396 protein-coding genes, 7 pseudogenes and 1 riboswitch (2 of these 404 only partly in view) are annotated in these 461,373 nt (G+C 70.0%); of the genes and pseudogenes, 202 read left to right on the top strand and 201 right to left on the bottom strand.

Going from position 1 to position 461,373, the window contains the following annotated elements; genetic code table 11:
• Both DMP23_RS02370 and DMP23_RS02365 read left to right on the top strand, forming a co-directional pair.
• Positions 1 to 521, top strand: the 3' portion of a protein-coding gene (locus tag DMP23_RS02370; RefSeq protein WP_337820018.1) for a tryptophan 2,3-dioxygenase. The gene continues 307 nt to the left of window position 1, outside the view; the window shows 521 of its 828 coding nt (coding positions 308–828); the start codon falls outside the window, past its left edge; its stop codon occupies positions 519 to 521.
• Positions 518 to 1,576: a methyltransferase gene (locus DMP23_RS02365; protein WP_337820017.1), complete on the top strand. Its 1,059-nt coding sequence runs from the start codon at positions 518 to 520 to the stop codon at positions 1,574 to 1,576. Before DMP23_RS02370 ends, DMP23_RS02365 begins: the two co-directional genes overlap by 4 nt.
• Positions 1,577 to 1,691: 115 nt before the next feature.
• Here DMP23_RS02365 and DMP23_RS02360 read toward each other — a convergent pair whose 3' ends face one another.
• From DMP23_RS02360 to DMP23_RS02345, 4 genes are all read right to left on the bottom strand, one after another.
• Positions 1,692 to 2,534 (bottom strand): alpha/beta hydrolase, encoded by an 843-nt coding sequence (locus DMP23_RS02360; RefSeq protein WP_337820016.1) that lies wholly within the window; start codon positions 2,532 to 2,534, stop codon positions 1,692 to 1,694.
• Between the two features lie 149 nt (positions 2,535 to 2,683).
• The gene (locus tag DMP23_RS02355; RefSeq protein WP_337824345.1) at positions 2,684 to 3,466 is read right to left on the bottom strand and encodes an AfsR/SARP family transcriptional regulator; all 783 of its coding nucleotides are present in this window, start codon (positions 3,464 to 3,466) and stop codon (positions 2,684 to 2,686) included.
• 281 nt (positions 3,467 to 3,747) lie between these two features.
• A complete protein-coding gene (locus tag DMP23_RS02350; protein ID WP_337824344.1) occupies positions 3,748 to 5,073 on the bottom strand; it encodes a cytochrome P450 in 1,326 nt (441 codons plus the stop codon).
• Between the two features lie 327 nt (positions 5,074 to 5,400).
• Positions 5,401 to 5,946, bottom strand: coding sequence for an ArsR/SmtB family transcription factor (locus tag DMP23_RS02345; protein WP_337820015.1), 546 nt, complete (start codon positions 5,944 to 5,946; stop codon positions 5,401 to 5,403).
• A gap of 66 nt (positions 5,947 to 6,012) precedes the next feature.
• Here DMP23_RS02345 and DMP23_RS02340 point away from each other — a divergent pair, with 66 nt between their 5' ends.
• The 3 genes from DMP23_RS02340 to DMP23_RS02330 all read left to right on the top strand — a co-directional run bounded on the left by DMP23_RS02340 (position 6,013) and on the right by DMP23_RS02330 (position 8,977).
• On the top strand, positions 6,013 to 7,356 hold the full coding sequence (locus tag DMP23_RS02340; RefSeq protein ID WP_337820014.1) for a M20/M25/M40 family metallo-hydrolase: 1,344 nt from the start codon (positions 6,013 to 6,015) through the stop codon (positions 7,354 to 7,356).
• An 86-nt stretch (positions 7,357 to 7,442) separates the two neighbouring features.
• A complete protein-coding gene (locus DMP23_RS02335; RefSeq protein WP_337820013.1) occupies positions 7,443 to 8,732 on the top strand; it encodes an MFS transporter in 1,290 nt (429 codons plus the stop codon).
• Positions 8,733 to 8,830: 98 nt separating this feature from the next.
• Entirely contained in the window at positions 8,831 to 8,977 is a 147-nt protein-coding gene (locus DMP23_RS02330; protein ID WP_337820012.1) for an LPXTG cell wall anchor domain-containing protein, read from the top strand.
• Between the two features lie 79 nt (positions 8,978 to 9,056).
• Here the strand turns inward: DMP23_RS02330 and DMP23_RS02325 are convergent, their stop codons facing one another.
• Positions 9,057 to 12,026, bottom strand: coding sequence for a PDZ domain-containing protein (locus DMP23_RS02325; protein ID WP_337820011.1), 2,970 nt, complete (start codon positions 12,024 to 12,026; stop codon positions 9,057 to 9,059).
• 447 nt (positions 12,027 to 12,473) lie between these two features.
• Here DMP23_RS02325 and DMP23_RS02320 point away from each other — a divergent pair, with 447 nt between their 5' ends.
• The gene (locus DMP23_RS02320; protein WP_337820010.1) at positions 12,474 to 17,066 is read left to right on the top strand and encodes an RHS repeat-associated core domain-containing protein; all 4,593 of its coding nucleotides are present in this window, start codon (positions 12,474 to 12,476) and stop codon (positions 17,064 to 17,066) included.
• 290 nt (positions 17,067 to 17,356) lie between these two features.
• Here DMP23_RS02320 and DMP23_RS02315 read toward each other — a convergent pair whose 3' ends face one another.
• Both DMP23_RS02315 and DMP23_RS02310 read right to left on the bottom strand, forming a co-directional pair.
• Positions 17,357 to 19,657 (bottom strand): beta-glucosidase family protein, encoded by a 2,301-nt coding sequence (locus DMP23_RS02315; protein WP_337820009.1) that lies wholly within the window; start codon positions 19,655 to 19,657, stop codon positions 17,357 to 17,359.
• Positions 19,654 to 20,697 (bottom strand): LacI family DNA-binding transcriptional regulator, encoded by a 1,044-nt coding sequence (locus DMP23_RS02310; RefSeq protein WP_337820008.1) that lies wholly within the window; start codon positions 20,695 to 20,697, stop codon positions 19,654 to 19,656. The genes DMP23_RS02315 and DMP23_RS02310 overlap by 4 nt, the downstream gene beginning before the upstream one ends.
• Before the next feature lie 152 nt (positions 20,698 to 20,849).
• Here DMP23_RS02310 and DMP23_RS02305 point away from each other — a divergent pair, with 152 nt between their 5' ends.
• From DMP23_RS02305 to DMP23_RS02275, 7 genes are all read left to right on the top strand, one after another.
• Entirely contained in the window at positions 20,850 to 22,160 is a 1,311-nt protein-coding gene (locus DMP23_RS02305; protein ID WP_337820007.1) for an extracellular solute-binding protein, read from the top strand.
• Positions 22,157 to 23,089: a carbohydrate ABC transporter permease gene (locus tag DMP23_RS02300; RefSeq protein WP_443111240.1), complete on the top strand. Its 933-nt coding sequence runs from the start codon at positions 22,157 to 22,159 to the stop codon at positions 23,087 to 23,089. The genes DMP23_RS02305 and DMP23_RS02300 overlap by 4 nt, the downstream gene beginning before the upstream one ends.
• A complete protein-coding gene (locus DMP23_RS02295; protein ID WP_337820006.1) occupies positions 23,089 to 23,910 on the top strand; it encodes a carbohydrate ABC transporter permease in 822 nt (273 codons plus the stop codon). Before DMP23_RS02300 ends, DMP23_RS02295 begins: the two co-directional genes overlap by 1 nt.
• Positions 23,911 to 24,197: 287 nt before the next feature.
• Positions 24,198 to 24,950, top strand: coding sequence for an SDR family oxidoreductase (locus DMP23_RS02290; protein WP_106961427.1), 753 nt, complete (start codon positions 24,198 to 24,200; stop codon positions 24,948 to 24,950).
• Positions 24,947 to 25,720 carry an SDR family oxidoreductase gene (locus DMP23_RS02285; RefSeq protein WP_037814906.1) on the top strand — a complete coding sequence of 258 codons (774 nt, stop codon included), beginning with the start codon at positions 24,947 to 24,949 and terminating at the stop codon, positions 25,718 to 25,720. The genes DMP23_RS02290 and DMP23_RS02285 overlap by 4 nt, the downstream gene beginning before the upstream one ends.
• A 53-nt stretch (positions 25,721 to 25,773) precedes the next feature.
• On the top strand, positions 25,774 to 27,090 hold the full coding sequence (locus tag DMP23_RS02280) for an MFS transporter (protein ID WP_337820005.1): 1,317 nt from the start codon (positions 25,774 to 25,776) through the stop codon (positions 27,088 to 27,090).
• A gap of 197 nt (positions 27,091 to 27,287) precedes the next feature.
• Entirely contained in the window at positions 27,288 to 28,268 is a 981-nt protein-coding gene (locus DMP23_RS02275; protein WP_205669957.1) for a chitinase, read from the top strand.
• A gap of 745 nt (positions 28,269 to 29,013) precedes the next feature.
• On the opposite strand, the gene DMP23_RS02270 is transcribed toward DMP23_RS02275, so the two are convergent.
• The 7 genes from DMP23_RS02270 to fabG all read right to left on the bottom strand — a co-directional run bounded on the left by DMP23_RS02270 (position 29,014) and on the right by fabG (position 35,462).
• On the bottom strand, positions 29,014 to 29,565 hold the full coding sequence (locus DMP23_RS02270) for a GrpB family protein (RefSeq protein WP_337820004.1): 552 nt from the start codon (positions 29,563 to 29,565) through the stop codon (positions 29,014 to 29,016).
• Between the two features lie 70 nt (positions 29,566 to 29,635).
• The gene (locus tag DMP23_RS02265; protein WP_337820003.1) at positions 29,636 to 30,730 is read right to left on the bottom strand and encodes an acyl-CoA dehydrogenase family protein; all 1,095 of its coding nucleotides are present in this window, start codon (positions 30,728 to 30,730) and stop codon (positions 29,636 to 29,638) included.
• On the bottom strand, positions 30,727 to 31,905 hold the full coding sequence (locus DMP23_RS02260; protein ID WP_037814913.1) for an acyl-CoA dehydrogenase family protein: 1,179 nt from the start codon (positions 31,903 to 31,905) through the stop codon (positions 30,727 to 30,729). The genes DMP23_RS02265 and DMP23_RS02260 overlap by 4 nt, the downstream gene beginning before the upstream one ends.
• The gene (locus DMP23_RS02255) at positions 31,902 to 33,125 is read right to left on the bottom strand and encodes an acyl-CoA dehydrogenase family protein (protein WP_275294668.1); all 1,224 of its coding nucleotides are present in this window, start codon (positions 33,123 to 33,125) and stop codon (positions 31,902 to 31,904) included. The genes DMP23_RS02260 and DMP23_RS02255 overlap by 4 nt, the downstream gene beginning before the upstream one ends.
• Positions 33,125 to 34,150, bottom strand: a complete 1,026-nt coding sequence (locus DMP23_RS02250) for a phosphotransferase family protein (protein WP_275294669.1) — start codon at positions 34,148 to 34,150, stop codon at positions 33,125 to 33,127. The genes DMP23_RS02255 and DMP23_RS02250 overlap by 1 nt, the downstream gene beginning before the upstream one ends.
• A 98-nt stretch (positions 34,151 to 34,248) precedes the next feature.
• Positions 34,249 to 34,701 (bottom strand): MaoC family dehydratase, encoded by a 453-nt coding sequence (locus DMP23_RS02245; RefSeq protein WP_037814918.1) that lies wholly within the window; start codon positions 34,699 to 34,701, stop codon positions 34,249 to 34,251.
• 5 nt (positions 34,702 to 34,706) lie between these two features.
• Positions 34,707 to 35,462, bottom strand: a complete 756-nt coding sequence (gene fabG / locus DMP23_RS02240; RefSeq protein ID WP_037814923.1) for a 3-oxoacyl-ACP reductase FabG — start codon at positions 35,460 to 35,462, stop codon at positions 34,707 to 34,709.
• Positions 35,463 to 35,602: 140 nt separating this feature from the next.
• Here fabG and DMP23_RS02235 point away from each other — a divergent pair, with 140 nt between their 5' ends.
• The 3 genes from DMP23_RS02235 (at position 35,603) to DMP23_RS02225 (ending at position 38,690) form a co-directional block, all read left to right on the top strand.
• The gene (locus tag DMP23_RS02235; RefSeq protein ID WP_337820002.1) at positions 35,603 to 36,781 is read left to right on the top strand and encodes a sensor histidine kinase; all 1,179 of its coding nucleotides are present in this window, start codon (positions 35,603 to 35,605) and stop codon (positions 36,779 to 36,781) included.
• Positions 36,782 to 36,791: 10 nt separating this feature from the next.
• On the top strand, positions 36,792 to 37,454 hold the full coding sequence (locus tag DMP23_RS02230) for a response regulator (RefSeq protein WP_134663525.1): 663 nt from the start codon (positions 36,792 to 36,794) through the stop codon (positions 37,452 to 37,454).
• 102 nt (positions 37,455 to 37,556) lie between these two features.
• On the top strand, positions 37,557 to 38,690 hold the full coding sequence (locus DMP23_RS02225; RefSeq protein WP_337820001.1) for a glycosyltransferase 87 family protein: 1,134 nt from the start codon (positions 37,557 to 37,559) through the stop codon (positions 38,688 to 38,690).
• On the opposite strand, the gene DMP23_RS02220 is transcribed toward DMP23_RS02225, so the two are convergent.
• The 4 genes from DMP23_RS02220 to DMP23_RS02205 form a co-directional block, all read right to left on the bottom strand.
• Positions 38,626 to 39,282, bottom strand: a complete 657-nt coding sequence (locus tag DMP23_RS02220; protein WP_337820000.1) for a DUF998 domain-containing protein — start codon at positions 39,280 to 39,282, stop codon at positions 38,626 to 38,628. The genes DMP23_RS02225 and DMP23_RS02220 overlap by 65 nt on opposite strands.
• A gap of 39 nt (positions 39,283 to 39,321) precedes the next feature.
• Positions 39,322 to 40,401, bottom strand: a complete 1,080-nt coding sequence (locus DMP23_RS02215; protein ID WP_337819999.1) for a J domain-containing protein — start codon at positions 40,399 to 40,401, stop codon at positions 39,322 to 39,324.
• A 101-nt stretch (positions 40,402 to 40,502) separates the two neighbouring features.
• Positions 40,503 to 41,042, bottom strand: a complete 540-nt coding sequence (locus DMP23_RS02210) for a GNAT family N-acetyltransferase (RefSeq protein WP_337819998.1) — start codon at positions 41,040 to 41,042, stop codon at positions 40,503 to 40,505.
• Entirely contained in the window at positions 41,042 to 41,584 is a 543-nt protein-coding gene (locus DMP23_RS02205) for a GNAT family N-acetyltransferase (protein ID WP_337819997.1), read from the bottom strand. The genes DMP23_RS02210 and DMP23_RS02205 overlap by 1 nt, the downstream gene beginning before the upstream one ends.
• 283 nt (positions 41,585 to 41,867) lie before the next feature.
• Here DMP23_RS02205 and DMP23_RS02200 point away from each other — a divergent pair, with 283 nt between their 5' ends.
• From DMP23_RS02200 to DMP23_RS02175, 6 genes are all read left to right on the top strand, one after another.
• A complete protein-coding gene (locus tag DMP23_RS02200) occupies positions 41,868 to 43,301 on the top strand; it encodes an APC family permease (protein WP_337819996.1) in 1,434 nt (477 codons plus the stop codon).
• Positions 43,298 to 46,174, top strand: a complete 2,877-nt coding sequence (locus DMP23_RS02195; protein ID WP_337819995.1) for a glycosyl hydrolase 2 galactose-binding domain-containing protein — start codon at positions 43,298 to 43,300, stop codon at positions 46,172 to 46,174. Before DMP23_RS02200 ends, DMP23_RS02195 begins: the two co-directional genes overlap by 4 nt.
• Positions 46,171 to 47,058, top strand: coding sequence for an ROK family protein (locus DMP23_RS02190; RefSeq protein WP_337819994.1), 888 nt, complete (start codon positions 46,171 to 46,173; stop codon positions 47,056 to 47,058). The genes DMP23_RS02195 and DMP23_RS02190 overlap by 4 nt, the downstream gene beginning before the upstream one ends.
• Before the next feature lie 1,146 nt (positions 47,059 to 48,204).
• On the top strand, positions 48,205 to 48,774 hold the full coding sequence (locus tag DMP23_RS02185; protein ID WP_037814941.1) for an NADPH-dependent FMN reductase: 570 nt from the start codon (positions 48,205 to 48,207) through the stop codon (positions 48,772 to 48,774).
• A gap of 23 nt (positions 48,775 to 48,797) precedes the next feature.
• Positions 48,798 to 49,781: a daunorubicin resistance protein DrrA family ABC transporter ATP-binding protein gene (locus DMP23_RS02180; protein ID WP_043835797.1), complete on the top strand. Its 984-nt coding sequence runs from the start codon at positions 48,798 to 48,800 to the stop codon at positions 49,779 to 49,781.
• Positions 49,778 to 50,623, top strand: a complete 846-nt coding sequence (locus DMP23_RS02175; RefSeq protein ID WP_037814945.1) for an ABC transporter permease — start codon at positions 49,778 to 49,780, stop codon at positions 50,621 to 50,623. The genes DMP23_RS02180 and DMP23_RS02175 overlap by 4 nt, the downstream gene beginning before the upstream one ends.
• 2,996 nt (positions 50,624 to 53,619) lie before the next feature.
• On the opposite strand, the pseudogene DMP23_RS02170 reads toward DMP23_RS02175, so the two are convergent.
• Positions 53,620 to 54,060: pseudogene (locus DMP23_RS02170) on the bottom strand (ATP-binding protein); the annotation flags it as partial.
• A gap of 252 nt (positions 54,061 to 54,312) precedes the next feature.
• Here DMP23_RS02170 and DMP23_RS02165 point away from each other — a divergent pair.
• The gene (locus tag DMP23_RS02165; protein WP_037814948.1) at positions 54,313 to 55,590 is read left to right on the top strand and encodes a cytochrome P450; all 1,278 of its coding nucleotides are present in this window, start codon (positions 54,313 to 54,315) and stop codon (positions 55,588 to 55,590) included.
• Between the two features lie 550 nt (positions 55,591 to 56,140).
• On the opposite strand, the gene DMP23_RS02160 is transcribed toward DMP23_RS02165, so the two are convergent.
• Together DMP23_RS02160 and DMP23_RS02155 are read right to left on the bottom strand one after the other, a co-directional pair.
• Positions 56,141 to 56,767: an alpha-ketoglutarate-dependent dioxygenase AlkB gene (locus DMP23_RS02160; protein ID WP_037814952.1), complete on the bottom strand. Its 627-nt coding sequence runs from the start codon at positions 56,765 to 56,767 to the stop codon at positions 56,141 to 56,143.
• Positions 56,768 to 56,808: 41 nt separating this feature from the next.
• Positions 56,809 to 57,387 (bottom strand): ArsR/SmtB family transcription factor, encoded by a 579-nt coding sequence (locus DMP23_RS02155; RefSeq protein WP_043830187.1) that lies wholly within the window; start codon positions 57,385 to 57,387, stop codon positions 56,809 to 56,811.
• 137 nt (positions 57,388 to 57,524) lie between these two features.
• On the opposite strand from DMP23_RS02155, the gene DMP23_RS02150 reads away from it, so the two are divergent.
• Together DMP23_RS02150 and DMP23_RS02145 are read left to right on the top strand one after the other, a co-directional pair.
• On the top strand, positions 57,525 to 58,130 hold the full coding sequence (locus tag DMP23_RS02150; protein WP_043830185.1) for a hypothetical protein: 606 nt from the start codon (positions 57,525 to 57,527) through the stop codon (positions 58,128 to 58,130).
• A gap of 88 nt (positions 58,131 to 58,218) precedes the next feature.
• Complete coding sequence (locus tag DMP23_RS02145; protein WP_336158430.1) at positions 58,219 to 58,992, top strand: class I SAM-dependent methyltransferase; 774 nt, start codon at positions 58,219 to 58,221, stop codon at positions 58,990 to 58,992.
• Here the strand turns inward: DMP23_RS02145 and DMP23_RS02140 are convergent.
• Positions 58,985 to 59,914, bottom strand: coding sequence for an RluA family pseudouridine synthase (locus DMP23_RS02140; RefSeq protein ID WP_336158431.1), 930 nt, complete (start codon positions 59,912 to 59,914; stop codon positions 58,985 to 58,987). The genes DMP23_RS02145 and DMP23_RS02140 overlap by 8 nt on opposite strands.
• Before the next feature lie 12 nt (positions 59,915 to 59,926).
• The gene (locus DMP23_RS02135; protein WP_037814960.1) at positions 59,927 to 60,322 is read right to left on the bottom strand and encodes a DUF5313 domain-containing protein; all 396 of its coding nucleotides are present in this window, start codon (positions 60,320 to 60,322) and stop codon (positions 59,927 to 59,929) included.
• 104 nt (positions 60,323 to 60,426) lie between these two features.
• On the opposite strand from DMP23_RS02135, the gene DMP23_RS02130 reads away from it, so the two are divergent.
• Both DMP23_RS02130 and DMP23_RS02125 read left to right on the top strand, forming a co-directional pair.
• Positions 60,427 to 60,873: a MarR family winged helix-turn-helix transcriptional regulator gene (locus DMP23_RS02130; RefSeq protein WP_134732855.1), complete on the top strand. Its 447-nt coding sequence runs from the start codon at positions 60,427 to 60,429 to the stop codon at positions 60,871 to 60,873.
• Positions 60,874 to 60,935: 62 nt separating this feature from the next.
• On the top strand, positions 60,936 to 61,820 hold the full coding sequence (locus DMP23_RS02125) for a TIGR03854 family LLM class F420-dependent oxidoreductase (RefSeq protein WP_337819993.1): 885 nt from the start codon (positions 60,936 to 60,938) through the stop codon (positions 61,818 to 61,820).
• Here the strand turns inward: DMP23_RS02125 and DMP23_RS02120 are convergent.
• A complete protein-coding gene (locus tag DMP23_RS02120; protein ID WP_275295549.1) occupies positions 61,817 to 63,343 on the bottom strand; it encodes an MDR family MFS transporter in 1,527 nt (508 codons plus the stop codon). The genes DMP23_RS02125 and DMP23_RS02120 overlap by 4 nt on opposite strands.
• 87 nt (positions 63,344 to 63,430) lie before the next feature.
• On the opposite strand from DMP23_RS02120, the gene DMP23_RS02115 reads away from it, so the two are divergent.
• The 3 genes from DMP23_RS02115 to ligD are packed head-to-tail and all read left to right on the top strand — an operon-like array spanning position 63,431 to position 66,695.
• Complete coding sequence (locus DMP23_RS02115; RefSeq protein WP_337819992.1) at positions 63,431 to 64,567, top strand: DUF1015 family protein; 1,137 nt, start codon at positions 63,431 to 63,433, stop codon at positions 64,565 to 64,567.
• 41 nt (positions 64,568 to 64,608) lie between these two features.
• Complete coding sequence (locus tag DMP23_RS02110) at positions 64,609 to 65,685, top strand: ATP-dependent DNA ligase (protein WP_205673378.1); 1,077 nt, start codon at positions 64,609 to 64,611, stop codon at positions 65,683 to 65,685.
• Positions 65,682 to 66,695 carry a non-homologous end-joining DNA ligase gene (ligD, locus tag DMP23_RS02105; RefSeq protein ID WP_337819991.1) on the top strand — a complete coding sequence of 338 codons (1,014 nt, stop codon included), beginning with the start codon at positions 65,682 to 65,684 and terminating at the stop codon, positions 66,693 to 66,695. The genes DMP23_RS02110 and ligD overlap by 4 nt, the downstream gene beginning before the upstream one ends.
• Before the next feature lie 751 nt (positions 66,696 to 67,446).
• Here ligD and DMP23_RS02095 read toward each other — a convergent pair.
• Entirely contained in the window at positions 67,447 to 68,484 is a 1,038-nt protein-coding gene (locus DMP23_RS02095; protein ID WP_337819989.1) for a CobW family GTP-binding protein, read from the bottom strand.
• 124 nt (positions 68,485 to 68,608) lie between these two features.
• Here DMP23_RS02095 and DMP23_RS02090 point away from each other — a divergent pair, with 124 nt between their 5' ends.
• On the top strand, positions 68,609 to 69,574 hold the full coding sequence (locus DMP23_RS02090) for a nucleoside-diphosphate kinase (protein WP_337819988.1): 966 nt from the start codon (positions 68,609 to 68,611) through the stop codon (positions 69,572 to 69,574).
• Positions 69,575 to 69,582: 8 nt separating this feature from the next.
• Here DMP23_RS02090 and DMP23_RS02085 read toward each other — a convergent pair whose 3' ends face one another.
• Complete coding sequence (locus DMP23_RS02085) at positions 69,583 to 70,515, bottom strand: nucleoside-diphosphate kinase (RefSeq protein ID WP_337819987.1); 933 nt, start codon at positions 70,513 to 70,515, stop codon at positions 69,583 to 69,585.
• Positions 70,516 to 71,023: 508 nt separating this feature from the next.
• Here DMP23_RS02085 and DMP23_RS02080 point away from each other — a divergent pair.
• The 3 genes from DMP23_RS02080 to DMP23_RS02070 all read left to right on the top strand — a co-directional run bounded on the left by DMP23_RS02080 (position 71,024) and on the right by DMP23_RS02070 (position 73,842).
• Positions 71,024 to 71,800, top strand: coding sequence for a YqcI/YcgG family protein (locus tag DMP23_RS02080; RefSeq protein WP_337819986.1), 777 nt, complete (start codon positions 71,024 to 71,026; stop codon positions 71,798 to 71,800).
• Between the two features lie 272 nt (positions 71,801 to 72,072).
• The gene (locus DMP23_RS02075) at positions 72,073 to 73,272 is read left to right on the top strand and encodes a CynX/NimT family MFS transporter (RefSeq protein ID WP_337819985.1); all 1,200 of its coding nucleotides are present in this window, start codon (positions 72,073 to 72,075) and stop codon (positions 73,270 to 73,272) included.
• 63 nt (positions 73,273 to 73,335) lie between these two features.
• Positions 73,336 to 73,842: a flavodoxin domain-containing protein gene (locus DMP23_RS02070; protein ID WP_337819984.1), complete on the top strand. Its 507-nt coding sequence runs from the start codon at positions 73,336 to 73,338 to the stop codon at positions 73,840 to 73,842.
• Positions 73,843 to 73,845: 3 nt separating this feature from the next.
• Here the strand turns inward: DMP23_RS02070 and DMP23_RS02065 are convergent, their stop codons facing one another.
• Positions 73,846 to 74,415 (bottom strand): TetR/AcrR family transcriptional regulator, encoded by a 570-nt coding sequence (locus DMP23_RS02065; protein WP_337819983.1) that lies wholly within the window; start codon positions 74,413 to 74,415, stop codon positions 73,846 to 73,848.
• Positions 74,416 to 74,486: 71 nt separating this feature from the next.
• On the opposite strand from DMP23_RS02065, the gene DMP23_RS02060 reads away from it, so the two are divergent.
• Both DMP23_RS02060 and DMP23_RS02055 read left to right on the top strand, forming a co-directional pair.
• Positions 74,487 to 74,879, top strand: coding sequence for a nuclear transport factor 2 family protein (locus tag DMP23_RS02060; RefSeq protein ID WP_037814988.1), 393 nt, complete (start codon positions 74,487 to 74,489; stop codon positions 74,877 to 74,879).
• A 183-nt stretch (positions 74,880 to 75,062) separates the two neighbouring features.
• Complete coding sequence (locus DMP23_RS02055; protein ID WP_439098630.1) at positions 75,063 to 76,265, top strand: MFS transporter; 1,203 nt, start codon at positions 75,063 to 75,065, stop codon at positions 76,263 to 76,265.
• Between the two features lie 549 nt (positions 76,266 to 76,814).
• On the opposite strand, the gene DMP23_RS02050 is transcribed toward DMP23_RS02055, so the two are convergent.
• Entirely contained in the window at positions 76,815 to 77,099 is a 285-nt protein-coding gene (locus DMP23_RS02050) for a hypothetical protein (protein WP_337819982.1), read from the bottom strand.
• Positions 77,100 to 77,402: 303 nt separating this feature from the next.
• Between DMP23_RS02050 and DMP23_RS02045 the strand changes: the two genes are divergently transcribed.
• Complete coding sequence (locus tag DMP23_RS02045) at positions 77,403 to 77,837, top strand: PadR family transcriptional regulator (RefSeq protein WP_240691473.1); 435 nt, start codon at positions 77,403 to 77,405, stop codon at positions 77,835 to 77,837.
• A 128-nt stretch (positions 77,838 to 77,965) separates the two neighbouring features.
• Positions 77,966 to 81,493 (top strand): DNA polymerase III subunit alpha, encoded by a 3,528-nt coding sequence (gene dnaE, locus DMP23_RS02040; protein WP_337819981.1) that lies wholly within the window; start codon positions 77,966 to 77,968, stop codon positions 81,491 to 81,493.
• A 22-nt stretch (positions 81,494 to 81,515) separates the two neighbouring features.
• Here dnaE and DMP23_RS02035 read toward each other — a convergent pair.
• Both DMP23_RS02035 and DMP23_RS02030 read right to left on the bottom strand, forming a co-directional pair.
• Positions 81,516 to 81,839 (bottom strand): annotated as a pseudogene (locus DMP23_RS02035) (hypothetical protein); the annotation flags it as partial.
• A 71-nt stretch (positions 81,840 to 81,910) separates the two neighbouring features.
• Complete coding sequence (locus DMP23_RS02030; RefSeq protein ID WP_337819979.1) at positions 81,911 to 87,373, bottom strand: ATP-binding protein; 5,463 nt, start codon at positions 87,371 to 87,373, stop codon at positions 81,911 to 81,913.
• Between the two features lie 443 nt (positions 87,374 to 87,816).
• Between DMP23_RS02030 and DMP23_RS02025 the strand changes: the two genes are divergently transcribed.
• From DMP23_RS02025 to DMP23_RS02010, 4 genes are read left to right on the top strand one after another with little or no spacing between them, the layout of a single operon-like run.
• Entirely contained in the window at positions 87,817 to 89,343 is a 1,527-nt protein-coding gene (locus DMP23_RS02025; protein WP_336159078.1) for a sugar ABC transporter ATP-binding protein, read from the top strand.
• On the top strand, positions 89,340 to 90,329 hold the full coding sequence (locus DMP23_RS02020; protein WP_037818734.1) for an ABC transporter permease: 990 nt from the start codon (positions 89,340 to 89,342) through the stop codon (positions 90,327 to 90,329). The genes DMP23_RS02025 and DMP23_RS02020 overlap by 4 nt, the downstream gene beginning before the upstream one ends.
• A gap of 22 nt (positions 90,330 to 90,351) precedes the next feature.
• Positions 90,352 to 91,353 (top strand): substrate-binding domain-containing protein, encoded by a 1,002-nt coding sequence (locus DMP23_RS02015; RefSeq protein WP_238607259.1) that lies wholly within the window; start codon positions 90,352 to 90,354, stop codon positions 91,351 to 91,353.
• Positions 91,354 to 91,356: 3 nt separating this feature from the next.
• Positions 91,357 to 92,763, top strand: a complete 1,407-nt coding sequence (locus DMP23_RS02010; protein ID WP_336159077.1) for an L-fucose/L-arabinose isomerase family protein — start codon at positions 91,357 to 91,359, stop codon at positions 92,761 to 92,763.
• 187 nt (positions 92,764 to 92,950) lie between these two features.
• Here DMP23_RS02010 and DMP23_RS02005 read toward each other — a convergent pair whose 3' ends face one another.
• Genes DMP23_RS02005 through DMP23_RS01985 form a run of 5 tightly spaced genes read right to left on the bottom strand, consistent with a single transcriptional unit; the run spans position 92,951 to position 97,303 of the window.
• A complete protein-coding gene (locus DMP23_RS02005; protein WP_337819978.1) occupies positions 92,951 to 93,571 on the bottom strand; it encodes a nuclear transport factor 2 family protein in 621 nt (206 codons plus the stop codon).
• Positions 93,552 to 94,838 carry an MFS transporter gene (locus DMP23_RS02000; RefSeq protein ID WP_337819977.1) on the bottom strand — a complete coding sequence of 429 codons (1,287 nt, stop codon included), beginning with the start codon at positions 94,836 to 94,838 and terminating at the stop codon, positions 93,552 to 93,554. Before DMP23_RS02000 ends, DMP23_RS02005 begins: the two co-directional genes overlap by 20 nt.
• Positions 94,839 to 94,870: 32 nt before the next feature.
• A complete protein-coding gene (locus DMP23_RS01995) occupies positions 94,871 to 95,716 on the bottom strand; it encodes a sugar phosphate isomerase/epimerase family protein (RefSeq protein ID WP_337819976.1) in 846 nt (281 codons plus the stop codon).
• A complete protein-coding gene (locus tag DMP23_RS01990) occupies positions 95,713 to 96,513 on the bottom strand; it encodes an SDR family NAD(P)-dependent oxidoreductase (protein ID WP_337819975.1) in 801 nt (266 codons plus the stop codon). Before DMP23_RS01990 ends, DMP23_RS01995 begins: the two co-directional genes overlap by 4 nt.
• A gap of 37 nt (positions 96,514 to 96,550) precedes the next feature.
• Positions 96,551 to 97,303: an alpha/beta fold hydrolase gene (locus DMP23_RS01985; RefSeq protein ID WP_337819974.1), complete on the bottom strand. Its 753-nt coding sequence runs from the start codon at positions 97,301 to 97,303 to the stop codon at positions 96,551 to 96,553.
• 109 nt (positions 97,304 to 97,412) lie between these two features.
• Here DMP23_RS01985 and DMP23_RS01980 point away from each other — a divergent pair, with 109 nt between their 5' ends.
• On the top strand, positions 97,413 to 98,318 hold the full coding sequence (locus DMP23_RS01980; protein ID WP_337819973.1) for a LysR family transcriptional regulator: 906 nt from the start codon (positions 97,413 to 97,415) through the stop codon (positions 98,316 to 98,318).
• A 2-nt stretch (positions 98,319 to 98,320) separates the two neighbouring features.
• On the opposite strand, the gene DMP23_RS01975 is transcribed toward DMP23_RS01980, so the two are convergent.
• Both DMP23_RS01975 and DMP23_RS01970 read right to left on the bottom strand, forming a co-directional pair.
• Positions 98,321 to 99,724: an MFS transporter gene (locus DMP23_RS01975; protein ID WP_337819972.1), complete on the bottom strand. Its 1,404-nt coding sequence runs from the start codon at positions 99,722 to 99,724 to the stop codon at positions 98,321 to 98,323.
• Entirely contained in the window at positions 99,721 to 100,590 is an 870-nt protein-coding gene (locus DMP23_RS01970) for an alpha/beta fold hydrolase (protein ID WP_337819971.1), read from the bottom strand. Before DMP23_RS01970 ends, DMP23_RS01975 begins: the two co-directional genes overlap by 4 nt.
• Before the next feature lie 118 nt (positions 100,591 to 100,708).
• Between DMP23_RS01970 and DMP23_RS01965 the strand changes: the two genes are divergently transcribed.
• From DMP23_RS01965 to metH, 11 genes and pseudogenes are all read left to right on the top strand, one after another.
• The gene (locus tag DMP23_RS01965; RefSeq protein ID WP_337819970.1) at positions 100,709 to 101,644 is read left to right on the top strand and encodes a LysR family transcriptional regulator; all 936 of its coding nucleotides are present in this window, start codon (positions 100,709 to 100,711) and stop codon (positions 101,642 to 101,644) included.
• Positions 101,645 to 101,695: 51 nt separating this feature from the next.
• Positions 101,696 to 102,397: an alpha/beta fold hydrolase gene (locus DMP23_RS01960; RefSeq protein WP_337819969.1), complete on the top strand. Its 702-nt coding sequence runs from the start codon at positions 101,696 to 101,698 to the stop codon at positions 102,395 to 102,397.
• 33 nt (positions 102,398 to 102,430) lie between these two features.
• Positions 102,431 to 102,568 (top strand): hypothetical protein, encoded by a 138-nt coding sequence (locus DMP23_RS01955; RefSeq protein WP_337819968.1) that lies wholly within the window; start codon positions 102,431 to 102,433, stop codon positions 102,566 to 102,568.
• Positions 102,569 to 103,056: 488 nt separating this feature from the next.
• A complete protein-coding gene (locus DMP23_RS01950; protein WP_037818751.1) occupies positions 103,057 to 103,470 on the top strand; it encodes an SsgA family sporulation/cell division regulator in 414 nt (137 codons plus the stop codon).
• 771 nt (positions 103,471 to 104,241) lie between these two features.
• The gene (locus DMP23_RS01945) at positions 104,242 to 104,577 is read left to right on the top strand and encodes an STAS domain-containing protein (RefSeq protein WP_337819967.1); all 336 of its coding nucleotides are present in this window, start codon (positions 104,242 to 104,244) and stop codon (positions 104,575 to 104,577) included.
• 43 nt (positions 104,578 to 104,620) lie between these two features.
• Positions 104,621 to 105,460: an aldo/keto reductase gene (locus DMP23_RS01940; protein ID WP_337819966.1), complete on the top strand. Its 840-nt coding sequence runs from the start codon at positions 104,621 to 104,623 to the stop codon at positions 105,458 to 105,460.
• Positions 105,461 to 105,512: 52 nt separating this feature from the next.
• On the top strand, positions 105,513 to 106,499 hold the full coding sequence (locus DMP23_RS01935) for a glycosyltransferase family 4 protein (protein WP_337819965.1): 987 nt from the start codon (positions 105,513 to 105,515) through the stop codon (positions 106,497 to 106,499).
• Positions 106,451 to 107,308: pseudogene (locus tag DMP23_RS01930) on the top strand (lysylphosphatidylglycerol synthase domain-containing protein); the annotation flags it as partial. The gene DMP23_RS01935 and the pseudogene DMP23_RS01930, both read left to right, overlap by 49 nt.
• A 203-nt stretch (positions 107,309 to 107,511) precedes the next feature.
• The gene (locus tag DMP23_RS01925; RefSeq protein ID WP_337819964.1) at positions 107,512 to 108,882 is read left to right on the top strand and encodes a carboxylesterase/lipase family protein; all 1,371 of its coding nucleotides are present in this window, start codon (positions 107,512 to 107,514) and stop codon (positions 108,880 to 108,882) included.
• A 4-nt stretch (positions 108,883 to 108,886) separates the two neighbouring features.
• Entirely contained in the window at positions 108,887 to 109,489 is a 603-nt protein-coding gene (locus DMP23_RS01920; protein WP_337819963.1) for a maleylpyruvate isomerase N-terminal domain-containing protein, read from the top strand.
• Between the two features lie 44 nt (positions 109,490 to 109,533).
• Positions 109,534 to 109,610, top strand: a riboswitch (S-adenosyl-L-homocysteine riboswitch).
• A gap of 17 nt (positions 109,611 to 109,627) precedes the next feature.
• Positions 109,628 to 113,233 carry a methionine synthase gene (gene metH / locus DMP23_RS01915; RefSeq protein WP_337819962.1) on the top strand — a complete coding sequence of 1,202 codons (3,606 nt, stop codon included), beginning with the start codon at positions 109,628 to 109,630 and terminating at the stop codon, positions 113,231 to 113,233.
• Between the two features lie 70 nt (positions 113,234 to 113,303).
• On the opposite strand, the gene DMP23_RS01910 is transcribed toward metH, so the two are convergent.
• The 3 genes from DMP23_RS01910 to DMP23_RS01900 form a co-directional block, all read right to left on the bottom strand.
• On the bottom strand, positions 113,304 to 113,867 hold the full coding sequence (locus DMP23_RS01910) for an RloB family protein (protein WP_078870727.1): 564 nt from the start codon (positions 113,865 to 113,867) through the stop codon (positions 113,304 to 113,306).
• Positions 113,868 to 113,944: 77 nt separating this feature from the next.
• On the bottom strand, positions 113,945 to 115,216 hold the full coding sequence (locus DMP23_RS01905) for an AAA family ATPase (RefSeq protein WP_337819961.1): 1,272 nt from the start codon (positions 115,214 to 115,216) through the stop codon (positions 113,945 to 113,947).
• Positions 115,217 to 115,329: 113 nt separating this feature from the next.
• A complete protein-coding gene (locus DMP23_RS01900) occupies positions 115,330 to 115,743 on the bottom strand; it encodes a MarR family winged helix-turn-helix transcriptional regulator (protein WP_037818764.1) in 414 nt (137 codons plus the stop codon).
• Between the two features lie 59 nt (positions 115,744 to 115,802).
• On the opposite strand from DMP23_RS01900, the gene DMP23_RS01895 reads away from it, so the two are divergent.
• Together DMP23_RS01895 and DMP23_RS01890 are read left to right on the top strand one after the other, a co-directional pair.
• Positions 115,803 to 116,324: a DUF6790 family protein gene (locus tag DMP23_RS01895; RefSeq protein WP_337819960.1), complete on the top strand. Its 522-nt coding sequence runs from the start codon at positions 115,803 to 115,805 to the stop codon at positions 116,322 to 116,324.
• Positions 116,325 to 116,365: 41 nt separating this feature from the next.
• Positions 116,366 to 117,961, top strand: a complete 1,596-nt coding sequence (locus tag DMP23_RS01890; RefSeq protein WP_337819959.1) for an FMN-binding glutamate synthase family protein — start codon at positions 116,366 to 116,368, stop codon at positions 117,959 to 117,961.
• Between the two features lie 484 nt (positions 117,962 to 118,445).
• Here DMP23_RS01890 and DMP23_RS01885 read toward each other — a convergent pair whose 3' ends face one another.
• A complete protein-coding gene (locus DMP23_RS01885) occupies positions 118,446 to 119,279 on the bottom strand; it encodes a transposase family protein (protein ID WP_337819958.1) in 834 nt (277 codons plus the stop codon).
• An 848-nt stretch (positions 119,280 to 120,127) separates the two neighbouring features.
• Here DMP23_RS01885 and DMP23_RS01880 point away from each other — a divergent pair.
• A complete protein-coding gene (locus tag DMP23_RS01880) occupies positions 120,128 to 120,502 on the top strand; it encodes an STAS domain-containing protein (RefSeq protein ID WP_051172419.1) in 375 nt (124 codons plus the stop codon).
• A gap of 2 nt (positions 120,503 to 120,504) precedes the next feature.
• Complete coding sequence (locus tag DMP23_RS01875) at positions 120,505 to 120,912, top strand: ATP-binding protein (RefSeq protein ID WP_037818767.1); 408 nt, start codon at positions 120,505 to 120,507, stop codon at positions 120,910 to 120,912.
• A gap of 102 nt (positions 120,913 to 121,014) precedes the next feature.
• Here the strand turns inward: DMP23_RS01875 and DMP23_RS01870 are convergent, their stop codons facing one another.
• The 7 genes from DMP23_RS01870 to DMP23_RS01840 form a co-directional block, all read right to left on the bottom strand.
• Positions 121,015 to 122,628 (bottom strand): AMP-binding protein, encoded by a 1,614-nt coding sequence (locus DMP23_RS01870; RefSeq protein ID WP_337824342.1) that lies wholly within the window; start codon positions 122,626 to 122,628, stop codon positions 121,015 to 121,017.
• 323 nt (positions 122,629 to 122,951) lie between these two features.
• On the bottom strand, positions 122,952 to 123,329 hold the full coding sequence (locus tag DMP23_RS01865) for a contact-dependent growth inhibition system immunity protein (RefSeq protein WP_337824341.1): 378 nt from the start codon (positions 123,327 to 123,329) through the stop codon (positions 122,952 to 122,954).
• Positions 123,330 to 123,473: 144 nt separating this feature from the next.
• Positions 123,474 to 125,603, bottom strand: coding sequence for a transglycosylase domain-containing protein (locus DMP23_RS01860; RefSeq protein ID WP_337819957.1), 2,130 nt, complete (start codon positions 125,601 to 125,603; stop codon positions 123,474 to 123,476).
• 45 nt (positions 125,604 to 125,648) lie between these two features.
• Positions 125,649 to 126,470, bottom strand: coding sequence for an ABC transporter permease (locus DMP23_RS01855; RefSeq protein ID WP_134663478.1), 822 nt, complete (start codon positions 126,468 to 126,470; stop codon positions 125,649 to 125,651).
• Entirely contained in the window at positions 126,430 to 127,227 is a 798-nt protein-coding gene (locus DMP23_RS01850) for an ATP-binding cassette domain-containing protein (RefSeq protein WP_037818772.1), read from the bottom strand. Before DMP23_RS01850 ends, DMP23_RS01855 begins: the two co-directional genes overlap by 41 nt.
• Positions 127,224 to 127,676, bottom strand: a complete 453-nt coding sequence (locus DMP23_RS01845) for a MarR family winged helix-turn-helix transcriptional regulator (RefSeq protein WP_275294695.1) — start codon at positions 127,674 to 127,676, stop codon at positions 127,224 to 127,226. The genes DMP23_RS01850 and DMP23_RS01845 overlap by 4 nt, the downstream gene beginning before the upstream one ends.
• 70 nt (positions 127,677 to 127,746) lie before the next feature.
• Positions 127,747 to 128,352: a LysE/ArgO family amino acid transporter gene (locus DMP23_RS01840; protein ID WP_337819956.1), complete on the bottom strand. Its 606-nt coding sequence runs from the start codon at positions 128,350 to 128,352 to the stop codon at positions 127,747 to 127,749.
• A 70-nt stretch (positions 128,353 to 128,422) separates the two neighbouring features.
• Here DMP23_RS01840 and DMP23_RS01835 point away from each other — a divergent pair, with 70 nt between their 5' ends.
• Entirely contained in the window at positions 128,423 to 129,307 is an 885-nt protein-coding gene (locus DMP23_RS01835) for a LysR family transcriptional regulator ArgP (protein WP_337819955.1), read from the top strand.
• A gap of 3 nt (positions 129,308 to 129,310) precedes the next feature.
• Here DMP23_RS01835 and DMP23_RS01830 read toward each other — a convergent pair whose 3' ends face one another.
• Entirely contained in the window at positions 129,311 to 131,383 is a 2,073-nt protein-coding gene (locus DMP23_RS01830; RefSeq protein WP_037818776.1) for an AMP-binding protein, read from the bottom strand.
• Positions 131,384 to 131,530: 147 nt separating this feature from the next.
• Here DMP23_RS01830 and DMP23_RS01825 point away from each other — a divergent pair, with 147 nt between their 5' ends.
• From DMP23_RS01825 to DMP23_RS01805, 5 genes are all read left to right on the top strand, one after another.
• Complete coding sequence (locus DMP23_RS01825; RefSeq protein WP_337819954.1) at positions 131,531 to 132,076, top strand: universal stress protein; 546 nt, start codon at positions 131,531 to 131,533, stop codon at positions 132,074 to 132,076.
• Positions 132,073 to 132,828 carry a putative protein N(5)-glutamine methyltransferase gene (locus tag DMP23_RS01820; protein ID WP_134732921.1) on the top strand — a complete coding sequence of 252 codons (756 nt, stop codon included), beginning with the start codon at positions 132,073 to 132,075 and terminating at the stop codon, positions 132,826 to 132,828. The genes DMP23_RS01825 and DMP23_RS01820 overlap by 4 nt, the downstream gene beginning before the upstream one ends.
• Positions 132,829 to 132,894: 66 nt before the next feature.
• Positions 132,895 to 134,052: a glycogen synthase gene (gene glgA, locus DMP23_RS01815; RefSeq protein WP_134663472.1), complete on the top strand. Its 1,158-nt coding sequence runs from the start codon at positions 132,895 to 132,897 to the stop codon at positions 134,050 to 134,052.
• The gene (gene glgC / locus DMP23_RS01810; RefSeq protein ID WP_275294692.1) at positions 134,049 to 135,266 is read left to right on the top strand and encodes a glucose-1-phosphate adenylyltransferase; all 1,218 of its coding nucleotides are present in this window, start codon (positions 134,049 to 134,051) and stop codon (positions 135,264 to 135,266) included. Before glgA ends, glgC begins: the two co-directional genes overlap by 4 nt.
• Positions 135,267 to 135,395: 129 nt before the next feature.
• Entirely contained in the window at positions 135,396 to 136,388 is a 993-nt protein-coding gene (locus DMP23_RS01805) for an aldo/keto reductase (RefSeq protein ID WP_134732925.1), read from the top strand.
• 62 nt (positions 136,389 to 136,450) lie between these two features.
• Here the strand turns inward: DMP23_RS01805 and DMP23_RS01800 are convergent, their stop codons facing one another.
• Positions 136,451 to 137,650: a glycosyltransferase gene (locus DMP23_RS01800; RefSeq protein WP_337819953.1), complete on the bottom strand. Its 1,200-nt coding sequence runs from the start codon at positions 137,648 to 137,650 to the stop codon at positions 136,451 to 136,453.
• 126 nt (positions 137,651 to 137,776) lie between these two features.
• Between DMP23_RS01800 and DMP23_RS01795 the strand changes: the two genes are divergently transcribed.
• The 3 genes from DMP23_RS01795 (at position 137,777) to DMP23_RS01785 (ending at position 140,946) form a co-directional block, all read left to right on the top strand.
• A complete protein-coding gene (locus tag DMP23_RS01795) occupies positions 137,777 to 138,541 on the top strand; it encodes an SGNH/GDSL hydrolase family protein (protein ID WP_337819952.1) in 765 nt (254 codons plus the stop codon).
• 376 nt (positions 138,542 to 138,917) lie between these two features.
• Complete coding sequence (locus DMP23_RS01790) at positions 138,918 to 139,643, top strand: GntR family transcriptional regulator (RefSeq protein ID WP_037818785.1); 726 nt, start codon at positions 138,918 to 138,920, stop codon at positions 139,641 to 139,643.
• A 568-nt stretch (positions 139,644 to 140,211) separates the two neighbouring features.
• On the top strand, positions 140,212 to 140,946 hold the full coding sequence (locus DMP23_RS01785) for a sulfite exporter TauE/SafE family protein (RefSeq protein WP_337819951.1): 735 nt from the start codon (positions 140,212 to 140,214) through the stop codon (positions 140,944 to 140,946).
• A 35-nt stretch (positions 140,947 to 140,981) separates the two neighbouring features.
• On the opposite strand, the gene DMP23_RS01780 is transcribed toward DMP23_RS01785, so the two are convergent.
• Genes DMP23_RS01780 through DMP23_RS01750 form a run of 7 tightly spaced genes read right to left on the bottom strand, consistent with a single transcriptional unit; the run spans position 140,982 to position 151,246 of the window.
• Positions 140,982 to 142,811, bottom strand: coding sequence for a sialidase family protein (locus DMP23_RS01780; RefSeq protein WP_337819950.1), 1,830 nt, complete (start codon positions 142,809 to 142,811; stop codon positions 140,982 to 140,984).
• A complete protein-coding gene (locus DMP23_RS01775; protein WP_337819949.1) occupies positions 142,808 to 144,814 on the bottom strand; it encodes a beta-galactosidase in 2,007 nt (668 codons plus the stop codon). The genes DMP23_RS01780 and DMP23_RS01775 overlap by 4 nt, the downstream gene beginning before the upstream one ends.
• Positions 144,814 to 145,743, bottom strand: a complete 930-nt coding sequence (locus DMP23_RS01770; protein WP_043833635.1) for a dihydrodipicolinate synthase family protein — start codon at positions 145,741 to 145,743, stop codon at positions 144,814 to 144,816. Before DMP23_RS01770 ends, DMP23_RS01775 begins: the two co-directional genes overlap by 1 nt.
• Positions 145,740 to 146,705, bottom strand: coding sequence for an ABC transporter ATP-binding protein (locus DMP23_RS01765; protein WP_337819948.1), 966 nt, complete (start codon positions 146,703 to 146,705; stop codon positions 145,740 to 145,742). The genes DMP23_RS01770 and DMP23_RS01765 overlap by 4 nt, the downstream gene beginning before the upstream one ends.
• The gene (locus tag DMP23_RS01760; protein ID WP_337824340.1) at positions 146,702 to 148,663 is read right to left on the bottom strand and encodes a dipeptide/oligopeptide/nickel ABC transporter permease/ATP-binding protein; all 1,962 of its coding nucleotides are present in this window, start codon (positions 148,661 to 148,663) and stop codon (positions 146,702 to 146,704) included. Before DMP23_RS01760 ends, DMP23_RS01765 begins: the two co-directional genes overlap by 4 nt.
• Complete coding sequence (locus DMP23_RS01755; RefSeq protein ID WP_037713542.1) at positions 148,663 to 149,622, bottom strand: ABC transporter permease; 960 nt, start codon at positions 149,620 to 149,622, stop codon at positions 148,663 to 148,665. The genes DMP23_RS01760 and DMP23_RS01755 overlap by 1 nt, the downstream gene beginning before the upstream one ends.
• A gap of 16 nt (positions 149,623 to 149,638) precedes the next feature.
• Positions 149,639 to 151,246 carry an ABC transporter substrate-binding protein gene (locus DMP23_RS01750; protein WP_337819947.1) on the bottom strand — a complete coding sequence of 536 codons (1,608 nt, stop codon included), beginning with the start codon at positions 151,244 to 151,246 and terminating at the stop codon, positions 149,639 to 149,641.
• Between the two features lie 214 nt (positions 151,247 to 151,460).
• On the opposite strand from DMP23_RS01750, the gene DMP23_RS01745 reads away from it, so the two are divergent.
• The 4 genes from DMP23_RS01745 (at position 151,461) to DMP23_RS01730 (ending at position 154,656) form a co-directional block, all read left to right on the top strand.
• Positions 151,461 to 152,192, top strand: coding sequence for a FadR/GntR family transcriptional regulator (locus DMP23_RS01745; protein ID WP_043833627.1), 732 nt, complete (start codon positions 151,461 to 151,463; stop codon positions 152,190 to 152,192).
• Between the two features lie 19 nt (positions 152,193 to 152,211).
• Entirely contained in the window at positions 152,212 to 152,751 is a 540-nt protein-coding gene (locus DMP23_RS01740) for a GNAT family N-acetyltransferase (RefSeq protein ID WP_337819946.1), read from the top strand.
• A 94-nt stretch (positions 152,752 to 152,845) separates the two neighbouring features.
• Positions 152,846 to 153,577 (top strand): sugar phosphate isomerase/epimerase family protein, encoded by a 732-nt coding sequence (locus DMP23_RS01735; RefSeq protein WP_337819945.1) that lies wholly within the window; start codon positions 152,846 to 152,848, stop codon positions 153,575 to 153,577.
• Positions 153,574 to 154,656 (top strand): Gfo/Idh/MocA family protein, encoded by a 1,083-nt coding sequence (locus tag DMP23_RS01730; RefSeq protein WP_337819944.1) that lies wholly within the window; start codon positions 153,574 to 153,576, stop codon positions 154,654 to 154,656. The genes DMP23_RS01735 and DMP23_RS01730 overlap by 4 nt, the downstream gene beginning before the upstream one ends.
• 487 nt (positions 154,657 to 155,143) lie before the next feature.
• Here the strand turns inward: DMP23_RS01730 and DMP23_RS01725 are convergent, their stop codons facing one another.
• Complete coding sequence (locus tag DMP23_RS01725) at positions 155,144 to 155,740, bottom strand: TetR/AcrR family transcriptional regulator (protein ID WP_337819943.1); 597 nt, start codon at positions 155,738 to 155,740, stop codon at positions 155,144 to 155,146.
• Between the two features lie 101 nt (positions 155,741 to 155,841).
• On the opposite strand from DMP23_RS01725, the gene DMP23_RS01720 reads away from it, so the two are divergent.
• Positions 155,842 to 157,011 (top strand): MFS transporter, encoded by a 1,170-nt coding sequence (locus tag DMP23_RS01720; protein ID WP_134733379.1) that lies wholly within the window; start codon positions 155,842 to 155,844, stop codon positions 157,009 to 157,011.
• A gap of 5 nt (positions 157,012 to 157,016) precedes the next feature.
• Here DMP23_RS01720 and DMP23_RS01715 read toward each other — a convergent pair whose 3' ends face one another.
• From DMP23_RS01715 to DMP23_RS01700, 4 genes are read right to left on the bottom strand one after another with little or no spacing between them, the layout of a single operon-like run.
• A complete protein-coding gene (locus DMP23_RS01715; protein ID WP_158714564.1) occupies positions 157,017 to 157,823 on the bottom strand; it encodes an ABC transporter permease in 807 nt (268 codons plus the stop codon).
• Positions 157,820 to 158,590: an ABC transporter permease gene (locus DMP23_RS01710; RefSeq protein WP_037818579.1), complete on the bottom strand. Its 771-nt coding sequence runs from the start codon at positions 158,588 to 158,590 to the stop codon at positions 157,820 to 157,822. Before DMP23_RS01710 ends, DMP23_RS01715 begins: the two co-directional genes overlap by 4 nt.
• Positions 158,587 to 159,546, bottom strand: a complete 960-nt coding sequence (locus DMP23_RS01705) for an ABC transporter ATP-binding protein (RefSeq protein ID WP_337819942.1) — start codon at positions 159,544 to 159,546, stop codon at positions 158,587 to 158,589. The genes DMP23_RS01710 and DMP23_RS01705 overlap by 4 nt, the downstream gene beginning before the upstream one ends.
• Before the next feature lie 8 nt (positions 159,547 to 159,554).
• Positions 159,555 to 168,167: an amino acid adenylation domain-containing protein gene (locus DMP23_RS01700; RefSeq protein WP_337819941.1), complete on the bottom strand. Its 8,613-nt coding sequence runs from the start codon at positions 168,165 to 168,167 to the stop codon at positions 159,555 to 159,557.
• A gap of 573 nt (positions 168,168 to 168,740) precedes the next feature.
• Here DMP23_RS01700 and DMP23_RS01695 point away from each other — a divergent pair.
• The 7 genes from DMP23_RS01695 (at position 168,741) to DMP23_RS01665 (ending at position 175,740) form a co-directional block, all read left to right on the top strand.
• Complete coding sequence (locus tag DMP23_RS01695; protein WP_240691496.1) at positions 168,741 to 169,871, top strand: acyl-CoA dehydrogenase family protein; 1,131 nt, start codon at positions 168,741 to 168,743, stop codon at positions 169,869 to 169,871.
• A 61-nt stretch (positions 169,872 to 169,932) separates the two neighbouring features.
• The gene (locus DMP23_RS01690; protein ID WP_134733369.1) at positions 169,933 to 171,108 is read left to right on the top strand and encodes a nucleotidyltransferase family protein; all 1,176 of its coding nucleotides are present in this window, start codon (positions 169,933 to 169,935) and stop codon (positions 171,106 to 171,108) included.
• Positions 171,098 to 171,367 (top strand): acyl carrier protein, encoded by a 270-nt coding sequence (locus DMP23_RS01685; protein WP_037818694.1) that lies wholly within the window; start codon positions 171,098 to 171,100, stop codon positions 171,365 to 171,367. The genes DMP23_RS01690 and DMP23_RS01685 overlap by 11 nt, the downstream gene beginning before the upstream one ends.
• Positions 171,364 to 172,899 (top strand): AMP-binding protein, encoded by a 1,536-nt coding sequence (locus DMP23_RS01680; RefSeq protein ID WP_337819940.1) that lies wholly within the window; start codon positions 171,364 to 171,366, stop codon positions 172,897 to 172,899. The genes DMP23_RS01685 and DMP23_RS01680 overlap by 4 nt, the downstream gene beginning before the upstream one ends.
• A complete protein-coding gene (locus DMP23_RS01675; RefSeq protein ID WP_051729588.1) occupies positions 172,896 to 173,345 on the top strand; it encodes an NUDIX domain-containing protein in 450 nt (149 codons plus the stop codon). The genes DMP23_RS01680 and DMP23_RS01675 overlap by 4 nt, the downstream gene beginning before the upstream one ends.
• 11 nt (positions 173,346 to 173,356) lie before the next feature.
• A complete protein-coding gene (locus DMP23_RS01670) occupies positions 173,357 to 174,388 on the top strand; it encodes an alcohol dehydrogenase catalytic domain-containing protein (protein WP_337819939.1) in 1,032 nt (343 codons plus the stop codon).
• The gene (locus DMP23_RS01665) at positions 174,385 to 175,740 is read left to right on the top strand and encodes a phosphotransferase (protein WP_337819938.1); all 1,356 of its coding nucleotides are present in this window, start codon (positions 174,385 to 174,387) and stop codon (positions 175,738 to 175,740) included. The genes DMP23_RS01670 and DMP23_RS01665 overlap by 4 nt, the downstream gene beginning before the upstream one ends.
• A 40-nt stretch (positions 175,741 to 175,780) precedes the next feature.
• On the opposite strand, the gene DMP23_RS01660 is transcribed toward DMP23_RS01665, so the two are convergent.
• Positions 175,781 to 177,490 (bottom strand): carbamoyltransferase family protein, encoded by a 1,710-nt coding sequence (locus DMP23_RS01660; RefSeq protein WP_337819937.1) that lies wholly within the window; start codon positions 177,488 to 177,490, stop codon positions 175,781 to 175,783.
• Between the two features lie 333 nt (positions 177,491 to 177,823).
• Here DMP23_RS01660 and DMP23_RS01655 point away from each other — a divergent pair, with 333 nt between their 5' ends.
• From DMP23_RS01655 to DMP23_RS01635, 5 genes are read left to right on the top strand one after another with little or no spacing between them, the layout of a single operon-like run.
• Positions 177,824 to 178,975, top strand: a complete 1,152-nt coding sequence (locus DMP23_RS01655; RefSeq protein ID WP_167754364.1) for an aminotransferase class I/II-fold pyridoxal phosphate-dependent enzyme — start codon at positions 177,824 to 177,826, stop codon at positions 178,973 to 178,975.
• A 44-nt stretch (positions 178,976 to 179,019) separates the two neighbouring features.
• Entirely contained in the window at positions 179,020 to 179,847 is an 828-nt protein-coding gene (locus DMP23_RS01650; protein WP_337819936.1) for a hypothetical protein, read from the top strand.
• 54 nt (positions 179,848 to 179,901) lie between these two features.
• Positions 179,902 to 180,942: an inosamine-phosphate amidinotransferase 1 gene (locus DMP23_RS01645; RefSeq protein WP_337819935.1), complete on the top strand. Its 1,041-nt coding sequence runs from the start codon at positions 179,902 to 179,904 to the stop codon at positions 180,940 to 180,942.
• Positions 180,939 to 182,594, top strand: a complete 1,656-nt coding sequence (locus tag DMP23_RS01640) for a thiamine pyrophosphate-binding protein (RefSeq protein WP_337819934.1) — start codon at positions 180,939 to 180,941, stop codon at positions 182,592 to 182,594. Before DMP23_RS01645 ends, DMP23_RS01640 begins: the two co-directional genes overlap by 4 nt.
• Before the next feature lie 32 nt (positions 182,595 to 182,626).
• The gene (locus tag DMP23_RS01635; protein WP_337819933.1) at positions 182,627 to 184,042 is read left to right on the top strand and encodes a purine-cytosine permease family protein; all 1,416 of its coding nucleotides are present in this window, start codon (positions 182,627 to 182,629) and stop codon (positions 184,040 to 184,042) included.
• Between the two features lie 9 nt (positions 184,043 to 184,051).
• On the opposite strand, the gene DMP23_RS01630 is transcribed toward DMP23_RS01635, so the two are convergent.
• From DMP23_RS01630 to DMP23_RS01620, 3 genes are read right to left on the bottom strand one after another with little or no spacing between them, the layout of a single operon-like run.
• Positions 184,052 to 184,513, bottom strand: a complete 462-nt coding sequence (locus DMP23_RS01630) for a hypothetical protein (protein WP_337819932.1) — start codon at positions 184,511 to 184,513, stop codon at positions 184,052 to 184,054.
• Entirely contained in the window at positions 184,510 to 185,919 is a 1,410-nt protein-coding gene (locus DMP23_RS01625; RefSeq protein WP_337819931.1) for an ATP-binding protein, read from the bottom strand. Before DMP23_RS01625 ends, DMP23_RS01630 begins: the two co-directional genes overlap by 4 nt.
• Complete coding sequence (locus tag DMP23_RS01620; protein ID WP_337819930.1) at positions 185,916 to 186,608, bottom strand: response regulator transcription factor; 693 nt, start codon at positions 186,606 to 186,608, stop codon at positions 185,916 to 185,918. The genes DMP23_RS01625 and DMP23_RS01620 overlap by 4 nt, the downstream gene beginning before the upstream one ends.
• Before the next feature lie 199 nt (positions 186,609 to 186,807).
• Between DMP23_RS01620 and DMP23_RS01615 the strand changes: the two genes are divergently transcribed.
• Positions 186,808 to 187,359, top strand: a complete 552-nt coding sequence (locus tag DMP23_RS01615) for a D-alanyl-D-alanine carboxypeptidase (protein WP_337819929.1) — start codon at positions 186,808 to 186,810, stop codon at positions 187,357 to 187,359.
• Here DMP23_RS01615 and DMP23_RS01610 read toward each other — a convergent pair.
• Both DMP23_RS01610 and DMP23_RS01605 read right to left on the bottom strand, forming a co-directional pair.
• Positions 187,356 to 188,564 (bottom strand): RNA polymerase sigma factor, encoded by a 1,209-nt coding sequence (locus tag DMP23_RS01610; RefSeq protein ID WP_337824339.1) that lies wholly within the window; start codon positions 188,562 to 188,564, stop codon positions 187,356 to 187,358. The genes DMP23_RS01615 and DMP23_RS01610 overlap by 4 nt on opposite strands.
• Positions 188,561 to 188,932 carry a YciI family protein gene (locus tag DMP23_RS01605; protein ID WP_337819928.1) on the bottom strand — a complete coding sequence of 124 codons (372 nt, stop codon included), beginning with the start codon at positions 188,930 to 188,932 and terminating at the stop codon, positions 188,561 to 188,563. Before DMP23_RS01605 ends, DMP23_RS01610 begins: the two co-directional genes overlap by 4 nt.
• 100 nt (positions 188,933 to 189,032) lie before the next feature.
• Here DMP23_RS01605 and DMP23_RS01600 point away from each other — a divergent pair, with 100 nt between their 5' ends.
• From DMP23_RS01600 to DMP23_RS01590, 3 genes are read left to right on the top strand one after another with little or no spacing between them, the layout of a single operon-like run.
• Positions 189,033 to 189,572 (top strand): dihydrofolate reductase family protein, encoded by a 540-nt coding sequence (locus DMP23_RS01600; protein ID WP_337819927.1) that lies wholly within the window; start codon positions 189,033 to 189,035, stop codon positions 189,570 to 189,572.
• A gap of 19 nt (positions 189,573 to 189,591) precedes the next feature.
• Positions 189,592 to 189,960 (top strand): VOC family protein, encoded by a 369-nt coding sequence (locus tag DMP23_RS01595; RefSeq protein WP_037818603.1) that lies wholly within the window; start codon positions 189,592 to 189,594, stop codon positions 189,958 to 189,960.
• Between the two features lie 58 nt (positions 189,961 to 190,018).
• Entirely contained in the window at positions 190,019 to 191,527 is a 1,509-nt protein-coding gene (locus tag DMP23_RS01590) for an MFS transporter (protein ID WP_337819926.1), read from the top strand.
• Here DMP23_RS01590 and DMP23_RS01585 read toward each other — a convergent pair.
• Positions 191,511 to 192,017, bottom strand: coding sequence for an EXPERA domain-containing protein (locus tag DMP23_RS01585; RefSeq protein ID WP_134663457.1), 507 nt, complete (start codon positions 192,015 to 192,017; stop codon positions 191,511 to 191,513). The two genes, DMP23_RS01590 and DMP23_RS01585, sit on opposite strands and share 17 nt — an antisense overlap.
• A 51-nt stretch (positions 192,018 to 192,068) precedes the next feature.
• Here DMP23_RS01585 and DMP23_RS01580 point away from each other — a divergent pair, with 51 nt between their 5' ends.
• From DMP23_RS01580 to DMP23_RS01565, 4 genes are all read left to right on the top strand, one after another.
• Complete coding sequence (locus tag DMP23_RS01580; protein ID WP_275294995.1) at positions 192,069 to 192,905, top strand: DUF1295 domain-containing protein; 837 nt, start codon at positions 192,069 to 192,071, stop codon at positions 192,903 to 192,905.
• Positions 192,906 to 193,025: 120 nt separating this feature from the next.
• Positions 193,026 to 193,403: a hypothetical protein gene (locus DMP23_RS01575; RefSeq protein WP_037818608.1), complete on the top strand. Its 378-nt coding sequence runs from the start codon at positions 193,026 to 193,028 to the stop codon at positions 193,401 to 193,403.
• Position 193,404: 1 nt separating this feature from the next.
• Positions 193,405 to 194,451, top strand: coding sequence for a hypothetical protein (locus DMP23_RS01570; protein ID WP_134663455.1), 1,047 nt, complete (start codon positions 193,405 to 193,407; stop codon positions 194,449 to 194,451).
• 1 nt (position 194,452) lies between these two features.
• On the top strand, positions 194,453 to 195,007 hold the full coding sequence (locus tag DMP23_RS01565) for a YbaB/EbfC family nucleoid-associated protein (RefSeq protein ID WP_337819925.1): 555 nt from the start codon (positions 194,453 to 194,455) through the stop codon (positions 195,005 to 195,007).
• Between the two features lie 120 nt (positions 195,008 to 195,127).
• On the opposite strand, the gene DMP23_RS01560 is transcribed toward DMP23_RS01565, so the two are convergent.
• Positions 195,128 to 195,796 (bottom strand): TetR/AcrR family transcriptional regulator, encoded by a 669-nt coding sequence (locus DMP23_RS01560; protein ID WP_037818612.1) that lies wholly within the window; start codon positions 195,794 to 195,796, stop codon positions 195,128 to 195,130.
• A gap of 140 nt (positions 195,797 to 195,936) precedes the next feature.
• Here DMP23_RS01560 and DMP23_RS01555 point away from each other — a divergent pair, with 140 nt between their 5' ends.
• Complete coding sequence (locus tag DMP23_RS01555) at positions 195,937 to 196,788, top strand: 3-hydroxybutyryl-CoA dehydrogenase (RefSeq protein ID WP_337819924.1); 852 nt, start codon at positions 195,937 to 195,939, stop codon at positions 196,786 to 196,788.
• 20 nt (positions 196,789 to 196,808) lie between these two features.
• Positions 196,809 to 197,963, top strand: a complete 1,155-nt coding sequence (locus DMP23_RS01550; protein WP_337819923.1) for an acyl-CoA dehydrogenase family protein — start codon at positions 196,809 to 196,811, stop codon at positions 197,961 to 197,963.
• A 281-nt stretch (positions 197,964 to 198,244) separates the two neighbouring features.
• On the opposite strand, the gene DMP23_RS01545 is transcribed toward DMP23_RS01550, so the two are convergent.
• Entirely contained in the window at positions 198,245 to 198,652 is a 408-nt protein-coding gene (locus DMP23_RS01545; RefSeq protein ID WP_337819922.1) for a winged helix-turn-helix transcriptional regulator, read from the bottom strand.
• A gap of 85 nt (positions 198,653 to 198,737) precedes the next feature.
• Here DMP23_RS01545 and DMP23_RS01540 point away from each other — a divergent pair, with 85 nt between their 5' ends.
• The 10 genes from DMP23_RS01540 to DMP23_RS01495 all read left to right on the top strand — a co-directional run bounded on the left by DMP23_RS01540 (position 198,738) and on the right by DMP23_RS01495 (position 208,272).
• On the top strand, positions 198,738 to 199,598 hold the full coding sequence (locus tag DMP23_RS01540) for an NAD(P)H-binding protein (RefSeq protein ID WP_337819921.1): 861 nt from the start codon (positions 198,738 to 198,740) through the stop codon (positions 199,596 to 199,598).
• Between the two features lie 201 nt (positions 199,599 to 199,799).
• Entirely contained in the window at positions 199,800 to 200,156 is a 357-nt protein-coding gene (locus DMP23_RS01535) for a metalloregulator ArsR/SmtB family transcription factor (protein ID WP_043833578.1), read from the top strand.
• Between the two features lie 33 nt (positions 200,157 to 200,189).
• On the top strand, positions 200,190 to 200,669 hold the full coding sequence (locus tag DMP23_RS01530; RefSeq protein ID WP_337819920.1) for an NADH-quinone oxidoreductase subunit B family protein: 480 nt from the start codon (positions 200,190 to 200,192) through the stop codon (positions 200,667 to 200,669).
• Positions 200,666 to 202,666 (top strand): proton-conducting transporter transmembrane domain-containing protein, encoded by a 2,001-nt coding sequence (locus DMP23_RS01525; RefSeq protein WP_337819919.1) that lies wholly within the window; start codon positions 200,666 to 200,668, stop codon positions 202,664 to 202,666. The genes DMP23_RS01530 and DMP23_RS01525 overlap by 4 nt, the downstream gene beginning before the upstream one ends.
• The gene (locus DMP23_RS01520; RefSeq protein ID WP_337819918.1) at positions 202,663 to 203,625 is read left to right on the top strand and encodes a respiratory chain complex I subunit 1 family protein; all 963 of its coding nucleotides are present in this window, start codon (positions 202,663 to 202,665) and stop codon (positions 203,623 to 203,625) included. The genes DMP23_RS01525 and DMP23_RS01520 overlap by 4 nt, the downstream gene beginning before the upstream one ends.
• Positions 203,622 to 204,260: a hypothetical protein gene (locus DMP23_RS01515; RefSeq protein WP_337819917.1), complete on the top strand. Its 639-nt coding sequence runs from the start codon at positions 203,622 to 203,624 to the stop codon at positions 204,258 to 204,260. Before DMP23_RS01520 ends, DMP23_RS01515 begins: the two co-directional genes overlap by 4 nt.
• Positions 204,260 to 205,732 (top strand): proton-conducting transporter transmembrane domain-containing protein, encoded by a 1,473-nt coding sequence (locus DMP23_RS01510; protein ID WP_337819916.1) that lies wholly within the window; start codon positions 204,260 to 204,262, stop codon positions 205,730 to 205,732. The genes DMP23_RS01515 and DMP23_RS01510 overlap by 1 nt, the downstream gene beginning before the upstream one ends.
• A 109-nt stretch (positions 205,733 to 205,841) precedes the next feature.
• The gene (locus DMP23_RS01505) at positions 205,842 to 207,296 is read left to right on the top strand and encodes a hydrogenase large subunit (protein ID WP_337819915.1); all 1,455 of its coding nucleotides are present in this window, start codon (positions 205,842 to 205,844) and stop codon (positions 207,294 to 207,296) included.
• A 20-nt stretch (positions 207,297 to 207,316) separates the two neighbouring features.
• A complete protein-coding gene (locus DMP23_RS01500) occupies positions 207,317 to 207,496 on the top strand; it encodes a hypothetical protein (protein ID WP_337819914.1) in 180 nt (59 codons plus the stop codon).
• Complete coding sequence (locus tag DMP23_RS01495; protein WP_337819913.1) at positions 207,493 to 208,272, top strand: hypothetical protein; 780 nt, start codon at positions 207,493 to 207,495, stop codon at positions 208,270 to 208,272. Before DMP23_RS01500 ends, DMP23_RS01495 begins: the two co-directional genes overlap by 4 nt.
• Positions 208,273 to 208,331: 59 nt before the next feature.
• On the opposite strand, the gene DMP23_RS01490 is transcribed toward DMP23_RS01495, so the two are convergent.
• The 3 genes from DMP23_RS01490 to DMP23_RS01480 form a co-directional block, all read right to left on the bottom strand.
• Entirely contained in the window at positions 208,332 to 208,883 is a 552-nt protein-coding gene (locus DMP23_RS01490) for a DUF6069 family protein (RefSeq protein ID WP_337819912.1), read from the bottom strand.
• A 44-nt stretch (positions 208,884 to 208,927) separates the two neighbouring features.
• Entirely contained in the window at positions 208,928 to 209,521 is a 594-nt protein-coding gene (locus tag DMP23_RS01485) for a DUF308 domain-containing protein (RefSeq protein ID WP_037818626.1), read from the bottom strand.
• An 88-nt stretch (positions 209,522 to 209,609) separates the two neighbouring features.
• Positions 209,610 to 210,776, bottom strand: a complete 1,167-nt coding sequence (locus DMP23_RS01480) for a cytochrome P450 family protein (protein ID WP_337819911.1) — start codon at positions 210,774 to 210,776, stop codon at positions 209,610 to 209,612.
• A gap of 67 nt (positions 210,777 to 210,843) precedes the next feature.
• Here DMP23_RS01480 and DMP23_RS01475 point away from each other — a divergent pair, with 67 nt between their 5' ends.
• Entirely contained in the window at positions 210,844 to 211,905 is a 1,062-nt protein-coding gene (locus tag DMP23_RS01475) for a TetR/AcrR family transcriptional regulator (protein WP_337819910.1), read from the top strand.
• Positions 211,906 to 211,988: 83 nt separating this feature from the next.
• Entirely contained in the window at positions 211,989 to 212,906 is a 918-nt protein-coding gene (locus DMP23_RS01470) for an XRE family transcriptional regulator (RefSeq protein WP_337819909.1), read from the top strand.
• 45 nt (positions 212,907 to 212,951) lie between these two features.
• Here DMP23_RS01470 and DMP23_RS01465 read toward each other — a convergent pair whose 3' ends face one another.
• From DMP23_RS01465 to DMP23_RS01440, 6 genes are all read right to left on the bottom strand, one after another.
• Positions 212,952 to 216,251, bottom strand: a complete 3,300-nt coding sequence (locus tag DMP23_RS01465; RefSeq protein ID WP_337819908.1) for a protease pro-enzyme activation domain-containing protein — start codon at positions 216,249 to 216,251, stop codon at positions 212,952 to 212,954.
• Positions 216,252 to 216,426: 175 nt separating this feature from the next.
• Positions 216,427 to 217,581, bottom strand: coding sequence for an MFS transporter (locus tag DMP23_RS01460; protein ID WP_337819907.1), 1,155 nt, complete (start codon positions 217,579 to 217,581; stop codon positions 216,427 to 216,429).
• Positions 217,582 to 217,883: 302 nt separating this feature from the next.
• Complete coding sequence (locus DMP23_RS01455; protein ID WP_134663443.1) at positions 217,884 to 219,053, bottom strand: S8 family peptidase; 1,170 nt, start codon at positions 219,051 to 219,053, stop codon at positions 217,884 to 217,886.
• Positions 219,054 to 219,114: 61 nt separating this feature from the next.
• Entirely contained in the window at positions 219,115 to 219,579 is a 465-nt protein-coding gene (locus DMP23_RS01450; protein WP_337819906.1) for a thioredoxin family protein, read from the bottom strand.
• Positions 219,580 to 219,589: 10 nt separating this feature from the next.
• Positions 219,590 to 221,272, bottom strand: coding sequence for a cytosine permease (locus DMP23_RS01445; RefSeq protein WP_337819905.1), 1,683 nt, complete (start codon positions 221,270 to 221,272; stop codon positions 219,590 to 219,592).
• Positions 221,269 to 221,952 carry a tRNA-dependent cyclodipeptide synthase gene (locus DMP23_RS01440; RefSeq protein ID WP_337819904.1) on the bottom strand — a complete coding sequence of 228 codons (684 nt, stop codon included), beginning with the start codon at positions 221,950 to 221,952 and terminating at the stop codon, positions 221,269 to 221,271. The genes DMP23_RS01445 and DMP23_RS01440 overlap by 4 nt, the downstream gene beginning before the upstream one ends.
• A gap of 227 nt (positions 221,953 to 222,179) precedes the next feature.
• Between DMP23_RS01440 and DMP23_RS01435 the strand changes: the two genes are divergently transcribed.
• Both DMP23_RS01435 and DMP23_RS01430 read left to right on the top strand, forming a co-directional pair.
• Entirely contained in the window at positions 222,180 to 223,133 is a 954-nt protein-coding gene (locus DMP23_RS01435) for a LysR family transcriptional regulator (protein WP_134733314.1), read from the top strand.
• Positions 223,109 to 224,053: a LysR family transcriptional regulator gene (locus DMP23_RS01430; RefSeq protein WP_337819903.1), complete on the top strand. Its 945-nt coding sequence runs from the start codon at positions 223,109 to 223,111 to the stop codon at positions 224,051 to 224,053. Before DMP23_RS01435 ends, DMP23_RS01430 begins: the two co-directional genes overlap by 25 nt.
• A gap of 60 nt (positions 224,054 to 224,113) precedes the next feature.
• Here the strand turns inward: DMP23_RS01430 and DMP23_RS01425 are convergent, their stop codons facing one another.
• The 3 genes from DMP23_RS01425 to DMP23_RS01415 all read right to left on the bottom strand — a co-directional run bounded on the left by DMP23_RS01425 (position 224,114) and on the right by DMP23_RS01415 (position 229,577).
• Complete coding sequence (locus DMP23_RS01425) at positions 224,114 to 227,476, bottom strand: S8 family serine peptidase (RefSeq protein ID WP_337819902.1); 3,363 nt, start codon at positions 227,474 to 227,476, stop codon at positions 224,114 to 224,116.
• A gap of 242 nt (positions 227,477 to 227,718) precedes the next feature.
• A complete protein-coding gene (locus tag DMP23_RS01420; protein ID WP_337819901.1) occupies positions 227,719 to 228,942 on the bottom strand; it encodes an MFS transporter in 1,224 nt (407 codons plus the stop codon).
• Positions 228,939 to 229,577 carry a GntR family transcriptional regulator gene (locus DMP23_RS01415; RefSeq protein ID WP_037818639.1) on the bottom strand — a complete coding sequence of 213 codons (639 nt, stop codon included), beginning with the start codon at positions 229,575 to 229,577 and terminating at the stop codon, positions 228,939 to 228,941. Before DMP23_RS01415 ends, DMP23_RS01420 begins: the two co-directional genes overlap by 4 nt.
• A gap of 71 nt (positions 229,578 to 229,648) precedes the next feature.
• Here DMP23_RS01415 and DMP23_RS01410 point away from each other — a divergent pair, with 71 nt between their 5' ends.
• Entirely contained in the window at positions 229,649 to 230,554 is a 906-nt protein-coding gene (locus DMP23_RS01410; RefSeq protein WP_337819900.1) for an ornithine cyclodeaminase family protein, read from the top strand.
• Here DMP23_RS01410 and DMP23_RS01405 read toward each other — a convergent pair.
• Genes DMP23_RS01405 through DMP23_RS01395 form a run of 3 tightly spaced genes read right to left on the bottom strand, consistent with a single transcriptional unit; the run spans position 230,547 to position 232,557 of the window.
• Positions 230,547 to 231,335, bottom strand: a complete 789-nt coding sequence (locus tag DMP23_RS01405; RefSeq protein WP_337819899.1) for an ABC transporter permease — start codon at positions 231,333 to 231,335, stop codon at positions 230,547 to 230,549. The two genes, DMP23_RS01410 and DMP23_RS01405, sit on opposite strands and share 8 nt — an antisense overlap.
• The gene (locus tag DMP23_RS01400; protein ID WP_337819898.1) at positions 231,332 to 232,213 is read right to left on the bottom strand and encodes an ABC transporter ATP-binding protein; all 882 of its coding nucleotides are present in this window, start codon (positions 232,211 to 232,213) and stop codon (positions 231,332 to 231,334) included. The genes DMP23_RS01405 and DMP23_RS01400 overlap by 4 nt, the downstream gene beginning before the upstream one ends.
• Positions 232,210 to 232,557 (bottom strand): hypothetical protein, encoded by a 348-nt coding sequence (locus DMP23_RS01395; RefSeq protein WP_337819897.1) that lies wholly within the window; start codon positions 232,555 to 232,557, stop codon positions 232,210 to 232,212. Before DMP23_RS01395 ends, DMP23_RS01400 begins: the two co-directional genes overlap by 4 nt.
• A gap of 57 nt (positions 232,558 to 232,614) precedes the next feature.
• On the opposite strand from DMP23_RS01395, the gene DMP23_RS01390 reads away from it, so the two are divergent.
• The 3 genes from DMP23_RS01390 to DMP23_RS01380 are packed head-to-tail and all read left to right on the top strand — an operon-like array spanning position 232,615 to position 234,784.
• On the top strand, positions 232,615 to 233,010 hold the full coding sequence (locus DMP23_RS01390) for a GntR family transcriptional regulator (RefSeq protein ID WP_337819896.1): 396 nt from the start codon (positions 232,615 to 232,617) through the stop codon (positions 233,008 to 233,010).
• The gene (locus DMP23_RS01385; protein WP_337819895.1) at positions 233,007 to 234,119 is read left to right on the top strand and encodes a DUF1648 domain-containing protein; all 1,113 of its coding nucleotides are present in this window, start codon (positions 233,007 to 233,009) and stop codon (positions 234,117 to 234,119) included. The genes DMP23_RS01390 and DMP23_RS01385 overlap by 4 nt, the downstream gene beginning before the upstream one ends.
• 32 nt (positions 234,120 to 234,151) lie before the next feature.
• Positions 234,152 to 234,784, top strand: a complete 633-nt coding sequence (locus tag DMP23_RS01380) for a class I SAM-dependent methyltransferase (RefSeq protein WP_337819894.1) — start codon at positions 234,152 to 234,154, stop codon at positions 234,782 to 234,784.
• A gap of 575 nt (positions 234,785 to 235,359) precedes the next feature.
• Here DMP23_RS01380 and DMP23_RS01375 read toward each other — a convergent pair.
• On the bottom strand, positions 235,360 to 235,794 hold the full coding sequence (locus tag DMP23_RS01375; protein WP_337819893.1) for an antitoxin: 435 nt from the start codon (positions 235,792 to 235,794) through the stop codon (positions 235,360 to 235,362).
• 208 nt (positions 235,795 to 236,002) lie between these two features.
• On the opposite strand from DMP23_RS01375, the gene DMP23_RS01370 reads away from it, so the two are divergent.
• Positions 236,003 to 237,097 (top strand): CaiB/BaiF CoA transferase family protein, encoded by a 1,095-nt coding sequence (locus tag DMP23_RS01370; protein ID WP_337819892.1) that lies wholly within the window; start codon positions 236,003 to 236,005, stop codon positions 237,095 to 237,097.
• Here DMP23_RS01370 and DMP23_RS01365 read toward each other — a convergent pair.
• Positions 237,094 to 238,314, bottom strand: coding sequence for a cytochrome P450 family protein (locus DMP23_RS01365; protein ID WP_337819891.1), 1,221 nt, complete (start codon positions 238,312 to 238,314; stop codon positions 237,094 to 237,096). The two genes, DMP23_RS01370 and DMP23_RS01365, sit on opposite strands and share 4 nt — an antisense overlap.
• A gap of 154 nt (positions 238,315 to 238,468) precedes the next feature.
• Positions 238,469 to 240,004, bottom strand: coding sequence for a fibronectin type III domain-containing protein (locus tag DMP23_RS01360; RefSeq protein WP_337819890.1), 1,536 nt, complete (start codon positions 240,002 to 240,004; stop codon positions 238,469 to 238,471).
• A 295-nt stretch (positions 240,005 to 240,299) separates the two neighbouring features.
• On the opposite strand from DMP23_RS01360, the gene eno reads away from it, so the two are divergent.
• Positions 240,300 to 241,574, top strand: coding sequence for a phosphopyruvate hydratase (gene eno, locus DMP23_RS01355; protein WP_134663430.1), 1,275 nt, complete (start codon positions 240,300 to 240,302; stop codon positions 241,572 to 241,574).
• A 45-nt stretch (positions 241,575 to 241,619) separates the two neighbouring features.
• Here the strand turns inward: eno and DMP23_RS01350 are convergent, their stop codons facing one another.
• The 3 genes from DMP23_RS01350 to DMP23_RS01340 all read right to left on the bottom strand — a co-directional run bounded on the left by DMP23_RS01350 (position 241,620) and on the right by DMP23_RS01340 (position 246,901).
• Positions 241,620 to 242,717 carry an MFS transporter gene (locus DMP23_RS01350; protein WP_337819889.1) on the bottom strand — a complete coding sequence of 366 codons (1,098 nt, stop codon included), beginning with the start codon at positions 242,715 to 242,717 and terminating at the stop codon, positions 241,620 to 241,622.
• Positions 242,718 to 244,005: 1,288 nt separating this feature from the next.
• Entirely contained in the window at positions 244,006 to 244,764 is a 759-nt protein-coding gene (locus DMP23_RS01345) for a S1 family peptidase (RefSeq protein WP_337819888.1), read from the bottom strand.
• A 928-nt stretch (positions 244,765 to 245,692) separates the two neighbouring features.
• Positions 245,693 to 246,901 (bottom strand): hypothetical protein, encoded by a 1,209-nt coding sequence (locus DMP23_RS01340; protein ID WP_337819887.1) that lies wholly within the window; start codon positions 246,899 to 246,901, stop codon positions 245,693 to 245,695.
• A gap of 172 nt (positions 246,902 to 247,073) precedes the next feature.
• Between DMP23_RS01340 and DMP23_RS01335 the strand changes: the two genes are divergently transcribed.
• Positions 247,074 to 247,910 carry an SDR family oxidoreductase gene (locus DMP23_RS01335; protein ID WP_337819886.1) on the top strand — a complete coding sequence of 279 codons (837 nt, stop codon included), beginning with the start codon at positions 247,074 to 247,076 and terminating at the stop codon, positions 247,908 to 247,910.
• Positions 247,911 to 247,931: 21 nt separating this feature from the next.
• Here DMP23_RS01335 and DMP23_RS01330 read toward each other — a convergent pair whose 3' ends face one another.
• The 3 genes from DMP23_RS01330 to DMP23_RS01320 are packed head-to-tail and all read right to left on the bottom strand — an operon-like array spanning position 247,932 to position 249,994.
• Positions 247,932 to 248,324, bottom strand: a complete 393-nt coding sequence (locus DMP23_RS01330; protein ID WP_337819885.1) for an Imm1 family immunity protein — start codon at positions 248,322 to 248,324, stop codon at positions 247,932 to 247,934.
• Positions 248,325 to 248,354: 30 nt separating this feature from the next.
• Positions 248,355 to 249,596 carry an RNA polymerase sigma factor gene (locus DMP23_RS01325; RefSeq protein ID WP_337819884.1) on the bottom strand — a complete coding sequence of 414 codons (1,242 nt, stop codon included), beginning with the start codon at positions 249,594 to 249,596 and terminating at the stop codon, positions 248,355 to 248,357.
• On the bottom strand, positions 249,596 to 249,994 hold the full coding sequence (locus DMP23_RS01320; RefSeq protein ID WP_337819883.1) for a YciI family protein: 399 nt from the start codon (positions 249,992 to 249,994) through the stop codon (positions 249,596 to 249,598). The genes DMP23_RS01325 and DMP23_RS01320 overlap by 1 nt, the downstream gene beginning before the upstream one ends.
• Positions 249,995 to 250,200: 206 nt before the next feature.
• Between DMP23_RS01320 and DMP23_RS01315 the strand changes: the two genes are divergently transcribed.
• Complete coding sequence (locus DMP23_RS01315) at positions 250,201 to 250,992, top strand: thioesterase family protein (protein ID WP_337819882.1); 792 nt, start codon at positions 250,201 to 250,203, stop codon at positions 250,990 to 250,992.
• 9 nt (positions 250,993 to 251,001) lie between these two features.
• Here the strand turns inward: DMP23_RS01315 and DMP23_RS01310 are convergent, their stop codons facing one another.
• On the bottom strand, positions 251,002 to 251,382 hold the full coding sequence (locus DMP23_RS01310) for a hypothetical protein (RefSeq protein ID WP_037818664.1): 381 nt from the start codon (positions 251,380 to 251,382) through the stop codon (positions 251,002 to 251,004).
• Positions 251,383 to 251,414: 32 nt separating this feature from the next.
• Complete coding sequence (locus DMP23_RS01305) at positions 251,415 to 252,191, bottom strand: GntR family transcriptional regulator (protein WP_051729615.1); 777 nt, start codon at positions 252,189 to 252,191, stop codon at positions 251,415 to 251,417.
• A gap of 97 nt (positions 252,192 to 252,288) precedes the next feature.
• Here DMP23_RS01305 and DMP23_RS01300 point away from each other — a divergent pair, with 97 nt between their 5' ends.
• A complete protein-coding gene (locus tag DMP23_RS01300; RefSeq protein ID WP_078870726.1) occupies positions 252,289 to 253,341 on the top strand; it encodes a YeiH family protein in 1,053 nt (350 codons plus the stop codon).
• Positions 253,342 to 253,345: 4 nt separating this feature from the next.
• Here DMP23_RS01300 and DMP23_RS01295 read toward each other — a convergent pair whose 3' ends face one another.
• Positions 253,346 to 253,609, bottom strand: a complete 264-nt coding sequence (locus DMP23_RS01295; protein ID WP_337819881.1) for a hypothetical protein — start codon at positions 253,607 to 253,609, stop codon at positions 253,346 to 253,348.
• A 94-nt stretch (positions 253,610 to 253,703) separates the two neighbouring features.
• Between DMP23_RS01295 and DMP23_RS01290 the strand changes: the two genes are divergently transcribed.
• Positions 253,704 to 254,201, top strand: coding sequence for a putative immunity protein (locus DMP23_RS01290; RefSeq protein ID WP_337819880.1), 498 nt, complete (start codon positions 253,704 to 253,706; stop codon positions 254,199 to 254,201).
• Here the strand turns inward: DMP23_RS01290 and DMP23_RS01285 are convergent.
• The 4 genes from DMP23_RS01285 to DMP23_RS01270 form a co-directional block, all read right to left on the bottom strand.
• Positions 254,198 to 255,817 (bottom strand): ABC-F family ATP-binding cassette domain-containing protein, encoded by a 1,620-nt coding sequence (locus DMP23_RS01285; RefSeq protein ID WP_134733272.1) that lies wholly within the window; start codon positions 255,815 to 255,817, stop codon positions 254,198 to 254,200. The genes DMP23_RS01290 and DMP23_RS01285 overlap by 4 nt on opposite strands.
• A gap of 115 nt (positions 255,818 to 255,932) precedes the next feature.
• Complete coding sequence (locus tag DMP23_RS01280) at positions 255,933 to 257,459, bottom strand: catalase (RefSeq protein ID WP_037818670.1); 1,527 nt, start codon at positions 257,457 to 257,459, stop codon at positions 255,933 to 255,935.
• Positions 257,456 to 257,896: a Fur family transcriptional regulator gene (locus DMP23_RS01275; protein WP_337819879.1), complete on the bottom strand. Its 441-nt coding sequence runs from the start codon at positions 257,894 to 257,896 to the stop codon at positions 257,456 to 257,458. The genes DMP23_RS01280 and DMP23_RS01275 overlap by 4 nt, the downstream gene beginning before the upstream one ends.
• A 62-nt stretch (positions 257,897 to 257,958) precedes the next feature.
• Complete coding sequence (locus tag DMP23_RS01270) at positions 257,959 to 258,594, bottom strand: TetR/AcrR family transcriptional regulator (RefSeq protein WP_134733268.1); 636 nt, start codon at positions 258,592 to 258,594, stop codon at positions 257,959 to 257,961.
• Between the two features lie 67 nt (positions 258,595 to 258,661).
• Here DMP23_RS01270 and DMP23_RS01265 point away from each other — a divergent pair, with 67 nt between their 5' ends.
• The 3 genes from DMP23_RS01265 (at position 258,662) to DMP23_RS01255 (ending at position 260,145) form a co-directional block, all read left to right on the top strand.
• Complete coding sequence (locus DMP23_RS01265) at positions 258,662 to 258,940, top strand: hypothetical protein (protein ID WP_043833512.1); 279 nt, start codon at positions 258,662 to 258,664, stop codon at positions 258,938 to 258,940.
• Positions 258,937 to 259,080: a hypothetical protein gene (locus tag DMP23_RS01260; RefSeq protein ID WP_205669949.1), complete on the top strand. Its 144-nt coding sequence runs from the start codon at positions 258,937 to 258,939 to the stop codon at positions 259,078 to 259,080. The genes DMP23_RS01265 and DMP23_RS01260 overlap by 4 nt, the downstream gene beginning before the upstream one ends.
• Before the next feature lie 117 nt (positions 259,081 to 259,197).
• Positions 259,198 to 260,145 (top strand): alpha/beta hydrolase, encoded by a 948-nt coding sequence (locus DMP23_RS01255; protein WP_337819878.1) that lies wholly within the window; start codon positions 259,198 to 259,200, stop codon positions 260,143 to 260,145.
• Positions 260,146 to 260,194: 49 nt separating this feature from the next.
• Here the strand turns inward: DMP23_RS01255 and DMP23_RS01250 are convergent, their stop codons facing one another.
• A complete protein-coding gene (locus tag DMP23_RS01250) occupies positions 260,195 to 261,784 on the bottom strand; it encodes a helix-turn-helix domain-containing protein (RefSeq protein ID WP_337819877.1) in 1,590 nt (529 codons plus the stop codon).
• Between the two features lie 258 nt (positions 261,785 to 262,042).
• Positions 262,043 to 262,924, bottom strand: a complete 882-nt coding sequence (locus DMP23_RS01245) for a LysR family transcriptional regulator (protein WP_337819876.1) — start codon at positions 262,922 to 262,924, stop codon at positions 262,043 to 262,045.
• Positions 262,925 to 262,993: 69 nt separating this feature from the next.
• On the opposite strand from DMP23_RS01245, the gene DMP23_RS01240 reads away from it, so the two are divergent.
• The 3 genes from DMP23_RS01240 to DMP23_RS01230 are packed head-to-tail and all read left to right on the top strand — an operon-like array spanning position 262,994 to position 265,249.
• Positions 262,994 to 263,863, top strand: coding sequence for an EamA family transporter (locus tag DMP23_RS01240; RefSeq protein ID WP_337819875.1), 870 nt, complete (start codon positions 262,994 to 262,996; stop codon positions 263,861 to 263,863).
• Between the two features lie 50 nt (positions 263,864 to 263,913).
• A complete protein-coding gene (locus DMP23_RS01235; RefSeq protein ID WP_337819874.1) occupies positions 263,914 to 264,828 on the top strand; it encodes a hypothetical protein in 915 nt (304 codons plus the stop codon).
• A 52-nt stretch (positions 264,829 to 264,880) separates the two neighbouring features.
• Positions 264,881 to 265,249: a hypothetical protein gene (locus DMP23_RS01230; RefSeq protein WP_240691491.1), complete on the top strand. Its 369-nt coding sequence runs from the start codon at positions 264,881 to 264,883 to the stop codon at positions 265,247 to 265,249.
• A gap of 294 nt (positions 265,250 to 265,543) precedes the next feature.
• Here DMP23_RS01230 and DMP23_RS01225 read toward each other — a convergent pair whose 3' ends face one another.
• Positions 265,544 to 266,386 carry a transposase family protein gene (locus tag DMP23_RS01225; protein ID WP_337819873.1) on the bottom strand — a complete coding sequence of 281 codons (843 nt, stop codon included), beginning with the start codon at positions 266,384 to 266,386 and terminating at the stop codon, positions 265,544 to 265,546.
• A gap of 365 nt (positions 266,387 to 266,751) precedes the next feature.
• On the opposite strand from DMP23_RS01225, the pseudogene DMP23_RS47960 reads away from it, so the two are divergent.
• The 3 genes and pseudogenes from DMP23_RS47960 to DMP23_RS01215 form a co-directional block, all read left to right on the top strand.
• Positions 266,752 to 266,922 (top strand): annotated as a pseudogene (locus DMP23_RS47960) (helix-turn-helix domain-containing protein); the annotation flags it as partial.
• 33 nt (positions 266,923 to 266,955) lie between these two features.
• Positions 266,956 to 267,279, top strand: coding sequence for a helix-turn-helix domain-containing protein (locus DMP23_RS01220; RefSeq protein WP_240691576.1), 324 nt, complete (start codon positions 266,956 to 266,958; stop codon positions 267,277 to 267,279).
• Entirely contained in the window at positions 267,276 to 268,130 is an 855-nt protein-coding gene (locus DMP23_RS01215; protein WP_337819872.1) for an IS3 family transposase, read from the top strand. Before DMP23_RS01220 ends, DMP23_RS01215 begins: the two co-directional genes overlap by 4 nt.
• Positions 268,131 to 268,321: 191 nt before the next feature.
• On the opposite strand, the gene DMP23_RS01210 is transcribed toward DMP23_RS01215, so the two are convergent.
• Positions 268,322 to 268,780, bottom strand: coding sequence for a hypothetical protein (locus DMP23_RS01210; protein ID WP_134669888.1), 459 nt, complete (start codon positions 268,778 to 268,780; stop codon positions 268,322 to 268,324).
• 86 nt (positions 268,781 to 268,866) lie between these two features.
• On the opposite strand from DMP23_RS01210, the gene DMP23_RS01205 reads away from it, so the two are divergent.
• Positions 268,867 to 269,604, top strand: coding sequence for a TetR family transcriptional regulator (locus tag DMP23_RS01205; RefSeq protein WP_337819871.1), 738 nt, complete (start codon positions 268,867 to 268,869; stop codon positions 269,602 to 269,604).
• Between the two features lie 493 nt (positions 269,605 to 270,097).
• Here DMP23_RS01205 and DMP23_RS01200 read toward each other — a convergent pair whose 3' ends face one another.
• Entirely contained in the window at positions 270,098 to 270,940 is an 843-nt protein-coding gene (locus DMP23_RS01200) for an alpha/beta fold hydrolase (protein WP_337819870.1), read from the bottom strand.
• An 83-nt stretch (positions 270,941 to 271,023) separates the two neighbouring features.
• Between DMP23_RS01200 and DMP23_RS01195 the strand changes: the two genes are divergently transcribed.
• Positions 271,024 to 271,743: a TetR/AcrR family transcriptional regulator gene (locus DMP23_RS01195; RefSeq protein WP_337819869.1), complete on the top strand. Its 720-nt coding sequence runs from the start codon at positions 271,024 to 271,026 to the stop codon at positions 271,741 to 271,743.
• Between the two features lie 7 nt (positions 271,744 to 271,750).
• Here DMP23_RS01195 and DMP23_RS01190 read toward each other — a convergent pair whose 3' ends face one another.
• A complete protein-coding gene (locus DMP23_RS01190; protein ID WP_337819868.1) occupies positions 271,751 to 272,644 on the bottom strand; it encodes an NAD(P)H-binding protein in 894 nt (297 codons plus the stop codon).
• A gap of 80 nt (positions 272,645 to 272,724) precedes the next feature.
• On the opposite strand from DMP23_RS01190, the gene DMP23_RS01185 reads away from it, so the two are divergent.
• On the top strand, positions 272,725 to 273,360 hold the full coding sequence (locus DMP23_RS01185; protein ID WP_337819867.1) for a TetR/AcrR family transcriptional regulator: 636 nt from the start codon (positions 272,725 to 272,727) through the stop codon (positions 273,358 to 273,360).
• A complete protein-coding gene (locus DMP23_RS01180; RefSeq protein WP_337819866.1) occupies positions 273,357 to 274,484 on the top strand; it encodes a mandelate racemase/muconate lactonizing enzyme family protein in 1,128 nt (375 codons plus the stop codon). The genes DMP23_RS01185 and DMP23_RS01180 overlap by 4 nt, the downstream gene beginning before the upstream one ends.
• Before the next feature lie 40 nt (positions 274,485 to 274,524).
• Here the strand turns inward: DMP23_RS01180 and DMP23_RS01175 are convergent, their stop codons facing one another.
• The 3 genes from DMP23_RS01175 to DMP23_RS01165 all read right to left on the bottom strand — a co-directional run bounded on the left by DMP23_RS01175 (position 274,525) and on the right by DMP23_RS01165 (position 278,112).
• Positions 274,525 to 275,697 carry a glycoside hydrolase family 64 protein gene (locus DMP23_RS01175; protein WP_134734297.1) on the bottom strand — a complete coding sequence of 391 codons (1,173 nt, stop codon included), beginning with the start codon at positions 275,695 to 275,697 and terminating at the stop codon, positions 274,525 to 274,527.
• 188 nt (positions 275,698 to 275,885) lie between these two features.
• Positions 275,886 to 276,404: a lytic polysaccharide monooxygenase auxiliary activity family 9 protein gene (locus DMP23_RS01170; protein WP_134669873.1), complete on the bottom strand. Its 519-nt coding sequence runs from the start codon at positions 276,402 to 276,404 to the stop codon at positions 275,886 to 275,888.
• Between the two features lie 1,138 nt (positions 276,405 to 277,542).
• Entirely contained in the window at positions 277,543 to 278,112 is a 570-nt protein-coding gene (locus tag DMP23_RS01165) for a CGNR zinc finger domain-containing protein (protein WP_134734298.1), read from the bottom strand.
• Positions 278,113 to 278,388: 276 nt separating this feature from the next.
• Between DMP23_RS01165 and DMP23_RS01160 the strand changes: the two genes are divergently transcribed.
• Entirely contained in the window at positions 278,389 to 278,814 is a 426-nt protein-coding gene (locus tag DMP23_RS01160; RefSeq protein WP_037819396.1) for an Ohr family peroxiredoxin, read from the top strand.
• 268 nt (positions 278,815 to 279,082) lie between these two features.
• Here DMP23_RS01160 and DMP23_RS01155 read toward each other — a convergent pair whose 3' ends face one another.
• Positions 279,083 to 280,015, bottom strand: coding sequence for a LysR family transcriptional regulator (locus DMP23_RS01155; RefSeq protein ID WP_337819865.1), 933 nt, complete (start codon positions 280,013 to 280,015; stop codon positions 279,083 to 279,085).
• A gap of 84 nt (positions 280,016 to 280,099) precedes the next feature.
• Here DMP23_RS01155 and DMP23_RS01150 point away from each other — a divergent pair, with 84 nt between their 5' ends.
• Both DMP23_RS01150 and DMP23_RS01145 read left to right on the top strand, forming a co-directional pair.
• Complete coding sequence (locus tag DMP23_RS01150; RefSeq protein ID WP_337819864.1) at positions 280,100 to 281,302, top strand: MFS transporter; 1,203 nt, start codon at positions 280,100 to 280,102, stop codon at positions 281,300 to 281,302.
• The gene (locus DMP23_RS01145; protein ID WP_078870764.1) at positions 281,302 to 281,724 is read left to right on the top strand and encodes a PPOX class F420-dependent oxidoreductase; all 423 of its coding nucleotides are present in this window, start codon (positions 281,302 to 281,304) and stop codon (positions 281,722 to 281,724) included. Before DMP23_RS01150 ends, DMP23_RS01145 begins: the two co-directional genes overlap by 1 nt.
• Before the next feature lie 3 nt (positions 281,725 to 281,727).
• On the opposite strand, the gene DMP23_RS01140 is transcribed toward DMP23_RS01145, so the two are convergent.
• From DMP23_RS01140 to hpnC, 9 genes are all read right to left on the bottom strand, one after another.
• On the bottom strand, positions 281,728 to 283,509 hold the full coding sequence (locus DMP23_RS01140) for a hypothetical protein (RefSeq protein ID WP_337819863.1): 1,782 nt from the start codon (positions 283,507 to 283,509) through the stop codon (positions 281,728 to 281,730).
• A gap of 13 nt (positions 283,510 to 283,522) precedes the next feature.
• Positions 283,523 to 284,548 carry a phenylalanine--tRNA ligase subunit alpha gene (locus tag DMP23_RS01135; RefSeq protein ID WP_337819862.1) on the bottom strand — a complete coding sequence of 342 codons (1,026 nt, stop codon included), beginning with the start codon at positions 284,546 to 284,548 and terminating at the stop codon, positions 283,523 to 283,525.
• Positions 284,549 to 284,782: 234 nt separating this feature from the next.
• A complete protein-coding gene (gene hpnH / locus DMP23_RS01130) occupies positions 284,783 to 285,784 on the bottom strand; it encodes an adenosyl-hopene transferase HpnH (RefSeq protein ID WP_037819406.1) in 1,002 nt (333 codons plus the stop codon).
• A gap of 3 nt (positions 285,785 to 285,787) precedes the next feature.
• Positions 285,788 to 287,257 (bottom strand): 4-hydroxy-3-methylbut-2-enyl diphosphate reductase, encoded by a 1,470-nt coding sequence (gene ispH, locus DMP23_RS01125; protein WP_337819861.1) that lies wholly within the window; start codon positions 287,255 to 287,257, stop codon positions 285,788 to 285,790.
• Positions 287,254 to 289,158 (bottom strand): squalene--hopene cyclase, encoded by a 1,905-nt coding sequence (shc, locus tag DMP23_RS01120; protein ID WP_337819860.1) that lies wholly within the window; start codon positions 289,156 to 289,158, stop codon positions 287,254 to 287,256. The genes ispH and shc overlap by 4 nt, the downstream gene beginning before the upstream one ends.
• Entirely contained in the window at positions 289,158 to 290,189 is a 1,032-nt protein-coding gene (locus DMP23_RS01115; protein ID WP_337819859.1) for a polyprenyl synthetase family protein, read from the bottom strand. Before DMP23_RS01115 ends, shc begins: the two co-directional genes overlap by 1 nt.
• Complete coding sequence (hpnE, locus tag DMP23_RS01110; RefSeq protein WP_337819858.1) at positions 290,186 to 291,523, bottom strand: hydroxysqualene dehydroxylase HpnE; 1,338 nt, start codon at positions 291,521 to 291,523, stop codon at positions 290,186 to 290,188. Before hpnE ends, DMP23_RS01115 begins: the two co-directional genes overlap by 4 nt.
• Positions 291,520 to 292,380, bottom strand: a complete 861-nt coding sequence (gene hpnD, locus DMP23_RS01105; RefSeq protein ID WP_337824338.1) for a presqualene diphosphate synthase HpnD — start codon at positions 292,378 to 292,380, stop codon at positions 291,520 to 291,522. Before hpnD ends, hpnE begins: the two co-directional genes overlap by 4 nt.
• A 5-nt stretch (positions 292,381 to 292,385) precedes the next feature.
• A complete protein-coding gene (hpnC, locus tag DMP23_RS01100) occupies positions 292,386 to 293,252 on the bottom strand; it encodes a squalene synthase HpnC (protein WP_205670312.1) in 867 nt (288 codons plus the stop codon).
• A 150-nt stretch (positions 293,253 to 293,402) separates the two neighbouring features.
• Here hpnC and DMP23_RS01095 point away from each other — a divergent pair, with 150 nt between their 5' ends.
• Positions 293,403 to 294,599 (top strand): PucR family transcriptional regulator, encoded by a 1,197-nt coding sequence (locus DMP23_RS01095; protein WP_337819857.1) that lies wholly within the window; start codon positions 293,403 to 293,405, stop codon positions 294,597 to 294,599.
• 123 nt (positions 294,600 to 294,722) lie between these two features.
• On the opposite strand, the gene DMP23_RS01090 is transcribed toward DMP23_RS01095, so the two are convergent.
• Both DMP23_RS01090 and DMP23_RS01085 read right to left on the bottom strand, forming a co-directional pair.
• Positions 294,723 to 295,472 carry an SDR family NAD(P)-dependent oxidoreductase gene (locus tag DMP23_RS01090; protein WP_337819856.1) on the bottom strand — a complete coding sequence of 250 codons (750 nt, stop codon included), beginning with the start codon at positions 295,470 to 295,472 and terminating at the stop codon, positions 294,723 to 294,725.
• A complete protein-coding gene (locus DMP23_RS01085) occupies positions 295,472 to 296,137 on the bottom strand; it encodes a VC0807 family protein (protein ID WP_037819429.1) in 666 nt (221 codons plus the stop codon). Before DMP23_RS01085 ends, DMP23_RS01090 begins: the two co-directional genes overlap by 1 nt.
• A 113-nt stretch (positions 296,138 to 296,250) precedes the next feature.
• Here DMP23_RS01085 and DMP23_RS01080 point away from each other — a divergent pair, with 113 nt between their 5' ends.
• Both DMP23_RS01080 and DMP23_RS01075 read left to right on the top strand, forming a co-directional pair.
• Entirely contained in the window at positions 296,251 to 297,219 is a 969-nt protein-coding gene (locus tag DMP23_RS01080) for a DMT family transporter (RefSeq protein ID WP_337819855.1), read from the top strand.
• 25 nt (positions 297,220 to 297,244) lie between these two features.
• On the top strand, positions 297,245 to 300,112 hold the full coding sequence (locus DMP23_RS01075) for an MGDG synthase family glycosyltransferase (RefSeq protein ID WP_337824337.1): 2,868 nt from the start codon (positions 297,245 to 297,247) through the stop codon (positions 300,110 to 300,112).
• Here the strand turns inward: DMP23_RS01075 and DMP23_RS01070 are convergent, their stop codons facing one another.
• The 3 genes from DMP23_RS01070 to DMP23_RS01060 all read right to left on the bottom strand — a co-directional run bounded on the left by DMP23_RS01070 (position 300,113) and on the right by DMP23_RS01060 (position 302,323).
• The gene (locus tag DMP23_RS01070; RefSeq protein ID WP_337819854.1) at positions 300,113 to 300,844 is read right to left on the bottom strand and encodes a DUF427 domain-containing protein; all 732 of its coding nucleotides are present in this window, start codon (positions 300,842 to 300,844) and stop codon (positions 300,113 to 300,115) included.
• Positions 300,841 to 301,338 carry a peptide-methionine (S)-S-oxide reductase MsrA gene (gene msrA, locus DMP23_RS01065; RefSeq protein WP_337824336.1) on the bottom strand — a complete coding sequence of 166 codons (498 nt, stop codon included), beginning with the start codon at positions 301,336 to 301,338 and terminating at the stop codon, positions 300,841 to 300,843. The genes DMP23_RS01070 and msrA overlap by 4 nt, the downstream gene beginning before the upstream one ends.
• Positions 301,339 to 301,417: 79 nt before the next feature.
• Positions 301,418 to 302,323, bottom strand: coding sequence for a LysR family transcriptional regulator (locus DMP23_RS01060; protein WP_337819853.1), 906 nt, complete (start codon positions 302,321 to 302,323; stop codon positions 301,418 to 301,420).
• A gap of 107 nt (positions 302,324 to 302,430) precedes the next feature.
• On the opposite strand from DMP23_RS01060, the gene DMP23_RS01055 reads away from it, so the two are divergent.
• Entirely contained in the window at positions 302,431 to 303,654 is a 1,224-nt protein-coding gene (locus DMP23_RS01055; protein ID WP_037819437.1) for an MFS transporter, read from the top strand.
• 76 nt (positions 303,655 to 303,730) lie between these two features.
• On the opposite strand, the gene DMP23_RS01050 is transcribed toward DMP23_RS01055, so the two are convergent.
• Both DMP23_RS01050 and DMP23_RS01045 read right to left on the bottom strand, forming a co-directional pair.
• Entirely contained in the window at positions 303,731 to 304,537 is an 807-nt protein-coding gene (locus DMP23_RS01050) for an ABC transporter ATP-binding protein (protein WP_275291851.1), read from the bottom strand.
• Positions 304,534 to 305,205, bottom strand: a complete 672-nt coding sequence (locus tag DMP23_RS01045; protein ID WP_337819852.1) for a FadR/GntR family transcriptional regulator — start codon at positions 305,203 to 305,205, stop codon at positions 304,534 to 304,536. Before DMP23_RS01045 ends, DMP23_RS01050 begins: the two co-directional genes overlap by 4 nt.
• A gap of 187 nt (positions 305,206 to 305,392) precedes the next feature.
• On the opposite strand from DMP23_RS01045, the gene DMP23_RS01040 reads away from it, so the two are divergent.
• Entirely contained in the window at positions 305,393 to 306,952 is a 1,560-nt protein-coding gene (locus DMP23_RS01040; protein WP_337819851.1) for a choice-of-anchor A family protein, read from the top strand.
• Between the two features lie 476 nt (positions 306,953 to 307,428).
• Here the strand turns inward: DMP23_RS01040 and DMP23_RS01035 are convergent, their stop codons facing one another.
• Together DMP23_RS01035 and DMP23_RS01030 are read right to left on the bottom strand one after the other, a co-directional pair.
• Complete coding sequence (locus tag DMP23_RS01035; RefSeq protein ID WP_337819850.1) at positions 307,429 to 308,631, bottom strand: FAD-dependent oxidoreductase; 1,203 nt, start codon at positions 308,629 to 308,631, stop codon at positions 307,429 to 307,431.
• Positions 308,632 to 308,706: 75 nt separating this feature from the next.
• Positions 308,707 to 309,327, bottom strand: a complete 621-nt coding sequence (locus tag DMP23_RS01030) for a TetR/AcrR family transcriptional regulator C-terminal domain-containing protein (RefSeq protein ID WP_337819849.1) — start codon at positions 309,325 to 309,327, stop codon at positions 308,707 to 308,709.
• Positions 309,328 to 309,386: 59 nt separating this feature from the next.
• Between DMP23_RS01030 and DMP23_RS01025 the strand changes: the two genes are divergently transcribed.
• A complete protein-coding gene (locus tag DMP23_RS01025) occupies positions 309,387 to 310,802 on the top strand; it encodes an FAD-dependent monooxygenase (RefSeq protein ID WP_337819848.1) in 1,416 nt (471 codons plus the stop codon).
• Here the strand turns inward: DMP23_RS01025 and DMP23_RS01020 are convergent.
• Genes DMP23_RS01020 through DMP23_RS01010 form a run of 3 tightly spaced genes read right to left on the bottom strand, consistent with a single transcriptional unit; the run spans position 310,799 to position 314,769 of the window.
• Entirely contained in the window at positions 310,799 to 312,892 is a 2,094-nt protein-coding gene (locus tag DMP23_RS01020) for an iron ABC transporter permease (protein ID WP_337819847.1), read from the bottom strand. The genes DMP23_RS01025 and DMP23_RS01020 overlap by 4 nt on opposite strands.
• 7 nt (positions 312,893 to 312,899) lie before the next feature.
• On the bottom strand, positions 312,900 to 313,910 hold the full coding sequence (locus DMP23_RS01015) for an iron-siderophore ABC transporter substrate-binding protein (RefSeq protein WP_337819846.1): 1,011 nt from the start codon (positions 313,908 to 313,910) through the stop codon (positions 312,900 to 312,902).
• Between the two features lie 28 nt (positions 313,911 to 313,938).
• The gene (locus DMP23_RS01010) at positions 313,939 to 314,769 is read right to left on the bottom strand and encodes an ABC transporter ATP-binding protein (protein WP_043833455.1); all 831 of its coding nucleotides are present in this window, start codon (positions 314,767 to 314,769) and stop codon (positions 313,939 to 313,941) included.
• Between the two features lie 187 nt (positions 314,770 to 314,956).
• Here DMP23_RS01010 and DMP23_RS01005 point away from each other — a divergent pair, with 187 nt between their 5' ends.
• The gene (locus DMP23_RS01005) at positions 314,957 to 316,303 is read left to right on the top strand and encodes a PLP-dependent aminotransferase family protein (RefSeq protein ID WP_337819845.1); all 1,347 of its coding nucleotides are present in this window, start codon (positions 314,957 to 314,959) and stop codon (positions 316,301 to 316,303) included.
• Positions 316,304 to 316,338: 35 nt separating this feature from the next.
• On the opposite strand, the gene DMP23_RS01000 is transcribed toward DMP23_RS01005, so the two are convergent.
• On the bottom strand, positions 316,339 to 317,580 hold the full coding sequence (locus DMP23_RS01000) for an FAD-binding protein (protein WP_337819844.1): 1,242 nt from the start codon (positions 317,578 to 317,580) through the stop codon (positions 316,339 to 316,341).
• A 64-nt stretch (positions 317,581 to 317,644) separates the two neighbouring features.
• Between DMP23_RS01000 and DMP23_RS00995 the strand changes: the two genes are divergently transcribed.
• The 6 genes from DMP23_RS00995 to DMP23_RS00970 all read left to right on the top strand — a co-directional run bounded on the left by DMP23_RS00995 (position 317,645) and on the right by DMP23_RS00970 (position 323,305).
• Positions 317,645 to 318,502, top strand: coding sequence for an NAD(+)/NADH kinase (locus tag DMP23_RS00995; protein WP_337819843.1), 858 nt, complete (start codon positions 317,645 to 317,647; stop codon positions 318,500 to 318,502).
• A 149-nt stretch (positions 318,503 to 318,651) separates the two neighbouring features.
• Positions 318,652 to 319,311 (top strand): hypothetical protein, encoded by a 660-nt coding sequence (locus DMP23_RS00990; RefSeq protein ID WP_337819842.1) that lies wholly within the window; start codon positions 318,652 to 318,654, stop codon positions 319,309 to 319,311.
• A 109-nt stretch (positions 319,312 to 319,420) separates the two neighbouring features.
• Complete coding sequence (locus DMP23_RS00985) at positions 319,421 to 320,734, top strand: M14 family zinc carboxypeptidase (RefSeq protein WP_337819841.1); 1,314 nt, start codon at positions 319,421 to 319,423, stop codon at positions 320,732 to 320,734.
• 61 nt (positions 320,735 to 320,795) lie between these two features.
• Positions 320,796 to 321,350: a hypothetical protein gene (locus tag DMP23_RS00980; RefSeq protein ID WP_337819840.1), complete on the top strand. Its 555-nt coding sequence runs from the start codon at positions 320,796 to 320,798 to the stop codon at positions 321,348 to 321,350.
• A 141-nt stretch (positions 321,351 to 321,491) separates the two neighbouring features.
• Positions 321,492 to 322,850: an MFS transporter gene (locus DMP23_RS00975; protein ID WP_037819468.1), complete on the top strand. Its 1,359-nt coding sequence runs from the start codon at positions 321,492 to 321,494 to the stop codon at positions 322,848 to 322,850.
• The gene (locus tag DMP23_RS00970; protein ID WP_037819471.1) at positions 322,847 to 323,305 is read left to right on the top strand and encodes a MarR family winged helix-turn-helix transcriptional regulator; all 459 of its coding nucleotides are present in this window, start codon (positions 322,847 to 322,849) and stop codon (positions 323,303 to 323,305) included. The genes DMP23_RS00975 and DMP23_RS00970 overlap by 4 nt, the downstream gene beginning before the upstream one ends.
• Before the next feature lie 360 nt (positions 323,306 to 323,665).
• Here DMP23_RS00970 and DMP23_RS00965 read toward each other — a convergent pair whose 3' ends face one another.
• From DMP23_RS00965 to DMP23_RS00950, 4 genes are read right to left on the bottom strand one after another with little or no spacing between them, the layout of a single operon-like run.
• Positions 323,666 to 324,523, bottom strand: coding sequence for an LLM class flavin-dependent oxidoreductase (locus DMP23_RS00965; RefSeq protein WP_337819839.1), 858 nt, complete (start codon positions 324,521 to 324,523; stop codon positions 323,666 to 323,668).
• 32 nt (positions 324,524 to 324,555) lie between these two features.
• Positions 324,556 to 326,148: an amidohydrolase gene (locus DMP23_RS00960; RefSeq protein WP_337819838.1), complete on the bottom strand. Its 1,593-nt coding sequence runs from the start codon at positions 326,146 to 326,148 to the stop codon at positions 324,556 to 324,558.
• Positions 326,145 to 327,209, bottom strand: coding sequence for a C45 family peptidase (locus DMP23_RS00955; protein ID WP_337819837.1), 1,065 nt, complete (start codon positions 327,207 to 327,209; stop codon positions 326,145 to 326,147). Before DMP23_RS00955 ends, DMP23_RS00960 begins: the two co-directional genes overlap by 4 nt.
• Before the next feature lie 20 nt (positions 327,210 to 327,229).
• On the bottom strand, positions 327,230 to 328,666 hold the full coding sequence (locus tag DMP23_RS00950; RefSeq protein ID WP_337819836.1) for a purine-cytosine permease family protein: 1,437 nt from the start codon (positions 328,664 to 328,666) through the stop codon (positions 327,230 to 327,232).
• A gap of 118 nt (positions 328,667 to 328,784) precedes the next feature.
• On the opposite strand from DMP23_RS00950, the gene DMP23_RS00945 reads away from it, so the two are divergent.
• The gene (locus DMP23_RS00945) at positions 328,785 to 329,810 is read left to right on the top strand and encodes a LacI family DNA-binding transcriptional regulator (protein ID WP_238607150.1); all 1,026 of its coding nucleotides are present in this window, start codon (positions 328,785 to 328,787) and stop codon (positions 329,808 to 329,810) included.
• Between the two features lie 12 nt (positions 329,811 to 329,822).
• Here DMP23_RS00945 and DMP23_RS00940 read toward each other — a convergent pair whose 3' ends face one another.
• Positions 329,823 to 330,251 (bottom strand): DoxX family protein, encoded by a 429-nt coding sequence (locus DMP23_RS00940; RefSeq protein WP_037819481.1) that lies wholly within the window; start codon positions 330,249 to 330,251, stop codon positions 329,823 to 329,825.
• A gap of 336 nt (positions 330,252 to 330,587) precedes the next feature.
• Complete coding sequence (locus tag DMP23_RS00935) at positions 330,588 to 331,505, bottom strand: NADP-dependent oxidoreductase (RefSeq protein ID WP_337819835.1); 918 nt, start codon at positions 331,503 to 331,505, stop codon at positions 330,588 to 330,590.
• An 83-nt stretch (positions 331,506 to 331,588) separates the two neighbouring features.
• Between DMP23_RS00935 and DMP23_RS00930 the strand changes: the two genes are divergently transcribed.
• Complete coding sequence (locus DMP23_RS00930; protein WP_134734206.1) at positions 331,589 to 332,155, top strand: TetR/AcrR family transcriptional regulator; 567 nt, start codon at positions 331,589 to 331,591, stop codon at positions 332,153 to 332,155.
• On the opposite strand, the gene DMP23_RS00925 is transcribed toward DMP23_RS00930, so the two are convergent.
• Positions 332,139 to 332,747 (bottom strand): TetR/AcrR family transcriptional regulator, encoded by a 609-nt coding sequence (locus tag DMP23_RS00925; RefSeq protein ID WP_337819834.1) that lies wholly within the window; start codon positions 332,745 to 332,747, stop codon positions 332,139 to 332,141. The genes DMP23_RS00930 and DMP23_RS00925 overlap by 17 nt on opposite strands.
• 67 nt (positions 332,748 to 332,814) lie before the next feature.
• On the opposite strand from DMP23_RS00925, the gene DMP23_RS00920 reads away from it, so the two are divergent.
• Positions 332,815 to 333,669 (top strand): SDR family NAD(P)-dependent oxidoreductase, encoded by an 855-nt coding sequence (locus tag DMP23_RS00920; protein ID WP_337819833.1) that lies wholly within the window; start codon positions 332,815 to 332,817, stop codon positions 333,667 to 333,669.
• Here DMP23_RS00920 and DMP23_RS00915 read toward each other — a convergent pair.
• The 5 genes from DMP23_RS00915 to DMP23_RS00895 form a co-directional block, all read right to left on the bottom strand.
• Positions 333,662 to 334,684: an NADPH:quinone reductase gene (locus DMP23_RS00915; RefSeq protein WP_238607148.1), complete on the bottom strand. Its 1,023-nt coding sequence runs from the start codon at positions 334,682 to 334,684 to the stop codon at positions 333,662 to 333,664. The genes DMP23_RS00920 and DMP23_RS00915 overlap by 8 nt on opposite strands.
• Before the next feature lie 70 nt (positions 334,685 to 334,754).
• The gene (locus DMP23_RS00910) at positions 334,755 to 334,982 is read right to left on the bottom strand and encodes a hypothetical protein (RefSeq protein ID WP_337819832.1); all 228 of its coding nucleotides are present in this window, start codon (positions 334,980 to 334,982) and stop codon (positions 334,755 to 334,757) included.
• Positions 334,983 to 335,041: 59 nt separating this feature from the next.
• Positions 335,042 to 335,860, bottom strand: coding sequence for an LLM class flavin-dependent oxidoreductase (locus DMP23_RS00905; protein ID WP_337819831.1), 819 nt, complete (start codon positions 335,858 to 335,860; stop codon positions 335,042 to 335,044).
• 57 nt (positions 335,861 to 335,917) lie between these two features.
• A complete protein-coding gene (locus DMP23_RS00900; RefSeq protein WP_337819830.1) occupies positions 335,918 to 336,745 on the bottom strand; it encodes a peptidoglycan-binding domain-containing protein in 828 nt (275 codons plus the stop codon).
• Positions 336,746 to 336,824: 79 nt separating this feature from the next.
• Positions 336,825 to 337,133: a cupin domain-containing protein gene (locus DMP23_RS00895; protein ID WP_336158962.1), complete on the bottom strand. Its 309-nt coding sequence runs from the start codon at positions 337,131 to 337,133 to the stop codon at positions 336,825 to 336,827.
• A gap of 210 nt (positions 337,134 to 337,343) precedes the next feature.
• On the opposite strand from DMP23_RS00895, the gene DMP23_RS00890 reads away from it, so the two are divergent.
• Both DMP23_RS00890 and DMP23_RS00885 read left to right on the top strand, forming a co-directional pair.
• Positions 337,344 to 340,481 carry a GH92 family glycosyl hydrolase gene (locus tag DMP23_RS00890; RefSeq protein WP_337819829.1) on the top strand — a complete coding sequence of 1,046 codons (3,138 nt, stop codon included), beginning with the start codon at positions 337,344 to 337,346 and terminating at the stop codon, positions 340,479 to 340,481.
• A gap of 105 nt (positions 340,482 to 340,586) precedes the next feature.
• Entirely contained in the window at positions 340,587 to 341,846 is a 1,260-nt protein-coding gene (locus DMP23_RS00885; RefSeq protein ID WP_037819491.1) for a Bcr/CflA family multidrug efflux MFS transporter, read from the top strand.
• A gap of 44 nt (positions 341,847 to 341,890) precedes the next feature.
• On the opposite strand, the gene lexA is transcribed toward DMP23_RS00885, so the two are convergent.
• Positions 341,891 to 342,544 carry a transcriptional repressor LexA gene (gene lexA, locus DMP23_RS00880; RefSeq protein ID WP_037819493.1) on the bottom strand — a complete coding sequence of 218 codons (654 nt, stop codon included), beginning with the start codon at positions 342,542 to 342,544 and terminating at the stop codon, positions 341,891 to 341,893.
• Positions 342,545 to 342,661: 117 nt separating this feature from the next.
• Between lexA and DMP23_RS00875 the strand changes: the two genes are divergently transcribed.
• Positions 342,662 to 343,261, top strand: a complete 600-nt coding sequence (locus tag DMP23_RS00875) for a hypothetical protein (RefSeq protein ID WP_337819828.1) — start codon at positions 342,662 to 342,664, stop codon at positions 343,259 to 343,261.
• Here the strand turns inward: DMP23_RS00875 and DMP23_RS00870 are convergent, their stop codons facing one another.
• The 8 genes from DMP23_RS00870 to bla all read right to left on the bottom strand — a co-directional run bounded on the left by DMP23_RS00870 (position 343,262) and on the right by bla (position 348,446).
• The gene (locus DMP23_RS00870; RefSeq protein ID WP_337819827.1) at positions 343,262 to 343,717 is read right to left on the bottom strand and encodes a MarR family winged helix-turn-helix transcriptional regulator; all 456 of its coding nucleotides are present in this window, start codon (positions 343,715 to 343,717) and stop codon (positions 343,262 to 343,264) included.
• A gap of 21 nt (positions 343,718 to 343,738) precedes the next feature.
• A complete protein-coding gene (locus tag DMP23_RS00865; RefSeq protein ID WP_238607142.1) occupies positions 343,739 to 344,101 on the bottom strand; it encodes a VOC family protein in 363 nt (120 codons plus the stop codon).
• 65 nt (positions 344,102 to 344,166) lie between these two features.
• Complete coding sequence (locus DMP23_RS00860; RefSeq protein WP_337819826.1) at positions 344,167 to 344,892, bottom strand: maleate cis-trans isomerase family protein; 726 nt, start codon at positions 344,890 to 344,892, stop codon at positions 344,167 to 344,169.
• A 40-nt stretch (positions 344,893 to 344,932) separates the two neighbouring features.
• Positions 344,933 to 345,667, bottom strand: a complete 735-nt coding sequence (locus DMP23_RS00855) for a hypothetical protein (RefSeq protein WP_337819825.1) — start codon at positions 345,665 to 345,667, stop codon at positions 344,933 to 344,935.
• Positions 345,668 to 345,775: 108 nt separating this feature from the next.
• A complete protein-coding gene (locus tag DMP23_RS00850) occupies positions 345,776 to 345,985 on the bottom strand; it encodes a hypothetical protein (protein ID WP_337819824.1) in 210 nt (69 codons plus the stop codon).
• A gap of 143 nt (positions 345,986 to 346,128) precedes the next feature.
• Positions 346,129 to 346,893: a hypothetical protein gene (locus DMP23_RS00845; protein ID WP_337819823.1), complete on the bottom strand. Its 765-nt coding sequence runs from the start codon at positions 346,891 to 346,893 to the stop codon at positions 346,129 to 346,131.
• 138 nt (positions 346,894 to 347,031) lie between these two features.
• Entirely contained in the window at positions 347,032 to 347,553 is a 522-nt protein-coding gene (locus DMP23_RS00840) for a D-alanyl-D-alanine carboxypeptidase family protein (protein ID WP_337819822.1), read from the bottom strand.
• Entirely contained in the window at positions 347,550 to 348,446 is an 897-nt protein-coding gene (bla, locus tag DMP23_RS00835; protein ID WP_238607140.1) for a class A beta-lactamase, read from the bottom strand. Before bla ends, DMP23_RS00840 begins: the two co-directional genes overlap by 4 nt.
• A 105-nt stretch (positions 348,447 to 348,551) precedes the next feature.
• Between bla and DMP23_RS00830 the strand changes: the two genes are divergently transcribed.
• Together DMP23_RS00830 and DMP23_RS00825 are read left to right on the top strand one after the other, a co-directional pair.
• A complete protein-coding gene (locus DMP23_RS00830) occupies positions 348,552 to 349,490 on the top strand; it encodes a LysR family transcriptional regulator (protein WP_443111326.1) in 939 nt (312 codons plus the stop codon).
• Positions 349,480 to 350,385 (top strand): serine hydrolase, encoded by a 906-nt coding sequence (locus DMP23_RS00825; protein WP_037819503.1) that lies wholly within the window; start codon positions 349,480 to 349,482, stop codon positions 350,383 to 350,385. Before DMP23_RS00830 ends, DMP23_RS00825 begins: the two co-directional genes overlap by 11 nt.
• Before the next feature lie 278 nt (positions 350,386 to 350,663).
• On the opposite strand, the gene DMP23_RS00820 is transcribed toward DMP23_RS00825, so the two are convergent.
• Positions 350,664 to 351,617, bottom strand: coding sequence for an SEFIR domain-containing protein (locus DMP23_RS00820; protein WP_337819820.1), 954 nt, complete (start codon positions 351,615 to 351,617; stop codon positions 350,664 to 350,666).
• 180 nt (positions 351,618 to 351,797) lie between these two features.
• On the opposite strand from DMP23_RS00820, the gene DMP23_RS00815 reads away from it, so the two are divergent.
• From DMP23_RS00815 to DMP23_RS00800, 4 genes are read left to right on the top strand one after another with little or no spacing between them, the layout of a single operon-like run.
• Positions 351,798 to 352,373 (top strand): TIR domain-containing protein, encoded by a 576-nt coding sequence (locus DMP23_RS00815; RefSeq protein ID WP_337819819.1) that lies wholly within the window; start codon positions 351,798 to 351,800, stop codon positions 352,371 to 352,373.
• Between the two features lie 3 nt (positions 352,374 to 352,376).
• Positions 352,377 to 353,981: a tyrosine-protein kinase family protein gene (locus DMP23_RS00810; RefSeq protein ID WP_337819818.1), complete on the top strand. Its 1,605-nt coding sequence runs from the start codon at positions 352,377 to 352,379 to the stop codon at positions 353,979 to 353,981.
• A gap of 60 nt (positions 353,982 to 354,041) precedes the next feature.
• Entirely contained in the window at positions 354,042 to 354,674 is a 633-nt protein-coding gene (locus tag DMP23_RS00805; protein ID WP_238607136.1) for a hypothetical protein, read from the top strand.
• Positions 354,671 to 357,868 (top strand): ATP-binding protein, encoded by a 3,198-nt coding sequence (locus tag DMP23_RS00800; protein ID WP_337819817.1) that lies wholly within the window; start codon positions 354,671 to 354,673, stop codon positions 357,866 to 357,868. Before DMP23_RS00805 ends, DMP23_RS00800 begins: the two co-directional genes overlap by 4 nt.
• Positions 357,869 to 357,917: 49 nt before the next feature.
• On the opposite strand, the gene DMP23_RS00795 is transcribed toward DMP23_RS00800, so the two are convergent.
• Positions 357,918 to 358,625 carry a S1 family peptidase gene (locus DMP23_RS00795; protein WP_037819510.1) on the bottom strand — a complete coding sequence of 236 codons (708 nt, stop codon included), beginning with the start codon at positions 358,623 to 358,625 and terminating at the stop codon, positions 357,918 to 357,920.
• A gap of 258 nt (positions 358,626 to 358,883) precedes the next feature.
• Between DMP23_RS00795 and DMP23_RS00790 the strand changes: the two genes are divergently transcribed.
• Positions 358,884 to 359,300, top strand: a complete 417-nt coding sequence (locus DMP23_RS00790) for an STAS domain-containing protein (protein WP_009076775.1) — start codon at positions 358,884 to 358,886, stop codon at positions 359,298 to 359,300.
• 115 nt (positions 359,301 to 359,415) lie between these two features.
• On the opposite strand, the gene shbA is transcribed toward DMP23_RS00790, so the two are convergent.
• Together shbA and DMP23_RS00780 are read right to left on the bottom strand one after the other, a co-directional pair.
• On the bottom strand, positions 359,416 to 360,066 hold the full coding sequence (shbA, locus tag DMP23_RS00785; protein WP_167756624.1) for an RNA polymerase sigma factor ShbA: 651 nt from the start codon (positions 360,064 to 360,066) through the stop codon (positions 359,416 to 359,418).
• A 282-nt stretch (positions 360,067 to 360,348) separates the two neighbouring features.
• Positions 360,349 to 361,308, bottom strand: coding sequence for a hypothetical protein (locus DMP23_RS00780; RefSeq protein WP_337819816.1), 960 nt, complete (start codon positions 361,306 to 361,308; stop codon positions 360,349 to 360,351).
• A 410-nt stretch (positions 361,309 to 361,718) separates the two neighbouring features.
• Here DMP23_RS00780 and DMP23_RS00775 point away from each other — a divergent pair, with 410 nt between their 5' ends.
• The 3 genes from DMP23_RS00775 to DMP23_RS00765 all read left to right on the top strand — a co-directional run bounded on the left by DMP23_RS00775 (position 361,719) and on the right by DMP23_RS00765 (position 366,677).
• On the top strand, positions 361,719 to 361,862 hold the full coding sequence (locus DMP23_RS00775) for a hypothetical protein (protein WP_205670120.1): 144 nt from the start codon (positions 361,719 to 361,721) through the stop codon (positions 361,860 to 361,862).
• A 62-nt stretch (positions 361,863 to 361,924) separates the two neighbouring features.
• A complete protein-coding gene (locus DMP23_RS00770; protein WP_337819815.1) occupies positions 361,925 to 364,087 on the top strand; it encodes an ATP-binding protein in 2,163 nt (720 codons plus the stop codon).
• A 1,639-nt stretch (positions 364,088 to 365,726) separates the two neighbouring features.
• Complete coding sequence (locus DMP23_RS00765; protein ID WP_337819814.1) at positions 365,727 to 366,677, top strand: FUSC family protein; 951 nt, start codon at positions 365,727 to 365,729, stop codon at positions 366,675 to 366,677.
• Positions 366,678 to 367,294: 617 nt separating this feature from the next.
• Here DMP23_RS00765 and DMP23_RS00760 read toward each other — a convergent pair.
• The 4 genes from DMP23_RS00760 to DMP23_RS00745 all read right to left on the bottom strand — a co-directional run bounded on the left by DMP23_RS00760 (position 367,295) and on the right by DMP23_RS00745 (position 370,739).
• Positions 367,295 to 367,699 (bottom strand): hypothetical protein, encoded by a 405-nt coding sequence (locus DMP23_RS00760; RefSeq protein WP_337819813.1) that lies wholly within the window; start codon positions 367,697 to 367,699, stop codon positions 367,295 to 367,297.
• 4 nt (positions 367,700 to 367,703) lie between these two features.
• On the bottom strand, positions 367,704 to 369,143 hold the full coding sequence (locus DMP23_RS00755) for an MDR family MFS transporter (protein ID WP_134666548.1): 1,440 nt from the start codon (positions 369,141 to 369,143) through the stop codon (positions 367,704 to 367,706).
• Entirely contained in the window at positions 369,140 to 369,307 is a 168-nt protein-coding gene (locus tag DMP23_RS00750; protein WP_167757026.1) for a hypothetical protein, read from the bottom strand. The genes DMP23_RS00755 and DMP23_RS00750 overlap by 4 nt, the downstream gene beginning before the upstream one ends.
• Before the next feature lie 337 nt (positions 369,308 to 369,644).
• A complete protein-coding gene (locus tag DMP23_RS00745; protein ID WP_037819523.1) occupies positions 369,645 to 370,739 on the bottom strand; it encodes a calcium:proton antiporter in 1,095 nt (364 codons plus the stop codon).
• Between the two features lie 199 nt (positions 370,740 to 370,938).
• Between DMP23_RS00745 and DMP23_RS00740 the strand changes: the two genes are divergently transcribed.
• From DMP23_RS00740 to ctaD, 4 genes are all read left to right on the top strand, one after another.
• Positions 370,939 to 371,703 (top strand): acetate uptake transporter family protein, encoded by a 765-nt coding sequence (locus DMP23_RS00740; protein WP_037819524.1) that lies wholly within the window; start codon positions 370,939 to 370,941, stop codon positions 371,701 to 371,703.
• Between the two features lie 24 nt (positions 371,704 to 371,727).
• Complete coding sequence (locus DMP23_RS00735; RefSeq protein ID WP_051172342.1) at positions 371,728 to 372,153, top strand: SPW repeat domain-containing protein; 426 nt, start codon at positions 371,728 to 371,730, stop codon at positions 372,151 to 372,153.
• A gap of 5 nt (positions 372,154 to 372,158) precedes the next feature.
• Positions 372,159 to 372,410: a hypothetical protein gene (locus DMP23_RS00730; RefSeq protein ID WP_037819525.1), complete on the top strand. Its 252-nt coding sequence runs from the start codon at positions 372,159 to 372,161 to the stop codon at positions 372,408 to 372,410.
• Between the two features lie 103 nt (positions 372,411 to 372,513).
• Complete coding sequence (gene ctaD / locus DMP23_RS00725; RefSeq protein WP_043833386.1) at positions 372,514 to 374,220, top strand: aa3-type cytochrome oxidase subunit I; 1,707 nt, start codon at positions 372,514 to 372,516, stop codon at positions 374,218 to 374,220.
• An 83-nt stretch (positions 374,221 to 374,303) separates the two neighbouring features.
• Here ctaD and DMP23_RS00720 read toward each other — a convergent pair whose 3' ends face one another.
• From DMP23_RS00720 to DMP23_RS00705, 4 genes and pseudogenes are all read right to left on the bottom strand, one after another.
• Positions 374,304 to 374,669, bottom strand: a complete 366-nt coding sequence (locus tag DMP23_RS00720) for an RNA-binding S4 domain-containing protein (RefSeq protein WP_199818137.1) — start codon at positions 374,667 to 374,669, stop codon at positions 374,304 to 374,306.
• Between the two features lie 7 nt (positions 374,670 to 374,676).
• Positions 374,677 to 375,606, bottom strand: coding sequence for a hypothetical protein (locus DMP23_RS00715; RefSeq protein ID WP_337819812.1), 930 nt, complete (start codon positions 375,604 to 375,606; stop codon positions 374,677 to 374,679).
• An 83-nt stretch (positions 375,607 to 375,689) separates the two neighbouring features.
• On the bottom strand, positions 375,690 to 376,172 hold the full coding sequence (locus tag DMP23_RS00710; RefSeq protein ID WP_337819811.1) for a GyrI-like domain-containing protein: 483 nt from the start codon (positions 376,170 to 376,172) through the stop codon (positions 375,690 to 375,692).
• 191 nt (positions 376,173 to 376,363) lie between these two features.
• A pseudogene (locus DMP23_RS00705) lies at positions 376,364 to 376,468 on the bottom strand (MerR family transcriptional regulator); the annotation flags it as partial.
• A gap of 317 nt (positions 376,469 to 376,785) precedes the next feature.
• Between DMP23_RS00705 and DMP23_RS00700 the strand changes: the two are divergent.
• The 3 genes from DMP23_RS00700 to DMP23_RS00690 all read left to right on the top strand — a co-directional run bounded on the left by DMP23_RS00700 (position 376,786) and on the right by DMP23_RS00690 (position 378,948).
• A complete protein-coding gene (locus DMP23_RS00700; RefSeq protein ID WP_337819810.1) occupies positions 376,786 to 377,478 on the top strand; it encodes a helix-turn-helix transcriptional regulator in 693 nt (230 codons plus the stop codon).
• Positions 377,479 to 377,542: 64 nt separating this feature from the next.
• Entirely contained in the window at positions 377,543 to 378,127 is a 585-nt protein-coding gene (locus DMP23_RS00695) for a nuclear transport factor 2 family protein (RefSeq protein ID WP_134666554.1), read from the top strand.
• A gap of 65 nt (positions 378,128 to 378,192) precedes the next feature.
• Positions 378,193 to 378,948 (top strand): alpha/beta fold hydrolase, encoded by a 756-nt coding sequence (locus tag DMP23_RS00690; protein ID WP_337819809.1) that lies wholly within the window; start codon positions 378,193 to 378,195, stop codon positions 378,946 to 378,948.
• Between the two features lie 8 nt (positions 378,949 to 378,956).
• On the opposite strand, the gene mftD is transcribed toward DMP23_RS00690, so the two are convergent.
• The 7 genes from mftD to mftA are packed head-to-tail and all read right to left on the bottom strand — an operon-like array spanning position 378,957 to position 384,606.
• A complete protein-coding gene (gene mftD / locus DMP23_RS00685) occupies positions 378,957 to 380,129 on the bottom strand; it encodes a pre-mycofactocin synthase MftD (protein WP_337819808.1) in 1,173 nt (390 codons plus the stop codon).
• Positions 380,126 to 381,553: a mycofactocin biosynthesis glycosyltransferase MftF gene (mftF, locus tag DMP23_RS00680; RefSeq protein ID WP_337819807.1), complete on the bottom strand. Its 1,428-nt coding sequence runs from the start codon at positions 381,551 to 381,553 to the stop codon at positions 380,126 to 380,128. Before mftF ends, mftD begins: the two co-directional genes overlap by 4 nt.
• Positions 381,550 to 382,338 (bottom strand): mycofactocin-coupled SDR family oxidoreductase, encoded by a 789-nt coding sequence (locus DMP23_RS00675; protein ID WP_337819806.1) that lies wholly within the window; start codon positions 382,336 to 382,338, stop codon positions 381,550 to 381,552. Before DMP23_RS00675 ends, mftF begins: the two co-directional genes overlap by 4 nt.
• Positions 382,335 to 383,024 carry a mycofactocin biosynthesis peptidyl-dipeptidase MftE gene (gene mftE, locus DMP23_RS00670; protein ID WP_337819805.1) on the bottom strand — a complete coding sequence of 230 codons (690 nt, stop codon included), beginning with the start codon at positions 383,022 to 383,024 and terminating at the stop codon, positions 382,335 to 382,337. The genes DMP23_RS00675 and mftE overlap by 4 nt, the downstream gene beginning before the upstream one ends.
• A gap of 1 nt (position 383,025) precedes the next feature.
• A complete protein-coding gene (gene mftC / locus DMP23_RS00665; protein WP_337819804.1) occupies positions 383,026 to 384,219 on the bottom strand; it encodes a mycofactocin radical SAM maturase in 1,194 nt (397 codons plus the stop codon).
• A complete protein-coding gene (mftB, locus tag DMP23_RS00660) occupies positions 384,219 to 384,512 on the bottom strand; it encodes a mycofactocin biosynthesis chaperone MftB (RefSeq protein ID WP_043833371.1) in 294 nt (97 codons plus the stop codon). The genes mftC and mftB overlap by 1 nt, the downstream gene beginning before the upstream one ends.
• Positions 384,502 to 384,606, bottom strand: coding sequence for a mycofactocin precursor MftA (gene mftA, locus DMP23_RS00655; RefSeq protein WP_037819541.1), 105 nt, complete (start codon positions 384,604 to 384,606; stop codon positions 384,502 to 384,504). The genes mftB and mftA overlap by 11 nt, the downstream gene beginning before the upstream one ends.
• 191 nt (positions 384,607 to 384,797) lie before the next feature.
• On the opposite strand from mftA, the gene DMP23_RS00650 reads away from it, so the two are divergent.
• Together DMP23_RS00650 and DMP23_RS00645 are read left to right on the top strand one after the other, a co-directional pair.
• Positions 384,798 to 386,630, top strand: a complete 1,833-nt coding sequence (locus DMP23_RS00650) for a PepSY-associated TM helix domain-containing protein (RefSeq protein WP_337819803.1) — start codon at positions 384,798 to 384,800, stop codon at positions 386,628 to 386,630.
• Positions 386,627 to 387,235 (top strand): DUF5134 domain-containing protein, encoded by a 609-nt coding sequence (locus DMP23_RS00645; RefSeq protein WP_337819802.1) that lies wholly within the window; start codon positions 386,627 to 386,629, stop codon positions 387,233 to 387,235. The genes DMP23_RS00650 and DMP23_RS00645 overlap by 4 nt, the downstream gene beginning before the upstream one ends.
• Positions 387,236 to 387,745: 510 nt before the next feature.
• On the opposite strand, the gene DMP23_RS00640 is transcribed toward DMP23_RS00645, so the two are convergent.
• The gene (locus tag DMP23_RS00640) at positions 387,746 to 388,486 is read right to left on the bottom strand and encodes a zf-HC2 domain-containing protein (RefSeq protein ID WP_337819801.1); all 741 of its coding nucleotides are present in this window, start codon (positions 388,484 to 388,486) and stop codon (positions 387,746 to 387,748) included.
• A gap of 100 nt (positions 388,487 to 388,586) precedes the next feature.
• Here DMP23_RS00640 and DMP23_RS00635 point away from each other — a divergent pair, with 100 nt between their 5' ends.
• Positions 388,587 to 389,156, top strand: coding sequence for a sigma-70 family RNA polymerase sigma factor (locus tag DMP23_RS00635; RefSeq protein WP_106961353.1), 570 nt, complete (start codon positions 388,587 to 388,589; stop codon positions 389,154 to 389,156).
• Between the two features lie 527 nt (positions 389,157 to 389,683).
• A complete protein-coding gene (locus tag DMP23_RS00630) occupies positions 389,684 to 391,552 on the top strand; it encodes a cytochrome c oxidase assembly protein (RefSeq protein ID WP_337824335.1) in 1,869 nt (622 codons plus the stop codon).
• A gap of 159 nt (positions 391,553 to 391,711) precedes the next feature.
• On the opposite strand, the gene DMP23_RS00625 is transcribed toward DMP23_RS00630, so the two are convergent.
• Complete coding sequence (locus tag DMP23_RS00625) at positions 391,712 to 391,945, bottom strand: hypothetical protein (protein WP_134731933.1); 234 nt, start codon at positions 391,943 to 391,945, stop codon at positions 391,712 to 391,714.
• 189 nt (positions 391,946 to 392,134) lie between these two features.
• On the opposite strand from DMP23_RS00625, the gene DMP23_RS00620 reads away from it, so the two are divergent.
• The 15 genes and pseudogenes from DMP23_RS00620 (at position 392,135) to DMP23_RS00550 (ending at position 416,806) form a co-directional block, all read left to right on the top strand.
• A complete protein-coding gene (locus DMP23_RS00620; RefSeq protein WP_337819800.1) occupies positions 392,135 to 394,369 on the top strand; it encodes a heavy metal translocating P-type ATPase in 2,235 nt (744 codons plus the stop codon).
• A 77-nt stretch (positions 394,370 to 394,446) separates the two neighbouring features.
• Positions 394,447 to 394,605, top strand: a pseudogene (locus DMP23_RS00615) (SDR family NAD(P)-dependent oxidoreductase); the annotation flags it as partial.
• 246 nt (positions 394,606 to 394,851) lie between these two features.
• Positions 394,852 to 395,610, top strand: coding sequence for a 2,3-dihydro-2,3-dihydroxybenzoate dehydrogenase (locus tag DMP23_RS00610; RefSeq protein WP_370318214.1), 759 nt, complete (start codon positions 394,852 to 394,854; stop codon positions 395,608 to 395,610).
• A gap of 153 nt (positions 395,611 to 395,763) precedes the next feature.
• Entirely contained in the window at positions 395,764 to 397,239 is a 1,476-nt protein-coding gene (locus tag DMP23_RS00605) for an isochorismate synthase (RefSeq protein ID WP_337819799.1), read from the top strand.
• 207 nt (positions 397,240 to 397,446) lie between these two features.
• Positions 397,447 to 399,045: a (2,3-dihydroxybenzoyl)adenylate synthase gene (locus DMP23_RS00600; RefSeq protein ID WP_337819798.1), complete on the top strand. Its 1,599-nt coding sequence runs from the start codon at positions 397,447 to 397,449 to the stop codon at positions 399,043 to 399,045.
• A gap of 3 nt (positions 399,046 to 399,048) precedes the next feature.
• Positions 399,049 to 399,711, top strand: a complete 663-nt coding sequence (locus DMP23_RS00595; protein WP_037819834.1) for an isochorismatase family protein — start codon at positions 399,049 to 399,051, stop codon at positions 399,709 to 399,711.
• Complete coding sequence (locus DMP23_RS00590; RefSeq protein ID WP_043833360.1) at positions 399,708 to 399,950, top strand: phosphopantetheine-binding protein; 243 nt, start codon at positions 399,708 to 399,710, stop codon at positions 399,948 to 399,950. Before DMP23_RS00595 ends, DMP23_RS00590 begins: the two co-directional genes overlap by 4 nt.
• Entirely contained in the window at positions 399,947 to 400,801 is an 855-nt protein-coding gene (locus tag DMP23_RS00585) for a siderophore-interacting protein (RefSeq protein ID WP_134666576.1), read from the top strand. Before DMP23_RS00590 ends, DMP23_RS00585 begins: the two co-directional genes overlap by 4 nt.
• A 27-nt stretch (positions 400,802 to 400,828) precedes the next feature.
• Positions 400,829 to 401,830: an ABC transporter substrate-binding protein gene (locus DMP23_RS00580; protein ID WP_037819826.1), complete on the top strand. Its 1,002-nt coding sequence runs from the start codon at positions 400,829 to 400,831 to the stop codon at positions 401,828 to 401,830.
• Positions 401,827 to 402,810: a FecCD family ABC transporter permease gene (locus DMP23_RS00575; RefSeq protein ID WP_337819797.1), complete on the top strand. Its 984-nt coding sequence runs from the start codon at positions 401,827 to 401,829 to the stop codon at positions 402,808 to 402,810. Before DMP23_RS00580 ends, DMP23_RS00575 begins: the two co-directional genes overlap by 4 nt.
• A complete protein-coding gene (locus tag DMP23_RS00570; protein WP_051729771.1) occupies positions 402,807 to 403,829 on the top strand; it encodes a FecCD family ABC transporter permease in 1,023 nt (340 codons plus the stop codon). Before DMP23_RS00575 ends, DMP23_RS00570 begins: the two co-directional genes overlap by 4 nt.
• Positions 403,826 to 404,602, top strand: coding sequence for an ABC transporter ATP-binding protein (locus tag DMP23_RS00565; protein WP_134731923.1), 777 nt, complete (start codon positions 403,826 to 403,828; stop codon positions 404,600 to 404,602). Before DMP23_RS00570 ends, DMP23_RS00565 begins: the two co-directional genes overlap by 4 nt.
• 16 nt (positions 404,603 to 404,618) lie before the next feature.
• Positions 404,619 to 414,452 carry an amino acid adenylation domain-containing protein gene (locus DMP23_RS00560; protein ID WP_337819796.1) on the top strand — a complete coding sequence of 3,278 codons (9,834 nt, stop codon included), beginning with the start codon at positions 404,619 to 404,621 and terminating at the stop codon, positions 414,450 to 414,452.
• Positions 414,453 to 414,493: 41 nt separating this feature from the next.
• Positions 414,494 to 415,804: a DHA2 family efflux MFS transporter permease subunit gene (locus DMP23_RS00555; protein WP_443111325.1), complete on the top strand. Its 1,311-nt coding sequence runs from the start codon at positions 414,494 to 414,496 to the stop codon at positions 415,802 to 415,804.
• Positions 415,805 to 416,806: a 3-deoxy-7-phosphoheptulonate synthase gene (locus tag DMP23_RS00550; RefSeq protein ID WP_337819794.1), complete on the top strand. Its 1,002-nt coding sequence runs from the start codon at positions 415,805 to 415,807 to the stop codon at positions 416,804 to 416,806.
• A 300-nt stretch (positions 416,807 to 417,106) separates the two neighbouring features.
• Here DMP23_RS00550 and DMP23_RS00545 read toward each other — a convergent pair whose 3' ends face one another.
• The 3 genes from DMP23_RS00545 to DMP23_RS00535 form a co-directional block, all read right to left on the bottom strand.
• Complete coding sequence (locus DMP23_RS00545; RefSeq protein ID WP_337824334.1) at positions 417,107 to 417,895, bottom strand: phosphotransferase family protein; 789 nt, start codon at positions 417,893 to 417,895, stop codon at positions 417,107 to 417,109.
• An 85-nt stretch (positions 417,896 to 417,980) separates the two neighbouring features.
• Positions 417,981 to 418,451, bottom strand: coding sequence for a glycine-rich domain-containing protein (locus DMP23_RS00540; protein ID WP_337819793.1), 471 nt, complete (start codon positions 418,449 to 418,451; stop codon positions 417,981 to 417,983).
• Between the two features lie 162 nt (positions 418,452 to 418,613).
• A complete protein-coding gene (locus DMP23_RS00535) occupies positions 418,614 to 418,865 on the bottom strand; it encodes a hypothetical protein (RefSeq protein WP_337819792.1) in 252 nt (83 codons plus the stop codon).
• Positions 418,866 to 418,955: 90 nt separating this feature from the next.
• On the opposite strand from DMP23_RS00535, the gene DMP23_RS00530 reads away from it, so the two are divergent.
• Positions 418,956 to 420,077 (top strand): helix-turn-helix domain-containing protein, encoded by a 1,122-nt coding sequence (locus DMP23_RS00530; protein ID WP_337819791.1) that lies wholly within the window; start codon positions 418,956 to 418,958, stop codon positions 420,075 to 420,077.
• A gap of 115 nt (positions 420,078 to 420,192) precedes the next feature.
• Here DMP23_RS00530 and DMP23_RS00525 read toward each other — a convergent pair whose 3' ends face one another.
• On the bottom strand, positions 420,193 to 421,023 hold the full coding sequence (locus DMP23_RS00525; protein WP_037819805.1) for a helix-turn-helix transcriptional regulator: 831 nt from the start codon (positions 421,021 to 421,023) through the stop codon (positions 420,193 to 420,195).
• A gap of 214 nt (positions 421,024 to 421,237) precedes the next feature.
• Between DMP23_RS00525 and DMP23_RS00520 the strand changes: the two genes are divergently transcribed.
• Positions 421,238 to 422,866 carry an AMP-binding protein gene (locus tag DMP23_RS00520; protein ID WP_443111239.1) on the top strand — a complete coding sequence of 543 codons (1,629 nt, stop codon included), beginning with the start codon at positions 421,238 to 421,240 and terminating at the stop codon, positions 422,864 to 422,866.
• Positions 422,867 to 422,897: 31 nt separating this feature from the next.
• Positions 422,898 to 423,779, top strand: coding sequence for an SDR family oxidoreductase (locus DMP23_RS00515; protein WP_337819790.1), 882 nt, complete (start codon positions 422,898 to 422,900; stop codon positions 423,777 to 423,779).
• Positions 423,780 to 423,808: 29 nt separating this feature from the next.
• Here DMP23_RS00515 and DMP23_RS00510 read toward each other — a convergent pair whose 3' ends face one another.
• The 7 genes from DMP23_RS00510 to DMP23_RS00480 all read right to left on the bottom strand — a co-directional run bounded on the left by DMP23_RS00510 (position 423,809) and on the right by DMP23_RS00480 (position 430,471).
• Positions 423,809 to 424,774 (bottom strand): NAD(P)H-dependent flavin oxidoreductase, encoded by a 966-nt coding sequence (locus DMP23_RS00510; RefSeq protein ID WP_337819789.1) that lies wholly within the window; start codon positions 424,772 to 424,774, stop codon positions 423,809 to 423,811.
• Positions 424,771 to 426,342, bottom strand: coding sequence for an AMP-binding protein (locus tag DMP23_RS00505; protein WP_337819788.1), 1,572 nt, complete (start codon positions 426,340 to 426,342; stop codon positions 424,771 to 424,773). The genes DMP23_RS00510 and DMP23_RS00505 overlap by 4 nt, the downstream gene beginning before the upstream one ends.
• The gene (locus DMP23_RS00500; protein WP_037819790.1) at positions 426,339 to 427,079 is read right to left on the bottom strand and encodes an enoyl-CoA hydratase/isomerase family protein; all 741 of its coding nucleotides are present in this window, start codon (positions 427,077 to 427,079) and stop codon (positions 426,339 to 426,341) included. Before DMP23_RS00500 ends, DMP23_RS00505 begins: the two co-directional genes overlap by 4 nt.
• The gene (locus tag DMP23_RS00495; RefSeq protein ID WP_337819787.1) at positions 427,079 to 428,269 is read right to left on the bottom strand and encodes a CaiB/BaiF CoA transferase family protein; all 1,191 of its coding nucleotides are present in this window, start codon (positions 428,267 to 428,269) and stop codon (positions 427,079 to 427,081) included. The genes DMP23_RS00500 and DMP23_RS00495 overlap by 1 nt, the downstream gene beginning before the upstream one ends.
• Positions 428,266 to 428,982, bottom strand: coding sequence for an enoyl-CoA hydratase/isomerase family protein (locus tag DMP23_RS00490; RefSeq protein ID WP_337819786.1), 717 nt, complete (start codon positions 428,980 to 428,982; stop codon positions 428,266 to 428,268). Before DMP23_RS00490 ends, DMP23_RS00495 begins: the two co-directional genes overlap by 4 nt.
• Positions 428,983 to 429,003: 21 nt before the next feature.
• Positions 429,004 to 429,924, bottom strand: coding sequence for a hydroxymethylglutaryl-CoA lyase (locus DMP23_RS00485; protein WP_337819785.1), 921 nt, complete (start codon positions 429,922 to 429,924; stop codon positions 429,004 to 429,006).
• 61 nt (positions 429,925 to 429,985) lie between these two features.
• Entirely contained in the window at positions 429,986 to 430,471 is a 486-nt protein-coding gene (locus DMP23_RS00480; protein WP_037819777.1) for a MarR family winged helix-turn-helix transcriptional regulator, read from the bottom strand.
• 97 nt (positions 430,472 to 430,568) lie between these two features.
• On the opposite strand from DMP23_RS00480, the gene DMP23_RS00475 reads away from it, so the two are divergent.
• The 4 genes from DMP23_RS00475 (at position 430,569) to DMP23_RS00460 (ending at position 438,044) form a co-directional block, all read left to right on the top strand.
• Positions 430,569 to 431,906: an MFS transporter gene (locus tag DMP23_RS00475; protein WP_337819784.1), complete on the top strand. Its 1,338-nt coding sequence runs from the start codon at positions 430,569 to 430,571 to the stop codon at positions 431,904 to 431,906.
• A gap of 134 nt (positions 431,907 to 432,040) precedes the next feature.
• Positions 432,041 to 433,474, top strand: a complete 1,434-nt coding sequence (locus tag DMP23_RS00470; protein WP_337819783.1) for an LCP family protein — start codon at positions 432,041 to 432,043, stop codon at positions 433,472 to 433,474.
• A gap of 271 nt (positions 433,475 to 433,745) precedes the next feature.
• The gene (locus DMP23_RS00465; RefSeq protein WP_337819782.1) at positions 433,746 to 437,630 is read left to right on the top strand and encodes a Pls/PosA family non-ribosomal peptide synthetase; all 3,885 of its coding nucleotides are present in this window, start codon (positions 433,746 to 433,748) and stop codon (positions 437,628 to 437,630) included.
• A gap of 24 nt (positions 437,631 to 437,654) precedes the next feature.
• Positions 437,655 to 438,044, top strand: coding sequence for a hypothetical protein (locus DMP23_RS00460; RefSeq protein WP_337819781.1), 390 nt, complete (start codon positions 437,655 to 437,657; stop codon positions 438,042 to 438,044).
• A 17-nt stretch (positions 438,045 to 438,061) separates the two neighbouring features.
• Here DMP23_RS00460 and DMP23_RS00455 read toward each other — a convergent pair whose 3' ends face one another.
• Entirely contained in the window at positions 438,062 to 439,261 is a 1,200-nt protein-coding gene (locus DMP23_RS00455) for a CaiB/BaiF CoA transferase family protein (protein WP_337819780.1), read from the bottom strand.
• Entirely contained in the window at positions 439,261 to 440,442 is a 1,182-nt protein-coding gene (locus tag DMP23_RS00450) for an acyl-CoA dehydrogenase family protein (RefSeq protein WP_238607106.1), read from the bottom strand. The genes DMP23_RS00455 and DMP23_RS00450 overlap by 1 nt, the downstream gene beginning before the upstream one ends.
• 127 nt (positions 440,443 to 440,569) lie before the next feature.
• Between DMP23_RS00450 and DMP23_RS00445 the strand changes: the two genes are divergently transcribed.
• On the top strand, positions 440,570 to 441,310 hold the full coding sequence (locus tag DMP23_RS00445) for an IclR family transcriptional regulator (RefSeq protein ID WP_037819757.1): 741 nt from the start codon (positions 440,570 to 440,572) through the stop codon (positions 441,308 to 441,310).
• Positions 441,311 to 441,685: 375 nt separating this feature from the next.
• A complete protein-coding gene (locus DMP23_RS00440) occupies positions 441,686 to 443,002 on the top strand; it encodes an MFS transporter (RefSeq protein WP_337819779.1) in 1,317 nt (438 codons plus the stop codon).
• On the opposite strand, the gene DMP23_RS00435 is transcribed toward DMP23_RS00440, so the two are convergent.
• The 3 genes and pseudogenes from DMP23_RS00435 to DMP23_RS00425 form a co-directional block, all read right to left on the bottom strand.
• Complete coding sequence (locus DMP23_RS00435; RefSeq protein WP_337819778.1) at positions 442,995 to 443,720, bottom strand: polysaccharide pyruvyl transferase family protein; 726 nt, start codon at positions 443,718 to 443,720, stop codon at positions 442,995 to 442,997. The genes DMP23_RS00440 and DMP23_RS00435 overlap by 8 nt on opposite strands.
• A gap of 145 nt (positions 443,721 to 443,865) precedes the next feature.
• Positions 443,866 to 444,168, bottom strand: a pseudogene (locus tag DMP23_RS00430) (polysaccharide pyruvyl transferase family protein); the annotation flags it as partial.
• Positions 444,165 to 444,752, bottom strand: a complete 588-nt coding sequence (locus DMP23_RS00425) for an OmpA family protein (RefSeq protein ID WP_337819777.1) — start codon at positions 444,750 to 444,752, stop codon at positions 444,165 to 444,167. The pseudogene DMP23_RS00430 and the gene DMP23_RS00425, both read right to left, overlap by 4 nt.
• 408 nt (positions 444,753 to 445,160) lie before the next feature.
• Here DMP23_RS00425 and DMP23_RS00420 point away from each other — a divergent pair, with 408 nt between their 5' ends.
• Positions 445,161 to 445,781 carry a DUF998 domain-containing protein gene (locus DMP23_RS00420; RefSeq protein WP_337819776.1) on the top strand — a complete coding sequence of 207 codons (621 nt, stop codon included), beginning with the start codon at positions 445,161 to 445,163 and terminating at the stop codon, positions 445,779 to 445,781.
• Positions 445,778 to 447,793 (top strand): glycosyltransferase, encoded by a 2,016-nt coding sequence (locus tag DMP23_RS00415; RefSeq protein ID WP_337819775.1) that lies wholly within the window; start codon positions 445,778 to 445,780, stop codon positions 447,791 to 447,793. Before DMP23_RS00420 ends, DMP23_RS00415 begins: the two co-directional genes overlap by 4 nt.
• 73 nt (positions 447,794 to 447,866) lie before the next feature.
• Here the strand turns inward: DMP23_RS00415 and DMP23_RS00410 are convergent, their stop codons facing one another.
• The 4 genes from DMP23_RS00410 to DMP23_RS00395 form a co-directional block, all read right to left on the bottom strand.
• Positions 447,867 to 451,133, bottom strand: a complete 3,267-nt coding sequence (locus tag DMP23_RS00410) for a GH92 family glycosyl hydrolase (RefSeq protein ID WP_337819774.1) — start codon at positions 451,131 to 451,133, stop codon at positions 447,867 to 447,869.
• A gap of 487 nt (positions 451,134 to 451,620) precedes the next feature.
• Positions 451,621 to 452,811, bottom strand: coding sequence for an ATP-binding protein (locus tag DMP23_RS00405; protein ID WP_337819773.1), 1,191 nt, complete (start codon positions 452,809 to 452,811; stop codon positions 451,621 to 451,623).
• Positions 452,808 to 453,479: a two-component system response regulator CseB gene (gene cseB / locus DMP23_RS00400; protein ID WP_275291777.1), complete on the bottom strand. Its 672-nt coding sequence runs from the start codon at positions 453,477 to 453,479 to the stop codon at positions 452,808 to 452,810. Before cseB ends, DMP23_RS00405 begins: the two co-directional genes overlap by 4 nt.
• Positions 453,480 to 453,487: 8 nt before the next feature.
• Positions 453,488 to 454,021 (bottom strand): hypothetical protein, encoded by a 534-nt coding sequence (locus DMP23_RS00395; RefSeq protein ID WP_275291776.1) that lies wholly within the window; start codon positions 454,019 to 454,021, stop codon positions 453,488 to 453,490.
• Positions 454,022 to 454,176: 155 nt separating this feature from the next.
• Between DMP23_RS00395 and DMP23_RS00390 the strand changes: the two genes are divergently transcribed.
• Positions 454,177 to 455,334 (top strand): DUF418 domain-containing protein, encoded by a 1,158-nt coding sequence (locus tag DMP23_RS00390; RefSeq protein WP_337819772.1) that lies wholly within the window; start codon positions 454,177 to 454,179, stop codon positions 455,332 to 455,334.
• Between the two features lie 3 nt (positions 455,335 to 455,337).
• Here DMP23_RS00390 and DMP23_RS00385 read toward each other — a convergent pair whose 3' ends face one another.
• The 4 genes from DMP23_RS00385 to DMP23_RS00370 all read right to left on the bottom strand — a co-directional run bounded on the left by DMP23_RS00385 (position 455,338) and on the right by DMP23_RS00370 (position 458,857).
• Complete coding sequence (locus DMP23_RS00385; protein WP_337819771.1) at positions 455,338 to 455,679, bottom strand: hypothetical protein; 342 nt, start codon at positions 455,677 to 455,679, stop codon at positions 455,338 to 455,340.
• A gap of 14 nt (positions 455,680 to 455,693) precedes the next feature.
• Positions 455,694 to 457,040 carry an MFS transporter gene (locus DMP23_RS00380; RefSeq protein WP_337819770.1) on the bottom strand — a complete coding sequence of 449 codons (1,347 nt, stop codon included), beginning with the start codon at positions 457,038 to 457,040 and terminating at the stop codon, positions 455,694 to 455,696.
• A 62-nt stretch (positions 457,041 to 457,102) separates the two neighbouring features.
• The gene (locus DMP23_RS00375) at positions 457,103 to 457,915 is read right to left on the bottom strand and encodes an enoyl-CoA hydratase/isomerase family protein (RefSeq protein WP_337819769.1); all 813 of its coding nucleotides are present in this window, start codon (positions 457,913 to 457,915) and stop codon (positions 457,103 to 457,105) included.
• A gap of 66 nt (positions 457,916 to 457,981) precedes the next feature.
• On the bottom strand, positions 457,982 to 458,857 hold the full coding sequence (locus DMP23_RS00370; protein ID WP_337819768.1) for an FAS1-like dehydratase domain-containing protein: 876 nt from the start codon (positions 458,855 to 458,857) through the stop codon (positions 457,982 to 457,984).
• Between the two features lie 161 nt (positions 458,858 to 459,018).
• Between DMP23_RS00370 and DMP23_RS00365 the strand changes: the two genes are divergently transcribed.
• Positions 459,019 to 459,696 (top strand): GntR family transcriptional regulator, encoded by a 678-nt coding sequence (locus tag DMP23_RS00365; RefSeq protein ID WP_337819767.1) that lies wholly within the window; start codon positions 459,019 to 459,021, stop codon positions 459,694 to 459,696.
• A gap of 9 nt (positions 459,697 to 459,705) precedes the next feature.
• On the opposite strand, the gene DMP23_RS00360 is transcribed toward DMP23_RS00365, so the two are convergent.
• Positions 459,706 to 461,373 carry the 3' portion of an FAD-binding and (Fe-S)-binding domain-containing protein gene (locus tag DMP23_RS00360; RefSeq protein ID WP_337819766.1) on the bottom strand. It continues 1,116 nt past the right edge of the window, so only the last 1,668 of its 2,784 coding nucleotides appear in the window; the start codon falls outside the window, past its right edge; its stop codon occupies positions 459,706 to 459,708.

Below are 461,373 nucleotides of genomic sequence, written 5' to 3'. Positions count from 1 at the left end.
CGGACGAGTTCCTCGTGTTCCGGCACATCCTGGGCGAGGCTTCGGGCACGCAGTCCTTCATGTACCGCACCCTTGAGTTCAGCTTGGGCAACAAGGATCCGCGCATGGTCGCGGCTGCCGAAGACCAGCTGGTGCTCTATCCCCAGTTGCGTCAGGAACTGGCCGCTCGCACTGTCTACGACGAGGCGCTGGGGTTGCTGGCGCGCGAAGGCTTGGACATCCCCGCTGAGGTGCTGTATCGGGACGTGTCCGCGCAGTACCGGCCCGACGCCGCCGTGGAACTGGCGTGGCGGGCGGCGTATGAGCAGCCCGCGCGGTGGCCCGCGGTGCACCGGATCGCCGAACGGCTGACCGAGGTGGCGTTCCGGTTCTCCCATTGGCGCGCCAGCCACCTGCTGGTGGTGGAGCGGATGCTGGGCAGCAAGCCGGGCACGGGAGGCACCAGCGGGGTGCCGTGGCTGCGCGAAATCAACGAACACCGTTTCTTTCCCGAACTCTGGTCAGTGAGGACGTCGCTGTGACCCAAACGATGAAGACTCAGGCCACTCCGCTGACCATGCCGGGGCTGGTGCCGATCCTGTTCGGGCACGCCGCGTTCCAGCAGCTGAACGCCGGCTTCCAGCTCGGGCTCTTCGCGCGGCTGGCCGAACATCCGGACAGCTCGAAGCCGGAGCTGACCGCCGCGCTGGCACTGCCCGCTCGCTCGGCCGAGGTGCTGCTTCTGGGCACCACCGCGCTGGGACTCACGACCGCTGTCGGCGACCGCTACCGGAACGCGGAGATCATCGACTCTGCATTCCGGGACGGCAGCTGGCAGACGCTGCGGGACATCGTGGAATTCCAGGCCCGCATCAGCTATCTGCCCGCATCCGACTACGCGGAATCCCTTCGCACCGGCCGGAACGCTGGCATCCGGCATTTCCCGGGGGACACCGAGGACCTGTACAGCCGGCTGTCGAATTCTGAAGGTATGGAGGAACTGTTCTACCGGGGGATGAACGCTTGGTCGAAGCTGTCCAACCCGGTGCTGGTGAACGGCCCGCGGTTCGCCGAGGTGCACCGGGTGCTCGACGTGGGCGGCGGCGACGCGGTCAACGCGATCGCATTGAGCAAGGCGCATCCGCACTTGCGGGTCACAGTGCTGGACCGCCCTGCCGCACTGGAGGTCGCGGCACAGCGGGTGAGCGCCGCCGGGCTGCGGGACCGGATCGAACTGCACGCCGCCGACATCTTCACCGGCGAGTACCCCGGCGGCCATGACTGTGTCCTCTTTGCCCATCAGCTGGTCATCTGGACACCGGAGCAGAACCGCGCACTGCTCGGCAAGGCGTGGCACGCCGTCGAGCCCGGCGGACGCGTGCTCATCTTCAATGCCTTCGCCGACGACGACGGACAGGGTCCGCTGTATGCGGCGCTGGATAGCGTCTACTTCTCCACGTTGCCCTTCGCCGGCAGCACACTGTATCCCTGGTACCGGTATGAGGAATGGCTGCGGGAGACCGGTTTCGCCGGGATTTCCCGCGTCGGCACATCGTCCTGGACGCCGCACGGCGTGCTCCAGGCGATCAAACCCTGACCGGGCCTAGGTCGCGACGAGCCGGGGACACGGCCGGTCGGCGGCCAACGGATCGATGCCGCGGGTGTCGCCGAGGCCCAGCCTCGACGACACCCGCGGCATCCCGTGCGGAGGGTTACGACGCCGCCATGGTCGTCAGCACTTGGGTCCCTAGCGGGTTCGTAGGGTTTCCGAGTCCGAAAACCAGATCGAAATGATTTGCTCCCGGCACGACCAATTCGGTCGCCTGATTGCCCGCCTGGCGTGCCGCGGACCCGAATTCCTTCTGCTGGCGAACGTATTCGTCGGTCTCGAATTCGCCCCTCGCCAGCAGCAACCGGGGCGTGCGGCAGGGCAGCGCGTGCAGCGGGCTGTGCTCTCGGGCCGCGGCGGCATCCAAGCCGAGCGCGTCGTTGACGTAGGTATGCCGTACCGGCTCCAGGTCGTAGGTGCCGCTGAGCAGGCAAGCGCTGGCCAGCGGGGGCCGGTCGGGCGCACGTCGATCGGTGCACAGGGCCATGGCCAGCAGGTGCGCGCCCGCTGAACTCCCACTGGCATGCACGGCGTCCGGCCTGGTGCCGAGTTCCCCGGCGTTGTCCCTGATCCAGCACAGGGCCCGCCACACCGCGCCGCACATCTCGGGCAGGGTCCGGCCAGGTGCGAGGCCGTAGCCGACCGCGACGAACCCGTAGCCCTGATCGACGAAGTCCAGCGCGGAAAAACTGGCCTCGTCCTTGCTGCTCTGCTGCCAGTGTCCGCCGTGGACGAATACCTGCAACGGTGCGCCGGGCTTGGGGGCAGGGAAGTGGTCTACTGCCTCGGCTGGATGCCGGCCGTAGGAATAGGTGGTGAATCCAGTCCTGCTCTTGGCTTTTCGGCTGCGTTCGGCAGATTCCTTGAGAACTTCCTCGAAATTCGGGGCCAGGCGGCTCGGTGAAAAATCCGCGTCCAGTCGTTCTTTGGTGCTGCGGTCGATCATGGATTCCATGGTCTTATTTCACCAGATCCGTTGTCAATACGCTCCGAAATGCAAACGCGTCGAGTTCGGGCGACGGCGGGAATGATCGGACAGGATGGAAACCGGCGGCTCCGCGTTCGACATGGCGAAAGCCGCCGGTTTGCCGGGTATCAGCAGCGCGGCGCGGCACACAACTGATGCAGTAAGGGATGATTCGCTGTAGGGCCAACCGCGGCAGCGTCGTTGGCGTCGAGTACCATCCGTTGCAAGAGCTGCAGTTCAGCGGACGGCTCGATTCCCAACTCCTCGGTCATATTCTTGCGCAGTTCGTGAAATACGCGCAGCGCGTCCTGGCGTCTTCCCGCTCGCTGCAGTGCGATCATGTAGTAACCGTGCAAATGCTCGTCGAATGGATGCTCTACTACCAGTCCGGAAAGTTCGGCGAGTACTTCGCGGAATTGGCCGATGTGCAGCTGTGTCTCCACTCGCTTGATCCGGACGTTGGATCGCGTCTGCTCGATCCGGGCGACTTCGGCCTGCAGCAGCGGCCCCTGGTCGACATCCAGCAGCGGGAGGCCGCGCCAAAGCTGTTCGGCCGCGGTCAGCAGCCGTACTCCCTTGGCATGGTCGCCCGCGTCGAGTGCTGTGCTGCCCCTGGCCGTCAACCGGTCGAATTCGGTCAGATCGAACCTGCTGTGCGTAGTGTCGAACAGGTACCCCCGGTTGTGGGTCTGCAGTATTTCGGTGCGCACTCTGCCCCCGGAAATGTCCAGTGCCGATGCCAGCTTCCTTCGAATGTTCAGGATGTAGGTCTGCACCGCGGTCACCGCGGACTTCGAGGGCTTCTTGGACCACAGCTCGTCGATGATATTGTTCAGGGAAACGACTTTTTTATGCTGGACTAGGAGCAGTCCGAGCAAATGCCGCTCCTTCGGGGCCGACGGGGTCAGCATCATGCTCCCCGCCGAGGCCGAGAGGGGTCCTAGTATTCTGATGTCAAGAGTGCTCCGCATCTGGCTCCCCCATGAGATGCGTGACAGTGTCCGGTCACGCTGTGCACATTCGAAATGATTTTCGAGCATTGCCGGTCGAATGTGCAATAGGTCGGCCGTCGACGGGAGGCAGGCCCGTGGTGGCGAGGTTGTCGGGCGACTGCCGGACGGAATGTCCCTGTCGGTCTCCTGGACGGCGCGCGAGCCGCCCGGCCACGGTGCGGAAGCTGCGGGATTGCCGGTCAACGCGCGCGGGCAGTCGCGTGCATCAGCAGCCCTTTGGTACGCAGCGTCCCCGCGGGGACAGGGCGTACCCGGGTGCCCGGAACCGGATCGAGTCGCCATTGGCGGGTGATGCCGGCGAGGGCCAGCGCGGCTTCGCCGAGAGCGAAGTTGTCGGCGATGCACTTGCGTGCTCCGTTGCCGAAGGGGATATACGCGGCCGTCGCGGTGGCACGGGCGTGCAGCCAGCGGTCCGGGTCGAAGCGCTCCGGATCCGGGTAGAGATCCTCCCGACGGTGTATGAGATACGGGCTGATCACCACGTTCGTTCCAGCGGGCAGGAGATGCTCGCCGAGTTGAGTGTCGACGGTGAGGCTGCGAGAGGCGACCCAGCCCGGTGGGCGCAGTCGCAGCGTCTCGCTGATCACCCGGCGCGCGAGAGGCAGGTGCGGCAGGTCTGCTGGGCCGACTGGATGGTCGGCTAGCACTTTGTCCACCTCCGCGCGCAACCGCGCCGCTACCTCTGGTGCCTGCGTCAGGTGATGGAGAGCCCAGGCCAGAGTGAGGGACGTGGTCTCGGCTCCGGCGAGGAAGAAGGTCAGCACATTGTTGCTGATCTGTTCGTCCGGGGACGACAGGGTGCCATGATCGTCCTCGTCGGTGATCAGGATGGATAGCAGATCGTGGCGGTCGCGTTCGCCGGAACGGTGCCGCCGCACGATATCGGCGCTCACCTGCTGCAGCCGCTGCTGGGCTTGTTTGCGTTCCCGGGTGTTCAGCACCGGTAGCTTGAATTCGCTCAAAGTGAGCAACTGTACCGGAGTGTTCAGAAATACGTCCCCGTCCCGCAAGGCCTGGCGGACTGTCTCCGGCGGCAGAGTGCCGGAGAACAGCGTGGACACGACGACCGACGACGTGAGCTTTCGCATTTCCGCCGAGACGTCGAGAATTTGCCCCTCTCGCCAGGAGCCGGTCAGCTCGGCGATCCGGGCCGCGGCTTTGTCCAGGTAACCGGAGACCAGGTCGCGATGGAAGACGGGCTGGAGTTGCCGCCGCTGGCTGCGGTGGAGCTGGTGCGGGCAGGTGAACAGGCCGTCGCCCAGCAGCCGCCGGTTCCATTCCGAGATCGGGCCGCCCTTGTCGAAAGCGCGGTCGTCCCGGTGCACCTGGCGGGTCAGTTCGGGATCGCAGACCACCACGATGGTTGCCGGACCGGCCTTGATCCGCACCAGGTCGCCTTGGCCGGTCAACCCGGTGAGAAAGCCGAAGGGATCGCGCAGCAAGGGGAGCAGATGCCCCAGGACGGGCAAGGCTCCGGCGGCGAGCGGGATCGTGCGCAGACTCATCGCTTGAAACTCTCCCCAGCACATCGGAAATAGGAAAGGCGGCGCTAGCGGGAATAGGTGTGGCCCAGGACGCGCCGCTGCGGTCCGAAAGAATATGCTCAGCCTGGTCGATGCTAGTCGGCATCGCTCAAATCGCACTCAATTCCGTCGGCGTCGAACGTATTGATGCCGGAGTGCCCGGATCGAAGTTCCGTGAGCGCTTTCCTGCTGTACGGTCGCGGCAAACCTGGCAGGGCTGCGCGCTTGCTGGACCGCGAGCGGCCGACAGGCGAGCCTGGGCGTGCCATGCCTGCCCCGCCGAGGTCTGCCGCACGGACGCGGCGGAGGTCAGTCCTCCGCGATATCCGGCTCTCCGGGGCGTTCGACCACGCTCCACAGGAACGAATGCCTTCGCCCGGCCGGTTCCTCGCGCGCGACGAACTCGTCCAGCAGTGCGTCCAATCGCGACTGCAGCTCAGCCGCGGCCTCGTCGCTGAGCCGGACCACGCCGCGGCGGGTTTGCTGGATCGACGTGGGGTCGGCTTCGAGCATTTCGGCACGGTGGGCGTCCAGGGTCGCCAGTTCGACGCGGGCGGTCAATGCCGGATCGCCGGCTTGGTCGAGGTCGAGGTGCCACGTTCGCCGCGTCGTCCGGTAGGGGCGTTCCCAGGCGCCGAGGTCGCTCCGGCGGGCCGGTTCGGCGACCAGGAACCCGGCTTCGGCGAGTGCGTGGACCCGGCGCAGGACGGTCGCCGGCGACTCCTCCAGCCGCTTCGCCAGTTGCTGGTTCGTCCACGCGGAATCCAGGCACAGCCGCAGAATCCGCCAGCTCAGCGGGTGTGCGAGCGCGCGGAGGTCGGCGGCGGTCGCCTGACGCGGGAGACGGTCGTCCATTGACAGCAGCTTAGCCGATTTGCTTCGATGGTATCGATATCAGAAAGTGAAATCACTGGGGGTCGGGTGCGCCGTGTCGAGTCGTACGTCGAGCAGTACCGGGAGCGGCACGAGGCGGAGCTGGCCGAGTGGATCGCCGTCCCGAGCGTCAGCGCCACCGGCGAGGGCATGGCGGAGGCGGCGGAGTTCGCGTGCGAGTTGCTGAGGCGCAGCGGGCTCGAAGCGCGGCGGGTCGAGACCGGCGGCTGGCCGTTGGTGGTGGGCCGCGCCGACGGGCCGCCCGGATCGCTGCACGTGGTGATCTACGGCCATTACGACGTCCAGCCCGCCGGACCGCTCGCGGCCTGGGACAGTCCGCCGTTCGAGGCCAGCATCCGCGACGGCCGGATGTACGGGCGCGGTACGGGGGACAACAAGGGGCAGCACCTCGCGCAGCTGCTTGCCTTGCGCGCGCTCGCCGAGACCGGCGGACTGCCGTGCAGCGTGACCGTCCTGCTCGACGGCGAGGAAGAAATCGGCAGCCCGAACCTGGAATCCGCGCTCGCCGGTCTGCGCGACGAGTGGGACGCGGATCTGGTGCTGTGGAGCGACGGCCCAGTGCACGACAGCGGCGAGCCGACGGTCAGCCTCGGCGTGCGCGGTGCGGTCCGGTTCGAGATCCGGGTGCACGGCGCCCCGGCCGCGCTGCATTCGGGGAACTGGGGCGGGGTCGCGCCGAATCCGGCGTGGGAACTGGTGTGGCTGCTGTCGACGATGCGCTCGCCCGAAGGCGAGGTGCTGGTCAAGGGAATCTCCGACGGCATGGTTCCGCTGAGCCCGTCGGAACGGGACGCGCTGGACGCGCTCCCGGTCGACGTTCCCGCCGCGCTCGCCGAAGTCGGGCTGGACCGGATGGATGTGCCGGACGGCGTCGGTTTCAACGACCGCCTGGCTTTGCCCACCTTCAGCATCAACTCACTGTCCTGTTTGGACGAAGGTGACCACCGCACGGTCATTCCGGCCGTCGCGGTCGCCCGCTGCGACATCCGGACGGTCGGCGGTCAGCGCGCCTCGACGGTCATCGAGGCGTTGCGCGCGCACCTCGCCGAACACCTTCCGCATGCCGAACTGCACGTGCCGGGCGGGCGGATGGAAGCGTCCCGGACGCTGCCGGAATCGCCTTACACCGCGGTGATCGCCGACGCGGTCAGCGCGGCCGCCGGCCGTCCGGCGGTGCTGGTGCCCGCGATGGGCGGGAGCCTGCCGATCGCCGCGCTGTCCGACGGCCTCGGCCTGCCCTGTTACGGAATCCCGCTCGCCAACGTCGACGAGCACAATCACGGCCCGAACGAGAATTTCGAACTCGCCCGGTTCCACGCCGGAATCACCGCCGCCGCGAATGTCCTGCTCGAATTGGGCAAGCTTCGCTGAATTCCCGCGCACATGGTTGGTCCGGGCCGGTGTGCCCGGAACCGCGCTTCACCAATGACGCCGAACGCACCGCCCCGGAGGCGACCATGTCGATCCCTGCTCCCGATTCCCCTGCCGTCAGAACCGAAAACGCCCCCTCGCCACGCTCGTCCCGGATCGTGCTCGCGGCCACGATCGGCAATACCCTGGAATGGTTCAGCCTCGGGGCCTACACCCTGTTCGCCGACGTCCTCGCGAAACAATTCTTTCCCGCGACGGACCCGGCGGTCTCGCTGATGCTGGCTTTCGCCAGTGTCGCGGTCGCGTATTTGATCCGCCCGTTCGGCGGGATGATCCTCGGCTCCTACGCCGACCGCGCGGGCCGCAAAGCCGCGCTGGTGTGGTCGATCCGGATCATGGCGGTGGCCTCGCTGCTGATCGCGATCATGCCGAACTACGCGACGATCGGCATCGCGGCTCCGATCGGCCTGGTGTTCGCCAACCTGCTGCAGGGCTTCTCCGCGGGTGGCGAATTCGGCAGCGCGACCGCGTATCTGGTGGAGAGCAACCGGAAACGCCGCGGATTCATGGGCAGCTGGGGCGCGGCGAGCCAGGGCTTGAGCACGTTGCTGGGCATCGTGTTCGCCGCGGTGCTGAGCGCGGTGCTCACCGAACAGCAGCTCGGATCGTGGGGCTGGCGGATCCCGTTCGCCTTCGGCCTGCTGATCGCCCCGATCGGCTACTACATCCGGCGGCACGTCGAGGAATCCCCGGCGTTCGAGGAGGACGCCGCCGAGGCGCCGCTGCGGGAAGTCCTGCGCTCGCAGAAGACGCGGATCCTGGTCGCGATGGGCGCGATGGCGGTGTCCACCGCGATCAGCTACCTCATCATCTACATGCCGACCTTCGCCATCCGCAACCTCGGACTGCCCAAATCGCTGGCCTTCACCACGACCATCGTCACCCAGATCGTGCTGACCGTCCTCGCCCCGGTCGCCGGGCGCTTGTCGGACCGGACCGGCCGGATCCCACTGATGGCGGCCGCCTGCTCGGTGATGCTGCTCGCGATCTTTCCGCTGTTCCTCGCGTTGAACAGCCAGCCGACGTTCGCGATGATGACGGCGGTGATGGCCGCGATCGGCCTGGTCAAGGTCTGGTATGTCGGCCCGCTGGGCACGATGATGGCCGACGTCTTCCCGACCCGGACCCGTGCGACCGGATTGTCGGTCAGTTACAACATCACGGCTTCGTTGTTCGGCGGGTTCATGCCGCTGGTGGTGATTTGGCTGATCGAGGTGACGGGGAGCAATCTGGCGCCGAGTTATTACGTGATGGCGTTGGCGGTGCTGAGCCTGGGCGCGCTGGTTTTCGCTCGGCGGCGGTTGCGGGTGCGGTGAGCTTTTGTCTGTTGTGGACTCTAGGTCGGAAGTGCCGTGCGCGCGATGTCAGCGAGGCACCGCGCGCACGGCAGGTCAGCTATAATATCACGGCTTCGTTGTTCGGCGGGTTCATGCCGCTGGTGGTGATTTGGCTGATCGAGGTGACGGGGAGCAATCTGGCGCCGAGTTATTACGTGATGGCGCTGGCGGTGCTGAGCCTCGGAGCACTGGTTTTCGCCCGGCGGCGGTTGCGGGTGCGCTGAGTCCTGGTCCGTTGTGGACTCTCGGTCGGAAGTGCCGTGCGCGCGGTGCCAGCGAGGCACCGCGCGCACGGCAGGTCAGCTACGGATGAGTCCGGAAAGCGTCCACGATCAGGTAACTGCCGTTCTTCATCGTGCCGGTAACGGTGTGCACTCCCGGCGGCAGGCCGGAGACACTCGCGACTGTCGACTGGTACTGCCGGGTCGGCGTGACGAAACTGACCGTCCGATAAGGCGCACCGTCCAAGGCCAGGTCGACGTCGCCCTCGTCGGTGTTGGTTTCGGAGATGATGTCGATCCCAGTGCCGTAGAATGTCAAACTCCACGAATCGCCGACGTTCTGCGTCGCCCAGATATCGTCGAGATACGAGTTCGCGCCTCCCGCAGAACTGCCGCGCCAGAGCCATCCCGTCGACGGGGTGCCGGTGTTGGTGTAGACGACGCCGGACGTGTTGTTGAGCAGCTCCGATTCCCGCGTCTTGGCCAGGTGAACGGTGACGTCGGCCTGCCCGCGCCGCACGGTCAGCGTGATCGGCGCACCCGGCGCGAGTTTGTTGTAGCTGAGCCAAAAAGTATTGCGATCGTCGGTCACCGGGGTGCCGTTGACGGCGGTGATGTCGTCGCCGGTTCGCAGCCCGTTCTGCGCCGCGTAGCTGCCGTGCGGCACAGAAGACAGGTAGAGGCCGTACGGTTTGGTCAAGCCGAGCGACGACTGGACCGCGAGCGACGGGATGTTGGTGGCGGTGGCGCCCATCAGCATTTCGGGTTGGACGATCATCCCGTTGCTAGGCCCGCCGGAACCGGGGCCGTAAGCGAAGACCGCCTTGGGCGGAAGCGGCCCGCCTGAGGCGCCGAAGCCGATCATCGGGAAGTTGGCGTACCCGAGGCCGAGCGCGGGCGAATCGGCGGCGACCGTGAAATCGTAGCTGCCGAGCGGGTCGGCCGCGGCGAACTTCGGGTCGGCGACGAGCGAATGCGGGTCCATGCCGGCGCGGACCCAGGCCGACTGGGGGTTGATCGTGGCGCCGTCCGCGGAGAGCGCTTCGTTGCCGCTGCCGTCGGGATTGACGTAGACCGGGTAGCTGTCGTTCCAGAAGAGGTTGCGGTCGACGCCGTACTTGGCGGTGGACGGATTGTTCAGCACGTTGTTGTACGCCTGCGGGCCGAGCGTGATGTTGTGCTCGATGACGTCGCCGCAGTCGGAGTGGCTGACCTGTTCGTAGATCGAACCGTCCACGAGCAGGTTGTTCCGCACGGTGCGCTCGTAGCCGTCGCGCAGTTTGATTCCGCCCTTGAGGACGAGGTTGTCCAGCAGGCGGAAATTGGACGATCCGTCGTCGAGGTCGATGGCCCAGTCCCCGGCGTGCCAGAACCGGTTGTGCTGGATGGTGATCGGCCGGACGACGTCCAGCTTCATCAGGCTCCGGGCCTGGGCGTCGGTCAGCGCGGTGCCGGTGGATCCTTCGTAACTCGTGCCCGGCGCGAGGGTGTTATTGCCGGAGCTGGCCCAGAACCGGCCGCGGCCCCACACGTTCACGGACCCGTTGTCGCCAGTTTCCTCGACGCAGTTGAAGAGATCGTTGTTCTTGATGTCGTGTCCGCCCCACGTGCCGTCCTCGATGTTGAGGCACGCGCGCGGGCTGCCGGAAACGGTGTTGCCGTCGACCGTCACGTCCGCGCTCATGGAAATGTTGACGCCGGAGGACTGTTTCTCGAACCGGCCCATGTTCTGCATGAGGTTTTTCCGCACGACGATGTCGCGGGGATAGTCGTCGGTCTTCGGCCCCGGCGCGGTGTCGGTGACCGCGACGTTGTCGTAGTAGTTGCCAGAATAGTCGCGTACCGCGCTCGGCGAGCCGACGATCTGGACGTCCGTGGCGCCGTCGGAGGCGAACTTGTTGTCGCTGATCGTGTTGTGCTTGTTGTAGCTGTCGAGAAAGACGCCGTTGCCGCCCAGCTGGTCGAAGAACGACCCGGTGACTGAGATGTCAGCGGCGTTCTTCAGAGATACCGCGCCCTTGCGAACCACCGCCCAGTCGCCCTTCGCGTCGGCCTCGAAGGGGCTGTCGAAGAGCGTGCGGTGAGTCGCGGTGAAGTGCAGTCCGCGCAGCGTGATGTCGTGGACGGGGTCAGCAGCCGAGGTCCCGGCGAGGGTGATCAGCTGATCCTGCTCGGCGGTTTCGACCGTCGCGGCGGAAAGATCGGTCCCCTCCGGCGGGTAGTAGAGCAGCTGGCCGCTCGCCCGGTCGTAGAACCACTCGCCGGGCGCGTCGAGCTCCTCCTTGACGTTCTCGGCCATCGCCGGTCCGACCCGGCCGGGTCCGTTGCCCTTCGTCAGTCCGCAGTCCTGCGGCCGGTTGTTGTCGCCGACGTAGTGCAGAGCGAGCCCGTCACCGGTGCGCCCGCTGACGGTGAACGAGACGGATCCCCAGTCGCCGCAATGCATCGCGCGCACCAGCGCGGTCGACGGGTCCGCCCACTTCGCCGATTCCCGTTGGAGGTCGGCCAGCGAGGTCGACCCCTGCAGCCGGGCCGCGCTGGCGTCGTAGTTCGGGTAGCGGGCCAGGATCTGGCGCTGGCCGTCGACGAACAGGCCGTCGAAGTCCAGCCCGGCCGGGAGGGCCGCGGCCATGATCTTGCTGCCGGGCGCGGCGGGCTGCCAGGCCGGACGCAACGACCGGCCGCCGCTGATCGTCACGGCGGCGTCGGTCGCGGGTTGCCAGGTCACGGTGTGGCTGTTGCGCCCGGAGTCCTGCGGACCCAAGGCCAGCGGAGCGGAGAGGTAGTAGGAACCGCCGGCGAGCTTGACCACGATGTCACGGTGGTTGCCGACGCCGGTGCCGAGAAGATGCCGGACCCGTTGCTGCGCCTGCGAAAGCGAACACGGACGCGGTTGGGTGCAAGGGTTTCCGGGCAGTGCGTCGGCGCCGGGAGCGGCATAGACGGCCATCGGCGGCGGCCCACTCGCGGCAGCTGGCGGGCCGAGGGCGAGCGTTCCGCCAAACCCGGCGACGGCGGACAGGACGATGCTCAGAAGGCGGCGGTTGGCCATTCAGGTCCTCCTTGACCAGGCATCGGACGTTCTGTACGCCAGGACATCCGATGTCTAGGAGACTATGCAGGAGGGTGTATCGGTCGTCAAGGAGCTCTCCGGGTGGTGTCCGGAGGCAGGTAACTGGCTTTATGGCAAGGGTGTGGGCCTGGTCGGCGAGGTTGTCGGGAGGATGCGCTAGGTGGACGACGGCGGGGTTTACATCTGATCTTTGGGCGGCTTCCGAGTCTCGGTACGCGAGGTCCATCCGGCCGGGGCCCGGTGGTTGACGGTCTTGCTCCCGGCCGGGAAAGTCCGAAGTGGAGTCTCCCTCGCGACTGCACGTGCGGCCTCTTCGGCGGAGTCGGGAGGGCAGAGGATCGGGCCGCCGGAGCACCTGGCGGGGCCGCGGCCGCTATGGTCGGGCGAGGGGCTGCGGCCGGGTACATCGTCGTGCGGGGGAGTCGAGTGAGCAATCCGTTGATCGCGCCGGTCAAGGACTCGACGACGGCGTTGTCCGGGATACCGCTGCTCGAGGACGCCGAGACGCTGAAGCAGGGCATCGAGAGCAAGAACTGGGCGTCGGTGGCGATCGGCGCGGTCGGGACCGCGCTGGACGTGCTGACCGCGGTGATGGACCCGTTCGGCGCGATCCTCGCCGCGGGCGTGGGCTGGCTGATGGAGCACGTCGGCCCGTTGAAGGAAGCGCTCAACGCGCTGACCGGCAACGCGGACGAGATCAAGTCCCAGGCCGAGACCTGGACGAACGTCGCCAAGGAACTCGAGGGCATCTCGGCCGAGCTGGGCGAGATGATCAAGAAGGACCTGGAGAGCTGGCAGGGCGAGGCCGCGGACGCCTACCGGCAGCGGGCCGGGGACACGTCCGCGCTGATCGCCAGCGCGCAGAAGGGTTCCGAGGGCGCGGCCAGCGGGGTGAAGACCGCGGGCGAAGTGGTGGCGGCGGTGCGGACGCTGGTGCGCGACACGATCGCGGACCTGGTCGGGCACCTGATCTCGTGGGCCTTGCAGGTGCTGTTCACCGCGGGGATCGGGATGGCGTGGGTGGTGCCGCAGGTCGTCACCGCGGTCGGCAAGACCGCCTCCACCATCGCCAAGGTCACCTCGAAGCTCGTCAAGGCGCTCAAGGCGCTGATCCCGCTGCTGAAGAAGGCCGGGACGCTGTTCGAGGACGCGGGCAAGGCGCTGAAGGGGCTCAAGAGCGGCAAGGGCGGCGCGACGCACACGCCCAAGGACATCAACGTCAAATCCGAGAAGCCGAAGGGCGGCTCGAAGGACGACGAGAGCACCACGGCCTCCGGCGACCACAGCGGCGGGCACGGCGGCGGCGAGCGCGGCGGGAACACGCACACCTGCGGCGACCCCAACCCGCCGAAGGACCACAAGCCCGAGACGAGGGACGAAAACACCTCGGCCTCGGGCTCGCGGGAAGACATCGGGGGGACGGACGGTTCGCGCGGGGGAACGCGCGACCGGGACGGCGGCAACTCGATCAAGAAGAACAACCAGCCGCCCGCGGAGAACTCGACCCCCGGCTACTGCCGTCCGGGCAGCGGCGACCCGATCGACATGACCACCGGGCGGATGATGCTGCCCGAGACCGACCTCGTGATCGCCGGTGCGCTGCCGCTGGTGCTGCAGCGCATGCATTTCTCCACCTACCGCGCCGGATTCCGGTTCGGCCGCACGTGGGCGTCCACTGTGGACCAGCGGCTCGAGATCGAGGACGGGGAAATCGGCTTCGCCGCCGAGGACGGCACGTTCCTCGTCTACCCGGTGACCGAGGGCACCGCGCTCCCGGTCAGCGGACCGCACTGGCCGCTCAAGCGTTCGCCCGAAGGCGGTTACGTCATCGAGCAGCACGACCTGCAGCGGATGCTGTACTTCGCGCCCGACGGCAACGGACGGCTGCCGCTGACGGCGATCTTCGACAACGACGGGCACCGGATCCACTTCTGCCACGACGAAGACGGACGCCTCGCCGAGATCCGGCATTCGGGCGGCACCCGCATCGGCGTCGAAACCGCGGCGGGGCTGGTCACCGCGCTCACGCTGCTCGGCGAGGACGCCGCGGACGAGCGGGTCGAACTGGTCCGCTACCGCTACGACCGCGAACTCCGGCTGACCGAGGTGATCAACTCCTCCGGCCAGTCGATGCGCTACGGCTACGACGAACTGGGCCGTGTCGTGCGGTGGACCGACCGCAACGGCCGTTCGTACGAGTTCGTCTACGACGAGCAAAGCCGGTGCGTGTCGGGAACCGGGACCGAGGGACACCTGGCCTACACCTTCGCTTACGACAGCGAGGCGCGCGTCAGCACCGCGACCGATTCGCTGGGCAACACCACCGAATTCCACCTGAACGCGAACTTCCAGATCGTGCGCCACGTCAGCCCTCTCGGCGGGGTCACGCGCTACGAATGGGACCGCTTCGACCGCATCGTCGCCCAGACCGACGAGCTGGGCCGCACCTCGCGGTGGGAGTACGACGAACAGGGCGACCTGGTGGCGTACACGTTCCCGGACGGCGCACGCCGCCTGTTCGAGTACTCCGAGCACCGGCTGCTGTCCACTGTGGAGCCCGACGGCGCCGTGTGGCGGCAGGAGTACGACGAGGAAGGGCGGCTCGCCGCGGTGCACGGCCCGCTCGGCGCGACCGTCCGCTACACCGTCGGCGAGGACGGCGCGGTGCGCAGGTCCGTCGACGAGCTGGGCAATCTCACGAGGATCGAGTCCGACGCCTTCGGCAGGCCGGTCACGGTCATCGATCCGCTCGGCGCCGTCACGCGCACCTCGTACGACGCGATGGGCCGGGTGGTCTCCGAGACCGACGTGCTCGGCACCACCGAGTACTCGTGGACGGTCGAGGGCCGCGGCTGGCGGCGGACCGCGCCGGACGGGTCCGTGCAGCGCCGGGTCTACGACGGCGAGGGCAACCTGCGGGAGGAAATCGACGAGCTGGGCAGCGTCACCCGCGTCGACTACGGTGCGTTCGACCTCCCGATCACCCAGATCATGCCGGACGGCAGCCGTCTTCAGGTCGAATACGACACCGAACTGCAGATGATCGCCGCGACCAACGGCGAGGGGCAGACCTGGCGGTTCGAGTACGACGGCGAAGGGCGCATGGTCCGCGAGGTCGACTTCGACGGGCGCGTGCTGACCTACGCTTACGACGCCGCGGGACAGCTCGTCTCGCGTACCAACGCGCTCGGCAGCGTCACCACCTACGCTTACGATCTGCGGGGCAACCTCGTCGAGAAGCGCACCGAAGACGACGTCAGCCGCTACGCCTACGACGCGGCCGGGCGCATGGTGCGTGCCGTGAACGCCAGCGCCGACGTCTCGTTCGCCTACGACGCTCTCGGCCGGCTGGTGGCCGAGACCCTCGACGGCGAGACGGTCGCGACCGGCTACGACCTCGCGGGCAACCTCGTGCACCGGCGGACCCCCTCGGGGGTGGAGAGCCGTTGGGCCTACGACGGCCGGGGCGCGCCCGAGTCGCTCGCCGCGGGTCCGCGCACGCTCCGGTTCCGCCACGACGCGGCGGGCCGGGAGATCTGGCGCGGGCTCGGGGCCGCCGAGCTGACTCAGGAATGGGACGCGCGATACCGGTTGCGCAGCCAGACGGTCGCCACCGGGCCGGTCGCCGTCGCTCAGCGCCGTGTCTACGAATTCCGGGCCGACAGCGCCATTTCCGCCGTCGAGGAGCTGCTGGGCGGCCGGCGCGAGTTCACGCTCGACCGGATGGGCCGCGTCCTCGGAGTGCAGGGCCCGAACGGTCCGGAGCAGTACCGGTACGACCGCGCCGACGCCGTGGCACTGCCGGACAGGCGCGCCGGCCGGTTCGACGCGCCGGGCAGGCTCGTCAGCCGCGAGGGCTGGACCTACGAGTGGAACGGCGAAGACCGGCTCGTCGGCGCCACGTCCCCGGACGGGCAGCAGTGGCGGTACCGCTACGACGCGCTCGGCCGCCGCGTCGCCAAGCAGCGCCTCGACGGCGAAACGGTCGTGTTCGAGACCCGTTTCGTGTGGAGCGACGACCTGCTCGTGGAGCAGATCGAATCGACGCCCGCGGGCCGCACGCGCAGCACCACGTGGGAGTGGCACCCGGACGACGAAACCCCGGTGGCGCAGACGGATCGCGCGTACGACGGCGACGCGTGCGTCGACGACCGTTTCCACGCGATCGTCGCGGACTTCCTCGGCGCGCCCGCCGAACTGGTCGACGAGAACGGGCGGATCGCCTGGCGCCGCGACGAAACGCTGTGGGGCGTGCCCCGCTCGGCTCCGTCCGGCCCGTCGACGCCGCTTCGGTTCCCCGGCCAGTACCTCGACGCCGAGACCGGACTGCACTACAACCGCCACCGCTATTACGACCCCGGCACGGCCCGCTACCTCAGCGCCGACCCGCTCGGGCTCGACGGCGGGCTGGACCCGCACGCGTACGTGCGCAACCCGCTCACCTGGAGCGACCCGCTCGGCCTCGCGGGCGGGTGCAAGAAGAACAAGCTCGATCTGCGGAACGGCAAGGAACGGAAGGGACAGACCGGCACCACGCCGTCGGGTCTGAGCTACGGCCCGATGAAGCGGGGCGGGCGCGGGGAGAAGAGCCGGGTCGACCACGTGGACCTGCACACCGACAACGTTCCCGGCAAGGCCGAACACGGGGTTTTCGGCACCCGCAACGGAAACGCGTGGAGCAAGGACAAGGTCGTCAAGGTCACCGACTCCGCCTGGCGAAGGGTCAAGTCGGGCGACCCGCGCGTCACCAAGGAAGCGCAGGGCGACCGGACGGTCTACCTGGTCCCGATGGACAAGAAGGTCGGCTACATCGACGAGCGCGTCCCGGAGCGCGGGCCTTTCGACCACAACACCGGTCGGGCCGAGATCGTCCGGAACAGGCAGGGCGAGATCCAGTATCAGCGGGGGGAGAACGGGAGCTACGTCCGGGAGCCGCACGACCTCGACCACCTCAGGATCGTGGTCGACAAGAACAACAACGTGATCACCTCCTACCCCGACCGCGTCCGCGACTACTGAGGATCCGCGCCGCGCCTTGTTCCCAGCGTTCCACGGGTTTGGCGCGGTGGGTTCCGGTGCGCGCGAAAGACGTCGAACACCTCGAGGCAGAGCGGTCCAGCGTATCCGGCGGCGAGCACGGGGGCGAGGAATCCGGGCAGGCCGAACGCGCCTTGCCCGAACCCAAAGCCCACGTGCCGCGCTTGCGTTCCTGGACGGAGACTTCATGTCCCCGCGACCGTCCATATCGGACTGACCAGACGACCGGCTCGCCGACGTCTGCCTGCGCCGCAGCGCCCGGCGTGCTCCGGTCACCAGGGAAGCGGCGTGATCGACACCGGCGTGACCAAGACGCGGTCGTGGCCCGCTTCGCGGACCGGGCCGGTGAGTTCGAACCGGCCGGTGCAGGGCAGGTCGCCCGCGGACGGGCCGGCCAGGACCTCGATCGTTCCGGGCTCCACGATCCGGCGCAGGTCGAGTCCGGTGAAGCTGGTGCGGTCGGCGTGCAGCGCGAACGTGACCCGGGCGGCGCGGCCCGCCTCGAGCGGCACCCGGGCGAAGCCGGCGAGCTGCCGGACGGGGCGGGTGACCTGGGCGTGCACGTCGTTCAGGTACAGCTGCACGATTTCGTCCGCCGCGCGCTCGCCGGTGTTGCGGACGGTGACCGAAATGGACAGTTCGCCGTCGGTGGGGATCTCGGACGCGCTCAGCCGCAGGTCCGAGTAGGCGAACGTGGTGTAGGACAGGCCATGGCCGAACGGGAACAGCGGGGTCGGGTCGAGGTTGCTGATGCCCGCGCTGTCGCGGCCCAGCGGCGGAGCCAGGTAGGTGCCGGGCGAGCCGCCGGGCACGCGGGGGACCTGCACCGGCAGTTTCCCGGACGGGGCGGTCCGGCCGGACAGGATCCCGGCGACGGCGCCGCCGCCCTCCTCGCCCGGCAGGAACGCCTGGACCAGAGCGGCGGCGCGGCCGGCGTGGCGGCCGAGGGCGTACGGACGGCCGGACACCACCACGACCACGACCGGGGTGCCGGTCGCCAGGAGCGCATCGAGGAGTTCGTCCTGGACGCCGGGGAGGCTCAGGTCGGGGGCGTCGCAGCCCTCGCCGGAGGTGCCGAGGCCGAACATGCCCGCCCGGTCGCCCACGACGGCGACGCACACATCGGCGGCTTCCGCGGCGCTCGCCGCGGCGGCGATGCCGGAGCGGTCCTCGTCGAGGATCGGGCAGCCTTGGTGCAGGGCGATCTCGGCCGCGGGCAGTTCGAGCCGCAGCGCATCGGCCAGGGACGGAACGCGTACGCCGAGGCCGAATTCGGGGTGGCGCGGCAGGACGTGGTTGGGGTAGGAGTAGCAGCCGAGGAAGACCAGCGGGTCGTCGGCGCACGGCCCGACGAGGGCGATTTTCCCGGCGGACAGCGGAAGCGTGCCGTCGTTGGCGAGCAGCACGACGGACTTCTCGGCGATTTCCCGGGCGAGGGCTCGATTTCGCGGTGAATCCAGATCGACCGGTTCGGCCCGCGGCACCCAGTCCGCGTCGAGCAGGCCCAGCTCGGCCTTCTGCCGCAGGAGCCGGCTCGCGGCCCGGTCGACGAGCGCCTCGGGGACCTCCCCGGAACGGACCAGCTCGGTCAGTTCCTTGCTGTAGCACAGGGTGTCCGGCAATTCGACGTCGATCCCGGCGGCCAGCGCGAGCGCGCCCGCCGCACCCGCGCTGGCGGCCACGCGGTGCATGCTCTTGAGGAACGCGATGGCCCAGTAGTCGGAGACGACGACTCCGTCGAAACCCCATTCCTCGCGCAGAATCGTGGTGAGCAGCGCTTCGCTGGCCGCGGCGGGTACGCCGTCGAGGTCGCTGTAGGAGTTCATGACCGAGCGGGCCCCGCCGTCGCGCACCGCCATCTCGAACGGCGGCAGGACGACGTCGCGCAGCTCGCGCGGCCCGATCGAAACCGGCGCGTGGTTGCGGGCTGCCCGGGACGCGGAGTAGCCGGCGAAATGCTTCAGCGTCGCGATGATCCCGGCCTTCTCCAGGCCGCGGACATAAGCGGTGCCCAGCATGCCGACGAGGTACGGGTCTTCGCCGAGGGTTTCCTCGGTGCGGCCCCAGCGGTAGTCGCGCACGACGTCGAGCACGGGCGAAAGCCCCTGATGCACGCCGACCGCGCGCATGTCTTCCGCGATGGCCGCGGCCATCCGCTCGACGAGACCGGGGTCGAAGGTCGCTGCCCAGGCGAGCGCGGTGGGGTAGACCGTGGCGCCGAGGGTCGTGAAGCCGGTGAGGCACTCTTCGTGCACGATCGCCGGGATGCCGAGCCGGGTCTCGGAGGCGATTTCGCGCTGCAGCGCGGTGATCCGGGCGGCACCGTCGGCCGCGCTCACCGGCGCGGTGCCGAACGGGCGGGTGAGGTGCCCGATCCCGTCCGCGCGCACCTGGTCGAACGGGATCTCGCCGCGGGCGAAAACGTCCTGCATGGGGGCGACGTTCCCGCTGATCTCCTGATTGCCGGGCCACGCGCTGCCCAGCTGGGCGACCTTCTCCTCGAGCGTCATCCCGGCCAGCAGCGCGTCCGCGCGTTCGGCGGGGGAGAGGGTCCGGTCGTGCCAGCGGCTCATCGTGCTCCTCGGTCGGCTGCGGGGGCGGTCGACTCGCGCACGACGAGATGGGTCGCGAGTTCGACGTGGTGGGAATCGAGCGTCTGCCCGGAAATCAGCTTGAGCAGGGTGCGCAGCGCGACCCGGCCCATGTCGTGCAGCGGCTGCCGGATCACGGTCAGCGGCGGGGTGGCGAGGCCGGCGAGCATGGTGTCGTCGAAGCCGACGACGCTCAGGTCCTGCGGCACCCGCAATCCCCGCCGCCGGGCGGCTTCCAGCACGCCGAGCGCGGTGGCGTCGCTGGCGGCGAACACCGCGGTCGGCGGATTTTCCATGGCCAGCAAGCGGTTTCCGATCTCCAGTCCGGCCGGGTGGCCGAAGTCGCCGTGGCGCACCAGTTCCGGGTCGAAGGCGACGCCCGCGTTGTCGAGGGCGGCGCGGTACCCGTGCAGCCGGGCCTGGCTGCAGGAGGCCCCGACCGGCCCGCCGGCGAACGCGACGCGCCGGTGCCCGAGGCTCAGCAGGTGCTCGGCGGCGGCGATCCCGCCGGACCAGTTCGTCGCCCCGACGCTGGCGACCTCGGTCCTCGGCAGGTTGATCGGGTCGATGACCACCAGCGGCAGCCCGGCGCGTTCGAAGCTTTCGACCTGGGCGAGCGAGAGTTCGGAGGTCACGACGATCAGCCCGGCCCGGCCGTTGCCCTTGAGCCGGTGCGTCCACTGGTCCTCGGGGCTGAGCGGGCCGCCGGGTGCCGCCTCGGGCATCCGGCTCACCACCACGTCGGTGCCGAGTTCGGAGCCCGCGGCGGTGACCCCGCGCAGCACTTCGAGCGCGTACGGGCTGACGAGATCGTCGAACACGACGTCGACGATCCGGGTCGCGGGGGCGTTCCGGCTCCCGCTGCGCGGCACGTATCCGGCCTCCCGCAACGCTTGTTCCACTCGGGCGCGGGTGCGCGCGGCCACGTCGGACCGCCCGTTGAGCACCTTCGAGACGGTCGGCAGCGAGACGCCGGCGGCTTCGGCGACCGCCGCGAGCCTCGCGCCAGTGCGGGACGGCATCGGGCTCCCTCTTTTCGAAATGTTTCGAAGCGTGATTGTTGGCTATGAAAAGGGAATTTAGCACTTGACTGGCCCGAATCACTACCCTGGATTTCGGCCAGCCTACGAGAAGTTTTCGAAACTTTTCGAACCTTCGGAGCGGAAGGTGCATCATGAAACTGGGTACTCGCCGGACGGTCCGCGGGACGCGGACGACGCTCGCGGCGACCGGGTTCGCGGCTCTGCTGGCGTTGACCGCGGCGTGCGGCACGAGCGGGCCCACGGCCGCCGCCGGCGGGAAAGCGACGGCATGGGCGTTGACCGGCGGCGACGAGCAGGTGTTCCGCGCTTCGTTCGCCAGCGGCGGCGTCGAGGGCCAGTTCTTCGGCAACGACGCGTACAAGCAGAAGATCCGCTCGGCCGTCGGCGCCGACCATGCGCCCACCCTGGTGTTCAGCTGGGGCAACGGCGGGATGCTGAAATCCTGGGTCGCGGCCGGGAAAATCATGGATCTGACCCCGGAGGTGCGGAAGGATCCCGCGCTGACCGGCCGGTTCCTGCCCTCGGTGGCGAAAACCGGGGTGCTGGACGGAAAGACCTACGCCGTGCCGAACAACAGCATGCAGCCGGTTTTCCTGTTCTACAACAAGGATCTCTTCGCCCGGGTGGGCGCGCAGCCGCCGAAGACCTGGGACGAGCTGATGGCGCTCGTGCCGAAGTTCGCCGCCGCCGGGATCGCTCCGTTCTCCCTCGGCGGGCAAAGCAAATGGCCGCAGCTGATGTGGGAGGAGTACCTGGTCGACCGGATCGGCGGGCCGGGCGTCTTCGCCGCGATCGCCGCGAACAAGCCGGGCGCCTGGTCCGATCCCGCGATCCTGGACGCGAACCGCAAGATCCAGCAGCTCGTCGACGCGGGCGGGTTCGCCAAGGGGTTCAATTCGATCAGCACCGACAGCAACGCGGACCTCGCCCTGCTCTACACCGGCAAGGCGGCGATGTACCTGATGGGTTCGTGGGCGTTCCCCACGATCAAGGAAGCCGACCCCGGTTTCGCCGCGGGCAAACTCGGCTACGTCGGCTTCCCGGTCGTGCCGGGAGGGAAGGGCGATCCGGCGGACATCGTCGGGAACCCGGCGAACTTCTGGTCGGTGTCCGCGCACGCCTCCGACGCGCAGAAACAGGCGGCGGTGAAATACCTGCGCGAGGGCGTCATGAACGACGCCTACGTCGACGCGCTGCTCGCCGGGGGCGCGGTGCCGCCGGTCAACGGGATCGAGGCCAAACTGGCCAAGGCGCCGGACCCGGCGTATCTGTCCTATGTATACGGACTGGCGCGGAACGCGCCGAATTTCCAGCTCTCCTGGGACCAGGCCCTTTCCCCCGGACAGGCCGACGCGCTGCTGAACAACCTGGACCAGCTGTTCCTCAAGCAGATCACACCCGAGCAGTTCTCGGCGAACATGAACGCGACGGTCGGGAAGTGACCGTGTCCGCTGCCCTCGTGCGGGAGCGGTCCGGGAAGCGGCCGCGGTCCGCCGCGACGCCCGGCCGCGCCGGACCGCATCCGCTGACGGCCGTTCCCGCGCTGGCGTTCTTCTCGATCTTCGCGCTGCTCCCGCTCGGCGGGGTGGCGGTGCTCAGCCTGATGAAGTGGGACGGGATCGCCGACCCCGTCTGGACCGGGCTGGGCAACTGGGTGGCGGCGCTAAGCGACCCGGCTACCTATCACGCGCTCTGGCTCAGCGTGCAGGTGATGGCGGCGAGCTGGTTGTTCCAGACGCCGGTCTCGCTTCTGCTTGGCGTGCTGACCGCGGGCCGCGGCCGGTACCGCTCGGTGCTTGGCGTGCTGTATTTCCTTCCGCTGCTGCTGTCCTCGGCCGCGATCGCGATCGCGTTCAAGGCCCTGCTCGACCCGAACTTCGGGATGAGCCGCGCTTTCGGAGCCGACTGGCTCTCCCAGGACTGGCTCGGCGAGCCGACACTGGCTCTGTACGTGGTGATCTTCGTGATCGGCTGGCAGTTCATGCCGTTCCACACGCTGCTCTACCAAGCGGGCGTGCGGCAGATCCCTGCGCAGCTTTACGAAGCCGCGCAGATCGACGGCGCGGGCCCGGTCCGGCAGTTCTTCCACATCACCCTGCCGCAGCTGCGCTACACGATCGTCACCTCCTCGACACTGATGCTGGTCGGCTCGCTGACCTATTTCGACCTGGTCTTCGTGCTCACCGGCGGCGGCCCGGGCAACGCCACCCGGTTCCTGCCGCTGGACATGTACCTCAACGGTTTCTCCAACAACGACATGGGCCGCGCGAGCACTCTGGCCGTGCTGCTCGTCGTCGCCGGGCTGGCGCTGTCGCTCGGCCTCTCCCGGTTCGCCCGCTTCTCCCGCGGCAGCCAGCAGGACGGTGTGTGATGGCCAGGAGCAGGCCCAACGTGCTCGGCGGGCTCGCCGGATTCGCCTGGCTGTTCGTCGTTCTCGTGCCCGTGTACTACATCGTCGTGACGAGCCTGCGCGGCCAGAGCGGGTTCTTCGGGGCCAACCCGTTGTCGCTGCCCGCCGATCCCACGTTCGAGAACTACCGGCTGGTTCTGGACAACGGCTTCCTGCGCTACCTGATCAACAGTGCGGTCGTCACGACAGGCACTGTGGTTATCACCGTCGCGGTATCGCTACTGGCGGCCTATTTCATCGTGCGCGGCCGGACCCGGTTCTCCGCGACCACGTACAAGATTTTCTTGCTGGGGCTGGCAATTCCGCTGCAGGCGACGATCATCCCGATCTATTACCTGATCACGCGCGCGCACCTCTACGACACCCTGCTCGCGATCGTGCTGCCCTCGGTCGCCTTCGCGATTCCGCTCTCGGTGGTCGTCCTGGCCAATTTCCTGCGCGACGTGCCGAACGAGCTGTTCGAATCGATGCGCGTGGACGGCGCCGGGCACGGGCGGATGCTCATCAGCCTGGTGCTGCCGATGGTCAAACCCGCGATGGTCACCGTCGCGGTGTACGACGGCCTCAACGTGTGGAACGGATTCCTCTTCCCGCTCATCCTCACCCAGAGCGCCGACCAGCGCGTGCTTCCCATGGCGCTGTGGGCTTTCCAAGGCCAGTTCCGGGTCAACATCCCCGCGGTCCTCGCCGCGGTCGTCCTTTCCACCCTGCCGGTCCTCGCGCTGTACATCCTCGGCCGGCGCTACCTCGTCACCGGTCTCACCGCGGGTTTCGGCAAGTAATCCTTCGCCCGGACTTCCCGGCCAGGCGAACGCACAGGGTCGCGAGGGCGGTCACTGACTGTGGTGTGACCGTCGCGGTGCGGTTCGAGGTTGCGCGAGGGACTGCAGGCGGGCGTGTTGTCGAGCGCCGCTGGTCGGTGAATACGCAGGGTCCGGACGGCAGTGACCCGCCGCGTTGTGACGGCCGAGGCGACAGCCCAGGGTTGCGTAAGCGAGCCTCGCCGTTATCCTGCGACTAAGCAAACGCTTAGCGGTGGCTGTCCAGCGGCGGACAAGGAGACGGTGTGGTGGAGTCGTTCAAGGATCGCGTTGCCCTGGTCACCGGGGCCAGCCGGGGGATCGGGCTGGCTATCGCGCAAGGGCTGGTCGAGCGCGGGGCGAAGGTGTGCATCACCGCGCGCAAGCCGGAGCCGCTCGCGGAGGCCGTCGAGAAGCTCGGCGGGCCCGAGGTCGCGATCGCGGTGCCCGGCAAGGCCGACGACGCCGCGCATCAGCAGGAGGCGGTCGCCGCCGCGGTCGAGAAGTTCGGCAGTCTCGACATGCTGGTCAACAACACCGGCATCAACCCGGTCTACGGGCCCACGCTGGACGTCGACCCGGCCGCCGCGAGCAAGATCTTCGCGGTGAACGTCGTGGCGCCGCTGTCGTGGATCCGCGTCGCGCGGGACGCGTGGATGGGCGAGCACGGCGGCGCGGTGGTCAACGTCGCCTCGATCGCGGGCATCCGCACCTCGCCGGGCATCGGCATGTACGGCGTCAGCAAGGCCGCGCTGATCCGGCTCACCCAGGAACTCGGCGCGGAACTCGGTCCGAAGATCCGGGTCAACGCGGTGGCTCCGGCGGTGGTCAAGACGCAGTTCGCGACCGCGCTGTACGAGGGGCGCGAGGAAGAAGTCGCCGCGGCGTATCCGATGAAGCGGCTCGGGGTGCCGGAGGACATCGCGGGCGCGGTGGCGTTCCTGCTGTCCGGCGAGGCGGGCTGGATGACCGGGCAGACGGTCGTGCTCGACGGCGGCGTGACGCTCGGCGGCGGTCTGTGAGCGCCGGAGTCGTCATCACCGGCGGTGGTGGCGGGATCGGGGCGGCACTGGCGCGGCGGTTCGCGGCCGACGGGGCTCGCATCGTGGTCGCGGACCTCGACGGGGACCGTGCCGCCGAGGTCGCGGCCGAGGTGGGCGGCACGTCGTTCGCCGGTGACGTCGCCAGCGAATCCGGGGTCGCCGATCTGATCGACACCGCCCGCGAAACGCTCGGTGAGATCGACGTTTTCTGCGCCAACGCCGGGGTCGCGCCGTTCGGCGACGCCCACGCGGACGAAGACGCGTGGTCGCTGGCGTGGGACGTGAACGTGATGGCACACGTCCGTGCGGCCCGGCTGCTGCTGCCGGCGTGGCTGGAGCGCGGCGAGGGGCGGTTCGTCGCGACGGTGTCTGCGGCGGGCGTGCTCACGAGCCTTGGCTCGGCTCCGTATTCGGTGACCAAGCACGGCGCGCTGGCGTTCGCGGAATGGCTGTCGGCCACCTACCGGCACCGCGGCATCACCGTGCAGGCGATCTGCCCGCAGGGCGTGCGCACCGCGATGCTCGAGGAGACAGGGGAACGCGGCAAACTGCTGATGGGCGCCAGCGCGATCGACCCGCCGCAGGTGGCCGACGCGTTGTTCGCCGCGATGGCCGAGAACCGGTTCCTGGTGCTGCCGCACGCCGAGGTCGCGGACTTCTATGCCTTGCGCGCCACCGAAACCGACCGCTGGCTCGGCGGGATGAACAAGCTGCAGCGGAAAATGGAGGAGCTGCCCGGCGACGCGTGACCCGATATTCTCCCGGGGCGGCACCGGGCCGCAGGGGAGAACAGGGAGCCGGAATGACCGCACCCGCGCGCACCGACATGTCGCGCATCGCCACCGCCAGTTTCATCGGCACCGCCATCGAGTTCTACGATTTCTACATCTACGGGACCGCGGCGGCGCTGGTGTTCGGGAAGGTCTTTTTCCCGACGTTTTCCTCGACCGCCGGGGTGCTGGCCTCGCTCGGCACCTTCGCGGTGGGATTCGTCGCGCGCCCGGTCGGCGCGATCCTTTTCGGACACTGGGGCGACCGGATCGGCCGCAAGTCCATGCTGGTCACGTCCTTGCTGGTGATGGGACTGTCCACAGTGGCCGTCGGACTGGTGCCGGACTACGGCACGTTCGGCATCTGGTCGCCGATCCTGCTGGTGGTGCTGCGCTTCGTGCAGGGCATCGGCCTCGGCGGCGAATGGGGCGGCGCGGTGCTGATGTCGACCGAATACGCGCCGCCGGGCAAACGCGGCCTGTATTCGGCATTCCCGCAGCTCGGACCTGCCATCGGATTCGTGCTGGGCAACCTGCTATTCCTGCTGCTGGACGCGGTGCTCCCGCCCGCCGAGTTCCTGTCCTGGGGCTGGCGGCTGCCGTTCCTGTTCTCCGCGGTGCTGCTGGCGGTCGGGTTCTACATCCGGATCAAGATCGCCGAGACGCCGGTTTTCCAGGCCGCATTGGACAAAGCCGAACAGGCGAAAGTCCCGCTCTTCGAACTGCTGCGGAAACAGCCGCGGGTTCTGGTGCTGTCGACGTTGTCTTTCGTGCTCGCGCACGCGCTTTTCTATACTGTCACCACATTCTGTCTTTCGATGGCGACGACCACGCTCGGCATCCCGCGCACCACTGTCCTGATCAGCCTGCTCATCGCCGCCACCGTGATGGGCGTGGCGACGCTGGTGTTCGCGATGAAGTCCGATGAATGGGGCCGCAGGCGGCTGAGCGCAGCGGCCGCGGTTTCCGTTGTGGTGTGGTCGTTTCCGCTCTTTGCCTTGCTGCAGACGGGAAATCCGGTGCTGCTGACGCTCGGGTTCGTCGGCGGCCTGGCGTGTTTCGCGATGCTGTACGGGCCGATGGGCGCGTTCCTGCCGGAGCTGTTCCGGGTGCGGTACCGGTATTCCGGCGCTTCGATCGCGTACAGCGTCGCGGGCGTGATCGGCGGCGGGATCGTGCCATTGATCTCGACCGATCTGTGGGCGTCGACCGGCTCGACGGTGCCGGTCGCCCTGGTGCTGGTCGTGCTCGGGGTGCTCAGCTTCCTGTGCGTGCTGGCCCTGCCGGAGACCCGCGACCACGACTTCTCCGACGGGCTCGGCGAGTGGACCGCCGCCGGCCGCCCCTGACTTTCGGCCCCACCCGGCCGGGGGAAATCCGGCCGGGCGCGGTGTTTCCGGCCCGGTGCGCCGTTCGGGCTGCGGCTCTTGACACGCCGATTTGGTCTAGTCCAGTGTGTGACGGCACCCTTCCGGGTGCACTCCTCCCGGGTTGATCCCGCCGCCTCAAACCGGAGGTGTTCCGTGGTGCTCGTGGGAGGAACACGATGAAATCAGTGCGTCGGCTGGCCGCGCTCGCGGCGGCGGCAGGGGCGGCTCTCGCGACCGCGGCCGGGGTGGCCACGGCCGCGCCCGCGTCCGCTCCGCAGGTGGCGGCCGCTCCGGACCCGGTGCTCGCTTCGCCGTACCTGTACCAGTGGGCGGGGCAGACCAGCGCGTCGGCGGCGATGTCCGCGACCGGGATCAAGACGTTCACGCTCGCGTTCATGCTGTCGGACGGCTCGTGCAACCCGAAGTGGGACGGCGACCGTTCGCTGACCGGTTCGGACAAAACCCTGATCAAGTCCATCCGCGACGCGGGCGGCGACGTCATCCCGTCCTTCGGCGGCTGGTCCGGCACGAAACTCGGCGCGAAGTGCTCGTCGGCCTCGGCGTTGGCGGGGGCGTACCAGAAGGTGATCGACGCGTACGGCCTGAAGGCGATCGACCTCGACATCGAGAACACCGACGAGTTCGAGAACGCGACAGTGCAGGACCGGATCCTGAACGCGGTCAAGATCACCAAGCAGAAGAACCCCGGCGTGCGCGTCGTGATCACGATCGGCACCGAAACGTCCGGCCCCAACGACTGGGGCAAGCGGCTGATCAAGCAGGCGAAGGCGATCGGCGCGCCGGTGGACGTGTGGTCGGTCATGCCGTTCGACTTCTCCAGCGGCGGCGACATGGCGGGCAAGACGAAGTCCGCGGTGGACGGTCTCGTGGGGCAGCTGAAGTCGACGTTCGGCTGGGACAGCGCCACGGCGTACCGGCACGCGGGCCTCTCGTCGATGAACGGCAAGACGGACAACCCCGGCGAGGTCGTCTCGGTGTCGGACTTCACCGCGATCCGCGACTACGCCTCCAGCCACCACCTCGGCCGGTTCACCTTCTGGGCCACCAACCGGGACTGCTCAGGCGGCGGGGAGTGCAGCGGAATCTCGCAGCCGAAGTACGCGTTCACGAAGATCGTGGCCGGGTACCACGGCTGAGCTGGTCCAGGCCGGTGACGAGGCCGCCGTTCCGAGGGGTGCGGCCTCGTCGCCACCTGCTCCGCGACCGGGTGGGGTACTCGGTGGGATTCGGAGCGGCCGGTCGATGCCGGGGGAGCCGCATTCGGCCGGGCTGGCTGGGCTGAGTTCTGGCGCAGGGGGACAGAGGTCAGGCTGAGCCGAGGTTGAGGCCGCGGCGGGTCCGGGATGGGCTCGGGGCGGAACGGTGCGAAGAGGGCGGTCTGGGCGGATGGGCCGCGGCGGCCCGCAGAGGTTAGCGGGGGCCGGGGTGATTGCCGCGGTTGCTGGAGTGTGTCGTCTGGTGACTGCGATTGGTGGGGTTGCCGAGGGCGCAGGGTTTGGGGTGGTCGCCGGGGTTGCTGGAGCAGTGTCGTCTGGCGGCTGCGGTTCCCAGTGGGTGCGGAGGGCGCAGGGGCGAGCGCGCGATGTGGCGGCCGCGATTTCACACAGGTGGCGCTGGGGCGGGGTGATCGCGGTGGCGTGGTGCGGCGGCTGCGATTCCCGGGGGCTGCCGAGGGCGCAGGGGCGAGCGCGGTGCGGCGGCTGCGATTCGCAGGAGTCGCGGAGGGCGCAGGGCGCGGCGGGATGATCGCCGGAGCACCCTCGACCGCAGAGGGCGCGTCGCAGAGGAGCTCGGCGCAGAGGTCGGCACGGTCGCGCGGTGGGGGCGCGACCGTACCGGTCTCGAACAGCGAGACTCGCCGCTAGCCCCACCAGACAGCCCTCAACCGCCCAGCACCCGACGCACGAACTCCGTCTTCCCCGCCGTATAGACCTCCCGGTCAGCCACCTCCCCAGCCAGCTGTCGCTTCACCTCGGCGTACTCCTCGGCCAACCCGGGATCCGCCCGCAGCGCGTCCCGGAATCGGAGCTGTGCCTGCCACCGTGGATGTCCCTCCGGCAGCAGGTGCAGGTGCGCCACCCGACGCCGTCCCTCCACATCGGGCAGCACGAAGAACCGCCGCCACGGTGCCGCGACGTCCAGTTCCGGCGGCACGAAACACCAGCCCTCAGCGGAAAGCACCGGCACTACCGCCGAGACCGTCGCCGCGGACAGGTCACGCATCGGGGCCATCACGTCGAGCACCGGTTTGGCCGCCAAACCGGGCACCGCTGTCGAGCCGACGTGCTCTACCCGCCCGGGAGCAAGCCAAGGCGCGAGCAGCCGCGCGATCTCAGCGCACAGCGCGGAGCCCCGTGAAGCCCACGTCGGATCCGGGGGATGGATTTCGGGCCGTTCATAGGCCCAGGCCGGAGCATGGGACGGGTCATCCATGCCGGGCCGCAAGGGAGGCCGGGGTTTCGTCCATGCCGATCACGTTAACCCCGGCCACCGACAAAAACCGTCAGGCGGGAAGATCCACCAGATCAGCCAGCCGGGCCCGATGCCGTCCGGGGGTGCCGAAAGCGATCTGGTCGCTCTTGGCCCGCTTCAGATACAGATGCGACGGATGTTCCCACGTCATCCCGATCCCGCCGTGCAGCTGGATCGCTTCCTCCGCCGCGTGCACCGCGATCGGCGACACCCTGGCCTGCGCGACCGACACCGCGATCGGCACGTCGTTCCCCGTCGCCAGCGCATCCGCCGCGTACCGAGCCGCGGCCCGTGCGTTGACCAGTTCCGTGTACAGATTCGCCAGCCGGTGCTTCAGCGACTGAAAACCCCCGACCGGACGGCCGAATTGATACCGCCCCTTCAGGTACGTGACAGTCTCCGTCAGCGCCCACTCGGTGATCCCGGTCTGCTCCGAAGCCAGCAGCCCAGCCGCAGTGGTCAGGGCGCTGTCCAACGCCTCGGCAGCAGCGGAACCGGTGCAAATCGTCTGTGCGGCAACGGAATTGAGAGTCACATCGGCGACCCGGCGAGTCAGATCCAGCGACACGGCCTCGGTCACGGTCGCCGCGGAAGCGTCCACGGAGTAAAGGCCAGGGCCGTCAGGGCCAACAGCCGGAACGATCAGCAGATCGGCGACTGAAGCATCGGCCACTGTGGACACCCGGCCGGACAAGGTTCCGTCGAGAAACGAAACAGCGGAAGGGAAAGCAGCACCCGGAGCGGTAGACAAAGGCACCGCCAAAGCGCCGATCACCGAGCCGGAAGCGAGCTGGGGGAGCAGGTCCGAATCCGCGGCCAGCAAGGCAGCCGTCGCGAGCACTGCACTGCCCAGGTACGGCACCGGCGCGACACTCCGGCCCAGTTCCTCCATCACGACCGCGACCTCGCGCGTCGAAGCGCCATGTCCGCCAAGGGATTCCGGCACCATCAGCCCGGCCGCGCCGAGATCGGCAGCCAGCGTCTTCCACAGCGCGAGGTCGTACGGCGTGTCCGTTTCGACCCGCGCCAGCAGGGCCGTCGGCCCGGCCCGGTCGGTCAGCAGCGCGCGCACCGACGACCGCAGGTCCTCTTCCACATCCGAGTACAGCAGGTCCGGCGTGCTCATCGCGGCAGGTCCTTCCAGGCGACGTCCTTGTCCACCCGCGGCTCGGACGGCAGCCCCAGCACGCGTTCGGAGATGATGTTCCGCAGCACCTCCGAGGTACCGCCCTCGATCGAGTTTCCCTTGGCGCGCAAGTACCGGTACCCGGCGTCGCGGCCGAAGAAGTCGACCTGTTCCGGACGGCGCATCGTCCAGTCCTCGTAGCGCAGGCCCTCTTCGCCGAGCAGTTCCAGCTCCAAACCGGACAGCTGCTGGTTCAGCTCGGCGAACGCCACCTTCATCGCCGAACCCTCCGGACCAGGCGCGCCCACGGCGAGCTGCTGCCGCTGCCGCATTCCGGCCAGCCGCAGCGATTCCGCCTCGACCCAGTGTTGCACGAGCCGGTCGCGCAGTTCCGGCGTGCGCAGCTCCGGACGGTCCCGCCACGTCTTCGCGACCAGCCCGATCATGCCGCCCTCGCGCGGCATCGCGGTGCCGCCGATCGCGACGCGTTCGTTCATCAGCGTGGTCTGCGCGACCTTCCAGCCCTCGCCGACCGCGCCGATCCGCTGCGCGTCCGGGATCCGCACCTCAGTGAGGAAGACCTCGTTGAACTCCGCCTCGCCGGTGATCTGCCGCAGCGGCCGGACCTCGACGCCCGGTGCGGTCATATCGCACAGGAAGTACGTCATGCCCTGGTGTTTCGGCACGTCCGGGTCGGTGCGGGTGACGAGGATGGCCCACTGCGCGAGATGCGCGCTGGACGTCCACACCTTCTGCCCGGTCACGACCCAGTCGTCGCCGTCGCGGACCGCTCGCGTGGCCAGCGCGGCGAGGTCGGAGCCGGCGCCCGGTTCGCTGAACAGCTGGCACCACACCTCCTCGCCGGTCCACAGTGGACGGAGGTAGCGCTTCTTCTGCTCCTCGGTGCCGAACGCGAGGATGGTCGGCGCGGCCATGCCGAGCCCGATGAGGATCCGGCGCGGGTTGTTGTCCGGTGCGCCGGCGGCGGCGAATGCGGCTTCGACCTCGCCCTGCAGCGCGCGCGGAGCGCCCTGGCCGCCGAGTCCTTCGGGGAAGTGCACCCAGGCGAGCCCGGCGTCGAACCGGGCCCGCAGGAAGTCCACAGTGGACAAGGAAGCCGGATCGTGCGCGGCGAGGAACGCGTCGACCTGCGCCCGCAGCTCCTCGGCGGTCACTTGCCCGCCTCCGTCCGGTACTTCTTCAGCTCGCGCCGCGCCAGCGAACGCTTGTGCACCTCGTCCGGACCGTCGGCGAGCCGCAGCGTGCGCACCCCGGCCCAGATCTCCGCGAGCGGGAAGTCCTGCGAGACGCCGCCCGCGCCGTGCGCCTGGATCGCCTTGTCCAGGATCCATTCGACGGTCAGCGGGGTAGAGATCTTGATCGCCTGGATCTCGGTGTGCGCGCCCTGGTTGCCGACGGTGTCCATCAGCCACGCGGTCTTGAGCACCAGCAGCCGCTGCTGTTCGATCCGCACGCGCGCCTCGGCGATCCAGTCCTGCACGACGCCGGAATCGGCGATCGGGCGCCCGAACGTCTCGCGCGACAGCGTGCGGCGGCACATCGCCTCCAGCGCGCGTTCCGCCATGCCGATCGCGCGCATGCAGTGGTGGATGCGGCCCGGCCCGAGGCGGGCCTGTGCGATGGCGAACCCGGAACCCTCGTCGGCGATCAGGTTCTCCGCGGGCACCCGCACGTCCTCGAACAGCACCTCGGCGTGCCCGCCGTGGTCGCCGTCGGTGTAGCCGAACACCTGCATGCCGCGCACGACGGTCAGCCCCGGCGTGTCGCGCGGGACCAGGATCATGCTCTGCTGCTGGTGCGCGGGCGCGTCCGGATCGGTCTTGCCCATCACGATGAAGATCTTGCAGTTCGGGTTCATCGCGCCGGTGATGTACCACTTGCGCCCGTTGATGACGTACTCGTCGCCCTCGCGCCGGATGCTGGTCGCGATGTTGCGCGCGTCCGAGGACGCCACGTCGGGTTCGGTCATCGCGAACGCGGAGCGGATTTCCCCGGCCAGCAACGGTTCCAGCCACTGCTTCTTCTGCTGGTCGCTGCCGAACATGGTCAGCACTTCCATGTTCCCGGTGTCCGGCGCGGCGCAGTTGACCGCGGCGGGCGCGAGGTGCGGGCTGCGGCCGGTGATCTCGGCCAGCGGCGCGTACTGCAGGTTCGTCAGTCCCGCGCCGTGGTCGCCGGGCAGGAAGAAGTTCCACAGCCCGCGCTTGCGCGCCTCGGCCTTGAGCTCGTCGACGACCGGCGGCGGCGACCACGGGTCGGTGCGCGCGGCCAGCTGCTCGTGGAAAACAGCCTCGGCGGGGTAGACGTGCGAGTCCATGAATTCGAGCAGTTGCCCGCGCAGTTCCTCGGTACGGGCGTCGAACGCGAAGTCCATCAGTTCTCCTTGCTGAGCGTCTTGGCGCCCTGCTCGATCAGGGGAGCGACGGCGGCGCCGATCTGGTCGAAGCCCTCGCCGACGGTTTTGCCTTGCTGGAAGCGGAAGTAGATGCCCTCGAGGATCACCGCGAGCTTGAAGAACGCGAAGCTCACGTACCAGTCCAGCGCCGACAGATCGCGGCCGGACCGCTGCGCGTAGCGGGCGATCGTCTCGTCGGTGCCCGGATAACCGGGCGCGCTGCTGGCGTTGGACACCATCGGCAGCGAGAGCTGGTCCCGCTGCGCGTAGGTGATCATCAGGCCGAGGTCGGTGAGCGGGTCGCCGAGCGTGGACATCTCCCAGTCCAGCACCGCGGTGATCCGGTCGTCGCCGTCGACGAGAACGTTGTCCAGCCGGTAGTCGCCGTGCACGATCGCGGGCGGCCCGGACGCCGGGATCGCCGCGGCGAGCCGGTCGTGCAGCCGGTCCGCGCCCGGCAGGTCGCGGCTGCGCGAACCGTCGAGCTGCTTCTTCCACCGGCGCAGCTGGCGTTCCAGAAAGCCTTCCGGACGGCCGAAATCGCCGAGCCCGACCGCTTCCGGATCGACCGCGTGCAGGTCGACGAGCGTGTCCACCAGCGAATCGGCGATCGCCCTCGTCCGCTCCGGGCCGAGCTGCTCCAGCTCCTCCGCGGTGCGATACGGCGTGCCCTCGACGAACTGCATCACGTAGAACTGCGCGCCGAGCACGTCCGCGTCCTCGCACAGCAGAACGGTTTCCGGCACCGGCACCGGAGTCCCGGCGAGACCGCTCATCACGCGGAACTCGCGGCGCATGTCGTGCGCGGTCGGCAGCACGTGGCCGAGCGGCGGACGGCGCACGACCCAGCGCTGCGTGCCGTCGGAGACGAGATAGGTGAGATTGGACCGCCCGCCCTGCACCACTTCCGCGGTGAGGGCTCCGGAGACGAGCCCGGGCCGCTCGCGGTCGAGATGGGCGCGCAGCCTCGCCAGATCGAGGCCGGGCGGGTCGGTTTCGGTCATCGGAAGGACTCCAGTTCGTGCGAGGTCGGGGCTTGCGCCCCCATGCCGCGTCGGGTGCGGGGACGCACCGGACGCCGCATCGGGGCGCGGGCGGGGGCTCAGAGGATGAGCCGGGAAACCATCTCGGCGACGCAGGCGGGTTTGTCCTCGCCCTCGATTTCGACGGTCCAGCGCACCACGGCCTGCTTGCCGCCGGGCACGTCGGTCAGCTCGACCAGCTCGGCGGTCCCGCGCACCCGCGAGCCCACCTTCACCGGCTGCGGGAACCGCACCTTGTTGAGGCCGTAGTTGATGCCCATCTTCAGGCCCTCGACCCGGTAAATCTCCGGCAGGAACGCCGGGATCAGCGACAGCGTGAGGAACCCGTGCGCGATCGTCGTGCCGAACGGGCCGGCAGCGGCCTTCTCGGCGTCGAGGTGGATCCACTGGTGGTCGCCGGTGGCGTCGGCGAACAGCTGCACCTGCTCCTGGGAGACGGTGTGCCATTCGCTCGTGCCCAAGGGCCCGCCCACTGCTTCGGCGAGTTCGGCGACGTCGGAGAACACGCGCATCGGGATCAGTCCTTCGGTCCGCCGGCGACGTAGATGACCTGGCCGGACACGAATCCCGCGCCCTCGCTGACCAGGAACGACGCGACGTTCGCGATGTCCTCGGGCGTGCCGACGCGCTGCACCGGGATCTGCGAGGCGGCCGCGGCCTTGAAGTCCTCGAAGCTCATGCCGACGCGCTCGGCGGTCGCCGCGGTCATGTCGGTGGCGATGAACCCGGGCGCGATCGCGTTGGCGGTGACGCCGAACTTGCCCAGCTCGATCGCCAGCGTCTTGGTGAAGCCCTGCATGCCGGCCTTGGCCGCGGAGTAGTTGACCTGCCCGCGGTTGCCCAGCGCCGAGGTGCTGGACAGGTTGACGATCCGGCCCCACTTCTCCTGCGTCTGGTACTTCTGCACGGCGCGGGTCATCAGGAACGAGCCGCGCAGGTGCACGTTGAGCACCGAGTCCCAGTCCTGTTCGGTCATCTTGAACAGCAGGTTGTCGCGGGTGATGCCGGCGTTGTTGATCAGCACGGTCGGCGCGCCGAGCTCCTCGGCCACGCGGGTCACCGCGGCCTCGACCTGCTCGGCGTCGCTGACGTCCAGCGCGACGCCGACCGCGCGGCCGCCGTCGGCGACGATCGCCTCGGCGCCCTGCTTGACCCCGGCCTCGTCGAGGTCCAGCAGGCCGACGGCGAACCCGTCGGAGGCGAGGCGGCGGGCGACGGCGGCGCCGATGCCACGGCCTGCGCCGGTCACGATGGCCACACGGGAAGCGGTCACGGGGATCTCCTCATCGTCGAGAAAGCGGTTCGGCAGCGGCGCTAAGCGTACGCTTAGTACGAGAATTTCGCGAGACCTCGGAAGGGCGGTTCGCCGCGTGCGGCCGGAATTGTCGGTCCGGCCCGGTAGGGTCGCCGCCGATGAAGATCACGAGCGCGCCCCTCGTCGCGGCGGGACGCGCGCTGGGAGAAGCGGTCGCCGGCGGCGGCGGTCCGGTTGTCGCGCCCGGCCGGACGCACCAGGCGCTCACCGGGCTCGCGGCGCTCGTCGCCGGGGTGCTCGCGTTCTTTCCGGCCGACCGCGCGACCGAGGGCGCGCGGGTGCTGGCGGCCGCGCTGACCCTGTTCGCGGTCGGCCTCACCCTGGTGCGTCCGCTGTGGTCCTGGCGGGTGCTGATCGTCCTCGTGGGCTGCGCGGACCAGCTGTACGGGATCCACGCCCGGTTCGGCTGGCCGTGGACCGAGGGGTTCGCGTTCGCGGCGATCCCCGTGCTCGCCGCGGTCGGCCGCAACCACCGGCCGGGCGTGCTGGCGTGGGTCTGGCTGATCTCCACCGGGGTCAGCGCCCTGCTGGCGAACGTGCGCGGTGAGCTGATCGTGATCTCCGTGCTGCTCGCGGTGCCGCTGGCGTTCGGCTGGCTGGTTTCGCGGCTGCGCGGCGCCGAACGCGACCTGGAAGCGGAGTCCACCCGCCGCGCGGTGCTGGAGGAACGCGCCCGGATCGCCCGCGAGCTGCACGACGTGGTCGCGCACCACATGTCGGTGCTGGCCATGCGCGCGGATTCGGCGCGCTACCGGTTCCCCGGCCTCGACGACGGGCTGCGCGAGGAGTTCCAGTCGATCCAGGACACCGCCCGCAACGGGATGACCGAAATGCGCCGGCTGCTCGGCCTGCTGCGGGCGGAGCAAGCCGGACAGGAGACCGAGCCCCAGCCCGGGGCCGAGCAGATCGAACAGCTGGTGGAACGGGTCCGCGCGGCGGGCACCGACGTGCGGTTCGAGCTGCGCGGCGATTACCGCGGGCTGCCCGAGGGCGTCGGGTTGTCCGCGTACCGGATCGTCCAGGAAGGGCTCAGCAACGCGGTGCGGCACGCGCCCGGCGCACCGGTCGAGGTGTTCGTGCACGTCGGACCAGGTGAACTGCGGCTCGTCGTGCAGGACACCGGTGCCGTCGCGAGCGCTCCGGAGGACACCGCGGGGCGGGCGAAACACGGACTGCTCGGGATGCGAGAACGCGCGGCGGCGCTCGGCGGTACGTTCTCCGCGGAGCGAAGGGACGGCGGCGGATTCGCCGTCGTCGTGACCGTTCCGCTGGACTAGGGGGACAGCCATGGCGGTGACGGTGGTGATCGCCGACGACCAGACCATGGTCCGGCAGAGCTTTCGCGCGGTGCTGGCCGCGCAGCCGGACATCGAGGTGGTCGGCGAAGCGGCCACCGGGACCGAGGCGGTGGCCGCGTGCCGCGCGCTGCGCCCGGACCTGGTGCTGATGGACATCCGGATGCCGGACCTCGACGGGCTCGCCGCCACCCGGCTCATCCTCGGCGACGGCGAGGACGCCAGGCCGCGGGTTCTCGTGCTGACCACCTTCGACGCGGACGAATACGTCTACGGCGCGCTCAGCGCCGGTGCCAGCGGGTTCCTGCTGAAGGACTCCCCGCTGGACGATCTGGTCGTCGCGGTCCGGATGGTGGCGGCGGGCAACGCGCTGTTCGCGCCCGCGGTGACCCGCCGGGTGATCGAAGGGTTCGCCGGGACGCGGCGGCCGACCCAGGACGTCGGCAGGCTGTCCGAGCTGACCGCGCGCGAACTCGAGGTGCTGCGGCTGATCGCGCGCGGACTGTCCAACGCGGACATCGCCGCGCAGCTGGTGATCGCGGAACAGACCGCCAAGACGCACGTCAGCCGGGTGCTGGGCAAGCTCGGGGTCCGCGACCGCGCACAAGCCGTGGTCATGGCCTACGAGGCGAAGTTCGTGGTGCCGGGCCAGTGATACGCCGGTAGCACTCGCGGGCGGGGACGCTACCGGGGGAGCAGCCGAAGACAGCTCCGCGGACCGACGCTTCCAGGGCACTCGTCTCCCTAGCTTTCCCTTGTGCGCCAAGAGAAAAACATCGTCGTCGTGGTGATCGCCGCGTTGGCCGGGCTCGCCGTCTTCCGCTGGCTCGGCGGAGCACCGCTCGGGGTGGACAGCGCGGTCTACCGCGCCGGTGCGCTGGCCGTGCTGCGCGGACAGCCGCTTTACGAGCCCCTGCTCGCGCTCGACCCGAAGTCCGCGCTGGAACTGCCTTTCACGTACCCGCCGAGCGCGGCGTTGCTGTTCCTGCCGCTGGCCGCGCTCCCGGCGCACTTCGCGTGGCTGCTGATCGCGGTCGGCTCGGTGCTCGCGCTGTGGTCGGTCTCGCGCCGGTTCGCCCGTGAACGGCCGCTGCTGGCGCTCTGTCTCCTGCCCGTGCTGGAACCCGTGTGGCGGATGATTTCGCTGGGCCAGATCAACGGCGTCTTGATGGCCATGGTCGTGCTGGACGCGCTGCCGGTCCGCAACCGCAGATCCGGCGGAATGCTGATCGGACTGGCCGCGGCGGTGAAGCTGACCCCGCTGATCTTCGTCCCGTACCTGCTCCTGACCGGCCGCCGCGCCGACGCGTGGCGCGCGCTGGCGACCTTCCTCGGAGTGAGCGCCGCCGGGGCGCTGCTCCTGCCGGGCGACTCGATCCGGTACTGGACCTCGGCCATGCTGGACAACCGCAACGCCGGAACCCTTGACTGGGCCCTCGACCAGTCCCTGCACGGCATGTTCGCGAGGTTCGGCGCGACCTCGCTCGGCTGGTACGCGGCGTCGGCCGCAGTGTGCCTGCTGGCGGGCGCGCTGCTGGTCCGCGAGTTCCACCGGCGCGGCGACCCGCGAGCCGCGCTGCTCGTGACGGCGGGCTGCGGGCTGCTGGTGAGCCCGCTTTCCTGGACGCACCACTGGATTTGGGCGGTGCCGCTGGTCGGTTTCCTGTCGGGCAAACGGGCTGGACTGATCTGCGCCGGAGCGGTTTTCAGCGGGATCGCGCTGGCTGTGGTTCCCGAAGGCGGGCACCGGGAGCTGTCCTGGAACCCGGTCGAGATGGTGCTGGGCAACGCCTATGTGCTGAGCGCGTTGGCTGTCGGCGTGGTCCTCAGCGTCCGGCTGCTGACCCGGCGCTCGGGGCGGCTAGTGCGGCCAGCGCGACAAGTTCGGTGAGCGCCATCCCGCGTTCGACGAGGCCGAGCGGGATGAGCAGCCACCAGCGCTGGTCGGTCAGCGCGGCGACGGCGACCGCGCCGAGGATCACCGCGAACCAGGCGAGCGACGCGACGGCGAGCGCGCGGGCGAGGAACCTGCGGCGCGGGGAGTCCGGAAAAGCTGCGCGCGCCGAGACGAGCACCGCGAGCGGCAGGCAGACGAAGGCGACGACACTGGCGATCCGGTGCAGCGTGCCGCCCGCGCCGGTCGCCGCCGCGTTGGTCCAGTCGGTCTTCGGGAACGCGACGATCACCAGCAGCCCGGCCGTCCAGAACGCGCCGAGCACGGCCGCGAGAACCGGCAGCCGTCCTTGCAGCCGCAGCACGGCGAACGCGACCGCCGAACCGGCCGCGACCAGCACGATTGCCAGGTCGAACACCCATTTGTGGTCCGACCGCCCGTACTCGCTGATAGTCCGCCAGGTCGCGCTGATCTCGTCGGTCGGCGGCACCAGTTGCAACAGCAGCATCAGCACGGCGCCGAGGGCCAGCGCGGCGATCCCGGCCAGCGCGAGCAGGACGGGGCGGCGGTCGGCGCGCACGGTTGTCATGCACTCACAGTGACACATGCCGGATATGTCCCGGGTGAATCAGGCCGCTCGGCCGGATCCGGTGACCTGCGCGCGCACCGTGCGCAGCGCGTTGTGGTCCACAGTGGACGGTTCGGCGGACAGCCAGCCGCCGATCTCGTGCAGGAACTGCTCCGGCGTCATCGGCGGGCCGGGTTCGCCGTCCGGTTCGGCGGTGGTGACCTCGCCGTCGCGGCTCGGGTACACGATCATCGCACCGCGCAGCGCGACGCCGGGCAGCAGTTCGCGGTAGCGCTCCAGGCTTTCTTCCAGCTGGCTGCCGCCGCCGCGGAACGGGCGCCCGTTGCGCAGCAGCCGTCCGTCCTCGGCGGTTTCGTAGTGCCCGGGCAGCCAGAGCTTCGATTCGACCAGCACCAGGCGTTTCCCGCACAGCACCGCGTGGTCGACGTCGGCGAACACCGAACCGGGCCACGCGAGACCGTGGAAGATGCGCGCGCCGGGCAGCCGGGTCAGATAGCGCTCCAGCAGGTCGGCGGTGAGCTGTTCGGCCAGCTCGTCGGCCTCGGCGCCGGGGGCGCCGAACACCGCGCTGCCGCCGAATTCCTCCGCGAACTCGTGCCGGGCGCGGCGCGCGGACAGGAAACCGCGGGCGAGCCGGTGCACGAGCAGCGCGGTGCCCGCGGTGAGCGCGAGCCAGACGATCAGCACCGGTGGCGTGAAGTCGATCCCGGCGAGCAGCGGCAACAGCACCAGCACCGTGCCGGCAATGGCCGCGACGACCGGCGTGTGCCCCGGCCCGCGCCGCCGCCCGTGCCGCATCCGCGGGTCGGCCGCGGCGAACGACCACCACTCCAGGGTTTCCGGATCGATCTCCGGCGCTTCCGGACGATAGCCGGGCTGCTCGCCGAACCGCCGCCGCGGCCGCGGTTTGGGCACCGAGGCGGCCGGGACGCCGGCGTCGTAGCGGGCGCGTTCGTTGGGGTCGGCGAGGGTGTCGTAGGCCTCGCGCAACAGCTGGAAGGTGCCGACCGTGCCGCCCGCGTCCGGGTGCAGCGTCTTGGCCAGCCTGCGGTAGGCGGCCTTGATCTCCGTGGGGGACGCGGTTTTCCCCACGCCGAGTACCGCGTAGTAGTCGGGCACGGTTCGGGTTCCACCTCCGGACGGCTGCTGCGCAACGATATGGGGTCGCCGGGGCGGCGTGCCATCCGCCTCCGCGGCGCGCCGGGGTGAACGTGTTTCCGCTAGGGGCGGGCCAGCCACTCGTCGCGGGTGAGCGCGTACTCGACGGCGTGCCGGTCGTCGCCTGGCGCGAAGTAGTCGGGGTCGTCGGAGACGAAGTCTCGGATATGGCGGAGCCCGATCGACGCCATGGTCGCCAGGGAGGCCTTGTTGCCCGCCGCGGTCCCGGCGAAGATCCGGTCCAGGCCGACCTCGCGGAAGCCGTACCGGAGCAGTTCGAGCGAGCCTTCCTTGGCGAGACCTTTACGCCAGTGCTTGCGGAGCAGCCGGTATCCCAACTCGGCTTCTTTCGGTGCTTCGGCGGGACGCAAGGCCCAGTAACCGGCGAACTCGGCTTCGAGGAACCCGGCCCAGCAACCGAGCCCCGGGCGGGTGCCCGCGAGCAGTCTCCGAAGCGCTTCGGCCGACTGTTCCCGGGTCCGCACGCCGCCCAGGTAACGCATGACTTCCGGGTCGGCGGACATCTCGACCTCGTGCTCGAGATGTCCGGCGGACAACGGGACCAGCCGGAGGCGTTCGGTGCGCAGGACCGGTTGGGACATCAGGCGAACTCGCTAGCCAGCCACTCTTCGCGGCCGACGGCGTACTCGACCGCGTGCCGGTCCTCGCCCGGCGCGAAGTACTTCGGGTCGCCGATGAAGTCGCGGATGTGCCGGAGCCCGATCGAGGCCATCGTCGCCTGGGAGGCTTTGTTGAGCACCGCTGTCCTGGCGTAGATGCGGTCGAGCCCGACGTCGCGGAACCCGTGCCGGAGCATCTCAAGCGCCCCTTCCTTGCCGAGTCCTTTGCGCCAGTACCCGCGAAGCATCCGGTATCCCAATTCGGCCTCTCCCGCGGATTCACCGGGACGCAGCGACCAGAAACCGGCGAAAGCGGCGTCGACGAAGCCGGTCCAGCAACCGATCCCGCCCCCGGCGTACGCGAGGGTTCGCCGGAGCTCGTCCGCTGACTGCTCCGGGGTCTGCACACCGGCCAGGAAGCGCATCACCTCGGGGTCGGCGGAGAGTTCGACCAGGTGCTCGAGATGTCCGGCGGACAACGGGACCAGGCGAAGGCGTTCGGTGTGCAAGATCGGTTGGGACATCAGGCGAACGCTCCCGGGTCGGCGGACGACGGGAAGCAGTCTGGCAGTCGCGCGGTCCGCCCGTCAGCCGGTTTTCCAGTCGCGCGGCACGGCTCCCGGTCAGCGGCGCCATCCCACCGGAGCGCCCGCCCGCGTCGCGAGGAGCCCTGCCCGCGGGACCCGCGCCCCACCGTCCCCTTCTCCCACTCCCGCACCGGTTTCGGCAACTTTCCGGACGCAGCCCTTCCGCACCCCGTTCCTCTTATGTTAAGAAGCTTTACTAACTATTGGATGGAGGCACGACGTGAGCTCACCCACCCGCCCGGGGGACTCCGCGACCCTTCCGGGGAACGGTCTCGAACGCCGGATCGGGCCGCTGCAGGCGACCGCGATCAACATGACGCAGATGTGCGGGATCGGCCCGTTCGTCACGATCCCCGCGATGGTCGCGACCATGGGCGGCCCGCAGGCGATGTTCGGCTGGATCATCGGCGCGATCATCGCGCTCGCCGACGGGCTGGTGTGGGCCGAACTGGGCGCCGCGCTGCCCGGGGCCGGCGGCACCTACATCTACCTGCGCGAAGCGTTCCAGTACCGCACCGGCAGGCTGATGCCGTTCCTCTTCGCCTGGAGCGCGGTGCTGTTCATCCCGCTCATCATGTCCACCGGCATCATCGGGCTGGTCCAGTACCTGGGCTACCTGGTGCCGGGCGTGACCGACGCGGGCGGCGTCACCCCGCTGGGCAAGGTCATCGGCATCGGCCTCGTCGTGCTGATCGTGCTCGCGCTGTTCCGCCGGATCGGCCAGATCAGCAAGCTCACCACCGCGCTGTTCCTGATCATGCTGTTCGCCGTCTTCGCGGTGATCATCGCGGCCTTCTCGCACTTCGACGCGCACCAGGCGTTCGACTTCACCCCGGGCGCCTTCGGCTCGGGCGGCGCGTTCTGGTCCGGTCTCGGCGCGGGCCTCGTCATCGCCGTCTACGACTACCTCGGCTACAACACGAGCGCCTACCTCGGCGGCGAGGTCCGCAACCCGGGCCGCACGCTCCCGCGGTCGATCATCTTCTCCATCCTCGGCATCATGACGCTCTACTTCCTGCTGCAGGTGGGCGTTCTCGGCTCGCAGCCGCTGGAGTCGATCAAGAACGCGACGTCGGTGGCGTCGTCGGTGCTGGAGCAGGCCTGGGGCTCGGTGACCGCGAAGATCGTCACCGTCTTCATCGTGATCGCCGCGGTCGGTTCGGTGTTCGCGGGCCTGCTCGGCGGGTCGCGGGTGCCGTTCGAAGCCGCGCGCGACAAGGTGTTCCTGCCGGTGTTCGGCAAACTGCACCCGAAGCTGAACCTCCCGACCGCGGGCGTGCTCGCGATGGGCGTGATCACCGCGATCGGGTCGCTGTTCACCTTGACTGACGTGATCAACGCGGCGGTTACGGTGCTGGTGATCATCCAGTCTCTGGCGCAGGTCGCGGCGATCGTCGTGCTGCGCCGCCGCCAGCCGCACCTCAAGCGGCCTTACCGGCAGGTGCTGTATCCGGTGCCGACGATCATCGCGCTCGTCGGGTGGGTTTACGTCTACGTGTCGGCCAGCTGGCTTTCGATCTGGCTTTCGGTCGCCTGGATCGTCCTCGGCGTCCTCGCCTTCCTGATCTACGCCTCGAAGGAAAAGGTGTGGCCGTTCGGCCCCAAGGAAATCCGCGAGGCGTTCGCGTCCCAACCTGCGGGGGTGGAGTCGTGAGGAAGCCGCTGATCGCCGGGATCACCGCGCTCGTCCTCGTCCCCGGCGTGGTGACCGCCGTGTCGGCTACCGCTTCCGCGCAGCAGCCGGAATCGCTGGCATCGCGTCCGCAGGGGCAGTCGACGATCGGCCTCGGCGGCTGGCAGGTGCTGACCACCGCGCAGGTCAAGGACGGCGGCTCGGCGGTGTCGAAGCCCGGCTACCCGACGCACGGCTGGCTGAAGGTGAAGCCGGACGACGCGGGCGCGCCGGGCACCGAGATCAACGCGCTGGTGCAGAACGGCAAATGCCCCAACGTGTTCTACTCGGACAACATGCGCAAATGCTTCGGCTACCAGGCGAAGCGCGGACCGGTCACCACGAAGCAGTTCAAGGACCCGTGGTGGTTCCGCACCGATTTCAACCCCGGTTTCCGGCCAGGCAAGAACGCGAAGCTGACCATCCCCGGCGTCGTCGGCGAGGGCGACGTGTGGCTGAACGGCACGCTCGTCGCGGGCAAGGACGTGGTGAGCGGCGCGTACGCGGGCCACACCTTCGACGTCACGAAACTCCTGCGGCCGGGCAGGAACACGCTCGCGGTCAAGATGTACCCGAACGACCCGAATTCGATGTACACGCTCGACCAGGCCGACTGGGCGCAGATCGTGCCGGACAACAACACCGGCCTGCAGTTCCCGCCGACGCTGCAGCTGTCGGACGCGCTGAGCGGCGACAACGCGCACGTCGTGCAGGACAACGCGGCGGATCTGTCGACGTCTTCGCTGACCGCCAAGGTCGACGTGACCAACAACGCGGACACGCCGCAGACCGGCGAGGTCGCCGCGACCGTCACGCCGCCGGGGCACGGGCGGCCGATCGTGGTGCGGCAGAACGTCACGATTCCCGCGCACGCCAAGCAAACCGTGACGTTCACGCCGGCCAAATTCCCGCAGTTGAAGATCGTGAAGCCGCAAGTGTGGTGGCCGTACTCGATGGGTGCACAGCCGTTGTACACCTTGGGTACGACAGTTTCGCAGGGCGGCGTGGTGTCGACGTCGTCGTCGGAGACGTTCGGGATCCGGACGGTGACGTCGAAGCTGATCGGCAAGTCCCCGGCGCTGCCGGACGGCGCGCGGAAGTTCGCGGTCAACGGCCGCGACTTCGTGTTCCGCGGCGGCGGTTTCGCGCCGGACCTGTTCCTGCGCTACGACAAGGCCGACATCGCGCACCAGCTCGCGCTGATCAAGAACATGGGCCTGTCCGGCGTCCGGCTCGAGGGCCACGATATGCCCGCGGACTTCTACGAGCAGGCCGACCGCGCCGGACTGCTGGTGCTCGGCGGATTCCTCTGCTGCGACGCCTGGCAGCCGGAACATCCGGAGAAACTGACCGACCGCGACTACCGGATCATGCACGATTCCGCGTATTCGATCGCGCAGGCCGAACGCAGCCACCCCAGCGTGATCACCTACGGCTGGAGCGACAACGAGCCGATCCCGCGGCAGGAAACCGAGACGCTGAGCGCGTTCAAGGCGGCCGACTGGGACGTGCCGGTGATCGCGTCGGCGGAGTACAAGAGCACCAAGACGCTCGGTCCGTCGGGGGAGAAGGAAGGCCCGTACGACTGGGTCCCGCCGACCTATTGGTACGACTCCTCGGCCTTCGACAAGACCGACCCGAGCCGCACGAACGCGGGCGGCGCCTGGGGTTTCGCGAGCGAGCAGAGCGCCGGGCACACCGTGCCGACGCTGGATTCGCTGCGGCGGTTCCTGTCGCCGCAGGAGCAGGCGAAGCTGTGGCAGGACCCGGCGTACAACCAGTACCACGCGAATTACGAATCCGGGCACGGCGGCTACAAGTTCGGCACGCTGTACACCCTGGACGAGTCGATCGCCCACCGGTACGGGAAATGGGATTCGCTGGAGTCCTATGTGGAATCCGCGCAGATCGCGAACTACGAGAACACCCGTTCCCAGTTCGAGGCGTTCCTCGCGCACGCCAACGACAAGAAGAACCCGTCGACCGGCGTGGTGTACTGGCAGCTGAACAAGGGCTGGCCGACCCTGCTGTGGTCGCTGTACAACAACGACGGCGACCAGCCGGGCGCGTATTTCGGTGCGCAGAAGGCGAACAAGCCGCTGCACGCGCTGTACACCTATGACACCGGCACGGTCGCGCTGTCCAACCTGGGCGCCGCGCGGCAGAACGGGATTTCGGTGCAGGCCAAGGTGTGGGACACCGCGGGCAAGGTCCTCGACGACCAGACCGCTCCGGCGGTTTCGCTGGACAGCCAGGGCGTCGCGACCGGGTTGCTGAAGCCGAAGGTCCCGGCGGAGACGAAGGCTCCCGCGAAGGCGCAGGTGTACTTCGTGGAACTGCAGGTGCGCCAGGGCGGAAAGGTCGTGGACCGGAACGTCTACTGGATGTCGACGCAGAAGGACGTCGTGGACTGGGCGAAGACGCTGCAGAACCCGCAGGCGACGATGAGCCAGTACAGCGACCTCACCGCGCTGCGCGATCTGCCGAAGTCGCAGGTCAGTGTGACCGCCTCGACCCGACCTTCGCGGGGCCCGGACGGCACGGACACCGCGACCACGGTCACGATCGCCAACCCGTCGAAGACCTCCGCGGTCAGCTTCTTCCTGCGCGCGGACTTGCGCCGCTCCGCGGACGGGTCGCAGCTGCCGGCCGCGACCTGGGACGACAACGACATCACGTTGTGGCCGGGCCAGTCGCAGACGCTGACCGTCCGCTACCGGGCCGCCGACCTCCACGGCGCGGCCCCGACCGTCAGCGTCGACGGGTTCAACACCGGCAGGGTCGTGGTGCCCGCCGGTCCGCACCGGGACGGCCAGGAGGCTGTCCCGCCGGTCATCGAGGGGACCCGCGAGTGACATCGGAAGACCTGATCCTGGGCATCGACTTCGGCGGCACGAAAGTGGCGCTGGGTCTGTCCGACCGGACCGGCGCCCTGCTGGCCACGCGCCGCCTGGACACCGACGCCGAAGCGGGTGCCGAACAGGTGGTCACGCGAGCTTTGGCCGCCGCCGCCGAGCTGGTCGCCGGCGCTCCGCTGACCGCGATCGGCGTGGTCAGTCCCGGAATCGTGCTGCCGGACCGGATCCTGCTGGCCCCGAACGTGCCCGGCTGGGAAGAACTCCACCTGGCCGAGCTGGTGTCTGAAGCCTTCCCCGACGTTCCGATCGCGGTCGGCACCGACGCCAAAGCCGCGGCACTGGCGGAATGGACCTGGGGCACGCTGGAAGGAGCCGACCCCGCGGTCTTCCTTTCCTTAGGCACCGGAATCGCCGCCGCGGTCCTCGTCGGAGGCCACCTGCTGACCGGCGCGAACGGGGCGGCCGGGGAGATCGGGTACAACCTGCGCACCCCCCAAGACGCCGACGGATTCGCCAGCGGAGCGGCGCCGCTGGAAGAAGCCGTCGGAGGCCGGTGGCTGGGCACGCGGGCAACCGCGCTGCTCGGCCGCCCGGTCACGGCGGGGGAGCTGTTCGCGTTGGCCCGGGAGAACACTGAAGCGAAGGAACTGGTCGCTTCGGCGCTGGACGAGCTCTCCATGCACGTCGCCAACCTGGCAATCGCCTTCGACCCCGCCCGGATCGCAGTGGGCGGCGGGTTGGTCCGGTCGGCTGATGTGCTGCTACCCGCCCTACGAGAACGCCTGACGGCTGCGGTGCCGTTCCCGCCGGAGTTGGTGCCTGCGCGGTTCGATCAGGACGCTTCACTGCTGGGCGCGGTGGCTTTGGCGCTGCGAGAGTGAGACTTCCGTGACCGGCGGGGTTGGGCTGACGCTTCGCCGGTCACGGGTACCAAATCGGTCGGCCTGTTCGCCGGTTGTGGTGGGTTGTTTGTTAGCCGCGCTGGGCTGGCTGGGTTTGGCAGCGTTGTTTGCCAGCTGTGGCGGGCTGGCGGCTGTTTGTTAGACGCGTTGAGCCTGGTTGGAGTGGCTAGCTGCTTTTGCCTGCGCTGTTCGGCAGCTACGTTCGCCCACCGTGGCGGGCTGACGGCTGTTCGTTAGGCGCGTTGAGCTGGCTGGATTTGCCAGCTGTGCTCACCAGCCGCGGCCGCCAGGACAGTGGGCTCGGAGCCGTTCGCTCGCCCGTGCTGGCTGGCTGCGTTTGCCTACGGCGTTTGGCGGCATCGTTCGCCAGCTGTGGCGGGCAGGCGGCTGTTTGTTAGTCGCCCTGGGCTGGCTGGGTTTGCCAGCTGTGGTTCACCTGCTGCGGCGGGCTCGAATCCGTTTGCTAGCCGTGCAGGCTGGCTGTGTTTGCCTGCGGCATTTGGCAGCTGCGTTCGCCAGCTGTAGCGCGATGGCTGTTTGCTGGTCGCGCTGGGCTGGGTGGCGTTGGCTAGCCGCCTCTGTCTGCGGTGTTTGCCAGTCGCGGCGGGCTAGGAGCTGTTTGCTAGCCGAATTCCCCAGCCGCGCTTGCCTGCGGCGTTCGCCAGGCGCCGTGGTCCCGCGTGTTCGCCACCCCTCTGGCTAACCTCGAACGGCGATGCCCCGCGCTCACGCTCCCGCGCGGCGAGCTCCGTGGGTGGTTGCGGCTGACGAGAACCGCGGCCCGCTGCGGGCCAGGAACCTGCCCCCGAATCGTAGCGTTGCCGGGCGCTCCAATCGCAGAACTTGCCCAGCTGCTAGCCGTGCCAGATCGCGTCTCGCACCACCGCCTATGCCACCCGTTCCTTCCCACCCGAGGCTCGGTCAGCATCCGTCCTGACTCGGTGAGCCCCGTGCCGCCTGTCGGCCGCGCAGTCCCGCCGCCTAGCCCTGCCAGACCGCATCTCGCGCATCTTCCCCCGCCCTCCAGCCGCGCACTTCGCCCTTCTTCGCCAGGCCCCTGACCAGCCGAAACAGCCGCTAGATCCAACCTGGCAGCACCGCGCACCGATCTGGCGCCCAAGAAGTGTGGACGAGGAGCTGCGGGTAGCCGTGCTCGTCGCCAGCACCCGGGAGGGCCGGGTCGGCGGCGAGATCGGCCGATGGTTCGTCGAGCGGGCCGCCGGGCACGGCGGGGTGGTGCTCGACGTGCTCGACCTCGCGACGTTCGCGATCCCGGCCCGGTTGCCAGCCGAGCCGACGGCCGGCATGGCCGGGTTCGCGAAGCGGATCGCGGCGGCCGAGGCGTTTGTGGTGGTCACGCCCGAGTACAACCGCAGCTTCCCGGCGTCGCTGAAGCAGGCGATCGACTGCGCGTACGAGGAATGGCGGGCCAAACCGGTCGGCTTCGTCTCCTACGGCTACCGCGCGGGCGGCCGCTACGCGGTGGAGCATCTTCGGGATGTCTTCACCGAACTGCACACGGCGACGGTGCGGGATTCGGTGTGTCTCGACCTGCTCGAGCACGAATGCGGCGACCCCGGCGCGGGTCCGCACGGCGAATCCGCAGGCCACGCGGCCTCTGCTTTGCTGGACGAACTGCTCTGGTGGGGCCTCGCGCTGCGCGACGGCCGGCGCGCGCGGCCGTATCGCGGATGAAGAACTGAGGGGAAGGACAAGACATGAGCAACGCTGCCGGGGAACCGGCGATCGAGACTTCCGGGCTCGTCAAAGTGTTCGGCGAGACCCGGGCGGTCGACGGGGTCGACCTCGTGGTCCCCGCCGGAACTGTGTACGGCGTGCTCGGGCCCAACGGCGCGGGCAAAACCACCACTGTCCGGATGCTCGCCACGCTGTCCCGTCCGGACGGTGGCGAAGCGCGGGTGTTCGGCCACGACGTGGTGCGCGAGGCGGACGCCGTGCGCAGCCGGGTGAGTCTCACCGGCCAGTACGCCTCGGTCGACGAAGACCTGACCGGGCAAGAGAATCTGGTGCTGCTCGGCAAATTGCTGGGACATCGCACCGCCGCCGCGCGCGATCGGGCGGCTCAGCTGCTCGCGGCGTTCGGGCTCACCGACGCCGCGCGCCGGCAGGTGAAGAACTACTCCGGCGGGATGCGTCGCCGGCTCGACATCGCGGCGAGCATCCTCAACACCCCGGACCTGCTGTTCCTCGACGAGCCGACCACCGGCCTCGACCCGCGCAGCCGCAATCAGGTGTGGGACATCGTCCGCGCGATCGTCGCGCAGGGCACCACGGTCCTGCTCACCACGCAGTACCTCGACGAGGCCGACCAGCTGGCGTCGCGGATCGCGGTCATTGACCACGGCCGCGTCATCGCCGAGGGCACCAAGGGCGAACTGAAAGCCTCGGTCGGAGTCGGCGCCGTCCACTTGCGACTGAGGGACGCCGACCAGCGCGCGACCGCCGCCGAAGTGCTGGAACGCGCGCTGTCCGCCACCGTGCAACTGGATCCCGACCCGGTCGCGATCACGGCGCGGCTGTCGTCGGACGCGCACGAAGCCGCCGCCGACCGCGCGTCGCGGGCTCTCGCGGAACTCGCGAAGGCAGGCGTCACCGTCGACACGTTCTCGCTCGGCCAGCCCAGCCTCGACGAGGTTTTCCTGGCTCTCACCGCCCGCACAGCCACGGAGGAGGCGGCGTGACCACCGTCAAGGAACCCGATCTCGACCTCGCGGCCCCGAAACCGGACGAGCTGGCCGCGGTCCTGCTCGCCACCGAACGCCCGCCGCGGCCGAGCGCGTTGTCCGCGTCGTTCTCCTTCGGCTGGCGGGCGGTGCTGAAGATCAAGCACGTGCCGGAGCAGCTGTTCGACGTCACCGCGTTCCCGATCATGATGACGCTGATGTTCACCTACCTGTTCGGCGGCGCACTGGCCGGTTCGCCGACGCAGTACCTGCAGTTCTTCCTGCCGGGCATCCTCGCGTCGAGCGTCGTGATGATCACGATGTACACCGGCGTCGCGGTGAACACCGACATCGCGAAGGGCGTCTTCGACCGCTTCCGCACCCTCCCGATCTGGCGGCCGGCCCCGATGGTCGGCTACCTCCTCGGCGACGTGCTGCGGTACTTGATCGCGTCCGTAGTGATCATGGTCGTAGGCCTGATCCTGGGCTTCCGCCCGGACGGCGGCGTCGGCGGCGTCGCCGCGGGAGTCCTGCTGCTGCTCGTGTTCTCGTTCGGGCTGTCGTGGGTGTGGACGATGTTCGGGCTGCTGCTGAGGTCCGAGAAATCGGTGATGGGCGTCAGCATGATGGTGATCATGCCGCTGACGTTCCTCAGCAACATCTACGTCGACCCGTCCACCATGCCCGGCTGGCTCCAAGCCGGCGTCTCGGCCAACCCGATCAGCCACCTGGTGACAGCAGTGCGCTCGATGATGTCCGGTACCTGGGACGGCGGCGCCATCACGTGGACGTTGATCGCGTCGGTCGCGCTGACCGCGGTGTTCGGGACGCTGACAATGCGGCTGTACAACCGAAAGTGACTCTGCTTGGCGGGAGGCCGTGCGGTCGCGGACCGGGCGGCCTCCCGGACAGGTCGGGGCTTCAGGCGGCGGGGGAGAGGACGTAGGAGAACCGGCGGACGGCCGGAATCCAGTGCTGGAACCGGGAAAGCGTGTCGATGCGCAGCGTGGCCGACACGTGGGTGAGGCCGCGATGCAGCTGACGGCAGTCCCGCTGCGTCGCATTTCCTCAGCGACAACACCGAATCTGGTGACTGCCAAGCAGTCATGGCTCTGCTTGGTCTGCTCACCGCGCGGGGGCACTTTCCCCTTCTTTCCCTTCCCCGGTGCCCGGCCTGGTCGCGGCCGGACGCACCGGCGGTTGCAAGCGCCAGGTCATAGGCGTGTCCGGTTGGTAGCTGCAGGACGAGCCGGTCGTGATGGTGTGGCGGAGGTGGTCGGCCAGTTCCGGGTGGAGGTCGGTCAGTTTGCGGAGGGTGTCGCGGATGCGGGCGGTCACGGCTTTGCGGGCGCGTTCCGTTTCGTCGCCGAGGCGGCGGGGTTCGGCCGGACAGGCCGGTCGACGTTCGGAGTTCGTCCAGCAGGGCGGCGCGTTCGGTGTCCAAGGTGGCGGCTTTCGCGTCGTCGCCGCGGAGGGTGGCGGCGTCGATGGCTTCGTCCAGGTGCTCCAGGCGGCGGCGGTAGGCGGCTTTCGCGGTGTCGTCCAGGATCGGGTCGCCGCTGAAGCTGCGGGTGGCTTCGGCTTCTTGGCCGCCGTCGGGGGAGAGCAGTTGTGCGGCGGGGATTTCGGTGCCTGGTCTGCTCAACAGGAAGTTCAAGTCTCGCAGGCCCTTTGCGTCTGGCATGCGTACTTCGCGGTCGGCGAAGCGCAGGGTCCAGACTGAGTCGGTTCGGTGGAATGCGTTCGTGGCGGCAGGTGGTGGCGGCGTCGCGGGGCGGGGGTGGGCGGTGATGTGGTGCAGGCCCAGCTCGGCGGCTTCTGCGGTGACGGCATCGGCCAGGGCGGTGGCGCGGTCGGTGTCGCCTAAGTCCAGCAGCGTCCTTGCCAGGTGGTTGCGGGCTTCGACAGCCCACGGGCGGGCGCGCAGCCGGTCTGCGGAGCGGGCGGCGGAGGTGAAATGGGCGGCGGCTGTTTCGTGATCGCCCAGGGTTTTGTGCAGCAGGCCGGTCCACAGGTCTACCGGGCCGCTCAGTTCGCAGCCGTACAAGGAGACCAGCCATTCTCCGGCGTGCGGGGAAAGCTCGCGCAGCAAGCGTTCGGCTGCTGCGCGGTCTTTTAGCACGACGGCGGCTTGGGCTTGGCAGCGCAGCCACAGCGGAGTGAAGACGCGGGCGTATGGGCCGTCTGCGAGTGCTTCGGACAGTTCGTGCAGGGTGGTGGCTGCGTCGCCGGCGAGGGCCGCGGTGAGGGTGCGCAGCAGGGCTGGGTGCGGGAAACCGGTGTCGGCCATTTTGGCGGGGAGTTCGGCGGCTTCGGCGAAGCGGCCTTGCACCAGCAGCGCGCTCCAGCGCAATTGGTCGGGCATGTAGCCGTAGTCGTTGCTGCCGAAGATTTCCGGGGCGGCCAGTGCTTCCTTGAGTGCTTCGTCGGCTTCGGCGAAGCGGCCGCGGAAGGTGCAGATGATGCTGCGGTCGATCGCTTCCGCCAGTTTCGCGGCTCGCACGCCTTCGTCGGCGATCCCTTGGAACAGGTGGAATTGGTCCAGGTACCGCGGATCTCCCTGTTCCAGCATCGCGACCCACTTGAGCGAGGCCGCGAAGAACTCGTTCTCCCGGTCGCCGGTGCGTCGCGCGATGGCGGCGAGCTCGTCGGTGAGCCGTTCGCGTTCGGCACCGCTGCCCAGGCCCCAGATCGCGTCGTGTCTGGCCCACAAGGTGAACGCCAATGCGTCGTCGTCCTCGTCGTCGCGGGCGAGGATCGTGGCGCGGGCGGTGAGTTCCAGCCGGATGCGGTCCAGTGAGAGGGGTTCGGCCGCGTTGCCGCCGCACAGTTTTTCGTGTGCTTCGCGGAGAACTTGCACGGTGAACTCGTGCCGGACGCCGCCGGTGCTGAATTTCGACAGGGTGAGGGCGGCACGGGCAAGGAGGTTCGCGTTGTCTTCTTGGCGAGCCAGGGCGACGGCTTCCTCGCAGAGCAGCCAGGCTTCGTCTTTCACCTCGAAGCGCCACAGCGCGGTGGCCAATTCCAGCGCGACGACGGCTTGGCTGCGTTTGTCTGCCGCTCGTTCGCGGGCTCGGCGCAGGTGCGCGATGGATTCCTCGAAGGCCATCCGGGCGCCTGCGTCTTTGGCTGCGGCGAGCAATAGCCGGACTGCTTGCTTCGGGTCGAGGTCGGTATGGGCGAGGTAGGCGTGCCGGGCGCGTTCGGCGACGCCGACCAGGGCCGGGGTGTGTTCACTGGCGCGCACGACCGCTGCGTGGCGGCGTTGTGCTTCGGCGGGCGTCAGTTCGGCGTATCTCGACTCCCGTACCAGGTCGTGAGCGAAGGAGAAGCGGCCTTCGCCGAGTGCGATCACGAGCCGGGCGGCTACGGCGCGGGTGAGCAGGTGGTCGACCTGTGCGGCGGGCGCACCGGCGGTGGCGGCGAGCAGGTGGAGCGAGAACTCGCGACCGAGCACCGCGGCGCTGGTGAGCAGATCGGTGACTGGGCGGGGGAGCAGGGACAGCCGCCGCTGGAGTGCGTCTGCGACTCCGGGCGCGACCGCGGACACTGTGCTCCCGCTGCGCCACAACCGCGCCGTCTGCTCGACGAAGAACGGGTTGCCGCCGGTGCGGCGCTGCACGTCGGTGGCCAGTTCGGCACCCGGCTCAGCTCCCGCGGTGCGGCTCATCAGTTCGGCGACCCCGGTTTCGTCCAGGCCGGTGAGCGTGATCGTGGTTGCTTTCGCGACCAACGGCAGCATCAGCTCGTGCAGCGGATGGCTGGGCGCGTCCACCTCGACATCGCGGTACGTGCCGATGAGCAGCAGCCGTTCGAACCAGGTGTGCCGGGCCGAGAATTCGAGCAGCCGCAGCGACGCCGGGTCGGCCCAGTGCAAATCGTCGAGGATGACGACCACCGGTCGCTCTTGGGCCACCGTGACCAGCGCGCGGGTGACCGCGTCGGGCAGCTGGAACCCGTCGTCGGCCGGTTGTTCGGGGGTTTCGCCGAGCAGCGCGGACAGCGTCGGCGAGCTGGCGACGGCCCATTCGTGCGGCGCTGCCTCCCGGCGCAATGAGCGCATGACCTGGACCCATGGCCAGTAGCCCGGCGCGGCCCCGGACTCCCAGCACGTGCCGCCGAGGACGAGCGCGCCTGCCTCGCGCGCGTCGTCGGCCAATGCGCTGACCAGCGTGGTCTTGCCGATTCCGGCCTCGCCGGTGACCAGGGTGAGGCCGCCGTGGCTGGCGGTGGCGCGCGAGAGCTGCGCACGCAAGGTCGCGGCGGGGTGGGCCCGCCCGATCAGCGCCGCAGTCATGTCCGGTTCCTCCCTTTCTCTCCGAGCCTCTCACGGGACTCGCCTCGTCGTCGCGTGCTTTCACCGGCTGCGACCGGCTGGTCACGCAGGTCGCTGCCGATGCGGGCCATTCTGTCCGGGGGGTCTGACAATTCCCGGGACCCGTCACCTGGCCGGGTGACGGGAGTCCACAGTGGACTCGCGCTGGTCACAGGGTGACGGGCGTCTCCGCCCGGGACCGGCGGAAGGGGTGGTTGCGGTACTGTCGCCGCCATGGGGAGTATTCGTTCGCGCATCCTCGCTTGGGCCGGCCGCCGGTACATCGCCCGCCAGCAGAAGCGCGGCTTCGATCTCGAAAAGATGGCGCTGCTGCCGGATTCGGCGCTGGAGCCATTGCGCCGCCAGGGCCTCGACCCGGTTCCGGACCTCGGCCGGCTGCGCGGCGAGGCGCCGATCAGCAAGCTGGACCTGCCGTTCGGGATGAACGCCTGGCTCGTGACCGGCTACGAGGAGGCCAAGGCCGTCCTCGGGAAGGGCACCGAGTTCAGCAACGATTTCACGAACCTCGTCGGCAACGCGGGCGTCACCGAGGACCAGAACCCGGGCGGCCTCGGATTCGCCGACCCGCCGGTCCACACGCGCCTGCGGAAGCTGCTGACGCCCGAGTTCACGATGCGCCGGCTCTCCCGGCTGACGCCGCGGATCGACGAGATCGTCGCGGACCAGCTGGACGCGATGGCCGCCGCGGACGGGCCGGTGGACCTGTGGGAGCAGTTCGCGCTGCCGATCCCGTCGCTCACGATCTGCGAGCTGCTCGGCGTGTCCTATGAGGACCGCGCCGACTTCCAGCGGCTGAGCACCGCGCGGTTCGACCTGTTCAGCGGCGCGGGCGCGTCGCTGGGGGCGATCTCGGAGTCGCTGGGGTACCTGCTGGAGATCGTGCGCAAGCAGCGCGAACAGCCCGGCGACGGCCTGCTCGGCATGCTGATCAAGGAGCACGGCGACGAGATCGACGACCGCGAGCTCGCCGGTCTCGCGGACGGCATTCTCACCGGCGGCCTCGAGACCACGGCGAGCATGCTCGCGCTGGGTGCGCTGGTGGTGCTGCGCGACCCGGCGGCGTTCGAGGCGGTCCGGGGCGACGACGATTCGGTGCACCGGTTCGTCGAGGAGCTGCTGCGCTACCTGACGGTGGTGCAGATGGCGTTCCCGCGGTTCGCGAAGCAGGACATGGACATCGCGGGCGTGCACATCAGCGAGGGCGACATCGTGCTGGTGTCGCTGTCGGTCGCGGACCGCGACCCGGTGCTCGGCAAGGGCGACATGGACCGCTTCGACCCGACCCGCGAGCCGTCCTCGCACCTGGCGTTCGGGTACGGGATCCACCGGTGCATCGGCGCGGAGCTGGGCCGGATGGAGCTGCGGGCGGCGTACCCGGCCCTGGTCCGGCGGTTCCCGAACCTGCGGCTGGCGGTGCAGCCGGAGGAGCTGGAGTTCCGGAAGGTGTCGATCGTGTACGGGCTCGATTCGCTGCCGGTACTGGTGGACTGACTTCGGATTGTTGGACGGCCGGGGTGGCTCGGGTTGGTCGCCTCGGGCGGGCCGTGGGGTCTCGTGCGGCTGGGGTCGCGGGGTTGGTCGTGTGCTGCCGGGGGTGGCGGACTTGCCCGGTGGACGGCACGGGCATGGCTACGTCGCCCGCGGAACCGTGGCGTGCGCGGCGGCGCGGCGCTGAGGGTCGCACGCTCCGCGTGCGCGAGTGCGCGGCGGCTTCGCTGAACCGGCAGCGCTCGGGTGGTGCGCACGGCCGCGCGCTTGGATCGGCCTGCTGGTGGATGCTCGAGGCGGTCTGGCTCGACCGGCAGTGTGCCGCGCGGCGCGGCCGAGTCCGCGATGCGCTCGTGAACGCACGAAGCGGCCTAGCCGAACCGGCAGCGCACTCGTCGCGAGTGATGCGGCGCGGTCGAACCGGCAGCGCACCCGTCGCGGGTGAGGTGGCAGCGCACTCGTAACGGGTGATGCGGCGCGGTCGGAACCGAGCCCAGCCTTCACCCGCCGCCCTCACCCGCTGCCTTCTCGCGACACCGTCATCGTCGGCTTCTCAGCGCACCCCTCTCGGCCGGAACTGGATGCTGATCCTCGGCCCCACCGCGCGGGATGTCTTCGGGATCGCGTGTTCCCACGTCCGCTGGCACGACCCGCCCATCACGATCAAGTCTCCGTGGCCCAGTGGGTACCGCACTGAGTCGCCGCCGCCTCGTGGGCGGAGGGCCAGGTGTCGGGCGGCGCCGACGGACAGGATGGCCACCATGGTGTCTTCGGTGCGGCCGCGGCCCAGGTCGTCGCCGTGCCAGGCGACGCTGTCTTGGCCGTCGCGGTAGTAGCAGAGTCCGGCCGTGCGGAATGGTTCGCCCAGTTCAGCTGCGTAGTGGGCGGTCAATGCTTCCCGGGCCTCGGTGAGGACTGGGTGCGGCAAGGGCGCGTGTTCCCGGTAGAAGCACAGCAAACGCGGCACGGCGACCACGCGGTCGTACATCTGCCTGCGCTCCGCGTACCACGGGACCTCGGCCGCCAGGTGTTCGTACAGCTCGTCCGAGCCGTCGAGCCACCCGGGCAGCACGTCGATCCACGCGCCTTGCCCCAGTTCGGTGCGCTGCACGCCGGACAGCGAACCCAGCGTGGCCGGCCCGCTGGCACCGAACAGCGAGCCCTGAAATGCCTGACTCATGCCTCCAAGCTACACGATAATCGAACACCTGTTCGGGCGAACTACTCGGCGGGTTTGGGGTGCGCGGTGACGACGAGGCGGTGCAGCCGGGCGTCGGGGGCGGATTCGTTGTGGTAGCGGGACACGAGGTCGGTTACGAGGGTGGTCAGCTCGTCGGTGAAGGCCGACCGATCGCGCGCGGAGGCGAAGGCGATTTCCGTGTCCAGGGTCAGCGTCGAGAGCGGTTTGCCTGCGCGAGCCGCGCGGCGGGCCAAGCCGGCGACCTCGCGCAGGGTTCGGCCGGCGACGGCGAGGAGGTAGCTCACCGATAGGCGGTCCGCCTTCACGTGGGCGGAACCGGCGGCGCCGAGGGCGGCGGGGGAGACCAGGTAGGCGCTGGCGGTGGCGGCGAAAAGGCGTTCGGTGAGGCCGCCCCACTGCCGGGTTCCGGCCGGTTCGACCAGGCCGTGCGATTCGAGCGCGCGTAGGTGGTAGTTGACCTTTTGCCTGGTCAGGCCCACACGGGCGGCCAGCGCCGCGGCGGACGCCGGTTCGGTCAGCGCGGCCAGCAGGCGGGCGCGCACCGGGTCCAGCGCGGCCGCCGCGACGGCGGGGTCCTCGATCACTTCGACGTCCTGCATCCCCTGAGCCAAGCAGTGACAAACAAAGTCGTCAAGGGATGCGCTCTTGTCCGCGACCGGCCGGGGACCTACAGTGATCAGCCAGTGGTCTGGACCTGTACCGCTACCGCCGCCCTGAGTTCCACGGAGGTTGGCACGTGCGCACGAGAACCCGGATCGGCGGAGCACTGGCGGCGGCGGTGTGCGGGCTCGCGATTCTCGCCCCGGTCGCGGACGCCCAGGTCGGCGGCGGCACCTGGAAATCCTGGTCGCCGGGGTACAAGGAGCAGCAGAAGGGCTGCGGCCAGATCAGCGGGCTCACCTTCAAGCTGACCTGTTCCGACGGCAGCGGCGAACAGCGCGCCGAGCGCCGCTACGAGACCTACACCGGCGGCACGCACCAGTTCGAGGGCTCCTTCAAGATCACCAGCATGGGCGGTTCGCGGATCAGCCTGAAGCAGACGTTCCGCGACGGTTCGAACGCCGGGCCGTACTTCCTGCTGGCGGTGGAGAAGGGCGGCCGCCTCTACACCGTCGAGAACGGCCAGACGGTGGCGACCGGCGCGACCGTCGGAACCTCGGTGCGGGTGAACACGATCAATCAAGTGGGCAGCTCCCACAAGGTATACATCAACGGCTCGCTGAAGCAGACCGACGACAGCCCATCGGGTAGTTATTACGACAAGTTCGGGTCGTACCGGACGGCGAGCGGGGCGGGGCCGATTACCGTGCAGTGGAGCGGAATCAAGTTCTGGACCAGGTGATCGCCCGCGCGGGTGCCAGCCGCCGCCTGGCACCCGTCCGGCGGGAATTCCGTTGCCTCGGCAGGGGAACTCGGTCACTGTTGCGCGCATGACTTTGGTTGAGCACTACGACACCGAGACCTCCGAGGACACGCGGCTCGTCAGATCGCCGCACGGCAGGCTGGAATTCCGGCGCACCCAAGAACTCGTGCGCAGAGCGATCCCGGCGACCGCGCAGCGAGTCCTCGACGTCGGCGGGGCGACCGGGGTGCACGCGCGATGGCTGGCCGCGGACGGATATTCGGTGCACGTAGTCGATCCGGTGGCCACGCACGTCGCAGCGGCAGCCGAAATCGAAGGCGTCACGGCGGAAGTCGGCGATGCGCGAGCTTTGGCATGGCCGGACAACAGTGCGGACGTCGTGCTGTTAATGGGGCCGCTCTATCACTTGACCGAATCCGGTGACCGCCAGCAGGCGCTTGCCGAAGCCCGCCGCGTCCTTCGTCCGGACGGCATTTTGTGCGCCGCTGCGATCAGCCGCTATCTCTCGGCCATGGAGACCGGAACCAACGGTCAGCTCACCGAACAGATGATCCCGGCGGTAAGAGCCGTGCTCGATACGGGCAGCTACGACGGTCACGTCGGCTTCGTGCCCGCGCATTTCCACACCGCCGACGAGCTCCGCGACGAGCTGGAAACCGCTGGCGTGAACGGGATTTCCGTGTACGGAGTGGAAGGCCCGGCGTGGCCCGCGCTGGACGTGGCCGGGGTCGAGGAATTCGACGCGCGCGTGGACGCGGCCCTCCGCTGCGCCCGGCTGGTCGAACAGGATCCGCTCTTGATCAACGCCAGCGCGCATTTCCTCGCGGTAGCCGTCAACTAGACCATTCTTCGAGCGAATCCCACGCCGTGAGCGTCCGGTGGCTGGTGAACCGGCGGTGCTCACCGGTGAGCGGATCGTCGAACTCCAGCACTTTCGCCAGCAGCTGCAACGGTTTCGTGAAGTCGTCGAGCGGTTTCTCGTGCAGCTCCGGATAGAAATCGTCGCCAAGGATCGGAATCCCCAAAGAACACATGTGGACCCGCAGCTGGTGCGTGCGTCCGGTAGCGGGCGTGAGGCGATACCGGCCCAGCCCGTCCCGGTGTTCGAGAAGCTCCACTGTGGACTCCGCGTTCGGCGGCCCGGGAACCTCCTGCGCGGCCAGCACGCCGCGTTCCTTCACGATCCTGCTGTGCACCGTCCGGGGCAGCTCGAGCGACGGGTCGTAAGGCGCGATCGCCTCGTATTCCTTGTGCACCAGCCGATCGCGGAACATCGTCTGGTACGCCCCGCGCGCGGACGGCGTGATCACGAACATCACCAGCCCCGCCGTCACGCGGTCGAGCCGATGGGCGGGGGAGAGGGCGGGCAGGTCCAGCGAACGGCGAAGGCGCACCAACGCGGTTTCCAGCACGTGCCGCCCGCGCGGGATGGTCGCCAGGAAGTGCGGTTTGTCGACCACGAGCAGATGGTCGTCACGGTGCAGGACGGTGACGTCGAACGGCACCGGGACCTCGTCCGGCAGGTCGCGGTGGAACCAGATGAACGAACCGGGGACATACGCCGCGTCGATCCCCAGCGGACCGTCCTCGCCGTGGATCCGCTGCTCGTGCAGCATTTCCTCGATCCGCGCGGGGGCGACGCGGGGCAGGCGTTCGACCAGGTGCTCCAGCAGGGTCGTCCACGGACCCTCTTCGGGCAGCCGCAGCCGTGCCGGGTCTAGGCCGTGCCGGGGCGGGATCGGGGCCGGGCGCTTGCGTCTCATCGGCTCCCGAGTCTAGTCGGCGGAGTTCTGCCGGTAGGCCGCGATGTAGCGGGCGGTCGCCTCGGCGTTGGCCTCGGCGGCTTTCTCGCGGCGGACGCGCTTGCCGGTTCCGGGCGGGAAACCGTTGCGGGACAACCGGTGGTCGATGCTTTCTTCCATGTACGCGCACGAGTAGAAGTACGACACCAGCGCGGCCATCAGCACGATCGCCAGCCGCAGCCCGAGCGGGGCCGGCAGCAGCAGCCAGACCAGGCACAGCGGCGCGATGCCCACTGTCGCGCGCAGGACGTGCCGGGCTTTCCAGTGCTTGGACGTCGCGTCGTGCAGCAGCCAGTCGCGGTAGCGCTCGGGAAGCCGCCCGCTCACGGCGTAGGCGAACCAGCGGAGAACGCCGGGCCGGTCGGTCATCGTTCCTCCTCGGGGTCTGCGGCAACAGTACCCTAATGATTAGTACACTAACTAATAGTGTGGTGCAGCCCGCGCTAGAGTGGGCCCGAGCACGAGGAGGACGAGTGGCCGAGATCGACCTTGGCGAGGACCCGCTGAAGCTCGACCGGCAGGTGTGCTTCGCGCTGTCGGTCGCTTCGCGCAGCGTGATCGCGATTTACCGGCCGCTGCTGGAGCCGCACGGGCTGACTCATCCGCAGTACCTGGTGATGCTGGCGCTGTGGGAGCAGTCGCCGCGGTCGGTGAAGGACCTCAGCACGGCGTTGCGGCACGAGCCCGCGACGTTGTCTCCGCTGCTCAAACGGCTGGAAGCGATCGGATACGTGACCCGGGGCCGCAGCCGGGCCGACGAGCGCCAGCTGACCGTCGAACTCACCGAGAAGGGCCGGGAGTTGCGCGCCGAGGCGGAGAAAATCCCGTATCGCGTCGTGGAGCGGCTCGGCATGGAGGTCTCCGAACTGGAGGCGCTGCACGCCGCGCTGGGCCGGGTCATCGAAGCGACCGCCGGATAAGGAAGAACTCGCGCCGGGATCCGGTTCTGTCGAGGGGAACGTGCCGACAGAGCGGAGCGAGCGTGGACAAGATCCGGGTGGGGGTGGCTCCGGGACTCGGGACCGGGCCGGCGGAATTCACCGGTTTGGCCGAGCTGACGGAGGCGGCGGGCGTCGACTCGCTGTGGCTGTCGGAGGTGGTCTATTCGCCGGATGTCGACCCGTTGATCGGCATGACGCACGCGCTCGCCCGCACCGAGCGGCTCAAACTGGGCACGGGCGTGGCGATCCTGCCCGGACGGAATCCGGTCCTGGTCGCGAAACAGCTGGTCACGCTGGCCGGACTGGCTCCGAAACGGGTGCTCCCGGTGTTCGGCCTGCTGCCCGCGCAGCCTGCGGAACGAGCCCTGTTCCCGGTGCCGGAAGGCCGGCGCGCGGCGGTTTTCGACGAGTCGCTCGCGCTGCTGCGCCTGCTCCTCGAACAGGACAACGTGTCCTTCGACGGCGAGTTTTTCCAGGTCGACGGCGTGACGATCGGGCCGCGTCCGGCGAAGCGGCTCGACGTCTGGGTCGGCGGGGCCGCGCCTGCCGCGTTACGTCGCGCGGGCCGGTTGTCCGACGGATGGCTCGGCAGTTTCCACACGCCCGAGCAGTCCGGCGCGGCGCGGCTGGCGATTCAGGAAGCCGCCGCCGAAGCCGACCGGGAGATCGAATCGGACCACTTCGGGCTGAGCATGGTCCTTGCACTGCACGGGATCCCGGAACGGCTGCGCACCGTGGCGCAGCAGCGCAATCCGGGTCGTCCGGCGACCGATCTCGTGCCGACTAGCTGGGTCGAGGCACGCCGGATGATCGAGCAGCACGTCGAGGCCGGACTCACGAAATTCGTGGTCCGGCCGGGATACTCCGGCGACTACCGGCAGTTCCTCGACGATTTCGTGCGCGAACTCGTGCCGCTGCAGAACTAGAACGTCAGCTGCTCGGTCTTGCGGGGCATGAGCAGCAGCGCGACGACACTCACCACCGAGACGGCGACGATCGCGAGGAACACGTTGTGCGTGGCCCCGGCGAGCGATTCGCGCACGTACGCCGTCGCCGGTGAGTTGTCGTGCGTGCCGCTGAGGATGCGGCTGGTGGCGTCGACGCTCTGTGGCAGGTGTCCGGCGACCTCCGCGGGCGGGTTCGCGAACCGGCCCGCGAGGGTCGCGTTGGCGATCGCGCCGAAGATGGCCGTGCCGACCGCGCTGCCCAGCGAACGGCTGAACATGTTGGTCGCGGTCACCACGCCGCGACGCTCCCAGCCGACGGTGGACTGCACGGCCACGACCGTCGGGCTGGAGGAGAGCCCGAGCCCGATGCCGACCACGAACACGGCCGCCGCGGCTGTCCAGACCACCGAGTCCAGGCCGAGGAACGTCGCGATGACGGTCCCGACGAGCAGGAATCCGGTGCCGATCAGCGCGGTGTCGCGGAATCCGATCCGCAGGTAGATCTTCCCGGACAGCGACGCCGCGATCGGCCAGCCGATCGTGAGCGCGGCCAGTGCGAAGCCCGCGGTGAGCGCGTCCGTGCCGAGCACGCCCTCGGAGTAGGTGGGCAGGAACGAGCTGAAGCCGAGCAGCACCGCGCCGGTGACGAGCGCGACCAGGTTCCCGCCGATCAGCGTGCGGCGCGTGAACACCCACAGCGGCAGCACGGGTTCCTCCGCACGCCGCTCGACCAGCACGAACGTGACCAGCATCAGGACGGCGACGGCGAAGATCGCCAGGCTCGGCGCCGACGTCCAGCTCCACGCGACCCCGCCCTCCAGCAGGGCCAGGATCAGCAGCGCGCAGCCGAGCGTCAGCAGGGTCGCGCCGGCGTAGTCGACCTTGTGCCGCGTGCGGTTCACCTGCTCGGTGAACTTGCGGTAGAGCATCCACGCGGCGAGCGCGCCGAGGGGCAGGTTGACGAAGAAGATCCACCGCCAGCTGAGGTATTCGGCGAACACGCCGCCCAGCGTCGGCCCGATCACCGAGGCGACCGCCCACACCCCGGCGAGGTAGCCCTGCACCCGGGCGCGCTCCTCGACCGTGTACAGATCGCCGACCATCGTCATGCTGATCGGCTGGACCGCGCCCGCGCCGATGCCCTGCACCGCGCGCGCCGCGATCAGCACCGGCATGCTCCACGCGACCCCGCACAGCACCGAGCCGAGCAGGAACGCGGCGATGCCGAAGAACATCACCGGGCGGCGGCCGAGGACGTCGGCGAACTTGCCGTACAGCGGCACGGTGACCGCCTGGGTGAGCAGGTAGATCGAGAACAGCCACGGGAACTGGGAAAATCCGCCGAGGTCGCGGACCACGGAGGGGACCGCGGTGGCGATGATGGTGCTGTCGAGGGCCACGAGGCCGGTGCTCAGCATGACGGCGGCGAGGACGGGTCCCCGCTCGGATCGAAGGCCTACGGCGGCGCGTTTCGCCGCGGGCGGACTGCTCGTGCTACCCATGCCGGGAATAAACTCCTTCGCCCCGGCAAGCATTCCCCAGCCGATCGATCGGTGCCCGGGTGTTCGCCTGGCCGTCATCATGGAGGGATGGACAGATGGGTGCGGCCGATCGGCCGGGGCTGGGTCGTTCAGGGCGCGGTGCCGGGACCGGATGTCGACGAGTTCGCCGAACCGGAGGCGGTGACGAGGGCGCTCGCGGCGGCGGAAGGGGACACGCTGCTGGCCGCGCAGCATCCGGCGCGGACGCCCGCGGCGCTGGCGGCCGGGCTGGACGTCGAAGCGGCGCTGCCGGAAGCACGAGCGACGCTTGAGCGGCTGCTGACCAGGCATTACCGGCCGGAGACCGGGTTCGTCGCGGCCTACCGGATCGGCGAGACGATCGCGGGCGTGCTGTGCGTGGTCGATGTCCGGGAGCTGACCTCTGGCCAGGCGCACGTGAAGCACACCGAGGAGGTCTATCCGGAGGTGGTCGCGGAGCGCGCGGCTGTGCTGGACGGCCTCGGGTGCGCGACGAGCGCCGCCCTTCTCGTGCCGGTCGGCGACGGAGCTGAGCTGACCGCGGCGGTCAAGGAAGCGGCGAGTTCGGCGGATCCTGATGTGTCCACTGTGGACCGGGCAGGACTGGCGCACGAGCTGTGGGTGGTGCGGCCGGGGGAGATGCAGGAACGGCTGCTGGAGGCCGCGTCGGCGAGCGATCTGCTGGTGGCGGACGGGAATCACCGCGTCGCCGCCGCGGCGGGGAGCGGTCAGCTGCTGGCGTTGGTCACGGCGGGTTCGCAGCTGGAGATCCGGGCGATCAACCGCGTACTCCTCGGCACTGGGCACTCTGCGGAGAGCCTGTTGGCGGCTTGGCAGGAAGCCGGGCTGGACGTGGCCTGGTCGGATGACGCGACCCCGCCGTCTTGCCCCGGCACGGCCGTGGTGCTGGCTGGCTCGCGCGTGCTGCGAGTGCGGCTGCCTGCGGCGGATCCGCTGGTGATCGACCACGAGGTCGTGGAACAGACACTCCTCGGCTCCGCGCTCGGCCTCGACCCGGACGGTCCGCACGTGCGCCCGCTGATGCCGGGCAGCCCGGTCCCGCCGAGCGCGGACGCGGTGGTGCAGCTGGCCCCGGTGCCGTTCGAGACGGTGCAGGCGGTGCACGCGGCGGGACGGCGGATGCCGCGGAAGGCCACGTACTTCACGCCCAAGCCGCGGGGCGGGCTGGTGCTGGCGCGCTGGTAAAAAGGTGCAGGTCAGCGTCTGTTCCGCTTAGGATCGCGCAGGTGGAGTTACCGCTGATGCCGCCGGTGCGGCCCATGCTCGCCAAAGCCGTGCACGAGGTGCCGCGCGACGGCGGGTTCTGGTACGAGCCGAAGTGGGACGGCTTCCGGTGCGTCGTGTTCCGCGACGGCGACGAGGTCGAACTGGGTTCGCGCAACGACCGGCCGCTCACCCGGTACTTCCCGGAGCTGGTCGAGCTGCTGCGCGACGCGTTGCCGGAGAAATGCGTCGTCGACGGCGAAATCGTGCTGGTCACGCCGCGCGGGCTGGACTTCGGGGCGTTGCAGCTGCGGCTGCATCCGGCGGCCAGCCGCGTCCGGAAGCTCGCGGAGGAGACCCCGGCCAGCTTCGTCGCGTTCGACCTGCTCGCGCTCGGCGACCGGGACCTGACCGAGGAACCGTTCGCCGAGCGGCGCCGCGAGCTGGAGGGCATTTTCGCGCCCTCGACCGGCTTGCAGCGGGTGCACCTGACGCCGCTCACGACGGATCCGGACACCGCGCAGGACTGGTTCACCCGGTTCGAGGGCGCGGGCTTCGACGGCGTCATGGCGAAGCCCGCCGATCTGCCGTATGAGCAGGACAAACGCGTCATGCTGAAGGTGAAGCACGAGCGCACCGCGGACTGTGTCGTCGCGGGTTTCCGGTGGCACAAGGACGGCAAGGGCGTCGGATCGCTGCTGCTCGGGCTGTACGACGAGGAGGGTTCGCTGCACCACGTCGGCGTCGCGAGCAGCTTCACCGCGGCGCGGCGCCGGGAGCTGGTCGAGGAGCTGGCCCCGTGGCGGGAGAACGCGCTCGACGGGCATCCGTGGCGCACCTGGGCGGAATGGCAGGCCGACGAGGTGCGCCGGCCGGGCGCCAACAGCCGGTGGGCTCCGGACAAGGACCTGTCGTGGGAACCGCTGCGCCCGGAACAGGTCGCCGAAGTCCGCTACGAACACCTCCAAGGCGGCCGCTTCCGCCATGGCGGCCGATTGGTGCGCTTCCGCCCGGACCGGACCCCGGAATCGTGCACCTACGCGCAACTGGACGAAGCCCCGCCCGCCGAGTTGGCGGATCTGTTCGGGGAGGCCCGATGAGCGGGGTGACGCTGGAACTGGACGGCGTCGAATTGACCATTTCCAGCCCCGACAAGGTCTATTTTCCGGAACGAGGCGAAACCAAGCTCGATCTCGTCCGCTATTACCAAGCTGTCGCAGGCCCTTTGCTCGCTAGACTCGGCGGTCGCCCCCTGCTGCTGGAACGCTATCCGGACGGCGCGGGCGGAAAATCGTGGTTCCAAAAACGCACGCCCAAGAACGCGCCGTCTTGGCTGACCACCGCCGTCGTTTCCACGCCCAACGGAACCACCAGCGACGCACTCGTGGCCGCAGACCTGGCCCACGTCCTGTGGGCGGTCAACCAGGGTTGCCTGGGCTTCCACGTGTGGCCAAACCGCGCGGCAGCACTGGAAATCGCGGACGAACTGCGCATCGACCTGGACCCGTCGCCCGGAATCGGGTTCCCGCAACTGCGCGAGGCAGCGGTTCTCGTGCGCGAATTCCTTGCCGAACTGGGAATCGAGGTCTACGTGAAGACCTCCGGTTCGCGCGGCCTGCACCTGTATTCAATACTGGAACCGCGCTGGGACGGCTACGAAGTGCGAGCCGCCGCGGTGGCGCTGGCAAGAGCGTTGGAACGGCGGCATCCCGACCTGATCACCGCGCAATGGTGGAAGGAGGAACGCGGCTCGCGAGTTTTCGTGGACTTCAACCAGAACGCCCCGCATAAAACGGTCTTCGGCGCTTGGTGCGTACGCCCGAGGGTCGGCGGACAGGTTTCCACGCCGATTTCCTGGGACGAACTGGCGACCGTGGAACCGGACGCCTTGACCCTGTCGACGGTCCCCGCGCTGGTCGCGGAACGGGGAGATCCGTGGGCTGGCGCGAACGATCGGCCGCAATCGATCGAAGCCCTGCTGGAGATGTCCAGGAAGGATCTGGCCAGCGGCCTGATGGACGCGCCGTGGCCGCCCGTGTACCCGAAGATGCCGAACGAACCGCCCAGAGTCGCACCGAGCAGGGCGAAAAGGACACCCGCCGAAGGGTGACGACGCGAGTCAGCCGGAGGTCCGTGAGGGGCTCCTTCACGGACTTGGATTCCCTCAAGGAGCCCTTCACGGCCCGCCCCCGCCAGCCTCGCGCCCGCCCGGGATGCCGCCCCAATGTGGCATTGGGTGCGTCGCATGCACCGAACGCCACATTGGGTGCGTCCCACGCACCCAATGCCACATTGGGGCGCTAGCCCCACCCCAACGAAACCGCCACCGATGCACTCAACTCGAAGTGCACCCACACCACCCCCGCACCCCGATACGAAGCTCTCCTGCGGTCTGAGGGTGCTTGTCAAGGCATCTTTCCCGCCTTGACAAGCACCCTCAGACCGTCAGCACAATCAAGCTTCGGGGTGCCCCACGCACGCCAGGGCGCAATGTCGCCGCCAGGCGACGAGCAGTCGTCACCCCAACGGCAGCTCAAACGCCAACTGCTCCTGCCCGCCAACCCCCACCGGCACCCCGGCCAGTGTCCCCGCACACCCAGCACAAGGCGTCACATGCCCAGTCCCAGGCGCGGTCAAATCGATCGGCGTCCAAGTCCGCGATTCCCGCTCCCCGCAAGCAGACCGCCGGTACCGCAGATCATCCGCCCGGGTCATCACATGCGCGACCGGATCGTCTTCCGGCAACGCACCCACGAGGTACCACCGAGCCGCAATCGTCTCCGCCATGGAACGAGTCCTCCAAAGAGGCTGGTCCGAGCTACGAAGACATAGTGCGACTCCATCACCATCAATCCGCGCGTTTACGCATCTTCGGCGTGGCGCGCCCCATCATCGGGTTCATCGAGATACCGGAGAAACCGCAAAAGCCCCCGCTCGTCCGGCACCTCATCCTCCGCCACACAAGCCGCAAGCTCCCGCTCAACCGCCGAGGAATCAATCCCAGCACCAATCAAAACCAGCTCGGTCCGCCGCGGCCCAGACCCCCAGCTCGACCGATCTACCTGCACAAACGCCCCAACAGTATGCAACCCGAACCGAGACCGAGACTCCGGAGACCCGAGATCCACCTGCCCCTTAACCCGATACAACCCAGCAGGCCGGCTCTCCAGAAACGCCAAAAACCGCCGAGGCGAAAGCGGCCGCTCAGCACTGAACACGACGCTCTCATACCGCGCGTGCAAATGCTCGGAATGATCATGTTCGCGCAGATCGTCAAAAGACAACTGCCCGTAACTTTCCCGAGGCCGGGGATCGAAAAACAGCCCCGGATCAACCCGCCCCCGCTCGGTCTCCAGCACCGGCACCCCTGGCGCGTACTCCTCGACCACCGCACGGACCTTGGCCAGCGCGTCCGCCTCGGCCCGGTCGACCTTGTTGAGCACCACCAGGTCGGCCACCCGCAGATGCTCAGTCAGCTCCGGATGCCGCGCCCGGGTCGCCTCGAACTCGACCGCGTCGACGACCTCGACCAGCCCGCCGTACCGGATGTCCGGGTTCTCGCTGGCGATCATCAGCCGCAGCAGGTCGCGCGGTTCGGCGATCCCGCTCGCCTCCACCACGATCACGTCGATCCCGGCTTCGGGCCTCGACAGCTTGCCGAGCATCGCGTCCAGCCCGCGGGCGTCGACCGCGCAGCACAGGCAGCCGTTGCCCAACGAAACCATGGTGTCGACCTGCCCGGCGACCGCGAGCGCGTCGATGTTCACCTGGCCGAAGTCGTTCACCACCACCCCGACCCGGACGCCCTGGCGGTTGGCGAGCAGATGGTTGAGCATCGTGGTCTTCCCCGCACCGAGAAAACCCGCCACGAGCACTACCGGAACCCGCTGCCTGGCCACGCGTCAACCCTCCTGTCGTCCGGGCAGCCGACGATACCCGCAGCGGGCGCCGGGCCGTGGCAGCCCGGTGCCGTGCCCGGCGAAAAGCGGTTGGCGCAGTGTGCCGTCGTGGCAGGATGAGCGGATGATCTGGACGCCGGGCAGGGAGGACCGGGTCGACGGCATGCCGACGGCCGGAGAATGGCGGCAGTTGTCGGTCGTGCCGGAGAAACGGGAGGTGTTCGGCTACGACCTGTACTTCCGCGAGGGCTGGGCGGACGTGCTCGCGGTGTTCGGCGGCGACGCGACGAGCGTGCTCGGCGGGCTGGCGATGCTGGTGGTCAAACCGGACGCGGTGGTCGGCCGCAGGCTCGGCCCGATCATGGATTACCTGGCGGACAACGGTTTCGTGCCCGTCGCCGCCACCCGGTTCGGCTACACCCGGCATTCGATGCGCGAGGTGTGGCGCTACGACTGGCACATCTACACGGTCGACCGGCTGCAGTTGTGCACTTTCTGGTATCTCACCAATGACGTGCTGCTGTTCCTGGCGCGCGACGTCCGCCCGGTCGCGGGATTGCCCGCGACGGTCCGGCTGTGCGAGCTGAAGGGCGTCGGCGATCCGGCGCAGCGCCGGCCGCACCATTTGCGCACGAAGCTGAACCCGCCCAACCGGATCCTGAACTTCGTGCACGTCGGCGACGAGCCCGCGGACATCGTGCGCGAGCTGGCGATTTTCCTCGACCGCCCGGAGCGGCTCCGGTTTCTCAAGGAGTTGCGGGCGCATCTCGCCGAGGACCGCACGGCGCAGGCGCGAGCCGAGATCGCCGCCATCGAGGCGGATTGCCCGGCGCACGACCTGGACATCGACGCGACGCTCGCCCGGCTGGCTCCGATAGCGGGCGAGGCCGCGGTTTCCCGGTTGCGGGACGTGGTCGAGGGCGGCGACCGGATCAGCTGGGACGAGCTGGCCGAGCTGGTGCCCTTCGAGAAGGCCGACCGCTGGGACGTGATCGTGACCGCGTCGTTCGTGGTGCACAACGAGCGCCCGGTGCCGCATGCGCTGCTGCCTGCCGTCTCGGCGGAGGCATGGACCGCGCAGGTGCGGTAGCGCCTCGTTTACAAGGGACGTCGGGCCCGGGGCTTGGCCCAGTGCGCCGGATCCGGGTTGGAGATCAACTTCGCTTCGCCGAGCTCGTCGCATTCAGTCAGCCCGGCCCCGACCGCAGCGAGGTCCCAGCGATCGACCTCGGCTCCACTTTCGGCGACTGCCTCGGCGACCTCGATCCAGGGCACGGATTCCCCGAACCGCAGGCGTTCCATCAGCTGGAGCGCCCGGTTGCCGTGCTCTGCCCGCTTGAGCGCGTCTGCCACCGCGTCGGCGGCCGTGTTGGCGTCGAAGGTTCGCGGGGTGGCTGCGGCTTCGACGGCGAGTGCTTCTTCGAGCAACGGGAGACCGGCTGGGGTATCGGCGGTCAATGCGTGCAGTGCTTCCCGTCGCTGCGGCTGTTCGAGCAGTAAGCCGAGTTCCCGGATCAAGTCGGCGGGCTCGTCGGCGACGTGGATGTAGCTGAAGTTGCGATTGTGCTGGTGCAGCAAGGCGCGCAGCGTGCCGGGCTTTTGCTTCGACAGATCGGCTGAGCCTTTCAACGCGGCCAACCGCATCGTCGCGGGCGTCGGCCCGGGCTGCTCGTCGCGCAGGAGCAGCAACAGGGCGGAGCCGCGGTAGATCAAGTCGTTCAGCGCGAGCCGGTCCACGGTGGCCGAGGTCAGCTGGTACCGCCACATTTCCCGCCACCGCAGGCCGTCCAGTTCCGGACGCTGTACTGCTTGGACGGCGAATCCCTGCTCAGCCAGCCAATCGAGTACAGGACGCACCTTGCCCGCGGCGATGCCGTCCGGTTTGACCAGGAGAAGCGCGTGCTGGCGCAGGATTTCCGCGGCCCGGTCGCCGAGGAACCGGGCGGTGTCGCGGGCACCTTCCCGGAAGTAGGTCTCGCGACGGTAGGCAATGCGCTTCGCGGGCATGCGCGTGAGCGCGGCCCAGTCCATGTCGTCGATCTTCTCCCCCTTGGCCGATGCCGGATCCGGTGATGTTATCCCGGCCCGCGGGGGCCTCGTGGAGGAAGCGCCGATGGGCAGTTCGCCAAGAAATGTCGAACGTCTTCGGAAGAGTGCCGCCGTGCGGGTGAGGGTCCGGGTCTGGGATCGGCGGATCGGCGTACGGCCGCTGTGGCGTCCGGGCGAACCGGTTGATTCCATTCCCGAACGTCTCGCGCGCCAATCGTCTACTGTGGACAAAGAAGATTCGGTTGTGCTGCCGAATGTTCCGGGTGATCTAGTATTGATATCGGTCACGGATTGCGCCGGATGTCGCAGGCGGATTGGTCGGTTCCGAGTCTTGCCTCGACGAATTCTCGGCTATTTCGCAAATGTGCGGAGGAAATTGTTCACTCGGATGGTCGCTGCCCGGGTTGGGTCGGCGTCCATAGAGTGCTGAGCGGCAGTGCACCGGAGGGGGTGCCGTGAGCCCGAGGAAGATCATTCCCGGAGGGCTGGAATGCACCGATTGCTCGAGTCCCGCAGCACCACGCTGACCACCCAGCAGGAGGCCGGAACATTCGGCACCGGCTGGCGTGCTCGCGCTTTCCGCGACGTCGAGTCCCGGCTCACCGACCGCGGCTTCCCCTGCGTCTTCTCGAGAAACGCCTTCCGAAAGGGACTGCTGCTGTTCGCGTTCGCCGAGGGTGTCGGGTCGGACGCTATCGCGAGACTCGGTGTTGAACTCGCCGATTATGTAGAGCTTTCCCGGAATTGGAACGGTCGGCTCGACACCGCGTACCCGTTGCTGATCGTGTTTTCGCCCGCGGCGGTGTCCGCCGGATCGGTCGCGAAGTACCAGGCGTTCGGCTGGGAAGTGCTCCAGAGGCTGCACCACGTCGATCCGGCACCGTGGCCGGAGAACGTCGGCACCGACCCCGGCGAGAGCTCGTGGTCTCTGTGCTTCAACGGAATGCCGTTGTTCGTCAACATGAGCAGCCCCGCGCATGAGGTCCGGCGCAGCCGCAATCTCGGCGAGCATTTCGTGCTCGTGATCAACCCGCGCGAGCGGTTCGACGTCGTCGCGGGCGACACCCCCAGCGGCCGGAACGTCCGCGACAACATCCGGGCGAGGATCGACCGCTACGACGGTGCCCCGCGCGCTCGCCAGCTCGGCTCTTACAGTGTCGCCGGGCTGGAATGGTGGCAGTACGGCCTGCCCGAAGACGATGTCGACCGGACCGATGCCTGCCCGTTTTCCTTCCGGGAAGCCGAAACCGCGCGGCCCCCCGCCTGATCGGAGAGAGAGACTTTGCGGCTGGTGCCGCGACCGGACTGAGTCCATTATGGACATGACCGCGCCGGTGTTCGTGACCGCGGCGGTGCGGTAAACCGGCAGCCGGACGGCAGGCAAGGCTGTTGCCGACTCAGCACCCGACCGGGCAAGATCGGTGCGGTCGCCCGGCGCTGGGCGGAGTGCTCCGGTGGCGGGGGAGAGGTTCCGATGATCGACGACCCGGTTCTGCTGCCGGCCCGGCCCGCCTCCGCGCTCCTCGGAGCGGTGGCCGCATGACCGCCCGTCCCGGGCCCGTTGCCCCCGAACGTGCGACCACGCTGCGTCCTGCGCTCGTCCTGATCGGCGTCCTGCTGATCGCCACGAACCTGCGCGCCGCGATCACCTCCCTCGGCCCCATTCTGGGTCTCGTCCAGGCCGATCAGGGGCTTTCCTCGGTAGCCGCGTCCGTCCTGGTCAGCGTGCCGCTCGTCGCCTTCGCCGGGTGTTCGCCGATCGCACCCAAGGTCGCCGCGAAGCTCGGGCTCGAGCGGTCGCTCGGCGCGGCGGTGCTGCTGCTCGCGATCGGGATCCTGCTGCGCTCGACCCCGCCGCAGTTGTTGCTGTGGACCGGAACCGCGCTGCTCGGGGTCGCCATCGCGATCCTGAACGTCCTGCTCCCCGCGCTCGTCAAACGCGATTTCCCGACCCGGATCGGGCCGATCACCGGCACGTACACCGCGGTCCAGTCCGGCGTCGCCGCGATCGCCGCCGGGGTCGCGGTCCCGCTCGCCGGGCAGCAGGCCGGCGGATGGCGGCTCTCGCTGGGCGTCTGGGCAGGGCTCGCGCTGATCGCCCTCGGGGTTTTCCTGCCGCAGCTGCGCCGGTCGGCCGCCGCGCCTGCGCTCGCGCGGACGACCGGGGCGGCACGGCCGTGGACGAACGGGCTGGCCTGGCAGGTCACCCTCTTCATGGGGCTGCAGTCGCTCGCCTTCTATGTGCTGGTGACCTGGCTGTCCTCGATCGAACAAGCCGCGGGCATCAGCTCGGTGACCGCGGGGTTCCACCAGCTGCTCTTCAATCTTTGCGGCCTGGTCGGCAGCTTGGTGAGCTCCATGCTGATCCACCGGTTGCCCGATCAGCGCCCGGTCGCGATCACCGGGTCGTTGCTGTTGACGGCCGCACTGACCGGGCTGCTGGTCGCGCCGGGGATCGCGGTGCTCTGGGCGGTCTTCGCCGGGTTGGCCGGCGGGACCACGTTGGCGTTGGCGTTGTCGCTGTTTGGGCTGCGTACGAAGGATTATTCCGACGCGGGGGCGTTGTCGGGGATGGCTCAGTCCGCGGGTTACACCTTCGCGGCGCTGGGGCCGATCGTGATCGGCGCGATTCACGACGCGGCTTCGTCCTGGACGCCTGCGCTCGGGGTGCTGATCGCGCTCGCGCTGGTGCAGACGACGTTCGGCGCGCTGGCCTCTCGCCCGAAGACGATCGCCTGACCGTCTGGGCCGCTGTCGGACTTCGGCCGGGCGCGGTCCGGCGATGGGGTGGAGAATGAAGGCATGATCAACGTCCTCGTCGCGTACGCGGGCAAGCATGGCGGCACCCGCGAGATCGCCGAAGTCGTCGGCGAGGAGTTGCGCGCCGCAGGGTTCGCTGTCGACGTGCGTGACGCGAGCGAGGTCGACAGCGTCACGGGGTATGCCGCGGTGGTGGTCGGCAGCGCCCTCTACTACGCGCGGTGGCGGCCCGAAGCGGTGCGGCTGCTGGAGCGCAATACCGAGGCGCTGCGGGCGCGGCCGGTCTGGTTGTTCCACAGCGGACCGTGCGGCCCGGGCGCGAATCTGACCCGGGTGAGCCTGCCCGCTCGGGTGACGTTGCTGGCCGCCGCGATCGACGCGGGGCGCACCGAGACGTTCGGCGGGCGGCTCGACCCGGCGCTCGCGGAAGGCGTGCTGGAAAAGCTGATGGCGCGCGGCAGCCGGGCAGGCGATTTCCGCGACTGGGACCGGATCCGGGCGTGGGCGCGGGACATCGGCCGCCGGGCCCAGTCTCGCGTGGCGATCTGAGCGTCAGGACGCGCCGAGCACGCGCAGCACCGTGGCAGACAGCTCTTTCTCGGCTTCGGCCGGCGAAAGCCGCCCCGCGTCGGCCTCGCCCGCGGCTGCGTGGCCCAGCTGGATGATCACCGTGACCAGCCAATCCGCCGGCGGCTGCCGGTCGAACTCCCCGGCGAGCTGCCCGCGTTCGACAATCCGCCGCAACCGCTCGGCGACCGGCTCGTGCTGCTCGCGTCCGTCCTCGGCGGAGGACGCCGTGGAGGAGAACCGGCGCAGCAGCGACGGATAACGCGAGGACGCCCGGCGCGCGGCGTTGAGCACCCGCAGGATCGCGTCCGCCGCCGGTCCGGTGTCCGGCCCCGCGGCGTCCATCGCGTCGACGGCTTCCTCCGTGAGCCGGTCGAGGACCGCGGCCAGAAGCCGTTCGCGGGAAGGGAAATGGGCGTACACGGTCTGCCGGGTCACGCCCGCCGCCGTGGCGATGCCCTCGACGCTCGCGTCCGGATCTGTTTCCAGCACACGGAGCGCCGCGTCGAGGATCGCGGCTCGGCTGCGCTGGGCGTCCGCGCGGAGTTTCACCATCTCTTACACCTTGTCAAGGTTAGCTCGAACGGATATCTTACAGGGTGTCAGAGTTTATCTGGGAGGGGTTCATGGGCACACTCGAACACGCTGATCCGAAGGCATTCATCGCGCGCTTCTTCACTTCTTTCACCGACGATCTGGTGCACACCGACGAGGACGCGGCGACGGTGGTCGACCGCTATCACACGCCCGACGTCGTGCAGATCGCCGACGGGGTGCGGATCGACCGCGCGCGGCTGGTCGCGCATTGCCGTCCGGTGCGGAAGAACCGGCCGGACAGCCGGATCGAAGTCCACGACGCGATGGCCGACGGCGACCGCGTCGCCGCGCGGTACACGCTGCACGTTCGCCAGCGAGGAAAGGAGCTCGAGATCGAGGTGTCGTTCTTCGGCCGGTTCGCCGAGGACGGCCGGATGCGCGAGGCGCACCTGCTCACTCGTTCGGCGAAAGCGCCCGAGTAACCCGATTCCTCCGGTTTTGCTTGGTATGTCAGGGATGTGCTGAGTCCACATGCGACTCTTGCCTCTCCGCCGCACCGGGTGTAGACCAAGCCGGTGACCGAAAACGCAGCCGGGGGCAAGGGAAAACGCAAGCTCAGCGCCGATCAGCGGAACTCGTTCCTCGCCGCGTGGCTCGGCTGGAGCATGGACGCGTTCGACTATTTCCTCGTCGTGTTCGTGCTCGCGGACATCGCGAAGGACAAGTCGTTCGGGGCTACTGCCACCCAGCTGGCGTTCATCACCACCGCGACGCTCGTGATGCGCCCGGTCGGGGCGCTCCTGTTCGGACTGTGGGCGGACCGGTCCGGACGGCGCATTCCGCTGATGGTCGACGTCCTGCTGTATTCCGCGGCGGGCGTGCTGTGCGCGGTCGCGCCGAACTTCACCGTGCTCTTGATCCTGCGGTTCATTTACGGCATCGGCATGGGCGGTGAATGGGGCCTGGGCGCGGCGCTCGCGATGGAGAAGATTCCGGTGGAGCGGCGCGGGTTCTTCTCCGGACTGCTGCAGGCCGGTTACTCCGCCGGGTACCTGCTGGCCGCGCTGGCGTACCTGCTGTTCCACACCGCGCTCGGCCTCGAGTGGCGGTGGATTTTCGTGCTGAGCATCTTCCCGGCGCTGATCAGCCTGCTGATCCGGGCGCGGGTCAAGGAATCCGAGGTGTGGGAGGCGGCGCAGGAGAAGATGCGCGTCACCCGGACGTCGGTCAAGGACGTCCTGTTCAACCCGAAGGTGCTGCGCCGGTTCGGGTACCTCGTGCTGCTGATGACCGCGTTCAACTGGATGTCGCACGGCACGCAGGACGTCTACCCGACATTCCTGAAGGCGACCGAGCACGGCGGCGCCGGCCTGAGCGCGGCGACCAGCACGTGGATCGCCGTGCTGTACAACGTCGGCGCGATCATCGGCGGCCTGGTCTTCGGCTCGCTGTCGGAACGTTTCGGCCGCCGGATGACGATCGTCGGCGCCGCGGTTCTCGGGTTGCCGATCGTCCCGATCTTCGCCGTCGACCACGGAGCCGGGATGCTCGCGCTCGGCTCGTTCCTGATGCAGATCATGGTGCAGGGCGCGTGGGGCGTCATCCCGGCGCACCTCACGGAAATGTCCCCGGACGCGATCCGCGGGTTCTTCCCCGGCGTGACCTACCAGCTCGGCAACCTGCTGGCCGCGCTGAACCTGCCGATCCAGGAAAGCATCGCGCAGTCGCAGGGGTACACGGCCGCGCTGCTGTGGACAGTGATCCCGGTGCTGATCGCGGTCGCCGTGCTGACCTCCCTGGGCAAGGAAGCGAAGTCCATCCGCTTCGGCGGCGAGGGCGCGACCACCGCGCCCGCCGGGTCTTCCTGACCCCTTCTGCCGCTGCTGGGTTCGGGCGGGCTTGCCGTCGAACAATCGCCGATATATCGTGTGCATATCGGCGATTGTTCGACGGAGGAGGAAGACATGACGAGGACCGCAGGCGGAGACCACCTGTTCCGAGGCTTCGGCGGCTCGGAACGCTTCGGCGGGCACGGAGTGCCGTTCGGTTTCGGCCGCCCGGGACCGGTTCACCCTGGTGACGGGGGTCGGGGAGTGCCGTTCGGCAGGCCGGAGGCGCCGGGCGACGGGAGGGGGCGACATCCGGGCGGGCCAGGCGAAGGACACGGGTGGCCTCGGGGAGGCGAGCCGGGCGAGGAGCGCGGGCGTTCGGGCGGCTTCGGTGGCCAGGATGCCTGGTTCGAGCTGGGCGAACGCGGCTGGGCGGGCTTGTTCGGCGGGCGAGGCTTGGGGGTCGGCCAGCATGCGGTGTTCGGTGGGCCCGGGGCCAGGTTCGGGCAGACCGGGCTCTTCGGGGGGCCGGGAGTCGCCTTCGGCTGGCCTGGTCACGGGGGTGAGCACCACGGCTGGTCGGGCGAGTCAGGCGAGCACCACGGTTGGCCGGGCGAACACCACGCGCACCCTGGTCATGCGGGCGACGCGGGGGAACGCCACGTCGACCCCGGTTGTTCGAGTGGGGCGGGGGAACGCCACGTCGACCCCGGTCGTTCGGGCGATGCGGGCGAACACCACGTCCACCCCGGTCATTCGAGTGAGGCGGGGGAACGCCACCCGCACCCCGGCCGTCCGGGCGAGGCTGGTGAGCACCATGTGCACCTCGGCCATCCGGGCGAGCATCCAGGACACCCGGGCTACTCGGACCACCTAGGACATGCGGGCCACCCCGGTCACCCGGGCCATCCGGGCCACCCGGGTCACTCCGGTGACGGGGAAGCCTGGGACGGCACGGTCTTCGAAGCCCGTGGCGGTTTCCCGCCGGGGCCTCCCGGTCCGCCTGGGCCGCCTGGACCGCCGCATCGGCCGGGGTTTCCCGGGTTTCCTGGATTCCCTGGCTTTCCGGGGTTTCCCGGCGGTCCGGGAGGTCCCGGTGGCCCCGGTGGTCCGGGAGGGTTCTTCGGTGGCCCACCCCGCGGTGGTCGGGGTCCGGCGCGGCCGGTGCGTCCGGCGGTGCTTGCCTTGCTCGCGGAGGAACCCCGGCACGGGTATCAGCTGATGCAGGAGATCCGGCGTCGCACGAATGACGAGTGGCGGCCCAGTCCGGGGTCCATTTACCCGATTTTGCAGCAGCTCGAGGACGAAGGCCTGGTCCGCACGGCGGAGGAGGGCGGTCGGCGGGTCGCGCATCTCACGGAGGCGGGGCGGGAGCACGTCGCGGGGCGCGAGGAGGAGTTCGCCGCGCTGTGGGCGTCGCCGGCTCGTGACGAGGATCCGGGTGCGGACCGGTTCGCGGCGCTGTATCAGCAGATCGGCGAGTTGGCCGGGGCGGCGGCGCAGGTCGCGCACACGGGCAGCGAGGCGCAGTGCGCGGAGGCGCGCAAGGTGCTCCGCGAAGCCCGCCGCCGGTTGTATGCGTTGCTCGCGGACGACGACTCCGAAGACTAGAAACCATCGGTTGGCGAGTCCATTGTGGACTCGCCAACCGGCGGTCACCTCGGGCTACAACCGGAGGTGGTCCGAGCGCGCGTGTCGGTTGTTGGACGGCGGCGCGGTGCGGCGGGTCCAATGCGGCCATGCCATCGTTTGTGCACCTGCACGTCCACACCGAGTATTCGATGCTGGACGGTGCGGCGAAGATCGGTCCCCTTTTCGCGGAGGCGGCCCGGCTGAACATGCCGGCGGTGGGGATGACTGATCACGGGAACATGTACGGCGGGGACGAGTTTTATCAGACGTCGAAGAAGCACGGGATCAAGCCGATCATCGGGATCGAGGCGTACATCGCGCCGGAGTCGCGGTTTCACAAGAAGCCGGTGTTCTGGGGGCAGGCGTCGCAGCGGGGGTCGGACGAGTTCGGCGAGGGCGGCGACGTCTCGGGTGGCGGTGCGTACACGCACATGACGATGGTGGCGGGGAACGCGACGGGGTTGCGGAATCTGTTCAAGCTGTCGTCGCTGGCGTCGATTCAGGGGTATTACCGCAAGCCGCGGATGGACCGGGAGCTGATCGCGGAGAACGCGTCCGGGATCATCGCGACGACGGGGTGTCCGTCGGGCGAGGTGCAGACCCGGTTGCGGCTGGGCCAGCGGGAGGCGGCGATCCAGGCGGCCTCGGATTACAAGGACATCTTCGGGGCGGGGAACTTTTTCCTGGAGCTGATGGACCACGGGCTGCCGATCGAGCGGTCGGTGCGCGAGGGTTTGCTGGAGATCGGGAAGCTGCTGGACCTCCCGCCGCTGGCCACCAACGATTCGCACTATGTGACGAAGGACCAGGCGGACACGCACTCGGCGTTGCTGTGCGTGCAGGCGGGCAAGACGCTGAACGACCCGACGCGGTTCAAGTTCGACGGGGACGGTTATTTCCTGAAGTCCGCGGAGGAGATGCGCGAGTACTGGGACCGGGAGGTTCCGGGGGCGGCGGACAACACGTTGTTGATCGCGGAGCGGGTCGAGTCGTACGAGGACGTGTACACGCACAAGGACCGGATGCCGGTCTTCGACGTCCCCGAAGGACACACCGAAACCACCTGGCTTCACCATGAAGTGATGTCCGGGCTTGAGCACCGGCTGCCGGACGGAGTGCCCGGCGAATACCGGGAGCGCGCCGAGTACGAGCTCAAAGTCATTGTGGAGAAAGGGTTTCCCGGGTACTTCCTCATCACGGCTGACCTCATGACGCACGCCCGCGCGGCGGGAATCCGCGTGGGGCCGGGACGCGGGTCGGCGGCGGGGTCGCTGGTCGCGTACGCGCTTCGCATCACCAATCTCGACCCGATCCGGCACGGTCTGCTGTTCGAGCGGTTCCTCAACCCGGAACGAGTGTCCATGCCGGACATCGACATGGACTTCGACGACCGCCGCCGCGGCGAGATGATCCGGTACGCCACCGAGAAATACGGGTCGGACCGGATCGCGCAGGTGATCACCTTCGGCACCATCAAGACCAAGGCGGCGATCAAGGATTCCGCGCGCGTCCACTTCGGACAACCAGGGTATTCGATCGCGGACCGGATCTCCAAAGCGTTGCCGCCGCCAGTGGCCGCCAAGGACATTCCGTTGTCGGGCATCGTGGACGCCAGGCACGAGCGCTACGCCGAAGCGGCGGAGGTGCGCACGCTGGTCGAGACCGACGAAGAGTGCAAGACGATCTTCAACACCGCCCGCGGCCTGGAGGGGCTGATCCGCAACGCGGGTGTGCATGCCTGTGCGGTGATTATGTCCAGTGAACCGTTGCTGAACGCGATTCCGTTGTGGCGAAGGGACGACGGGTCGATCATCACCGGCTGGGACTATCCGTCGTGCGAGGCCATCGGCCTGCTCAAGATGGACTTTCTCGGACTGCGCAACCTCACCGTCATCGGCGACGCGATCGACAACGTCCAAGCCAACCGCGGCGAAGACGTCGACCTCGACCGGCTGGCCACCGATGATCCCGAAACCTTCGCCCTGCTGGTCCGCGGCGACAGTCTTGGCGTGTTCCAATTGGACGGTGGCGCGATGCGGGATCTGTTGCGCCGCATGCGTCCCACCGGATTCGAGGACATCGTGGCCGTCAACGCGCTCTACCGGCCGGGTCCGATGGCGATGAACACGCACAACAACTACGCCGACCGCAAGAACAAGCGGCAAGCCATCGAACCGATCCATCCGGAACTGGAAGAACCGCTGCGCGAGATCCTCGCCGAAACGCACGGTCTGGTGGTGTATCAGGAACAGATCATGCAGATCGCGCAGAAGGTCGCCGGATACTCGATGGGTCGCGCGGACGTCCTGCGGCGTGCGATGGGCAAGAAGAAAAAGGAAGTCCTGGAAAAGGAATTCGAGGGCTTCCGTGCCGGGATGATCGACAACGGCTTCTCCGGCGAGGCTGTGCAAGCGTTGTGGGACACGATCCTGCCTTTCGCGGGCTATGCCTTCAACAAGTCGCACGCGGCCGGGTACGCGCTGGTCGGGTACTGGACGGCGTATCTGAAGGCGAATTACACCGCGGAGTACATGGCCGCGTTGTTGACGTCGGTGGGCGACAACAAGGACAAGTCGGCGATCTATCTGTCGGAGTGCCGCCGGCTGGGGATCAAGGTGCTGCCGCCGGACGTGAACGAGTCGGCGTTGCGGTTCGCGGCCGTCGGGAACGACATCCGGTTCGGTCTGGGCGCGGTGCGCAACGTGGGCGCGAACGTGGTGGAGTCGATCATCAAGACGCGCGAGGAGAAGGGCAAGTACTCCTCGTTCACCGAGTTCCTGGACAAGTCGGAGCTGGTGGCCTGCAACAAGCGGGTGATCGAGTCGCTGATCAAGGCGGGCGCGTTCGATTCGATGGGGCACACGCGGCTGTCGATGATCCAGGTGCACGAGGACGCGGTGGAAGCCGTCGTCCCGCTCAAGCGTCAGGAAGCGATGGGCCAATTCGACCTCTTCGGCGGAGAAAACAAGGAACCGGCTTCTTCGCCGTTGGCGCACGTGAAATTCACCGCCGAAGAGTGGCCGCGCAAGCAGTTGCTGGCGCACGAGCGGGACATGCTCGGCCTCTACGTTTCAGCGCATCCCTTGGACGGGGCGGAAGGCGTCCTTCGCAAACACGCGCCCCGCACGATCGCGTCGATTATCGACAACCCGCCGAAGGAAGGCGAACTCGTCGTCGCCGGGTTGATCACTTCGCTGGAGCGGCGGGTGAACAAAAAGGGCGAACCTTGGGCGATCTGCACGGTCGAGGATTTGGACGCGTCGCTCGAGGTGTTGTTCTTCGCCAAGTCGTACGCGTTGTGCGCGGCGGATCTGGTGGAGGACAACGCGGTGCTGGTGAAGGGCCGGGTCAACTGGCGGGAGGACAAGATGTCGGTCTTCGGGGCGGATCTGGCGCCGCTCGACCTGACGGAACTCGGGGAAACGCCGCTGGTGCTGCACACGCGGGCGGAGAAGGTGACGCTGCCGGTGGTGCTGGAGCTCAAGCAGACTTTGCTGGCGCACCAAGGAAATACGCCGGTCCATCTGCACGTGGGGGAGCAGCGGTACGCGCTGGACGGCTATTCGGTGAAGGTGACTCCGGCGCTGCTGGGCGAGGTGAAAACGATCCGGGGAATCACCGTGGGTGCCGGGTGAGTACCGGCACCCACGGGAGTCCTCAGCGCTTCAATCCGTGTTCGATCGCCTCGATGATCCGGGGCCGGAGCTGTGCGGTGCTGACGATCGCGTCCACCGATCCGACCTCGACGGCGCGCTGGATGCTGTGCACCCGGTCGAACTCCGACGCCACCTCGCCGAGCTTTTCGGCTCGCACTGACGATGTGACCTCTGCCAGTTCGGCCGCGCAAGCGGCCCGCTCGGCTCCGCTCAGTTCGCCGAGCCGCTTCTGCAGACCGGCCACCCGCGGGTCGTTCGCCGTCCGGGTCTTCACCTCGCCGGCGAACACCACCGCGGCCGCTGGAGCGCCGCCGAGCACCGCGCTGCTGGGTGAGGTGAAGACGATCCGGGGAGTCACCGTGGGTGCCGGGTGAGTACCGGCACCCACGGGAGTCCTCAGCGCTTCAATCCGTGCTCGATCGCCTCGATGATCCGGGGCCGGAGCTGCGCGGTGCTGACGATCGCGTCCACCGATCCGACCTCGACGGCGCGCTGGATGCTGTGCACCCGGTCGAACTCCGACGCCACCTCGCCGAGCTTCTCGGCCCGCACTGACGACGTGACTTCCGCCAGTTCGGCCGCGCAAGCGGCCCGCTCGGCTCCGCTCAGTTCGCCGAGCCGCTTCTGCAGACCGGCCACCCGCGGGTCGTTCGCCGTCCGGGTCTTCACCTCGCCGGCGAACACCACCGCGGCCGCCGGAGCGCCGCCGAGCACCGAAGCGAACGAGCCCTCCAGCGCCAGCACCGTCATGTTCGGGTTCAGCGCCTTCGAGAACACCACGAACGCGCCGCCGTGGTAGCGCGAGATCACCGTGAACACGATCGGTCCCTCGAAGTTCACGATCGCGCGGCCGATCTCGGCCCCGTACTCCAGCTGGAGCTTCTTCATCGACTCCGGCGAGCCGTCGAAGCCGGACAGGTTCGCCAGCACCACCAGCGGACGGTTGCCGCTCGCCGCGTTGATCGCGCGGGCCGCCTTCTTCGACGACTTCGGGAACAGCGTGCCCGCGGTGAACGTGTCCGGGCCGTCGGTGGGCGGGAAGCCGCGGCGGGGCACCGAACGCGATTCGATGCCGAGCAGGCACACCGGGTGGCCGCCGATGTGCACGTCCTGCACCGCCGCGGTGTCCGCGTCCGCCATGCCCGCCCAGCGTTCCAGCACCGGGTGGTCCTGGTCGGAGAGCGCGCGCATCACCGTGCGGATGTCGAACGGCTTCTTGCGGTCCGGGTTGTGCTCGGCGGAGAAGATCTGGCCCACCGTGGCGAAGTCGCTGCCGACGACGGCGTGCGGGTAGTCCGACACGTCGCGGCCCGCCGGGTCGCTGGTGACCGCCTGGCGCGGGCCCGCTTCGCCCGGCACGACGTAGGTGTGCGCGTAGTGCGCCATCAGCACGTCGCGCGCCCCGGCGAGGTTCGGCGCCCAGTACTGCGCCTGCCCGTTCGGGCCCATCACCCGGTCGTAGCCGCCGATGCCGAAGTTGTCCTCGGCCGACACGCCGCCGGAGAAGTCCAGCGACTGCTTGCCGGTGAGCACCATCGCCGAATCCGGCGTCATCACCAGGATGCCCTTGGTGTGCATGAGCATCGTGGCCTCGGCGTTCCAGTACGGCTGCGCGCCCACGGTGATCCCGGCGACCACGATGTTGATCTCGCCGCCGTCCTGGGTGAACTCCACGATCCGCTTGAGCGCGGCCGCGACCCAGTCCATGTTCTCGGTGCCGGACTCCATCGAGATCCGCGCGCCGGACGACAGCGCGAACCACTCGACCGGAACCCGCAGCTCTTGCGCCAGGTTCAGCGCCGCGATCACCCGCGTGCACTCCGGTTCGGCCAGCGCGCCGAGCGACTTCGTCGGGTCGCCCAGCAGCACCACGCGCTTGACGCCCTCGGGCACCAGGTCGGTCGGCGTGCTGACCACGCCGGCCACGAGCCCGGCCTTGTTCTGCCCGCGCGGCCGGTCGACCGGCACCAGCGCGCCGGTGTCGTCGAGGTCGTGCTCGGTGAAAGTGCCGCCGCCGGCCAGCAGTTCGGTGAGCTCGTACGGGTACACCGTGTCGCGGCGAGCCGCGCGCAGCACCTTCTGCCGGTAGTCGTCGAGCGGCTGCACCGGTTCGGTGTTCGGGGCCTCGACCGACAGCCGCACGCCCGCGCCGACCTCGTTGCGGACCGTCACCGCGATGTCGGTCAGCTCGCCGGTTTCGGAGTTCCGCTGCCGGGCGAGGAACTGGATCTCCTCCAGGCCCGCGCCGGCGGTCGTCGGCAGCACGCGGCGGGCGAGCAGGTTCAGCTCGTCCATCGTCAGGTCGCTCGGCGGCCACACGTAGATGACGATCCGGTTGGTGTCGAACCGGTTCTTCGCCGGACGCCGCGCCTGCGCGTTGCGGACCGCGTCGAGGCACGCGGCGAGCGTGTCCTCGGCCGAGGGCAGCGACACGAGCCTGCCGTCCGCCTCGCGCAGCGGCGTCAGGTCGCGGACCTGCGACATCGCGATCAGCCGCTCGTCGGCCGGGTTCGCCTTCGCGGTGCCGGTGAACAGGTACACCTCTTCGTCCGCCGACGGCAGCCGCGTGAGGTCGAATTCCTGCAGCCGCTCCAGCTGGAGGCGCTCGGCGACGCGCGGGTGCAGCCCGCGGATCACGCGGTCCTCGGCGAAGCCGGATTCGGTCCGGCGGAAGGTGAAGTGGTGGTGCATCACCGCGCCGCCGCCGCCGGCGACGGTGGTGACCACCCGGTCGACGTCGGCCGGAAGCGGTTGCGCGGCAACGATTTCGCCCAGCTTCGCGGCCATCGCGTCGCTGTCGGGCTGGTCGGTCCACTTGAGATACACGTCCGCCGCGACCGGCACCCCGGCGCCGTCGGACAGCTCGGCCACCGCGCGCATCGCGTCCGGCAGCTGCGGGAAGTCGACCGCGGTGGTGACCACGCGCGCCGGCTCCGGATGCGAGGCAGTGACGAACGAACAGCCCGCGACCTCGCGCACGCGCACGTCGGTGAGCGCCTTGTTGCCGTAGTAGCGCCGGCTCAGCACCTCGAGCATCGGGGCCGGGTCCGCGCCCGGCCGCCCGATCCGCTGGCCGAGCAGCCGAACCAGCGGCTCGTTGCTCGACACCATGCCGGAGATCCGCTCGGCGCGGTCGGCCGCGTCCGGGTTGCGGTCGAGGTAGCGCAGGTGGCCGCGGATCTCCGCGTACACCTCGGCGCGCGCCCGGCGCAGCATCGGCTGCGCGAACCAGCGGAACACCACGCCGCGGGCGAGGTCGCTGACCGCCGGGAACCGCAGCTGGGTGGCGGCGATCAGGTGCTCGAGCGCGAGCCCGGCCGTCTCCCGCAGCTCGGCCGAGGGCGGGGCCTCGGTGAGCCACTGCCGCAGCAGCGCGGACACGATCGCGCTGTCGCTCGAAGCCCGTTGCTGGGCAAGGAAAATCCGGAAGACCGCCTCTTCCAGCTCCGGCGTGCGCTCCAGGTCGCCGACGCCGTAGTGGCCGAGCACGCGGCGCAGCCTGCCCTGGAATTTCTCCGGCAGCCCGGCGCGCTCGACGTCGAGGCTCTGCAGGTAGGTGTGGAAGTACTCGCGGGCGCTGTGCACCGGGCTCGACGCGCTGAGGTCGTCCGCGGCCGGCTTGTTCCGGCTCAGCTCGGACAGGTCGGCGAACACGTCGAGCAGTTCGAGCTCGCCCTCCAGCGGACGCGCCGGCAGCTCCGCGCGCGCCGCCAGGTAGCCGCTGAGCACCCGGCCCTGGTCGTGCGGGTCGACGTCGAAGCCGAGCAGCAGGCTGCGCAGATCCTGCCTGCCGCGCTCGACCAGGTCGGCCGCGCTCGTGCCGTCCTGTTCGGCGGGCAGGTCGATCTCGGCGGTCTCGGCCTGCGCGGCGGCCTCGTCCTCGGCCTCGTCGGCGAGCGGTTCGAGGCGCAGCAGCGGAGCGCCGGTCTCCACCTGGCTGCCGATCGACACCGGGAGTTCCTTGACCCGGGCCCGGAACGGCGCGCGCAGCACCGTCTCCATCTTCATGCTTTCCAGCACGAGCACCGGCGCGCCGGACTCGACCTCGTCGTCCACCGCGACCGGCGTGGCGACCACCAGCGCGGGCGCGGGGGAGCGGACGACGCCGCCCTCGTCGCGGCTGATCCGGTGGGTGATGCCGTCGACCTCGACCAGGTGGGTCGGCCCGTGCGTGCCGGTGACGAGCCGGAACCGGGTGCCGTTGACGGTGATTTGCCCGCTGTACTCGTCGAACCGCTCGAGTTCGACGTCGGCCGGGTGCACGTCGCCGCCGCCGCTGACACCGACCCGGAACCGCTTCGGCCCGGTGCGCGCGACCGTGACGCGGTAGGACGCGCCGCGCAGCTTCAGGTCGAGCGGACGGATTTCGTGGCGCACCTGCGGACGGCCGCCGAACGCGGTGGACAGCAGGCGCTGCCTGCCGACCTCCTCGTCGTCCTCGTAGGCCTCGATCGCCGCCGCGGCGAGCGCGACCGCGGAATGCCGCGTGGTGACGAGACGGCCCTCGGCGCGGACGCGGTCGATCCAGCCGGTGTCCGCGCTGGCGTCGATGACCTCGGGCTGGTCGAGCAGGTCGAGCACGAAGCTCTTGTTGGTGGCGCCGCCCTCGATGAGCACGGACGTCTCGGCCATCGCCCGGCGCAGCCGCGCGAGCGCCTGGTCGCGGTCGCGGCCGTAGGCGATGATCTTGGCGATCATCGAGTCGAAGTCGGCGGGGATCGTGTCGCCCTCGCTGACGCCGGTGTCGACCCGGATGCCGGGGCCCGCGGGCAGCAGCAGCCGCGCGATGCGGCCGGGGGACGGCGCGAAGTCGCGGTCCGGGTCCTCGGCGTTGAGCCGCGCTTCGACGGCGTGCCCGGACTCCTCCGGCTGCGTGCCTTCGAGCTTGCCGCCGGACGCGACGTGCAGCTGCAGCCGCACGAGGTCGGTGCCGGTGGTGATCTCGGTGATCGGGTGCTCCACCTGGAGGCGGGTGTTGACCTCGAGGAAGGCGAACATCCGGTCGCCGGGGTGGTAGAGGAATTCGACGGTGCACGCGCCGCGGTAGCCGACCGCGACCGCGAGCCGCTCGGCCGACGCCTTCAGCTCGGCGGTCTGCTCCGCGCCGAGCACCGGCGACGCCGACTCCTCGATGATCTTCTGGTTGCGCCGCTGCACCGAGCAGTCGCGGACGCCGAGCGCCCACGCCGTCTCGCCGTCGGAGATCACCTGGACCTCGACGTGCCGCGCGCCGGTGACCAGGCGCTCCAGGAACACGACGCCGCTGCCGAACGCGCGGAGCGCCTCCTGGCTGGTGCGCTCGTACGCCTCGGTGAGGTCGCCCGCCGACTCGACCTTGCGGATGCCGCGCCCGCCGCCGCCCGCGGTGGCCTTGAGCATCAGCGGGTAGCTGATCTTGTCGCCCGCCGCGAGCGCTTCCTCGAGCGTCGCGACCTCGCCGCCGCTCCACGGAGCGACCGGGACGCCGACCTCCTCGGCGATCAGCTTCGCGCCGATCTTGTCGCCGAGCTTGCGCATCGCGTCCGCGCTCGGGCCGACGAAGGCGACCCCGATCTTGTCGCACAGTTCGGCGAACGCCGGGTCCTCGGCGACGAAGCCCCAGCCGACCCACGCGGCGTCGGCCTTGGTGTCGACCAACGCCTTCTCCAGTTTGGCGAGGTCGAGGTAGGGCCGCGCGGAGGCGGGGCCGAGCGAATAGGCGACGTCGGCTTCGCGGACGAAAGTCGCGGTGGCGTCCGCGTCCGTGTAGAGCGCGACCGTCTCGATCCGTCGCCCGGTCTCGGCGGACAAGTCCCGGACGGCGTGGATCAGCCGCATCGCGGCCTCTCCGCGGTTGACGATGGCGACGCGATTGAACACGGACAAAGCCTCCCAGTGAACCTGACTGCACCACGCACAGCAGGCGACGCCGGACCCGCCGGAACGTCGCCTGTCTTCGTCGTACACATTGCTCCCTTACCGCCGGGTACACCAATGTCGCGGATGACGCATGCCGCGCCTGCCGGTTTGTAGGAACCCGCCAAAAACGGCTCGTGTCACGTCGTCCGGGCCTCGTTTATCGCGAGGTATGCCACAAATCACGCCCGGCCGGCCAGGGGCGGAGGCAACTGGACGGCCAGGCGTTTCCAGGGGGTCGGACAGGGGTCACCCGCAGTTCAGGCGGCGGAGCGGAACGTGCCCGGCGGAACCGGAGCCGAGGCTCCCCTGAACTGGGAAAATGTGACCCTTGACACTCCGGCGGGGTGCCCCTACCGTCGCGGGTAATCGATTTCTCGACGTGGGGCGGGCCGAGAGGGCGGGGCATGGGCGACGGCGTCGCGCTGGCCGAGCTGGCCGGCGTCAGCAAGACCTACGGCGGGGTGCGTGCCCTGGGCGCGGTGGACTTCACCGCGGCGAAGGGGGAGGTGCACGCGCTGCTCGGCGAGAACGGGGCAGGCAAGTCCACGCTGCTGAAGATCTTGTCGGGGGAGATCGCCGCCGGGGAGGGGGCGATCCGGATCGCGGGGGAGGCGGTCCGGTTCGCCCGCCCGGCCGACGCGCGCCGCGCCGGGGTCGCGATGATCCATCAGGAACTGGACCTCGTCCCCGCGCTTTCCGTGGCGGAGAACGTCTTTCTCGGCCGCGAACCGCACACCCGCGGCGGCACGGTCGACCGGCGGCGGATGGTCGCGGCCACCCGCGAGGTGCTGGAACGCTCCGGCGTCGACCTCGATCCGCGCACGCCGGTCGAACGGCTGCGCACTGGCGAACAGCAGCTCGTCACCATCGCGAAAGCGCTGTCGCTGGACGCGCGGATCCTGCTGATGGACGAACCGACGTCGGCGCTGTCGCCGCGCGAGGTCGAGCGGCTGTTCACGGTCATCGACCAACTGCGCGCGGACGGGGCGGCGATCGTTTACGTGTCGCACCGGATGGACGAGATCGGGCGGGTCGCGGACCGGGCGACGGTGCTGCGCAACGGCGAGGTCGTCGCGGAGTTCAGCGCGGCCGAGCTGACTGCCGAGCGGGCCGCGGAGGCGATGGTGGGCCGTCCGGTGCACCTCATGTTCCGCGCGGACAGCGTGCCCTCGCCGAGTCAGGACGAGGTGCTTCGCGTCGAGGATCTTGTGATGCGGCCGCGCGCCGGGCGGCGGGAGCCGGACGGGATCAGTCTCACCGTGCGGGCCGGAGAGATCGTCGGCGTCGCCGGATTGCTCGGCGCGGGACGGACCGAGTTGCTGGAGGCGCTGTACGGCGCTGCCGGGGGAAAGTTGTTGAGCGGGCGGATTTTCCTGCGCGGCAAGGAGTTCCGGCCGCGCTCGCCGCGCGGGTCGCTGCGGTCGGGGATCGCGTTCGTGCCCGAGGACCGGCGGATCGCGGGGCTGGCGCTGGAGCATTCCGTCGTGGCGAACACCGTTCTGTCCATTGTGGACCGGCTGGCGCGGTTCGGGATCGTTCCCGGCAGGCGCGAGCGGACGGTGGCCGGGGAGGAAGCGGGGAGGCTCGGGGTGAAACTGGGGTCGCTCGCCGATCCGGTGGGTTCGCTGTCCGGCGGGAATCAGCAGAAAGTGGTGCTGGGACGGGCTTTGCTGACCGAACCGGCGCTGCTGTTGCTCGACGAGCCGACGCGCGGGGTGGACGTCGGGGCGAAGGCGGAGATCTACCGGCTGCTCGGCGAGGCCGCGCGGAGCGGCGTCGGGGTGCTGCTGGCGTCCTCGGAACCGGCCGAGCTGGTCGGCGTGTGCGACCGCGTGGTGGTGCTGCGCGGCGGACGCAGCGTGCACGAGCTCGACACGGCTCAGGCCGGCGAGGCGGAACTGCTCGCCGCGTCGATGGGAGACGTCCGGTGAACGGGCGTTCCGTGCTGGCCGCGGTGTTCCGGTTCCAGAGCGTCTTCGGGCTCGTGCTGGTCTTCGCGGCCGCGATCGTCTTTTCCCCGCACCGCGACGGGGAGCTGGTGTTTCTCGGCAGCGGCAACCTGTTCAACGTCGTCCGCGCGATTTCCGAGATCGGCATCATCGCGGTCGGCATGACGCTGGTGATCCTGGTCGGCGGCATCGACCTGTCGGTGGGCTCGGTGATGGGGCTGGCCAGCGTCGGCGTCGCGCTGCTGCTCACCAGCGGCGGCTGGGGACTCGTGCCGGGCGTGCTGCTGATCCTCGCGCTCGGCTTCGGTTTCGGGCTGCTGCAAGGGATCGCGAGCGCGCGGTTCCGGATCCAGTCGTTCATCGTGACGCTCGCCGGGATGCAGATCGCCCGCGGGATCGCCCGGATGTGGTCCGGCGGCGAGGGCGTTTCGATCACCTACGGCACGGGTCCCGGCCAGGCTCCGGTGCCGTTCTCGCTGCTGGGCGAGCGGACGTTCGGCGGCGTGGTGCCGATCCCGGCGCTGTTCTTCGTGGTCGTCGCGGCGCTCGCGGTGCTGGTGCTGCGGGCGAGCGCGTTCTCGCGGCACGTGTACGCGATCGGCGGAAACGAGAAGGCCGCGGTGCTGTCCGGGGTGCCGGTGATCCGGGTGAAAGTGCTGGTCTTCGGCCTGTGCGGGCTGCTCGCCGCGCTGGCCGGGATCGTCCACGCGGGACAGTACAACTTCGGCGGGCCCAACGACGGCACCGGGTACGAGCTCAACGCGATCGCCGCCGTCGTGATCGGCGGGACCAGCCTGTCCGGCGGGCGCGGGTCGGTGTCCGGCACCGTCGCGGGCGCCCTGCTGGTCGGCGTGCTCGACAACATCCTCCAGCTCAACGACATCGATTCGAACGTCCAGCTGATCGTGGTCGGCGTGGTGATCGTGCTGGCCGCGGGCCTGCAGCGGCTGCGCCCGGCCACGGCATAGGCGTCCGGGAAAAGGGGAGCAGATGTCCGGCATCATCCGCGGCGGGGCGGTCCTGGCGGGGCTGGCCCTCGTCGCCGCCTGCGGCACCACGCACGAGAACGCGCCGGGCGCGTCGTCCGGCGCCGCGCCGGCCGCGAAACAATGCCACGGCCCGAGCGGGAAATACAAAATCGGGATGAGCCAGGCGAATCTCGCCGAACCGTATCGCGTCCGGATGGACGACGACATCCGCAAGGCTGCGGCGGGCGTGCCGCAATTCAGCGTCAGTTACGCGGATGCCGCGCAGGACAACGCGAAACAGGTCGAGCAGGTCAATACGTTCCTGACCCAGGGCATCGACCTGCTGATCATCAGCCCGAACGAGGCGACGCCGCTGACCGGAGTCGTGAAGAAGGCTTACGACCAGGGGATCCCGGTGCTCGTGCTGGACCGGAAGGTGGACGGCGACGGGTACACGTCGTTCATCGGTGCGGACAATGTGGACATCGGCCGTCAGGCGGGCAAGTTCTTCGCCGAGAAATTGCTGCCGCAGGGCGGGAAAGTCGTCGAGCTGAAGGGTCTCGCTGGATCGACGCCTGCCAAGGAACGCAGCGATGGATTCAACCAGGGCATTACGGACCGCAATATCACCGTCGTGGGCAGCGCGGACGCGGATTGGTTGCGGGACAAGGGACAACAGCAGGCGGACGCGTTGCTGAAAGCGCATCCGGACGCGCAAGCGATGTTCTCCGAGAACGACCCGATGGCCGAGGGCGCGCGCATCGCCGCGCAGAACGCGGGCCGCGCGGACCTGCCGATCGTCGGCATCGACGGCCTGCCGGTGCCCGAAGGCGGCATCAAAGCGGTGGAGGCCGGACGGTTGTCGGCCACGTTCATCTACCCGACCGGCGGCAAGGAAGCCGTTGCGGCAGCGAAGAAACTGCTCGTCGACTGCCAGACCGTGCCCAAGACGCAGACCCTGCCCACCCGCCTGGTGACGCGCGACAACGCCGCCCAGGTGTACGCCGAACTGAACCGGAGCTGACCTATGGCGCGAATCGGTGTCCTCGCCGTCTCCGACGGGCGCGACCACGTGCACCGGCGGAACACCGGCTTCATCCGGTCCAAAGTGGACGAGTTCACCGCCGCCTTGACCGCGGCGGGCCACGACGTCGTCACCGGAGGGCTGGTAGCCACGAACACCACCGCGACCGCGGCCGCGCGCTCGGTCGCCGCGAGTTCGGTGGACGTGACGGTGCTGTACTACGCGGTGTGGGCGTTTCCGCACTTCACCATGCTGGCCGCGGACGCGACCCCGGGCCCGCTGCTGCTCGTCGCGAGCACCGACCCGACCGAGCCCGGGTTGGTCGGAATGCTCGCCGCAGGGGGCGCGCTCGACCAGATCGGCCGCACGCACACCCGTTTGTGGGGCTCGCCGTCCGACCCGGAACTGATCGCCGAAGTCGGCGCGCACGCGAGCGCCGCCGCTGCCGTCGGTTCGTTGCGCGGTTCGACCTTCGGCCGCTTCGGCGGACGGCCGATGGGCATGAACACCGCGGTGGCCAATACCGATCAGTGGATGCGCCAATTCGGCGTGGACGTCGAGGAAATCGACCAATACGAACTGGTCCGCCGCGCCGAATCCGGCCCCTCTTCCGCGGCTGCGGACGGTCGGAAATGGCTGGAAGAGCATGCCACCGTGCACTACGATGGAGATCGGCTCACCCCGGAGTTGCTGGAACGCCAACTGCGTCTTTACCTTGCCGTGCGCGATGTCGCTGCCGAACGCCACCTGGATTTTTCTGGGATCAAAGCACAACCGGAGCTGACCGAGCACTTCGCGACCGCCGATGTCGCCGAGGCGCTGCTCAACGATCCGTACGACTGGAACGGCCCCAAAGCCGTGCACGTCACCGCCACCGAAGCGGACATGGACGGTGCGCTGACCATGCAGCTGATGCATCGGATCACCGGGACGCCGGTGCTGTTTGCTGATGTCCGGCATTACCACCCGGACCGCGACGTGTGGGACCTGTGCAACTCCGGCCAGCACGCGACGTGGTTCGCCGCGCGGAGCGAGGACCCGGCGGAGAACCTGGCGCGGGTGCACCTTTATCCGGAGGTGTTCTTCTTCCCCGCGGGCGGGGCTTCGGTGCAGCACATCGCCGCCCCCGGCCGGATGACCTTGGCGCGGTTGAGCCGGTTGGACGGGGAGTATCGGATGCAATTGGTGCTGGGGGAGTTCGAGAACTACGACGCGCGGACGACGGAGGAGCTGGTGTCGCGCTCGACGCCGGAGTGGCCGCACGCGTTCGCGCGTCTGGATGTGGCTTCGGAGACGTTTTTGTCGCGCTTCGGGGCGAATCACGTGCATGCGGTGCCGGGGGATCGGCGGAGAGAACTGCGCGCGGCGGCTCGGTTGATGGGGGTGCGGGTGGAGGAGTGGAGCCGGTGACCCTCTGCTCGACGGCTCGCTGAGGCTTTCCGGCGGCGAGTGCGCCGCGCTCGTGGGGCTGGCACTCGTTGGCGAGGTCCGTGAAGGGCTCCTTGAGGGAATCAGATTCCTTCAAGGAGCCCTTCACGGACCTACAGCCGGAGGGAAACCGCCCAGCGCGGCTCGTCGGCCGGTGCTCCGCATGACTTCAGCGGAGCGGGATCCCCGGTGTGCTCGAGCCCGCCAGCCACTCGTCCCCTTCCCGGTACAGCGTCTCGACGGCGGCGCCGGTCAGGCCGGGGAGGCCCTCCCGCACGGTGAACCCGGCCTTCGTCTGGACGTAGCCGAGGTGCCGGTAGCCGATCGGAAAGCGGCCGAGCACAGCCGGATCGAGGGACAGCGAAGCCGCCGGGTCGACGGCATCGAGCCGGTCCTTCTCGTAAATCGGCTGGCGGCGCACGATCTTCCACTGCCGCTCGTGCACCGTGAGGAAGTCGTAGAACCGGCCGGTGCACACCACGTCCACGGGCACGCCGTCGACGTCCGCGCGCTGGTTGATGGTCATCTTCGTCTGGGCGACCGCGCGATCGCCGGCGATGTCGGCGGTGTGCCCGCCCAGGAAGTGCAGGATGCTCACCCCGTTCTCGAATCCCGCGCGGCTGGCGGCGATGAACTCGGACGCCGGGCCCTGGAACCAGGTCGCGCTCATCCAGCCCGTGCGAGGATGCCACACCGTGGCGAACCGATCCCAGTCCCCAGCGTCTCGCCACAGGGCCCAGTTTTCCGCCAGCGCACGGATTTCGAGCCGGTCAGTGTCTGTTGTGGACAAGAGAGTTCCCTTCGGCGGAGACCGCTGTCCTGGCTTGTTCGCGGATCGGCAGGAGCAGGAATACCCCCAGCAACGGGCCGGCCGCCAGAACTGCGAGGGCGAGGAACAGCGAACCGGTGGCGCTGAACACCGCACCCACCGCGACCGGAGCGAAGACACCGCCGAGTTGCCAGGCGGTGTTGGCGAAACCGAAGGACCCGCCGACGAACCGCGGATCCGCGTACTGGGGCACGGTCGAGTTCGTGAGCACCGTATAGCCGTAGACGCCGAGCCCGAGGAACGGAGCGAGCACGAGCAGCATCGAGTAGCTCCGGACCAGTCCGAACACCGCCAGGATGAGCGCGAAGTACCCGCTGAGCACCATCAGATGCGTCTTGCGGGTGCCGCGGACGCGGTCGGACAGGAAGCCGACCAGCGGTTTGACCCCGATGGCCGTGGTGCTGACGACGACCATCACCAGCGCCGCCTTCCCGGCGGACAGGCCGAGCGCCTTGACCATCAGCGAATTGCCCCAGGCCAGGAACCCGAGGGTGGCCCATTGCATGCCGAGGCCGGCCGCCGCGAGCGACACCAGGTTGCGATTGGCGAACATCGCGCGCAGACCGAGCCGTCCGCCGCCCGGAGCCGGGGGTTCGCCGGCGGGTTCGACCGGGGACGGCGGATTGTTGCGCAGGAGGGCCCAGCACACCGCGCCGACGGCGACGGTCAGCGCGCCGAGGAGGTAGTAGACGCCGTTCCAGTGCAGGGCCGTCAGCAACTCCGGGATGGAGGCGTTCGCGATCACCCCTCCCAGCGCGGTCGACGTGATGTACAGGCCGAACGCGGTGCCGCGTTCGCGGGGCGGGAACCAGCGGCTGATCAGCTTGGTGAAGGACGCGACGTCGGCGCCGCTGACCAGCCCGATGAGGATCTGGATCGCGATTCCCACGCCGACGTTCTTGACGCTGCCGAATGCGAAGGTCAGCATTCCCGCGGTCACCAAGGAGATCCCGGCTGCCATCCGGCCGCCGATCAGGTCGGCGACGATGCCGCCGGGGATGTTGGTGACGACGTAGCCGATGGACAGCGCCGTGGCGAAGATCCCGAGCTGGGCCACGGAAAGTCCGAGGGAATGCGAAGCGTCGACGGCGACCACCGACCACGCGGTGCGGTTGATGTAGATGAGGGTGAAAGCCAGCCAGCAGCTGGCCAAGATCACCCAGCGGTAGCGGGAAACGGCCGGGTGCTCGGGCAGGGCTTTGCCTGCGGACGGCTCCGCGGTGTCCATGCGAGGACCTCCTTGTCCTGGATGGTGAGGTGTCAGTGCAGCAAGCCCCACTCGCGGAGCTGTGCCGCGTTGTGGCGCAAGGCGGCGCGTGGGGCACGGTCGAGGCTCATGTCCTCCACGGACACCCAGCCGCGGTATCCGTGCTCGTGAAGGAGTCCGAGGACGTGCGGGACGTCGACCTCGCCGTCTTCGAGCGGCGTCCATCCCGGCCGCCATGCCCCGCCCGGCGACCGGAAGTGCGCGGCGTTCTTCAGATGCACGTGCCCGAGGTGATCGCCGAGCAGGTCGAGCGCGATTTCGTGCGCCTCGTAGCCTTCGAAGACGAAATTCCCGACGTCGTAGATGACGCCGACGTGCGCCGGATCGAACCGCGCGACCACCCGGTGCGCCAAAGACGCGCTGGAGCAGATGGTGTTGTGGTGGATCTCCAGCAACGCCCGGACACCGGTTTCCTTTGCCGTTGCCTCGACGTCGGCGAAGAACGCGACCGTTTCCGCGTAGAGGACGGAATACGGTTTGTTCGTGCGGGAGATTCTCGGTGCCTGCAACCGGATCTGTCCGGTGCCGGCGGCAGCGGCCATGTCGCAGGCCAGCCGGAGCGTGGCGGTGTCGCCGACTTCGACGTAGGGCGCCAGTCCGACCACTTCGAGCCCCGCCGCGCGAGTTTCCGCCGCCACGCTCTCCGCCGCCGCGACGTCGAGCGGGAGGGTGGACCGGTGGTCGACGAGGAACGGGTGCGCGGGAGGCGAATCCGGGATGCTGCCGGGACGCGGCTCGACGCGCCATTCGACACCGCCGAACCCGGCCGCGGCGATTTCGGCGATCGATTCGCCGATGTCCAGGGTGGGCAACGAGATCGTCGCGACGCTGAACCTCATCGCCGCGAAGAGCGCTCGACGGCGAGCGGCGTCCGGGGGAGCGGGGCGAGCTGGGCGCCGCCGCAGACGTGCAGGACTTCGCCGGTGATGAAGGACGCGGCGGGCGAGGCGAGGAACGCGACGGCGTTCGCGACATCGCGGGGTTCGGCCATGCGCGGGAGCGGGGTGATCGCCTGGTATTGCTCCATCAGACGCCGCATTTGCTCCTCGTCGCGGTCGTAGCCGGTGAAGTCCGATTCGATGAAGCTGGGCGCCACGGCGTTGGCGGTGACGCGGTACTTCGCCAGTTCGGTGGCGAACGAGCGGGTCATGCCGACGAGGCCGGCCTTCATCGTCGTGTAGGCCACCGGGCCGCCGGAAACCCAGTTCCGCGAGGCGATGTTGACGATCGCGCCGCTGTTCTGCGCCTTGAAGAAACCGAGCGCGCGGCTCACCAGGATCGCCGGCGCGCGCAGGTTCACGCCGCTCATCAGGTCCCAGTCGTCCGGGGCGAGTTCGGACAGGGTCGAACGGCGGTTCACCGCGGCGTTGTTGACGACGACGTCGATCCGGCCGAACCGGGCGCCCGTCTCGTCCACCAGCGACTCGATCGCCTCGACGGACCCGAGGTCGGCGGCGATGTCGACGGCGGGAGCGGCGAACCGCTCGCGGAACCCCGCGACGGTCGCGGCTGCCGCTTCCTTGTTCACGTCCGCCACCACGACGGCGACGCCGTCCTCGAGGAGCCGCGCGGCGATGGCGCTCCCCAGTTTTCCGGCCCCGCCGGTGACGATGGCGACGCGTTGCGGCTCGGTCATTCTCTTCTTTCCTTTCAACGCAAGAAAAAGAACTCGGTCAGCGGATCCAGTCCGCGATGGCGGTCACGACCTCGCCGGGATGTTCGTGGTGGGTCCAATGGCCCCCGGGAAGCACCTGGATCCGGGCGGCAGGAAGGATTTCCCGGGCGAGAGCGGCACGTTCTTCGTTCCGGTAGAACGCCAGGACCGGAACGGGGAACCCGGCGAAGAACCTGGCGGTCTCGGTCTGGAAATGCAGGGCCTCCGGCGCGAAGGCGAAGTCGGCGAACAGATCGCGGATCGCTTCCGGCGTGGCCGAGACCGGCCCGCCGGCGCCCGGCAACGGGCTCGGCCCGGACTTCAGGAAGTGCTCGGCCGCGACGGCGACGGGATCCTCCCGCCGGAGCCGCCCGGCCAGCGCCTCGATCCGCGCGCGGTCGTCGTCGGGAAGCCCGAACGCCGGATCGACGACCACCAGACCGGCGACGAGTTCCGGCTCCCGCCGGGCGAGGAAGGCAGCCGCCTCGCTGCCCGCGGAGTGCCCGACCAGCACGACGCGAGCGAGCCCGAGCTGCTCGAGCACGGCCCGGACGTCGGCCGCGACATCCGGGAGCCGCATGCCCTCGCCCGGCTGGGACTCGCCGTGCCCGCGCAGGTCGACGGCCACGACCGGAGCGAGGGCACGGAGACCGTCGAGGATCGGAGCCCAGTCCGAACGGGACCGGGCCCAGCCGTGCACGAGCACGAACGAGAACGGCGCGGCGTCACCGGAAAACCGCTCGAAAGCCAGCTCGACGATCTTTGCGCTCATGGGGTCCTCCGGGGAGTGTCTTCGGTCCTCAGATCGTCAGCGGCCGCCGGTTATTTAGCAAATACCTGTTATCGGCCATCCCCATGCTCCGAAGGCATAGCATGTCCCCATGCTTGAGTTGCGTCAGCTCGACTACTTCCGCGCGGTGGCCGAATACGGCTCGATCTCGCGCGCCGCGGCCGCACTGCACCTCACTCAGCCCACGCTGAGCAGGCAGATCGCCCAGCTGGAGAAGAACCTCGGGCACCAGTTGCTGCGGCGCACGCCCGCCGGCACCACCCTGACCGTCGCGGGGGAAGGCCTGCGCGCGCACCTGCTGTCGATCTTCGAACTCGTCGACCGGGTCCCGGAAGTCCTCCAAACCGCCTCGGCCGGCGGGCGCCTCGTGCATCTCGGGGTGCCCTCGGGAGTTCCGCGCGGCTGGATCGAGGACTACCTGGCGTCGGTCGCCGCCGAGGCGCCGGAGGTCCGGTTCGCCATCGTCGAGGCCACCAGCGAGGAACAGCGGCGGATGCTCAACAACGGTCTGCTCGATCTGAGCTTGATGCACACCGAACCGCCCGAACTCCACGCGGAATTGCTGTTCCGGCAACGACTCGGCTGCGTCTTCCGCGAGGACGCGCTCCCGGCCGGCCGAACCGAAATCGACGTCACGGACCTCGCGGGCCTGCGCGTCATGGCGCATTCCTCCAAAGGCGAGGAAATCAGCCTCCGCACCGCCGCCGCGACCACCCGGACCGACGTCGACTGGCTGTTTCGCGCCTTCTCCGAACACAGCGAACTGATCGCCACGAGTTCCCGCGTGGACGCGGTCCTCATCGGCAATGCCTCGGCGCGCAAATGGTTTCCCGGCTGGACCTGGGTCCCGCTCAGCGAACACCGGCCCGAACACTGGATGCGCACCTGGGCCGCCTGGGCCGGCACGGACCCGAAATACGGCGACCTGCTCCTGCACTGCCTGCGGGAAACCGCACGGAAATACCGGGCCGATCCCACTTACAACGCGCAGCCGTGAGTTCAGCAGATCGCCGAGCCGGTCCGGGCCGGTGCTTTTCGAGCCGCGCGGCCCGCCAGCCCGAAAGCGAAGGCGGCGGCCAACGCGAACACCGCGGCCTCGTAGGTCATCGCGTGCCACAACGCCTGGCCGGGGTTCCCGGCGGACGTCGCGTAGGCGATGCCCGCGAACGTGACGCCGAGGGTTCCGCCCAGTTGCTGTGCCGTCGGGAGCAGACCCGAGACCGAGGTCGCGGCTTCGGGGCGGACTCTGGCGATGATCTGGGTGAACGCCGAAGCGGTGAACACGCCGAACCCGATGCCGCCGAGGCACAGCGCGAGCCAGTACAGCCACCGCAGGGCCGGGTCGCCGATGGTCGCCGGGACGACCAGCGACACCGATCCCATGGCCAGGGAGGACGCCGCCAGAGCCCACGGGCCGAAGCGCCGGCCCAGCCTCTTCGCGATTCCGCTCCCGGCCAGTGCCCCGACGGCGTACGGGGTGATGCCGAACCCGGTCTGAAGCGGACTCCAGCCCTGCCCGCCTTGCAGATGCATCGACAGCAACAGCGTGAAGGAGGGCACTCCGGCGTTGAAGACCAGGACGATGCCCAGCCCCCATCGCGTCGCCGGTTCCGCCCACGTGGACGGATGGACGAGCGGTTCCGCCGCCCTGCGTTGGGAAATCGCGAAACCGGTTAGCAGTGCCGCGGCCAGCGCCAGGCTCAGCCACGTCCACCACGGCCAGCCGGCGTCCCGCCCCATTGTCAGGGGAAAGACCAGCAGGGCCAAGCCGAACAGGCTCAGCGCCGCCCCGGTCCGGTCGACGCGTGCCGCCGTGCGTTCGCCGTGATCCGGCGGCAGCGCGGGGGAGAGCGCGAGGGCGGCGATGCCGACGGGAACGGTCAGCAGCATCGCCGCCCGCCAGCCGAGGCCGAGCGGGTCGAGCTGGATGAGCACCCCGCCGAGCACCGGGCCCGCGAGCGACGCGGCCGCCATGGTCGCGCCGAACGCGCTCAACGCGGCGGCACGACGGCCCGGGGCTACCGCGGACTGGATGATCGACAGAATCTGCGGTGCCATCAGCCCGCTGCCGAAACCCTGAAACAGCCGTCCGGCGATCAGCACCCACGCTTCGGGCGCGGCGGCCGCCCCGACCGAGGCGAGAGTGAACAGCGTCATCCCGGCGACGAACATCCTCCGGTAGCCGTAGTTGTCGCCCAGCCGCGCGGAAACGATCAGCGAGCAGGCGTAGGCGAGGGTGTAGGCGGCGAGAACCAGTTGGCTCTCGCCTGCCCCGGCGCCCAGATCTCGCTGGACGTCGACCACGCCCACCTGCATGACCGTGACGCTGAACAGCTGCACGAACGTGCCGGACAGGATGATCGGCAGGAGAAGCCGCCGGGAGGGGGACCGCATCGTGGTCATCGGGCGGACCGCTGCAGCGCGATGGCGGCGAACAGCGTCGCCAGCTCCTCCGGCCGGATCACGAACGGCGAATGGCCGCCCGGCAGGGAATGCACCTGGAACGGATTGTCCGGCGTCACCTGGTCGGCCTCGGCGATCATCAAATCCTGGGTCACCGGCGGCAGCGCGAGGTCGCCGGTCAACCGGAGGTAGGAGCGCGGGAGCCGTCCCCAGCGCTCCGCCGAGAGCGGAACTGGTGTGCCGTAGTGCGATAGCGGGTGATCCGGGTGCAGGAACTGCCGCCACGAGTCCGGCGCGTCCGCGGGGAGGTCGTTCAGGAACGCCCGGCGGATCACGTCGGTGACCGCCGGGTCGGGAGAAAGCGGATTGATCCGGATCGCGCCCAGTTCGGCCGGGTCGCCGACCGGCGGAATCTGGACGGCGCCGACGTTCTCCTCGGCTTCGATGTAGTCGGAGAACCGCGGCCGGCCCGCGGGCACGAACGCGGACAGGTACACGAGGCGGTCGACCAGTTCGGGCGCCTGCTCCGCGGCGGCCGACACTACGGAACCCGCGGCGCTGTGCGCGACCAGCAGCACATTCCGGTAGCGGGTGCGGGCGCTGACCAGCGCTTCGAGCACGACATCGGTGCTGTCCTGCAAGGTGAGGTCGCTCAGCGCCGACTTCTCGGCCGCGAGCCCCGGCTGACCGGGCCGGAAGTACCCGCTGGGGACGGGCGCGCCGAGCCCGCTGCCGGGCAGGTCGACGGCGATGCTGGCAAGGCCGTGGCGGCTGAGCGCGCGCTGGGTCGGGCTCCAGTGCAGGGCGCCGTGCCAGGCGCCGTGTACGAGCAGCAGGACGGTCTCGGACGAGGACGGACGGGTCATTCCAGGGCCCTTCGCAAGGGTTGATCACGGACCGCACCAGATCACCGCAGCTCCGCCCCGTTATCCACGTTCATATCTGACAGGAGCCTTCGTCATACCTTCTGCGTATCGTGGCCGCGTGGAAGCCCGTCATCTTCGCTACGCTCTGGCGCTCGCCGAGCACCAGCATTTCGGCCGCGCCGCGGCGTCGCTGGGCATCGCCCAGCCGCCGCTGTCGACCCAGATCGCCGCGCTCGAACGCGAGGTCGGCGAGCGGCTGTTCGACCGCACCCCGCGCGGCGTTTTCCCCACTGCCGCGGGCAATGCCTTCCTTGCCAGGGCGGACAGCGCGCTCGCCGAGATGAGACTCGCGCGGGTCGAGGCGGGCCGGGCCGCACGCGGGGAGACCGGGCGGTTGCGGCTCGGGTTCATCGGGTCCGCGCTGCTCGACCCGCTGCCGGGCGTGCTCGGCCGGTTCCGGCGGGCCCGTCCGGACGTCCGGATGGTCCTCCAGGAACTGGACACGCCGACCGCGTCCGCGGCCCTGCTCGCCGGCGAACTGGATGTCGCGGTGGGGCGCGGCGGCCCTCGCGGAGCCGGGGCGGAGGACCTGGTGACGGTGCCCATCGGCGCGGATTATCTGGTCGCCGTGGTCTCGTCGGCGCACCCCTTCGCCGGGCAGCGGTCCGTCGAGGCCGGGCAGCTGGCGCGCGAGCCGCTCGTGGTCAGCGCGGACGCCGCCGGTTCTTACCTGCGACCGTTGTTCGAGCACGATCCCGCCGCCCTCGACGGGGCCGCGCTGGCGCGCGACGTCCACACGATCGCCGGGCTCGCCGCCTGCGGCGCGGGGGTCGGGCTCGGCCCGAACCGGATGCGCCTGATCGCTCGCGACGACATCCGGTTCTGCGACGTCGAGCCCCGCTTCCGGCTGCCGGATTTGCAGATGTCCTTCCGAGCCGCCGATTCCTCGCCGGTTCTCGCGGCGTTCCTCGCCGTGGTGCGGCAGAACTGCGCGGAGGTCGGCTCCCGGCTGGACGACCTGCTCGCCCGCCATCCGGCGCTGGGCGCCTCCTGACCGTCGCGTCCACTGTGGACGCGAGAAAACTCAACGACCGCAAGGAGAACTATGCCGCGGGACACGCTCGAATCGGTGCGCCTCGACGACGTGGAACTGGCTTGCCGCGTCGAAGGCGACGGGCCGGAGCTGGTCGTCCTGGTGCACGGGTGGCCGCAGACGAACGCGTGCTGGCGGCACGTGATCGAGCCGCTCAGCCAGGGCCGCACCGTCGTCGCCCCGGATCTCCGCGGTTACGGCGCTTCGGGCCTCGCCCGGTCCGGGGACTACGGCAAACGGGCCGCCGCCGCGGATCTGAGCGGTCTGATCCATCACCTGGGGTTCGAGTCGGCGGCGGTGATCGGGCACGACCGCGGCGCGCGCGTCGCGCATCGCTGGGCGCTCGATCGCCCGGCGGAGGTCAAAGCGCTTGCGCTGCTGGACATTCTGCCCACGAGGGTGGTCATGAACTCGTTCGACCGCGATTCGGCGAGCGCGATGTGGCACTGGTTCTTCCACCGGAACACGGAGCTGGCGGCGAAGCTGGTCGACGGGAACGTCGAGGCGTATCTCGGTCATTTCTTCGCCAGGGTGCGCGAATCCGGCGCCGTCGACGAGGAAACCTTCCAGCACTACGTCGAGGCGTTCAGCGACCCGGCGCGGCTGCGGGCGTCCTTCGAGGACTACCGGACCGGCTTCTCGGCCGACCTCGAACGCGACGAGGCGGATCACGCCGGCGGGCTGCGGGTGCGGGCCCCGCTGCTGCTCCTGTGAGGCGCCGAGGGCGGACTCGGCGGGCGCGACGTGGTGCGCGTCTGGCAGGACCATCACGCCGCTCCCGCCGCGGTCACCGGTCATGCCGTCCCCGGCGGCCACTACGTTCCGGAAGAAGCGCCCGGCGAGGTCGTGGACGCCGTCGAGGCCTTTCTCGAGCGGACGCGCTGACCTTCTCGAAGCTCCACGCCAGACGAACTGCTGCTCGCCCGCGCCGCTCGACCTGTCCCTGCCCGGCCGCTTCCACTGCGGATTCGCTTTCCGGTCCGGCGCCGAGACCGGACTCTGCCGCCGCCACCGCCGCTGAGCGGCAACCGAGCCGCCGCTCACCATTGAATCGATTCGTCCCGGTGGTCGCCGATATTTCCGGGAGGAGGGCGACGATCTTTCCGCGCGCCCTCGGGCCGTCCGGTTCCACGATCGTGGCGGTCCGTTTCCGCAGGTCGAAGCCGTCCCGGTCCGGCGGGGGCATCGGCGGGTGCGTTGCCCGATCCTGCTGTCAATGCTGCCCTTGCGTAGCCGACTGAGACGTAGATCTCCACCGTTGGGGTGAAATCTCCCCCGTCGGGCAGCTTAGGCTCTTACGGCGCGTTACTTATTGAGAAACATTCACTTCGGTCCGGACAGGTTCGCGACCGGGTAACGAAGGAGGCGCCGTCGTGGAAACCGAACCGCAGGTCGTCCGCGCGACGATCATCTTCGGGCTGCGCACGTTCGGGTCCGTCCCGCTGCCGGTGCGCGCCGATCTGGAATACGACCCGGCGGATCCGTTCGCGGTGTCGGTCGGCTACCACGCGGGCGGCGGAGTCGTGCGCTGGCTGTTCGGGCGGGACCTGCTCGCCGACGGCCTGCTCGCCCCGGCCGGCGACGGAGACGTCCAGGTGCGTCCCGCCGCCGACGACAGCCGCGTGCTGGTGGAGCTGAACGCACCCGACGGCTCCGCGGTGCTGGAGGCGGCGGCGAACGAACTCGCCGACTTCCTCGACCGCACCTACGACGAGGTTCCGGTCGGTTCCGAAGACCGTTGCTTCGACTTCGACGAGGAACTCGCGAAGCTCGCCCTGCGCGACTGACTGTCCATAGTGGACATCGGCGGCAGCGGCCGGAAGGCTCCCGGGCAGGAGAGATGACCTGCTGCGGGAGTCGGCGAGGCTTCGTCGCTGCGCTAATGCCTGTCGCGTCGAGGATTCGGCTCGGGGGCGGATCGGCCCATCGGCCAGCTCAGGTCCGGCGGGCTCGCCTCGCAATCATCACTGAAGCCGGGCCGAGTCGCCCCGCGAAGATCACCCAGGGCCCGGCGACCTCGTGTCGCAAGGATCAAGTGAAGCCTGGCGGGCTTGCGTGGCGAGGATCAACCGAAGTCCGTGGGCTCGTGCCGCGAGGATCAGCTGAGGCCGGGCGCGCTCGCACTGCGAGGATCAGCTGAAGCCCGGCGGGCTCGAGCCGCGAGCACCAACTGAAGCCAGGCGGAGTCTGAAGCCCGGCGGAGCCGCATCCCAGAACCGCCAGTCGCGGCGCGAGCGGCGAACCGCGAACGGCGAACCGGGCATCCCCCGACCAGGTGCCCCCGCATGAACGGCCGATGAACGACCCCGCTCCGTCGCCGCGAAACCGGCATCCCGCCAACAACCGCGCCAGTAGGACTCCTCCCCAGCGCACCCTGTCACCACTGCATCATCGTCAGCCCCCCGACCAGGCGGACTCGGCCGCCGCGTGAGTGAACCTCGTGGTGATCCGGGTTGACCGCACTGGGAGAACGCGTACGGTCGCCTGTGTTGGCTGTTGTCCAGAACCATACTGCGGTCAGCGCCCCAAGCAGGTCTCTGCGAAAGGAGCGCAAACCCATGACTCTCCACCTTCCCGGCGTCACCGCGCCGGTGGAATTGACCGTCCGCGCGACGAGGCGGGCGGACGCGATTCACCTCGCTCCGGTCGGGGACCTCGACGCGGCTACCGCGCATGTTTTCGAGGTGGCCGTCGCGCCGTTGGCCGGGCCGGTGGTCGTCGACCTGTCCGGTGTCGCGTTTCTGAGCTGCGCGGGCGTTCGCGCCCTGCTCGACGCGCACCAGCGGAACCCTCAGTTCACTGTCGTGGTCGGACCGGCGCACGCCGTCCGGCGGTGTCTTTCGGTGACCGGCGCCGATGAAATTCTGGGTGTCCGCGAGGCGGTCGCCGCCTGATCCAATGAGTTTCACGACCGCCGCGCACGGGTAGGCCGCCGACATGACGATCGAGACGAACCGCGTTCCGCAGCTCGAACTCAACAACGGCGTCCGGATTCCGCAGTTCGGCCTGGGCGTCTTCCAGATCCCGCCGGACGAAACGGCCGCGGCGGTGCGCGAAGCCCTCGAGGCCGGGTACCGGCACCTCGACACCGCGCAGATGTACCGCAACGAAGAAGGCGTCGGCGCGGGCATCCGCGATTCGGGCGTACCGCGCGAGGAAATCTTCGTCACCACAAAGCTGGCGAACGACGCGCAGGGCCACGACAACGCGATCAACGCGCTGGAGGGCAGTCTGCAGCGGCTCGAACTGGACTACGTCGACCTCTACCTGATCCACTGGCCGCTGCCGAAGCAGGACAGGTACGTCGCCACCTGGCACGGCTTCGAGGAACTGCTGCGCGCCGGCAAGGCCCGCGCGATCGGGGTGTCCAATTTCCAGATCCCGCACCTCGAACGGCTGGCCGCTGAGTCGGCGACGGTGCCCGCGGTCAACCAGATCGAGCTGCATCCCGCGCTGCAGCAACCGGAACTGCGCGCCTACCACGAGGCGCACGGCATCGTGACCGAGGCGTGGAGCCCGCTGGCGCAAGGCGAGGTCCTCGAAGACCCGCTGCTGGCCGAACTGGCCGAGAAACACGGCAAAACGCCCGCCCAGATCGTGCTGCGCTGGCACATCCAGCTCGGCAACGTCGTGTTCCCGAAGTCGTCGTCGCCGAAGCGGATGCGGGAGAACATCGACATCTTCGACTTCTCCCTGAGCGACGGCGACCTGGACGTCCTCAGCGGGCTCGACGAAGGCCGCCGGACGGGCTTCGACCCGGACACCTTCGAAGGCTGAACCGGATCGGCCGGCCGCCCGTGTAGGCAACGTGCGACTGTCCTGTTTCGTAGTGCCCGGCGACATCGAAGACCTCGGCGTGCCCAGCGGCGGCAACACCTACGACCGCCGCATGGCCGAGCATCTGCGGCTGCGGCTGCGGCCGGTCGGCGGGACCTGGCCGGACGGCGACCGGCGTCAGCTGGACCAGGTCCTCGCCGAGGTGCCCGACGGCGCGAAAGTGCTGCTCGACGGCTTGATCGCGTGCGGAGTGCCGGACGTCCTCGCCCGGCACGCGGACCGGATCGGCCTGGCCGTCCTCGTGCACCTGCCGCTGGCCGACGAAACCGGCCTGGACCCACAGCGCGCGGCCGACCTCGACGCCCGCGAACGGAAGTCGCTCCACCTGGCGGACCAGGTCATCGTCACCAGCCCCGCCGCCGCCCGCGCCGTCGAGCAGCGGCACGGCCTCGCGACTGTCCACATCGCACCGCCGGGGACCGATCCGGCACCGCGGGCGACCGGGACCGACGGGGTGTCCCAGCTGGTCTGTGTCGCCGCGGTGACCCCGCGCAAGGGCCAGGACATCCTCCTCAAAGCACTGTCCGAAGTAGACGGACTGAAGGTGGACCTCGTCGGCTCGCGCACCCGAAACCCGGCCTACGCCAACAGCTTGAGCCACCCTCGCGCCCGTTTCACCGGCCCGCTCGCCGGAGAAGCGCTAGAGAACGCCTACGACCGCGCCGACCTGCTCGTCCTGCCTTCGCACGCCGAGACGTACGGCATGGTCGTCACGGAGGCGCTAGCTCGCGGAATCCCCGTGGTCGCCTCGAACGTCGGCGGTGTACCCGACGCGCTCGGCCGGACACCGGAAGGAGAGCTGCCGGGAATGCTCGTCCCGCCCGGCGACGAAACAGCGCTGGCGGACGCGCTCCGGAGCTGGCGCGACGACCCTGACCTGCGGAAACGACTCCGTGCTGCGGCTGTCGCACGAGCGCGCACACTCGAGGGATGGGCCGAGGCAGCGGCCCGGTTGCGCGGAATCTTGGCGGTGGATTGATGCGGTGGCTGCGACTGCTGGCCGGAGCCGCGCTCATCGCCGCGTTGTGGTGGCGGCTCGGCACAGGAGCGTTCACCGGCGGCCTGCGGGCTCTGGGACCGGGACCGATCGCGATAGCCCTGGTCATCGGCGTCGTGACCACGTTCGCGAGCGCCGCGCGCTGGCGGCTGGTCGCAGGTCGGCTCGGCCTGCACCTGCCGTTCCGCGAAGCCGTCGGCGACTACTACGGCGCGCAATTCCTCAACGGCGTCCTCCCTGCCGGCGTGCTCGGCGACGTCCACCGCGCGGTCCAGCACGGACGACGATCGGGCGACGTCGGCCGCGGCATCCGGGCGGTCGTGCTCGAACGCGCCGCCGGACAGACCCTGGTGGTGGTCGCCGGACTGGCAGTCGTGGTCTTCCGGCCGGAGCTGCTGCCGCGGCAGGTGCTGATCTGCCTGGGGATCGTGATCGTGGCGCTGGCCGTCGTCGCGGTGGCGATGCGGAAACGGCTGCGGCACGTCTGGGCGGCCGACATCCGGACCGGCGTGCTCGAAGCGTGGCCCGGCGTCACCGGCTGGTCTCTGCTGGCGGCGGCCGGGCATCTGACGCTGTTCGTGGTCGCCGCCCGCGCGGCCGGGGCGACCGCGCCGTTGAGCGTCCTGCTGCCGCTGCTCGTGCTCGCGTTGCTGGCGATGGGGATGCCGCTGAACGTCGGCGGATTCGGCCCGCGCGAAGGCACCGCGGCGGTTTCGTTCGCCGCCGCCGGACTGGGCGCGGAACAGGGCGTGACGGTCGCGGTCGGCTACGGCGTGCTCGCTCTGGTCTCGACGCTGCCCGGCGGGGCGGTTCTCGCGCTCCGCCGGATGATCCGGCGGCCGGGCCCGGACGCCCGGCCGGTATCGTCCGGCCGGTGGCGGCGGCTTTTCGGGGGATTCGGCGACGGTGGTTCGCGGCGCTGGCCGTCGTCCCCGTTCTGGCCGCGTCGGCCTGCGCGTCTTCGGTCGCGGCGATCACCCGGGCAGGCGACGTCGTGCACACCGCAGCCGGCGCTGTCCGCAGCAGTGTCGCTCCCGATCACCGGCTCTTCCAAGGCATCCCGTACGCGGCCGCACCTGTCGGCGAGCGGCGCTGGCAGCCGCCCGCCCCGGTCGAGCCCTGGACGGGGGAGCGCGACGCCACGAAACCAGGGCCCCGCTGTCCGCAGGCCGCCGACGGAGCCCTGACCAGCGAAGACTGCCTCTATCTGAATGTCTGGACGCCGCCGACCGGAGAGACCGGACGGCCGGTCCTGGTGTGGCTGCACGGCGGCGCGTTCCTCAGCGGCGGCGGAGACCGCTACGGCGCCGCCCGGCTGGTCGACCGCGGCGACGCGGTGGTCGTCACACTCAACTACCGGCTCGGCGCGCTCGGCTTCCTCGCCGACCCGTCGCTGGGCCCGGAGCCCGGGAACTACGGCTTCCTCGACCAGCAGCAGGCGCTTTTGTGGGTGCGCGACAACATCGCGTCCTTCGGCGGCGACCCGAACCAGGTGACGATCGCGGGGGAGTCCGCGGGCGGGATGTCGGTGTGCGACCACCTCGTCGCCCCCGGCTCGCGCGGGCTGTTCCGCGCCGCGATCATCCAAAGTGGACCGTGCCAGGCGCAGGCGACGCTGCCCGCCGCCGAAACCAAGAGCATCGAGTACGCCGCCGCGCGCGGCTGCACCGACCGCCGGACCGCCGCGAAATGCCTGCGGGAGCTGCCCGTCGGGAAACTCCGGACCGCACCGGCGTACGGCTCGATCGCGGGCATCGAGATGCCGGGACCGGTCACCGGCGGTTCGGTGCTGCCCGGGAAGGTTCCCGCGACTCCGGTGCCGGTCATGCTGGGCACGACGCACGACGAGTTCACGTATTTCCTCGCCGAACAGGCCGCGGCCGGTCGCGAAGTCACGCGGCACGGCTACCCGCAAGCGCTTGCCAACGTCTTCCCGCACGCCGACGCGGTCGCCCGCGAGTACCCGGTGGATGCGTTCAGCGGCAACGCATCGCTGGCATACGCGGCGGCTGTCACCGACTGGGCGTTCGCCTGCCCGTCCGCGCGGCTCGCCAGTTCGCTGCCCAGCGTGTCGACCTACGAGTTCAACGACCCGACCTCGCCGGCGGCGGCCGCGTTGCGCGCGCCGTTCCCGCTCGGGGCCACGCACACCGCGGAGCTGCCCTACCTGTTCGATTTCGCCGAGCAGCCAACGACATTCACCCCGGCGCAGCAACGGCTCGCGGACCGGATGGTCGACGACTGGACGGCGTTCGTCCGCGGCGGCCCGACCGGGCAGGCGGTCGCGTACCGGCCGGGCGGCGCGCAGCCGCTGACCGGATTCGCGAAAGATCACCACTGCGGGTTCTGGGCTTCTCTACGCTGACCGGATGACCGTCCGCGCCGAAGACCTCGACGAAGCCCTCACCTGCGTGTCCGCTGCTCTCGAGCCGGTCACCGGCGGCGACTGGACGCGTCCGGCAGGCGATCTCGAGTGGAATTGCCGCTACACGGCGGAACACCTCGGCGACACGCTCCTGTCCTACGCCGCGCAGGTCGCGAGCCGCCCGGCCGATCGCTACGTGCGCTTCCTCGCCAAAACCGACGCCGACGCGTCCCCGGCCGAACTGCTCGAATTCGCGCTCACCGGCGGGCGTTTGCTCGCCGCCGCGGTCCGGAGCAGCCGACCGGACGAGCGCGCCTACCACCCGACCGGCCGCTCGGATCCGGCCGGTTTCGCCGCGATGGGCTGCGTGGAACTGCTGCTGCACGGCGACGACATCGCGCAGGGCCTCGGCGTCGCGATCGACCCGCCGCGCGACACCTGCGCCCGCGTCGTCGCGCGGCTTTTCCCCGAGCAGGAGCCGATTCCCGACGCTTGGGACGCGCTGCGCTGGTGCGCCGGGCGGATCGCCGTGCCCGGACGGCCCCGGCGGACCGGCTGGAAGTGGCGGGGCAGCCCGCTCGAGGACCGCTCGAATCCCGAGGAGTGAACACACCTGCCCGGGGGCTGGTCACATCCGGTAGTCTTGACCACCAGGTCGAGAGGCGCTGCAACGGACCGGTGGTCCGCCACGCTCGGCCGGTACCACCATCCAAGGGCGCCTCCGTGAACTCATGCGGAGGTGGCGATGACCCAGAACCTGCGGAACCTGCTCGACCAGCGCGTCGTCGTGCTCGACGGGGCCTGGGGCACGATGCTGCAGGGGGCCGGTCTCGCTCCCGAGGACTACCGGGCGGACTGGCTCGAGGGCCACGAGAAGGACGTCACCGGCGACCCGGACCTGCTGAACCTCACGCGGCCGGACGTCGTGCTCGACGTGCACCGCCAGTACCTCGCCGCGGGCGCGGACATCACCACCACCAACACGTTCACCGCCACCAGCATCGGCCAGGCCGACTACGGCCTCCAGGACCGGGTGCGCGAGATGAACCTGCGCGCCGCGGAACTCGCGCGCCAGGCCGCCGACGAGTTCGGCGACCGCTTCGTGGCCGGGTCGATCGGCCCGCTCAACGTCACGCTGTCGCTGTCGCCGCGCGTCGAGGACCCGGCGTTCCGCGCGGTCACCTACGAAGAGGTCAAGGCCTCCTACGCCGAGCAGATCAAGGCGCTCGCCGACGGCGGCGTCGACCTGCTGATGATCGAGACCATCTTCGACACCCTCAACTGCAAGGCCGCGATCACCGCGGCCCGCGAGGTCGCGCCGCACCTGCCGCTGTGGATCTCGGTGACCATCGTCGACCTGTCCGGGCGCACGCTGTCCGGCCAGACCGTCGAAGCGTTCTGGACCTCCGTCGCGCACGCGCGCCCGATGGTCGTCGGCGTCAACTGTTCGCTCGGCGCCGCGGAAATGCGCCCGCACGTGGAGGAACTGTCGAAGCTCGCCGACACCTGCACCGCGTGCCACCCGAACGCGGGCCTGCCCAACGCGTTCGGCGGCTACGACCAGACGCCCGAGGAAACCGGCGGCATGCTCGGCGAGTTCGCCGGGTCCGGGATGGTCAACATCGTCGGCGGCTGCTGCGGCACCTCGCCCGCGCACATCGCGAAGATCGCCGAGGCCGTCAAGGGCCTGCCGCCGCGTCCGGTGCCCGCGCACGAGCCGAGCACGCGGTTCTCCGGCCTCGAGCCGTTCAAGATCGGCGCGGACACCGGGTTCGTGATGATCGGCGAGCGCACCAACGTCACCGGCTCGGCGAAGTTCCGCAGGCTGATCGAGGCGGGCGACCACCAGGCGGCGGTGGACGTCGCGCTGGAGCAGGTCCGCGGCGGCGCGAACCTGCTCGACGTCAACTTCGACGCCGACCTGCTCGAATCCGAGCAGGAGATGACGACGTTCCTCAACCTCATCGCCACCGAGCCCGAGGTCGCGCGCATCCCGGTGATGATCGACAGCTCGCGCTGGAGCGTGCTGGAGGCCGGGCTCCGCTGCGTGCAGGGCAAGGGCGTGGTCAACTCGATCAGCCTCAAGGAGGGCGAGGGCCCGTTCCTGGAGCAGGCGCGGCGCATCCACGACTACGGCGCCGGCGTCGTGGTGATGGCCTTCGACGAGAAGGGCCAGGCCGACACGGTCGAGCGCAAGGTCGAAATCTGTTCCCGCGCCTACGATCTGCTCACCCGCGAGGCCGGTTTCGCGGGCGAGGACATCATTTTCGACCCGAACGTGCTCGCCGTCGCCACCGGCATCAGCGAGCACAACGGCTACGCGAAGGCGTTCATCGAGGCGCTGCCGCTGATCAAGGAACGCTGTCCGGGCGCGCACACCTCCGGCGGCATCTCGAACCTGTCGTTCTCCTTCCGCGGCAACAACGTCGTGCGCGAGGCGATGCACTCGGCGTTCCTGTTCCACGCCGTGCGCGCCGGGCTCGACATGGGCATCGTCAACGCCGGCCAGCTCGCGGTGTACGAGGACATCCCGAAGGACCTGCTGGAACTCGTCGAGGACGTCCTGTTCGACCGCCGCGAGGACGCCACCGACCGGCTCGTGGAATTCGCCGAGACGGTCAAGGGCAGCGGGACCAAGCGCGTGGTCGACCTGTCCTGGCGGGAAAACCCGGTGGCGGAACGGCTTTCGCACGCGCTGGTGCACGGCATCGTGGACTTCATCGAGGACGACACCGAGGAGGCCCGGCAGGAGTTCGACCGGCCGCTCGAGGTCATCGAGGGTCCGCTGATGGACGGCATGAAGATCGTCGGCGACCTGTTCGGCTCCGGGAAGATGTTCCTGCCGCAGGTCGTGAAGAGCGCGCGGGTGATGAAGCGGTCGGTGGCCTACCTCGAGCCGTACATGGAGGCGGAGAAGGCCAAACTGCAGGCCGAGGGCCGCTTCGAGACCACCCGCGGGCAGGGCAAGGTCGTGCTCGCCACGGTGAAGGGCGACGTGCACGACATCGGCAAGAACATCGTCGGCGTCGTGCTCGGCTGCAACAACTACGAGGTGATCGACCTCGGCGTGATGGTGCCCGCGGCGCAGATCCTCGACACCGCGGTCGCCGAGCACGCGGACGTCGTCGGGCTGTCCGGGCTGATCACGCCGTCGCTGGACGAGATGGTGTCGGTCGCGCAGGAAATGCAGCGGCGCGGGCTGAAGCTGCCGCTGCTGATCGGCGGCGCCACCACGTCGAAGCAGCACACCGCGGTCAAGATCGCCCCGGCGTACGACCACACGACGGTGCACGTGCTCGACGCGTCGCGAGTGGTCGGCGTGGTGTCCGACCTGCTCGACACCGACCGCGCGGACGCGCTGGACACCGCCAACCGCGCGGAGCAGCAGCGGCTGCGGATCCAGCACGAAAACCGGCACTCGACGCCGATGCTCACTCTTCAGCAAGCCCGCGCCAACGCCGAGAAGGTGTCGTTCGACGAGATCCCGACGCCGGAGTTCACCGGCGTGCGCGTGGTCGAGCCGTCGATTCCCGAGCTGCGCGAGATGATCGACTGGCAGTTCCTGTTCCTGGCCTGGGAACTCAAGGGCAAGTACCCGGCGATCCTCGACCAGCCGGTCGCGCGCGAGCTGTTCGACGACGCGAACCAGTTGCTGGACGAGATCATCGAGAACGGCTCGTTCACCGCACGCGGCGCGTACGCGTTCTGGCCGGCGCATTCCGAGGGCGACGACATCCTGCTCGACGGCGAGTACTCGGACTGGAAGTTCCCGATGCTGCGCCAGCAGACGCAGAAGCCGGACGGCCGCGCGAACCGGTGCCTCGCCGACTACATCGCCCCCGCCGGTTCCGGCGACCACCTGGGCGGGTTCGCGGTCGGGATCCACGGCGCGGAGGACCTGGCGGCCCGCTATGAAGCCGAACACGACGACTACCGGGCGATCATGGTGAAGGCGCTGGCCGACCGGCTGGCCGAGGCGTTCGCCGAGTACCTGCACCTGGAAGCCCGCCGCCGCTGGTTCGAGCCGGACGTGCAGCCGGACCTGGCGGACCTGCACGCGGAACGCTTCCGCGGCATCCGCCCGGCGCTCGGCTACCCGGCGAGCCCGGACCACAGCGAGAAGAAGGACCTGTTCGAGCTGCTGGGCGCCGACGAGCTGGGGATCGGGCTGACCGAGTCGTACGCGATGACCCCGGCCGCCGCGGTGAGCGGGCTGATCTTCGCGCACCCGGAATCGCGGTACTTCACGGTCGGCCGCCTGGGCCGCGACCAGATGGAAGACTACGCGGCCCGGCGCGGCGAGGAACTGTCCGAAGTGGAGCGGTGGCTGCGGCCCAATCTGGCTTACTGAGCCGAAGGGGGAACGACCTGCCTGGGTCGTTCCCCCTTTTTCGTTTTGGCAGGGTTGTGGCGGCCCGAGATCAGCTCACGGCGTCGTCGGGCGGTTGCTCCCCTTCCACGGCGTGAAGGAATGCGTTCATGCTGGACGAGGGATTGTCGTGCGGAAAACTCGTGCCGTTGCGGCGATGGCGCTTCTCCAGGCTGAGAGCGCGGCGAACTGCCTGCGCGCGATACGGCAGGTACTGGGAGGCGTCAATGCTCTTCCCTGCCCTGTTGTCCAGCGCGCGACTCGCTCGCTCGATGTCCGCCGTCGTGCAAAACTTGTCGAAGTCTTTGTGGTGTAGCACCAGCCAGAGTTCGAAGCACGGATTCGAGATCGCCAGGCCGATGCCGTGTTTGCGGGCGAGGGCGACCGCGGCGTCGAGGTTCGGATGGTTCCTAGGCCATTCGACGTCGAAAATGCACCAGCACTCGTCGATTTCCGGGTCCTTGCCGCGCTCGGCCGCAAGCCGGACGAGAGTAAGCGGCACACCGTGCTGGGGATGCAATTCCAGATTGAGCGCAACGTCGTGGGCGATGTGCGGAAGCCGCTTCAATCCGTTGACGTAGTCCGGTTCTGAGTTCTTTCCTTCGGTGAAGACCACGATTGTCCGTCGCTCCGGACGCCTCGCGGTAGCGCGTTTCAGCGATTTGGCTTGTGTTCTGCGCGGAGACAACGTCGTCAGCCGATCAATCCGAGCGAGCGGAGGAAATCTGCTTGGTCGACTTGCGGCAGTGCTCCGAACCGGCCGTGCAGATAGGCGGTCTCCAGGTTCTGTGACTTGCGCACCCGTTCTCCGGCGAACTCGGCCAGTGCACCTAACCGGGTGGCGCCTCGGACGTTCTTCTCGGTGAGCCAGACTTCGTCCCGGTTCAGGTGGTTGAGCAGATTCGTGTCGTGAGAAGTAAAGACCAGTTGGGCGCCGAGCGGGTTGGTGCTCGGATCGTGGAACAGGTGGACCAGTTGCGCGGACAGCTTCGGATGCAGACTGGCGTCGAGTTCGTCGAACAGCAGCAGAGACCCCTCGTGCAGCGCTGTCAGGACTGGGCCGATGAGATGGAACCAGGTTCTGGTTCCATCCGACTCCGCCGCGAAATCCAGCGACGCGCGCTCGTCGGCCACTCGGTGCACGAGCCGGATCCGTCGACTCAGCGGTTCGATACCGGCTTGGCTGGGGTCGATCACGACGTCGTCGATGCCGAGGTCCGCCAGCCGCAGAAGCGCCAGCGCGCGTTCTCTGCTCGTGACGTTCGGAAACGCGTCTTCCTCGAAGAGGGAGGGCTGGCCGGGTTGCTGGAAAAACCGAAATGTCGATTCCAATTGACTAGCGGACGGCAGCCTCCCGTCCCGATTTCGCGGTGCGCCGTGCCCGGGGGCAGGCCTCATGGTCTGAGTGCGCACGATCGCCCGTGAAAAGTCGGAAACCAGCGGTTCGTCGAATCGGCGCGCGATGGACAGGGCCAGGGTTCGTTCCGTCAGCAGCTCGCGGGTCCCGGACAGATTGCCGAGGCCGCGCTGGAGCTTCAGTTCTTGCCCGTCGCGTTCGAAAATCCGACGGCGCTTCTTCTCCGGGTAGTGGAACAGCCCCTCGTAGCGCACCTTGGCGACGTCCAATTCGAGGATGTACTCGAACCGAACCCCGCTGATGGTGAACTCCACGGTGTACTGGCTGGGAGACGTTGGACCGGCCCCGAACGCGAACGGTTCGACGGGGATTTCCTCGTCCCAGGTCCGCAGGGACTGCTCTACAGCGTCGCGAAGCCAGGCAAAGGCCGCGACGATATTGGACTTGCCCGATGCGTTGGGACCGAAGATCGCTGCGACCGGCAGCAGGCTTTCCCCCAGAAGCGGCTCCGCTCGCGCAGCTTCGCGGTCCTGGTCGATCGCGACCATGGAGAGCTCCACGGGGTCGTCGATCGAGCGGTGGTTCGAGACCTCGAAGCGGATCAGCATGGCCTCAGCATAACTCCCCTCCTGCAGTGAGACGGCAAGAAGAGCCCTGTTTTCGTCAAGTTATGACGAACTTAGACCTCTGACGACATGTCTGGCGTCGCCAGGTGACTGCTTCAGGACAGCAGTTCGGCGAGCCGCTCGGTGTCGCGCAGGTACTGCTCGTACGGGAAACCCGCCTTCAGCAAGGCCTCGCGGAACTCGTCCCGGAGCGGTTTCCCGGTGTCGTGGAAGGCTCTGCGGCCCGCGTCGGTGAGCGTGACCAGTCGCCGTCGTGCGTGGTCGGGGTCTTGGCGCACCTGGACGAGCCCGGCTGATTCCAGGGGGCGCAGCGCGCGGCTGATCGCCGGGTCGGACACCGACATCGCCTGCGCGAGCTGGTGCTGTGTCGCGGGTTCGATGTCGTCCACTGTGCCCAGCAGGCGCAGCTGGCTGTAGGTCAGCCCGGCTGAGTCGTCCGCGCGTTTCCGCGCGGCTTCGCCCAGCAGGTACACCACTCGATGAAGCGCTTCGGCAAGTCCGTCGTCCACGGGAGGGAGCCTACCAGGAGTGTTGACGAGTTAATATTAACTATGCAAGACTCATCGGCATGGAGATCCCTTACGTCGCTCAGACCCTGTTCCCCCTGATCTGGCCGCTGATCGCGGTCGCCGGCGCGCTGATCCGCACCCGGAAGAGCCCTTCGCCGCAGGTCAGGCTCGAAACCTGGCAGCGGTGGTGGGCTGTCGCCGCGCTCGGCTGCGGCAGCCTCTGGATGGTCTTCGCCTTCCTCGGCATGCCGGGCGTGATGGCCGACACGATCGGGTTCGCCCGCTCGCCGTTCCAGTTCGAGATCGCGTTCGCCAACCTCGGGCTCGCGGTGATGGGCTTCCGCGCCGCCTCGTCGTCGGCCACCGCCCGGGAGCGCATCACCGTCGGCCTCGGCGCCGGGATGTTCCTGTGGGGCGCGCTGATCGGCCACGTGTACCAGTGGTTCGCCAACGGCGACCACGCGCCGGGCAACACCGGCGGCGTCCTGGTCTGCGACCTGCTGTTCCCGGCGGTGCTGATCGTCCTCGCGGTCCGCTCGAAGCGACTGGCCGCGGCTGTCGAAAAGCCCGCGCTGGTCTAGCCGACCTGCACGTCGTGGCCGCTGGGTTTAGTTTCGACGCCGTGGCAAGACTCAGTGTGGTCCGATTCGGACTGGTCGCGGGACTGGTCGTGCTCGCGGCCGGCGCGGCAGTGCTCAGCGCGACGGTGTCGCCCTGGTGGTGGTTCCTGGCAGGACCGTTGCTGCTGCTCGCGGCGACCGGGGTGTACGACGTGATCCAGCGGCGGCATTCGGTGCTGCGGAACTATCCGGTGCTCGGGCACCTGCGGTTCCTGCTCGAAAGCATCCGGCCGGAATTGCAGCAGTACTTTGTGGAACGCAACTTCGACGGCCGCCCCTACGACCGCGACGTCCGGTCCATTGTCTACCAGCGCGCCAAGGGCACGGCCGCGGAAGAACCATTCGGCACCGAGCGCGACGTGTACGCCGAGGGATACGAATTCCTCGTCCCGTCCCTCGCGCCGGTGCCGGTTCCGGATCACGCGCCGCGAGTCCGGGTCGGCGGGCCGGACTGTACGAAGCCGTACGAGATGGCGTTGCTGAATGTGTCCGCGATGAGCTTTGGTTCCTTGTCCAGCAACGCGATCCTCGCATTGAACCAAGGTGCCGCCCGCGGGGGTTTCGCCCACGACACCGGCGAAGGCGGCTTGTCGGAGTATCACCTGCGGGGCGGCGGCGACCTGATCTGGGAAATCGGCACCGGCTACTTCGGCTGCCGAACCTCGGATGGAGATTTCGACCCGTCGACCTTCGCCGACAAAGCCGCGCAGGACGCGGTGAAATGCGTTTCCCTGAAACTTTCACAAGGCGCAAAGCCCGGGATGGGCGGTGTCCTGCCGGGTACCAAGGTTAATGCGGAAATCGCCCGGGTGCGCGAGGTTCCCGTGGGAGAAACGGTCGTTTCCCCGCCATATCACCGGGTATTCTCGACGCCGCGTGAACTGGTGCAGTTCATCGCCCGGATGCGCGAGTTGGCTGGTGGGAAACCGACCGGGTTCAAGCTGTGCGTCGGCTCGCGGGTGCAGGTGCTGGCGGTGTGCAAGGCGATGCTGGCCGAAGGGGTCACGCCGGACTTCATCGTGGTCGACGGTGCTGAAGGCGGTACCGGGGCCGCCCCGCTGGAGTTCGCGGATCACCTTGGCACGCCGCTCACCGAGGGGCTGCACATTGTCCACAATGCACTCGTTGGCACCGGTCTGCGGGACCGGATCCGGCTCGGGGCGAGCGGAAAGGTCGCGACCGGGGCGGACGTGGTGAAGCGGCTGATCCAGGGCGCGGACTACACGAACGCCGCGCGGGCGATGATGTTCGCGGTGGGATGCATCCAGTCGCAGCGGTGCCACACGAACAAATGCCCGGTCGGGGTGGCGACGCAGGACCCGCGCCGGGGACGGGCGCTGGACGTGGGCGACAAGACCGAGCGAGTGCGGCGATACCAGGAGGCGACGGTCGCCTCGGCGATGCGCATCATGGCGGCGATGGGAGTCTCGGACCCGGCGGAGCTGTCGCCGAGGTTGCTGCGCCGCCGGGTGGATCCGCGGACGGTGCTGTCCTACGCGGAGTGGTACGAGTGGTTGGAACCGGGGCAGTTGCTGGCGGAGCCGCCTCGCGACTGGGCGGAGGACTGGGCGGCGGCTGATGCGGATCGGTTCGCTTGAGGGCGGGGGCGTTGCTGGGCGGCGGTTGATCTGGACCGGTTCTCTTGAGTGCAGGGCGCGGCTGGACGGGGAACTGGGCTGGACGTTCGCTTGAGAGCGGGAGTGCTGCTGGACGGGGACTGGGCTGGACGTTCGCCTGAGCGGGGGAACGCCGCTGAGCGGGCGCTGATCCGGACCGGTTCGCTTGAGTGCAGGGCGCTGCTGGGCGGGGGACTGGGCGGCGGCTGATCCGGACGTTCGCCTGAGGACGGAAGTGCCGCTGGGCAGTTGGTCTGGCCTGGTTGCGGGCGGGTCGTGCGACGGATATTCGCCGGGTGATCGACGGTGAGGCGGGCACCTGGTCGGCCGAAGCCCCTTGCTCTTCTCCGGTTCTCTTTGGTGCCCCAATGCGGCATTGGGTGCGTCTGACGCACCGAACGCCACATTGGGGATTTTTCATCCTGGTTTGTGCTGTTCATGGCGGGTTGACGGGGTGTGGTAGTTGTCAGGCCGGGGTGGGCTGGGCGGTGTCGCGGACGGCTTGTTCGTGCTGGGTGAGGACGAGCAGGGCGCGGACGAGGGTGGTGGCGTGGCGTGGTGCGATGCGGAGTTTGTCGAGGACGCGCCAGGTTTTGAGGGCGGCGAAGCCGCCCTCGACCGCGCAGCGCATCGCGTTGAACACGCTGTTGGCCTGTTTCTGCGGCTCGGTGAGCGGCCGGTTGGTTTCGGCTTTGAACGGGGTGAGCACGATCTGCGCGCAGGGGCCGCCGCAGTCCGGGCAGTGGCGGGTGTCGCGGACGTCTTTGTGCCAGCCCTGGTAGCCCTTGTCCGCGGCGGGGGTCAGGCCGTGGGCGTGGAGGCGGTCGCGCAGCCGGTGGCGGCGGGCGGCGGTGATGTCGGCGGTCCTGCCCGGCAGCGCGGCCGAGACCCACAGCAGCCGTCCGTGTTCGTCGGTGAGGCCTTGGACGTTGAGGCCGTGGTGTTTGTGCTTGCCGCTGTAGTTGCGGCGATTGTCTGTGCCGGTGCGGCGGCGGGTGCGGATCAGGGTCCCGTCGGCCAGCACCACCGCCGCGCCGCGGGCGGCCAGCCGCCGCAGCACCCGCCCCAGCCGCGGCGCCCGGGCCGCGAGCAGGTCGATGGCCTCCAGCAGCCAGCGGCGCAGCGTGGCGGCCGACACCGCGTTGGCGCGGGACAGGTCCAGCAGGCGCTGGTCGTGGCGCAGCATCGCCAGCACCAGCACCGCCTGCTCGGCCGGGGACGCCTTGCGCCACCGCGACCCGATCGCCCGGCGGCGGCGGCCGATCAACCCGGCCAGCATCGCGATCGTGGGCGGCGACACCGGCAACACGCTGCGATACGAGGCCAGAACCTGCTGTGAGACAGTGAGAGCGGAGCCCCCGGACGTTTTTTCTCGAGTCACGACTTGATCAACATCCGGGGGCTCCGCCGCGTTCCCGCCCGGCCCACGCCCGCCCCGCAACTCCGTTACAGCACAACCACAACCAGCCCCGTCAACCCCACCTAACCAGCACCAACAAGATGAAAAATCCCCATTGGGGTGCGTGGAACGCACCCAATGTGGCGTTGGGGCCATCTCTGCAGCGTGGTTTGCGGCGGGGTCGCGGTAGCGGCGCTTGCCAGGGCGATGCGGAGCACCGGCTGGCGAGCCGGGCTGCGCGGCTCCGCTCGGTGGAGGTCCGTGAGGGCCACCCTGAGGGAATCAGATTCCGTGAGGGTGGCCCTCACGGACGTCGGCAACGCGCGCCGGGTCCGTCGGCTGGGGCGGGAACTTCGGCCCACCGCGGAGAAAACCCCATGGGGGACATGCCGGGCGAAGGTCCGTTGCCGAGCCGGGGGCAGTCGGGTGAGGAGTTTTGCTGGGCTGAGGCCGGTTGGGCGAAGGGTCGTTGCTGAGCCTGGTGCAGTCGGGCGAGGAGTCTTGCCGGACTGAGGCCGGTCGGATGAAGAGCCCCGGGCCGACGCCGGTCGGGTGAAGAGCCACCCCATGCGGCCAGCTCCGCATCGCCGCATCCAGCCCACCCCACCGTTGACGTGCCGTTCCCCGCGACTGGCCCCTGCCAGCCCCGCCGATGGGGGAGTGCGGGCGCGGCCGGGCGGAGGGATCATGGCGCCCCCGTCCGGTGGTCCACTGGCGATTCGTCCTCCGATCGGGCACGATCGGTGATCGTGGCTTCGGGAGACGGGCAGGACGCGGGCGACCTCGAGGTATCCGTCCGGTGGCGGGGGCCGGCCGCGGTGGTGACCGTGGGCGGGGAGATCGATCTGGTCACCGCGCCCGAACTCGGCGAGTTCGTGGGCGGGGTGCTCGAACGCGAGCCCGGCGTGCTGGTGGTCGACCTGCGCGCGGTCGATTTTCTCAGCTCGTCCGGGCTGCAGGTGCTGGCGGGCGCGCACCGCAAGCTCGACGCGGGCGCGCTGCGGGTCGTGAGCACGTCTTCGATCACGTCGCGGCCGTTCACGACCACCGGCCTCGACGAGTGGATCTCGCTGTTCCCCTCGGTCGACCAGGCGCTGGCCGGGGTCGCCGGAGCGGGCGGCTGACGATGGACGTGCAGGAGGACACCCGCGCGCTGAGCTGCCACGGGATCGTGGCCGAACCGGGGGCGCTGCGGGCGCTGCGGCACCGGTTGCTGGCTTGGGCGCTGGAGTCCGGCATCCCGGACGATCGCGCGCACGACATCGTGCTGGCCGGGTACGAGGCGCTGGCGAACGTCGCGGACCACGCCTATCCGGGGGAACCTGGGCTGGTGGACCTCGACGCGGTGTGCCGGCCGGACAGCGTCGAGGTCGTGATCGCCGACCACGGCGAGTGGCGTCCGCCGGACGAGGCCGAGGACGATCCGGTGTCGGTGCGCGGGCGCGGGTTGCTGCTGGTGCAGGCGACGGCGGACCAGGCGGACGTGCGGACCGGTGCGGACGGCACGGTGGTCACGCTCGGCTGGAAGCTCTGACGGACCCAGTTCGCCGGTCGATGGGGTCCGGTTTGGAGGGCGGTCGGCACCGGCGACGCTGGCGGCTGAGGGCCGGTTCAGTAAGGATGAGCGCTTCCGAAGTCAGCTCACCGGTTCGGCCGCGCGGCGGCGCAGCAGGTATCGCTGCACTTTTCCGCTCGGGTTGCGCGGCAGATCCGGGATGAATTCCACCCGCCGCGGGTATTTGTACGGCGCGGCAAGGGATTTCGCGAAGTCCTGCAGTTCCTTCACCTTCGCGTCGTCGCCGGGGACGCCCTCGTTGAGGACCACGTAAGCGGCGACGATCGAGCCGCGCGCGTCGTCCGGGGCCGCGACGACCGCGCATTCCAGCACATCCGGGTGGCGCAGCAGCACTTCCTCCACCTCGGGCCCGGCGATGTTGTAGCCGGACGAGACGATCATGTCGTCGCTGCGGGCGCGGTAGTGGAAGTAGCCGTCGGAGTCGCGGACGTAGGTGTCGCCGGTGAGGTTCCAGCCGTCCTCGACGAAGACGGTCTGCCGGTCGTCGGCGAGGTAACGGCATCCGGTCGGGCCTTGGACGGCCAGGCGGCCGGGGGTGCCGTCGGGGACGGGGTTTCCGTTGTCGTCGACGATCTGTGCGCGGTAGCCGGGGACGACGCGGCCGGTCGCGCCGGGACGGGCGTCCTCGTCGGCGGCGGAGATGAAGACGTGCAGCATTTCGGTACTGCCGATGCCGTCGATGAGCCAGTGGCCGGTGGCCTCGTGGAAGTCGGTCGCGACGGATTCCGGCAGCGCCTCGCCCGCCGACACCGCGCGGCGCAAGCCGGACAACAGCGGGCGGCGGTCGGAGGCCAGGATCGCGCGGTACGCGGTGGGCGCGGTGAACAGGACTGTCACGTGATGCTCGGCGACGAGGTCGGCCAGTTCGGTCGGGGTGGCGCGCTCGATGAGCAGCGTCGCGGCGCCGGCGTGCAGCGGGAAGACCAGCAGGCCGCCGAGGCCGAACGTGAACGCCAGCGGGGGAGTGCCGCAGAACAGGTCGGTTTCCCGGGGTTTGACCAGGTGCCGGGAGAACGTGTCGGCGATGGCGAGCAGATCGCGGTGGAAGTGCATGGTCGCCTTGGGACGGCCGGTGGTGCCGGACGTGAAGGCGAGGAGAGCGACGTCGTCCGCGGCGGTGTCGACGTCCTCGAAGGTCGCGGGACGGGCGGCGCAGCGGGCGGCCAGGTCGTCGGGGCTGTCGCCGCCGTAGGGCACCAGGGGGAGGTCGAAGGACTGCAGTTCCTCGGGATACCGGTGGTCGCACAGGGCGATGACGGGCGTGCTCGCTTCGATGATCTTCGACAGTTCGTGCGCGCGCAGCATCGGCATGGTGGCGACGGCGACCGCGCCGGCTTTCAGCACGCCCAGCCAGCACGCGGCGAGCCACGGGGTGTTCGGCCCGCGCAGCAGCACGCGGTTCCCAGGTACGACGCCCTGCGCGGTGAGCTCGTGGGCGATCTGGTTGGCGCGCGTCAGCAGGTCGCCGTAGGACCAGGATTCGGTGGGGGAGAGCAACGCGGGACGGTCGGCTCCCCAGCGCGCGATCGTGTCGTCGAGCAGGCGCGTGGCCGCGTTGAGCCGGTCGGGATACTGCAGTTCGGGCAGGTCGAACCACAACCGCGGCCACTGCTCGAACGGCGGGAGGTGGTCCCGGCAGAACGTGTCGACATGCGCACTCGGCTGGAGCTGCACCACGTGCCCCCAATTCAGACGACGGCCATTCACGCGTCCAGCTACTGTAATACGTTTTACGACCGTCAGGAAGACGCAACATCGGACGGCGCTCGCGGGGGCACGGAGCGCAGTCGGGGCGGGGTTGGTGGGCTGCGCCTGCGGTGTGGCCCCCGTGGTGGGTGCGGGCTTGGTGCCGGAGTGTGGCGGATCGCGCCGATCAGGAACGGAGCCGCTCGCAGGGGCATGGAGCGCAGTCGGGATGGGGTTGGCGGGCTGAGCCGTCGGTGTGGCCCATCGTGGTGGGTGCGGGCTTGGTGCCGGGGTGCGGCGGATCGCGCCGATCAGGAACCGAGCTGCTCGCGGAACTTGGCGATGGGCTTGCGGAGGAGGAAGTCGAAGTCCTCGGCGGTCGTGTCGAGCGCGGCGAGGACGCGTTCGAGCCGCTCGAGGTGGTCCGGGCGGGCGTGCCAGTGCGACGGCGGGATGCGCAGTGTCGACGCGAGCAGATCGCCGGGGTAGAGGTGGCCTTCGCAGAGGGGGTCGTGCTCCAGCATCGCCAGCGCGCGCGGCAGGAGGATCGGCACGCCGACGTCCTGGCCGAGCAAGAGGCGGAGGTCTTCGGCCGTGAGCAGGGCGATGGGCTTGCGCCGCAAGCGATGCACGGTCTCGATCAGCCTGGTCGCGTCGGCGGGAGGGGCGCCCCAGTCAGCGTTTTCGATCTGCTCCAGCGACTGGGCGGACCGGTCGGGTCGTCGGGACAGGGGTGATCACCTCGTTCCGTGACGAGTTTCGGAGAGCTGCCGATGCTCCGCGGGGAACCCGGGAGCGAATCAGGGTTCCCCGCACGGCAAAGCCCAGGCGGCTCAGGCGTGCGCGTCCAGGTACGCGGGGTCCGGGGGCGGGATCGGGACGTCCGGCTGTCCGGCCAGCAGCTGGTTCATCGCGGCGAAGTACGGCGGCGCGGCGACGGTGCCGCCGAAGGCGCCGTGGCCGCAGTTGCCCAGGTGGACCGGGGTGCCGGGGCAGATTTCCTGTGGGTGGGGGCCGTCGGCGAAGACCATGGACGACACCGCGTAGTGGTCGACTCCGCCGACGAACGCGACGGATTCGCTTTCCTGCGTGGTTCCGGTCTTGCCGATGTCCGGGTGGGTCCAGCCCGCCGACTGGGCCGCGCGGGCGGACGTGCCGATGGTGGTGTCCTGGCTCAGCCCCGCCTCCAGCGTGTTCGCGACGCCGGGCGGGATCACCTGTTCGCACGCCTGCTGGTGCAGCGCGACCGGCTGGCCGTGGCGGTCGGTGACGGACAGGATCGGGTCGGGCGGGCACCACATCCCGCCGCTCATCAGGGTGGCCGAGACGTTCGCCATCTCCAGCGGGCTCACCGGGCTGTTGCCGAGGGTGAACGACAGCAGGTTCTGGAAATACTGCGACTGCGGTTCGTTGTACTGCGGGTTCTTCGACCGCGCGTCCGACGGGTCGGTGATCGGCTTGCTGCCCGCGTCGTTGGTCGCCATCGTGTTGCGCAGACCCAGTTTCCGCGCCATGTCCAGCACCGCGGGCATGCCCACTTGCGATTCCAAGCCGACGAACGCGACGTTCGGCGACGTCGCGAGCCCGGCGGCCAGCGTGATCGGGTTCGGGTAGCTCGTGCCGTCGTTGCTCACCGGATAGCAGTGCGTGTACCGGTTCATGTTGGGCGGGTTGAAACAGTCGCTGAACGGGTTCGGCAGCGGCGTGTTCAGGCCCGCCTTCCCGGCGACCATCGCCGCGGCCGAGGTGAAGATCTTGAACGACGAGCCCGCGCCGAACTTGTTGCTCGCGTCGGCCACGATGTTCGTGGACGTCTCGCCCTGGTCGGGATCGGTGCCGTAGTTGCGGTTCGCGACCATCGCGAGCACCTGGTGCCCGTCGCCGCCGGGCTGCACGACCGCGAACGTGTTGGCGACGCCGTCCTGCGTGGTCGGCACGTTCGCGTCGACCGCGTCCTTCGTCACCTGGCTCACGTGCGGGTCCATGGTGGTCTTCACGGTGTATCCGCCGGTGTCGATCTGGTCGACCGTGAGCCCGGACTGCACGAGATAGCGCACCGCGTACGCGCAGAAGAACCCGGCATCGGGAGCCGCGCCGAGGCACGTGCTCGCCGGCGCCTGCGGCCGCGCACCGCTGAGGCCCAGCGGGGTCGCCTTCGCGGTCGCCCCGTAGGACGCCGGGATCGAATGCGCCTGCACCATCGAATCGATCACCAGATTGCGCCGTTGGAGCGCCTTGTCCGGATGCGTGTACGGGTTGTAGATGTTGGGGTTGTTCACCATCCCGGCGAGCAGCGCCGCCTGCGGCACGGTCAGTTTGTCCGCGGTCGTCCCGAAATACGCCTGCGCGGCGGCGCCGACGCCGTACACCGTGCCGGTGTATTCGACCACGTTCAGGTAGTCGGCGAGGATGTCGTCCTTGGACACGGTCTGCGCCAGCTGCACGGCCATCTTCGCCTCGCGCAGCTTGCGTGCCAGCGAATCCTCCTGATCCCGTTGCTGCGCCGCCTTGTCGTTGCGGTCCACGACGTTCACGAGGTAGTTCTTCACGTATTGCTGCGTGAGCGTGGACGCGCCTTGCAGGTTCCCGCCGGAACTGTTGTGCACCGCGGCGCGCAGCATGCCCTGCGGGTCGACGCCGCCCTCGCTGTAGAACCGGCGGTCTTCGATGTCGACGATCGCGGCTTTCATCGCCGGGGAGATCTGCGCCGGAGTGACCGGAATGCGGTACTGCGAGTACAAAGTCGCGATCGTCCCGCCGTTCCGGTCGGTGACCGTGGTGACGAGCGGCGGCTCCGCGTGCACGAGATCGGCGGAGATGGCGTCGACCGAATCGCTGACCTGGTTGGACAGCACGCCGGCGCCGATCGCGACCGGGGCGAGCGTGCCCGCGACGAGAATCCCGGCCAGCACGCACAATCCGAGGAACGGGGCTATCCCCCTGCGACGAGACACGGTTCCCAACCTATGCCTGTCCCGGTGAGAAACCGGTGTGCGGACGAGGGTGTTTCATCGAGCCAACCTTCCCAGCAGAGCCGAAGCGACCGCGATCGCCAGCGCGGTCGCACCCACTAAGACGCCGAAGTCGGCCCACAGGTTCTCCGGGGTGCCGATCAATAATCCCCGCAAGGCGTCGACAAGGTAGCTGAGCGGGTTCGCGTGGCTCAGCACCTTGAGCCAGGACGGCATCAGGTTCACCGGATAGAGCGCGTTGGACCCGAAAAACAGCGGCATCGTGATCGCCTGGCCGATGCCCATCAGCCGTTCGCGGGAAAGCACCAAACCGGCGATAACGATGGAAAGACAGCAGAAAAAGGCCGAACCGAGCACAACGGCCACGGCGGCGCCCAGCAGCCGCAACGGGTTCGCGGTCAGCCCGACGCCGAGCAGTGCGGCGAGAATCACCACGATGAACGCCTGCACGAGGGCGCGCACCCCGGCGGCGAAAGCCTTGCCCGCCACCAGCGCCGCGCGCGGCGTGGGCGTGACGAGCAGCTTCGCGAGGACGCCCGCGTCGCGCTCCCAGATGATCTGGATGCCGTAGAAGATGGAGATGAACAGCGCCGACTGGGCCAGGATGCCGGGCGCGAGATAGTCGAGGTAGGGCACCGAACCGGTCGGGATCGCGCGCAGCCGGGTGAACGTTTCGCCGAAGATGAGCAGCCACAGCGCGGGCTGGATCGCCCGGGTGAGCAATTCGGTCTGGTCCCGGCGGAGTTTCTGCAGTTCCACCAGGCACATCGCGCCGATCCGGGAGAACAGGACGCGCAACTGCCCCAGCGGGCCGGGGTCAGCCGAGACGGCGGGCGGTGCGGCGAGCGGCGCGGACATCGCGGATCCCTCCTGCGTCGAGCGCGTTCCCGGTGACGGTCCGGAACACGTCGTCCAAAGTGGACTGCGGGCCCAGTCCGGCTTCGAGGTCGGCCGGGGTGCCGAGCGCGCGGATCTTGCCGGTGTGCATCAGCGCGACGCGGTCGCAGTACTGCTCGGCTTCGTCCATGTAATGGGTGGTGACGAGCACGGTCATCCCGGTGTGGGCGCGGATCTCGGAAATCCGCTCCCAGACCGCCGAGCGCGCCACCGGGTCGAGGCCGATGGTGGGCTCGTCGAGGATCAGCAGCCGGGGCGAACTGACCAGCGCCTGCGCCAGTTCCAGCCGGCGGATCATGCCGCCGGAGTACCGGCCGGCCGGGCGGTCCGCGTCGTTCTCCAGGCCGACCAGCTCCAGTGCCTCCCGCACCTGGGCGGCGCGTTGGGCTCGCGGCACGTCGAAGAGCCGGGCGAACAGCGACACGTTCTCGCGGCCGGTGAGCGCGCCGTCGGCGGAAAGCTGTTGGGGGACATAGCCGATCAGGCGGCGGACGGCCATCCGGCGGCGGGCGACGTCGAGCCCGAAGACGGTGATGCGGTCCGGCGAGACGGGCAAAAGCGTCGTGATCATCCGGATCGTGGTGGTTTTCCCGGCTCCATTCGGGCCGAGCAGGCCGAAGACCTCGCCGGGCTCGATGGCGAGATCCACGCCGTCGACCGCGACGGTGGTGCCGAAGGAGTGCCGCACTCCGGTGCAGCGGACTGCCGGTTCGCTCACGTGTCCTCCTTGAGCACTTCGGTGAGCCGTTCGAGGGCGGGCAGCGCGGCGAAGATCGCCGAAGTGTCCTCTTCGGACAGTTGAGCGAGCGCGGCGGAAACCAGGCCTGTTCGCGTACGCCGCCAGGTCGCCATCCGGTCCTGGGCCGCGTCGGTGAGCTGCAGCCGCGCGGCCCGGCGGTCGGCCGGATCGACCTCGCGCCGCAGCAGTCCCGCCTCGGTGAGCACGTTCACGAGCGTGCTCACCGAATTCCCGGCCAGGCTGAGTTCCCGGGCCGCCGCCGCGACGCCGATGCCCGGGTTCCGGTGCACGACGCGCAGCAGTTCCACCTGCGAGCCCGGCAGATGCGGTCCGGGCAGTTCGGCTCGCACGCGGCGGCGCACGACACGGCGTACGCCCAGCACCGCGGCGAGAACGCGTTCGGCGAGGTCGATCCGGGGTGCGGGCATGCCTCGAAGTTAGCTCTGAGTCAGAGTCATTAGCAACGCTAAATGTCTCGTTCGCCGGAAGCCTGCTGGTTTATCCCTGATGAAGCAGCAACGCGACTCCCAGCGCGGTCATGGTCGTCGCGATCACGCCGTCCAGGATTCGCCAGGCGGTGGGACGTGCGAAGACGTCGGACAGCTTTCGCGCGCCGAGTCCGAGCGTGCTGAACCAGACGGCGCTCGCGACCACCGCGCCGATGCCGAAGAGCCAGCGGCTGTCGCCGTGTCCGGCCGCGACGGAGCCGAGGAGAAGGACGGTGTCGAGATAGACGTGCGGGTTGAGCCAGGTGAGCGCGAGGCAGGTGAGGAGGACGCGCTTAGGCGAAGACAGGTCGGCCGGGGCGACGGCCAGCGTGCCCGGCCGGAAAGCCCGGCGCGCGGCGAGGATCCCGTATCCCACCAGGAAAAGCCCGCCGACGATCGCGATCGCCTTGATCGCAGACGGCCACCGCTGCAGCACCGCCCCGATCCCGCTCACCCCGGCGGCGATGAGGACCGCGTCGGACAGCGTGCAGACGAGGATCACCGGCACGACGAGACCTCCGCGCAATCCTTGGCGGAGCACGAAAGCGTTCTGCGCGCCGATGGCGACGATGAGGGACAAGCCGGTGCCGAACCCGGCGCTGAGCGCTGCGATCACCCTGCCGACGGTAGAAGCGGTCGTCCGCATTATTCCAGGTAAAGATTCTGAACTAAGATAAGCGTTCGTGATGTCCGATCTTCCGCTCGACCAGGTTCGCACCTTGCTGGCGGTGGTCGACGAGCAGTCGTTCGACCGGGCCGCCGCCGTCCTGCACGTGACGCCGCCCGCGGTGAGCCAGCGGGTGAAGGCGCTGGAGCAGCGGATCGGCCGGGTGCTCGTGCTGCGGTCGAAACCCGTGCGGCTCACCGAATCCGGCGAGGTGCTGGTGCGGTTCGCCCGGCAGCTGACGCGGCTCGAATCCGACACCCGCGCGGAACTGGGCCTCGGCGGAGCTGGCCAGCCGACGACGCTGCCGATCGCGGTCAACGCGGACTCGCTGGCCACCTGGTTCCTGCCCGCGCTCGAAGAGGTTCCCGCCGAACCGCCGGTCTCGTTCGACCTGCGCAGCGACGACCAGGACCATACGGCCGCCCTGCTGCGCGAGGGGCTGGTGATGGCCGCGATCACGGCGACGCCGCAACCGGTGCAGGGCTGCACCGTCCGCCGCCTCGGCACGATGCGGTACCGGGCGGTGGCGTCGGCGGAGTTCGTGCGCCGCTGGCTGGACGGCGGCGCGCTCGCGGAGCGGCTGCCCGCCGCGCCGGTGGTGGTGTTCGACCGGAAAGACGATTTGCAGGACCGGTTCCTGCGCCGCCTGACCCGGCGCAAGCTCTCGGGCCGCGTCCGGCACTGCATCCCGGCGTCGGTGTCCTTTGTGGACGCGGTGGCGGCCGGGCTCGGCTGGGGGATGGTGCCGGAGCTGCAGCTGTCCGGACGGGAACTGGTGGATCTCGCGCCGGACCGGGCGGTGGACGTGGCGTTGTACTGGCAGCAGTGGAAGCTGGACTCGCCGTCGCTGGCCGCGGTGGCGGAGGCGGTGGGGAGGGCGGCTGGGCGCGCGTTGGGGCCGTAGGGCCTACCCCTGCGCGATCGGCCAAAGGTCGTCGTTGAGAAGCCGCTTCACGATCTTCCCGGTCGCATTGCGCGGAAGCTCCGGCACGAAGTACACATCGCGCGGCACGGCGAACCTCGCGAGCCGCTGGTGGATGTAGTGCCGGACGTCCTCCGCGTGCATGCGGGCGCCGCGGCGGAGCACGACGTACGCGGCCAGCCGCTGGCCGAACTCGTCGTCCGGGACGCCGACCACGGCCGCGTCCGAGACGCCCGGCAGTGCGGCCAGCGCTTCCTCGACCGGGCGCGGGAACACGTTCTCGCCGCCGGACACGATCATCTCGTCGGCCCGGCCGGTGACGAACAGCCGTCCGGACGCGTCCTGGTAGCCGACGTCGCCGGTGGCCATCAGGTCGTGCGCGCGGGGGACGCTGGAACCGTTGGTGTAGCCGTCGAACAGCATGTCGTTGGCGACGAAGATCTGGCCCTCGTCGCCGGGCGGGACCGGGCGGCGGTCGTCGTCGAGGATCGCGACCTGGGTGCCGGGCGGGCAGCGGCCCGCGGACGTCGGCGCGGCGCGCAGGTCGGCCGGGTCGGCGATGCTCGCCCAGGACACCTCGGTGGAGCCGTAGAAGTTGTAGAGGACGTCGCCGAAGGTGTCCATGAACGACGTCACGAACGCGCCCGGCATCGCCGATCCGCTGCTCGCCACGATCCGCAGCGACGACAGGTCGTACCGGTTGCGCACGCGTTCGGGCAGGTCGAGGATCCGCTGCAGCATGATCGGGACCGCGAACAGCGCGTCGCAGCGGTGCTCGGCGATCGTGCGCAGCGTCTGCTCCGCGTCGAACCGGCGGATCAGCGACAGCTCCGCCCGCAACGCCATGCCGAGCTGCATCGCGGCCAGTCCCCAGCTGTGGAACAGCGGGGCGGCCACGGCGATCTTGTCCCGTGCCCGCAACGGGATTCGCGACAAAACGGTCGCCGACGTGCTCACGCCCTTCGGCGTCGGACGGCGCGCGCCCTTCGGGGCTCCGGTGGTGCCGGAGGTCAGCACGACTATCCGGCCCTCGTGTTCGCTCGGCTTCGGCCGGGTCGTCGGGGCGTCTTGGAGCAGTTCGTCGAGCGTGCGGTAGCCCTGGTCGGCGTCGTCCCACGTGCTCACGCGCGGGAATTCGCCGGGCACCGACGCGATGATCGGCGCGAACTCGTCGTCGGCGAGCACCGCGGCGGGCGGGTGCTGCGTGAGCACCTCCTCGACGGCGGCGGGGGAGAGACCGGTGTTGAGCAGGACGACGTCGGCGCCGAGTTTGCTGCAGCCGACGAACGCCTCGATCATCGCCGCGTGGTTGCGGCACATCAGCGCGACCCGCGAACCGGGCTTCACGTCGAGCGCGGCCAGCGCGTTGGCCAGCTGGTTGCTGCGTTCGTCGATCTCGCCGAACGTGCGCGTGTTGCGCTCGTCGTGCACCGCGACGTCGTCGGCCCCGCGCGCGGTCGCGGCGAGGTATCCGCCGGCCAGGGTCGCGCCCCAGCGGGCGAGGGAACTGAGCTGCTTGACCATCTTGTCCGGCCGTCCCGCGGCCAGCACGCCCGCGCGGACCAGCGTGTTCGCCGTGCGCAGGGCGGTGGCGGGCTCCTGCTCCGGCGGGTCGCCCGGCAGCCCGGACAGCTGCTGCCCGATCCGCTTCGCCAGCTGCTTGAGCAGGCCTTTCGCCGTGCCGCGGGCGAGCAGGTCGGAGTGTTCCGGCGGCAGCGACGGGAGCATCATCCGCAGCACGATCTCGGTGCCGCCGCGCGGGACCGGCCGCAGTTCGACCGACACCCAGGTGCGCTCGTCCGGCAGGCCGCACCAGACGACGTGCTCGCCGGGGCGGTACACCGCCGCGTGAATCGTGCCCTCGACCATGGTGTGCCGGTCCGGGGCCAGCCGGATCAGGCAGTGCGGCCCGCGCCCGCGCTCGGCCGGAACGGTGACCTCGCACCAGCTGATCGCCGGGACGAACCTCGGGTACAGCTCCGGACTGCCGACTATCTGCCACACCTGTTCGGGCGAGTGCCCGACCACCGCACTCGCCTCGACTACATCGTCTCGCATCGCGATCCGCCTCGCCGCCGCACGCGTGTGGGCTCCCCGGTCCTTCCCGGACGCGTGTTCAGGTTGCGGGGACGCTACCAGGCACGAGACGCCCGGGGTACTCCGAAAGGCCCAAAATCCAACTGGGTGGGAATTTTCTTGCGGAGCGTGCCCGAGGGTGACGGGCGCGACCCGGCGAGGTCCGGCACGCCGGACATAATGGGCCGGGTGGAGCAACTGGTCGAGGAATACGGACCCAGCTGGGACCCGGGCCCGTACGAACGGGGCACCGACGGACCGCGCGTGATCCTGGTCGGCGCGGACACTTCGCCGACCGGGCTGCGGGCGACGGCCTACGGCGGCGGCCTCGCGCGGAGGCAGCGCGCGCGGCTGGTCGTGGTGTACGTGGCCGCGCCGACGGTGTGGACCGGCCTCGCCGCGGCCGCGGTCGTCGACGTGCAGCAGCAGACCTTCGAGGAAGAGATCGAGCAGCTGCGCGCGGAACTGCGCGACCGGGCGGCCGACCTGCAGGTGCCGGTCACGTTCGTGGTCCGCCGCGGCGAGACCTTCCCCGAACTGCGCCAGGCCGCGCAGGAGGTGAACGCGGACATGGTCGTGGTCGGCGCCTCCGAACAGGGCGGGCACCGGCTCGTCGGTTCGGTCGGCAACCGGCTGGTGCGCGCCGCGACCTGGCCCGTCGTCGTGGTGCCGTGAGCGACTTCGAGGACACTGTCGCGCGGCTGCGCGCCGCCGGGTGCGTGTTCGCCGAGGACGAGGCCCGGCTTCTGCTGGGCCAATCGGGCGATCTGGCCGGAATGGTCGAGCGCAGGGTTGCCGGAGAACCGCTGGAGTACATCCTCGGCTGGGCGGAATTCGTCGGCCGCCGGTTCGTTGTCGCGCCGGGCGTCTTCGTGCCCCGGCACCGCACGGAACTGCTCGTGCGGCTGGCTGCCGGGTTCGCGCGCGAGCAGTCGGTAGTGCTCGATCTGTGCTGCGGCTCCGGTGCACTGGGCGCAACGGTCGCGGCCGAGGTACCCGGAATCGAGCTGCACGCGGCGGACGTCGAGCCCGCCGCGGTGGACTGTGCGCGGCAGAACGTGCCTGGTGAGGTCTACCAAGGCGATCTCTACGCCCCGCTTCCGCAGCGGTTGCGCGGCCGGGTGGACGTGCTGATCGCGAACGTCCCGTACGTCCCCACTGACGATGTCGCGCTCATGCCACCCGAGGCGCGCGACCACGAACCCCGTGTCGCGCTCGACGGGGGAGCCGACGGCCTCGACGTGCTCCGTCGCGTCGTCGCCGAGGCTCCGGAGTGGCTGGCTCCGGGCGGGCACGTGCTTTTCGAGGCCAGCGAACGCCAAGCCGACGCCGCGACGGCCGAACTGCGGCGGGCGGGGCTGGTCGCGTGGGTGGAAGAAGAGGACGAACTCGGCGCGACCGTCGTGGTAGGACGGCGCGAACACTGAGCGGCGAACCGGATTCGCCCGCTTTCCGTACTGCGTGCGTCCGGGGCGGACGTCTAGGGTCGACCCATGAAGGTCGGCCTGCTCACCCGGGAGTACCCGCCGGACGTGTACGGGGGAGCGGGGGTGCACGTCGAGTTCCTCGCGCGGGAACTGCGGTCGCTGGTCGACCTCGACGTGCACTGCTGGGGCCCCGACCGCCCGGACGGCGCGCACGGGCACCGCGACGCGCACGGGTACGCCCAGCCCGCGTTCGCCACCATGGACATCGCGGTCTCGATGGCCGACGCCCTCGCCGGGCACGATCTCGCGCACAGTCATACCTGGTACGCGAACCTCGGCGGCCATCTCGCGAAGCTCGCGCACGGCATCCCGCACGTCATCACCGCGCATTCGCTCGAACCGCTGCGGCCGTGGAAGGCCGAGCAGCTCGGCGGCGGCTACCGGGTGTCGTCGTGGATCGAACGCGACGCGTACGAGGCGGCGGACGCGATCATCGCGGTCAGCTCCGGCATGCGGCGCGACGTGCTCGCCGCGTACCCGAACGTCGATCCGGCGCGGGTGCACGTGGTGCGCAACGGCATCGACACCGAGCTGTACCAACCCGATCCGGGCACCGATGTGCTGGAGAAACACGGCATCGACCCGAACCGGCCGTACGCGTTGTTCGTCGGGCGGATCACGCGGCAGAAGGGCGTGCCGCATCTCGTGCGCGCCGGGGCCGCGCTGGACGAAGACGTGCAGCTGATCCTGTGCGCGGGCGGTGCGGACACACCGGAGCTGGACGCGGAGTTCCGCGGGCTTGTCGCTGAGCTCCAGGAGAACCGGTCCGGCGTGCACTGGATTCCGGAGATGCTGCCGCGCACCGAGGTCGTCCAGCTGCTGACGCACGCGCTGGTGTTCGTGTGCCCGTCGGTCTACGAGCCGCTCGGCATCGTGAACCTGGAAGCGATGGCGTGCGGCACCGCGGTGGTGGCCAGCGACGTCGGCGGCATCCCGGAGGTGGTCGCGGACGGCGAGACCGGCGTGCTGGTGCATTACGACGAGAACGAGCCCGGCGCTTTCGAGGCCGGGCTTGCGCGCGGGATCAACGACCTGGCCGCGGATCGCGATCGCGCCACCCGGCTGGGCCTCGCCGGACGGGACCGCGCGGTGGGAGAGTTCGGCTGGGCAGCGATCGCCGCCGCGACGGTCGGGGTTTACGAGGCGTGCGGGAGGGTTTCGTGATCGACGGATCCGATGTGCTGGGAATCGTCCTCGCCGGCGGCGAGGGCAAACGGCTGATGCCGCTGACCACCGACCGCGCGAAACCCGCGGTCCCGTTCGGCGGCGTGCACCGGCTGGTCGACTTCGTGCTCTCCAATCTGGTGCACGGCGGGATCCGCCGGATCTGCGTGCTGACGCAGTACAAATCGCATTCGCTGGACCGGCATATCTCGACGACCTGGCGGCTGTCGTCGCTGACCGGCGAGTACGTCACGCCGGTGCCCGCCCAGCAGCGGCTCGGCCCGCGCTGGTTCCAGGGCAGCGCGGACGCGATCCACCAGAGCCTCAACCTCGTGCACGACGAATCGCCCGCGTACATCGCGGTGTTCGGCGCGGACAACATCTACCGGATGGACCCGCGCCAGATGATCGACGCGCACATCGCGTCCGGCGCGGGGGTGACGGTCGCCGGGATTCGCGTGCCGCGTGCGGAGGCCCGTTCGTTCGGCGTGATCAGCACCGAGGACGGGACGAAGATCGACGCGTTCCTGGAGAAACCCGAGGACCCGCCCGGCCTGCCGGATTCGCCGGACGAATCGTATGTGTCGATGGGCAATTACGTCTTCACGACGCAGGTGATGCTCGACGCGCTGCACGCGGACGCCAAGAACCCGGCGTCCAAACACGACATGGGCCGCGACATCATCCCGGCGCTGGTGGAAAAATCCGAGGCGGCGGTTTACGACTTCAACGGCAACGTGGTGCCGGGCGAAACAAGCCGGGACCACGGTTACTGGCGCGACGTCGGAACGATCGACAGCTATTACGACGCGCACACGGACCTGATCTCGACGCAGCCGATTTTCAACCTGTACAACCGGAAATGGCCGATCCTGGCCCATCCCGGCCAGCGCGCGGCGGCGAAGTTCGTGGAAGGCGGCACGGCGACCCAGTCGATCGTCAGCAACGGCTGCATCATTTCCGGCGCACAAGTGGTGGATTCGGTGCTGTCGCCGGATGTTTTCATCGAGAACGGCGCTGTCGTGCAGGGTTCGGTGCTGCTGGACGGCGCACGGGTCGGCCGCGGCGCGGTGGTGCGGCGCGCGATCCTGGACAAGAACGTCGTCGTCCCGCCCGGTGCGCACATCGGGGTGGACCTGGCGCGGGATCGCGGCCATTACCACGTGAGCGATTTCGGGATTGTCGTGCTGGGCAAGGGAGAAACCGCGATCTAGGGCCGCTGTCCTGGCGAGAGGGGTTCTCGCAGTACCTGCATCATCAGGATCTCCCAGATGTCGGAAGGGCCTGCCTAATCTGTGGGCAGTAGCAATGGCCTGGATGATGTTTACTGAGGAGCATTTGCGGTGCAGAAGCGCTTGCTGGGACAGCAACTCGAAGTTTCGGCCCTGGGACTGGGCTGCATGGGCATGAGTTTCTTCTACGGCGAGCCCCCGGGCCGCGCCGAGATGACGAAACTGCTGCGGGCGGCCGCGGACCGCGGCGTGACTTTCTTCGACACCGCCGAAGTCTATGGTCCTTTCACCAACGAAGAACTGGTCGGTCAGGCGTTGGCTCCGGTGCGCGACCAGGTGGTGATCGCCACCAAATTCGGCATCCGGCACGGCGAACACGGACCGAGCCCGATGTCGGGGCTCGACAGCCGCCCGGAGCAGATCCGCCGGGTGACCGAGGCGTCGCTCACGCGTCTTCGCACCGATCGCATCGACCTTCTCTACCAACACCGCGTCGATCCCCAGGTGCCCATTGAAGACGTGGCGGGCACGGTAAAAGAGCTGATTTCCGAAGGCAAGGTCAAGCACTTCGGTTTGTCGGAGGCGGGCGCGGCGACAATCACCCGCGCTCACGCCGTGCAGCCGGTAACGGCGCTGCAAAGCGAATACTCGTTGTGGACGCGCGAGCACGAAGCCGAGATCATTCCGACCTTGGAGAAGCTGGGCATCGGCCTGGTGCCCTACAGTCCGCTCGGAAAAGGCTTTCTGACCGGCAAAATCGATGATCGCACGCCTCTGGCCGACAACGACCTCCGCCGCTCCCTGCCGCGCTTCACGCCCGAAGCGCGACAGGCCAATCAGGCGCTGATCGAGTTGCTCCAGCAGATCGCCGGCGACAAGAAAGCCACCCCGGCCCAGATCGCTCTCGCTTGGGTGCTGGCGCAAAAGCCGTGGTTCGTGCCGATCCCCGGTACCACCAAACTGCACCGCCTCGAAGAAAACCTTGGCGCGCTCGACGTCGAGCTGACGCCCGGCGACCTGCAGCACATCGAGGAGGCCGCGGCACAGATTCCCATTCGCGGCGAGCGCGTTCCCGAGCAGTTGAAATCGCTGTTCGGCCGCTGAGCGCGCGGGCCGAACCGGCCGACGGTCCTGCCGGGTCCGCCCCGCGCGGTGCCGGATCCGGTTCAGCTCAACGCGGCGAGGGCGCGCGCGATGACGTCGGAAGGGCTCGGCTGCCCGGCGATCTCCACGCGCACCTCGGCCGCCGCCGTGGAGAACGCATCGTCCTCGAGCACCTGCCGCACCAGTTTCCGCATCGTCTCGACGTCCACAGCGGACGGATCATGGCTCAGCCCGACGCCTCGCTCGACCACCCGCTCCGCCGACATCGGATTGTCCGCGAAACTCGGCAACACCACCTGCGGCACCCCGTAGAACAACGGCGCGGCGGTAGTCCCGGACCCGCCGTGGTGCACGATCGCGGAACACCCCGGCAAGAACGCCGAGAGCGGCAGATACCCCACCGACCGGACGTTCTCCGGAAGCTCGCCGAGCTCGCTCAGATCAGCGGTGCCCGCCGCGAGGACGACCTCGACGTCCATCCCGCCGAGCGCGTCCAGCACGACCTTCAAACTGCTGACCCCGGTCATCGCCGGGACCACCGTGCCCAGCGTGACCGCCACCCGCGGCCGTTCCGGCTTCCGCAGCGCCCACTCCGGCAGCACCGCCCCGCCGTTGTAAGGGACGAACTGCATCGGCCACCAAGGCGTGCCGTCGCGTTCGTCGACGTGCTCCTCGTCCGCGCGCAGCCCGCCCATGCTCGGCGCGCGCGGGTCGATCCGGGCGACGACGTTCGGCGGCGCGTCGCCGATGCCGAGCTTCTCGCGCATCAGCGCGACGAGCTCGCCGCTCAAGAAGTCGTCGTGCTCGGTGCGCCACGAGAGGTCCCTGGCCGACCACGAGATCCGGTTGCCGACCTCCAGCGCGGGCACGCCGAGCGCGACCGCGGCGAGCGCGCCGGCCCCGTGGTCGGACGGGTAGACGACCAGGTCCGCGCCGAACGCCCGGCCCGCTTCGACGGTGCCCTCGGTCATGGCGGCGGTGAAGAGCCCGAACGGACCCTGCGCCTGCCGCGCGAGCCGGTATTCCTCGGGTTCGTCCGCGTCCGGGGCGGAACCGTCCTTGACGTTCGCCAGCAGATCGGCCCAGATGTCGCGGCCGGGGAAGACGTCGGCGACCGGCAGCCCGGCGCGCGCGGACACCTCGGCGATCTCGGCGGTGGTGGCCAGCAGCACCTCGTGCCCGGCGGCGCGGGCGGCCCAGACGACCGGGATCAGCGGGAGGGTGAGCCCGTACCCGGGCGCGGTGGCGAACAAGATCTTCACCTCCTCGAGACTGCCAGAACCGTGACGCTCCCCGCATCCAGGTTTCTGTTCGGGCACACCGGTAACGCGCGGGGCGGCCGCCGCGACACATCCGCAGATCATCCTCCCCGGAAAGGCCCGGTCCCCATGCGAAAAGCCCGTGTCGCGGCATTGCTGACCCTGGTCGGCTTCGGCATCGCGATGTCCCCCGCCGTCGCCGCCGACGCCGGGCAGACCAGCACCTGGTGCACCAAAAAGGAGCAGATCGCGATCCTCGGCACGTCGGCCGACACCGGCTACGGCACCACGGGCTACCAGTCCACTACGGACACTTACGCGCCGACCACGTACGGCTGGACCACGAAAATCGCCAACGACCTGCACGCCGAGTGGAACACCACCACGAAGAACTACGCGCACAACGGCGCGATGGCCACCGACTACCTCCCCGGCGGCCGCTGGCCCGACACGACCGGCGCGCTCGCCGACATCACGCAGCGCCAGCCCGACCTGGTGCTCATCGACCTCGGCGGCAACGAGCTGATCTCGCAGACCGACCCGGCGGTGTTCAAGGCGAACCTCGGCAAGGTCATCGACAACATCCGCGCCGCGCGGCCCGGGGTCGACATCCTGCTGTCGATCTACGCCGAGCTGAAGTGGACGCCCAACCCGTGGGGCGGGCAGACGCAGAAGTACTTCTGGTCGCAGTACGCCTCGTCGATCTACGAGACGGCGGTCGCCAAGGGGACGGCGCTCGTCGACCTGCGGCAGTACATCCCGCCCGCGGGCTCGGCGAACCTGCCGAACCCGAGCCCGTGGCTGGCGGACAACGTGCACCTGAACGACGCGGGGAACCTCGCCGAGTACGGGATGTGGTGGGGCTGGACGTCGAGCTTGGGGAGCATTTGCTGAGCGCTTCGGCGGCTGGACGCTGAGGCGCGGGGCGGTGCGGGCTTGCGGCCGGTTGCGGTGGGGCTTGCGGTCGGTCGCGGTGCGCGGTGCGCGGTGCGCGGTGCGGCTTTGCGGCCGGTCGCGGTGCGGGCTGCGGGCTTGCGGCCGATCGCGGTGCGGGCTTGCGGTGGTGGCTCAACGGAACTCTCCGCCGAAGGTGACGGAGGCCGCTGGCCTAGCCCGGCTCCGATCCCGCCGGAGCGTCCGCGCTCGTCCGGCCGGTTCGCGGTGGCGGAACGCGCCACCGGGTCGCCGTTCCCGCTGCTCACGGCGTTTCCGCAGGTCAATGCGGGTGGCGTAACCTCGGCGTAATCAAAATCCAGGTAGCGTCGCCGAAGTGGTGACTACGCAGCGGAGGGCGGAACGGGCCCGGCAGGTGGCCGACGGGTTGCGGCAGCGGATCGTCGCGGGCGAGGTCGGGGATCTGCTGCCGGGCGAACGGGCGCTGGGCGAGTGGTTCGGCGCGTCGCGGAACGTCGTGCGGGAAGCGCTCGGCTTGCTGCGGGACGAAGGGCTCGTCGAGCGCAGGCAAGGCGTCGGGACACTGGTCGTGCGGCCGAAATACGGGCACGGGCTCGATCGGCTGACCGGGCTGGCGGAGGCGCTCGAAGGGCACGGCGAGGTCGTGAACGAGGTGCGCACCGCCGAGACGGTCGCCGCGCCGCCGTCGGTGGCCGAGCGGCTCGGCCTGGCGGCGGGGGAGCAGGTCGTGCATCTCGAGCGCGTCCGGCGGCTGGGCGGGGCGCCGTTGTCGCTGGACTCGACCTATCTGGTCGCGGATCTGGGGATTCCGTTGCTGGGGAAGGACCTGGCGCACCGGGACCTGTTCGCGCTCCTGGAGGAGACGAACGGCATCCGGCTGGGGCGGGCGGAGGTCGAGGTGCACGCGGTGTCCGCCGGGCCGGATACGGCCGCGCTGCTGGACATCGCGCCGGGGACGGCGGTGTTCGCGCTGGACCGGTTGACCCGGCTGCCGGACGGACGACCGGTCGACGCGGAGTGGCTGCACATCCGCGCGGACCGCCTCACGCTGCGCGCGACCTTGCAACGCGGGGCAGCGTGATCCGGCGAGCCTGGTGCGTGGTTATGCCAGTTCTTACCGGCACAAACACGCACGACGCCCGAGTGCGCTGCGGTTTCTGGCGGCGGGGTGGGTGCGGGCTGGGTGACCGTGCGGCGGAGTGCGGAAGAGAGAGCGGCTTCCGGCGGGTGGGAGTGCGTTGCGGTTCCCGGTGGCGGACCGGGCGCGGACAGGGTGACCCCGCGGCGGAGCGCGGAAGAGCGAACGGCTTCTGGTGGCGGAGTGGGCGTGGGCCGGGTGGCTCCGCGGGCGAGTGCGGAAGAGAGAGCGACGTCCGGCGGGTGGGAGTGGGCTGCGGTTTCCGGTGGCGGACCGGGCGCGGACAAGGTGACCGCGCGGCGGAGCGCGGAAGAGAGAGCGACGTCCGGTGGGCGGGAGTGCGCTGCGATTCCCGGTGGCGGACCGGGCGCGGACAAGGTGACCGCGCGGCGGAGTGCGGAACAGAGAGCGACGTCCGGCGGGCGGGAGTGCGCCGCGATCCCCGGCGGCGGACCGGGCGCGGACAAGCCGACCCCGCGGCGGAGCGCAGAAGAGAGAACGACTTCCGGAGGTGCCCGAGGTGATCGCCGCGCTCATTGTCACCGGATTGCTGGCCGGGATCGGCATCACCGCCGTCGGGCCGGGCGGGGTGCTCGCGACGGTCGGGTTGTTCGTCTTCACCTCGCTCACCCCGGCGCAGGTGGCGGGCACCGCGATCGTCACGCATGTGGCCACCGGGATCCTCGGCAGTGCCGCGTTTGTCCACTCCGGACAGTTGCGGGAACCCGAAACCCGGCGGGTGGCGCGAGTTCTCGCCGCGGCCGCGTTCGTCGGGACGCCGCTGGGGGTGCTGCTGAACTCCTGGGTGTCCACCAAGGTGTTCGGGATCGTGCTCGGCGGGTTCGCGCTGGTCGTGGCGGTGTTCGTCGGGCTGAAGGGGCGGGAGCGGGCGGTCGGGCTGCCGGTCGCGGGGGCGATCGGGGCGGGCGTCGCGGTGGTCGCGGGGCTGGTCGGCGTCGGCGGGCCGATGCTGGCGGTGCCGTTGCTGGTCGTCGCCGGGATGCCGGTGCTCGGGGCGCTCGCGGCGGCGCAGGTGCAGTCGGTGGTGATCGCCAGCGTCGGGACACTCGGGTATGTCCTGCACGGCGCGGTCGATTGGCGGCTGGCGGCGATTGTCGGGATCCCTGAGTTGGCGGGGGTCTTGATCGGATGGCGGATCGCGCACGCTCTGCCGACCAAAACGCTCAAAGCCGCCCTCATCGCGGTGTTGGTCGGGATCGCGCCGTATCTCGCGTTGCACGGCTGAAGCCGGGTGGCAGTCACCCGGCTTCAGCCGGTGCGTTACCGGTCGAAGGGCAGTTCCATGACCGCGCCCGGGACCGGTTTCCCGGCGCGGACGGCGGCCAGGTCCGCAGTGGACAGTGCCCGCCGGAACAGGCGGCTGTCGTCCAGCGCGCCGGACAGGTGCTGCGCGCCGTCCAGACGTTCGCCCAGCCACAGCTGGAACGAGACGGTCTGGGTGACCGACCCGGGCGAGTCCGGACCGGACGCGGCTACCGCACCGTCGACCAGGATGCGGAGCTGGCCGCCCGATCGTTGAAGCGCCACGTGATGCCACTTCTGATCGTCGTACGCTGACTGCGTGGTGACCGATTTGCTCCCGGCCGCAGTCGTCATCATCGCGATCAGGCGATGCGACGCGGGTTCGGCGCGGAGCCACAGCTGCGGAGCGGTGGAGCCCATTCCGCCCAGCCACAGCAGCGGCTGCGGGTCCTTCGATGCGCCGTAGTTGACCCAGGTGGAGAAAGTGAAGTCGCCTGAGCCGACCAGTTGCGCCGGCGAGTACGGGACGCGGACGAAGCCGTTCTTCAGCTGGACCGCTTTGCCGAACTTGCCGGGAACCAGCTTGGCGTCGCCGAGGATGCGCGCGGACTGTCTACTTGCGACGTCCGGAGTGGACACTCCCGGCGAACGCTTCCAGCCGAGGTAGTTCTCGTCGAAACGGGCGAAGCGGATCTCGTCGCGGGCGTCCACCGCGCCGCCCTCGTACATCAGGCCGATCTTCGCGTTCCGGTCCTGCGGGCCGCTGAGCTGGACCAGGTCGGAGTAGCCCGACCAGTCCGTCGTGATCCGCGTGCCCTGGTCCGCGTTTTCCCACGTGCGACCGTCGTCATAGGACGAACGGATGGTCATCCACCGGCGCCGGTCGGTGTCGGCGGGGGAGGCGAACAGGATCCGCTTGCCGCCGGGACGGTCCAGGCGCAGCAGGGAACCTTGCACCATCGGCGTCACGAGGTCGGGGATCGTGGTGAAGCGCTGGGAGAACGTTTCGCCGCCGTCCCGGCTCAACGCGTAGTCGCGGTTGCCGATGTCGGTGCCGCTTTGCTCGCGGCCCCCGGCGTAAATCGTGCCGTCCGGCAGTTCCACGACACTGACTTCCGACGGCTTTTGCGTAAAGGTGCCGCCCACCGGATGCAGGTAGTTGTCGACAGCGCCGACGTGCCAGGAGGAACCGCCGTCGTCGCTGTAGATGAGCCCGGCGTAGTTTTCGACGGAATTAGTGCCGTCACTGCGTTCGGCGTTCACGCCGAAGACGAGCCGGCCCGCGTGCTGGCCGTGCTGGAGCTGGATGCCGTGCACCGGACCCGAGGCGTACCAGGAATCCCACGCGGGCAGCTTCGCCTGCGCGCTGATGTCGACCGGCGTGGACCAGGTGCGGCCGTCGTCGGTGCTGTACTGCGAATGCGGCGTGCGCGGGCACGGCACGTCACAGCCCTTGTCGTCGGTGCGGCCCTTGTTGTACGTGGTGATCAGGACGATCCGGCCGGTCTTGGTGTCCACAATGGGCACCGGGTTGCCGTGGGTGTCCCCGCCACCGCGGTTGACTACCTGCAGCGGCGACCAGGTAGTCCCGCCGTCGCTCGAGCGCTTCAGCACCAGGTCGATGTCGCCGGTGTCGCCGCAGTTGTTCTTGCGGCCCTCGGCGAAGGCCAGCAGCGTGCCGTGCGTGCTGCGGACGATCGCCGGGATGCGGAAACACGCGTATCCGGTTTCCTGATGCGGGTTGAAGAGCGCTTGCTGATCGAATTGCGGCGCGGCTTGGGCCGCACCGGCGGGAGCGAGGAAAGCCAGCAGCACGAACGCCAGCACCACGCGAAGGGCGGTTCTCATCTGGTCTCCGTTCCGAACTGTCCGGAAAGGACGGCCACGCCGTGTGCGGCCAGTTCCACTTCGGACGATGGCTGAGCGGGATCGGTGAGCAAGTCGGTACCAGGGGAAGGCAGCGAAACGGTGACGGCTGCATCGTTGTGGTTGAGCAGGAACAGATAGTCGTCGGCACCGTGCCGCACGATCGCCTGGACACCGTCCGGCAACCCGGGCAGCACCGGCGAAACTCCGGCCTCGGCGGTGATCCGGTCGAAAAGCGTGCGCATGACGTCCGCGTCCGGCCGGGTGCCGAGGTACCACGCGACCCCGGAGCCGAACTCGTGCCGCGTGATCGCGGGACGACCGGCCAGCGGGCCTTCGGCGAAGGTGGCGACGACGTCCGCGCCTTCGGCTTCGATCCATTCGGACCAGATCGTGGCGCCGACGGTCGTGCCGTCGAGGTCGAGCGTGGTGGAACCACCTTCGGGCAGCGGCCAGAACTCGTCGACGCGCAGGCCGAGAATGTCCCGCAGGGGCGCGGGATAGCCGCCGGTGTACACCCGGTCGTTCTCGTCGGCGATGCCGGAGAAGAACGACACCGCCAGATGTCCGCCACCCTCCACATAGGAGCGGAGATTGGCCGCGACCGCACTGTCCATCAGGTACAGATTGGGGACAACGACGAGCCGGTACCCGGACAGATCGCGTGACGGGTGCACGACGTCGCAGGTGACGTTCGCGTCGAAGAGCGGCGCGTAGTGCGCGAGATGCGCGTCGAGCTGGCTGAGGTCGTCCGACGGATGCGAGTTCAGTTCCAGCGCCCACCAGCTGTTCCAGTCGTGGAGGACCGCAACGTCGGCCTTGACCCGGCTGTCCGCCAGCTGCGGCAGCGACGCCAACTCCTGGCCGAGGTCGCGCACCTCGCGGAACGTCCGGGTGTCCGGGCCGCCGTGCGGCACCATCGCGGAGTGGAACTTCTCGGCCCCGCCCGGGGTCTGCCGCCACTGGAAGAACAACACCGCGTCCGCGCCGCGGGCGACCGCCTGCCAGCTGCCCAGCCGCATCGTCCCCGGCGGCTTCGGGCTGTTGCGGGTGCGCCAGTTGACCGCGCTCGGCGCCTGCTCCAGCAACAGCCACGGCTGACCGTCCTTGATGGACCGGACCAGGTCGTAGGCGAAGGCCGCTTCCAGGTGCCCGCGCGGATCGTACGGGTCGGGGTAGGAGTCGAGGCTCACGATGTCCTCGTGCGGCACCCACTTGTTCCAGTCGAGCGACTTCTGCACCAGGCCGACGAAGTTCGTGGTCACCGGGACGTCCGGGGTGATCCGGGCCAGCACCTCGCGCTCGTTGAGGTAGCAGCCGAGCGACGCGTCGGAGGAGAACCGGTGGTAGTCCAGCTGGTGCGCCGGATTCGGGAAGGTCGGCGCGACGCGCGGCGGCTGGATCTCGGCGAACTCGGAGTACCGCTGCGACCAGAAAGTCGTGCTCCAGGCGTCGTTCAACGCCTCGATGCTGCCGTAGCGCTCGGTAAGCCAGCGCCGGAAGTCCACTGCGGACTCGTCGCAATAGCAGGCGCGGATGTGGCAGCCGAATTCGTTGCCGATGTGCCACATTTCCAGCGCCGGATGCCCGGCGTACCGGGTAGCGACCTGTTCGACCAGCCGGGCGGCGTGCTCGCGGAACACCGGGCTGGACGGGCAGAACTGCTGCCGCGCACCGGCGGACAGCCGGGTCCCGTCCGCGCGCACCGGCAGGATTTCCGGATACTGGTGGGAAAGCCACGGCGGCGGCGAGGCCGTCATGGTGGCGAGACAAGCGCGGACCCCGCCGGCGGCGAGGTTGTCCATCACCGTGTCGAACCAGCCGAAATCGAATTCGCCCGGCCGCGGTTCCACCTGCGCCCAGGAGAAAATCCCGACCGTCACCATCGAAACCGACGCCTCGGCCATCAGTTTCAGATCTTCCGCCCACACGTCGGGCGACCAATGCTCGGGGTTGTAATCCCCGCCGTAGTACAGCCGATCCATCAGAGGAGACCCGCTTCCGCTAGTTTTCCCTTGATCTGCAGCAGTTCGTCGTCGTTGAGGGGGAGCTGCGGCGGCGCCATCACCGCGTTGTCGATGAATCCGCGCATCTTCATCGACGCCTTGAACGCGCCGAGCGCGGCCGAGCCGCGGCCCATCCGGTTCGGCGGCGCCACGTCGGTGATGCTGAACAGCGTCAGCAGCCGTTCCTGCTCGCGTCGCGCGGCCTGCGGGTTGCCGCCGCGGAAGTGGTCGTAGATCAGCACATAGCCGACCGGGTCGACGTTTCCGAGTCCCGGCACCGCGCCGTCCGCGCCCTGCGCGAGCGCGGAGTCCACGAGCAGTTCGGATCCGGTGAACACGGCGAACTGCTCCAGCCCCCGTTCGCGGCGCTGCTGCAGGACCATCCGGAACCCGGCTTCGTCGCCGCTGGAATCCTTGAGCCCGGCCAGAACGCCGTCCGCGGCCAGGTTCAGCACCATGTCGCGGTCGAGCTTCGTGTGCACGGCCACCGGGATGTCGTAGGCGAAAATCGGCAGCGACGTCCGCTCGTGCAGGAGCCGGAAGTGCCGGTCGATCTCCGCGACGTGCGTGCGCGTGTAGTACGGCGCGGTCACCACGATGGCGTCCGCGCCGGCCGCTTCGGCGGTCTTCACGTGCTCCGCGACGCGCAGGGTCGTCATGTCGATACAGCCGGCGAGCACCGGGACCCGCCCGGCGACCTGGTCGACCGCGGTTTCGACGGTGATCCGGCGCTGGTCGTCGGGCAGGAAGGCGACCTCGCTGGACGATCCGAGCACGAAGATCCCGTGCACGCCGGCGTCGAGCTGGACTTCGATGTGCCGCCGCAGCGACGCCGTGTCCACGGTGAAATCGTCATGGAACGGCGTGCACAGCGGCGGGATGATGCCGGCGAACTTGGGCGCAGTCATGAGGCGGTCACTCCGGTCGTGATCTCGGGATGGATGCAGCGGTACGTGTGCTCGTCCGGCCCGGACTGCGGTGGCAAGGCGAGGGAGCACTCATCGGTGGCTTTCGGGCAGCGCGTGTGGAACGGGCAGCCGGGCGGCGGCGCGGTCGCCGACGGCACCGGTCCACTGAGGACAATCGGTTCCACCGGGTGCAACAGGCTCGGCGTCGCCGAAAACAGCGCCCGCGTGTACGGATGATGCGCGTGGTGCGGCAGTTCCGCGGCCGGGGCCTGTTCGACGATCCGGCCGAGGTACATCGTCACGATGCGGTCGCTCATCCGGCGCACGGTCTGGATGTCGTGCGACACGAACACCATCGCCAGTTCGAGCTGTTCGCGCAGTTCCAGCAACAGGTTCAGGATCTGCGCGCGCACCGAAACGTCCAAAGCGGACGTCGGTTCGTCGGCCACCAGCAACGCCGGCCGCAAGGCGAGCGCGCGGGCGATCGCCACGCGCTGCCGCTGTCCGCCGGACAGTTGCGACGGCAGCGCGTCGGCCACGCTCGACGGCAGGCCGACGAGGTTCATCAGCTCCCGGACCCGTTCGACGCGCTCCTCGGCCGTGCCGATCTGGTGCACGTCGAGCGGGTCGCGCAGGATCTTCGAAACGGGCAGCCGCCGGTTCAGCGCGGTCGACGGGTCCTGGAAGATCATGCCGACTGTGCGGCCCAGTTCGGCCGGACGCAACGCGGACAGCGGTTTCCCGTCGTAGCGCACGGTGCCGGAGGTTGGCTTCTGAAGCCCGACCAGCACTTTGGCCAAAGTGGACTTTCCGCAGCCGGATTCCCCGACCACGCCGACGGTTTCGCCCTTCGCGATGGCGAGGGTCGCGTCGGTGAGCGCGTAGACCCGGTCGTGCCCGAACAGGCCGGACCCGCGGATCTTGTGCACCACATGCACGCCGTCGACCTCGACGAGGCTCATGCCTGCGCTCCTTCTGCCATAGCCGCGACGGGGCTCTCGGCGGGATAGTGGCAAGCCACGAGATGTCCGTTGCCCGAAGGCTCAGGCGCGACCTCGAAGCAGTGCCCGCGAGCGGCGGGACACCGGCTCGCGAACCGGCAGCCGGGCGGGAAGTCCGCCGGTGCGGGCACGACGCCCTTGATCTGGGTGAGCTTCGCTTCGTTCTCCTCCAGCGACAGCACCGCGCTGAGCAGGCCGCGCGTGTAGTGGTGCCGCGGCGCGCCGACGACAGCCGCGGTCGCGCCGGTCTCGGCGACCTGCCCGCCGTACATCACCACAACGCGGTCGGCGATGTCGGATACCAGCGCGAGGTCGTGTGATACCAGCACCAGCGCGAAGCCCAGTTCCTCCTGCAACCGCAGCAAAAGCGCCATGATCTGCGCCTGCACGGTCACGTCGAGCGCCGTCGTCGGCTCGTCGGCCACGATCAGCTTTGGGCTGCGCGACAGCGCCATCGCGATGAGCACGCGCTGCCGCTGCCCGCCGGAAAGCTCGTGCGGATACGCCCGCAGCGTCCGGCCGGGATCGAGGTTGACCAGTTCGAGCAGCTCTTCCGGCGTGCGCGTGCCGCCGCGCCGGGTGAACTGCTTGAGCTGCGCGCGGATCGTCATCGCCGGGTTCAGCGAGCTGAGCGCGTCCTGGTACACCATCGCCAGGTCGTGCCCGAGGTGCCGGCGGCGGACGTTCGGCTTCATGGTCAGCAGGTCGTCGCCCGCGAACCGGATCTCGCCGCTGAGCCTCGCGGCGTCCGGCTGCAGGCCCATGATCGACAGCGCGGTCAGCGATTTCCCGCAGCCCGATTCGCCGACCAGCCCCAGCACCTCGCCGGAACGGACCGAAAAGGACACTCCGTCGACGACGTTGACGCCGTTGTGCCGGTCCGGGAACGAGATCGCGAGATTCTCCACCGCCAGCACGGTTTCCCGGCCGGACAGATCCCTCGCCTTCGCCGCCAGCCGTTGCCCGGCTTCGCGCAGACCACGCAGCGGCAGCACTGCCGGAACCGTTTCGGGGGCCAGTTCGATCTGCTGCGCCGCCTCGGCCGCCTTCGCGGTGAGGGCCGACGGCGCGGCCCAAGCGTCGGAGATCCCCTCGGAAAGGATGTTCAACGCCAGCACCGTCGCCAGGATCAGCAGGCCGGGGAACAGCGTCGCCCACCAGCCGCCGGTCAGCACAAGGTCCTTGCCGTCCGACAGCACCGAACCCCACGACGGATCAGGTGGCTGGATCCCCGCCCCAATGAACGACAGCGACGCCTCGAACACGATCGCGTCCGCCACGGTCACCGTGCAGTACACGAGGATCGGCGCGGCGCAGTTGACCGCGACGTGCCGGGCGAGGATGAACAGCCGTTTCGCCCCGATCACCCGCTCCGCCGCGACGTAGTCCTCGCCGTACTGCGCGAGCACGTTCGCCCGCACCACCCGCGCCACCGGAGCCATGTTGAGGAAGCCGATGGCGAGGATCAGCACCAGGATGCCGCGGCCGAACACCGCCACCAGCACCGCGGCGAGCGCGATGCCGGGGAAGGCCATCAGGACGTCGAGGACCCGCATGACCAGTCCGTCGGCCCGGCGGCCGGACGTCGCCGCGAACGAGCCGACGACGACGCCCGCGACCAGCGCCAGCAGCGTCGCGCCGAGGCCGATCGCGAGCGACCAGCGGGTCCCCGCGACGAGCCGGGAGAAGATGTCGCGGCCGGACTGGTCGGTGCCGAACCAGTGCGCCGCGCTGGGCCCGCCGGTGTCGGTGCTGAGCAGATCCGGATTGTGCGTGGCCACGACGGTGCCGAGGACCGCGACGAGCCCGAGCACGATCAGCACGCCCAGCGCGATCCACGAGGACAGGGGAAGCCGCCGGAACCGGACGCCGGGCCGGGAGAGCCGGGCGGTCAGGTTCGGGCGGAGGACCGGGCGCATCACGAGCGGCTCCGCAGACGGGGGTTGGCGACGAGGTAGAGCACGTCGACGATCAGGTTCACGAGCACGAACCCGGCCGCGATGGTGATCACGAAGCCCTGCACCTTGGCGGTGTCGCCGTCCTGCACGGCCTGGATCATGTTCTGGCCCATGCCGGGCAGCGCGAACATCGTCTCGATCACCACCGCGCCGCCGAGCAGGTAGCCGACCCGCAGGCCGAGCACGGTCAGCGGGTTGACCAGGGCGTTGCGCAGCACGTTCCGCCCGACCACGACGACCGGCGGCAGCCCGCCGCCGCGTGCGGTGCGCACGTAGTCCTTGTCGAGTTCCTCGACCATCGACGTGCGGATCACCCGGGTCAGCTGCGCGGCGACCGGCGCGGCCAGCGCGATCGCGGGCAGCGTCAGCGAGTTCAGCCAGCCGGAGAACGAATCCGCCGGGCTGACGTAGCCGCTGGTGGGGAACAGGCCCTTGCCGACCGCCAGCCACTGCACCAGCAGCAGCGCGATCCAGAACGCCGGGGCGGCGACGCCGGCGAGCGTCACGAACCGGATCAGGTGGTCCGGCCAGCGGCCGCGGAACAGCGCCGAGGTCACGCCGAGCACGACCGAGACGACGAGCGCCAGCGCCAGGCCGAGCAGGGTCAGCTGCACGGTGAGCGGGAGCGCGGTGGCGATGGTCTGGCCCACCGGCTCCTTGGTGATCACGCTCGTCCCGAAGTCGCCCTGCAGCAGATGCCACACGAAGTGCACGTACTGCAGCGGCAACGGGTCGAGCAGGCCGTTCTGCTCACGGAACTGCTGGAGCTGGTCAGCGGTGGCGTTGGCGCCGTTGAACGCGGCCATCGCCGGGTCGACCGGCGAGAACCGCATCACGATGAACACGAACAGGATCACGCCGAGCAGCAGCGGGATCAGGGCGAGGATGCGGCCGGCCAGCATCCGCACGACGACTGTCACTTCGCGGGTCTCCTTGTCAGACCGGTTTGGCCTGGTTGAGGTAGATGCCCGGGTATCCCTGGGCGCGGACGCCGCTGATCGCCTTCGGGTCCCACGCGGTCCCCATCTGCGTGAAGACGATCGGGTAGATCACCGCCTGCTCGGAAATCTGGTCGAGCAACTGCTTGTACAGCCCGCCGCGCTTCGTCTCGTCGGTTTCCGCGGCGGCCTTGTCCTGCAACGCGAGCAACGCGTTGGTGTCGTCGCCGTTCCAGCGCGCGTACTTCGTCATGAGCACCGATTGCGCGTCGTAGTAGTAGCGGATGAGCAGGTCGGGGTCGTTGCCGAACTGCAGCGGGTTGTTCGTGGTGGCCACGACCTGGAAGTCGTCGCCGTTGTCCAGTTTGGAGAACAGCGCCTTCGTGTCCTGGGAGTCCAAAGTGGTCTGCACGCCGATCGCGTCCCAGCCCTCCTTGATCACCTTGACGCAGTCGAGCACCAGCGAAGTGTTCGTTGTGGACAGCGAGATCCTCAGTCCGCTCACACCCGCTTCGGCGAGCAGCTGCTTCGCCTTTTCCGGGTTGAACTCGAAACTCTGCGACGCGGGCTGCGAACCGGGCAGCTTGGGGTTGATGAACGACGTGCCCGCGGTTCCGGTGCCGCGCAAGCCGATCTCGATCATCTTCTTCTTGTCGATCGCGTAATGCAGCGCCTGGCGGACCCGCTTGTCGGCGAACGGCGAGTGCTTGGTGTTGAAAAGCAGGAACAGGTTGTTGCCGCCGTCGGCGAATTCGACCGTGCGGCCCGCCTTGCGGAGCTGCTCGGCGTTGGCGGGCGGGATGTTCTCCGCGATCTGCGCGTCCGGCTTGGCCCCGGAGATCGCCGCCACTCGCGGTGCGGAATCCACAATGGACTTCCAGAGCATCTTGTCGTACGCGGCCGGGCGCGGGCCGTTGTAGTCCGCGAACTTCTCGAACGAGGTGTGCGAAAGCGGCGCCTGCTCGGTGATCTTGTACGGCCCGGAGCCGACGACCTTGCCCGCGGCGGCGGCCTTCCAGTTGTTCTCGAACACGTGCTTGGGCACGATCTTGCAGATCTGGATCCGCTGCAGCGCGTACGGGAACGCGAACTTCAGCTTGAACTCCACTGTCTTCGCGTCGACCTTCGTGACCGACTCCAGCCACTGCGAGAAGAAGCTGTGGATGAGCACGTTTTCTTTCGGGTCGAGCACACGGGCGTAGGTGAACACCACGTCGTCCGCGGTCACCGGCTTCCCGTCGTGCCACTTCGCGCCGTCGCGCAGTTCGAAGCGCAGCGTGGTGCTCTTGAGGTCGGCAGGCAGCGCCTTGGCCAGGCCGGGGAACGGTTCCCGGGTGACCGGATCGCCCTCGACGAGCGATTCGTAGCTGTGCAGGATCGCCGCCATCGCGAACGCCGACGCGGTCTGCAGCGGGTCCCAGGTCTGGTTGTTGCCGTACCCGATCACCGCGGTGACCGAACCGGACGAACTGCCGGTCTTGTTGGTCGACGCGGGGCCGCCGCACGCGGCGAGCGTCGACGAAACCGCTGCGGCGGCCCCGGCGAGGCCGGCGTAGCGCAGCAGTGCGCGCCGGTTGAACTGAGTCCCCATGGCGGTTCGGGACATGGCGTCTCCTGACTTGATGCGGTGTTCCACCCAGAAAGCATCGAGAAGTAGGACGTGGGACGTCCTATGACTTGCCGGAACCCTAAGTCCCGTTCCCGCCCCGGTCAAGAGGCTTGTTCCCACCCGCGCGGGTGCAGCGGCGCGAGCCGATCATGACGTAGGATGTCCTCCGATGGCGACGTGCCAGTGCAAGAAAGACATCCGGGAGACACGTGTGGCGCGCCCGCAACGCAGTGAAGAGATCACCAAGCAGATCATCGACCTGATCGTCGACCGGCAGCTGCCGACCGGCGCGCCGATGCCGACCGAATTGAGCCTCGCCGAGGACATCGGGGTCAGCCGGAATTCGATCCGGGAGGCGGTGAAGGCGCTGCAGGCGCTCGGCATCGTCGAGGTCCGGCACGGGTACGGCACGTTCGTCGGCTCGGCGGGGTCGGAGGCGCTGCAGACGTGGCTGCTCTTCCGCACGCGCAGCCGCGGCAGCACCGACGCCGGACGGCTGCGCGACCTGCTCGAGGTCCGCGAGATGATCGAAACGGAGCTGACCAGCCGGGTCGCGCGCGACCACCGGCCGGAGCTGATCGGGGAACTGCAGGCGTGCGTGGCGCGGATGCGCCGCAAGGGGCCGGACGCGGCGGTGGCCGACCGCGAATTCCACGACCTCATCTGCGCCGAGGCGGGGTTCGACCTGGCGCGCGAGCTGACCGGCTTGTTCTGGGACGTCTACCGGGCCGCGGAAGGCGAAATGGGCGGGCCGGTTTCGTCCGCTCCGGCCACCGCGAAACGACACCAGGCGATCGTGGACGCGCTCGTGAGCGGCGACGCGGAAGCGGCCGCGCACGCGGTGCACCGGCATTTCGACGAGGTGCGCAAGCGCGCGAAAGCCGGTCGCTACGGCGGCTTCGGGGAGGCACGGCCCGCGGTTTCCGGCTCGGCCGCCAGCTGAGTGTGGTTAGTCTGGACAGGTGACGACTCCGGAGATCGCCTTTCTGCCGCCGTCCGCCGCCGAGGACGCCGCGCTGGTGGCCTTGCTGACCGATCTGGTGAACACCGTCTACGCGAAGGCCGAGGCGGGATTGTGGGCCGGTTCGGCCGATCGGACCAACGCCGCGGAGATGGCCGGGCTGGTTCGCGCCGGGGAAATCGCGGTCGCCCGGATCGACGGGGCCGTGGTGGGCTCGGTCCGGATCCAGCGGCTGGCTGAGGATCTCGGGGAGTTCGGTCTGCTCGCTGCCTCGCCGGAGGTGCGCGGCGCGGGGATCGGGCGGGAGCTGGTCCGGTTCGCGGAGAGGCATTGCCGGGCCGGGGGGTGCACGCGGATGCAGCTCGAGCTGCTGGTGCCGCGGGAGTGGACGCATCCGTCCAAGGAGTTCCTCGCGCAGTGGTACGGCCGGCTGGGGTACCGGGTGGTGGAGACTTCAACGATCGACGGGCCGCATCCGGAGCTGGCTCCGCTGCTGGCCACTCCGTGCGATTTTCTGATCTGGCACAAGGAACTCGGCTGATCTTGTCCCCGGGATTTCCGTCCGGTTTTGTCCTGGTGTCAATTCTGACCAGGTGGTAGGAATTGGCGAAAGCCCTCTACTGCTGGGAGTTGGCATGGATGGACCTTCGGTGCAGCTCTACTCGGTGCGCGACGCGTTCGCGGCCGATCCGGACGAGACGTTGCGGAGGCTGGCTGCGATCGGGTTCGGCAGCGTGGAGCCGTACGGGGTGGTGGAGAACGTCGAGGCGCTTCGTGCGGGGCTGGCCGCGCACGGGTTGAGCGCGCCGACCGCACATGCCGCGTTGGTCGGGAAGGAGCTGGATGCGGTGTTCGCGGCGGCTCGGGAATTGGGGATCGAAGTCGTCATCGAACCAATGATTCCGGCGGCACAGTGGCAGAATTCAGCGGATATCGTTGCCGCTGCGGAAGCGCTCAATGCCGCGGCGAAGGTCGCGGCCGGGTACGGCGTGCGGGTCGGGTACCACAATCATTGGTGGGAGCTGGAATCGCGGATCGACGGGCGCAGCGCGTTGGAGGTCTTCGCGGATCGGCTTGACCCGGAGGTCGTGCTGGAGGTCGACGCCTACTGGGCCGCGGCGGGCGGTGAGGACGCACCCGCGTTGCTGCGTCGGCTGGCGGAGCGGGTGTGCGCGATTCACGTGAAGGACGGGTCGCTGGCGGTCGATGCTTCCGGGCAGGTGCCCGCGGGGCAGGGGCGGGTGCCGCTGGCGGACGTGCTCGCGGCGGCTCCGGAGGCGTTGCGGGTGGTGGAGTTCGATCGGCATGAGGATGTTTTCGGGGGTATCGCGGAGAGTTTCGCTTATCTCGCCGGGGTGGGGAAGTGACGGTCGGGGTCGGGGTTGTCGGGGCTGGGTTTATCAGTGACACCTATTTGGAGAATTTGACGGCGTTTCCGGATCTGCGGGTGGTGGGGATCGCTGATCTCGATTTATCCCGGGCTCGGGGGCAGGCGGCGAAATACGGGGTTCCGTGGAGTGGGTCGATGGCGGATCTGCTCGCGTTGCCGGATGTCGAGATCGTCGTGAATCTGACTGTGCCCGCGGTGCATGTCGAGGTGAGTCTCGCGGCGGTGGAGGCGGGGAAGCACGTTTGGACGGAGAAACCGATCGGGGTGGATCGGCAGACGGTCCGGAAACTTCTCGACCGGGCGCGGGAAAAGGGCGTGAGGGTGGCTGGGGCGCCGGACACCCTTCTGGGGGCTGGGCACCAGACCGCGCTTCGTGCGCTTGACCGGATCGGGGTTCCTGTTGCGGCGCTGGCGTTGTTTCAGACGCCTGGGCCGGAGAGCTGGCATCCCGCGCCGGAGTTTTTGTTTCAGGCCGGGGGCGGGCCGTTGCTGGATATCGGGCCTTATTACTTGACGCAGCTGGTGCAGGTTTTTGGGGCGGTGCGGAAGGTTACTGGGGTTGGCGGGCGGGGGCGGGAGACTCGGGTGATTGGGGCTGGGCCTCGGGCTGGTGTTGAGTTTGCGGTTACTGTGCCTACTACGGTTAGTGCGTTGATCGAGTTTGTGCGCGGGGGGTGTGCGCAGGTTTTGTTGTCTTTTGATTCTGCGTTGCGGCGGACTGGAGTTGTTGAGGTTTCTGGTTCGTTGGGGACTGCGGTTTTGCCGGATCCTAATCGGTTTGACGGTTCTGCTGTCTTGCATGTGGGTGGGGAGTCTGAGGAGGTTGCCGCGGTGGGGCATTCGGGTTCTCGGGGTACGGGGGTGCTTGATTTGGCTCGGGCGGTTCGGGCTGGGGTGGGGGAGAGGGCTTCAGGGGAGATGGCTTATCACGTGCTGGATGTGATGGTGGCTGTTGAGGAGTCCATGGAGCTTGGGGTGGGGGTTGAGGTCTCCAGTCGGGTGGAGCCGGGGGAGCTGTTGCCCGTTGAGTGGGATCCGTTTTCGCGGACGTTGTGAACGGCTCGTCGCCTGGCGGCGACATCGCGTTCCTTGGTTGCGTGGGGCACCCCGAAGCTTGATTGTGCTGACGGTCTGGGGGTGCTTGTCAAGGCGGGAAAGATGCCTTGACAAGCACCCCCAGACCGCAGGGAGGCTTCGTATCGGGGTGCGGGGGAGGGGCTGGGTGCCTCGCTCGTGGGTGCATCGGCTGCGGGTGGGTGGGGTGGGGGCTAGCGCCCCAATGTGGCATTGGGTGCGTGGGATGCACCCAATGTGGCGTTCGGTGCATGGGACGCAACCAATGCCGCATTGGGGCGGCATCCCGGTCTGGTGGCGGGACGGTCCGTGAAGGGCTCCTTGAGGGAATCTGAGTCAGTGAAGGGGCCCCTCGCGGACGGTGGAGGGTCGTGAGGGGAACCCTGAGGGAATCAGAGTCAATGAGGGTGGCCCTCACGGACGGCGCTGGCGGAGATCCGCCATCCAGGGGTGGATTTTCGGGTTTCGCCTATTTCGGGAACAGGGGGACGGTCAGGAGAGTTTGCAGAGAGAGGCGGAGGGAACCGACTGCATCTACTTGCGTGGGGGTGGTGAGCCACTGGACCTGGAGGCCGTCCATCAGTGCGATGAAGGTGAGTGCCGCCAAGTCCGGGTCCGTGCCGGGGCGCAGCTCGCCTGTTTCGGCGAGCGCGCGGAACGACTGGGCGATGCTCTCGCGGGCCTCGCGGTAATGGCGGGCGAAGTAGGCGTGTGCGGGGTGGTCCTCCGACACCGCTTCGGCGGCGAGGCGGGAGTACACCTCGACGATGCCCCGGTGGCGGACGTTGTATTCGGCCAGCGCGATGAAGCGGCGCAGGACTTCCAGGCCGGGCGGGGCGGAGAGTTGTTCCCGGACGGCGTCCTCGGCGTCGCGGCGTTCCAGGACTGCCGCGAGCAGTGCTTCCTTCGTCGGGAAGTGGTACAGCAAGCCGGCGTGGGTGATGCCTGCTCGTTTGGCTATTTCCCGCAGCGACGCGCCGTGGTAGCCGGCCTCGCCGTACACCGCGGCGGCCGCCGACACGATGTCGTCCCGGCGGATTCTGCCCTTCAGGTAGCCCTCGCTCACGGGGCGGCGATCGGTTCGGCTTCCACCCGCCCATCATGCCCCAGCCCGTCCCGCACCCGTGTTCCTGACTGGACCCGACCCCCGAAGAGGAGCCGAGCCCGATGACCGAGCTTTCCCCGCCCCCGGTGCTGCCCCGCGCGGCGCGCGTCGGCACCTGGATCGTGTTCGCCCTGTGCGGGTTCGCGGTCGGCATGTGGGTGGTGCACATCCCGGTGATCGAGCGCGCGACCGGCGTCTCGCACACCGCGCTCGGGGCGCTGCTGCTCGTGCTCGGCGGATCGGCGCTGATCGGGATGCAGGTCACCGGCCCGCTCGCGGACCGGTTCGGGCATCCGCGGGTGGTGTCCGTCGCGGGGGTGCTCGTCGGGGTCGCGGTGGTGCTGCCGGGGTTCGCGGCGAACTGGTGGACGCTCGGGCTCGCGCTCGCGGCGTTCGGGTTCTTCAACGGCTCCCTCGACGTCGCGATGAACGCGCACGCGGTAGTCGTCGAACGCGCTTATCCGCGGCCGATCATGGCCGCCTTCCACGCGATGTGGTCGATCGGCGGTGCGATCGCGGCCGTCGTCGGCGCGGCGGTGCTTGGCGCGGGAGTGCCGACGCTCGTGTCGCTCGGCGGTACCGGAGTCCTGTGCATCGTGGTTTCGCTGGTGGTCCGCCGGTACTTGCTCGACTCGTCGGAGGAGACCGCCGAAGAAACCACCGAGGAAGCCAAACCGGCCCGCACCCCGATGCGCGTGGTGTGGCTGCTCGGTCTGCTGGCTTTCGCGCTGATGCTGTCCGAGGGCGTCGCGAACGACTGGGCCGCGCTGTATCTCCGGGACGGGCTGGGGACGTCCGAAAGCACCGCCGCCCTGGCTTACGGCTCGTTCGCGGTGGCGATGACCGTCGGCCGGTTCGCGACCGACCGGGTCGCCGCGCTGGCCGGACCGGTCGCGGTGGTCCGTTACGGCAGCGGGCTCGCCGCGCTGGGACTGGCTATCGCGTCGCTCGCGCCGTGGGTGCCGCTGTCGTTGTGCGGCTGGGCGTTGTTCGGGCTCGGGCTGTCCGGCGGCGTCCCGCAGCTGTTCACCGCGGCGGGCAACCTGGACAAACGCGCGTCCGGGGCGCTGATGGCGCGGGTGGTCGGCGTCGGCTACGTCGGGCTGCTGGCCGGCCCGGCGATCATCGGCGGGCTGGCGCACTGGGTGCCGCTGAACGTCGCGTTCCTGCTTCCGCTGGCATTGTGCCTGGTGGCGGTGGTGTTCGCGTCCGCGATGAAGCCCCGCGGCTGAGCCGGTCAGCCGCCGAACTCGATGGTGCCGTCGCGGCGGCCCGTCGTGAAGATCCGGCGGCAGACCAGGAACGCGATCAGCAGCCAGCCCGCGAACACAGCCAGTTCCAGCGCGACATTCGGCAGGACCTGTCCGGCGCCCGCCCCGTGCAGCACGTCGCGCACCGCCTGCAGGCCGTGCGTGAGCGGGACGACCTGGCTGACCGCCCGCACCCAGCCGGGCCAGAAGGCCACCGGCACCTGGACGCCGGTGACGATCATGAGCATGATGCTGGCCAGCCGTCCGATCAGGTTGCGCGCCGGCATGAACCGGAGCGCGAGCATCCCGATCGTCAGGCCGAACGCGTAGGCGCTGATGCTCACCACGACGATGATCGGCACCGAGAGCAGGGCGGCGCCCACTGGCAGCTGCACGCCGAGCACCGGGGCCAGCAACAGCAGGCAGACCGAACTGCACGCGATGCCGTCCAGCATCCATTGCACGCTGCGGCCGACCAGCACGACGAACGGGTCCGACGGGCTGCTGGCCAGCAGCGGGAAAGTGCCGGTCAGCCGTTCCCACGAGGTGCTCGCGACCACCAGCAGCACCACGTCGGCGGTGATGTACACCGAGTTGCCCACGACCAGGTACTCGAGGCTGGACTGGGACCCGAGCAAGCGCCCGATCAGCGCGAACAGCGTGACCTGGCACAGGATCCGGGCGAGCCACGCGAACGTCCACGATTTCCACGTGTAGGTGGAGCGCATGTCGGTCAGCGCGCTGACCGCCGCGCAGCGCAGAATCCTGCCGTTCTCCAGCACCGAGCCCCTCACGCGTACCCCACCGTCCCGTTGCGTCGCAGTCTGTTCAGGATCGCCTTCATCAGCGCTGTCCCGGCGACCAGCCCGGCCCCGCCCAGCCCGAGCACGATCGCCAGCCGCAGCACCGGCTGGTGCGGGGCCTCGGGGCGCAGGCAGTCGCGAAGCAGGTCCGAGGACCAGGAAAGGAAGAACACCCTGGCGACCGGCTGGGCCCAGTCCGGCAGGAACGAGATCGGCACGATCGTCCCGCCCAGGATGTAGAACGGATACGACATCGAGTTCTGGAAGATCCGGGCCGAGCGGGCGAGCGCGAACAGCGCCGCCATGATCGACGCGGTGCCCACCATCGCCGCCGCGGTGCAGACCAGGGTGAGCACGAAGAGAACGGGATGGGCGACGGTGACGACCGAACCGAAGACCGCCCATCCGACGACGGAGCTCTCGGCCAGCCCGCCGAAGCTGACCACGGTGATCGCGGCGATCCGGCCGAGCAGCAGCACCGGGTACGGTGCGGGCGCGGCCAGCACCCCTTCGAGGGTGCCGCCCCATCGTTCGATGTCGATCAGTTCGCCGGACACGAACAGCGCGGTGGCCCAGACCGTCATCATGGCCGAGCCGATGATGGCGTACGGGGCCAGGTCCGCCCGGCCCGCCTGGCGCATGATCGCCAGCATCGCGATCGCCAGCAGGGGGATCGTCACCAGCGACAGCAGGTAGTCCGGCGTGCGGCGCAGGACCGAGAGCTGGAATCGCGCGGAGGACAGGAAGAGGGAGATCATCGGACGCTGAGCCCTCGATCCCCGATCACGCGCAGATAGACCTCTTCGAGGCTGGGCCGCGCAGCCGAAACCTGGGTGACTCCCGCGTCGAGCAGTGCGCGCAGCACCTCGGCCGAGGCGCCCTCCGCGGCCGTCTCGATCACCGCGGAGCCGTCGGGCCGTTCGGCGACCGAGGCGACTCCCGGCAGCGCTTCGATCCGGCGCCTGGCCTCGGCGGGCAGTTGCCCGGCGACGACCCGCTCGTAACGGGAAATCCACTGGCCGAGGGTCTTCGGTTCCTCGGTCGCGAGCATCCGGCCGCCGTCGATCAGGGACACGCGGTCGCAGAGCGCCTCGGCCTCGGCCATGTCGTGCGTCGTGACCAGGATCGAACGGCCGTCGTCCCGGAGTTCGGCGACGAGCCGGCGGAAGTCCCGCGCCGCGACCGGGTCCATGCCGACGGTCGGCTCGTCGAAGATCAGCACCCTGGGGTCGCCGATCAGTCCGCGGGCGAGGTGCAGCCGCTGCTTCATGCCCCGGGACATGGTCTCGACCGGGTCGTCGGCGCGATCGGCGAGACCGAGCCGGTCCAGCAGCGCGACGACCTGTTTCTTGGCCGTCTTGCGCGGCTGCCGGTACAGCGCGGCCCAGTAGAGGAGGTTCTGCCGGGCAGTCAGCCGGAGGTACAGACCCCGTTCGCCGCCGAAGACGATGCCGATGGCGCGCCGCACCGCGTCGGCGTCCGCGACCACGTCGTGCCCGTGGATCTTCGCGCTGCCCGAGGTCGGCAGCAGGACTGTACAGAGGATCTTGCACAGGGTGGTCTTGCCCGCTCCGTTCGGGCCGAGCAGTCCGTGCACCTGTCCCTCGGCCACTTCGAGATCGACGTCGCTGAGCGCGTGCCGAACCTCCTTTTTGCGCTGGTAGACGCGGCAGAGCCCGCGGATCTCGACTGCCTTCGTTTCACCGTGTCCCATGGGGATGCTCATTCCTGTCGCGAAGTCAGCTGGTCCCGCAGCACCGCGGCGATCCGGGCGAGCGGTTCGGGGTCGAGCAGGTGATGGTGGCCGGCGGGAACGTCGTGCACCGCCAGCTCTCCGGCGACGAACGGCTGCCACGCCCCCGGCTTCCGGGCGGGCACGTCCCGGTGGCCCTGTGCGCGGAAGAACACGACGTCGCCGCGGAACCGGGCAGGCTCGTGGGCTTCGGCGAGGCGCATGTTCGTCATCAGCACCTCCGAGACGCGGTTCAGCTGTTCCCTGCTCATCGACTGCAGGGCGCCGTCTCCCAGCCGCAGCCGTTCGACCCATTCCTCGCTGGCCCGCGCGCTCCATCCGTCGCTGCCGGGTTCTCCCGCGTACGGGTAGCCGTCGGCGATCGCCAGCAGTTCGACCTTCGCACCGGACTCCTGGAGGAGGACGGCTGTCTCGTGCGCGAGGTTCCCGCCGAAGGACCAGCCCAGCAAGCGGTACGGGCCCTCGGGCTGTACTCGCCGGATCTGCGCCAGGCAGTCCCGCGCCATCTCTCGCAAGCTGCCCGGAGCGTAGGAGGCTTCGGAGAGAGAACGGGCCTGCACGGCGTACAGCGGGAGGTCCGGTAAATGGCCGGCGAACCCCGCGTACGCCCATCCGATGCCGATTCCGGGGTGCAGCAGGAAAAGCGGGGTTCCGGACCTTCCGGGAGCGAGCGGGAGCAGCACCCGGAACGGATCGTCGAGCTGGTTTCTCTCCAGCAGTTCGCTCATTTGCTCGACCGTCGGCGCCTGGAAGACGTCGGCGATGGTGACGGGGCGGTCGAAGGCGGTGTGGATGGCGGTGGCGAGGCGGGCGGCGAGGAGGGAGTGGCCGCCGTGCTGGAAGAAGTTGTCGTGGAGGCCGATCGCGGGCCGCTCGAGGACGGCGGCGAAGAGTCTGGCGAGGGCCTGTTCCTGGGGCGTCGCGGGCCGGGGGTCCCGGGCAGCGGCGACGTGCGGTGCCGGGAGCGCGGAGCGGTCGAGTTTTCCGTTGGGGGAGAGGGGGATCCGAGGGATCACGACGTGATGGGCGGGGAGCATGTAGTGCGGAAGCCGGGCGGCGAGGTGGTCGCGGAGCGCGGCGGCGAGGCCCGCGGGAGTCGGGTGCTGTGGTGCGCGGGGAATCTGGGCGGAGGCCGAGGGTTCGCGGGTGGCGTAGAGGTTGACGAGTGTGGAACCGGTGAGGGTTTCCGGAGTTTCGCGGGTGACGCTGAAGCCGCGGTCTTCGAGCATCGCGGTGATGGTGTGGGCGCGGTTGTTTATGTCGTGGACTTCGATGACGGTTTGCCGGATTGTTTTCCAGTGTTCGGGTCGGATGCCGTGGAGGATTTCGAGTTCGGATTTTTCGGCGTCGATTTTGAGGAGGCCGATGACGGCGATGTGGTGTTCGTCGATGATGTCGGAGAGGGGCCGGATTCGGGTGGTGATTTCGTGGCGGTCGTGGAGACGTTCGGTGATCAGGTCGTCGACCAGCGGGTCGGCGTCGCCGTACCGGTGGGCGTAGGCGTGGACTGAGGCCCGGTCTTGGGTTTCGTCGGCGTGCAGTCCGGAGAGAATCGACAGTTGCGGGTAGTAGGTGAAGGTCGCGGTGGTGGTGTCCTGGTCTCCTAGGGCGTGGTTGAAAAGGCGGGCGTTGATGTTGTGCAGTGTGGTGTTGACGGTGAGTTCTTGGTGGAGCTGGGGGATGGGTTCGAAGGCGTAGATGGTGATGTCGTCGGCTTGGCTGTGGGCGAATAGGGCGAACATGCCGATGTGGGCGCCGATGTCGATGACGGTGTCGCCGGGGTTGAGGTGGATTCCGTGTCGGAGGTATTCGTTGTTGTCGAAGATTTCTTCGTAGAGGAAGTCGATTTCGGCTTGGGTGCGGCCGGTCATGACGGCGCCGTTGGGCAGGCGGTGGCGGGGGAGGTCGGCGTCGAGTTCGGCGAGGCGTCGCAGATAGGGTTCGGCGGGGACGACGTAGCTGACGATTTGCGGGTTGCCAGGGGTGGTTTCGCGCAAGGCGGTGGCGGCGTCGGCGACACCGGGGTGTTCGTTGAGGAGTGCGGTGATTTCGTCGAGTTCGATTCTCTGGCCGCGGATTTTGACCTGGTTGTCGGCGCGGCCGAGATAGTGCAGGTTGCCGGTGGCGTCCCAGCGCGCGATGTCGCCGGTCCGGTACATCCGATCGCCTGGCGACCCCCATGGGTCGGCAAGGAATCGTTCAGCGGTGAGGTCGGGGCGGTTGAGGTAGCCGAGTGCGATTTGGGTTCCCGCGAGATACAGCTCGCCGGGTACGCCGATGGGGCGCGGGTCGCGGTGTTCGTCTAGCACGTAAGCGCGGGTGTTCCAGACGGGCTTGCCAATCGGGACCGTCGGATGTCCGGGGCGGCAGTCCCAGCTGGTGACGTCGACGGCGGCCTCGGTAGGCCCGTAGAGGTTGAACAGCGGTGCCTGTAGCGTTTCGTAGTAGGTGTTTTGCAGGTCCGGCGGCAGCGCTTCACCGCTGCAGACGACCGCGCGGAGGGACGTGCAATTGGCTGCGCGAGGTTCGGTTACGAAAGCGCGAAGCATGGACGGGACGAAATGCGCGATGCTGATTTCTTCCGTGCGGATCAGTTCGGCGAGATACGCGGGATCGCGGTGGCCGCCGGGTTTCGCCACGACCAGGGTCGCGCCCTGGGTGAGCGGCCAGAAGAATTCCCAGACCGAGACGTCGAAGGACGCGGGGGTTTTCTGAATGACGCGGTCGTCGGGAGTGAGGCGGAATTTGTGCTGCATCCACTGGAGCCGGTTGACGATCGCCTCGTGATGCACTACGACGCCTTTAGGCCGACCGGTCGAGCCGGACGTGTAGATCACGTAAGCGGGTGCGTCGCCCCGAACCGGGCGTGCTGGCGCGACAACGGCACCGTCACCGGGGGCGGCCACGATCGGTGCGGTCCCGGGGAAACGGTGCCGGAACGCTGGGTCGGCCACCAGGGCGGCGGGGTCGGCCTCGTCGATCATCCAGCGGAGCCGGTCGTCGGGAAGGTCGACGTCCAGCGGGAGGTAGGCGGCTCCGGTGCGCAGCGCGGCGAGCAGGGCCACGACGAGGTCGACTGAGCGCGGCAATGCGATGCCGACAACACGCCCAGGACCGGCGCCGTGCTCGGCCAGCCGGGTCGCCAGCGCGGCGGCGCGCTGGTGCAGGTCTGCGTACAAGACGCGTTCCTCGCCGAACACGATCGCTTCCGCGTCCGGGGAACGCTCGGCCTGTGCCTGCAGCAACTCCCACAACCCGGTTTCCGGCACCGGGACCGCGGTGTCGTTCCAGGACGCCAGGACCGCCAGTTCCTCGTCCGTCACCACGCTCAACTGCCCGACCGCCGTGTCAGGCTCGGCGACGGCCCGGTCCAGCAGCGAGGACAGTTGCCGGGCCATCCGCTGGACAGTGCCGGCGTCGAACAGGTCGGTGGCGTACTCGATCTTGCCTTCGATGCCCGCGCTGCCGCCCGCGTCGGCGAACTGTTCGATGAAGCCGAAAGTCAGGTCGAACTTGGCGGTGCGGACGTCCGCGCGCAGCGGCTCGACCGACAGCCCTGGCAGGACGAACTCGTATTCGGCCTGGGTGCGGGTGGTCAGCATGACCTGGAAAAGCGGGTGCCGGGAGAGCAGCCGAGGCGGATTGAGGAGTTCCACGACGGTGTCGAAGGGAACGTCCTGGTGGTCGAACGCGGCGAGGTCGACCGAGCGCACCCGGGCCAGCACCTCGCGGAACGTCGGCGCGCCCGAGAGGTCGATTCTCAGCACCTGCGTGTTGACGAAGAAGCCGACCAGGTCCGCCAGCGCGACGTCGGTCCGGCCTGCGGTGATGCCGCCGATCGGGACGTCGGGGCCTGCCCCGAGCCTGGACAGCAAGACGGCCAGCGCCGCCTGCAGGACCATGTAGGTGCTGGTGCCGGTTTGCGTGGCGAGCTCGCGCACTCGTTCGTGAGTCGCCGCGCTCAGCGCGAGGTCGACTGACGCCCCGCGGTTGGTCGGAGTGCGCGGACGGGGCCGGTCGAACGGCAGCGGCAGGTCCTCGGGCAGTCCGGCGAGCGCGGTCCGCCAGTACTCCAGCTGCCGCGCGTACGAGTCTTCGCCGAGATCTCGTTGCCAGACCGCGTAGTCCGCGTACTGGACCGGCAGTGGTGTCCACTGTGGATCGTTTCCGGCGAGGCGGGCGCGGTACGCGGTCGAGAGATCGCGGCTGAGCGGAGCCATCGACCAGCCGTCACTCGCGATGTGGTGGACGAGCAGGAGCAGCACGTGGTCGGCCGGGCCGAGCCGGAACAGCGTCGCCCGGAGGGGCAGTTCGCGGGACAGGTCGAACGGCCGGCCGGCCGCCGCGTCGATCATGTCCTGCAGCGCGGAAAGCTCGGCGCTGACTTCCGCCAGTTCGATCCGCCCGTCGTGGCGGACCTCCTGCCGGGGCTGGCCGTCGACGACCGGGAAGGCGGTGCGCAGCACCTCGTGCCGCCGGCTCACGTCGTCGAGGGCGGCCGACAGCGCTTGCCGGTTCACTTCGCCGCGCAGCCGCAGGACGGTCGGCAAGTGATAGGTCGGGTCGCCCTGCTGCGTCTGGTTCAGGAACCACAACCGCTGCTGTGCGAAGGACAACGGCACGGATTCCGGCCGTGGCCGCGCGGTGACCGGCGGCAGCTCTGCCGGGCGCCGTTCTTGGTCGAGCGCGGCCGCGAGCGTGCTCACCGTCGGGTACTCGAAGATGTCGGCGATGGTGGTAGGTCGGTCGAGCGTCGTGTGGATGGCGGTGGCGAGGCGGGCGGCGAGGAGGGAGTGGCCGCCGTGCTGGAAGAAGTTGTCGTGGAGGCCGATCGCGGGCCGCTCGAGGACGGCGGCGAAAAGGTCGGCGAGGATGTGTTCTTGAGGGGTGAGCGGCCGGTTGTCGCGGGTGACGGTCGCGTCCGGGGGTGCGGGGAGCGCGGCGTGGTGGAGTTTTCCGTTGGGGGAGAGAGGGATTCGGGGAATGGCGACGTAGTGGGCGGGGAGCATGTAGCGCGGAAGGTGGGCGGCGAGGTGGTCGCGGAGCGCGGCGGCGAGGTCGTCGGCGGTGGTGAAGGCGACGGGCCGTGGCGCGGTGGGTGCGGGTTCGCGGGCAGCGTAGATGTTGACGAGGGAGGAGCCGGTGAGGGTGGCGGCGGTTTCGGTGGTGACGGTGAAGCCGAGTTCGCGAAGCTGAGCCGTGATGGTGTGGGCGCGGTTGTTTATGTCGTGGACTTCGATGACGGTTTGCCGGATTGTTTTCCAGTGTTCGGGTCGGATGCCGTGGAGGATTTCGAGTTCGGATTTTTCGGCGTCGATTTTGAGGAGGCCGATGACGGCGATGTGGTGTTCGTCGATGATGTCGGAGAGGGGCCGGATTCGGGTGGTGATTTCGTGGCGGTCGTGGAGACGTTCGGTGATCAGGTCGTCGACCAGCGGGTCGGCGTCGCCGTACCGGTGGGCGTAGGCGTGGACTGAGGCCCGGTCTTGGGTTTCGTCGGCGTGCAGTCCGGAGAGAATCGACAGTTGCGGGTAGTAGGTGAAGGTCGCGGTGGTGGTGTCCTGGTCTCCTAGGGCGTGGTTGAAAAGGCGGGCGTTGATGTTGTGCAGTGTGGTGTTGACGGTGAGTTCTTGGTGGAGCTGGGGGATGGGTTCGAAGGCGTAGATGGTGATGTCGTCGGCTTGGCTGTGGGCGAATAGGGCGAACATGCCGATGTGGGCGCCGATGTCGATGACGGTGTCGCCGGGGTTGAGGTGGATTCCGTGTCGGAGGTATTCGTTGTTGTCGAAGATTTCTTCGTAGAGGAAGTCGATTTCGGCTTGGGTGCGGCCGGTCATGACGGCGCCGTTGGGCAGGCGGTGGCGGGGGAGGTCGGCGTCGAGTTCGGCGAGACGCTGCAGATAGGGTTCGGCGGGGACGACGTAGCTGACGATTTGCGGGTTCCCGGGGGTCGTTTCGCGGATCGTGGTGGCTGCGTGGGCGACACCGGGATGTTCGTTGAGGAGCGCGGTGATTTCGTCGAGTTCGATTCTCTGGCCGCGGATTTTGACCTGGTTGTCGGCGCGGCCGAGGTAATGGAGGTTGCCGGTGGCGTCCCAGCGCGCGATGTCGCCGGTTCGGTACATGCGTGAGCCGGGCGGTCCCCAGGGGTCGGGGAGGAATCGCTCGGCGGTGAGGTCGGGGCGGTTGAGGTAGCCGAGTGCGATTTGGGTTCCCGCGAGATACAGCTCTCCGGGCGTGCCGATGGGGCGCGGGTTGCGGTCGTTGTCGAGGATGTAGGCGCGGGTGTTCCAGACCGGTCGTCCGATGGGAACGGCGGGGTGCCCGGGGCGGCAGTCCCAGCTGGTGACGTCGACGGCGGCTTCGGTGGGGCCGTAGAGGTTGAACAGGGGAGCTTGCAGGGTTTCGTAGTAGGTGTTTTGCAGGTCCGGCGGCAGTGCTTCGCCGCTGCAGACGACCGCGCGCAGGCTGGTGCATTCGGCTGAGCGGGGTTCGGCGAGGAACGCGCGGAGCATGGACGGGACGAAGTGGGCGATGCTGATGCGTTCGGTGCGGATCAGCTCGGCCAGGTAGGCGGGATCGCGGTGGCCGCCGGGTTTCGCCACGACCAGGGTCGCGCCCTGGATGAGCGGCCAGAAGAATTCCCACACGGACACGTCGAAGGACGCGGGGGTTTTCTGGACGACACGGTCCTCGGGGGTCAGCTCGAACTTGTGCTGCATCCACCGGAGCCGGTTGACGATCGCCTCGTGGTGCACTACGACGCCCTTGGGCCGGCCGGTCGAGCCGGACGTGTAGATCACGTAGGCCGGCGCGGTTCCCGGGACCCGGACCGCCGGTCTGACCGGTGCCGTGCCGGAAGCGGAGACGATCGGCGCGGTGCCGGGAAGGCGGTCGCCGAACCCGGGTTCGGCCACGAGCGCGGCGGGGTCGGCCTCGTCGATCATCCAGCGGAGCCGGTCGTCGGGAAGGTCGACGTCCAGCGGCAGATAGGCGGCTCCGGTGCGCAGTGCGGCGAGCAGGGCCACGACCAGTTCGACCGAACGGGGAAGTGCGACCGCGACGATCCGGCCGGGTCCGGCGCCGTGCTCGGCCAGCCGGGTCGCGAGCGCGGCGGCGCGCTGGTGCAGGTCTGCGTACGAGACGCGCTCGTCGCCGAACGCCACTGCTTCCGCGTCCGGGGAACGCTCTGCCTGTGCCTGCAGCAACTGCCACAGATCCGTTTCCGGCACCGGCGCCGCGGTGTCGTTCCAGGACGCCAGGACCGCCAGCTCCTCGTCCGTCGCCCCGCCCAGTCGCCCGATCGTCGCGTCGGGCTCAGCGGTCGCCTTCGCGGCGAGCAGCGCGAACCGCGCGGCCATGCGTTCGACGGTGTCGCGTTCGAACAGATCGGACCGGTAGGTCAGCACGACCTTCAGCTGTCCGTCGACGACCATCGACCGGAACTCCAGATCGAACCGGGTCACCGGGTTCGTCCAGTGCTGCCGTTCGGCCCCCGTGGACGATTTCGCGTCCTCGGCCGATTCGAACTCGCCGTGATGCAGGAACACCACGTCGAACAGCGGGTTGCCCGCGGCGGACCGGTCCGCCTGAGCCGCCGCGGCCAGGTCGCCGAGCGGCACCCGCTGGCGGTCGACGGCGTCCCGGACATCGGCATGCACCGCGCGCGCCAGTTCACGGAATGTTAGCCCAGTGTAAATTCTGCTTCGCAATGGGACGGTGTTGACGAAGAACCCGACGACGTCGCGAAAGCGCGGATCGGTGCGTCCGTTGAGAACGATTCCAGTGGTGACGTCCTGCTGGCCGCTTTGTATCGAGACCAGCGTCTGGAAGAGGGCTGCGATGACATTGGGAAACGCGCTACGGGTCCGGAGGCTGAGTTTCTTGAGGGCCGATGTCGTTTCTTCGGAAAGTTCGATCTCGACCTGCGCCCCGGGGCTCGCCGATGCACTTCGCCGGGACGAATCCGCAGGCAGCCGGAGGCGTTCGAATCCTGCCATTTTCTCTCGCCAATAGGCGAGGTCGTCGGCGAGCTCGCCGGTTTCGGAACGGCGTTTTTCCCCGGCCGCGAAATCCTCGTAGCCCGTCTCGAGCGGTTCGAGCCCGGTGTCCTCGCCGGTGAGCTCGTGGTCGTAGAACGCGAGGAAGTCGCGCAGCAGGAGCCGGTAGGACCAGCCGTCGACGGCGATGTGGTGGCAGACCAGGCACAGCAGGTCGGCGTCGCCGCCGCGGTGCAGCAGCAGTGCGCGCGCGGGCGGACCGATCCCCAGGTCGAACGGCTCTTTTGTCGCCTCGAGCACCAGGTCTTCCCAGTTCCGGCCGTCGTCGCACCGGCGGTGGCCGAGTGGGATCTCCGGTTCGTCCGCGCAGGTCGCGGAGAGCCCGGCTTCGGTCTCGGCGTAGCGGGTGCGCAACTGGGGATGGCGTCCGGCGAGCCGGCGCAGTGCGTTCCGCAGTGCCCGCTCGTCGGCTCCGCCGGGGAATCGGACAAGCAGCGGTAAATTGTACGCGGTGGCGACCGCGTTGATTTTGTCGGCGATCCACAGCTGCTGCTGGCCCGACGAAACGGCTATTTCGCGCATTCTGTTTTCACCCGCAAGTTCGTGTGTCCGAATAAGGCGAGGCTGTGAACGAAACGCTAAACGGGCGGTGCTGTGCCTGACTGGCCGATGCTCATCCTGTCCCCCTGCTGAGAAGTCGCCGGCGGCCGCCGGAAGAAATGAGGTGATCGCGCACTCGGGGAATTCAATCCAATGGACTAATTCCGCGAAATATTTGTCAGTATACCGAGGGGCCGTCCGCTGTCAACGGCGTTGTCGGCAGCCCTGCTTTCGGCCGTTGACACTCTCCGCAGCCTAGGCTTAGGTTAACGGAGTCTGAACGTGGGACCACATGCCAGGGGGAGGCACGATCTTGCGCGCCACAGTCATTTTTTGCCCGGAGTCGCCGTGACGGCGGCCGCCGGCGGCTGAGTCCGCCCGCGCTGCCCGCGACCGGATGAGCCTCGCTGTGCGCGGGGCCGGTCGCGCTCTCCGAAGGGTGCCGGCCTGCCGGCCATTCCCCGGACTCGTCGGGCCGGGGCCGTTCACCGCCTTTTTGCGAGGACGTCGATGTCTCTGTCTCAAGGTAAGGAACTTCAGGATCGGATAGACCGGGTGCTGCCGGTGCTCCGCGAGCACGCGGCCGAGGTCGACGCGGACGCCAGGTTCCCCGTGGAATCGCTGAACGCGTTGCGGGAACAGGGATTCCTGGGCCTGCCCGCGCCCGTCGCGCACGGCGGCGGCGGTGCTTCGCCCGCGGTCTTCGCCGACGTCGCCCAGCAGCTGGCGGGCGCCTGCCTGTCGACCGCGCAGATCTGGGCCATGCATTTCTTCCAGGTCGACGCGATCGCCCGGTTCGGCACTCCCGAACTGTGCGCGGACCTGCTGCCGCGCGTCGCGCGCGGCGAGGTCTACATCGCGTCGGTGACCAGCGAACGCGGACGCGGCGCGAGTTTGTTCGAGGCGGACGCTCCCTTGCGGCCGGACGGCGACCGCGTGGTGATCGAGCGGACCGCTCCGGTCGTGACCGGCGGCGCGCACGCCGACGGCTACCTCGTCACGATGCGACGCGGTCCGGACTCGTCGCGCCACGACGTCGCCTGGGTCTACGCGGATCGGGCGAGCCTCAAGCGCACCGACGTGGTCGGCGAGTGGAACACCCTCGGGATGCGGGCGACCGAGAGCATCGGCATGGTGCTGGAGGGCGCCGCACCCGCGCACAACGTGCTGCGCGACGGCGAACTCGGCGGCGTGGCAAGGGAAAGCATGATCCCGATGTCGCATCTGGGCTGGGCCGCGTGTTGGCTCGGCGCCGCGCGCGGGGCGCTGGCCGATCTCGTCCGGTGGCTGCGCAAGTCGGGCAAGTTCGACGACGGCGGGCCCTCGGACCTCGTCCTGGAGCGGCTCGGCCGGATCCGGCTCGACCTCGAACTGACCAGCGCGTACCTGACGCGGGTCCGGGAGCGGGTGGAATCGGCGAGGGCGGACGGCCGGTCGCTGTCCGATCCGTGCACGCAGCTGCAGCTCAACTCGCTCAAACTCGCCGCGTCCGAACTCTCCTTCCGCGCGGTCGACGGCATGATCCAGCTGGGCGGCCTCCGGGTCGGCTATCTGAAGAACAGCCCGGTGGCGCTGGAACGCGTGTTCCGGGATCTGCGCGCCGCCAGCCTCAACCACGCGAACGACGGCCTGTGGGTCGGCGTCGGCGGGCTGTCCCTGATGGACCGCTCGGTCGCCTTGATCTGAGCATTCCCCTCGCGCCGTGCGGCCGAGCGTGCCGCATGGCCTCCCGAAATGGTGCGATTTCGTGAAAACCTCAGTGGCACAAAAGGAACCGTACTGGCAGTTGCTCGAGCTGATCTCGATCGCCGACCCCGGCGACGAGACCTGGCGAACGGCCGAAGAGCTCTTCGCCGAGGGCGTGGACATCGATCTGCTGCTCAGCTTCGCCGCACGCCACCGGATGGTCGCGGTGCTCGCCGACTTCGTGCGCCGGGCGGGCGCGATCTACGACGTCCCGGCCGGGGTGCAGCATCTGCTGAACAACACCCTCGACTGGACCAGGCACCGAGCACGGCTGCTGGCCGAGGCGGCGGGCGAGATCGCCGGCACGGCCGGGGAACGCGGGCTCGGCATCGTGTTCAACAAAGGCATCGTGCTGCAGTCCACGCTTTACGACGACCGGGGCGTGCGGTTCTTCGCCGACGTGGACCTCATGGTCGGCCCGGACCAGCGCCGCGAACTCGCCGCGGCGCTGCGGGACCTCGGCTACAGCGAAGGCCAGGAGTACGACGCCAAGACCGAACAGCTCGTCGACCTGCCCCGGGAGTACAAGCTGATCTACCAGCTCTACCCCGATCACCTGCCGCATTTCCACCGGCTCACCGCCGGCTCCGGCGTGCCGTTCAACCGGGTCGACGTCGCGTTCAACCTCACCTGGTACGGCAGCGCCTGGCAGGTGCCGATGAGCGAGGTGCTGAAAGGCCGGGCGACCGCGCGCCTCGGCGACGGCACGGAGCTGCCGGTTCTCGACCCGGTGTACGGCTTTCTGTTCCTGGTGCTGCACTTGTTCCGGGAGTCGTGGTTCCAGCGGACAGCTGAGGCGGGCGGGCTCCGGCTCATCCAGTTCGCCGACATCCGGAAGTTCTGGGAGCGCTACGGCCGGCCGGTCGCCGCCGAGCTGACCGAGACGATCGGCAGGCACGACCTCGGACCGGCCGTCGCGTGGGTGTGCCATCACGTCGACGAGCTGTTCGGCGGCGAAATCGTGGCGGAGCTGGGACTCGGCCGGTTCCAGGAGCCGGAGTGGCTGCGCAGCGCCGGCGCGAAGGACGGCACCAGCCTCGCCTGGGACGGCGACATGCGGGCGCGGCTGGCGGCGCGGGAGCCGCTGGTTTTCCGGCAGGCGGCCGAACCGCCGTTCGCGGCGCAGGCGCGGATCTTCAAGGCTGGTGCGAAAGGGGATGGGGATCGTGTGGGATGAACGGTTCGAACAGGCGGTCCGGACGAAGCTGCCGATGCTCGCCTCCGAGCCGCGGCTGCGGCCGGACCTGTCGTTGCGCGACTTCGGCCTGGACTCGATGAAGATCATGGACCTCATCGTCGGGCTGGAATCGGCTTACGGTACCGAGTTCCCGGACGAGGCGCTGACCTTCGAGGCGTTCGCGACGCCGGGGCGGCTGTGGGAACTGGTGCGCGAGCACATGGTGGACGCGCCCGGCAGACGCGCGGGGACGAAGTGACCCTGCACCAGCGGTTCGCCGGGGCGGTGGCGCGCTTCCCGGAGCGAACGGCACTGGAGCTGGACGGCACTTCCCTGACGTACCGGGAACTCGGCTCGCTGTGCGAGGGCCTCGCGTCGCGGATCGCCGCGGACCTCGGCCGGACGCCGCGACGGGTGGGTCTGCTGAGCGGTCGTTCCCTGATCGCGTATGCCGGATACCTTGCGGTGCAACGACTTGGCGCGACCTGTGTGCCGCTGAGCCCGAAAGCGCCGTCGGCCCGCAATGCGGCCAGCGTCGCCGCCGCAGGACTCGACGCGGTGCTGTCCGACGACGTCGCGGCAGACCTGGGCGTACCGACCGTGACGGTGTCCGCAGTCGACGTGAAGGAGATGATCGGGAGCGGACGGACGCTCGGCCCGGCTCCCGCCTCGGCCCAGGAACTCGCGTACGTCCTGTTCACCTCCGGCTCGACCGGCACGCCCAAGGGAGTGCCGATCCGGCATGAGAACGTCGCCTCCTACTTGGACCACGTGGTGGAGCGCTACGAGATCGGACCGGGCGCGCGGCTGTCGCAGAATTTCGAGCTGACCTTCGATTTGTCGGTCTTCGACCTGTATGCGGCATGGACTTCGGGCGCCACGCTCGTCGCCCCGTCCTCTCGGGATCTCCTTTCCGTGGTGGGCTTTGCCCGGCGAAACGAACTGACGCACTGGTTCTCCGTGCCGTCGGTGGTGTCGTACGCGATGCGACGCGGCTCTCTCGTCCCCGATGCCATGCCTGCGCTGAAGTGGAGCCTGTTCTGCGGGGAGCCGTTGACGGTCGAGCAAGCCGCGGCCTGGCAGCGCGCGGCGCCGCGAAGCACGCTGGAGAATCTGTACGGACCGACCGAACTCACCATTTCGTGCGCGCAGTACCGGTTGCCGCGCAACGTCGAAGAACGGTTGCGCGGGCACCCTTCGGTGCCGATCGGCACGCCGTACCCGCACCTCCAGCACATCGTCGTGGACGAGAACGGGACGCAGGCCGACACCGGCGAGCTGTGCGTGCGCGGACCGCAGCGGTTCGACGGCTACCTCGATCCCGCCGCCAACGAGGGCCGGTTCGTCGAACTGGACGAGAACGGCGTGGCGAGGCGCTACGCCGGCTCGGAGCCGCTCGGCGAACGGCATTGGTACCGCACCGGCGACCGGGTCCAGGCGCACGAGGAGGGCTGGCTCTACCTGGGACGGCTGGACAACCAGGTGAAGGTGCGCGGTCACCGGGTCGAGCTCGAAGAGGTCGAGTGGGCCGTCCGGGACCAGCTCAAGATCGCGCAGGCAGTGGTGCTCGCGGTTCCGGACGACCACGGCGACCTGTGCCTCGCCTGCGTTCTTCCGGGGCCGCCGGGCGCTCCGGACGCGGTGGTGCGCGAATTGCGCGACCGGTTGCCCGAGTACATGATCCCGCAGCGGATCGTGTACGTCGACGAGCTGCCGTTGAACGGAAACGGCAAGATCGACCGGCGCGCGGCAGCGCGCCGGTTCGCCGCGGAAACAGAAGAGGGGCCATGACAGACCAGTTCGGGGTGTATTTGATCGCCGTGCGGGGCGGGAAACTGCTCGCGCTGCGCCGGGAAGAGGACGACGACCCGTTGTTCAAAGGAGTCCTCGACTATCCCGGCGGCCGGATCGAACCGGGCGAGACGCCCGAGGCGGCGGCGGTGCGCGAGGGAGTCGAGGAGACCGGGCTGGAATTCGGCGAGATCGAGTACCTGCGCGAATGGTCGCACGCGTGGGACGACGGCCGGGTCTTCCACGTGAAGACGTTCGTCGGCTGGGAACCGGCGGGCGACGTCCGGCTGAGCGACGAGCACTCCGCCTTCGCCTGGGTCACGCCCGAGGAGATGCTGGCCGAGCAGTACCCGGAGCAGATGAAGTCCGAGATCTTCCGGTCGTGGCTGGACGGGCTGCGGGGCGACACCCGCCTCGTCCAGGCCCGCGTCGCGGAACACTACTGAGGGGAAGCCAAGTGCGCGCGGTCTTGTTCAGCACTGCCGGCGAAGTGAGCGTCGAGCAGGTAGCGGATCCGCGGCTGCGGGACGCCTCCGACGCGATCGTCGCGATCGGGGCGGCCGCGGTGTGCGGCTCCGACCTTTGGTACTACCGGGGCGTCGAGCCGCTGGAACCGGGCTCGCGGATGGGGCACGAGTTCGTCGGCGTGGTCGAGGCCGTGGGCGCGGACGTGACGAGCGTGCGGCCGGGCGACGCGGTCGTGGCCCCGTTCACCTTCTCCGACGGCACCTGCGACGCGTGCCGGCGGGGATACCCGACGTCGTGTTCCAGCGGCGGGATGTGGGGCGGAGCCGCGGATCCGGGCGGCGCGCAGGCGGAAGCGATCCGCGTGCCGTTCGCGGACGCGACGCTGGTGCGGCTGCCCGGCGCGGCGGACGCCGCCACGCTGCGGGCCTGCCTGCCGCTGGCGGACGTCCTGCCGACGGGCTGGCACGCGATGGCGGACTGCGGTCCGGGCGCCGCGGTCGCGATCGTCGGGGACGGGCCGGTGGCGGCCAGCGCGGTGATGGCCGCGAAGCTGCGCGGTGTCGAACGGATCATGGTGCTGGGCCATCACGAGCACCGGCTCGCGCTGGCCGCGAAGCTCGGCGCGGAGACGGTGCTGGGCGCCGGTTCTCCGGAAGAGGACGCGCAATCGGTCCGCGACGCTTTCGGCGATCTCGCGACGACAGTGGTGGAATGCGTCGGGACACAGCGATCCGTCGACGCGGCTCTCGCGTGCGTGCAGGACGGCGGACGGCTCGTTTACGTCGGCCTGCCCGCCGAGGGCGCCGGGATCTCGTTGCTGGACACGTTCGATCGCAACCTCGTCATCCGCGGCGGCGTCGCGCCGGCGCGGGTCTACATCCCGGCTCTCCTCGACGAAATCACCGCGGGGAAGCTCGATCCCTCCGTGCTGTTCGATTCGGCTGTCACCCTGGACGAGGCGCCGATCGCTTACGAGCAAATGCATCAGCGCCAAGTGATGAAAGCGTTGATGACACCGTGAGCGCGTCCTCGCACACCTTGGCGGCCGCCGTCGCCGGGGCGCGCTTCGCGGACATCGCCGAGCAGTACGCCCCCGACGCCGTGCTGGAGTCGTACGTGACCGGCCGACGGGAGACCGCCGAAGGGGCGCAGGCGATCGCCCGCGCCTGGCCCGGCGCGGTCGGCCGGGGCGAGGTGGTGCGGAGCCAGCGGACCGACCTGCCCGGCGCGGTCGAACTCGACCTGCAACGGGCGGCCGCGTCCGGGCCGGTCCGGCGGGTGCACCGGTTCGAGCTGGCCGACGGCCTGGTGCGCCGGCACGTGGTGTATCCGGCGAAACCGAAAGAGGATCCGGTGCTGCCGGAGGGCTGTCCGGCCGGGGTGGCCCCGGGCACGGTCCGCGAGCTGGTCCACGACGGACTGTCCGGGGCGAATCTGTTCCGGGCCGAACTCGAGACCGGCGAACCGGTCGTGATCAAGCACATCCGGCCCGCCGACGACTGGATGGCCCGGGCCACCGCGGATCCGGGCCGGGAAGGCCTGCTGTACGTCGAGGGGGTCTACGACGCGCTGCCCGCCGCGATCGGCTCCGCGGTGATCGGCGCCGAAGCGGTCGACGACGGATGGGTCCTGCTCATGCGCGACCTGACGGCCGACCGTCGCGCGCTGCTCGATTCGGCGGACCCGCGTTCGTGGGAGCGCATGCTCGCCGCCGTGCACGAGATGCACGAGGTGTTGCGCGGTCGCCCGCCCTCCGCGGCGTTGTGCTCGGTTTCCGACCGGCTGCGGCTGTTCTCACCGGTGCGGCCGTTCGTCGAGGCGCGCGGTTCGGACACGCTGCCGAAGATGCTCACGACGAACTGGGAGTGCTTCGCCGAACACGGCCCGGCCGATCTCGTGCACGAGGTCTTCCGATTGGCTGACGACCCGTCGGGACTGCTCGCCGCGCTTGCCGGCAGTGCCCCGTTCACGGTGCTGCACGGCGATTTCCGGCCGCAGAACCTTGCGCTGTCCCCGGCCGGGGTCACCGCGCTGGACTGGGGGCTGGCCTGCTACGGACCGCCGGAGCTGGAGTTCGTGTGGTTTCTGTCCAACACGGCGTGGGGCGAGGACCAGGAACGCGACGACCTCGAAGCGGCCTGGACCCGGATCAGCGGCACCGCCAGGACGAGCCGGGCCGCCGACCTCGCTGTCGTGTACCACGCGGTGATGGGCGAGATCTCTTTCCTGCTCACGGAATCGCGCAACCAGGTGGCCGGGTTCGCGCGCCCGGCCCCGGCGACCGCCCGGTGGTGGCTGCGCAGACTGGACCGGGCGCTGGACCGGTTGGGCTCGTTGGAGCCGCGGCGTGCGGAGCTGACCGCGGGTGTGTGAGGACCTGCCCCGCACCCCCGCGGCCGCGCTCACGCTCCGGTCACTGCCGGCGTTCGATCAGGTAGTCGCCGAGGACGAGGGCATCCATTCCGGTGCGCAGGAAGGTGCGCAGCGCGTCGCCGGGGGAGCGCACGATCGGCTCGTCGTAGGTGTTGAACGAGGTGTTCAGCACCAGCGGCACCCCGGTCTGCCGGTGGAAGGCGGTGATCATCTCGTGGTAGCGGGGATTGACCTCCGGCCACACCGTCTGCATCCGCGCGGTCCCGTCGACGTGCACGATCGCGGGGACGGCCGCCCGCTTTTCGGGGCGGACCGGAACGGCGAACGACATGAAGTTGGTCGACAGCGAAGTGCGCTCGAATTCGAACCATTCCGCCGCGTGCTCGCCCAGCACGCTCGGGGCGAACGGCCGGAAGTACTCCCGGTGCTTCACCCGCACGTTGATCAGATCCTTGATCGCCAGGCTGCGCGGGTCGCCGATGATCGAGCGGTTGCCGAGCGCCCGCGGGCCGATCTCGGCCGCGCCCTGGAACCAGCCCACGACGAGACCGTCGGCGACCAGTCCGGCGGCCGTTTCCGCCGCGGACTCCAGTTTGGCCGCTGTGACCGGGACTCCCTTGAGCGCCGCTTCGATCTCGGCGTTGCCGAACGCCTCGGACCCGATGTACGGGTCGTTCAGCACGAACCGCGATGCGACCTCGCCGCGAGTGTGGGCGACCCAGAGCGCGGCGCCGAGCGCGGTCCCGCCGTCGTGGGCCAGCGGCTGGACGAAAACGCCGTCGAACGGGCCGCGGTTGAGCAGCCTGCCCATCGCGACGCAGTTGAGCGCGACACCGCCGGCCAGGCACAGGTTGCGCGATCCGGTCCGCTCCTTCAGCGTGGCGGCGAGCGACTGCAGGATCTCGGTGGTCATCTCCTGCAGGCTCGACGCCACCTGGGCGTACCGGTAGTCGAACGGAGTGTTCGGCGCGCGGCGCGGGCCGAACAGTTCCTCCAGCGGTCCGTAGTCCTCGACCCGGAACCGGAACAGGTCCGCGTCCACGTCGAACGGCTTCGCGCCCCGCCGGACGATGCGGGCGAATTCCTTCCGGTATCTCTCCGGCGGCGCGAACGCCGCGAGCGCCATCAGTTTAGGGGCCGAGTAATCGTCCAGCCCGGTGAACTTGGCGAATTTCTCCCAGACGAATCCGAGCGAATCGGGGTATTCGATCGTTTCGACGGCTTCCAGCGTGCTGCCGCGGCCGTGCGCGAGCAATGCCGTCGAATGCTCGCCGATTCCGTCGATGCTCAAGACCGCGGCCTCGTCGAACGGCGAAGCGAAGTACGTGCTGGCCGCGTGCGCCGTTTCGTGCCCGACCCACACCCAGCGGTCCTGGATATCGACGCCGAGCGCCTTGCTGACCAGTTCCGGAACATTTTCGAGCTTTTCCAGGAGGACTCTTTCGCCGTCGGCGTGGCCCCAGGAACCGGCGGTGAGCCGTTCGTTCATCGGCGGCTTGCGCAGCTTCGGATCGAATGAGAAAGCGACGAAGTCGATCTCGTCCGCGGTGATCCCGGAGCGCTCGAGGCAGTCCTTGATCGCGGCGGCCGGGATCTCGTCCACGGTGTCGATGTCGGCCGGTTTGGCGTGCTTGCGGCGGTTGAAGCGCTCCTCCTCGGCCAGTGCCAGCACGGTCGAGCCGCGGACGAGGCACGCCGCCGACTCGTGGTAGACGCCGTTGATGCCCAATACGACAGGATCGCGCTTCATGCATTTCTCCCTCGTTTTTACCGTGCCTTTGTCTGGGCAGGCACGAATGTTCGCCAGCGAGGTTTCGCCGTCCCTTCCGGGCGGTGATGCCTCCTGGTCGATTACTTTCGAGAATGGACGCGAGCAGCCGAACCGAACGGGCGGCAAGGTCCTCGACGCGCCTTTAGCGAGCGCGCGACAATGTGATCATGCCAAGTGTACGGTGGCCATTTCCCGGACGCAACTACTTTCGGGGTTCCCTTCCCGCGGCGGCCGGTGGTACGTTCGGAAAAACGGCGGTCGAGATCCGGCGTCCTAGGGGGACTCGTGCACGAAGCGAGACTGGTCATTGCTGTGCCCGAAGAAGAAAGCGACATCTATTTCGAGATCTTCACCCTCGCCGAGCAGGTCGGCGCGATCAATCTCGCCCAGGGTTTTCCCGACGGCGCACCGACTCCGCGGCTGGACATCACCGAGGCGGCGCTGCGAAGCCAGCGCAGCCGCCAGTACGCGCCGCTGTACGGCACGGCCGAACTCAGGTCCGAGCTGGCCGCCCGCGCCGAGGCGCGCGGCCTGAGCTACGACCCGGACGGGGAGATCACGGTCACTGTCGGGTGCACCGAAGCGGTCGCCGCAGCTTTGCTCGCGGTGACGCCTCCGGACTCGGAAATCCTTGCGCTGGAACCGTTTTACGACAACTACCCCGGGTTAGCCCGGCTCGCCGGGGCGCGGCTGGTCCCGGTTCCGCTCGCCGGTTCGCGCGGTTCGGGGCCGCTCGAACCGGACTTCGACGCGCTGCGCCGCGCGGTCACGCCGGCGACCCGCACGCTGCTGCTGAACACCCCGAACAACCCGACCGGATTCACGCTGTCCGCGCGGTCCGCGGCGGACCTGGCGGAGTTCGCCGTCGAGCACGATCTGCTCGTGGTCAGCGACGAGGTGTACGAGGAGCACACCTACGACGGGCCGCACGTCTGCATCGCCGCACAGGAAGGCATGCGGGAGCGGACGATCGTCTGCTCGTCGGCGTCGAAGATGCTGTCGCTGGGCGGCTGGCGGATCGGCTGGATGTACGCGCCGCGCGAACTGAGCGTCAAGGCCCAATACCACCACCGGCACCTGGCTTTCTCCGTGCCCGCCCCGCTGCAGGCGATCACCGCTTCGGCGTTGCGCTGGGCCGACGACAGCGGCTATTTCGACACGCTGCGCGCGGAGTACCGGGTGCGCCGCAACATCTTGTGGCGCGGCCTGACCGAGGCCGGCTTGCGGCCGCAACTGCCGTCCGGCGGGTTCTTCGTCACCGCGGACGCCGGTCCGTGGGGCGCGGGCGAGGACATCGAGGCGTTCGCGAAGGACCTCGTGGCCACGACGGGAGTCGCCGCGCTGCCGATGAGCGACTTCTTCCCCGACCGCCGCTCGGCGGGCCGGCTGCTCCGGTTCGCCTTCTGCAAGCCGGTGCCGACGCTGCGCGAGGCGGTTCAGCGGCTGGCGGGCGTGCCGCGCTGAAAAACCGGGCTCCGGCCCGCACCACGGGAACGAAGGGGAATCGCATGACCGGCTCCGGACTGCACGTCGCACTGCTCGGCATCGACGGCACCGGCAAGACCGCGATGGCCAAGATGCTGTCGAAGGCGCTGGCCGACGGCGGGCACGACGTCAAGATGCTCAGCTGGCGCAAGGAAATCTCGGCGAACGAGCGCGAGAACACCCGGCAGGCGCTGCGGCAGCTGTGGGTCGAATCGTTCCGCCTGCTGCACCTGGGCGTGGACGCTCCGCCGCCGCCGCCCGCGTTCGCCGCGTTCGAGGAGGAAGGGTGGGAGGAACGCTACGGATCGACCGCGTTCACCCGCAACGTGCCCGCCGGGCCGCTGGCCGCCGCGTGGCTGGAATGGGTCGGCCAGGTGCTGCTGTACCACGAAGCCGTGCTGCCGCACACCGCCCGCGGCACGCACGTGATCGACGAGAGCTTCAGCCTGAAGATGGCCTACAAGGAACTCTACGTCGCCCGCAAGCTGGCGACCGGCCCGATGATGATCGAGGAGATCGAACGGGCGCAGGAGATGCTGACGGAGTTGTTCCAGCGCTGTGCCCCGGACGTCGGGCTGGTGATTTCCGGTCCGGTCGAACGGTCCTATCGCTGGCGGATGGCGCAGAAGGGGTCCCTCGGCCCGCTGGAAGACCTTGGCGCGGCGGGCGAGGGCCGCGGCCGCGCGGGCTATCTGGAACTGCAGTCCGCCTGCGACGGCTTCTTCCGCGAGTTCGCCGCGAAGTGGGGGTGGCACGTGTTCGAGATGCAGGACGGTCCCGCCGAGGCCAACTTCGCGCGGCTGCGTGCCGAACTCGCCGCTCACCCCCGGCTGGCCGCGCTGCTCGGCTGACGCGTTCGCCCGCTCGCCATTGTTGTTTCCCGACTGCTCCACGGAGGTTCGCGAATGAGTTTGGTCAGTGCGCACAACGAATGGGACCAGCTGGAGGAGGTCGTGGTCGGCTCCGCGCTCGGCGCCCGGATCCCGCGCGCCGAACGCAGCATCCTGACGATGGACTACCACGACGCGGGCGGCGCCGAGAGGCTCGAATCCGGCAAGTACCCGCTGGCGGCGATCGAACAGGCGGAGGAGGAGCTCGAGGAGTTCTGCGCCGCGCTGACCGGACTCGGCGTCACCGTCCGCAGACCGGCGCCCGCCGATCCGGACGCGGTCCTGCGGACCGGCTTGTGGGAGACGGAGGGATACCTCGACCACGCCCCGCGCGACACCGTGCTGGTGGTGGGCGATCTGCTGATCGAAGCGCCGATGGTGGTGCGGGGGAGGGCGCTCAAGCAGTCGTTGTACAAGCCGTTGCTGCTGGAGTACTTCAAGTCCGGTGCGCGCTGGATCTCGGCTCCGCGCCCGGCGCTCGCCGACGAGATGTACCGGCCCGAGCTGCCGGAGGGGCAACGGCTCGCCGACCTCGAACCGTGTTTCGACGCGGCCAACGTCATCCGCCTCGGCACCGATCTGATCTACCAGGTGTCCGACGGCGGCAATGAAATGGGAGCCCGCTGGCTGCAGCAGGCGGTCGGCCCCGAGTACACCGTGCACGCCTGCCGCGACCTCTATCCCTCCGCGCACATCGACACCACGGTGGTGCCGCTGCGGCCGGGCCTGGTGCTGCTGCATCCGGAACGGGTGAACGACGGGAACCTGCCGGAGATCTTCCGGTCCTGGGACAAGATCTGGTGCCCGGAGATGGTGGACATCGGCTGGTCCGGCTCGTTCCCGATCAACTCGGTGTGGATCGGCATGAACCTGCTCAGCATCAGCCCGGAGCTGGTCGCCGTCGACAAGCGGCAGACCGCGCTGATCAAGGAACTGGAAGCGCACAAGGTCGACGTGCTGCCGTTGAAACTGAGCCAGGCGCGCACGTTCGGCGGCGGCTTCCACTGCGCGACCCTCGACGTCCGCCGGACCGGAACTTTGGAAACCTATCGGTGAGGGGCAGCGACGTCGTGCTGGAGGTGCTGCGCACCGAGGGCGTGCGGCACGTGTTCGGCAATCCCGGCACCACCGAGCTTCCGCTGATGACCGCGTTGTCGGCGGCACGCGATCCGCGGTACGTGCTCGGTCTCCAGGAAAGCTCTGTGGTCGCGATGGCGGACGGCTGCGCACAGGCCACCGGCAGGCCGGCGATGGCGAACCTGCACGCCATGGCCGGGCTCGGGAACGCCGTGGGGAACCTGACCAACGCGGTGGTGCAGCGCACGCCGCTGGTGATCACCGCGGGACAGGCGGACCAGCGGCATCTCGTGCAGGATCCGTTGCTGTCCGGCGATCTCGCCGGGCTGGCCGCGCCGGTGGCGAAGTGGACGCACGAGGTCCGCCGGGTCGAGGACCTCGGGGTGGTGCTGCGCCGGGCGTTCCGCGACGCGGCGTCGGAGCCGACCGGCCCGGTGTTCGTGTCGCTGCCGGTCGACGTCCTGGAAGCGGAGGACCCTCGCGGTGCGCGGGCGGTGCCGCCGCGATCGCTGGTGGAGCGCGGCGGTTGCGCACCCCGCGCGGCCGAACTGGCGCGGCTGTTGTGCGACGTGCCGCCGGACCAGGTCGCGGTGGTGGCCGGGGACGAGGTGGCCGCGAGCGGTGCGGTCGACGCGCTGACCGGGTTCGCGGAAGCGGCCGGAGCACGGGTGTTCGGATCGTCGTTGCACGCCACCACCGTTTTCCCGACCACTCATCCGTTGTGGGCGGGCCAGCTCGGACTGTCCACGGCGGAGGTCCGGGACGCCTTGGCCGGGTTCAAGAGGGTGCTGCTGCTGGGCGGCAGGGTTTTCATGGCCTACGGATACAGCGGCGGCGACTTCGTGGCGCCGGGGACGGAGCTGCTGCAGGTGGCTCCCGATCCGCATCAGCTGGCCAGATCGGTGCCGGTGCGGCTCGGCGTCAGCGGCGATCTGCGGTGCACCCTCGAAGAGCTGACAGCGAAGGTCGCGCTGCTGGCCGACGGCGAGCGCGCAGCCAAGGAGCTCGCCCGGGCAGGCGAGGTGCGGGCCGAGGCCGAACGGGCTGCCGAGGACGGGGCCCGGGCGCGCTACGCCGAAGCGCCGATGGCGCCGGTGGCGGCGGTGCACGCGGTCCTCCGGGCGTTGCCGGACGACGTGGTCGTCGTGGACGAGTCGATGAGCAGCGACGTCTACGTGCGCCGGTTCCACCGGGCGGGCAAGCCGGGGCGGTACTTCGCCGCCCGCGGCGGGGGACTGGGCTGGGGCATGCCCGCCGCGGCGGGCGTCTGCATCGGCCGCGGACTCGATCCGGTGGTGTGCTTCGTCGGCGACGGATCGGCGATGTACAGCCCGCAGGCGCTGTGGACCGCCGCGCACGAACGGCTGCCGGTGCTTTTCGTGGTGGTCAACAACTGCCAGTACCTGATGTTGAAGGACAACCTCCGCGGACGGGTGCCCGCGCTGGCCGGACAGGGCCGGCTGGTCGGCATGGACCTCGTGGAGCCGCGGATCGACTTCGTCGCGCTCGCCGGCGCGATGGGGGTCAAGGGCGTCGTGGCCGAGAGCCCGGGCGAAGCCGCCGACGCCGCGGCGATGGCATGGCGCTCGGGCGAACCGTATGTGGTGGAGCTGCGCGTCGGGGTGTCGTGACCGCGGCCGGCCATGTGAGGAAAGGGGGCGGGATGAAGAATCCGACGAGGCAGAGCGCGCGCGTCGATCCGGTCAACGAGGTCGGCCGGATCGAGACCAGGGGCATCGAGCCGGTGCCGGACCGGGAACGCCGGGGGCGGGCCCGCCAGTTGTTCCCGGTCTGGCTGTCGTCGAACCTCGCCTACCTCTACATCCTGCTCGGCGGCACGCTGACGGTGCTCGGGCTCAGCATCGGGCAGGCGATGCTGGTGCTGGTGGCGGGCAACCTGTTCTGGGTGCTGGTCGGCCTGCTCGCCGCGAGCGGCGTGCCGTCCGGGGCGCCGAGTTCGGTGGTCATGCGCGCGATGTTCGGCGTGCGCGGCAACCGGGTCGTCGGCAGCGGCCTCGGCTGGCTGACCGCCGTGGGGTTCGGCGCGATCAACCTGTCGATCACCGCGATGGCCGGCCTCGCGCTGCTCGGCGTCTTCGGCGCGGACACCGGATCGATCTGGCTGCAGCTCCTCGTGCTCGCGGTGGTCGGTGTGGCCACGTTCGCGGTGAGCGTGTACGGCCACGCGACCATCCTGCACCTGAGCAAGTACTTCGGCGTGCTGCTCGCGGTGTGCCTCGCGATCCTGGCGGCCATCGTGGTGAGCCGGGCGGACTTCTCCCACCTCCCGGCGCCGCCGGAACACGGCACGGCGGCGGCCCTGCTCGCCGGCTTCACCGTGATCGCGTCGGGACCGGTGTCCTGGCTGACCGGCGCCGACTACGCGCGCTACCTGCCGCGGTCCGAAAGCCCGGCGAAAGCCGCGTGGTGGACCGGCTTCGGCGGCGCGCTGCCCGCGCTGGTCTTGGGCGGCATCGGCGTACTGGCCGGAACCGTGGTCGACATGGCCGATCCGCAGACCTCGATGGCGGCCATCCTGCCGAGGTGGTTCTACCCGGTTTTCCTGGTGGCCGTGCTGCTCGGCACTCTCACCAACAACGTGTCGACCTTCTACTCGTCCGGCCTGATGCTCCAGGCGGTCGGGCTCCGCGCGCCCCGGGCCCGGACCGTGCTGCTGGACGCCGCGGTGGGCCTTCTGCTGACCGCGTACATGCTGATGGCGCCCAGCTTCCTCACCGCGCTGAACAACATCCTGACGCTCGCGGTGACCTATCTCGGCCCGGTCATGGCGATCTACGCCGTCGATCTCGTGCGCCGCCGCAACCGGTACGACGGCCCCGGCCTGGCCGACATCCGCAGCACCAGCCCGTTCTGGTTCCGCAACGGCGTGAACTGGCAAGGGTGCTGGGCTTTCGCGGCCGGCACCGGGGCAGCGCTGCTGTGCGCCAGCACGACACTGTGGCAGGGACCGGTTTCGGTCGCTCTCGGCGGCGTCGACCTCTCCGCGGTCGTCGGCCCGATCGTGGGCGGCGCGCTCTACGCGGTGCTGTACCGCGAACCTGGTCGCGACCGGTACTGACCGGCCTGCCTATCCGGGACCGCAGCCCGCAGGCTGGAGCGTCTGCCCGCCGCCGGAAAGCCGGACAGTCCCCGACGCTCCGCCCCCGCCTGCCGCGACCACCGTGCACACGATCTGCGCGACCGCGTTCGGCGACAGTTCCCGGACGTTCACGCCGATCTCCGCGTCCGAGACCCCGATGGCGATCGGTTCGAACGACGGCGGAAGCTCCGTCGTGTAACCGCTGGCCCGTTCGTCCTCGTCCGGCCCTCGCTCCAGCGCGCGGACCCGGTCCGCGGCCACGTCGCCGATACCGGTGCGCACCACCGGCACGACCTTGCCGTTCAGCACGAAATACACCGTCGCCGTGTGCGCGTTGTTCCCGTTCGGCGGACCGCTGGGCGCGTTCTCGCCGGGGATCACCCCGCTGGGCCGCACCCCGCAGCCGCTCGCCAGCACCAAGACCGCGAGCAACGCCAGCCACCGCTTCATCGCCGTACCTCCCGAGGCAGCCGCAAGGTGAACACCGCGCCGCCTTCGGGCCGGTTGCCCGCGGTCAGTTCCCCTTGGTGCAGCCGCGCGTTCTCCCAGGCGATCGCGAGCCCGAGCCCGCTCCCTTCCGACCGGCTGCGAGCGGTATCCGCCTTGTAGAACCGGGAAAACACGTGCGGAAGCACCTCCTCGTCCAAGCCGGAGCCGGAATCCTCGACGGTGAGCGTGACCCCCGCCTGGTCGCCCCGCAATCGCACGGTCACCGGCTCCGCGCCGTGCCGCAACGCGTTCCCGACGAGGTTGGCCACGATCACGTCGAGCCGACGCGGGTCGACCCGCGCCCGGATCCCTTCCGGCAGGTCGGTCTCCACCGCGAAGCCCCGCGCGCGCAGCGTTGCGCGAACCGCCTCGGCCACGTCGACGTCGTCCACCTCGAGCGAAGCGGTGCCGGAGTCGAACCGGGTGACCTCGATCAGGTCGTTCACCAGCCGCGTCAGGTTGTGGGTTTCTTGGCTGACCAGCCGCACGGCCTCGCCCGCCGCGTCCGGCAGCCGCTTCGCTTCGGCGTCGAGCATGTCGGTGACCGCGGTCATCGCGGCGAGCGGCGTGCGCAGTTCGTGGGACACGTCGGCGACGAACCGTCGTGCGTCGGCTTCCATCCGGCGCAGTTCGCCGACGTGGCGTTGCAGCGAGTCGGCGGTCGCGTTGAACGTCTCGGCCACGCTTGCCAGTTCGTCACTGCCGCGGACGGCGATCCGGGCATCGAGGTCGCCCGCGCCGAGCCTGCGCGCCGCGCGTTGCAGCTCGCCGACCGGTCGCAACACGCTCCCCGCGGCCAGCACGGCGAGGATCAAAGCCACCACCAGCGCGGCACCGCCGGCGAGCCACGCGTCCCTGGCCAGCCGGTTCACCGCGTCGATTTCCGCGTCGAGATTGCGCAGTTCGTAGATCTCGATGCCGGACGGGATCGTCGGATTCCGCCGGTCGCCGGTCGAGATCAGCAACGGCGAGCCCAGCAGCAGCTGCGTCACGCCGCCGACGTCCACGCGCTGCCACGCGACCCGCCCGGACCGCACGACCGTCCGCAGTTCCGGCGTGATCACCGAGGCGGGCATGTCGCCCGCGCTGTGGCCGCCGCTCGTCACCAGCGCGGCCGTTTTCCGGCCGTTCAGCCGGTCGGCGACCGATTGCAGCGCGCTCGTGTCCACCGGCTGCCGGGGGAGCGGGTACAGCTGCTTGAGCTGGTTCGTCATCTCGGTGGCGGCGTTGTCCTGGGTGCGCTGCAGGATCCCGTTCCTCGCCTGCACGTAGCCGATCCCGGCGACGGCCATCGCGGTGAACACGCTCAGCAGCGCGAACGCCACCAGCAGCCGGGTGCGCAGCCCGCGCAGCCGCCAGCCGGTCACAGCGGCCCGAAGCGATAGCCGAAACCGCGCAGGGTCTGGACGTACACCGGTTTCGCCGGGTCGTCCTCGATCTTCGCGCGCAGCCGCTGCACGCACGCGTCGACGAGCCGTGAGTCGCCGAGATAGCCCTGGTCCCACACGGATTCGAGCAGCTGCTGACGGCTGAGCACGCGACCGGGCGCCGACGACAGTTCCAGCAGCAGCCTCAGTTCGGTCGGCGCGAGCCCGATCACCGTGCCGTGCTTGCTGACCACGAGGCCTTCGCGGTCGATCGTCAGGTCGCCGTGCCGTTCCGGGCCCGGTTTAGCGTCCGCGTTGCGGGGTTCGCCGCCGGTTCGGCGCAGCACCGCGCGGATGCGCGCCTCCAGCACCCGGGCCTGCGCGGGTTTGACGACGTAGTCGTCGGCTCCGGCTTCGAGCCCGGCCACCACGTCGATGTCGTCGTTGCGGGCGGTGAGCATGATGATCGGCAGGTCGCCAGCGGCGCGGATGCGGCGGCAGACCTCGAAGCCGTCCATCCCGGGCAGCATGAGGTCGAGGACCACGACGTCGGCCGGGTCCCCGGCGAGCCGGGCGAGGCCTTCCTCGCCGGTCTCCACCGCGTCGACCGTGTGGCCCTGGTACGTCAGGGCCAGCCGCAGGCCGTCGCGCACGGCCTGGTCGTCTTCGATCAGCAGCACCCTCGGCATGTCTCCCACTATCGCAGTCCGCCCGTCCGGCCGCCCGGACAGTCCACAGCGGACGGCCGGAGCCCAGCCTGCCCGGCCCTGATCCCCGCGCGGTGCGTGCCGTGTCATCGTTCGGTAACAGCGCCGCCGCGGCGAACTGTTACAGAGCTGTCAAACTCCGAGCGCAGTGCGCGCACACTGGGGCCCGAAAGTGGACCCCATGATCGAGTCGCTTCGCCGGCCCCGGGTCCTCGCGGCCGTCACCCGCCTCCTGGCGCTGACGCTGCTCCCGGCCGCGTTCCTGCGTTCGCCCGGCCGCGGCCGCTACCTGGCCTGCCAGTGGGCGCTTGCGATGCGCTACCCGGCCGAGGACCTGGCGGGCCTGAGCGAACCGGCCCGCGCGGCCTTCACCGCGGCGCGCGCCGAGGCGTTCTGGCGGGACCACCAGCTCATCGGCCTCACCTCGGGCCACCGCGACGCCGCGCACCAGCACCGGCTGTTCGCCGAAGAGGTACACCGCACCGGCTCCGTCGCCGCGGCCCGGCGTCGAGTGCTGCCACCGCATGAGTCGGCACACGTCCGCGGCACAGCGCTCGACGTACGCCCGACCGAAGGCGCGGCGTGGCTGGAGCGGCATGGGGCGGAATACCGGCTGTATCGCCGCTACGACAACGAATGGTGGCACTTCGAGTACCACGCGGACACCGTGCCGATGCGGTTGCCGGACCCGGGCGCACTGCGTCCGCCGTCGATGGCGCGGGCCGCCAGCTAGGGCGATTTCCCGGGCGCGGCACGGGATTCGAGGTATCTCCGCTCGGGAACGCTGAGCGTTTTCCTTGCCGCTGAACGGTAATAGCCCCGAGCTTGCTCGGGTTCGCCCGCCAGGTCGAGCAGGTGCGCGCGCACGACGTCGACGCGGTGGTGTTCGTCCAGTCCGGCGATCTCGTCCAGCTGCCGCAACCCTTCGCGGGCGCCGTGGACCATCGCGACCGGGACGATCCGGTTCAGCGCCGCGACCGGACTCGGCGCGAGGGCGAGCAGCAGGTCGTAGAGGGCGAGGATCTGCGGCCAGTCGGTGTCCTCGGCGCGGGCCGTCTCGGCGTGCACGGCGGCGATCGCGGCCTCGAGCTGATATGGCCCGAGCTGGGCGGTGACCAGGGTTTTCCCGAGCAGGTCGAGCCCTTCGGCGATCGCGGCGGCGTCCCAGCGGGTGCGGTCCTGCTCGGCCAGCGGCACGGCGGCGCCGTCCGGCCGGGTCCGCGCGGGGCACCGGGCGTCGCTGAGCAGCATGAGCGCGAGCAGCCCGGCGACCTCGCCGTCATCGGGGACCTGCGCGTGCAACTGCCGGGTCAGCCGGATCGCCTCGGCGGTCAGCTCGACCCGGTTGACAGCGGTCCCGGAGCTGGCGGTGTGCCCCTCGGTGAAGATCAGGTACAGCACCTGCAGCACCGCGGCCATCCGCTCGGCCCGTTCGCCCGGCGGCGGCATCCGGAACCGGGCCCCGCTGAGCCGTTTCTTCGCCCGGTTGATCCGCTGGCTCACGGTTTTCTCCGGAACCAGCAGCGCCCGGCCGATCTCCGCGGTGGTGAGGCCGCCGACCGCGCGCAGCGTCAACGCGAGCTGCGACGGCTTGGCGAGTTCGGGGTGACAGCACAGCATCAGCAGGGTCAGCGTGTCGTCCTCAGCCGGGGCCAGTTCCGGTTGGGGCACCGCCAGCGCGGCGACCGTCTGCTCGCGCTGCCGTCGGGCGGACTCGCTGCGCTCGATGTCGATGCGCCGGCGCGCGGCCGCGGTGATCAGCCAGCTCTTGGGGTTGTCCGGCAGGCCCTGTTCCGGCCATTTCACGGCAGCCGACAGCAGCGCTTCCTGCACCGCGTCCTCGCAAAGCGTGAAATCGCCGAACCGGCGGCAGACGGCGGTGAGCACCTGCGGCGCGAGGTCGCGCAGGAGCTGTTCGAAACCGGCCGGGGGAGTCAGAGGCCCAGCTCTTTCACGTTGCGGATCGGCCGTACCTCGACCTTGCCGTACAGCGCGTCCGGCACCCGCGCGGCGTGCTCCAGCGCCCGCTCCATGCTCTCGCATTCGACCAGGTAGAAGCCGACCAGATGCTCCTTGACCTCGGCGAACGGCCCGTCGCTCGCCACCGCCTTGCCATCCTGCACGGTGACGCACTTGGCTTCGGCGGGATCGGCCAGCCCGTCGCTGAGCACCAGCTCGCCGGACTCCTCGAGCGCCCGGTCGAGCGCGAGGTGGCTCCGGCCGAACGCGGCCTTCTGCTCGTCCGAGAACTCTTCCCAGAGCGCCCGGAACCGCGGGTTGCTGTGGATCATGATCAGGTACCGCACGACGGCCCCCTCCGAAAACTTTTTCGCCGCCGGTTGTCGCCTCGCGGATTCCGGCTCCGACGTCCCCCGTGTCCAGGTCAGCTGAAGAAGGAGCATAGCCGTGCGGAAGATCGTGGCCGGACTGTCGGTTTCGCTGGACGGGGTGACCGAGTCGCCGCCGGAGTGGATGATGCTGAACCACGAGGCGGACGAGGTGATCCGCGCCGGCATCGCCGAATCGGACGCCGTCCTGCTCGGCCGGAACACCTACGCGGACTTCGCCCGGATGTGGCCCGCGCTGGGCGACTCGTCGCCGATGGCCGCGTTCCTGAACAACACCCCGAAGTACGTCGTGTCGAGCACGCTCACGGAAGTGGCGTGGAGCGGTTCGACGTTGCTCGGCCCTGATGTGGCGGCCGAGTTGACCGCGCTGAAGAGCAAGCCGGGCAAGAACATCCATATTCCCGGCAGCCCGCGGCTGGTGCGGTCGCTGCTGCTGACGGGCTTGCTCGACGAGCTGAACCTGCTGATCCACCCGATCGTGCTCGGTTCGGGCGAGCGGCTGTTCTCGACGGCTTCTTCCCGGGCTGACCTCGAACTCGTCGCTTCCCGGACGTTCGGCAATGGCGTCCTCTGCGTGACTTACCGCCCTCGGCGCTGACAATTATCCAGGAGGAAAAATGTTCGACACCAGCAAGGCATTCAGCGGTTTCTCCGTCGACGACATCCCGGCCGCGCGGAAGTTCTACGCCGAGACGCTCGGCATCGAGGTCACCGAAAACTGGGGGATGCTGCGGCTGCGTCTCGCCGAAGGGCGCGAAGTCCTCGTCTACCCGAAGGGCGACAAGCATGTTCCGGCTGAGTATACGATTCTCAACTTCCCGGTGGACGACATCGACCAGGCAGTCGCGGACCTCGGCGCGGCCGGGGTTTCCTTCGAACCGTTCGACGGCGTCGACGAAAAAGGCATTTTCCGGCTCGGCGGGCCACTGATCGCGTGGTTCCGCGATCCGGCGCGGAATATTCTTTCGGTGCTTCAGGAAAACTGAGGACAGGACCGCAAAACTGAAGATGCCGGAACGCGCGCCCGGATGAGAAGTTGGAGGCATGACGACAGTTTCGGGGCCGGCTCGCACGAGCTGGCGGGGAGTGCTCGCGCTGGCGGCGGCGGTGGTCGTGGTCGCTTCGGCAATGGGCTTTTTCCGGGCTTTCACGATGCCCGGAATGGACTCGATGGGTCCACCGGGTTCGACAGCCGGCCGGCGGCTGCACGGCATGGCGCTGGCCGACATGCCGGAAATGTTCGTCGCCGGCGCGGCCTTGCTCCTCGCGCTGGGAGCCGCGCTCGTCCTCGGCCGGATGCGGCAGGGTGCGGTCCCAGCGGTCCCAGCGGTCCCAGCGGTCCCGGCTGTCCTGCCTCCGCAAACGGTCCGGGGAAGGCGGACGATCGCGGCGGTCGCCACCGCCGCGCTCACGATCGACATCAGCAAGACGTCGACGCTGGGGTTCGTCATCCCCGGCCTGCGCACGGAATACGGCATCGACGCCTCGACCGCGTCGCTGCTGGCGGTGAGCGGGCTGTCCGGCACCGCGCTGGGCGCGTTGCTGTGCAGCAGGCTGGCCGAGCGCATCGGCCGCCGGGCCTGTTATCTGCTCGCCACGCTCGGGTTCACCGCCACGAGCATGTGCGGCACCATGCCGGATTTCGGCGGCAACGTGGTGATGTGCTTCCTGATGGGCATCGCCGTCGGCGGGCTGGCTCCGATGCTGATCACGGTGCTCAGCGACCTCTTCCCGGGGCCGGGCAGGGGAGCGGCGGTCACCGGCCTGTCTATCCTCGCGACCGCGATCGGCTACCTGGTCGCGTCCGGCTCCGCGTTGTGGCTGGAGCCTGTCTTCGGCTGGCGGGTGCTGTGGCTCATCGGCGCTCCGACCGGGCTGCTGCTGGCCGCCGCGGCAGCCGTCATCCCGGATCAGCGGAGCATCCGCGCGCCCGCCGCGGCGGAGAACAACTGGCTGGCCCGGAACACGCTCACGACCCGCCTGCAATGGGTGTTCGCCTTCTCGATCGGCTTGACCACATTCGGCCTGACCACCTGGGTGCCGACCCTGTCCCGCGTCGGCGGCCTCTCGTTGACCACGGCGAACGCCCTGCTGACCGGATCCGCGGTGGCGATGGTGCTGTGCGCGGGATTGCTGGTGCTCGGCTACCGCCGCTTCGGCCCCACCGGCGTCACGGTGCGCCTGGCCGTCTGCGTCGCGATATTGCTGTTGGCGCTCGCGGTCTCGGGATGGGCGGTAGCCGCGCCGTGGCTGTCGGCAGCGGTGCTGACCGTCGCCTTGCTAGGCGTCAACACGATGGCGGCGGTGTTCCTGCCAGTCGCCGCCGATGTGGCCGATGACGGCTTGCGCGGGCGGGTCGCAGGGTCGGTGTCGTTCTTCAACCGGCTCGGCGGGTTGGCTGGCCCGTTGGTGCTTTCGCTGCTGGTGAAGTCGGTGTCGGAGGTACTGGTTTCGGTCGCGCTCCTGGCAATGCTGTGTGGTTCGGTCGCGGCCTACACGAGCCGTCGACAACGGGTGCTGCGGAAGGCCGCAGCGGTCAGAACCGCCGCGTGAACGGCAGCGGACGGCGCATCCGCACCAGCAGCAGCAACGGAACCAGCACGTACGGGAGGTTGAACGCGAGGAACTTGGCCGGGTTGCCGGTGCGCGTCGCCGGGTCGCCGAAGAACTCGACGCCGAACACGACGATCCCGGTGAGCGTGACGATCATCGTCGCGTAGACCACCGCGAACAGCTGGATCCCGTTGCGGCCCGCGACGAGGCACCAGACGAGCACGACGTAGAACGGGAGGTATACGAACGCCGACAGGCCGGTGACGATCCGCATCCAGTCCGGCGGGTGCATGAAGAGCGGGTCGGCGTCGTGGGCGTACCAGTAGTTGGAGTCGACGAAGAAGTTGCCGGTCGGCCGCGAGAAGTCGACGCCGACCGTCGGCAGCAGGTCGCTGATCAGCGACGTCACCGTGAACGCCGAGAAGATCACGGCGAAGAAAATGTCGATCTTGCGCTCGCGCAGGGGCAGGTTCGCCGTCGTGGTGCCCATCGGCGGATTGTAGGGCGTCGCAGCGGCGATTTCGGCAGTACAGTCGCGGTCATGAACGCGTTCCAGGTGTGCCTCTGGGTGTGCGCGGGAGTGTGCGCCGGCTGCTGGCTGCTGTCGGTGCTCACCAGGGAGTACTCCTGGGTGGACCGGATCTGGTCGGTCGTCCCGGTGGCCTACGTCGGCATCTTCGCCGGGCACGCGGGGTTCGCGGACGCGCGCCTGAACCTGCTGTTCGCGCTCGTGTTCCTCTGGGGCGCGCGGCTCACGTTCAACTACGGCCGCAAAGGCGGCTACGCGCCCGGCGGCGAGGACTACCGCTGGGCGGTGCTGCGCGGCCGGATGGCTCCGTGGCAGTTCCAGCTGTTCAACCTCTTCTTCATCACGCTCTACCAGAACGTGATCCTGCTGCTCATCACTCTTCCCGCGTGGACCGCGCTCGACCATCAGACTCCGCTGGGCGCCGCCGACATCGTGCTGGCCGTCGCGTTCCTCGCGTGCCTGGCCGGCGAGACGATCGCGGACCAGCAGCAATGGAACTTCCACCAGTGGAAGAAGCGCGAGACCGCCGCCGGGCGCACTCCCGAACCGCGGTTCGCACAGACCGGGCTCTTCCGGTTTTCCCGGCACCCCAACTTCTTCTTCGAACAAGCGCAGTGGTGGCTGGTGTTCCTGATCGGCGTCTCGGCGGCCGGCGCGGTCACCTGGACGATCGCCGGCGCGGTCCTGCTGACGGCGCTGTTCATCGGCTCGACGATCTTCACCGAGAGCATCACCCTCGGCCGCTACCCCGAGTACGCGGACTACCAGCGGCGAGTCTCGCCGATCGTGCCGTGGTTCCCGCGTCGGGCCGACCGCCGCGGAAGCGCCGTCGGGTCCACTTCGGACTGAGTCCGGCCCGCGGTGTGACCGCCCTCACGGGAATGCCGTGAACCTCCCCGGTGTCCGATGAGTCGGAAGGGATACCGTTCGCCCGGTAGGGTCACGGTTCACACGACTGGGGGTAGTTTCATGATCGGTTTCGAAACCGACCTCGACGACCTGCGCAAGGCGAGCGGGTTCGTCGCGAACGCCGGGGACGCGGCGGAGACCGCGCGTGGCGGAGTGCGCAGGCTGGACCTGCCCGACGCGGTCGGCCCGGCCGCCATCATCGGCTCGATCGACCTGTTCGGCGGCGGCCCGACCACCGCGTTCGGCGGATCGCTCGGCATGCCCAAGATCGCGGCGGCGTACGAGAACCACCGCGCGAAGGTCGAGGAAGCTCTCGCGAAGCTGGCCTACACGACGCATCAGGCGAGCGAAGCGCTCAAGCGCGTGGCGGAGCTGTACGAGGCGTCGGACGCCGAGGCGCAGTCCGCGGTGCGGCGCGCGGGCGGAGAGGTGCGCTGACGTGAGCGAGCAGGAAGACTACTTCGGGCTCAGCGGCGGCTCGGACGGGCGTCCGCGCGCGGAACTGCTCGAAGGCATCAGCGAGGATCTGCACAAGGGCGCCAACGACGCGCTCGACGGGCTGGAATTCCTGCGCTACGCGGAGTTCTTCAAGTTCTCCGCGATCAAAGAGCTGTACGAGTCGTACCAGGACAAGGTCACCGAGGTCTTCCGGGAGTTCTCCGAGGCCGACCTCAAGGACACCGGCGGCGGCCTGCAGTCGATGATCAACTCGTACGAGCCGGTGTGGAAGAACCTCAGCCGCGGGTCGATCACCGAACTGCGCCGGGCGAAGGAACTGCTGGGCTCATGGCGCGGCAACGCGGCCGAGGACGTCAAGACCTACCTCGACCGGCTGTCGGAGGCCTACGAAGCGCTCGCCGCGGAGATCACGGTCGTGGAGAGCGACATCGTCGCCGCCCGCGACGGCGTGTGGGCCGCGCGGGACGACCTCAGCTCGCTCGCGCTGACGTTCCGGGAAACCGCCGAGAAGTACCAGAAGGAGAAGGCCAAGGAAGGCGAAATCTCCTGGTCCAAGGTGGCGGCAGTGGCGTTCACCGGCGCTCTGGTCGGGATGCTCGCCGTGGTCGCCACCCCGGGCGGAGCCGTGGCCGCGGCGGGCGGTCTGTCGATGAGCGCGGTCGGCGCACAGGCCGCGGTCGCGGGTGCGGGCGCCGGGCTCACCGAGGTGACGGCGCAGGCCTCGGCGAAGGTCGAAGGCGACAACGCGGACGACATCTTCCAGAGCTTCCTCAGCGGCGTGGACAAGATCCGTTCGCACATGCAGGAATCGGCGGGCAGGCTGGCCGACAAGATCCACGAGAAGTCGGTCAACCTGCCGCCGGTGCCGAACCCGCCCGACGTCAGCCCCGGCGATTCGTTCGACCCGGCCAACTTCGAGACCTCGAACACGCCGAAGGGCACCGAAAAGCGGGTCCGGGACCGGAACGTCGACATCGCGCCGGACGGTTCGGTGTCGCAGCCGCTGTCGCCGTCCACGATGGACTGACATGCCCAGTCCGGAAGAACTGATCCAGGCTCTGTCCGCGTTGTCGGTCGAGGCGTCCTCGCCCGGCAACGCGGTCACCGCCACGGTCAACACCGACGGAGTCCTCACAGGGCTGAAACTCTCCGGCACAGTACGGAATCTGCCGCCGGACGAGCTGGCCGCGCTGGTACTGCGCACGTACGCCGAAGCGCAACGGGAATCGGCGAACCGCACGGCGGCGCTGCTGGCTCCGCTCGGCACCCGCGGATACGTGATGGACCGCCTGAAGTGGCGGGCCGGGTTCACGCCCGAAGCCGCGCCCGCGACTCCGGCTCCCCGGCGACCCGCTCCGCCCGCCGAGCCGAGGCCGTCTCCCGCGCCCGGCGAGCCGAAACCCGCTGCCGCGCCGGAGAAGCCCGCGGTGTCCCGGAACCCGGCGGCCGCTTCGGCTGTGCAGGGCGAGGGCGACTACCTCCGCAACCGCACCTCCGACCCCGAACGTTCCGCGGAACCGGAGCGCCCGGTGAGCGACGAGGATTGGTACGAGGCTGGCGTGCGGTTCGACGAGGCTTGGTAGCCGAGCAGTCCGGTGAAAAGGTCTTTGCCGATACGGAGACGACCACCGTCGTCTCCGTATCGCCGGTGTCGCCATCGCGGCATCGAACGCTCCTTGTGAGAGACCAGACGCGGTAGCCGTTCAGCCGAGCGTGCCCTCGTCACCGAGCAGCTTGCGCAACCCCGGCAGCACCGCGGAAAGGTCTTTGCCTGTCCGGAAAGCGACCACAGTCGTCTCCGTCTCACCAGTGTTGCCGAACAGCGCGACCGTGTCCGCCATCGCGGCGTCGAAGGCCGCCTCCGGATCCGCAGCCTGCCCCCGCAGCCATCGCCGAAGGACGTGGTTGTGCGCCGTCACCACCGCGGCCGCCATGAGTTCGGCGCGCAGCGCGGTTTCTTCGCCGCCGCCCATCCAGCGGTGGACGAATTCCTGGAACAGCCGTTGATACTGCCGCGTGCCCGCGATTTCGCGCGCGCGTAGTGCGGGCACGCTGCGGGTGAGCCGGTAGCGCGCCAGCGCGAGGTCGCCTTCCGCGACGTAATGCCGCAGCACCAGCCGCGCGGCTTCGGTGACCGCGACGATCGCCGTGCGCGGGTCGGATCCGGCCAGCCGGGCCTCGATCGCGCTCAGCAGCACCTCGTGGTCGGGGAAGATCACGTCCTCTTTGGACCGGAACGCACGGAAGAACGTGCTGCGCCCCACGCCCGCGCGGTCGGTGATGTCGTCCACCGTCGTCTGGTCGTAGCCGCGCTCTTCGAACAGCGCGAACGCGGCCTCGGTCAGCCGTTGCTTGGCCGGTTTCTCGGGCATCGGGCCACCTTTCGCACGCACGCTGCGGCCAGCCTAATCGGACGCGGCCGCGCGGGAGCAGGGTGAGGTGGGCCACCCCGCTCTCGCCTACTCGCCGGTACTGAGTATCGTTATCATGAAACCAAGTACCGGAGGGATGGGTGAGGCACGTGGAGCTCGTCGGCGTGGTCGGCTGCGGCCAGATGGGGGCGGGGATCGCCGAGGTGTGCGCCCGGGCCGGGCTGGACGTCGTGGCGGTCGAATCGAGCCGGGCGGCCGCCGACGCGGGCCGGGCGCGGCTGGAGGCGTCGCTGGGGCGGGCCGAGCGCAAGGGGAAGATCGCGTCCGCGGCCGAGGTGCTGGACCGGATCCGGATCACCGAGGACCTCGACGACCTGGCCGACCGCACGCTCGTCGTCGAGGCGATCGTCGAGAACGAGACGGTCAAGGCGGAGCTGTTCGCGAAGCTGGACAAGATCGTCGCCGCGCCGGACGCGGTGCTGGCCTCCAACACGTCGTCGATCCCGATCATGAAGCTCGGCACCGCGACCGAGCGCCCGGCGCAGGTGCTCGGCATCCACTTCTTCAACCCGGTCCCGGTGCTGCCGCTGGTCGAACTGGTGCCGAGCCTGCTCACCGGCGACGAGACCGCCGACCGCGCGCGGAAGTTCGCCGAGGAGACCCTCGGCAAGCACGCCATCCTGTGCCAGGATCGCGCCGGATTCGTGGTGAACGCGCTGCTGATCCCGTTCATCCTCGCCGCGGTGCGCATGCTGGAGTCCGGCTTCGCGACGAAGGAAGCCATCGACGAGGGCCTCGTGCGCGGCGCCGCGCACCCGCAGGGCCCGCTCGCGCTCGCCGACCTGATCGGACTGGACACCACGAAGGCGGTCGCGGAATCGCTGTACGAGGAGTTCAAGGAGCCGCTGTACGCGCCGCCGCCGCTGCTGGCCCGCATGGTCGACGCCGGCCTGCTTGGCCGCAAGACCGGCCGCGGCTTCTACACCTACTGAGTTCCGGCGAGGAGAACCCGATGAGCTTCGACCTGTTCAAAATCAACGAAGACCACGAAGCGATCCGCGAAGCCGTGCGCGCGGTCGCCGAAGAGCAGATCGCCCCGCACGCCGCGGAGGCCGACGAGCGCGAAGAGTTCCCCAAGGCGTCCTACGACGCACTGGTCGCGTCGGACTTCCACGCCCCGCACGTGCCGGAGCAGTACGGCGGCGCCGGTGCCGACGCGCTGGCCACCTGCATCGTGATCGAGGAAGTGGCGCGCGTGTGCGCGTCGTCCTCGCTCATCCCCGCGGTGAACAAACTCGGCAGCCTGCCGCTGATCCTGGCCGCGAACGAGGACGTCAAGGCGAAGTACCTGCCCCCGCTGGCTTCGGGCGAAGCAGGATTCTCGTATGGACTGTCCGAACGCGACGCAGGCTCGGACACTGCCTCGATGCGTTGCCGCGCCACCCCTTCCGGCGACGACTGGATCCTCAATGGACAGAAGTCGTGGATCACCAACGCGGGCTTCTCCGAGTACTACACGGTCCTGGCGGTAACCGACCCCGACGGCCGCCGCGGCGCCAACGTGAGCGCCTTCGTGGTCGAGAAGTCCGACCCGGGGTTCTCCTTCGGCGCCAAGGAAAAGAAGCTGGGCATCAAGGGCTCGCCGACGCGGGAGCTCCTGTTCGACCAGGTCCGCATCCCGGGCGACCGCATGGTCGGCGAGCCGGGTCAGGGCCTGAAGATCGCCCTGAAGACGCTGGACCACACCCGCGTGACGATCGCCGCGCAGGCCGTCGGCATCGCGCAGGGCGCACTGGACCACGCGCTGGGATATGTCAAGGAGCGCATGCAGTTCGGCAAGCACATCGCGGATTTCCAGGGCATCCAGTTCATGCTGGCGGACATGGCGATGGCAGTCGAGACGGCGCGACAGATGGTGTACACCGCGGCCGCGAAGTCCGAACGAGGCGACGACGACCTGTCGTTCTTCGGCGCGGCGGCCAAGTGTCACGCGTCGGACGTGGCGATGAGCGTGACAACGGACGCGGTCCAGCTGCTGGGCGGGTACGGGTACACCCGGGACTTCCCGCTGGAGCGGATGATGCGGGACGCGAAGATCACCCAGATTTACGAGGGCACCAACCAGATTCAGCGGCTGGTGATGGCTCGGCAGCTGTTGAAGGGCTGAGGTTCTTGCTCTGATTGTTCGGGCGGCACCGGCACTCACGACCTCAGGTCGCGAGTGCCGGTGCCGCCCGATTTCTGTCCGGAGCGAAGGGGACCGTTTCGTGCCGCACAGCCGGTGGAGTGCTGCCCAGGCGCGGGCGCGGAGACGATTTTGCCGAACGGACCGAGCCGGACTCCGTTCGAAAACGCGGATGACGGCCTGAAGAGCCGCTTCGAGATCGCGCTCGTAGTGCCGAGCCTGTTACGGCAGCGGCCGCTCTTCCCGGCCGGGCCTGCGACCGCTCAAGATTCAGGCTTGTGCTGCCGATCATGCCGCCGCTGCGCCTTGACCACGTCCACCGCCCGCACGCGGACCCAGTCCAGCAATCCCTGCAACGGCGCAGCCAACTCCTGCCCAAGCTCCGTGAGCGAGTACGTCACCTTGGGCGGCGTCGCAGGCTCCACCTCCCGATGGATCAAGCCGTCGCGAGTCAGCGTGCGCAAGTTCTGCGAGAGCATCTTCTCGCTGATTCCGCCGATCGTGTCGCGCAGTTCGTAGAAGCGCGCCGGACGTTCGCGCAGCGACAGCAGGATCAGCGTTCCCCATCGGCTGCAGACGTGGTCGAGCACCGTCCGGCCGGGGCAGTCGCTGTTGAATGCGTCACCTGGGTCCGCGGCGGTGCGGCGGCCTGCCTCGATGCCTACTCCCATGTCCGGAGCTTACCCCAGGGTGCGTACTTACGAAAAGATAGCCCAAAACCTAGGGTGAGTCTTTCTGAGGCACAAGGAGGTACTAGTGACAACTCTGGTGATCGGCGCTACCGGCAACGTCGGGCGACAGGTGGCGGTGCAGCTGACCGAGCGCGGCCGTCCGGTGCGCGCGTTGGCTCGACGGCCCGAGAAGGCCGATCTTCCCGGCAGTGTGGAAGTCATCCCTGGCGATCTGTCTGATGTGGACAGTCTGCGCACCGCGTTGCGAGGCGTGGAATCGGTATTCTTGATGTGGCCGTTGACTTCCGGTGACCTGGCCGGGGCGGTCGCGGACACGATCGCTGGCAGTGCCGGTCGGCTGGTGTTGCTGTCGTCGGCTGCGGCGCGCAGTGGCTCGGACGACGCGATCAGCCGGGTCCATCTCGCGGTGGAGAAGGCGATCGAGCGCACGAGTCTGGAGTGGACATTCCTGCAACCGCACGGTTTCGCGACTAATACACTCAACTGGGCACGGCAGATTCGCGAGGACGGCGTCGTCCGGGGCGCTTACGGCTCGGTGTCTTCGACGCTCATCCACGAAGCCGACATGGCGGCGGTCGCGGTGGCCGCGTTGACCTCCGACGGGCACGTCGGCGCGAAGTACGACCTCACCGGTCCGGCGGCGCTCACGCAGGTCGAGCAGGTCCGGGTGATCGGGGAGGTGCTCGGCCGGGAGACCCGGTGGGAGGAAGTGTCCCGGGAGGTCGCGCGCGAACTGCTTCTTGAGCGGGTCCCGGCGAAGTACGCGGACGCCATGCTCGACGCGTACGCCCGCCTGGCCGGGCGCGAACCCGACCAGCCGACGGCCACGGTAGAGGAGGTCACTGGGGTTCCGGCGCGGACTTTCGCCCAGTGGGTGGCCGATCACGCGGCCGAGTTCGGCTCGGCGGTGCGCGGGCGCGGATGAGGTCGCTGGTGACGGGTGCCAGCGGGAAGGGCTGAGGTCGCGGCGGGACCGGCTTGAGCTGACGTCCGAGCCAGCACGTCGTCGGGTGTCTGGTGTCCCGGTTCGCCCCCGGTTGGAAGACAGTTCAGCAATTGCTAATATTCGCAATTGCTGAACCCTTCCGTCCCGCTCGCGGGCGGGCCCGGACCGCAGGAGGCGCTCGTGAGCAAGCCGCTCTACCAGCTCAAAGCCGAGTTCTTCAAGACGCTCGGCCATCCGGCCCGGATCCGGGTGCTGGAGCTGTTGTCGCAGCGTGAGCACGCCGTCGCGGAGATGCTGCCCGAGGTCGGGATCGAGCCGGCGAACCTGTCGCAGCAGCTGGCGGTGCTGCGACGGATGGGGCTGGTCACGACGCGCAAGGAAGGATCGAGCGTCTACTACTCGCTGATCAGCCCGCAGGTCGCGGAGCTGATGGCGGTGGCGCGGGAGATCCTGACCGGCGTGCTGTCGGGCCAGGTCGAACTGCTCGACGACCTGCGTACCGCGCAGGCCGGCGGCGCGCGTCCCGCGGAGCGCTGACGTGCGCGGGACTCGGCGTGCGGGCGGTGTGCGGTGCTGAGACTGTGGCGCGCGATCCGCCGGACGGGGCGGGCCGCCGAACCTGCCCCGCCGAGGCCGGAGCCGTTGCCGCGGGCGCGTGAGCTCGGCGGTTCGGTCCAGTTGCGGCACGTCGATGCGGGATCGTGCAACGGCTGCGAGATCGAGATCGGTGCGGCGTTCGGCGCGGTCTACGACGCTGAGCGGTACGGCGCTCGGCTGGTCGCGTCGCCGCGGCACGCGGACGGGCTGCTGGTCACCGGGCCGGTCACGCGCAACATGGCGGAGCCGCTGAAACGCACGTACGAGGCGGTGCCGCAGCCGCGGACGGTCGTGGCGATCGGGGACTGCGCGCGGGATTGCGGCGTATTCGCGGGCGCTTACGGCGTGACCGGCCCGGTGCGCGACGTCGTGCCGGTCGACCTCGAAGTGCCTGGCTGCCCGCCTCGGCCCGAGGCGATCGTCGAGGCGGTGCGAAAGCTGACGGGCCGGTGAACCTCGCGGCGACAGGGCTCGGGGCGGCGGTGGCGAGCGGGGTCGTGGCAGCGCTGGTGAGTCTCGTGGTGCCCGCGACGGCTCGGACGCGAGTGGCCGGAATCGGCACCATGCTCGCGGGCGCGGGCGGGATCGCGGCCGGGGCGGCGGCACTCGCCGGGCAAACCGCGCACGCCAGTTTTCCGTGGCTGCTGCCGTTGTCCGGGTTTTCGCTCGAACTGGACCGTATGGGCGGCCTGTTCATCGCTGTCACCGGCGGAGTGGCGATCGCGGCGGGTCTGCACGGGATCGGTTACGCGCGGAACGGGCTGCGTGCTCGCACGGTGCAGGCGGTGCAGCCGTTGTTCGTGGTGGCGATGCTGCTCGTGCCTGCGGCGGCATCGGTCGGCACGTTCCTCGTGTGCTGGGAACTGATGGCGGTCACGTCGCTGGTCCTGCTGCTGGCCGAGCATCGGCTCCGGCCCTCGGTCGCGTCGGCGGGCCGGTGGTACGCGGTCATGACGCACCTCGGGTTCGTGACTGTCCTTATTGGACTCCTCTGGTTCGCCGCGCTCGCCGGAGGCGACAGTTTCGCGGTCTTGCGCACCGCTTCACCAACTCCAGGCGCGGCGAGTGCGATTTTCCTGCTCGTACTGGCCGGATTCGGTTCGAAGGCGGGGATCGTGCCGCTGCACGCCTGGCTGCCGCGCGCGCATCCGGAGGCACCGAGCCACGTGTCCGCGCTGATGTCGGCGGCGATGGTCAACCTCGGTGCGTACGGCGTGTTGCGCGTCGGGTTCGACCTCCTCGGCGGCGGCTCGCGCTGGTGGTGGGTCGTCGTGCTGGCGCTGGGCGCGGTCTCCGCGGTGTACGGGATCCTCCAGGCGGCCATGGCGTCAGATCTCAAGCGGCTGCTGGGGTATTCGACCACGGAGAATCTCGGGCTGATCTTCGCCGGGATCGGCGCGGCCGGGCTGCTCGCGGCCTCCGGCGCGCGGGTCGCGGCGGGGCTGGCGCTGGCTGCTGCGTTGCTGCACACCGTGGGGCACGCCGCGTTCAAGACGCTGTTGTTCCTCGCCGCCGGATCGGTCGTCCACGCGACCGGCACCCGCGACCTCGACGCGCTCGGCGGCCTGCGCACCCGGATGCCGTGGACCACCGGACTATTTGGCCTCGGTGCGCTGGCCGCTTCGGCGCTGCCGCCCGGCACGGCGTTCGTGTCGGAATGGCTGCTGCTGCAAGCCTTGGTGCACGGTCTTCCCGCCGCTGGTGTGGTGACTGCGGTCGCGATGCCGCTCACGATGGCCGCAGTCGCGCTCACCGCTGGCCTCGCGGTGGCGACGTTCGTCAAGGCGTTCGGCATCGGCTTCCTCGCGAAACCGCGCAGTGCCGGTGCGGAACGAGCGCACGAAAGCCCGGGGCCGATGCTCGTCGGCATGGGCCTCGCAGCGGCGGCCTGCGTGGTGCCGGCGTTGTTCCCCACGCTGGTGTTGCCTGCGGTAGGGGCGGCGGCGGGCTTCGGCGATCCGGCCGAGCGCGACCTGCTCACCGTGCGGCTGAACGGGGTCGCGGGCACGGTGTCCCCGTTGCTGATCACCTTCGGCCTGCTCGGCGGCGCGCTGCTAGTGGTCGCGGCGGTGCGGGTGCTCGGGTCGGGCCGGGAGCGCCGGGAAGCGCGGCTTTGGGACTGCGGCGGCGGTCCCGCGACGGCAAGGGCGGAGTACACCGCGACGTCGTTCGCCGAACCGCTGCAACGGGTTTTCGACGATGTCGTGCGCCCGGAGACCGATGTGGACGTCGGCCACTACGACGAAGCGCGCTACCTCGTGCGCCAGGTCGCTTACCGCCGGGAGGTGCCAGACCGGCTCGAACGGGTGCTGTACCGGCCGGTCCTCGCCGCGGCCGCCGCGTGGGGCCGCGCCGGGCGGCGGCTGGCCACCGGCAGCGTGCACCGGTACCTCGGCTACGGCTTCTCCGCGGTGGTTTTCGCGCTGATTCTGCTGACGGTGACGCGATGACCGGGTTCGCCGCCGCCGGAGCGGTCGTGCAGGCGGTGCTCGTGGTCGCCGGGGCACCGGTGCTGACCGGCCTGATGCGGCAGATCCGCGCCCGGATGGAGGGACGCGCTGGTCCCGGAGTGCTCCAGCCGTGGCGTGATCTCCGAAAACTGGTGCGGCGCAAGGAATCGCTGACGCCGCGAGGCACCGGTCAGGTCTTCCGGACCGCACCGGTCTTGCTGATGGCGACGACGCTGCTGGTCGCGGTCGCGGCTCCGTTCGTCACCACGGCGTCGGCGCTGCCGCCGGTGGCCGATCTCTTCGCGGTGGTCGCGCTGCTGGCGCTCGGCACGGTCGCGCTCGCGCTCGCCGGGCTCGACACCGGCACCGCGTTCGGCGGGATGGGCGCGAGCCGGGAGATCACCGTCATCGCACTGGTCGAGCCGACGCTGCTGGTCGCGATCCTGGCGCTGTCGGCGCGGGCGGGCAGCACCGATCTCGCCGCGATCGTTTCGTCCACAGTGGACGATCCGGCGCGGGTCGGGTCGCCGGTGAGCCTGCTGGCCGCGGTCGCGCTGGCGATCGTGACGGTCGCGGAGACCGGGCGGCTGCCGGTGGACAACCCGGCCACTCACCTCGAGCTGACGATGGTGCACGAGGCGATGGTGCTGGAGTACGCCGGGCCGGACCTCGCGCTGGTCGAGCTGGCGTCCTCGATGCGGCTGACGGTGTTCCTCGGGCTGCTGGCCAACCTGTTCGTGCCGTGGGGGATCGCGACCTCGGCGTCGCTGCCCGCGCTGCTCGCGGGCGCCGCGGCGTTCGCCGGGAAGGTCGGTCTGCTGGGCGCGGCGCTCGCGACGGCCGAGGTGTTCTTCGCGAAGCTGCGGCTGTTCCGGGTTCCGGAATTGCTGGCGGGCTCGTTCCTGCTCGCGCTGCTGGCGGTGGCGGCGTCCTTCGTCCTGCCGGGAGGCGTTTCGTGACCGAACTGCTTTACCTGGCCTGCGGGCTGTTCCTGCTGACCGCCGTGCTGACGCTGTGGCGGCGCGAACTTCCGGTTCTGGTGCGGATGCTCGCGGCGCAAGGCGTCGCGCTGGCCGGGATGGCCGCGCTGCTCGCCGGCTCGGCCGAGGCGGGGTTGATCGCGGCGGGGTTGCTGGTCTTGCGGGCCGGTGTCCTGCCGTGGCTGGTGCGGCGGGCGACTGCGCGCCAGGGCTTGGACCGGCGCGAGACGCGTCCGGTCGTGAACGTGACAGCTTCCTTGCTGACGGCCGCTTTGCTGGCACTCATCGCGTACGCCGTGTCGCGTCCGCTCGTGGAACTTGATCCTTCTCCGGCTTCGGCGGCCGCGCCGGTGGGGCTCACGGTGGTCCTGATCGGGTTCTTCGTGCTGGTGACCCGGCGGCGCGCGGTGTCCCAGCTCGTCGGATTCCTGGTGCTGGACAACGGGATCACCGCGACCGGCCTGCTGCTCGGCGCGGAGCCGGGGCTGCTCGTGGAAATCGGGGTCTCGCTGGACGTGCTGCTCGCGGTCCTCGTGCTGCAGATCCTGTCCGGCCGGATGCGGCAGCTGTTCGGCGGCACGGACCTCGGCGAACTGCGGGAGTTGCGCGACTGATGGCGATCCTGGTCGTAACGGTGCTCGCGGTGCCCGCGGTGACGGCACTGGGGTTCCTGGTGCCCGCGTGGCGGCGCGGCATGTTGTGGGCGGGCGCGGCGAGCACTGTCGTTGGCCTGGCCGCAGCGATCGTGCTGGCCGTCGCGGTGGTGCGAGCCGGTCCGATCGTCGCTTTGGGAGGGCTGCTGCGGGCCGACGCGTTGTCGGCGTTCTTGCTGGTAGTGATCAGTGCGGTCGCGATTCCGGCGACTCTCGCGACGCCAGGGCATTTCGCGACGGAACGCGCCGCGGGCCGGGCAACCGCGCGCACGGCGGCGAGGCACGGCCTGCTGGTCCACTTGTTCCTCGCCGCGATGACGCTCGCCGTTCTCGCCGCTGACCTCGGCCTGCTGTGGGTGTCGATCGAAGCGACGACGGTCGTGACCGCGTTCCTCGTCGGCCAGGGCCGGACTCGGACCGCGGTCGAGGCGGCGTGGAAGTACGTGGTGATCTGCTCGACCGGGCTCGCGCTGGCGTTGCTGGGCACGCTGATGCTCGGGTACGCGTCGGGACACGCCGGAGGCGGCCTCGATCTGGCTGGCTTGGCTGCCGGGGCAAGCGGCCTCGACAGCGGCGTGACGCGGATCGCGGTGACCCTGCTGGTGCTCGGGTTCGGGGCGAAGGCGGGGCTCGCCCCGCTGCACGCCTGGCTGCCGGACGCGCATTCGCAGGCACCTGCGCCGGTGTCGGCGTTGATGTCCGGGGTGCTGCTCGCTGTCGCGTTCTACGCCGTGCTCCGGGTGAAGGTGATCTCCGACGCCGCGCTCGGCGCCGGGTTCGCCCGCGGCCTGCTGATCGTGATGGCGCTCGCGTCGCTCCTCGTGGCGGCGACTTTGCTGCTCGCGCAACGCGACTACAAGCGGATGCTGGCCTATTCCAGCATCGAACACCTCGGGCTGGTGTCGTTCGGCGCGGCGGTCGGCGGTCCGGTCGCGACGGCGGCGGTGCTGGTGCACGTGCTCGGCCACGGCCTGGTCAAGGCAGTGCTGTTCCTGGGCGCGGGCCGGGTGGCGCAGGGCACCGGGACGAGCCGGATCGACCGGGTGCGTGGGCTGGCTGCGCGGGGTCCGGTGCTCGCCGGCTGTCTCGGCGCCGGGGTGCTGGGGCTGGCCGGGATGCCGCCGTTCAGCCTGTTCGCGAGCGAACTGGGGCTCGCCAGGGCCGGTTTCGCCGGCGGCCTCGGCTGGGCGACGGCGATCGTCCTGGTCCTGGTGCTGGTGGTCGCGGCGGCGCTGGCCGGGCACACGACGCGGATGCTGCTGGGCGAACCGCCCGGCGGCCCCGGTGCGGCACGCGCTCCGGTGCCGGTCCCGCGGGCGACGCGGGTCGCGCTGGTTCTCCCGCTCGCGGCCGCGGCGGTGCTCGGGTTCTCGGCTGGTCCGCTGGGGTCGTTGCTGCATGCGGCGGCGTTGGCTGGGGGAGGGGGTTGGTGAGCGTGTGGGGAGTGGGTTCGGCGGGGTTGTCTGGGGCGTTGTTTGGGTTCTCGGCTGGTCCGCTGGGGTCGTTGCTGCACGCGGCGGCGCTGGCCGGGGGAGGGGGCTCGTGAACGTACGGGAAGCGGCTCCGGCGGAGTTGCCCGCGGCGGCAGAATCGTTGCTGGCAGACGGATTCCGCGTCGCACTCGTGTCCGGGCACGACGACGGCGACCGGTTGCGCGCGGTGTATTTGTTCCTGGCCCCTGGCGACCGCCGGGCCGAAGTGCACGTGCGGCTCCCGGCGTCCGACCCGCGGCTGCCGAGCCTGGCCCGGCTGTCGTTCCCGGCGGGCCGGTTCGAGCGCGAGATGCGCGACCTGTTCGGCATCGTGCCGGAAGACCACCCGTTGCCCCGGCGGCTGGTCCGGCATTTCCACTGGCCGCGCGGGTGGTACCCGATGCGGGCCGGCGCCGGTGCGCCGCCGGAGTTCGGCGAGGCCGACGGGCCGTATCCGTTCCGCGCGGTGGAAGGGGCCGGGGTGTCGGAGATCCCGGTCGGCCCGGTGCACGCCGGGATGATCGAGCCGGGGCACTTCCGGTTTTCGGTGTCGGGCGAGACGATCCTGAATCTCAAGGCCCGGCTGTGGTTCGTCCACAAAGGACTGGAGGCGCTGTTCGCGGGCCGCGAGCCCGAGGCCGGGATCGAACTGGCCGAACGGATCAGCGGCGACACCGCGGTCGGGCACGCGCTGGCCTACTGCCTCGCCGTGGAGGACGCGCTGGGCATGACGGTGTCCGCGGACGCTGCCCGGGTCAGGGCGGTCCTGCTGGAGCTGGAACGGATCCACAACCACGTGGCCGATCTCGGCGCGCTGTGCAACGACGTCGGGCACTCGGTGCTGAACTCGCACGCGCAGACGGTGCGGGAGAAGCTGTTGCGGCACAACGAGGAAGTCACCGGGCACCGGCTCCTGCGCGGCGGTGTAAGACTCGGCGGGGCTCGGCTGGTCCGATTGCCGGACGCGGCGCGAGTGCGGGCGTTGGCCGCCGAAGGCGAGGAGATCGCTTCGCTGGCGGTGGAGCATTCCGTGGTCCGTGATCGATTCGCGGGCACGGCGGTGCTTTCGACGCGCCAGGCGGAGGATCTCGGGACGCTCGGGTACGTCGCGCGGGCCAGCGGTCTTCGCCGCGACGCACGGTACGAGCACCCGTTTCTCGACTTGGGCGAGCCGGTGCGCCACTCGCGGACCGACGGCGACGTGCTCGCCCGGTTCCTGGTGCGAGCGGAGGAGATCGCCCATGCGGCGGCGCTCGTGGAGCGGCTGACCGGATCGCTGGGCGACCGGTCGGAGACCGCGGATCCCGGCGGTTCGCGGTCCGGAACCGGAGTGGCCGAGGGCTGGCGCGGCACGATCGTGCACCGCGTCGAACTCTCCGCCGGAGTGCTGAGCCGCGTCAAAGCCGTCGACCCGAGCTTCTTCAACTGGCCCGCGCTGCCGGTGGCTCTCGTGGACACGATCGTCCCGGATTTCCCGCTCGCCAACAAGAGTTTCAATCTTTCCTACGCGGGCAACGACCTGTGAAAACCTCTACCGGAGACAGCATGCCGAGTGAATTCGTCAGGGAACTGAAGCGGGGCGTCGCGGCGGCGCGCCAGGCCTTGGAATCGGCGGGCGAGGACGACGCCGACGCCCACCGCGCACGGCTGGCGGAGCTGCGGGACATCGCGCGGCACAACGAGGTCGACCTCGACGGCGCGGACGCGGGCGAGACCCGCCGGTGACCGGGCTAGCGGTGGTCGGGGACAGCGCTCCTGGCGAACCGGAACCCCCGCTGGCGCTGCTGAGCGCCGACGCGCAGGCGATCCGGGAGCACACCGGCGTGCCGGCGTCGGCGTTCGCGGTGCGGTCGCGGAACGCGGGCGAGCTGTCGGTCGCGCTGCGATCCTTGCCGGGCGCGGTCGAAGCGGTGTACCTGACCGGGGCGGACCCGGCGAAAGCCCGTGCGGCGCAACGGGACGTCGCCGCAGGCGGCGGGCTGCCGGTGATCACCGAGGAGGAGACGGCGGCCATCGCCATGGCCGCCGCGGTGCTGGTCCGGTCGCGGCGGCTGCACGTCGCGCCGTTCGCCGCGAAAGTCGTGGTGGCGGGCTCGGACACGATGCCGTTGCTGGTGCCGCTGCTGGTCGCGTCCGGGATCGGGGAGGTACTGGCCTGGCGGCGCGACGACGCGGCCGGGTACCCGCTCGCCGAGATCGCGCGGAACGCGACCGCGGTGGCCGACCCGGCCGGTGAACTGGGCGGATCCGCCCTGGCGGCACCGGAACGAAGCGCGCGGCTGCTGCCGCTGCCCGGCTTGTTCGCGGCGGTGCGGCGGGGGCTGGTCGCGCGGCCGGTGAACGATCCGCTGTACCAGCTGGACGTGCACCGGGCTTGTGCGCACGCGCTGACGACGCTCACACCGGTGGACCGGCTGCTGCCGGAGCTGTCCGATCCTGATCTGGCCGCGCGGGTGCTGGACGCGATCGAGGAGGCGCTGCGGCCGCGGGGGCGGCGGTAGCCGCGTCGGCTGATCGGCGTTGCGGACGGCCCGGCGATCCGGTCACGCCGTCCCGGACGTCAGCGGTCGTAATACGAAGTCGGCCCCTCCGGCCACTGCCGCGTAGGCGGAGGAGGCGGCGGCTGCTGCTCCGCCCGGCTGCTCTTCTTCCGCCGATGCAACGTCCGGGCACTCGCCGCCATGCTGCTCACCAGCGAAGCGATCACCAGCCCGATCACGAGGTTGATCGCCGCCGTCGCGATTTTCGCTTCCAGGCCCACCGTCAGGGTGAGCGGCAGGACCACCGCGATGGCTGTCACCAGCACCATGATCCAGCCGAAAAACTGGCCCGGCGCCGGGGTCGCCACGCTCAGCAAGTGCATCAGTCCGGTCGCCAGCAGGGCGACGGCAGCGGCGGAGATCGCGTACGTCGGCGTGCTCGCCTTGCCCCACAGGCCGTCACCCTTCGGGGCCAGGACCGGCACGTCGAAGATGCCTCGCGCGATCAGCAGGCCCACTACCGCCACGAGGGCCGCGACCACCGCGGTGGCCACGCCGCCTGCCCACAACCTCGCTGCGTCGATGCCTGGCCGGGTGTCCTCCCCGTAATTGCCGGGGTACTGCTGAACCATCGGGCGGTCCTTCCCTCGCGCATGCGGTCGCTTCGATTGTCGCCCTACCGAGGCTGTTCCGCCGGATCGGCGGATTTCGCCAGCGAGCGCAGCCGGAACGACAGGACCACCAGGGTTACCCCGTAAATCACCGCGTAAATCCCGATCAGCAGCGCGACGCCGAACGCGCCCGCGATCGGGTGGAACAGCACGAGCACCCCGGCGATGACCGAAAGCGCGCCCGCCGCGATCAGGAACGCCTCGCCGGTGATCTGCTTGCGCAAGCGGATCGCGGCGACGATTTCCATGATCCCGGTGACGACCGCCCACGCCCCGACGAGCGTCGCCAGCACCAGCACGGTCACCCCGGGCCACACGAGCGTCATGATCCCGGCGATCAGGCCCAGCACGCCGAGCACCGCGTACGCGATCCGGTGCGCGCCGTCGCCCGGCCGGAACGCCTGCATGATCGCGCCGGCCGCGTCGATGAGCACGTAGATCCCGAACAGGAAAGCCAGCGCCAGCACGGTGATCCCCGGCCACACCAGCGCCAGCACGCCGAACAGGACGCCCAGGATCCCGCGCGTGAGCACGAGCGGCCACGCGCGCCGCGGGTCGAGCACCGCGAAGCCGAGGACGGGCGGAATGGGCGTGGACATCGAGGGCCTCCCGGGGGTGTGGTGCTGACCTGGCAAAACGGTAGCCGGACCAGGGCAGCACCGCCGGGACCTCACCCGATCGAGGGCGCTACCAGGCGACGGTCAATCCGGCTAGCCGCCACGTCCCGGGGTCGGGTACCCGCTTCGCCTCGAGGACACGCAACCCGGCGAACCGGTCCAGCAGCGCGGTCAGCGCCACCTCCGCCTGCACCCTCGCGAACGACGCGCCTAGGCAGAAATGCGGCCCGTGCGCGAAACCGAGGTGTGCGCCTGCCGAGCGGCGGACGTCGAAGCGGTCCGGGTCGGAGAAGACGCGCGGGTCCCGGTTCGCCGCCGCGATCGACGCGGTCACCGGCTCGCCCTGGCGGATCTGCACGCCGTGCAATTCCAGGTCCTCGGTCGCCCGCCGGGGAATCGTCAGCAGCTGCGAACCGCACCAGCGCATCAATTCCTCGACCGCGCCCGGCCACAGTTCCGGTTCCCGGCGCAGCACTTCGAGCTGATCCGGGTGCGACAGCAGGGTTTCCACCGCGTTGGCGATGAAATTCGCCGGGGTCTGCCCGGCGAGCACGAGCTGCCAGACCAGCGCGACGGCTTCCGTTTCGGACAGGCCCGCGCTCGTCAGATGCGTCAGCATCGCGCTGTCCGGATGCGCGACCAGCGTTCGCGAGCTGTCGATGATCCCGGGCACGGCGGCCGCGAATCCCTCGCCGGACACCTGCACGACCGCGGCGCCGTATTCGTGCCAGCGCGGCCGTTCGGCTTCCGGCACGCCGACCAGCGCGCAGATGACCTCCATCGGCAGCGGCCGGGCGAACTCGGCCAGCAGGTCGACCGGGCCGTCCGCGGGCAATGCGTCGAGGTAGCGGGCCACGATTTTCTCGATCTCCGGCCGGAAATCCAGCGCGCGGCGGGCGGCGAACGCGGGCGTGGCGAGACGGCGCAGCCGGGCGTGTTCGGCGCCTTCCATTTCCTGCATGGTCCGCAGGTAGGGGCGGCAGTGCTCGGGGACGTCCGGACGCTGATAGCTGGCCTCGCTCAAGGCGAACCGCTGGTCGGTGAGCATCGCGCGGGCTTCGGCGTGCCGCGTGAGGACCCACATCGGCGGGAAGCCGGGGCCGGTGAGCTTGGCCAGCGGGCCCTGCTCCCGGGCGGCTCCGTAGGCGGTGAACGGGTCGCTCGTGACGGCCGGATCGGTCAGGTCGAGCTCGGGAACGGGCGGTGCGGGGGACAAGGACGACCTCCAGATGGTCATTTCAGATGCTCTCATCATATGAATGGTGACGGTATCTTGGCAAGGAAGCGGACCGGGAGGACTCACGATGGCGCGGCTGACCAGGGCGCAGACGCAGGAGCGCAACCGGGCGAAAGTGCTGGCCGCCGCCCGCGAGGAGTTCACCGAGCGCGGCTTCCGCGACGCCAAGATCGACGTGATCGCCGAGCGCGCCGAGCTGACCCGCGGCGCGGTCTACTCCAACTTCCCCGGCAAGCGCGCGCTCTACTTCGCCGTGCTCGCCGCCGAAGCGGAACGGTTCGCCGCCCAGCCGCCTGAACCGGACCCGGGCCTGACCCCCGCCGAAGCGCTCGGCGCGTTCGCCCGTGCGTGGGTCGCGCGGCTGCCGCTGGCCACCGATCCGGACGCGCGTCTCGGCGTCGACCTGCTCCCGGAAATTCTCGCCGACGAACTCACCCACCGGCCGTACGCCCAGTTGCTGCGGTTCGACGCGATCGTGCTCGGCCTAGTGCTGGAGCGCCTTTCACCCTCGTCCGGACGGCTGGTGCGGGTGGCGGAAGCGGCGCTGACGATGCTGCACGGGGCGAGTCAGCTCGCTGCCGCGGCACCCGGTTTCGGGGAGCCGTTCAACGTCGTGCGTGCGTGCGAAGCGTTGCCCGCGCTGGGACTTGCCGACACCTGGCCGGAGCCGCCGATCGTGCCGCAAGCGAAAGCAGTCGGGGAAACCTGGGCCCCGCCGGAGGTTTTCGACGCCCTGCGCGAGCGTTCGGTCCGCATCGACGGCGACGGGGTGGTCGCGGTGATCGGGCTGCACCGGCTGTCCGCGGTGGAAGAAGCCTTGCGTGCGGCCAAGAATGTCACGCTGGTCGTGGTGACGGGTCAGCCGGGAGAGCTGGTGCCGCTGACCAATCTGGTGCTGGCGGATCTGCGCGGCCTGCTGAAGCGGTCGTGTCCGGGATCGGCGTGGCCGGACGTGCGAGTGATCGTGGACGAGACCGGCGCGGTGGCCGCCGCGGCCGGGGTCTCGGCGGTCAGCGACGCGACCGAGACCGCGATCCGGGTCCACAATGGACAGATTGTGCTGCGGGCGGAGGGCTTCGGCGCCTGCCACGCCGCCGCGACGAGCACCGTCCCCGCGGAAACCCGGTAAGCCGCGCAAACCCTTCCGACGTCGGTGGACAGGGCAGGCGCCGCGGCAGATAGTGGAGCGAAGATCGGCCGAAGGGGGCGGCGATGGCCGAAATCGCTCCGGTGGACCGGCAGTTGCGCAGCCTGCTGCGGCACGGCACGTTCGCGCAGGTCCTCGACCACGCGCTGAACGTCCGGGGACTGAGTCTCGAACAGGTCCGGCAGCGGCTCGCCGGGCGGGGCGTGCGGGTCAGCCGGGCGGCGCTGAGCTACTGGCGCCACGGCCGCAGCCGTCCGGAACGGGCCGAATCGCTGCGCGCGGTGCGGGCGCTGGAGGCGGTGCTCGGCCTGCCGCCGGAATCGCTGGTCGCGCTGCTCGGCCCGCCCCGGCCGCGGGGCAGGGGAGCGGCGGCGGAACCGGGGGCCATCGACCGCAAACGGCTGTGGCCGGGCCACCGGCCGCTGCTGGCGGAGCTGGACCTGCCGCCGGACAGCCTGGTGCGCCGCCTCGACGTGCACGAGCACCTGCGGGTGGACGAGCATCGGCGGCTGACCCGGGTGCACACCCGGCTGGTCGTGGAGGCGATGGCCGACCGGGTCGACCGGTGCGTGGTGTTCCTGTGGGCCGAGCAGTCCGCCCCGGCGCTGCCCGCCGAGGTCCGGTACTGCCGACCCGGCCGGATCCGGGTCGACGCCGAAGCCGGGGCGACGGTCTGCGAACTGCTGCTGGACCAGCGGCTCGCGACGGGCGAGCGCAGCGTGCTCGAGTACACCGCGGTCTACCCGCCCGGCCCGGAACTGACCTTCTACCACCACCGGTTCACCCGCCCGGTGCGGCAATACCTGCTGCAGGCGGAGTTCGCCGGCGCCCCGCCCGCCACCTGCGTGCCGTTCCGCCAGAACAGCGTGCAGGCGCCGCGGCGGCCCGGTCCGCCGCTGTGGATCGGGGCCTCCCGGACCGCGCACCTGGTGCTGACCGACGTCCGGCCGGGCATCGCGGGCCTGTCCTGGGAATGGGCTTGACCGGCGGTTTTCCGGGAACCGCCGGTCAAGCCCCTGCGCACCCGGTCAGTAGACGAACCAGGGGACCTGCACCTTTCCCGCCGTGCCTGACGTGTCGGTGGCGGTGATCGTCGAGTTCAGCAGACCCGAGGTGGTCTGCGGGTTTCCGGAGATCACGCCGGTGGCGCGGTCGATGGTCAGCCCCGAGGGCAGTCCGGCGGCACTCCAGGAGTAGCTGCCGGTGCCGCCGGAGGCGCGCATCGCCAGGTGCACCGGCGAACCGTGCGGCACCGCCTGGAAGCCCGGGTCGGCCACGGTGACCGGACCGGACGAACCGCCCTGCACGGTGAGCGTGAACGTGGTGTCGTGGCTCGCGGTGGCGTTCTTGCCGGTGATCGTCACCTGGTACGTCCCCTGCGGGGTGGAGGCGCTGGTGGCGATCGTCAGCTTCGCCGAACCGCCCGCGTTGACCGACGCCGGATCGAACGTTGCGCTCGCCCCGGAGGGCAATCCGCTGGCGGACAACGCGATGTCGCCGCCGGACGGAGGAGTGGTGCCGATCTGCTGGTTCGCCCAGTCGCCCATCGAACCCCACAGCTTTCCGTGCGCGTTGTAGGACGCACAGTCGGTGCGCAGCCAGGAGAAGACGCCGTAGATCTTGCCGTTGTAGTAGTACGGCCCGCCCGAATCGCCTTGGCACAGGCCCTTGCTGCCGTCGCCGTAGCCGTCGCAGAACATGTATTCCGGCTTGAACACCGACGAATCAATGGTGCTGCAGTTCGAACCGTCCACTGTGGGCAGTACGACCTCGCGCAGCTTGGTGTTCTTGGTGGCGTCGTTGGCGTCGGTCTTGCCGTAGCCGATGGCCGTGCCTTGGGTGCCGAGCGGCAGATTGTCGGCGGAGGACGCGATCTTCGGGTAGGTCATGCCCGCCGGAACGGGGATGTCGGTCTTGGTGAAGATGATCGCGACGTCGTTGCCGTTGCGCCAGCCCTGGTCGCTCTGCGGGCTGTAGTCCGGGTGGATCCGGAATTCCGCGATCTCGATCCGGGTGCCCTTGCTCGTGTCGTTCAGGTCGTCCCGCCCGTAGATGAGGTACTTCGGGTCGCCGTCGGCGAACTTGCAGTGCGCCGCGATCAGCACCGCCCGTTTGGCGACCACGCTGCCGGTGCAGGACTGCTCCTGCGGGCGCACCCCGCCGGTGCGGTGTTCGGAAATGATGAACGGGTACTTGGCGACGGTGGTCGTCTGCCCGTTGATCACGCTCGGGCTCGCCGACGGCGCGGTGCCGTTCACCGCGGTCGTCGAGACGGTGGCGGTGGCGGATTGCCCGGCGTTGACCGACGCCGATGCCGGGTCGACGCTGAGTGAGAAATCGCCTTGGCCGGAACCGTTGACGGTGAGCGTGACCGGGGTCGTGTGCGTGGCGTCCGTGGCTTTTCCGGTCACCGTCACGGTTGTCTGCCCGGGTGAGGCCGAGGAGGATGCCGCTAGGGTGAGGGTGGAGGTGCCGCCTGCGGTTACCGAAGACGGGTCGAATGTTGCTGTGACACCGGCCGGGAGCCCGCTCGCCGACAACGCGATGCTTTGCGCGCTGCCCTTGACGACCTTGGTGGTGATCTTCGTGGTCGCCGACTTGCCCGGGTCGACGCTGAGCGAGGCCGGGTCCGCGGCGAGGGAGAAGTCGTTGGCCGCGGGCGGCGTCGCGCCGTTGATCAGCGGGTCTGCCAGGTTGTCGCCCTGCATGGAACCCCAGCCGGTGCACAGGTCGTAGCCGGTGCCCGCGTCGTAGGTGCCGTTGTTGCCGGAGACGACGTCGTGGAACGCCGAGGAGTACTGCGAGGACTGCGCGATCGAGTACACCGTGGGGTTGATGGCGCCGAGGTTGCTCTTGCCCGCGCTTTTCGCTTTCTGGTTGACCATCGCGAGATATCCGGCCCACAACGGGGAGGACAGGCTCGTCCCGCCGACGTCCTGCCAGCCGCCGTTCATGTACACCGAAAGCGCGCCGGCTCCGTAGTCGGCGTCGAGCGCGACGTCGGGCACCGAACGGTATTTGCTGCTGCCCGGCTGCCAATCCGGCTTGCTGTAGACCGCCGAATACCCGCCGCCGGAGCGGGTGTTGCCGGTGCCGCCCTGGTTCCAGCACGATTCCGACTGGTAAGTGCCCGCGCTGTCGCTCGTCCGCAGCTGCGTGCCGCCGACGCCGGTGAACAGCGGGTCGCTGGCCGGGTAGTCGGCCTGCACGGTGGAGTTGTCGCCGTTGTAGCCGCAGCCGGTGGCTCCCCAGTCCCCGGAGGCCGACAGCAGCGTGACGCCCTGCGCGACCATCTGGGAGTAGGAATCGTGCGAGGCGGCGATCGGGTCGGACTCGCATTTCTCGCCGAGCAGCCACGAGCCCGACAGGATCGTGATCGCGTTGTCGCTCGCGATTTTCGCCATCTCGTCGACCCAGGCTTTGTCGCTGTTCGGTGCCTCATAGACGATCTGGCTCGCGCCGGGCGCGGTGGCCGCGACCGCCTGGATGTCCAGCGTCACCTCGAGCTGTCCGCTGCCCGGCTGGGAAACCCCGCCGTCCACCGGAACCACCTGGGGCTTGACCGAGGGCTGCTTGAAGTAGTTCGTCCAGGCGTCGATGTCGGACTGCTTGAACGAGTCGAACTCGATCAGCCCGACCGTCTGCCCGGATCCGTCGTAGGAGCCGGAAAGCTGCTTCATGCTGTAGGCGGTGCGGAACTGGGCGGGGGTGTAGCCGCCGCCCGGGCCGCCTGGACCGGCCGGAGCTGAGGCGCGGTGCGCGATCGGCCGGTTGGTCAGACCGGTCACCGTGCGCACGATCTTCGCGACCGAAGACGGCACGCTCGGCGCGGATTCCCTGGCGTAGAAATGCTTTCCGGCCGAGTCGGCGTAGTCGCCGAGCTGGGTGCCGAACGCCGTCTCGACCTGTCCGACGGTCCCGACCGCGTCGACCACCTGGCGGTTGGCCGAGACGTCAGTGACCCGCAGGCCCTGTTTCTCCAGGTACGCCTTCGCAGCGTCCACATCGGACTCTCGCGGCGCGTAGCGGGCCGAATAGTCCGCACTGGACAGGAAATGCCGGTAGTCCGGCGAACGCGGATCGCTGACCGAGGCGACGAACTGGGCAAGCCCGGCTTCGTCGTGCGGCCGCAGCGACAGCGCGATCGGGATCTCCCGGCCTGGATCGGTGGCGCCGAGCCGTTGCGCGCCGGCCGGTGCGGAGCCGGTGGGCGCCAGCGGCGTCCGGGGCTCTTGGGCGGCGGCCGAACCTGGTATCGCCAGGGCGGCCGTCAGGACGAGACCGGCTGCCGCGGCGGCCGGTCTCGCCCACAGGGAACGAGGGAGCACGATTCCTCCAAAGCGAAGCGGAGAAGAAACAGCCGGCCAAGGCTAGCCGCGGCGGCGGTCTGCGAATCGTGCTCGCTGAACGTTCGACGACGTTCAACGGTCATTCTGAACGACGACGTTCTCCCTGGTCAGAAAGGGTGGGGTGAAACAGTTTTCCACAGAATGGCGGGCAGGTTCACCGTGCCGGGAGAGCGAAACGGGAAAGGAAAACCGGCACGACCATCAATGCGATCGCGGTCCACGGCAGCGCGCCTGTGCCGAGCAGAACTCCGCCGGTCAGCGCGCCACCCGCGACCGCGCCGTTCCAGCTGGCGATGGTCAGCGACTGCGCGATGTCGGCCCGGCGTCCGGCCAGTACCGCGGTGACCGCTTGGAACGACGTCGGCGCGCCGCCGAAAGCCAAGCCCCACAACGCACACGCGACGAGCAGCAGTACCGGTTCGCGGCCGCCGAAGACCAGTATGCCGAAACAGCAGGCGGTGACGGCGGCGCAGCACGTGAGCACCGCGCGGGGATGCCGGTCGAGGGCGAGCCCGACCAGCCACAGCCCGGCCACCGTCGCGGTGCCGAACAGCAACAGCCCGGCGCTCAACAACGGGAGATGCCCGCGAGCGGCGTAGAATGGTCCGAGATAGGTGTAGAACATGTTGTGCGCCAAGGAAAACGCGATGACAAGCAGCAACAGGGGGCGCAGTCCTGGCGTGCGCAGCACGGCGCGGAGACTTGTCCGGGCACCCGGTTCTTCGCCGGACAGCGGCGGAACCACCGCCACGATCCACCACAGCAGCGGCACCGCGACGAGGGCCATCCCGGCGAACACCCAGCGCCAGCCGACGAGTTCGCCGAGCGCGGCCCCGGCCGGGACGCCGAACGCGAAAGCGACCGGGGTGCCCGCCATCGCGACGGCGAGCGCGCGACCGGCCCGTTCCGCGGGGACGAGCCGCATGGCGTAATTCGCCACGAGGGACCACAGGATTCCGGTGAGCGCTCCTGAAGCCACTCGCGCCACGAGCACCAGCGCGAACCACGGGGACAGCGCGATCGCCAGGTTGGTCGCGACGAACCCGGCGACGAGCAGGAGCAGGAGTTTCCGGCGGGGCATCCGGGCCGACGCCGCGGTCAACGGCAGCGCGGTGAGGGCGGTGGTGATCGCGTACACGGTGACCAGCTGCCCCGCGGCGGCCGGGGACACGCCGAGATCGGCGGCGGCCGGGAGCAGGATCCCGGCCGGGACGATCTCGGTCAGGCAGCCGAGGAACACCGACGCGGCCAAGGCCAGCAGAGCGGGCAGGGGAAGCGCGGTGCGAGCGGGCGGCGCGCTGACGTCCATGGCGGGTCCTTGGGGTCGTGGCGGTCGGCCGCGTCGGTTGTGCGGGGCGGGAGCTTGGTGGCCCGGCTGGTTATGCGGTGCGGGGTTGCGTGGTGCGGGGTTGAGGCCGGGGAGTGTGGCACCCGGGTCGGTTATGCGCTGCGGGGTGCTCGGGCTTGCATGGTCCGGGGCTGAGGCCGGGGACTGTGGCGGCCGAGTCGGCTATGCGCTGTGGGCGCGGCCTTCGGGGGAGCGGCCGGGTGGTGCCGCGACGTCCAAGGTGGGGGGCGTGGCGTCGCGGCGACCGGCCCGGCCGCGCGCGGTTACGTCGTGTGCAGCAGCAGGTTGTGCGATCCCTCGCCCGGATCGACGACCTTGTCCTTCGTCGCCGCGTCGGTCATGCCCTTGAGCACCTGGTCCGGCGTCGCGTCCGGATGCGCCGACAGGAACATCGCCGCCACCCCCGCCGCTTCCGCGGAGGCGATCGACGTGCCGGAAACCACGCTCGACGCGCAATCGCCGGTGTTGCCCGCCGTCGGAATGTCCTTGCCTGGTGCGTAAAGGTCCACGCAGCTGCCGAAGTTCGAGGACGGCACCCGGTGGTCGGCCTGATCGGTGGCGCCCACGGTGATCCCGGTGGTCTGCCGGGCGGGCGTGATGTCGCAGGCGTTCACTCCGGCACCGCCGGTGCCGTTGCCCGCGGCTACGGTGTAGGCGAGGCCGTTCTGGGTCATCTTGTAGAGCTGGATGTCGAGGACCGTGCCGCTGGGACCGGCGAAGCTGAGGTTCAGCACGGCCGGGCGCTGTGCGTTGAGGTTCACCCAGTCCAAAGCGGACAGAATCTCCTCCGACGTGCCCGTGCCGTCGCAGCCGAGGGTGCGCACCGATTCGACCGAAGCCTCTTTCGCGACACCGTAGTGGCGGCCCGCGATGGCGGCTGCGACCTGGGTGCCGTGGCCGTTGCAGTCCGTTCCGCTCTGGTCCGCGTCGGGGTCGACCGCGTCGTACGCGGCGTGGGCGCGTCCGCCGAAGTCGTGGTGGCTCGTGCGCACCCCGGTGTCGAGCACGTACACGTGCACGTTGGCCGCGGTGTTCGGGTAGGTGTAGCTGCCGTCGAGCGGGAGGTCTGCCTGGTCGATCCGGTCCTGTCCCCACGAAGGCGGGTCGTCCTGGGTCCCGGCCGCGGTGTAGACCTGGTTGTCCCCGACCGTGGTGACCGCGGCGTCGGTGAGGTACTTGTCGTGCTGTTCCCGGGTCGCGGAAAGGGAAAACGCCTGCGACACCGAGTAGTAGACCCGGCGCAGCGTGCCGCCGTACTTGGCGATCAGCGCGTTCGCGGCGGCGGTGACCTTGTCCTTGTCTTTGTCCATCGGCTTGAGCCGCACGATGTACACCGCGGTGTCGTCCGGCGCGGCGGAGGCCGCCGCCGGCAGCACGCCGGCCGCGACCGAGAGCAGGGCCGCCAGCACGACGGCTTTCGGGGTGCGTTTCATGGTCGTCCCTTCGGGGAGCCTCCGCCGGGATCTCGGGGAATCCCGGCGGAGGCGGGCGCGGTCAGAGGTTGTTCAGCCAGGTGCGCAGGTCGTCCGGGCCGCTGCCCTCGTCGAAGCCGACCACCCGGCTGCCCTTCTCCTGTCCTGCGGAGATGTCGATCAGCGTGGGGATGTACTCGATGCCGTACTTGTCGGCGATGTCCTTGTTCTGGCCCTGTTCGCTCAGGTCCACCTTCGCCCAGATCCACTTGCCGCCGTCGGCCGTGTGGTATTTCTCCAGGTACGGGGCCATTTTCTGGCAGGGACCGCACCAGCTGGCGTAGAAGTCCAGCACGACCGGCTTGGTCTTGGACATCTCCATCACCTGGTCGTAGTTGGCCGAGGTGACGTCGACGACGGTCTCGTCCTGCGGGGCCAGCGAAACGTAGGACGCCGGGGCGGCGCTCGCCGGCGTCGCCGAGGCGCCGCCGAGGACTCCCGCCGTCATCGCCGCGACGGCCGCGAACATCCGGATTCTCGTTCCCATGTTCTCTCCTCTATTCGGGGTGGGTGACGGGCACCGGCGCCGGGCGCGCCGGGGCTTCGGGGGCGGGGCCGGTTTCGGTGGGGTGGCCGGCGCCGACCCAGTCTTCGATTCCTTCGCGGTACTTGCGGATGTCGGCGTATCCGAGCTCGAGCAGCCGGGCTCCGACGAATTCGCTGTTGCGGCAAGGGGTGTTGGCGCAGTAGACGACGATCGCCGCGGTCTTGTCCGGGACCACCCGCGGCGCGTGCTCGTCGGTGAACGCCGCGGCCTGCTCGTAGGGGAAGCCCGGGATGTTGCGGGCGCCGGGAAGGTGTTCGCGGGCGTAGTAGTCGGGCGGCATGGTGTCGACGACGATCACCGTGCCCTCGTCCATCGCGGTTTTCAGCTCTTCGCGGCCGATCAGCGGCAGCATGCCGGTTCCTCCCGGGTTCCGGCGGCGGGCAAGCAGGCCCGCCGCGAGGTGACTGACGACTGCCACGACCACCGAGTTGATCGTGGGAATCCCGAAATCGAAGACGAGCGCGAAAGCCGTCCCGAGCGCCCAGCTGACCAGCGCCGCGAGCTCCCAGTCGCGCCCGGCGACCGCTTGTCCCCGGCGCAGGGCGGCGAAAACCGGACGGCACCGGCGAAGCACGAAGTACTCCGCGATGAGCACCCCGGCGACCGGCGGGGCGAGCACGCCGACCGCGGTCAGGAACCCGGCGAAGTGGTCGGCGATCCCGAGTGCGGACGCCGCCGTGCCGAACACCCCGAGCACCAGGACCACGCGCACCCGGCCGACCTTCCGGTCGAACAGCACGTCCACGACGTTGACCAGGCCGAGCGAGGAGGAGTAGAGGTTCCAGTCGTTGATCTTGAGGATCGCGGTGGCCAGCACCAGGGTGCCGAGCAGCCCCGAGGAGGAGGTGACGATGCCGACGACGTCCGAGGTCGCGGCGGCGTGCGCGAGCAGCACGCCGATCAGCCCGATCAGGTACTCGCCGAGCGTCACGCTGAGCACGGTCTGCTTGACGACGTCGGCGCGGGTGCGGTTGAACCGCGTCATGTCCGGGGTCATCAGCGCGCCGAGGATGAACGCCCCGGACACCAGCGTGGTCGCCGCGCCGAGCGACAGCGGCGGTCCCGGCGGGGGAGCGGAAATCAAGTCCGCCAGCGAGTGCGTGTGCAGTGCGTCGAGCACCGAATACCCGGCCAGCAGCAGGAAAGCGGGCACGGTCAGGTAGGCGGTCCAGGCCATCAGGCGGAAGCCGTAGACCGTGATCACGGTGATCACCAGGCCGCCGGCCAGCGCCCAGCCCCATTCCGGCACCGTGCCGCCGAGGGCGTGCATCCCGTGCGCGAACACCCCGTTCTGCACGCCGAACCAGCCCGCGAGGCTGACCGCCACCAGCAGGCCGACCAGCGCGGACCCCTTCCGGCCGAACCCGGCCCAGCGGGCCAGCACCGAGGTGGACAGTCCTTCCCGCACCCCGGCGATGCCGAGCAGCACGGTGATGACCTCCAGCAGCACCGAACCGATCGTGATGGCCAGCACCGCGTTCCAGAACGTCATGCCCCAGCCCAGCAGCGCGCCGACGATGAACTGCTGGAACGAGGACACCTGCCCGAACCGCTGCACCGCGACCGAGGGCCAGGACCGGCGGGCGGCGTCCGGGACGCGGGTCAGCGAATAGTCGTCGTGGCGGTCGCTCATCGGCCGGTCGCTTCCAGCGCGGCTTCGGCGACGACCAGGAAACCCTGGCCCGGCTCGGGCCGGAACGCGAATTCCCGGTCGAAGAACTTCCGCAGAAACGGCACCCGCTGGTGGTAGACGAACATCGACCGCGGATTTCCGGTGATCAGCCCGGAACCGGCGAACAACGGGAGTTCGGCGAGGAAGTAGCGCACCGCGAGCCGCAGCGCGCCCTCGTCCGGCACGTTTCCGGTCCGGCCCTGCAGCACCCAGGTGGAAGCGCCGTAGCAGGCGGACCGGAATGCGCTGTCGGTTTCGAAGTGGTTTTCCGCCGCCGCGAGCAGTCGCCGATAGGCGGGCAGTTCGCGCAGCCGGGCCATGCCGAGGATCCGGCTCTCCGGATCGGGCACGTCCAGCGCGCGCAGTGCGGCGGCGATCTTGTTGTGCACGTGGCAGGACTGCCGGTGCGCTTTCTGTTTCGCCCTGGCCGGCGGGTATCCGAGCGCTTCGAGCGTGTAGGCGGTGACCTCGTCCGGGACGAAAAAGCAGAACTCGGCGAAGCGGCCCGCGGTCCACGCGGCGAGCCGGGTCAGCCGGTCCGCGGTGAAATAGCCGTTGAACGGGCTCACTCCGACACAGGCGTGCCGGACGTCCGGATACAGGCGGGCGCAGCCGGAAGACAGCGGAGTCGCGTCGAACATGGAAATCCTCCACCTTTTCTCGTCTCGATTCCGCGTTTCTCCCGGCGGGGCGGGACTGGTGCGGATCACTGTGCCGGGATCCGGGCGGCGCGGGTAATGCCTGCCGGTTATGCCGTCGCGGGACGGCGAGGCCGACAGTTCGGAAAGAGGATTTCCTACTTTGGTCGGGCGATTGCCACACTTTCGCCGGTGCACTCGCGCCGGCGGACGTCATATCGTGAACTTTCGTGGAGTTGGAACTCAAGCATTTGCGCCACCTCCAGGCGATCGCGAAAGCGGGCAGCCTCAACCGCGCGGCCACCGAACTGGTGCTGCCGCAACCCGCCCTCAGCCGCGAACTGCGCAGGATCGAGGAACTGCTCGGCCGGGCGCTGTTCGAACGCGCCCGCGCCGGGGTGCGGCCCACGCCGTTCGGGCAGCTGATCCTCGACTACGCGGACGGGATCCTGGCGCGCACCGCCCGGATCGGCCCGGCCCTCGCGCAGCACTGCGCCCAGCGCGAAAGCGCGTTGCGGGTCGGCTGGTCGGAAACCGTCCTGTCCGGCCCGCTGCTTCGCGCGCTGGAGACGACCGGGCTCGGCGACCGGGCGGAGATCCGGACCGCCGAGTCGACCGCGGAGATGCTCGGCTGGTTCGGCCGCGGCGAACTCGACCTCGCCGTCCTGTCCGAACAGTGCGACGTGCCGCTGCCCGCGAACACCGGGCGGATCGACCTCGCCGAGGACCCGCTGCTGATGATGCTCCCGGACTGGCATCCGCTCGCCGCCCGGCACGAGGTGGACCTGGCCGAGCTGGAACACGAGCGGTGGATCTCCTCGACCGGGCCGGACCGCTGCCGAGAGTTCCTCGCCCGGGTGTGCGGCCCGTACGGCTTCGCCCCGGTGATCGCCCACTACGTGCCGGTCTCCGGCCCGCGCGACGAGATCGTCCGCTACCAGGGCGACGTCACGCTCGTCCAGGCCTCCCGCCCGCTCGCCCCGGGCGTGGTGCACCGCCCGGTTCCCGGACTGCGGGCGCGGACCAGCCATTTCCTGCTGTACCGGGAGGACAGTCCGGTCGCCGCGCGGGTCAGCCTGCTCGCCGGGTTGATCCTCGACGCCTATCACGACCACAAGGGCGGCTTCGACGGCCCGCGCGCGATTCCGGGGGAACTGCCGTGGCTGACCGCCCGGACCAGCTGATCCGCTCGGGCGCCGACCTCGAGCTGCGGCAGCTGAAGCTGCTGGTCGCGGTCGCCGAGGCGGGCAGCGTGACGGCTGCCGCGGCCGCACTCGGAACCACCCCGGCCAAGCTCACCCTGCGGATCCGGCGGCTGGAACGGATGATCGGCGCCCCGCTGCTGGCCGCGGAACCGGCCGGGAAGCTGTTCACCGAAACCGGCGAGCTCCTCCTCGAACACGCCTCGGCGGTGGTCCCGCAGTTCGACCGGATGCTGACCGCCGCTCGCGCCGGGCTGGAGCGCCCCGTCGCGCAGATCCGGATCGGCTCGGTGCCGACGCCCGTGCTGCCGCGGCTGATCCGCGAGGTGGGGGTGCGCAATCCCGATGCCGGGCTGACGGTTCGGACCGCCGAATCGGCTGCGGAGCTGGCGGAAGCGTTGCTGCGCGAGGAACTGGACCTCGGCCTGCTGCGCCAGGACGCCGTGCGGGAACGCCCGCTCGAATGGGTTTCGGTGGCCACGGAACCGCTGGTGGTCGGCATTCCGTCCGGACATCCGCTCGGCGTTCCGGACTCGCTCACCCCGGCCGCGCTGTCCCGACAGCGCTGCGTTCTCCTCGACCAGACCGTGCAACCGCGTACGCGGGCTCTGCTCGCGGCCTTCGCCGACGCCGGTGCTGACCCACGGCTTTGTTACGCCGACAGCGAATGGGCAGTGCTGTGTCTCGGTTACGGGGCCGGAATCCTGACCGTGACAGCGCCGCCGACGAGACCGATGCCGGACACCTCATACCGGCCGTTGCATTGCGCGGCCACGAATTCGACCCTGGTGCTCGCCTGGACGGACGACGGACTGCTCGCCGGGTGCCTCCCTCTCGTCCGGGCCGCGATGACTCGCGCGCACGCGGAGCACCTTCGCGCACTGCTCCATAGCCGTCCGTGAAGGGCTCCTTGAGGGAATCAGATTCCCTCAAGGAGTCCTTCACGGACTTCAGAACGGTCGTCAGCCGATGCGGTAGCTGTACGGCAGAGTCGCCAGCACCTCACCGGTTCCGACCTGCGGCAGACCGGTCACGCCGGTCGGCAGCGACGGCACGGTCACGATGTTCAAGTGCCCGGCCACCTGCCGCCCTCGGTTGCCCGACGGCGTGATCGTCACCAGGATCGTCGCGGTCTCGCCCGGCTTCACCAGCTGCGGCGTGCCGTTCGGGTCCACCGACTGGCCGTACGGGTCGCCGGTCGACGACGTCACCGAACCGTCGAAGCCCGCCGTCTGGATCGACGCCGTGTAGCTCGAATGCCCGGCAGGCGCGCCGTCCGGACCGAACGGGCCGATCTCCTGCACGTCGGCGAACCAGACGCCCTTGGTGACGTAGCCGGTCTTCTCGCCGATCGTCGCGACCGACACCGTGCTGCCGTTCTGCGCGGACTTCAGGTCGCCGAGCACGTCGATGCCCGCCGCCGAACCCTGGATCTCCGCCTGCGCGGGCACGGTCGAGGACGTCGCGACGGTGAACTTGCTCGTCTCCGGCGGGATCGAGTACACTGGCGCGTTCGCGTTCAGCTCCGGCAGGTCGACCTCGGTCGAACCCTGGATCGGCTGCGGCTGCAGCGTTTGCTTGGCGTTCGTGCGCGCGTCGACGCCGATGGCGATCGGTTCGATGCCGGTGTTGCGCACCGTCACCGGCACGGTCACCGCCTTGCCCGCGGCGAGCGACGCGGACTGCGGCAGCGCGGGCGCGCTGGCCGAGACCTGGTCGAAGCCGACGGTTCCGGTGAACGGCTGGTCGATCTGCTTGCCCGTCACCGGGTTCTGCACGACGAGCACGAGGTGCCAGCGGCCCGGCAGCGGGTTCGCGTCGACGAGCTGCAACGCGGTGCCCTGCTTCAGCGTGGTGGCCGAATCGAGGTAGGCGTTGCTGTTCACGTCGGCGAGTTCGCCGTTCGGGTCGACCAGGACGCCGTCGAGCAGCGTGCCCGGGTCCTGCAGCTTCACCGCGACGTCGAGGTCCCGCTTGCCGCGCGGAACGTCGAATTCGTAGGAGAAGGTCTGCGCGGGCGACACCGCGCGGGCGTTGCCGCCGGTGATCGTGCCGCCGAACGCGCCGGGGCCGTTCTTCGTCGGGATCAGCGCGCGCAGCACGGCCGACACCGTGGTCTGGTGTCCGTCGGAGCTGCCGAAGGTGATCGAGTAGTCCGCGTCGCCGCCGCTGGCCGGGGTCTGCAGCGCGACGTGCACCGGCTTCGTCTGACCGGGGTTGAGCTGCAGGATCTGCGGCGAAACCTGGCCGTACGGGACAGCCCGCTGCGCGGTGGTCGCCAGCTGGATGTCACCGGTGTAGCCGGCCTGCCCGGACGCGGAGTACAGCACCGCGGTCCACGTGCCCGCGGCCGGGCGCGTGACGTCCACGTTGGCGTAGTTCGCCGTCGCGGCCCCGCCCTGCGGACGGCTGTTGGCGACGAAGGTGCCGTCCGGCGCGAGCAGCGTCAGCCGCACCACCGGGGTGACGGACTGGCCGTTGACCGTCTTCGGGCTGCCCTGCCACGCCATCCGCGCCAGCAGCCGCTGCGCGCCGTTCGGCACGGAGAAGGTGACCTTCTTGTACGCCCAGTTCGTGCCGTTGAAATACGGGAACGTCGGCAGCTTGGCCGAGTCGAACCCGGTGGTCTGCGTCTGCGTGCCCATCGGGGCGAACGTCCGCGTGCCGGTGCTGACCGTCAGCGGCTTGGTGCCCGAGTTGGTGACGTTGACCGACGCGTGCTGTGTGCTGCCCGGCGCGCCTTCCAGCGTCAGCTGGTCGGCCGACAGCGTGATGTTCGACGAAACGCCCGCCGGTGCCCCGGTCGAACCCGGAGCGGTGAGCGCCGCTTCGACCGCCGCGCGAGCGTCGAGAAGGCCCGCGCCCTGCTCGTCGGCCGGGAGGTTGAGGTCGCGCGCGGTGCTGGTGATGATCTGCTTCACCTGTGCGGGCGTCGGCGACGCACCGTGGTGGGAATTGCGGTAACTCTGGATCACCAGCGCGGCGACGCCCGCGGTCAGCGGGGCGGATTCGCTGGTGCCGCCGAAGGATTCGAGGTCCGTGCCTTCCGGGACGGTCTTGAAGTTGCGGCATTCCGAGTACGCCGGGGAGCAGTCGGCCCAGTTGCCCTCGCCGGGTGCGACGAGGTCGATGGTGCGGCCGTTCTGCGTGATGCCGGACGAGGACAGCGCGGAGATGTTGTCGTTCACCCATTTCCCGTTGGAGAACGGGAAAGCCGCGTAGCCGGTCTGCGCGTAGAGCCGGTTGTCGGTCGTCGCGCCGGTCGAGATCACCAGCGGGTCCGTGGCCGGGCTGCCGATCGTGGACGTGGTGCCCGCGTCGCCGCTGGAAGCGGTCACGGTGACGCCCGCGGCCACGGCCTGGTCGTTGAAGACCTGGAACAGGTTGCGGGAGCTGGAATCCGGGTACTGGTTGAGGCCGAGCGACTCGTTGATCACGTCGACGTGGTCGACGGTCACCGCGTAGTCGATCGCCTGCAGCACCGCGGAGTTCGTGGCGGTCTTGCCGAAGACGTTCAGCCCGACCAGGCTCGCACCCGGCGCGACGCCCTTGACGACGATGTTGCAGCCCGCCGGGAGCGGGTGCTTCTCGTTGACGAACTTCGACAGGTCGTGCACGACGACGCCTTGCGCGGCGATCGAGGAGGCGTCGCCGAAGGCCTCGGCCCCGGCGTCGGTCGTGTTCGGGCCGTCGCCGGAGAAGTCCTGGTAGTCCGAGAACACGTGGGTGCCGTCGGGACGGATGAAGTCCGCGTAGTTCGGGTCCATGTTGTCGGCGAGGAACGCGACCTTCACGCCGGCGCCGTTGGCCAGATCGGACGCGCTCTTGCCGCCGGTGGTGCTGTACGCGCGGATCGACGTCAGCGCTTCGGGCTCCAGCAACGGTTTCGCCGGGTCGGCCGGGCAGGTCGCGTTCGGCGTGGACTGCGCGGCCGGTCCGCCTGCCTTCGGCGCGGCGGCCGGTGCGCCCGGTTTGGCGTCCGGCAGCGTCACCTTGCTGTCCGGCAGCACCTGCGCGACCGCCGGGTCGTGCGCGAGCTGTGCGGCCTGCGCGGGCGTGACCGTGGCGGAAAACGCGTTGCCGAGTGCGAAGTGCTTGACCTTGGCCGGTGCCGCGCCGGAGAGCTTGGCGAGCACCGAGTCCTGTTCTTGGGTGGCTTTGGCGCGGCGAGTGCCCGAGGCCGCCTTGGTGGGCGGCGCGCTGGGCAGCTGGTCCGCGAGGACGACGATCACCGATTGCGGCGCGGTGTCCGCCGCGGCGGCCGGTGCGGCAGCCTGCGCCGGCTGGGTCGCCCCGGCCAGCACCAGGCTGCCGGTCGCAGCCATGACCAGGGCGCGAACGGATCGCGAGGAACGCCCCATGTGCAGTTCCCACTTCCTGCTAGAAGGGTTCGTGAGTTACCGGCCCCGACGAAATCGGGCGCACTCGTGCCGCGCTCGATTTCCCGATAGCAGAACTCTTTCCGACTCCCGCACGATCCACAAGCGACAATAGTGGGAAACAAATCCGGCAAACGGGACCGAATTTCCGCGCGGTCGCGCATTCGGTCCCGTTTGCCGGAATCGGGTCAGTCCTGGGGGAGGTGCCGGCGCGAGTGCCGGGTCACCACAAGGGTTCCCGCGATCGCGACCAGTGCGACGCAGGCAAGCAGAACCGGGTAGCCCGCTACTCCGTTCAGGGCGGCTAAAATTGACGGCAGCAGGAATCCGATGTAGGCCAGCGCGTAGTACACGCCGGTGAGTTCCGCGATTTCGCCCGGCCGGGCGAGGCGTTGCAATTCCAGCAGTCCGGACACCACGACGATGCCGTAAGCGGCACCCAGCACAATCGCCGCGCCGAGGGCGATCCACGGCGATTCCTGCGCCGCGGCGAAGACACTCAGGACGAGTCCGGCGCAGAGCACCGCCATCCCGGTGAGCACCGCCCGGGCGCTGGTGGCGCGGTCGACCCGCTTGGCGATCGGCTGGATCCCCACGCCCGCGCCGATCGCGCAGACGGTGAGCAAGGTGGAGTAGGCCAGCGCCCACGACCCGGTCTGATGCTCGACGAGCTGCGGCAGGATCGCGTACGCCACGCCGCACGAACCGAAGATCCACGGCGCGGCGGGCAGGATCACCCGGCGGAACCGCGGATGCCGCGCGGTGGCGGGCAACGCGGCGCGGACCGATTCGGTCCGGACAGTGAGCGTTTCCGGACTGCGCGTGACCGCGAGCAGCGAGACTAGCGCGAGTCCGATGTGGACCAGGTAGGGGAGGACCATCGGCCACGGACCCCATTGCGCGAGCACTCCGGCGACGCCCGGGCCGATGCCGAGCCCGAGCGTCAGGCACAGCGCGGCGCGCCGGGTGCCGGTGTCGGCCGCGCTGTGCGGGTCGGCGTCGGCGAGTTCCTTGATCCAGGTGGAGCCCACGGCCATCGCGACCGCGACCGCGATGCCGGAGAGGAACCGGCCGGCCGCGATCCACCCGACGCCGACCGGGCCGAGCGCCAGCAGCACGCTCGCCAGCAGCGACACCACGGTGCCGGCGAACATCACCGGGCGGCGACCGTACCGATTGGACAGTCCGCCGGACAGCAGCAGCCCTGGCACGAGACCGACGACGTACGCACCGAGCAGGGCGTCGACGGTGAATGCGGAGTAGCCCGCGGCGTGGTACATGACGAGCAGCGGGGTGAACTGGTTGCCGCCCCAGCCGCACGCGAACACCGCGGCGGCGGCCGGAAACCAGGCCGGACGGGCGGTTGTCTCGGGTGTTCCGGGCAGGGGAGCGCGGTCAGCAGTAGTGGTCATCGACGGTGCACCGAATCCAGGTGTGCTCGCAGGGCCGGGGCGAAGGTGTCGGCCTTCGTTTCGGCCTCCGCGATGATGTTCAGGAGGTCTTCGTGCTCGCCGACGACCTGGGGCAGCCGGGCCGGGATCGGCGCGAGCGCGTGGACGTTCATCCGGCGCTGCCGGTCGGCGAGCGTGGTGTAGAAGCTGAGCAGCAGCGCATTGCCGCCCGCCTCGACGATCGTGCGGTGAAACAGCGCGTCGGCTTCCGCGAACGCGGGCACGTCGCCCGCTTCCGCGTGCTGCCGCTGGACAGCCAGCACCGCGCGCAGCTGCTCGAGCGCCGCCGGGATCAACTCCGGACGCCTGCCCAGCCGTTGTACCGCCGCGCTTTCGACGGCCTCGCGGGCTTCGAGCACGTCCTCGGCCTCGCCCGGGGTGATCGGGACGACGATCGCGCCGCGCTTCGGGATCAGGTTGAGCAGCCCCTCGACCTGCAGCCGCAGGAACGCCTCGCGCACCGGCGTCCGGCTCACTCCGAGCCGCTCGGCGATCTCGCCCTCGCTGAACAGGTGTCCGCCGGGCAGTTCGCCGGTGAGCACGAGCTCCTTGGTGAGCTCGTACGCGCGGTCGGCGGCGGGTTTCAACGCGTTCACAGGTGGGACGCTAACATGCATCCCAGCTTGTATCTAAGGTGTTGTGACCTGCGGCTCAGCCGGTTCTGTCGGTGCCGTGTGCGATGCTCGTCGGCGTGCTGTTCCTCGATGCCCCACCGACCGTCCGCCAAGCAGTCGACGCCATCCGCTCCGCATTGACCGGCGGCCTCGACCCGGACCAGGACCCGCCGCGGTCTGTCGTACCCGTGCCCACCGGGCAGTTTCTGCTGATGCCCGCGTTCTGGGACCGCTACGCCGGGGTCAAGGTCGCCTCCGTCGCCCCGGACAACCCGGCTCGCGGCCTGCCGCGGATCCAAGGCCACTACCTGCTGATGGACGGCCCGACGCTCACCCCCAAGGCGCTCCTGGACGGCATCGCCCTCACCTCGGTCCGCACGGCGGCGGTTTCCGCCGTGGCGGTCGACCTCCTGGCCGAGCCGGACGCGGAACGCCTGGTCGTGTTCGGGACAGGCCCGCAGGCGCAGAGCCACATCGAAGCCTTCCGCGCCGTGCGGCCGGTGCGGGAGGTGGTGGTCGTCGGCCGGAATCCGGAGCGCACGCAAGCGCTCGCCGCGCAGTACCCCTTCGCCCGGGTAGGCACGCCGGACGACGTGTCCTCGGCTGATCTGATCGCCTGCTGCACCTCGTCGCGAATCCCCGTGTTCGACGGCGCGAAAGTCCCCGAGCACGCCACCGTCGTAGCCGTCGGCTCACACGAACCCGACGCCCGGGAAGTCGACGATGTCCTCATTGGACGGTCCACAGTGGTCGTAGAAGGCATCGGTGCGGCTACTCGCGAGGCCGGAGATGTAGTGCTGGCAATGAAATCCGGCGTCCTCGCGGCGGACGACTTGGTGCCGCTCGCGGAACTGGCACAGGGGAGGACGGTGGCGTCGGGTCCTCGGCTGTTCAAGAGCGTCGGAATGGCTTGGGAGGATCTGGTGGTCGCGGCGGCGGCCTATGAAGCTGTCACGTGACATCCCGGCGCAGCGGGAACGCGACTGCTAGCCCGGCCGCGACCAGGGCGTATCCGAGGAGAACGAGCGCGCCGCCCGCGGTGGGCAGCAGTTGTCCGCCTGCGTGGCCGGTCTGCTGGGCGAGCGCGTCGGTGAGGTAGCCGAATTCGGTGAGCGCGGCGGTGGCTCCGCCGGGAAGGTAGGGATAGATCGTGTTCACGCCGGGAATGGCGAGCAGCGCGATTTCGATCAGGTACAGGTACCCGATCACCACCGCCAGCGCGGCGACCTGATTCCGCAGCAGCGCACCGATTCCCACGCCCAGCACGGTGTAGATCGTCATCGCGGCAGCGATCCGGAGCAGCAGCTCGACGACTGTCGCCGGGGCGAGGCCGACGGTCACCCCATGGAGGGCGGCGCTGCCGTAGAGCGCGAGCCCGGCGGCGACTGCGGTGACGACGCCGTAGCAGAGGCCGCCGACGGCGAACGCCGCGAGTTTCGCGATGAGGATCCGCCAGCGGCGCGGCGCGAAGAGGAACGTGACGGAAATCGTGCGGTGCCGGTAGTCCGACGTCATCGCGACGGTGCCGAAGACGGCGGGGAACAGGACCGTCACGGTCGCCATGCCGAGCACGTTCCGTACTCCGGCGGCGGTGTCGAGGCCGGGCATCGGCGGCTGGACCTGCTCCGGGCCGATCACGCCGATCAGCCCGACCAGGCCGCCGCCGCACACCGCGGCGGCGATGAGCGCCCACAGCCACAGCCGGGTGGAGCGCAGCCGGCGGAGTTCCGCGGCGATCATCGGCGTTCTCCTGCGGTGAGGGCGAGGAAAACCTGTTCCAGGCCGGGCTTTTCCGGGGTGAGCTCGTGGATTCGCAGTCCGGCCGCGGCCGCCCGGTCCGCGATCGCGGCGGTGCTGAGGCCGGAGACGCGAAGAAGATCCGGCGCGATCCGTTCGGCGGCCCCGCTCAACGTTCGAGCGAGGTCGTCGGCGTCGGGCGAGCGGACGAGCGCGGCGGGTGCGGTCGAGACGGACAGTTCCGCCAGGGTGCCGGTGGCGACGAGGCGGCCGTCGCGGATGACCACCACCTGCCCGGCGATCTGCTCCAGTTCGCTGAGCACGTGGCTGGAGACCAGCACGGTCCGGCCGGTCGCGGCGAACCCGGTGAGCAGGTCGCGCAGCCACGCCATGCCCTGCGGGTCCAGTCCGTTGCCCGGTTCGTCGAGCACCAGCACTCGCGGGTCGCCGAGCAGCGCGGTCGCGAGGCTGAGCCGTCGCCGCATGCCGGTGGAATAACCGCGCGAGGGCCGCCCCGCGAAGGCGGTCATCTCCAGTTGCTCCAGCACCTCGTCGACGCGCCGGCGCGGCAGCCGGGCCATCGTGGCGTAGATGCGCAGGTGCTCGCGCGCGGAACAGGACGGATGCGGGTCGGCCCTGTCGAGCACCGCGCCGACGGTGCGTACCGGATGCGGCAGCTCGGCGTACCGGACGCCGTCGATCGTCGCGGTCCCGGCGTCCGGCCGGACCAGGCCGAGGAGCATCCGCATCGTGGTGGTCTTCCCCGAACCGTTCGGCCCGAGGAAACCGGTGATTTCCCCGGGACCGGCGGAAAACGTCAGATCGGCGACCGCGGGCGTCGCGGCGAACCGCTTGGTCAGGTTCTCGACGGCGATGCTCATGCGCGGGCCTTGAGCGCTTCGGCCAGCTCGGCCGCGTCGGGCAGGCTGAGCAGCAGTTCGCCGAACTCCCCGCCGTCGAGGACGATCCGCAGCGCCGGACCGGACCGGCGCACCGACACCAGCTGGCGCGTCCCGGTGCCCAGCCCCCAGATCCCGACCTTGACCACCCCGCTGACCAGCATGCCGATCCGGCCGCCGCGCGTGCGGGCCAGCGGATTCCCGATCTGCTCGACCGTCCGGATCCGGGCCAGCGGGACCGTGGTCTCTTCTCGCCACACCGCGATCCGCTCCCAGCGGGAGAACCGCACCCGGAGCCCGTCGCCGACGATCTCGGCTGCCGCCATCGTCTTCACCCCCTGCGTTATCTGTTCTATTAGATGTATAGCAGATATCCTGGACAGGTGCTGCTGACTTTGGATCTCGACAGCGAGACGCCGATCTACCTGCAGATCCGCGACCGGGTCGTGGAGGCGATCGCCCGCGGCGACCTCGGCGAGGGCGACGCGCTGCCGTCCACCCGGCAGCTCGGCGCCGACCTCGGCATCAACTTCCACACCGTGAACAAGGCCTACGACCTGCTCCGCGCGCAGGGCCTGATCCGCATCAACCGCAAGAGCGGCGCGGTGATCCGCCGCGACGCCCGATCCGGCCCCGCCGAATCCGGGTACGCCGACGAATGGCAGGAACGGCTTCGCACGCTCCTGGCCGAGGCCGTCGCGCTCGGGCTGGACGCCGACGAGGTGACCGCCCGTTGCGGCTCGGTGCTGGAATCCTTCCGCGCGAAGGCGGCGTCGTGACGTCGTCGGTCTACCTGGATCTCGCGCTGGTGGCGCTGCTGGCCGCTGCGTTCTGGGCGGCGCCCGCGCTGGCCCGGCCGACGCTTCCGTTCGGTGTGCGGGTGCCGGCCGCGCGCGTCGCTGAGCCGGAGATCGTCCGTGCGCATCGTCGGTATGCGCGCGGAGTGCTGGTGGTCGGCACTCTCGCGTTCGTCCTGGTCGCTTTCGCATCGGCCGGATTGCGCTGGGAGCAGGCGGCCGCGTTCGCCGCACCGGTTCTCGCGGCTGCTTGCTGCGGCCTCGGCTACCAGGCGCACCGCACGGTCGCCGCCGCGAAACGCTCCGGCGACTGGTACTCCGGCACCCGGCAGGCAGTCGCGACTGACACCTCGCTCCGCACCGACCCGGTCCGTCCACAGTGGATTTTCCTGGCCCCGGCGGCAGTGCTGTTCGCGATCACCGCGGCGATCGGGGCGTGGCGCTACGGCGACCTGCCCGCGACACTGCCGACGCCGAACGGAATGACCGTCGACTCCGCCCTGCGCGGCGCGACCACGGTAGGCCGCGCGTTCGCGACTGTCACCGCGCAGCTGTTGATCATCGTCCTCGTGTCTCTGCTGGGTATCGCCCTCCCGCGTGCCCGACCGGAACTCGACGCGGCGCAACCCGCCGCCTCCGCCGCCCGGTACCGCGACTACCTCGCCGGCGTGCTGCGGCTGCTGTTCGGCACCGCCGGATGCGTGGCCGCGAGCTTGCTGGTGGCGTCGCTGGAAGTGTGGGAAATCGTCCCGGCCACGACCGGCGCGACCGTCGTCAGCTACGTCCCGCTCGCTGGCGCGGTGGTCGCGTGGGTGGCGTTCGCGTTCCGGGTGGGCGATGCCGGGCACCGGCTGCCTGCGGACGAAGAGGATTCCGGCCGGGTACAGCGCGACGACGACCGGTACTGGCACCTCGCGGGCATGGTCTACGCGAACCGCGGCGACCCGGCCCTTCTCGTGCACCGGCGCTCGGGGGTCGCCTGGACGCTCAACCTCGGACACCCGATCAGCTGGGCGCTCCTCGCCGCACTCGCGGCGTTCGCCGCGCTGGCCGGATTCGGCGTCGTCGAACTGCCTTCCCGCGGCGGATAGCCTGGGTTTCTTCGACGGCGAGGGGAACTGGGATGTCCGAGGAACTGACCACCGCGGCGGAACTGTTCGACGCGATCGGCGCCGGGTACGAGGACGCGTTCGGCCGCCCGCCGGTGGTGGACGCGGCGGTGCGGGAACTGCTCGCGGTGCTGCCGCCGTCGGCGCGGGTGCTCGACGTCGGTAGCGGGACCGGCCGCCCCGTAGCGGCGGATCTGGTCGCCGCCGGGCATCGGGTGACTGGGATCGACGTGTCCGCGGAGATGGTGCGGATCGCCCGCGAACAGGTGCCCGGGGCCGAGTTCGTGCAGGCCGATGTGCGGGAATGGGCGTCGGAACCGGAGACGTGGGACGCGGTGTGCGCGTTCTTCCCGTTCCTGCAGCTGCCGCGGGCCGAAACTGAGCGCGCGCTCGGCCGGATCGCCGGCTGGCTGGCCCCGGGCGGAAGGTTCGCGCTGATCACGGTGCCCGCCGACGTCGAGGACGTCCCGGTCGACTTCCTCGGCCACTCGATCCGGGTGACGAGCTTCCCGGCGGACGCGCTGGCCGACCGGGTCCGCGCGGCCGGACTGGAAGTGACCGGGACGAGGACCGAAACGTTCGCCCCGGACAAGCCCGGAGCGGAGCCAGAGGAACACCTGCTGATCTCCGCCCGCAAACCCGGCTGAGCGGCTCCGGACCACGGAATTGTGAAAGAAATTCAGCGATGTGGATGCGGCACGGGAAAGCGAGGCGGCATTTTCGCGCGATCCGGGTGAACACGCCGGAAACTGCGCTGAAACACCGCCCCGCCCGCTCGTCACTGCTGGTCTAAACAACCCCTGCCGAGGCCGGATTATTGCGGGACCGCCACGGTTTGCTCACGACGACCGATTCGCGAGGTTTGCAAGCTGAGTTGTTGCACCTGCGGCTTCCGACGTTCACGGCTCGTTTTCGCTCGCGGCGGCTGGTCTCGTTTCGCCGCGGAGGCTGGCCGTTGCGACAGATTCCCGCAGCCGACCGCGGTTGCCGACGCGCACAGCTCTCTCGCCCCGGCTGGTTGCCGAGGCTCGTGACTTGCGCGGTTCGCTCGCCGCGGTCGATCTGCGGACTTCCGGTGGCAGTTGATTTCGCGCGAGGTTCGCCTGCGTGGCTGTCTCCCGGCTCGCGCAGTTCCTTTGCTGCCAACGATTTCGCGGTTCTCGGCGGGGCAGACGTGCGCGGTCCGCCTCCGGCGCGGGAACTCAGGCCGGAACAGCCCTGGTTACTGCTGGTTGCCCCACTGCTGCTCGCCCTGCTGGCCGCCTTGGTCGAAGCCGCCCTGCTCGCCCTGGCCGAATCTGCCCTGGCCGCCTTGCTCGCCTTGACCGAATCCGCCTTGGCCGCCTTGCTCGCCCTGGCCGAATCCGCCTTGGTCGCCCTGACCGAAGCCGCCCTGCTGACCCTGCGGACCGCCCTGCTGGCCGCCCTGGTCGAAGCCGCCCTGCTGCTGCCCGCCGCCTTGTTCCTGGCCGCCTTCCTGGCCGCCGCCGAAGTTCTCCTTCAGTTTGTCCGCGCCCTGGCGGATCTGGTCGCCGTGCTTGCCGCCCGTTTTCTCGTCGGCGAATTCGGCGGCCTTGTCGATGCCCTGGCCGACCTTGTCCGGGTTGTTGCCCGCGAATTCCTGGATCTTGTCCTTGGCCTGGTCGAAAAAGCTCATCGAAAATCCTCCTTGATCTATTCGTGACCCATGGATACCAGCCGGGTACCCGAAGGGCGCGGCCGCGAGACGCCAGTCCCCGGTTCGGGTGAGGCCCGGCGCCGGTTCTGCCCGGGTCGGGCCACGGGTGGGTTACCCCACACGCCCGGACGCGGACCGGACCGGCCGGTAGGGTCGCCGCGGCAGGCGCCGGAGCCGAGGAGGACACGTGGCGGGACCGTTGAGCGGGCTGAAGGTCGTCGAGCTGGCCGGGATCGGGCCGGGGCCGCACGCGTGCATGGTGCTCGCCGACCTGGGCGCGGACGTCGTCCGGGTGGAACGGCCTTCCGGATCGCTCGACCTCAGCGGCGGCAAGCCGGACCCGCTGCTGCGCGGGCGCCGCTCGGTCGCCGCGGACCTCAAGACCCCCGAGGGCCGCGAACTCGTCCTGCGGCTCGCGGCGAAGGCGGACGTGCTGGTCGAAGGGCTGCGGCCGGGCGTCACCGAACGGCTCGGCGTCGGCCCGGACGACTGCTTCGCGCGCAATCCCCGCCTGGTGTACGGCCGGATGACCGGCTGGGGCCAGGACGGCCCGCTCGCCCAGCGCGCCGGGCACGACATCAACTACCTCGGCCTCACCGGCGTGCTGCACGCGATCGGCCGCGCGGGCGAGCGTCCGGTGCCGCCGCTCAACCTGGTCGGCGACTTCGGCGGCGGATCGATGTTCCTGATCGCGGGCGTGCTCGCGGCGCTGTGGGACTGCGGCCGGACCGGGCGCGGCCAGGTCGTGGATGCGGCAATGGTCGACGGCGCGAACGTGCTGTCCCAGATGATGTGGGCATTGCGCGGCTTGGGTTCCTGGTCCGACGAACGCGGCACGAACCTCCTGGACGGCGGCGCGCCGTTCTACGACACGTACGTCTGCGCGGACGGCCGTTACGTCGCCGTCGGTTCCCTCGAGCCGCAGTTCTACGCGGCTCTCCTGAACGGCCTCGGCCTCGCCGCGGAAGACCTCCCGGCGCAACTGGACCGCGACGGCTGGCCCACCCTCCGCGCCACCTTCACCCGGACTTTCCTCACCCGCACTCGCGACGAATGGGCCGAGGTCTTCGACGGCACCGACGCGTGCGTCACGCCGGTCCTCGCTCCCGACGAGGCTCCTCAGCACCCGCACATCGCGGCCCGGTCCGGCCTGGTCACGCTCGACGGCATCGTCCAGCCCGCTCCGGCGCCGCGGTTTTCGCGCAGCACCACGGATGTGCCGACGCCGCCGCCGGTGCCGGGCGCGGACACTGAGGACGTCCTCGCCGACTGGAAGGCCTAGCCCCGCAACCGCACCGGTAGCGTCACGTGCCCGTTGGTGATGAACGACGGCACCGGCTCCAGCTTCTCTCCCGCCACTGCCAGCGCCAACTCCGGGAACCGCCCGAACAACGCAGGCAGTGCCAGCTCCGCCTCCATCCGGGCGAGCTGCGCGCCGAGGCAGTAATGCACGCCGTAGCCGAACGCGAGCGCTGATTTGTCCTTGCGGGCCAAGTCGAACTCGTCCGCGTCCGGACCGTGGTGGGCCTCGTCGCGTCCGGCGGGGCCGAAGGACGGGAGAATCGGGTCGCCCGCGCGGATGACCGTGCCCTCGACCTCGATGTCCTCTCGCGCGAACCGCAGCGGCAGGTGCGAAATCGGGGCCTGCCAGCGCAACGTCTCGTCCACCACGTCCGACCAGGTGCGCGTTCCGTCGCGGACCTGCCGCAGCTGCGCGGGATGCGTGAGCAGCGCGGTCACGGCCTGGTCGAGCAGGTTGACCGTCGTCTCGTGACCCGCGGTGATCACCAGCATCAGCGTGTCCACCAGCTCCTCTTCGCTCAGCCGGGAGCCGTCGGAGTCTCGGGCGGCGATGAGCGCGCTGGCGAGGTCGTCGCCGGGCTCGGCGCGCCGCCGGGAGACGAGGTCGGCGAAAATTCCGTACAGCAGCTCGACGTTCGCGGTCGCTTCTTCCGCGGTCGCCGACGTCGCGAAGACCCCGGCCACCGCGGTGCGCAGGCCTGGCCGCGCTTGTTCGGGGACGCCGGCCAGCCGGCAGATCACCTCGATCGGCAGCCGGTAGCAGTACTGTTCGCGCAGGTCGGTTTCGGACGGCCCGGCGTCGAGCTCGCCGAGCAGGCCGTCGACGATTTCGGCGACCACCGGGCGCAGCGCGGCGATCCGGCCGGGCGCGAAAGCCTTGGACACCAGCGACCGCAGCCGCCGGTGCTCGTCGCCGTAGGCGGTGAACATGTTCTGCACCGAAACCCAGATGTGCAGCGACCAGTCGGACGAGATCTCGCCGTCCCGGTAGGCGGGCCAGTGCCGCCGGGGATCCTTCGAGACCCGCGGGTCGGCGAGCAGGGCGCGCAGCAGCGGCAGGCTGGTGACCGACCAGGCCAGCACGCCGCCCGGCAGTTCGACCACGGTCAACGGTCCGCGGGCGCGCAGCCGGGCGCCCTCGCCGTGCACGTCCGGCGCCGCCGGGTCCAGCACGAAGGGGGTGACGGCGTGGTCCATGGGCGCTCCCTCGCGGCCCGACGGTCCACAATGGACGGACGATGGGGGGAGGTGTCCGTTGCGGCCGCCGGGTCCGTGACAAGCGTAGTGCGGCTAAGGATTCTCTTGTCCGGCTTGAGGGGTGGCCCGGGCCGGACGGGAGAAGGGGTTGACGTCAGCCGTCGGCGCGCTTGCGGTGCAACGAAAACCGCTCGAACACTGACAGCTCTCCGGTCGGCTTGGTGACGTTGTAGTAGGTCACGTGCATGGTCGTCGTGCCGCCCGGTCGGCGTCCGGGGTCCACGGTGAACGCGGCGAAACCGTAGGGGTGGTCGAGGTCGCGCACCGCGCTCCACACCGCTTTTTCGCGCACGTAGGTCGGTTTCCGCTTGCCCGTGGCGGGATCCCGCTTGTCCGCGACGGCGGTCAGCACCTTTCCGGTGCCGTCCTTGAAGAAGCTGCCGTTGGTGGTGCCGGAGACGCCGCCTCCGCCGAGAACCATGTGCACGGTGCCGTGCGTCGCGTCGATGTCGTCGGTCGCGTCGGACACCGGGTTCGGCGTGAGCGTCTCGCTTCCCGCGACGACGCCGTGCACGGCGAGGGAGCGTTCGTAGTCGTGCTCGTGCCCGCAAAGCACCAGGTCGACGCCGTAGCGGTCGAACAGCGGGCCGTACTTCTCGCGCAGGCCGAGGTCGGCGCCGTTCGCGTCGGACGTGCTGATCATGACCTGGTGCATCGCGACGACGATCCAGTCCACGTCGCGCGACGCCCGTGCCGCGGCGAGTTCCTTCTCCAGCCACGCGAGCTGCCGCCCGCCGGAGTAGCCGCTGACGTAGACGTCCCCGCCGTCTTGCAGGCAGTTGTCGTCGTTCTGCAGCACGATCACCCGCACCGAGCCGACGGTGAAGCCGTACCAGAGCCCGGCCAGCTCGGGGTCGGTTTCGGTGGACGGCAACTGGAAGTACGCCTGGTAGGCGGCCATGCCGATCGCGCCGTTCTGCTTCTCGATCTCGTGGTTGCCCGCCGCGGGCATCCACGGCCGGTACCGCGCCGAGCGGGTGTTGTTGGTGAAGAAGTTGTTCCAGGTGCGCACGCGGTCGACGTCGAGGTTGGCGTAGCAGAGGTCGCCGTTGAGCAGGTGGAACAGCGGCGCGACGGTCTCGATGCCGGTGACGATGTCCTTCGTCGCCGGGGTGGAGAAGAAGTCGAGCGCGGGCGCGCCCTTGAGATCCCAGGTGACCTGCGGCGCGGACTGGTCGCCGAAGCTGGTGAAGGTGAACGCGGACCGGCCGCTGGGCGCGGTGCGGAACGTGCCCGCGTCGGGCGTCCCGCCGTCGTGCTGGGCGACGTAGAGGTACTCGGTGTTCGGGCAGAGACGGTTGATCTCGGCGTGGTGCACCCAGACCGTGCGGTTGGACGCGCCGTCGAGGTAGGTGCGGGTGACTGCGGGCGCGGATGAGCCGAAGCCGTCGTCGATCGTGCCGTAGCGGACGCGGGGACGGCCGACCGGGCCGTCGGTGAGCCACGAAACCACCATCTGCCGTGCGGGATCGCGGCCGAACGTGAGATGCAGACCCTGCACCGGGGTGGCGCCACCGCCCGGCGTTGGCATGAGCGGAGCGGCGGCTGCCGTACCAGTGCCGAGCAGTGGTACGGCAGCGCTCGCGCCCATGAGACCCAGTGCTCCTCGACGGCTGACGGTGCTGGACATGGCGGCCTCCTCCGGTTCTCCGGCGGAAGCGAAGCTATGCTGGCCGCGCGGCCCGCCGATGAACGCGAGCTGTCCGGGGCGTGAAGCGTCTTTTCCGCCGGTTCCGGTTCGTTCCCTTTGCCGGGAAACGGGTTCCGGACTGTCCGAAGTGGATTCTCCCGGCTGGGCCTGATCGATTCAGAATTCTTCTGCTAGCCTCCGGGGTGACGTGCGGCTCGCCGTGGTGCCGCGTTGCTGCCGGGGCGCTTCACGGAGCGTGCGCTGAGTGCTTCGGCTCGAACCTCCGAGGAGCGTTATGACAGGCATCGTCCGGGTCCGGGGCCGTGAGGTGCTCGACAGCCGGGGCAACCCGACGGTCGAGGTCGACGTGGTGCTGGCGGACGGGTCGGCGGGCCGGGCGGCGGTGCCGTCCGGGGCCTCCACCGGCACGCGCGAGGCCGTTGAGCTGCGGGACGGCGACGCGAAGCGGTTCCACGGCAAGGGCGTGCGCAAGGCAGTCGACGCGGTGAACGGCGAGATCGCCGACGCCGTGGTCGGCATGGAGGCCGAGGCGCAGGCCGACGTCGACCGCGCGCTGATCGCCCTCGACGGCACCGAGAACAAGGCCCGCCTCGGCGCGAACGCGACGCTCGGGGTTTCGCTGGCGGTGGCGAAGGCGGCCGCCGCGGCGAACACGTTGCCGCTGTACCGCTACGTCGGCGGGGTGTACGCGCATCTGCTGCCGATGCCGATGATGAACATCATCAACGGCGGCGCGCACGCGGACAACCCGATCGACTTCCAGGAGTTCATGATCGGCCCGGTCGGCGCGTCGTCGTTTGCCGATGCCGTGCGGATGGGCTCGGAAGTGTTCCACACGCTGCGGAAATCGCTGCACGACGCGGGACACAACACGAATGTCGGCGACGAGGGCGGGTTCGCGCCGCAGCTGGGGTCGGCCGACGAGGCGCTCGAGTTCGTGGTCCGCGCGATCGAGCAGACCGGGTACGAGCCGGGCAAGGACATCGCGCTGCTGCTGGACCCGGCGGCGTCGGAGTTCTACCGCGACGGCGTCTACGACTACACCGGCGAGGGCCGCAAGCGCAGCGTCGAGGAGCACGTCGCGTACCTGACCGAGCTGACCGAGCGCTTCCCGATCGTGTCGATCGAGGACGGTCTCGCCCAGGACGACTACGCCGGCTGGAAGCAGCTGACCGACGGCATCGGCGACCGCGTCCAGCTCGTCGGCGACGACCTGTTCTGCACGAACGTCGAGATCCTGCGCGACGGCATCAAGCGCGGCATCGCCAACTCGATCCTGATCAAGGTCAACCAGATCGGCACCCTGACCGAGACCCTTTCCGCGGTCGACACCGCGCACAAGGCGGGCTACTCGGCGGTCATGTCGCACCGTTCGGGCGAGACCGAGGACACCACGATCGCCGACCTTGCCGTGGCGACCGGCTGCGGCCAGATCAAGACGGGTTCGCTGTCGCGGTCGGACCGCACGGCGAAGTACAACCAGCTGATCCGCATCGAAGAGGAGCTGGGCACCGAGGCTCGCTACGCAGGCTGGGACACCCTGCGCTGAGCTGGTCTTTGAGGCGGCCCGGGCCCTCGCCCGGGCCGCCTTGCTTTACTTCTTCACCCTCAGGAACATCGCCGCCGCAGTGAAGGCCGCACTGACCCAGAACGCCGCACGCGCATGCGCCGCATCGAGGACGACGGCCCCCGCCACCGCAGGCCCGACCACCGCGCCGAGATTGAACGCAGTAGTCGCGATCGCCCCGGCTACTCGCGGCGCGTCATTGCTGGCAGACGTGACGATCGCAGCGATCAACGCGGACCCGACGCCGAACGCCATCGCCCCGGTTAGCAACGCGGCTGCGATGAGCCCCGGAAGACTCTGCGCCGCGAAGAACGCCGCCACCCACCCGGCGGTCAGCACCAGCGTGCCCGCTTTGAGGACCCGCGGCCCCGCCTTGCCCGCGATCGTGACACCGACGAAGGACCCCACCCCGAACACCGCCAGCACGACCGGAACCCATTCGGATGGGGCGGTCATCGTGCCGAGGTAGGTGAAGGCCGCGAAGGTACCGCCGTTGACGAGAACCCCCTTGCCGACGGTAGCCACGACGCGCGGCTGCGCCAGGACCCGCCACTCGCGATACACCGGGCTTGTCGCTGGCGGGTTGTCGACCTTCGCTGCCGTTAGCGCGACGGCGGCTGCCGCCGTGATCGCCGCGATAGCCCAGAACGCGGCCTGCCACCCGGCGTACTGCCCGAGCACCGTCCCGGCCGGAACGCCGACGATGCACGCGAGCGTGACACCGGACAGCAACACGGAAGTCGCCCGCCCGACGGAGTCCCCCGCGACGAGCGACGGCAGCGACGCGAGCGCTATTGCGAGAAACCCAGCGTTGGCGAACGCCGCGAGGGCGCGGGTTACGAGGAGGAGCGGGAAGTCGGTGGTGACCGCACCGACCACGTGGACTGCTGCGAAGAGCCCGAGGAAGCTGATGAGCGCGATCTTGCGGGGGAGTTTGCTGCCGAGCATCGCGAGAACCGGCGCGCCGACGACCATTCCGGCCGCAAAGAGAGACGTGAGCAACCCGGCGGTGCCGAGCGAGACGCCGGTGCCCGAGGCGATCTGGGGGAGGAGCCCGGAGAGGACGAACTCCGAGGTGCCTTGGGCGAATACCGCGCTGGCTAGGAGGAAAATAATGGGAGGCAAGGGAATCGACTCCGAACGGCTGTTGGCGTCGAGGACGCCTGAGGGTTGAGGACGGTTCGTTTGCGGAGTGGGGTGCCTCGGGCTCGCGGGCAGCAGCACGCGCGGTGGGCTGGGTGCTTGGCTGCAGTTGCGCGGGGCGAAACCTCGCCGCGGCGTGACGGCTCGCGGGCAGGCTTCGCCCAAGTGCTGCGGTGCCAAGCATGTTCGGCCAGCGGTGTTGCGGTGCTGAGCGCGTTTTGCCCACGGTGCTTTGGCGCTGAGCTCGCTCGGCGGTGCCGTCGTGCCGAGCGTGATTTGCCCGCGGCGCCGTGGTGCCGAGCGGGCTCGGTGCTGTGGCACCAAGCGCGTTTCGCCCGCGGGACTGCGGCGCCGAACTCGCTCGGCGGTGCAGCGGTGCCGAGCGGCTTTGCCCACGGTGCCGTGGTGCTGGGCCCGCTCAGCGGTGCTGTGGCACCGAGTACGTTTCGCCCGCGGTAGTGCGGCACCGAACTCGCTCGGCGGTGCTGTGATGCCGAGCGAGTTTGCCAGCGGTGCTGCGGTGCCGAGCTCGTTAGGCGGTGCTGTCGTGCCGAGTGTGCTTTGCCCGCGGTGCCAAGCGCGTTCTGCCACCGGTGCTGCGGTGCGAGTGTGCTTTGCCGCGGGCGCCGTGGCGTCGAGTCCGCTCAGCGGTGCCGTGGTGCCGAGTGCGCTTTGTCTGCGGCTCTGCTGTGCCCAAGCGTTCGCCAGAACGCGTATCGAACGGCGAGTTTTGCCTGCGGCGTCAGACTTCACCACGGTGTGGCCACCGCGCGCAGGCTTGGCGCTGGCTGGCCGCCCTTGCCGTCGGGGCGCTTGGCAGTCGTGAGTGTTGATGCCGGTTAGAACCGGCGTCAACACTCACGAGAACCTGCTCAGGGCACGACTCAACAGCACGGCGTTTGTGGTGAAGCTTTCGCTGGTCAGCCCAATCCGGCAGCAAGTCCGGCACCCGTCACTCCGCCGCCCAGCTTGCTGCTGGGCGGCTACCGTCTGCTGGCCTCCGGCGACGTCATGTCTTGGACTTTACCTTGCCGTGCTCAGGGAGTCGCGTGGGTTCTGCTGTTCCTTCCGTGTGGAGCGACCCGGTTCGGTCGTCACGGGGTTGTGGCGATCTCCGGGGCCGTGCGTTCGACGTGTGACAGACGGTGGAGAACCTGCCTCAGAATGGACTTGCTGCGGCGTCGCACGAGCGATTTCCGCGCACCGACAATTCGCCGTGGCGGACAGGAGCGTCGGTCCGGGCAACGGGGTGTCGGTTGGGCGCGCGGGTTCAGTTGAGTCCGGCGTGGGCGGCGATGTCGTCGGCGAAGGACGTCACCCTGGTGTACATCCCGGGTTTGCCGGGCTTTCCGCAGCCGTCGCCGTAGGAGACGATGCCTACTACCGTGTCGCCGACTACCAGTGGGCCTCCGGAATCTCCTTTGCAGGCGTCGATGCCGCCGTTCGGGTAGCCGGCGCACAGCATGCTTGTCGCGGAGTATTCCGGGTACGCGGTGTGGCAGAAGGAGTCGTCGGCCACGGGGACGGTGGCTTGGCGCAGGTAGTCCGACCGGTCGCCGCCGTCGGCGGTTCGGCCCCAGCCCAGGACGGTGGCGTTGGTTCCGGCGGGGTAGCGGCTCGGATCGCGGGCCAGGTCGGCGGGGCGGTAGGGGAGCGAGCCGCGGACGGTCAGGACGGCGATGTCCGAACCTTGTTGCGGGGTACGGAAATCCGGGTGTTGCCAGGCGGCGGACACGGCGCGGACGACCCCGTCTTGGCTGCGTTTGTCTTCCCGGCCGGCGACCACGCGAAGTTCGCCTGTTGGGACGGTGGCGGCGCAGTGCGCGGCGGTCGCGACCGCGGTGCGGCTGACGATGACGCCGCCGCAGAACTGGGTTCCGTGACTGTCCACTAAGTACACTGCGTACGGATGTTGTGCCAGGGAAGCTTTTTCTCCCCCGATGACGCTCGGGACGGCCCCGGCGGCGGATGTGCTCAGGCTGATGACGGACAGGACGACGGCGACGATGAATGCGAATCGGCGTGGCATGGCGGACCCCCTCGGCTGCGGCAGCGCACGAAGACCACTTTAACCGGCGGTTGAGGGGAAAACCGTCGCTGAACCGGGTGGAAACCGCGGGAGCCCGGATCCGGACTCCCGCGGCGGCTGAGGGGGATTGCTTCCCGAACACGGCTCGGGCCAAGGGATCGTGGACGGCGCGTGGAGAGAAGGCTTGCGGAGAGACGGGAACAGGGTGAAGAACGGCTCAGGGAAACGGGATTCGGAGACGCGGCTCGCCGGGAGAGAGGGAAGCAGGGGGCTCGGAGTGAAACCTGGCGACGGCGGGGTCGTTGGCGAGGAACTGCCCAGGAGCGGAGTGCTCGATCGAGGGCCTGAGGGGAGGCCTGGTCGGAGCCGTCGGCGCGGACCCGGTCTGAAGTCCCCGGCAACCCGCGATCAATTCGGCAGAACGGAAGTGCGGACGGGGGCCACCGGCGCGGGGCCAGCCTCAGACTCCGCCTCGGCACCCTCAAGAACCTCGGCAGACCACCGGACGCGCGGGCGGGAGTCGCTTGCCTCGGACTCCGCACCTGTGCCCCGCGAACCCCGGCAGAGCGGACCTGAGAACGGGAGCCGCCAGCGCAGGGCCAGCCTGGATTCCGCACTGGTGCCTCGCGAACCCCGGCAGAGCGGACCTGAGAACGGGAGCCGCCAGCGCAGGGCCAGCCCGGATTCCGCACTGGTGCCCCGCGAACCCCGGCAGAGCGGACCTGAGAACGGAAGCCGCCAGTGCAGGCCAGCCTGGATTCCACATTGGTGCCCAAGAAACCTCGGCAGGCAGGACGGGAGGGAGTCACTGGTGCGGAGTCAGCCCAGATTCCGCACCGGCGCCCCGAGAACTCCAGCAGAACAGACACGCGAACGGGAGCCGCCGGTGCGGAGTCAGCCCCAGACCCCGCACCGGCACCCCCAGGACTCAGCAGAGCGGAGCCACCGGCCCGTCCGAGCCGGTCTTCACATACGTGTCCGAGATGTAGTGCCCGGGCCCGATCCGGTCCCAGATCTTGCTCGTCCCGAATTTCCCGGTCACCGAGTCCCCGTTGACGTAGCATTCGATGTTCACCTTGGCGTAGTTCGCCGCCAGGCCCTTCACCGACGAGGTCGTGTGCGCGCCCGACCGGACGTTCACCGGGTCGCCTGCCGTTTGCACCAAACCGGTTGCCGCGGCGGAGCCTGTCCACAGGTAGGTGACCTTCACGTTTCCGTTGTCGCCCAGGCCGACTCCCGAGCTGAAGGTGCCGTCGGCCAGGTCGATGCCCGCGGGGTTGCCCACTTTGTACCCGAGATCGTCGCGGCCGCCGTTGTAGCCGTTGTGGTACGCGGCGTAGGCCTCGGGCTGGCCTTGCGGCAGGTCCTTGTACTCCGCGCGCACCGAGGGCGGGTTCCAGTAGTCGTCCTTGGTGTTCCACGGGCCGACGTCCCAGACCGGCGCGTATTCGCAGCGGCTGTTGTCCGTCTTGCACACTCGCACGGTGTAGTTGCCGGTTCCCTTGGGCGACAAGGCTTTTCCGGACGGCAGCGCGACGAAGTGGTCGTTGCTCGCGATCACGTGGCCGTTCGCGGTGGTGTGGCCGGTGAGGCCTTCGCGGGTGGCGTAGATGGTGTAGGTCAGCGGGGTGGACGCGGCGATGGCGTTCGCTTGCGGGGACAGCGAACCGGTCAGGTCGACCTCGCGCACGGTGGGGCGGGCGGCGGTGGTGCTGGACAGCGTGATCCTGGTCTGCACAACGCTCACCGCCCGCGGGAGTGCGGTGCCGGCGGGGGTCCATTCGGTCCAGTCGTCGGCGCCGGAGCGGCCGCGGACGTCGACGTCGACCGTGGTGCCCTGCGGGGCGTCGGCGGAGATCTCTGCGGCTACTCGGTTCACCGGCGCGGGCAGCCGTCGTTCGGCGGAGAGCAGGTAGCCCTCGCTGCCCGCGGCCCGGTCGGCGGGTCTCCACGCGGCGTCTCGCAGCGTGAGCGTGCCGCTGGCCGCCGCGACGTTGACGTCGTCACTGTCCACTGAGGACAGATCGGCTCGCCAGGCGGCGGCTTCGGCGGCGCTCACCGGCGTCGCTACTGCGGTGACCGCCCCCGCGGCGAGCAGTGCGGCGACCGTGCGCCGGACCGTCACATTCCCGACCACGACGGATCTCCCTTCACTCGTCCGAATCGAACTGCCGGAGTGTCGGCGGGATCCGTACACGATCCATACAACGATCTCGCCCGGTCGTGTACCGGACGCGGGAGGTTGACAGCGCTGAGTCACAGATATAGCTTTGCGAGCAAAGTTAATTTAACAGCAAAGGAAGTGCGGGATGACCATCCTGGTGACGGGGGCGCGCGGGAATGTCGGGAGCGAGGTCGTCCGGGCGCTTCGCGAGGGCGGGCACGAGGTGCGCGGCTCGGCACGTGACGCGGCCGCCCTGGATCTGCCGGACGCGGTGTCGGTGGATCTCACGGCGGAGGGCGGATTCGAGGACGCGCTGCGCGGCGTGGACGCGATCTTCCTGTATCCGGCGCGACCGAACGGTGGTGCGGATTTCCTTGCGGCGGCGCGAAAAGCCGGAGTCTCGTACGTCGTACTGCTGTCGTCGCCGGACGTCTACGAGGGCGCGGCGGACAACCCGATCCGGCGGGGGCATTTGCCCGCGGAAACGGCGGTGGCGGAGTCCGGATTGCCGTTCACGGTGCTGTACCCGGGCTGGCTGATGGGCAACACCCGGCGCGACTGGGGTGCGGCGATCCGGGTCGGAGGACCGGTGCGGCTCTTCTCTCCGGAGTCGCAGTTCACGCCGACGGCCGAGGCGGACGTGGCCGCGGTGGCTGCGAAGCTGCTCACGGAGCGTAGCTATTCAGGGCGGATGCTCACGGTGACTGGGCCGGAGTCGATGACGCAGCGTGCGATCGTGCAGACCCTGGCGGAGGAACTGGGTCGCTCGATCGAAGTGGTGCCCGAAAAGCGGAGCGTGGCGCTGGCGCGGCGTCCGGAGTGGATGCCCGCGGCGGTCCTGGAGCACTTGATGGACGTGGAAGAGGCAGCGGTGGGCCGTCTTGCTCCGGTCAACAACACGGTGGAGCGGTTCGCGGGACGGGCGACGTCATTCCGCGAGTGGGCGCGGGCGCACAAGGACGACTTCGCGCCGGAGCGATAAGAAGTCCACTGTGGACAGAAGCTACGCGCGCTTCCAGGAAACGCAGGCTGGTCGCGTCTGGGATTCGCATAGTTCCCGCACGGCGCGCAGCACTTCCTCGGCGGAAACCTCGCTCCCGGACGGCTGCGGGAAGTGCGCTCCCTGCAGGCTGTAATAGTCGACCGGCTCCTCGCCGACGCCGTCCGCAGGCAGGAAAGTCTCGCCGTTTTCGTGCCACGCCAGGCTTCCTCGCGCACCGCGCACACCGGCGACCAGGTACGGCGTCCGCGGCTTCCGGCCCGCGTACAGCCACCAGACGACCCCGGCGTCCGGCACGGGCGGTTCGGCGGAGCGCAGGGCGGACAGCACGTCGTCGACAGCCGTCTCGGTGACGTCGTACCCGGTCCGGCGACGGGCGTCTTCGATGCTCGCCATGGTGCGCTCCGCTCGTGAAGTGTCCTGATACTACTCGGTGCCGATCGGCGAGCGACTTGTGGAATGGCTGGCGCGCAGGCGGGCCGCGCGCAGCGTCAGATAGCGCTGTTCAGCAGTGTTTCCGGTACGGGCGGCGGCCGCGGTGTAGTGCCGGACGGCTTCCTCCCGTTCGCCGGCCAGCTCCAGCAGGTGGGCGCGGGCGGCGGCGAGGCGGTGGTGGTCAGGGAGCCGGTCGTCGAGTCCGGCGAGCATGGTCAGCCCGGCGTCCGGTCCCTGCACCATCGCAGTCGCGATGGCGCGGTTGAGCGTTACGACCGGGTTGCCGGTCAGGGCCTCGAGCCGCGTGTACAGCGTGAGCACGCGCGGCCAATCGGTGTCTTCGGCCCGCAACGCGATGTCGTGCGTCGCAGCGATCGCGGCCTGCAGGCGGTATTCGCCGATGCCGTCGCGGGTCAGAGCGGCGGTGATCAGCGCGACGCCTTCCCGGATCAGCGACCGGTCCCACCGCGACCGGTCCTGGTCGGCGAGCGGGATGAGGTCGCCGTCCGGTCCGGTGCGGGCCGGCCGGCGGGCGTCGGTGAGCAGCATCAGGGCGAGCAATCCGGCCGCTTCGCCGTCGTCCGGCAGCGCGGCGTGCAGCAACCGCGCCAGCCGGATCGCCTCGGCGGACAGTTCGGTGCGGTGCAGACGGCGGCCGCCGCTGCTCGTGTAGCCCTCGTTGAACACGAGGTACAGCACGTGCAGCACGGACCGCAGCCGCGCCTGCCGCTCGTCCGCGCCGGGCATCCGGAACGGCAGCCCGGACTTCTTGATCTTCGCCTTCGCCCGGCTGATCCGTTGCGCCATCGTGGTTTCCGGCACGAGGAACGCGCTGGCGATCTCCGCGGTCGTCAGGCCGCCGACCGCTCGCAACGTCAGCGCGATCGCCGACGCCGACGTCAGTGACGGGTGCGCGCACAGGAACAACAGCGTCAGCGTGTCGTCCCGATCCGGCACTTCGGCGCCTGGCGGCTCAGCGGCGACGGTGTCCTCGCGCCGCCGCCGAGCCTGGTCGCTGCGGAAGATGTCGATGATCCGGCGGCTGGCGGTCTGCAGCAGCCAGCCGCGCGGATTCTCCGGGATCCCCTCGGCAGGCCAGTGCTGCACCGCGGCGAGGAGAGCTTCCTGCGTCGCGTCCTCGGCCGCGCCGAAATCGCCGGACCGGCGCGCGAGGACGGCGAGGACCTGGGGCGCGAGCGTGCGCACCAGGTCCTCGACCTCGGCCCGCGGCATCACACCTCCGGTGCGCTCATGACCTGGCGCACCTCGATCGGCACCCGCAGCGGCGCGCCGTCGGGACCGGGCGCGGCCGAGACCCGAGTCGCGATCTCCAGCGCCCGCGCCTCCGACTCGACGTCCACCACCCGGTACCCGGCCAGCAGTTCCTTGTCCTCCGGGAACGGCCCGTCGGTGACGACCGCGCCGCCCTTGCCGTCCGCGACCACGGTCTTCGCCGCTTCCGGCCCGGCCAGACCCTCCGCCTCGACGAGTTCCCCGGCCTCGGTCAGTTCGGCGTTCAGCACGTGCTGGAACTGGATGTGCGCGCGGATGTCCTCCGGGGCCCATTCCGGCAGCGGCGCGTCGCAGTCTTCGCCCTGGGCGTAGGTCTGCAGCAGCATGTACTTCGGCATAACGTTTCCTCCAGGTTCCGGCTCGCCGCTTCCGGGCGGGCTCATCAAGGGAACGGAACCCGCGCGCCGTCCTCGACACGTTTCGCGTCATCTTGCCGGGAAATTCGGCGAGCGGGGGACAGAACGGGTGGCGTGAGTCTCAGTGCCCGGGACGCCCGAACCGCCTAGCAGGTAGGTTGCGGGAAGCAACTCACCTGGAGGGACCCGTGAGCACGACGACCTTCGCCGCGGTGTCGGCGGTCAAACAGCGTTCGGACACCGAGTTCAGCGTCGACCTCAGCCCGGCGTGGACCATCGGCGGCCGCCCGAACGGCGGATACCTGCTGGCGACCATCGCGCGCGCGGCGACCGTCGTTTCCGGGCATCCGGACGTGCTCGCCGCCAGCGCGCACTACCTGCGCTCGCCCGAACCGGGGCCGGCGGAGATCGAGGTCGAGGTGCTGCGCACCGGCCGGTCCGCGACCCAATTGCGCGGACGGCTGCTCAAGGACGGCGTGCCGCAGGTCGAGGCCCTGCTGACGCTCGGCGCTCTCGGCGCGGCCGAACCGTTCTGGCAGGACGGCGTGCCGCAGCCGGAGTTCGGGCCGTTCCCGGAGGAGCCGTGGGGGCCGGACGTGCTGTCGTCCGGCATCCCGATCGCCATCCGCGACGAGATCGACGTGTACTTCGACCGCCCGCTCGCCGACGGGCCCAGCGGCCGCGGCGAACTGCGCGCCCTGCTGGCGCTGCCCGGCGACGAGGCGTTCGACCCGGTCAGCCTGCTGTTCGCGGTCGACGCCCTGCCTCCGGCGACCCTCGACGTCGCGCCGTCCGGCTGGGTGCCGACGCTCGAACTGACCGCCTACGTGCGGGCGCATCCGGCACCCGGCCCGGTGCGCGTGCTGCACCGCGCTCACCTGATCGGCGACGGGCGGGTCGACGAGTCCTGCCACGTCTGGGACAGCGCCGGGACGCTGGTCGCGCAGGGCACGCAGCTGGCCGGGATCCGGATCGGCTGAGTTCCTGGGCTACTGCCCCGGGTACGGCGGCTGCTGCTGCGGGTAGCCGGGGTACGGGCCGGGGGCGGGCGGCAGCGAGCTGGAGAACGTCGGCGCGGCCGCTGGCGAGTTCATCGACATCAGCAGGTTTTCGACGGTCCTGCGGCGTGCGCCCGCGACGACCGCGACGGCCATGATCTCGAGCGCGAGGCCGAGCACGAACCAGAACAGGTGATAGCTGGTCAGCGCCTCGAGGTCGTTCTCGTAGCACCAGGTGGTCGCCTCCCCGTTGCGGGAAACCTCGCAGTACCAATGGGGTTTGGCGATCAGCACCATGATCAGCCCGACACCGATGCTCGCCAGCCCGGCGACCATGAAGAAGACCTGCAGAATCCGCGCGAAGATCGACATGCGCGGAGCGTAGCGACCCGGCGCCCGCCGGGTCAGCGGGTTCCGGCAAGTGCCCCCGTGGTGACCAACCGGTACCCGGTGCGCCCGGAGAACTCCGCGGTGAGCGCGAACCGGTCGCCGCGCACCAGCGTGTGCCGCCATTCGATCCGTTTGCCCGCGCTGGTGCCGAGGCGTCCGATGGAGAACGCGCCGACGGTTTCGCCGCAGCCGAGCAGGGTGCGTTCGGCCCGGGTCGGCACGACGGCGCGGATCTGCTCCTCGCCGTGGTCGAGCCGGACGCCGGTGCGGCGGTGGAGTTCGCCGTACAGGCTGGTGTGCTGGAAATCCGCTTCCAGCAGCGGCCGGGCGAGGTCGGCGGGCAGCCACACCCGGTCGACGGCCAGCGGGTCGTTTCCGGCCAGCCGCACGCGTTCCAGGTACAGCAGGGGAGTGGAGCCCTCCAGCGACAGCCGTTCGGCGACCACCGCGTCCGCGCGGATGTCGAGCCGGCGCACGACGCTGTGCTGGTCGAGCCCGGCTTCCTCGACCGCGGCGAAGAGGCTGTAGAGCGCGCCGAGCGGCTGCTGGATCTCCGCGGCCGCGGCGACGCGGGGCTGGCGTCCGCGTTCGGCGATGAGCGTGCCGTCCGCGCGCAGTTCCCGCAGCGCCTGCCGGACGGTCTGCCTGCTGACGCTGTATTCGTCGGCGAGCGCGAGCTCCCCGGGGAACGCGCTGTCGAACTCCCCGGCGCGGATGCGCACCAGCAGTCGCTGCTGCAACTGCCGCCACAGCGGCTGTCCGCCGGTGCGGACCAGCTCTGCCTCGCCCATGCCGGGAACACTACCGCTTGCCAAATGTACGGACAGCTCTTAGATTAAATGTACGTACATTACGGAGGAGGCCAGCAGTGCGCACAGGAGTGAACCGGTGACCGGCGCGACGCTCGGAGCGACGCGCGCGACGGTGCAGTGGCGGGCCAAGCTCGCCCGCCCGGTGCCGGGGCTCGCGGTCGCGCTGCTGGTCGCGGCGGTGGCGACGGCGGGCGGCAAGCTCGTTCCGGTGGTCGGCGGGCCGGTGCTCGCGATCCTGCTCGGCGCGGTCGCCGGCGCGGTCGTGCCGGGGCTGCGCGGCTGGCGGTTCAGCCCGGGCTACGCGATCGCGTCCCGGCCGGTGCTCCAGCTGTCGATCGTCGTGCTGGGCACGGGGCTCTCGATCCAGCAGGTCGTGCACGTCGGCGGGCAGTCGCTGCCGGTGATGCTCGGCACCCTGGCGGTCGCGCTCGGCGGCGCGTGGGTGCTCGGCAGGCTGCTCGGCGTCCGCGGGGACACGCAGACGCTGATCGGCGTCGGCACCGGAATCTGCGGCGCGTCCGCGATCGCGGCGACCAGCGCGGTGCTGAAGCCGAAGGAAGCCAACATCGCTTACGCGCTCGGTACGATCTTCACCTTCAACGTCGCCGCGGTCCTGCTTTTCCCGCCGCTCGGGCACGCACTCGGGATGTCGCCGCACGCGTTCGGCCTGTGGGCCGGAACCGCGGTGAACGACACGTCTTCCGTCGTCGCGGCTTCCTACGCGTATGGCGGCGACGCCGGTTCGTACGGCCTCGTCGTGAAGCTCACCCGCACGCTCACGCTGATCCCGATCGTGCTGTTCCTCGCCGTGCTCGCCGCGCGCAAGCAGTCCGGCGGCCGGGTTTCCTTGCGCGCCATGCCCTGGCACCGGCTGGTGCCGCCGTTCCTGATCGGCTTCCTGGCCGCCGCGACGGTGGAAAGCGCGGGCTGGATCCCGGAATCGTGGCACGCGCCGCTGTCGACGCTCGGCACCTTCCTGATCACCATGGCGCTCGCCGGGATCGGCCTCGCGCTCAAGCCGTCCGACCTGCGCAAGGCGGGACACAAGCCGCTGCTGATGGGAGCCATCCTGTGGATCGCGGTCGCCGCGTCGAGCCTCGGGTTGCAGGCGCTGACCGGCGGGATGTGACGCGCTAGCGCACGCGCGGATTCCGCTTCCGCCGCCTGCGCTCGGTCAACGCGTCGAGGAGCCGGGGCAGCCCTCGGCTCCGGCGCACGAACACCAAGGATTCGCCGCGCGGGACCGGTTCGGTCCCCGCGGCGTTTTCATTCCGCCGGAACCTGCGGAGCCCCGCGGCGAACTCGTCCGGGTCGCCGCCGACGTCCGGGTGGTGGGTGCGCACGAACTCGCGGTAGGCCGCCTTGTCGGCTTCGGACCACGCCCTCCGCTCGTCCACTGCCGTCCTTCCCCGGTTGAGGGTTCTGCTGGGCATTCCTGCCGGAAGTCGCGTCGAACTGCCAACCGGCGGTTCAACGATACAGTTCAAGCACATGATCGAACTCGACCTCTCCGAGCTTCGTGCCGTGACGGCCTACGCGGTGGCTTGTGCGGAACCCGCGCTGCCGATCTTCGAACAAGCCCGTCCAGGCGATCGGCGTCCGCACGAGGCGATCGAAGTGGCCCGGGCGTTTGCTCAGGGAGCTCAGCGCGGCAAGGCGATTCGCGACGGTGCGTGGGCGGCGCAGCGGGCGTATCAGGAAGCCCGCGACGCCGGTCAGGCCGCGGCGAGCGAGGCTGCCCGGGCCGCGGTCGCCGCTGCCGGTGCGGCGTATCTGCATCCGCTCGCGAAGGCGACCCAGGTGTGGCACATCCTCGGCTCGGCCGGTCATGCGGCGTATGCCTTCGAGCTGGCCGGGTTGACCGCGCGGCATCCGGCGGCTGATCCCGTGGTGGTGCGGGTGCTGTCGCGGTATCCGGCGGCTCCGGGCGGCCGGGGCCGGGCGGGGGAGCTGGTGCGCGAGCTGGATGCCTTGCTGCGCAAGGGTTAGCGAACCCGCTCCACCCGCCGCTCGTCCCAGACCGGTTCCGGAGTCTCGCGCACCACGCCGTCCGAGCCGAAGACCAGGTAGCGGTCGAACGAGCGCGCGAACCAGCGGTCGTGGGTGACCGCGAGCACCGTGCCCTCGTACGACTCCAGCCCGTCCTGCAGCGCCTCGGCCGATTCCAGGTCGAGGTTGTCGGTCGGCTCGTCCAGCAGCAGCGCGGTGGTTCCGGCCAGCTCCAGCAACAGGATCTGGAACCGCGCCTGCTGGCCGCCGGACAACCGGTCGAACGCCTGCTCGCCCTGGCGGTGCAGTTCGTACCGGCGCAGCGCCGCCATCGCCGCGCCGCGGTCGGCCGCGTGTTCCGTCCACAGCACGTCGACCAGCGTGCGGCCGGTGAGTTCCGGACGCGCGTGCGTCTGCGCGAAATGACCGGGCACGACGCGGGCTCCGGTCTTCCATCCGCCGGTGTGCGCGACGTCGCCGCCCGCGAGCAGCCGCAGGAAATGCGACTTCCCGGAGCCGTTCGAACCGAGCACCGCGACGCGCTCGCCGAAGAAGATCTCCAGCGAGAACGGCTTCATCAGCCCGGTGAGTTCGAGGTTCTCGCAGGTCACCGCGCGCACGCCGGTGCGGCCGCCGCGCAGCCGCATCCGGATGTCCTGCGGCCGCGGCGGTTCCGGCGGGGGACCGGCCTCCTCGAACTTCCGCAGCCGGGTCTGCGCCGCCTTGTACCGCGACGCCATTTCGTCGCTGCGCGCGGCGTACTGCTGCATGTCGCGGACCAGCCGTTTGAGCTGAGCGTGCTTCTCGTCCCAGCGGCGGCGCAGTTCGTCGTAGCGGGCGAACCGTTCCTGCCGCGCCTCGTGATAAGTCGCGAAACCGCCGCCGTGCACCCAGGCGTCCGCGCCGTCGCCGCCCGGCTCGACGCTCACGATCTTGTCCGCCGCTCGCGCGAGCAGTTCGCGGTCGTGCGACACGAACAGGACGGTTTTGCGGGTGTCCTTCAGCCGGGCTTCGAGCCAGCGTTTGCCGGGGACGTCCAGATAGTTGTCCGGCTCGTCCAGCAGCAGCACCTCGTCCGGCCCGCGCAGCAGCGCCTCGAGCACGAGGCGTTTCTGCTCGCCGCCGCTGAGCGTGCGCACGAGCCGCCAGCGCGCGCGGTCGAACGGCACGCCGAGCGCCTCGGTCGTGCACATGTCCCACGTGGTCTCGAACTCGTACCCGCGGGCTTCGGCCCAGTCGCTGAGCGCCTGCGCGTACCGCATTTGCGCGGCCTCGTCGTCGACCTCCAGCAGCCGCTCCTCAGCCGCGTCGACCGCCAGCGCGGCGTCGCGAACCCGTTGCGGGGCAACCGAAACCAGCAGATCTCGCACCGTGCGTTCGTCGCGCACCGACCCGACGAACTGCGCCATCACGCCCAGCCCGCCGGACACCGTGACCGAGCCCTCGTCCGGCTTCAGCTCTCCCGACAGCATGCGCAGCAACGTGGTCTTGCCCGCGCCGTTGGGGCCGACCAGCGCGACGACCGCGCCCTCGCCGACCCGGAACGAGACGTCGCCGAGCAGCGGACGCCCGTCGGGCAGCACGTAGCGCAGATGCGCGGCCTCCAAATGCCCCATGTCCGCGCACTCTACCCAGGCGGCCGCGAATCGCCGCACGGTTTTTCGGCTGTCCACAGAGGACACAAAAGCGGCGGTGCCGGCCGGAATCGGCACCGCCGCTTTCGGGATCGCCTTATGCCTTGCGCTGCATGCTCTCCCGGGCCGGGTTCGCCTGCTCGGCCGCCTTCGGGTCCTTCTCGTCCTGCTTCGCGCGCACGCCGGACTCGACGCGGTCGCCGAGGTCCTTGTCCACGTTGTGCCAGTACTCGAAGGCCCGCTTCAGCACCGGTTCGGTCACCCCGTTGAGCAGGTGCCCGACGATGTTGTCGACCAGCCGCTCGCGCTCGGCGTCGTTCAGCACCTCGCGCACGAGCGTGCCCGGCTGGGTCCAGTCGTCGTCCTCGGCGTGGTCGACGTAGGCCGAGCGGACCATCTCGCCGTCGGCGTGCCAGCCGGCGGGCGTGCCGTAGCGTTCGGTGTCCGCGCGCGGGCCGCCCTTGGAGTTCGGCGCGTACACCGGGTCGGAGACCTTCGTGTAGCGCATCGCGCCGTCCTTGCTGTAGCTGTGCACCGGCGCGTGCGGGGCGTTCACCGGAAGCTGCTTGTAGTTCGCGCCGATCCGGTACCGGTGTGCGTCGGCGTAGGCGAACAGCCTGCCCAGCAGCATCCGGTCCGGGCTCGGGCCGATGCCGGGCACCATGTTGTTCGGCTCGAACGCGGCCTGCTCGATCTCGGCGTGGTGGTCGGTCGGGTTGCGGTTCAGCGTCATCCTGCCGACCTCGATCAGCGGGTAGTCGCCGTGCGGCCACACCTTCGTCAGGTCGAACGGGTTGAACCGGTAGGTCTTCGCGTCCTCGAACGGCATGACCTGGACGTGCAGGGTCCAGCTCGGGTAGTCGCCGCGCGCGATGGCCTCGAACAGGTCGCGGGTGTGGTAGTCGGTGTCCGCGGCCGCCATCTGGTCGGCCTCGTGCTGGGTGAAGTGCTCGACGCCCTGGTCGGTCTTGAAGTGGTACTTGACCCAGAACTTCTCGCCCGCGGCGTTGACCCACATGTAGGTGTGCGAGCTGTAGCCGTTCATGTGCCGCCACGTGCGCGGGATCCCCCGGTCGCCCATCAGCCAGGTGACCTGGTGCGCGGATTCGGGGGACAGCGTCCAGAAGTCCCACTGCATGTCGTGGTCGCGCAGGTTGCTGTCCGCGCGGCGTTTCTGCGACCGGATGAAGTGCTGGAACTTCAGCGGGTCCTTGATGAAGAACACCGGGGTGTTGTTGCCGACGAGGTCGTAGTTGCCCTCGGAGGTGTAGAACTTCAGCGCGAACCCGCGCGGGTCGCGCCAGGTGTCCGGGCTGCCGCGTTCGCCGGCCACCGTCGAGAACCGGGCGGCCATCTCGGTTTTCGTGCCCGGCTGGAACACCGCCGCCTTGGTGAAGCGGCTGACGTCGTTCGTCACCTCGAAGTGCCCGAACGCGCCGCTGCCCTTCGCGTGCGGCTGCCGCTCCGGCACCCGTTCCCGGTTGAACTGCGCCATCTGCTCGATCAGGTAGTGGTCCTGCAGCAGGATCGGGCCGCCCGGGCCGACGGTGAGCGAATGCTCGTCGCTCTCGGCCGGGATCCCGGAGTCCGTGGTGGTCGCCGGGGGTTTCGGTTCTTCGGTCATCTCGCGAGCTCCTCGTGGTGGTCGGAAACGCCGGAGCAGTCCGGGCACAGACCCCAGAAGACGATCTCGGCCTCGTCGACGGCGAACCCGCGCCGGTCGTGCGGCGTGAGGCAGGGGGCCTCGCCGCGGATGCAGTCGACGTCCTCGGCCCGGCCGCAGCGGCGGCACACCACGTGGTGGTGGTTGTCGCCGGTCCGCCGTTCGAACCGCGCCGGATGCCCGGACAGCTCGATCCGGCGGACGAGACCCGCGTCGCCGCACGCGGCGAGCACGTCGTAGACCGCCTGGATCGACACGCTGCCCAGGCTTTCGCGCACGCCCGCGGCGATCGCCTCGACCGTCGCGTGCGGATGCTCGCCGAGCCAGCCGAGCACGGCTTGCCGCGGTTTGGTGACGCGCAGGCCCGCCGCTCGCAGCGTCGCCGCCGAGTCCGGCATCGGAGTCCTCCCCGGGATCTGGAACCGCTCCAGTTCCGCCGGTTACCCGGTCTCCGCGCCGCTCACACCTGGGTGTCACCCACCGGTCGGACGAGTTCGGCGAGATGCGCGCGAAGGACGGCGACGCACTCCTCCGGCGAGGTGAGCCCCGGCTGCAGCACGGCCCGGAACGCGAGCCCGTCCAGCAGCGCGGCCAGCCGGGGCGCCTCGACTTCGGGATCCTTCGGCTCGAAGCGGCCGCTGCGGGCCTGGGCGTCGAGGATGCGGCGGGCCAGCGTCACGGTGCCCTGGACCGCTTCCCGGGCCAGGTCGTCCAGCCCCGGATCGGCGCGCGCGGCCATCAGGAATTCGACCAGCACGGTCACCTCGGTGCGCCGTCGTTCGTCCAGCGGCAGCAGTTCGGACAGGAACTCGGCGAGCTGGTCGACGGCCTCGTCCGGCGGCAGCTCCGACAGCGAACCGATCTTCTCGCGGCGTTCGACGAGCCGCGCGGTCGTCCGGTCGATCGTGGTGCGCATCGCGAACCGCATCAGCGCGTGCTGGCTGTCGAAGTAATGCCGCACCGAACCGATGTTCAGGCCCGATTCCGCCGCCACCGCGCGCAGCGAGACCGCGTGCAGCCCGTCCTTCGCGGCCAGCCGCAGCACCGCGTCGGCGATGTGCGCGCGCCGCTCTTCCCCGTCCACCACTCTAGGCACTGGACTTTTATATCACAGCCGTGATAGAAACGGTTTGTATCACAGGTGTGACAGAAAGGGGTGCGCTGTGGAGACGGTGCTGAACATCCTGCTGATCCGGTTCGGCATCATCGCCGGGATCGTCGTGGTCGTCGGGCTGGGCGCGTTCGCGCTGATCGTTTCGCTGCGGCGGCGCGGCAAGGGGGAGCGCGTGCGCGAAGGCGCGGCGGTGCTGGCGAAATCCGCGGCCAGGGCGATGGACCGGCGCGGGGCGCGGGGAGTGCGCGGGCGGGTCGGCGGCGAGGTCGTGCGCCACGCCGCGCGGTGGCTGGACGAGGATCCGGGCCGGAAGCGGTCCGGCCGGTGAACGCGGTGCTGCTCGCCGACGGGGACGAGATGCTGCAGCACCTCGTGCACGATCTGTTCGTGAAGGGGCTGATCGTGCTGGGGGCGGTGCTGGTGGCGGTCGTCGGGATCGTGGTGATCTGGAAGAAAGTGGGGCGCTGAGGCGGGGCACGCGCCAGTCGGCGGGAGGAACGCGCTCGGTACGCGACGCGTGGCGGTGCCCGCCGGGTCCGGGATTTCGGCACGATGGAGTCTTCCCCTGGAAGACGGAGGCCGTCGATGAGTTATCCGTTCGATCCCGAAATCGCCGCCGCGGTCCCGATGCTGCCCGAGGTCGACCTTCACGACATCGCTGCCGCACGGGCGGGCATGGCCGAGCTGATCGCCACGATGCAAGGAGACTTCGACGAAACCGGCGTGCGCACGCGCGACGAGTCCGTGCCCGGTCCCGGAGGCGACATCCCGATCCGCGTGTACACGCCCGATCGCGTCGCGACGAAGGCGCTGGTGTTCGACATCCACGGCGGCGGTTTCGCGCTGGGCGACCTGGAGGTCGACCACGCGTCCAACCTCGAACTGGCCAGGGACCTCGGCGTCGTGATCGTGTCGGTCGAGTACCGGCTCGCGCCGGAGAACCCGTACCCGGCCGGGCTGGAGGACTGCTACGCGGCGCTCGAATGGTCGGTCAAGCACGCGGACGAACTGGGCGTCGACCCGGAAAAGGTGGTGCTGTACGGCGTGAGCGCGGGCGGCGGACTGGCCGCGGCGCTCGCCCTGCTGGCCCGCGACCGCGGCGGCCCGGCGATCGCGTTCCAGTTCCTCGCCGTGCCCGAACTGGACGACCGCCTCGAGACCGGCAGCATGCGCCGGTTCGCGGACACGCCGATCTGGCACCGCGGAGCCGCCGAGACGAGCTGGGACTACTACCTCGGCGAAGCGGTCAAGCGCGGCGGTTCGGACGTCCCGATTTATGCGGCGCCTGCCCGGGCGACGGATCTCTCCGGATTGCCGCCCGCGTATGTGTCGGTGATGGAGTTCGATCCGCTGCGCGACGAGGGAATCGCTTACGCGCAAAGCCTTTTGGCAGCTGGGGTGCCTACGGAACTGCACTTGTTCCCGGGGACATTCCACGGTTCCGGGGTGATCCAGCACGCGACGGTGAGCCGCCGGGAGACCGCGGAGCGACGGGCGGTGCTGGCCCGGGTGCTGGGGGTCGAGGAGGGTTGAGGCCGGGGTTCTCGTGAGTGTCGATGCTGGTGAGAGCCGGCATCGACGCTCACGAGATCTCGCTGTTCGCCAACCTCCGCGCCGCCAACGCCAGCCGAGCCCGGAATCGTCCCGCCGGGTCGTCCAGCGACCATCCCAGTGCGTCCTCCACGTGCGCCAGCCGCGCCGCCACCGAACTGTGGTGCCGGTGCAGCGCGATCGCCGCCTGGCGGAGAGAACCCGTGCGGCAGAAGGCTTCCAGCGTTTCCAGATCGCCGCTCTCGGCGAGCGCGTTCAACGCCAGCACGTCCGGCTGCGCGCGCAGGTGCTCGACCGGGATCTCCGCCAGCAGCGTCACCGCGCCGAGGTCCTCGTGCACGATCAACGGCCGTGCGGTCGCCGCGAATCGTTGTGCCAGACGGGCTTGCAGCCACGATCGCCGGGCTTCGAGGCCGTCCACCGCGTCGCCGACTCCCACCCGGGGCAGCGTGCGGTCCTTGGCCCGCAACGCCAACGTCTCGTTCAACGTCGGGACAACCGAATCCGGACCCTCGCGCGGTTGCACCAGCACCGCGGCCACCCCGCCGACCACAGCCACCCGCGCGCCGAGCGGTTTGCCGCGGGCGACGAGCGCGACCGCGTCCGCGCCGGCATCGCGACCCGCGCCCGAAGCGACCGCCACCACTCGCAGCGGACGCGCGGTGTCCAGGCCGAGCAGGGTCAGCGCCCGCGCCCGATCCTCGTCCGCCGCCTGCTCGCCCAGCACCAGCTCGACCAGCGCCGGGTCGGCGAGATGCGGGGCGGCAGGCGGCGGTTCGACCGGGTTGAGCACTTTCGCCGAGATCGCGAGCCGTTCGAGCACCAGATCGTCGAGCGGTCCCGGTTCTCCCGCGCGTTCCAGCCAGACCCGCCCGGCGCCGTCGAGGTCCGCGACGACCGCGCCGGGCGGCACCGGGCCGTCGCCGCCGGGTTCGCCGGTCGGCCGGTACCGGAGCACGGTTCCGTCCGCACGGCGAATCCCGGCTGCGCATTCCGCGAGAAAAGCCGTAGCGCGCAGCAAATCCGGCAGCGTCGCGCGCCGGGCGATCAGCTCGTCGAAATACGCGATGACGCGCACCGCCGTTTCCGCGCCGGAATCGACCGCGGACAGCCGCAGCAGCAAGCCCTTCACGAGGTACAGCCTAGCGCGAGTCTCATGTGGACAGTCCGGCCAGCGGATGCAGCTCCTCCCACCGCGGGACGCGCGGCGGAAACGCAGCGTCAGCCCGGCTTCGGCGGGCGTGCGGTCGGCCTTGCGCGCGTTGCAGCTGCGCGCCGACCCGCCGCAGGCCGCGACGGTGTTGAGCCAGCTCGTGCGCGGACCGCCGCGCGACACCGGCGTGATGTGGTCGACCGTGGTGGCCCGGCGCCCGCAGTAGGCGCACGTGTGCCGGTCTCGCCGCAGCACGCCGGTACGCGACCAGCGCGGCGGCCCGGAATAGCGCCATTTCATCACGACGTAGCGCAGCAGCCGCACCACCTTCGGCCGCGGGAAGACGCCGAGGTCCGGCCCGTCGCTTTCGTGGACGACCGCGACCTGGCGGACCAGCATCCGGATGGCATGGGGGAGCGAGACGGTGTGCAGGGGCTCGTAGCCGGCATTGAGAACCAGGACTCCCATGGCGACGGGCACCTCCTTTCGGGGCTGAACGGGCCGCGAACGCAAAAGCCGCCCGGCCGGCGTTCCGGCGGGCGGCTCCTCGCTCACGGCGTGGCAGGCCACGTCATGGCGCGGAGCCGGGAATGCCCGACAGGTGCATGCGTTCGGTGCGACGCGGCATTCCGTGGTTCCTTTCGTGGCTGGACGACTTCATCATTGCCGCCCCGCGCCGCCGCGTCAACGGAAAATGATCGCCCCGGGTTCAAGATCCACAGTGGACTATCGCGGGCGCGCGGAAGCGGTTTTCGGCGGCTTCCGGTACAGCTCGCCGAGCAACGCGACCGCGGCGTGCGTGGCCGGATGCGGATCGTGGGCGCGCCACGCGAGCTGGACCGGCACCGGCGGGGCGTCGCGAACCCGGCGGTACACGATGCCGTCGCGGCGATACTGCGTCACCGTGGAATGCGGGGTGACGCCGACGCAGCGGCCGGTGGCGATGGCGGCGAGCCAGTCGTCGACGTCGTGCGTGTACTCGATCCGCGGGCGCGATTCCGGCGGCCACAGCTCGGCGGAAGTGGTTCCGGTGCGCGGATCGATCACCAGCAGCCGCGACGCGAGATCGGCGAGCGTGACGGTGCGGCGTCCGGCGAGCGGATCGTCGACGGCCATGGCGCAGTAGCGGTCCTCGCGGCCGACCGTCGCGTGCGCGTACTTGCCCGACGGCACCTGGTGGCGCACCACGGCGAGATCGACGAGTCCTTCCGCCAGCCCGGCGGTCGCGGTGTTGGCGCGCACGAGAAGCAGTTCGACGTCCGGGTACCGGGCAGCCCAGCGGCGCTGGAATTCCGCGGTGTGCCTGCCCATCGCCGACCACGCGTGGCCCATGCGCAGCCGCGTGTGCCCGGTGGTCGCCTCGCGGACGAGGTCGTCGGCCTCGGCGAGCAGATGCCGGGCGCGGGCGAGCACCTGGACGCCCGCGGTCGTCGGCTCGAGGCTCCGGCTGGTGCGATGCAGCAGCTGCACGCCGAGAACCCGTTCCAGCGACGCCAGATTCCGGGATACCGCCGCCTGCGAGACGCCGAGTTCGAGCGCGGCGTCGGTGAACGTGCCCGCGTCCACGATCGTCACGAGGCAGCGCAGCTGACGCAGCTCCAGATCCATGCGTCCAGCGTATCGCTGATGCGGTCAATGCATTTTGCGCATGGATCGGCCGGTCGCATGCTCGACCGCATGGCGACTACGGAACTGGCTCCGCGCACGCGCGGCGGCGACGCCCGGGCGGCCGGCGCCGCGCTGCTGCTCGGAAGCGCCCTGTCGAACCAGGTCGGCGCGGCGACCGCGGCGCTCGCGTTCCCGGTGCTCGGCCCGCCGGGCGTGGTAGCGGTTCGCCAATGGGTGGCGGCGGTGGTGCTGCTCGCGGTCGGACGGCCGAGGCTGCGGACGTTCACCGCGCGGCAGTGGTGGCCGGTGCTCGCCTTGGCCGCGGTGTTCGCGACGATGAACCTGTCGCTCTATACCGCCGTCGACCGGATCGGTCTCGGACTGGCCGTGACGCTGGAATTCCTCGGCCCGCTGGCGATCGCGCTGGCCGGCTCCCGGCACCGGACGGACCTGGCGTGCGCGGTGGCCGCCGCGGTCGCGGTCGGCGCGCTGATGCGGCCGCAGCCGAGCACCGACTACCTCGGGATGGGGCTCGCGCTGGTCGCCGCGTCGTGCTGGGCCTGCTACATCCTGCTGAACCGGACCGTCGGCCGACGCCTGCCCGGGGCAGCGGGTTCGGCTGCCGCGGCCGGGGTGTCCGGTCTGCTGTACGTGCCGATCGGGGTGTTCGCGATGCTGCACCACCCGCCGACGCCCGGCGCGCTCGCGGCGGCGCTCACCGCCGGGCTGCTGTCGTCGGCGCTGCCGTTTCTCGTCGACCTGATGGCGTTGCGCCGGGTGCCGACGCAGTTCTTCGGGGCGTTCATGAGCGTCAACCCGGTGATGGCCGCGCTCGTCGGGCTGGTGCTGCTGGACCAGCGGCTCGACGCCGTCGCGTGGGCGGCGATCGGGGTGATCGTGGCGGCGAACACGGTGGCGGTGCTGCGGCGGGCCGGGTAATTGTCGGTGCGGGGGGATAACGTAGGCGTCGTCGGCAAGGGAGGTGTGGCATGGTGCGGATCGCGGATCAGGAGTGGCCGTCCACGGTCGTGCCCGCCGACGCGCGCGAACGCGCCCAGTCGACGGGCGTGCTGGTCCGCCGCATGGGCTGGGTGTCCGAGCGGCTGACGCGGGAGGAACGCGACGACGTCGAGCGGCAGCTGGAGTTCTGGTACTCCAACGGATACTGCCCGGACGCACTGTTGATCGCGATGAGCGCGCTGCCGGACGGGACCCGTCAGCGGCCGCGCCGCGCGAGCGAGAAGCCGGGCGACTTCCTGCGCTCGCGGATGAAGGCCTGGTTCGCCGACGAGTCGGCCGCCGACCTGACCGAGGTGCGCGAGCCGCCCCGGCGCGGGCAGACCTTCGAGGCCTGGCTCGCGAACCGGCGCAAGCAGGCCGCCGACGAGGGCACGTACCAACGGCGCTCGCGCTTGACCGACGTGGGGGAGCGGGCCCGGGCGGACGCGCGCTCGATCGCGGCGTCCCGGCGGAAGGATCCGCTCGCGCGCGTGCGCGAGAGTGAACGCCGGCGTGCTGCGGCGCTGGAGAGTCTGCGAGTGGTCGGCGAGGCGGTCGAGGTGCCACCGCCGCCTGCCGAGACGCGGGCGACGCCGCGGATGGTCGCGTCCTTCGCCGGGCGGCAGTCGCTGGCCGCGCATTCGCCGCAGGTGCTCCGGATCGTCGAGCGTCTGCGGGCGGAGAAGCGGGGACCGTCGGCGGCGGAACTGGCGGTGCTGCGGAACGCGGTCCGGGACGCGCACCACAATGCCGGGCTGGGGACGTTGGAAGCGGCGAGCGCGGAAGTCAACGACGTGGATTCGCTGACTCCCGACGGCCAGTGGATCAAGGATTTCCTCGCGCGCGCGGCGGACGATCGCCTGCCGCTTGACGCGACGGTGCGGTTGCTTCACTCGATGCGGTGAGCTGCGCGTGTCGGGTCACCCGCGGCGGGGAGGGTGCTTCCAGACTCGCCCGGTGACGAACACCGCGATGGACGATGCCGGGCGCTGTCTGCTTTCGGTGGCGTGGAATATCCGGACCGGCGGTCCTCGAGCGGACCCGCGCGCGGACGCGGTGCGGGAGCGGTTGCGGACGGTGTGCCGGGAGCTGGGGCATGCGGCTTGTCGTTTTGCTGCCGGGGATTCCGGTGGGGATCCGGTGCCGTTGTTGCGGTTGGCGGATCGGGCTTATGAGGTGGATACGTTGTTGTTGCTGGTGGGGACTTCGCTGATTCCGGATTCGGGGCGGGATTCGCGGTGGTGGGGGGAGATCGAGCGATTGGTGGGGGAGGTGGACGGGATGGTCGTGGAGGCTGCGGCTGTCCTGGGTGGGGTTTGTGTTTGAGCTTCCTGGGGCGGCTCGGTCGGCTCGTCGCCTGGCGGCGACATTGCGCTCTCGGTGGGGCCCACCACCCCTCAGCCTGATTGTGACTACGGCGCGGGGGTGCTTGTCAAGGCGGGAAAGATGCCTTGACAAGCACCCCCGCGCCGTGTTTTTGGCTGCGTATCGGGGTTGCGGGGGCGTGGGTGCCTTGATTCGTTGGGTGCATCGGCTGCGGTGGGGTGGGCGGGACGCGGCTTGGGTGGGTTGTTGCGGCGGGGTTCGCGGTGGCGGTTTTAGCGCCCCAATGAGGTTTTCTCAGTAGCGTCCGTGGTGTTCGTGGTGGGTGAGGACGAGGGCTGCTTGGGTGATGTGGCCGATGCGTTTCGGGCAGAGGGTGACGTGTCGTAGGGCTGCCCAGCGGGTTTTCAACATTGCGGCGGCGCGTTCGCCGAGGCAGCGCAGCCGGGTGTGGAGCAGGTTGAAGGCGTGTTCGTCGGGGGTGAGGGGCGGTCGGCCGGTGGTTTTCTTGGTCGGGGTGAGGATGCCGGTGCCGGCTGCGTGGTAGGCCTTGTCGGCGAGGGTTTTCAGGCCGTGGGCCGCGGCGGCGGTGAGGGCGCCGGTGATGCCGTGGTGTCTGGCCGAGGCGAGGTCGTTGCGGGAGCCGGGCAGGACCGGGGAGACCCAGAGCGGGTAGCCGTCGGCGGTGGCGAGGAATTGGATGTTCCCGCCGAAACAGCGGTGTTTGCCCGAGTACCAGAGGTGGACGGTCGCGCCGCGGTTGCGGCCTTTGGTTTTGACGGTGGTCGCGGCGGCCCGGTCGCAGCCGATCAACATGCCGTCGAGGATCACGTGCGTGTCCCCCGCGGCGCGGCGCTGGGCGAGGACGTCGTGCAGGTCGGGGGCCTCGCTGGCGAGGGCGGTGACTGCTTCGTGCAGGTACCGGTAGGCGGTGGCGACGCCGACGCGGTGGTCGGCGGCGAGGCGGTGCACCGGGACGGCGTCGCGGAACCAGCGCAGCGCCAGCACCGCCTGTCCGAACGCGGTCAGCGCCCGCCGGCCGCGGCGGGTGCCGCGGCGGCGGTGTTCGGCGTGCAGGACACGCGCGACGAACAGGGCAAGCTCGCGCGCCACGTCGAGCGTGGCACCATAGGCAATCACGTGGGGCCCCTGGGATCTCTCGGACTTGATCTTCGCAAATCCAGTCCTACCAGCGGCCCCACGCCCCGCCCCTCGGCGACACACCCCCACCCAGCCCTACTGAGAAAACCTCAATGTGGCGTTGGGTGCATGTGACGCACCGAATGCCACATTGGGTGCGTGGGATGCACCGAATGCCGCGTTGGGTGCGGTGGGTGCGCCGAAATCCTGCATCGGGTGCGAGCGGGGGTGCGGGCGGGGCCGTGAAGGGCTCCTTGAGGGAATCTAGGTACGTGAAGGGGTCCCTCACGGCGTGCGGGAGGTGCGGGAGGTGCGTGAGGGGAACCCTGGGGGAATCAGGGTCAATGTGAACTGCGCCCCGGAAGTTGGACTGGGAATCCAGTTCCAGCTGTCCGGGGAGTGGTTCGTTGCATCCACACAGTTCGTTGTCTGAGTGGCAGCGGGCGTCCGCTGTTGCGTTGTTCGAGGACGGGTATGGCGCGAAGGCCGTGGCGTCCCGGTTGGGGGTGTCGGCGGGTGCCGTGCGACGCTTGCGTGATCGTTGGAGGCTGCGGAGCGCGGGAGCGCTGATGAACAAGCCAGGCAGGCGGTCGTTCGCGTTCGAGTTCAAGCTGGAGGTCGTGCGCCGGTATGTCGGCGGCGAGGCGACCGCGGCCGAGCTGGCGCGCGAGCACGGGCTGTCCTCGCCCAAACTCGTGGAGAACTGGGCGCGGGCGTATCGGCGCGAGGGCGAGGACGCGTTGCGGCCCAAGCCGAAAGGCCGTCCGCCCGGTGTCGCGGACTCGCCGGGTCCCGGCGAGCTGGAGCGGTTGCGGGCGGAGAACCTGCGGCTGTCGGCGGAGAACGCCTACCTAAAAAAATTGCGGGCCTTGAGGGAGCAGGGGCGAGGGTGAAAACCCAGGCCGTCGCCGCCCTCAAGGCCGACTATCCGCTGCCGGTGCTGCTGGCGGTCGCGGGCCTGGCCCGGTCGACGTTCTTCTACCACCAGGCCCGGCCCGACCGGCCCGACCCGCACGCCGGGCTCAAGGCCGCGATCGCCGAGGCGTTCGAGGCCGCCCGCGGCCGCTACGGGCACCGGCGCGTCCACGCGGTCCTGGTCCGCGCCGGCTGGCGGGTGGCGAAGAAAACCGTGCGCACGCTGATGAACGCCCTCGGCCTGGTCTGCCAGGTCCGGCGGCCGCGCCGGCGCCGGACCTGGCCCGGGCAGCCCGGCACGGCCGCCGAGAACCTGCTCAACCGCGAGTTCGGCGCCGACGCCCCGGACACCAAATGGGTCACCGACGTGACCGAGTTCCGCATCGGCGACCGCAAGCTCTACCTCTCGCCCGTGATCGACCTGTTCGACCGGTCCGTGGTCGCCTACGCCTGCGGGCCGTCCCCGACGCTGGAGCTGACGAACTCCTCGCTGCGCGCCGCGATCGCGACCCTGCCCGCCGGAGCCCGCCCGCTGGTGCACTCCGACCAAGGCTTCCAATACCAGCACGCCTCCTGGCGCACCCTGCTCGCCGACGCCGGCCTGACCCAGTCGATGTCCCGGCGAGCCACCTGCCTGGACAACGCCGTCGCCGAGAACTTCTTCGGCCACCTCAAAGAAGAACTCTTCCACCACACCAAGTTCGACACCGTCGACACGTTCATCACGGCACTGCACGACTACATCGACTGGTACAACACCACCCGCATCTCCACCACGCTCCAAGGCCTGAGCCCGGCCGAATACCGAGCCCAGACCCCCGCCGCCTAACCTCTACATAACCAGTCCAACTTCCGGGGCCCAGTTCACACGGAATCAGAGTCAATGAGGGGTCCCCTCATTGACTTCAATCGGGGTGAGGTGAGGGGGCGCGGAAGGAGCTCGCGGAAGAGGCGTCGCGAAAGGGAGTGGGCGGGATCTCTGGCACCGTGCTCGCGGAAAGGCCGTGCGAGCGGGAAGGGTCAGGGGCGCTGGCGCACCCCGGCCAGTACTGCGCTCACGCTGGGCAGCCAGCGGTGCCTCGGGTCGGGGGCGGTCAGCCATTCCGGGCCCATGCCGGGGGCTTGGTGACCGGTCGGCAGGGGGAGGAGCGCGCCGCTGTCCAGGACGGTTACGTCCGGCGGCAGGGTGCCTCGCAGGAGCAGTTCGCCGTCGGTTTCGGCGAGGATGGCCAGGCGCGGGCCGTGCTGGGTGGGGAGGATCAGGGACGGGCCTTCGCAGCCCAGGGCGGACAGGTGGTTGCGCACCGGGCCCGAGGTGAGTTTCGGCAGGGTCACCGCGCACAGACCGTTTTCCAAGGCCAGGAACAGGCGCGCGCCGCCCTGCCGTCGGACGGACCAGCCGAACACCCCGCCGTAATACGCGTCTGCCGGGTCTGGGCCGGTGTGGTGGTCGGGCCGCAGTTGCTGGTCGAGAGTCATCGTCGACGCCTTCCGCTCGCATGGGGTGCCTGCCCATGCTAACGGCACTCAGTGCCACTAGCAACCCGGGCTGCTACCGTTCGGGAATGACGGAGACGCCGCGCACCCGGGTCGGGGCCACGCCGGCCGGGCGGCGGCAGTTGCGGCGTGCGCTCGCTACGGCGGCCGTGGATCTCTTCGCCGCCAACGGGTACGAGGCGACGACCATCGACGACATCGCCGCGGCGGCGGGCGTCGGGCGGCGGACGTTTTTCCGGTACTTCGACAGCAAGGACGACGTCCTCTTCGCCAATCACGACGAGATCGTCGCCGAGATGGAGCAGGTCTTCGAGACCGCCGATCCGGCGCGTGACCCGATCGAGGTGGCGACCGCGGCGGTGTCCCTCGTGCTGGAATCTTATGCCGCGGAGCTGGACGTCTCGCTCAAGCGGTTCACTCTCACTCGCACGGTGCCGTCGTTGCGGGACAAGGAAGTCGCGACGGTCGACCGCTATCAGCGCGTCCTCGCCCGCTACCTCCAGGACCGCTTCGCCGCGGCCGGCGACGAGACCGCGACGCTCCGGGCGGCCGTGGCAGCGGCGGCGATCGCGGCGGCCAACAACCATGTTCTGCGACGCTGGCTGCGCAGCGGCGGCCGCGACGACATCGAGGCCGCGGCGACGGAGGCGTTCACCCTGGTCGCGGACGCCTTCCGGACGTCCGGCTCGAAGGCATCCGCCGAGGTCGAGCCGGGCACGGTGGTGGCGGTGCTCAGCACTGCGACGCCGTTGCACGAGGTGGTGACCCGGATCGGCGCTGCGCTGCGCGACGCCGAACCCAGGTGAGACGCTTGCCGGTCGGCAAGTGAAGTGCACTGAGTGCCATTGTGCGGTGCGGCGGGCGTGGGGGAGCCGGGTTGGTGACCGCCTCGGCCGGGATCCGATCCGCGACGGGGCACGCATCACTTCGTCAGGGCGGGCTCCGGTCGCCTTGCCGGGACTGGCTGGTGTCGCGTGCTGCCGGACGGGGTCGTGTCGGCGGATGGGCTCATATCGCGTTGGCGAGTGGAGCCCGTGTCGCGTTGCCAGGAACAAGCCAGTCTCGCGTTGGCGAGTGGAGCCCGTGTCGCGTTGCCAGGAACACAGCAGTCTCGCGTTGGCGAGCCGAGCCCCTGTCGCGTTGCCAGGAACAGACCAGCCTCGCGTTAGTGAGCCGAGCCGAGCCGTGTCGCGTTGGCGGGGGCGGGGTCCTAGCGCATCGGCGCGAGAAGGGGAGCCGCCGCGGGGCACGGGTGCTGGATCGCTTTCCGGTGCCTGCCGAGAGTCGGCGGATGGGCAGTCAAGCCGCGAAGAAAGTGCGCAAAGCCGCCGCGACCCGGTCCGGGGAACCGTCGTCGTCTGGGCCGGAATGGCCCAGTCCGGGGAACGTGATTCGTTGTGCGTGCGGGATCGTGGCGGAAAGTTCGTCCAGCGTGATTCGGAGGAACGCCGGGCTTTTGCTCCCTCCGAGAAGCAGGACTCGAGCCCCCAAGTCCGCGTAATTCCTTGCGGTGTCGGCCAATTCCTCGACTAACTTTATGCCGAAGTGGTGGGTCGGGATGAGGGCCGGGATCGGCACGTCGGCGCTGGATCTGCGTTGCAGGCGTGCGCCGATCGCCATCAGGGGTACCAGTGCGAATCGCGGGATCCGGTTGAGCGCCGGTTCGATCGCCAATCCCTGCAAAACCGTCGCCAGTGCGGGGGACAGCCGCCCCCGGGCGAGTTCGCGTTCGTAACGCGGCACCCACTCCAGTGGCACCGAACCGTTGACCGAGAGCGGTGGTTCGTACAGGGCGACCGCGCTGATCTCGGGGACGGAAAGGGCGCTTCGCAGGGCGATGAGTGCACCTGAGCTGAGACCGAAAACCCGTGCCGCGCCGGTTTCTTCAGCCAGGGCGCGCAGGTCTTCGGTCTCCCGCGCGATCCCGTACTCGGCACCGTGCGGTCCGCTGAGTCCGCGGCCGCGCCGGTCGGGTACGCAGACGGTGAATTCGTCCGCAAGCGCGGTCGCGAGCTTCATCAGGTGCTGCGCTGCCTGCATGCCGCCGTGCAGAAGGAGCACGGCCGGGCCGCTGCCCAGCTGGCGGTATCCGATGACGGTTCCGTCGGCGGAGATGACCGAGCCGGTGCGGTACTCGGTCACTGGTCTGCCCGATTACCTGGGCACAGTGTTCGCATAAAGCCGACTCTAGCGAACCGCGCACAGTGTTCGCAATAATGCGGGCCATGGTTGACGACGTGCGGCCGCCGATCTGGCTGCGGCCGGAGCGTGGGAGCCGGGGACCGCGTCCGGCGCACAGCCGGGCTGATCTCGCGGCTGCGGCTATCCGGGTCGCTGACGCGGAAGGCCTCGAGGCGGTGTCTTTGCGCCGGGTCGCGGCGGAGATGGGCACCGGAACGACGACGCTGTATCGCTACATCGCCACCAAGGACGAGCTGTTCGACTTGATGATCGACGCAGCTTTCGGGGAGCGTGAACCGCCGACGCCGACTGGGGACTGGCGGGCGGACCTGCGCGCGGTCGCCGGGGAGTACCGCGCTCTGGTGGTGCGGCATCCCTGGCTGGCCGCGATGCCCGCGACTCGTCCGGCGCTCGGGCCGAACAGTCTGGCGTGGTTGGACGCGGCGTACGCGACGGTGGACGGGCTGGGCCTGGCCGCGGACGAGGTCTTGGCCCAGGTGGGCACGGTGCTGACGTTCGTCCGCGGCCACGTCCTCGACGAGCTGGCCGAACAGGAAACGGCTCGGCGGTCCGGAACGGACATGCCGACCTGGTTGGCGGCGCAGGCGCAGTACGGCGATTTGATCATCGGCAGCGGCGATTATCCGCATCTGAGCCGGATCATGGTCGAAGCGGAAACGCCCCATGCCGATGATCGTTACGAACGGACCTTTCGCCGCGGGCTGGACCACATTCTGGCCGGGCTGGCCCACCGTGGACGGTAGGAGTGGGTCAGGCTTTGTCCACCGCGGGCTTGAGGGATTCTTCGCACCACTGCCGGAAAGTCGTCGGCGTTTCCACGGCATGCTGCGGAGTTCGGACCACGCCCTCGTCCAGATGGTTCAGCTTCGCGGTCGCCATGTCCATCATGGACTGAGCCATCGCCTCGGAGTGACCGTTCGCGAGGACCTGCGCGCCGAGTGCGGAGACCGGGATTTGCTGGTACTTGACCGAAATGCCCAGCACTTTGCTGATGATGGCAGCTTCCTGGTCGGGCGAAAGGTCTTCCGGGCCGAGCACGGGGACTTCTTCCCGGCCGGTCCACAATGGATCGAGCAGCAACCGGGAAGCGACCGCGGCGATGTCGCGCGTGCAGACGGTCGGGGCGGCGTAATCCGGCGGCAGGACGTCGTAGAAGGTGCCTTGTGCTTTGATCACCGACGCTTGGCGCAGCAGATTGTCCATAAAGGTCGGATTCGCCAGCGCGCGGAAGGCGACGCCGGTGTCGGCGATGAGGTCGTCCATCGCCAGGGTGGCGGTGACGTGCCCGGCTCGCTCGGCGGAGGCGGTGCCGCGGCCAAGTGCGCTGACTGACACCACCCGGCGGACGCCGTGGGTGCGGATCGCCTCGACGGCGGGGCGCGCGAAGCCGGAGTAGGCCTCTTCGACGCTCGCGGCTCGCCGGTCGGGCGGGACTAGCCAGAACACGGTGTCGGCACCGTCGAAGGCGCGGGCGAGGACCTCGGGATCGCCGTGTGAACCGACCTGGACGTCGATGCGTTCGCGCAGGTCAGCGGGCAGTTTCGCGGGATCGCGGACGATCGCGCGGACGGGGCGGGCTCCGTCGGCGACCGCGGCGAGGACGCGGCTGCCGATGTTCCCGGTGGGGGCGGTGACGACGATCATGCGGGCACTCCAGGAGACTGTCGAAGAGGTGGAGCAGGAAGTAAACTCCACCGTACCGTTTACTTTTGGCGGAGGCAAGGATGGCGCGTGAAGGCGGTTCGCAGCTGCGGGGTGCGGAGTTGCGCAAGCACATCCTGCTGGCGGCGAAGAACGTGTTCCTCGAAACCGGGTTCGAACGGGCGTCGATGGACGCGGTCGCGGCCAGCGCGGGGACGTCCAAGCGGTCGCTGTACGCGCACTTCGAGAGCAAGGACAAGCTGTTCCTCGCGGTGCTCGACCTGGTCCGCGAGCTGTACCTCGGCAAGCTGATGACCCCGGACGCGTACGCGGACGACGCGGTCGAGGCGGTCGCGTTGTTCTGCGGGCGGTTCCAGCAGTTGCTGACCTGGGAGTCGCAGGCGCGGACGTGCCGGCTTTGCATCGCGGCTGCCGAGCGGTTGCCGGACAGCGCGAAGGCGTACTACGACGCGATGTTCGCGGTGATGTACTCGCGGCTCGCCGAATATCTGGCTGCACAGTACACAATGGACAGCACGGAAGCGGCGGCGCTCGCGGAGGATCTCGTCGGGCGGACGGTGCTGCCGCGGGTGTTTCGGGTTTTGCTGAATGCCGAGACGGCGATCGAGGAAATGCCGAGGGCCGAGGCGGCGGTGGACAATGTCGAACTGGAACCGATTCGGCTGGTCGTTTCGGCGGCGTTGGGGCAGCGGGCATGAAGATCACCGACGTTGACGTGTGGGTCGTGAATCTGCCGTTGACGAATCCGTTCACCAGTTCGTTCGAGACCAAGACCGGCGAGACCCGCACGGTGGTGCGGCTGCGCACGGACACCGGGGCCGAGGGCTGGGGCGAGACGATGTGGGGTCGTCCGGTCGCGGAGCTGACCCGGAAACTGGGCGCGGACATGATCGGGACCAGCCCGTTCGCGCTCGAAGCGTTTCATCGCCGGCAGCACATGGTGCCGTTTTTCCACGGCTATCTGGGATATGCGGCGCTGGCCGGGCTGGACGTCGCGTGCTGGGATCTCATCGGGCGGGTCACCGGGCAGTCCGTCACTGACCTGCTGGGCGGGGCGGTGCGGACCGAGGTGCCGATCACGGCGTTGATCACTCGCGCCGACGCGCCTGGTGCGGAAGGGGAAGAACTCGCGCAAGGGTTGGCCGAGCATGCGGCGAGAGTGGTCGCCGAGGGCGGCTTCTCTGCGGTGAAATTGAAGGGTACGCGCGACGTTCGGGGAGATGTCCGGATTCTGCGGGAGCTGCGGAGGGCGTTGCCGGAGATCGAGTTGCGGGTCGATCCCAATGCCGCGTGGTCGGTGCCGGATTCGATCCGTGCCGGGATCGCGTTGGAGGAACTGGACCTGGAGTATCTCGAAGACCCGTGCGCGGGCATCGAGGGGATGAGCCAGGTTCGCGCGAAGGTGCGGATTCCGTTGTGCACCAACATGTGCGTGGTCCGGTTCGAGGAGTTCGCTCCGGCGGTGCGGCTGGGTGCGGTCGACGTGATCCACGGTGACGTTTACAAATGGGGCGGCATTGCGGCGACGAAAGCGCTTGCGGCGCATTGCGAAACGTTCGGGCTCGGAATGAATCTGCACAGCGGCGGCGAACTCGGGATCGCGACCGCGGCGCATCTGGCGGTGGTGGCCAGCACGCCGGTGCTGTCGCGGGCGATCGACAGCATGTATTACCTGCACGCGGACGACATTGTCGCACCGCTGCAGCTTTCCGGCGGTCGGTTGCGGGTGCCGACCGGGCCGGGGCTCGGCGTGGAAGTGGACGAGGAGAAGCTGGCTTTCTACGCGGCGAAGAACGAGCGGGAAGGCGATCTCACCGGATGACCGTGCCGCGGTCCGAAAAGGACCGCGGCACGTTTTTGGCTCAGCGCAAGGCGTTGACGGTGATGGTGAGCGTGTCCGGGTCGCCGGCCTGGACGGCACCGCTGAAGTCGGGGCCGGGGGAGACGTCGTCGTACGGGAAGGCGTATCCGCGGTTGTCCGGCAGTTTGCTGTGCACGATTCGCGCGTAGTGGTTGGTTTCCGGGTTCTGGTAGAACTTCGCCGGATCCTCGCCGGTCGGCTGTTTCGGATTGTCGCGCAGGGTGGTGCGGTTCAATGCCGCCGCTAGCCGGGGGATGATCGCCTTGCGAGCGTCGCTGTCGCCTTGTTTGATGGCGAACGGTCCGCTGTCGCAACTCCATACGTCCGGCGTGGCGGGTTTGTCGAAGCGTTCGCCGTTGTTGAAGGCGAGCACGCCGTCCGCGCCGACCTGGCCGGTGAACGCGCCGAGGCCGGGCACCTGGGTGTCGACGGTGAGCGTCTCGCTGGCGTATTTTTTCCAGACCTCGTCGATGTAGCCGTCGAGGTATCCGCCGAATTGGTCGGCGCGGTAATGCGCGGACAGTGCGCGCAGCGGTTTTCCGTCGCCGCCGGTCTCGATGAGCGTGCCCCATTTGCCGCCCTGGGCGTTGAGGGCGTCGCAGATCGGGTCGAGCGAGCGCGCGGGCAGTCCGGGGACAGTCTGGTCGCCGGAGCCGGTCGTCGTGAGGTGCAGGCCGATCGGGATCGCGACGAAGTCGACGTAGCTGATGTTGGCGAACAGCACGTCGTTGTTGAACGTGAATTCGCAGAACGACCAGTTCCGGTTGTAGTTCGGGTCGTCGGCGGCGAGGAAGCTCGGGTGCACGAGCGCCGGGCCCTTGTTGACGAAGAAGTCCAGTTTGCTGTCGAGCGCGACATAGATCCGGGCTGCGTACATTTTCGGGACGGTGACCTGGGAAAGCGACTTGAGCGGGATCGCGCAGTCCTCGCCGAGCGGCGTGTGGTCGCTGCCCGGGGACGGCGGATAGTACGGCGTGCCATCGGCTTTCAGGATGACGAGCCGGTTGTCCAGCGTCGTGCCGGTGATGTACGCGTAGGTCTGGCCCGCGCCGGACCGGTCGTCGAAAGCGACCTTCGCGGTGTCGGGGGTGCTCGCGGAGGCGAACGCGGAGTTCCAGAGTGGAAATGTCGCGGCTGCCGCGGATGCGCCGAGGAATGCTCGCCGGGAAATCAAGGAAAACCGCCTCCTGGAGTCGTGCCCTTTTCCGGTGACCGGCACGCTAGTCACGGCCGGGAAAGCGGGTCAACGAATGCGGGAGAAATTGGCTGGTTTTGTCATTCCCAGCGAATTGCCCGGACGCACGCCGAGGCACGGGCCGCCGCCACGGCCCGTGCCTCAGTGTCCGGTGTGGACTTTCCGGGTCAGCTCACCTGCAGGTCGATGCAGGCGTAGAAGGCGTTCGCGGTGTCCGCGATGTTCCAGACGGCGAGCACCGTCTGCCTTCCGGTGTGCCCCTTGAGGTTCACGTTGTGGGTGACCGTCGCCGGGGGCTGCTGGCCGCCGCCGTCCACGGTGGCGATCTTGTCGTTGCCGATCCAGTATTCGTAGTTGGACGTGCGGTGCCGGGCGGTGAACTTCCAGGTGAAGGCCACCGAGGAGCCGACCGGCGACGCCTTCCAGCCCTTGTTGTTGTCGTTCAGCTCGGCGAACTGGGCGTTGCCGCCGCTGCAGCTGTGCAGCCCCTTCGGCCCTTCGACGCTCTGCGGTTCGTACTTGATCTGGCCGCAGGAAACGGTTCCTTGCGCGCATTGGGCCTGCCGGCTCGCCGGCGCGTTGACGTACCCGTGCGCGCTGGCGATGCCTGCCGGGCTGATCAGCACGAGCACCGGGGCGATCGCCGTGCCGACCGCGGCCGCGACGAGTTTCCGGTTCGCTTTCATGGACAGCTCCTTCGGGGAATGCTCGTTTCCCCGTGCGGGTACGACAAAGCGACGCACCGGCTTTCCGGGAGCCGGCCCGCGCGGGGGATGAGCGAAGGGGGTGGGCTTCTTGGTCTAGACCATACGCCCGGCGCTCGGGAAAGGTCAACAGCTGGCAAAGAAAGGCGGGGCAGTGGTTATCCGTCAACGTTGTCACCCCGGACCACTCTCGCTTGTGGTTTTACCGGACGGCTTTCCGTTGATTGCGCCGGACGGGTGGCCTGGCGCGGATCATGGCCACCCAGCGTGATTTCGTCCGCCCTGGACTGTCTATAATGGACCGTGAGAACCTGCGCGAGCGCACGGAAAGCGGCCGGTCCGGGTGGTCCGGTGCAGCGATTCTGCCCGGTCGTCGAAATCCCCGACTTCCGGAGGGTTGAAGGTATTCGACCGGAAATGCTCAACTGAATGGTTGAGGTGTTCGCGGGGGCGAGAACCTCGGCGGCCGGGTCGCTGTGCGGCTGGGGGCGCTGGCGAGCGCCTAGCGTGGAATGACGAACCGCGCCAGGTTGCGTTCGGCGACCGCGCCGAGGGCGGGTCGCTCTCGCCGGGGGTGGCCGCGGTCAGGTCGGCGCGGGTGTGCTTGCTGGTCAGGACGCCGCCAGCCAGCGGGGAGCAGGGGACCATGCCGGTCTCGTGGGCCACCGGGAGCAGGTCGCGCTCGACGAGACGTGAGCATCGGTGGGGGCGGTCCCGGCGAGCGCAGTTGCCTTTACCGGCTCAGCGGCAGTCCTGTTCAGCGGACTGACCGGCTGCCGCCGAGCCGGAGCCCCTGGCCGAGTTTCCCCGCGCCCGGCCATGGTGCTTGAACCACCGCTGCGACATCCTCGCCTGGAACCGATGACGCGACTGCTGGTGGATTTGCCCGCGCTGTTCCTGGCTCAGCGCAACGCGAGGTGGCTGCGCGGCTGGGGCGAAGCATCCGGACGATGCGGCGCCGGGGACTCATCGCGGAATCTCCTGCCCAGGGCGAGGAATTCGGGCGTTGGCGGGCGGAACGGGAGCAGCCGGGGACGGAACGTGCTTCGGCATCCGGAAGCCAGGAGTGCCGGACCGGCGAGTGCTGATCTGCCGGGAGGCGTTCGCTTCGCTGGCTGGGTCAGGATTGCCGGGATGGGGTCAGCGGCGGATTTCCTCGCCGTCGTGCCCGGTAAGCCGCGGCCTTCATTTTGTTTCCGCAGGTGGCCATCGCACACCATTCGCGTCGTGATCCGCGCGAATGGTCCAGGTAAACCTGGGTGCATTCCGGTCGTCCGCATTCCTTCAGCAGGTCCGCGTCCGGACCGCCCAGGATCGTGATCGCGGCCCGGGCCACGGTGGACAACGCTTGCGCCGCGGTCGCCCGGACCTGCCGTCCGGCCCGGGTCAGCTGCGGGACCGCGTCCGGCTGCGCGGCTGCCTCGTTGAGCAGCGTCAACGCCTCCGGGTCGTACTCGTGGCCGACGAGTCGGGCCGCGACCAGGGCGTAGATCGCCTCCCGGACCGCGATCGCCCCCGCCAGGTCGGCGGCCGTGCTCCCCGGATCGGCACCGGTGACCCCAGACTCGCGGAACCAGGCGTCCAGGCTGCGCGGCGACCCCAGCATCTCGGCCGGCTCGTCGTTGCGGCGGGCCCGCAGCGTGCCGACGAAGTCCAGTGCCGGGTTCCCGCAGGGGAAGGCGTGCTCCATGCGCACCAGTCTGACAGGTGATGAATCACGACGCAAGGAACTCTAACCAGTCTAGGGGGTTATGAGTAGCGGATCACAGAAATGCGTAACCATCTTGACCGGTGACGAATGTGCGTGCGAAGGTTCTCTCGTCGCCGAGACCGGCCCGGTCTCCTGCTGAAAGGTCACGTCCGATGGACTCGATCACCCTGGCGTTCCGCGAAGTTCTCGGCGCACTGGCGGCGCTGACCGGCACCGTCCTCAGCGGATTCTGAAAAGTTCTGGAAAGGGAAAGCCATGTCTGAAACCACTTACACCGCCGTCGTCACCACCACCGGCGAAGGCCGCAACGGGGGACGCGCGGTTTCGTCCGACGGCGCGCTCGACCTGAAGTTCGCCATCCCGAAGGAACTGGGCGGCAACGGTGGCGCGACGAACCCGGAGCAGCTGCTCGCGGCCGGCTGGTCGTCGTGTTTCATGGGCGCGGTGCGGATCGCCGCGGCGCAGCGGAAAGTGAAGCTGGCCGACCTCGCGGTGGTCGCGGACGTGACCCTGCACCACGACGAGGCGAACTTCTGGCTCAGCGCCGCGCTGCACCTGGAGCTGACGGGGATCGACCAGGAGACCGCCGACACGCTGGCCGCGGCCGCGCACCAGACCTGCCCGTACTCGAAGGCGCTGGGCGGGAGCATCGAGGTCACGGTGGACGCGACGGTCGCCTGACCTGGACGGTCGGGGGTGCGTGGGGCGGCCTCGACCTGGTGATGCGGGGTGGGTTCGCGCGGGATTCGGCGATGCCTGCTGTCGAGGGCGCGCTCGATCCGGCGGCGTCGGATTGCCGGGCGGCGCGGGTGTGGAAGGTTCCGTCAAGTCAGCGGCGTGCGGTCCGGTCGCGGATGCGGAAAGCAGTATCCGGCTGGGCGTGGGCTTGCCCGGTCGGTTCGCGGGCGAATCGTCGGGCAGCCCGAGGCCGTTCGGAACACCCGCCGGGTCAGGGCCGAACGGCAGGAGCCTGCCGAGCCAGCTCCCGCGCCACTTCGACGGCCGTCTCGATGGTCTGTGCCGCGAGGGGCGACTCGGCGTCCCGCCCGCGCGGCCAGTGCAGGTAGATCGAGCGCGCCGGGGTCGGGTCGAGGTCGTGGACCTGCAGGTCCGGCCATCCCTCGGGGCCGTGGATCGCGCCGCAGTCGCGGCAGACGACCTGGTGGATCGCCAGCCAGGGCAGGACCGCGAGGCCCATTCCGGCGCGCACCATCGACAGGATCGTCTCGCTGCCCGCGGAGCGGAACACGATGCGCGGGCGGGCCCCGGCCTCCGCGAGGGATTGCTCGAGCCTGGGCTGGTCGCAGGTCGACGGCCAGGCCACCATCGGCTTGCCGTCCAGTTCCCGCGCGGGCACCGGACCCGCCGGCAGCGTGTCCGGAGGTGCGACGGCCAGGTAGGGATCTTCCATCAGCAGGACGTGCTCCGTGTCTTCGCTGATGAGACCGTCGTGGAACAGCAGGTCCAGTTCGCCGAGCCGAGGCTCGTCGGGTTCCGAGAGCCGGATCTCGCAGCGGGGGTGTTCCTCGCGCAGGAGGCGCAGCACGGTCGGCAGGATCGCGTGCGAGACGCTCTGCAGGGTGCCGACGTCGATGCGGCCTTCACCGGCCTTGAAGCGGTCGACCGCCTGGCCCAGCGCTTCGGCTTTCGCCAGCACCTCCCGGCCGTGTTCGAGCACCACGGCGCCGAGCGGCGTGATCCGCACGGGGCGCGGGCCGCCCGGGCGATCGAAGACCGCGCCGCCGAGGGTTCGTTCCAGGGCGGCGATGTGCTGGCTCACGCTCGATTGCGTGTAGCCGAGCCGGGTCGCCGCCCGGGAGAACGTTCCCTCCTCGGCGATCGCGAGCATCGTCGTCAGCTGGCGCAGGTCGAAGTCGGCCATGAGCCCAGTATATTACTGTTCACGATGGATTTAATCGTAAACAATCGCTTTTCTTAATCTCCTGGCGCTCTTAGCGTCGTTGCCATGACAGTCGCAACGATCACCGCCGGGAGAACTCGCAAGCTGCCGTCGCTCGCGTGGACGCTGGGGGCGTGCCACCTCGTCGCCCGGGGCGGCGCGTTCGTGCAGCCGATGCTGGTGCTGTACCTGACGCAGGAACAGCGGATGACCCCGACGGCGGCGGGCGCCGTGGTAGCGGCGGTGGGCATCGGCGACTTCGGGTCGCAGCTGCTCGGGGGCTGGCTGGGGGACCGGATCGGGCGGCGGAGGACGATGCTCCTCGGGTTCCTTGGGACAGCGATCGCGTTGGCCGCCTTGGGATCCGCCGCCGCGACGCCGGTCATCTGGGCAACGGCGGTGGGCTACGGTCTCGCTGCTGGGCTCTTCCGTCCGGCGGGATCGGCAGCGGTGGCGGACCTTCCGCCGGAGCAGCGGGTGCGCGCGTACAGTTTGCTTTATTGGGCGGCGAACCTCGGATATGCCGTCGCGGCAACGGTTTCCGGGGTGTTGGCGGCTCGCGGCTACGGGCTGCTCTTCTGGTTGAACGCGTTCGCGATGCTGGTTGCTGCAGTGATTGTGGTGACTGCCGTGCCAGAGACTCATTCTGGACCGAGCCATGGGCGACGCGCACTGCTGCCAGTGTTGCGAGCGGACCGTCTCATGCGGACCATGACGCTGATCCACGTCGGCTGTTTCACGTTGTTGATGCAGGCGTTCGCCACATTGCCGTTGTTGATGACCGCGCAGCAGTTCAGTTCCGCGACTTACGGTTCCGTGCTGGCGCTCAACGGGTTCGCCATCGTTGTCCTGCAACCGTTAGCTGCCGCGGTATTGGCGAATCGCGACCGCGCGACAGTGCTTGCTACCTCGATGTTGTTGGCGGGCGTTGGCGGCGGTCTGGCCGCCATGTCCCAAAGCATTGCTGGCTACGCCGTCGCGATTCTTGTTCTCAGCCTCGGGCAGATCGGGTTGGCGGTCCAGTTCGGTGCGACGTTCGCTGCTCTTGCGCCGCCTGATCTGCGCAGCGGGTACATGGGTGTCGCGTCGAGTGCTTGGAGCCTTGGTGCGGTCCTCGGCCCGATGCTCGGTACGGCGTTGCTTGAGCAAGCTGGCCGAACTTGGCTGGGTGTCGTGGCTTTCGCCGCCGGAACTCTGCTTTTCCTTGCCCAGCAAGCTGTCGCTGGACGACTTCGCGAGCGTCAGTCAACCGAGAAAGGAACCCACTGATGACGACCATGACCGACAGCGAATGGCGCGCCTTCCTCTCCGAGGGCACGAGGCTTGCGCACCTGGCCCTCACTCGTGCTGACGGACGTCCGCACGTCACGCCGATCTGCTTCGTCCTCGACGGCGACGAACTTGCCTTCGCCCTGTCGCCGGGGAGCGTCAAGGGCAAAAGCCTTGCGCGGGACGGCCGGGTCGCGGTCTGCGTGAGCGACGAGCGGCAGCCGTACAGCTTCGTGACTGTCGAAGGGCAGGCTCGGGTTTCTGCCGAGCCGGACCAGATCAGGCGCGTCGCGGCGGGGATCGCCGAGCGTTACTACCCGGGTCAGTCCGCAGTGGACCTTGCCGATTCGTTCGTCCACAGTGGATTCACCGCAGTACGGATCCGCATCGCGCACGTCATCGCCCAATCTGGTCTCGGCTGAGGCTCACCGCAACCGCGCCCCCGCCCGCTCCAGTGCAGCCAGCACTTCGGAGCGGGCGGCGGCGATTTCGCCCGCGGTCAGCGTCGCGGACCTCGGGCGGAGGGTGACCCGCAAGGTGAGCGAACGGTGGTCGGCCGGAATTCTCGAATCCCGGTACTCGCCGACGTACGCCACTCGCTGCACCAAGGCGTGGGCCTGCGTCGCGGTCTCGGCGACCAGCGACCACGGCACGGTGTCGGCCGCGAGGACGGACAGGTCGAAGTCCGATTCGGGCAGGTCGCCGACCGGGGTGTAGCGGTTCTCGCGGGACGGGTGCGTCCGCAGTGCGTCGAGGTCCAGTTCGACGCAGGCGATCGCGCCCCGGTCGATGCCCGCCGCCCGGAGCACCGCAGGCCGGACCAGCGCCAGCGTCCCGGCCGGGCGGATCGCGAGCCGGGCCGACGGGTCGGTCCAGGCCGGGCCGGGGGTGCCGGACAGGTCCAGCGCGATGAGATGGCAGTACCGGCGGATCAGCTCGGCCAGCCCTTTGGCCCGGCGGAACAGGTCGGCCCCGTCCGGTCCGGCGAGCAGGATTCCGGCGGACGTCCGCTCGCCCGCGGCGAAGACGGTGCCGACTTCGAAGAGGCTGAACTCGTCGTAGTAGCGCAGGTTGGCGGCCGCGGCTTCGAGCAGGTTCGGGATCACCGACGGGCGCAACCGGGCGCGATCCGGCGCCGGCGGGTGGTCGATCGTGAGGTCGGCGTCGAGTCCGCACGCGGCGAGCAGGTGGTCGGCGGACCACGGGTAGGTCAGCACTTCGGTTGCCCCGCCGCGGGCGGCGAGCACCTCCCGGACCTGGCGGTTCAAGGGGAGCCGAGGGCGCGGGGCCAGCTGCACGACGGGCCGCGGCGCGGGCAGCGCGTCGAAGCCGTGGATCCGGGCCAGCTCCTCGACGATGTCGACGGGGAGCGAGAGATCGCCAGTGGAACGCCACGACGGAGCGACGACGCGCAGCAGCTCCCCGGTGATTTCGGCGGTGCAGCCGAGGTCGCGGAGGATGCGCAGGATTTCGTCCGGGGGCAGCCGGATGCCGATCCGGCGTTCGATTTCCGCGAGGCTGATCTTGATTTCGGCTCGTCGGGTCGCGGCGAGGAGGATGTCTTCCACGCCGAGTGCTGCGGCCGACGGGTCGGCTTCGGTCAGGAGGTGGAGGAAGAGATCGGCGGCTTGGTCGGCGCGTTGAGTATCGAGGCCTTTCTCTTGGCGTACCGAAGCTTCGGTGCGGGCGCTGCGGCGGGCTCGGCTGGGAAGCAGAGTCGGGATTTCCAGCACGACTGACGCACTGGAAGCGCGGACGTCGCTTGGTTGTCCGACGGCGTACATCACATACGCGCTCAGATCGGCGCACAGGTCCCGGCTTGGTTCACCGATGCGCCGGAGCCGGTCGCGGACGAAAGCCGGAGTTGGCACGGAACTGTCCACTGTGCACTGCAGGGCAAGCATCCGCCGGTGCCAAGCGGGATCGGCCAGGGTGAGGCCGGTGGTGTTCGGCGGCCGGGCGACCCGGGGGAGCGGAGTCATCGGGAGTCCATAGAGGACAGACAGCTCGCGGGCGATGCCATAGTGCCCCCACAGATCGGGGCGATGGGTGAGGGATTTGTTGTCGATCTCGAAGACGACGTCGTCGTCGATCACGTCGTAACCCTCGACTTCGACGGTCTTCAAGGTCAACTCGTGTGCCAGCTGGTCCGGCGAACGGCCGGGCAGCGGCACGTAGTCGGTCAGCCAGTCCCGGGAAATCTTCACGACAGCGGGCCTTTCAAGCGAATTGGGAGAGGAAGCGGAGGTCGGCGCTGTGCATCAGCCGGACGTCGTCGATGCCGTAGCGCATCATCGCCAGCCGGTCGAGGCCGACGTTCAGATAGCAGCCGGACCACCGCGCCGGGTCGAGTCCGGCGGCCAGCAGCACGTTCGGATGCGGGCTGCCGCCAGGCATCACCTCGAGCCAGCCGGTCCGTCCGCAGGTCCGGCAGCCGCGTCCGGAGCACACCCGGCAGAGCATGTCGATCTCGAAACCTGGCTCCACGAAAGGGAAGTACCCGGCGCGCATCCGCGTCCGCACCGGTTCGCCGAACACCGTGCCGAGAATGGCGTCGACGAGGAACCGGGCGGTGGCAAGCGGGACGTTTTCGTCCACCACCAGCACCTCGTACTGGAAGAACGCGCGCTCGTGCCGGGCGTCGGTGCTTTCGTTGCGGTAAACCCGGCCTGGATAGGCGATCCGGATCGGCGGTTCGTGCGTGCTCAGGTATCGGACGCTCGCGCCGGTCAGGTGCGGGCGCAGGCAGCGGCCGTCGGCCAACCAGTAGGTGTCCATGCTTTCGCGCGCCGGATGGTCGGCGGGGAAGTTCAGCCGGTCGAATTCCATTTCCGCGGAGCTGATTTCCGGGCCTTCGACGATCGCGAAGTTGAGCGCGCGGAAGGCGTCGTCGAGGTCGTATCTGAGCTGGGTGACCGGGTGCAGTCCGGCGGTCGGCGGCGGGAGGCCGGGGATGGTGGGATCAAGCGGGCGATCCAGCGCGGTTTCCGCGGCGAGCTTTTCTTCCAGCGCAGCGGCAATGCGCTGGTGTGCTTCGGAAAGCGCGAGGCCGAGCCGCTTTCGGGCGGCCGGGTCACAGCGGCCGAGTTCGCGACGGACGGCGGCGAGCGGGCTGGACTTGCCGAGCACGGAACGGCGCACGTCAGCGACGGCGGCCGGAGTGCCGGCTTGGGCGAGATCGGCGAGCGCGGCCTCGGTCAGCGCGGTGATCCGGCGCAGCATCGAGACGGGGTCAAGGGGGTCCACGGGTTCCTGCCTTCGGGTCGTGAAGTGCTGGACTTCACCCCCGGGCAGTGTGGGGAGACGCGGACGTCAGCGGGCGGAACCCGGCGCGCACGCGCAGCCCCCGGGCACTCCCCGGGGGCGAAGAAATCGCTGCGCACGCATGCGCTCATCATGGCACGCCGGCTGTCCGTCCGGCAAATGAAAAGCCCCTTGAAGGAATCAGCCTCCCTCAAGGGGCCCTTCACGGGCTGCGGGTCAGTGGCCGACGGCGGCCCGGACGGACTCTTTCAGTGAGCCGAGGGTGGCGATGACCGCGGTGGGTTCGTAGCCGCAGTGCGCCATGCAGTTCGAGCAGCGCGGATCCTTGCCGCGGCCGAAGTTCTCCCATTCGGTGGTTTCGATGAGTTCCCGGTAGGTCTCCGCGTAGCCGTCGTCCAGCAGGTAGCACGGACGCTGCCAGCCGAGCAGCGAATACGACGGGATGCCCCACGGCGTGCATTCCAGGTCGCGTTTGCCCTCGAGGAAATCGAGGAACACCGGCGAATGGTTGAGCCGCCAGCGTTTCCGGTTGCCGCCGCCGAAAGCCTTGGCGAACAGTTCGCGGGTCTGCTGCACGCCGAGCCAGTGGTCCTGGTCCGGGGCCTTCTCGTACGCGTACCCCGGCGAGATCTGCATGTTGTCCACGCCGAGATCGTTCAGGTAGTCGAGCACGTCGATGACGTCCTGCGGGGTGTCCCCGGTGAAGAACGTCGTGTTGGTCATGACGCGGAAGCCCTTTTCCTTGGCGAGCTTGATCGCGTCGACCGCCGCCTGGAAACCGCCCTCCTTGCGCACCGACGCGTCGTGCCGGTCTTCGAGGCCGTCGATGTGCACCATCCACGCGAAATTGCGGTGCGGTTTGAATTTGTGGATGTGCTTGGGCAGCAGCAGCGCGTTGGTGCACAGGAAAATGATCTTGTTGCGGGCGAGCAGCTGCCGGGTGATCTCGTCGATCTGCGGGTGCATCAGCGGTTCGCCGCCCGCGATCGACACCATCGGCGCGCCGCTCTCCTCGATCGCCCCGACCGCCTGCTCCACCGGCATCCGCTGTTTCAGCAGGGTGTGCGGCTGCGCGATCTTGCCGCAGCCGCCGCATTTGAGATTGCACGCGAAGAGCGGTTCCAGCTCGACCAGGAGCGGGAACTTCTCCTTGCGCATCAGCTTCTGCTTCATCAGGTAACCGCCCAGCCGAAGAGACTGGCGCAACGGCATGGCCATCGCTCAGAGCACCTCCCGAGGTAGGGTGAACGTCATTTCTTCTTCTGTCAGCGCGTTTTCCGCGACACTGACCGGACCCAATCCGCGAAGGGCCTCGACTGTTTCGGACACCAGACGCGGCGGCGCGGACGCTCCCGCGGTGAGCCCGATCCGCCCGGCCCCGGCGAGCCGACGCAGGTCGACGTCGCCGCAACCGTCCACCAGCACCGCCGGGGTGCCTTCCCGTTCGGAGACCTCCACGAGCCGCCGCGAGTTGGACGAGTTTCCGGAACCCACCACCAGCACCAGATCCACGTCACGGGCGATCGCGCGCAAAGCCTGCTGCCGGTTGGTGGTGGCGTAACAGATGTCGTCCTTGCGCGGCGAGGAAAGGCCGGGGAATCGTTCGCGCAGCACGGAAGCGATCTCTTCGGCCTCGTCAAGCGCCAGCGTGGTCTGCATGGTGTAAGCGGTTCGCGACGGGTCGCGCACGGTGACCGTCCGGGCGGCTGCGACATCGCCGACGACCACCACATTGTCGGGCGCTTCCCCGACCGTTCCTTCGACCTCCTCGTGCTCGGCATGTCCAATGAGGAACACAGTCTCGCCGCGACCGGTGTAACGGCGGACTTCGTTGTGCACCTTGGTAACCAGCGGACAGGTCGCGTCCACTACGGACAGCCCGCGATCCGCCGCGGCGCGCCGAACCGCCGGGGAGACTCCGTGGGCGGCGAACACCAGCGTCGCGCCTTCCGGAACTTCCTCCACCTCGTCCACGAACACCGCGCCGCGCCCCTGCAGTTGGTGCACGACGTGGGTGTTGTGCACGATCTGCCGACGCACGTACACCGGCGCGCCGTGCTTCTCCAGCGCGCGTTCGACAATCTCGATCGCCCGCTCCACCCCGGCACAGAACGATCGCGGACTAGCCAGCAACACCGTTCGCGGCCCCACGGCTTCAGCCCACGCGGTGATCGCGGGAGCGGCCCGGCGCAGACTCCGCAACCCGGCGAGTCCATTCGAGACCGTCGAGGGATGCAGCAGCGGCGCACCGACAGTGTCCACAATGGCGCGTACCACAGCGAACGGTTCACCGTCGGCCGCGAGCCACGCGGACTCCATGTCGACCGCCAGCGCACCACTCGAAGCCAGCGAAGCGCGTTCCCGCTCCCGCACCACGTGCGAACTGCCGATCACGGGTCCGAGATGGACAGTGAGCCCGAGACGGCGCAACGCACCCGCCAGCAACGGCGCGGACGGCACCGGCACCACTCCGGACGGACCGCGCACCTCGGTGGCGACCACCACGTCCCCCGGCCGTACCGACGGGGTGAGCCCGCCGCCGATCCCCGCGACGATCCGCGGACCGGACGGGAGCCGGGCCGCAGCGGCGGCGGCCCGGCGAGGCCCGAGTCCGGTGTGGACCGTCCGCGGACCGGGACCGCGCAAGGCGGCCTGCTCGATCCGCAACGGGGTGCAGACGATCGGGGTCATGACCCGCCCCGTACGTACCGGCCGAGTGCGGACAGCGGGAATACCACGCGGTACAGGTGATACGACAGGTAGAAGTCGCCGGGAAACCCGGTCCCGGTGTGCTTGTCCTCGTCCCAGCCGCCGTCCGGCCGCTGCCGTTCGACCAGCCACTGGACACCCCTCGTGACCACAGTGGACTCCCGCTCCCCGGCAGCCAGCAGCGCCAGCAACGCCCACGCGGTCTGCGATGGCGTCGAGTCACCGCGCCCAGCCCACGCCCGGTCGTCGTAGGACCGCAGATCCTCGCCCCACCCGCCGTCGTCGTTCTGGTGCTCGGCCAGCCACTTCACCGCACGCCGGATCCGCGGGTCAGCACCAGTGACGCCGGCCGCGACCAGCGCGGGCACCACCGCGCCCGTGCCGTACACGTAGTTCGCGCCCCACCGGCCGAACCACGAGCCGTCCTCTTCCTGGTTGTCCCACAGCCACCGGATCCCGCGACGGCATTCGCGGCTGCCGGATTTCCCTTCCGCGGCCAGCATTTCGACCACGTGCGCGGTCACGTCCGCCGACGGCGGATCGATCACCGCGCCGAAATCGCAGAACGGCAGCCGAGTGGTCAGCACATGCGTGTTGTCCGCGTCGAACGCACCCCAGCCGCCGTCGCTGGACTGCATCCCCTCCAGCCACGCGACGCTCCGGTCGACCGCCTCGCGGATCCGCAGGTGGTCCGGTTTGCCCATCCGCCGCAGCGCAAGCACCACCTCGGCGGTGTCGTCGGTGTCCGGATAGCCGTCGTTCGCGAACTCGAACGCGAACCCGCCCGGTTTCAGCGAGGGCCGCCGCACCGCCCAGTCGCCCGGCACCCGGATCTCCTCGCCCAGCATCCAATCCGCGGCGCGCACCAGGGTTTGGTCGCCGGGGGAGACGCCCGCGTCGAGCAGCGCGGTCATCGCCAACGCGGTGTCCCACACCGGAGATTGGCACGCTTCGAGCCGGCGCACCCAGCCCTGTTCGGTCTTCTCGCGGATGGTGAACCCGTCGAGCCCGGCGATCCCGGCCTTGAGCGCGGGATGGTCGAGCGAGTAGCCGAGCAGGTGCAGCGCGAGGATCGAGTACACCCACGGCGGCTGGATCCCGCCCCACGAACCGTCCGCTTCCTGCCGCGCAAGGATCCACTCCGCGGCCTGTTTGATCGCGAGCTTCCGCACCGGGTTGAGCGGCAGTTTCGCGTAGGCGTGCAGCGCGGTGTCGAGGTTCTGGAACACGCCGTCCCACGTCCACGGCGCGCGCGTCTTCGGCGGACGCTTGCCGGTGCGCAGTTCGGCGACATCGAACGGCAGCTTCCGTACCGGGCGCAGGGTGCCGACGATGGTCAGCGGCACGATGGTCTGCCGGGCCCAGCAGGCGAAGTCGTAGACGTTGAGCGGGAACCACGACGGCAGGAAGATCAGCTCGGGCGGCAGGCTCGGCAGGTCGTCCCACGACCACTGGCCCACCATCGCGAGCCAGATCCGGGTGAACACCCGCGTCGCCTCGATCCCGCCCTGCTCGCGGATCCACTCCGCTGCCGTGGCCAGCCACGGGGCGTCCGCCGGATCGCCGGCCAACCGGAGCGCGACCCACGCTTCGACCGTCGTGGACAGGTCGGCCGGGCCGTCCGGGAAGTTCGCCCAGGTGCCGTCGGCGCGCTGCTGCGAGCGGATCCAGCGCGCGGACTCCTCGGCGATCTGCGGGGTGAGGATGCCGAGGAAGTGCCGCAGCAGCAGGTCCTCGGCGTCCATCGTGACGTTGGTGGCGAGTTCGCCCTTCCACCATCCGGCGCGGTCCTGCTCGCGGCGCAGGAACTCGACGGCCGACGCGACGGTGTCCGAGGCGGTGCGGGCGGCGGGCGCGGACGTGCGGGGGACGGTCTGGGTCATCACGCTTCCCTTCCGGCGATGAAACGGGCGATCGAGACGAGGTCGTCGCGCGGGCCCGGCGGGACGGCGGCCAGCGCTTGCTCCGCGGTGGCGACGTGCCGCGCCGCTTCCGCGGTGGCCCACTCGCGGCCGCCCGCGTCGTCCACCAGCGCGGCGATCCGCGCGAGGTCGGTGTCGTCGTCTCCGGCGAGCCACTCCGCCAGCCGGCGTCCCGCCGCGCCGCCGTGCGTAGTCGCGTAGGTGATCGGCAGCGACTTCTTGCGCGCCCGCAGGTCGGAGTACACCGATTTCCCGGTGACCGCCGGATCGCCCCAGATGCCGAGCACGTCGTCGACGAGCTGGAACGCGAGGCCGATCTCCTCGCCGAACACCGCCAGCGCGTCGACCACCTCGGCGGGCGCGCCGGCGAGCACGGCCCCGATCGCGGCGCTGGCGGACAGCAGCGCACCGGTTTTCCCGGCCGCCATCGTCACGCATTCGGCGAGCACGACGTCGTCGCGCTGCTCGAACGCGACGTCCAGGAACTGGCCGTGGATGAGCCGTCGCGTGGTCTCGGTGAGCAGCCGCCCGGCCGCGACCGCGTGCGGGGAACCGCTGTCCAGCACCACTTCCTGGGCGAGGGCGAGCATCGCGTCCCCGGTCAGGATCGCGCTCGCGGACCCCCACAGCGCCCACACCGTCGGCCGGTGCCTGCGCTCGGTGTCGCCGTCCATCAGATCGTCGTGGACGAGCGAGAAGTTGTGCACCAGTTCCACCGCGACCGCGCCGGGCACCCCGACTTCCACCGGCGCGCCGGCGGCCCGCGCGGACACCAAGGCGAGCGCCGAACGCACGGCCTTGCCGCCGTTGCCCTGGACCGGCACGCCGTTCGGGTCGGTCCAGCCGAGGTGGTAGGCGCTGATCGCGCGGCTGGTGTCGTCCAGCCGGTCGACGGCGGCGCGCAACGCTGGCTGCACGACGTCCCGCGCGCTGCCGAGCACCGGCGGCGCCGCTGAACGCGTTTTCTCGGCAGAAAACAGATTGGCGGTCATGCTCCGACTCCCTCCCTCTTACCGTTGTGCTGAAGAAGGGCGGCGGCCGCGGCTGCGCCACTGCGCGCGGCGCCCTCCATCGTGGCGGGCCATCCGGTCGCGGTCCACGCGCCCGCCAGGTACATGCCGGGCAGCGCGGTGCGCGCGGGCGGGCGCAGCGAGGCGGTGCCGGGACCGGGCCGGAACGTCGCGTGCCGCTCGCGGGTGACGAAAAAGTCGAGCACCTGCGCGCCGCGCGCCTCAGGCAGCAGCGCCAGCAGCTCGGGCAGCAACTGTTCGCGGAGTTTCGCGGTGGGCAGGTCGATCTGCGCGTCCGCGGCGGACAGCGACATCGCGAGGTACTGCCCGGAGTCCAAACCGGACTGCCGCGTTCGGTCGAACACCCACTGCACCGGCGTGCGCACGCCCGCGACAAACGGTTCGTCGAGCACTTTCCGGTCGAGCACCACGTGCACGTTCACGATCGGCGAGCTGCCGAGCCCGCCGGACCAGCCCGGCGGCAGCCCGATCGCCCCGGCGGGCGCGAGCTGTTCGGTGACCGGCGGGGGCGTGGCGAGCACGACCTGGCTGAACTCCTCCTCGCCGCGATCGGTGACGACCCGCCAGCCTTCGCTGATCGCGCGCACCTTCGTGCCGAGCCGGACGTCCGCCCCGGCCTCGGTCAGCCGTTCGCGCGCCGGATCGCCGTGCAGTTCCCGCAACGGCACCAGCGACCAGCCGATGTCGGCGGCGGCCGGATCGGTGAGCAGCCCCTCCTGGAACACTGTCGCGGCGAGACTGAGCGACGCGTCATCGGCCGTCGCGTTCAGCGTTGCCACGCCGACCAGATCCCACAACGCTTCGATCGCCGCCGCGCTCTGTCCGTGCCGCCGCAGCCATTCCCCGAAGGACTGCCGGTCGGTGCGGTCCGCCTTCGGGTTCACCCGGCGCAACGCGAGCGCCGCGAGCGCGAACCGGGCCCGGTCGAGCGGGCGCAGCGGGTCGTAGCGCAGCAGCGAAGTGGCCAGGTGCAGCGGCGCGGGCAGGTCGTCGCGGCGCAGCCAGGTCGGCGCGGCCGCGCCCGGCAGGCGGATCGGGATTTCCAGCCGAGGCTGCAACGTCACCCGGTCCGCGACGCCGAGCCGGTCCAGCAGCGCGCGATAAGCGGTGCAGCAGCGGAGGAACACGTGCTGTCCATTGTCGACCCGCAACTCGCCGCGAGCGAACGAATGCGTGAGCCCGCCCAGGTGCGGCCGCGCCTCGAACAGCGTCACCGGCCGTCCGGCGTCGGCGCAGGCGAGTGCGGTGGCGATGCCCGCGAGCCCGCCGCCGACCACCGCGACCGGGGCGGTCATCGGCCGATCCCGGTCAGCGCCCGGAACGCCACCACCGCCTTTTCCCGGCCGGACAACGAAAGCCTGCGGTCGAACACGCGCGCGGGCTGTTCGTCGATCCGGTCCAGCAGGGTGCGGTAGATGCCCGACATCGCGGTGCAGCACGCGGCGCTGCGACCGTCCAAAGAGGGCACCAGGCGGAGACCGCGGGAGTACCAGTCGCGGGCCCGCGCGGCGCTGTCGTGGATCAGCGCGGTGAGCCCGCCGTCTGGGTCGGCGAGCTTCCCGTCCGCGCCGACGGACAACTCGACGCCGAACCGGTCGAGGTCCTCTTTGGGCAGATACACGCGGCCGTTGAGCAGGTCCTCGCGGATGTCGCGGAGGATGTTGGTCTGCTGCAAGGCAATCCCGAGTTCGTCGGCGTACACCGGAGCGTTCGGCTCCGGACGGCTGCCGAACACGCCGAGGCACAGCCGCCCGACCGAACCCGCCACGCACCGGCAGTACTCGACCAGTTCCTCGAACCGCACGTACTCGCGCCCGGTCACGTCCATCTCGACGCCGTCGAGCAGTTCCTCGAACGCGCCGAGCGGAATCGGGTACCGGCGCGCCGCGTCGGCGACCGCGACGTACACCGGATCCGCGGTCGCGGACAGGTCACCGAGCGATTTCCGGACCCCGGCGAGCCCCTGCAGCTTGGTCTCGGCGGACGCTTCCGTGTCGTCGCCGATGTCGTCGATGATCCGGGCCAGCGCATACACCGCGCACAGCGCCGCGCGTTTGTCCGGCGGCAGCAACCGGATTCCGTAATAGAAGTTGCGCGCCTGTTCCTTGGTGACCGCCGCGCAGTGCGCGTAGGCCTCGTCCACAGTGCCCATTGCCGTCATCCGGACCGCCTCCTCGTGCCGACTTGCAGCCACCCCAGCCAACTCAGCAGCCCGGCCCGGCTCGGCCGGACCGGTGCGGACAGCACGTCGCCGCCGCTCGCGCGCAGTGCGTCGACCGCGGCGAGCCCGCCGGCGAGGAAGCCGCTCACCGCGAACCGCCCCCAGCCGGACAGGTGCCCCAGCAGATCCGCGCCGCCGCCCAGCAGGGCGGCGGCGCGGCCGGTTTCCCACCGCATCAGCGCTTTCATCCGGGGCGACGCGTGCGCGGCGCCCAATTCCTCCTCGGCGACGCCGAACTCGGCGAGGTCCTCCTGCGGCAGGTACACCCGCCCGTTGCGGTAGTCCTCGCCGACGTCCTGCCAGTGCTCCACGAGCTGGAGCCCGGTGCAGATCCGGTCGGACAGCTCCGCGGCGGCCGGGTCGGCCACCCCGAGCAGGTCGAGCACGATCCGCCCGACGGGATCGGCGGAAAGCTGGCAGTACGCCAGCAAGTCCGCGAAGACCGGGTAGCGGTGCACCCGCTGGTCTTGGATGTTCGCCTGGACGAGCCGCTGGAACGGTTCCTCGGTCAGCCGTCCGGCGCGGATCGCGGGGAGAAGTCCACGGACAGCGGGATGTTCCGGTTCCCCGTTGCCGAACGCGGCGGACAGGTCCGCCGAGAACGCTTCGAGCTGCGCGACCCGGTCGCCCTCGGCCTCGTCGCCCAGATCGTCCACAGTGCGCGCGACGGAATAGACCGCGACAAGGTCGGCGCGCAGCCGTTCCGGCAGCACCCGCAGGGCCACCGGAAAGTTTTCCGCGCGCCGTTTCTCTCGCAGTCCTGACGTATCCGGAGCGTGACGGACACCCGCTGTGGATCTCATCCTCGCCAGTGTCGCGCCCCCGGACGGGCGGCTTCTGCCGCCGGAAAGCGAATTTCGGTGGCTTCGACTTGGCACGAGAGGCCAAAGTGGGGCCAGGATGTCCCGAGGCGACCCGAGACCGCGGCCTGCGACGGAAGGACTCCCGGACACATGGGACCAGATCAGGTGACCCGGCTTGACGAACTGGAGACGGTGGTGACCCGCCGGCTGCCCGCCATGCTCAACGAGGTCCGCGACCAGCTCGCGGACGAGCACCCCGACTACGCGGAGTTCCTGACCGAAGAACTCGCCGACCTCGTCGCCGCCAGCGCGGGATTCGTCCGGCGGCTGATTGACATGGCGGCCGAGCCGGACGAGCGGCTGCCGGGGCTGGGGTCCGGCGTCGAGCAGACGGTGTTCGAGGAAATCGGGCGTGCGCAATACCAGCAGGGCAGGCGCGTCACGAGCCTGCTGTCGGCTTACCGGGTCGGCGCGCGTGTGGCGTGGCGGCACGTTTCGGAAGCCGCGCTCGATCTCGAGGTGCCCGCCGAACTGTTCGCCTCGCTCGCCACCACTGTGTTCGCTCTCGTGGACCAGCTATCGGAATCGTCGCTGCGCGGGTACTTGCAGGAGCAGTCGGACGCGGTGCGCGCGCGGGAACGGCTGCGCGACGAACTGACCGCGCTGCTGCTGTCCGACCGGGCGGACAAGGCCGCGGTGCGCGCGGCGGCGGCGCGTGCGGACTGGCGGTTGCCGAAGCACGCCGCGGTCGTGCTGGTGGAGGACGACAACGAGCTGGGCCGGGAATTGGTGTTCCGCCTCGAAGACAGCTGCCTGCGGCTGCGCAGGCCGGGCGTGGTCGTGGCGATCGTGCCGGACCCGGGCGGTCCCGGCAGGCGCGCGTGGCTGGCCCGCGCGCTGCGCGGCGGCGGCGCGGTGGTCGGCGCGACGGTGCCGCTCGACCGGCTCCCGGCCAGCCTGCGCATCGCCGAGGTGACCGCGCGGCTCCGCCGGGACCACCTGCTCAGCGACGATCCGGTGTTCGCCGACGAACATCTCGACGCGATCATCGTGCACCGCGACGACCGGCTGCTCGACGTGCTGCGAAGACAAGCCCTTGCCCCGCTTGACGAGCTGAACGAATCCGCGCGGGAACGGCTGTCCACCACGCTCACGTCGTGGCTGCTGCATCTGGGGGACCGCAAGGCGGTCGCGGAGGACCTGCACATCCATCCGCAGACGGTTTCGTACCGGCTCGGCCGCCTGCACGACCTGTTCGGGCCGTCGCTGGACGACCCGGCCGTGCGCGCGACGCTCGTGCTGGCGCTGGCCTGGGGACCGCCCGGCGAAGCGGACGAAACCGCCTGATCGGGGAATTTCCCTGATGCGGCAGCACGGAGGACATGCTTGGGTCGCGTAAGCGGGGGTACCCCGGCGGGAACCGGGAGGGCCGCTCGCGAGGCGCCCGGGGAGGAGGTGTGCGTGGAGCCGTCAGCTTTCGGCGCCGAATCGCGCCGCGAGCGTGCGGTACAGGCCTGGTGCCGTGCCGCGCAGCGCGACGGGGATCCGCAGCCAGCGCGGCACGTAGTAATCGCCCGGATGCGCGGCGGCGCGCACCACGGCGGCGGCCACGCGTTCGGCGCTCACCGGACGGGGCGTGCTGCGAGTGTAGGGACGGCCGCGACGTTCGAAGAATTCCGTGCGCACCACGCCGGGAACTACGATTCCGACGGTTACTCCGGTGCCGTGCAACTCGAATCGGAGGCTGTCGGCGAAAGCGTCCACACCGGACTTCGCCGCGGCGTACACGGCTTCCCCGGCGACGCCGGTGCGTCCGGCGATCGAGGACACGAAAACGATCTGCCCGCGGTCGCGTTCCAGCATCGCGGGGAGCAGCGCGCGCGTCAGGTCGAGCGGCGCGGTGAGGTTCACGGTGACGAGGTGCCGCAGCCGTTCCTCGGACAGTTCAGGCAGGGGACCAGCCCAGCCGAGACCGGCGTTGTTGACGAGCAGATCCACCGATCCGGTGACCGCCAGCGCGCGTTCGGCGAGCTCCGCCGCGGCGCCGGGGTCCGCGAGGTCGGCGGCGAGCGCGGTGCCGCCGGTTTCCTGGGCGAGGGCGGCCAGCCGGTCCTCGTTCCGGCCGTGCAGCAGCACGTGGACGCCGGAGCGGGCGAGCAGCCGCGCGGTGGCGGCGCCGATGCCCGACGACGCGCCGGTGACCAGCGCGGTGCGGGCCATCAGGCGGCGGGCAGCGCGGCCGGGCGGTGGCCCATGCGCAGCGTGATGCCCGCCGAGCGCAGCGAACGCCGGAACCACCACAGCGAACCGGCGATGGCCAGCCCGATGACCGAGTACGAGCCCGCGGTGCTGACCATGAGGAAGCTGCCGACCGTTTCCCGCGCGAGCATCAGCAGCGTCACGCCGCCGTTCACCGCGAAGACGAGTCCCCACAGCACCGAAACGCGCTGGAAGAACCGGCGCATTCCGGGGTGTCCGGAGAGCGAATCGGGGAATGCGCAGAAATCGCCCGCCAGCCGCGCGAGCAGCGGTTTGTTGAACGGCGCGGAGATCAGGAACAGGCTGGCGACGAGGAAATTCTGTAGAGTCGGCTGCAGGAAGTACAGGAATGCGCTGCCGGTGGCCAGGCCCAGCACAGTGCGCGCGACCAGCAGAGCCGTGGTCAGCAGCAGCACGGCGGGGATCTTCTTGCGCAGCGCGAGCCGGGTGCCGACCACGGCGACCGACCAGCACAGCGCGGCGATGACCCCGCTGTCGAAGCTCACCAGGGTCAGCAGGAGATAGAACAGGCCGGCCGGGACCAGCGTCGACTCGAGCAGGTGCCGGCCCCCGTCCACGACGAGATTGCGGAACGAGGGGAGGTCGATCGTATGGGGGTGTCGCATGCGGGTTCTGCTGCCTCCGGTGCCAACCGGGCGACTCGGCCTCGGACAAGGCTTGAGCATAAGCACGGCGGATGGGGACGGTGTGAGGTGAAGAGTCCGTGACAGTTACGGGGATGTCGCTGGTCGTGGCTGTCCCCGCCGCCGTCGCCGGCGCGGCGTGCATGGGACTCGCGAGCGCAGCGCAGGCCAGGGCGACCAAAGAGGTGGAAACCGGCAAACCGCTCGACCTGACGCTCTTCAAGCGGCTCGTCGGACGACCATTGTGGCTCATCGGGATCGCCGCGACCATCCTGGGTCTCGTCCTGCAGCTCGTCGCGCTCGCGTTCGGGCCGTTGCTGCTGGTCCAGCCGCTGCTCGTGACATCGCTCATGTTCGCCGGCCTGGCGTCCGCGCGGCTGGAGCGCCGCCGCCCGGACCGCACGATGAGTGCCGGCGGCTTGCTGTGCGTGGCCGGGCTCGCCGCCTTCCTCGTCATCGCCCGGCCGAGCGGCAACAGCGAGACGCTCGTCAGCGGCGGCGACCTGCTGCCGCTCGGCATCGCGCTCGCGGTGATCACGATGGCGTCGCTTGTTGTTGCCGCGTCAACGAATTCCGGATCTTGGCGGGTGCTCGGGCTGGCTGTCGCGACCGGCGTGCTGTACGGCCTCACCGCCGGGCTGATGAAGGTGGTCGCGGGCCAGTTCCGGGCGGGGATCGACGAACCGTTCCGGCACTGGACGCTGTACCTGGTGTGCGTCGTGGGGCCATTGGGATTCCTGTTGAGCCAGAACACGTTCCAGCAGGGCCGGTACCTGACGCCCGCGCTCGCCGTCATCACCGCGCTGGATCCGCTGGTCGGCGTCGCGATCGGATTGTCGTGGATGGGCGAATCGGCCGACGGGAGGCCGCTCGCGCTGTTCGGCGAGGCGCTCGCCGGGCTGGTGATCGTGGTCGGGATCGCCCTGCTGTCGACCAGGGCGTCGCATTTGTCGGCGGAATCGGATATGCCGTCCGGCGAAGAGGAAACCGCATCGGAAGAACCCGGCGAACGGCCTGATTCGGACCCGGACGACGGGTACGGCCTCGCCGGGACCGCCTGTTAGCGAGAAGGGGGCAGCGTTGGAGCGCGTGCTGATCGTGTCCGCGAACATGGGGCAGGGGCACAACGCGACGGGGCGCGCGCTCGAGGACGCGATACGGCAGCGATGGCCGGACGCGACCGTGCGGTGGGTCAACGCGCTCGAACGGCTCGGTCCTGGTTTCGAGGGGCTTTTCCAGCGGATTTACGTCGCCAATGTGGAAAGCGTCCCGTGGCTGTACGAGTTCTTTTACGCCGCGATCTGGCGGATTCCGTGGTTCGCCGCCGCGTCCCGCTGGTTCACCGCCGCGTGGTGCGGTCGGCGGCTCGCGAAACCGATCGCCGAATTCGCGCCGGATCTGGTGCTGTCGACGTATCCGATGGGCACCGCGGGACTGGCGTGGCTGCGCCGCAAAGGGAAATTGCCGGCGCCGATCGGTGCGTGGGTTTCGGACTTCGCACCGCATCCGTTCTGGGTTTACGGCGCGGCGGATCTCACCATGGTGATGCACGACGTCGCGGTCGCGCCCGCGCTGCGCTCGTCGCCGTCGGCGCACGTCGGGGTGTCCGCGCCGCCGGTGCGCGCGGTGTTCCGGCCAGGCGACCAGACCGCGGCGCGCCATGAACTGGGCTTGCCGCCGGCCGCGTTCGTGCCGCTGGTTTCGTGCGGCTCGCTGGGTTTCGGCGAGATCGAGACGACGGTGCGCGAGCTGCTGGCGGCGGATCCGTCGGTGGCGCCGATCGCGATCTGCGGCCGCAACGACGCGGCGGCCGCTCGGCTGCGCGCGCTGGGCGAACCGCGGTTGCACGTAGTCGGGTGGACGGACCAGCCGGAGCGGTACACGCTGGCGGCGGACGTCGTGGTGACGAACGCGGGCGGGGCGACCTCGCTGGAGGCGCTGGCGTGCGGGCGTCCGGTGCTGATGCATCGCCCGATCGCCGCGCACGGCAAGGCGAACGCCCGGTTGATGGCCGACGCCGGGCTCGCCCTGGTGTCCACAAAGGACGGTGAGCTGGCGGAAACCGTGCGCGGCCTGCTTGCGGAACCGGAACGGCTCAAGGAGATGGCGGAAGCGGTCGCGCGGCATTGCGAAACGGCCACTCCGCTGGTGGAGGCGCTGGAATCGCTCGTTTCCGCGCCGCTGAACCCGCCGACCCAGCGGCTCCGGCCGGAGGACGCGCTGTTCGTGCACGTGGCCACGCCGGAGGTGCCGCAACAGGTCGGTGCGGTCTTGTTGTTCGACCCGAAGGCGGACGGCACACCGGTCACCCACGCGGACGCTGAGCATCTGCTCGCCGCGACCCCCGGCTTGCGAACCCGCTTGCTGCCCGACAGCCGGTTGTGGCGCGCACGGTGGCAGGAGGACCCGGGCCGGACGTCGGCGGACGTGCTGACCTCCGTGCGGGTCGGCCCGGAAGCGCCGCTGGAGGGGGCGTTGACGCGGGAGATGGACGCGTTCTTCTCGGAACCGGTGTCCCCGGAACATCCCGTGCGGGCCCGGCTGGTGACCGGGATCGAGGGGGAGCAGGGGGCGTTGCTGATCGCGCTGCACCACGCGGCGAGTGACGGGATCGCGGTGATCAGCGCGCTGGTGGGGCAGGCGCGGGGGAAGGAGCCGTTGGTGCCGGTGGCCGCGCCCCGGCGGCGGGGGTGGTGGCGTCGCCCCAATGTGGCGTTGGGTGCATCTGACGCACCGAATGCCACATTGGGTGCATCTCACGCACCGAACGCCACTTTGGGTGCGTCTGGCGTGCCGGATGCCGCGTCGGGTGCGTCTGGCGTGCCGAATGCCACTTCGGGTGAGTCTCACGCATCGAACGCCGCGTTGGGTGCGTCTGACGCAGCGGACGCCACGTTGGGTGAGTCTCACGCGCCTAACGCCGCGTTGGGTGCGTCGGGCGCTGCGGATGCCGCGTTGGGTGCGTCTCATGCACCGAACGCCACTTTGGGTGCGTCCGGCGCACCGAATGCCGCGTTGGGTGCGTCGCATGCACCCAACGCCACATTGGGGCGCAACGGGTCCCACCCTGGGCGGAGCGCGGTGCGGGCGGCACTTGCCAGCCTGGCGGCACCGGTGCGCGCGGCGCTCGCTCGCGTGGCGAGCCCCGTGTGGCACCGGCTTGAGCGGCCATCGGGACCGTCCAGTCGTTCCGGCACCGCCGAGCCTGCGCGAGCCAAGCCGAGCCAACGCAACCAAGCCGCCGAGCTGGCGCGCGGCGTCTGGACTCTCGCCCGAGCCGGTACCGCGCCCCGAGTCCGCTGGGACAAGCGGATCGACAGTCCCCGACGGCATTTCGCCCGGGCGCATCTCTCCGCCCCCGAAGTCCGGAAGGCCGCGCGCCGGGTGAGGGTGCCGACGACCAATCTCGTTCTCGCGCTCGTCGCCGAGGCCTTGCATCGCGAGCTGGGCGGGACCGCGCCGGAGCGGCTTCGGGTGCTGATTCCGATGTCGGTCCGCGACACCGGGACCTTCCGTCAGCTCGGCAACCACACCGGCGCGGCTTCGGTGGACCTGCCGACCGGCGCGATGTCGCTGTCGGAACGGGTGCGGGCGACCGACCGGATGCTGTCCGACCAGGTCGGCCACGGTGCGCCCCGCGCGGGCAACGCTGTCGTGCGCGTGCTCGGGATTCTGCCGCCGGCGCTGCATCGTCGGGCGGCCAAGCTCGTCTACCGCGGCACGTGGTTCAGCGTCATCGCCTCGGTGCTGCCCGGCGCGCGGTCGCCGGTGGTGCTCAACGGGGCGCTCGTCCGCACCGTGTACCCGGTCTTGTCGCTCGCGCCCGGGGTCCCGGTGGCGGTCGGCATCATGACGTGGGCGGACCGGTTCACCGTCTGCATCACCGTGCCCGCCGGACAAGAGGCGCGCGGGGACCGGCTGGCGGCCGCTGTCGTGGAGGCGTTCGGACGGGTGTAGTCACTGCGAGAAGTGCGTGCGCGGGCGGGGAAGAAGTTCGCCGTCGACTTCGATGTCCACCATCTCGTTGTAGAACGCCACCAGTCCGGCGATGGGCTGGACGGCCGCGGCCGGGTAGGTGTAGGTCCACGCGAGGTGCTCGTGCAGGACGTCGCCGACGCGGACGGACCAGTAGCCGGACGTCTCGCCCTTGTACGGGCAGGCGGTGACCATGCCGGGTTCGGCGACGAGGTGCCTGAAATCGACTTCGGTGCGGTTGAAGTAATACCGGGTCGGGAGGCCGGTTTCGAACAGCAGTACCGGCGACGACGATTCCGCCAGCGTCACTCCGTTCAACCGCACGCGGACATGTCGCGTCGAGCGCAAAGCGTCCACTCGCGTGTACGGGTTGCGCGGGTGGACGAAAACCTGTTCATCCTCTTCGAACCAGGCGTCCAGCGCGTCCCAGTCGAACCGGACGTGTCCAGGTAGGACAGAGTCGTTTACCCAAGCGGCAGCAGGCTTTTCGACCTCGCCGACGCGCAGCGAGAACCGCCCGCCATCTCCGGAGACCAGCGCGCCGGGGAGGACGTCGTCGAGCGGGAAATAGAACTGCGGATAGTAGGGCCATTCCCAGACGTATTTTGCCCGCGTGCTGTCCACAATGGTCTTCCCGGCGAGCACTCCGCGCACTCGCCGGGGGACCTGTTCGACGTGTCCGGCCTGGACTGCCGCCGCTGGGTAATCGGTCATCCGCGCTTCGGGAGTTTCCAGCCGGGGCGCGGGAAGTGGCAGGTGTAGCCGTGCGGGTAGCGCTGCAGGTAGTCCTGGTGCTCCGGCTCCGCCTCCCAGAAGTCGCCCGCCGCGGTGACCTCGGTGACGACCTTGCCGGGCCAGAGTCCGGAGGCGTCGACGTCGGCGATGGTGTCTTCGGCGATCTGCTTTTGCTCGTCGGTGGTGTAGAAGATGGCGGAGCGGTAGCTGGCGCCGATGTCGTTGCCCTGGCGGTTCTTGGTGCTGGGGTCGTGGACCTGGAAGAAGAACTCCAGCAGCGCGCGGAAGTCGGTTTGTTCCGGGTCGTAGGTGACCTCGATGGTTTCGGCGTGGGTGCCGTGGTTGCGGTAGGTGGCGTGGGGGACGTCGCCGCCGCTGTAGCCGACGCGGGTCGCGGTCACGCCGGGCTGGTGGCGGAACAGCTCCTCCATGCCCCAGAAACATCCGCCGGCCAGGATCGCTTTTTCCGTCATTTCCTTCTCTCCCATCGGGGATTCCGTGTACAGGATGACGCCGCGGGGCCGGTCGCTATTCCGGTGGCCGGGGGCCCGGTCAGAACTCCGTAATATCTCCCTCCGCCGCGGCCGCGACGAACAGGTCCAGCAGCGTCCGCAGGGCCTGCGACGACGGGCGCTTCGCGGAGACGACGACGGTGAGCGGCCAGGTCAGCGACGTGTCGGCGAGCGGGATCGACACGACGCCCGGGTGATCCAGCCGGGCGGTGCCGGGCAGGACCGCGACGCCGAGCCCGGCGGCGACGTAGCGCGGCACCGTCCGCAGGTCGGCGACCTCGGCGGTCACCCGGCGCGTAAGCCCGAGCGCGGCGAACTCCCGGTCGACCGCCAGCCGGTTCCCGAAGCCGCGCGGACAGTCGACGAACAGTTCGCCGTCCAGCTCCGGCAGCCGGACCTGCTCGCGTCCGGCGAGCGGATGGCTGTCCGGCAGCACGGCGTAGTACGGCACGCTGGCCAGCTGCGTCGCGTCGAGGCCGCCGAGTTCGGCCCGGGCGAGGCCGAGCAACGCGACGTCGAGCCTGCCGTGGCGGACGTCGTCGGCGAGGCCGGACGAACCGGTGAGGGACACCGTCAGATGCAGGTCGACCAGCGGGTGCCTGCGGTGGAACGCGCCGAGCAGCACCGGCAGATCGAACGCGTTCATGCTGGTCAGCGTGCCGATCCGGAGGCTTCCGCGCAGACCCGCGGACGCCTGTTGCACCACCTCGCGCGCCCGCTCCACCGATTCCAGCGCGGCTTTCGCCTCGGGCAGGAAGAGCGCGCCCGCGGTTGACAGCGCGACCCGGCGGGTAGACCGGTCGAACAGCGTCGCGCCGAGGTCGGTCTCCAGCGCGCGGATCGTCGCCGAGACCGTGGACTGCGTGGCGAACAGCCGCTGGGCCGCCCGCGTGAAGCTCAGCTCCTCGGCGACCGCCACGAAGTACTCCAGCTGCCGCGTTTCCATGCCCCAATTATCGCGGATCACGATAACTATGACCAACACTTTTCGTTGGACTTGATGAGTGGGGCGGGGGATCGTTTCAGGGGTAGGTTCCCGCTTGGAAGGTCGACATGGTCACCACAGCTCCGCCCGCTCTCACTGCCCCGGCCGGATGGCGCGTCAGCCACGGCTGGGGGTTCCGGGTCATCGCTTTCGCGTTCGCCGCGTGCCTCGCGTTCTCCACCGTGCCCACCCCGCTGTACGCGCTCTACCAGCAGCGGGACGGGTTCCCGACGTTCCTGGTCACCGTCATCTTCGCGGCGTACGCGGTCGGCGTGATGGCCAGCCTCTACCTCGCCGGGCACGTCAGCGACTGGCTCGGCCGCCGCCGCGTGATCCTCGCTTCGACGCTCGCCGAGGCCCTGTCGGCGGTGTTGTTCCTGCTCTGGCCGGAGGTCCCGGGCCTGCTGATCGCGCGGTTCGTCTGCGGCGTGGGCATCGGCGCGCTGACGGCCACCGCCACCGCGCACCTGTCCGAGCTGCGGGCGGTGACCCGGCCGGACCAGGACCTGGGCCGCTCCGGCTTGATCGCCACCGTGGTGAACATGGGCGGCCTAGGGCTCGGCCCGGTGGTCGGCGGCGTCTTCGCGCAGTACATCGACGGCCCGCTGACCAGCACGTTCGTCGTGTTCCTGGTGGTGTTGCTGGTGGCGGCGTTCGCGGTGTGCCTGGTGCCGGAGACCGTCGAACGGCGCGAGGAGCGCCCGGCTTACCGGCCGCAGCGCGTGTCGCTGCCCGCCGGGGCGCGGCCGGCGTTCGTCGGCGCGGCGATCGGGGTGTTCGCCGCGTTCGCGATCACCGGGCTGTTCATGTCGCTCGCGCCGACCCTGCTCGCCGAAGGACTCCACGAGCACAGCCGGATGCTCGCCGGGGTCACCGCGGGCTCGATGCTGGGTGCGGCGGCGGTGGCGCAGGTGGTCTTCGCGTCGATGGCGTCGCGGGCGCAGTTGCGACTGGGGTTCGTGCTGATGCCGATTGGGCTGGCGGTGCTTTCGGCGGCGGCGCTGCTGCCCTCGCTGGCGCTGTTCCTGGCGGGCTCGGTGATCGCCGGGAGCGGGATGGGGCTCGGCTTCCGCGCCGCGGTCGGGACGGTGGCGGCGCTGGCCGATCCGCTGTCCCGGGGCGAGGTGCTGGCCGGGATCTTCCTGGCGGCTTACGCCGGGCTCGTGGTGCCGGTGCTGCTGGTCGGGATGACGCTGCTGTGGGTGCCGAGCCCGCTCGCGCTGGTCGGTTTTTCGGCGGCGGAGCTGGTGCTGCTGGGGTTCTCGGCTTGGCGGGTGCTGCGGACCGCTTGAGCTGCCGGAAGTCCGTGAAGGGCTCCTTGAGGGAATCTGGTTCCCGCAAGGAGCCCTTCACGGACAGCGGCCCGGGTCAGGCGACCTCGGTGGAGCGGGTCCGGGCGGCGCGGGCGCTCCATCGGCCGTCGTGGCGGTCGACGCGGATCGGATGGCCGAACGCCCGGCTGATGCTGGCCGTCGTCACCGCCTGGTCGATCGGTCCCGACGAAACCACCGAACCGTCCGCGATCAGCAACGCGTGCGTGGTCGTTTCCGGCAGTTCTTCCAGGTGGTGGGTGACCACGATGGAGGCGAGCCGGGGATGGGTTCGGGTGAGCAGGTCGATTGTTTCGAGCAGCTGCTCGCGGGCCGCGACGTCGAGTCCGGTGGACGGTTCGTCGAGCAGCAGCAGCCGGGGGTCGCTGATCAGCGCGCGGGCGATCAGGGCGCGGCCGCGTTCGCCTTGCGACAGCGTCGGCCAGCGTTCGCCTGCCTTGCCGGCCAGGCCGAGCAGGTCGACGAGTTCGTCAGCCTGGGCGAGTTGCGCGGCGGTGGGCTGCCAGCGCGGCGGCGTGTCGATGCTCCCGGTGACGCCGGTCAGCACGACCTCCCGGATGGTGAGCGGCGAACGCAGCGGATGCCGCGGGTCGACGTGCCCGATGCTGCGGCGCAGCGCCTGCAGTTCGACGCGGCCGAGCCGTCCGCCGAGGACGTCGACGGTGCCTGCGGTCGGATGCGTGACCGCGCCGCAGAAACCGAGGATCGTGCTTTTGCCCGCGCCGTTCGGGCCGAGCAGCGCCCAGTGTTCGCCTGCCCGCACGGTCAGGTTCACGCCGTGCAGGATTTCCTTGCCCTGCCTGCGGAACACGACGTCGGTCAGCTGCAGCACGACCTCGCTCACGAAAGTGCCTCCTTCAAGGCGGTCAGGTGCGCCCGGCTCAGCTCCGCCGCGGCGGACGCGTCTTTGCCCGCGATCGCCTCGACGAGCGCCAGGTGCGCGGCTTGGTCTTCTTCGGGGGCGGTGATCGGCCGGGCGCGCAGCATGTCCGTCATCGCGCGGTGGATTCGCGGGACGAAACTGTCGAACAATTCGATCAGCACGTCGTTGTGCGCGGCGACGAGCACGGTGCGGTGGAACGCGGTGTCGGTGTCCACCAGGCGTTCGACGTCCGGGTTGCCGGTCGCGCGGGCGGCGAGCGCGCGGCGGATCGCGCGTAGGTCGGTCGGGGTTCGCCGGTGCGCGGCGAGGGCGGCGGCTTCCGCTTCGATGGCGATGCGCGCCTCGATCACTGCGCCGATCGACGCGCGGCGCAGGACCGCGTCCCAATCCTCGGCGACGTCCAGCGCGGTCACGAATACCCCGGAACCCTGTCGGGAATCCAGCACGCCTTTGCCCGCCAATTCGCGGATCGCTTCGCGCAGCGTCGACCGGCCGACGCCCAGTTGCGCGGCCAAAGTCGTTTCCCCGGGCAATTTGTGGCCGAGCGGCCATTCGCCGGCGCGAATGCGTCCGAGAAGGACTTCGGCGGCCTGCGCGGCGAGCGGGTGCCGGTGCACGAGAGGGGGCATCGGAGGGCTTTCTGGTCGGACGGGGCGGCAGGAGCGAGGCTACTGCGGGACATTCTTCCGGCGGGGTGTCGAGTGTGGAGCGTCACTAGTCTACTTGTCTGAGGAGTCGGGGATTTTCTGACCCGTTCGGGTGGGTTACGGTGTTTCGAGTGCCGTATTCTGCCCGGTCCGGGTGAGGATCGGCCACATGCGTGCCAGGAAAATGGCCGTCGTCGGCGGAGCGATCGCCGCGGCGGTGTGTGCGGTGGCGTTCGTGGCCGGTCCGGGCGCGAGCGCCGCTCCGCTGCCAGGGGGATTGGGCCCGTGCGTCGGCGACGCCTGCCCGGAGAAGTACCCGCCGGTCAACAACGGGCCGTTCGCGGGACGGGACAACGGCATCAACGTCTTCGCCGGCGGCGATTTCCTCGTGCGCGAAGGCGCGGCCGAGGCCGAGGGCCGGGTCGTCGTGCTCGGCGGGTTCGACATGGCGAAGCGGGCCGGGGCGTCCGCGGTCTACAACGTCGGCATCGCGGGCGTCGGCTCGCGCGTGCCCCCGCCGGACGGCACCGATTTCCTCACCACCGGCAAGAACGTCACCGTCGCGCCGAACCAGCGGCTCCTCGCGGACGGCGGCGTCGTGCGCTACGGCGGCACCGTCACCGGGACCGTGACCGGCACGCTGAAACAGGACCCGAACGCGGCCGACCCGTACAAACAGCTCCGGCCGCAGCTGCAGGAAGCCAGCACCTGCTACAGCAAGTCCGCGGCGACTGGGACGGCGAAGAACGAGGGCTACCGCACGCTGTTCACCGGCGACGGGAAGTCCGCGCTGCAGGTGTTCACCGTCGACTTCGACCTCACCAACCGCGGCGGCAGCATGCAGGGCCTGGAATTCGCCGGCATCCCGGCGGGCGCGACGGTCCTGGTGAACCTCGTCGGCGGCAACCGGGTGATCAACACCTACACCGGCGACCTCGCCGACCAGGACCCGATCAACCACCTGCGCGAGAAGCTGCTGTGGAACTTCCCGGACGCGTCGAAGGTGAAGATCGCCGGGCAGGCGCAGTTCCAGGGCAGCGTGCTGGTCGGCAACCCGGCCAGCGACACGACGGTCACCGCGTCGGGCACCAACGGCCGGTTCTTCACCGCGGGCAACCTGCTGCACACGTCGGAGGGCGCGGCGGGCGGGCAGGAGTTCCACGCTTATCCGTTCACTGGCGATCTGCCGGACTGCAATGCTCCGACTACTAGTTCGACGGCGCCGACGAGTGCGACGTCGACTAGCTCCAGCACCACGACGTCGAGCACGGAGCCGACGAGCTCGACTTCTTCCACGACGACTGAGCCGACGAGCAGCACGTCGTCCAGCACTACGTCGTCCAGCACGACTTCGTCGAGTGCCACCTCGACTAGCTCCACCACGACCTCGACCAGCCCATCGGAGACGTCGTCCTCGACCAGCCCATCGGAGACGTCGTCCTCGACCGTGCCGACGTCGTCCAGCGCGACGTCCTCGAGCTCGCAGCCGACGTCCTCGTCCGGCAGCACGAGCCCGACGACGTCCAGTTCGTCGTCGGAAGCCCCGGCCCCGATCACGACCACGAGCGACAACTCCGGCGGCGTGGCCCCGGGAACCGGCCCGTCCGACCACGGCCCGCTCGCGTCGACCGGCGCGGACATCCGCGGCTACCTGATCGGAGGCGGAGCGCTGCTGCTCATCGGCGGCGCACTGGTGGCGGCAGTGGCGGTGCGCCGCAAGCGCTCCTGACGAACGCCGTGAAGGGCTCCTTGAGGGAATCTGAGTCCCGCAAGGAGCCCTTCACGGACAGTCAGCCCGGGCGGCCGCGCGGTTCGTGAGGGAACTCCGGCGGCAGCCGTGGAGCGGGAGAAATCCCCGCCGTAGGAAGGTCCGTGAGGGGTCCCCTGAGGGAATCAGATTCCCTCAGGGGACCCCTGACGGAATTTGGCGTGGTGCGTTCCGAGGCGGGGCGTTCGGCGGCGGAGGCGAGTCGTGTCTGGCCTTCGGCGGTGGGTGTTCAGCGGTGGGGAGTTCCGCGGCGGGCGTTCGGCGATGGGGAGTTGCGTGACTGGCGGCCAGCGGCGGGGAGCTGTGTGGCGGGTGCTCAGCGGTGGGGAGTTCCGTGGCTGGCAGCCAGCGGCGGGGAGTCGCGCGGCGAGTGGTCAGCGGTGGAGAGTTCCGTACTGGCGGCCAGCGGCAGGAAACTCCGTAACAGGGGAGCGGGGCTAGCGAGCAGCGGGCGTGCGTGAAGCGCGGTACTCAGCAGCCCGCGCCTCGTAAGCGCGGAGTTCTTCCTCCCGATCCGGAACGTCCTGCGCGCCATCCTCCGGCTGGTCGGCGAAGAAGCCGCGCAGTGCGGCGTTCGCGGAGGCGGCGAGGTGACCGGTCCGGGCGAACATCGCGGTCTCGTAGCGGGTCAACGCGGCTTCGACATCCGGCTCCTCGTGCAGTGCGTGCGCCAATTCCGCACCGTCGAGCAATGCCAGGTTCGCGCCGTGCCCGCCGAACGGGGCCATTGCGTGTGCGGCGTCGCCGATTACGGTGATGCCGGGGACCCGTTTCCAGGTCAGGGGAGCGGGCAGCGCGGTGAACGCGCGTGCCACGTAATCGCCGTCGTTGTCGGTCAGCAGGGGGAGCACCTTCGAGCCCCAGCCGCGGAATTCGCGGAGCAGGAACTCGCGGACCGAGGTGCGGTCAGTCAGGTCGACGCCTTCCCTTGCGGCCCAGTCCTCTTCGGCGCGGAAAGCCACGTAGCCGCGGATCACCCCGTTGCTGTTGCGCTGCACGATCACCGCGCGGCCAGCTCCGTCGGCAGTGAACAGTTGTCCGTTGCCTACCAAGGCTGCGATTTCCGGGTGCCGGGTTTCGACGTCGTCGAATCGGACGTCCAAAAAGGACACTCCGAGGTATTCCGGGCTCGCGTCGGTGAGTCGGCGGCGCACCTTTGACCAGGTGCCGTCCGCGCCGACTACGACGTCGGCGTCCACTGTGGAGCCGTTGGCGAAGTGCAAGCGGTGGACGCCGTTTTCGGTGGTCAGGTCGGTGAGTTTGTGTCCCCAGTGGACGGTTCCGGGCGCGAGCCGCTCGTACAGCATCGTGCGGAGCTGGCCGCGGTCGATTTCCGGGGCGGCGGTGTCGTCGTCGGCGGGGGTGAACTGCTTCAGCAGGGTTCCGTGGTGGTCGCGTCTGGTCATGGCTTGGCCTTCGACGCGGGCCAGTTCGTGGAAGGCCGGCAGCAGCCCGGCGTCTTCCAGGGCGATCTGGCCGCTGTCGGCGTGCAGGTCGAGCGTGCCGCCGGGATCTCGTGAGTCCACGGCGGCGTCGGCGTCGTACACGGTCGCGGCGATGCCGTGGCCGTGCAGGACGTGCGCGGCGAGCAGTCCCCCCGGGCCGCCGCCGACGATGGCGATGCGCGGTGTCTCGTTCATGGTCTTCCCCTCTCGTGCCGGTGTGGTCTGGCATCGACCATAGGTGCAACCATGCAAAAAGTGCAACCGTACAACTTAGTGAGTCATTGCACCTTGAAGTGTCGCTGCTAAACCGGCTAGCAGGATGCCGAGTGCGTAGCCGAAGTCGTCCTCGATCGTGCTTCCGGCTGCCTGCCGTTCCCGCAATCCCGCGGCCATCAGCGGAAACGGGATGCTTTCGAGGGTCGCCTCCAGATCGTCCGGCCAGGTCTGATCCTCGACGGCGCGGCCGAGGATGAAGTGCACGTACACCCCGGCGCAGCGGGTCGCGTCGGCGAGCGGGAACCCGGCGCGGTGCAGCACGTCGACGGCTTGCTCGGCGAAATCACCCAGCGAGCGGGCGGTCCGGAGGTCTGCGCCGAGTGCGATGCGTGCGCCGTCTCGATGGTCGAGGAGGGCGGCGTGCAGGGCGGTTCCGGCTCGTTCCAGCCAGGACAGCCACGGGGTGTCGCGCGGCGGGAGGTCGTCCAGGGCTGGGGCGACGAGGGCGTCGGCGAGGTGGTCGAGCAGGGCCCGTTTGCTGCTGAAGTGCCAGTACAACGCGGGTGCTTTGACGCCGAGTTCGGTGGCGAGGCGGCGGACGGTCAGCTTGTCGAGGCCGTCGGCGTCGACCAAGGCGAGTGCGGTCCGGACCGCGGCGGGGATCTCGATCGGCACGGCGGTTGCCTCCTTAACTAGTTCAGGGCAGTCTAGTCTTTAACAAGTTAAGGAGAGTCATGGAAGCAGACGCAGTGGTCGTCGGAGCGGGTCCGGTCGGGTTGTTCCTCGCCGCTGAACTCCGGCTCGGCGGGATCCGGCCGCTGGTGCTCGAGCAGCTTGCGCAGCCCGCGACGGAACGGAAGGCACGCGGCATCGGCGTGCTCGCGACGGAGGCGTTGACCCGGCGCGGTCTCGGACCGCAGCTGGCCGTGGCGCACGATGAGGGAATGCGCGACTTCGCCCGTGATCACGGCAGTTCGCTCGGCCACTTCGCGAACATCCACAAGCTCCTGCCGGACGAGGACCGCCCGCGCACGCACATCTGGCAGCCGGAGTTGGAGCGCCTGCTTGCTGGACACGCGGACGCACTCGGCGTCCGGGTGCGGCGGGCGCATCGGGTCACGGAAATCGAGTCTGATGTGGACGGTGTGGCGGCAATTGTCGAGACCCCGCAAGGAGAACGGCGGATCACCGCGGCTTACCTGGTGGGGTGCGACGGTGGCCGGGGGAAGGTCCGAAGTCTCGCCGGGTTCGGGTTCCCAGGTACGCCGCCATTGCTGCGGACAATCGCGGGCCAAGTCCGGTTCGCCGGGCAGGTGCCGCCCGCCGGACGCTACCCGGGCGGGACTTTCCTGCACGGCGGCAGCATGGCTGGCGTCACCGAGTTCGCCCGCGACGGCGAGCCCGACGGTCCGGTCACTCCGGCGGAATTGGCGGCGGCCATCCGGCGGGTGACCGGCGAGAACGTCGTCGTGGCGGAGGTGCGCGATTCCCGTCGGTTCGCTGACCAAGCACGCCAGGCCGACGACTACCGGCGCGGCCGGGTGCTGCTCGCGGGCGACGCCGCCCACGTGCACTCGCCGAGCGGCGGGCAAGGGCTCAACCTCGGGCTGCTGGACGCGGTGAACCTCGGCTGGAAACTGGCTGCGGTCGTGCGCGGGGAAATGCCGGAAACGTTGCTGGACAGCTACTTTCGCGAACGCGGCCCGGTCGGTGCGGCGGTATTGCGCAATACGCGGGCGCAGTCGGCGTTGCTCGCGCCGGGGCTGCACGTCGACGCGCTGCGCGAGATTGTCGCCGAGTTGATGGATCTGCCGCAGGCGAACCGGTACTTCTCGGATCTGCTGTCCGGCATGGCGGAGCGGTATGAATTCCCTTATCCCGCTGAAGAACCAGTCGGGCTGCACAGTCCGGATCGGTCCCTTGTGGACGATGACGGACGGAACACCCGGCTGTCGGAGCACACTCGCGCTGGACGCGGTGTCTTAGTGCTCGATCCGGGAAGCCGCGATCTCGCTGCGTTGGCAACAGAACGGGTCGAGGTGGTGCCGGTGACGAATTCCGAGTCGTTTCTGCTGCGGCCGGACGGAGTTATCGCGTGGACTGGGGGTGAAGCCGAGTTGAAAGTCGCGCTGGACACCTGGTTCGGCTAGGCGTTCGCGCGGCTTCGCCACAGCAGCCAGCCGAAGTACGGTGCCCCGATCAGCGCGGTCACCAAGCCCGCCGCGATCTGGGTCGGGGCGAGGACGGTGCGTCCCAACGTATCCGCGACGCACACGAGCACCGCTCCCAGCGCAGCCGCCACCGGCAGCGAGCGCGAGTGGCGGGAACCCACCAATGCGCGCGCGGCGTGCGGGGCCACGAGCCCGACGAATCCCAGCGCGCCGACCGCGCACGCAGCGGCGGCGGTGAGCACCGCGGCGAGTGCGGCGAAGGCGAGGCGGGACCGGTCCAGCGGGACGCCGAGCACCCGCGGCACGTCCTCGTCCAGCGAGACCAGATCGAGCGTCCGCGCGCTGGACAAGGCGATCGGCAGGGCGATGACCAGGCACAACAGCACCGGCAGGACCTGGCTGAACTCCCGGCCGTAGGTCGAGCCGGCGAGCCAGGTGAGCGCCAGATGCGCGTTCCACGGCGAGGTCAGCACCACGACGAGCGTCGTAATCGCCTGCGCGCCCGCGTTGACGCCGATGCCGACCAGCACCAGCCGGTCCGAGGACAGTCCGCGGCCGGTCGAACCGCGGCCGGTGGCGAGCCAGTGCACAAGGGCGAACGTCGCGAACGCGGCGACGGTCGCGGCGGCCATCATCGGCCAGATTCCGATGCCGGGAACCAGAAGCACGACGCTGATCGCGCCGACGCTCGCACCCGGCGTCACGCCGAGCAGGCTCGGCTCGGCCAGCGGGTTGCGGCAGATCGCCTGCACCAGTGCACCCGCGACGGCCAACGCCGCGCCGCCGAGCAGCGCGGCGAGCAGCCGCGGCCAGCGAAGGTCGAGCGCGAACGAAACCTCGGTGCCGGACACGCCGCGCAGCCAGTTCAGGACGTCGCCGAGCAGCACGATCCGGTCGCCCAGCAGGAGCGCGGCGATCACCGCGGCGACGAGCGCGATCGCGAGCACGACACCGGTTCCGGCCACCCAGCGGCGCGACCGGACGGTGCCGTGCGTGCCGCGCGCGGACGGTGTTCCGGACGGCTGTCGTCGTGCCAGCCAGACCAGCACGGTTGCGCCCGCCAGGGTCGTCACGACGCCGGTCGGCACCGAAACCGCTTTGTCCGCCGGGACGAGCGCGCGCAGCAGAACGTCGGCGGCCACGACGACCAGCGCACCGGTCAGCCCGGAGAGCGGCAGCAGCAACGGATGTTTGCCGAGCCCGGGCACCCGGCTGGCCAGCAACCGCGCGATCACCGGCGCGCACAGGCCGACGAATCCGATCGGCCCGGCGACGGTCACTGCGACCGCCGAGAGCAGCACCGCCACGACGACGGCGTAAGTGCGCGTGCGGCGGACGTCGATGCCCAGCACGCGCGCGTGGTCGTCGCCGAGACCGAGGACGTCGAGCCGGTGCGCGAGCAGAAGGGTAGCGAGGACGCCGACCGCGATCACCGGTGCGGCAAGGGAAACCTGGTTCAGTCCGGATTGGACAGTCGTGCCGCTGCCCCAGCCGTACAGGCCCGCGGTCCGCTCCTGGAACAACATCAGCAGCACCGACGTGAGCGCGGTCAGCGCCAGCGCGATCGCGGACCCGGCGAGCACGAGCCGGGCCGCTCCGCCGCTGCTGCTGCGCGCGACGAGCAGCACCAGTCCGGCCGCCGCGAGACCGCCGACGAAGGCGACGATTCCGTTGACGTAGAAGGGAAGCGAGATCCCGAACGCCGCGACACCGACCACCGAGACGTACGCGCCGGCGTTGACCGCGAGCGTGTCCGGAGAGGTGAGCGGGTTCCGTGCCACCGACTGCAGCACACAGCCCGCGAACCCGAGCGCCAGCCCCACGAGCAGCGCCGCGGCCAGCCGGGGCAGCCGGCTGGCCACGAGCACCGCCACCGCCTGGCTGCGCGCGTCGTCGTCCGTGCCCGGGAAAACGGCGCGCAGGAGTTCGCCGAGCCCGACGTGCGACGTGCCTTGCAGCAGGTGCACGGCGGAGAGGACGAGCAGCGCGACGAGCCCGGTCAGGAAGACGGCGGACGCGGTGCCCCGTGCGGCGCGCGGCCGGGCTGGTGCGGGGGCTGGTGCGGTCATCATCGGATCAGCGCGTCAGAGCGCCGGTGAGCGCGTCCACGTAGGCGATCGCGGACTTCGGGCCGCCGAACATCCAGATGCCGTCCGGGATCCGGTGCAGCTTCGCGCCCTTGACGAACGGCAGCTGCTTCCAGACGGCGTTGCCCGCGAGGTCCTGGGTGAAGACGTCGGATTCGGCGGCGTTGGCGGCGTAGACGAAGGATGTGGCCGGATCGGTGATCTTGGTCAGTCCTTCGACGTCGGTGGGGGCGAGGCCGTAGACCTTGTCGCCGTCGCCGGTCCACTGGTTGGCGGCGCCGAGCTGGCCGGCGATGCTGCCGAGGAACGAGCCCTTCGTGTACATCCGGACGGTGACCGTGCCCGAGGTCGAGTAGCCGTCGGCCATGACGAACTTGGCCCCGGACTTGCCCGCGTCCGCCAGCTTCTTCTTGCCCTCGGCGACCTTCGTGTCGAATTCGGCGAGCAGCTTGCGGCCCTGCTCCTGCGTTCCGGTCGCCTCCGACAGCGTGGTCACGGTCTTGCGCAGGTAGCCGATCGGGTCGGCCGAATCGGAGCCGCGCAGGGTCAGCACCTTCGTCTGCTTCGAGAGCTGCGCGATGACGTTGTCCGGCAGGTCGGTGGTGGTGACCACGAGATCCGGGTGCAGCGCGGCGATCGCGTCGAGGCTCGGCTCGCCGCGGGTGCCGACGTCCGGAGTGGACGCGGCGAGCGGCATGACCTTGTCGTAAGTGTTGTAGCCCTTGACGTCCGCCGCGCCGATCGGCTTCACGCCCAGCGCCAGCAGGTTCTCGGTGAGGCCCCATTCCAGCGACACGATCTTCGCGGCCGGCGCGGGCAGGTCGACCTTGCCGCGCTCGTCGGTCAGGTGGACCGGGCCGGAGGGTTTCGCGGAGGCAGCCGCTCCCTGGTCCGCGGGCGTTTCGGTGGTGCCGCACGCGGCGAGCGCGAAGGCCGCGAGCGCTGCCGCCGCGGTCGTCAGGACCGTCCTTCGGGCAGGACGAGAGAACACACTGGACACGGGGTTTTCCTTTGAACTAGGGGACAGGTCAAGCTGAGCGGACCGGCCGCGGCCGGGAGGTGTGCCGTCCGACCGGGCGCGTGCGGACGTGCCCCTCGTCGTCGACGTGGACGTCGATGCGCAGGCCGTAGACGTCGCTGAGCAGGCCGGCGGTCAGCACGTCGGCCGGGCGGCCGGTCGCGCGGACGGCCCCGCGGCACAGCAGCACCACCTCGTCGGCGACGGCGGCGGCCTGGTCGAGGTCGTGCAGCACGACGCCGACCGCGACGCCGTGCTCGTCGGCGAGATCGCGGACGAGGTCCAGCGTTTCGATCTGGTAGCGCAGGTCGAGGAAGGTGGTCGGCTCGTCGAGCAGGACGACGCCGGTGTCCTGGGCGAAACAGGTCGCCAGCCAGACGCGCTGGAGCTCGCCGCCGGACAGTTCGTCCACCGGGCGCTCGGCCATTCCGTCGACGCCGGTGTGCCGCATCGCGCGCTCGACCAGTTCCGGTCCCTCGGGATCGCCGGAGCCGAAGCGGCCGCGGTAAGGATGGCGGCCGTAGGACACGACGTCGCGCACGCGCACGCCGCCGGGCGTGGGGCGCGACTGGGTCAGCAGCGTGACGTGCCGGGCGAACTCCTTGGGGGACAAGGCGAGCGCGTCTTGCCCGGCCAGCGTGACGTCGCCCGCGGTCAGCGGATGCAGCCGGGCGAGCGAGCGCAGCAGCGTCGACTTGCCGGACCCGTTGGGGCCGACGAGGACGGTGACCGCGCCCGCGCGCAGGACGATCTCGGCGTCCTGGACCACCGGTTTCGCGCCGTAGCCGAGAGCGAGCCCGGTGCCGGCGAGCGCCGGTGCTTCCGGCCAGGAGTGACTCATGAAGGTTAGCCTAACCTGATCGAGGGATAATCCGAAAGCGGACATCGCGGCGGTGTCGGACGTCACGGGCGTTTGTACCGGGCGGGCCCGCCAGGATGTGAAACGCCTTTGCCGCGTGCCGTTGCCGCTCTAGCTTCTGATCGGGTCAGAGGTTTTCGGATTTCCGGGTGACGAGGGGAGCCGGTGCGTGGCCACGGGCGAACTCGCGACGACGACGCTGCCGGTCGGGGCGGGCTGGCTCGGGTCCCGCATCGGCGAGCGCACGGCGCGGGGTGTGGCCGGGACGGTGTCCGGCCTGATCCGCGACGGGGAGGTGCCGCCGGGCACGCGGCTGCCCACCGTGCGGGCGCTGGCCGCGGAGCTTTCGGTCAGTCCCACGACGATCGCCGAAGCGTGGTCGCAGCTGCGCGCGGCCGGGCTGATCGGCACGGGACGGCGGCGCGGCACGATCGTGCTGGAACCGCCGTCGAGCCCGCCGCCGGAACGCGCGTTTTCCGGCTGGCAGACCGTCGACCTGGAACACGGCCTCCCGGATCCCGGACTGCTGCCGCCGCTGGAGGACGCCGTCGCGGCGGGTGTCCACACGGAACGGTTCGGCGGTCCGGTGAAGAACTCGATCACGCCGCAATTGCGTGCCGCGGTGAAGCCGACGTGGCCGTTCGCCGCCGAATCGTGGACCGTCGCGGCCGGCGGGCAGGACGGGATGTTGCTGGCCTGCCAGGCAGTCGCGCGGCCGGGCGACGTGATCGCGCTGGAGGCGCCGACGACGCCGTGGCTGCGCGAATTGCTGCGCCGGTCGCGGATCCACGTGGTGCCGGTACGGTGCGACGAGGACGGGCCGATGCCGTCTTCCTTGGCCGCGGCGTTGGAACATCGGCCGGTCGCGTTCGTCTATCAGCCGCGTGCGCAGTCGCCGCTCGGGCATTCGGTTCCGGCCGACCGGCTCGCGGAACTAGCGGCGGTACTGTCCGAAGAGGACATCGCGGTGATCGAGGACGACGATTTCGGGCCGTTGGCTTCGGCTCCTTCGGTGAGCCTCGGCGCGTCTTTGCCTGGCCGGGTGTTGCTGGTGCGTTCGTATTGCACCGCGTTCGGGCTCGAGCTGCGCAGTTGCGTGATCGGCGGTTCGGCGGTGCTGGTGGAACGGGTGCGACAGCAGCGCGGACCGGGGTCGGTGTGGTCGAGCCGCATTCTTCAGGACGCGCAGGCGTTTCTGCTGACCGACCCCGGCAGTGCGGAATTGCTGAACCGGGCTCGGAATCGGTACGCGCATCGGCGGGCGGCTTTGACGGAAGCGTTGCGGGAGCACGGGATTTCGGTGCGCGCGCGGGACGGGTTGACGTTGTGGGTGCCGGTTCCGGAGGAGTCGCGGACGTTGATGACGTTGGCGGCCAATGGGGTTTCCGCCGGGTCGGGGACGCGGGCGGGGAATCCGGGGACGCCGCACATCCGGGTGGCGACTGGGCAGCTGCCGGATGATCCGGCTTTGGTGGCGGATCTGGCGCGGATGATCGCGCGGGCTGCTCGGCGGTAGCGCGCGGCGATGCCGGTTCTCACCGGCACAAACACTCACGACCTCCGGAGCAAGTGCCGGTCCAGGAACGGATTGCGGAACTTCCCGGCCGGGTCCAGTTCGGACGCCAGATCCCGGAACTGCCGCACCCCGTGGTGGTCCAGATCCAAAGCCGCACCGTGGAACAGCTTTCCCCAATGGGCGCGAACACCGAAGGGCGCGAGTTTCTCCTCGATCAGCGGCAGCACCGCTTCCACCTCCGGCTGCCGTTGCTCCCAGGTGAAATGCACCGCCACCCGGTCTCCGTCGTACGCCGGGCTCAGCCAGTGTTCGTCGCCGGCGACGGTGCGGATTTCCGACACCACGAGCAGCGGCGCGATCCGGTCGCCGAGGCTGCGCAACGCCTCGAACGCCGCGGTCGCGTGCGCACGCGGCACGAAGTACTCGCTCTGCAATTCCGCTCCGACGCTCGGCGCGAATTCCAGGCGGAAATGCGGCAGCCGGTCGTACCACGGTCCGGGAACTCCGCCTTGCACAGTGGTGTTTTCCGCCGAAATGCCCGCTGCGTGCGCGGGGTGGCGCGGGCCGTCGGCGGGAAGTGCGCCGAACAGCGTCTCGGGGATCTCCGCCGGGACGCGGTTCTTGAGCAGGACCTGGTCGATCACGTCGCGCGCCCAGTTGGTGAACAGGCTGACGCTGTAGCCCGCGGCCTGGATTTCGTCGAAATGCTGCAGGGCGGCGGACCAGGGGAGGGCGTCGAAAACGTCTTGGCGCACCGAGAAAGTCGGCTCCAGGTCGAGGGTGAGCCGGGTGAGGACGCCGAGCGCGCCGACGTTCACCACTACTCCGGGGAACTCGGCGTCGGCGCGCGAGAACGTGCGGAGCGAGCCATCTGCGGTGAGGAGTTCGACCGCGGACACTGCCGAAGCCAGTCCGCGAAGCCGCTGTCCGGAGCCGTGGGTGCCGGTCGCGACGCTGCCGGCGACGGTGATGTGGGGGAGTGACGCCAGATTGGATAGCGCGTACCCGGCTTCGTGCACCTGCGCAACGACGTCGCCGTAGCGGGTCGCGCCGCCGATGGTGAGCTTCGCGTCGTTGATTTCCGGGGCAATGTTGACGGCGGAGAGGTCGAGTTGGCGGCCGTCCGGGCTGTCGGCGACCGCGTTGAAGCTGTGCCGGCTGCCGAGGGCCTTGATCCGGGCCGAGCCGGCGACGAGCTCTTGCGCTTCGGACAGCGTGCGCGGGGCGACGACCTCGCGTGCGCGGTAGGTGAGATTGCCAGCCCAGTTTTCGATCACGAGGGCCGAGCCTAATCGGCTCCGGCACGGCAGACTGGGGACAGGCCGACCGAGGAGACCCCGCATGCATTCCGCTGGACTCGTCCTGCACCCGCGCCGCGATGCGAAAGCCGCGGTCGACGCGGTGTTGGATTGGGCCGCCGGGCGCGGGATCGAGATCCTCGGCATCGACGACGAGATCGCCAGGGTCGACTGTTCGGCAACCGCCGTCCAGTCCGCTGAACTGGGCAAACGGTCGGATCTGGTGGTCAGCCTCGGCGGCGACGGCACCATGCTGCGCGCGATGCGGCTCGCCGACGGGCAGCACGCGCCGGTGCTCGGCGTCAACCTCGGGAAGCTCGGCTTCCTCGCCGAGGTCGACGTGCCGGACCTGCCGCTCGCGCTGTCCGCGATCGACCGCGAGGAGTTCACCGTCGAGCCGCGGCTGGCGGTGGACGCGCGGTTCGGCGGCCGGATCGAGACCGCGTTCAACGACGTCGCGGTGGTGCGCGTGCCCGGCGACGGGAGCGCGGTGGTCGCGGTGCTGGTGAACGGCGAGCAGTTCGTGAGCTACGCCGCGGACGCGGTCGTGGTCGCGACGCCGACCGGCTCCACCGCGTACAGCTTCTCCGCCGGAGGGCCGATCACAAGCCCGGCGGTGGAAGCACTGCTGGTCACGCCCGCCGCGCCGCATTCGGCGTACAGCCGCGGCGTGGTGCTGTCGGTGCAGGACACCGTGACGCTGGAGGTGCTGCCGTCGAGCGGGCGGCTCGCGGTGGAGGTCGACGGCCAGGTGGCGGGGTACGTCGGGCCCGGCGAAACGATCGACCTGCACGCCCGGCCGAACGCGGCCCGCGTCGTGCGGCTCGGCATGACGACCTTCTACCAGCGCGCCCGGCGCAAGCTGCGGCTCACCGATTCGGCGGAGATTCCGCTGTCCTGAGCAGGGCGCGCGTTCGTCTGGTAATCGCGCGCTGACCTGCGGTGATCCTGCTCCGGCTGTGCCCGCTGTCACTTGTCGGTGACATTGCCGTGTCCTGTTCGTAATGTCGTGGCGGCTTTGCGACCCGAACGAGGAGATGGTGGTGCGAGGTGTCCGGTAGACATCGGGACGGATCGAAGTCGTGGCGGCTGCCTGCCGCGGCGGGCGCGCTGGCTGTCGGCGCACTGGCGGTGCCGGTGTGGCTGGCCGCTGGCTCGGTCGAACCGGAGCAGTTCCCGGCCGCGGCCGCGGAGATGCACGCGTTCAGCGCGCCACGGCCCTCGAGCAGTGTTCCGTCGACCACTTCGACGCCGCCCGCGACGTCTTCCAGCGCTGCCCCGACGACGACGTCGTCCTCGTCTTCGCCGACCAGTAAAACGACTTCTCGTACTTCGGTGACTCCGGCGGCGAAAGCGTGTTCGTCCACATTGGCCGGAACGCAGCCCTCGGTGGCCCAGGCGGGTAATTTCCTCAAGGAAAAGTTTTCGGTGGAGACGGTCGGCGGCCGGGCCGGACGGTCGGGCGCGAGCGACCATCCCGCCGGTCTCGCGCTGGACTTCATGGTCGACACGAAGACCGGAAACGCTTTGGCCGCTTACGTTCTCGCGCATCAGGACGAGCTCGGCGCGAAGTACGTGATCTGGCAGCAGCGCTACAACGACGGCAGCGGCTGGTCGGCGATGGAGGACCGCGGCGGCGAGACCGCGAACCACTTCGACCACGTCCACGTTTCGTTCGAGCGCGGCGCGAAGGTTTCGGTCACCTGCTGACACCCGACTTTCGGAGGTGGGCCGGATTCGTCCCGAAGAGCACACTGTGCGCTGCCGAGTGGTCACCGTCCGCACGGGGTGGCCTTCCTTCGCTGCGTGAGGAGCTCCGATGGCGGGCAGGTTCTCGATCCGGCTCACCCTCAGCGTCGTCGGAGTGCTGGTCGCACTCGGCGGCACCACGACCGCCGCAACCGCCGCCGCGCCGGACGATCCGGTCTCGTGGCGCGTCCCCGCTACGCCCGCCGAGGCGGCTTCCTTGGCCCGCGCCGGGTTCGACGTCGCCGGGACCAGTCCTGGTGTGGCCTATGTGCTCGGGAACCAGTCGGTGGCCGGGCAATTGCGGAATCGTGGCTACTCGCCGGAATTCTTCGACACTGTCTACAAAGGAGTGACCACGCGCGCCGCCGGCGACACGTTCTACGGCGGCTATCGCACTGTCGCGGCGCAGGAAGCGCACCTGGCGAAAGTCGCGGCGGCGCATCCGGATCTGGCGACCGAGTACACGATCGGCCAGTCGTGGCGGAAGACCCAGGGCAAGGGCGGCCACGACATCAAGGCGATCTGCCTGACCAAGAAAAAGGACGGCGACTGCACGCTGTCCACGACATCGCCGAAGCCGAAATTCGCGCTGATGGCGCAGATCCACGCCCGGGAGATCTCGACTGGCGAACTCGCCTGGCGCTGGATCGACTACCTCGCCGACGGATACGGCAGCGATGCCACCGCGACGTCCATTTTGGACACCACCGAGGTGTGGGTGGTCCCGATCTCGAACCCGGACGGCGTCGACATCGTCGCCTCCGGCGGGAATTCGCCGAAACTGCAGCGGAAGAACGCGAACACCAGCCGGGGGAATTGCAGCGGCACGAACATCGGGATCGACCTGAACCGCAACTCGACCTTCCGCTGGGGCGCGGACTCGGACTCGCCGTGCGCCGAGACGTACCAAGGGGTGAGTGCCGGATCGGAACCTGAGGTCCAGGCGCTGGAGAAGCTTTTCCGCTCGATTTACCCGGAACAGCGCGGCAGCGGCGACAACGACCCGGCTCCGGACACCGCGCGCGGCACGATGATCACGTTGCACAGCTACGGGAACGACATCATCGTCCCGTGGGGCTTCACTTCCGACCCCGCGCCGAACGACGCCGCGCTGCGCAAGCTCGGCGCGAAGTTCAGCGATTCGAACGGGTATCTGGTGGGGACCAACACGGAAACTGTGGGCTACTCGACCAGCGGCACGACGGATGACTTCACCTATGGCGCGCTGGGAGTCGCCAGCTACACGTTCGAGGTCGGCGGCCAGAGCGGGAGCTGCGGCGGGTTCTTGCCGCGGTATTCGTGCGTGGACAGCACATTCTGGCCGAAGAACAAGGGCGCACTGATCACGGCGGCCCAATCGGCGGCGGCTCCTTATCAGCAGTGAGGCGCGACGGGGCCAGGCGCGTGTCGTCTGGCCCCCTCCGCGTCGCCGGTAGCGTATCCGCGTGGATTACCGGCAGTGGTGCGAAGACATGCGCCAAGCGATCGAACGTTACATGTCCCGCATGCAGGCCATCTTCCGCAGGATCCAGCTTGAGCCGGACACGGTGACGGAAGAGGTCGATGAGGCCGCGCTGCGGAAAGCCGCGGAGTTCGGCCTGCCGCCGTCGCTGCTCGAGCTGTACGCGTCCATCCGGGAAGCCAGCTTCGCGAATCTGCACAACGCCTACTTCATTCACTCCCTCGCCTGGGTGCTGGACAGCCTGCATCGCCCAGACATTCCCGCCTGGGCGCCCGAGGCCACTGACGAGCGGCTCGCCGTCTTCGCCTCGGACGGCGGCGGACGCACGTTCGCGGTCGGATACCGCAGCGGAACGGTGTTCCGGCTTCCCGTCGGCGGCGTGGTGGACCAGGTCTACGACGGCTCGATCGACTCCATCGGGCCGGGCGAGATCGCGAAGGACATCCCTGATTTCCTGGCCCGCCTTCTGCAGATCGCCCGGGCCTTCGGCGACGAGCCGGACGAGGACGACGAAGACGAGGAACTTCCCGTCATGTGACGGCTCGTTACCTTCAGTTAACTCGTCAGGCGACCTATCTCACCCCGCCGCTTAGGCAAACGTCACCATCCCGGGGCTTCCATATGTACGTACATCCCGTACAGTAGTTCTGCAACAGAACTAACTAAGCGGGAGGCGGCAGTGACGATCGGCCTGGAGCGGGCTCGGCCGGCGGCGGTGCGGGACCATCCGAACGCCGGGTGGTTCGCCGTCGGCGCGGTGTGTTTCGGCGCGTTCATGGGGCAGCTCGACGCCAGCATCGTCACGCTCACCTTTCCCGCGCTGCAGCACGAGTACGGGGCTCCGCTGGCGGCCGTCCAGTGGGTGTCGCTGGCGTATCTGCTGGCTTTGGTGGGGTTGCTGGCCGCGGTCGGGCGGGTGGCAGACGCGGTCGGGCGGAAGCTCACTTACGTGCAGGGGTTCGGCGTCTTCACTGTCGCGTCGGTGGCGTGCGGGCTCGCGCCGACGCTCGGCTGGCTGGTCGCGTTCCGGGTCGTGCAGGCGATCGGGGCGGCGATGTTGCAGGCCAACAGCGTCGCGCTGGTGGTGCGCAGCGTCCGCGAGGACCGGGCGCGCGCCGCGCTCGGGGTGCAGGCGGCGGCGCAGGCGCTGGGGCTCGCGCTCGGGCCCGCGGTGGGCGGGCTGCTGGTCGACACTGTCGGCTGGCGGTGGGTTTTCCTGGTCAACGCGCCGGTCGGGCTGGCCGGGCTGATCGCCGGGCGCTACCTGCTGCCGCGCACTCGCGAGCGGACGCCGCTGGGCCGGTTCGACGGGGCGGGTGTCGGACTGCTCGCGACCGCGTCGACGGCGTTGCTGCTGGTGATTTCCGGGGTGTCCGGGCTGGACATGCCGGGGTGGCTGCTCATCGCGCTGGCCGCGGCGACGGTCTGCGCGGCGATCGGGTTCGTGCTGCGGGAAAAGGCGGCGAGCAGCCCGATCCTGCAACTGTCGGTGCTGCGGCCGCCGGTGGTTTCGCTGGGACTGGCCGGGGCGCTGTGCGGCTACCTCGTGTTGTTCGGGCCGCTGACGTTGCTGCCGCAGGTCCTCGGCACGGCGGGCGGAACCGGTGCGGTGCTGACCTGTCTTCCCGCCGGGTTCGCGGTGGCTGCGGTGCTGGCCGACCGGGTCCTCCCGGCGCGGCTCGGTTCCCGCGGACGCACCGTGCTGGGCGCGCTCGTCGCGGCGGCTGGCTGCGCGGCGCTGGGGCCGGCGTCCGCTCCTTGGGAGGTGGGCGTGTCGCTGGTGGTGGCCGGGCTCGGTCTGGGAGTGTTCATTCCGGCCAACAACTCGGCTGTCATGAGCGCGATCCCGGCGCGGATGTCGGCCACCGGAGGAGGACTGGTGAACATGGCGCGCGGACTGGGGACGGCGCTCGGCGTGGCACTCGTGACGCTGTGCCTGCACACCGGCGGCGAAACGGCCGCGCTCGCGGTGCTGGCCGGAGCGGGCGTCCTCGCCGCCGCGACCGGACTGGCGGCCCGCCCGGAGCAGGCCCGGTGACCGCGCCCGAACCCGCCCTCGCCGACGTCGTCGCCCGCCTCCGCCGCGCCATGCGGCGGGCCGCGCGTACTGCCGATCCGGACAACACGCTGTCGGTCGCGCAGCTGGAATTGCTGTCCTGCCTGTTCGAGAACCCCGGTGCGCGGCCGAGCCGGATCGCGCAATTGCTGAAGCTCGCGCCGAATTCGGTGACGACGATGGTCACCGGGCTGCGTTCGCGGGACCTGGTCACCCGCACCAGCGGCGGGGACGACCGGCGGACGGTGGCGCTCGAACTCACCGACACGGGGCGCGCCGCGGTCGAGCGGTGGCAGGGGCACAACGCCGCGATCTTGGCCGCGGCGCTGGACGGGGTGCATCCGGCGTGGCGGCATTTGATCGCGGCCGCGGTGCCTGCGCTGAATGAGCTGGTGGGGGCGATCGACGCGTTGGCTGAGTCGGGCCAGTCGCACTGAGGCTTTCCGGGGCGGACGGAGTTCGGTCCGGTGCGCTGAACCGGAGGGGTTTCTGCCGCTGCCGCCTGGTTGGCAGGCAGGCGGCGATCCCCGTGGGGCGGGCGGGGCGGTGCCATTCCGCTGCGTTGGCGAGCCAGCGGCGGTCGATCGCGCTGACTTGGCGAGGTTTCTGCCGCGGCCTAGTTGGGCTTTGCTTGGCAGGGCAGTCGGCGATCCCGTGGGGCGGGGCGGCGGCATTCGGCCGCGTTAACGAGCGAGCGGCGGTCGATCGCGCTGAACCGGGCGAGGCTCAGCCAATCCAACGGCAGCCCAGCACCGCAATCCCGGACAGCGACATCCGACCGCGATCGCAACCCGGCCCTACAGCGCAGGCGGCCCCGCCTCCACCCGGCGCAGCACCGGTTCCAGCTTGTCCTCCTCCACGCTCCCGAACGGCAGGCTTTCCTCCCACCACGTGACCCCAGCCTCGGCGAAGGGCTCGACCACCCCGCGCGCCTTGGCCGGGTCGGCGGGGCTCGTTCCGCCGAAGACCACGTCGAACCTGGCGTCGGTCTCCCGCTGGCTCCGGAGGTAGGCGATCAGGTCCCGCACCTCCGCCAGTTCCGGCAGACCCGTCGGGCCGGCGGATTCGAAGATCGGCACCACCCCGTCCCAGCGGGCCGCGCGGCGCATCGGGCGGCGGTTGGGCCACCGGCCCGCCACCCAGACCGGCGGGCGCGGGCGTTGCACCGGCGTCGGCAGCAGCGTGATGTCGCGGGCGGTGAAGTGCTTGCCGGAGAACGTCACCGGTTCGCCGGTCCAGAAGCGGGCGATCAGGTCGACGCCCTCGTCCAGCTTCTCGGCGATCACCTTCGGGTCGGCGGATTCGCCGAAGTCGGCGTACTCCGCGTCGAGCGGCGCACCCAGCCCGACGCCGAACACCACCCGGCCGCCGGACAGCTGGTCCAAAGTGGACACCTGACGGGCGAGCTGCTGCGGGCGGCGCCGCGCGACCGGCGTGACCATGGGGCCGAGCCGGACCCGGCTGGTGGCCAGGGCCGCGGCGGCGAGCAGGATCCATGGATCGTCGAAGGGGCGGCCGGGACGTTTGTCCAGTACCACGTGGTCCCAGACGAACAGGCCGTCCCAGCCCGCCTCTTCCGCCGCCGCGGCGACCTTGGCCACTGCGCGAGGATCGGCGAAATCGCCGAAGTTGGGGATGCAGATCGAAAACCGCATGATCACCACCCTGCCCAGCTCCGGCGAAGCCGTCAATCAGATTTGCCCGCCACGAACGTCTGGCGCACCCGGGCCCGCAGCAGGGCGTCCGGTGCTTCGGCGAACGGATCGACGTCCAGCACAACGAAATCCGCAGCCAAGCCCGGCGCGAGCTGTCCGGTCAGACCCTCCCATCGGCACGCGTACGCGGCATCGCGGGTGCCGTGCGCGAGGGCTTCCGCCAGGGGCAGGGCATATTCCGGCAGGTTGGGCTCCAGATCGGGGTTCAGCGCGGACCGGCGGGTCGTCGCGACGTACATGTTCGGGAGCGGCGGATGAGGCGCGGTCGGGGCGTCGGAGCCGAACGCGAGGACGGCGCCGGCGGCGGTCATTTCCGGCCACGGGTAGCCGCGCTGTACGCGGTCGTCGCCCAGCATCGCGCGCCAGTTGTCCTGGATCGCCGGGTCCGCGTGCACCGGCTGCATCGACGCGACAGCACCGAGTTTCGCCAGGCGCTTGACGTTTTCCGGGGCCACGGTCTCCAGATGTTCGAGGCGATGCCGCCGGTCGCGCGGGCCGTTGACCTCGATCGCGTGCTCCAGCGCGGACAGTGCGATGTCCGACGCTTCGTCGCCGATCGCGTGCATCGCGACCTGCAACCCGGCTGCGTCCGCCGCCGCGACGACCGGGGCCAGTGCTTCCAACGGCCACAACGGGCCGGGGTGGCTGCCGTCCGCGAAGGGCTTTTTCATCGCCGCGGTACAAGTGTCGATGACTCCGTCGACCATCACCTTGATCCCGGCCACCCGCAGCCACGGCCCGGACAACCGCGCGCTCAACTCCGCCGCGCGCTCGACCTGGCGGAGGTCGTCCTCGGTGTTCCCTGTGCGCTCGATCAGCCAGTGGCCGGCAACGCGCAGGGGAAGCCGACCGCCGTCGAGAGCTCGTTCCAGCGCGGCGAGCTCGCCCTCGGAGAGCGCCATGTCGACAGCGGTCGTGACGCCGTCCGCGAGGTAGTGCCTGAACGCCGATGCCAGTGCGCGGTCGCGGTCGGCGTCGCTGGTCTGCTCGTCGAGGAAGTGCCGCATCAGTTGCAGCGCAGCGGTTTCGTAGAGCATGCCGTCCGGTTCGCCGGACGCGTCGCGCCCGATGCGGCCGTCGAGCGGGTCGGGCGTGTCGCGGTCGATGCCCAGCTCGCGCAGCGCGGCGCTGTTCACCCACGCGGAGTGGACGTCGTTGGCGGCGAGGTAGACCGGACGGTCCGGGACCACCGCGTCGATCAGGTTCCGGTGTGGCGCTTGCTCGCCGAGCGCGTCGAAAAGCCAGCTGCGGCCGAGGATCCGGGGTGCGGCCGGATCGTCCGCGGCGGCGCGGGCGAGCCGGTGCTGGATGTCCTCGGGCGAAGTGGCGGAGAACAGATCTACTTGCTCCAGCGCTTCGCCCATCATGACCAGATGGGTGTGCGCGTCGACGAAACCGGGGAGCACGAAGGCCCCGCCCAGGTCGACCACCCGCGCTTCGATCCGGTCAGCTTCGGCGGTGCTGCCTACGTATTCGATGGTTTCGCCGCGGACGACCATGGATTCCGCCCAGCCGGACGCGCTCGCGGTGAAGATCCGGCCGCCGCGGTAGTGCACTGCCGTCATCGGGCCACCACCGTCTCCGCCGCGACGAACGGATGCCAATCGGTCACCGTGTTCGGGTTGCCCGCGTGCACGCGCACGGTTTGAGTGGCCGGTTCGATCAGGACGGTGGCCAGGGTCGCCCACCGGTCACCGAATGCGGCGTCCGCGTCCGGGACGCAGCACAACTTCGGTTCGCCGGGTTCGGAACGGAGGAAGGCGACGAGGTCGACCGCATGCGCGGGCGTCGGGTAATCCTGCAACCGAGCGGTCATCATGGCGTGCCTCAGCTGGGAATCCGGTTCGAAGAGTCCGCGTTTCTCGCGGGCGGCGGCGTCGGGGTCGAGAAAGTGGTTGGTGTGCACCAGGAAACCTGCTCCGGGGTCGAGGGCGGTTACTCCGGCCGGGCTCAGCTCGGCGCAGACTGCCGTGCCGGGATCGAGCAGCGTGAAGGCTCCGGACGTGCGGATCGGGGCTGTTCGCAGCAGGTCGAGAGCTTCGGCGGTGCTGCCTGCTTCGCCGAGGACGGCCGTGGCCAGCACGTGGACCGGGATTCCCGCGGCGGAGTCGTCCTGGTGGCCCAGAATGTTGAAGAACAGCCCGAGTCCGGCGCTGTTGACGCCGATCTTGCCGAGGATGCCGTGTTCGGTGATTCCGGCGAAGGCGTACCGCGTGCCGCGCACTTCCTGCGTGTGCCAGCATTCCGCGAGCTCGATGTGCCAGTCCCAGGTTTGAATGCCGTACGGGGCGCCGGAATCCGGAAGGCGCACGAGGGTTGAGCACTCCGGCTGGGTGCTCGGTGCGGCGGCGATGATCTCGGTGCGCCCGTTTAGGGCGGCGGCCTGCCACAGTTCGATCCCGGCACCCGCGGCGATGCCCGCGATCTCGTCGGTGTAGCGGCTCCGCCAGGCGGCGACGTTGTCCAGCAGCCGGAGCGCGTCGGTGCGGATTTGCTGTTCGGTGCGGCCGAGGGTGGCGAACCAGCGCAGATACAGCTCCAGCGCATCGGTCAGGCCCTCGCGCAGCTGGGCGCCGCGGGAAACTCCGCGGGCGTGCGGGTCCGGGTCGTTGACGAGCAGGTGCATCGCTTTCCTTGCGGTCGAGGTCAGGCGGTGGCGCGGGGGCGGCCGGCGAGCAGGTAGACGCCGGCAGCGATCAGCATTCCCGCTGGCAGCGAGAAGTCAATGCCGCCGGCCGCGCTCGCGAGGAACCCGGTGTACATCCCGGGAACGGCCAGGCAGGACGCCGAAGCCGTCGCACCGAGGACGAGCGCGGCGATTCCCGCCCAGTGCACGCCGCCGACGTACCAGAACGGGCCGCCGCGGCGTTCGTCGGCGAGGGCGTGGCCGTCGTAGCGGTTGCGGCGCAGCAGAAGGTCGGTCACGTAGATCGCCATCATCGGGCCGAGCACGACGACCATCAGCTGCATCATGTCGTTGACTGCCTTGAGGAAATCCGACACGAGCAAGGCGTATAGGGTCAGCAGCACGCCGGCGGTGCCGTCCAGCAGAACGCTGCGGGAGCGGCGCAGGCGGACGCCGATCGCCTGCAGCGCGAGGCCGGAGCTGTACACGGTCATCGCGTTGTTGGCGATCGCGCCGAGGATCACCGCGATCAGGAAGATCGGCGTGAACCACGGCGGCAGCACGGATTCCAGCGCGGCTTGCGGATCGCTCATGTCCAAAGTGGTCGCGGCGAACGCGCCGAGCGCGGTGAACACGATGCTCGGCAGGAACGCTCCGGCGGCGGTCCAGGCGGCGACGGCGAACGGTTTGGTGTCGCGGGGGAGATACCGCGCGAAGTCCGCACTGTTGTTGTAGGACAAGGAAGCTGACGCCACCAACGCAACACCGCCGGCCAGCGCCGCCCACAGCGCGACTCCGTGCAGCGGCGTCGGGGGCTGGTAGCTCCACGCGGTGTGCCGGATCAGGAATCCGCCCAGTACCAGGAAAACCGCGGTCGTCACGATCGCCAGCGGCAGGTAGAGGCGCACGATCACGGAGTGGCCGTAGACGCTGATCACGAGCGTCGCGGCGGCGATCGCGACGATCACGAGGACTTTGCCCAGGGTGTTCAGCTCGATGCCGAGCCGCGCGCACAGGCTGAACGCGGTCACTGACGCGGCGGACCAGCTCAACGCCACGTAGCAGACCGACACGAGCCAGCCGTTCAGGCCGATCACGAAGCGGTTGCCGCGGGTGCCGAACATCGCCCGCATGATGACCTCGCTCGGCGCGCCCGCCGCCGGGCCGCTGACCGAGACCAGCCCGACCAGCACCCAGCACAGGTTGCCCACGACGATCACCGCGAGCGCCTGCAGCAGGCTCAATCCGCTGAGCACCAGCGCGCCGCCGACGACCAGGCTGAGGTAGCTGACGTTGGGCGCGGCCCACACCCCGAACAGGTCACGGGCGCGGCCGTGCCGTTCGTCGTCGCCGATGACGTCGATGCCGTGGGCCTCCACCCGCGGGCCGCGCCCGGACCGGGGCGGGGGCGGGGCGGACGTGCCGGGCGACACGGGCGGGGTGGCGGGAGCGGTCATGGCGAACCTCCGGACCGGGGAATCGACTCGGGCCACGGTAAGGACCCAAATCGATTTGGGCAATGCTCTCCGCGAACCCCGTTCCAAAACGATTTGGGCGAGGTTAGGCTGCTGCGTCATGGCCGGGAAAAGAACGCGGGCGACCATCAAGGACGTCGCCCGCCGCGCCGGGGTCTCGCCGACGACGGTGTCGCATGCCTTCAGCGGGAACGGGACGGTCGCGGCCGAGACCGCGGAGCGGGTGCGGGAGGCGGCGCGCGAGCTGGGCTACCGGCCGGACACGGTCGCGCGCGGGCTGCGGTCCAGCAGGCTCGGGGTGCTCGGGCTCGTGGTGCGACCGCTCGACCCGTCGGATACCGCGTTCCTGGAGGGCGTCGACTACTTCCTGCGGTTCGCCGGATCGGCCGCGCTGGCCGCGGTGGAACGCGGGTACGGCCTGATGCTGGTGCCGGACCCGACGCGCGCCGACGCGCCCGCGGTCGGGCTCGCCTGCGACGGGTTCCTGATCACCGAACCGGTCGAGAACGATCCGCTGATCACCATGCTGGACCGCGAATGCGTGCCGTTCCTCGGCGTCGGGCGGGACCCGGCGCGGCCCGCGTCGCCGGACTACCTCGACCTCGGCACCGGGCGGATCGTCGCCGAGGTGCTCGACCACCTGGCCGCGGCGGGCGGGACGCGGGTCGCGGCGGTGCTGGGCACCGACCGCAACGAATGGAACCTGGACGCCGAAAAGGCTTACCTGGACTGGGTTCGCGCTCGCGGGCAGCAGCCGTTGGCGGTGCGTCGCGCGGAGGTCGCGGGGGAGGCGGGCGGCCGCGAGGCGGGCGAGGAACTGTTCGCGCTGGCTTCGCCGCCGGACGCGGTGTACTGCCAGACCGGTCGGCACGCCGCCGGGGTGCGGGCCGCCGCGCTGGCGCGGGGCTTGGCGGTGCCGGGCGACGTGCGCATCGCCTGCGGCGCGGATTCCGATTCCGAGCACACCCGGTCGGGCGTCCCGCCGATCACCGCGGTCGATCTGCGGCCGGTGCAACTGGCCCGGACCGCGGTCGCGGTGCTCGCCGATCGGGTCGAAGGGATCGAGCCGCCGGTCCCCGGGCCGGCGGAGTACGAGCTGATCGTGCGCGGGTCGACCCGGGGATAGGCGGTTGTCCGGCTAGGCGTGCGGGACCGCTCCGACGCGCGAATCCCGCGGCCGCAGCGCCGAAAGCGCTCCGCTGAGCGCGAGCCGGCCGGGGCCGGTGAACGCGATCAGCAGCAGCGCCCAGCAGAACATCGCGGCCGCTTCGCCGCCGTTCTCGATGGGGAAAATGCCTTGCGGCAGATGGACGGAGAAGTAGGCGTACGCCATCGACCCCGATCCGATCAGCGCCGCGACGCGGGTGGCGGCGCCGAGCAGGACGAGGCCGCCCGCGACGAGCTGGATGAGCGCGGCCCACCAGCCCGGCCAGGAGCCGACCTGCGCCGCGCTGTGCGCGCCGAGCACTCCGAACAGCGATTTCACGCCGTGGCAGGCGAAGAGGAACCCGACGACGATGCGGAACAAACCGAGCGCGTAATCCTGTGCCGCGTCCAGCCGGTGCATGATGCCTCCACATAGGACGACTCGGGCGGACGGCGGCGACGTCCGTTCGGACACCAGTACCGGTCCGCAGAGTGGTCCAGACCTTTCCTGGACCGGTGTCAAGGTATACCGGTGACCGGAGTCTCTCCGATACCTGCGAAAGTCAGGTTCCGCCCGATCCGCGGTGTGTGGTAACGGCTGGTGAAGGGGGCGGCGTCCGGTTCGGGGAAGCGGCGGGTCCGTTGGGGGGAACGGCGTTTCCGGCGTCTGCTGGCGGGGAGTGCGCCGGATGCCCAGCGGCGGGCGGGGCCCGAGAAACCAAGTCCGGACTTGGTTTTTCGGCGCTGTGTCAACGGTTCACAGTGCGACCACGATCTTGCCGTGAACGTGCCGTCCGGCCTGCATCGTCACCGCCTCGCGGATCTGCTCGACCGGAAAGGACGCCGCGATCGGCACGGTGAGCTCGCCACTGCGGATCGCGGCGGTAATTCGTTCGAGGGCACCGGATTCCGCATCGAACGCACCCGTCGCGCGCACGCCCGGCAGGGCGGGACCGTCGGCGACAGTGGAGATCCGTTCAGGAGTCACGCCGAGTTCGAGCGCGGTCTCGGCCGTTTCCCTGCCGAACAGGTCGGTCGCCGCGGTGATCCCTTCGGGGGCCAAGGCGCGCACCCGATCCGCGAGGCCGGGGCCGTATGCCACGGGTTCGGCGCCGAGTTCGCGCAGGAAGCCGAACGTGCGCTCGGAAGCAGTGCCGAGCACCCGGGCACCGGCCAGTTTCGCCAGTTGCACGGCGAAGATGCCGACGCCGCCCGCCGCCCCGCCGATCAGGACGGTGTCCCCTGTGTGGAGCCCGATCGCGGCGAGCGCGGCGGAGGCCGTCAGACCGGCCACCGGAAGCGTGCTCGCCACCTCGTCGCTGATGCCCTCCGGGGTGCGCCACAGAGTCGTGGCGGGAGTCTTGACCAGGACGAAATCGGCGACGGATCGCCCGATCGCGCCCCCGAACACCCGGTCGCCCACGGCGAAACCGGAGGCTCCGGCTCCTGTTTCGTCCACCACTCCGGCGAAATCGCTGCCGAACCCGGCGGGCAGGGCGATGCCGAACCGCGCGGCCATTTCCGGCCGGGCGGCGATCTGCCAGTCCATCGGATTCAGCCCGGCGGACGTGACGCGGACGCGGACCTCGTCCGGGCCGGCGTGCGGTTCGGGCACCTCCTCCAGGTCGAGGACGTCGAGTCCGCCGAATCGGCGGTAACGGACGGCTTTGCTCATCGGGGGTTCTCCTCGGGCAGTGATGGGACTTGGTCTCATCAACCGTATCGCAGTGACGAGACCAAGTCCCGTAGACTGCTCCCATGGCTCGCTGGCAACCCGACGCACCAGGACGGCTCGCCGCCGCGGCTCTCGACCTGTTCGAGGAACGCGGCTACGAGAACACGACCGTGATCGAGATCGCGGAGCGCGCGGGCCTCACCAAGAGCACGTTCTTCCGGCACTTCCCGGACAAGCGCGAGGTGCTCTTCGGCGGAAGCGCCCTGACCGGCCTGCTCGTCGACGCGATCGCCGCGGCGCCACCCTCGGCTGGGCCGCTCGAGGCGGTGACGCATGCGCTGGACGTGCTCGGCAGCGAGTTCTTCGCCGGCGACCGGCGCGAGTTCAGCGCCCGGCGTCAAGCGGTGCTGGACGCCAATCCGGAATTGCGGGAACGCGAAGCACGCAAACGGATCGGTCTGGTCGATTCGATGATCGAGGCGCTCGAACGCCGCGGCGTCCCCGGCCGGACCGCGCAGGTGGCCGCGAAACTGGGCGGGCTCGCCTGGGAGATCGCGCACGACGAATGGATCGGGACGAGCGGCGCGGATTTCGCTTCGCTGGTAAGGGAAGTGCTCGCCGAAGTGCGCGAGGTCAGTGCTGCTTGGTGAGGGTGTTCGCGGGTTGAGACCGCGGCGGCCATCCGGATTCCAGGAGCGCGAATACCGACGCCAAAGCGGCAGCGGGATCCGGTGTGGTACCAGTGAGATCCGGGATCTCCAGCACGAACCGTGCCAAAGCCCGGACTGCCGGGTCGTCTGGCGGCAGGTCGCTTTCGTCGGCCAGTGCGGCGGTCAGTTCGGGTTCGCAGGAATGCCATAGGCGGCGCGCGTACTCGCGTAAGGCGGGCGTCTGCACGATCAGGTCCCGTTTTGGCGCGTGCTCCGGCGGGATGTCCGTCGAGTACGGGCCGCGGGAGGCGAAGAATTTGTGCAGGGCCGTGAGAACCGGTTCGTCGGGCGCGCGATCGCGGATCGCGGCGACGATTCCGGCTCGGCGTTCCGAGCCGTCGTCGAAGATCAGGGCGTCTTTGCCGTCCGGGACGTGCGCGAACAGGGTCGCGACGGAGATGTCGGCCTCTTCGGCGATCTGCGCGACGGTCACCCCGTCGTAGCCGTGCTTCAGGAACAGCCGCAGTGCGACCTCGTCCAGCCTTCGGCGGGTTTCGAGTTTGCGGCGTTCGCGTCGTCCTGTGTTGACCACCACCCCAGGGTACCCCAAAGCTGAAATGAGTCTAAAGTTGAAATCACTTCAGTTTTAGGAGGGTGTCATGACGGTGCTGGTGACCGGGGGAAACGCGGGGATCGGCTACTTCGTCGCGGAGCAGTTAGCCGAGGCGGGGGTGGAGGTGGTCCTCGGCAGCCGGGACGCGGCCAAGGCGGAGATCGCGCTGCGGGTCCTGCGCGAGCGGGTCCCGGGGGTGCGCGCGTCGTGGGCGCGGCTGGACCTTGCCGACCTGGCGTCGGTGAAGGGGATCGAGGTCGGGGAACTCGACGCGGTCGTGCTGAACGCGGGGGTGTATCTCGATGGACCGGAGCGGCGCGAGACCAAGGATGGCCACGAGATGACGTTCGGGGTCAACCATCTCGGGCATTTCGCGCTGACCGCGGCGCTTCAGGACCGGTTGAAGCCTGGGGCGAGGATCGTGACCATGGGCAGTTTCGCGGCGAAATCAGCGAAGCTCGATTTCGACGATCTCCAGAGCAAGCGGGATTACCAGCCGAAAACCGCGTACGAGCGGTCGAAGCTCGCGCAAACGCTCTTCGCGTTGGAGCTGGATCGGCGGCTGCGGGCGTCCGGCAGCAGCTGGCTGAGTGTGGTCGCGCATCCGGGCGGGGCATTGGACAGCCTGACTCCGGACCGGCCGCCGCTGCATGTGCGGAGCAGGAAGCTGAGTCTCGCGCGCATTGCCTTGCAGGGCAAGGACGGCGGCGCGCGGCCAGCGGTGCGGGCGGCGGCCGGTCCGGATGTCCACAGTGGTCAGATCTGGGGTCCGCGGGTGTTCGGGCTCAAGGGAAAGCCCCGGCCGGAGCCGGTGCGCGGGCCGTACGCGGGCCCTGAAGCCGCCGCCCGGGTGTGGGCGGCGAGCGTGGAGCTGACCGGGGTCGAGCCGGTGTTCAGCTGACGTCGATCAGCACCTTCCCGGTGACGCCCTTCTCCGACGCCTCGTGCGCGCGTGCGGTTTCCGCCAGCGGGAACCGGTGGACGGGGAGCCCGTGATCCGGGCCGAGCCGGAGCCCGCCGTCGCGCAGGGCGGCGTTAAGGTCTTCCGCGCCGGCGCGCAGCCGGTCCCATCCGACGGTGTAGAGCACCAGGAACTGGTAGCGGCTGTTGAGGAAGACGTTCTGTCCAAAATCGACAGTCACGGTCCCGGTGCCGCGGTCGTCTCCGTAGGCCGCGACCACCCCGCGCGGGCGGAGAACCGCGGCGTGCAGGGGAGCGTTCACGCCGACGGCGACCTCCACGATGACGTCGACCCCGTCCGGCGCGATTTCCCGGATCGCGGCTGCGACGTCTCCTTCGGTGTACCGCACGACATGCTGCGCACCGGCGGCGCGCGCGAGCGCTGCTTTGTCCTCTGTGCTGACCGTGGCGATCACGGTCGCTCCGGCCCAGCGCGCCAGCTGGATCGCGGCGTTGCCGACCGCACCCGCGCCGCCGCTGACGAGAATCGTCTTGCCCGCCAACGCATTCGGGGCGAGCCGCTGCGGTCCGTCCTCCGCGACGGTGAGCGCGCGGTGCGCGGTGAGCGCCGGGATGGCGAAGGCGGCGCCCTCGTCGAACCCGGACTCGTCGGGGAGCGGGACGAGCCGGTCCGCCGGAAGCACGGTGTACTCCTGCGCGGTCCCGGACGTCGGCGAGTGCGCGGCGGCCAGCAGCAGCCACACCCGGTCGCCCACGGAGAATCCGTCCACCCCGGCGCCGACCGCGTCCACGACGCCCGCCCCGTCCTGGTTTGGCACGGACAACTCGGCCTCGACGCCGAAGCGGGAGCCGGAACGCGCCTTCCAGTCGGTCGGATTCACCGCGGACACGACGATCCGCACGCGCACCTCGCCCGGCCCCGGCTCGGGCACGGCGAGTTCGGACAACGTCAGCACTTCCGGGCCGCCGAACTGGCGGTAGGTCACAGCTTTCACCCTCGATGCAATGCCCCGGCCGGCGCGGCTATTCCCGCCGGGCGACCCGCTGCAGCTTCGCGGGAGCGGATCAGCGCCCGGCGAGCCGCGCGATCACCGGGGCGAAGTCCTGGATGAACGCGCCGTTCACGCTGTAGTACGACACCCCGAGCTCCTCCCGCCGACGCTGCAGCTCGTCGGCCATCGCGGCCGGTCCGCCGCGCAGGAGGGTGAGGGAGTCGTGCTCGACGAGGGTTTCGTGGTCGTGCCCGATGAAACCGCGGATCCACGGCGGGATCTCTTCGCCGACTCGGTGCAATGCCCCGGCCGGCGCGGCTATTCCCGCCGGGCGACCCGCTGCAGCTTCGCGGGAGCGGATCAGCGCCCGGCGAGCCGCGCGATCACCGGGGCGAAGTCCTGGATGAACGCGCCGTTCACGCTGTAGTACGACACCCCGAGCTCCTCCCGCCGACGCTGCAGCTCGTCGGCCATCGCGGCCGGTCCGCCGCGCAGGAGGGTGAGGGAGTCGTGCTCGACGAGGGTTTCGTGGTCGTGCCCGATGAAACCGCGGATCCACGGCGGGATTTCTTCGCCGACGACGAAAATGTTCATCGCCAGTTCGACGTCCCGGCCGCCCGCCGCCGAGCGGATCTCGGCGGCGTATTCCGCGGTCTCGGCACGGGTCGCGAGGACGCTGCCCGCGAGAGTGACGATGTCTGCCCGTTCCCCGGCCAGCCGCCGGGCTTTCGGTCCGCCCGCGGCGACCATCACCGGCGTGTGCGCGTCGCCGTCGAGGCGGCGCAGGTGCGAGATCGTGTCCGACACCTGGGCCAGCCGCTCCGGGCCGGTGCCGTACGGCAGGCCCAGTTCGGCGGCGGCCTCGCGCATCGGCGGGATCCCGGTGCCGATCCCCATCTCGAACCGGCGCTCGGTGAGCACGCTGAGGCTGTGCGCCTCCCACGCGGCCGCGCGCGGCGTGCGCAGCGGGCTGGCGTAGACGAATGTGCCGACGCGCAGTTCGGTCGTCACCGCCGCGGCGACGGCCAGCGCCGCGGTCGGGGTGGGGAGGCGGAGATTGTCCGGCGACAGCAGGGTCGAATATCCGAGGTCCTCCGCGCGACGGGCTGTTTCGCGCCATTTCGCGCCGCCCTCCTGTGCTGCCGCGACGACCCCGAACCGAAATGTTTTTCCCGCCATGGCACCAGAAAACCACGGCTGCCGCACTCGCGCCAGCAAATGCGGCAGCCGGGTGAGTCAGCCGCGCTGGTACTGCTCCCAGGTCAGCTTCGGGTTGACCGCGGGGCCGTCGTCCTTGCCGTGGTTGGCGAGGCCGTTCTGCCCGAGGTAATAGGTGCCGACCTGGTGCTGCGCGCCCGAGGACAGATCCGGGTCGTTCACCGCGATCGCGTGGATGTGGTAGCCCCAGTCGCCCTGGGACGGCGTGCGCACCCAGGCCGCGAACCCGACTTTCCGGAGATCCTTGGCGAATTCAGTGCGGGTCGCCGAGGACATGTTCGCCACCGAAACGTCGAAAGCGCCGCCGCCGTCGTGCGTTCCGGCCGACGCGCCGACGCCGCCCGGGTTGTACGAACTCTGGGTGAGGCCGACGTCCTTGCCGAACAGCTTCTCGGCCGCCTGGAGCATCGCCTTGGTGCGCGTGTTCAGCGTGACGCCGTGGTAAGTCACGTGGCTGCCCGCGGACACGACGTTCGACACCGTGTACTTGCCGGAGCCGAGTTTCTCCAGCGAGGTCTTGCCGGGCAGGCCGGACGCGTCGATTCCGGTGTAGCCAAGGGATTTCTGGTACTTCGAGTAGGCGTCGATCGTGGTGGTGCCGAAGTAGCCGTCGACGTACTTGGCGTCCAGCAGCCCCTTCGCCTGCAGCGCCTTCTCGACCAGCAGGACGCTGTCGTGCGCGCCCGGGGTCTGCGTGCTGTCGGCGCGCTGCGGGTCGATCTGGGCCGCGAGCAGCACGGCCTCCATGTTCGCCGCCGGCAGCGCCGCGGCTACGCCCGGAACGGCGACGGCGACCGTGGCCGCCGCCGCGGCTCCGGCGGTGAGCACTGCGAGTTTCCTGAGCATCCGTGTCCTCCCGGTCCTGGTCGGTCCGGGCCGAGCATCGCCGAACGGGATACACGGGACGTACAAATGCGGCTCGACCTCACTCCAGCCACTCGGTGACGAACCGGTCGTTCTCGTGGATGTGCACCGCCTCGTACGGTTCGGGACCGAGGGAAACGAACTTGTGCGGGGTGTTCGCCGGAGCGACGAGCACCTCCCCGGCGACCCCTTCGCGCTGCTCCTCGCCGATGGTGAACAACGCGCGCCCGCGCTGGATGACGAAGGTTTCGCGGTAGGGATGCCGGTGCAGCCGCGGTCCGGTGCCGGGCTCGGTGGCGTATTCGCGGATGACGGAGACGCCGGAGCCGACCTCGTGGCCCTCGACGTCCCGGGTGGCAGGTTCTGTCATGTCCGTCGAGGTTAGCCCGGCAGGCACGCGAAGCGCAGGTCTGTGCGGAAACCCCGGACGGAATCTGATTCCCGTACGGACCTCCGCAGGAGTCTGCCGTGCCGCCGGTCGGATGTCTGTCCGGTCGAAACCGGCCAGATCTCTGTCATCCGGTTGACCTCGCCGCCCGCGAGCCGGAAAGGTCGGACAACACGAGGTCTGGGAGGTGCCGTGCGGTACTCAGTCGTGGCAGCGTTGGCGACGGCGGCGGTCGTCGGAGCGGGGACCGTCGCGGCGGCCGCGCCGCAGACGGGCCTGGTCGGTGATCCGGCGGCGTACGTGGATCCGCTCATCGGGACCGGCCGCGGCGGTACCTCCGTCGGCGAGATCAACAACTTTCCCGGGCCCGCGGCGCCGTTCGGGATGATGCAGTTCTCGCCGGACACCGACGGGTCCTACGCCGGCTACCAGTACCACAGCGACAAGATCCGCGGTTTCAGCCTCGACCACGCGTCGGTCGGCTGCAACGCGTTCGGCGACGTCCCGATCCTGCCGGTCACCGGCGACGTCGGGGCGAAACCGTGGGACCGGGTCGAGCGCTTCACCCACGACGGCGAGCAGGCTGAACCCGGCTACTACGCGGTCACCTTCCCCGATTCCGGCGTGCGCACCGAGCTGACCGCGACCACCCGCACGGGGATGGCGGCGTTCACCTTCCCGGCGGGGCAGAACGCGCAGATGCTCGTGAAGGGCGGCGCGAGCCTGGCGGGCAACTCCGCGGCGGGGCTGCGGATCACCGGCGACCGCGAGGTCAGCGGCCAGGCGACGACCGGCCATTTCTGCGGAAAGCCGAACAAGTACACCGTCTACTACGACATCACCTTCGACCGTCCGTTCACCGCGCACGGCACCTGGGACGGCAAAACCGTCCAGCCTGGCGGCGACCAGGTCGACGCGCCGAAAGCCGGGGCGTACCTGACGTTCGGCGACGCCGGCGTGGTCCACGCGAAGGTCTCGATGTCCTATGTGGACGTTCAGGGCGCGAAGAAGAACATGACCCCCGGCTGGGACTTCGCCGCGATGCGCAAGGGCACCAAGGACGCCTGGCGCGACGCACTCGGCCGGATCCGCGTGGCGGGCAAGGACTCCGCGCAGCTCAAGACGTTCTACACCGCGCTCTACCACGGCCTGATGCACCCCAACACGTTCAACGACGCCGACGGCCGCTACCTCGGCTTCGACAACCAGGTCCGCACGCTCCCGGCCGGGCATTCGCAGTATGCCAACTTCTCCGACTGGGATACCTACCGCTCGCTCGCGCCCCTGCACGGCATGCTGTTCCCGAGGGAAGCCAGCGACATGGCGCAGTCGCTGACCAACGACGCGGTCCAGGGCGGCTGGTGGCCGCGCTGGCCGATGGCCAACGGCTACACCGGGCAGATGACCGGCGACAGTTCGGTCGCGCTGCTGTCGAGCCTCTACGCCTTCGGCGCGCGCGACTTCGACGTCAAGACCGCGCTGAAGTACCTGGTCAAGGGCGCGACGTCGGTGGACGAGACGCCCGGCGCGTACCAGGAACGCCGGGGGATCGCGGACTATCTCGCCCGCGGCTACCTGCCCAACAACGACGCCTCCCGCGGCGACCACGCCCGCGTCGGCGCCTCGATCACGCTGGAATGGGCGATCGACGACTTCGCCATCTCGCAGTTCGCGGGCGCGATCGGCGACCGCGGCGTCGCCCGCGACTTCGCGAAACGCGGCCAGAACTGGCAGCACCTGTTCAACCCGGCGACCGGCTACCTGCAGCCGCGCGGCCAGGACGGCCGGTTCCCGGACGGCCCGGCCTACCAGCCGCCCGCGCCCGGCACCTTCGGCCAGGACGGTTTCGACGAGGGCAACGCCGCGCAGTACACCTGGCTCGTGCCGCAGGACACGGCCGGGCTGGTGACCGCGATGGGCGGTCCGGCGGCGGTGTCCGCTCGGCTCGACACGTTCTTCCAGAAGCTCAACGTCGGCCCGAACGAGCCGTACATGTGGGCGGGCAACGAGCCCGACTTCGGCGTTCCCTGGATGTACAACCACGTCGGCCAGCCGTGGAAGACCCAAGAGGTGGTGCGCCGGATCGCGACCACGCTCTTCAGCGCGACGCCGGACGGAGAGCCCGGAAACGACGACCTCGGCGCGCAATCGTCCTGGTACGTCTGGGCCGCGCTGGGCCTGTACCCGTCGACTCCGGGCACGCCGGACCTCACCGTGCACAGCCCGCTGTTCGAGCGCGCGGTGCTGACCCTGCCCGGCGGCCGCACGCTGGACATCCGCGCGCCGGGAGCCTCGACGACCACGCAGTACGTCCACGGCCTCGCGCTGAACGGGCACCGGTGGGACCGGACGTCGCTGCCGCAAGATCTCGCGCGCAACGGCGGTCGGCTCGACTTCGCGCTGTCCGCGCAGCCGGACCGGAACTGGGCGGCGAACACGCAACCACCGTCCTATCGGGACAACGAGGAACCGTTCGTCGGCTCGGTCGCCAACCAGGTGACCCTCGAACCGGGCGGCTCCGGCACGGTCGCGGTGAACGGCCAGCGGCTCGGCGGGCACCTGCGCTCGCTCAACCTCTCGACGTCGGCACCCGCCGGGATCACCGTGTCCGGACCGCGTTCGGTGTGGCTCGACAACCACACCGGCGGCGGGAAAACGGACCTGACCGTGACCGCGGCGGCGGGCACTCCCGCGGGTTACTACGAAGTGCCGGTGACATTGCGCGGAGCCGGACATGCCGTTTCTTCCTCGGTAATTGTTTTGATCGCGCCGAAGGGAAGCCTCGCCGCGACCTTCGGCAATGCCGGGATTTCCGACGACGGCGACGGCGGTTCGGCGAATTTCGACGGTGCCGGAAACAGCTATTCGCGGAAAGCGCTGGCGGACGCCGGTCTCGCTCCGGGTTCGACCGGACACGCGGCGGGCACGACGTTCGTCTGGCCCGCCGCCCCGTCCGGCCGTCCGGACAACGCGGTGCCGTCCGGGCAGAAGCTCGATCTAGGTGGAACTTCAGCCGCCCGCCTGCTTTTCGTCGGTTCGGCGACGAACGGAGACCATCGCGGGAGCGCGACGGTCGCGTTCACCGACGGCACGACGACGGCCGCCGATCTTTCGTTCGGTGACTGGGTGTTGCCGGGCGGAAAAACCGAACCAGTGTTCGGCAATACGCTCGTGGCCCGCACCGCGTACCGGAATCAGCCCGGCGGCCAGGGAATCGGCGCCTCGGTCTACGCGACGTCGCCGCTGGAAATCCCGGCGGGCAAGAAGATCGCGACGGTGACGCTCCCGTCCGATCCGGACCTCCACGTATTCGCCCTCGGCCTCGGCTGAGTTTGTCAAGCGGGATTCCCAGGGTGTGATCTGTTCGGGGGTTCCGGAATTTCTCGGCCCCCTTCGTCGTAAGTCACTGGCGTGCTCACGACGAAGGGGAGTGGCGTGAACGAAACACGCGAAGCGCCGAAAGCCGGGAGCCAGCTGAAGCTGGTGCTCGTGCTGGGCGTTCTGGTGGCACTGGGGCCGCTGTCCATCGACATGTATCTGCCGGCTCTGCCGGACATCACCCGCGAACTGTTGACGACGGAGTCGACGATCCAGCTGACCCTCACCGGAACGGTGCTGGGGCTCGGCCTGGGCCAGCTGATCGCCGGCCCGCTCTCGGACGCGATGGGGCGGCGGATCCCGCTCGTCGCGGGAAGCGCGATCCACGTGCTCGCGTCGCTGCTGTGCCTGGTCGCGCCGACGGTCGAGCTGCTGAGCGCGGCGCGCGTGCTGCAGGGGCTGGGCGCCTCGGCGGGCGCGGTGCTGGCGCTGGCCGTGGTGCGCGACCTCTACACCGATCGCGCCGCGGCGAAACTGCTGTCCAAGCTCATCCTGGTGATGGGCGTGTCCCCGGTGCTGGCCCCGACGCTCGGCAGCGCGCTGCTGGCGTGGACGCACTGGCGCGGGGTGTTCGTGGCGCTCGCCGCGATCGGGCTGGCGAGCGGCGTCGCGGCGGCGCTGGCGCTGCCGGAGACCCTGCCGCCCGCGCGGCGGCAGCCGTTCAAGGTCCGCGCGACCATGCGGTCCTACCGGACGCTGTTCACCGACCGCTCGTTCGTCGGGCTGGTGCTGGTGGCCGGGTTCGCGATGGCCGGGCTGTTCGCGTTCGTCAGCGGCGGGTCGTTCGTGTTCCAGCAGCAGTACGGGCTCGACCAGCAGCAGTTCGGCCTGATGTTCGGAGCGAGCGCGGTGTGGCTGATCGCCGCGACGCAGGTCAACGCCCGGCTGATGAACCGGTTCGAACCGCACCAGGTGCTGCTTTTCGCGAGCGTCGCGGCGGCGGCCTCGGCCGCGGTGCTGCTGGCGACCGCGCTGACCGGCTTCGGCGGCATGTTCGGCGTTGCGGTGCCGGTGTGGGTGGTGCTGTTCTTCGCCGGGTTGATCCTGCCGAACGCGCCGGCGGTCGCGCTCGACGCGCACGGCGACAACGCCGGGACCGCGGCGTCGCTGCTGGGCGCGGTGCAGTTCGGCGTCGGCGCGGCGGTGTCGCCGGTGGTCGGCCTGCTGGGCAACAACGCGGTCGCGATGGCCACGGTGATGTTCGGCGGACTGGTGGTGTCCGGCCTGGTGCTGTGGCTGGTCGCGCGGCCGTGGCAGGGCCGGGCGGCCGAGCCGGAGGTGCTGGCCGACACCCGGGTCCCGGTGGCCGTCGACTGAGATCGCTCGTGGGTGGCGGTGCCGGTTCGACCCGGCATCGCCGCTCACATGCTGCGGAGCACCGAGACGACCACCCCGAGCACCGTGGCCCGGTCGCCGTCGATCACGTCGTAGGCCGGGTTGCGGGGCTCGAGGTAGACGTGCCCGTCGCGGCGGCGGTAGACCTTGACCGTCGCCTCCTCGTCGATCATCGCGGCGACGATCTGGCCCGAATGCGCCTCGGGCTGCTGCTTGACCACGACGATGTCGCCGTCGCAGATCGCCGCGTCGACCATCGAATCGCCGCGCACGCGCAGCCCGAAGACGGTGCCGCGGCCGGTGAGCCCGCGCGGCAGCTGCATGACGTCGTCCACGTGCTCCTGCGCGGAGATCGGCGTGCCCGCCGCGATGTCACCGACGACCGGGACCGGCACGGAGTCGCTGCTTTCGCGCGTGGGCAGGTCGCCGAGGAAGGCGCGCACGTCGATCGGGCGGGAGACGTTGGGGCTGCGCCGCAGGAACCCCTTGTCCTCCAGTGCGGCGAGATGCTTCGACACCGAGGACGTCGACCGCAGCCCGACCGCTTCGCCGATCTCGCGCGTGCTCGGCGAGTATCCGTGCCTGCCCACCCAGTCCCGGATGGTGGCGAGGATGCGCTGCTGCCGCTCGGGCAGGGCCGAAGCGTCCAGGTCGTCGAAGACGTCGTCGTAGGCGGTCACGGGCCGATCGTAGACGGCGGGCGGGCCGGTCGCCGGGGCCGGGGCGGTTGTTCCACTGTGGACGGTGGATGCGCTTGGTAGGGTGTTCCCTCCGGAGGGTGACGGAGGGGACCGGGGATGACTCAGCCGGCAGTACGGCCGAAGGTGACGGGGATCGGCATCGCGGTGGCGGTGGTCCTCGCACTGCTGGAGATCTATGCGGCACGCGGGGGATTGTGGTCGATCTTCCATCTCGCGAGCGGCGGAAAATACGCCGGTGTCGCCACTTACGCGTCGGGGCTGTACGGCTTGCTGGCGATTGTGGTGCTGGTCGGCGTGGGGATGATTTTCGCGCGTCGGCAAGCGGTCGGGCGGAGGTTGCTTTGGGCCGCGCCGGTGCAGCTGCTGTGCGCGCTCGTCTCGCTCGTGGATGTCCATTCCTGGGGCGCGAGCGTCGCGTTCGGCGTGATCACGATCCTGGCGGTGGTGCTGTGGCTGCCCGCGGTGTCCGCGAAGACGCCTCCGCCCATGGGATACGGAATGCCTTACGGGGCACCGGTTCCGGGGATGCCGCAGTATCCGATGGGACAGCAGTATCCGCAGCAGTACGGCGCTCCGGGAATGCCGCAGCAGTACCCGCAGCAGCCGCAGTATCCCCAGCAGCCGTATCCGCAGCAGCCGATGCCGGGGCAATGGCCCGCCTCCGGCCCGCCGCAGCAGAATTGGCCGGGCCAGTGATCACTGCCCGGCGAAGTGCCGCTGCTCGTCCGTGACCTCGGTGAGCACTCGCTTGAACTCGGCGTACTCGGCCTGGCCGAGGCGCTGGGCGTGCCGGTCCTCGATCCCGGCGAGGATGCGGGTCGAGGCCTCGATCATGGCTTCTCCGCGTTCGGTCGGGCAGACGAGTTTCGCCCGCCGGTCGGCCGGGTCGGGGCGGCGTTCGACGTAGCCGAGCGTCGCGAGTTCGTCGACCATCGTGCCGATGACCTGCTTGCGCCGTCCGGAGCGGCGGGACAGTTCGGTCGCGCGGGCGCCGTCCGGGCCGAGGTAGGCGAGCACCGCGCCGTGCCGGGGGCTCAGGTCGGCGAAACCCTCGGCGGCCAGCGCGGTGAACAGTTCCCGCTGCACCGCGAACAGCAACCGCCCGGCGAGCATGCCGAGGTCGGGGTGTGCGGGCATTCGGGGGTCGGGCACGGCGGAGATCGTAGCGCGGGGTCAGGACCGCCGGGGGAGGACGCAGAATTCGTTGTCTTCGGGGTCTTTCAACACGATCCAGTGGTCGTTCTCCGGATCTTCCACGACTTTCGCGCCAAGGGTGACCAGGCGGGCCACTTCGTCGCGCTGTTCCACGGTGTCCGGCGCGATGTCCAGGTGCAGCCGGTTCTTGACGGTCTTCCCCTCCGGCACCGGCTGGAACAGCAGCGACGGCCGATCCGGCGCTTTCAGTTCGACGTAGGCGAGTCCGTGGCTGTCCGGCCACCGCTCGGCAGGCGGGTAGCCCAGCGCTTCCCGCCAGAATTCGGCGAGCGCGTCGGCGTCTCGGCAGTCGACGGTGACGGCGATCAGGTGGCTGCTCATGATCGGGGAATTACCCGCGATCGGCCGCGGTTATGCCCGGGATCTTGTTTGTCCACAGTGGACGGTCAATGCGGGTGGGCGAGCAGCGTGCCGAGATCCGGTCCGGCGGCAGGCCGGCCGAGCAGGGTGAGGCAGTGCCAGAGCGTCACCTGTGTCGCGGTCAGCACGGGTTTGCCCGCCCGGTTTTCGAGCTCGGCGAGCAGCGGCGCGGTGTGCAGGGCGGTCTCCGGGAGCAGGACGGCCTGGGCGTCCGGCGAGGCCGCGGAATCGACCAGTTCGCGGATGCGGCCGCTGTCCCACGCCGCCAGATCGCGGTCCGAACCGGCATCGGCCGACACGGCGTGCACAGTCGCGATGTCTTCCTCGGCAAGGAACGCCGAGAACGCGTCGGTGATGTCCGGCGCGTACACCGAGGCGAGCGAGATCCGCTTGAGTCCGAGCCGGTGCGCGGCGGCGAGGAACGCCAGCGACGTGCTGCTCGCCGGGACGCCCAGCGCGTCCGTCAGGGCACCGGTCTGCGTCTTGGCCACGGCGACGCCGTCGAGGAAACTGCAGCTCGCGCACGCCCAGCTGACCACGCGCGGGGACGTCGTGAACTTCGCCGCCGTCTGGACCAGCCGGTCCGGCTCGCTCAGCTCGCGCACGGCGGTCTGGACGTTCTCCCGCTCGACCACGCGCCGCGCCCAGGGCACGTAGGCGAACTCCACGCCGGGCCGGGCGTCCAGGCATCCGGCGAGGGCGGTGAAGTCGTCCTCGGCGCAATCGCGAGTGGGATACAGCAGACCGATCATCTCGGGCAGTGTCGCACTCGTTCGCCCGGACGGCAGAACTTCAGGAGCCGGGACCGGAGTAGATCTCGTCGGCGGAGGGGGCCTTGGCCGGGTGGGGGTCGCCCAGGTCGAGGTCCAGCGCCCCGTCCCGCGGGGACTCGTACCGCATCAGGGAGTAGGTCGTCCCGAAGCGCCCGAGGTAGATCGCCTTGCTGCCGTTCCGGTAACGCACCGCCGGAGTGCCCTCCAGCTCGACGGGTTCGCCCGCGGAGTAACCGGGCTGGCCGAGCTCGTCGGCGGCGGAGTCGAGGAAGGAGTCGCAGTCCAGGAGGTCCTTCAACTTCGCGCCGCGGCCGTGGAGCAGGGGAGCGTCCGCCGGCAGCCACTTGCCGTCCATCGTCGACATGGCTCGGGCGGACGGTCCGGTGATCTTGGCCAGCGCGCCGGTGACTTTGATCCACACCTTGTCGCCGACGCGCACCAGCGACAGCGGCGCGCCGTCCTTCTCGATCGAACCGCTCGCACTGTCGTGGTTGAGCTGCAGGTCGACGGTGAGGCCGTCGGCGCTCGTGCCTTTGAGGTGGACCGCCCTGGCCATGCCCAGTTCGTTCGCGACGGTATCCCCGACCGTCGCGGCATCGGGCGGCGCGTCGAATGGTTTGACCGGCGAACTCGCCGCCGCGCTGACCAGCGGCAGGGCGGGATTCCCTCCGGCGCCGGAGCAGGCGGCGCACACGAGCGCGGCCGCAATGGCACCGCAGCGCAGGAGGAGACGGTTTGGGACCGGGCGAGTCATGCGGTTTCCGTTCGGGACAGGCCCGGGACACCCCCGGGCGCATCCGGTTATCGCCCGGTCCGGCGGTTCGTTACGGCTGTGGTCCACAGTGGACGCGAGGCTGTCTGGTCAGGAACCGGGACCGGAGTCGAGCGACACCCACTTGTCGTTCACCATCGCGGCGGCCTTGGCGGGCAGTCCGGCCTTCTTGGTGAGCGACTTGCTGAACCGCATCCAGATCTTGTCGCCGACGCTGTCCTTGTTGAGCTGCAGGTCGATCTTGATGTCGCCGCCGCTGTTGGCCGTGCCCTTGACGTGGACCGCGGTCGATTTCTTCATCGCCGCCTTGATGGCCGCGGGGTCGAGCGGGTCGGCGGTCCGTTACGGCTTATCTCGGCCCAAAGCGGATTCGTGAGGCTGCGGTCCACAGTGGACGCAAGGCCTCGCGCTCCCGAACGGCGCGGGAACGCGAGGCCGTCCGGTCAGGAGCCGGGGCCGGAGTAGATTTCGGCAGCGGGCGGGGCCTGGGCCGGGACGGGCTGGTCCCAGCCGCTGAATTCCATCGTGCCTTCCGAGGGGGACTCGAGCCGCAGCAGGCGGTGGGAGCCCTCGGCTTCGAGGAAGATCGTCCGGCTGCCGTTCTTGTAGCGCAGCGCCGGGGTTCCGGCCACGTCGGCGGGTTCGGCCGCGGAGTAGCCGGGCTTGTCGACGTCGTCGGCCATGGAGCCGATGAAGACGTCGAAGTCCATGAACAGCTTGAACACCTCGCCCATGCCCTGGGCGAGCGGGGAGTCGAGCGACACCCACTTGTCGTTCACCATCGCCGCGGCCTCGGCGGGCATCCCGGTCTCCTTGACCAGCGACTTGCTGAACCGCATCCAGACCTTCTCGCCGACGCGCAGCACCGGCACCTCGACGCCGTCCTTCTCGATCGTGCCGCTCACGCTGTCCTTGTTGAACTGCATGTCGACCTTCATCTTGCCGTCTTCGCTCTTCGTGCCCTTGACGTGGACCGCGGTCGACTTCTTCATCGCGGCCTTGACGGTCGCGCCGACGGTGGCGGCGTCGGGCGCGGCGGCGGACGGCGAGGCGGGCGCGGCGGGCGAACTCGCGGCGGCGCCGGCGGCGGGCGGCGGGGCGGCGTTCCCGTCGGAGCCGGAGCCGGAGCAGGCGGTGCAAGCGAGCGCGGCGGCGGCCGCTACGGCACCCCAGCGCAGGAGGAGACGGTTCGAGACCGGGCGAATCATGCGGTTTCCGTTCGGGACAGGCCCAGGACGCCCCCGGGCACATCCGGCTATTCGCCCGGCTCAGGCTTTCGTTACCGCTTGTCCGGTTTCGTCACATATCTGTGACTCACGGTCTGGTCCACAGTGGACGAACCAGGCTCAGCTGGCGGCGCGAGTGGCGGCGAAACCGGGATGCGGCAGCCGCTGCGGGCGGCCGTCCGGGTGGTACTCGAAATGCCACCATTCGTTGTCGTACACGCGATACAGGCCGAACCGTCCGCCGTGGACTTCGAGCCACTGCGCGCCCTCGTAAGGCCGCACGTCGAGCGCGACGCCCCGCACGTGCTGCGATTGCGCGGGCGGGAGCGTGAGGTGCAGGGCGAGTTCGTGCGAACCGGCGCGCTGGACTTCGGCGTGGAACAGGTCGGCCTGCGTCGCCGCGTCCCGGTGACCGGAAGTCAGGCCGAGCAGGATTCCGTGCCGCCACAACGCTTCGGTGCGCGCCGCGGTGAACGCGGCGTGCGTGCCGGGGGTGAGCCCGGCGAGGTTTTCGGCCGGATAGCGGGCCCCCAGTGCCCACTGGCACGCGACGTGCCGTGCCCGGCCCCGCGCGACCACCCACGCGACCGGCACGAAAAGCACCGCGAGCACGTGGGCGACCACTCGGTAGATTCCGGTCACTGCAACGCCTTCACGACCGCGGCGGCGGCCTGCGCGATCAGCTTGTCGTCGGTCTTCGCGTCCTTCTGCGGGCGATCGGACAGCACAGTGAGCACGATCGGCGCGCGGTGCGGCGGCCAGAGCACGGCGATGTCGTTGCGCGTGCCGTAATCGGCGGACCCGGTCTTGTCCGCGACCTGCCAGTCCGCGGGCACGCCGGCGCGGATCACGTGCGCGCCGGTGGTGTTGGCGCGCATGATCTTGGTCAGCACGGCCTGTTTGTCCGCCGGGAGTCCCGAGTCGAGCGCGACGGCGCGCAGGTCCTTGGCCCAGACTCGCGGGGTGGTCGTGTCCCGGACGTCACCAGGGCTCGTCTCGTTGAGAGCGGGCTCGATGCGGTCCACGTGGGTGACCGTATCCCCCAGCCGGCGCAGCTCCGCAGCCAGCCCGGCGGGACCCCCGATTTCGCGGAACATGAGGTTATCCGCCGTGTTGTCGCTGTAACGCAGCGCAGCGTCGAGAACGCTCTGTAACGACATTTGCTCCCCGATGTGCTTCTCCGTAATCGGGGAATTGGGCACGAGATCGCTTTGCCGAATCGTGACCGTGCGGGTCAGATCATCCCCGCGGTGCAGGATGGCTGCCGCGTTGAACACCTTGTGCGTGGAAGCGTAGGCAAACCGGTCGTCCGCGTGATAGGCGACCTCGCGGCCGTCGCCGGTGTCGATCGCGTAGACGCCGAGCCGGGCGCCGAAAGCCTTCTCCAGCGCGGCGAAATCCGGCTGCGCGACCGTCTTGGCCGCCGCCGGCGCGGCGGACTGCGCGGAACTCGCCGGGGCGTCCGGTGGTGCTGGTGTGGCACATGAGGCTAGCGCGACCAATGCGAACGCGGCCAGGGTCAGCCTGCGGAACACGGGGTTCTCCCTCCGAAGTCGATCAACTCCCCAGCAGCGTGCCCGCGTCCGGTTCATGCGGTCCAAGACACTTCCGTGCGACATGATGCGAATCTGGCATAAGCTCTGGTCGTGGACTTGGTCGGCTGCTGCAAAGCGTTCGTGAGCGTGACCGAAGCGGGGAGCTTCACCGGCGGCGCGGCGGTCGCGCGGATCCCGCAGCCGGTGGCGAGCCGCCGGATCGCCGCGCTCGAGAAGCACCTGGGGGAGCGGCTGTTCGACCGGTCGACGCGGCGGGCGCGGCTCACGCCGTTCGGCCGGGACCTGCTGCCGTCCGCGCAACGCCTGGTCCGGCTCGCCGAGGCGATGGAATCGGACGCGCAGCGCGCGCGTCGGCGGCCGTTGCGGCTGGCGGTCCCGGACACGTCGACCACCCGCGACCTCGCCGAACTCGAAGCGCAGGCGCGGACGGTGGAGGTCTTCCTGGAGTTCCGCGTCGCCGGGCCTGCCGAGCGGGCCGAACTGGTGCGGACGCAGGAGGTGCGGGCCGCGCTGGTCGCGGTGCCGCCGGAGGACGGGGTGTGGACGGTGCCGCTCGGGCTGGCGAGCGAGGCCGAGCCGGACGAAACCGTGGTGCACCTGGAAACCCTGCGCGCGGGCCGGTCGCCCGGGGCGCGCCGCCGGGTGTGGGTGCAGCCGGAGGACGACGTGCCGCATGTCCGCGACCGCGTGTTCCGCGCCCGCGACGCGGCCGGGCTGCTGCCCGCGCAGGTCGAGGTCGCCGGGACGCTGACGACGGCCGCGGCGAGCGTGATCGGGTCGGCGGATCTGCTGTTGTGCTCAGCGGATCAGGCGCGGGAACTGGGGCTGGCGTGGCGTCCGGTGGGCGGCGTCCGGCTCGCGCGGGGATACGACGTGGCGGCGGGGCTGGGCGACGACGTCGACCGGGTGCGGACGCCGTTGCGTGCCGCGATCGCGCGGTGCCTGGGGGCGGAGGTCGCGACGGGGGAGCGCGCGCGCCGTCCGGACCCGGGCGGTGCGGCAGACTGGCGCCGTGAACACTGAGGCGCTGCTGGCACGGCTGCGGGACGAACTCGACGAGGGCGGGCTGCGAGGCTCGTTCCTCGTCCGCGATCTCGGGTCCGGCCGCGAGATCGGGATCGAGCCCGACCTGGAGTTCGCGACCGCGTCGCTGGTCAAGGTCCCGCTCGTCGCGGTGACGCAGGACCGGATCCGGCGCGGCGAACTGGACGGCGCGCGGCAGGTGGAGGTCGAACCCGGCCGCGCCGAGAGCGCGGGGCCGACCGGGCTGGCGCGGTTCCGGCATCCGGCGCGGGTTTCGGTCGAGGACCTGATGTACCTGGCCTCCGCGATCAGCGACAGCGCGGCGGCCGACGAACTGTTCGCCCTCACCTCGCCCGCGGAGGTCACCCGGACGGTGCGGGACTGGGGCATCACCGGCATCTCGGTGCGGCATTCGCTGAGCGAGCTGAGCGACACGCCGGTGGAACGGTTCGACGCGGCCGAGGTGCACCTCGCGCATTCGCTGGCGATCGGCGCGGTGACCGAGGGACAGGGACATCCGGTGCGGCAGCTGGATGTTTCGCGCGCGAGTTCCGGTTCGGCGCGCGCGTTCACCGATTTGCTGACCGCGTTGTGGACGCCGTCGAAAATCGATCCGGACGTGTCCGCGCGGGTGCGGCAGCTGATGGGCGAAAACCTGCTGCGCCAACGGCTGGCCCCGGATTTCGCGTCCGATTCCGCGAAGTGGTCCTCGAAAACCGGGACGCTGGTGAACCTGCGGCACGAGATCGGGGTGGTGGAGCACTCGGACGGCCAGGCGTTCGCGGTCGCCGCGCTCACCGAATCCCGGGTGCCCGCGGCGATCCAGCCGGAAGCGGAGATCTTGATGGCGCGGGTCGCGCGGGCGTTGCGGGACCACCTGCGGGCCCGCGGATAGGCCGGATCCGCCCTCGCGGCGAATCCGGCCGTTCCGCGTCAGGCCAGGCCCAGCAGCGTGAGGATGAGAACGATTCCGTGCGTCTGCATTTTCCCGCACCTCCCTCCCGGATCCAGGCACGGAAAACCCCGGCCGCGAAACAGTGCTCTTTCGCGGATGATCGGATTTCCGTGATTCTCGGCGAACCGCCCGGAACGAGCGGCGTGCACCCAGAATGCGATCCGGGAACGGGTGCGGACAAGGCGTTTCCTGTTTCCTCGAAAGCAGGAAACGCGCGCCTAGCGCAGCGTCGGGTTTCCCCAGGCCAGCGCGGCCGGCCGGGTCGTGCGGGCGGCCGGGCCCGCCGCGGGACGGCGGATCTCGAGCCGCAGCCGCCGGACGCCGGTGACGTCGAGTTCGGTGTGCCGCGGGCTGCCGGAGGCGGAATGGTCGAGGTGCCGGATTTCGCCGTCGAGCCGGACGCAGAACTGCCCGATCTGGAAATCCGCGTCCTCGGCGTCGTCGAGCACTCCGGCGACCGCGGTGAAATGCGCGTAGGAGCCGCCGAGGTCGATTTCCGCGAACGCCCACGCCCCGAAGGTCGGCCCGGCAGTGCGGAAAACGACGCTGTGCTCGTAGCTGATCCCGTCGATCCGTGCTGAGCCGGCGGTGATGTCCGCGCTCTTGTCGCGCCACGGCAGTTCGGTCGCCAGTACCGGCCCTGGCGCGGAATCCGGTGCCCCGCGCCAGATCCCGCGCACCGGACGTTCGTTCTGGCTGCGCCCGGTGATCGCGGAGATCAGCCCGGCGACGCCGTCGTCGGTGAATTCGGGAATCCGGAAATGCGTGGTGGAATACGGGGTGAGAAACGCCGGGATGTCTTCGACCGAAGCGCCGGGCAGCACCACCGGCAGGATGCGGCTGGTCTCGCGCTCCAGGTCGCGGGTGAGCGCGTCGCGCATGATCCGCGCCTCGAACTGGGAGCCGCGGCCCTCGTCGAAGGGCGCCTCGCCGTCCGCGCGCCGCCGGTAGTTTGGCGAGGCGATCACCAGCACGAAATCGGCGGCGTGGATGTTGCGGATCGCCCAGGCCGACCAGTCGATCCGGGACGCGTCGTCCCATTGGTCCAGCCGGACGTCGAGGCCGATCTTGGCGCGGAGGAAGGTGGCGAAGGTCCCGACCTGCCGGTAGTGCTCGGCGGCGGTGTCGTGGGCGTAGCTGATGAAGATCCGGGGTGCGGCGGGGGCGGACATCGGGCTCCTCGAATTCCGGCGGCGGCGACCGGTCCAGTCTCGGGTCCGGCCGGCGGCAGCGGGTTTTCGGCCACAAAGTGTCCAGAATCTGTCCCTTGCCGGGGTCTTCGCCAAAGGTATCGTCGTGGTCCGAGGACGGGATCGCCAGGACGCGGAAATCGACGGGGGAGCGCTGCCCAGGTGTACCACTACGACGTTTTCATCAGTTACGAACGGCGCGCCGAGACCATCTCCAAATGGGTCCGCAACCATTTCCACCCGCGGCTGTGCGAACTGCTCGACGGCAACCTCGACCGGGACGTCCAGGTGTTCTTCGACGGGTCGGTGCGGGTCGGCGGCAAGTGGCCGGACGAACTGCGCTCCGCGTTGCGGCACACCAGGATCCTGGTCCCGGTGTGCTCGCCGAAGTACTTCTACAACGAGTGGTGCCTCGCCGAATGGGCCTCGATGGAACGCCGCGAAGAACTCGCCGGACGGGACCGTCCGGCTACCCTGATCTACCCGGTCATCTACTGCGATTCGAAAAACTTCCCGCCGTACGCGCACCAGCGCCGGATGAAGAACCTGACCGAGTGGAATCATCCGTACGAGCAATTCCAGGTCTCGGCCAAATACATCGGTTTCCACGACGAGATGAACCGCATCGCGACCGAGATCGAAGAACTGCTCAGCGCGGCCCCGGCGTGGCGGCCGGACTGGCCGGTGCTGACTCCGCGGCCGGACGTCCCGCCCGCTTCCCGGTTCCCGAGGCTCTGAGCGATGACGGGCGTCGTGATCACTTTCTATTCCTACAAGGGCGGCGTCGGCCGCAGCTTCACGCTGGCCAACATCGCGGTGCTGCTGGCCCGCTGGGGACAGCGCGTGCTGTGCATCGACTGGGACCTCGAAGCACCGGGTCTGCACGAGTACTTCCGGCCGAAGCTGGACCACGATCCGCAAGGCGGCGTAGTCGATCTCGTCGCCGATTTCCGGGCGGGCACCGTCCGGCCGAACCGGCACGTCCTTCCGGTCCGCCTGGACAACGTGGCCGGCACGCTGGACTTCCTCGCCGCGGGCGGCGAAGGCCCCGAGTATCCGGGACAGGTGCAGGGAATCGACTGGGAAGGCCTGTACGACGAGGAATTCGGCGAGTACCTCGAACGCTGCCGGGAAGCCTGGACCTCGGAGTACGACTACGTCCTGCTCGACAGCCGCACGGGAATCTCCGACGTCGGCAGCATCTGCACCGCGCACCTGCCGGACCGGCTGGTCGTCCTCTACACCGCGAACATGCAGAGCGTGCGCGGCGCGGTCGACGTCGCGCGCCGGGCGAATGTCGCGCGGAACGCCCTGCCGTACGACCGTCCGCAGCTTCCCGTGCTGCCGGTGCTTTCGCGGTTCGACACGCGCGAGGAGTACGACCGGTCGGAAAGCTGGCGGGAGATCTGCCTGAAGGAGACGCGGAGCCTGTTCGACAGCTGGCTTGACCAGGACGTTCCGCCCGCGGTGATCGCGCGCCACCTCACCTTGCCTTACGTCTCGTACTGGACCTTCGGCGAGCAACTGCCGGTGCTGCTGGAGAAAAGCCCGGGTGCGGACCAGATCGGGTTCGCGCTCGAGACCGTCGCCGCGGTGATCGCGCATTCCTTCGACCGGACCGAGCTGCTGGCCGAAAACCGCGACGCGTACGTGGCCGCGGTGCGCACCCGGACGCAGAGTTTCGCCTACGACATCCAGGTCAGCATGCCCCGGTCGAACCTCGACGTCTCCCGGGAGCTGGTGGCGGAGCTGGAGAATCTCGGCATCCGGGTGGGCCGTTCGCTGTCGGGCGACCGTTCTTGGCTCGGCCGCGCGGAAACCGACGCCCGGCACCTGTGCCTGGTGATCGACGGCAAGGCGAGCCGGTGGCAGCTGGCGGAGGTCGAGTTGTTCCTGCACCGCACGCTCGGCCAGGACCGCAGGCTGATCCCGGTGCTCACCGAGGGAACCGACTCGCGCGAGCTGTCCGGCTACCTCGGCAACCTGCGGCATCTGCGCCTCAGCGCGCTGAACGGCCCGGCGAAGGTCGCGCGGAGCCTCGCCGACGAGATCGGCGCCGGGCGGGCCCTGGTCGACACCGGCCAAGCGGACCTGGTTTCCCTGCTGCGGCAAGCCGAACACGTCCGGCTGCGTCCGGAACTGTGGGACCTCGTCGGCGAGTTCGCCAGCGAACTGCCCGCCGTCGTCGGAGCCGGGGACAGCGTGCGTGCGCAGGAGCTCGGCGCGGACCTGGCTGTGGTGCTGCGCCCGCGCCACGACAACGGCGCGATACCGCCGCCAGTGCCGGTCCAGAAGGCCCTGGCGTGGGCCCAGCAAGTGCTCGACGTGCGGGTGAACGGCAACTAGCCGCACCCGCCAGACACCCGCCCGCGCCCGCGGCCGGGATGCCCCGAGGAAGGACGGCGGATGCACGAACGACTGAGCCACAAGCAGTCCGCGGCGATGATCGCGCTGATGGTGCACGGCAAGGAGATGACGAACCCGGAACTGCGCGACGCCGCGGGCTTCGCGCTCGACGGGAAGGACCGGGTCAAGCTCAACCAGCGCTACGTCAGCAGCAGGAAATCCGGCCGCGCGTTCGCGCATCAGCTCACCGACGCCGGCTGGGACTGGTGCGCGGAGGAACTGGCCGCGCTGTCCCCGCCGCAACCGGTCCGGAGCACGCTGACCGTGGTGGCTTACCTGGCGCTGAACAAGTTCTTCGAGTACCTGCGGCTGCACAACGTTTCGCTCAAGGAGGTTTTCGGCGGCGCGGAAGGCAACGCGCCGCAGGCGGTCAACCTCAAGGAAATGATCGTCAAGGCCTACCGCGAACTCGCTCGCGAGCCCCGGGGCTGGGTGGGGCTGGCGGATCTGCGGTCGTCGCTCGGCGACGCCGAGACCGCCGAGGTCGACGCGGTGCTCAAGGAGCTGAGCCGTACCGGGCAAGCGAAACTGGTGCCCGAATCCAACCGCAAGGTGCTGACCGCGGCGGACCGGGCGGCGGCTGTGCGCATCGGCGGTGAAGAGAACCACATGCTGTCCATCGAGGCGTCATGATCGAACATCTGGCCGTGCTGGCGACTTTGCGGTTCGACTGGGCGGACACGCCCGACCACGTGTGGCGCGATTCGCCGTACCACGTCGACGGGCTGCACGCGGACGTGATCGCCGCGATCGACGTCGGCATCCGCGACGCGGCGGCGAGCGAGGGGCCGAGCCCGATCGGCCTGGTCATGCAGGGGATGAAAGGCGTCGGCAAGGCCCATCTCCTCGGGATGGTCCGGCGGGCGGCGCACCGCGCGGGCGGGTACTTCTTCCTCGACGACCTCACCGCGGGCGACGCGTTCTGGGAGAACACGGCCGACGCGCTGCGCCGCGGCCTGCTGCGCACCGACGACTCCGGCGAGACGCAGCTGCGCAGTTTCGTGCGCCGGGTCTGCGAACGCGGCGACGTGTCCTGGGAAGCGACTTCGGCGTTGCTGGGCACCGGCGCGCTGACTCGCGCGCACCTCGACGCGTTCGTGCTGGGGCTGCGCAAGCTCGACCGCCAGGTCGCCGTGGAATGCGCGGACACGGCCCGCGCGCTGGTGCTGTACGCCGCGGAAGACCTGACCCAGAACGAGATCGGCGACGAGTACCTCGGCAGTTCCGAGGAGTCGAAATCCGGCGTCCGCCGGAAGTGGGGCATCCGGGCGAAGGCGAAGTCCGCGCTGGGGCAGGTGCACGACATCACGCGGCTGCTCGCGCTCACCGGTCCGCTCGTGATCGGGGTCGACCAGCTCGACACGCTCATCGCCCGGTCTTCGTTGCAGGCTCGCGAAATCGGGCACCGCGGCGAGGAAGACTTCCTCGTCGCCCAGATCGCCGACGGCCTGATGGAACTGCGCGAGGTCACCCGGCGGACGTTGACCGTGCTCGCCTGCCTCCCGACGACGTGGATGCTGATCAAGGACAAGGCCTCGGACACCGTGCCGGACCGTTTCCGCGAAACGCTGACGCTCGGCCGGGTGCTCGACGCCGAGGTCGGACGGCGGCTGGTGGAGCGGCGGCTCGGAGTGGCTTACGCCGCGATGGATTTCACCCCGCCGCATTCGACCTGGCCCGTCGCGCCTTCCGCGTTCGACGGGCCGTGGGAGGAGTACACCCCGCGCGAACTGCTGAAGCGGATCGGCGCGCACATCGACGCTTGCGTCCGCGCGGAACGGGTGCAGGAGCTGACCAGCTTCGACACCGACGCGCCACCGGTGCTGCCGGCCCGCGCGGAACCGAAGCCGGACCGCTTCGCCGAACTCGACGCCTGGTTCGAGCAGCTGCGCGCGGCCGCGGATCCGTCGGCGCTGCTCGACCACAAAGTGGAAGACGAGGTGATGCCCCGGCTGCTGTCGGCCGCGCTGCGCGGCTGGATCACCGAGGTCGGCGACGACGAAATGGAGTGGGACGCCCGCGGCAGCGAGGACGAACTGCACGCGTGGCTCACCCACACCCTCGACGAGGACTCCGATCTGGAGGAGCACTGGGCGTTCCGGGCGATCTCCGTGCGGCATCCGCTCGCGGTGCTCAACCGGTTCCGCAAGGCGCGCTCGGCCGCGGGACTGCGGCCCGGGGCGGACAACCGCCACCTCGTCCTGATCCGGAACTCCTCGTGGTCCAAAGGGGAAAAGACGCAGGCCGAGATCCGGGCGTTCGAAGCCGCCGGAGGGAAGCGGCTCAAGATGTCCGAAGCGGACGTCCGCACGTTCTGGGCGCTGGACGAGATGTTCGCCAAGGGCGGCCCGGACGTCCACGAATGGCTCATCGACCGCAGGCCCGCGCGGCGCTCCCAGCTGCTTTCCGGAGTCCTGCCCGACGCCGCGGCGCGTTCCGGAGGCCCCGCGAACCCAGCCCCGCTGCCAGCAGAGAAGCGACCCGTGCACCCGGCCCCCGCCGCTCAGCCCTCCCTCTTCACCCCGACCCCGCGCTCGAACCGCAACGGAACCTCCCAGGCCCCGCGTTCGGACGGAACCCACCCGCCGCCCGACGGCGCCCTCACCCTCGGCACCGAAACCGGTTCCGGCAAACCCATCCGCATCGAACTCTCCGCCCTGCGCAAGCACGCCGCCGTCTTCGCCGGTTCCGGGTCGGGGAAAACGGTGCTCCTGCGCCGGATCATCGAGGAATGCGCGCTGCTCGGCGTGTCGTCCATCGTGCTGGACCCGAACAACGACCTCGCCCGCCTCGGCGACGCGTGGCCGAGTCCGCCGAGCGGCTGGGGTCCGGAAGACGCCCAGCTCGCCGAGCGCTACTTCGAGGAAACCGACGTCGTCGTCTGGACGCCGGGCCGCGCCACCGGGCGGCCGCTCGGGTTCGAGCCGTTGCCGGACTTCGCCGGGGTGCTGGACGACGAGGACGAGTTCTCCGCGGCAGTCGAGGTGGCGGTCGCGGCACTCGCGCCGCAGGCTCGGCTCACCGGCAGCACCGCGAAGGCGGACATCGGACTGGCCGTGCTGCGGCAGACGATCGTGCACCACGCCCGCGCCGGGTCGCGGAGCCTGCCGGAGCTGATCGAGGTCCTCGAGGACCTCCCCGAGGGCGTCACGAATCTCAACGGCGGCCGGAAAATCGCCGCTGAGGTCGCGGAGCTGCTCAAGGCCGCGATGGTGAACGACCCGCTGTTCGCCGGAGCCGGCACCCCGGCCGACCCGGCGGTGCTGCTCACCCCGGCCGACGGCAAGCGGGCGCGGATCTCGGTGATCAGCTTCGCCGGGCTGCCCGCCGAGACGCAGCGGCAGAGTTTCGTGAACCAGCTGCAGATGGAGCTGTTCGCGTGGATCAAGCGGAATCCGGCGGGAGACCGGCCGCTGGGCGCGTTGTTCGTGATGGACGAGGCGCAGACGCTCGCGGCGTCCGGGTCGCTCACCGCGAGCACGCGCAGCACGATCGTGCTCGCCGCGCAGGCCCGGAAGTACGGGCTGGGGCTGCTGTTCGCGACGCAAGCCCCGAAGGGCCTGCACAACCAGATCGCCGGCAACGCGATGACGCAGTTCTTCGGGCGGCTCAACAGCCCGGCGCAGATCGCCGCGGCGAACGAGATGGCACGGGCGAAGGGGAGTCCGGTGGCGGACATCTCGCGGCTGGAGCGGGCCCAGTTCTACGTGTCCGGCGAGGCGTTCGGGTTCCGGCGGGTGTCGACGCCGCTGTGCCTGAGCCACCACCCGGCGAGCCCGCTGCGCCTCGAGGAGGTGCTCGCGCGGGCCAGGGACGGGGAGGGGTGAAACAAGCGGCCCGGACCCGGGGATCCGTCCGGGTCCGGGCCGCCCGCGATCAGACGCCCGCGACCGACTGGATCCAGTCGCGGTACTGGGTGACGTTGATGTAGGCGGTGTAGGACTGGCGGTCGCTGGTGGAGGCGACGCCGACCTGCTTGCCGTTCGCGTACATCGGGCCGCCGGAGTCGCCGCCGGCGGTGATGCCGTCGCCGCGGTTGGCGCACACCGAGACGCCGGCCGCGCCGTCCGGGCAGTCGACCGAGGTGACCTGGACGTTCGCCACCTTCAGCACCTGCGACTGGCAGTTGATCTCCGGCTGGTCGGTGCAGGTCGCGCCCCAGCCGTAGACCTGCGCGGTGTCGCCGACGTTGACGTCGCTCGCGGTGCCCAGCGGCGCGTACTCGGTCTGGACCTTCTGGTCGATCTGGACCAGCGAGATGTCGGCGTCGGGGGAGTCGTGCACGGACGTCGCGGAGACCTCGGTGCCCTGGGTCTGGTCGAGGCTGCCGACGTGGAAGGTGATCTGCTTGCCGCCCGCGCCCTGCGTGCAGTGCCGGGCGGTGAGGATCCAGTCGGGAGCGATGATCGTGGCCGAGCAGAGCTCCTGGCCGCCGGCGAACATCCGGGCGGCGGCGTGCAGGGAGTCGGCCGTGCTGCCGTCGATGATGGCGGGCTGGGCGGGGGCGGCGGTGGCCGGGGCCGCCGCGGCGACGGCGGCGAAGGCCAGGCCGGACAGGACTGCGGCGGTACGCGCGATTCGCACTGGTGATCATCTCCGGTGGGTACGGGGAGTGTGGTCAGGTACTGACCCACCGTCGTGAATGTCGGTAAATGACGGAACCCGCCGAAGGTCGGGCCGGTTCAGTTCCCGACTTTCGTCGTAGGGCAAGCGGACCAGCCCGCGTTGACGAGCCGCCGACAAGGACTGTGAGCGCGGTCACCGTGCCCGGAGGGCCAGAATGGTGTCGGGTGGACGAGCGGGCGCGACGGGCCCCGCCTGGACAGGGAGTGCTGCACGCGGATGGAAGCCGGCTCACAGGGATCGGCACGGCTGAAGTCGTCGTACCGCTACGACGACCTCGACGTGCTCACGCTGCTGCTGGCGGGGGAACTCGACGCCGGCACCGCGCTGGTGGTGGTGCGGGCGGTGACGTTCGCGCTGGCCAAGCGCCCGATGGCGCTGGTGCTGGACCTGACCGGGCTGACCGAATTGAGCGACGCGGGCGTGCACGTCCTGCGGGCCGCGCAGGACCGCGCGGCCGCCGAGGGCGTGGTGCTGCGGCTGCTCGCGCACCCCTCGGGCGCGGCGGGCCGCAGGCTGGCCGAAACCGGGATGACCGGCGTGTTCGACATCTACCCGGACCGCACGGCGGTCCGCGTGGAGACCGACCGGATCGCGTTCCTGCGCCGGATGAAACGGCGGCTCGACGCGGGCTGAACCGGTCCGGACCCGGGCGTTCCGGGCCCGCCCGCGCCGCCGAAGTGGCCCGAGCGGGTGAACTTCGGGGATTTTTTCTCCAGTGGTCCGGACCAGTTCCGGCGATGTTGCGAGTTCACGCCAGCAGCGCTTCGGCGAGTCCCTGCTCCTGGATCGAGTCCCGCAGTTTCGCCAGCGCGCGGCATTGCGTCACCCGGACGTTGCCCGGTGACATCCCCAGCGCCTTCGCCGTCTCGGCCGAGGTGAGGCCGACGACGACGCGCAGCGTCAGGATTTCCTGCTGCAGCTTCGGCATGCCAGCCATCAGCCTGCCCAGCGAAGCGCCGAGGTCGGCCGTCATCGTGTGCGATTCGGGACCGTCGCCCAGATCCGGGTTCTCCGGGACGTCGGACACCGGCCGCGAGCGGTCGCGCGACACCGCGCGGAACGCGTCGGCCACCTTGTTCGCCGCGATCGCGCGCACCAGGTGCAGGAACGATCCGCCGCGGTCCTCGTAGCCAGGGACGGCCTGCAGGACCGCGATGCACACCTCCTGCGCGACATCGTCGGCCGACAGGTACGACAGGTCGCGTCCGCCGATGCGGGCGCGGCAGTAGCGCGCGATCACCGGTTTCAGCAGCGCCAGCAGTTCCGGAGCCGCGCCGGGGACCTTGTCGCGGGCCGCGCGGACCACGGTTTCCAGCCGCTGCGCCAGCTCGGACGGACGCGGCAGCGCGGACAGCGGGACGTAGCCTTCGACCGGTTCGGGCACGGTGGCGGTGGGCATAGGGGTCGTTCCTTTCGTACGGGCGGCCGCGGTGGTCTCGCCCGCTCGATCCGGGAATCGGCCGCCCGGGCGCCGGTGTTGCGCCCGCGCAGGTGTTGTCCAGCTTCTGTCCGTTGCGCGGCAACGGAATCCGCACGGACCTGGACAGATCTTGGACAGGTTCCGCCGGCGGGTAGCGCGGCGCGGCGCGGCGGCGATCCCGGTGCGGTCGGAGAAATCCCGATCGGGAAGGGGAATCGCGATGATCACGCACTGACCGGCGCCGGGCCCGGCCGGGGAGGTTCAGCCGGCCGGGCTCCACCGGATGCCGTAGGCGAACCCGGGTGCGAGCCGGTCGAACCGCAGGTGCACCTCGCCCGAGCCGTCCGGGCTCACCACGTCGCCGCGCGCGCCCAGATCGCGTGCGTCGTCCTGGAACACGCGGTCCAGCCGCACGATTTCGGCCGGCGGCGCGGCCGGGAAGCGCACGTGCAGGTCGAACCGGTCGACCGGATGCCGCGGCACGCACACGTAGTGCGGATGCCGGAACTCCGCGCGGAACCGCAGCCCGAGGTCGTGCGTTTTCCCGCGCGGCAACGGGTCGGCCAGCTGCAGCGCCAGCCCGACCCGGTCGTTCGACTCCATCGCGCGGCGGACCAGCGTGCCGCCGTGGAAGACGTCGACGTCCAGATCGCTTTCCCGCACCGGCCCGGAGGCCGTGGACGTGGTGGTGAGGGTGAGCGCGAGGTCCAGTTCGGCGAGGTCGTCGGCGTCGGCGACGATCCGCCGGAACTCGAACACCTCGGGCCGCTCCTGGTCCAGGGCAAGGGACACGCGCAGCAGTTCGGTGTGCCAGCTGCCCTCGGGCGCGGGCCGCCCGCCGCCCTCGCGCGGGCCGGCGAGCGCGAGGTGCGCGACGTGCTCGATGCCCTCGTCGATGCGCCGCCGGATCGTGCGGTCGTCGCGGTCGAGCTCGCGCGCGGCCCAGTGCACCCGCTCCTGGTAGAACGGCTTGCGCGCGGGTTCGTGCATCGCGAACGCCGCGAGCACGGCGATCCGGAGGTCGTCCGGGAGCGTCTTGGCCAGCGGTTCCAGCACGTGCGCGAGCCGGTCGCGGATCTCGACGTTTTCCGCGTTGTCGGGAATCCCGCACACCTCGCGCAGGACCGGGCCGACCCGAATCCCGAGCGGAGTGGTGAAAACGCCGCGCCCCTTCCGGAGCACTTTCAATTCCGCGACCAAGTCCGCCGCGTTCGGTTCCACCCGTTCCTCCCTCGCGTCTCCCCGCCCGCAGCCACTGTTCCGCAATGCGGGCGCGGATGTCCAGCCTCGCCCGGTCCCGGCGCACGGACTGTGACCGGAATGATTTCCCATTCCCGCGTCCGGCTGGTGCGCCGGGGTTTATCCGGGACGGAAATTCGCTCGGATGGCTCCTTCCCGAAACGGCGGGTGACTGTTCCAGTCAGGGACAGCTGCGCCGCTTTCGATCCCGCGACCGGGGCTGGCGCCCTGCTCATCGGAGCGGAATGCCTTTCGCCGCGGCGTTGCCTCCGGTTCCCCGTTCACGCGATTAAGGTGGAAACGGGAAACTCCTTCCCCGATTGCCGCGCGCTCCCGCATTCTCGGGACAAGCCGCTGATCAGGCAGGCGGAAATCCTCGGAAGGAGCTTGTCGTGAAGGTCGTCTGTTCGTTTTCCCTGCTGGTGCGCGCCGCGTTGTGGCTCGCCGCGGCCGCGCTCGTGTCCGGAGTCGCGCTCGGCCATCCGGGCGGACCGGCTCCGGTCGCGCCGCCGGTGTCGGTGCGGACCGCGCCGTGACGAAACCCCGTCCCGGCGTCTGCCGGACAGTCATACTGGGAGCGAGAAGAAGGTGGGGGCGGATGACAGCGCGCGCGACGTTCGGGGCGGAACTGCGGCGGCTGCGCACCTCGGCCGGGCTGTCGCTCGCCGAACTGGCCGGACGGGTGCATTACAGCAAGGGGTACCTGAGCAAGGTCGAAACCGGCCTCGCCGCCCCGAATTCCACACTCGCGGCATTGTGCGAATCCGAATTCGGCACTCCGGGAGCCCTTACTGCACTGGTTCCCGCGGAAACCGGAAAACGCCGGACCCGGCCGGACGTCCGCCCGTCCGGCCTCCCCCCGGTAACCGCGGACTTCACCGGCCGCGATGCCGAATCCCAGACCGTGCGCGAGATTCTCGAGTCCGACGGCGGAGTCTGCGTCATTTCCGGCATGGGCGGAGCCGGCAAGACGGCACTGGCGGTGCGGTGCGCGTACCGGCTGGAGGCGTCCTTCGCCGACGGCAGCCTTTTTCTCGATCTCCGCGGCACCTCCGACGAACCGGTCACGCCCGCCGACGCGCACGACCGCCTGCTGCGGATCCTCGAGGTGCCCGCCGACCGGATCCCGGCCGATCCCGACGACCGCGCGGCGCTCTTCCGGACCTGCCTGCGCGGCCGGAGTTTCCTGCTGGTGCTGGACAATGCGGGCAGCACCGGGCAAGTGCGCCCGCTGTTGCCCGCGGAACCGAAATGCCGGGTCGTGATCACCAGCCGCAGCCGCCTGCCCGCACTGGACGAAGCCGAGCACGTCTCGCTGGGCGTGCTCCCGTCCGCTTCCGCCGCCGCCCTGGTCGCCGCCCTGACCGGGGCGCCCCCGGACGCTGCCCTGCGCATCGCAGACCGCTGCGGCCGCCTCCCGCTGGCGATCCGGATCGCCGCCGCCCGCCTGCGCGCCCACCCGGCGTGGGACGTCGCGGAGTTGGAACGCCGCCTGGCCGACGAAACCCGCCGCCTGGGCGAACTCGACGACGGCGAACGAAGCCTGGCCGCCGCCTTCCGGTTGTCAGTCCGCCAATTGGAGCAGCCGGAAGCACGGCTGTTCGGCTTGCTGGCCCTGCACCCCGGCGTCGACTTCGACGTGACCGCCGCGCAAGCGCTCGGCTCCCTGGACGCGGTGGCGGCCGAGCGTCTGCTGGACCGCCTGCACCAGGCGTACCTGCTCACCCAGCCGGAAATGGGCCGGTACGGTTTCCATGATTTGGTAAGGGTTTTCGCCGCCTCCGACGTGCCCGGCGAGGACGCGCTCCGCCGCCTGGCCGATTTCTCGGTCGCGACCGCGGAACGCGCCGACCGAGCGCTGAGCGGCCCGCGGTACCGCCCGGAGGTGACCTACCCGCCCGGTCTGCCCGAGGTGGAATTCCCGGATCAGGACAGCGCGATCGCGTGGTTCCGCGCCGAATGGCCGAACCTGGTCGCGCTCTGCCGCCGGACCGGGGAGTCCGAGCGATGCTGGCAGCTGGCGTTCTTCCTGCGAGGCTTCTTCTACCTGACCAAACTGTGGGACCCGTGGATCGCGACGCACCGCTGGGCCCGCGCCGCCGCCGAAGCTGTCGGCAACCGCTGGGCCGCCGCGACGACCACCGCGAACCTGGGAATCGCGTACGTCGACCGCGGCGATCTGGACGAGGCGTCCCGGTGCTACCGCCAGGCCCTGCGGGAGTACCGGGAAATCGGCGACCGCCACGGCGAAGCGACCGCTCTGGCACATGCCGCGTGGGCCGAGCACTATCGGGGCAACCACGAACAAGCCCTGCGGGACCTGCGCTCCGCAGCCGATTTCTACGCCCTGACCGGCAACCGACGCAGCGGCGCCATCACGACGCGAGGTGTCGCCCTGGTCCTTACGGCCCTGGGACGGCCTGCCGAAGCCGCCCGCCTGGTCGAGGAAACGCTGGCGGTTTTTGAGGAACTGGGGCTGGAACTGGACATCGTGATGGGCCTGAACTGCCTTGGCTGGGCACGATTCCGCGCCGGTGATCATCCGGCTGCTGAGTCGGCGTACCGGGAAGCGGCCACCCGCGCGGAGGCCTGCGGCAGCACCCACGAGGCGGCGCGGGCTCACCTGGGGTTGGGAAATGCCGCTGCGGCGCAGGGGATTGCGGATGTGGCTGCGGCGCAGTGGGAACGGGCCGAGGCGACCCACCCGGATCTCGACCCGGTGACGGTGGGGGAGGCGGCTGCGCGGGCAGAGTTCCGGTGAGGGACGGAGGGCGCTGGCTTCTCCGGGGGCGACTGGGCTGAGGTCGGTGAGCCGGGTTTGTCGAGTTCAGGCCGGGCGGGTGTGTGAACGCCGGTCGCTGGTCTGGTTCGTGGGGTCTGCAGGCCGGGTGGCGGTCGAAGCGGGTGAGAAGCGATCGCCGCTCTGCGGGCGTTGGCCGTCGCCTGACCGGGCTTGACAATCCGTGTGCGATAGCGGGGTCTCAGCTGGCTCCGGATTCGCCTGGGCTGAGAGCGGCGCGGCGGGCCTGTCGAGTTCAAGTCTGGCTGGTGGGACCTGCGGGCTCAGGGTGCCGATCGGACCGTGGTGGAGTACAAGGCCCTCGCCCGTCCGGGCTTGATGATTCGTGTGCGACGGACGGGCCCCCTTGTCCGGACGCAACCGGGCCGAGATCGGCACACTGGGTCTGTCGGTTCAGACCCGCCCGGAACGGGCAGGTGAACGCCGGTCGTTGGTCTGGCTCGCGGGCCGGGACATCGGTCGAAGAGCGTGAGAAGCGACCGCCGCTCGGCGGGCAGCAGCTTGATCGTCGCGAGACGAGAGCTCGCTGCAGTGGTGCACGAGGGCTGGCGTGGTGCACGAGCGACGGGCCGCGTTCGGCGGGTTGGCCGTCGTTTTCTGTCCGCCGGAATTAGTGGGCAGGGGCGGCGGGTTGGCGTGACTGCTGTGTTCGCGGGGCTGGTGGCTGTCTTCTGCTCGCAGGGGTTAATGAGGAGCCCTGGGGGCGGCGGGGACGAGGTGGGGTTGGCGTGACTGCTGTGTTCGCCGGGCTGGCGGTTGCCCTCTGCTCGCACGGGTTAGTTGGCGGGCATTAGCGGCGAGGCAGGGCACAGCCGCGTTTGGTGGGCCGGGCAGTGTCTCTCCGTCCGCAGGCTAGGCGTTTCGGTTGCGGAGCGAACTCGGCTCCGGGAGTGTGCTCGCGGTCTCTGCCAGCCGTGGCCGGGCTTTCGGGGCGGGTGGCGGCGTGCTGGGATGGGCGGATGGAGTCGCCCGAGCCGGTTGAGCAGTTGCCTCGCGTGGCGGGTTTTCGGGCGCTGATGTTCGCCTTGCCGCCGGTCGGGCGGAGGTGGTCGGCGGGGTTGCGGGCCGCGGCGGCGGTGGCCGTTCCGGGGATCGCGCTGGTGTTGGCGGGGGCTTCGGCCTCGGCGTTGTTTGTCACGCTGGGGACGTTCGCAGTCTTGTACGGCGAAGGGCGGCCGTACCGGGTTCGGGCGGGTGTCGTGGCTACTGCTGGTGCCGGGTTGCTCGCGGCGGCTGCGTTGGGTGCTTCGGTGGGGACCGTGGTGCCGCCGGGGCCGGTGTCGGTGCTGGTGGTCTCTGTGGTCGCGGTGCTGGCGACTTACGTCGTCGACGCGTTGCGGCTTGGGCCGCCGGGGCCGTTGTTCTTTGCGCTCGTGTGCGCGGGTGCGCAGGCGGCGGTCGAGGCTGGGGCCCGGCCGTGGGTGGTGCTGGGGTGCGCTGCGGCGGGGGTCGGATCGTCGGTTGTGGTGTCGATGGCCGGGGTGCTGGCCGACCGGACGAAACCGGAGCGGACGGCCGTCGAGCGTGCGGTGCGGGCTGTCGACGCCTTCACTCGGCTGAGCGGAAGACGGCGGAGGCTCGGCACGCTGCCGGTGCCGCGGTGTCTGCGGCGTGGACTTCCCTGCATGACGCGGGACATCCGCGCCGGGGCACGCAACCGGACCTGGTGGCGGCGTTGCTTGCTGCCCATCGGCAGTTCGCGGACGCTTCGCCGGGCGAGTCCGTCGAGCTGCCGCCGGGGAAGCTGCCGTTGCCGCGGCCGAACCTCGGGTACCGGCTGCGGCGGGCGGTTCCGTTGCGGTCGCATGCCGCTTTGACGGCGTTGCGCGTCGGTGCCGGTTGCGTGGTCGCTGGGGAACTGGCCGTGGCGGTCGGGTTTGGACGGCCGCATTGGGCGGTGCTGAGTGCGTTGGTGGTGCTGCAGCAGGGGTTGGACCGGCGGCGGGCGAATGTCCGTGCGCTGCACCGGTTTGTCGGGACCGCGGCTGGGCTTGTGCTGTTCGGGCTGGTGATGATGGTCGCGCCGTCCGGGGTGGTGCTGATTTTGATCCTGGCGGTGTTGCAGTTCTGCGTGGAGCTGGTGGTGCCGCGGAATTACGCGGTGGCGACAGTCGTCATCACGCCGCTCGCCCTGCTGGCTGCCGGGGTGGCGAGCCAGCCGGGGCCGGTGTGGCCCGCGGTGGCGGACCGTTTCGCGCAGACGGCGATCGGGGTCGTGGTGGCGGTGGCTGTGCAGTATGCGGTGGCGCCGCGTGCGCACCGGAAGACGTTGGACTGGACCGGGTCTCGAGTGCGCGCCGCCGCGCGTGCGGTGCTGGCCGGTGCGCCGGTCCCGCGTGCGGCTGCGCGCCGGGACCTCCAGTTCGAGCTGGAAGGCGCGACCCGGGCCGGGGTGGATTCGGTGCACAACGAGCCTGGCTGGGCCGCCGAGCGCTGGCCCGCCCACGCCGCCCTGGTCCACGACGGCTACGACCTGCTCCAAGCCTGCTGGTCCGCGCCGGACGGCAGGGTGCGGGACGTCGAACGGTGGGAGCGTGCGTTCGGCCGCTGAGCCCGGGACCCCTGCCCGGCTGGATGGTGGGGGTGGGGGCGTGGGTTCGGTCGGTGAGGCCGGGATGCCTGCTCGGCTGGATGGTGGCGCGGTGTCGGGGAGGCGGGAGCGTGCGTTCGGCTACTGAGACCGGGACGCCTGCCCAGCCCAACGGCGGCGCGGAGTGGTGGGGCGCGGGCGTGCGTTCGGTCGGTGAGATCGGGATGCCTGCTTGGCTGGATGGTGGCGCGGTGTGGTGGGGGTGCGGGGGTGCGTTCGGTCGGTGAGGCCGGGACGCCTGCCCAGCCGGATGGCGGCGCGGCCTGGCGAGGGGATGGGCTGGTGCCCGACGATTGCGCAGGTGCTCGGCGAGAACGCCGGTCCGACCGTGGCGAGCGCGAGGCTGCTTGCTGATCGGGGCTTCGCGGACGCTCGACAGGGTTACACAAGGCTGCGGTCATCGCCGCGGACCTGCGCGTGGTTGCGTCGCAAACAGCGGGCGCTGACCTCGGCGCGCTAGGTCGCGATTTCGCCGCGGCCCAGCATCCGCGTCCGAACCGAGCAGTTCGAGGCCTAGCCAACGACTGGACAGCGGTCGTCAGCGCGGGCCCCGAGCCGCTCGTTCCGAAACGGTCCAGTCATCGAGGACGCAGGGCTGCCTCGACCTCCTCCTGGTCCGCCTCGCCGGGGACGATCGTCAGCGGGCCTGCGACGTCCAGCAGGCCCGGGTGCCGGACGGTCCAGCTCAGCACCGGCAGCGAGTCCTTCGTGAGGTCGTGTGCGGACGTCACGGTGACCCCGGGTGTCGGGCCGCAGGTGACGACGTCTGCGGACGGGCCGCGGCCGTCGCTGTGGCAGAAGGCGGCTCGGCCGTCGGCGGACAGGGCCAGCAGCGCCGGGGTGCCGTCGGCGGTGGTGGCTGGCAGGACGTGGTCGTAGCCTGTCAGCTGGCGCGTGATCAGGCGGTGGACGCGTCGGCCGCGGATGCTGGTCATCGGCGCGGTGTAGGTGCGGGCTACGGCGTCGAGCCGCTCTGAGTCCACGGGATCAGGCCTCCTCCGGTTGTTCCGGGCGGGGCGACCGGACGAACCAGGCTCCGATCACCGCGGCCACTCCGATGCAGCCGGCGACGAGGAACGCCATGTGCAGGCCGTCGGCGTCGGGGCTTACTGCTGCGTGTTCGGCGCTGCTCAGGGTCGCGACGCTGATGAACACGGCGGTGCCCAGCGCGCCGGCGACCTGTTGAAGCGTCGAGAGGATCGCGCTGCCGTGCGAGTAGAGGTGGTCGGGCAGCGCTGCCAGCGATTCGGTCATCAGCGGCGTCATCATCAGGCCGAGACCGGCCATCAGGACGATGTGGATGCCGATCACCGCGATCAGCGGCGAACCCGGGCCCAGCAACGAGAACAGCCACAGCGAGACCGCCATCGCGAGCGCGCCGGGCAGCACCAGCGGGCGCGCGCCGACCCGGTCGAACAGGGCGCCGACCGGACGGCCGAGCAGGCCCAGCACCAGACCGCCGGGCAGGACGGCCAGGCCGCTGACGAAGGTGGACTTGTGCAGGACGGTCTGCAGGTACAGCGGCAGCAGGATCGCGCCCGCGCCGATCAGGCACATGAACAGCAACGCGCTGAGCCCCAGCGCGACGACGAAACTGCGGTGGGTGAACGGCCGCAGGTCGAGCAGGGCGCGGTCGCGTTGTTGCAGGCGAAGCTGCCGCCAGCCGAACACTGCCAGCGAAACCACGCCGACGACGATCGGCAGCCACGGCGGCACCAGCGCGGTCTCGGCGGATTCACCCGCGGACGACAGGCCGTACAGGACTCCGCCGAAACCGATGGCGGACAGGACGACCGAGAGCACGTCGAGCGGGACCGCGCGGGTTTCGCTGTCGATCCGCAGCTGCAGCATCCCCGTGACCAGCGCGGCCAGCGACAGCGGCAGCACGATGAAGAACATCCACCGCCAGCCGAGCGACGACAGCACCGCGCCGCCGATCGTGGGGCCGATCGCGGGCGCGACCGCGATGACGATGCTGATCGTGCCCATCGTCGCGCCGCGGCGCTGGGCGGGCACGAGCCGCATGACGGTGGTCATCAGCAACGGGATCATCACCGCGGTGCCGCACGCCTGCACGACGCGGCCGGCCATCAGCAGGCCGAAACCGGGCGCGACGCCGCACAGCAGCGTGCCGAGGCTGAACGAGGCGAGCGAGAAGACGAACACCTGCCGCGGCGTGAACCGTTCGAGCAGGAACCCCGTCGTCGGGATCACCACCGCCATGGTGAGCAGGAAACCGCTGGTGAGCCACTGGATCGTGGTGGTCGGGACGGCCAGGTCGACGGTGAGGTCGCGCAGCGCGACGCTCAGGATGGTCTCGTTGAGGATCATCACGAACGCCGACAGCACGAGCACGCTGATCAGCAGGCCGGGCTTGGCGGCCGGGCGCTCCAGTGCTTCCGTGGCGGGGGAGGAGACGCCGCTCATCGGCGCACCTCGCTGACCGAGGCGAGGGCGCTCGCGAAGGCGGCGGGCACGAGGTCGGCGGCGCGAACGAAGCGGGCGCCGGCCGACGGAAGGCTGCCGGGGAAAGCTCTGCGCGCGGCTTCACCGGCCGCTGCGGACGGGGTTGGGGACTGCTGGATCTTCACCTGGCCAGGATACGGAGAAGCACCGACAAAACCGGCGGCCTTTTCCTCCCGCGGACCGCGGCGGCGGCCCGCGAAGAGCCCCGGGAAGCGGCGGAAAAAGCGGCTCGACCAGCAGTAGGTCGCCAGCCGCGGCAACGAGAAGCGAATCAGGAATCTCGTTCGCGGGCTTGGCGTGATCCGCTGACGTCAGGATCGCCGGGCGGCTCTTCTCCCGCCGAGGTCCGTGAGGGGCTCCTTCACGGACTTGGATTCCCTCAAGGCGTCCTTCACGGCCCTCGCCACCGCGCGCGAAGCGGTCAGCAGAAGCTCCATTGTGGAGCGTTCCGCCAGCACACCGTCACGGATTCATCGCCAGCACCAGGAATCCCGCCAGCAACACCAGATGCACCCCGCCCTGAAGCCGCGTAGCCCGCCCCGGCACCACCGTCAGCACACTGACCACCACCGTGAGCGCCAGCAGCACGATGTGCGTCGGCCCGAGACCGAGCAGCAGCGGGCCCTTTAGCCACACCGACGCGAGCGCGATGACCGGAATCGTCAGGCCGATGCTGGCGATCGCGGAGCCGTACGCGAGGTTGAGGCTGATCTGCATCCGGTCGCGCCGTGCCGCGCGGACCGCCGCGAGCGTTTCCGGGGCCAGGATCAGCAGGGCGATCACCACGCCCACGAAGGACTGCGGAAGCCCGGCCGCGCGCACGCCGGCCTCGATCGCCGGGGACTCGACCTTCGCCAGACCGACCACGGTGACCAGCGCGATCAGCAGCAGAACGAGGCTTACCAAGGTCTTCTGGGCGCTCGGCGGTTCCGCGTGCTCCTCCTCGCGGGTCTCGCCGTCGTGGTCGACGGGAAGGAAGAAATCGCGGTGGCGGACGGTCTGCGTCATCACGAAAGTGGCGTAGAGAACCAAGGACGCACCGGCCGCGAAAGCCAGCTGCGGCCCGGAAAACGCCGGTCCGGGCGTGCTCGCGGTGAAGGTCGGCAGGACGAGGCTCAGCGTCGCGAGCGTGCCGACCGTCGCCAGGGCCGCGCCGCTGCCTTCGGGGTGGAAGCGCGTTTCCCCGTACCGGCGCGCACCCACGAGGAGCGACAGCCCGACGATGCCGTTGGTGGTGATCATCACCGCGGCGAACACCGTGTCGCGCGCCAGGGTTTCGGCCTTGTCGCCGCCGGAAGCCATCATCGTGACGATCAGCGCGACTTCGATCACCGTCACCGCGACCGCGAGCACCAGCGAGCCGTACGGTTCGCCGACTCGGTGCGCGACGACCTCGGCGTGGTGGACCGCGGCGAGAACCGTGCCCGCCAGCGCGATCGCCACCAGCGCGACCGGCACCGGGCCCAGCGTGCGACCCCAGGTGAGCGCCAGCAGGACCAGGGCGAGCAACGGCAGCAAAGTGGTCCAGGACAACAGATAACCGCGGACGCTCGCCATGCGCTCACCCTGGCACAGCGGACCCCCGGTCGCCTGGCATCCCGTCCGCGCGGGGGAGTGTCGCGTCCGAAATGGACACTGCCCGTCGCCCGGCCGGGTGCGAAATTCACTCGTTCGGCGTAGCGAATGCAGGGTTCCGCAGGTCGGCGGCGGGGTACGCCCGGCGGACAGGGGTGGTCGGCGCGGAAAGGAGCCGAGGATGACCCGGGAAATGAAGATGGCCGACCGCGCGATGCCGGCAGGCGGCGACGGCGCGGAGTATTCCTTCTGGCGCGAGCACACGCACATCAACCTCAGTCCGGTGGCCGCACCGTCGATCCTGGGACTCGCCGGGTTCGCGGTGTCCACGTTCATGGTGGCGGCCAACATGGCCGGCTGGTTCGGCGACAGCACGACGACGCCCCTGCTGCTCGCCCCCTTCGCGTTCGCCTTCGGCGGCGTCGCGCAGTTCCTCGCCGGGATGTGGTCCTACCGGGCCCGGGACGCGCTCGCCACGGTGATCCACGGAGCGTGGGGCGCGTTCTGGATCGGCTTCGGCGTCTACCAGCTGTTCGTCGGCCTCGGCGGGCTGCCGTCGACGGCGGCGAGCCCGGTCGCGGCGGCCGCGATCGGCTTCTGGTTCATCGGGCTCGCGGCGATCACCTGGACCGGCGCGCTCGCCGCGCTGGCGGAAAGCCTCGTGCTCTGCGCGCTGCTCGCGGTCCTCGCCGCCGCGTCGACGCTGCTGGCGATCGGCCTGATCGGCGACGTCGGCGTCGTGCGCACCATCGCCGCCTACTTCCTGCTCGTGTCCGCGGTGCTGGCCTGGTACGCGTGCAGCGCGATGGTCCTCGAAGCGGCGCACCACCGGGTGGTCCTGCCGATGGGCCTGCGCGTCCCGCGCCCCGCCCGGACCACGACAGTGCCGTTGCACCAGGCGATCCAGTTCGATCACGGCGAACCGGGAATCAAGGCCGGGCAGTAGCCCCGGCGAGGAGGTGACCACCGGATGAAGATGAGCATGGCGCTCACCGCGTTCACGCCGCGGGACCGGAAGCTGCGGGAAAGCAGGCTGCCGCTCACCGCCGAGTTCCTGGCCGGGGCGTGGCTGGTGTTCGCGGCGTTCGCGTACAGCTACTCGTTCACGCTGTCCGCGACGGCCGGGTTCTGGAACAGCCTCGCGTGCGGGATCGCCGTGGCGGCGGTCGCGCTGGTCCGGTTCGGCCTGCCGGAACGCGCGCGCTGGCTGGGACTGGTCAACGTCGCGATCGGGTTCTGGCTCATCGCCGCGCCGTTCGCGTTCGGCTACCCGGTCGACGGGCACCGCGACGCGATCCGCACGAATTCGCTGATCGTCGGCGTGCTGCTGGCGATCTTCTCGGTGATCTCGGTGACTGTCGCCTATCGCAGGCACAGCGGCGAGTTCCGGGAGTGAGGAGGGTGTACTGGCCGGTGCTGGCGGTGCTCGCGATCGGCGTGCTCGCTTTGGGCAGCGCGGGATTGCGTGCGCGCAAGGCGACGCCGCCGGCCCGGAAAGAGGCGCTCGTCGGGGCCTGGCTGGTGGCCGCGTCGGGCGTGGTGTGGTGGGCGTCCGCGCCCGCCGCCGGAGCGGTGCTGCTGGTGGTCGGCGCGGCCGTCGTGTTCGGCGCGGCGCTGACGAACGGGCAGCTGCCGTATCACCGGGACAGCTGACACAAGCCGGGGTTTGCCGCGGGTCCCGGCCGGTTACCCGCCCCGGGTGAGGCCGGGCGGCCGCGGGCTGCCCGGCGATCGTCGGGTGCGCGGGAGGTCGGTCATGACACAGCTGAAGCCCCGGCCAGTGGTGATCGCCGCCGCGCCGCGCCGGGGCAAGAAGGGCTCGGTGCTGCTGGGCATCCTGCGCACCACCGACCACAAGCAGATCGGGCTGCTCTACCTCGGCACGTCGTTCGCGTTCTTCCTGGTCGGCGGCGCGATGGCGCTGCTGATGCGCGGCGAACTCGCCCAGCCGGGGCTGCAATTCCTGTCGCAGGAGCAGTACAACCAGCTGTTCACCATGCACGGCACGATCATGCTGCTGCTGTACGCGACGCCGAATGTGTTCGGTTTCGCCAATTTCGTGCTGCCGCTGCAGATCGGCTCTCCGGATGTCGCGTTTCCGCGATTGAACGCGTTTTCCTACTGGTTGTACCTTTTCGGCGGATTGATCGTGCTGAGCGCGTTCCTCACGCCGGCCGGCGCGCCGGACTTCGGCTGGACCGCTTACACGCCGCTGTCCGACGCCGTCCACAGTCCCGGTGTCGGCGGCGACCTGTGGATCATGGGCCTGATCGTATCCGGTCTGGGAACCATTCTCGGCGCGGTCAACATGACCACCACGATCCTGTGCCTGCGGGCTCCGGGAATGACGATGTTCCGGATGCCGCTTTTCACCTGGAACATTTTCTTCACCGCGATTCTCGTGCTGATCGCGTTCCCGATCCTCACCGCCGCGCTGTTCGCGCTGGAGGCGGACCGAAGGCTAGGCGCGCACGTGTTCGATCCGGCGAACGGCGGGGCGATCCTCTGGCAGCACCTGTTCTGGTTCTTCGGCCATCCCGAGGTGTACATCGTCGCGCTGCCGTATTTCGGGATCGTCACCGAGATCATCCCGGTGTTCAGCCGGAAACCGCTCTACGGCTACCGGCTGATGGTGTTCGCGACGGTCGGCATCACCGGGCTTTCCGCGACGGTGTGGGCGCACCACATGTTCGCCACCGGCGCGGTGCTGCTGCCGTTCTTCTCGATCATGACCTTCCTGATCGCGGTGCCGACCGGGCTGAAGTTTTTCAACTGGATCGGCACGATGTGGAAGGGGACGCTGTCGTTCGAATCGCCGATGCTGTGGTCGGTCGGATTCCTCGTCACGTTCCTGCTCGGCGGCCTGACCGGGGTCCTGCTGGCCGCGCCCGCGCTGGACTTCCACATCACCGACACCTATTTCGTCGTCGCGCACTTCCACTACGTGCTGTTCGGCACGATCGTGTTCGCCACGTTCGCCGGGATCTACTTCTGGTTCCCGAAGATGACCGGACGGATGCTCGACGAATCGCTCGCCAAATGGCACTTCTGGACCACGTTCATCGGCTTCCACACGACGTTCCTGGTGCAGCACTGGCTCGGCGCGGAAGGAATGCCGCGGCGGTACGCGGACTACCTCCGCAGCGACGGGTTCACCGTGCTGAACACCATTTCTACCATCGGCGCGTTCATTCTCGGGGCTTCGGTGCTGCCGTTCATCTGGAACGTGGTGAAGAGCTACCGCTACGGCGAGAAGGTCAACGTGGACGACCCGTGGGGCTTCGGCAATTCGCTGGAATGGGCCACGTCGAGCCCGCCGCCGCGGCACAATTTCACCGAACTGCCGCGGATCCGCTCCGAACGGCCCGCTTTCGAACTGCACTATCCCGACATGGTCGAGCGGATGCGGGAGGAGCAGCACATCCATTGGGGCAAGCGGGCGAAGGCGGAATCGGACGCCTGATCAGGCCAGCCACATCAGCGGACGCCCGGATCTCGGACGCGCACAAGGTACGCACCTGAGCCCGGCCGAGAGCCCTTGCGCGATCAACCCTGCTGGCGGCGGAACTCGTCCAGCACCCGGCGCTCCCGCTTCGTCGGACGGCCCGCGCCGCGCTCGCGGCGGGCGACCGGGATCGCGGCTTCCGGCGGCGGCTTCGGGGTGCGGTCGATGAGACAGGTGGCCGCGACGGCCGCGCCGACCCGTTTCTGGATCACCTGCACGACCTCGACCACGCGGGTCGTCGTCCCGATCCGGGCACGGACCTCGTCGCCGGGCACGACCGTGGTCGCGGGTTTCGCCGGGCGGTCGTTCACGCGCACGTGCCCGCCGCGGCAGGCGGCCGCGGCGTCGGCGCGCGTCTTGGTCAGCCGGACCGCCCAGAGCCAGCGGTCGATCCGCGTCGATTCCATGGGTCCATCATGGCGGGTCCCACTGCCAGCGCAGGCCGAGGATCCCCGGAGTGACCTCGGCCGACACGACGTGCGCGGGAAGGCCTTCGGTGATCGGCAGTTCGGCGACGGTCGTCTCCGGCCCGGCGGGGGAGTCGAGGCGGTAGGCGTGGCAGGCCCGCGGTTCGAAGCCGGGCGCGAAGTGCAGTTCGAGCAGGTGCTCGTGCACGGCGTTGCGGAACCGGCGTTCGTAGGACCAGTCCGGGCGGTCGTCGGTGAACTCGAACTCGTACTCGGCGATCGCGGTTTCGCCCCGATCCAGCCCGCGGCCGAGGACGAGTTCGCACACCGTGAACCCTTCTTCGGCGAGGGTTTCCGTGCGCCCTGGCGAGCAGTAGCGGGTGCGCACCAGTCGCGGCGGGCAGCCGGGGCCGACGCCGTGCGCGGTGACCAGCCGGATGTGCGTGTCGTCCTCGGTCGCGCGGAGGACCTCGCGCACTTCCAGCCGGTGCAGCCGCCGGTCCGGGCCGACGTGCACGGCCTCGTGGAGGCTGACGACCACCAGCGACGTCCGGTACGCCGTCTCGAACGAGTTCAGCACGCGCAGCACGGCGTTCCGGCGTCCCCACAGCCGTTCCCACCGCACGACCGGGACCGGCGGCGGTTCCGGATCGCGTTCGATCAGCCCGGTCAGCGAGCCAGGGGGCAGGTCGAGCACGCCCTCGAGAATCCGCACGGCGACGCGTGAACGGGCGCGGGCGGGCACGGTGCGGCCGGTCCGCCAATAGCTGAGCGTCGTGGTGCTGACCGCCGCGCCCGCCGCGGCGAGCCGGTCGCGCAGCCGGTCGAGACCGAGCCCGCTGCGGTCGATGGCCAGGGTCAGGGCACGGCTGAACGGCCCGTCCGCCAGCGCGTCGGCGAGCCGGTCCGGCTGGGTGCCGGGACCTGTCGAGAACACCTGCGTCCTCCTCGGGTCGTCCCCACCCATTCGCGTCCGGAACGAGCGGCGGCGCAACCCGTCGAAGGTCGGGTCTTGGCCGGTCAGCGCGGTTCCTCGACGAACGGCTCGCACAGTTCGACGACCCATTCGCTCTCGTCGCCGGAAGTGTGGAGGTAGACCTCGCGGGGGAAGCCGTCCGCGCGGAACCCGTGCTCGTCGGTCCACCGGGCGAGCCGCTGGTAGCCGTCGAGGAATCCGCTCGCCGGCCCACGGTGGACCAGCGTCGCGGCGCGGGCGGCGGGCAGTTCGGCTGCATCGAGGCCGTTCGGCCGGGCGACGGCTCCGGACACCGGGATCGCCGCGTGCACGACGACGGGGTCGTCTTCGCCCGCTGGCTTTTCGTAGTAGCAGGTCAACGGTCCGGCCGGGACGGCGTCGGATCCTTCGAGGCGGCGGCCGAGTTCCGCGCACAGCGGGCGCAGGACCGGGCTGATCGCCTCGGGGGAGAAGCTTTCGACGGTCGCGGTGAGCCGCACGACGCGCGCGGCGGGGAGGTCCTTGACGATGATTTCGGTGTCCGGCATGGCGTGCTCGCTTTCCAGCGTGCGGAGTCTCGCTCGACCTCGGCCAGCCGGAGCCGGTCGGCGGCGACGCGTTCGGCCAGCTCGGCCCGGCGCAGGGCCAGCATGCCGCGGACCTGGTCGAGCGGGATCTGCTCGTCCAGCAGCGCGGCGACCTCGCCGAGCCCGAAGCCGAGCTCCTTGAGCGCGACGATCCGGTTCAGCGCGGCCAGCTGCCCGGCGGTGTAGCGCCGGTAGCCGGTGCACGGGTCGACCTCGGCGGGCCGGAGCAGGCCGAGCGCGTCGTAGTGCCGCAGCATGCGAACCGAAACCCGGCCGTGGCGGGCGAATTCTCCGATGGTGAACATGACCTTCCCAGCACACGCTCTGACACGGTGTGAGAGTCAAGTGTCCCCGCCGGACCGGGAACGGGCCGGCCCCCTGCGCCGACCCGCCCCGGCGGCCCCCTCGTCCCCCGACGAACGAGGGGACCTCGCCGGTCCGCCGCCCTCCACAGGACGGACCGGCGCCGGTCGCGGCTCCCGCGAACGGAACAGCGCAGGTCCGCCTTCGTGACGGCAGTCGCCCGCAAAGCCACCCGATCGGGTGAGGATCCGCAGGTCCGTAGGCTGGCCGGGTGAATCGCACGGACCGGCTGTACGCACTTGTCGAGGAGCTCCGGGCGGTCGCGCCGCGCACCCGGACCGCGGCGTGGCTGGCGTCCCGGTTCGAGGTCAGCGTGCGCACGGTCGAGCGCGACCTCGGCGCGTTGCGCGAGGCAGGCGTCCCGATCTGGACCGAAACCGGCCGGACCGGCGGCTACGGGCTCGACCGCGAACGGACCCTGCCGCCGCTCACGCTCACGCCGGAGGAGGCCATCGCGATCACCGTCGCGCTGCGTTCGGCCGCCGGTTCGCCTTTCGCGGGCGCGGCGGAGTCGGCGGCGCGCAAGGTGCTCGCGCGGCTGCCTGCCGACGTCCGCGACGCCGAACAGCACCTCGCCGCGCGGCTGCACCGGGTCGGCGAGCCCGAACCGCCCGCTGTCCACAGCGGACTGATCCTGACCGCTCTCGCCGCGCGGCGCGTCCTCCGGCTGTCGTATGTGGACGCCCAAGGCCAGGAGACCGAACGCGACGTCGAGCCGCTGGGCCTGCTGTGGGGCCCGGCGGGCTGGTACGTGCTCGGCTGGTGCCGCCTGCGCGACGCGGTCCGCGGCTTCCTGCTGGACCGGATCCGCGCTCTCGCGCTGACCGGCGACCGCGTCGAGCGCCGCGAGGTCGACCTCGACGCCGAACTCGCGCGGATCTCCGCCCGCCCGCTCGGCGAGTGACCTGCGCCACGCGGCGGGAAAACACCGACAGGACGGTGTCGCCGGCGGACGCGATCGTTCTCGCATGGCAAACGACCTGAACCCCGAAGAAATCCCCGCCCTCTGGTGCCGCATGTGGAACGAGGACGCCTCGCTCGCGCACCGGCTGCTCACCGCCGACGGCCGCCAGTGGTCCGGCACCAAACCCGGCCTCGACCCGCTGGTCGGCCCGGCGGACGCCGAGGCGTTCATCGCGAAGTACCAGCGCGACGTCGGAAACGTGTTCGTCCCGCGCACTTTCGTCGTCGACGGCACCGAACGGCTCGCCTTCACCTGGGACGTCACCCGGCGCGACGGCGTGGTCATCACCGGAGCCGACCTGTGCGTGCTCACCGACGGAAAGGTCTCGCGGAACTGGACGATCCCCTCGCCGGACGGCCGGTCGGAACTGCCGGACGGGCCGGGCGAAGGCGATCTGGACCGCGAGGAATTGCGGGTGCTCGCCAAGGACGCGCACCCGTGGCACGGCGAACTGGTGCTCGACCCGGAGCGGCAGACCATCGCCGGGACCTGGTCGGACGGCTCGCGCGGCGGGATCGCGGTGCTGGTCGCGGTCGACGGCCGGGTCGACCGGGAATGGGTGGTGCCGGGGACGCGTCCGCTGCCGTGAGCGAGTCGCTGGTCCGTGCGTCAGCAGCGCGTGCGGACCAGCGGGCTCGTGCCATAGTGGACCCCGTGATCGAACTGCCCGTCCATCGGTTCCGTGCGCGCGACGGGCTCGAACTGGCCTACCGTGAGCTCGGCGAAGGTACGCCGGTCGTGTTGCTGCACGGATTCACCTCGTCCGGCGAGGCGTGGCTGCGCAGCGGGCTGGCCGAGCAGCTCGCCGAACGCGGGTTCCGCGTGCTGCTGCCGGATTTCCGCGGGCACGGCGCGAGCCCGCAGCCCGGCGATCCAGCCTGCTATCCGCCGGACGTGCTCGTCGACGACGGGCTCGCGTTCGCCGAGCAGCTCGGCCTGACCGAATACGCCCTCGGCGGGTACTCGCTCGGCGCGCGGGTCGCGCTCCGCATGGTCGTGCGGGGAGCGCGGCCGTCCCGGATACTCCTTGGCGGGCAAGGACTTGCCGCCATGCAGCGGGGCGGCGGAGGCGGTCCGCTGCACCGGGTGCTCACCGCGTTGGCCGAGGGCCGGACGGTGGAGCGGGCCGACGCCCAGACGGCGCACTGGATCGGCCGTCTCGGCGCCGACCCGCGGGCGCTGCTGCTCGTTCTCCATTCGGTCGTGCCGATGCGCGAACTCGCCGCGCTGAACATCCCCGCGCTGGTCGTGGTCGGCAGCGAGGACGAGGGGCACGCTGACGGCGAGCCGCTCGCCCGGCTGCTGACCGCGGAGTTCGCAGCGGTTCCCGGCAATCACTACGTGGCGTCCGCCGCGCCGGAGTTCACCGCCGCGGCGGTCCGGTTCTTCGCGGACGAAGGTCCACAGTAGACGGACGGTCAAGCTCCGATCCGGCGCTCGAATCCCGCCGGCACGATCAGGTCATCGCGGCTCAGGTCGTGCACGCTGCGGTGTCCCAGCGCGAGCAACGTCGAATCGATGCCGTTGCGCAGGACGTCCAGCACGTTCTCCACCCCGGCCTGTCCGCCCGCGGCGAGGCCCCACAGGTACGCGCGCCCGATCAGCACCGCGCGGGCCCCGAGCGCGAGCGCCTTCACGACATCGCTGCCGCGCCGGATTCCGCCGTCCAGCAGCACTTCCACCTCATTTCCGACCGCCTCCGCGACCGCGGGCAGCGCGCGGATGGTGGCGGGGGTGCCGTCGAGGTTGTTGCCGCCGTGGTTGGACACCGAGATCGCGCTGACCCCGGCGTCGACCGCGCGGCGGGCCTCGTCGACGCGGTACACGCCCTTGAGCAGGAACGGCCCGTCCCACTGCTTCCGCAGCCAGCTGACGTCTTCCCAGGTCGGCGGCGCGGTCTGCATCCACTGGCCGTACGCGCCGAAGAACGTGGGAATCGGCGTGCCGGGCTCGGCCATGTTCGGGACGCTGAGGTCGGGCAGCTTCTTGGTGCGGGCGTAGGTCAGCAGCCAGCGCGGATGCATCATGCCCTCGGGCGCGAAGCGGATCAGTTCGCGCAGCGTCATCTTTTCCGGGATGTGCGGGCTGCCCCAGTCGCGGCTGTGCGAGAACGACCAGTCGAGCGTGAGGATGATCCCGACCGCGCCCGCCGACCTGGCCCGGTCGAGCCGGCGGAGGATGTCGTCGCGGCTGCCGGTCCAGTAGACCTGGAAGTAGGTGTTCGGGTTGACGGCCACCACTTCCTCGACGGGCTTGCTCGCGAACGACGACAGCCCCATCGACGTCCCGCGCGCCGCCGCGGCGCGAGCCACTGCGACCTCGCCGTCGGGGTGCACGGCCTGCACGCCGGTCGGCGAGATCAGCACCGGCAGCGCGACGTCGCGGCCGAGGACGTTCGTGCTCAGATCGCGTTCGCCGGGCAGCCCGGCGGTGCGCGGGGCGAAGCGCAGTTCGTCGTACGCGGCGAGATTGTCTTGCAGCGTCAGCCCTTTTTCCGAACCGGCGATCAGTGCCGAGTAGACGGACGCGGGCAGGCGCTTCTTCGCCCGCCGCTGTGCTTCGGCGACGGATTCGAACCAGGTGGTGCTCATCGTTTTCCCTTCGGGTCGACGCGCAGAGGGCGCCAGGTGACACGCGGCCGCAGCGGGACCGCGGTGCGGTGGTTGAGGCAGCCCGCCCACACCCCGGCGCCGTACGCGAGGTCGTCGGCGATCGCGCCGGTGGTGTAGCGGAGTGGGTCGAGACTGGGGCGGTGCCGGAGCCAGGCGGTCAGCGGCGGTCCGGCGAGCAGGGACGCGACCGCGGCCCGGCGCCCCCAGCGTTTCCGCCCGCCGGGCAGCAGGAGCGCGGCGAGCAGGGGAGCGGCGAATTGCGTGCTGTAGCGGCCGAATCCGAGCCAGGTTTGGCCGACGGCGGTGGCCATCGTCTGGGCGACGCCGTGGGTTGGCACGTCGCTTTTGCGCAGTACGCGGGTCATGGTCAGCACCGCGCCCGCGAACGCGGCGGCGGTCGGAAGCGGACGGCGGGCGAGGAGAGCGGCGACGGTCAGCGTCGGCCAGGGGTGCAGGACGAGCGGAGCCATCGCGGCCGGGCGGCGGAGGGCCAGGGGTGCAGCGGAAGTCCCGTAGCTGGCGCGGCGGCTGAGCAACGCGCGCCAGGTCGTGGGTTCGTGGTGGTCGACGTGCGCGGACGGGTCGTAGCGGATCCGGAAACCGGCGTCGTGGAGCCGCCAGCCGAGGTCGACGTCCTCGCCGACGCGCATTGCCGGGTCGAAGACCGCGCCGTCGCGGGCGACGGATTCCAGTGCTGTCCGGCGGACTAGGAGAGCGGCAGTGGGCACATAGGACAGTCGGGTGCCGGGCGCGACGCGGGCGGCGGCGGTGCCGAGGTCGAGGCTGCTGGCGGCGCGGGTGTAGCGGCCGGCCCAGGTATCGGGGGCCAGGGGACGGACGCGTGGGGCGACGGCGGCGACGAGCGGGTCGGCGAAATGCCCGGCCAGGCGGTCGATCCAGTCCGGCGACGGGACGCAATCGCTGTCCAGGAAGGCGATCAGGTCGGTGGAAACGTGCTCCAGCGCGGTGTTTCGGGCCGCGCCCGGGCCGCCGTTGACGTCGCGGCGGACGAGTTTCGCGCCGTGCGCGGAGGCTGCGGCGGCGATGGCGGCGGGGTCGGCGGATCCGTCGTCGACGACCAGCGCGGGGTATCGGCCGTCGAGCGCGGCGAGGCAGCGGCCGAGCAGCTCGGCGCGGTCGCGGACTGGGATGACGACGGTCGCGTCGGCGGTTTTGGCTGGTGGCAACGGGTGCGCGAAACCGGCGTCGGTGAGCAGCCGGGCGAGGACGCCTTCTGCCGAGGTCTCGACCGGGTTGTCCGCCAGGCGTTCCCACGCCGTCCGCCCGGCTTTCGTGAGGCGCAGAACGCGGGCGGGGGAGCCGCCGAAGAGGAGGCCGTCGGAGAGTTGTTTGACGCTCGGGTCCATCGCGAGGCGGAATCCGGCGGGCAGCGGGGTGGTCACAGCGCCAGCCCTCCGTCCACCGGGATGACCGCGCCGGTCGTCGCGCTGCTTTCCGGGCTGGCGAGGAACGCCAGGACGGCGGCGACCTCGGCGGGATCGAGCAATCGCTGCACAGGTTGTTGCGCGGCAAAGCTTTGTGCCGAAGGAAGGTCGTATAGACGGGCGCTCTCGGCGAGGATCGGCGTGTCGGTCGAGCCGGGGCTGACCGCGTTCGCGGTGACGCCGGAGTCGCCCAGTTCCGTGCCCAGCGCGCGAATCAGCCCGGCGACTCCGGCTTTCGCGGCGCAGTACGCGGCGAGCATCGGCAACCCGCGCGTGGCGGCGGCGGACGCGACAGCCAGGAACCGTCCGGAGCGGGGTTTCGGACGGCGCAGCAACGCGGGAATCGCGACGTGCGCAAGGTTGAGGACACCGCGGAGGTTGACGTTCAGGACAGCTTCTTCCTGCTCCGGCGGCATTTCCCACAGCGGTACTCCGCCTGCGATAACCCCGGCGGCCGCGACGGCCGCGTCGAGGCCGCCCCAGCGTTGTTCCGCTTCCGCGACCGCTGCGGCCAGTTGGGTGCGGTCGCGGACGTCTGCGCGAAATTCCTCGGCGATGGCACCGGTTTCCCGGATCTTAGCGACCACTGTGGACAGTTCTTCGCCGGTTCCCATGGGGTAGGGGAGAGCTGGGTCGTTTTCGGCGATGTCGACCGCGAGCACGGCCCAGCCTTGTTCAGCCAGCTTTGTCGCGGTAGCTGCGCCGATGCCGCGCGCGGCGCCGGTTACGAGGGCGGCTTTCATGGCGTGCCTACCGAGGTCCAGTCGCGCACGTGCGCTCGCAACTGCGCGGTCAGGCTGTCGAGGAGATCCCTGCCTTCGTCTGCTGTCGCGCCGGTGGGATCGCCGAGAATTCCGGTGTCAGTCACCGCTTTGACACCGCCTTTGCGTAGTGCGGGGAGCAACTGGCTCAATGGACGGTCGTCTCCCGGCACGGCTTTGTCCATCTGCACCTTGTCCGGCCGAAGGTTCAGCTGCAGAGCGGTTTCCGGCCGTCCGGCGTGCGGATCTCCTTGCCAGCGCGGCTCGAACACCGAGACGTCCCGCGATTCGGCCCGCAAAGTCGCGACCGCACGGGTCACCGAAGCGGCGTTTCCGCCATGTGCGGACACGAAAAGCAGCCGCCGGAAGGTTTCGGAGGCCGACCGGCCCAGTTCCACGAGCAGAAGTTCCGTGGCCGCCTGGCCGATCGACAGCGTCCCGGCGAAGCCCGCGTGTTCGCCGCTCGACCCGTACGGCACGGCCGGCGCGACCAGTACGTCCGGTCGCTCCGCGGCGAGCCGGTCGCACAACGCCGTCGCGATGTCGGTGTCCGTGCTCAACGGCAGATGCGGGCCGTGCTGCTCGGTGGCCCCGAGCGGCACGGCGAGGATCGCGCCGGACGCCGCGTGTTCCGCGACGTCCGGCGACGACAGATCGGCCAGGCGCATTTCAGCGGCCCGATGCCGGGGCGAAGCCGGCGAGCGGGTTTTCGTCGCAGGCCCGGTCCGGCGGACGGCGTATGCCGATGGTCACCGGCACCGGTTCGCGCTTGCGGGTGCGGTGCGAGTGGTCCAGCGACGGTTTCGGCACGCTGCCCGCGGCGACCCCGGCCAGCGCGCGTTCGCCGTGGCCGCGCACGCATTCCGGGTCCGGGCCGTCGAGCGGCAGCCCGGTGAAGAACTTCGCCGCCATGCACCCGCCGCGGCAGGCGTCGAAGGCCGAACACGACGTGCAGGCCCCGCCGCTCTGCGGGCTGCGCAGTTCGGCGAACAGCTCGGATTCCCGCCAGACGCTGGTGAATCCGCCTTCGTCGCGGGTGTTTCCGGCGAGGAAGGTGTCGTGGATGGCGAACGGGCACGCGTAGACGTCGCCGACCGGGTCGATCAGGCACACCACCCGGCCCGCGCCGCACAGGTTCAGCCCGGGCAGGCCGCCGTCGCCGTAGCCCGCGAGGTGGAAGAACGAGTCGCCGGTGAGCACGTTTTCGCCGTGTTTCACCAGCCACTCGTACAGCTCCCGCTGCTGGGCGGCGGTGGGGTGCAGCTCGTCCCAGACGTCCGCGCCGCGGCCGGACGGGCGGAGCCGGGTGAGCCGCAGCTGGGCGCCGTAGCGGTCGGCAATGGCTTTGAAGTCGTCGAGCTGTCCCGCATTCTGCCGGGTCACCACGACAGAAATCTTGAAGTTCCCGAACCCGGCCGCGGCGAGGTTCTCCATCGCCCGGATCGCGGTGCGGTAGGAGCCGGGGCCGCGGACGTGGTCGTTGACCTCCTCGGTGGCGCCGTCGAGCGAGATCTGGACGTCGACGTAGTCGCTGCCGGCGAGCCGTTTCGCGACGTCCTCGGTGATCTTGATGCCGTTGGTGGAGAACTTGACCCCGACGTGGTGCTCGGTCGCGTAGTCGACCAGCTCCCAGAAATCGGGCCGGACGGTCGGTTCGCCGCCGCCGATGTTCACGTAGAACACCTGCATGCGCTCGAACTCGTCGATCAGCGCCTTGCACTCCTCAGTGCTCAGCTCGCGCGGGTCGCGGCGGCCGGACGAGGAAAGGCAGTGCACGCAGGACAGGTTGCAGGCGTAGGTGAGCTCCCAGGTCAGGCAGATCGGCGCGTCGAGCCCGAACTGGAATTCGTCGACAAGCGGCATCACACGCTCCTCGGATGGATCATGTCCGACGCCGCGAGTGCGGCGAGGGCGGCGCGGTAGCGGGGCAGTTCCGCCTGCGCGACCCCGGCCTGCGCGCACGCGGCGCGGGCGGAGGGGTGGTCGGTCAGCGCCTGCACCGCGGCGAGCATGGTGCGGCTCTTGAGAAAGGACAGCCGGCGGGTGCCGAAGTGGTACAGCAGCGCGCCGAACCGCTCCGGCCGGATGGAGACCCGGCTGTCCAGTTCCCAAGCACCGTCCAGATCGAACGCCGCGGCGCTGCGATCAGTAGACACCGCACATTCCGTCGATGGAGACCTCCTCGACGAGCAATTCGTCGGCTACGACCTCTTCGGCCTTCGTCTCGGCGGCGGTTGTCGTCTCGCTCATCGTGACTCCCTTGTCTCGTGGCGGCGATATTTGACACTTCGTGTCGAATGTAAGGACGACAATACTGTCACCGAGTGCCAGAAGCAATGCCTCGCCGGTGCGAGGCACCTGAACGGGCGTTCGCCGCGGCCGGGAACCGACTGCCCCGCCGGTCCGACTCCTCAGGAGGCGGACCACGCGAAGGGAGCAGGATGGCCATCGGCATCGACGAGGAACCGGCACGGGTTGCGGGGTGGGCGGCGATCCGGCCGTTAGTGCTGCGGTTGCACTTCTACGCCGGAGTGTTCGTCGGCCCGTTCCTCCTGGTCGCTGCGTTGACCGGGATCGCGTACGTGTGGACGCCGCAGCTGGAGCAGGCTGTCTACGCGCACGAATTGCACGTTCCGGCCGCCGCCGGGGTCGTCCCGCTGGACCAGCAGGTCCTTGTCGCGCGCGGTCAGGTCCCGGACGGGAAAGTCATCGGCGTCCGCCCGGCGCCGTCTGCGACCGACACCACCCAGGTGATCTTCGACCGTCCGGGTCTGGAGCCGAGCTATCGGTACACGGTGTTCGTCAACCCGCACGACGGCGAGGTCCGCGGCGCACTGGAGACCTACGGTTCCGGACAGGCGCTGCCAGTCCGCGGCTGGATCGACACCCTCCACCGCAACCTCCATCTAGGCGACTTCGGCCGCCTGTACAGCGAACTCGCGGCCAGCTGGCTGTGGGTGATCACCCTTCTCGGAGCGGCCTTGTGGCTCGGCCGCCGCCGGCGCTTGCGCGCGGTGCTGCTGCCGTCCGCGGGCAAACCCGGCCGGGGACGGCTGCGTTCCTGGCACGGCTCGACCGGCCTGTGGATCGCGGCCGGCTTGCTGTTCCTTTCCGCGACCGGCCTGACGTGGTCGCTGCACGCCGGCGCGAACATCACCGACCTCCGGTCCACTTTGGACTGGACGACACCGTCGGTCTCGTCGGCCGCCCCGTCGCCCGGCGACGTCGGCTGGCAGGCGGTCCGAGACGCGACCGCGCGCGCCGGATTGTCCGACCCTGTCGAGATTCGGCCGCCTTCCGACGGCGGTTACGTGGTGCAGCAGGTCGGCCGGAGCTGGCCGTCCAAACAGGACTCGATGTCGGTTGATCCCGGAACGGGGAAGATCACCGGGACGTTGAGGTTCGCTGACTACCCGCTTGCCGCGAAGCTGAGCCGGTGGGGGATCGACGCGCATATGGGGCTGTTGTTCGGGGTGGCGAACCAGGTGGTGCTGACGCTGCTCGGGGCGGCGTTGGTTTGTGTTGTCTTGTGGGGGTACCGAATGTGGTGGCTGCGGGGTCGTTCCGGGCGGTCCCGGCCTGGTGAGCGGCTCCGCGGCCGGGGAGCTTCTCGACGTCTGGTGTCGGGTGGCGGTCAGTTACCGGAGGTGCTTGCCGGTCGGGGCGCAGGGCTGCGCGACGTTGCTCCGGGTGGGTCGTTGGTGGGTGTCGAGCCGGTGGGTGGCGAGGTGTCGGCGGCGAGTGCGGCTGGTTCTGGTCGGTCGACGGATGGTGCGCGGTTGCGTGACGCTGCTCCGGGCGGGTCCTTGGTGAGCGTTGAGCCGGGGTGTGGCGAGGTTTTGGTGGGCAGTGAGGCTGATCCAGGTCGACCGACGGATCGTGTGCGGTTGCGTGACGTTGCTCCGAGTGAGTCCTTGGTGAGCATCGAATCGGTATTCGGCGAGGCGCCGATGGAGGGTGCGGCTGGTTCCGGTCGGCTGTCCTCGGATGGCGCAGGGTTGCGCGACGACGCTTCCTCGGCCCAGCCCTTAGCGGAGTCGGCGTGCCAGGCGCCGACGCGTGGGCTTCGATCCTCCGCTCGGTCGCGAGGCAGGAGCCGTTTTGGCCGCTTGCCAATGCGTGGCGCATGGCGGCGGATCCCCGGTCGAGTGCTGGCTCCGGTCCTGGTCGGACTGGCGGCGGTGGGCTGGTTCCTGCCGGTGTTCGGGGTGTCGTTGCTGGGATTCCTTGCGGTGGACTGCCTGCTCGGCCTGCGCCGGGAGGCCGTCCGATGATCGCCGAACCGGGTCTGCGGTGGATCCTGACGCTGCTGTTCGCGGCGGGCGGGGCGTTCTGCCTGTACCGATGCGCGCGGTGCCCCGGCTTCAGCGGACGAGTGGCCGACGCGGTCCATGCGGCGATGTGCGCCGGGATGGTCACGATGGCCTGGCCCGCGACGATGACGTTCGCCCGGATGCCGCAGGTCGTGCTGTTCGCGGTGGCAGCCATGTGGTTCGCGGTGAGCACGGCGCTGGGATTCGGGCACGGACGCCTGCCCGGAGCACACCACGCGCTGATGATGGCCGGGATGGCGTGGATGGCGTTCGTGATGCCGTCGGCGATGGCGGGAATGACGATGTCCGCGACCGCGATGGGCGGCGAGCACGCCGGAATGGACATGGGCGACGCTGGCATGACCATGACCGGGCACGCGCCTGCGCATGTCGTGGTGGTCGCGGTTGTGCTCGCGGTGGTCTTCCTGGTGGCGGGGATCGCGTGGCTGGCCCGGGCGATCGATCACGCCCGGACGGTCGCCCGCCCCGGACGGCGGGAGATCGGGCTCGCGATGGAAGGCGTGATGAGCTTGGGGATGGCGGTGATGGCGGTTGCGATGATCTGAGCCCTGCGGAGTGGTTCGGATGCGCCGCCTTCTGAGATTGAGGTGGGTTTCGGGCCGCGTCTCGCAGCCGGGGCCTTTGTTATGGCTGCACAGCCAGAACTCGCTGAGCCTGTCGTCGAGCGAGCTGTGTTTCGCGAGGCGGGCTTCGCGGATTTGGCTCGAGGGGCTGGTTCTGGGCGGGTGGGACAGATTCCGCGGTGTCCGTTATCGGGCTGAGCGGATGAGTCCTCGCGGGACTGGTGTTAGCCACGAGGGCGGTTGCCCCCGCGGTCCGGTCTGCGAGCGGAGAACTTCGCGGGTTCGATTTGGGCTTCGTGAACGGTCTCGCCAAAGACCGCTTTCGGGCAGCTCAAGGCTGGGCCTCGCGCTGCGCCAGAGGCTCCAGTCTGCGCCTGTCTCTCCGGGTTGCGTTTCGCTTCGATTGTTGCCCCAGCGATTGGGCGGCGGATTCCGTGCTCGCACCGCGGGTTCCGGCTGGGTGAGCTGTCCAGCCGGAACCCCGGGCGGGCGTCAGGCGGCGCGGTGCCGTCCGGTCGGGCGTTGGGAGTCGCGACCTCGCTTCGGATGCGGGCGGACCAGGGCGAGCGCACCGTGGGTCGGCACGGTGGTGTGGTCCGGGTCGTCGGCGGTGTCGGCGAGGTCGGGGCCGGGCTGGTGCCGGAGGCGGTGCTGCCGGTGGACGGCGTAGAGCAAGGCCAGCCCGACGACGAGGAAGACGTGCGACAGCACCCGCGCGACGGTCACCCGGTCGCCGATCAGGTCGCTGGTCGTGAGCACTGCGAGGACGATCACGAACCCGGTGATCATCGGCAGCTGCCCGGCCGCCGCGCGGGTGCGCAGGGCGGCCCACAGCAGTCCGACGCCGACCGCGAGGTTCCAGGCCGCGCTTTCGTTGATGAGGTGGCCTTCCATGAAACCGCCGCCGCCGTGGACGTTGTCCATGCCGAGCAGTTGCGCGAACGCCAGCCCGCACTGGACCAGGCCGACCAGTCCCAGCGCGACCCGCAGCCCCCATTTTTCCCGCGGCGGGGCCGGGGTTTCGGCGAGGATCCGGCCGGTGAGGTCGGGCACCTCGGGCGCGCTGCGGACCAGCAGGGCACGGCGCAGCGTCGCGCTCCGCTCGTACCAGCTCCGGCACGCCGCGCAGGTCTCGAGATGCTGGTCGACCTGCGGTTCGGGCAGCGGGCCCGCTTCGCCGTCGAGTCGCGCGGACAGCGCTTCGCGGAAGATTTCACAGCTCACGTCTGTCATAGTCGCTCGGATCCGCGTCCCGGTTCCCGGCGGGTTCGGCGATTTTTCTCCGGCCTGGTCAGGCGACCGTCCCGGACGGGCATGGACTACCGTGACGTCCGTGTCCACCGGCCGCGACAACGACGACGAGCGGATCACCGCGCTGGCCCTCGCCGCCGGCCGCGGCGACCGGGCCGCATTGGAAGCCTGGGTCCGCGCGACGCAAGCCGACGCGTGGCGGTTCCTGGCCCACCGCGCCAGCCCGGCCGAAGCGGACGACCTCACCCAGGAAACGTACCTGCGCGCGTTCGGCTCGCTGCCGAGGTTCGCGGGCCGGTCGTCGTCGAGGACGTGGCTGCTGTCCATCGCCCGCCGGGTCGTCGTGGACCGCATCCGCGCGCGCTCGGTCCGCCCCCGCGAATCCACGACCGCCGACTGGCAGCGCGCAGCCGAAGAACAGTCCGCCCGGACGCGCACGGCGGGCTTCGAAGACCTGATCGAACTGGGCCTGCTCCTGGACACTCTCGACGAGGACCGCCGAGAAGCCCTGGTGCTGACCCAGTTCCTGGGCCTGTCGTACGCGGAGGCGGCCGAGGTGTGCGGCTGCCCGGTCGGCACGGTGCGTTCCCGGGTGTCCCGCGCCCGCGACGATCTGCTGCGCGCCCAGGAGGAGAACGACACCGCGATGTGACGCGGGGTCCGTTTCTTCGTCAGGTTGCGCGGTTGTCGGCTGGGACGAGGTCGTTCGGCGGCGAGGCGGTCCGCTTGGTGGACAGGGTGCTGTTCGCGCCAGGTGACCGGCAGGTTGGCTGGACGGTTGGCTTCGTCGGGCGGCGGCTGCTCGCTCGACGGCGATCGTCCGGGGTGAGTGGTGATGGGTTGCCGGGCTGGTGATTCACTCCCTTCCAGAGCCAGAGCCAGAGCCAGAGCCAGAGCCAGAGCCAGAGCCAGAGCCAGAGCCAGAGCCAGAGCCAGAGCCAGAGCCAGAGCCAGAGCCAGAGCCAGAGCCAGAGCCAGAGCCAGAGCCAGAGCCAGAGCCAGAGCCGTCGTCGGTCCGGCGGGCCGTTGTGCCGTCGTGCCGCGCGACGTGGATCATGACGTGATCTACGTCGCGGGAACTCGCCGCCGTCTCCTCGCGACCACTCTGGTGTGCGCACTATTCCGACCCCGCGCCGGCGGGGTTTGCTTGCCGCGGCAGGGGTTGCCGCGGTGGCCGTCATGGTGGTGGTCGCCGCGGCGGGCGATGTCTATGCCGCTCTCGGCAACCCGGCTCCTGGTCCGGTCACGTCCTTGGGCACCTCCTTGCTCCGGTTGGTCGCTGACGCGGCCGGGGTGGTCTGCGTCGGCGGGTTGGTGTTCGCGGCGTTTCTGAGCCCGCCGGGCGAAGCGGGCCGGCTCTCCCCGGACGGTTACGCGGCGACCCGCACCGCAGCGGCTGCTGCGGGCGTTTGGGCGCTCGCAGCCGCGATGCTGGTGCCGTTCGACGCCGCCGACGCATCAGGGCGGCCGGTTTCCGAGGCGTTGCATCTGGCGAAACTGGCCGTCCTCGTTGACGCCATGGAGGAACCCAAGGCGTGGCTCTGCGTCCTCGCGGTAGCCGCCGTGGTGGCGATCGGCGTTTGGCGCACGTTGACCTGGCGAACCACGGTGCTGTGGCTCGGCCTTGCCCTCGTCGGGTTGCTGCCGAGGGCGATCGCCGGACACGTCTCCATCGGCGCATGGCACGACCTGGCCACGAATGCCTTGGTGTGGCACGTGATCGCGGCGGCGTTGTGGACCGGTGCGCTGGTTGCGCTGCTGGTCCACCGTGGCGCAGGCGCGGCACGAGAAATCGCGCTCCGCCGGTATCGACGGCTGGCGACGTGTTGTCTCGTCGTGCTCGCCGCATCCGGAATCGTCGACGGTCTGGCGCTTGCCCGTCCGGCTGGATTATTTACTGGGTATGGCTTTCTCCTCGGGGTGAAGGTCGTGATCACGATGGTGTTGGCGGTGCTGATCGCCGTCACGCGCCGCCGTTGGCGTGGCGGCACAGCGGCTCTCGTGGCGGAGGTCGTGGTGCTGGCCGGGGCGATCGGCGTCTCGGCCGGGTTAGCGCATCTGGTGCCGCCGGCGTTCGTGAACGATCCGGCGACAGTCGGGGAGACCGTGCTCGGGTACGACTTGCCTGATCCTCCTTCGTTCGCTCGGCTCTTCCTCGATTGGCGTCCGGACTTGCTCCTCGGTGTCGTTGCTGTGCTTGCGGTCGCGGGCTACGCAGTCGGGGCACGGCGTCTCCGCAATCGCGGCGACGACTGGCCTCGCGGCCGGTTCTGGGCGTGGACGTGCGGCTGGGCGACGGTGCTGATCGCGACGTCGTCCGGTCTGGGCACGTACTCGTCCGGAACCTTCAGCCTGCACATGGTCATCCACATGACGCTGGCCATGCTCGCCCCGGTGCTGCTCGTGCTCGGCGGACCGGTGACCCTCGCGCTGCGTGCCTTGCCGGTGGCGGGCAAAGGACCGGACGGTCCGCGCGAGTGGCTCGTGGCGCTGCTGCACTCGCGGTTCACGCGCCTGGTCGCGCACCCGCTGGTGGCGTCGGTGGTGTTCGTCGGCTCGTACTACGCGCTGTACTTCTCGGGTCTGTTCGGCGAGGCGATGCGCTACCACTGGGCGCACCAGCTGATGAACCTCCATTTCCTTGTGTCCGGCTACGTTTTCTTCTGGCTGGTGATCGGCATCGACCGTCCGCCGCGTTCGATGCCGCATCTCGCGCGGCTCGGCATGATGTTCGCGGTGATGCCGTTCCACGCGTTCTTCGGCGTGATCTTGATGAACAAGCAGACCGTGATCGCCGAGACGTTCTACCGCTACCTCTCCCTGCCGTGGATGCTTGACCTCCTTTCGGATCAACGTCTCGGCGGCGGAATCGCCTGGGCCACTGGGGAAATCCCGATGATCGTGGTCGTCGTGGCGCTGCTGGTGCAGTGGGGCCGCCACGACGACCGCGAAGCCGCCCGGCTGGACCGCCGCTTCGACCAAGGCGACGACGACGATTTCGCCGCCTACAACGCGATGCTCGCCAACCTGGCGGCCAGAAGGCAGTAACCGAGGCCCGATGCCCGCCGGTGCGGATCAGGGTCGGCCGCCCCTGAGTTCCACACGACCGGCATCGGTCCGTCGGCCGCTGAATCCGGCCGCCCGCAGATCTCGTGCCCGCGTTGCCGCTCGCGGCGAAGATCTCGTTGCACCGAGCCGATTCCGCCGCTAGACCACCGCAGTCACCACCTTGTCCAAGGCTCCGCCTTTGACGTCGTCGACGAGAACTTTCAGCTGTGCCAAGCTCATCTGCACTCGCTGCCCGAAGTCGTCGGTCAGCACGACGCGACGCTCTGGCGGGGCGGCGTCGTCGAGGAACAGCTCCGGGCAGCCGCAGTCGCAGTTGCCGCAGAACGTGGTCACGTGCTGAAGGTTTCCTGCTGAGCCAAGGGTTTCGGACATTTTCGCTCCTGTCTGATCGGGTTGGGTCGGGCACTGCCACCATCCGGATAGTCGTCGGGGAGAGCCGAAAGGTTCCCAAGTCACCCGAAGGAGTGGCGGCGGAAAAACAGGCGTACGATGGAAATCGGTCCGCCTTCCCCGGCCCGGCACTGCCACCGACTTCGTGCCCGTCCTGGAATCCGGAGAACCATGTCTACGCAGACCGCCGCCCCCGCGGCGACCCCGACCCGTCAACTCGATCTCGCCGTCGGCGGGATGACCTGTGCCGCCTGTGCGGCGCGCGTCGAGCGATCCCTTGGCAAACTCGACGGCGTCCGCGCCACGGTGAACTACGCGACCGAACGCGCGACTGTCCACTATCCGCCTGACCTCGACCCCGCTTCGCTGGTCGCGACGATCGAACGCGCGGGCTACACCGCGGCTGTCCGCGGCGAAGCGACCCCGGAAAACCGCGACGCGCGGGTCCGCGACCTGCGCCGCCGGCTGATCGTGGCGGCGGTGCTGGCCGTCCCGCTCGGCAACCTTTCGATCACGCTCGCGCTCGTGCCGTCGCTGCGATTCCCGTTGTGGGAGCTGGTGTGCCTGCTGCTCGCGACCCCGGTCGTGTTCTGGTCGGCGGCACCGTTCCACCGGGCCGCGCTGCGCAATCTGCGGCACCGGTCGTCCAGTATGGACACGCTCGTTTCCTTGGGCATGCTGGCGTCCTACCTGTGGTCGGCGGCTTCGGTGCTGATCGGATCGGGCAGTGAGGCGGGCTACTGGATCGGGTTCGGCGCGACCGCGCCGGGCGCGGATTCGGTGTACCTCGACGTCGCGGCCGGAGTGACCACGTTCTTGCTCGCCGGCCGGTACTTCGAGGCGCGGTCCCGGCGTGGTGCGGCGGACCTGCTCGGCGCGCTGGACGCGCTGGCGGCGAAGGACGTGCGGATTCTGCGCGCGGACGGTGAAGAGCTGGTCGGAATCGGCGAACTGGCGGTAGGTGACCGGTTCGTGGTGCGACCGGGGGAGAAGATCGCCGCGGACGGAACCGTCGACAGCGGTCTGTCCACAGTGGATGTCAGCGCTATCACGGGCGAACCCGTTCCGGCGGAGGTCGGGCCGGGAAACCGGGTGATCGGCGGGAGCATCAACCTGAACGGCCGGCTGGTGGTGCGTGCGGAGGCCGTGGGAGCGCGATCGCAGCTGGCGCAGATGAGTGCGCTCGCCGAGCGCGCGCAGGAGCGGAAGGCGGCGGTGCAACGGCTGGCCGACCGGGTGTGCGCGGTCTTCGTCCCGGTGGTGTCGGCGTTGGCGGTGCTCACCCTCGCGGGGTGGTTGCTCACAGGGAATCCGGTGAGGGACGCGTTCGGCGCGGCGGTGTCCGTGCTGATCATCGCGTGCCCGTGCGCGTTGGGGCTCGCGACGCCGACCGCGCTGATGGTCGGCGTCGGGCGGGGTGCCCAGCTCGGGATCCTCGTGAAGGGGCCGGATGCGCTCGAGGCGAGCCGGACGGTCGACACCGTCGTGCTGGACAAGACCGGCACCGTGACGCAGGGGCGAATGACTCTCGCCGAGACCCGGGCGTTCGGATCGTTCTCGCCGACGGAGGTGCTTCATCTCGCGGCTGCGGTTGAAGCGTCGTCTGAACATCCGATTGCTGCGGCGATTGTCGCTGCTGGGCCGGCGGTGCTTCCGGCTGGCGAGTTCGAGGCTCTGCCTGGGCTGGGCGCGCGCGGCGTGGTTGAGGGAATGGCGGTGGTCGTCGGGCGGCCGAGGTTGCTGGCGGACGAAGGGATTTCGGTCGATCCCGAGGTCGAGGCCGCGGTGGCGTCGGCGGAGGCTGGCGGGGCGACGGTGGTGCTCGTGTCGGCGGCTGGCGAGGTCGCGGGCATGCTCGCTGTGCGGGACGAGGTGAAGCCTTCGGCGCGGGCGGCGGTCGCGCAATTGCATCGGCTGGGGTTGAAAACAGTGCTGCTGACCGGCGACAACGAGGTGACGGCCCAGGCGGTCGCCGCGGAGGTCGGGATTCCCGAGGTGCTCGCCGGAGTCTTGCCGAGCGAGAAGGCGGCGGCGGTGTCTGCGTTGCAGGACAAGGGGCATCGGGTGGCGATGGTCGGCGACGGGGTGAACGACGCTCCCGCGCTGGCGACCGCTGATCTCGGGCTGGCAGTCGCCGAGGGGACCGATCTCGCCTTGCGGTCAGCCGACATCATCCTCGTCCGCGACGACCTGTCGGTGCTGCCCGACGCGATCCGTCTCGCGCAACGGACGTTGCGCACCATTCGAGGGAATCTCGTCTGGGCGTTCGGGTACAACGTGGCCGCGCTGCCGCTCGCCGCGTGCGGACTGCTGAACCCGCTGATCGCGGGGGCGGCGATGTCGCTGTCGTCGGTGCTGGTGGTGGCCAACAGCCTGCGGTTGCGGAACTTCGCGCCGGGCCGCTGAGCCCGGGGTGGGCGGGATCACCCTGGCCGACGCTCACTCGATTAGGTTAGGTTTGCCTAATCAGTCGGCGACGGAGGGTGAGGTGCGCGGTGACGCGGGACGCGGGAGCCGGGATCGAAGGGCGGATCGCGCTGGTGACCGGCGGTGCGCGCGGGATCGGGGCGGCCGTCGTGGAGGCGCTCGCCCGGGCCGGTGCCGTGGTGGCCGCGGTGGACATCGACGAGGAGGGGTTGCGGGAGGTCGCGGCGCGGGACTACGGCGCGGGGCTGGGCCGGGTGGACGTCCGAGGTGCTTCGGACGCCGGTGCCAGTGAAGATGCTGCGCGGGGTTCTGTTGCGGTGGAAGCGTCCGGGGTGCGTGCTGGCGAGCGACTTTCTGGGGGTGTTCCGGCGGGGACTCTCGCGGATGACGACGTCGCCGGGGGCTCGGCACCGGTGGGTGCTGACGACGCACGGCCTTCCGGGGTTGCGACTGAAGAGGATTTGTCGAGCGGTGCAGTGCCGACTCCTGCTGATGGGGCAGCGGAGGCGGTCGGTGCGCTGGTAGCCGACGGCGTCGATGCGGCGCGGGCTCACGCGGCTGGCGAGGCCGGGCAGTCGGTTGACGTCCAGCCGTCCGTCTGCGGGCGGGTGGTGCCGTTCGTGGCGGACGTCGGGGATCCGGCGGCGGTCGCGCGGGTCGTGGCGAACGTCGAGCGGGAGTTGGGGCCGATCGGGATCGGGGTGTCGGTCGCGGGGGTGCTGCGGCCCGGGTCGGTGGGGGAGACCAGCGACGAGGACTGGGCGGCGACCTTCGCGGTCAACTCGACCGGGGTTTTCACTGTGCTGCGCGAGATCTCCCGGCGGATGCAGCCGCGGGGGAGCGGGGTGCTGGTCACCGTCGGGTCGAACGCGGCCGGTGTCCCGCGGACCGGGATGGCTGCGTACGCGGCTTCGAAGGCCGCGGCGACCATGCTCACCCGCTGTCTGGGGCTGGAGCTCGCCGGGTCGGGGATCCGGTGCAACATCGTCTCGCCGGGGTCGACTGACACCGACATGCAACGTCTACTGTGGACGGACGACTCCGGCGAACACCGGGTTATCGCAGGGAATCCGGAGCAGTTCCGCGTCGGGATTCCGCTCGGGCGGATCGCCGATCCCGCCGACATCGCGGACGCGGTGCTGTTCCTCGCGTCCGACCGGGCCCGGCACATCACCATGCAGAACCTTTACGTCGACGGCGGGGCCACGCTTCGCGCGTGACCCGAGTCGACCCGCCGGGCGGCTTTTCCTTTTCGTCCGGATACGTTACTGTCCATTAGGTTAGGCTAACCGAACAGTCAAGGTCCGGACCTTGTGCGAGGAACGGACGGGGCGGCTCGGCCGCCTGCGCGTGTGCGAAAGGGAATTCACCTCGTGTCCTCACCTGCTCCGGCCCGTCCGCGGCCGGTCCACCGGGCGGCGGATCTCCTGGCCGCGTACCTGCCGGGGTCGTTCTACTACTCGTCGGCCCGCGGGGTGCTGCTCGCCGACGGGGTGCACTCGCACGTCCGCGGCACGACGGGCAACCGGGCCGCGGCGGCTGCCGAGGCGTTGGAAGCCGCGGTGCTGGCAGGGGTCGCGAATCCGGTCGTGGTGGGGGCGATCGGGTTCCGGCCGGACTCCGGGAGCAGCTTGATCGTGCCCGCGGTGGTGCGGCGGGCCGAGCTGCCCGGCGACGGCGGCCTGCGAATGGGGGAAAGTTCGCAGGTCGTGGGCGATCCGGCGGAGTCCGGCGGGAACGCGGGTGAGTGTTCGCGGGCGGCCGAGTTCGGCGGGGATGCGAGTGGGCGTTCGCGTGCGGCGGGGAACGTGGCGGAGTTTGGCGGGGATGCGGGCGGCCGTTCGCGTGCGGCGGGCAACGTGGTGGGGTCAGGCGGGAACGCAGGCGGGCATTCGCAGGTGGCGAGCCGTGCGGTGGAGCCTGGCGGGAACCAGAGTGCGGCCGTCGCCGGATCCCGTAGCGGTTCAGGCGTCGACGGCATCGATGCCACCACCTCCTGGACCGTGATCCCGCAGCCGGCGCCCGAGGTTTATGCCGAAAGCGTCCGTCGGGCGGTCGATCTCATCGGTGACGGGGAACTTCGCAAGGTCGTCCTCGCCCGTGCGCTGGATCTCGTGGGCGGGCAAGGGGTATCCGTGCGAAAACTCCTCCGTAACCTCGTCGTGGCGGATCCTGCGGCGCATGCCTTTGCTGTCGACGTCAGTGCGCCTGGGGATCCGGCGCCGCGGACGCTCGTCGGGGCCAGTCCGGAGTTGCTGGTGTCTCGCAAGGGGAACGTCGTGACCGCGAATCCGCTTGCCGGGTCGCGGCGGCGGACGGGGGATCCGGCGCAGGACGCGCAGGCAATCGCGGACCTGCGAGTGTCCGAAAAGGACCTCAATGAGCATGCCCTCGTCGCCGCGCAGGTCGCGGAGGTGTTGGGGCGCTACTGCACTGAGCTGGACGTTCCGGGAGAGCCGGAAGTGATTGGCACACCTACGATGTGGCACCTTTCGACCCGGATCACCGGGCGCGTGGGGGCGGATGGGCCGTCGTCGTTGGAGTTGGCTGAGGCGTTGCATCCGACGCCTGCGGTGTGCGGGGTGCCGGTCGATCTGGCGCGCGACACGATTGCGCGGCTCGAGCCGGAGGATCGCGGGTACTACGCGGGGCTGGTCGGGTGGACCGATCTCGCGGGGGACGGCGAATGGGTCGTCACGATCCGGTGTGCCGAGGTGTCCGACAAGACCGCGCGGTTGTTCGCGGGGGCGGGGGTCGTCGCCGGGTCTGATCCGGCGGCGGAATTGGCGGAGACCAGTGCGAAGTTCGGGACGCTGCTGCGTGCGCTCGGTGCGGAGGGGGTCGCGTGAGTTTGTGGCTGGAAGCCGCGGCGAGCGGATGTCGGCGAGGCAGGACGTTGCTGGGTGCGGAGGAGACCGCGGCGCGGTATCGGGCGAGTAGGTGTCAGCGAGGGCTGACGCTGCTGGGTGCGGAGGAAGTCGCGTGAGTTTGTGGCGGGAAGCTGCGGCAAGCGGGTGTCGACGAGACCGGACGTTGCTGAGCGCGGAGGGCGACGCATGAGCTTCTGGCCAGAGGAAACCGCAGCGCAGTACCGGGCCAGTGGCTACTGGCGGGGACAAACATTCGGAGCCTTGCTCACCTCGCTCAAGGAGGCGTACGCGGACCGCACGGCGGTGGTCGGCGAAGGGCAGCGCTGGACGTTCGCCGAGGTGGACGAGCGGGCTCATCGGTTGGCTGCCGGGTTCGTCGCGAGCGGAATCGGGCAGGGCGATCGGGTCGTCGTGCAGTTGCCGAATATTCCGGAGTTCGTGTCGGTCGTCTTCGGGTTGTGGCGCGCCGGGGCGGTGCCGGTGTTCGCGTTGCCCGCGCATCGGGACAGCGAGTTGCGGCACTTCGCCCAGCAGAGCGACGCGAAAGCGATCCTTACCGCCGGCGAGCATGCTGGGCATGATCACGCGAAGATGGCGCGGGAAGTCGCGCAGCAGCGGAAAGTCTTCGTCGTCGGGGAACCGGAATTCGCGGCGTTGGCGGAGACCTCGCCGCGGGAGTTGCCGGAGCCGGATTCGGAGGGGATGGCGTTTCTGCAGCTGTCCGGTGGCAGCACTGGGTTGCCCAAGCTGATTCCGCGGACGCACGACGATTACTTGTACAGCGTGCGGGAGAGTGCGCGGATTTGCGGGCTCAAGAAGGAGAGCGTGTATCTCGCGGCGTTGCCTGTCGCGCATAATTTTCCGCTCAGTTCGCCTGGGTTGCTCGGTGCGCTGCATGCGGGGGCGGCCACGGTGATGGCGCCGCGGCCGGACGCTGACACCGCGTTCCGGCTGATTGAGGCTGAGGGCGTCACGATCAGCGGGGTCGTTCCGCCGTTGGCGGCGGCTTGGGTGCAGGCGGCGGCGCGGACGGAGCGGAATCTGTCCTCTTTGGACGTTCTGCTGGTCGGCGGGGCCAAGTGCGGCCGGGAACTCGCGGAACGCATCGGTCCGGCGCTGGGATGCCGGCTGCAGCAGGTGTTCGGGATGGCGGAGGGGCTCGTTTGCTACACCCGGCTGGACGATCCGGCGGACCTCGTGCTCAGCACCCAGGGGCGGCCGATTTCGCCGGACGACGAGGTGCGGGTCGTGAATCCGGACGATCCGCTGGCGAAGTCGGACGATCTTGTCGAGCCGGGCGAAATCGGTGCGTTGCTTACGCGCGGGCCGTACACGATTAGCGGGTACTACAACGCCGCTGAGCACAACAAGACCGCGTTTACCGAGGACGGGTTTTACCGCACCGGCGATTTGGTGCGGCAAAAGGAATCCGGGCACCTCGAGGTCGTGGGGCGGGCGAAGGAGCAGATCAATCGCGGCGGCGAAAAAGTCGCGGCGGAAGAGGTCGAGAACCATCTGATGGCGCATCCGGGTGTGCTCGACGCCGCCGTCGTCGCGGTGCCGGACGAGTATCTCGGCGAGCGGACCTGTGCGTACGTCGTTCCGGCGGACGGGGAGCAGCCCAGCGCGGCGGAACTGCGCCGGTTCGTGCGCGGGCGCGGGGTGGCCGCGTTCAAGGTGCCGGATCTGGTGGAGGTGGTCGGGGAGTTCCCGGTCACCGGCGTGGGCAAGACCAGCAAACGCGAACTGCGGGCGGCGCTGGCCGCCCTGGCGAAGGAGAGGTGAAGCGTGTCCCTGCCGAGAATCCGGGCGTACCCGCTGCCGACGGCGGCGGACCTGCCCGCGGGGCGGGTCGGGTGGCGGCCCGACCCGGCGCGGGCGGCTTTGCTCGTGCACGACGTCCAGCGGTATTTCCTTGCCCCGTACGAGGGTTCGCCGATTCCGGAGATGGTGGCGAACATCGCGGAGCTCGCCGAGAAGGCGCGGAGCTACGGCATGCCGGTGTTCTACACCGCGCAGCCGGGCAAGCAGCCCGCCGCTGATCGGGGGCTGCTCACCGAGTTCTGGGGCGACGGCATCGGCGCGGTGATCGACGACGACCCGCGCGCGGCGGACATCGTCGACGAGCTGGCTCCGCGGCCGGGCGACACCGTGCTGGACAAATGGCGCTACAGCGCGTTCCAGCGCAGCACGTTCCGCGAGCAGCTCGGCGACCGCGACCAGTTGCTGATCACCGGCGTGTACGCGCACATCGGCTGCCAAACCACGGCGGTCGAGGCGTTCATGCGCGACGTCCGGCCGTTCCTGATCAGCGACGCGGTCGCGGACTTCGACCGCTCCCGGCACGACCAGGCGTGCGAGTACGTCGCGCAACGCTGCGGCGTCGTCACCACCACCGCCGACGCGCTCGCCGCGCTGTCGGCGCCGATTCCCGCAGGAGCACCTCGATGAGCACCCCCGGACTGACTGCCGAGCAGGTCAACGCCGACGTCGCCGAACTGCTCGGCTGCGGCCTCGACGAGCTGACCCCGGACACCGATCTCGCCGACCTCGGCCTCGACTCGATGCGGATCATGAGCCTGGTCGAGAAGTGGCGCGGCGCGGGCGCTCCCCAGCTGGAGTTCGCCGACCTCGCCGAAGACCCGCGGCTCGGGCACTGGACGAAGCTGCTCACCGGCGGCTCGCAGTGAGCCGGGATACGCACCGGCACCGCCACACAGCCCGGATCGCGGAGGTCCGCGCGGGGCGGCAGGCCGAGAAAGTGCCGTACCCCATCCGGATCCGGCGCGCGGAGGTCGTGCGGACCAGCGCGGTCGGCGCGGGACTGCTGCGCGTCACCCTCGGCGGGCCGGGCACGGCCGGGTTCGAGGCGCATTCGCCGGACGAGCACGTGAAGATCCTCTTCCCGGACGCCGACGGCGAGCTGCGGCTGCCCGAGGCGAACGGCGACATGCTCCGCTGGCCGAAGCCGTCGCCGGTCTCGCGCGAGTACACCGTCCGCCGCTACGACCCGGCGTCCGGCGAGCTGGACCTCGACGTCGCCCTGCACGACGGCGGTCTCGGCTCGGACTGGGCGCGCGCGGTGCGGCCGGGCGAGACCGTGCACGTCGCCGGTCCGCCGGGCGGGCTGATCGTGCCGCACAACTACGACCGCTACCTGCTCGCCGGCGACATCACGGCGCTGCCCGCCCTCGCGCGCTGGCTGGAGGAACTGCCGCGGACCGCTGCGGGCTGGGCGTTCGCCGAGGTCGCCGACGCGAGCGAGGAGATCGACCTCGACGCGCCGGACGGCGTCGAAGTCCATTGGCTGCACCGCGGAACCGCCGCACCGGGCAGCGTCGAGCTGCTCGCCGACGCCGTGCGCGAAGTCAAAGTGCCGGAAGGCGAACGGCTTTACGCGTGGATCGCCGGGGAAGCGGGCGCGATCAAGCCGCTGCGCCGCTGGCTGCGCGACGACCTCGGGCTCGCCCGCGAGGACTACGACGTGACCGGCTACTGGAAACGCGGCGTCGCGGACTTCGACGACGAGCACGACCACTGATTCATCAGCAACAGCAAGGACCCTCGCATGACCGTCACCAGAAAGACCCGTCTCGCCGCCGCTGCCCTCGCGGTCGCCCTCACCGTCGTCGCGGGCTGCGGCTCCGGCGACGCGCAGAGCAGCAGCGGGAGCGACGCCCCGACCCGCGTGTTCGCCGCTGACAACGGCGAGATCAAGATCCCGGTCAAGCCCAAGCGGGTGATCGCGACCGGTTACGCGGTTCCGGCGCTGCTCGAGGCGAAGGCGCCGCTCGTCGGGATTTCGACGTGGAAGCGCGGCCTGCCGATGATGACGACCGAGGACCGCAAGAAGTACGACGAGCTGCCGAAGGTCGCGGGCGAGCAGGCCGCCGAGACGAATTACGAGGCGATCGCGCAGGCCGATCCGGACCTGATCGTGATCGGCGTGCCGAAGCCGGTGCTCGCGGACATCGACGTCAAGCGGCTGCAGGAGATCGCGCCGGTCGTGGCGATCGGCCCGTCGGTGCCGTCGGCGTGGCGGGAGCTTTCGCGCAAGCAGTCCGACGCGGCCGGCGCGCTGGCCGGGTTCGACGCCGCGCGCCAGGAGTACGAGGCGAAGGCGAAGCAGCTCGCGGACAAGTACAAAGCCGTGCTGCCGCAGTTGAAACTGGGGCACGTCGGCGCGTACGGCGAGGTCGCGAAGGGCAACTTCCAGCGCGAGTTCAAGGATTCCTGGGGCACCAACGTCGCGCAGGACATCGGCGCGAACTACTTCGGCCAGGTGAAGGTCAAGGGCGGCGGTTCGAAGGACGTCAGCGAGTACCCGTCGATCGAGGAGCTGCCGACCGCGTTCGCGCAGGCGGACGCGATCACCTACTCGGTGAAGCCGGACGGCTCGGTGCCGCCCGCGGTCAAGTACGTCCTCGATTCGCCGCTGTGGAAGGAACTTCCCGCGGTGAAGGCGGGCAAGACATTCGCCTTCCGCTATACCGAAGCGGCCACCTACCGGGCGGCGATGAAGACGCTGGACGCGGTGGACCAGGCGTTCGCGCCGCTGCTGAAGAAGTGACCGCGCGCAGCCGGACCGCGCTGCTGGCCGCCGCCGTCGTCCTGCTGGCGGCGGTGGCCGTGGTCAGCGTGGGCGTCGGCGCGCACGGCATCGCGCCGGCGGAGGTGCTCCAGGCCATCTTCGGGCACGGCGATCCGGCGGATCAGGCGGTGGTGCGCGACGTCCGCGCGCCGCGTGCGCTGCTGGCGGTCGGGGTCGGCGCGGCGCTGGCGGTGGCCGGGGTGCTCGTCCAAGTGCTGTCGCGCAACCCGCTCGCCGAACCTGGCGTGCTCGGCGTGACGGCCGGGGCCGGGTTCGCCATCACGATCGGTTCCGCGCTCGGCATCGCCGTTTCCGCCTCGGGGGAGCTGCTGTTCGCGGTGCTCGGCGCGGTGCTGGCGACGCTGCTGGTCTACGCGGTCGGCCGGCGGTCGCCGTTGCGGATGGTGCTGACCGGCACCGCGCTGACGTTCGTGCTCAGCGGCGTTTCGCTCGGGCTGCGGTTGCTGCTGCCGGACACTTTCGACCGGTACCGGTTCTGGGCGGTTGGTTCGCTGGCTGGACGGGAACAGGCTCCGCTGACGGTTCCGTTGATCGTCATCGCGGTGAGCGTGGTCGCCGCGTTTCTGTTGAGCCGCCAGCTGAATGCGCTCGCGCTGGGCGACACCGTCGCGCACACTCTCGGCGCGCGCGTGGCCCGGATACGTGCGGTGACGCTGTTGTTGATCACCCTGCTGGCGGGGGCGGCGACAGCGGTGGCCGGGCCGATTCTGTTCGTCGGCCTGATCGTGCCGCATCTCGCGCGCCGAGCAGCGGGTGCGTCGGTGCCGTGGCTGACCGCGTTCGCGGTGGTGCTGGGCCCGATTCCGCTGCTGGTCTCGGACATCGGCTCGCGCGTGCTGCTGCCGACCGGCGAGGTGCCGGTCGCGATCGTGACGGCGTTCGTCGGCGGTCCGGTGCTGATCTGGGCGGTCCGCAAGTACGGGACGGCCGCGTTATGACCGCGTTCGTGTTCCGCCGAGGGCGGATTTCGTTGCGGGTCGAGCGTCGCACGGTCGTTCTCGTCGCCGTGCTCGGCGTCGTTCTCGCCGGGCTCGCATTGCTGGGGCTTTGCTACGGCGCGGCCTGGGCGAGTCCGGCGCGGGTGTTCGCCGCGCTCGGCGGGTCCGGCGGCGGACCGGGCGTGGTGATCCGCGAATGGCGGTTGCCGCGCGTGGCGGCCGGGCTGGTGTTCGGGGCCGCGCTCGGGCTGGCCGGGGCGATTTTCCAGAACGTCACCCGGAATCCGCTCGGCAGCCCCGACGTGATCGGTCTCGACTCCGGTGCTTACACCGGCGCGTTGATCGCGATGACCGTGCTGTCCGGGTCGTCGACGCAGCTGACGTTCGCGTCGGTGGTCGGCGGGCTGATCACCGCGGCCGCGGTCTATCTGCTGTCGATGGGCGGCAGCCGGTCCGGGTTGCGGCTGATCGTCATCGGGATCGCGATCAACGCGATGCTGACCGCGTTGAACTCGTGGATCGTGCTGCGCGCCGACCTCGAAGTGGCGATCGCCGCGGTCGGCTGGAGCGCCGGTTCGCTCAACGGCATCGGCTGGAGCGACGTCGCGGTGCCGTTCGGGGTGCTGGCCGTGCTGTTCGCGGTGCTGCTGACCCGCGCGCCCGCGCTGCACCAGGCGGCGCTCGGCACGGAACTCGCGGTGACGACCGGCGTCCGGCACGAATCCCTGCGGCTGCAGTTGGTCGTGATCGGTGTCGCCTGCACGGCGACGGTCACCGCGGTGGCCGGGCCGATCGCGTTCGTCGCGCTCGCCGCGCCGCAGATCGGCCGCCGTCTCGCCCGCGCGCCCGGCATTCCGCTGCTGCCCGCGGCACTGACCGGTGCGCTGCTGCTTGCCGGTGCCGACCTCGTCGCGCAGATGCTGCTCGCCCCGGTCTCGCTGCCGGTCGGCGTGGTCAGCACGGCGATCGGCGGCTGCTACCTGATCTGGCTGCTCACCAAGGAGGTGCGGCGGAAGTGACCGCCCGCTTGACCGCGCGGGACCTCACCCTGCGCTACGGCGACCGCGTCGTGTCGACGCGGTTGCGGCTCGACGTGCCCGACCGCGCGTTCACCGCGGTGGTCGGCCCGAACGCGTGCGGCAAATCGACATTGCTGCGCGCGTTCGTCCGGCTGCTCCGCCCGTCCGACGGCGGCGTCACCTTCGACGGCCGCGAGGTCGGGGCGTATCCGGCCAAGGCCTTGGCGCAGGAACTCGGCTTCCTGCCGCAGGATCCGTCCGCGCCGGAGGACGTCCGCGTCCGGCAGCTGGTCGCGCGCGGGCGGTTCCCGCACCAGTCGCTGCTGTCGTCGTGGTCCGAGGAGGACGAGACCGCGGTGGTCGGCGCGATGACCGCGGCCGGCGTCGCCGGGCTGGCCGACCGTCCGGTGCAGGAGCTGTCCGGCGGGCAGCGGCAGCGCGTGTGGATCGCGGTCGTGCTCGCGCAGCGCACGCCGTACCTGCTGCTCGACGAACCGACGTCGTTCCTCGACATCGCGCACCAGTATCAAGTGCTGGAGCTGCTGAAGCGGCTGCGCGACGAGGGCCGCACGGTGATCGCGGTGCTGCACGACATCAACCAGGCCTGCCGGTACGCCGACCACGTCGTCGCCATGCGCGACGGCCGGGTCGTGGCCGAGGGCGAGCCCGGCGAGGTCGTGGACGCCGCGCTGATCAAGGAAGTTTTCGACCTGCCGAGCGTCGTGGTGCCCGATCCGGTCACCGGCACGCCGATGGTCGTGCCGTCGCTCTGACCCCGGGAGTCACCAGTTGAGCACCGCACTCGCCGCTCTCGAGCTGACCAGCGCCCAGCTGGGCATCTGGAACGCGCAGCGGCTGGAACCGGATTCGCCGTACTACGTCGTGGGCGACGTCGTGGAAATCTCCGGCGCGCCGGTCGACCTCGCGGCGCTGGCCGAGGCGATCCGGGCGACCGCCGAGGAGGCCGAAAGCCTGCGGCTGCGGGTGCACGACACCCCGGACGGGCCGCGGCAAACCGTGTCCGCCGAGCCGGTGCCGTTGCCGGAAGTCGTTGATCTGCAAGGGGAACCGGATCCGCTCGCCGCGGCGCACGCGCGGGTCACGGCGGAGCGGCGGCGGGTGGCGGAGGCGTGCCGCGGGATGCTGGACCGGGCGTTGTTCTCGCACGTGATCCTCCGGCTTTCCGACACCGAAGTGTGGTTCACCCAGCTCGGCCACCACCTGGTGTTCGACGGCTACACCGCGGCGATGCTCGCCCGCCGCACCGCTGCCCGGTACACCGCGGCGGTGCGGGGCGAAGAGACGCCGCCGTCCACGTTCGGCCGGTTCGCGGATCTCGTCGAAGCCGACCGCGAGTACCGGATGAGCGAACGGTTCGCGAAGGACCGCGCGTACTGGTGCGATCGGTTCACGCCGATGCCGGAGCTGGCCGACGACGCGAGCGCTGCCGGGCTGCCGGAGGCCACGTTCACCGCGCGTGCCGAACTCACCGCGGACGAGGTCGCCGGGCTTGGCGAACTGGGGAAGCGCGCGGGGACGACCTGGGGCGACGCGCTGATCGCGTGCTACGCGGCGTTCCTGCACCGGGTGCTCGGAACGGCGGACGTCGTGTTCGCGGTGCCGTTGATGTGCCGGGTCGGCGCGGCGTTGCGGACCCCTGCGATGGCGGTCAACGTGCTGCCGTTGCGGGTGCGCGTGCAACCGGGCGACCGTCCGGAGGAGCTGACCGCGCGGGTCGCGCAGGCGTTGCGGGAAATGCGCGCGCACCAGCGGTACCGGGGCGAGAATCTGCCGCAGGATCTGGCGGTGCCCGGCGCGGGTGCGCTGCTGCACGGCCGCGGGATCAACCTCAAGGCGTTCGACCTGGAACTTGCGTTCGGCGAGGCGCGCGGGACGATGCGGAACGTCGCGGGCGGGCCGCCGGAGGACATGGGACTCAGCGTGCTCCCGACCGCTGGCGGCGGGCTGCTGCTGGGCTTCGAGGTCGACGCGCGTTCGCAGGACCAGGCTGGCGTCGACGCGCAGCTCACCGCGTTGAAGGCGTTGATCTCCGCGTTCACGAGTGCGGACGCGCCGGTGGTCGGCGGGGTGGACCTGGTGCCGGACGTCGACGCGTTGCTTGCCGAATGGTCGACTCCCGCGGTAACCCCGACCGGAGAAGGGTTCCTGGACGGGCTCAGCGGGCAGACCGCGCTGGTCTGCGGGGACGAGCGGCTCACCGGCGACGAGGTGCGGGACCGGGTGCACCGGCTGGCGCGGGCGTTGCGGGCGCGGGGCGTCGGAGCGGACGACGTGGTGGCGTTGGCGTTGCCGCGGTCGGTCGATCTGGTGGTGGCGCTGCTGGCGGTGCTCGACGCGGGGGCGGCGTTCCTGCCGCTGGACCTGGCGCATCCGGCGGAACGGCTGCGCTCGCTGGTCGCCGAGGTGACCCCGAAGCTCGCCGTGACGGATTCGGATCTGCTGCCGGGCGTGCCTCAGCTGCGGCTGGACGATCCGGCGGTACGGGAGGAGATCGCCGGGTACTCGGCGGTGGGGGAGCAGGTAGACCGGCATCCGGAAAGCCTCGCGTACGTCATCTTCACCTCGGGCTCCACCGGCCAGCCGAAGGGAGTGCTGGTCCGGTCCGGCGGGCTGGAGACGTTGCAGCGGAACCATCGCGCGACCACGGTGGCCGAGACCGCGCAGGGGCGGCGGCTCCGCGTGGCGCACACGTACTCCTTCGCCTTCGACTCGGCGATCGAGCAGCTGCTGTGGATGCTTTGCGGGCACGAATTACACATCTACGACACGGAAACCGCGCGCGACGTCGATGCGCTGCACGCCGCTTTTGTACGCGACCAGATCGACGTCATCGACACGACGCCGTCGATGGCGGCTCCGTTGCTCGACGCGGGGTCGCTCGACCCGGCGTTGCTGGTGCTCGGCGGCGAGGCGACGTCACCGGCGTTGTGGCAGCGGGTCGCTTCGTCCGGAATCCGCGCGCGCAACATCTACGGTCCGACTGAGGCCACTGTGGACGGTGCCAGCGCGCCGATCACCGGGGGCGAGCCGGTGATCGGGTTCGCGGTGCCCGGGACGCGGGCGTACGTGCTCGATGCCGCGCTGCGGCCGGTGCTGCCGGGCAGCCGCGGGGAGTTGTACCTGGCCGGACCGCATCTGGCGCGTGGTTATCTCGGTCGTCCGGGCGGGACGGCGGAGCGGTTCGTCGCGGATCCGTTCGGGCCGCCGGGGGAGCGGATGTACCGCACCGGCGACGTCGTGCGCTGGGTGCCGGGCCGGGGGCTGGAGTATCTGGGGCGGCACGACGACCAAGTCAAGATTCGCGGCCACCGCGTGGAATTGGGCGAGGTCGAGGGCGCGCTCGGCGCGGTTCCCGGCGTGCGGGCTGCCGCGGCTGCGGTGCGCGGACCCCGGCTGGTCGGGTATGTCGTCGGCTCAGGGCTGGTTGCGGAGGACGTTCGGGCGACGCTCGCGGAGCGGTTGCCGGAGGCGATGGTTCCGGCCGCGGTCGTGGTGCTGGACGAACTTCCGGTTACCAGCAACGGAAAACTCGACCGGGCCGCGCTGCCCGCGCCTGCGGCGGCCGAGGGCGGACGGGAACCGCGGACCGAGCGGGAACGGTTGCTGTGCGCGGCGATCGCCGAGGTGATCGGCGTGGAGCGGGTGGCGGTCGACGACGATTTCTTCGCCCTCGGCGGCGACAGCATCACCGCGATCAGCGTGAGCAGCCGGTTGCGGGCACACGGGCTGGACCTCCGGCCGCGGGATTTGCTGGCGCGGCGCAGTTTCGCGGCGTTGGCGGCGGCGAGCCGGGATCTGTCCGAACCGGACAGCGAACCGGACGAGCCGATCGGCGAGGTTCCGGCGCCGCCGATCGTGCGGACGTTGTTCGACCTGAATCCGGACCTGGACGCGATTGTCGGCTATGCACAGTGGACAGTGCTCCGGGTAGACGGCCCGGTGCCGGGGCTGCGCGAAGGCGTTCAGGCGATTCTTGACCACCACGACGTGTTGCGGCTTCGCGTCGAACCCGATGGCTCGTTGGTGATCCGGCCGCGGGGAGCCGTCGATGCGTCGGTCGCCGAGGCGACGGGGAATCCGGCTGAAGTAGCCGAACGGCTGGCGTCCGAATTGGACCCGCGCGCCGGGGCGATGCTGCGCGTCGCGCTGGTCGGGGACCAGTTGGTGATCGTCATGCATCACCTGGCGATCGACGGGGTTTCGTGGCGCATCTTGTTGCCTGATCTGCAGACGGCGTGCGAGGGCGGAGTGCTCGAACCCGTGCGCAATTCCTGGCGACGACATGCGTTGGCGCTCGCCGAACAAGGGACGAGTGGCGCGCGGCGCGGTGAACTCGACTACTGGCGGTCGACGCGGAAGAGCAAGCTCGACCCGACGCGCGACACCGTTGCCACCGCGCATCGTTCGGTCACCGTCGCCACCGAAGAGGAAAGCGCGGCGATTCTCACAACACTGCCCGCCGCCTACCGTGCGGGTGTCGACGAGGTGCTGCTCGCCGCGCTCGTGCTGACCCTGCGCGGCGACGAAGACGCGCTCACCGTCACGATGGAGGGCCACGGCCGCGAAGGGCTGGACCTCGCCCGGACCGTCGGCTGGTTTACCGCCGAATACCCGGTCCACATTGAACTGTCCGGTGTGGACACGCTCGACCGGTTGCTGCGCGCGGTCAAGGAAGCGCGGCGCGCGGTGCCGGACGGCGGGATCGGGTTCGGCATCCTGCGGTACCTGGACCCGGGGGCCGGGTTCACGCCGGAGATGCCGGACGTCCTGCTCAACTACCTCGGCCGGTTCAGTCCGCTGTCCGGCGGCTGGCAGCTGCCGGACGAGGATCCGTTCGCTGTGATCGAGCCGCCCGCCAAGGCGTTGGAGCAGGTCCTGGCGCTGAACTGCTTCGTCCGCGAGGAAGGCGTGCCGCGGATCGCCGTCGAATGGACCGCCGCGAGCCGGGTTCTGCCGCCGGAAGAGGTCGAACGCCTCCAGGACGCCTGGTCGACCGCACTGGCCGCGTTGGCGGCGCACGCGCGGGAGAACACCGGCGGGCTCACTCCGTCGGACCTTCCGCTCGTCACGCTCACCCAGCACGACATCGACGCGCTCGAACAGCAGGGCCCGGTCGCCGACGTCCTGCCCGCGACGCCCCTGCAGGCCGGACTGTCGTTCCACACGCTGACGCGGGGCGGACCCGACGTCTACACCGTGCAAGCGGTGACCCACCTCGAAGGGCAGCTTGCTCCGGAACGGATGCGAGCCGCCGCCGAGGAGCTGCTGCGACGGCATCCGGCGCTGCGCGTCCACCTGCACACGACGGCGGCGGGCGAGGTCGTGCAGGTCGTGCCTGCTGACGTGCACCTGGACTGGCGGCACGTCGAGCACCCGGAGAGCGCCGAGGACGAATGCGCGGCCGAGCTGGCCCGGCCGTTCGACCCGGCGGTACCGCCGCTGATCCGGTTCCTGCTCATCACCCTCGGCCCGGCCGAACACCGGCTGGTGCTGACGATCCATCACGCGCTCCTCGACGGCTGGTCGATGCCGCTCGTCGGCCGCGCCCTGCTGGCCACTTACGCCGAACTCGACGGCGGGCCGGCCGCTCCGGTCGCGCCGCCGCTCGCCGAGTACCACCGGGTGCTGGCCGCCCGCGATCATGACGCGGCGGTCGAGGCGTGGCAGACCGCGTTGGCTGGTTTGGAAGAAGGAACGCGGCTCGCCCCGGCGACCGCGGAGTCCGCTTCGGACCGTCCACAACGGATCTGGGTCGGGCTCGGCACCGAGTTCAGCGAACGGCTGCGCGGCTTCGCGCGGGAACGCGGCGTGACGCCGACGGCGGTGTTCCAGACGGCGTGGGGCGTGCTTCTGGCGCGGCTCACCGGACGCCAGGACGTGGTGTTCGGCTGCCCGGTGTCCGGTCGTCCGTCCGACGTTCCGGGCGTGGAAGCGATGATCGGCCAGCTCGGCACGACCATCCCGGTGCGCGTGGCGTTCGCCCCGTCCGATCCGGCGTCGGCGGTGCTGACGCGGGTGCAGGACGAGAACGCGCGGCTCACCGACCACCATCACCTCGGGCTGCCGGACATCCAGCGCGCGGCGGGCGTCGGCGATCTGTTCGACACGATGCTGGTCATGGAGAACTTCCCGCTCTCCAGCCGGGAACGCGAACCGCTCGCGCCCGGGCTCGACCTCGCCGGCGTCGACATCACCGACGCGACGCACTATCCGCTGACCGTGATCGTGCTGCCCGGCGACGAGATCTCGATCGGCCTCGGCTACCAGCCGCATGCCTTCGACGAGCCGACCGTGCAGGCCTACGGCCGCTGGCTGACGACGCTGCTGCACGAGCTCGTGGCCGACCCGCAGCAACCGGTCGCGCGGCTGCGTTCCCTTGACACGGAAGAGGAAGCGGCTCTCCTTCGGCAAGGAACCGGACCCGAGCCGAGGCGGGAAGCCGGTACCTGTCTGGAGGAATTCGCCCGCTGGGTCCGGGAAACTCCAGACGCCGAAGCCGTCGTGTGCCGAGACCGCCGCCTGACTTACGCGGAACTGGACCGGAAGGCGAATCAGCTCGCGCACGCGTTGCGCGCCGCCGGGGTCCGTGAACAGGACCCGGTCGCGGTGCTGCTGGAACGCGACATAGACCTGGTGGTTGCGCTGTTCGGCGTGCTCAAGGCCGGTGCGGTGCACGTGCCGATGGACCCGACGTACCCCGCGGAACGCCTGGCACATCTGGTGAAAGACAGCGCGCCCGCAGCGGTGGTGTCTACTTCGGATCCCGGCTTCGGCATCCCGATGATCGATCCGGGGGTCCTCAATGGACCGTCTACTTGGGACGACGTCGTTCCGTCGCCGGACTCGCTGGCGTACGTGATCTACACGTCCGGCACCACCGGAAAGCCGAAGGGCGTCGCGGTCAACCATCGCGGCATTCCGAGCCTCGTCGCGCTGCAGGAGGACATCGTCGGCATCCGGCACGGCGAGCGGTACCTGCACTTCGCGTCCACGAGTTTCGACGTGTCGTACTGGCAGTTCTTCCTGCCGTTGCTGTCCGGCGGCACTTCGGTGATCGCGCCGGAGGAGGTCCGCGGGTCCGGCGACGACCTGCTCGCCTACGCCGTCGAACACCGCGTGACCGGGCTGAACCTGCTGCCGTCGTTCCTGTCCGCGATGCCGGACGACGCGACGGTGGACCCAGAGGTGTTCTTCGTGGTCGGTGCCGAACGGCTCGACCCGGAGCTGGCGCACCGCTGGGGCGACCGGCGCGCGCTGTTCAACGCCTACGGTCCGACCGAGGTCACCATCAACTCCGTGACCTGGGTGTACTCCGCCGACGACCCGGGTCCGCTGCCGATCGGAAGGCCGGACCCGCAGGTGCGGGCGTATGTGCTGGACGCGGGGCTGCGGCCGGTCGGGACCGGCGTCACCGGCGAGCTGTACCTCGCCGGGCCGAAGCTCGCCCGCGGCTACGTGAACCGGCCGGGACAGACCGCCGAAAGGTTCGTCGCCGACCCGTTCGGCGCGCCCGGCGACCGGATGTACCGCACCGGCGACCTCGTGCGCTGGCGGCCGGACGGGCAGCTGGTGTTCCTCGGCCGCGCCGACCACCAGGTCAAACTGCGCGGCTTCCGGATCGAACCGGGCGAGATCGAATCGGCGCTGGCACGGCATCCGGACGTGCGCGCCGCGGTCGTGCTCGTCCGCGAGGACCGGCCGGGGGACCGGCGGCTGGTCGGCTATGTCGTGCCGGTCGACGGCGCGGACCCGGATCCCGCCGCGCTGCGCGAGTACCTGGCCGCCGAACTGCCCGCGCACATGGTGCCGTCGGCGGTGCTCTCGCTGGAGCGGCTGCCGCTCGGGCCCAGCGGCAAGCTCGACCGGGCAGCGCTGCCCGCGCCCGGTCCGCGGAATGTCGCCGCGGCGCGGCAACCGGCGACGGAAGCGGAAACCGCGTTGCTGCACGTGGTTCGGGAGCTGCTCGGCCCGGACGTCACGATCGACGACGGATTCCTCGACGCCGGCGGCGACAGCATCGCGTCGCTCCGGCTGGTCGCGCGTGCTCGCCGCGAGGGCCTGCACCTGACCGCGCGAGACGTCTTCGAGGGCGGCACGATCGCCGGGATCGCGGCGCGGTGCAGCGAGAAAACCGTGGTGGTCTCACCGGATCTCACACCTGCGGTCGGGGACGCGCCGCTGACGCCCATCATGCGTCAGCTGCTGGAACGCGCTGGCTCGGACGCCGACAGCTTCTGCCAGTGGGTCGAAGTGTGCGTGCCGTCCGGCGGCGACGTGCCGAAGTGGCGGGCGGCGCTCGACGCGGTCCTCGAACGACACGACGTGCTGCGGTCGCACTTGGCCGGCGACGTATTGCGCGTTCCGGAACCAGGCACAGTGACCGGGGCGGACGTACTGATGGTGGTCCCGGCTGGTGAGAACGCGGATCTGCGGGCGCTGCTGGACGAAGAGATCGCGGCTGTCCGGTCCGCGATGGATCCGCGAACCGGGCCGATGCTGCGGGCGGTCTGGGTGGACGCCGGTCCGTCGCGGCCGGGGCGGCTCGCGCTGGTCGCGCACCATCTCGTGGTGGACGCGGTGTCGTGGCGGATCCTTCTCGACGACCTCGAACAGGCGTATCTCGGCCGCCAGCTCCCGGATCGCGGACCGTCGTTCCTCGGCTGGGCACGCGCGCTCGTCGCGGCCAAACCGGCGCGGCAGGTGGAAAGCCCGCACTGGCAACGGATCGCGGCGACGGCCCGCCCGGTCAGCGGGACTGCGCGGCACCACGAGATCGAGGTGCCGGAAGAGATCACGCAGGCGGTGCTGACGACGTTGCCGGGCGCGTACCGGACCGGCCCGGACGCCGTGCTGCTCACTGCGTTCGCGCGGGCTTACCGTGCCTGGTGCGGTTCGGAGCTGCTGGTCGCTCTGGAGAGCCACGGCCGTCCGGACCACACGCCGGACTTCGCCGGGGCCGTCGATCTGTCCCGGACGGTCGGCTGGTTCACCGCGATGTACCCGGCACGGATCGCGCCGCCTGCCGGCGAGACGGCGATCGCCGCGGTCCGCGACCAGCTCCGTGCCGCGGGCGACGGGCTCGGGTGCGGGATCCTCGGCGGAACCTCGACCGGAGCGGACGTCAGCTGGAACTACCTCGGTCGGTTCGAGGCAGCGCCGCAGGTGGAGACGCCGTGGCAGCGGCCGCCGGACGCCGATCCGCTCGGCTCCGCGGGAGGGCCGCTCGGGCACGCGCTGATGGTGAACGCGATGGTGCGCGACGACCGGCTGGCGGCGCGGTTCACCTGGCCGTCCTCGGAGTTCAGCGCGGACGAGATCGCCGCGCTGGGAGCGGCGTTCCAGGCGGAACTCGCTGCGCTGGCCGCCGAGGTACCGGCCGGCGAGCTGCTGCCGTTGACGCCGCTGCAGGAGCTGATCCTGCGCGAATCGCGGGCAGCCGACGAGGATCCCTACCCGGTGCAGGCGGCGTTTTCGCTGGCCGGAGCGCTGGACCTGACCACGTTGGCGGCCGCGGCGAACGCGCTGGTGCGGCGGCATCCGAACCTGGGCGCGGTCTTCCCGGCCGGGCACGAGGTGCAGGTACTGCCTGCGGAACCGCAGGTCGGCTTCCGGGTGCGCGAGGTGTCCGGGAACGTCGAGCAGCTGCTCGCGGAAGACCTCGCCGAGCGGTTCGACCTCGCTGCGGGGCCGCTGCTGCGGGTCACCGTGCTCCGGCACGGTCCGGACCGGCACGAACTCGTGCTCACCAGCCATCACGTGCTGTCGGACGGCTGGTCGGCACCGCGGATCCTGGCCGAGTTGTTCGCCGGGTACTCCGGCGAGCCGCTGCCGGAGGCAGTGCCGGTATCGCGGTACACGCGGTGGCTCGCGGCGCGCGACCACGCGGTCAGCGGGCATGCATGGCGGACGGAACTGGCTGATCTGCCGTCGCGGAAACTCCTGACTGGGCAGCCCGCGGCGGTCGAGCCGGAACTGTTCACTGTGGACGCTGCGCTCGTCGCTTCGTTGACGCAAGCCGGTGCTCGACACGGGGTCACGGCGGGAACGTTGCTACAGGGCGCTTGGGCTGCAGTGCTCGCGGCTCGGGCCGGGGTCACCGATATTGCGTTCGGCACAATGGTTTCCGGTCGGACGTCCGAAGTGGACGGTGTCGAGGAGATCCTCGGGCTGCTCGCCAACACGGTTCCGGTGCGGGTGCGGTTCGCCGGAACCGTGGGGGAGACCCTGGTGGAAACCCAGGCCCGGCAACAGGAACTGCTCGCACACCAGCACGTCGGACTGGCCGAACTGGCTGCCTTGACCGGTCAGGACCGGTTGTTCGACAGCCTCGTCGTGTTCGAGAACTACCCGGTGGACCCGGCGAAACTGCGTGAACCGGCCCCCGGGCTGGCGATAACCGGGACCCGGTTCCGCGAGCGCACTCATTACCCGATGACGGTCACCGTCGTGCCCGAACTCGCGGGCGGCTGGTCCGGCATTTTCGGTTACCAGGCAGGGATTCTCTCGGCCGCGGAAGCCAAGTCGCTGGTCGCGGACCTGCTGCGGTTCCTCGGCGAGCTTCCGGCGCGGCTGGACGAGGACGCGGCCGAGTGGCTGCGCTGAACCTGTGGCGGACCGCGTTCGTGCTCGTGCTGGGCACGTTCATGGCGACGCTCGACAGCACGATCGTCTCCGTCGGCGTGGAGACGCTGGCGGAGCGGTTCGACGCCTCCGTCACGGAGGTCCAGTGGGTCACCACGGCGTATCTCCTCGCGGTGGTGACCGCCGTGCCCGCGTCCGGCTGGCTGGCCGCGCGGTTCGGCGGGCGGCGGACCTGGCTGACCGCAGTGGTCGTGTTCGTGGCGGCGTCGCTGTTGTGCGGGCTGGCGGGTTCGCTGCCGATGCTGGTCGCGTTCCGGGTGCTGCAAGGGCTGGCAGGCGGGTTGCTGCCGCCGACCGGACAGGCGCTGCTGGCGCGCGCGGCCGGGCCGGAGCGGATCGGGCGGCTGATCAGCGTCGTCGGCGTGGTGCCGTTGCTTTCGCCGGTGCTGGGCCCGCTGGCGAGCGGGGCGATTCTCGACGTCGCGGACTGGCCATGGCTGTTCTACGTCAACCTGCCGGTCGGCACCGTCGCTGTTCTGCTGGGGCTGCGGTATGTCGCGGCGGACGAGCCGACTGATCCGCGAGAGCCGTTCGATTTCCGTGGCGCCGCTTTGCTTTCCCCGGGGTTGGCCGCGGTGGTGTTCGGGCTGACCGGATTCTCCGACGGATATCCGCAATGGCTTTCCGCCACGGCGGTCGTGGTGGGTTTGCTGATGCTGGCTGCGTTCGTCCGGCACGGATTGCGAGTGCGGGCACCATTGCTGGACCCGCGTCTGTTTACGCGGCCGCCATTCGGAGCCGCGGCGCTGGCGCTGGTCGTGCTGGGCGCTTCGGTGTTCGGGACGATGTTCCTGCTGCCGTTGTATCTGCGCCGCGGTGCCGGACTGGGTGCGTGGGACACCGGATTGCTGTTGGTACCACAGGGAATCGGCGCTGCTGCGGGGTCGGTGCTGGTGCATCGGCTGGTGGATCGGCTGGCCCCGCGGACGCTCGTGGTGTCCGGAATCGGCTTGGTGGCGCTCGGAACCGCGGCGTTCACGCAGCTGGGTCCCGAACTTCCGGATGTCGTGTTGGTCATTTCCTTGTTGCTGCGGGGATTCGGGGCGGCGATGATCAGTGCGCCGGTGCTGGCGCTGGTGTATCGCAGCCTGGAGAAAACCCAGCTGCCGAAAGCGGCTGGTGCGTTGAATTTGCTGAACACTCTGGGCGGTTCGGTCGGGACCGCCGTGCTCGCGCTGGTGTTGCAGAACCGGCTGGCCGCACGGGGCGCGGATGTCGCGGCGGCCTTCGCGGACACGTTCTGGTGGGTGCTCGGGCTGGTCGTGGTGGCGGTTGCCGGGGCGGCGAGGCTGCCCAAGGAAAGGAGCCGGTAGATGCAGGACACGTTGCCCAGCCCGGTGGAGGTGACGGCAGGGATCGCGCCGGACATCGCCCGGCACCGCGAAACGGTCTCAGCGGTGCTGGACCGGCGCGATCCGCGGTTGCTGGTGATAGTGGGTCCGTGCTCGGTGCACGATCCCTCGGCGGCGCTGGAATACGCGGAGCTGCTCGCTGGTATGTCAGCTCGGTACGCCGACGATCTCGTGGTGGTTTTGCGGGCATACCTGGAGAAACCGCGGTCGGTGACCGGATGGACCGGCTTCCTGCCGGACCCGACGCTGGACGGCAAAGGCGATCTCGCCACCGGGGTCCGGCTGGGGCGGCAGTTCTTGCTCGACGCGGCCTCGACCGGGTTGCCGCTGGCGTACGAGTTCGTGGATCCGGTGCTGGCGCCGTACGTCGCGGACGCGGTGAGCTGGGGCGCGATCGGGGCGCGGACGGTCGCCAGCCAGCCGCACCGGCAGCTGGCGTCGTGGCTGCCGATGCCGATCGGGATGAAGAACTGCGTGTCCGGACGGCTGGGCCCCGCGGTGGACGCGATCCGCGCGGCCGGGGCGGCGCACGCATTCCCGGGACTCGGCGTCGACGGGCGGATGAAAACCTTGCGCAGCAGCGGAAATCCGGACGCGCACCTGGTCCTGCGCGGAGGCCCGGCGTCGAACTACGACGCGGCGTCGGTGGCCGAGGCGATGAAGGTGCTCGGGGAGGCGGGCTTGCCGCGAAGAGCGGTGGTCGACGCCTCGCACGGGAACAGCGGGAAGGACCACAACCGGCAGCCTGGCGTGGTCGCAGACGTGGCGGAACAGGTGCGCGACGGCGCTGCGGTGGCCGGGGTGATGATCGAGTCGTATCTGCGGGACGGGGCACAGGATCCGGAACGGGTGCCCGCCGACCGCGCGGTGAGCCGGACGGACGCTTGTCTCGGGTGGGAGCGGACGGTGCCGTTGCTGGAGACGCTGGCTCTGGCCGCCCGCGATCGGGCAGTACGGGTCTGATCGCCGCGGAGAGTGGTCCGTGAAGGGCTCCTTTGAGGCTGCAACGCCCTGACCTGGGTCGGAGCACGCTAGCTGGCCTCTCCTACACGGACGCCGATTGGCGGGCTGCGGGGCATCATCGGCGATTTGTTGGTGACGGAGCCGGCGCGGCGTCGGCTGCGCATCGATGTCCAGCGCGCACCGGACGCACGGCCACTGGCGCGCACCCTTGTGCAGTGACAGTCCGTTTCGGACTCCCGTGCTCGTTCACGGCGGGAGCCCGCTGGTCGCCGCCGAGGGCACCTCTTTGCACTTCCGGGATCAAGAGCCCAGTCGGTGCCGAACGTACTGCCGGGCAACGTCGGTGAGCCCGGGGAACGCGCCACGGTAGGCCCACATTCCGAAGGTCAGCACCGCGTATGCGGTCACCGCGTCGGCGGGGGCGTTTCTGTACGCCGGGATCGCGTTCGCCCATTCTTCGGCCTGTTGCGGGGTGTGGCCCTCGGCGGTGAGTCGCAGCACTAACGCGGCAGGGTCAAGCCATGGCGCGCCGATGCTCGACCACGCCCAGTCGACGATCCGCGCGCGGTCGGAGACGAGGATGTTGAGCGGGTGCAGGTCGCCGTGCACGAGGCTGTTGCCGTTGACGGCCTCGATCCCGCGTCGCTCCCAGTCCACCAGTTCGGGCAGGTGGTCCTTGTCCCAGCTGTCAAGTTCGCGGTCCGATTTGGACAGTCGACGCCACGGGGCGGACCATGCCCACTGGTCCGTGGACTGCTCCAGTTCGACGGGGGACGGAGTCAGCTCCCGTGTCATCGCAGCTACGGTCTCGGCGACCATCGGGAGGTCGGGCGAGCCCGGCGCGAGGCTGGGGTGATGGCCGGTGACGGCCTCGAATCCGAGCACCTGCCACCCGTCGGCGGTCACTTCCCAGAGGAGACGCGGCGCAGCAGAGTTCGGCCAGGCCCCGACCCGTGCTTCCGTCTGCTGCGCCCGCGCTCGCCGTGTGCCGGTCAGGACGCCCTTGACGAAGCAAGGGCCGTGCGCGGTCTGGAGCGTTGCCAGGAAATCGGAGTTCCGGCCGTTGTCCGGGGAAACCGTCGCGGCCACGGCACCCGTCCGTTCTTCGATCGCTCGCCGGACAGCGGTGGGAAGGTTCGCCCATTCCTGGCTGGCCAATGTCTGCCTCTTCGGTCTAGCTCCGCGCGGGAGACGGGGGCGGGTCGTCGGTGCAGCCGTTCTTGCATTGGGAGCACTTGGCGCATTTCGCCGCGCCAGTGAACCACAGGGGATTGTCCACCACGAACCCCGCCGCCCGGATCGCGTCGGTGGTTCGGCGCATCATGTCGACGAGCGGAACGTCCCCGGTTTCGTCGCTGTCATTCGGGACGTGGTGGATGAAACTTCCGGAAATCCGCTCGCAGAATTCCGCGTATTCGTGCGTGTACAGAATGAACGTGTGCCATCCGATGTCGACGGTTTCGCTCGGTGCGAGGGGGCGGCTGGTCCGGGCGCACGCCGCAAGAAACGCAAGCGCCTGGTCCATGACTCGTCCCGCGTACTCCAGAGAAACGACGTTCTCGTTCGAGATGCGGGCCCGGAGCCTGCGGAACATGTCCTCCGGGATGAGCCCCCGCCCGGTCATGTCCTCTGTCGCAACAATCATATGCGAACATCCTTCCGGTCTAGTTGCATCCGTTGCCTTGCGTGCCAACGGAAACTCGGCGGTCGTCGCCGGGCCACTACAGTCCGGCGGTCTTTTTCGTTGCCGCGTATGGAACCCGGCCGGTGCGGAACGTGTCGGGGAACGTCCGCACCGGCCGGGCGATCAAGAGAGAGCCTGCGGCAGCGGCGTGGCCGCAAGGCACCTCATGCACGGCATCCCGGCGGGCCCGTCGCACCATTCCAGGTCGCCGGTCCAGAACTCCGCGCCGCAGAGCGCGACTATGCGGCCGGGATAGTTGGCCGGTTCCGGGAACACGTGCATGACGCGAAATGTCTCGCAGACCGTGCCCGGGAGAGGTCTCCCCAGCATGATTCGCGCGGTCATCGTCTGCCCCTCGTGCCCGTACCAGCCCATGCCCTCTACCTTCGGGACCGGCGGGACCGATGAACAGACGTTTGCCGTCTACCGTCGTCTACAGTCAATGGCGAGCACAGGGGGTGGCGGATGGACGACCTCGCAGCACGGCTCCGGCGCGCACGCACCGACGCCGGGATGAGCCTGGCGGCTTTAGCCGCCCGTACCCACTTCAGCAAGCCGCTGCTCGGATTGCTCGAAACCGGGAAACGCACGATCAGCACGGAACACGTCGTCGCCTATTCCCGCGCCCTGTGCGTGCCCGTGACAGCCCTGTACGGGGCCCCGGACGACCCGCTGCGGGTCGCGCACGAATGGCTGGTGTCCGAGACCCCCGCAGCCCGGCACACGGCCGCTGGGCGACGCGTCGGCTCCAGCCTCGCCACCGAACTAGAGGAACGCGTGGTCGAGTTGCGCCACCTCGACGACGTGATCGGCGGGGGCGACCTCATCCCGCTCGTGCGTCGCGAACTCGCCGACGCCGAACGCGTAGTGAACGAGGCCAGCTACGACGAGGGCACCGGCCGCCGCCTGCTCACCGCAGTCGGCGAACTCGCGCAGCTCGCCGGATGGGTCGCCAGCGACGCCGGACAGTATGCCGAAGCACAACACGTGTACCTGTCCGGCGTGTCCGCCGCCCGCGACGCCGGAAACCGGGCACTCGCCGGGCAACTCCTGTCCAGCCTCAGCTACCAGATGGCGAACGTCGGCGACCCGGCCGACGCCGCCCTGCTCGCCCGGTCAGCCGTCGCCGGGGCCGACGACGCCACCCCCGTAGTCCGCGCACTGCTGCTGGAGCGGGTCGCGTGGGCATCCGCCCGGTCCCGCGACACCGACGGCACCCGACGCACCCTCGACGCCGTAGACGACGCCTACGCCGCCCGCAGTACCGGCACGGAGGAACCGGAATGGGTGTACTGGCTCGACCGGAACGAAATCGACGTGATGGCCGGACGCTGCCTCATCGAACTGGGCGAACCGGCACGCGCGGAACCCCTCATCACCCACGCCGTGGACGCCTACGCACCCGAGCACACCCGCGAAGTGGGGCTCTACCGCACGTGGATCGCCGAGGCGTACGCCCGTTCCGGCGAACTCGACGCCGCCCGCTCCGCCTTGCGCGCCGCCCGCAAGGCAGGCGACGGAGTCAACTCGACCCGGCTGGCCACCCGCGTCGAACAGATCTCCCGACTCGTCGGCGCGGACACGTAACCGGCGTCCCCGGTGCGAATCCGGTACAGACGACAACGGCAAACATCCCTCAACGCCGACAGCCGTTGAGGGGTGCTTTAGCTGGTCAAACGGGGCGCAACTAGAGGCCACCAGGTCAGGGCAGCAGATTGGCTCGGCGGGCGGCGTTGACGGCCTGGAGGCGGGTCTTCGCGTCCAGCTTCCGCATCGCGTTGCGCAGATAGCTTTTCACCGTCTCCGGGCCCAAGCCGAGCGCCGCCGCGATGTCCGCGTTCGTCTGCCCCGCCGCGGCCCCTTCGAGGACATCCAATTCGCGCGCCGACAAAGACGGCCCGCGGACCGGGTCGCCGGTCAGGGACTGGCACACCGCGTCGATGCGGGCGCGCAGTTCCGGGTCGGCGACCGCGGCGGCGATCCGGCGAAGCTCCGCGTGGCTTTCCCGGAGCGCTTCCAGTTCGGCCGGTTTCCCGGACGGCGCAGCTTCCGGTTCCGGGGCGAGCAGCTCCAGCCGCCGGCGTACTTCGGCGCGCACCGCCAGCTCCTGCTCCAGGTCACGGGCCACTTCGACCATCGCGGTGACCGACCGGTCGCCGAAGCGGACGTGCTCGCGGACCGCGCCGTAGAGCACCGCCCGGACGGTCCGGTGCACGATCACCGGCACCGCCATCACCGAGCGCACGCCCTCGGCCTTGACCGCCCGGTCGAAGTGGTGGCTGATCGCGTCGCTGGTGTAGTAGTCCGGCAGCACCACCGGTTTCCGCACGCCGATCGCGCGCCCGCCGAGGCCCTTGCCCTCCGCGACGACGAGGCCGAGCAGCGACGTGGTGGTGTTGCCGAGCAGTTCGGTCATCCGCAGCCGCTTGCCGTCCACGACCTCGCCGCCGAACGACAGCGGCACGCCCGCCGCGCTGCGCAGCCGGGCCAGGGCGCGGCGCACTTCGGCGGTGGTCTCGGCGGCACTCGTCACGGCAGGCACCCCACTTCGGCGGCACGGGAGGCTCCGGCAGGAGGTGCGATTCTACCCAGCGGCACCGCCGTTGTCGCCGTCCACGGGTCGAAACGCCTGGTCAGAGCACCGGCCGCGCCGGCTGGCGCGACCACCCCTGTTCGGGGGTGGTCGGCTGGCTGACCTGCGGTGACGATGTGCCGACACCGGCCGACGATGACCGTGGAGCAGCCCCGTGAGCCCTGAACGCACCATGTTCGACCTGTTGCAGACCTATGCCGCGCCGGACGCGGACGCGACCCGCCTGCTGTGCGGGCGGCATCCGGCCGACGCCGTCGCGTTCACCCTGGTCGAGGCCGACCTGAGCAGCCGCGACCTCACGTACGGCCAGCTCGAGGCCGCTTCCGCCCGGTTCGCCGCCGCGCTGGCCGCGCACGGTGTGCGTTCCGGCGACCGGGTCGCGACGCTCATGGGCAAGTCCGCCGAACTGGTCACCGCGCTGCTCGCGATCTGGCGGCTCGGCGCGGTCCACGTGCCGCTGTTCACCGCGTTCGCGCCGCCCGCGATCGCGCAGCGGATCGTCGGCAACGGGACCCGCGTCGTCGTGGTCGACGCAGGTCAGCGCGCCAAACTCGACCCCAGCGACGACCTGCCCGCCGACCCGTCGCGGATCATCGTGACGACCGGCGAAGCGTCCGGCGGCGATCTGTCGTTCGAGGCGCTGCTGGACGAACCCCACCCGCTGCCCGACCCGGTCGCGGTCGGCGGCGACGGCACGCTGGTGGAGATCTTCACCTCCGGCACGACCGGCACCCCGAAGGCGGTGCCGGTGCCGCTGCGCGGACTCGCCGGAATCCACTCCTACCAGGAGTTCGGCCTCGACCAGACCGACGAGGACGTCTTCTGGAACGCCGCCGACCCGGGCTGGGCGTACGGGCTGTACTTCGCGTTGCTCGGCCCGCTCGCGACCGGACGGCGCAGCATCCTCCTGCACGCCGGGTTCAGTCCCGAGCTGACCTGGCAGGTGCTCGAACGCTTCGGCGTCACCAACTTCACCGCCGGCCCCACGGTGTACCGCGCGCTGCGCAGCTCGGGCCTGCCGGTGCCGGCCGGCCTGCGGTTGCGGCACTGCTCGTCGGCCGGGGAGCCGCTGACGCCGGACGTCGTGACCTGGGCCGAGGAGGTCCTCGGCTGCCCGGTGCGCGACCACTACGGCCAGACCGAAACCGGCATGGTCGTCGGCAACGCCTGGCATCCGCACCTGATCGCGCCGGTCAAGACCGGTTCGATGGGACGGCCGCTGCCCGGGTTCGCCGTCGAGGTCCTGAAGGCGGGCAGCGACGAGATCGCGGAGGTCGGCGAGACCGGCCGCGTCGCGATCGACGTGTCCGCCAGCCCGCTGATGCCGTTCTCCGGCTACCGCGACGCCCCCGAGCGGACCGCGGAACGCTTCAGCGCCGACGGCCGCTGGTACTACACCGGCGACATCGCCGCCCGCGACCGCGACGGCTACCTGACCTTCGGCTCCCGCGACGACGACGTGATTCTCATGGCGGGCTACCGGATCGGCCCGTTCGAGGTGGAAAGCGCGCTGACGCAACACGAGGCCGTCGCAGAAGCCGCGGTGATCGGCGCGCCGGACGAGCTGCGCGGGGAACTGGTGGTGGCCTACGTCGTGCTGAACCCCGGTGCCGAGGCTTCGGACGAACTGGTCGACGAGCTGAAGCAGACGGTCAAAACCCGCCTGGCCGCGCATGTTTATCCGCGGCGCATCCACTTCGTGGCGGAACTGCCGAAGACGCCGAGCGGCAAGATCCAGCGCTTCGCCTTGCGGGGCCGGGAACTGAGCACCGCTTCGGGCTGAGTTTTCCGGCGGCCGGTGCCACACTGGCCCGATGCCGCCTGATCTGCACGGCCGGGTCGCCCTCGTCGCGGGGGCGACCCGCGGTGCCGGGCGGGGCATCGCCGCCGCGCTCGGCGAGGCCGGTGCGACCGTGATCTGCACCGGGCGCAGCAGCCGTCTCGAACTTAGGCGCTCGGATTACGCCCGGCCGGAGACGGTCGAGGAAACCGCTTCACTGGTATCCCAGCTCGGCGGGGTCGGCGTTCCGTTCGTCGCCGATCACCTGGACCACGACGACGTCCGCCGGCTGGCCGCTTTCGTCCGTGCTGAATACGGGCGGCTTCACGTGCTGGTCAACGACATCTGGGGCGCGGAGCGGCTCAAAGGCGGCCCGGCGGACTGGAACACGCCGGTGTGGGAACACGATCTCGACGCGGGGTTGCGGATTCTGCGGCTGGGTGTCGAGACGCATCTCGTGACGTCGCATTTCCTGCTGCCGCTGGTGATCCGCGAGCCGGGCGGCTTGGTGGTCGAGGTGACCGACGGGACTTCGGCGCACAATGCTTCGCGCTACCGGATTTCGGTGTTTTACGACCTGGCAAAGGCTTCGGTGAACCGGCTGGCGTTCTCGCAAGGACATGAACTCGCCGCTTACGGCGGGACGGCTGTCGCGGTGACGCCGGGGTGGCTGCGGTCGGAGATGATGCTCGACGCTTACGGGGTCACTGAGGAGAACTGGCGCTCGGCTTTGGCGACGGGGGCTCCTGCCGGGTTCGCGGAGTCGGAATCGCCCCGGTACGTGGGCCGCGGGGTGGCGGCGATGGCGGCGGATCCGGGGCGGGAACGGTGGAATCAGCGGTCGGTGAGTTCGGCGGAGCTGGCGCGGGAGTACGGGGTGACGGATGTGGACGGGCGGCAGCCGGACAGCTGGTGACATTCTCACGACACCAGATCCGGTGGCGGTCAGGCACCAGCGAGTCTCGGCAGGCCGCGCACTACGGCCGCATACTCCGCCGTGATCCGCGAGACAATCTCCGCTGCTGGAAGGATTTCCGTGATCAGCCCAGCCGACTGTCCGGCCTCCACCTTCCCCGTGGCGACATCGCCGTGCAGAGCAGCATCCTTCAACGACGAAGCCTGAAAAACCTTGCGCCGCAATGCCTCCTCAGCGCCGGAAGCTTCCAGCTCAGCCATCCGGGCGGTGAAATCGTTCGACAGTGCGCGAATCACCCCGAGCCCATGACCAACCGTCCGCGTGTCATCGACACCGGCGGCCATCACGGCCTCCTGATAAGCAGGGTGCACAGTAGCCTCGGAGCTCGCCAGGAACCGGGTCCCGAACTGGGCCGCACCGGCGCCCAAAGACAGCATCGCGGCCAGACCGGCGCCATCGGCAACCCCGCCGGAGGCGATCACGGGGAGCGAAGGCACGGCCGAAACCACAGCGCGAACCAAAACCTGCGTCGTGACCATCCCCGGCGGCGGATGCCCGCCCGCCTCGGCGCCGACTACCACCAAACCGTCGACACCGGCGGCAGCGGCCTTCAAGGCATGCGAGACACCGGCGACGACGTGCAGGCACCGGGTGCCGACGGCGTGGAACCGGTCCAAATACCGTCGTGGGCCGCCCTGGGAGGCGATCAGCACGGGAGGGCGGCGGGCGAGCAGGAGGTCGATCACCTCGTCGGCGCCAGCCCGGTAGAGCGGCAGGTTCACTGCCCACGGACGGTCGGTTCCGGCGGCCATTTCGTCCAGTACCCGCGCCAGATCGGGCAAGCGCATCGGACCGGCGGCGACGACGCCCAAGCCTCCGGCGTTCGACACCGCCAAGGGCAAAGCCGAGGACGACGAGGCCCACGACATCCCGGCCTGGATGATGGGCAGGTCCAAGTCCAGCAGATCGGTGACTGAAGTACGCAGCCGCGTCATGAGTTCTCCAGCAGGGCTCGGGCATAGCGAGCCAGTTGGTTCTTCTGCACCTTGGCGCTGGCGGTCATGCCGATCGCCTCGAAACCGTCCACAATGCGCAGATGCCGTGGGACTTTGAAGCCTGCTAAACGTTCTTTCGCCCACGCAAGCAGGTCTTCTTCCGAAATGCCCGGCGAAGTCAGGACGACGAAAGCGAAAGGCACTTCGATCAATCGCTCGTCGGGGACGCCGACGACTGCGGCCTGGCGGACGGCGGGATGCCGGTGCAGCACGTCCTCGACATCGGCGGGCGCGACGTTCTCCCCGCCCACCCGGATGATTTCCTTGGTGCGGCCGGTGAAATGGAACCGGCCCGAGTCGTCGAGCAGACCGACGTCTCCGGTGGACAGCCAACCCTCGGCGTCGATGGTTTCGGCGGTCCGCACGGGGTCGTCCAGATAGCCTTGCATGACGTTCCAGCCCCGCACCAGCACCGAGCCGGGTTCGCCGGGGGCGCAGTCGCGGGCGTCGTCCAGGGACCGGATGCGGATTTCCACGCCTGGTTCGGGGGCCATGGCTCCGGAGGCGCGGATTTCTTCCGGTTCCCACCAGGCGGATTGGGCGACATTCGGCGACGCCTCGGAAAGTCCGTACCCGGCAACGCATTCGCGCGCGCCGAGTTCGTCGATGACGCGACGGACGACGGTGGGGGACGCGGCGACCCAGGCACCGCGCAGGGAGAGGCGGCGGTGCGGGCGGTCGGGGTGGTTGAGCAGGAGCAGGGCGATGGTGTCGTTGCCGGAGAAGTGCGTGCAGCGCTCGGCTTCCAGCAAGCGCAACGCTTCCGCTGGCTCGAATTTCGGCATCGTCACCAAGGTGGTGGCGTGCTGCAGGGAAGCCAGCACCGACAGGGTGCTTCCGGCGACGTGGAAGAACGGGCGCGCGGAATGGAACCGGTCGCCGGGGCGCAAACCCATGCGGGCACCGGAAAAGAAAGCGTCAGCGCACATGCTGCGGTGGGTCAGGAGAACGCCTTTGGGACGCGACGTCGTGCCGGAGGTGTATTGCACGAGAAGGAGATCGTCCGGCGTGGCAACGGGTTCAGCAGGAGAACCGGCGGCCAGGAAATCGGTCCAGCTGTCTTGGCCCAGGATGATGATCCGCTGCAAAGAAGGCAGAGTGGCGCAGCCGGGTTCAATACCGGCGTCGGAGAACAGCGCGGGGAAGTCGACGTTCAAGACGCGCTCGGCGGCGAACAGCGTGCTGACGCCGGAGTGCGCAAGCGTGTAGTGCACCTCGTCGGCGGTGAAGCGCGTGTTCACCGGGACGACTAGCGCGCCAAGAGAACCCAACGCCAGGAACAGCGTGACCCACTCGGGAGTATTGCCCAGGCAGAGCCCGACCCGGGAGCCTCGGCCAATTCCCGAGGCGGCCAAGGCGCCGCGCACCCGGGCGACCTCGGCGGCCAGTTCCCGGTAGGTGATCCGGGCCTCGGCGGTGACGACGGCCTCGACGTCGGGGGCCAGGAGCGCGGCCCGGGCGAGGGCGTCCTGGACGGTGAGCGGGCAGGCGGTGCGCAGGTCGGTCATCGGGTCTCTCCAGTGAACCGGGCGACGCCGTCGCGCCAGCTGCCGTCGGCGAGGTTCTGTTCGATGGCGGACATTTCGATCCGGATGCCGCGGTCCAGGTCGGTTTCCGAACCCAGGTCGACCGCCCGTTTGGTCAGGGCGATCGCGCCGGGCGGGGCGGCGGCGATGGCGGCGGCCACCTCGGTTCCGGCGGCAGCGAGGTCGGGGACGACGCGGTTGACCAAGCCGAGCGCAGCGGCTTCTGCGGCGGGCAAAGGCGTGTTGGTGAACAACAGTTCCTTGGCCCGCCGTTTGCCGATGGCTCGCTGAAGCCGTTGGGTCGCGCCGACGGTGCCCCAATGCGGTTCAGGGAACCGGAAAACGGTGCCCGTGGCGGCGAGGGCGAAGTCGGCGGCGAGGGTGATTTCCCCACCGGAGCCGACGACAGTTCCGTGCACCAACGCGACAACGGGACAGCGGCAGGCCTCGATCGCCGCGTAAGCCGCGAAGGACGCGACTCGGCGGCGGCGCACCCAGGCAGCGTCCTTGCCGGTCCGTTCCTTCAAGTCCGCCCCGGCGCAGAAGACCGGACCGGCACCGCTGAGCAGAACTACCCGGGCATCTGAGATATCAACGGCGTCGAAGGCTTCCTTCAGCGCGTGGCACATCGCGAGGTCCACGGCATTGCGCGCCGACGGGCGGGCCAGTTCGACGCGGGCGATTCCGTCGGTGACATCCAGCGTCACGCGTTCGTTCATCAGATCACTCCCGCGGCCCGCAGGCCCTCGATCTCGTTGTCCGACAGTCCCGCCAGATCGCGCAGCACGACGTCGGTGTCCGCGCCGAGCACCGGAGGCGTTCCCGGCGCCGGGGCGTCTCCGGAAGTCTCGCGCAACGGCGTCCGCAGCGCTGGGAACGATCCTTCGACGGGATGCGTGAACTCCCCGACGACCCCCCGCGCGACGGCGTGCGGATCGGCCAGCGCCTCGCGGACCGAACGCACCGCGCCAGCGGGGACCTCGGCCGCCTGCAGTTCTTTGACCAGCTGGTCCCGGTCGTGCTGGGCGATCGCGCCGCGCAGCGCCTTCATGACGCGCGCGCGATGTTCGACGCGACCCGCGTTGTGCGCCAGCGAAGGGTCAGCGGCCAAAGTGGACAATCCGAGCACGGTGCACAGCGGCTGCCAATGCTGGTCGCTGCCGCTGATGTGCAGCCATTCTCCGTCCCCGGCCTGGAACGCCGCCGACGGCACCCGTCCAGGATGCTCGGTCCCGGTGCGGACCGGGTCCTCGCCGAGCGCGAACAGCCGCGCCGCGTTCAAGGCGTGCAGGCTGAGCTGGACGTCCATCATGGCGACGTCGAGGTGCCGGCCGCGACCGTCGGACGAACGCCCGGCGAGCCCGGTCAGCACGGCGATCACCACCCACAGCCCGGACGTCAGGTCCGCCACCGGCACCCCGGTTTTCGCGGGCGGACCAGCGGGATCGCCGGTCATCGCCATCACGCCGGACAGCGCCTGGAACACCGTGTCGTAGCCCTTGCGGTACGCGTCCGGCCCGGTCTGGCCGAAGCCGGTCGCGGACACCAGCACGAGGCCCGGGTTCGCCGCGGACAGTTCGGCGTAGCCGAGACCGAGCCGGTCGAGCGTGCCGGGCAGGAAGTTCTCCACGACGACGTCGGCACGCGCGGCCAGCTTCCGGACGACGTCGCGGCCGCGCGGGTCCTTCAAGTCCACAGTGACTGATTGCTTGCCACGGTTGAAGGCGAAGAAGTACGCGCTCTCGCCGTGCGGCAGCCGGGGTTCGAAGCCGCGGGTTTCGTCGCCGGTGCCAGGGCGTTCGACCTTGATCACGGTCGCGCCAAGCTCGGCGAGGATCTGGGTGGCCAGCGGCGCGGCGAGGACCCGCGAGAGGTCCAGGACCGTGACTCCGGCGAGCGGGCCGGTCATGAGCGGAACCCGCGCATCAGGGCGTTGACGTCCTGGCCGGCGCGCATCGCGGCGTCCGTCGGCAGGTCCGCGACGCGGTAGAAGAGGTCCTTCGCGGCAGCGAGCGCCCGAGGTTCGACCGAGGCCCAGCGCTGCGCGACGGCGAGCGCGGCGGGCACGATCTCGGCAGGTTCGACCACCTGGTTCACCAGCCCGTACGACAGGGCTTCCGCGGCGGTGAGCAGCCGGCCGGTGCTGACCAGCTCGAACGCCAGCTTCCGGCCGAGATGCCGGACCAGCCCGGTCATCACCAGCGCGGGCACGATCGAATGCTTCAGCTCGGGGTAGCCGAACTTCAGGTCCGACCCGGCGACCACCAGGTCCGCTCCGATCGCGAGACCGGCACCGCCGCCGACCGCCGCCCCGCGCACCGCGCTGACGACCGGAACCGGCAGCTGCTGCATGCGCGTCTGGAGCCGGGCGGTGAGCGCGGCACGCTCGAGAACGGCCTCCGGCTGGTCCGGCGTGAGCGACGAGAACTCGTTCAGATCGGCTCCGGCGCAGAACCCGCGCCCGGCCCCAGTCAAAACGACGGCGCGGACGCTCGGGTCTCGGCCGGCTTCGTCAAGCGCGGTGTCGAGCGCCCGGGTGAGCGCAGTGTCGAGCGCGTTGAGTTTGTCCGGCCGGTTCAACGTGAGGACGCGGACGGCGTCGTGATTTTCAGTCAGCAGCACAGGTTTCTCCCCGAAGAAAAGTCAGGCGGACGCGAAGCCGGCGCGGGCGACCATGCTGTGCAGCGGGCGGCCGAGCGCTTCTTCGCAGGCCGCGGACGCCGCGGCGAGCTGGTCGAGATCGAGGCCGGTGTCGACGCCCATCGCGGCGAACAGGCTGGCCAGGTCCTCGGTGCACACGTTGCCGGTGAGCCCGGCCCCGTAGCCGATCTTCGCCGGATGCCCGCCGACGCCGCCCATCGCGGAATCGAAATGCCGGCACCCGGCTTCCAGCGCGGCGACAGCGTTCGCGATCCCGGTCCCGCGCGTGTTGTGCAGGTGCGCGACTAGCGGCAGGTCCGGGTGTTCGCGGGACAACCGGGTGTACAGCGCGCGCACCGAACCCGGAGTCGCGACGCCGGTGGTGTCGCCCAAGGTCACCAAGCTCGCGCCGAGGTCGGCGAACCGCGCGACGTCCTCGGCCACCCGGCCCGGGTCGACCTTGCCCTCGAACGGGCAGCCGAACGCCACCGAAACCACTCCGACCAGGCGAAACCGGCCGTCGGCGAGCTTGACCATCTCGGTCACGCGTTCCCATTGACCGGCGCGCGTGGTGCGCAGATTCCGCTCGGTGTGCGCTTCGGTGGCGGACACCAGCAGGCTCAGCTCTTCGGCGCCGTGCCCGGCGTCGAGGTCCGCGAGCGCACGTTCGACGGCGCGCGGGTTCGGGCAGGTCGCCTTGAACGCGACGCCCGGGTGCCGGTCGATCCCGGCTAGCACCTCGGACGCGTCGGAGAACCCGGGCACCCGCGCCGGGTGGCTGTAGCTGGTCGCCTCGATCCGGCGGAAACCGGTGCGCGCGAACGCGTTCAGCAGCGCGATCTTCGTCGCGGTCGGCACGGGCTCCGGCTCGTGCTGCAGCCCGTCGCGGGCGAAGCACTCGCAGATCGTGACGGCGTCGGACATCCTGGGCCCACCTCCTCGTCGGTGGCTCCAGAAGTACGCGAGGGTGTTGATAAAGTCAACACTACTCGGCGGCTGGGTGAGCCCGCTCACTCTCCTCGACGGCCAGCGCGTGCTCGGCCAGCTTGTCCAGCGCGCGGTCCAGCACGCGCGCCTCCTCGCCGGTCAGGGTGGCGAGGAAGTCCGCGTCGCGCTCGTTGGCGGCGGTGATCAGGCCGCGGTACACCCGGGTGCCCTCGGCGGTCAGCGCCAGCTGCGACGTGCGCCCTGACCCGGCGGTGCGGTTCACCAGCCCGCGGTCGGTCAGCCGGCTGACCACGCGGCTCATCTGCGCTTTGTCGAGTCCGGCGCGGCGGGCGAGCCGGTTGAGCGTGAGCGTCGGGTCGGCCGCGATGAGCGCGATCGCGCGCCATTCGCCGAGGCTCACGTCGAAGTCCCGCCGGTAGCGCACCGCGGCGCTGCGCGACATCGCCGACGACGTGCGCGAGAGCCGGTAGGACAGCAGTCCGGAGATGGGGACCAGGTCGTGTCCGTCTGCGCGTTCGGCCATGGCCGTGCATCGTAGCCGTTACCCGCTGGGTGTTGACAAACTCAACACTCGATGCGGAGACTGCCACTCGCCCGATCCGGACGAAGGAGTCTCAGCCGTGGCCGAACCATCCGCTGTCACCGGCGCTCCGGCAACCGCCGCCGTCGACCGCAAAGCGACCTATCGCACGATCGCCCGGCGCGTCATGCCGCTGCTGGTGCTGTGTTACGTCGTGAGCTACATCGACCGCACCAACATCGGGATCGCGCAGCAGGGCCTGAAACGGGATCTCGGCTTCGGCCCGGCGGTGTACGGGCTCGGCGTCACGCTGTTCTTCGTCGGCTTCATCCTCTTCGAAGTCCCGAGCAACGCGCTGCTCGCCCGCATCGGCGCGCGCAAAACGCTCGCCCGCATCATGGCCACCTGGGGCGTGATGACCGTGGTGACCTTGTTCGTGCAGAACGAGGTCATGTTCTACGCCGCGCGCTTCCTGCTCGGCGTCGCGGAAGCCGGGTTCTTCCCCGGCGCGCTGTATCTGCTGTCGCTGTGGTTCCCGTCGTCGCGGCGGACGCGGATGACGGCCGTGTTCTTCATCGGCATCCCGGTGTCCGGCGCGCTCGGGTCGGTGATGTCGGGTTGGATCATGCACTCGCTCGGCGGCGTCGGCGGGCTCGCGGACTGGCAGTGGCTGTTCCTGATCGAAGGGATCCCGCCGATCCTGCTGGCCGGGCTCGTGCTGCTCTTCGTCACCGACGGCCCGGAGCAGGCGAAGTGGCTCACCGCGGACCAGAAGGCGGCCGTGCGCGCCGACCTCGACGCGGACTTGCGCGACAAGGGGGAGACGAAGCAGAAGCACAGCGGACTGCTGCTCGCCCTGCGCGACCCGAAGGTCTGGATCCTCGGGCTCTGCGCGTGCGGCGCGTACACGCTGGCGAACGCCGTCTCGTACTGGACGCCGCGGATCATCGCCAACGCCGGCGTCGGCAACGTGCTGAACCTCGGCTTCTTCTCGGCGATCCCGCCGCTGCTCGGCATCGTGGTGATGCTGCTGGTCGGCAGGCATTCCGACCGCACCCTGGAACGGCGCTGGCACGCGGCGACGAGCTGGATCGTGGCAGTGTTCGCGATGCTGGCGATCTCGGTGTCCGGCGGCAATGTCGTGGTGGTCATCCTGCTGCTCGCGGTGATGGCGGCCGCGCACTACTCGGGGCTGACGGTGTTCTACTCGATCCCGTCGATCTACCTGACCGACCGGGCCGCGGCGACCGGGATCGCGGTCGTGACGTCGATGGGCTCGTTCGCCGCCGCCGCTTCGCCGTCGCTGCTCGGGTTCATCGAGTCGTCGACCGGGAGCCTGTCGCTGGGGCTGCAGATCAGCGCGGGCATCATCCTGCTCGCCGTCGTGGTGCTGCTGGTCGGCGTCCGCCCCGGCGATCTTCGCGAACGGCGGCGCTGACCCTCCAAAGTGTGCCTTTCGGCACGCGGCAGCCCGTCCGACCTCGGCGGGCTGCCCGGCCGGTCCTCTCTCTCATCGCTCTCACAGGAACCCCGGAGTAGACCGGGTGCCGCCGGAGGGAGGAGCGGTGAGCGATGGAGCGCGCGAACGGGCACTGGGCCGAACGGATCGGCGTGGTCGCGCTGGTCGCGGTCCTGCTGGGCGGGGCCGCCTACGGGTGGGCCGAGCTGCGCGCGCTGCTGTCCGGGGTCACCACGTCGACCGCGCTCGACGGGCGGGCCCGGCCGGGCGGGGACACCAACATCCTCGTCATGGGACTCGATTCGCGGCTCGACGAACGGGGCGAACCGCTTCCCGCCGAGCTGTACGAACAGCTGCACGCGGGAGACCAGCACGTCGGCGGATACAACACCGATGTGCTGATGCTGCTGCACGTTCCGGCGGACGGCGGGCATCCCACGGTCATCTCCATCCCGCGCGACGACTACACCGATCTCGCCGGCTGTCCGGACGGAGTGTGCCAGGGCCGGATCAAGGAGGCATACGGGTACGCGTTCGCCGCGGAAGCCAAACGTCTTGCCGCGCAAGGCGTCACCGAGAAGGCAGCTCGCGAACAGAGGTCCCGGGACGCCGGCCGCGCGGCAGAAGTCGCTACGGTGCGCCAGTTCCTCGGCGGAGTCGCGGTGGACCATTTCGTCGAAGTCACCCTGGTCGCGTTCTATCAGCTGGCGCAGGTCGTGCAGCCGATCACGGTGTGTTTGAGCGAGGCCGCCCACGACAGTTACTCGGGCGCGGATTTCCCGAGCGGGCGGCAGTCGATTTCCGCGGCGCAGGCGCTCGCGTTCGTGCGGCAGCGGCGGGATTCGCAGCACGAGTTCACCGACCTGGACCGGGAACGGCGCCAGCAAGCGTTTCTCGTTTCGCTGGCGCATCAGCTGGAAGAAGGCGGGGTGTTCGGCGACCCGGGGAAACTCGGGCAGCTGGTTTCGGTCGCGCGGCAGAATGTCGCGATCGATTCCGGGCTCGACCTCAACGCGCTGGCGCGCCAGGCGGAATCGTTCGCAGGCGGGGATCTGACCTTGGCGTCGCTTCCGGTCGAACGGTTCGAAAAAGACGCGCGCGGCGAAGACGTCAATATCGTCGATCCGGTGCACATACGGGCCGCCGCGGCCCGGCTGCTCGGCCGGACCGTCCCGCCGCCGCCCGCCGCGACGGCCGGGCCCGCGGTGGACGTGGTGAACGCGAGCGGCCGTGAGGGCGCGGCCGCCCGGGTGCTGAAGACGCTCCCGTCGCGGGGATACCGCGCCGGGCGCACGTCCAACGCGCGGCACACGCGCCGCACCGTCGTCCGCTACGGGCGCGGGGATTCCGCGTCGGCGGCGAAACTCGTGGCCGCCCTCGGCGGCGGATACGGCGTGGGCTACGACGGCGCGCTGGCGGCGGGGGAGCTGAAGCTGGTGCTCGGCACTGATTTCCGGGAAAAGGCCGGCGAGGCCGCTCCGGTGCCGGTCGCCCCGGTTTCGCCCGCCGACGAATTGTCGGGAGGCGGGGTGCCCTGCGTGCGGTGAACGGGAGAAGCACAAAGATCCTGTGAACCGGTTGAGAACGAATTCCGAAATTAACTCTGCCGAGTGACGCCGGCGGCAGTGCGTCCGCTAATGTCCGGACTCGCGTGACGAGCCGCACAGCAGCGGCCGGGGGATTGCCCGATATCTGTTCTTGTTCCGATTTCAGCGTCCGGGAACGGCGCTGCTGCTTCAGCCCGGCCTCACGCCGCCCATTGTTGAGTGGTTTCCGGCCGGTTTCGTGACTCGTGTTCTCCTGGAAAGAGGTTTTCCTGTGACGCTGGACGCGGATCGGGCGCGCATCGTCGCGCCCGAGAGGCTCGCCGAAAAGGCGACGGCGGTTTACCGGGCGGGCCCCGCGCCCGCCGTGCGCACGCTTTACGACATTTTCGCCGAAACGGTGCGCAACCACCCGGACGCGCTCGCACTCGACGACGGAACTGAGCGCGCCACGTACCGCGATTTCGCCGCACAGGTCGAAGAACTCGCCGGACGCCTCCGCGCTGCCGGGGTCATGCCGGGCGACCGCGTCGGCATCCGGATGACCTCCGGCACGGCGGCGCTGTACCGCAGCATTCTCGCCGTTCTTTCCACTGGCGCGGCTTATGTCCCGGTCGACGCCGACGATCCGGCCGACCGCGCCGAGACCGTGTGGACGGAAGCTCAGGTAAGCCTGGTCCTGACCGACGCGGGAGTGCCGGCGTCGCGTGGACCGCAGTGGCCGCGAGTCCGTCCGCAGCCGCAGGACGACGCGTGGATCATCTTCACCTCCGGCTCCACCGGAAAACCCAAGGGCGTCGCGGTCACGCATCGCGCGGCTGCGGCCTTTGTGGACGCTGAAGCCCGGCTGTTCTGCTCCGCGCAGCCGCTCGGCCCGCGCGATCGCGTGCTGGCCGGGCTGAGTGTCGCGTTTGACGCGTCGTGCGAGGAAATGTGGCTGGCGTGGCGGCACGGCGCGTGCCTGGTCCCGGCACCGCGTTCGCTCGTCCGCGCGGGTGCCGACCTCGGTCCGTGGCTGGTCGAGCGGGGCGTCACGGTCGTGTCCACCGTGCCGACGCTCGCCGCGCTGTGGCCAGTGGACACTCTGGCCAGCGTCCGGTTGCTCATCCTCGGCGGCGAAGCGTGCCCGCCGGAGGTCGTGACGCGCTTCGACGACGGCAAACGGGAAATCTGGAACACCTACGGCCCAACGGAAACCACCGTCGTCGCGTGTGCACAACGGCTGCGCGCGGGCGAACCGGTGCGGATCGGGCTGCCGCTCGACGGCTGGGAACTCGCGGTCGTCGACCCCGAGGACCCGGCGGGCATCCCGGTGCCGTGGGGCCGCAGCGGGGAACTGGTGATCGGCGGCGCCGGCCTCGCCCGGTACCTGGACGCGGCGAAGGATGCGCAGAAATTCGTGCCACTGCCGGGGCTCGGCTGGAGCCGCGCGTACCGCAGCGGCGATCTGGTGCGCGCGGCGCCGGAGGGGCTGGAGTTCGTCGGCCGCGCGGACGGCCAGGTCAAGATCGGCGGACGACGCGTCGAACTGGGCGAGATCGACGCCGCGCTGCGTGGGTTGCCCGGTGTCGCGGCCGCTGCGACGGTCGTGCAGCGCACGGACAGCGGCGCGCAGGTGCTGGTCGGCTACGTGGTGCCGGAGGGCGAGAGCCTCGATCGCGCCGCAGCGCGCAGCCTTCTGCGGGACCGGTTGCCCGCGGCGTTGGTGCCCCGGCTCGCGTTGGTCCCGGATCTGCCGGTGCGCGCGTCGGGCAAGCTCGACCGCGACGCGTTGCCGTGGCCGCTGGAGGAACCGGCCGCCGCGCCGGTGGTGCCGTCCGATCCGAAGCTGGCTTGGCTGTTGCAGGTGTGGAGCGAACACCTCGGGACCACGGCCGGTCCGGACGACGACTTCTTCGACCTCGGCGGCTCGAGCGTGACCGCCGCGCGGCTCGTTTCCGTGCTGCGCGAACGGTATCCGAGCGCGGCAGTGTCCGATGTGTACTCCTGCCCGACTCCGCGGGAGCTGTACGAACGCCTCGCCGGAGCGCCGGTCGAGACGATCGCGGCGGAGGAGCCGCAGGTCGCTCCGGTGCGCGGCAGCGGCTGGTGGCAGTCCGGGGTGCAGCTGGTTTTGCTGGCCCTGTCCGGGACGCGGTGGCTGCTTTCGGTGTCGCTGCTCGGTTCGCTGGTTTCGCTGGTGCTGCCGTTGCAGTGGCTGCCGCGGATGTCGTGGTGGATCCTCGTGCCCGCGTGGCTGGTGCTGCTGAGCCCGCCGGGCCGGATGCTGCTCGCCGCAGGCGGCGTGCGGGTATTGCGCGGAAAGCTCGCGCCGGGGGAGTACCGGCGCGGCGGCATTGTCCACATGCGACTGTGGACGGCGGAACGGTTCGCCGCGGTGGCCGGCCCGCCCGGAGTCGCCGGAACTCCGCTCGCCGCGCCGTATGCCCGGTTGCTCGGCAATCGGGTCGGCCGAGGTGTGGACCTGCATTCGCCGCCGCCGGTGAGCGGCCTCGCCGACTTCGGCGACGGCTGCGCGATCGAGCCCGAAGCGGACCTGGCCGGATGGTGGCTGGACGGCTCGGTGCTGCGGATCGGCCGCGTCCGGGTCGGAGCCGGTGCCCGCGTCGGTGGCCGCAGCACGCTGTTGCCCGGCACGGATCTCGGCACCGGATCGGTGCTGTTGCCGGGCTCGACACTCGACACCCGCGTACCGGACGGCGCGGTCTGGGGCGGCTCCCCAGCCGGGCCCTCGGGCGAACGCCCATCGCGGCCGACCGTGGTGGCACCGCGGGCGAAACGGTATTCGCTGGCCTTCGCGCTCGGCGGCACGGTGCGATCGATGTTCATGCTGGTGTCCGCGATCCCGCTGATCGTGGTCGCACTGCTGCTGGTTCCGGCAGCGGACGATCCGCGCGGGGCCGCACTGGCGATCCTGCCGTGGACGCCGTTGCTCATCCTCGCCGGAATCGTCGTGTACGCCTTGACGATCGTCCTGCTCGTGCGGCTGGCCAGCCTGGCCGTGCGACCGGGGGTCTATCCGGTGCTCAGTCGCGCGGGCTGGTCGGCCTGGTTCGTGCACGAACTGCTGGAAATCGCCCGGCGGCAGCTGTTCCCGCTCTACGCCGCGCTGGCGACGCCGGTCTGGATGCGACTGCTGGGTGCCCGAATCGGCCGCGGCGTGGAACTGTCCACTGTGCTCAGTCTGCCGTCGCTGCTGCGAGTGCGGGACGGCGCGTTCCTGGCCGACGACGTCCTCGCCGCACCGTACGAACTGGACCGCGGCTGGGTCCGGCTGGGCGTCTCGGAAGTCGGGGAACGCGCGTTCGTCGGCAACTCCGCCGTCGTCGGCCCGGGCCGGACGCTCGGTTCCGCGTCACTGGTCGGCGTCCTGTCCGACACCCCGGCAGCCGTCCCCGACGGCACGTCCTGGCTCGGCCGCCCCGCGTTGGAGCTGCGCCGGACCGCCGACACCGCCGATCCCGCCCGCACCTTCGCACCGCCGCGCCGGTTGAAACTGGCCCGCGCGTTGGTCGAATCCTGCCGGATCGCGCCGCTGCTGATCGCGGGTCTGCTCGGACTCGCCGTGAGCGCGGTACTGACCGGAGTGGACATCGCGGACGGCTTCTGGATCGCCGCCGCCCTCGCGCCCGCGGTGTTCGTCTCGGCCGGTCTCTTCGCCGCGCTGCTGACGACGCTGATGAAATGGACGCTGGTCGGCCGGTTCCGGCCGGGGCGGCATCCACTGTGGAGCGCGTTCGTGTGGCGGAACGAGCTGTACGACACGTTCGTCGAGACGCTCGCGGTGCCGTGGTTCGCCGGATCGTTCCTCGGCACGCCGGTGCTGAACTGGTGGCTGCGCACCCTCGGCGCCCGCATCGGCCGCGGCGTCTGGTGCGAGAGCTACTGGCTGCCGGAAACGGACCTCGTCCACCTCGGCGACGGCGCCGTGGTGAACCGCGGCTGCGTGCTGCAAACCCACCTGTTCCACGACCGCGTCATGCGACTGGACCCGGTCCGCCTCGGTGCTGGGGCGACCCTCGGGCCGCGCGCGTTCCAACTGCCGGGCAGCGGAATTTCCGACGGCGCGACGGTCGGTTCGGGTTCGCTGGTGATGGCGGGGGAGACGGTCCCGGCGCGCACCCGGTGGCGGGGGACTCCGGTCCGGCCCTGGCGGTGAGCCAACCAGTAGCCTGGGCGGACCATGGACTACCGGAAACTGTTCGGCGAGATCCGCCGATACCCGGGGCTTTACGGGCTGGACGGCAGTTATCACGACTACTGCACGTTCCTCCTCGGCGTCGACACCGGCAACGGCGGGCAGCTGCTCACCGGCTTCCGGGAGTCGCTCGTCCCGCGCGTCGGCGACGGCGACAACCTCACCTGGCCTGCGCTGGTCCTGCACCTCGCCTTCCCGGACCGCACCGAGGGCTGGCGCGACGAAGCCGCCGGTGCGGGCCGGGACACCGCGAACGACCTGCTCTTCTCGCTGCTGGACGAGTTCTTCGAGAAGCAGGCTCAGCCCCGCGGGACGGCGGCCATCTTCGACGAGTACCTAACCTGGCTCAAAGCCCAGCCCTGGTATCGCGGGTGAAGCCGAACTGCCACCACTCAGTCAGACCGCTGCGGCCTGAGCTGCGTATGCGCCGCACCGATGGAGAGCGCGTCGTCGACTTCTTCTGCGGACAGCCCCGCTGCGGCAAGCACCTCCCGGGTATCCGCCCCCGGCGGTCGCGGCGATTCCGCGGCACACCCCGGCGTACGGCCGAGTTTCACCGGCACCCCGACCCCGCGATACCCGTCCCGTTCCACGACCATTTCCCGGTGCCGTACCTGCGGCGCGTTCATCGCCTCCGCGATATCGTGCACCGGCGAAGCCGGGACTCCCTTCGCCAGCAACAACTCGGTCAAGGAGTCCCGTTTGTACTGTCCGATGAGGACACTCAGCTCGGCCCGCAACGCACCCACATTGCTGACCCGGTCGGCATTCGAAGCAAACCGCGGATCGGAAGCCAGCCCAGGAGCACCAAGCACGTCGACCAACGCCGCGAACTGCCGATCATTCCCCGCACCGACAAAGAACAGCCCGTCCGCTGTCGAGAAAGTCTCGTAAGGCGCGATCGACGGATGCGCCGACCCAGTCCGCTGCGGCACCGCTCCATCAGCGAGCCACGCCGCGGAATGCGGATGCAGCAAGCTGATCACCGTGTCCAGCAACGAACAATCCACCAGCTGACCGAGCCCGGACCGCGCCCGCTCGTGCAGTGCCAGCAGGATCCCGGAAAACCCGAGCACCCCGGTCACCACGTCGACCACCGGCACACCGATCCGCAACGGCGGCCCGTCGGCCTCGCCGTTCACGCTCATCAACCCGCCATAGGCCTGCAACACCGCGTCGTACCCGGGCAGGCCGCCGAGCGGTCCGTCCGTGCCGAACCCGGTGATGCGGCAGTGGATCAGCGCCGGATACTCCGCCCGGATCGTCTCGTCCGGCCAGCCCCAGCGCGCGAGCGTGCCCGCCTTGAAGTTCTCCACCACCACGTCGGCTCCCGCGAGCAGGGTGCCGAGCAGCGAACGACCGTCCGGACCGGACAGATCGAGCACGATGTTCTTCTTGCCCCGGTTGAGATTCGCGTAGTACGCGCTGGTCCCTTCGGACAGGAACGGCGGACCCCAGCCCCGCGTCTCGTCTCCGGCGGGCGATTCGACCTTGATCACCTCGGCCCCGTGGTCGGCCAGCATCTGCGTGCAGTACGGCCCGGCCAGCACCCGCGACAGGTCCAGCACCCGCAGCCCGTCAAGCGCGCCCATCAGTAGGACCTCGGCAGTCCGAGCACGTGCTGGGACACGTAGTTCAGCACCATTTCCTGGCTGATCGGCGCGAGCCGCAGCAGCCGCGCCTCGCGGAAGTAGCGCTCGACGTGGTACTCCCGCGCGTAGCCCATCCCGCCGTGGGTCTGGATCGCCTGGTCGGCGGCCTGGAACCCGGCGTCCGCGCACAGCCATTTCGCCATGTTCGCCTCCTTGCCGGCCGGCAGACCGCGGTCGTAGCGCCAGGCGGCGTTGCGCGCCATCAGCTCCGCCGCGTCGAGCCGGGTCGCGGCCTCGGCCAGCGGGAACGCCAGCCCCTGGTTCTGCCCGATCGGACGGCCGAACACCTGCCGTTCCCCGGCGTAGCGAACCGCGCGGCGCAGGGCGGCGCGGCCGATGCCGAGCGCTTCGTGGGCGAGCAGGATGCGTTCCGGGTTGAGCCCGTCGAGCAGGTACCGGAAGCCCTTGCCCTCCTCGCCGACGCGCGCCGATTCCGGCACCCGCAGCCCGTCGATCAGCACCTCGTAGGAGGACACCGCGTTGCGGCCGAGCTTGGGGATCGCGCGCAGCTGCACCGCGTCGGACTCGATGTCCACGACGAACAGGGACATGCCGTCGGTCGGCTTCTCCACCTCCTCGCGCGGCGTGGTGCGGGCGATCAGCACCATCTTCTGCGACTGGCCCGCCTTGGTGATCCAGACCTTCCGGCCGTGCACCACGTAGGAATCGCCGTCGCGGCGGGCGAAGGTGGAGATGCGCGTGGTGTCGGTGCCCGCGTCCGGCTCGGTCACGCCGAAGCAGACGTGCAGCGAGCCGTCGACCGCGCCGGGCAGAATCTCCCGGCGCATTTCCTCGCTGCCGTGCTTGACGATCGTGTTCAGCCCGAAGATCGTCAGGTGCATCGTGCTGCACCCGTTCATCCCGGCCCCGGACGCGGCCACTTCCTCCAGCAGCAGCGCGGCTTCGAGGATGCCGAGCCCGCCGCCGCCGTACTGCTCCGGGATCGCCATGCCGAGCCAGCCCGCGGAGGCGAACGCGTCGTAGAACTCGCGCGGGAACTCGGCCCGTTCGTCGCGTTCGGCCCAGTACTCGTCGGGGAACCGGGCGGCCAGCTCGCGCACGGCGCGCCGGATGTCCTCCTGGTCTTGGCTCAGCTGGAAGTCCACAGTGCTGCTCTCCATCGTGCGTATATGAGAACGCTAAGTTCGGATATACGTCCAACGTAAGGCGGCGCGCGGCTCGGGTCAAGCGCCGTTCCGGGCGGTCGGCGCGATAGGGTTCGTATCTGCGAACGCAGGGGAGGCTGTCATGACCGAGTCGAGCGCCAAGGCGCACCGGACGGTCGGCCGCGTCACCAGCATCCTCGAGTGCGTCGCGCGGCAGCCCGGGATGCGGCTGCACGAGCTGTCGGTCGCTCTCGACGCGCCCAAATCCTCGGTGTTCGGCCTGGTCAAAGGCTTGGTGTCGACCGGCTACCTGGTCGAGGCCGACGGCGCCTACCGGCTCGGCCCGGCGCTGGGGAACCTGCTCACCGGCGGCCTGCCCGGCATCGCGACCGCGGCCCGGCCTGCCTTGGAGGAGCTCCGCCGCCGGTTCGGCGAGACGGTGATGCTCGGCGCCGAGGTCGGGGATTCGCTGATCTACGTGGACGCGGTCGAGTCCGAGCAGCCGATCCGCTACTCGGCACCGCTCCGCACGCGGCGACCGCTGTATCCGCCGAGCGCGGGCAAGATCGTTCTCGCGTACTGGTCGGCGCGCCGGCGCGAGGCGTATCTGAAGTCAGTGCTCCCGGACGCCGAGCGCGTGCGGGCCGCGATGGACGAACTCGACACCGTCCGCGCCGAGGGTGTCGCGCTCAACCGCGGCGAAACCCTGCCCGACGTGAGCGCGGCGGCGCGGCCGATCCTGGTCGACGGAGAGGTCGTCGCGGCGATCGCGGTTGCGGGCCCGACCACGCGGATTTCCGGCCGCCTGCCGGAGATCGGCGACGCGCTCGCCGGTATCACCGCGGCGGTCGTGAAGCGCTGGGAAGCCGCGCGCCAGGGCTGATCGCTCGTGAGTGTTTATGCCGGTTGGAGCGGACACCGGGCTGGCTGCCTGCGGTGACGAGCGCGCCCCAATGTGGCATTGGGTGCGTCAGATGCACCCAATGCCACATTGGGGCGCAAGACCGCACAATCCGCCCCCCCCCCGAGCACCACGACCTGCGGGCCGGGCTGCCGCTGGGGTTGAGGCTGGCTGGCGAGCGGCGACGCCGGGGAGGCCCGTGATCAACACGCACGACCCCCGATCCACCCCCTTGACCGCCGCCCCCGCGGCCTCTTAGCATCCGGATATACGCATCATGCGTTCCCAAATACGCACGCAACGGCGCGCGCCGGCTGGCTTCCGCTCGCCTGTGCCCCAGTTCCGGAGAGCAGGACCATGCCCAGTGTTGTGGACGACAGCGTCGGAACGACCCGGAAAGCCCCGCGCGGAGTCGGGGTCGCGGTGGTCGTCGGCTCCGCGCTCGAGTGGTTCGATTTCTATCTCTACGCGTCGATGGCCGCGCTGGTGTTCGGCCACGTGTTCTTCCCGCCCGGCAACGACGCCGCCGCGACGATGGCCTCGGTCGCGACCTTCGCGGTCGGCTTCCTGGCCCGTCCGATCGGCGGCATCGTGTTCGGTGCGCTCGGCGACCGGATCGGGCGCAAGAAAGTGCTGTCGTGGACCTTCGTGCTGATGGGCGTTTCCTCGGCAGGCATTGGATTATTGCCCAGTTACGCGAGCGCCGGGCTTCTCGCGCCGGTGCTGCTCGTGGTGCTGCGGCTGTTGCAAGGACTCGGTGCCGGGGCGGAATTCGGCGGCGCGATCGCGGTCGCCTACGAGCACGCTGATCCGCGCAAACGCGGGCGGCAAGGTTCGTGGCCCGCGCTGGGCGTGAACGTCGGGTTGCTCGTCTCCTCCCTCGCTGTCGCCGGACTGACCACTTTGGACAAGGAGTTCCTGCACGGGTTCGGCTGGCGGATCCCGTTCCTGGCCAGCTTCCTGCTCGTCGGCGTCGGACTGTGGGTGCGCCGCCGGGTTCCGGAGACCCCGGAGTTCGAGAACCTGGTGCGCAGCAAGAAAAACCGGCCGCGCGGCTGGGCGAACCGGCCGCTGGTCAAGCTGTTCCGCAGCGACTGGCGGGCGCTCGCGGTGGTCATGGTGATCACCATCGGCTACAACGGTGTCAGCTACGTGTTCAAGACATTCTCGCTCGCCTACCTGACGAATTTCCGTGGCGTGCCGGCGAATATCGGCGCGCTGGGGATCAGCATCGCGAGCGCGACGGCGATCGTGACGGTGCCGATCGCCGGGTGGATCAGCGACCGGATCGGCGCGAAGAAGGTCGTGGTCGCGGGCGGGGTTGCGACGGGTTTGCTGGCGTTCCCGTTCTTCTGGCTGCTCGACACCGGAAGCAGCTGGTTCATCTGGCTCGGCCTCGTGCTGGCGACCGGCATCGTGGTCCCGGCGATGTTGTCGGCGCAAGGAGCGTTCCTGGCCAAGCAGTTCCCGGCCGAGGTCCGCTCGACCGGGCTGGGCACCGGCCGCGAGGTCGGGGGAGCGGTGTCCGGCGGGCTGGCGCCGCTGGCAGCGCTGGCGATCGTGGAAGCCTCCGCGACGCACGCGACCTGGGGTGTCTCGCTGTTGTTCATCGCGGGTGCGTTGTGCATCGGCCTCGGCGCGCTCGCCGATCAGAGCCGCAGCACACTCAACTGAGCCGCGGCCACCGGGTGCGGGTTTTGGACAGTTCCGGACCGTAGACGGCTTCGGCGACTGAGCGTTTCAGGTTCGCGCAGTGGTGCAGCACGTGTGCCGGGAAACCGTTGCCGGAAGGGCGTTCCGGTGGTTTCTCGGCACCGGCTGCGACGAGTGTCCATCCGGAGCCGAGTTCTATGAGGCTCTGGTGTTTCGTGGTGTAGTACTCCGGCGAAACGTCGACTGCCACGCCGGTCGCGCCCGCCGCGGCGGCGACTAGATGCAGATGGAAGCGGCTGGAGATCCAGGTCTGCCCGGGCGCGAGCGGGAGGCCGCGATGCCACACGTCGCGGAACGGGTGGAATTCCGCACCGGGCAGTTCGTGTTCCAGCAATGCGAAAACCTCGCGGTCGACGCGAGGAATCCCTTCCACCACAGCGAGTTCGCCCGGCGGCAGCCGCCACTCGCGCACCAGGCCGAGCACCTGGGCGGCGAGCGCCGACGGTCGCGCGGTGCCGATGTCCGACTGCATGCACAGGACGAACTCGCGCGTCGTGGGCGTCGTCGGCGGTTGCGGCGCAAGGAAAGCGTCGTCGCAGGACCGCTCGACACCCGCGACGCCGTGCAGGAGTTCGGCGGACGGATCGTCGCGGACATCCACGACGTCGAAACGCTCGGCAAGCGCGCGCAACAGTACGGCCGCGCCCGGCGGGAAGGGGACGAAACCCTGTCCGGTCATCGCCGAACGGGCTCCGGAACGCTGCGCGGCCGCGGCGGCCCCGGGCGACCAGTCCCAGGTGCCGGGGCCACAGCGCGTTGACGTAACCGCCGCCGATCAGATGCACGACGTCGAGCTTGCCGAGCAGTTCGATCCCCGCGTCCCAGCGCGGCGCGCGACCGGGGTCGTGCACCGCGGACCGCACCCAGGACGCGACTTCCCACGGATCGTCCGACGGCGCTTCGCCGCACAGCCGCCACAAGGTGTCCGTGCAGCGCAAACGCGGATGAAGGTCGCCGAACAAATGCTGTGCGGGACCCGGCGAATGCGTGTCGAGCCAGACTTCCGCGTCCGGCTCGGTGCGGGCCAAACGGCGGATCCAAGCCGCGGCGATCAGTTCGTCGCCGAAGTTCGGATAGCCGCTCGGCCCGACCAGGTAATGCCGGCGGGGGGACGGGGCAGGAGTCACGAAGCGACGCTGAGCTGCGTGTCCAACGCCTGGTCGCCCTGTGCCTTCTCGCTTCCGCTCGGCTCGGCCTGGATGCGGTCCTTGGCCACGCCGTCGCCCTCGAGCGCGGTCGAGATCGCCTGCGCGCGCTCCTCGGACAGCTTCTTGGCCTTGTCCGCGTCCGGGTAGCCGGCGTGGGTCTCGACCTTCAGCTTGACATCGTTGCCCTGCATGGCTTTCGCGATCGCGGCGAGGCCTTCCTTGGCCTTGGCGGTCAATTCCGCCTTCTCCGGCTCGAACTTGATCGGCGAGGCCTGCGAGGCCTGCTGGATCGCGGCGGTGACCGCCTGCGCGGCCGGGCCGCCGGCGTTCTGCCCGGGGGCTCCGTTCTGGCCGGACGCGCCGTTCTGCCCGGACGCGCCGTTCTGCCCGGCGTCGCCGGACTGGTTGGCTCCGCTGGGCTGTGCGGCTCCGCTGGACTGGGCGGTGTTCTGCCCGGACGCTCCGGATCCGGACGAGTCGTTCGATCCGCCCGACCCGCACGCGCTGACCAGCGCGACGACGGCTGCGGCCCCGACGACCGCCTTGACGAGTGCCCTCTGCATGAGAATTGCGCTCCTTCGGCTGGGTTCGCCGGGATCTGAACACGGGGCCAAGACCGCGGCAACCGAGACGCACCCGGCGAACGCGCCAAGCCACCGCCCGGTTTCGCCCCGTCAGCAGGGAAGGGGCGGCGGCTCGCGGCCTCGCCCGCGGAAACTGACATCCACCCGGGTGAGGGACCCGGGAAGTCCACAAAGGACAGTAAGATCGCGCCGCGCGGGGCAGCTGTATAACGCCCTATTCAGCGCGCCTTGGGGCGATTTGTCCGACTGGGCCGACGGCGAACCGGAGGCGCGCGTTCCGGTCCGATCAAGGGGCGAAAAGCCCCGGGGTGCGCCGCGGATTCCCGGGGTGCATCTCAGGGTGTTCCCCGATGCCGGGCAGTCACGGCCGCCAGCATGCTGATCGATGTGACCCTCATAACGCGGAAGGCCAAGGCGGCGGCGCCCGCGATCGCTGCCGGCGCGTTGGCTTTCTCGCTGGTTCCGATTCTCCTGTTGCACCTGGTGGCGGCGGGCACGATCGACCCGGTCCGCGACGTCATCAGCGATTACGTCTTCCCGCCCGGGGGAGCGGTGCTGCTGGCGGCGGCCTCGCTCGGGCTGGCCGGTGCGTCGTTGCTGGTCCGGCACGCATTGCTCAAGCAGGGGCTGCCGAAACGCAGCCCGGAATCGGTGCTGATCGCGTTGTGGGCGGCCGGATTGGTCGTCGCGACGTTCTTCCCGACCGATCCGACCGGCGTGGAGACGTCGTTTTCCGGTGCGGTGCACAGGTATGCCGGCGCGGCGATGTTCGTGTGCCTGCCGCTGGCGGGATGGTTGCTGGCACGCCGCCGGCCGGAAGCGACGGCGGTGCGCTGGCTTTCGCTGGCCTCCGGCGCCGCTTCGCTCGCCTTTCTGCTGGCCCACGCGCCGTTGCTGGAGCAGTCCGTACCCGAATTTCTGGGGTTGTTCGAGCGCGTGCTGTACGCCCTGCTCTACGCACAGCTTTTCGCGATCGCCGCGACGGCCCGGACCGAGGTGGACTCATGACGATCCTCGCCATCGCGCTCGCCGTGCTCGGTGCGGTTTTCTTTTCCGCTGGCGCACTTCTGCAGCACGGTGTCGTCACCGGGCTGCCCGGCCGGCCGCGGGTCGGGGAGCTGGTCCGCGCGCCGCGCTGGCTCGGCGGGCTGGCCCTGCTCGGTTCGGGCGCGGGCGTGCACGCGGTCGCGCTGGGGATGGCTCCGCTGACCGTCGTGCAGCCGGTCGGGGTCATCGCCGTCGCGATCACCGCGATTCTCGACCGGCGGCGGCGGGATTTGCCCGCAGTCGCGGTCACCATGCTCGGCGTCGGGACGTTCGTGACCGTCGCCGCGGGCAGCACCACGAGCACCGAGGTCGGCGCCGACGCGCAAACGCGGGCGGCGTTGCTGGTGCTGGGGGTCGTGGCGCTGTTGACGCTGATCGGCGCGATCGTCTCGCGTCCGTCGGTCCGCGGACTGTGTTTCGGCGCGGCCGGCGGTGCCGCCTACGGCTTCGTTTCGGTGCTGATGCGCGCGGTTTCCCTTGAAATCCGCGAGGGGACCGTCGATTTCGGCACCGCGGTGTCCGTCGCCGCGATGGTGACGGCGTTGCTGGTCGGCGGCTGGCTCGTGCAGTTGTCGTACCGATGCGGTCCGCCGCACCTCGCCGTCGCGTGCCTGACCGTCGTGGATCCGCTGGTCGCAGTGGGTCTCGGCGCCGGGGTGCTCGGCGAAGCCACCCACCTCGACGCCGCGGCGACCGCGATCGCGCTGACCGCGGCGGTGCTGGCGGTCGGCGGCGTCGCCGCGCTGAGCCGCGGCAGTTCTTCTTCTGTCCATTCCACCAGATCGGAGCACCCAGTGAACGACGGCCTGCCTTTGCGCATCGTGGTCGCCGCCGAGACCTATCCTCCGGACGTCAACGGCGCGGCGCAGTTCGCGTACCGGCTGTCCACCGGTCTCGCCGGCCGCGGCCACGAGGTCCACGTGATCAGCGTCGACCCGGAGGGCCCGGCGCGCACCGAAAGAGACGGCGACGTCGTGGTGCACCGGGTCCGGTCGCACCGCACCCCGTTCCACCGCACCTTCCGGATCGGCCTGCCCTGGGAGGTGAGCAAGGACGTGGCTGCGCTGCTGGAGGAGTTGCAGCCCGACCTCGTGCACGTCCAGGCGCATTTCGTGGTCGGAAGGTACGTGCTGAAGCACGCCGCCGCGATGGGCATTCCCGGGGTGGCGACGAACCACTTCATGCCGGAAAACCTGTTCGGCCACGTGCGAGTGCCGACGTGGCTGCGCGGCGCGGCTTCGCGGTGGGCGTGGCGCGACTTGACGCGCGTGTTCTCGACAGCCCGCGTGGTTACCGCGCCGACGCCGCGTGCGGTGGAACTGTTGCACGACAACGGTTTCCCAGAGCGGGCGATCCCGGTCTCGTGCGGCATCGACATCGACCGCTACCGGTTGCGCACGGTTTCGCGGACCTCCGACAACCCGACGGTGTTGTTCGTCGGACGGCTCGACGAAGAGAAGCGCGTCGACGAGCTGTTGCGCGCGGTCGCGCTCGTGCCTCGCCTGCGTGCGGAGATCGTCGGCGACGGTTCTTGCCGCGCGGACTGGGAAAAGCTGGCTGGCGAACTCGGGATCGCCGACCGGGTGCGGTTCCGCGGTTTTGTGTCCGAAGAGGACTTGCTGGACGCCTACGCGGCCGCGGATCTCTTCTGCATGCCGGGCGTCGCCGAACTGCAGAGCCTGGCGACGATGGAGGCGATGGCGGCGGGGAAGCCGGTGGTGGTCGCGGACGCGATGGCGCTGCCGCACCTGTGCCGTCCGGGGTACAACGGCTGGCTGTTCGAACCGGGCAACGTGGGGGAGCTGGCCGAGCGGCTGCACGCGGTGGTCGCCGACCCGGCGACGCTGGCGCGGATGGGGGCGGCGAGCGGCAAGATGATCGCCGGGCACGCACTGGAGTCCACTTTGGATTCGTTCGAGGCGTGCTACGCGGAGGCGATGGGCCGGGTCGCGGCAGTGCCCGCGGCTGCCTGAGACTTCTGGGGGAACAGGGGGGATGGCCGGGTTCGCCGGACTAAGGGGAGGGATCCGGCGAACCCGGCCGGGCTCAGGCCAGGGTGATGGCGTAGAGCTGGACGCGCGGGTCGTTCGGCAGGCTCACCGACTGGACAGTCTTGGCACTGTCCACTGTGGAGGCGATGCCGAACAACCGCACCGGCGGGCCGTCGACCCCGCTGCCCGCCTTGATCCGGTGCGGCATGTCGAGCACGACGGTCGTGCCGGACGGCGTCGAACCGGCCCAGTCGCCGAACGTCACCGGGAGATCCGCGCTGGATCCGTCGCTGTAGTGCACGGTCAGCGAAGTGGACACCGGACCGTTGTGCGACGAGCCGATCAGCTGCACCGCCTGGTGCTTCCCGGCGGGCAGCAGCAGTGATTGCCCGCGTGCTTCCACGAAGTTCGCCGCGGTGCCAGTGGGATCGGCCGCCGCGTAGGTGACTCCATTGTGGACGAAGGTTCCGGCTCGCGGCATCAGGTCAGCGTCGTAACTCCAGCCGCTGCCGTCGAAGTTGCCCTCGGTGGACGCCGCGACGGTCGCGGTTCCGTCGTGATTGCGGTCGTGGCCGAGATCGACCGCGCACTGGGTCCCGGACGTCGTCGCGCACACCGTCGGTTCCCGGACCTCGATGCTCGCGGTTCGGGTGACGGTATTCGCGCCCGGCCCGGATGCCTTGAGCTGCACCGAATACGTGCCGACTGGCGTGTTCGCCGGGACGGTCACCGCGACCGGTGCGGTCTTCTGCGTCGGCAGCCGGAAAGACCACAGCAACTGCAACTGGTCGGTCTGCACTCGCCAGCCGGACGGTGCCGACGAGGTCACGAAGACCGGCTGTGCTCCGGGGTTCTGGCCGAGCACGTCCAGGTTCAAGTGGACAGTCTGCGCTGAAGATTGCTGAGGCAGCACTACCGAACTCGGCCGCAGCGTCGCGTCGACGTGCCGACGCAGATCGCCGGCGGATTTGTTGACCGACGGCGGTTCCGCGCCCGGCTGCGTGCCCCAGCGGGACGGTGTCGAGCCGACCTGATAGGCGAGGTTGCCGCCGTGCGCGACCGCGGACCAGTCGAGCCAGGTCTGCCGGACGTCCCGCCCGTTGAGCGAAACGCTTTGCACGTAACGGTTCGTATCGCTCGCCCCCGGCGCGGTGACGGTGAGCGTGCCGCCTTGCTTGCCCTCGTACTGTCCGATCCGGACGGTCGCCGATTCGAACTGCGGACTGGACACCGCGAGGAAGTTCGCGCCGCTCATCGTCGGGTAGAGGCCGAGCGAGGAGAAGACGTACCAGGCGGACATCGTGCCGAGGTCGTCGTTGCCGGTCATGCCGTCCGGCCCGGTGGTGAACAGCGTCATCGCCGCGCGGACGACGGTCGCGGTCTTCGCCGGCGCGCCGACCCAGTTGTACATGTACGGGGAAAGCAGGTCGGGCTCGTTGTTGGGGTTGTAGGTGGCCTTGGCGTAGTAGTCGTACGGGCCGGCGATCCAGTCCTTGCGCGCGGTGCCCGCCGGGTCCTTGAGCAGGTTGCCGTAGGCGAAGAAGGAGTCGAGCCGCTTTTCGGTCGCCTGCTTGCCGCCCATCAGGTCGGCGAGCCCGGCCGGATCCTGCGGGACGAGCCATTGGTACTGGTAGGCGCCGCCTTCGTGGAACTGGTGGTCGGCGTCGACCGGGTTGTACGGCGTGAGCCAGGTGCCGTCGGTGGTGCGCGGCCGGAACTGCTTGTCCGCGGCGTTCCAGACGTTGCGGTACCACTGGCCGCGGTCGGCGAACATGCGTGCGTCGGCCTGGTGGCCCAGACCCTTGGCCATCAACGCGAGCGCGGCGTCGGCGGCGGAGTACTCCATGGTCGCCGACGTCGGATGCTCGCAGTCGTTGTCGCCGCCCTTGGCCGCGCAGTCCTTACCGAGGGTGAGGCCGCTCGGGATGTAGCCGCGGTCGTTGTAGAAATTGACGCCGGAACGCCCGTTGTACGGCGAATCGGCGGGCGGCGTGCTGGTCGCGTTCTTCTTGAGCAGCGCGTACGCCTCGTCCTCGTGCCCGGCCAGCAAGCCCTTCGACCAGGCTTCGACGAGAAACGGAGTCACCGGGTCGCCGGTCATGATGTTGGTTTCGCTGCCCGCCAGCGCCCATCTCGGCAGCCAGCCGCCGTCGCGGCCGATCGCCAGCACGGACAGCGCGACGTCGCGCGCCACCTGCGGTTCCAGCATTTCGAGCAGCTGGTTCTGCGGGCGGTAAGTGTCCCAGAGGGAGAAGTTCTGGTACGGCGTGTAGCCGTTGGCGCGATGGACCTTGCCGTCGAAACCGGCGTAGTCGCCGCTGATGTCGCCAGCGAGGTTCGGGTGCAGTTGCGCGTGATACAGCGAGGTGTAGAAAGCGGTCTGCCGTTCGGTGCTGCCGCCGCTGATCTTGATCGCGCCGAGCCGGTCTGCCCACTGCTTGCGCAATGCGGCGCGGGTGGCGTCGAAGTCGTAGCTGTCGCTGGTTTCCTTCGCGAGGTTGTCCCGCGCGCCAGCGAGACCGGTGTAGGAGAGCCCCACCTTCAGGACGACATCGTGGTCAGTGGCAGCGTCGAAGCTGACCCACGCGCCGTTGCCGCCGGTGCCCGCGGCGTCGCGGCTGCCCGCGGTGCGGGTGGCGCCGCGCCAGGTGCCGTAGGAGGCGAAGGGACGGTCGAACGTGGCGGTGAAATAGACGGTGTGCTCGTCGTGCCCGGCGCAGAAGCCGCCCGCGCGCACGCGACCCTCGAGGGTCCGGTCGCCGACGACGTGGATCTCGGAATCCTTCACCGACTGGTTCGCCTGGCCGGTGTTGAACAGGACGTTCGCCTGACCGGTCGACGGGAAGGTGTAGCGCTGCCATCCGGTGCGCGGGGTGGCAGTGAGCTCGGCGTTGACGCCGTACTTCTTCAGCCCGACGCGGTAGTAGCCGGGTTCGGCCTTCTCGTCGTCGTGGCTGTACTCGGATTTGTAGGCGTTCCTGTCCACGGAATCGACGGCGCCCGTGGTCGGCATGACCGGCAGTTCGCCCATCACGCCGCAGCCGACGCCGGAGAGGTGGGTTTGGCTGAAGCCGTAGATCGAGTTCTGCTGGTAGTCGTACCCGCCTTGGCCGCCGGTGTCGGGGCTGACCTGGACCATGCCGAAGGGCGCGCTGGCTCCGGGGAAGGTGTTGCCGAAGTTCTGCGTGCCGACGAACGGATTGACGAGCGACACCGGATCCGCCGTCGCCGCGCTGGCGCTGGCGGCCGTGCCGGACAGCAGCCCGGCGACCACGAAGCCCGCCGCCGCGACCGCGGTCACCCGTCTTTTCTGCGACCACATGGACGCGCTACCTCCAGGGCTGACAACGTTGTCATCATGCGAACCGGTGCGGAGACGACCGGCTGGTGAGCAGCTTGTCATCCCGGAGGGGGTTTGAGAAGGCCGACAACCGGACAGCTTCCGCTCCCCGCCGGAGGTCCGTGAGGGGAACCTTGACGGGCTTCCGCTGGCGCCGGTGTTCGTGAGGGGGACCCTCACGCTTTCGCTTCCGCCGGAGGTTCGTGACGGCCACCCTGACGGCTTTCGCTCCCGCCGGTGTTCGTGAGGGGCCCCTTCACGCCTTCCGTTCCCGCCGGTGTTCGTGAGGGGAACCCTCACGGAATCAGATTCCCGCAGGGTGGCCCTCACGGACGTTCGCCGGGCCTGGCTGCCGCGAACCCTGCCGGGCCTGCCCGCCGCGAACGTTCAGCGGGCCTGGCCGCCGCGAACCCCGCCGGGCCCAGCCGCCACGAAGGTTCCCCGGGTCGCCCGCCGCAGGAGAGCTCCGTCAATCACCGCTCGATCCGGGCGACTCCGGCAGCCGCAACACCGCCCGAGCCCCGCCGCCCGGCAGGTTCCCGAACTCCAGCTCCGCCCCCAGCACCCGCGCCTGCGCGACCGCGATCGTCAACCCCAGCCCGTGCCCGCCGCCGCGGGAGTCCGCGCCGGTCCGGAACCGCGCGGGTCCCTCGCGAAGCAGCACCTCCGGATACCCGGGCCCGCGGTCGCTGACCGCCACGCACCGGCCCGACACCTCGACCGTCACCGGCGGGGCCCCGTGCTTGGCCGCGTTCGACAGCAGGTTCGCCAGGATCCGCTCCAGCCGCCGGGGATCCGTCCGCACCCGGACCGCGGTCGGCGCCACCGCGTCCGGCACCCGCCGCCGGACGAACTCCGCCAGATCGAGTTCCGCCAGCTCCGCCCGCTCGGCGGCGGTGTCCAAGCGAGCCACCTCGAGCACGTCCTCCACCAGCGACCGCAGTGCGGCGACCCGGTCGCGGACCAGCTCCGCCGGACGCCCAGTCGGCAGCAGTTCGGCCGCGGTCACCAAGCCGGTCACCGGAGTCCGCAGCTCGTGCGCGATGTCCGCGGTGACCCGTTGCTCCGCGGCGAGCCGTGCCTGCAACGCGTCTGCCATCGCGTCCACCGCCTGCGCGAGATCGGCCGCTTCGTCGCGCGGGCGCGGGCCGATCGCGTCGCGCACCCGGGCCGGAGCACCGTTCGCGACGTCCCGGGCAGCGTCGGCGGCCCGCCGTAGCCGACGCGCCATCCCGGCGCCGAGCACGACACCCAGCAACGCCCCGGCGACGGTCACCACCGCCGAACCCGCCAGCAGTTCCCGGTCCAAAGTGGCCAGTGCCTGCGTTTGCGCCGCGTAGCTGACCCGTACCGAGACGACGTGCCCGCCGGTTTCGGCTGCTGCCCACAAAACCGGTCCGTCCAAATAGGTCGCTCGGTTGCCGCCGCGCACCGCGTCGCGCAGGGGAGCGGGCAGCGCCGGATCGTCGAGCTGGCCGTCGACACCGGGATTGCGCAGCAGCAGCTGGATCCATTCGTCCTGCGCGTGCCGCGCCTGGTCGGCTTGCGTGCGCGCGAATTGCTGGTGCACCAACAAACTCAACGTCAGGGCGACGGCGGCCGACACGAGGGTCACCGCCGCGGTCAGCCGCCACCGAAGCGTGGCCGGGAAGAGTTTCACGGCTCGGAGCGGAGCTTGTATCCGAAGCCCCGCACGGTTTGCAGCCGCTCTTGGCCGATTTTCACGCGCAGCCGCTGCACGTGGACGTCGACCACGCGCGTGTCGCCGCCCCACGCGTAATCCCACACGCTCGCCAGCAGCGTGTCCCGGCTCAGCACAGTGCCGGGCGATTCGGCGAAACGCAGCAGCAGCCGCAGTTCGGTCGGGGTCAGGTCCACCGGCTGCCCGGATCGGCGGACGTCCAGCCCGGCGCGGTCGATTTCGAGGTCGCCGAAGCGGACGAACGCGTCCTCCTCGGGCCCGGACCAGCCGCTTCGCCGCAGCACCGCCTGGATCCGCGCGATCAGCACCGAGGTGTCGAACGGTTTGGTGACGTAGTCGTCGGCACCGGCTTCGAGCCCGAGCACGACGTCGACCGAATCGTCGCGGGCGGAGACCATCAGCACCGGCACCCGGCTTTCCTCGCGGATCCGGCGGCACAGGCTGACGCCGTTGAGCCCGGGCAGCATCACGTCGAGCAACGCCACGTCCGGCGGCTGCGCGCGGAACTGTTCGAGCCCGGCGAGCCCGTCCGCGGCCGTCGACACCCGGAATCCGGCGCGTTCGAGGGCGAGCTGCGTCGCCTCCCGGATCACGTCGTCGTCCTCGACGAGCAGTACCTGCGTCATGTCCCCTCTCACTCCGGCGAGAAACGGTTGCCGGTCCAGCGGTAGCGGGCGACCCCGTTGTTCGGCCCGGTCGCCGACATCGTCGCCAGCTGTCCGTCGAGCACGGTCAGCATCGCGCCGGAGTTCTCCAGCTTGAACAGCTGTTTCCCGTTGACGGTGTAGACATAGCCGCCGAGGTACGCGCTGACCGGCACGCCGGTCGCGCCGCTGCTGCCGGTGCCGGGAGCGCCGACCGCGCCGCACGGATACACGTTGACCACGACGTCGACCTCGCCGGTCAGCTCGTGATAGGCGGTGCTGACCGGATACGACCCGGCGATGGGTCCGTGCGGACACGGTCGCAGCGCTGCCTTCGTCCTCGCGCTGACCGTGGGGTCCGCGCGCAGCAGGGCGACCGCGTCCACGCTCGGGCCGTGCGGGTTGTTCGCCGGCGCCGGGGCGGCCGCTGCCGGCGGAGCGGGGCCGGCGACGCGCACACCGTCCACACCGGAGCAAGCGGTGAGCGACAGCACCGCAACCGCCGCGACCGCTGTCCTCCGCATGCCTTGCACAGTAGCCATTTTGCCGTCCGCGCGCCGCTCGGGAAGCGCTGTTACCAGACCGATGGGTTTCCTCCGGGCCACCGCAACGCGATTCCCGGCGGCCGGTGATCCGCCGTTCCTACCTTGGCCGGGTACTGGCACGAGAGAGGAGTCCGATGAGGACGGAAGCGGTGCGGGACCCGGCGGAGACCCGGGTGCCGAAGGGACGGCTGCTGGGCGTGGACGCGGTGCGCGCGCTGGCGATCGTCGGGGTGTTCATCGAGCATTTCTTCGCCAGCGGCTGGCTGCACGGCGGCCCGCCCGACCAGGCTCCCGGGTTCCTGACGTGGCTGAACATGCAAACGTCGTCGCGGGCGATGAGCCTGTTCGTGCTGCTGTTCGGGCTGTCCGCGGCGTTGATGACCGGCGGCGCGGCCCCGTACGCCGGGAACGAACGGTGGCGCGCCCGCGGCAGGCTCGCGATCCGCGCGGTGGTGTTGTTCGTGCTCAGCCTGGCGATCGACGAGTACGGCATGTCGGTGATCGAGTACTACGCCGTGCTCCTGCTCCTCCTGCTGCCGCTGACCCGGCTGCGCGCGCGGACGTTGTTCGTTCTTTCCGGAATCGCCGTTCCGGCAGTGACGCTATACGCGTTCTGGGTGTTCAATTCCCATTCCGATTGGCTGCGCTCCGGTGCCGAGACCGCGAGCGGCGTAGCGATCTTCGCCCACCCCGAGCAGTGGGGCGAGTTCTTCAAGGGAATGGTGCTGTTCGGCGGTGGTTTCCAGGTCGCGTACGGCCTGCCGCTGGCGTTGGCGGGAATGGCGATCGGCCGCCTCGACCTGCGCGCGCATCAGGTCCGGATCCGCTTGCTGTACACCGGTTTCGTGCTCGCCACCGCGTCGATCCTGGGTTCGTGGATCGCGACCTATCCGCTGGGCGGAGCCGACGCGATCGCGACGACCCCGCCGCCCGGAATGCCGTGGCAGGTGCTCCTGGCGATGCCGACCGACGGTTCGCTGTACGCCACCAGCCCGCTCGGCATCGTGCTCATGATCGGCGTCGCGATGGTGCTGCTCGGCGGCCTGCTGATCGCCTTGGACCGCCCGCTGGGCCGCCGCGCCCTGTGGCCGCTCGCCGCGGCCGGCGGGATGGCTTTCACCTGGTACGCGGCGCATTTCGCGGTGTTGAAGCTGGTGTCGAAGCCGTACTCCTTCGTGTTCCTGGCGACGGTGGTCGCGGTGATGCTGGCCGCCTCCGTCGCGTGGCGGCATTGGCGGCGGCGGGGTCCGCTGGAGTGGCTGGTGCACCGGGCGACGCTGCTCGTGCCTTGAGGTTCAGTGTGCGCGGGGTCCGGCGGTTTCGCGGATCCCGCGCAGCACGGTGACGAGGGTGATGACGGCGGCGAGCATGATGTAGAAGGCCGGGGAAAGCTTGTACCCGGTGGCGGCGACGAGCCAGGTCGCGATGTACGGCGCGGTGCCGCCGAACAGCGAAACCGCGATGTTGTACGGGATCGCGATCGCGCCGGAGCGGATGCGCGGCGGGAACAGTTCGGCCATCGCCGCCCCCGCGGCTCCGTCGTAAGCCGCGATCAGCAGGCCCAGCACCACTATGCCGACGACGGCGAGCACCGGATTTCCCAGCGACATCAGCAAAAGCGCGGGCCAGGTCAGCACGACGAACCCGACGATTAGCGGGCAGCCATCGACAGTTCCCGTCGGCGGGTGGCCAGCAAAGTGCACCCGACCGCCGCCGCATAACCGAGGGCGGCCACCGTCAGCGGGACGCTCAGTGACATCGTCGAGCCCGCCGTGAGCAGCGTGCCCAGTACCGCGGTGCCCAGCGCGCCACCGGTCTGCCGGGCGGTGTTCAACACCCCGCTCGCCAGCCCGGTGTGCTCCTCGGGCGGCGTCGACATCGCGACCGACGTCATCGCGGGCATCGCGATCGAGCAGCAGCACAGCACCACGCCGCCGATCAGCACCAGCGGCAGGGAATCGGCCGCGGCCAGCAGGATCGCGCCGAGTCCGGCGAGGCTGAACCCGGTCAGCATCGGGACGCGGGCGCCGAAGCGGGCGGTGAGCCGTCCGCTGGCGGTGGCTCCGATGCCGATCGCGACGGTGAGCGGGAGCGTCAGCATGCCGGTCGCGAACGCGGACTGGTGCAGCGGCCCCTGCAGATACAGCGACAGGCACAGCAGGGCGCCGTACAGGCAGAAATTGAAGAGCAGCCCGGCGGTGCTCGCCGCGGAGAACGGGCGGGACGAGAAGATCGCCAGCGGCAGCATCGGATCGCGACGGCGCCGCTCGGCCAGGACGAACGCGATGCCGGTCAGCACCCCGGCGGCGATCAGCGGGAGTGCCCAGCCGGAGCGGCCGACCTGGATCAGCCCGCCGGCGAGCGCGGACAGGGCGACGGTGCCGAGGACGAGCCCGTACGGATCGAGGCGGCGCTCCCTCGGCGGTGATTCGACGACATACTTGCAGGTCAGCACGATGGCGAGGGCGGCGAACGGGACGTTGACCCAGAAAATCGCCCGCCAGTCGGCCAGCGCGATCAGCACGCCGCCCGCCACCGGGCCGGTCGCGAGCCCGATGGCCGCGATGCCGCCCCACAGGCCGAGCGCGTGCGCCCGGGCCCGCGGTTCCGGGAACTGCCGCACGATCAGCGCGAGCGAACACGGCAGCAACGCGGCCGCGCCGACGCCCTGCAGCGTCCGCGCGACGATCAGCACCGGCAGGGTCGGGGCCAGCGAACACAGGGCGGACCCGACGCCGAACACGACGGTCCCCGCCACGCAGACCCGTCGCGCACCGTAACGGTCGCCAAGCGAACCCGCGGTGAGCATGCCCGCGGCCAGCGCGATGGTGTAGCTGGCGATCACCCACTGTTCACCGCCCAGCCCGCCGCCGAGATCGCGCCGGATCGCTTCGACGGCGACGTTCACCACGGTCGCGTCGAGCTGGACGATGAAAAACGGGAGGCACAGCGCGATCAGCGCCAGCCGTTGCCTGCGGGTGGAGGTCGTTGCGGTCACCGGGCAATCGTGCCGCGGGGACCGTTCGGTGCGGGCCGAAGTTTCCGCGGCAGACCGTCTACTTAGGACTCGTGCACCCGGGTGAAGTCCGGCTTGCGGCGTTCGCGGTGCGAGGCGAGGCCTTCGCGGACCTCGGGACCGGCGAAACCGTAGAACTCCAGCGCCAGCGAGGAGTCGAAGATGGCGCCCGCGAGCTGCCGGTACCAGAGGTTGAGGCTCTGCTTGGTCCCGCGGATCGCGTTCGGCGCGCCGTTGGCCAGCTCGTGCGCGATCTCCCGCGCGGTCGGCAGCAGCCCGTCCTCTTCTTCGACGCACAGCGACACGAGCCCGATCCGTTCCGCCTCGGCACCAGTCATCGGACGGCAGGTCATCAGGTAGTACTTGGCCTTCGCCATCCCGCACAGCAGCGGCCAGCACACCGCCGCGTGGTCGCCCGCCGCGACGCCGAGCCGCGTGTGGCCGTCGATGATCTTCGCGTTGGCGGCGGCCACTGAGATGTCCGAGAGCAACCCGGCCACCAGACCAGCTCCGACGGCCGGGCCGTGGATCGCGGAGACGGTCGGCTTGGAGCAGTCGATGACGTTGTAGACCAGGTCCCGCGCCTCGCGCATGGTGCGCGACCGGGCCTCGAAGTCGTTCGCCAGCTTCTCGACCAGGTCGAATGATCCGCCCGCGGAGAACCCCTTGCCCTCGCCGCGCAGCAGGACGGCCTTCACCTCCGGATCGCGGTCGAACTCGCGCCAGATGTCGGCGAGTTCACCGTGCGCGGCATCGCTGACCGCGTTGAGGTGCGGCGCGTCCAGGACGAGTTCGATGACGCCGTCCTCGTCCGGCCCGTCGACCCGCAGGTTCTCGAACTGCGCATAGCGGCTCATTCAGCTTCCCTCCGTCGTCCGGAACACCTGCGCCACCATGCCATCGGTGCGGACGCCGCCGCCAGATCAGGCGCCTTCCTCGTCCAGTTCGACGGCGAGGCTGGTGCTCGGGCCGGACGGGCCGAGCAGGTCGAGCGCGACCGAACGGGTGCCGGGGCTGACCCGCAGCTGCGCGGGCTGGCCGCAGAACAGCGGCGCCTGGTTGCGGTGGCTGATCCGGCGGACCCGAGAGACAGGGGAGTCGAGGCGCAGCACCTCGGCGAGCGCGAGCGACATCAGCGGCCCGTGCACGACGAGGCCGGGATAGCCCTCCACCCGCGTCGCGTACGGCCAGTCGTAGTGGATGCGGTGTGCGTTCGCGGTGGCCGCGGAAAACCGCATGAGCAGCGTCGGATCGGTGACGAATTCCCAGGTTTGCCCGTCGGTCCGGCGGAACGGCGACCCTGCCGGTTCCAAGGCGGCGCCGGTTTCCGGCACCGCGGGCGACGAGGACGGCCCGGCTTCGCGGTGGAGCATGTCCTGGCGCTCTTCGACGTACGGCGTTCCGTCCAATCCGGACAGTTCCGTGCGCACCTGGACGATCACCAATTTCCCGGACCGGCCGGATTTTTCGGTGACCGAGTCCACAATGGAGCGTCGGCGCACCGTCTCGCCGACCTTCGGCGCACGGTGGACGACGACCTCGCCGCCGGCGAACATCCGCCGCGGCAGGTCCACCGGCGGCAGGAAATCGTCGCGCACAGGATGACCGTCGAGGCCGAGCCGCGACGACACCGGCCAGCGCGGGAGCGCGACCCAATGCCACAGCGGCGGCAGCTCGTCGCCTTCGCGCGGCGCGGGGAGCCCGTTGTCGAAGAGCGCGGCCAACGCGGCGACCGGGCCGGGTTCGACGACTTCTTCGCTGGTGCGGGCGTACGGTTCCCAGGCTTCCGGTTCGGACATGGGTTCCTCGGATCCTGTCTCGGGCGGGGCCGTCGGCTGAACACGTTATCAGGAATGCCGCGGGCAACCCGCTCGAACAGCAGGGACGAGGAGGCGTCGAGCAGAAGGGCTTATGTAATACTTTATCCGGAAGACGTTCGCCGGAGGGGGAGGCTGAGGCGATGCCCGACACCACGGGCGCGGGACCGCGCCGCGGCGGCCCGGCGAACCTGAAAGCGCTGGCCGCGCACGAGATCCGGCGACGGGTCTTCTCCGGCCAGCTGCGCGCCGGGGAGAAGATCGACCAGGAGGCGCTGGCGGACGAGCTCGGCATCAGCAAGCTGCCGATCCGGGAGGCGCTGATCACGCTCGACCACGAGGGCGTGGTGGAACACATCGCCCGCCGGGGCGCGTTCGTCGCGCGGATGACGCGCGACGACATCCGCGACCATTACCGCGTGTTCGGTCTCGTCTCCGGTCTGGCCGCCGAGCGGGCGGCGAAGAATCTGTCGCCGGAAAGCTTGCAGGCCTTGCACGATCTCGCGGACCGGATGGAGTCCGGAGTGGACCGGGCCGAACAGGAACGGCTGAACTTCGAGTTCCACCGCAGGATCAACTACGCCGCCGATTCCCGCCGGCTGGTCTCGATCCTGGGCATCCTGGCGAAAACGGTGTCGCACGGGTTCTACGAGGCGCACGAGGACTGGCCCGGCAAGGCGCACGAAGACCACCGGAAGATCCTGAACGCGCTCAGTGCTCGCTCGGCATCGCGGGCACGGTCCATTGTGGAGAAGCACTTCTCGGACGGCGGCGAGCGCGCGGTCGCTTTGCTGGAACGCCAAGGATTCTGGGACAGCTGACCTCAGGTGTCAGCGTCGCTTGAGCAACTGTGCCAAGTGGACACCGCGCACGCCGGCCAGCTGATCGGCTTGGGTGCGGCAGGAGAAACCGTCGGCAAGGAACACGGCGTCCGGGTTTTCGCGGAGCGCCGGAAGCAGCGCATTCTCCGCGACGGCAACGGAAACGTCGTAGTGGCCGCGTTCCATGCCGAAGTTCCCGGCCAGACCGCAGCATCCGGCGAGAGTGCGCAGTTCCGCGCCGGTCGCCGCGAGCAGGGCTCGGTCGGCCTCGAAGCCCATCACCGAATGCTGGTGGCAATGCGGCTGCGCCACCACTGTGACGCCGGACAGGTCAGGCGCTTGCCAGCCTTCTGTCTTGGCGAGAAGTTCCGCGAGCGTGGTGACCGCGCCGGAAACCGTTGCGGCGTCCGGATCATCGGGGAACAAGTCGAGCAGATCGGACCGCAGGACGGCGGTGCACGACGGTTCGACGCCGACGATCGGCAGTCCGGCCTGGGCGTACGGGCGCAGCGTGTGCACGAGGTCGCGGAGCTTCCGGCGGGCAGTGTCGAGTTGGCCGGTGGTGATCCAGGTCAGCCCGCAACACGGACGCCGCGGCGGGACGAGCACGCGGTATCCGGCATCGGCGAGCACCGCCGCGACGGATTCGGCGACATCGGTGTCCATGCCGTCCGAAAAGGAATCCGCCCATAGCACCACTTCCGGCCCCTGCTCGCGGATCCTGCGCCGGGATCGGGTGAACGAGCGACGGGCGAACCGCGGTGCGCGACGTCGTGTGTCCACTCCGGACAGTGCTAACAGGACCTTCTCGACGGGCCGGATCGACATCAGGGCGTTCACGACGAGCGGGCCGAGCACGGGGATTCGGTGCAGCAGGCGGATCCAGTCCGGCAACCGGCCCAGCGTGTAATGCGAGACCGGACGGAGCCGGTTCCGGTATTTCCGGTGCAGGGCTTCGGATTTGTACTGCGCCAGGTCCACTCCGGCCGGGCAGTCGCTGCTGCATGCCTTGCACGACAGGCAAAGGTCGAGCGATTCGTGCACCGCGTCGTCCGACCATCCGGAGACCAGCGAACCGTTCGCGACCTCCTGCAAGACCCGGGCACGACCGCGCGTGCTGTCCTTTTCGTCGCGAGTGGCGAGATAGGACGGACACATGAAACCGCCTGCCGTGCGGTTGTCCGCACGGCATTTCCCGACTCCGACGCACCGGTGCACGGCGCGGGTGAAGTCGCCGCCGTCGTGCGCGAAGGAGAATCCGCCCGCGACGACCGGGAGCGGATGTGCTTGCGGGCGGCGGAGATCGGCGTCGAGCGGATGGGGCCGGACGACGACGCCCGGGTTGAGCAGATCGCCGGGATCGAAGAGATTCTTGACCGCGCCGAACAGTTCGATCGTTTCCGCCGAGTACATCTGCGGCAGCAGTTCGCCGCGCGCCCGGCCGTCGCCGTGCTCGCCGGAGAACGAACCGCCGTAGCCGACGACCAGTTTCGCGGCGGCGGTCATGAACGCGCGGAACACCGACGCGTCGCGTTCGAGCGGCAGGCCGAGCCGGACGTGCACGCAGCCGTCGCCGAAGTGGCCGTAGGGGAGTCCTTCGAGGCCGAATTCGTCCAGGAGAGCGTCGAAATCCCGCAGGTACGCGCCGAGCCGTTCGGGCGGGACCGCGGCATCCTC

Origin of the sequence: Amycolatopsis sp. A1MSW2902 (assembly GCF_017312175.1) — a bacterium.
GTDB lineage: Bacteria > Actinomycetota > Actinomycetes > Mycobacteriales > Pseudonocardiaceae > Amycolatopsis > Amycolatopsis nivea.
Note: the sequence above shows the minus strand (reverse complement) of the source record. Positions and strands in the feature narration are given on the sequence as shown.

Coding starts and splice junctions, on each gene's coding strand:
- DMP23_RS02360 (WP_337820016.1), bottom strand. CDS start 2,534: ATGATCGACCGCAGCACCAAAGAACGACTGGACGCGGATTTTTCACCG.
- DMP23_RS02355 (WP_337824345.1), bottom strand. CDS start 3,466: ATGCTGACCCCGTCGGCCCCGAAGGAGCGGCATTTGCTCGGACTGCTC.
- DMP23_RS02350 (WP_337824344.1), bottom strand. CDS start 5,073: ATGAGTCTGCGCACGATCCCGCTCGCCGCCGGAGCCTTGCCCGTCCTG.
- DMP23_RS02345 (WP_337820015.1), bottom strand. CDS start 5,946: ATGGACGACCGTCTCCCGCGTCAGGCGACCGCCGCCGACCTCCGCGCG.
- DMP23_RS02335 (WP_337820013.1), top strand. CDS start 7,443: ATGTCGATCCCTGCTCCCGATTCCCCTGCCGTCAGAACCGAAAACGCC.
- DMP23_RS02325 (WP_337820011.1), bottom strand. CDS start 12,026: ATGGCCAACCGCCGCCTTCTGAGCATCGTCCTGTCCGCCGTCGCCGGG.
- DMP23_RS02315 (WP_337820009.1), bottom strand. CDS start 19,657: ATGAGCCGCTGGCACGACCGGACCCTCTCCCCCGCCGAACGCGCGGAC.
- DMP23_RS02310 (WP_337820008.1), bottom strand. CDS start 20,697: ATGCCGTCCCGCACTGGCGCGAGGCTCGCGGCGGTCGCCGAAGCCGCC.
- DMP23_RS02305 (WP_337820007.1), top strand. CDS start 20,850: ATGAAACTGGGTACTCGCCGGACGGTCCGCGGGACGCGGACGACGCTC.
- DMP23_RS02295 (WP_337820006.1), top strand. CDS start 23,089: ATGGCCAGGAGCAGGCCCAACGTGCTCGGCGGGCTCGCCGGATTCGCC.
- DMP23_RS02280 (WP_337820005.1), top strand. CDS start 25,774: ATGACCGCACCCGCGCGCACCGACATGTCGCGCATCGCCACCGCCAGT.
- DMP23_RS02275 (WP_205669957.1), top strand. CDS start 27,288: ATGAAATCAGTGCGTCGGCTGGCCGCGCTCGCGGCGGCGGCAGGGGCG.
- DMP23_RS02270 (WP_337820004.1), bottom strand. CDS start 29,565: ATGGATGACCCGTCCCATGCTCCGGCCTGGGCCTATGAACGGCCCGAA.
- DMP23_RS02265 (WP_337820003.1), bottom strand. CDS start 30,730: ATGAGCACGCCGGACCTGCTGTACTCGGATGTGGAAGAGGACCTGCGG.
- DMP23_RS02255 (WP_275294668.1), bottom strand. CDS start 33,125: ATGGACTTCGCGTTCGACGCCCGTACCGAGGAACTGCGCGGGCAACTG.
- DMP23_RS02250 (WP_275294669.1), bottom strand. CDS start 34,150: ATGACCGAAACCGACCCGCCCGGCCTCGATCTGGCGAGGCTGCGCGCC.
- DMP23_RS02245 (WP_037814918.1), bottom strand. CDS start 34,701: ATGCGCGTGTTCTCCGACGTCGCCGAACTCGCCGAAGCAGTGGGCGGG.
- DMP23_RS02235 (WP_337820002.1), top strand. CDS start 35,603: ATGAAGATCACGAGCGCGCCCCTCGTCGCGGCGGGACGCGCGCTGGGA.
- DMP23_RS02230 (WP_134663525.1), top strand. CDS start 36,792: ATGGCGGTGACGGTGGTGATCGCCGACGACCAGACCATGGTCCGGCAG.
- DMP23_RS02220 (WP_337820000.1), bottom strand. CDS start 39,282: ATGACAACCGTGCGCGCCGACCGCCGCCCCGTCCTGCTCGCGCTGGCC.
- DMP23_RS02210 (WP_337819998.1), bottom strand. CDS start 41,042: ATGTCCCAACCGGTCCTGCGCACCGAACGCCTCCGGCTGGTCCCGTTG.
- DMP23_RS02205 (WP_337819997.1), bottom strand. CDS start 41,584: ATGTCCCAACCGATCTTGCACACCGAACGCCTTCGCCTGGTCCCGTTG.
- DMP23_RS02180 (WP_043835797.1), top strand. CDS start 48,798: ATGAGCAACGCTGCCGGGGAACCGGCGATCGAGACTTCCGGGCTCGTC.
- DMP23_RS02165 (WP_037814948.1), top strand. CDS start 54,313: ATGGGGAGTATTCGTTCGCGCATCCTCGCTTGGGCCGGCCGCCGGTAC.
- DMP23_RS02160 (WP_037814952.1), bottom strand. CDS start 56,767: ATGAGTCAGGCATTTCAGGGCTCGCTGTTCGGTGCCAGCGGGCCGGCC.
- DMP23_RS02155 (WP_043830187.1), bottom strand. CDS start 57,387: ATGCAGGACGTCGAAGTGATCGAGGACCCCGCCGTCGCGGCGGCCGCG.
- DMP23_RS02145 (WP_336158430.1), top strand. CDS start 58,219: ATGACTTTGGTTGAGCACTACGACACCGAGACCTCCGAGGACACGCGG.
- DMP23_RS02140 (WP_336158431.1), bottom strand. CDS start 59,914: ATGAGACGCAAGCGCCCGGCCCCGATCCCGCCCCGGCACGGCCTAGAC.
- DMP23_RS02135 (WP_037814960.1), bottom strand. CDS start 60,322: ATGACCGACCGGCCCGGCGTTCTCCGCTGGTTCGCCTACGCCGTGAGC.
- DMP23_RS02120 (WP_275295549.1), bottom strand. CDS start 63,343: ATGGGTAGCACGAGCAGTCCGCCCGCGGCGAAACGCGCCGCCGTAGGC.
- DMP23_RS02115 (WP_337819992.1), top strand. CDS start 63,431: ATGGACAGATGGGTGCGGCCGATCGGCCGGGGCTGGGTCGTTCAGGGC.
- ligD (WP_337819991.1), top strand. CDS start 65,682: ATGAGCGGGGTGACGCTGGAACTGGACGGCGTCGAATTGACCATTTCC.
- DMP23_RS02090 (WP_337819988.1), top strand. CDS start 68,609: ATGATCTGGACGCCGGGCAGGGAGGACCGGGTCGACGGCATGCCGACG.
- DMP23_RS02085 (WP_337819987.1), bottom strand. CDS start 70,515: ATGGACTGGGCCGCGCTCACGCGCATGCCCGCGAAGCGCATTGCCTAC.
- DMP23_RS02080 (WP_337819986.1), top strand. CDS start 71,024: ATGCACCGATTGCTCGAGTCCCGCAGCACCACGCTGACCACCCAGCAG.
- DMP23_RS02075 (WP_337819985.1), top strand. CDS start 72,073: ATGACCGCCCGTCCCGGGCCCGTTGCCCCCGAACGTGCGACCACGCTG.
- DMP23_RS02070 (WP_337819984.1), top strand. CDS start 73,336: ATGATCAACGTCCTCGTCGCGTACGCGGGCAAGCATGGCGGCACCCGC.
- DMP23_RS02065 (WP_337819983.1), bottom strand. CDS start 74,415: ATGGTGAAACTCCGCGCGGACGCCCAGCGCAGCCGAGCCGCGATCCTC.
- DMP23_RS02060 (WP_037814988.1), top strand. CDS start 74,487: ATGGGCACACTCGAACACGCTGATCCGAAGGCATTCATCGCGCGCTTC.
- DMP23_RS02055 (WP_439098630.1), top strand. CDS start 75,063: ATGGACGCGTTCGACTATTTCCTCGTCGTGTTCGTGCTCGCGGACATC.
- dnaE (WP_337819981.1), top strand. CDS start 77,966: ATGCCATCGTTTGTGCACCTGCACGTCCACACCGAGTATTCGATGCTG.
- DMP23_RS02025 (WP_336159078.1), top strand. CDS start 87,817: ATGGGCGACGGCGTCGCGCTGGCCGAGCTGGCCGGCGTCAGCAAGACC.
- DMP23_RS02015 (WP_238607259.1), top strand. CDS start 90,352: ATGTCCGGCATCATCCGCGGCGGGGCGGTCCTGGCGGGGCTGGCCCTC.
- DMP23_RS02010 (WP_336159077.1), top strand. CDS start 91,357: ATGGCGCGAATCGGTGTCCTCGCCGTCTCCGACGGGCGCGACCACGTG.
- DMP23_RS02000 (WP_337819977.1), bottom strand. CDS start 94,838: ATGGACACCGCGGAGCCGTCCGCAGGCAAAGCCCTGCCCGAGCACCCG.
- DMP23_RS01995 (WP_337819976.1), bottom strand. CDS start 95,716: ATGAGGTTCAGCGTCGCGACGATCTCGTTGCCCACCCTGGACATCGGC.
- DMP23_RS01990 (WP_337819975.1), bottom strand. CDS start 96,513: ATGACCGAGCCGCAACGCGTCGCCATCGTCACCGGCGGGGCCGGAAAA.
- DMP23_RS01985 (WP_337819974.1), bottom strand. CDS start 97,303: ATGAGCGCAAAGATCGTCGAGCTGGCTTTCGAGCGGTTTTCCGGTGAC.
- DMP23_RS01980 (WP_337819973.1), top strand. CDS start 97,413: ATGCTTGAGTTGCGTCAGCTCGACTACTTCCGCGCGGTGGCCGAATAC.
- DMP23_RS01975 (WP_337819972.1), bottom strand. CDS start 99,724: ATGACCACGATGCGGTCCCCCTCCCGGCGGCTTCTCCTGCCGATCATC.
- DMP23_RS01970 (WP_337819971.1), bottom strand. CDS start 100,590: ATGACCCGTCCGTCCTCGTCCGAGACCGTCCTGCTGCTCGTACACGGC.
- DMP23_RS01960 (WP_337819969.1), top strand. CDS start 101,696: ATGCCGCGGGACACGCTCGAATCGGTGCGCCTCGACGACGTGGAACTG.
- DMP23_RS01945 (WP_337819967.1), top strand. CDS start 104,242: ATGACTCTCCACCTTCCCGGCGTCACCGCGCCGGTGGAATTGACCGTC.
- DMP23_RS01940 (WP_337819966.1), top strand. CDS start 104,621: ATGACGATCGAGACGAACCGCGTTCCGCAGCTCGAACTCAACAACGGC.
- DMP23_RS01920 (WP_337819963.1), top strand. CDS start 108,887: ATGACCGTCCGCGCCGAAGACCTCGACGAAGCCCTCACCTGCGTGTCC.
- metH (WP_337819962.1), top strand. CDS start 109,628: ATGACCCAGAACCTGCGGAACCTGCTCGACCAGCGCGTCGTCGTGCTC.
- DMP23_RS01905 (WP_337819961.1), bottom strand. CDS start 115,216: ATGCTGATCCGCTTCGAGGTCTCGAACCACCGCTCGATCGACGACCCC.
- DMP23_RS01895 (WP_337819960.1), top strand. CDS start 115,803: ATGGAGATCCCTTACGTCGCTCAGACCCTGTTCCCCCTGATCTGGCCG.
- DMP23_RS01875 (WP_037818767.1), top strand. CDS start 120,505: ATGGACGTGCAGGAGGACACCCGCGCGCTGAGCTGCCACGGGATCGTG.
- DMP23_RS01855 (WP_134663478.1), bottom strand. CDS start 126,470: ATGTCCGCGCCGCTCGCCGCACCGCCCGCCGTCTCGGCTGACCCCGGC.
- DMP23_RS01845 (WP_275294695.1), bottom strand. CDS start 127,676: ATGCCCGCACCCCGGATCGACCTCGCCGAACGCGTTCTCGCCGCGGTG.
- DMP23_RS01835 (WP_337819955.1), top strand. CDS start 128,423: ATGTCCGATCTTCCGCTCGACCAGGTTCGCACCTTGCTGGCGGTGGTC.
- DMP23_RS01830 (WP_037818776.1), bottom strand. CDS start 131,383: ATGCGAGACGATGTAGTCGAGGCGAGTGCGGTGGTCGGGCACTCGCCC.
- glgA (WP_134663472.1), top strand. CDS start 132,895: ATGAAGGTCGGCCTGCTCACCCGGGAGTACCCGCCGGACGTGTACGGG.
- DMP23_RS01795 (WP_337819952.1), top strand. CDS start 137,777: ATGCGAAAAGCCCGTGTCGCGGCATTGCTGACCCTGGTCGGCTTCGGC.
- DMP23_RS01780 (WP_337819950.1), bottom strand. CDS start 142,811: ATGAGAACCGCCCTTCGCGTGGTGCTGGCGTTCGTGCTGCTGGCTTTC.
- DMP23_RS01775 (WP_337819949.1), bottom strand. CDS start 144,814: ATGGATCGGCTGTACTACGGCGGGGATTACAACCCCGAGCATTGGTCG.
- DMP23_RS01770 (WP_043833635.1), bottom strand. CDS start 145,743: ATGACTGCGCCCAAGTTCGCCGGCATCATCCCGCCGCTGTGCACGCCG.
- DMP23_RS01765 (WP_337819948.1), bottom strand. CDS start 146,705: ATGAGCCTCGTCGAGGTCGACGGCGTGCATGTGGTGCACAAGATCCGC.
- DMP23_RS01760 (WP_337824340.1), bottom strand. CDS start 148,663: ATGCGCCCGGTCCTCCGCCCGAACCTGACCGCCCGGCTCTCCCGGCCC.
- DMP23_RS01750 (WP_337819947.1), bottom strand. CDS start 151,246: ATGTCCCGAACCGCCATGGGGACTCAGTTCAACCGGCGCGCACTGCTG.
- DMP23_RS01735 (WP_337819945.1), top strand. CDS start 152,846: ATGGATGGACCTTCGGTGCAGCTCTACTCGGTGCGCGACGCGTTCGCG.
- DMP23_RS01720 (WP_134733379.1), top strand. CDS start 155,842: ATGACCGAGCTTTCCCCGCCCCCGGTGCTGCCCCGCGCGGCGCGCGTC.
- DMP23_RS01710 (WP_037818579.1), bottom strand. CDS start 158,590: ATGATCTCCCTCTTCCTGTCCTCCGCGCGATTCCAGCTCTCGGTCCTG.
- DMP23_RS01705 (WP_337819942.1), bottom strand. CDS start 159,546: ATGGGACACGGTGAAACGAAGGCAGTCGAGATCCGCGGGCTCTGCCGC.
- DMP23_RS01700 (WP_337819941.1), bottom strand. CDS start 168,167: ATGCGCGAAATAGCCGTTTCGTCGGGCCAGCAGCAGCTGTGGATCGCC.
- DMP23_RS01675 (WP_051729588.1), top strand. CDS start 172,896: ATGACAGACCAGTTCGGGGTGTATTTGATCGCCGTGCGGGGCGGGAAA.
- DMP23_RS01660 (WP_337819937.1), bottom strand. CDS start 177,490: ATGAAGCGCGATCCTGTCGTATTGGGCATCAACGGCGTCTACCACGAG.
- DMP23_RS01650 (WP_337819936.1), top strand. CDS start 179,020: ATGACCGGCTCCGGACTGCACGTCGCACTGCTCGGCATCGACGGCACC.
- DMP23_RS01645 (WP_337819935.1), top strand. CDS start 179,902: ATGAGTTTGGTCAGTGCGCACAACGAATGGGACCAGCTGGAGGAGGTC.
- DMP23_RS01635 (WP_337819933.1), top strand. CDS start 182,627: ATGAAGAATCCGACGAGGCAGAGCGCGCGCGTCGATCCGGTCAACGAG.
- DMP23_RS01630 (WP_337819932.1), bottom strand. CDS start 184,513: ATGAAGCGGTGGCTGGCGTTGCTCGCGGTCTTGGTGCTGGCGAGCGGC.
- DMP23_RS01620 (WP_337819930.1), bottom strand. CDS start 186,608: ATGCCGAGGGTGCTGCTGATCGAAGACGACCAGGCCGTGCGCGACGGC.
- DMP23_RS01615 (WP_337819929.1), top strand. CDS start 186,808: ATGATCGAGTCGCTTCGCCGGCCCCGGGTCCTCGCGGCCGTCACCCGC.
- DMP23_RS01595 (WP_037818603.1), top strand. CDS start 189,592: ATGTTCGACACCAGCAAGGCATTCAGCGGTTTCTCCGTCGACGACATC.
- DMP23_RS01590 (WP_337819926.1), top strand. CDS start 190,019: ATGACGACAGTTTCGGGGCCGGCTCGCACGAGCTGGCGGGGAGTGCTC.
- DMP23_RS01585 (WP_134663457.1), bottom strand. CDS start 192,017: ATGGGCACCACGACGGCGAACCTGCCCCTGCGCGAGCGCAAGATCGAC.
- DMP23_RS01580 (WP_275294995.1), top strand. CDS start 192,069: ATGAACGCGTTCCAGGTGTGCCTCTGGGTGTGCGCGGGAGTGTGCGCC.
- DMP23_RS01575 (WP_037818608.1), top strand. CDS start 193,026: ATGATCGGTTTCGAAACCGACCTCGACGACCTGCGCAAGGCGAGCGGG.
- DMP23_RS01565 (WP_337819925.1), top strand. CDS start 194,453: ATGCCCAGTCCGGAAGAACTGATCCAGGCTCTGTCCGCGTTGTCGGTC.
- DMP23_RS01560 (WP_037818612.1), bottom strand. CDS start 195,796: ATGCCCGAGAAACCGGCCAAGCAACGGCTGACCGAGGCCGCGTTCGCG.
- DMP23_RS01550 (WP_337819923.1), top strand. CDS start 196,809: ATGAGCTTCGACCTGTTCAAAATCAACGAAGACCACGAAGCGATCCGC.
- DMP23_RS01545 (WP_337819922.1), bottom strand. CDS start 198,652: ATGGGAGTAGGCATCGAGGCAGGCCGCCGCACCGCCGCGGACCCAGGT.
- DMP23_RS01520 (WP_337819918.1), top strand. CDS start 202,663: ATGACCGGGTTCGCCGCCGCCGGAGCGGTCGTGCAGGCGGTGCTCGTG.
- DMP23_RS01510 (WP_337819916.1), top strand. CDS start 204,260: ATGGCGATCCTGGTCGTAACGGTGCTCGCGGTGCCCGCGGTGACGGCA.
- DMP23_RS01500 (WP_337819914.1), top strand. CDS start 207,317: ATGCCGAGTGAATTCGTCAGGGAACTGAAGCGGGGCGTCGCGGCGGCG.
- DMP23_RS01490 (WP_337819912.1), bottom strand. CDS start 208,883: ATGGTTCAGCAGTACCCCGGCAATTACGGGGAGGACACCCGGCCAGGC.
- DMP23_RS01485 (WP_037818626.1), bottom strand. CDS start 209,521: ATGTCCACGCCCATTCCGCCCGTCCTCGGCTTCGCGGTGCTCGACCCG.
- DMP23_RS01480 (WP_337819911.1), bottom strand. CDS start 210,776: ATGACCATCTGGAGGTCGTCCTTGTCCCCCGCACCGCCCGTTCCCGAG.
- DMP23_RS01475 (WP_337819910.1), top strand. CDS start 210,844: ATGGCGCGGCTGACCAGGGCGCAGACGCAGGAGCGCAACCGGGCGAAA.
- DMP23_RS01470 (WP_337819909.1), top strand. CDS start 211,989: ATGGCCGAAATCGCTCCGGTGGACCGGCAGTTGCGCAGCCTGCTGCGG.
- DMP23_RS01460 (WP_337819907.1), bottom strand. CDS start 217,581: ATGGACGTCAGCGCGCCGCCCGCTCGCACCGCGCTTCCCCTGCCCGCT.
- DMP23_RS01455 (WP_134663443.1), bottom strand. CDS start 219,053: ATGAAACGCACCCCGAAAGCCGTCGTGCTGGCGGCCCTGCTCTCGGTC.
- DMP23_RS01450 (WP_337819906.1), bottom strand. CDS start 219,579: ATGGGAACGAGAATCCGGATGTTCGCGGCCGTCGCGGCGATGACGGCG.
- DMP23_RS01445 (WP_337819905.1), bottom strand. CDS start 221,272: ATGAGCGACCGCCACGACGACTATTCGCTGACCCGCGTCCCGGACGCC.
- DMP23_RS01440 (WP_337819904.1), bottom strand. CDS start 221,952: ATGTTCGACGCGACTCCGCTGTCTTCCGGCTGCGCCCGCCTGTATCCG.
- DMP23_RS01425 (WP_337819902.1), bottom strand. CDS start 227,476: ATGGCTGCGACCGGCAGCCTGGTGCTGGCCGGGGCGACCCAGCCGGCG.
- DMP23_RS01420 (WP_337819901.1), bottom strand. CDS start 228,942: ATGACCACTACTGCTGACCGCGCTCCCCTGCCCGGAACACCCGAGACA.
- DMP23_RS01405 (WP_337819899.1), bottom strand. CDS start 231,335: ATGATCGCCGCGGAACTCCGCCGGCTGCGCTCCACCCGGCTGTGGCTG.
- DMP23_RS01400 (WP_337819898.1), bottom strand. CDS start 232,213: ATGAGCATCGCCGTCGAGAACCTGACCAAGCGGTTCGCCGCGACGCCC.
- DMP23_RS01395 (WP_337819897.1), bottom strand. CDS start 232,557: ATGGCGGCAGCCGAGATCGTCGGCGACGGGCTCCGGGTGCGGTTCTCC.
- DMP23_RS01380 (WP_337819894.1), top strand. CDS start 234,152: ATGTCCGAGGAACTGACCACCGCGGCGGAACTGTTCGACGCGATCGGC.
- DMP23_RS01375 (WP_337819893.1), bottom strand. CDS start 235,794: ATGAGCTTTTTCGACCAGGCCAAGGACAAGATCCAGGAATTCGCGGGC.
- DMP23_RS01365 (WP_337819891.1), bottom strand. CDS start 238,314: ATGGACCACGCCGTCACCCCCTTCGTGCTGGACCCGGCGGCGCCGGAC.
- DMP23_RS01360 (WP_337819890.1), bottom strand. CDS start 240,004: ATGTCCAGCACCGTCAGCCGTCGAGGAGCACTGGGTCTCATGGGCGCG.
- eno (WP_134663430.1), top strand. CDS start 240,300: ATGACAGGCATCGTCCGGGTCCGGGGCCGTGAGGTGCTCGACAGCCGG.
- DMP23_RS01345 (WP_337819888.1), bottom strand. CDS start 244,764: ATGCCACGCCGATTCGCATTCATCGTCGCCGTCGTCCTGTCCGTCATC.
- DMP23_RS01335 (WP_337819886.1), top strand. CDS start 247,074: ATGACCATCCTGGTGACGGGGGCGCGCGGGAATGTCGGGAGCGAGGTC.
- DMP23_RS01330 (WP_337819885.1), bottom strand. CDS start 248,324: ATGGCGAGCATCGAAGACGCCCGTCGCCGGACCGGGTACGACGTCACC.
- DMP23_RS01325 (WP_337819884.1), bottom strand. CDS start 249,596: ATGCCGCGGGCCGAGGTCGAGGACCTGGTGCGCACGCTCGCGCCCCAG.
- DMP23_RS01320 (WP_337819883.1), bottom strand. CDS start 249,994: ATGCCGAAGTACATGCTGCTGCAGACCTACGCCCAGGGCGAAGACTGC.
- DMP23_RS01310 (WP_037818664.1), bottom strand. CDS start 251,382: ATGTCGATCTTCGCGCGGATTCTGCAGGTCTTCTTCATGGTCGCCGGG.
- DMP23_RS01305 (WP_051729615.1), bottom strand. CDS start 252,191: ATGGGCGAGGCAGAGCTGGTCCGCACCGGCGGACAGCCGCTGTGGCGG.
- DMP23_RS01290 (WP_337819880.1), top strand. CDS start 253,704: ATGATCGAACTCGACCTCTCCGAGCTTCGTGCCGTGACGGCCTACGCG.
- DMP23_RS01285 (WP_134733272.1), bottom strand. CDS start 255,817: ATGGGGCATTTGGAGGCCGCGCATCTGCGCTACGTGCTGCCCGACGGG.
- DMP23_RS01280 (WP_037818670.1), bottom strand. CDS start 257,459: ATGACCGAAGAACCGAAACCCCCGGCGACCACCACGGACTCCGGGATC.
- DMP23_RS01275 (WP_337819879.1), bottom strand. CDS start 257,896: ATGCCGGACTCGGCGGCGACGCTGCGAGCGGCGGGCCTGCGCGTCACC.
- DMP23_RS01255 (WP_337819878.1), top strand. CDS start 259,198: ATGAGTTATCCGTTCGATCCCGAAATCGCCGCCGCGGTCCCGATGCTG.
- DMP23_RS01250 (WP_337819877.1), bottom strand. CDS start 261,784: ATGGGAGTCCTGGTTCTCAATGCCGGCTACGAGCCCCTGCACACCGTC.
- DMP23_RS01245 (WP_337819876.1), bottom strand. CDS start 262,924: ATGGATCTGGAGCTGCGTCAGCTGCGCTGCCTCGTGACGATCGTGGAC.
- DMP23_RS01240 (WP_337819875.1), top strand. CDS start 262,994: ATGGCGACTACGGAACTGGCTCCGCGCACGCGCGGCGGCGACGCCCGG.
- DMP23_RS01235 (WP_337819874.1), top strand. CDS start 263,914: ATGGTGCGGATCGCGGATCAGGAGTGGCCGTCCACGGTCGTGCCCGCC.
- DMP23_RS01220 (WP_240691576.1), top strand. CDS start 266,956: ATGAACAAGCCAGGCAGGCGGTCGTTCGCGTTCGAGTTCAAGCTGGAG.
- DMP23_RS01210 (WP_134669888.1), bottom strand. CDS start 268,780: ATGACTCTCGACCAGCAACTGCGGCCCGACCACCACACCGGCCCAGAC.
- DMP23_RS01205 (WP_337819871.1), top strand. CDS start 268,867: ATGACGGAGACGCCGCGCACCCGGGTCGGGGCCACGCCGGCCGGGCGG.
- DMP23_RS01195 (WP_337819869.1), top strand. CDS start 271,024: ATGGTTGACGACGTGCGGCCGCCGATCTGGCTGCGGCCGGAGCGTGGG.
- DMP23_RS01190 (WP_337819868.1), bottom strand. CDS start 272,644: ATGATCGTCGTCACCGCCCCCACCGGGAACATCGGCAGCCGCGTCCTC.
- DMP23_RS01185 (WP_337819867.1), top strand. CDS start 272,725: ATGGCGCGTGAAGGCGGTTCGCAGCTGCGGGGTGCGGAGTTGCGCAAG.
- DMP23_RS01180 (WP_337819866.1), top strand. CDS start 273,357: ATGAAGATCACCGACGTTGACGTGTGGGTCGTGAATCTGCCGTTGACG.
- DMP23_RS01170 (WP_134669873.1), bottom strand. CDS start 276,404: ATGAAAGCGAACCGGAAACTCGTCGCGGCCGCGGTCGGCACGGCGATC.
- DMP23_RS01165 (WP_134734298.1), bottom strand. CDS start 278,112: ATGGAGCACGCCTTCCCCTGCGGGAACCCGGCACTGGACTTCGTCGGC.
- DMP23_RS01160 (WP_037819396.1), top strand. CDS start 278,389: ATGTCTGAAACCACTTACACCGCCGTCGTCACCACCACCGGCGAAGGC.
- DMP23_RS01155 (WP_337819865.1), bottom strand. CDS start 280,015: ATGGCCGACTTCGACCTGCGCCAGCTGACGACGATGCTCGCGATCGCC.
- DMP23_RS01150 (WP_337819864.1), top strand. CDS start 280,100: ATGACAGTCGCAACGATCACCGCCGGGAGAACTCGCAAGCTGCCGTCG.
- DMP23_RS01145 (WP_078870764.1), top strand. CDS start 281,302: ATGACGACCATGACCGACAGCGAATGGCGCGCCTTCCTCTCCGAGGGC.
- hpnH (WP_037819406.1), bottom strand. CDS start 285,784: ATGGCCATGCCGTTGCGCCAGTCTCTTCGGCTGGGCGGTTACCTGATG.
- ispH (WP_337819861.1), bottom strand. CDS start 287,257: ATGACCCCGATCGTCTGCACCCCGTTGCGGATCGAGCAGGCCGCCTTG.
- shc (WP_337819860.1), bottom strand. CDS start 289,158: ATGACCCAGACCGTCCCCCGCACGTCCGCGCCCGCCGCCCGCACCGCC.
- DMP23_RS01115 (WP_337819859.1), bottom strand. CDS start 290,189: ATGACCGCCAATCTGTTTTCTGCCGAGAAAACGCGTTCAGCGGCGCCG.
- hpnE (WP_337819858.1), bottom strand. CDS start 291,523: ATGACCGCCCCGGTCGCGGTGGTCGGCGGCGGGCTCGCGGGCATCGCC.
- hpnD (WP_337824338.1), bottom strand. CDS start 292,380: ATGGGCACTGTGGACGAGGCCTACGCGCACTGCGCGGCGGTCACCAAG.
- hpnC (WP_205670312.1), bottom strand. CDS start 293,252: ATGAGATCCACAGCGGGTGTCCGTCACGCTCCGGATACGTCAGGACTG.
- DMP23_RS01095 (WP_337819857.1), top strand. CDS start 293,403: ATGGGACCAGATCAGGTGACCCGGCTTGACGAACTGGAGACGGTGGTG.
- DMP23_RS01090 (WP_337819856.1), bottom strand. CDS start 295,472: ATGGCCCGCACCGCGCTGGTCACCGGCGCGTCGTCGGGCATCGGCGCC.
- DMP23_RS01085 (WP_037819429.1), bottom strand. CDS start 296,137: ATGCGACACCCCCATACGATCGACCTCCCCTCGTTCCGCAATCTCGTC.
- DMP23_RS01080 (WP_337819855.1), top strand. CDS start 296,251: ATGTCGCTGGTCGTGGCTGTCCCCGCCGCCGTCGCCGGCGCGGCGTGC.
- DMP23_RS01070 (WP_337819854.1), bottom strand. CDS start 300,844: ATGACCGATTACCCAGCGGCGGCAGTCCAGGCCGGACACGTCGAACAG.
- msrA (WP_337824336.1), bottom strand. CDS start 301,338: ATGACGGAAAAAGCGATCCTGGCCGGCGGATGTTTCTGGGGCATGGAG.
- DMP23_RS01060 (WP_337819853.1), bottom strand. CDS start 302,323: ATGGAAACGCGGCAGCTGGAGTACTTCGTGGCGGTCGCCGAGGAGCTG.
- DMP23_RS01055 (WP_037819437.1), top strand. CDS start 302,431: ATGGTCACCACAGCTCCGCCCGCTCTCACTGCCCCGGCCGGATGGCGC.
- DMP23_RS01045 (WP_337819852.1), bottom strand. CDS start 305,205: ATGCCCCCTCTCGTGCACCGGCACCCGCTCGCCGCGCAGGCCGCCGAA.
- DMP23_RS01040 (WP_337819851.1), top strand. CDS start 305,393: ATGCGTGCCAGGAAAATGGCCGTCGTCGGCGGAGCGATCGCCGCGGCG.
- DMP23_RS01035 (WP_337819850.1), bottom strand. CDS start 308,631: ATGAACGAGACACCGCGCATCGCCATCGTCGGCGGCGGCCCGGGGGGA.
- DMP23_RS01025 (WP_337819848.1), top strand. CDS start 309,387: ATGGAAGCAGACGCAGTGGTCGTCGGAGCGGGTCCGGTCGGGTTGTTC.
- DMP23_RS01020 (WP_337819847.1), bottom strand. CDS start 312,892: ATGACCGCACCAGCCCCCGCACCAGCCCGGCCGCGCGCCGCACGGGGC.
- DMP23_RS01010 (WP_043833455.1), bottom strand. CDS start 314,769: ATGAGTCACTCCTGGCCGGAAGCACCGGCGCTCGCCGGCACCGGGCTC.
- DMP23_RS00995 (WP_337819843.1), top strand. CDS start 317,645: ATGCATTCCGCTGGACTCGTCCTGCACCCGCGCCGCGATGCGAAAGCC.
- DMP23_RS00985 (WP_337819841.1), top strand. CDS start 319,421: ATGGCGGGCAGGTTCTCGATCCGGCTCACCCTCAGCGTCGTCGGAGTG.
- DMP23_RS00965 (WP_337819839.1), bottom strand. CDS start 324,523: ATGCGGTTTTCGATCTGCATCCCCAACTTCGGCGATTTCGCCGATCCT.
- DMP23_RS00960 (WP_337819838.1), bottom strand. CDS start 326,148: ATGACGGCAGTGCACTACCGCGGCGGCCGGATCTTCACCGCGAGCGCG.
- DMP23_RS00955 (WP_337819837.1), bottom strand. CDS start 327,209: ATGCACCTGCTCGTCAACGACCCGGACCCGCACGCCCGCGGAGTTTCC.
- DMP23_RS00950 (WP_337819836.1), bottom strand. CDS start 328,666: ATGACCGCTCCCGCCACCCCGCCCGTGTCGCCCGGCACGTCCGCCCCG.
- DMP23_RS00945 (WP_238607150.1), top strand. CDS start 328,785: ATGGCCGGGAAAAGAACGCGGGCGACCATCAAGGACGTCGCCCGCCGC.
- DMP23_RS00940 (WP_037819481.1), bottom strand. CDS start 330,251: ATGCACCGGCTGGACGCGGCACAGGATTACGCGCTCGGTTTGTTCCGC.
- DMP23_RS00935 (WP_337819835.1), bottom strand. CDS start 331,505: ATGAGCAAAGCCGTCCGTTACCGCCGATTCGGCGGACTCGACGTCCTC.
- DMP23_RS00930 (WP_134734206.1), top strand. CDS start 331,589: ATGGCTCGCTGGCAACCCGACGCACCAGGACGGCTCGCCGCCGCGGCT.
- DMP23_RS00920 (WP_337819833.1), top strand. CDS start 332,815: ATGACGGTGCTGGTGACCGGGGGAAACGCGGGGATCGGCTACTTCGTC.
- DMP23_RS00905 (WP_337819831.1), bottom strand. CDS start 335,860: ATGGCGGGAAAAACATTTCGGTTCGGGGTCGTCGCGGCAGCACAGGAG.
- DMP23_RS00900 (WP_337819830.1), bottom strand. CDS start 336,745: ATGCTCAGGAAACTCGCAGTGCTCACCGCCGGAGCCGCGGCGGCGGCC.
- DMP23_RS00895 (WP_336158962.1), bottom strand. CDS start 337,133: ATGACAGAACCTGCCACCCGGGACGTCGAGGGCCACGAGGTCGGCTCC.
- DMP23_RS00875 (WP_337819828.1), top strand. CDS start 342,662: ATGACTCAGCCGGCAGTACGGCCGAAGGTGACGGGGATCGGCATCGCG.
- DMP23_RS00865 (WP_238607142.1), bottom strand. CDS start 344,101: ATGAGCAGCCACCTGATCGCCGTCACCGTCGACTGCCGAGACGCCGAC.
- DMP23_RS00860 (WP_337819826.1), bottom strand. CDS start 344,892: ATGATCGGTCTGCTGTATCCCACTCGCGATTGCGCCGAGGACGACTTC.
- DMP23_RS00855 (WP_337819825.1), bottom strand. CDS start 345,667: ATGACTCGCCCGGTCCCAAACCGTCTCCTCCTGCGCTGCGGTGCCATT.
- DMP23_RS00850 (WP_337819824.1), bottom strand. CDS start 345,985: ATGAAGAAATCGACCGCGGTCCACGTCAAGGGCACGGCCAACAGCGGC.
- DMP23_RS00845 (WP_337819823.1), bottom strand. CDS start 346,893: ATGATTCGCCCGGTCTCGAACCGTCTCCTCCTGCGCTGGGGTGCCGTA.
- DMP23_RS00820 (WP_337819820.1), bottom strand. CDS start 351,617: ATGTCCGCCCCCGCCGCACCCCGGATCTTCATCAGCTACGCCCACGAC.
- DMP23_RS00810 (WP_337819818.1), top strand. CDS start 352,377: ATGACGGGCGTCGTGATCACTTTCTATTCCTACAAGGGCGGCGTCGGC.
- DMP23_RS00805 (WP_238607136.1), top strand. CDS start 354,042: ATGCACGAACGACTGAGCCACAAGCAGTCCGCGGCGATGATCGCGCTG.
- DMP23_RS00800 (WP_337819817.1), top strand. CDS start 354,671: ATGATCGAACATCTGGCCGTGCTGGCGACTTTGCGGTTCGACTGGGCG.
- DMP23_RS00790 (WP_009076775.1), top strand. CDS start 358,884: ATGGAAGCCGGCTCACAGGGATCGGCACGGCTGAAGTCGTCGTACCGC.
- shbA (WP_167756624.1), bottom strand. CDS start 360,066: ATGCCCACCGCCACCGTGCCCGAACCGGTCGAAGGCTACGTCCCGCTG.
- DMP23_RS00770 (WP_337819815.1), top strand. CDS start 361,925: ATGACAGCGCGCGCGACGTTCGGGGCGGAACTGCGGCGGCTGCGCACC.
- DMP23_RS00755 (WP_134666548.1), bottom strand. CDS start 369,143: ATGAGCGGCGTCTCCTCCCCCGCCACGGAAGCACTGGAGCGCCCGGCC.
- DMP23_RS00745 (WP_037819523.1), bottom strand. CDS start 370,739: ATGGCGAGCGTCCGCGGTTATCTGTTGTCCTGGACCACTTTGCTGCCG.
- DMP23_RS00740 (WP_037819524.1), top strand. CDS start 370,939: ATGACCCGGGAAATGAAGATGGCCGACCGCGCGATGCCGGCAGGCGGC.
- DMP23_RS00735 (WP_051172342.1), top strand. CDS start 371,728: ATGAAGATGAGCATGGCGCTCACCGCGTTCACGCCGCGGGACCGGAAG.
- ctaD (WP_043833386.1), top strand. CDS start 372,514: ATGACACAGCTGAAGCCCCGGCCAGTGGTGATCGCCGCCGCGCCGCGC.
- DMP23_RS00720 (WP_199818137.1), bottom strand. CDS start 374,669: ATGGAATCGACGCGGATCGACCGCTGGCTCTGGGCGGTCCGGCTGACC.
- DMP23_RS00710 (WP_337819811.1), bottom strand. CDS start 376,172: ATGCCGGACACCGAAATCATCGTCAAGGACCTCCCCGCCGCGCGCGTC.
- DMP23_RS00695 (WP_134666554.1), top strand. CDS start 377,543: ATGGCAAACGACCTGAACCCCGAAGAAATCCCCGCCCTCTGGTGCCGC.
- mftD (WP_337819808.1), bottom strand. CDS start 380,129: ATGAGCACCACCTGGTTCGAATCCGTCGCCGAAGCACAGCGGCGGGCG.
- DMP23_RS00675 (WP_337819806.1), bottom strand. CDS start 382,338: ATGAAAGCCGCCCTCGTAACCGGCGCCGCGCGCGGCATCGGCGCAGCT.
- mftE (WP_337819805.1), bottom strand. CDS start 383,024: ATGCGCCTGGCCGATCTGTCGTCGCCGGACGTCGCGGAACACGCGGCG.
- mftC (WP_337819804.1), bottom strand. CDS start 384,219: ATGCCGCTTGTCGACGAATTCCAGTTCGGGCTCGACGCGCCGATCTGC.
- mftA (WP_037819541.1), bottom strand. CDS start 384,606: ATGAGCGAGACGACAACCGCCGCCGAGACGAAGGCCGAAGAGGTCGTA.
- DMP23_RS00650 (WP_337819803.1), top strand. CDS start 384,798: ATGGCCATCGGCATCGACGAGGAACCGGCACGGGTTGCGGGGTGGGCG.
- DMP23_RS00645 (WP_337819802.1), top strand. CDS start 386,627: ATGATCGCCGAACCGGGTCTGCGGTGGATCCTGACGCTGCTGTTCGCG.
- DMP23_RS00640 (WP_337819801.1), bottom strand. CDS start 388,486: ATGACAGACGTGAGCTGTGAAATCTTCCGCGAAGCGCTGTCCGCGCGA.
- DMP23_RS00630 (WP_337824335.1), top strand. CDS start 389,684: ATGGTGGTGGTCGCCGCGGCGGGCGATGTCTATGCCGCTCTCGGCAAC.
- DMP23_RS00625 (WP_134731933.1), bottom strand. CDS start 391,945: ATGTCCGAAACCCTTGGCTCAGCAGGAAACCTTCAGCACGTGACCACG.
- DMP23_RS00620 (WP_337819800.1), top strand. CDS start 392,135: ATGTCTACGCAGACCGCCGCCCCCGCGGCGACCCCGACCCGTCAACTC.
- DMP23_RS00600 (WP_337819798.1), top strand. CDS start 397,447: ATGAGCTTCTGGCCAGAGGAAACCGCAGCGCAGTACCGGGCCAGTGGC.
- DMP23_RS00590 (WP_043833360.1), top strand. CDS start 399,708: ATGAGCACCCCCGGACTGACTGCCGAGCAGGTCAACGCCGACGTCGCC.
- DMP23_RS00580 (WP_037819826.1), top strand. CDS start 400,829: ATGACCGTCACCAGAAAGACCCGTCTCGCCGCCGCTGCCCTCGCGGTC.
- DMP23_RS00570 (WP_051729771.1), top strand. CDS start 402,807: ATGACCGCGTTCGTGTTCCGCCGAGGGCGGATTTCGTTGCGGGTCGAG.
- DMP23_RS00555 (WP_443111325.1), top strand. CDS start 414,494: ATGGCGACGCTCGACAGCACGATCGTCTCCGTCGGCGTGGAGACGCTG.
- DMP23_RS00550 (WP_337819794.1), top strand. CDS start 415,805: ATGCAGGACACGTTGCCCAGCCCGGTGGAGGTGACGGCAGGGATCGCG.
- DMP23_RS00540 (WP_337819793.1), bottom strand. CDS start 418,451: ATGATTGTTGCGACAGAGGACATGACCGGGCGGGGGCTCATCCCGGAG.
- DMP23_RS00535 (WP_337819792.1), bottom strand. CDS start 418,865: ATGGGCTGGTACGGGCACGAGGGGCAGACGATGACCGCGCGAATCATG.
- DMP23_RS00530 (WP_337819791.1), top strand. CDS start 418,956: ATGGACGACCTCGCAGCACGGCTCCGGCGCGCACGCACCGACGCCGGG.
- DMP23_RS00515 (WP_337819790.1), top strand. CDS start 422,898: ATGCCGCCTGATCTGCACGGCCGGGTCGCCCTCGTCGCGGGGGCGACC.
- DMP23_RS00510 (WP_337819789.1), bottom strand. CDS start 424,774: ATGACGCGGCTGCGTACTTCAGTCACCGATCTGCTGGACTTGGACCTG.
- DMP23_RS00505 (WP_337819788.1), bottom strand. CDS start 426,342: ATGACCGACCTGCGCACCGCCTGCCCGCTCACCGTCCAGGACGCCCTC.
- DMP23_RS00500 (WP_037819790.1), bottom strand. CDS start 427,079: ATGAACGAACGCGTGACGCTGGATGTCACCGACGGAATCGCCCGCGTC.
- DMP23_RS00495 (WP_337819787.1), bottom strand. CDS start 428,269: ATGACCGGCCCGCTCGCCGGAGTCACGGTCCTGGACCTCTCGCGGGTC.
- DMP23_RS00485 (WP_337819785.1), bottom strand. CDS start 429,924: ATGTCCGACGCCGTCACGATCTGCGAGTGCTTCGCCCGCGACGGGCTG.
- DMP23_RS00480 (WP_037819777.1), bottom strand. CDS start 430,471: ATGGCCGAACGCGCAGACGGACACGACCTGGTCCCCATCTCCGGACTG.
- DMP23_RS00470 (WP_337819783.1), top strand. CDS start 432,041: ATGGAGCGCGCGAACGGGCACTGGGCCGAACGGATCGGCGTGGTCGCG.
- DMP23_RS00460 (WP_337819781.1), top strand. CDS start 437,655: ATGGACTACCGGAAACTGTTCGGCGAGATCCGCCGATACCCGGGGCTT.
- DMP23_RS00455 (WP_337819780.1), bottom strand. CDS start 439,261: ATGGGCGCGCTTGACGGGCTGCGGGTGCTGGACCTGTCGCGGGTGCTG.
- DMP23_RS00450 (WP_238607106.1), bottom strand. CDS start 440,442: ATGGAGAGCAGCACTGTGGACTTCCAGCTGAGCCAAGACCAGGAGGAC.
- DMP23_RS00445 (WP_037819757.1), top strand. CDS start 440,570: ATGACCGAGTCGAGCGCCAAGGCGCACCGGACGGTCGGCCGCGTCACC.
- DMP23_RS00440 (WP_337819779.1), top strand. CDS start 441,686: ATGCCCAGTGTTGTGGACGACAGCGTCGGAACGACCCGGAAAGCCCCG.
- DMP23_RS00435 (WP_337819778.1), bottom strand. CDS start 443,720: ATGACCGGACAGGGTTTCGTCCCCTTCCCGCCGGGCGCGGCCGTACTG.
- DMP23_RS00425 (WP_337819777.1), bottom strand. CDS start 444,752: ATGCAGAGGGCACTCGTCAAGGCGGTCGTCGGGGCCGCAGCCGTCGTC.
- DMP23_RS00415 (WP_337819775.1), top strand. CDS start 445,778: ATGACGATCCTCGCCATCGCGCTCGCCGTGCTCGGTGCGGTTTTCTTT.
- DMP23_RS00410 (WP_337819774.1), bottom strand. CDS start 451,133: ATGTGGTCGCAGAAAAGACGGGTGACCGCGGTCGCGGCGGCGGGCTTC.
- cseB (WP_275291777.1), bottom strand. CDS start 453,479: ATGACGCAGGTACTGCTCGTCGAGGACGACGACGTGATCCGGGAGGCG.
- DMP23_RS00395 (WP_275291776.1), bottom strand. CDS start 454,021: ATGCGGAGGACAGCGGTCGCGGCGGTTGCGGTGCTGTCGCTCACCGCT.
- DMP23_RS00390 (WP_337819772.1), top strand. CDS start 454,177: ATGAGGACGGAAGCGGTGCGGGACCCGGCGGAGACCCGGGTGCCGAAG.
- DMP23_RS00375 (WP_337819769.1), bottom strand. CDS start 457,915: ATGAGCCGCTATGCGCAGTTCGAGAACCTGCGGGTCGACGGGCCGGAC.
- DMP23_RS00370 (WP_337819768.1), bottom strand. CDS start 458,857: ATGTCCGAACCGGAAGCCTGGGAACCGTACGCCCGCACCAGCGAAGAA.
- DMP23_RS00365 (WP_337819767.1), top strand. CDS start 459,019: ATGCCCGACACCACGGGCGCGGGACCGCGCCGCGGCGGCCCGGCGAAC.